The 344051-nt window shown below is 69.4% G+C and carries 304 protein-coding genes, 5 tRNA genes, 8 pseudogenes and 2 riboswitches (1 of these 319 running past the window's edge); of the genes and pseudogenes, 123 read left to right on the top strand and 194 right to left on the bottom strand.

Translation table 11 applies throughout. The annotated features are described in order from the left end of the window. Nucleotides 1–209: 209 nt before the first annotated feature. The 7 genes from ACFV6H_RS03120 to ACFV6H_RS03090 all read right to left on the bottom strand — a co-directional run bounded on the left by ACFV6H_RS03120 (nucleotide 210) and on the right by ACFV6H_RS03090 (nucleotide 8415). Nucleotides 210–1901, bottom strand: a complete 1692-nt coding sequence (locus ACFV6H_RS03120; RefSeq protein ID WP_385537861.1) for a proline--tRNA ligase — start codon at nucleotides 1899–1901, stop codon at nucleotides 210–212. A gap of 102 nt (nucleotides 1902–2003) precedes the next feature. Beyond that, nucleotides 2004–2585 carry a GNAT family N-acetyltransferase gene (locus ACFV6H_RS03115; RefSeq protein ID WP_385537858.1) on the bottom strand — a complete coding sequence of 194 codons (582 nt, stop codon included), beginning with the start codon at nucleotides 2583–2585 and terminating at the stop codon, nucleotides 2004–2006. Nucleotides 2586–2600: 15 nt separating this feature from the next. Continuing rightward, nucleotides 2601–3446 (bottom strand): GNAT family N-acetyltransferase, encoded by an 846-nt coding sequence (locus tag ACFV6H_RS03110; RefSeq protein WP_256098024.1) that lies wholly within the window; start codon nucleotides 3444–3446, stop codon nucleotides 2601–2603. A 140-nt stretch (nucleotides 3447–3586) separates the two neighbouring features. Then, nucleotides 3587–4741: a flavodoxin-dependent (E)-4-hydroxy-3-methylbut-2-enyl-diphosphate synthase gene (gene ispG / locus ACFV6H_RS03105; protein WP_385537855.1), complete on the bottom strand. Its 1155-nt coding sequence runs from the start codon at nucleotides 4739–4741 to the stop codon at nucleotides 3587–3589. Nucleotides 4742–4937: 196 nt separating this feature from the next. After that, complete coding sequence (locus ACFV6H_RS03100) at nucleotides 4938–6239, bottom strand: M50 family metallopeptidase (RefSeq protein WP_385537852.1); 1302 nt, start codon at nucleotides 6237–6239, stop codon at nucleotides 4938–4940. After that, nucleotides 6236–7549 carry a 1-deoxy-D-xylulose-5-phosphate reductoisomerase gene (gene dxr / locus ACFV6H_RS03095; RefSeq protein ID WP_385537849.1) on the bottom strand — a complete coding sequence of 438 codons (1314 nt, stop codon included), beginning with the start codon at nucleotides 7547–7549 and terminating at the stop codon, nucleotides 6236–6238. Before dxr ends, ACFV6H_RS03100 begins: the two co-directional genes overlap by 4 nt. A 116-nt stretch (nucleotides 7550–7665) precedes the next feature. Then, complete coding sequence (locus ACFV6H_RS03090) at nucleotides 7666–8415, bottom strand: hypothetical protein (RefSeq protein ID WP_385537846.1); 750 nt, start codon at nucleotides 8413–8415, stop codon at nucleotides 7666–7668. 276 nt (nucleotides 8416–8691) lie between these two features. On the opposite strand from ACFV6H_RS03090, the gene ACFV6H_RS03085 reads away from it, so the two are divergent. Further along, nucleotides 8692–9897 carry a glycoside hydrolase family 64 protein gene (locus tag ACFV6H_RS03085; protein ID WP_385537843.1) on the top strand — a complete coding sequence of 402 codons (1206 nt, stop codon included), beginning with the start codon at nucleotides 8692–8694 and terminating at the stop codon, nucleotides 9895–9897. Nucleotides 9898–9977: 80 nt separating this feature from the next. On the opposite strand, the gene ACFV6H_RS03080 is transcribed toward ACFV6H_RS03085, so the two are convergent. The 4 genes from ACFV6H_RS03080 to ACFV6H_RS03065 all read right to left on the bottom strand — a co-directional run bounded on the left by ACFV6H_RS03080 (nucleotide 9978) and on the right by ACFV6H_RS03065 (nucleotide 17753). Then, on the bottom strand, nucleotides 9978–11951 hold the full coding sequence (locus ACFV6H_RS03080) for an acyl-CoA dehydrogenase family protein (RefSeq protein WP_385537841.1): 1974 nt from the start codon (nucleotides 11949–11951) through the stop codon (nucleotides 9978–9980). A gap of 210 nt (nucleotides 11952–12161) precedes the next feature. Then, nucleotides 12162–13607, bottom strand: coding sequence for an aldehyde dehydrogenase family protein (locus ACFV6H_RS03075; protein WP_385537837.1), 1446 nt, complete (start codon nucleotides 13605–13607; stop codon nucleotides 12162–12164). Nucleotides 13608–13874: 267 nt separating this feature from the next. Next, nucleotides 13875–15455, bottom strand: coding sequence for a PucR family transcriptional regulator (locus ACFV6H_RS03070; RefSeq protein WP_385537834.1), 1581 nt, complete (start codon nucleotides 15453–15455; stop codon nucleotides 13875–13877). Between the two features lie 144 nt (nucleotides 15456–15599). Further along, entirely contained in the window at nucleotides 15600–17753 is a 2154-nt protein-coding gene (locus ACFV6H_RS03065) for an ATP-binding protein (protein ID WP_385537831.1), read from the bottom strand. A gap of 295 nt (nucleotides 17754–18048) precedes the next feature. On the opposite strand from ACFV6H_RS03065, the gene gabT reads away from it, so the two are divergent. Together gabT and ACFV6H_RS03055 are read left to right on the top strand one after the other, a co-directional pair. Next, nucleotides 18049–19383, top strand: coding sequence for a 4-aminobutyrate--2-oxoglutarate transaminase (gene gabT, locus ACFV6H_RS03060; protein WP_385537828.1), 1335 nt, complete (start codon nucleotides 18049–18051; stop codon nucleotides 19381–19383). 153 nt (nucleotides 19384–19536) lie between these two features. Next, a complete protein-coding gene (locus ACFV6H_RS03055) occupies nucleotides 19537–20430 on the top strand; it encodes a phosphatase PAP2 family protein (RefSeq protein WP_385537825.1) in 894 nt (297 codons plus the stop codon). Here the strand turns inward: ACFV6H_RS03055 and ACFV6H_RS03050 are convergent. The 9 genes and pseudogenes from ACFV6H_RS03050 to ACFV6H_RS03010 all read right to left on the bottom strand — a co-directional run bounded on the left by ACFV6H_RS03050 (nucleotide 20384) and on the right by ACFV6H_RS03010 (nucleotide 31135). Then, nucleotides 20384–22210, bottom strand: a complete 1827-nt coding sequence (locus tag ACFV6H_RS03050; RefSeq protein WP_385537822.1) for a chitinase — start codon at nucleotides 22208–22210, stop codon at nucleotides 20384–20386. The genes ACFV6H_RS03055 and ACFV6H_RS03050 overlap by 47 nt on opposite strands. Before the next feature lie 236 nt (nucleotides 22211–22446). Beyond that, nucleotides 22447–22902 (bottom strand): annotated as a pseudogene (locus tag ACFV6H_RS03045) (hypothetical protein); the annotation flags it as partial. Nucleotides 22903–23057: 155 nt separating this feature from the next. Continuing rightward, a complete protein-coding gene (locus ACFV6H_RS03040; protein WP_385537819.1) occupies nucleotides 23058–23561 on the bottom strand; it encodes an HPP family protein in 504 nt (167 codons plus the stop codon). A gap of 224 nt (nucleotides 23562–23785) precedes the next feature. Continuing rightward, the gene (locus tag ACFV6H_RS03035) at nucleotides 23786–25264 is read right to left on the bottom strand and encodes an NAD(P)/FAD-dependent oxidoreductase (RefSeq protein WP_385537816.1); all 1479 of its coding nucleotides are present in this window, start codon (nucleotides 25262–25264) and stop codon (nucleotides 23786–23788) included. Nucleotides 25265–25310: 46 nt separating this feature from the next. After that, nucleotides 25311–26126 (bottom strand): ABC transporter permease, encoded by an 816-nt coding sequence (locus ACFV6H_RS03030; RefSeq protein WP_384791111.1) that lies wholly within the window; start codon nucleotides 26124–26126, stop codon nucleotides 25311–25313. Then, nucleotides 26126–27076: an ABC transporter permease gene (locus ACFV6H_RS03025; protein ID WP_385537811.1), complete on the bottom strand. Its 951-nt coding sequence runs from the start codon at nucleotides 27074–27076 to the stop codon at nucleotides 26126–26128. The genes ACFV6H_RS03030 and ACFV6H_RS03025 overlap by 1 nt, the downstream gene beginning before the upstream one ends. Continuing rightward, nucleotides 27073–28239, bottom strand: coding sequence for an ABC transporter ATP-binding protein (locus tag ACFV6H_RS03020; RefSeq protein ID WP_384791117.1), 1167 nt, complete (start codon nucleotides 28237–28239; stop codon nucleotides 27073–27075). The genes ACFV6H_RS03025 and ACFV6H_RS03020 overlap by 4 nt, the downstream gene beginning before the upstream one ends. Before the next feature lie 77 nt (nucleotides 28240–28316). Next, nucleotides 28317–29564, bottom strand: a complete 1248-nt coding sequence (locus ACFV6H_RS03015; RefSeq protein ID WP_385537807.1) for a PotD/PotF family extracellular solute-binding protein — start codon at nucleotides 29562–29564, stop codon at nucleotides 28317–28319. Between the two features lie 53 nt (nucleotides 29565–29617). Next, nucleotides 29618–31135 carry a gamma-aminobutyraldehyde dehydrogenase gene (locus tag ACFV6H_RS03010; protein WP_385537804.1) on the bottom strand — a complete coding sequence of 506 codons (1518 nt, stop codon included), beginning with the start codon at nucleotides 31133–31135 and terminating at the stop codon, nucleotides 29618–29620. A 187-nt stretch (nucleotides 31136–31322) separates the two neighbouring features. On the opposite strand from ACFV6H_RS03010, the gene ACFV6H_RS03005 reads away from it, so the two are divergent. Then, nucleotides 31323–31895 (top strand): NADAR family protein, encoded by a 573-nt coding sequence (locus ACFV6H_RS03005; protein ID WP_385537801.1) that lies wholly within the window; start codon nucleotides 31323–31325, stop codon nucleotides 31893–31895. A 26-nt stretch (nucleotides 31896–31921) separates the two neighbouring features. Here the strand turns inward: ACFV6H_RS03005 and ACFV6H_RS03000 are convergent, their stop codons facing one another. Further along, on the bottom strand, nucleotides 31922–32605 hold the full coding sequence (locus ACFV6H_RS03000) for a DUF4190 domain-containing protein (protein WP_385537798.1): 684 nt from the start codon (nucleotides 32603–32605) through the stop codon (nucleotides 31922–31924). A gap of 186 nt (nucleotides 32606–32791) precedes the next feature. Between ACFV6H_RS03000 and ACFV6H_RS02995 the strand changes: the two genes are divergently transcribed. Both ACFV6H_RS02995 and ACFV6H_RS02990 read left to right on the top strand, forming a co-directional pair. Then, entirely contained in the window at nucleotides 32792–33817 is a 1026-nt protein-coding gene (locus ACFV6H_RS02995; protein ID WP_385537795.1) for an adenosine deaminase, read from the top strand. 5 nt (nucleotides 33818–33822) lie between these two features. After that, entirely contained in the window at nucleotides 33823–34548 is a 726-nt protein-coding gene (locus tag ACFV6H_RS02990) for a glycerophosphodiester phosphodiesterase (RefSeq protein ID WP_385537793.1), read from the top strand. 88 nt (nucleotides 34549–34636) lie between these two features. On the opposite strand, the gene ACFV6H_RS02985 is transcribed toward ACFV6H_RS02990, so the two are convergent. Continuing rightward, on the bottom strand, nucleotides 34637–36076 hold the full coding sequence (locus tag ACFV6H_RS02985) for a gamma-aminobutyraldehyde dehydrogenase (RefSeq protein ID WP_384985217.1): 1440 nt from the start codon (nucleotides 36074–36076) through the stop codon (nucleotides 34637–34639). A gap of 194 nt (nucleotides 36077–36270) precedes the next feature. On the opposite strand from ACFV6H_RS02985, the gene ACFV6H_RS02980 reads away from it, so the two are divergent. The 4 genes from ACFV6H_RS02980 (at nucleotide 36271) to ACFV6H_RS02965 (ending at nucleotide 40259) form a co-directional block, all read left to right on the top strand. Next, nucleotides 36271–36786 (top strand): Lrp/AsnC family transcriptional regulator, encoded by a 516-nt coding sequence (locus ACFV6H_RS02980; protein WP_093602253.1) that lies wholly within the window; start codon nucleotides 36271–36273, stop codon nucleotides 36784–36786. Then, nucleotides 36771–38150 (top strand): aspartate aminotransferase family protein, encoded by a 1380-nt coding sequence (locus ACFV6H_RS02975; RefSeq protein ID WP_384985074.1) that lies wholly within the window; start codon nucleotides 36771–36773, stop codon nucleotides 38148–38150. The genes ACFV6H_RS02980 and ACFV6H_RS02975 overlap by 16 nt, the downstream gene beginning before the upstream one ends. Nucleotides 38151–38394: 244 nt before the next feature. Beyond that, nucleotides 38395–39123, top strand: coding sequence for an ABC transporter ATP-binding protein (locus tag ACFV6H_RS02970; protein WP_093602257.1), 729 nt, complete (start codon nucleotides 38395–38397; stop codon nucleotides 39121–39123). After that, complete coding sequence (locus ACFV6H_RS02965; protein WP_384985068.1) at nucleotides 39105–40259, top strand: hypothetical protein; 1155 nt, start codon at nucleotides 39105–39107, stop codon at nucleotides 40257–40259. Before ACFV6H_RS02970 ends, ACFV6H_RS02965 begins: the two co-directional genes overlap by 19 nt. A gap of 124 nt (nucleotides 40260–40383) precedes the next feature. Here ACFV6H_RS02965 and ACFV6H_RS02960 read toward each other — a convergent pair whose 3' ends face one another. The 10 genes from ACFV6H_RS02960 to rpsB all read right to left on the bottom strand — a co-directional run bounded on the left by ACFV6H_RS02960 (nucleotide 40384) and on the right by rpsB (nucleotide 52120). Further along, complete coding sequence (locus tag ACFV6H_RS02960) at nucleotides 40384–41967, bottom strand: hypothetical protein (protein WP_385537787.1); 1584 nt, start codon at nucleotides 41965–41967, stop codon at nucleotides 40384–40386. A gap of 176 nt (nucleotides 41968–42143) precedes the next feature. After that, the gene (locus ACFV6H_RS02955; protein WP_384985062.1) at nucleotides 42144–43208 is read right to left on the bottom strand and encodes an ABC transporter ATP-binding protein; all 1065 of its coding nucleotides are present in this window, start codon (nucleotides 43206–43208) and stop codon (nucleotides 42144–42146) included. After that, nucleotides 43208–44821, bottom strand: coding sequence for an ABC transporter permease (locus ACFV6H_RS02950; RefSeq protein ID WP_385537944.1), 1614 nt, complete (start codon nucleotides 44819–44821; stop codon nucleotides 43208–43210). The genes ACFV6H_RS02955 and ACFV6H_RS02950 overlap by 1 nt, the downstream gene beginning before the upstream one ends. A gap of 89 nt (nucleotides 44822–44910) precedes the next feature. Next, the gene (locus ACFV6H_RS02945; protein WP_385537941.1) at nucleotides 44911–46008 is read right to left on the bottom strand and encodes a thiamine ABC transporter substrate binding subunit; all 1098 of its coding nucleotides are present in this window, start codon (nucleotides 46006–46008) and stop codon (nucleotides 44911–44913) included. 122 nt (nucleotides 46009–46130) lie between these two features. Beyond that, nucleotides 46131–46256, bottom strand: a riboswitch (TPP riboswitch). Nucleotides 46257–46378: 122 nt separating this feature from the next. Then, on the bottom strand, nucleotides 46379–47485 hold the full coding sequence (rlmN, locus tag ACFV6H_RS02940) for a 23S rRNA (adenine(2503)-C(2))-methyltransferase RlmN (protein ID WP_093589777.1): 1107 nt from the start codon (nucleotides 47483–47485) through the stop codon (nucleotides 46379–46381). Nucleotides 47486–47590: 105 nt separating this feature from the next. Continuing rightward, entirely contained in the window at nucleotides 47591–48676 is a 1086-nt protein-coding gene (locus tag ACFV6H_RS02935) for a phosphatidate cytidylyltransferase (protein ID WP_385537782.1), read from the bottom strand. Further along, a complete protein-coding gene (gene frr / locus ACFV6H_RS02930) occupies nucleotides 48676–49233 on the bottom strand; it encodes a ribosome recycling factor (RefSeq protein WP_046499668.1) in 558 nt (185 codons plus the stop codon). Before frr ends, ACFV6H_RS02935 begins: the two co-directional genes overlap by 1 nt. Before the next feature lie 126 nt (nucleotides 49234–49359). Then, on the bottom strand, nucleotides 49360–50124 hold the full coding sequence (gene pyrH, locus ACFV6H_RS02925; RefSeq protein ID WP_046499667.1) for a UMP kinase: 765 nt from the start codon (nucleotides 50122–50124) through the stop codon (nucleotides 49360–49362). A 158-nt stretch (nucleotides 50125–50282) separates the two neighbouring features. Further along, complete coding sequence (gene tsf, locus ACFV6H_RS02920; protein ID WP_093589771.1) at nucleotides 50283–51119, bottom strand: translation elongation factor Ts; 837 nt, start codon at nucleotides 51117–51119, stop codon at nucleotides 50283–50285. A 92-nt stretch (nucleotides 51120–51211) separates the two neighbouring features. Next, nucleotides 51212–52120: a 30S ribosomal protein S2 gene (gene rpsB, locus ACFV6H_RS02915; protein ID WP_093589768.1), complete on the bottom strand. Its 909-nt coding sequence runs from the start codon at nucleotides 52118–52120 to the stop codon at nucleotides 51212–51214. 279 nt (nucleotides 52121–52399) lie between these two features. Between rpsB and ACFV6H_RS02910 the strand changes: the two are divergent. Next, a pseudogene (locus ACFV6H_RS02910) lies at nucleotides 52400–52981 on the top strand (peptidoglycan DD-metalloendopeptidase family protein); the annotation flags it as partial. Between the two features lie 154 nt (nucleotides 52982–53135). On the opposite strand, the gene ACFV6H_RS02905 reads toward ACFV6H_RS02910, so the two are convergent. The 18 genes and pseudogenes from ACFV6H_RS02905 to ACFV6H_RS02820 all read right to left on the bottom strand — a co-directional run bounded on the left by ACFV6H_RS02905 (nucleotide 53136) and on the right by ACFV6H_RS02820 (nucleotide 66937). After that, a complete protein-coding gene (locus ACFV6H_RS02905) occupies nucleotides 53136–53693 on the bottom strand; it encodes a TetR/AcrR family transcriptional regulator (protein WP_384985211.1) in 558 nt (185 codons plus the stop codon). A gap of 61 nt (nucleotides 53694–53754) precedes the next feature. Beyond that, nucleotides 53755–54591, bottom strand: coding sequence for an RNA polymerase sigma factor WhiG (gene whiG / locus ACFV6H_RS02900; RefSeq protein ID WP_093589763.1), 837 nt, complete (start codon nucleotides 54589–54591; stop codon nucleotides 53755–53757). A 245-nt stretch (nucleotides 54592–54836) separates the two neighbouring features. After that, entirely contained in the window at nucleotides 54837–56003 is a 1167-nt protein-coding gene (gene dprA, locus ACFV6H_RS02895) for a DNA-processing protein DprA (protein WP_385537775.1), read from the bottom strand. Further along, nucleotides 56000–57628, bottom strand: a complete 1629-nt coding sequence (locus tag ACFV6H_RS02890) for a YifB family Mg chelatase-like AAA ATPase (RefSeq protein WP_385537772.1) — start codon at nucleotides 57626–57628, stop codon at nucleotides 56000–56002. Before ACFV6H_RS02890 ends, dprA begins: the two co-directional genes overlap by 4 nt. Further along, entirely contained in the window at nucleotides 57628–58005 is a 378-nt protein-coding gene (locus tag ACFV6H_RS02885) for a YraN family protein (RefSeq protein ID WP_384985045.1), read from the bottom strand. Before ACFV6H_RS02885 ends, ACFV6H_RS02890 begins: the two co-directional genes overlap by 1 nt. A gap of 173 nt (nucleotides 58006–58178) precedes the next feature. Then, nucleotides 58179–58487, bottom strand: coding sequence for a DUF2469 domain-containing protein (locus ACFV6H_RS02880; protein ID WP_014675276.1), 309 nt, complete (start codon nucleotides 58485–58487; stop codon nucleotides 58179–58181). Nucleotides 58488–58542: 55 nt separating this feature from the next. Next, entirely contained in the window at nucleotides 58543–59064 is a 522-nt protein-coding gene (locus ACFV6H_RS02875) for an NUDIX hydrolase (RefSeq protein WP_385537938.1), read from the bottom strand. Nucleotides 59065–59110: 46 nt separating this feature from the next. Continuing rightward, complete coding sequence (gene lepB / locus ACFV6H_RS02870; RefSeq protein WP_385537767.1) at nucleotides 59111–59926, bottom strand: signal peptidase I; 816 nt, start codon at nucleotides 59924–59926, stop codon at nucleotides 59111–59113. 75 nt (nucleotides 59927–60001) lie between these two features. Further along, nucleotides 60002–60955: a signal peptidase I gene (lepB, locus tag ACFV6H_RS02865; protein WP_385537764.1), complete on the bottom strand. Its 954-nt coding sequence runs from the start codon at nucleotides 60953–60955 to the stop codon at nucleotides 60002–60004. Then, nucleotides 60864–61999, bottom strand: a pseudogene (gene lepB, locus ACFV6H_RS02860) (signal peptidase I); the annotation flags it as partial. The gene lepB (ACFV6H_RS02865) and the pseudogene lepB (ACFV6H_RS02860), both read right to left, overlap by 92 nt. Further along, entirely contained in the window at nucleotides 61992–62828 is an 837-nt protein-coding gene (lepB, locus tag ACFV6H_RS02855) for a signal peptidase I (protein WP_385537761.1), read from the bottom strand. The gene lepB (ACFV6H_RS02855) and the pseudogene lepB (ACFV6H_RS02860), both read right to left, overlap by 8 nt. A gap of 71 nt (nucleotides 62829–62899) precedes the next feature. Further along, a complete protein-coding gene (gene rplS / locus ACFV6H_RS02850) occupies nucleotides 62900–63250 on the bottom strand; it encodes a 50S ribosomal protein L19 (protein WP_066950731.1) in 351 nt (116 codons plus the stop codon). A 130-nt stretch (nucleotides 63251–63380) separates the two neighbouring features. Next, complete coding sequence (gene trmD, locus ACFV6H_RS02845) at nucleotides 63381–64202, bottom strand: tRNA (guanosine(37)-N1)-methyltransferase TrmD (protein ID WP_385537757.1); 822 nt, start codon at nucleotides 64200–64202, stop codon at nucleotides 63381–63383. Continuing rightward, on the bottom strand, nucleotides 64202–64795 hold the full coding sequence (rimM, locus tag ACFV6H_RS02840) for a ribosome maturation factor RimM (RefSeq protein WP_385537935.1): 594 nt from the start codon (nucleotides 64793–64795) through the stop codon (nucleotides 64202–64204). The genes trmD and rimM overlap by 1 nt, the downstream gene beginning before the upstream one ends. Before the next feature lie 112 nt (nucleotides 64796–64907). Then, complete coding sequence (locus ACFV6H_RS02835) at nucleotides 64908–65147, bottom strand: RNA-binding protein (protein WP_005311361.1); 240 nt, start codon at nucleotides 65145–65147, stop codon at nucleotides 64908–64910. 2 nt (nucleotides 65148–65149) lie between these two features. After that, the gene (gene rpsP / locus ACFV6H_RS02830; RefSeq protein WP_093590570.1) at nucleotides 65150–65590 is read right to left on the bottom strand and encodes a 30S ribosomal protein S16; all 441 of its coding nucleotides are present in this window, start codon (nucleotides 65588–65590) and stop codon (nucleotides 65150–65152) included. Nucleotides 65591–65856: 266 nt separating this feature from the next. Continuing rightward, nucleotides 65857–66450, bottom strand: coding sequence for a hypothetical protein (locus ACFV6H_RS02825; protein ID WP_066950741.1), 594 nt, complete (start codon nucleotides 66448–66450; stop codon nucleotides 65857–65859). Between the two features lie 283 nt (nucleotides 66451–66733). Then, the gene (locus ACFV6H_RS02820; RefSeq protein WP_385537753.1) at nucleotides 66734–66937 is read right to left on the bottom strand and encodes a hypothetical protein; all 204 of its coding nucleotides are present in this window, start codon (nucleotides 66935–66937) and stop codon (nucleotides 66734–66736) included. Between the two features lie 129 nt (nucleotides 66938–67066). Here ACFV6H_RS02820 and ACFV6H_RS02815 point away from each other — a divergent pair, with 129 nt between their 5' ends. From ACFV6H_RS02815 to ACFV6H_RS02775, 9 genes are all read left to right on the top strand, one after another. Beyond that, nucleotides 67067–67960 (top strand): methyltransferase domain-containing protein, encoded by an 894-nt coding sequence (locus ACFV6H_RS02815; RefSeq protein WP_385537750.1) that lies wholly within the window; start codon nucleotides 67067–67069, stop codon nucleotides 67958–67960. A gap of 138 nt (nucleotides 67961–68098) precedes the next feature. Continuing rightward, a complete protein-coding gene (gene yhfZ / locus ACFV6H_RS02810; RefSeq protein WP_385537747.1) occupies nucleotides 68099–69037 on the top strand; it encodes a GntR family transcriptional regulator YhfZ in 939 nt (312 codons plus the stop codon). Nucleotides 69038–69166: 129 nt separating this feature from the next. After that, a complete protein-coding gene (locus ACFV6H_RS02805) occupies nucleotides 69167–69541 on the top strand; it encodes a PRD domain-containing protein (protein ID WP_385537744.1) in 375 nt (124 codons plus the stop codon). A gap of 42 nt (nucleotides 69542–69583) precedes the next feature. Then, nucleotides 69584–69940 (top strand): DUF2620 domain-containing protein, encoded by a 357-nt coding sequence (locus tag ACFV6H_RS02800; RefSeq protein WP_385537740.1) that lies wholly within the window; start codon nucleotides 69584–69586, stop codon nucleotides 69938–69940. A gap of 74 nt (nucleotides 69941–70014) precedes the next feature. Continuing rightward, the gene (locus ACFV6H_RS02795; protein WP_385537737.1) at nucleotides 70015–71382 is read left to right on the top strand and encodes a YhfT family protein; all 1368 of its coding nucleotides are present in this window, start codon (nucleotides 70015–70017) and stop codon (nucleotides 71380–71382) included. A gap of 130 nt (nucleotides 71383–71512) precedes the next feature. Further along, complete coding sequence (locus ACFV6H_RS02790) at nucleotides 71513–72559, top strand: phosphotriesterase (protein WP_385537734.1); 1047 nt, start codon at nucleotides 71513–71515, stop codon at nucleotides 72557–72559. A gap of 1 nt (nucleotide 72560) precedes the next feature. Further along, nucleotides 72561–73715, top strand: a complete 1155-nt coding sequence (locus ACFV6H_RS02785; RefSeq protein ID WP_385537731.1) for an aminotransferase class V-fold PLP-dependent enzyme — start codon at nucleotides 72561–72563, stop codon at nucleotides 73713–73715. Nucleotides 73716–73717: 2 nt separating this feature from the next. Next, nucleotides 73718–74881 (top strand): alanine racemase, encoded by a 1164-nt coding sequence (locus ACFV6H_RS02780; RefSeq protein ID WP_385537728.1) that lies wholly within the window; start codon nucleotides 73718–73720, stop codon nucleotides 74879–74881. A gap of 27 nt (nucleotides 74882–74908) precedes the next feature. Next, a complete protein-coding gene (locus tag ACFV6H_RS02775; RefSeq protein WP_385537725.1) occupies nucleotides 74909–76141 on the top strand; it encodes a phosphopentomutase in 1233 nt (410 codons plus the stop codon). A gap of 49 nt (nucleotides 76142–76190) precedes the next feature. Here the strand turns inward: ACFV6H_RS02775 and ffh are convergent, their stop codons facing one another. The 5 genes from ffh to ACFV6H_RS02750 form a co-directional block, all read right to left on the bottom strand. After that, on the bottom strand, nucleotides 76191–77750 hold the full coding sequence (gene ffh / locus ACFV6H_RS02770; protein WP_384790554.1) for a signal recognition particle protein: 1560 nt from the start codon (nucleotides 77748–77750) through the stop codon (nucleotides 76191–76193). 222 nt (nucleotides 77751–77972) lie between these two features. After that, complete coding sequence (locus tag ACFV6H_RS02765; protein ID WP_384985002.1) at nucleotides 77973–80441, bottom strand: [protein-PII] uridylyltransferase; 2469 nt, start codon at nucleotides 80439–80441, stop codon at nucleotides 77973–77975. Between the two features lie 180 nt (nucleotides 80442–80621). Beyond that, complete coding sequence (locus tag ACFV6H_RS02760) at nucleotides 80622–80960, bottom strand: P-II family nitrogen regulator (protein ID WP_093593309.1); 339 nt, start codon at nucleotides 80958–80960, stop codon at nucleotides 80622–80624. After that, the gene (locus tag ACFV6H_RS02755) at nucleotides 80957–82243 is read right to left on the bottom strand and encodes an ammonium transporter (protein ID WP_093593312.1); all 1287 of its coding nucleotides are present in this window, start codon (nucleotides 82241–82243) and stop codon (nucleotides 80957–80959) included. The genes ACFV6H_RS02760 and ACFV6H_RS02755 overlap by 4 nt, the downstream gene beginning before the upstream one ends. A gap of 312 nt (nucleotides 82244–82555) precedes the next feature. Beyond that, nucleotides 82556–84034: a hypothetical protein gene (locus ACFV6H_RS02750; protein WP_385537719.1), complete on the bottom strand. Its 1479-nt coding sequence runs from the start codon at nucleotides 84032–84034 to the stop codon at nucleotides 82556–82558. A gap of 427 nt (nucleotides 84035–84461) precedes the next feature. Between ACFV6H_RS02750 and ACFV6H_RS02745 the strand changes: the two genes are divergently transcribed. Next, nucleotides 84462–85118, top strand: coding sequence for a bifunctional DNA primase/polymerase (locus tag ACFV6H_RS02745; protein WP_385537716.1), 657 nt, complete (start codon nucleotides 84462–84464; stop codon nucleotides 85116–85118). Between the two features lie 124 nt (nucleotides 85119–85242). Here the strand turns inward: ACFV6H_RS02745 and ftsY are convergent, their stop codons facing one another. The 5 genes from ftsY to ACFV6H_RS02720 all read right to left on the bottom strand — a co-directional run bounded on the left by ftsY (nucleotide 85243) and on the right by ACFV6H_RS02720 (nucleotide 93202). Beyond that, a complete protein-coding gene (gene ftsY, locus ACFV6H_RS02740) occupies nucleotides 85243–86457 on the bottom strand; it encodes a signal recognition particle-docking protein FtsY (protein WP_385537713.1) in 1215 nt (404 codons plus the stop codon). 78 nt (nucleotides 86458–86535) lie between these two features. Then, nucleotides 86536–87957 carry a sugar porter family MFS transporter gene (locus tag ACFV6H_RS02735; protein WP_385537709.1) on the bottom strand — a complete coding sequence of 474 codons (1422 nt, stop codon included), beginning with the start codon at nucleotides 87955–87957 and terminating at the stop codon, nucleotides 86536–86538. A 161-nt stretch (nucleotides 87958–88118) separates the two neighbouring features. Further along, nucleotides 88119–92120 (bottom strand): AAA family ATPase, encoded by a 4002-nt coding sequence (locus ACFV6H_RS02730; RefSeq protein ID WP_385537706.1) that lies wholly within the window; start codon nucleotides 92118–92120, stop codon nucleotides 88119–88121. A 200-nt stretch (nucleotides 92121–92320) separates the two neighbouring features. Continuing rightward, nucleotides 92321–92539 carry a hypothetical protein gene (locus ACFV6H_RS02725; protein ID WP_093605176.1) on the bottom strand — a complete coding sequence of 73 codons (219 nt, stop codon included), beginning with the start codon at nucleotides 92537–92539 and terminating at the stop codon, nucleotides 92321–92323. Between the two features lie 381 nt (nucleotides 92540–92920). Beyond that, nucleotides 92921–93202 (bottom strand): acylphosphatase, encoded by a 282-nt coding sequence (locus tag ACFV6H_RS02720; RefSeq protein ID WP_093605178.1) that lies wholly within the window; start codon nucleotides 93200–93202, stop codon nucleotides 92921–92923. Between the two features lie 159 nt (nucleotides 93203–93361). On the opposite strand from ACFV6H_RS02720, the gene ACFV6H_RS02715 reads away from it, so the two are divergent. Together ACFV6H_RS02715 and ACFV6H_RS02710 are read left to right on the top strand one after the other, a co-directional pair. Next, a complete protein-coding gene (locus ACFV6H_RS02715; protein WP_385537702.1) occupies nucleotides 93362–94288 on the top strand; it encodes a CAP domain-containing protein in 927 nt (308 codons plus the stop codon). 101 nt (nucleotides 94289–94389) lie between these two features. Then, nucleotides 94390–94806: a winged helix-turn-helix transcriptional regulator gene (locus ACFV6H_RS02710; RefSeq protein WP_385537699.1), complete on the top strand. Its 417-nt coding sequence runs from the start codon at nucleotides 94390–94392 to the stop codon at nucleotides 94804–94806. Here ACFV6H_RS02710 and mutM read toward each other — a convergent pair. The 9 genes and pseudogenes from mutM to ACFV6H_RS02665 all read right to left on the bottom strand — a co-directional run bounded on the left by mutM (nucleotide 94779) and on the right by ACFV6H_RS02665 (nucleotide 104467). Further along, nucleotides 94779–95639 (bottom strand): bifunctional DNA-formamidopyrimidine glycosylase/DNA-(apurinic or apyrimidinic site) lyase, encoded by an 861-nt coding sequence (gene mutM, locus ACFV6H_RS02705; protein ID WP_385537696.1) that lies wholly within the window; start codon nucleotides 95637–95639, stop codon nucleotides 94779–94781. The two genes, ACFV6H_RS02710 and mutM, sit on opposite strands and share 28 nt — an antisense overlap. 308 nt (nucleotides 95640–95947) lie before the next feature. Beyond that, nucleotides 95948–96739 (bottom strand): annotated as a pseudogene (gene rnc, locus ACFV6H_RS02700) (ribonuclease III); the annotation flags it as partial. Between the two features lie 19 nt (nucleotides 96740–96758). After that, nucleotides 96759–96932, bottom strand: a complete 174-nt coding sequence (gene rpmF, locus ACFV6H_RS02695; protein WP_030753522.1) for a 50S ribosomal protein L32 — start codon at nucleotides 96930–96932, stop codon at nucleotides 96759–96761. 2 nt (nucleotides 96933–96934) lie between these two features. Further along, nucleotides 96935–97570: a DUF177 domain-containing protein gene (locus ACFV6H_RS02690; protein ID WP_093604005.1), complete on the bottom strand. Its 636-nt coding sequence runs from the start codon at nucleotides 97568–97570 to the stop codon at nucleotides 96935–96937. 166 nt (nucleotides 97571–97736) lie between these two features. After that, nucleotides 97737–98909 carry an ATP synthase F0 subunit B gene (locus tag ACFV6H_RS02685; RefSeq protein ID WP_385537691.1) on the bottom strand — a complete coding sequence of 391 codons (1173 nt, stop codon included), beginning with the start codon at nucleotides 98907–98909 and terminating at the stop codon, nucleotides 97737–97739. A 98-nt stretch (nucleotides 98910–99007) separates the two neighbouring features. Continuing rightward, nucleotides 99008–99487 carry a pantetheine-phosphate adenylyltransferase gene (coaD, locus tag ACFV6H_RS02680; protein ID WP_202450592.1) on the bottom strand — a complete coding sequence of 160 codons (480 nt, stop codon included), beginning with the start codon at nucleotides 99485–99487 and terminating at the stop codon, nucleotides 99008–99010. A gap of 26 nt (nucleotides 99488–99513) precedes the next feature. Further along, on the bottom strand, nucleotides 99514–100098 hold the full coding sequence (gene rsmD / locus ACFV6H_RS02675) for a 16S rRNA (guanine(966)-N(2))-methyltransferase RsmD (RefSeq protein ID WP_384790589.1): 585 nt from the start codon (nucleotides 100096–100098) through the stop codon (nucleotides 99514–99516). Between the two features lie 151 nt (nucleotides 100099–100249). After that, a complete protein-coding gene (recG, locus tag ACFV6H_RS02670; protein ID WP_385537687.1) occupies nucleotides 100250–102511 on the bottom strand; it encodes an ATP-dependent DNA helicase RecG in 2262 nt (753 codons plus the stop codon). Between the two features lie 258 nt (nucleotides 102512–102769). After that, nucleotides 102770–104467 (bottom strand): DAK2 domain-containing protein, encoded by a 1698-nt coding sequence (locus ACFV6H_RS02665; protein WP_385537684.1) that lies wholly within the window; start codon nucleotides 104465–104467, stop codon nucleotides 102770–102772. Nucleotides 104468–104769: 302 nt separating this feature from the next. On the opposite strand from ACFV6H_RS02665, the gene rpmB reads away from it, so the two are divergent. Further along, complete coding sequence (gene rpmB, locus ACFV6H_RS02660; RefSeq protein WP_003957616.1) at nucleotides 104770–104955, top strand: 50S ribosomal protein L28; 186 nt, start codon at nucleotides 104770–104772, stop codon at nucleotides 104953–104955. Nucleotides 104956–105079: 124 nt separating this feature from the next. Here the strand turns inward: rpmB and thiD are convergent, their stop codons facing one another. Next, nucleotides 105080–105898 carry a bifunctional hydroxymethylpyrimidine kinase/phosphomethylpyrimidine kinase gene (gene thiD, locus ACFV6H_RS02655; protein WP_385537680.1) on the bottom strand — a complete coding sequence of 273 codons (819 nt, stop codon included), beginning with the start codon at nucleotides 105896–105898 and terminating at the stop codon, nucleotides 105080–105082. Nucleotides 105899–105972: 74 nt separating this feature from the next. Continuing rightward, nucleotides 105973–106944, bottom strand: coding sequence for a thiamine-phosphate kinase (locus ACFV6H_RS02650; protein WP_384984964.1), 972 nt, complete (start codon nucleotides 106942–106944; stop codon nucleotides 105973–105975). Nucleotides 106945–107150: 206 nt separating this feature from the next. On the opposite strand from ACFV6H_RS02650, the gene ACFV6H_RS02645 reads away from it, so the two are divergent. Beyond that, nucleotides 107151–107384: an Lrp/AsnC family transcriptional regulator gene (locus ACFV6H_RS02645; RefSeq protein WP_046495896.1), complete on the top strand. Its 234-nt coding sequence runs from the start codon at nucleotides 107151–107153 to the stop codon at nucleotides 107382–107384. Nucleotides 107385–107404: 20 nt separating this feature from the next. After that, nucleotides 107405–107890: a DUF3515 domain-containing protein gene (locus ACFV6H_RS02640; RefSeq protein ID WP_385537675.1), complete on the top strand. Its 486-nt coding sequence runs from the start codon at nucleotides 107405–107407 to the stop codon at nucleotides 107888–107890. A gap of 46 nt (nucleotides 107891–107936) precedes the next feature. Here the strand turns inward: ACFV6H_RS02640 and ACFV6H_RS02635 are convergent, their stop codons facing one another. The 3 genes from ACFV6H_RS02635 to ACFV6H_RS02625 all read right to left on the bottom strand — a co-directional run bounded on the left by ACFV6H_RS02635 (nucleotide 107937) and on the right by ACFV6H_RS02625 (nucleotide 110936). After that, complete coding sequence (locus ACFV6H_RS02635) at nucleotides 107937–109109, bottom strand: D-alanine--D-alanine ligase family protein (protein WP_385537672.1); 1173 nt, start codon at nucleotides 109107–109109, stop codon at nucleotides 107937–107939. Nucleotides 109110–109185: 76 nt separating this feature from the next. Then, nucleotides 109186–110187 carry an NAD(P)H-dependent glycerol-3-phosphate dehydrogenase gene (locus ACFV6H_RS02630; protein ID WP_385537669.1) on the bottom strand — a complete coding sequence of 334 codons (1002 nt, stop codon included), beginning with the start codon at nucleotides 110185–110187 and terminating at the stop codon, nucleotides 109186–109188. After that, nucleotides 110184–110936 (bottom strand): 1-acyl-sn-glycerol-3-phosphate acyltransferase, encoded by a 753-nt coding sequence (locus ACFV6H_RS02625; protein ID WP_093596299.1) that lies wholly within the window; start codon nucleotides 110934–110936, stop codon nucleotides 110184–110186. The genes ACFV6H_RS02630 and ACFV6H_RS02625 overlap by 4 nt, the downstream gene beginning before the upstream one ends. Before the next feature lie 157 nt (nucleotides 110937–111093). Here ACFV6H_RS02625 and cofC point away from each other — a divergent pair, with 157 nt between their 5' ends. Next, nucleotides 111094–111783 carry a 2-phospho-L-lactate guanylyltransferase gene (gene cofC / locus ACFV6H_RS02620; protein WP_093596296.1) on the top strand — a complete coding sequence of 230 codons (690 nt, stop codon included), beginning with the start codon at nucleotides 111094–111096 and terminating at the stop codon, nucleotides 111781–111783. A 29-nt stretch (nucleotides 111784–111812) separates the two neighbouring features. Then, nucleotides 111813–112016, top strand: coding sequence for a hypothetical protein (locus ACFV6H_RS02615; RefSeq protein ID WP_384790611.1), 204 nt, complete (start codon nucleotides 111813–111815; stop codon nucleotides 112014–112016). A gap of 115 nt (nucleotides 112017–112131) precedes the next feature. Here the strand turns inward: ACFV6H_RS02615 and ACFV6H_RS02610 are convergent, their stop codons facing one another. From ACFV6H_RS02610 to leuC, 4 genes are all read right to left on the bottom strand, one after another. Beyond that, nucleotides 112132–112782 (bottom strand): HU family DNA-binding protein, encoded by a 651-nt coding sequence (locus ACFV6H_RS02610; protein ID WP_385537664.1) that lies wholly within the window; start codon nucleotides 112780–112782, stop codon nucleotides 112132–112134. Nucleotides 112783–112925: 143 nt separating this feature from the next. After that, nucleotides 112926–113153, bottom strand: a complete 228-nt coding sequence (locus tag ACFV6H_RS02605; protein ID WP_093596286.1) for a hypothetical protein — start codon at nucleotides 113151–113153, stop codon at nucleotides 112926–112928. Between the two features lie 104 nt (nucleotides 113154–113257). Then, nucleotides 113258–113866, bottom strand: coding sequence for a 3-isopropylmalate dehydratase small subunit (gene leuD / locus ACFV6H_RS02600; RefSeq protein ID WP_385537661.1), 609 nt, complete (start codon nucleotides 113864–113866; stop codon nucleotides 113258–113260). Nucleotides 113867–113868: 2 nt separating this feature from the next. Further along, complete coding sequence (leuC, locus tag ACFV6H_RS02595) at nucleotides 113869–115314, bottom strand: 3-isopropylmalate dehydratase large subunit (RefSeq protein ID WP_385537658.1); 1446 nt, start codon at nucleotides 115312–115314, stop codon at nucleotides 113869–113871. 181 nt (nucleotides 115315–115495) lie between these two features. Between leuC and ndgR the strand changes: the two genes are divergently transcribed. Next, nucleotides 115496–116212, top strand: a complete 717-nt coding sequence (gene ndgR, locus ACFV6H_RS02590; RefSeq protein ID WP_058942291.1) for an IclR family transcriptional regulator NdgR — start codon at nucleotides 115496–115498, stop codon at nucleotides 116210–116212. 101 nt (nucleotides 116213–116313) lie between these two features. Here the strand turns inward: ndgR and ACFV6H_RS02585 are convergent. The 9 genes from ACFV6H_RS02585 to ACFV6H_RS02545 all read right to left on the bottom strand — a co-directional run bounded on the left by ACFV6H_RS02585 (nucleotide 116314) and on the right by ACFV6H_RS02545 (nucleotide 120432). Continuing rightward, a tRNA-Glu gene (locus tag ACFV6H_RS02585) sits at nucleotides 116314–116389 on the bottom strand. Between the two features lie 18 nt (nucleotides 116390–116407). Continuing rightward, a tRNA-Gln gene (locus tag ACFV6H_RS02580) sits at nucleotides 116408–116479 on the bottom strand. A 25-nt stretch (nucleotides 116480–116504) separates the two neighbouring features. Continuing rightward, nucleotides 116505–116577 (bottom strand) — tRNA-Glu (locus ACFV6H_RS02575). A gap of 61 nt (nucleotides 116578–116638) precedes the next feature. Next, a tRNA-Glu gene (locus tag ACFV6H_RS02570) sits at nucleotides 116639–116711 on the bottom strand. A gap of 19 nt (nucleotides 116712–116730) precedes the next feature. Further along, a tRNA-Gln gene (locus tag ACFV6H_RS02565) sits at nucleotides 116731–116802 on the bottom strand. Between the two features lie 87 nt (nucleotides 116803–116889). Then, nucleotides 116890–117609 carry an HAD family hydrolase gene (locus ACFV6H_RS02560; RefSeq protein ID WP_385537654.1) on the bottom strand — a complete coding sequence of 240 codons (720 nt, stop codon included), beginning with the start codon at nucleotides 117607–117609 and terminating at the stop codon, nucleotides 116890–116892. A gap of 177 nt (nucleotides 117610–117786) precedes the next feature. After that, nucleotides 117787–119259: a glutamate--tRNA ligase gene (gene gltX, locus ACFV6H_RS02555; protein WP_385537651.1), complete on the bottom strand. Its 1473-nt coding sequence runs from the start codon at nucleotides 119257–119259 to the stop codon at nucleotides 117787–117789. Further along, on the bottom strand, nucleotides 119252–120034 hold the full coding sequence (locus ACFV6H_RS02550; protein ID WP_385537648.1) for a fumarylacetoacetate hydrolase family protein: 783 nt from the start codon (nucleotides 120032–120034) through the stop codon (nucleotides 119252–119254). Before ACFV6H_RS02550 ends, gltX begins: the two co-directional genes overlap by 8 nt. 221 nt (nucleotides 120035–120255) lie before the next feature. Beyond that, complete coding sequence (locus ACFV6H_RS02545) at nucleotides 120256–120432, bottom strand: hypothetical protein (protein WP_169922741.1); 177 nt, start codon at nucleotides 120430–120432, stop codon at nucleotides 120256–120258. A gap of 585 nt (nucleotides 120433–121017) precedes the next feature. Here ACFV6H_RS02545 and ACFV6H_RS02540 point away from each other — a divergent pair. From ACFV6H_RS02540 to ACFV6H_RS02505, 8 genes are all read left to right on the top strand, one after another. Next, nucleotides 121018–124713 (top strand): nitrate- and nitrite sensing domain-containing protein, encoded by a 3696-nt coding sequence (locus ACFV6H_RS02540; RefSeq protein WP_385537645.1) that lies wholly within the window; start codon nucleotides 121018–121020, stop codon nucleotides 124711–124713. Between the two features lie 9 nt (nucleotides 124714–124722). Continuing rightward, entirely contained in the window at nucleotides 124723–125136 is a 414-nt protein-coding gene (locus ACFV6H_RS02535; RefSeq protein WP_030351794.1) for a roadblock/LC7 domain-containing protein, read from the top strand. 110 nt (nucleotides 125137–125246) lie between these two features. Further along, nucleotides 125247–125654 (top strand): DUF742 domain-containing protein, encoded by a 408-nt coding sequence (locus ACFV6H_RS02530; protein WP_114621845.1) that lies wholly within the window; start codon nucleotides 125247–125249, stop codon nucleotides 125652–125654. Continuing rightward, on the top strand, nucleotides 125635–126216 hold the full coding sequence (locus ACFV6H_RS02525; protein ID WP_189282429.1) for an ATP/GTP-binding protein: 582 nt from the start codon (nucleotides 125635–125637) through the stop codon (nucleotides 126214–126216). The genes ACFV6H_RS02530 and ACFV6H_RS02525 overlap by 20 nt, the downstream gene beginning before the upstream one ends. Nucleotides 126217–126553: 337 nt before the next feature. Beyond that, complete coding sequence (locus tag ACFV6H_RS02520; RefSeq protein WP_385537639.1) at nucleotides 126554–129847, top strand: nitrate- and nitrite sensing domain-containing protein; 3294 nt, start codon at nucleotides 126554–126556, stop codon at nucleotides 129845–129847. A gap of 10 nt (nucleotides 129848–129857) precedes the next feature. Beyond that, the gene (locus ACFV6H_RS02515) at nucleotides 129858–130271 is read left to right on the top strand and encodes a roadblock/LC7 domain-containing protein (RefSeq protein ID WP_026057603.1); all 414 of its coding nucleotides are present in this window, start codon (nucleotides 129858–129860) and stop codon (nucleotides 130269–130271) included. A 100-nt stretch (nucleotides 130272–130371) separates the two neighbouring features. Then, the gene (locus tag ACFV6H_RS02510; protein WP_385537636.1) at nucleotides 130372–130980 is read left to right on the top strand and encodes a DUF742 domain-containing protein; all 609 of its coding nucleotides are present in this window, start codon (nucleotides 130372–130374) and stop codon (nucleotides 130978–130980) included. Continuing rightward, nucleotides 130961–131542 carry an ATP/GTP-binding protein gene (locus ACFV6H_RS02505; protein WP_031229389.1) on the top strand — a complete coding sequence of 194 codons (582 nt, stop codon included), beginning with the start codon at nucleotides 130961–130963 and terminating at the stop codon, nucleotides 131540–131542. Before ACFV6H_RS02510 ends, ACFV6H_RS02505 begins: the two co-directional genes overlap by 20 nt. A 102-nt stretch (nucleotides 131543–131644) precedes the next feature. Here ACFV6H_RS02505 and ACFV6H_RS02500 read toward each other — a convergent pair whose 3' ends face one another. The 4 genes from ACFV6H_RS02500 to ACFV6H_RS02485 all read right to left on the bottom strand — a co-directional run bounded on the left by ACFV6H_RS02500 (nucleotide 131645) and on the right by ACFV6H_RS02485 (nucleotide 136636). Beyond that, nucleotides 131645–131848 carry an acyl-CoA carboxylase subunit epsilon gene (locus ACFV6H_RS02500; RefSeq protein ID WP_066949407.1) on the bottom strand — a complete coding sequence of 68 codons (204 nt, stop codon included), beginning with the start codon at nucleotides 131846–131848 and terminating at the stop codon, nucleotides 131645–131647. Nucleotides 131849–131895: 47 nt separating this feature from the next. Then, a complete protein-coding gene (locus ACFV6H_RS02495; protein WP_384793440.1) occupies nucleotides 131896–133479 on the bottom strand; it encodes an acyl-CoA carboxylase subunit beta in 1584 nt (527 codons plus the stop codon). 152 nt (nucleotides 133480–133631) lie between these two features. Continuing rightward, nucleotides 133632–135983 carry a polysaccharide lyase 8 family protein gene (locus ACFV6H_RS02490; RefSeq protein WP_385537929.1) on the bottom strand — a complete coding sequence of 784 codons (2352 nt, stop codon included), beginning with the start codon at nucleotides 135981–135983 and terminating at the stop codon, nucleotides 133632–133634. Between the two features lie 143 nt (nucleotides 135984–136126). Then, nucleotides 136127–136636, bottom strand: coding sequence for a hypothetical protein (locus ACFV6H_RS02485; protein ID WP_385537630.1), 510 nt, complete (start codon nucleotides 136634–136636; stop codon nucleotides 136127–136129). Nucleotides 136637–136840: 204 nt separating this feature from the next. Here ACFV6H_RS02485 and ACFV6H_RS02480 point away from each other — a divergent pair, with 204 nt between their 5' ends. Further along, entirely contained in the window at nucleotides 136841–137455 is a 615-nt protein-coding gene (locus ACFV6H_RS02480) for a YceI family protein (protein ID WP_385537627.1), read from the top strand. 94 nt (nucleotides 137456–137549) lie between these two features. On the opposite strand, the gene ACFV6H_RS02475 is transcribed toward ACFV6H_RS02480, so the two are convergent. The 4 genes from ACFV6H_RS02475 to ACFV6H_RS02460 all read right to left on the bottom strand — a co-directional run bounded on the left by ACFV6H_RS02475 (nucleotide 137550) and on the right by ACFV6H_RS02460 (nucleotide 145301). Next, nucleotides 137550–138899: a hypothetical protein gene (locus ACFV6H_RS02475; protein ID WP_385537624.1), complete on the bottom strand. Its 1350-nt coding sequence runs from the start codon at nucleotides 138897–138899 to the stop codon at nucleotides 137550–137552. A gap of 182 nt (nucleotides 138900–139081) precedes the next feature. Further along, nucleotides 139082–142180: a glycoside hydrolase family 3 N-terminal domain-containing protein gene (locus ACFV6H_RS02470; protein WP_385537621.1), complete on the bottom strand. Its 3099-nt coding sequence runs from the start codon at nucleotides 142178–142180 to the stop codon at nucleotides 139082–139084. Nucleotides 142181–142279: 99 nt separating this feature from the next. Next, nucleotides 142280–144175, bottom strand: coding sequence for a discoidin domain-containing protein (locus tag ACFV6H_RS02465; RefSeq protein WP_385537618.1), 1896 nt, complete (start codon nucleotides 144173–144175; stop codon nucleotides 142280–142282). Nucleotides 144176–144323: 148 nt separating this feature from the next. Beyond that, entirely contained in the window at nucleotides 144324–145301 is a 978-nt protein-coding gene (locus ACFV6H_RS02460) for a LacI family DNA-binding transcriptional regulator (RefSeq protein ID WP_385537615.1), read from the bottom strand. Between the two features lie 313 nt (nucleotides 145302–145614). On the opposite strand from ACFV6H_RS02460, the gene ACFV6H_RS02455 reads away from it, so the two are divergent. Beyond that, nucleotides 145615–147501, top strand: coding sequence for an RICIN domain-containing protein (locus ACFV6H_RS02455; protein ID WP_385537612.1), 1887 nt, complete (start codon nucleotides 145615–145617; stop codon nucleotides 147499–147501). A gap of 69 nt (nucleotides 147502–147570) precedes the next feature. Here ACFV6H_RS02455 and cimA read toward each other — a convergent pair whose 3' ends face one another. The 3 genes from cimA to ACFV6H_RS02440 form a co-directional block, all read right to left on the bottom strand. Then, nucleotides 147571–149178: a citramalate synthase gene (gene cimA / locus ACFV6H_RS02450; protein ID WP_093597150.1), complete on the bottom strand. Its 1608-nt coding sequence runs from the start codon at nucleotides 149176–149178 to the stop codon at nucleotides 147571–147573. 401 nt (nucleotides 149179–149579) lie between these two features. Then, nucleotides 149580–150674, bottom strand: a complete 1095-nt coding sequence (locus ACFV6H_RS02445) for a branched-chain amino acid aminotransferase (protein WP_385537608.1) — start codon at nucleotides 150672–150674, stop codon at nucleotides 149580–149582. A 285-nt stretch (nucleotides 150675–150959) separates the two neighbouring features. Continuing rightward, entirely contained in the window at nucleotides 150960–152006 is a 1047-nt protein-coding gene (locus ACFV6H_RS02440) for a 3-isopropylmalate dehydrogenase (protein WP_385537605.1), read from the bottom strand. 207 nt (nucleotides 152007–152213) lie between these two features. Here ACFV6H_RS02440 and ACFV6H_RS02435 point away from each other — a divergent pair, with 207 nt between their 5' ends. The 3 genes and pseudogenes from ACFV6H_RS02435 to ACFV6H_RS02425 all read left to right on the top strand — a co-directional run. Next, nucleotides 152214–153830: a purple acid phosphatase family protein gene (locus ACFV6H_RS02435; RefSeq protein WP_385537602.1), complete on the top strand. Its 1617-nt coding sequence runs from the start codon at nucleotides 152214–152216 to the stop codon at nucleotides 153828–153830. A gap of 87 nt (nucleotides 153831–153917) precedes the next feature. After that, a complete protein-coding gene (locus ACFV6H_RS02430) occupies nucleotides 153918–154355 on the top strand; it encodes a hypothetical protein (protein ID WP_385537599.1) in 438 nt (145 codons plus the stop codon). A gap of 34 nt (nucleotides 154356–154389) precedes the next feature. Beyond that, nucleotides 154390–154545 (top strand): annotated as a pseudogene (locus tag ACFV6H_RS02425) (transposase); the annotation flags it as partial. Nucleotides 154546–154553: 8 nt separating this feature from the next. Here ACFV6H_RS02425 and ACFV6H_RS02420 read toward each other — a convergent pair. Further along, a complete protein-coding gene (locus ACFV6H_RS02420; protein WP_385537596.1) occupies nucleotides 154554–154970 on the bottom strand; it encodes a hypothetical protein in 417 nt (138 codons plus the stop codon). Nucleotides 154971–155256: 286 nt separating this feature from the next. Here ACFV6H_RS02420 and ACFV6H_RS02415 point away from each other — a divergent pair, with 286 nt between their 5' ends. From ACFV6H_RS02415 to ACFV6H_RS02400, 4 genes are all read left to right on the top strand, one after another. After that, nucleotides 155257–156075 carry an ArsR/SmtB family transcription factor gene (locus ACFV6H_RS02415; RefSeq protein WP_385537593.1) on the top strand — a complete coding sequence of 273 codons (819 nt, stop codon included), beginning with the start codon at nucleotides 155257–155259 and terminating at the stop codon, nucleotides 156073–156075. Further along, entirely contained in the window at nucleotides 156062–156697 is a 636-nt protein-coding gene (locus ACFV6H_RS02410) for an SRPBCC domain-containing protein (protein WP_385537590.1), read from the top strand. Before ACFV6H_RS02415 ends, ACFV6H_RS02410 begins: the two co-directional genes overlap by 14 nt. Nucleotides 156698–156856: 159 nt before the next feature. Further along, nucleotides 156857–157429: a dihydrofolate reductase family protein gene (locus tag ACFV6H_RS02405; protein WP_385537586.1), complete on the top strand. Its 573-nt coding sequence runs from the start codon at nucleotides 156857–156859 to the stop codon at nucleotides 157427–157429. A gap of 144 nt (nucleotides 157430–157573) precedes the next feature. After that, on the top strand, nucleotides 157574–158401 hold the full coding sequence (locus ACFV6H_RS02400) for a M55 family metallopeptidase (protein ID WP_385537583.1): 828 nt from the start codon (nucleotides 157574–157576) through the stop codon (nucleotides 158399–158401). 200 nt (nucleotides 158402–158601) lie between these two features. Here ACFV6H_RS02400 and ACFV6H_RS02395 read toward each other — a convergent pair whose 3' ends face one another. The 7 genes from ACFV6H_RS02395 to ACFV6H_RS02365 all read right to left on the bottom strand — a co-directional run bounded on the left by ACFV6H_RS02395 (nucleotide 158602) and on the right by ACFV6H_RS02365 (nucleotide 163142). Continuing rightward, nucleotides 158602–159546 (bottom strand): hypothetical protein, encoded by a 945-nt coding sequence (locus ACFV6H_RS02395; RefSeq protein ID WP_385537580.1) that lies wholly within the window; start codon nucleotides 159544–159546, stop codon nucleotides 158602–158604. A gap of 41 nt (nucleotides 159547–159587) precedes the next feature. Then, a complete protein-coding gene (locus tag ACFV6H_RS02390) occupies nucleotides 159588–160043 on the bottom strand; it encodes an NUDIX domain-containing protein (protein WP_384975591.1) in 456 nt (151 codons plus the stop codon). A 392-nt stretch (nucleotides 160044–160435) separates the two neighbouring features. After that, the gene (locus ACFV6H_RS02385; RefSeq protein WP_384975592.1) at nucleotides 160436–160636 is read right to left on the bottom strand and encodes a hypothetical protein; all 201 of its coding nucleotides are present in this window, start codon (nucleotides 160634–160636) and stop codon (nucleotides 160436–160438) included. Between the two features lie 88 nt (nucleotides 160637–160724). Continuing rightward, nucleotides 160725–161528: a helix-turn-helix domain-containing protein gene (locus ACFV6H_RS02380; protein ID WP_385537575.1), complete on the bottom strand. Its 804-nt coding sequence runs from the start codon at nucleotides 161526–161528 to the stop codon at nucleotides 160725–160727. Between the two features lie 41 nt (nucleotides 161529–161569). After that, nucleotides 161570–162085, bottom strand: coding sequence for a DUF6879 family protein (locus ACFV6H_RS02375; RefSeq protein WP_384975594.1), 516 nt, complete (start codon nucleotides 162083–162085; stop codon nucleotides 161570–161572). Next, a complete protein-coding gene (locus ACFV6H_RS02370; protein ID WP_385537571.1) occupies nucleotides 162066–162383 on the bottom strand; it encodes a hypothetical protein in 318 nt (105 codons plus the stop codon). The genes ACFV6H_RS02375 and ACFV6H_RS02370 overlap by 20 nt, the downstream gene beginning before the upstream one ends. A 180-nt stretch (nucleotides 162384–162563) precedes the next feature. Beyond that, nucleotides 162564–163142: a GNAT family N-acetyltransferase gene (locus ACFV6H_RS02365; RefSeq protein WP_385537568.1), complete on the bottom strand. Its 579-nt coding sequence runs from the start codon at nucleotides 163140–163142 to the stop codon at nucleotides 162564–162566. Between ACFV6H_RS02365 and ACFV6H_RS02360 the strand changes: the two genes are divergently transcribed. The 3 genes and pseudogenes from ACFV6H_RS02360 to ACFV6H_RS02350 all read left to right on the top strand — a co-directional run bounded on the left by ACFV6H_RS02360 (nucleotide 163045) and on the right by ACFV6H_RS02350 (nucleotide 165118). Continuing rightward, nucleotides 163045–163707 carry a transposase gene (locus ACFV6H_RS02360; protein WP_385537565.1) on the top strand — a complete coding sequence of 221 codons (663 nt, stop codon included), beginning with the start codon at nucleotides 163045–163047 and terminating at the stop codon, nucleotides 163705–163707. The genes ACFV6H_RS02365 and ACFV6H_RS02360 overlap by 98 nt on opposite strands. Nucleotides 163708–164103: 396 nt before the next feature. Then, a pseudogene (locus tag ACFV6H_RS02355) lies at nucleotides 164104–164942 on the top strand (IS5 family transposase). Nucleotides 164943–164947: 5 nt separating this feature from the next. Next, a complete protein-coding gene (locus ACFV6H_RS02350) occupies nucleotides 164948–165118 on the top strand; it encodes a transposase (RefSeq protein WP_384975599.1) in 171 nt (56 codons plus the stop codon). Nucleotides 165119–165422: 304 nt separating this feature from the next. Here the strand turns inward: ACFV6H_RS02350 and ACFV6H_RS02345 are convergent, their stop codons facing one another. The 5 genes from ACFV6H_RS02345 to ACFV6H_RS02325 form a co-directional block, all read right to left on the bottom strand. Continuing rightward, on the bottom strand, nucleotides 165423–165875 hold the full coding sequence (locus ACFV6H_RS02345; RefSeq protein ID WP_384975600.1) for a DUF5707 domain-containing protein: 453 nt from the start codon (nucleotides 165873–165875) through the stop codon (nucleotides 165423–165425). A 321-nt stretch (nucleotides 165876–166196) separates the two neighbouring features. Beyond that, the gene (locus ACFV6H_RS02340; RefSeq protein ID WP_385537560.1) at nucleotides 166197–166412 is read right to left on the bottom strand and encodes a DUF397 domain-containing protein; all 216 of its coding nucleotides are present in this window, start codon (nucleotides 166410–166412) and stop codon (nucleotides 166197–166199) included. A gap of 26 nt (nucleotides 166413–166438) precedes the next feature. After that, nucleotides 166439–166657 (bottom strand): DUF397 domain-containing protein, encoded by a 219-nt coding sequence (locus tag ACFV6H_RS02335; RefSeq protein WP_385537557.1) that lies wholly within the window; start codon nucleotides 166655–166657, stop codon nucleotides 166439–166441. Nucleotides 166658–166692: 35 nt separating this feature from the next. Further along, the gene (locus ACFV6H_RS02330; protein WP_385537554.1) at nucleotides 166693–166908 is read right to left on the bottom strand and encodes a DUF397 domain-containing protein; all 216 of its coding nucleotides are present in this window, start codon (nucleotides 166906–166908) and stop codon (nucleotides 166693–166695) included. After that, nucleotides 166892–167728: a Scr1 family TA system antitoxin-like transcriptional regulator gene (locus tag ACFV6H_RS02325; RefSeq protein ID WP_384975604.1), complete on the bottom strand. Its 837-nt coding sequence runs from the start codon at nucleotides 167726–167728 to the stop codon at nucleotides 166892–166894. Before ACFV6H_RS02325 ends, ACFV6H_RS02330 begins: the two co-directional genes overlap by 17 nt. 159 nt (nucleotides 167729–167887) lie before the next feature. On the opposite strand from ACFV6H_RS02325, the gene ACFV6H_RS02320 reads away from it, so the two are divergent. Both ACFV6H_RS02320 and ACFV6H_RS02315 read left to right on the top strand, forming a co-directional pair. Then, nucleotides 167888–168394: an ATP-binding protein gene (locus ACFV6H_RS02320; RefSeq protein WP_385537551.1), complete on the top strand. Its 507-nt coding sequence runs from the start codon at nucleotides 167888–167890 to the stop codon at nucleotides 168392–168394. Beyond that, nucleotides 168394–169056, top strand: coding sequence for a hypothetical protein (locus ACFV6H_RS02315; RefSeq protein ID WP_385537548.1), 663 nt, complete (start codon nucleotides 168394–168396; stop codon nucleotides 169054–169056). Before ACFV6H_RS02320 ends, ACFV6H_RS02315 begins: the two co-directional genes overlap by 1 nt. Before the next feature lie 70 nt (nucleotides 169057–169126). Here ACFV6H_RS02315 and ACFV6H_RS02310 read toward each other — a convergent pair whose 3' ends face one another. After that, entirely contained in the window at nucleotides 169127–169255 is a 129-nt protein-coding gene (locus ACFV6H_RS02310) for a hypothetical protein (RefSeq protein WP_093602575.1), read from the bottom strand. Between the two features lie 447 nt (nucleotides 169256–169702). Between ACFV6H_RS02310 and ACFV6H_RS02305 the strand changes: the two genes are divergently transcribed. Then, on the top strand, nucleotides 169703–170233 hold the full coding sequence (locus ACFV6H_RS02305) for a choice-of-anchor K domain-containing protein (RefSeq protein ID WP_384793487.1): 531 nt from the start codon (nucleotides 169703–169705) through the stop codon (nucleotides 170231–170233). Between the two features lie 107 nt (nucleotides 170234–170340). Here ACFV6H_RS02305 and ACFV6H_RS02300 read toward each other — a convergent pair whose 3' ends face one another. Further along, nucleotides 170341–170928, bottom strand: coding sequence for a TetR family transcriptional regulator (locus tag ACFV6H_RS02300; protein WP_385537544.1), 588 nt, complete (start codon nucleotides 170926–170928; stop codon nucleotides 170341–170343). Here ACFV6H_RS02300 and ACFV6H_RS02295 point away from each other — a divergent pair. After that, nucleotides 170908–171645 (top strand): annotated as a pseudogene (locus ACFV6H_RS02295) (zinc-binding dehydrogenase); the annotation flags it as partial. The gene ACFV6H_RS02300 and the pseudogene ACFV6H_RS02295 overlap by 21 nt on opposite strands. 36 nt (nucleotides 171646–171681) lie before the next feature. On the opposite strand, the gene ACFV6H_RS02290 reads toward ACFV6H_RS02295, so the two are convergent. The 3 genes from ACFV6H_RS02290 to ACFV6H_RS02280 form a co-directional block, all read right to left on the bottom strand. Further along, nucleotides 171682–172251 (bottom strand): GNAT family N-acetyltransferase, encoded by a 570-nt coding sequence (locus ACFV6H_RS02290; RefSeq protein WP_385537541.1) that lies wholly within the window; start codon nucleotides 172249–172251, stop codon nucleotides 171682–171684. Between the two features lie 122 nt (nucleotides 172252–172373). Next, a complete protein-coding gene (gene pruA / locus ACFV6H_RS02285) occupies nucleotides 172374–174005 on the bottom strand; it encodes an L-glutamate gamma-semialdehyde dehydrogenase (RefSeq protein WP_385537538.1) in 1632 nt (543 codons plus the stop codon). 46 nt (nucleotides 174006–174051) lie between these two features. Beyond that, nucleotides 174052–174978 carry a proline dehydrogenase family protein gene (locus tag ACFV6H_RS02280; RefSeq protein WP_093602567.1) on the bottom strand — a complete coding sequence of 309 codons (927 nt, stop codon included), beginning with the start codon at nucleotides 174976–174978 and terminating at the stop codon, nucleotides 174052–174054. Nucleotides 174979–175212: 234 nt separating this feature from the next. On the opposite strand from ACFV6H_RS02280, the gene ACFV6H_RS02275 reads away from it, so the two are divergent. Both ACFV6H_RS02275 and ACFV6H_RS02270 read left to right on the top strand, forming a co-directional pair. Further along, nucleotides 175213–176745 carry a PucR family transcriptional regulator gene (locus tag ACFV6H_RS02275; protein ID WP_385537535.1) on the top strand — a complete coding sequence of 511 codons (1533 nt, stop codon included), beginning with the start codon at nucleotides 175213–175215 and terminating at the stop codon, nucleotides 176743–176745. 76 nt (nucleotides 176746–176821) lie between these two features. After that, entirely contained in the window at nucleotides 176822–177337 is a 516-nt protein-coding gene (locus tag ACFV6H_RS02270; RefSeq protein ID WP_385537533.1) for a hypothetical protein, read from the top strand. A 101-nt stretch (nucleotides 177338–177438) separates the two neighbouring features. Here ACFV6H_RS02270 and serA read toward each other — a convergent pair whose 3' ends face one another. From serA to ACFV6H_RS02240, 6 genes are all read right to left on the bottom strand, one after another. Then, the gene (serA, locus tag ACFV6H_RS02265; RefSeq protein ID WP_384793505.1) at nucleotides 177439–179031 is read right to left on the bottom strand and encodes a phosphoglycerate dehydrogenase; all 1593 of its coding nucleotides are present in this window, start codon (nucleotides 179029–179031) and stop codon (nucleotides 177439–177441) included. 346 nt (nucleotides 179032–179377) lie between these two features. Beyond that, nucleotides 179378–180493, bottom strand: coding sequence for a ketol-acid reductoisomerase (gene ilvC / locus ACFV6H_RS02260; RefSeq protein WP_385537530.1), 1116 nt, complete (start codon nucleotides 180491–180493; stop codon nucleotides 179378–179380). A 37-nt stretch (nucleotides 180494–180530) separates the two neighbouring features. Next, nucleotides 180531–181055, bottom strand: coding sequence for an acetolactate synthase small subunit (gene ilvN, locus ACFV6H_RS02255; protein WP_093590388.1), 525 nt, complete (start codon nucleotides 181053–181055; stop codon nucleotides 180531–180533). A gap of 51 nt (nucleotides 181056–181106) precedes the next feature. Next, complete coding sequence (locus ACFV6H_RS02250) at nucleotides 181107–182957, bottom strand: acetolactate synthase large subunit (protein WP_384790547.1); 1851 nt, start codon at nucleotides 182955–182957, stop codon at nucleotides 181107–181109. A 235-nt stretch (nucleotides 182958–183192) separates the two neighbouring features. Beyond that, nucleotides 183193–186021, bottom strand: coding sequence for a putative bifunctional diguanylate cyclase/phosphodiesterase (locus tag ACFV6H_RS02245; RefSeq protein ID WP_384976252.1), 2829 nt, complete (start codon nucleotides 186019–186021; stop codon nucleotides 183193–183195). 538 nt (nucleotides 186022–186559) lie between these two features. Next, the gene (locus ACFV6H_RS02240) at nucleotides 186560–187507 is read right to left on the bottom strand and encodes a 2-hydroxyacid dehydrogenase (RefSeq protein WP_385537525.1); all 948 of its coding nucleotides are present in this window, start codon (nucleotides 187505–187507) and stop codon (nucleotides 186560–186562) included. Nucleotides 187508–187579: 72 nt separating this feature from the next. On the opposite strand from ACFV6H_RS02240, the gene ACFV6H_RS02235 reads away from it, so the two are divergent. The 3 genes from ACFV6H_RS02235 (at nucleotide 187580) to ACFV6H_RS02225 (ending at nucleotide 190101) form a co-directional block, all read left to right on the top strand. Then, complete coding sequence (locus tag ACFV6H_RS02235; protein WP_385537521.1) at nucleotides 187580–188575, top strand: aldo/keto reductase; 996 nt, start codon at nucleotides 187580–187582, stop codon at nucleotides 188573–188575. A gap of 163 nt (nucleotides 188576–188738) precedes the next feature. Beyond that, nucleotides 188739–189896, top strand: a complete 1158-nt coding sequence (locus ACFV6H_RS02230; RefSeq protein WP_385537518.1) for a PQQ-dependent sugar dehydrogenase — start codon at nucleotides 188739–188741, stop codon at nucleotides 189894–189896. A 40-nt stretch (nucleotides 189897–189936) separates the two neighbouring features. After that, nucleotides 189937–190101, top strand: a complete 165-nt coding sequence (locus tag ACFV6H_RS02225) for a DUF6191 domain-containing protein (RefSeq protein WP_237539716.1) — start codon at nucleotides 189937–189939, stop codon at nucleotides 190099–190101. 64 nt (nucleotides 190102–190165) lie between these two features. On the opposite strand, the gene ACFV6H_RS02220 is transcribed toward ACFV6H_RS02225, so the two are convergent. From ACFV6H_RS02220 to ACFV6H_RS02195, 6 genes are all read right to left on the bottom strand, one after another. Continuing rightward, nucleotides 190166–193234 carry an AAA family ATPase gene (locus tag ACFV6H_RS02220; protein WP_385537515.1) on the bottom strand — a complete coding sequence of 1023 codons (3069 nt, stop codon included), beginning with the start codon at nucleotides 193232–193234 and terminating at the stop codon, nucleotides 190166–190168. Nucleotides 193235–193355: 121 nt separating this feature from the next. Then, nucleotides 193356–193541, bottom strand: a complete 186-nt coding sequence (locus ACFV6H_RS02215) for a hypothetical protein (RefSeq protein ID WP_384790534.1) — start codon at nucleotides 193539–193541, stop codon at nucleotides 193356–193358. Nucleotides 193542–193720: 179 nt separating this feature from the next. Continuing rightward, nucleotides 193721–194362, bottom strand: coding sequence for a hypothetical protein (locus ACFV6H_RS02210; protein ID WP_385537512.1), 642 nt, complete (start codon nucleotides 194360–194362; stop codon nucleotides 193721–193723). 122 nt (nucleotides 194363–194484) lie between these two features. Continuing rightward, nucleotides 194485–195048, bottom strand: coding sequence for a GNAT family N-acetyltransferase (locus ACFV6H_RS02205; protein WP_385537508.1), 564 nt, complete (start codon nucleotides 195046–195048; stop codon nucleotides 194485–194487). Between the two features lie 55 nt (nucleotides 195049–195103). After that, nucleotides 195104–197278: a phosphocholine-specific phospholipase C gene (locus ACFV6H_RS02200; RefSeq protein ID WP_385537504.1), complete on the bottom strand. Its 2175-nt coding sequence runs from the start codon at nucleotides 197276–197278 to the stop codon at nucleotides 195104–195106. A gap of 199 nt (nucleotides 197279–197477) precedes the next feature. After that, nucleotides 197478–198053, bottom strand: coding sequence for a TetR family transcriptional regulator (locus tag ACFV6H_RS02195; RefSeq protein ID WP_385537501.1), 576 nt, complete (start codon nucleotides 198051–198053; stop codon nucleotides 197478–197480). A gap of 199 nt (nucleotides 198054–198252) precedes the next feature. Here ACFV6H_RS02195 and ACFV6H_RS02190 point away from each other — a divergent pair, with 199 nt between their 5' ends. Next, nucleotides 198253–199089 carry an oxidoreductase gene (locus tag ACFV6H_RS02190; protein WP_385537498.1) on the top strand — a complete coding sequence of 279 codons (837 nt, stop codon included), beginning with the start codon at nucleotides 198253–198255 and terminating at the stop codon, nucleotides 199087–199089. 49 nt (nucleotides 199090–199138) lie between these two features. On the opposite strand, the gene ACFV6H_RS02185 is transcribed toward ACFV6H_RS02190, so the two are convergent. The 11 genes from ACFV6H_RS02185 to ACFV6H_RS02135 form a co-directional block, all read right to left on the bottom strand. Further along, nucleotides 199139–199675, bottom strand: a complete 537-nt coding sequence (locus tag ACFV6H_RS02185) for a universal stress protein (protein ID WP_385537495.1) — start codon at nucleotides 199673–199675, stop codon at nucleotides 199139–199141. 33 nt (nucleotides 199676–199708) lie between these two features. Further along, nucleotides 199709–200965, bottom strand: a complete 1257-nt coding sequence (locus ACFV6H_RS02180; RefSeq protein ID WP_385537924.1) for an SLC13 family permease — start codon at nucleotides 200963–200965, stop codon at nucleotides 199709–199711. Nucleotides 200966–201119: 154 nt separating this feature from the next. After that, nucleotides 201120–202628 (bottom strand): Asp-tRNA(Asn)/Glu-tRNA(Gln) amidotransferase subunit GatB, encoded by a 1509-nt coding sequence (gene gatB / locus ACFV6H_RS02175; protein ID WP_384790514.1) that lies wholly within the window; start codon nucleotides 202626–202628, stop codon nucleotides 201120–201122. 16 nt (nucleotides 202629–202644) lie between these two features. Beyond that, the gene (locus tag ACFV6H_RS02170; protein WP_093602362.1) at nucleotides 202645–202887 is read right to left on the bottom strand and encodes a hypothetical protein; all 243 of its coding nucleotides are present in this window, start codon (nucleotides 202885–202887) and stop codon (nucleotides 202645–202647) included. Further along, nucleotides 202884–204395, bottom strand: a complete 1512-nt coding sequence (gene gatA, locus ACFV6H_RS02165; RefSeq protein ID WP_385537491.1) for an Asp-tRNA(Asn)/Glu-tRNA(Gln) amidotransferase subunit GatA — start codon at nucleotides 204393–204395, stop codon at nucleotides 202884–202886. Before gatA ends, ACFV6H_RS02170 begins: the two co-directional genes overlap by 4 nt. 5 nt (nucleotides 204396–204400) lie before the next feature. Continuing rightward, a complete protein-coding gene (gatC, locus tag ACFV6H_RS02160; protein ID WP_066945642.1) occupies nucleotides 204401–204697 on the bottom strand; it encodes an Asp-tRNA(Asn)/Glu-tRNA(Gln) amidotransferase subunit GatC in 297 nt (98 codons plus the stop codon). Nucleotides 204698–204973: 276 nt separating this feature from the next. Further along, a complete protein-coding gene (locus ACFV6H_RS02155) occupies nucleotides 204974–207103 on the bottom strand; it encodes a putative bifunctional diguanylate cyclase/phosphodiesterase (protein WP_384975630.1) in 2130 nt (709 codons plus the stop codon). A 237-nt stretch (nucleotides 207104–207340) separates the two neighbouring features. Continuing rightward, nucleotides 207341–209701 (bottom strand): NAD-dependent DNA ligase LigA, encoded by a 2361-nt coding sequence (ligA, locus tag ACFV6H_RS02150; protein ID WP_385537486.1) that lies wholly within the window; start codon nucleotides 209699–209701, stop codon nucleotides 207341–207343. A 42-nt stretch (nucleotides 209702–209743) separates the two neighbouring features. Beyond that, complete coding sequence (locus tag ACFV6H_RS02145) at nucleotides 209744–210739, bottom strand: methionine synthase (RefSeq protein ID WP_385537483.1); 996 nt, start codon at nucleotides 210737–210739, stop codon at nucleotides 209744–209746. Next, the gene (locus tag ACFV6H_RS02140) at nucleotides 210736–211425 is read right to left on the bottom strand and encodes an SDR family oxidoreductase (RefSeq protein WP_385537480.1); all 690 of its coding nucleotides are present in this window, start codon (nucleotides 211423–211425) and stop codon (nucleotides 210736–210738) included. Before ACFV6H_RS02140 ends, ACFV6H_RS02145 begins: the two co-directional genes overlap by 4 nt. 62 nt (nucleotides 211426–211487) lie before the next feature. Continuing rightward, complete coding sequence (locus ACFV6H_RS02135; RefSeq protein WP_384790498.1) at nucleotides 211488–212027, bottom strand: TIGR00730 family Rossman fold protein; 540 nt, start codon at nucleotides 212025–212027, stop codon at nucleotides 211488–211490. A 137-nt stretch (nucleotides 212028–212164) separates the two neighbouring features. Here ACFV6H_RS02135 and ACFV6H_RS02130 point away from each other — a divergent pair, with 137 nt between their 5' ends. The 3 genes from ACFV6H_RS02130 to ACFV6H_RS02120 all read left to right on the top strand — a co-directional run bounded on the left by ACFV6H_RS02130 (nucleotide 212165) and on the right by ACFV6H_RS02120 (nucleotide 215243). Continuing rightward, complete coding sequence (locus tag ACFV6H_RS02130; protein WP_385537476.1) at nucleotides 212165–212527, top strand: DUF427 domain-containing protein; 363 nt, start codon at nucleotides 212165–212167, stop codon at nucleotides 212525–212527. Nucleotides 212528–212626: 99 nt separating this feature from the next. Continuing rightward, nucleotides 212627–213412, top strand: coding sequence for an alpha/beta fold hydrolase (locus tag ACFV6H_RS02125; RefSeq protein WP_385537473.1), 786 nt, complete (start codon nucleotides 212627–212629; stop codon nucleotides 213410–213412). Between the two features lie 238 nt (nucleotides 213413–213650). Beyond that, complete coding sequence (locus ACFV6H_RS02120; protein WP_385537470.1) at nucleotides 213651–215243, top strand: peptidoglycan-binding protein; 1593 nt, start codon at nucleotides 213651–213653, stop codon at nucleotides 215241–215243. Nucleotides 215244–215393: 150 nt separating this feature from the next. Here the strand turns inward: ACFV6H_RS02120 and mnmA are convergent, their stop codons facing one another. After that, a complete protein-coding gene (gene mnmA, locus ACFV6H_RS02115) occupies nucleotides 215394–216524 on the bottom strand; it encodes a tRNA 2-thiouridine(34) synthase MnmA (RefSeq protein ID WP_385537467.1) in 1131 nt (376 codons plus the stop codon). Nucleotides 216525–216585: 61 nt separating this feature from the next. Here mnmA and ACFV6H_RS02110 point away from each other — a divergent pair, with 61 nt between their 5' ends. Beyond that, entirely contained in the window at nucleotides 216586–217332 is a 747-nt protein-coding gene (locus ACFV6H_RS02110) for an N-acetylmuramoyl-L-alanine amidase (RefSeq protein ID WP_384975639.1), read from the top strand. A gap of 52 nt (nucleotides 217333–217384) precedes the next feature. Here the strand turns inward: ACFV6H_RS02110 and ACFV6H_RS02105 are convergent, their stop codons facing one another. The 10 genes from ACFV6H_RS02105 to ACFV6H_RS02060 all read right to left on the bottom strand — a co-directional run bounded on the left by ACFV6H_RS02105 (nucleotide 217385) and on the right by ACFV6H_RS02060 (nucleotide 228925). Continuing rightward, the gene (locus ACFV6H_RS02105; protein WP_385537464.1) at nucleotides 217385–218548 is read right to left on the bottom strand and encodes a cysteine desulfurase family protein; all 1164 of its coding nucleotides are present in this window, start codon (nucleotides 218546–218548) and stop codon (nucleotides 217385–217387) included. A 109-nt stretch (nucleotides 218549–218657) separates the two neighbouring features. Then, a complete protein-coding gene (locus ACFV6H_RS02100) occupies nucleotides 218658–219500 on the bottom strand; it encodes a thioesterase family protein (protein WP_385537461.1) in 843 nt (280 codons plus the stop codon). A 158-nt stretch (nucleotides 219501–219658) separates the two neighbouring features. Continuing rightward, the gene (locus tag ACFV6H_RS02095) at nucleotides 219659–220846 is read right to left on the bottom strand and encodes an ABC transporter ATP-binding protein (RefSeq protein WP_385537458.1); all 1188 of its coding nucleotides are present in this window, start codon (nucleotides 220844–220846) and stop codon (nucleotides 219659–219661) included. After that, a complete protein-coding gene (locus ACFV6H_RS02090) occupies nucleotides 220843–221949 on the bottom strand; it encodes an ABC transporter ATP-binding protein (RefSeq protein ID WP_384790471.1) in 1107 nt (368 codons plus the stop codon). Before ACFV6H_RS02090 ends, ACFV6H_RS02095 begins: the two co-directional genes overlap by 4 nt. After that, nucleotides 221946–222956, bottom strand: a complete 1011-nt coding sequence (locus ACFV6H_RS02085; RefSeq protein ID WP_384790624.1) for an ABC transporter permease — start codon at nucleotides 222954–222956, stop codon at nucleotides 221946–221948. The genes ACFV6H_RS02090 and ACFV6H_RS02085 overlap by 4 nt, the downstream gene beginning before the upstream one ends. 151 nt (nucleotides 222957–223107) lie before the next feature. Then, complete coding sequence (locus tag ACFV6H_RS02080; protein ID WP_385537453.1) at nucleotides 223108–224871, bottom strand: ABC transporter substrate-binding protein; 1764 nt, start codon at nucleotides 224869–224871, stop codon at nucleotides 223108–223110. A gap of 44 nt (nucleotides 224872–224915) precedes the next feature. Continuing rightward, the gene (locus ACFV6H_RS02075) at nucleotides 224916–225914 is read right to left on the bottom strand and encodes an ABC transporter permease (RefSeq protein ID WP_093593840.1); all 999 of its coding nucleotides are present in this window, start codon (nucleotides 225912–225914) and stop codon (nucleotides 224916–224918) included. Nucleotides 225915–226282: 368 nt separating this feature from the next. Beyond that, nucleotides 226283–227068, bottom strand: a complete 786-nt coding sequence (locus ACFV6H_RS02070) for an enhanced serine sensitivity protein SseB C-terminal domain-containing protein (protein ID WP_093593842.1) — start codon at nucleotides 227066–227068, stop codon at nucleotides 226283–226285. Between the two features lie 151 nt (nucleotides 227069–227219). Beyond that, nucleotides 227220–227954, bottom strand: coding sequence for an enhanced serine sensitivity protein SseB (locus tag ACFV6H_RS02065; protein WP_385537449.1), 735 nt, complete (start codon nucleotides 227952–227954; stop codon nucleotides 227220–227222). Between the two features lie 284 nt (nucleotides 227955–228238). Continuing rightward, nucleotides 228239–228925: an AAA family ATPase gene (locus ACFV6H_RS02060; RefSeq protein WP_385537446.1), complete on the bottom strand. Its 687-nt coding sequence runs from the start codon at nucleotides 228923–228925 to the stop codon at nucleotides 228239–228241. 174 nt (nucleotides 228926–229099) lie between these two features. After that, nucleotides 229100–229197, top strand: a riboswitch (glycine riboswitch). 147 nt (nucleotides 229198–229344) lie between these two features. Here ACFV6H_RS02060 and gcvT point away from each other — a divergent pair. From gcvT to ACFV6H_RS02040, 4 genes are all read left to right on the top strand, one after another. Further along, nucleotides 229345–230484 (top strand): glycine cleavage system aminomethyltransferase GcvT, encoded by a 1140-nt coding sequence (gcvT, locus tag ACFV6H_RS02055; RefSeq protein ID WP_385537443.1) that lies wholly within the window; start codon nucleotides 229345–229347, stop codon nucleotides 230482–230484. Nucleotides 230485–230675: 191 nt separating this feature from the next. Continuing rightward, nucleotides 230676–231053 carry a glycine cleavage system protein GcvH gene (gcvH, locus tag ACFV6H_RS02050; protein ID WP_385537440.1) on the top strand — a complete coding sequence of 126 codons (378 nt, stop codon included), beginning with the start codon at nucleotides 230676–230678 and terminating at the stop codon, nucleotides 231051–231053. Between the two features lie 33 nt (nucleotides 231054–231086). After that, the gene (gene glyA / locus ACFV6H_RS02045) at nucleotides 231087–232358 is read left to right on the top strand and encodes a serine hydroxymethyltransferase (protein WP_385537437.1); all 1272 of its coding nucleotides are present in this window, start codon (nucleotides 231087–231089) and stop codon (nucleotides 232356–232358) included. A gap of 189 nt (nucleotides 232359–232547) precedes the next feature. Beyond that, nucleotides 232548–233930, top strand: coding sequence for an L-serine ammonia-lyase (locus ACFV6H_RS02040; protein ID WP_385537434.1), 1383 nt, complete (start codon nucleotides 232548–232550; stop codon nucleotides 233928–233930). A gap of 234 nt (nucleotides 233931–234164) precedes the next feature. On the opposite strand, the gene ACFV6H_RS02035 is transcribed toward ACFV6H_RS02040, so the two are convergent. After that, nucleotides 234165–234494 (bottom strand): hypothetical protein, encoded by a 330-nt coding sequence (locus tag ACFV6H_RS02035; protein ID WP_385537431.1) that lies wholly within the window; start codon nucleotides 234492–234494, stop codon nucleotides 234165–234167. Then, nucleotides 234491–234760: a hypothetical protein gene (locus ACFV6H_RS02030; RefSeq protein WP_384975665.1), complete on the bottom strand. Its 270-nt coding sequence runs from the start codon at nucleotides 234758–234760 to the stop codon at nucleotides 234491–234493. Before ACFV6H_RS02030 ends, ACFV6H_RS02035 begins: the two co-directional genes overlap by 4 nt. Nucleotides 234761–235233: 473 nt before the next feature. Between ACFV6H_RS02030 and ACFV6H_RS02025 the strand changes: the two genes are divergently transcribed. From ACFV6H_RS02025 to ACFV6H_RS02015, 3 genes are all read left to right on the top strand, one after another. Further along, nucleotides 235234–236316, top strand: coding sequence for an LLM class flavin-dependent oxidoreductase (locus ACFV6H_RS02025; RefSeq protein WP_385537426.1), 1083 nt, complete (start codon nucleotides 235234–235236; stop codon nucleotides 236314–236316). Further along, nucleotides 236313–236879, top strand: coding sequence for an FMN reductase (msuE, locus tag ACFV6H_RS02020; RefSeq protein WP_385537423.1), 567 nt, complete (start codon nucleotides 236313–236315; stop codon nucleotides 236877–236879). Before ACFV6H_RS02025 ends, msuE begins: the two co-directional genes overlap by 4 nt. Nucleotides 236880–237070: 191 nt before the next feature. Next, nucleotides 237071–238126: an ABC transporter permease gene (locus tag ACFV6H_RS02015; RefSeq protein ID WP_384975671.1), complete on the top strand. Its 1056-nt coding sequence runs from the start codon at nucleotides 237071–237073 to the stop codon at nucleotides 238124–238126. Between the two features lie 129 nt (nucleotides 238127–238255). On the opposite strand, the gene ACFV6H_RS02010 is transcribed toward ACFV6H_RS02015, so the two are convergent. The 3 genes from ACFV6H_RS02010 to ACFV6H_RS02000 all read right to left on the bottom strand — a co-directional run bounded on the left by ACFV6H_RS02010 (nucleotide 238256) and on the right by ACFV6H_RS02000 (nucleotide 241192). Further along, nucleotides 238256–238762 (bottom strand): MarR family winged helix-turn-helix transcriptional regulator, encoded by a 507-nt coding sequence (locus ACFV6H_RS02010; protein WP_384975673.1) that lies wholly within the window; start codon nucleotides 238760–238762, stop codon nucleotides 238256–238258. A 141-nt stretch (nucleotides 238763–238903) separates the two neighbouring features. Continuing rightward, nucleotides 238904–239965, bottom strand: a complete 1062-nt coding sequence (locus ACFV6H_RS02005; protein ID WP_385537418.1) for an MBL fold metallo-hydrolase — start codon at nucleotides 239963–239965, stop codon at nucleotides 238904–238906. A gap of 54 nt (nucleotides 239966–240019) precedes the next feature. Next, nucleotides 240020–241192: an NAD(P)-dependent alcohol dehydrogenase gene (locus ACFV6H_RS02000; protein ID WP_385537415.1), complete on the bottom strand. Its 1173-nt coding sequence runs from the start codon at nucleotides 241190–241192 to the stop codon at nucleotides 240020–240022. Between the two features lie 420 nt (nucleotides 241193–241612). Between ACFV6H_RS02000 and ACFV6H_RS01995 the strand changes: the two genes are divergently transcribed. The 3 genes from ACFV6H_RS01995 to ACFV6H_RS01985 all read left to right on the top strand — a co-directional run bounded on the left by ACFV6H_RS01995 (nucleotide 241613) and on the right by ACFV6H_RS01985 (nucleotide 244492). Further along, complete coding sequence (locus ACFV6H_RS01995; RefSeq protein ID WP_385537412.1) at nucleotides 241613–243079, top strand: aldehyde dehydrogenase family protein; 1467 nt, start codon at nucleotides 241613–241615, stop codon at nucleotides 243077–243079. 146 nt (nucleotides 243080–243225) lie between these two features. Further along, complete coding sequence (locus tag ACFV6H_RS01990) at nucleotides 243226–243861, top strand: malonic semialdehyde reductase (RefSeq protein WP_384975680.1); 636 nt, start codon at nucleotides 243226–243228, stop codon at nucleotides 243859–243861. Nucleotides 243862–244066: 205 nt separating this feature from the next. Beyond that, nucleotides 244067–244492 carry a MarR family winged helix-turn-helix transcriptional regulator gene (locus ACFV6H_RS01985; protein WP_385537407.1) on the top strand — a complete coding sequence of 142 codons (426 nt, stop codon included), beginning with the start codon at nucleotides 244067–244069 and terminating at the stop codon, nucleotides 244490–244492. 28 nt (nucleotides 244493–244520) lie between these two features. Here the strand turns inward: ACFV6H_RS01985 and ACFV6H_RS01980 are convergent, their stop codons facing one another. After that, the gene (locus ACFV6H_RS01980) at nucleotides 244521–245162 is read right to left on the bottom strand and encodes a hypothetical protein (RefSeq protein WP_385537404.1); all 642 of its coding nucleotides are present in this window, start codon (nucleotides 245160–245162) and stop codon (nucleotides 244521–244523) included. Nucleotides 245163–245367: 205 nt separating this feature from the next. On the opposite strand from ACFV6H_RS01980, the gene ACFV6H_RS01975 reads away from it, so the two are divergent. The 6 genes and pseudogenes from ACFV6H_RS01975 (at nucleotide 245368) to ACFV6H_RS01950 (ending at nucleotide 251534) form a co-directional block, all read left to right on the top strand. Next, the gene (locus ACFV6H_RS01975; protein ID WP_385537400.1) at nucleotides 245368–247647 is read left to right on the top strand and encodes an MMPL family transporter; all 2280 of its coding nucleotides are present in this window, start codon (nucleotides 245368–245370) and stop codon (nucleotides 247645–247647) included. A gap of 149 nt (nucleotides 247648–247796) precedes the next feature. Then, nucleotides 247797–249008, top strand: a complete 1212-nt coding sequence (locus tag ACFV6H_RS01970; RefSeq protein WP_385537397.1) for a sensor histidine kinase — start codon at nucleotides 247797–247799, stop codon at nucleotides 249006–249008. Nucleotides 249009–249057: 49 nt separating this feature from the next. Further along, on the top strand, nucleotides 249058–249771 hold the full coding sequence (locus tag ACFV6H_RS01965; protein ID WP_385537394.1) for a response regulator: 714 nt from the start codon (nucleotides 249058–249060) through the stop codon (nucleotides 249769–249771). A gap of 113 nt (nucleotides 249772–249884) precedes the next feature. Next, complete coding sequence (locus ACFV6H_RS01960) at nucleotides 249885–250166, top strand: DUF1876 domain-containing protein (RefSeq protein ID WP_093602145.1); 282 nt, start codon at nucleotides 249885–249887, stop codon at nucleotides 250164–250166. A gap of 183 nt (nucleotides 250167–250349) precedes the next feature. Then, nucleotides 250350–250703 (top strand): annotated as a pseudogene (locus ACFV6H_RS01955) (CBS domain-containing protein); the annotation flags it as partial. 126 nt (nucleotides 250704–250829) lie between these two features. After that, nucleotides 250830–251534, top strand: coding sequence for a response regulator (locus ACFV6H_RS01950; protein WP_385537391.1), 705 nt, complete (start codon nucleotides 250830–250832; stop codon nucleotides 251532–251534). 64 nt (nucleotides 251535–251598) lie between these two features. Here ACFV6H_RS01950 and ACFV6H_RS01945 read toward each other — a convergent pair whose 3' ends face one another. Together ACFV6H_RS01945 and ACFV6H_RS01940 are read right to left on the bottom strand one after the other, a co-directional pair. Further along, nucleotides 251599–253317: a GAF domain-containing protein gene (locus ACFV6H_RS01945; protein WP_385537388.1), complete on the bottom strand. Its 1719-nt coding sequence runs from the start codon at nucleotides 253315–253317 to the stop codon at nucleotides 251599–251601. Between the two features lie 188 nt (nucleotides 253318–253505). After that, entirely contained in the window at nucleotides 253506–254549 is a 1044-nt protein-coding gene (locus tag ACFV6H_RS01940) for a zinc-dependent alcohol dehydrogenase family protein (protein WP_385537385.1), read from the bottom strand. Nucleotides 254550–254755: 206 nt separating this feature from the next. Here ACFV6H_RS01940 and ACFV6H_RS01935 point away from each other — a divergent pair, with 206 nt between their 5' ends. From ACFV6H_RS01935 to ACFV6H_RS01920, 4 genes are all read left to right on the top strand, one after another. Continuing rightward, nucleotides 254756–255661 (top strand): universal stress protein, encoded by a 906-nt coding sequence (locus ACFV6H_RS01935; RefSeq protein WP_385537382.1) that lies wholly within the window; start codon nucleotides 254756–254758, stop codon nucleotides 255659–255661. Nucleotides 255662–255883: 222 nt separating this feature from the next. Then, nucleotides 255884–256234: an STAS domain-containing protein gene (locus ACFV6H_RS01930; RefSeq protein WP_384975698.1), complete on the top strand. Its 351-nt coding sequence runs from the start codon at nucleotides 255884–255886 to the stop codon at nucleotides 256232–256234. Nucleotides 256235–256329: 95 nt separating this feature from the next. Continuing rightward, nucleotides 256330–257613 carry a PP2C family protein-serine/threonine phosphatase gene (locus tag ACFV6H_RS01925; protein ID WP_385537378.1) on the top strand — a complete coding sequence of 428 codons (1284 nt, stop codon included), beginning with the start codon at nucleotides 256330–256332 and terminating at the stop codon, nucleotides 257611–257613. A gap of 313 nt (nucleotides 257614–257926) precedes the next feature. Then, nucleotides 257927–259462: an amidase family protein gene (locus ACFV6H_RS01920; RefSeq protein ID WP_385537375.1), complete on the top strand. Its 1536-nt coding sequence runs from the start codon at nucleotides 257927–257929 to the stop codon at nucleotides 259460–259462. A gap of 48 nt (nucleotides 259463–259510) precedes the next feature. On the opposite strand, the gene ACFV6H_RS01915 is transcribed toward ACFV6H_RS01920, so the two are convergent. The 10 genes from ACFV6H_RS01915 to ACFV6H_RS01870 all read right to left on the bottom strand — a co-directional run bounded on the left by ACFV6H_RS01915 (nucleotide 259511) and on the right by ACFV6H_RS01870 (nucleotide 268643). Continuing rightward, nucleotides 259511–259744, bottom strand: a complete 234-nt coding sequence (locus ACFV6H_RS01915) for a DUF6296 family protein (RefSeq protein WP_093602626.1) — start codon at nucleotides 259742–259744, stop codon at nucleotides 259511–259513. Between the two features lie 109 nt (nucleotides 259745–259853). Then, complete coding sequence (locus tag ACFV6H_RS01910) at nucleotides 259854–260816, bottom strand: CopD family protein (RefSeq protein ID WP_385537372.1); 963 nt, start codon at nucleotides 260814–260816, stop codon at nucleotides 259854–259856. A gap of 106 nt (nucleotides 260817–260922) precedes the next feature. Beyond that, complete coding sequence (locus tag ACFV6H_RS01905) at nucleotides 260923–261138, bottom strand: EF-hand domain-containing protein (RefSeq protein WP_384784626.1); 216 nt, start codon at nucleotides 261136–261138, stop codon at nucleotides 260923–260925. A gap of 97 nt (nucleotides 261139–261235) precedes the next feature. Continuing rightward, entirely contained in the window at nucleotides 261236–261907 is a 672-nt protein-coding gene (locus tag ACFV6H_RS01900; protein WP_093602955.1) for an ADP-ribosyltransferase, read from the bottom strand. Between the two features lie 155 nt (nucleotides 261908–262062). Beyond that, entirely contained in the window at nucleotides 262063–263244 is a 1182-nt protein-coding gene (locus ACFV6H_RS01895) for a hypothetical protein (RefSeq protein ID WP_385537366.1), read from the bottom strand. Further along, nucleotides 263244–264056 (bottom strand): polysaccharide deacetylase family protein, encoded by an 813-nt coding sequence (locus tag ACFV6H_RS01890; RefSeq protein WP_385537363.1) that lies wholly within the window; start codon nucleotides 264054–264056, stop codon nucleotides 263244–263246. Before ACFV6H_RS01890 ends, ACFV6H_RS01895 begins: the two co-directional genes overlap by 1 nt. 171 nt (nucleotides 264057–264227) lie before the next feature. Then, the gene (locus ACFV6H_RS01885) at nucleotides 264228–264752 is read right to left on the bottom strand and encodes an ATP-binding protein (protein WP_384784846.1); all 525 of its coding nucleotides are present in this window, start codon (nucleotides 264750–264752) and stop codon (nucleotides 264228–264230) included. Between the two features lie 251 nt (nucleotides 264753–265003). Further along, nucleotides 265004–265774 (bottom strand): enoyl-CoA hydratase/isomerase family protein, encoded by a 771-nt coding sequence (locus ACFV6H_RS01880; protein ID WP_093602503.1) that lies wholly within the window; start codon nucleotides 265772–265774, stop codon nucleotides 265004–265006. Between the two features lie 113 nt (nucleotides 265775–265887). Beyond that, nucleotides 265888–267129: an Ig-like domain-containing protein gene (locus ACFV6H_RS01875; RefSeq protein ID WP_385537360.1), complete on the bottom strand. Its 1242-nt coding sequence runs from the start codon at nucleotides 267127–267129 to the stop codon at nucleotides 265888–265890. 332 nt (nucleotides 267130–267461) lie between these two features. Further along, nucleotides 267462–268643, bottom strand: a complete 1182-nt coding sequence (locus ACFV6H_RS01870) for an Ig-like domain-containing protein (protein WP_384975712.1) — start codon at nucleotides 268641–268643, stop codon at nucleotides 267462–267464. A gap of 191 nt (nucleotides 268644–268834) precedes the next feature. Here ACFV6H_RS01870 and glgX point away from each other — a divergent pair, with 191 nt between their 5' ends. The 8 genes from glgX to ACFV6H_RS01830 all read left to right on the top strand — a co-directional run bounded on the left by glgX (nucleotide 268835) and on the right by ACFV6H_RS01830 (nucleotide 281471). After that, nucleotides 268835–271156 (top strand): glycogen debranching protein GlgX, encoded by a 2322-nt coding sequence (gene glgX / locus ACFV6H_RS01865; RefSeq protein WP_385537356.1) that lies wholly within the window; start codon nucleotides 268835–268837, stop codon nucleotides 271154–271156. Nucleotides 271157–271285: 129 nt separating this feature from the next. Further along, nucleotides 271286–273211 (top strand): ABC transporter ATP-binding protein, encoded by a 1926-nt coding sequence (locus ACFV6H_RS01860; protein ID WP_385537352.1) that lies wholly within the window; start codon nucleotides 271286–271288, stop codon nucleotides 273209–273211. Then, the gene (locus ACFV6H_RS01855) at nucleotides 273208–275193 is read left to right on the top strand and encodes an ABC transporter transmembrane domain-containing protein (RefSeq protein WP_385537349.1); all 1986 of its coding nucleotides are present in this window, start codon (nucleotides 273208–273210) and stop codon (nucleotides 275191–275193) included. The genes ACFV6H_RS01860 and ACFV6H_RS01855 overlap by 4 nt, the downstream gene beginning before the upstream one ends. A gap of 199 nt (nucleotides 275194–275392) precedes the next feature. Beyond that, nucleotides 275393–276256, top strand: coding sequence for an oxaloacetate decarboxylase (locus ACFV6H_RS01850; RefSeq protein ID WP_385537346.1), 864 nt, complete (start codon nucleotides 275393–275395; stop codon nucleotides 276254–276256). 44 nt (nucleotides 276257–276300) lie between these two features. Further along, nucleotides 276301–276843: a hypothetical protein gene (locus ACFV6H_RS01845; protein WP_385537343.1), complete on the top strand. Its 543-nt coding sequence runs from the start codon at nucleotides 276301–276303 to the stop codon at nucleotides 276841–276843. Between the two features lie 10 nt (nucleotides 276844–276853). Further along, a complete protein-coding gene (locus ACFV6H_RS01840) occupies nucleotides 276854–277882 on the top strand; it encodes a bile acid:sodium symporter family protein (protein WP_385537921.1) in 1029 nt (342 codons plus the stop codon). A 412-nt stretch (nucleotides 277883–278294) separates the two neighbouring features. Next, on the top strand, nucleotides 278295–280304 hold the full coding sequence (locus ACFV6H_RS01835) for a M4 family metallopeptidase (RefSeq protein WP_384975725.1): 2010 nt from the start codon (nucleotides 278295–278297) through the stop codon (nucleotides 280302–280304). A 156-nt stretch (nucleotides 280305–280460) separates the two neighbouring features. Then, entirely contained in the window at nucleotides 280461–281471 is a 1011-nt protein-coding gene (locus ACFV6H_RS01830; protein ID WP_385537339.1) for a serine/threonine dehydratase, read from the top strand. Between the two features lie 86 nt (nucleotides 281472–281557). On the opposite strand, the gene ACFV6H_RS01825 is transcribed toward ACFV6H_RS01830, so the two are convergent. Both ACFV6H_RS01825 and glgP read right to left on the bottom strand, forming a co-directional pair. Further along, complete coding sequence (locus tag ACFV6H_RS01825; protein ID WP_385537336.1) at nucleotides 281558–282787, bottom strand: alginate lyase family protein; 1230 nt, start codon at nucleotides 282785–282787, stop codon at nucleotides 281558–281560. Between the two features lie 192 nt (nucleotides 282788–282979). Then, complete coding sequence (gene glgP / locus ACFV6H_RS01820; RefSeq protein WP_385537333.1) at nucleotides 282980–285568, bottom strand: alpha-glucan family phosphorylase; 2589 nt, start codon at nucleotides 285566–285568, stop codon at nucleotides 282980–282982. A 457-nt stretch (nucleotides 285569–286025) separates the two neighbouring features. Here glgP and ACFV6H_RS01815 point away from each other — a divergent pair, with 457 nt between their 5' ends. From ACFV6H_RS01815 to glgB, 4 genes are all read left to right on the top strand, one after another. Further along, a complete protein-coding gene (locus ACFV6H_RS01815) occupies nucleotides 286026–288023 on the top strand; it encodes an alpha-1,4-glucan--maltose-1-phosphate maltosyltransferase (protein ID WP_385537918.1) in 1998 nt (665 codons plus the stop codon). After that, on the top strand, nucleotides 288020–289753 hold the full coding sequence (gene treS, locus ACFV6H_RS01810) for a maltose alpha-D-glucosyltransferase (protein WP_384975733.1): 1734 nt from the start codon (nucleotides 288020–288022) through the stop codon (nucleotides 289751–289753). Before ACFV6H_RS01815 ends, treS begins: the two co-directional genes overlap by 4 nt. A gap of 293 nt (nucleotides 289754–290046) precedes the next feature. Continuing rightward, the gene (locus ACFV6H_RS01805; protein WP_385537330.1) at nucleotides 290047–291558 is read left to right on the top strand and encodes a phosphotransferase; all 1512 of its coding nucleotides are present in this window, start codon (nucleotides 290047–290049) and stop codon (nucleotides 291556–291558) included. A gap of 240 nt (nucleotides 291559–291798) precedes the next feature. Next, nucleotides 291799–294219, top strand: coding sequence for a 1,4-alpha-glucan branching enzyme (gene glgB / locus ACFV6H_RS01800; protein ID WP_385537328.1), 2421 nt, complete (start codon nucleotides 291799–291801; stop codon nucleotides 294217–294219). A 92-nt stretch (nucleotides 294220–294311) separates the two neighbouring features. Here the strand turns inward: glgB and ACFV6H_RS01795 are convergent, their stop codons facing one another. Together ACFV6H_RS01795 and ACFV6H_RS01790 are read right to left on the bottom strand one after the other, a co-directional pair. Further along, nucleotides 294312–296606 carry a HelD family protein gene (locus ACFV6H_RS01795; protein WP_385537325.1) on the bottom strand — a complete coding sequence of 765 codons (2295 nt, stop codon included), beginning with the start codon at nucleotides 296604–296606 and terminating at the stop codon, nucleotides 294312–294314. Nucleotides 296607–296934: 328 nt separating this feature from the next. Beyond that, nucleotides 296935–297540 (bottom strand): peptidase inhibitor family I36 protein, encoded by a 606-nt coding sequence (locus ACFV6H_RS01790; protein ID WP_385537322.1) that lies wholly within the window; start codon nucleotides 297538–297540, stop codon nucleotides 296935–296937. A 139-nt stretch (nucleotides 297541–297679) separates the two neighbouring features. Here ACFV6H_RS01790 and ACFV6H_RS01785 point away from each other — a divergent pair, with 139 nt between their 5' ends. Continuing rightward, nucleotides 297680–298708, top strand: coding sequence for an ArsR/SmtB family transcription factor (locus ACFV6H_RS01785; RefSeq protein WP_385537319.1), 1029 nt, complete (start codon nucleotides 297680–297682; stop codon nucleotides 298706–298708). A gap of 58 nt (nucleotides 298709–298766) precedes the next feature. Here the strand turns inward: ACFV6H_RS01785 and trxA are convergent, their stop codons facing one another. Continuing rightward, the gene (gene trxA / locus ACFV6H_RS01780; RefSeq protein WP_385537316.1) at nucleotides 298767–299099 is read right to left on the bottom strand and encodes a thioredoxin; all 333 of its coding nucleotides are present in this window, start codon (nucleotides 299097–299099) and stop codon (nucleotides 298767–298769) included. Next, nucleotides 299096–299542, bottom strand: a complete 447-nt coding sequence (locus tag ACFV6H_RS01775) for a MerR family transcriptional regulator (RefSeq protein WP_385537313.1) — start codon at nucleotides 299540–299542, stop codon at nucleotides 299096–299098. Before ACFV6H_RS01775 ends, trxA begins: the two co-directional genes overlap by 4 nt. Before the next feature lie 205 nt (nucleotides 299543–299747). Here ACFV6H_RS01775 and ACFV6H_RS01770 point away from each other — a divergent pair, with 205 nt between their 5' ends. Further along, on the top strand, nucleotides 299748–301253 hold the full coding sequence (locus ACFV6H_RS01770) for a glycoside hydrolase family 16 protein (RefSeq protein ID WP_385537310.1): 1506 nt from the start codon (nucleotides 299748–299750) through the stop codon (nucleotides 301251–301253). A gap of 170 nt (nucleotides 301254–301423) precedes the next feature. Here ACFV6H_RS01770 and ACFV6H_RS01765 read toward each other — a convergent pair whose 3' ends face one another. Both ACFV6H_RS01765 and ACFV6H_RS01760 read right to left on the bottom strand, forming a co-directional pair. Beyond that, on the bottom strand, nucleotides 301424–301915 hold the full coding sequence (locus tag ACFV6H_RS01765; protein ID WP_385537307.1) for a DUF3558 family protein: 492 nt from the start codon (nucleotides 301913–301915) through the stop codon (nucleotides 301424–301426). Nucleotides 301916–302135: 220 nt separating this feature from the next. Next, nucleotides 302136–302729 carry a TetR/AcrR family transcriptional regulator gene (locus ACFV6H_RS01760; RefSeq protein ID WP_385537304.1) on the bottom strand — a complete coding sequence of 198 codons (594 nt, stop codon included), beginning with the start codon at nucleotides 302727–302729 and terminating at the stop codon, nucleotides 302136–302138. 117 nt (nucleotides 302730–302846) lie between these two features. Here ACFV6H_RS01760 and ACFV6H_RS01755 point away from each other — a divergent pair, with 117 nt between their 5' ends. After that, on the top strand, nucleotides 302847–303782 hold the full coding sequence (locus tag ACFV6H_RS01755) for an NmrA family NAD(P)-binding protein (protein ID WP_385537301.1): 936 nt from the start codon (nucleotides 302847–302849) through the stop codon (nucleotides 303780–303782). A gap of 90 nt (nucleotides 303783–303872) precedes the next feature. Here the strand turns inward: ACFV6H_RS01755 and ACFV6H_RS01750 are convergent, their stop codons facing one another. Then, a complete protein-coding gene (locus tag ACFV6H_RS01750) occupies nucleotides 303873–304301 on the bottom strand; it encodes an ester cyclase (protein ID WP_385537298.1) in 429 nt (142 codons plus the stop codon). Between the two features lie 113 nt (nucleotides 304302–304414). On the opposite strand from ACFV6H_RS01750, the gene ACFV6H_RS01745 reads away from it, so the two are divergent. The 4 genes from ACFV6H_RS01745 (at nucleotide 304415) to ACFV6H_RS01730 (ending at nucleotide 308015) form a co-directional block, all read left to right on the top strand. Beyond that, nucleotides 304415–304747: a helix-turn-helix domain-containing protein gene (locus tag ACFV6H_RS01745; RefSeq protein WP_256097965.1), complete on the top strand. Its 333-nt coding sequence runs from the start codon at nucleotides 304415–304417 to the stop codon at nucleotides 304745–304747. Nucleotides 304748–304897: 150 nt separating this feature from the next. Further along, entirely contained in the window at nucleotides 304898–306349 is a 1452-nt protein-coding gene (locus tag ACFV6H_RS01740) for an MFS transporter (RefSeq protein ID WP_385537294.1), read from the top strand. A gap of 8 nt (nucleotides 306350–306357) precedes the next feature. Beyond that, nucleotides 306358–307149, top strand: coding sequence for an SDR family NAD(P)-dependent oxidoreductase (locus ACFV6H_RS01735; RefSeq protein ID WP_385537291.1), 792 nt, complete (start codon nucleotides 306358–306360; stop codon nucleotides 307147–307149). Continuing rightward, complete coding sequence (locus ACFV6H_RS01730; protein ID WP_385537288.1) at nucleotides 307146–308015, top strand: SDR family oxidoreductase; 870 nt, start codon at nucleotides 307146–307148, stop codon at nucleotides 308013–308015. The genes ACFV6H_RS01735 and ACFV6H_RS01730 overlap by 4 nt, the downstream gene beginning before the upstream one ends. A gap of 178 nt (nucleotides 308016–308193) precedes the next feature. On the opposite strand, the gene ACFV6H_RS01725 is transcribed toward ACFV6H_RS01730, so the two are convergent. From ACFV6H_RS01725 to amcB, 3 genes are all read right to left on the bottom strand, one after another. Then, nucleotides 308194–308880: a pentapeptide repeat-containing protein gene (locus tag ACFV6H_RS01725; RefSeq protein ID WP_385537285.1), complete on the bottom strand. Its 687-nt coding sequence runs from the start codon at nucleotides 308878–308880 to the stop codon at nucleotides 308194–308196. Nucleotides 308881–308954: 74 nt separating this feature from the next. Further along, nucleotides 308955–309146 (bottom strand): multiple cyclophane-containing RiPP AmcA, encoded by a 192-nt coding sequence (gene amcA, locus ACFV6H_RS01720; protein WP_385537282.1) that lies wholly within the window; start codon nucleotides 309144–309146, stop codon nucleotides 308955–308957. After that, complete coding sequence (gene amcB / locus ACFV6H_RS01715; RefSeq protein ID WP_385537278.1) at nucleotides 309143–310303, bottom strand: cyclophane-forming radical SAM peptide maturase AmcB; 1161 nt, start codon at nucleotides 310301–310303, stop codon at nucleotides 309143–309145. Before amcB ends, amcA begins: the two co-directional genes overlap by 4 nt. Nucleotides 310304–310475: 172 nt before the next feature. Between amcB and ACFV6H_RS01710 the strand changes: the two genes are divergently transcribed. Further along, entirely contained in the window at nucleotides 310476–311441 is a 966-nt protein-coding gene (locus tag ACFV6H_RS01710; protein WP_385537275.1) for a helix-turn-helix domain-containing protein, read from the top strand. Nucleotides 311442–311464: 23 nt separating this feature from the next. Beyond that, the gene (locus ACFV6H_RS01705; protein WP_385537272.1) at nucleotides 311465–312004 is read left to right on the top strand and encodes a peptide deformylase; all 540 of its coding nucleotides are present in this window, start codon (nucleotides 311465–311467) and stop codon (nucleotides 312002–312004) included. 55 nt (nucleotides 312005–312059) lie between these two features. Here ACFV6H_RS01705 and ACFV6H_RS01700 read toward each other — a convergent pair whose 3' ends face one another. From ACFV6H_RS01700 to ACFV6H_RS01690, 3 genes are all read right to left on the bottom strand, one after another. Further along, the gene (locus tag ACFV6H_RS01700) at nucleotides 312060–312278 is read right to left on the bottom strand and encodes a DUF397 domain-containing protein (protein ID WP_385537269.1); all 219 of its coding nucleotides are present in this window, start codon (nucleotides 312276–312278) and stop codon (nucleotides 312060–312062) included. 167 nt (nucleotides 312279–312445) lie between these two features. After that, nucleotides 312446–312664 carry a DUF397 domain-containing protein gene (locus ACFV6H_RS01695; RefSeq protein ID WP_385537266.1) on the bottom strand — a complete coding sequence of 73 codons (219 nt, stop codon included), beginning with the start codon at nucleotides 312662–312664 and terminating at the stop codon, nucleotides 312446–312448. A 5-nt stretch (nucleotides 312665–312669) separates the two neighbouring features. After that, nucleotides 312670–313548, bottom strand: coding sequence for a helix-turn-helix domain-containing protein (locus tag ACFV6H_RS01690; RefSeq protein ID WP_385537263.1), 879 nt, complete (start codon nucleotides 313546–313548; stop codon nucleotides 312670–312672). Between the two features lie 310 nt (nucleotides 313549–313858). Here ACFV6H_RS01690 and ACFV6H_RS01685 point away from each other — a divergent pair, with 310 nt between their 5' ends. Together ACFV6H_RS01685 and ACFV6H_RS01680 are read left to right on the top strand one after the other, a co-directional pair. Then, complete coding sequence (locus ACFV6H_RS01685; RefSeq protein WP_385537260.1) at nucleotides 313859–314305, top strand: ATP-binding protein; 447 nt, start codon at nucleotides 313859–313861, stop codon at nucleotides 314303–314305. Then, complete coding sequence (locus ACFV6H_RS01680; protein WP_385537257.1) at nucleotides 314302–314781, top strand: DUF6415 family natural product biosynthesis protein; 480 nt, start codon at nucleotides 314302–314304, stop codon at nucleotides 314779–314781. The genes ACFV6H_RS01685 and ACFV6H_RS01680 overlap by 4 nt, the downstream gene beginning before the upstream one ends. A gap of 137 nt (nucleotides 314782–314918) precedes the next feature. Here the strand turns inward: ACFV6H_RS01680 and ACFV6H_RS01675 are convergent, their stop codons facing one another. Beyond that, complete coding sequence (locus tag ACFV6H_RS01675) at nucleotides 314919–316103, bottom strand: methyltransferase domain-containing protein (protein WP_385537915.1); 1185 nt, start codon at nucleotides 316101–316103, stop codon at nucleotides 314919–314921. 5 nt (nucleotides 316104–316108) lie between these two features. Next, nucleotides 316109–316252 (bottom strand): hypothetical protein, encoded by a 144-nt coding sequence (locus tag ACFV6H_RS01670; RefSeq protein ID WP_384975783.1) that lies wholly within the window; start codon nucleotides 316250–316252, stop codon nucleotides 316109–316111. A 282-nt stretch (nucleotides 316253–316534) separates the two neighbouring features. Here ACFV6H_RS01670 and ACFV6H_RS01665 point away from each other — a divergent pair, with 282 nt between their 5' ends. Further along, nucleotides 316535–317740 carry a cytochrome P450 gene (locus tag ACFV6H_RS01665; protein WP_385537253.1) on the top strand — a complete coding sequence of 402 codons (1206 nt, stop codon included), beginning with the start codon at nucleotides 316535–316537 and terminating at the stop codon, nucleotides 317738–317740. An 84-nt stretch (nucleotides 317741–317824) separates the two neighbouring features. On the opposite strand, the gene ACFV6H_RS01660 is transcribed toward ACFV6H_RS01665, so the two are convergent. After that, entirely contained in the window at nucleotides 317825–319126 is a 1302-nt protein-coding gene (locus tag ACFV6H_RS01660) for a glucarate dehydratase family protein (protein ID WP_385537250.1), read from the bottom strand. A 270-nt stretch (nucleotides 319127–319396) separates the two neighbouring features. On the opposite strand from ACFV6H_RS01660, the gene ACFV6H_RS01655 reads away from it, so the two are divergent. The 10 genes from ACFV6H_RS01655 (at nucleotide 319397) to ACFV6H_RS01610 (ending at nucleotide 327698) form a co-directional block, all read left to right on the top strand. Next, on the top strand, nucleotides 319397–319810 hold the full coding sequence (locus tag ACFV6H_RS01655; RefSeq protein ID WP_385537247.1) for a hypothetical protein: 414 nt from the start codon (nucleotides 319397–319399) through the stop codon (nucleotides 319808–319810). 56 nt (nucleotides 319811–319866) lie between these two features. Beyond that, a complete protein-coding gene (locus ACFV6H_RS01650; protein WP_385537244.1) occupies nucleotides 319867–320367 on the top strand; it encodes a hypothetical protein in 501 nt (166 codons plus the stop codon). Continuing rightward, a complete protein-coding gene (locus tag ACFV6H_RS01645) occupies nucleotides 320367–320717 on the top strand; it encodes a Tn3 family transposase (protein WP_385537241.1) in 351 nt (116 codons plus the stop codon). Before ACFV6H_RS01650 ends, ACFV6H_RS01645 begins: the two co-directional genes overlap by 1 nt. Before the next feature lie 77 nt (nucleotides 320718–320794). Next, nucleotides 320795–321574, top strand: a complete 780-nt coding sequence (locus ACFV6H_RS01640; RefSeq protein ID WP_384975794.1) for a helix-turn-helix domain-containing protein — start codon at nucleotides 320795–320797, stop codon at nucleotides 321572–321574. 15 nt (nucleotides 321575–321589) lie between these two features. Then, a complete protein-coding gene (locus tag ACFV6H_RS01635; protein WP_385537238.1) occupies nucleotides 321590–322780 on the top strand; it encodes a M20 family metallopeptidase in 1191 nt (396 codons plus the stop codon). A 137-nt stretch (nucleotides 322781–322917) separates the two neighbouring features. Beyond that, complete coding sequence (locus tag ACFV6H_RS01630; protein ID WP_385537235.1) at nucleotides 322918–323088, top strand: hypothetical protein; 171 nt, start codon at nucleotides 322918–322920, stop codon at nucleotides 323086–323088. 92 nt (nucleotides 323089–323180) lie between these two features. Beyond that, nucleotides 323181–324926: an asparagine synthase-related protein gene (locus ACFV6H_RS01625; RefSeq protein WP_385537232.1), complete on the top strand. Its 1746-nt coding sequence runs from the start codon at nucleotides 323181–323183 to the stop codon at nucleotides 324924–324926. Continuing rightward, on the top strand, nucleotides 324920–325216 hold the full coding sequence (locus ACFV6H_RS01620) for a PqqD family protein (protein WP_384975802.1): 297 nt from the start codon (nucleotides 324920–324922) through the stop codon (nucleotides 325214–325216). Before ACFV6H_RS01625 ends, ACFV6H_RS01620 begins: the two co-directional genes overlap by 7 nt. Continuing rightward, a complete protein-coding gene (locus ACFV6H_RS01615) occupies nucleotides 325213–325629 on the top strand; it encodes a lasso peptide biosynthesis B2 protein (protein WP_384975804.1) in 417 nt (138 codons plus the stop codon). Before ACFV6H_RS01620 ends, ACFV6H_RS01615 begins: the two co-directional genes overlap by 4 nt. Before the next feature lie 176 nt (nucleotides 325630–325805). Then, nucleotides 325806–327698 (top strand): ATP-binding cassette domain-containing protein, encoded by a 1893-nt coding sequence (locus ACFV6H_RS01610; protein ID WP_384975806.1) that lies wholly within the window; start codon nucleotides 325806–325808, stop codon nucleotides 327696–327698. 31 nt (nucleotides 327699–327729) lie between these two features. On the opposite strand, the gene ACFV6H_RS01605 is transcribed toward ACFV6H_RS01610, so the two are convergent. Together ACFV6H_RS01605 and ACFV6H_RS01600 are read right to left on the bottom strand one after the other, a co-directional pair. After that, on the bottom strand, nucleotides 327730–327855 hold the full coding sequence (locus tag ACFV6H_RS01605; protein WP_384975808.1) for a hypothetical protein: 126 nt from the start codon (nucleotides 327853–327855) through the stop codon (nucleotides 327730–327732). A gap of 195 nt (nucleotides 327856–328050) precedes the next feature. Beyond that, entirely contained in the window at nucleotides 328051–329418 is a 1368-nt protein-coding gene (locus ACFV6H_RS01600) for a cation:dicarboxylate symporter family transporter (protein ID WP_385537225.1), read from the bottom strand. A 135-nt stretch (nucleotides 329419–329553) separates the two neighbouring features. Here ACFV6H_RS01600 and ACFV6H_RS01595 point away from each other — a divergent pair, with 135 nt between their 5' ends. Together ACFV6H_RS01595 and ACFV6H_RS01590 are read left to right on the top strand one after the other, a co-directional pair. Beyond that, complete coding sequence (locus ACFV6H_RS01595; RefSeq protein WP_385537222.1) at nucleotides 329554–331266, top strand: ATP-binding protein; 1713 nt, start codon at nucleotides 329554–329556, stop codon at nucleotides 331264–331266. Further along, nucleotides 331263–331973: a response regulator gene (locus ACFV6H_RS01590; protein WP_385537219.1), complete on the top strand. Its 711-nt coding sequence runs from the start codon at nucleotides 331263–331265 to the stop codon at nucleotides 331971–331973. Before ACFV6H_RS01595 ends, ACFV6H_RS01590 begins: the two co-directional genes overlap by 4 nt. Nucleotides 331974–332042: 69 nt before the next feature. On the opposite strand, the gene ACFV6H_RS01585 is transcribed toward ACFV6H_RS01590, so the two are convergent. Then, nucleotides 332043–333068: an ATP-dependent 6-phosphofructokinase gene (locus tag ACFV6H_RS01585; protein WP_066947516.1), complete on the bottom strand. Its 1026-nt coding sequence runs from the start codon at nucleotides 333066–333068 to the stop codon at nucleotides 332043–332045. Nucleotides 333069–333558: 490 nt separating this feature from the next. On the opposite strand from ACFV6H_RS01585, the gene pta reads away from it, so the two are divergent. The 3 genes from pta (at nucleotide 333559) to pyk (ending at nucleotide 338666) form a co-directional block, all read left to right on the top strand. Further along, nucleotides 333559–335769: a phosphate acetyltransferase gene (gene pta, locus ACFV6H_RS01580; RefSeq protein WP_385537215.1), complete on the top strand. Its 2211-nt coding sequence runs from the start codon at nucleotides 333559–333561 to the stop codon at nucleotides 335767–335769. A gap of 74 nt (nucleotides 335770–335843) precedes the next feature. Beyond that, nucleotides 335844–337091: an acetate kinase gene (locus tag ACFV6H_RS01575; RefSeq protein ID WP_385537212.1), complete on the top strand. Its 1248-nt coding sequence runs from the start codon at nucleotides 335844–335846 to the stop codon at nucleotides 337089–337091. A 144-nt stretch (nucleotides 337092–337235) separates the two neighbouring features. Then, nucleotides 337236–338666: a pyruvate kinase gene (pyk, locus tag ACFV6H_RS01570; RefSeq protein WP_384784717.1), complete on the top strand. Its 1431-nt coding sequence runs from the start codon at nucleotides 337236–337238 to the stop codon at nucleotides 338664–338666. A 120-nt stretch (nucleotides 338667–338786) separates the two neighbouring features. On the opposite strand, the gene ACFV6H_RS01565 is transcribed toward pyk, so the two are convergent. Both ACFV6H_RS01565 and ACFV6H_RS01560 read right to left on the bottom strand, forming a co-directional pair. After that, the gene (locus ACFV6H_RS01565; protein ID WP_385537209.1) at nucleotides 338787–339095 is read right to left on the bottom strand and encodes a DUF6980 family protein; all 309 of its coding nucleotides are present in this window, start codon (nucleotides 339093–339095) and stop codon (nucleotides 338787–338789) included. A 31-nt stretch (nucleotides 339096–339126) separates the two neighbouring features. Then, on the bottom strand, nucleotides 339127–339966 hold the full coding sequence (locus tag ACFV6H_RS01560; RefSeq protein WP_385537206.1) for a helix-turn-helix transcriptional regulator: 840 nt from the start codon (nucleotides 339964–339966) through the stop codon (nucleotides 339127–339129). Between the two features lie 164 nt (nucleotides 339967–340130). Here ACFV6H_RS01560 and ACFV6H_RS01555 point away from each other — a divergent pair, with 164 nt between their 5' ends. Continuing rightward, a complete protein-coding gene (locus ACFV6H_RS01555; RefSeq protein WP_384784728.1) occupies nucleotides 340131–341609 on the top strand; it encodes an aldehyde dehydrogenase family protein in 1479 nt (492 codons plus the stop codon). A 180-nt stretch (nucleotides 341610–341789) separates the two neighbouring features. On the opposite strand, the gene ACFV6H_RS01550 is transcribed toward ACFV6H_RS01555, so the two are convergent. The 3 genes from ACFV6H_RS01550 to ACFV6H_RS01540 form a co-directional block, all read right to left on the bottom strand. Continuing rightward, a complete protein-coding gene (locus ACFV6H_RS01550) occupies nucleotides 341790–343172 on the bottom strand; it encodes a hypothetical protein (RefSeq protein WP_385537203.1) in 1383 nt (460 codons plus the stop codon). Further along, a complete protein-coding gene (locus tag ACFV6H_RS01545; RefSeq protein WP_385537200.1) occupies nucleotides 343162–343767 on the bottom strand; it encodes a DUF6114 domain-containing protein in 606 nt (201 codons plus the stop codon). The genes ACFV6H_RS01550 and ACFV6H_RS01545 overlap by 11 nt, the downstream gene beginning before the upstream one ends. 124 nt (nucleotides 343768–343891) lie before the next feature. Further along, nucleotides 343892–344051, bottom strand: the final stretch of a protein-coding gene (locus ACFV6H_RS01540) for a DUF6230 family protein (RefSeq protein WP_385537198.1). 485 nt of this gene lie beyond the right edge of the window; 160 of the gene's 645 nt are visible here — the last part of the coding sequence; its start codon lies beyond the right edge, outside the window; the stop codon is at nucleotides 343892–343894.

Below are 344051 nucleotides of genomic sequence, written 5' to 3'. Positions count from 1 at the left end.
CGCCCCCCCCTCCCCCCGCCGCCCCCCCGCGTCCCTCAGCACCCCCACCCGCGCCCCGCCACCTACCGGGGGCTCCGCCCCGGACCCCGGATGTCCTCAATCGCCGGACAGGCTGGTTTTTTCGCGCCGGACTCCGCCCCGGGCTCCGGGTCCCCGGTGTCCTCAATCGCCGGACGGGCTTGATTTGAGGACACCGGAGCCCCGAGGCGTCAGCCGAGCAGGCGGGTGATGGCTTCCTCCACCGTCAGTTCCTCGCGCTCGCCCGTGCGGCGGTCCTTCAGTTCCAGGACGCCCTCGGCCGAGCGGCGGCCCGCCACCAGGATGTGGGGTACGCCGATCAGCTCGGCGTCGGTGAACTTGACGCCCGGGGAGACTCCGGGCCGCTCGTCCACCAGCACCCGCAGCCCCGCCGCCGCGAGCTTCTCCGAGACATCGAGCGCCAGCTCCGTCTGGAGCGCCTTGCCCGCCGCCACCACATGGACGTCCGCCGGCGCGATCTCCTGGGGCCAGCACAGGCCCTGCTCGTCGGCCGTCTGCTCGGCCAGCGCGGCCACGGCGCGCGAGACGCCGATGCCGTACGAGCCCATGGTCACGCGTACCGGCTTGCCCTGCTGGCCCAGCACATCGAGCTGGAAGGTGTCGGCGTATTTGCGGCCGAGCTGGAAGATATGGCCGATCTCGATCGCGCGGTCGAGCTTGAGGCCCGTACCGCAGACCGGGCACGGATCGCCCTCCTCGACGACGACCACATCGAGATAGTCGTCGACCTCGAAGTCCCGTCCGGCGACCACATCGCGCGCGTGGGTGCCGGGCTTGTTGGCGCCGGTGATCCAGGCGGTGCCGGGCGCGACGCGCGGGTCCGCGATATAGCGGATCTTGAGGCCCTGCGGGCCCACATAGCCCCGTACGAGCTCGGGCCGCTCCTCGAAGTCCTCGGCCGTCACCAGCTCCACCACGGCGGGCGCGAGATGCTCGCCCAGCTTGCCGAGGTCCACCTCGCGGTCGCCGGGCACGCCCACCGCGGTGATCTCGCCGTCGACCTTGACGAGCAGGTTCTTCAAGGTCGCCGAGGCGGGCACGCCGAGGAACGCGGCGAGCGTCTCGATGGTCGGCGTGTCGGGAGTGTCCAGCTCCTCGACCGGGCCGTGCTCCGTCGCCACGGGCACGGGCGCGGCGAAGGTGACCGCCTCCGTGTTGGCCGCGTAGTCACAGGCCGGGCAGTCCACGAAGGTGTCCTCGCCCGCCGCGGCGGGAGCCAGGAACTCCTCGGACGCGGAGCCGCCCATCGCGCCGGAGACCGCCGAGACGATACGAAAGTCCAGGCCGAGCCTGGCGAAGATCTTCTGGTACGCGAGACGGTGCAGCCCGTACGACTCGGCCAGGCCCTCGTCCGTGGTGTCGAAGGAGTACGAGTCCTTCATCTGGAACTCACGGCCGCGCAGCACACCGGAGCGCGGCCGGGCCTCGTCGCGGTACTTCGTCTGGATCTGGTAGAGGATCACCGGCAGGTCCTTGTAGGACGTGCACTGGTCCTTGACGACCTGGGTGAAGATCTCCTCGTGCGTCGGGCCCAGCAGATAGTCGGCGCCCTTGCGGTCCTTGAGGCGGAACAGCAGATCGCCGTACTCCTCCCACCTGCCGCTGGCCTCGTACGGCTCCCTGGGCAGCAGCGCGGGCAGCAGCACCTCCTGCGCACCGATCGCGTCCATCTCCTCGCGGACGACGCGCGCGATGTTGTCGAGGACCTTCTTGCCCAGCGGCAGCCAGCTCCAGATGCCGGCGGACGTACGGCGGACATACCCCGCGCGGACGAGCAGCTTGTGGCTGAGAGTCTCGGCGTCCGCCGGGTCGTCGCGCAGTGTCTTGACCATCAAACGGGACATGCGCTGGACCTGGGACATGGGGAACACTCCTGGCGTTCTGCGTTCTGCGTTCTCTCGGGTGATGCCAGGAGGTTAGCCGGGGCGCACCGGCAGGCGGAAATCAGTTCCCGCCCGGTTGCCTCAGTTGCCGCCGCCGTCATGTCTGCGCAGCGGCAGCATGGCGCCCATCACGGCGTACGGCTTGGGCGCGCTCGGGAAGTGGACCTGGCGGGCGAGATCCTCGTACCCGAGTGAGCGGTAGAGCCGGCGGGCCGGGCTCTCGATGTCGATGGCGGACAGGATCGACTTCGGCTGTACGGCGCCGTCCGTGATCGTGGTGATCAGCGCGCGGCCGATGCCCCGGGCCTGGAACTCGGGATGGACATGGAGCTCGGTGATCACGAAGGAGTCGTCCAGCCAGCCGTCGGAGGCTGTGGCGCGCAGATACGGCTCGACAACCGTGGACCACCAGTGGCCGCGGTCGTTCGGCAGGCCGTACACGAATCCGACGAGCCGGCCGGCGCCGGTGGTCGCGCCGAAGGCACGGCAGCCCGGGTACATGAGATGCCGGAGCACGATATGGCGGCGTACCCCGATCTCGTCGTCGCTGAGCCCGAAGGCGAGGGCCTGTACGGCGAGTGCCTCGTCGACGCGGGAGGCGAGATCGACCGGCGCTACCTGTACGTCGGGAATCCGGGGCGTGTCCCCGGGGATGCTCAGCATGGCCGAACCCTACTTTCAGAACAGCACGCTCATGAAGGCGCCCACCTCACGAAAGCCGACGCGCCGATAGGCCGCGCGGGCCGGGGTGTTGTAGTCGTTCACGTAGAGGCTCACGACGGGTGCGACATCGGCCAGCGCGTACCGTACGACCGCCGCCATGCCCGATTCGGACAGTCCGCGGCCCCGGTACTCGGGGTCGACCCAGACGCCCTGGATCTGGCAGGCCTGGGTGGTCGCCGCGCCGATCTCGGCCTTGAAGATGACTCTGCCGTCGTCGATACGGGCGAACGACCGTCCCGCGCCGACCAGTTCGGCCACGCGCGCCTGGTAGAGCAGTCCGCCGTCGCCCGCGAGCGGCGAGACACCGACCTCCTCGGTGAACATGGCGACACAGGCCGGCATGATCACCTCCAGCTCGTCCTTGCGGATCCGGCGTACGAAGGGATCGGGCGCGACCACGGCGGGAATCTGCTCGGTCACCATCAGTGGCTGGTGCGCGCGGACCTCGCGGGCAGGACCCCAACTGGGCTCCAGCAGCCGCCAGAGCTGAGCGGTGGCCTCGGCCGGGCCGACGATGGAGGAGCAGCGGCGGCCGGTTCTGCGGGCGCGGTCGGCGAAGGCGCGCACGGCCTCGGGACCGGCGCAGATCGGCACGAGATTGGCGCCGGAGTAGCAGAGGGAGCGCAGCCGCCCGTCCGCGTACCAGCCCCACATCTCGCCGCCGAGGCGCCAGGGATCGAGCCCCGCGACCTGCACCCGGGAGGTCACAAAGGCGTTGGCGACGGGCTCGCTCTCCAGGATGGCGAGCGCTGCGCCGAGTTCACCGGGTTCGAGGACCCGAGTGGTGGTCTGCGTCAACACGAGGGGCCTCACCATACGGTCTGCTGATCTCCGCACTGTACCTGGCGGGTCCGTGACATGCCGCCCACAGGAGAAGGTCCCGCGGCCTGCCCTGGAGGCAGTGGCCGCGGGACCTCGTCGTACGTCGGTTGTCGGATCCGTCAGCTGACGGAGACCTCGGGCTCGCCCGAGGCGATACCGTCCTTCTCCATCTGCTCGGCGATCTTCATCGCCTCTTCGATCAGCGTCTCCACGATCTTCGACTCCGGGACGGTCTTGATGACCTCGCCCTTCACAAAGATCTGGCCCTTCCCATTACCCGACGCCACACCGAGATCCGCCTCACGGGCCTCGCCCGGACCGTTCACCACACAGCCCATCACGGCCACGCGCAGCGGAACCTCCATGCCCTCCAGGCCCGCCGTCACCTCGTCCGCCAGCTTGTACACATCCACCTGCGCACGACCGCAGGACGGGCAGGAGACGATCTCCAGCCGGCGCTGCTTCAGATTCAGCGCCTCCAGGATCTGGAGGCCGACCTTGACCTCCTCCGCGGGCGGAGCCGACAGCGACACCCGGATCGTGTCCCCGATGCCCTCGCTCAGCAACGCCCCGAACGCCACCGCCGACTTGATCGTCCCCTGGAACGCCGGACCGGCCTCGGTGACACCGAGGTGCAGCGGATAGTCGCACTGCGCGGCCAGCTGACGGTAGGCGTTGACCATCACGACCGGGTCGTTGTGCTTCACCGAGATCTTGATGTCCCGGAAGCCGTGCTCCTCGAACAGCGACGCCTCCCACAGCGCCGACTCCACCAGAGCCTCCGGCGTCGCCTTCCCGTACTTCCGCAGCAACCGCGCATCCAGCGAACCCGCGTTCACACCGATACGGATCGGCGTCCCCGCATCCCCCGCCGCCCTCGCGATCTCCCGCACCTTGTCGTCGAACTGCTTGATGTTCCCCGGATTCACCCGCACCGCCGCACACCCCGCGTCAATCGCCGCGAACACATACTTCGGCTGGAAATGAATATCCGCGATCACCGGAATCTGCGACTTCCGCGCAATCACCGCCAACGCGTCGGCGTCATCCTGCGTCGGACAGGCGACCCGCACGATCTGGCACCCCGACGCCGTCAGCTCAGCAATCTGCTGCAACGTCGCACCCACATCCGACGTACGCGTCGTCGTCATCGACTGCACCGACACCGGCGCATCCCCACCGACCGCCACCGACCCGACCTGGATCTGACGGCTGACTCTCCGGTCGGCGAGCTTCGTCGGAACGGACGGCATTCCGAGAGAAATTGCAGTCATCTGCTGTGCAACCCCAAGGTGTGGATCAAGGTCCCGAGATGGGCGGGCTCCGGCCCCGAGATTACGCCACCGCACGGCACCGGAGCACATCGCCGCGAAAACTCCATCCAAAGGTAAGCGGCCGGACACAAAAGGTGTCCGGCCGCTGGAAACAGGCGTAATCAGCCGATCTTGGAGTGCCGCGGGAGCCGGAGGATCAGGAGATCTTGACGGGATTGAAGACGTCGGCGACCAGCACGAGCAGCGTGAAGCAGATGAAGATCCCCGCCACGACATAGGCGAACGGCATCAGCTTCGCGACATCGAACGGGCCCGGGTCCGGCCGCTTGAAGAGACGTGCCAGCCTGCGCCGCAGGGACTCCCAGAGCGCGCCCGCGATATGCCCGCCGTCCAGAGGCAGCAGCGGCAGCATGTTGAAGAGGAAGAGGGAGAGATTGAAGCCCGCGAGCAGGAACAGCATCAGCGCGATCTGGTTCTGCGCCGGGATGTCCAGCGTCATCACCTCGCCGCCGATACGGGCCGCGCCGACCACACCGACCGGTGAGTCGTCCTTGCGCGGGCCGTCCCCGAAGGCCGCGCTCCACAGGTCCGGGATCTTGGACGGCAGGGCGACGATCGACTCGACACCGTCCCCGATCATGGTGCCCATGCGGTCCACGGACTGAGGGAAGGAGAGCGGGACGATCTCGGTGGCGGCGGCGAAGCCGAGATAGCCGGCCGGGATGTACTTGCCCGGGATGATCTTTCCGTTGGAGTCCTTCTCGGCCACCAGGTTTCTGGCGAGCGTGGCGTGCAGATCCTGCCGGGCGCCGTCGCGCTCGACGGTGATGGTGGCCGGGCCGATGGTCTTACGGATGAGATTGGAGAGCGTGGTCCAGTCCTCGACCCGCTGTCCGTTGAGGGCGATGATCCTGTCGCCCTCCTTAAGACCGGCCGCCTGGGCGGGCGAGACCGCGTCGCCCTTCTCACAGGTGTCCCGCTTCTCGCTCTGCGGGATCACACACTTCTGGACGCCCGCGACCTGGGTGGTCTGCGTCTGGAAGCCGAAGCTCATCGCCACACCGATGAAGATCACGGCGGCGAGCACCAGATTCATGAACGGGCCCGCGAACATCACGATCACGCGCTTCCACGGCTTGCGCGTGTAGAACAGGCGCTTCTCGTCGCCCGGTTGCAGCTCCTCGAAGGCCGCCGAGCGCGCGTCCTCTATCATCCCGCGCCAGGGCGAGGTGGACCGCGCCTCGATCCTGCCGTCCGGGCCCGGCGGGAACATTCCGATCATGCGGATATAGCCGCCGAGCGGGATCGCCTTGATCCCGTACTCCGTGTCGCCCTTCTTCCGCGACCAGATGGTCGGCCCGAAGCCGACCATGTACTGAGGCACGCGGATGCCGAAGAACTTGGCCGTCGAGAGATGGCCGAGCTCATGCCAGGCGATGGAGAAGAGCAGCCCGGCGACAAAGACCAGAATGCCGAGGACCGTCAACAGAATCGTCATGCGCGAGCCTCCGCCGGCTGTTCTTCGCCGATTGTGTCTGCCAGTTGGTCTGCCAATGCCGCCGCCTTCTCACGGGCCCTGGCGCGTGCCCAGGTCTCCGCTTCGAGGACGTCGGCCACGGTGAGCGAGGTTCCCGTACGGGAATGATCCCGCGCCGCGCCGTACACCGTGCCGTGTTCCGCGACGACCTCGGTGACCGTGTCCATGATGCCGTTGAACGGGAGCCTGCCCGCGAGGAACGCGTCGACGCACTCCTCGTTCGCGGCATTGAACACCGCCGGAGCCGTGCCGCCCAGGGCCCCCACCTGTCTGGCGAGTCCCACCGAAGGGAAGGCCTCCGTGTCGAGCGGAAAGAACTCCCAGGTCGAGGCGGTGGTCCAGTCGAAGGCGGGAGCGGCGTCGGGCACCCGCCACGGCCAGCCGAGACCGATGGCGATCGGCCCGCGCATATCGGGCGGAGTCGCCTGGGCCAGAGTCGAGCCGTCGCTGAATTCCACCATCGAATGAACATACGACTGAGGGTGGACGACCACCTCAATGCGTTCGAAGGGAATGTCGTACAGAAGATGTGCCTCGATCACTTCGAGGCCCTTGTTGACGAGCGTCGCCGAGTTGATCGTGATCACCGGGCCCATGGCCCAGGTCGGATGCGCGAGGGCGTCCCGGGGAGTGACATGGGCCAGCTCGGCGCGCGTACGGCCGCGGAAGGGCCCGCCGGAGGCCGTCACCACGAGCTTGCGCACATCGGCGCGGCTGCCGGAGGCCAGCGCCTGGAAGAGCGCGGCGTGCTCGGAGTCGACCGGGATGATCTGGCCGGGCTTGGCCACGGCCTTGACCAGCGGACCGCCGACGATCAGCGACTCCTTGTTGGCCAGAGCGAGCGTGCGGCCGGCGGTGAGGGCGGCGAGCGTGGGCGCGAGCCCGATGGAGCCGGTGATGCCGTTGAGGACGGTGTGGCAGTCGGAGGCGGCCAGCTCGGTGGCGGCGTCGGGTCCCGCGAGGATCTCGGGGAGCGGCTCGCCCGTACCGTACTGCGCCCTGAGCGCCTCCCGCAGCGCGGGCACGGTGTCCTCGCGCGCGACCGCCACGGTACGGACCCGCAGCTGCCTGGCCTGCTCGGCGAGGAGCGCGGGACGCCCGCCGGCGGCGGAGAGCGCGGTGACACGGAAGCGGTCGGGATGGCGCAGGACCAGGTCGATGGCCTGGGTGCCGATGGATCCGGTGGAGCCGAGGACGACGATGTCCCGGCGGCCTTCGGTCGGGTCGAAGGCGATATGCGGATCGGCGAGAGGGGCTGGGCTGTCGCTCATGCCCCCATTCTTGCCCCATCCGTGCGCCGGTTGGACAGCGCGCCCCTGCGGGTGTTCCCGTGCGCCGGTCCTGCGGACTTCGCGCCGGCCGGATCTTTGAGGTCTTTCAGGTCTTTTCAGGTTTTTCCGGCGGCCCGGAACTTCTGCCACTGGGCCTGGACGATCTCCTCCGGGACTCCTCCGACGTCCTCGGTGCCGGTGATCTCGGCGCGGAAGGAGAGCGTGGTGGAACCGGACCGTACGACGGTCAGATACTCGTACAGCTTGAGCTCTCCCTTCACATCGAGAATCGTGAAGCGGTACGCGGCGGCCTCGTCGCCCACATCGGGCGCCTCGGCCGGTTCCGCCTTCAGATACTTCGCCCGCGCCAGTGCCCGGTCCTCGGTGAAGCCGCCCGCGCAGTCACGGCCCGCCGTACGCAGCGCCTTCAGGACGCCGACCGCGCCCTGGGCGGCGTACGAGCGGAGCTGTACGGAGACGGTGAGCCCGAGCATCTCGTCCGGGATGTCGACCTTGCGGTGGACCTCGGCGACGGGATCGAACGCGGTGGCGCCGCGGGCGAGGCTGACCAGCGGCTGGCAGACGGCGGGCTCCGCGGTGTAGTCCTCGCCGAGCGGTGCGCCGAGGGCGTACTCGGAGGCGGTGTACCGGCCGATCCGCTCGCCGTCGGTGAGGGAGGCGGCGGTGAGCTGCTCCTCGGTGAGCGGCGCGGGGCCGGTGGCGGCGCCCGTGGCCGACGCGGAGGAGCCGCCGGGCTCGCTCGCGCCCTTGCTCACGCCCTTGCCGCCGTCGTCACCGCCGTCGGTCCGCTCGCCGCCGCTGCACGCGGTCCCTCCGACGAGTACGAGACCGGCGGCCAGGGCCACCGCACCGCGCCGCGTCCGCCGCGTCCACCGCGTCCGCCTTCTCCCGGCCCCAAACATGTCTGCCCCCGTCGTGAGTTGACCGTCCCGACGGCCGATTGTGCTGCATGGGAACGGCGGCCGGGCCCGTGAGGAATGACATGCCGTCAATTCCGGCTGGTTCCACCGGTTTTCACCGGGACCGTCCGCGCGGGCCGTTGGCCGCGTGCATTGACACGCCTCATCCGTAGGCCGATTCTGAGAGCGCTCTCAAACCCCCCACAACGCAGGAGGCACAGCGTGTTGGGCACAAGAAAGCTGCTCGCGTCACTGGCCGCCGCGGCGATCCTCGCGACGGGATTCACGGCCGCGAGCCCCGCGTCATCCGCCGGCGCCGCCGAGGCCGCGGTCCCCGCGACCATTCCGCTGACGATCACGAACAGCTCCGGCCGTACGGACCCGGTATACATCTACAACCTCGGGACGAACCTCACGACGGGCCAGCAGGGCTGGGCCGACGCCAACGGCACGTTCCACGCCTGGCCCGCCGGAGGCAATCCGCCGACCCCGGCGCCCGACGCGTCGATCGCGGGCCCGGCCAACGGGCAGTCGGTCACGATCCGGATGCCGAAGTTCTCCGGCCGTGTCTACTTCTCGTACGGTCAGAAGCTTGTCTTCAAACTGACCACGGGCGGTCTGGTGCAGCCCGCCGTGCAGAACCCGGCCGACCCCAACCGGAACATCCTCTTCAACTGGACCGAGTACACGCTCAACGACGCCGGGCTGTGGATCAACAGCACGCAGGTCGACATGTTCTCGGCGCCCTACGCCGTCGGCGTCAGGCTCCCGAACGGCACCACCAAGACCACCGGCCATCTCAAGGCGGGCGGCTACAACGGCTTCTACGACTCGCTCCGGAGCCAGCCGGGCGGCTGGGCCAATCTGATCCAGACGCGTGCCGACGGCACCGTCCTGCGCGCGCTCTCGCCCGGTCACGGGATCGGATCGGGTGTTCTGCCAGCCTCGGTGATGGACGACTACATCAATCGGGTGTGGAGCCGGTACACCACCTCCACGCTGACCGTGACGCCCTTCGGGGACCAGCCGAACACCAAGTACTTCGGCCGGGTCTCGGGCAATGTCATGAACTTCACCAACTCGGCGGGCGCGGTCGTCACCTCGTTCCAGAAGCCGGACGCGGACAGCGTCTTCGGCTGCTACAAGCTGCTGGACGCGCCCAACGACCTCGTACGCGGCCCGATCTCGCGCACGCTCTGCGCCGGATTCAACCGCTCCACGCTGCTGGTCAATCCCAACCAGCCCGACACGAGCGCGGCCAGCTTCTACCAGGACGCGGTGACCAACCACTACGCCCGGAAGATCCACGCGCAGATGGCCGACGGCAAGGCGTACGCGTTCGCCTTCGACGATGTCGGCGCCCATGAGTCCCTGGTGCACGACGGCGATCCGCAGCAGGCGTACATCACGCTCGATCCGTTCAACTAGGCCGACGGCCCGGGGCCGCGCCCTCGAAGGACGCGGCCCCGGGTGCGGCCCGGCAGATCGGCGGACGGACCGTCCTGCGCTCAGGGGATATGGCGGTGGACGTCGGGACGGCTCGAAGGGCCCGGCGTGGCGTCGGCGATCCAGGGGCCGTCGCCGCTCGGATCGATGATGCCGTCCTCCAGCCAGGTGTACCGGCCGGCGAGAACACCGCTCACGACCTTGCGGTCGAGTTCGTCGGTGTTGGACCACAGACGGGCGAAGAGCTCCTCGACGCGGATACGGGCCTGCCGGCAGAAGGCGTCCGCCAGTTGGTACGCCTCGCGCCCGTGGTCCCCGTTCGTACGGAGCAGTTCGGCCCGTACACAGGCCGCGCTCATCGCGAACAGCTCCGCGCCGATGTCGACGATCCGGCCGAGGAAGCCCTGTTTGGTCTCCATCCGGCCCTGCCAGCGCGACATGGCGTAGAACGTGGAGCGGGCGAGCTTGCGCGCGGCCCGCTCGGCATAGCGCAGATGCACCGACAGATCCGGATGGCCCGGCCGGTGGAACTCACCGTACGAGCCCGGCAGCTGGCCCGGTCCCGCGACCAGCTTCGGCAGCCAGCGCGCATAGAACTTCCCTGCCTGCGCACCCGCCCTGGCCTTGTCGGAGAGGGACTTGTCCGGATCGATGATGTCTCCGGCCACGGAGAGATGGGCGTCGACGGCCTCGCGGGCGATCAGCAGATGCATGATCTCCGTGGAGCCCTCGAAGATCCGGTTGATCCGCAGATCGCGGAGCATCTGTTCGGCGGGTACGGCGCGTTCGCCGCGGGCCGCCAGCGACTCCGCCGTCTCGAAGCCACGGCCGCCGCGGATCTGGACCAGCTCGTCGGCCATCAGACAGCCCATCTCCGAGCCGTACAGCTTGGCCAGGGCCGCCTCGATCCGGATGTCGTTGCGGTCCTCGTCGGCCATCTGGGACGCCAGATCGACCATCGCCTCCAGCGCGAACGTGGTCGCGGCGATGAAGGAGATCTTCCCGCCCACGGCCTCGTGACGGCCGACCGGCCTGCCCCACTGCTCACGGGCCGCCGACCACTCGCGGGCGATCTTCAGACACCACTTGCCCGCGCCCACGCACATCGCGGGCAGCGAGAGTCGGCCGGTGTTGAGCGTGGTGAGGGCGATCTTGAGACCGGCGCCCTCGGGGCCGATCCGGTTCGCGACGGGAACGCGGACCTGGTGGAAGCGGGTCACTCCGTTCTCCAGACCGCGCAGGCCCATGAAGGCATTGCGGTTCTCGACGGTGATGCCCGGCGAGTCCGCCTCGACGACGAACGCGGTGATACCGCCCTTGTGGCCTTCGGAGGCGGGCACCCGGGCCATCACCACGAGCAGATCGGCGACGACGCCGTTGGTGGTCCAGAGCTTCACACCGTCAAGGACGTACGCGTCGCCGTCGGGCACGGCCGTCGTCGCGAGCCGGGCCGGGTCGGAGCCCACGTCCGGCTCGGTGAGCAGGAAGGCCGAGATGTCCGTACGGGCCAGCCGCGGCAGGAACGTCTCCTTCTGCTCCTGCGTGCCGAAGATTTTGAGCGGCTGCGGTACGCCGATCGACTGATGCGCGGAGAGGAGCGCGCCGATCGCGGGGCTCGCGGAGCCGATCAGGGCCAGCGCCTTGTTGTAGTACACCTGGGTGAGGCCGAGGCCGCCGTACTTCGTGTCGATCTTCATTCCGAGCGCGCCCAGTTCCCTGAGCCGGTTGATCACCTGGTCGGGGATGCGGGCCTCGCGCTCGATGAGCGCGCCGTCGATCTCCGTCTCGCAGAAGGCGCGCAGCTTCGCCAGGAACTCCTCGCCGCGTCGGACGTCGTCCGGAGCGGGCAGCGGATGCGGATGGATGAGATCGAGCCGGAAGCGGCCGAGGAACATCTCCTTGGCGAAGCTCGGCCTGCGCCAGCCCTGTTCACGGGCGGCTTCGGCGACCTGGCGCGCCTCGCGCTCGGAGACCTTGGGCTTGCCCTGCGGTTCCTGCGGGGCGGATGCTGCTGAGGGTGCGGATGGGGCGGACATGAGGAACTCACCTCGCCGCGGAGTCGGGTCCGATGTGGGTTTTACCGGCTGGTGCTACTCGTCCGTATCTACCCGATTAATGCCGTCCCCACCAGTTGTGGACCGTGGACCGGTGCGGACCCTATGGGTACGCGAACGGCCGGAGTCCTTGTACCGCGGACTCCGACCGTCGGCCCGGCGTACATGCCTGGAGGCTGCCCGGGAGGCTGCTCAGAGCGTGAGGCCCGTGAACACCATGACGCGCTCGTAGGTGTAGTCGTCCATCGCGAAGCGCACACCCTCGCGGCCCACGCCGGACTGCTTGACTCCGCCGTACGGCATCTGGTCGGCGCGGTACGAAGGAACGTCGCCGATGATCACACCGCCCACCTCAAGGGCGCGGTGGGCACGGAACGCGGCCTGGAGGTCATGGGTGAACACACCGGCCTGGAGACCGTACTTCGAGTCGTTGACCGACTCGAACGCCTCGGTCTCGCTCTCGGCCCGACGGAGCGTCAGAACGGGCCCGAAGACCTCCTCGCAGGAGACCGTGGCGTCCGCCGGGACCTCGGAGAGGACGGTGGGCGCGTAGGACGCGCCGTCCCGCTTGCCGCCCGCGAGCAGCTGGGCACCGGCCTGTACGGCCTCCTCGACCCAGGCCTCGACGCGCTTGGCGGCGTCCTCGCTGACGAGCGGTCCCACATCGGTGGCGTCGTCGGCGGGATCGCCCGTGACCTGGGCCTCTACGGCGGCGACGATCCTGGGCACGAGCCGCTCGTACACCGAGGCGTCCGCGATCACGCGCTGGACGGAGATACAGGACTGGCCGCCCTGATAGTTGGCGAAGGTCGCGATCCTGGTCGCCGCCCAGTCCAGGTCCCGCTCGCTCGCGTAGTCGGCGAGGACGACGGCCGCGCCGTTGCCGCCGAGTTCGAGCGTGCAGTGCTTGCGCGGTACGGAGTCCATGATCGCGAAGCCGACCTTGTCGGAGCCGGTGAACGAGATCACCGGCAGCCGCTCGTCCTGGACGAGGGCGGGCATCCGGTCGTTCGGTACGGGCAGTACGGACCAGGCGCCGGCGGGCAGCTCGGTCTCGGCGAGCAGCTCGCCGAGGAGGAGCGCGGAGAGAGGGGTCGCCGGAGCGGGCTTGAGGATGATCGGCGCGCCGACGGCGATGGCGGGAGCGATCTTGTGGGCGCAGAGGTTGAGCGGGAAGTTGAACGGCGCGATGCCGAGGACGGCGCCGCGTGGGAAGCGACGGGTCAGCGCGAGCCGGCCGGCGCCGCCCGCGTCCGTGTCGAGACGCTGGGCCTCGCCGCCGTTGAACCGGCGGGCCTCCTCGGCGGCGAACCGGAAGACGGAGACGGCGCGGCCGACCTCGCCACGGGCCCACTTGAGAGGCTTGCCGTTCTCGGCGGAGATCAGCCGGGCGACCTCCTCGGTGCGCTCGGCAAGCCTGCGGGAGACATGGTCGAGCGCGGTGGCGCGTACATGCGCGGGTGTCGCGGCGAACTCGTTCAGCACGGAGTGCGCCGCGGCGACGGCCTCCTCGACCTGGGCGTCGGTCGGCACGGCGACGGTGCCGACGAGCCGGCCGTCCCAGGGAGAGGTGACATCGAGGGTGTCCTCGCCGGTGGCCTGGCGGCCGGCGAGCCAGAAGGCGTGGGTGGAAGTCATAGCGAGTCCGGGCCCTTCCGAGTAGTCCGCGTGAATGGTCCGCGTGAGTGATGGTGCGGGGTTGTCCGTCTCCACGGTAGGCGTGCGGAGGCGGGTGGCGGGTTGTCCGAGGTGGAGTGGTGAGGCGCGGCGCGTACGACGCTTTGTCGGGTACGGCGGAAGCCTCGCCCATCCGGTTCCTTCCCGGTCCTGGAAGGGCTACGCGGTGGGCTCAGCAGGGCTACGCGGTGGGCGTATACGCGGCCGGCGGACACACCCGTGGCGACTTCACTCCGGCGGCCGCGTCGCCTCCGCGCGTGTCGTCGTCTTCAGCGCCAGCCACAGCTCCATCCGGACGTCCGGATCGTCCAGCGAGCGGCCCAGGATCTCCTCGACCCGCCGCATCCGGTAGCGCAGCGTATGCCGGTGCACGCCCAGATCGGCCGCCGCCGCGTCCCACTGGCCGTGCCGGGACAGCCAGGCGCGGAGCGAGGCGACCAGATCGCCACGGCCCTTGGTGTCGTGTTCGTACAGCGCGCGGAGCATGCCGTCCGCGAAGGCCCGTACCGCGTCGTCCGCGAGCAGCGGGAGGATCGAGCCCGCCGCAAGCTCCTCGTGCTCGACCAGCGCCCGGCCTCTGCGGTGGGCCACCGACAGCGCCTGTTCGGCCTGCTTGTACGCCCCCGCCGCGGCGATCGGGCCCGTCGGCGCGGACAGGCCTATGAAGACGCCCGCCTCCTCCGCCTCCGTGGCGGCGTACTCCTCGGCCGCCCTGACCACCGCTCCGCCGTCCACCGCGAGCACCACCAGCCGCGGTCCCTCGCCGTCGGGCACCGCCAGGACCGCCTCTCCGGCCCGTGCGGCTGCCGCTTCCAGTGTCTCGGTGAACGAGGGCAGCGGATCCTCGGCCGTGGTCTCGGCCGATTCCGCGATCAGCAGCCGGGACGGCGCGTCGAGCAGTCCACCGTAGAGATCGCCCGCCACCGCCCGCGCATGGTCGGGCTGTCCGGACAGCAGCATGCGCAGGACCGCGGAACCGAGGCGCTGCTCCGCCGCCCGCAGGCCGCTCGAACGCTCCGTCGTCAGCGTCAGCAGGGCGATCGCCGAGTGCACCGCGTACCGCTCCGCCGTGCCCAGCGCGCCCTCCGTCCCGACGGCGAGCGCGCCGCGGACGCGCCGTCCGGTGCCCAGGGACTGGAGCTCCACCCGGTCGTCGGCGTTCGCTCCCGCCGGATCGCCGAGCACGGCGCTCGCGGGCGCGGACCGCTCCCGCAGCCGTTCCACATCGGCCGTGAGCCGGGCGGCCCGCCGCGCGGCCCACTCGGGCGCGGCGGCGACGACCGCTCCCGACGCGTCGTACAGCGCCGCCCAGCCGTCCACGTACACCGCGAGCCGGGCCAGCAGAGCGGCCGGTCCCTCGGTGAGCGCGGCGCGGGTCAGCTCCCGCTGTGCCTCGAATCCCTCGGTGACCGCGCGGTACTGATCGGCCGCGATCGCCGCCGACACGGCCTTGCTGATGGCGAGGAACGGCGTACGGCGCGGCACTCCCAGCAGCGGCAGCCCGGCCTCGCGCGCGGCGGCGACGAGCGCCTCGGGGATGTCCTCGTAGTTCACGCCGAGGGCGAAGCCGAGCCCGGCGACTCCGGCGTTCACCAGCCGCAGTACATAGCGCCGCATCGCCTCGGGATCCTCGGCGTCCAGCGTGGTCGCGGTGATGAGGAGGAGCTCGCCGCCCTCCATGTACGGGACGGGATCGGCCAGCTCGCTGGCATGGACCCAGCGCACGGGCGTCAGGAGCCGGTCCTCCCCCGCGTGCACGGTGAGGTTGAGCGCCGAATGCTGGACGAGCGAGGCGAGGGTGGGCGGCATGGTGGAACCGTAGGGCCTTCGGCTGCGGACGGGCAGGGCGCCCGGCATATGACCGGCCACCCTGGACGACAACGGCGTCTACGACGTCCTGTATGAACGGCGTGCCTCGATTCTGCCAGGTTGTCCCACCGGGCAGCCCGGCAGTCAGCTCCGCAGATCCACCAGCAGCGGCGGCGCGTGTTCGCCGCTCACCGTCCGCAGCGACAGCACCGCGTGTCCCGCGGGCACCGAGTGCGCCAGCTCGGAGGCCGACCAGCGCTCCCGCTCGACCTTCCGCACGGTCACCGCGTCCGTCGTCACGGCCTTGCCGGTGACCAGCTTCCGGAACGCGTGGATCGCCCGGGTCAGCGGCTGATCGGCGAAGACCGTCCGCTGGGTGACGTCCCGGGTCTCCACCCACTCCGTGCCCCAGGCCTCGGCGAAGCGCTTGCCGTCCCAGGTGGTGATCCCGGAGAAGGCCATCCGGCAGCCGACGGCCCCGAGGAGCGCGGTGTGCAGCGCCTCGGGCACATCGTCGAGCGTACGCAGGGTGAGCACCGCGCCCGCGTTCACCGACCGCAGCCGCTGGACGCCGCGCAGTGTCTCGGCGGTGAGGGTGCGAGTCGCGTCGTCCAGGACGAGACAGGCGAAGAGGGAGCGGTCGCTCCGGACCGCCGCGTTGGCGGTGAACTGGGCCAGTATCAGCCGGGCCAGCATCCGCGAGGCCTCGGCGTGCCCGCGCTCGGGCAGCTCGATGCAAACGCGCAGCGGATGCTCCAGGGTGCGCAGCGAGAACGGCCTGGTCCTGCCGGTGGTGTCGAAGAAACCGGCGAAGGCGGGCCGGTCGAGCAGCGCGACCCGGTCGGCGAGCGCACGTCCCGGATCGCTGGGCGCGCCCGACTGCCGCTCGCGCGCGTCCAGCTCACGCCGCATGGCGTGCTGTCCCTCGGCGTCGAGCCTCTCCCGCAGCGCGGCCACGGCGGCAGGAGAGCCGTCGAGCAGCTCACGCAGCTCCGGTACGGCGGGCAGCCGACCGTGCGCGGCGCGGAACGGGCCGAGGATCTGCGCGAGCGCGGTGGTGGCCCGCCGGCTGTCGGTGTCCGTCAGATCGCCGACGAGGCCCTCGGCGAGCACGACGGCGGCCTCGTCCGGGTCGGTGGTGCCTCCGTACAGATCGAGGTCGTACACCGACTCGGGATCGCCGAGCCGGACCACGACGTCGTACGCGCTGTCGGGACCGAGCTGGGTGCCGGCGGCGCAGACGACGATGACGGCGGCCTGGCCCGCGAGCGCCTGGAGCGCGAGCGACTCGACGACGGGCCGGACGAGCGCGTGCGTCTTGCCGGCCCCGGGCGGCCCGACGGCGAGCAGTGAGGTCCCGAGCAGCACCGGATCGAGCGCGAGACCGGTCCCTCGCCGTGGATAGGGATTCCGCTCGCCGTCGTGGACCGTACCGATCCTGACCTGCCGTACGAGCAGATCGTGGCGGGCGGCGCGTACGGGCAGATCGCGCTTGCCCGAGGGATGGACGCAGGCGCCCGCGCCCTTCCCGCGCACGGCTTCGGAAAACGCCGTGAGCCGCGAGGGATCGGCTCGTACGGAGTGCCAGGCGCGGCGGATACGGGCGTAGTCGACGTCGTTCATGCGCCCGTCGCGTACCTCGGAGGCGAGCCGCGCGGCGATCTCGCCCAGTCCCGCCGCCCTCAGCTCGGGCCACTCGGCGAGATCGTCCTCGGGCTCGGGATGGGCGGGCGCGGCGGTGACGGGCTCGGTCCCGCCGCCGCGGCCCAGCAGACGCCGGGCCAGCTCGGGCCAGCGGCCGAGACGCCCGAAGACGAAGAGGAGGCCGCCGATGACCAGTGCGTTGTAGATGTTCTGGGCGATGGCGCCCTCCGGTGTACCGGCCCACCAGGCATCGGGCGTGAGGAGATACATCGGCCAGAGCCAGAATCCGCCGAGGTAGCCGTTCCACAGCAGTGACCAGAGCAGCATCCCGGCGAGCAGCGAGATCAGCGCTCCGCTGACGAGCTGCCGCACCGGCGTACGCTCCGGTTCCTCCGGAGGGCGCGGCCGGTGTCCATAGGTCCAGGTTCCCGGCGCGTCCGCCGTCCGAGGCACATGCAGCCACTCCCGCAGTGTCGGACCGGCGTCGGGAGCGTGGCCGGGCGGCGCGGGCGGCGGAGCCGTCTCGAAAGGCGCCGAGGACGGCGGAGGCGGCACGGGCGGCGGCGTGGTCGGTGGCATGGGCGGCGGCCCTGCCGGGCGCGGCACGGAGCCGGCGTGTGTGCCCCGCGAGTCGTGCGTGCCGTCGGTGTCCATCCGTACCTCTGCCCCCTGTGCAGTCCGCCGTCCGCCCTGCTGTACCCGCTCAATGTATTGCCACCGCCGCGCATTCGGCGGCTGGCCCACCGTCCCGCGTACACAAGGGCGTTGGCCTCCTGCCCGCCTCGGCCACGCCCCGGCCGCATGAGCCCCGCCCTTCGTTCCTCCGTCCTGCTCTCTGTCCGTCCCGGACAACGACACGCGCCCACTACTACCGAACGGCGCATGCCCGCACCCTTCCCCCGCCCCTAGCCTGCGAAGAAAGACCCCGAAACACCCCCAGGAGCCCCTCATGACCGCCATCCCGCAGGAGCGCCGCCTCGTCACCGCCATTCCCGGGCCGAAGTCGCAGGAGTTGCAGGCCCGCCGTACCGCCGCGGTCGCCGGCGGAGTGGGGTCCGTGCTGCCCGTCTTCGCCGCCCGCGCCGACGGTGGGATCGTCGAGGACGTGGACGGCAACCGGCTGATCGACTTCGGTTCCGGTATCGCCGTGACCTCCGTCGGCGCCAGCGCCGAGGCCGTCGTACGCCGTGCCTCCGCCCAGCTCGCGGACTTCACCCACACCTGTTTCATGGTCACGCCGTACGAGGGGTACGTCGAGGTCTGTGAACGGCTCGCCGAGCTGACTCCCGGCGACCACGCCAAGAAATCCGCCCTGTTCAACTCGGGCGCGGAGGCCGTCGAGAACGCCGTCAAGATCGCCCGTTCGTACACCAGGCGCCAGGCGGTCGTGGTCTTCGATCACGGCTACCACGGCCGTACGAACCTCACCATGGCGCTGACCTCGAAGAACATGCCGTACAAGAACGGCTTCGGACCGTTCGCGCCGGAGATCTACCGGGTGCCGGTCGCCTATGGCTACCGCTGGCCGACCGGCCCCGAGAACTGCGGTCCCGAGGCGTCCGCCCAGGCCGTCGACCAGATCAGCAAGCAGATCGGGGCCGACAACGTCGCCGCGATCGTCATCGAGCCGCTGCTCGGCGAGGGCGGTTTCATCGAGCCCGCCAAGGGCTTCCTCCCGGCTCTGGCGAAGTTCGCCAAGGACAACGGGATCGTGTTCGTGGCGGACGAGATCCAGTCCGGCTTCTGCCGTACCGGCCAGTGGTTCGCGTGTGAGGACGAGGGCGTCGTCCCGGATCTGATCACCACCGCCAAGGGCATCGCGGGCGGTCTGCCGCTCGCCGCCGTGACCGGCCGCGCCGAGATCATGGACGCCGCGCACGCGGGCGGCCTCGGCGGTACGTACGGCGGCAACCCCGTGGCCTGCGCCGCCGCGCTCGGCGCCATCGAGACGATGAAGGAGCTGGATCTCGTCTCGAAGGCACGGCACATCGAGTCCGTCATGAAGGGCCGGCTCTCCGCCCTGAGCGAGAAGTACGACACCATCGGCGACATCCGCGGCCGTGGCGCGATGATCGCGATCGAGCTGGTGAAGGACCGCGCCACCAAGGAGCCGGACCCGCAGGCGACCGCCGCGCTGGCCAAGGCCTGCCATCAGGCGGGGCTGGTGGTCCTGACCTGTGGCACTTACGGCAATGTGCTGCGCTTCCTGCCGCCTCTGGTGATCGGCGAGGATCTGCTGAACGAGGGCCTGGACATCGTCGAGCAGGCGTTCTCGGCCGTCTGACCGGCGCTCTCCGCCCTCCGGGATTGCCCGGTCGGGCATCCGAGGAGCCGTGCCGAAGCATCGGTGAGGGCCTGTGAAGAAGGTGTGCGAGGGCGATGGCGGGAGGCGTTTCCTGCTGTCGGTCCTCGCCGCCCTGCCGTACGGTTTCCGCAGATGAGAGAAACACCCCGCTCGCAGGGGACTGCGGGCGACACCGGAGCGGAGCATCCCCAGCCCCGCTTTGGTCGTGCCTTCGCGCACACCACTGGAGATTCAGGCTCTGGAACTCCTTGCCGATCGGACGGCCGCCCGCCCCAAACCCCCCGGGGCGTGCGGTACACCGATACGGACGGCCGCCCCGGAACTACCCCCCCTGTTCCGGGGCGGCCTCCTTTTCTCTCCCGAATCGCCCGGACCCCCAGAACTTCCAGGACCCTGGCCTTTGTGCTCTGCGCGGTCCTCTTCCCGCTTCTGACCTGGCAGGCCGCCGCGGGCGGACCGCTGCGCGACGCCGATGAACGGCTCGGCCGGGCGCTCGCCCGCCAAGGGCCCACACCTCTGACGGAATTTCTCGCGGACCTCGGCGGTATGCCGGTGGCGCTGCCCGTACTGGCCGTGGCGCTCGGATACGCCGTGTGGCGCGGGCAGCGCGCGCGGGCCCTGGCAGCCGCGCTCGCCATGGCCGCCGTGCCCGCGCTGGTCGTACCGCTCAAGATCTGGACCGACCGGCAGGGACCGCTCACCGACGCGACCGGCTACTACCCGTCCGGGCATACGGCGACGGCGATGGTGGCGTTCGGCGGCGCGGCGCTGCTCCTCGCTCCGTACACCCGGCGGAACTGGGCGATGCCCGTCGCTGTCCTGCTCACCCTGGCGACGGGCATCGGTCTCGTACTGCGTGGCTACCACTGGCCGCTGGACGTTCTCGGCAGCCTGGCGCTGTGCGGAATGCTGCTCCTGGTTCTGGGACGGGTGCTCCACGCACTCGGCGCGCCCGGAGCACCCGCGAGGCGGCCCCGGCTCAGCCGAAGTACGCGTCGAAGTTCCTGGAGAACTCCCACTGGTTGAAGCGGTCCCAGTTGATCGACCAGGTCATCAGTCCGCGCAGCGCGGGCCAGGTGCCATGGGTCTGGTAGGAACCGCAGTCGGTCTTCTTCGTCAGGCAGTTCAGCGCCTTGTTGACCTCGGCGGGCGAGGTGTGGCCGTTGCCCGCCTGCGTCGAGGCCGGCAGGCCGATGGCCACCTGCTCCGGGCGCAGCGCCGGGAAGACCTTCGAGGTGTCACCGGCCACCGGGAAGCCGGTGAGCAGCATGTCGGTCATGGCGATATGGAAGTCGGCGCCGCCCATGGAGTGGTACTGGTTGTCCAGTCCCATGATCGAGCCCGAGTTGTAGTCCTGGACATGGAGCAGGGTGAGATCGTCCCGCAGGGCGTGGATCACCGGGAGGTACGCGCCGGCGCGCGGGTCCTGGCCGCCCCAGGGACCGGATCCGTAGTACTGGTATCCGAGCTGTACGAAGAAGGTCTCGGGCGCCATCGTCAGAATGAAGTTCGCGCCGTACTTGGCCTTGAGCGTCTTGATCGCCGAGATCAGATTGACGATGACCGGAGTGGTGGGGTTGCGGAAGTCGGTGTCACCGGTGTTCAGCGAGAGCGAGTGGCCCTCGAAGTCGATGTCCAGCCCGTTCAGACCGTACTCGTCGATGATCCTGGAGACCGAGGAGACAAAGGTGTCACGGGCGGCGGTGGTGGCGAGCTGAACCTGGCCGTTGGCGCCGCCGATGGAGATCAGGACCTTCTTGCCGACCGCCTGCTTGGCCTTGATGGCGGCCTTGAACTCGGCCGCGGATTCGACGTTCGGGCATTCGGCGGCCGGGCAGAGGCTGAACCGTATGTCGCCGGAGGTGACCGAAGTGGGCTCACCGAAGGCGAGGTTGATGACATCCCACGAGTCGGGCACATCGGCCATCCGCGTATAGCCGGAGCCGTTGGCGAAGCTGGAGTGCAGATAGCCGACCAGGGCATGGGCGGGCAGTCCGCCGCCGTTTCCGCCGCCTCCGCCCGAGGCGGATGTGGTGGCGCTGACGGCCGGTGAGAGGGCCGACGCGCCGGCGGCGTTGGTCGCGGCGACCTGGAAGCTGTACGCCGTGGACGGGCTGAGCCCGGTGACGGTCGCCGAGGTGCCGCTGACATCGAGGGCCCTGGTGCCGCCCCGGTAGACGGTGTAGCCGGTGGCTCCGGTGACGGGCGACCAGGAGAGTGCCACGGAGGAGGAGGTGACCGTGCCCGCCCGCAGACCGGTGGGGACGGCCGGAGGCTGGGCGGGAGTGCCGCCGGGGCCCACCAGGGTGAGATCGTCGGCGTAGTACGTCGGCGTGCCGTACCAGCCGTGGGTGTAGACGGTCACCGAGCTGGTGGACGGCCCGGTGCGGAAGCTGGTGGTGAGCTGCTGCCAGCCCGGCGCGGACGCCGTCCAGGTCGAGACATCGGTCGTACCGGTCCCGGACGCGCCGAGGTAGACATAGCTGCCCTGGACCCAGGCGCTCAGTGTGTACGCGGAGTTCGGCTGGACCGCGACCGTCTGGGAGCACTTGGCGTTGTCGCTGCCCGCGGGAGTGCCCTTGAGCGCGCCGCTGCCGCCGTGCACGGGCGTGGAGACGACGGCGCCGCTGCCGGCCGTACAACTCCAGCCGCTGAGGCCGGACTCGAAGTTTCCGTTACGGGCGATGTCCGCGTCGGCGGCACTCGCCGTCTGTGCGGCGGCGACAAGGCCGCTCGCGGTGAGGACAGCTGCCGCGAGGGCGGCCACCAGTCTGGGGTACAGAGCCGGACGTCTGGTGCGTTCCACAACTGCCTCCGGGCATGGGGGGAATGGACGTGGCGGAGCGCGCACAGCATGGTCCAGACCAATTGTTTGGTCAAGACCTCTGACAGCACCGCGGCCCCGTCCGTTCACTCCCCGGCGTCCTCCGGGCCCTCGAAGTCCCCCCGGCCCTTGGTGTCTCCCCGGCTCTCGGAGTCTTCCCGGCCCTCGATGCCCCACCGGCTCACGTCGGCGTCCCACCTGCTCACGTCGTCGGCCGCGCCACCTGGCCTGCCCGCCATTCCCGCCGCCGCCTCGTGCATGGCCAGTTCGAGCAGCGACGGATCGGTGAGAGTGCCCGCGCCGTCCGGCGGGATCAGCCAGCGCATCCCGCCGCTCGCCCGCCCTGGGTACGGGACGACGATCCAGGTGCCGCGACCGGCGCCGCGTACACCCGTACCGAGCCAGCGCGCGGCCGTTCCCGGCGGTACGAAGAAGCCCATCCGCGAGTCGCCGAAGTCGGCGAGCACCGGTCCCGGCCGGTCCACGAGCCTGGTCAGCACATCGAGTGTCGGATAGCCGAGATCGCTGGGAAGGATCAGTACGTCCCAGCGCCGGCCGGCGGGCAGGAGTGCGATCCCGAGCGGATTGCGCTCCCACTCCCACCGGCAGGCCTCGGGATCCGGTGCCACCGATGCCAGCCACTCCACCGCGCCTTGTGCCCCCGAGCCAGTCATAAGCCCGGCCTCCCATCCGTATTGTTGGACAGTGTGTCCATAGGAGGCGAGACACGGATGGCGCCGGGGGATGACGCGGGTTCGGACGACTACTTGTCAGTGATCTGACTCACACGGAAGAAACCCCGGGCGTGTCCGCGGCCGGTGGCCTCCTTTCACCACCAGGACGTGGGATAGACCTCTCGCCGCAGACGGGAGGAGACCATCTGCACCAGGACGAGCAGCACCGCGCCGACGACCAGCAGAGGCACGAAGCGGCCGGCGGGCGGGTCGGTGAGCATGATCATCACGGCGGTCGCCATGGCCGGCGGATGGGCCGCCTTGACCACGAGCGCGAATCCGCAGGCTGCCCCACAGGCCACGGCGGCGGCCCACGGGCCGTGCCAGCCGAGGGCGAGAATCCCGAAGCTGACGAGGCAGGACAGCAGGTGGCCGCCGATGACATGGCGAGGCTGCGCGAGCGGCGACTCGGGAGTCGCGGTGATGATCGCCGTCGTGGCCGCGAGCGGCGGTATCAGCACCGTCTGATGTGTGAGCGTCCCGACGGCCACCAGGACAGCCAGCCCGAGCGATGTGGTGACAGCCGCCGACACGGCCTTCGCCGGGCGGACCGGGCGGGCCGGGACTTTTCTGCCGTCGCCGTCCCGGATGAACCTCATGAACACGACGCTCCTGCCCGGAGGGAAGGCGTCCAGCAGTACAGCGCCTCCAGGGCGCACGGAATCAGCACGGGAACTCCAGAACCGTCCCCGCTTCCTGGCCACGGCGGCTCGTCGTCCGTGAAGACGGGGATCACACCCGAGATCCTGGCGTCGCCTGCCGCCGCCCGTCCAAGTCGGCTTTTCGATTGCTTGATCGACGCCGTCGATCGATATGCGACGACCTAGCTGTCGAAGCCCAGTCCGAGCCTGTCCATCGTGCGCAGCCAGGCGTTGCGCCGGCCGCCACGGGCGTCCGCGCGCGCCAGCGACCACTTGGTGAGGCCGATCCCGGCCCAGGCGACCGGCTCGGGCGGGAACGGCAGCGGCTTGCTCCGTACCATCTCCAGCTCCGTACGCTCGGTGCGCTCGCCCGCCAGCAGATCGAGCATCACCTCACCGCCGAACCTGGTCGCGCCGACACCGAGACCGGTGTATCCGGCCGCGTACGCGACCTGACCGTCGTACGCCGTGCCGAAGAAGGCCGCGAAGCGCGAGCAGGTGTCGATCGCACCGCCCCAGGCATGGCTGAAGCGCAGACCGGCCAACTGCGGGAAGCACTCGAAGAAGTGGGTGGCGAGCTTGAGATAGGTCTCCGGACGGTGGTCGAGCTCGGCGCTGAGCCGCCCGCCGTACGGATAGACCGCGTCGTAGCCGCCCCAGAGGATCCGGTGGTCGGGAGTGATCCGGAAGTAGTGGAACTGATTGGCGCTGTCGCCGAGTCCCTGACGGTTCTTCCAGCCGATCGCGCTGAGCTGTTCGTCCGTCAGCGGCTCGGTCATCAGGGCGTAGTCGTAGACCGGGACGGTGTACGGACGGACGCGTCTGACCAGCGACGGGAAGACATTGGTGCCGAGCGCGACGCGCCGCGCGAAGACCCGGCCGTACGGCGTACGAACAGCCATCCCGGCCCCGGCCGCACCGCCCCCGGTGGCACCTACAGCCGCTCCCGCACGCCGTCTGACGCGCGCCAGCTCCAGCCCACGGGTGTTCTCGTAGATCCGTACGCCCAGGTCCAGACACGCCCGCTTGAGTCCCCAGGCGAGCTTCGCCGGATGCAGCATGGCGACTCCGCGCCGGTCCCACAGCCCGCCGAGAAACGTCGGCGAGTCGACCTCGGCCCGCATCGCGTCCCTGTCCAGCAGTTCCAGCCCGGTGAAGCCGAGCGCGGTCGCCTCCTCGTACAGCGCGCGCAGATCGTCGAGCTGGTACGGCTCGGTGGCCACATCGATCTCGCCGGTGCGCTCGAAGGCGCAGTCGATCCCGTGGCGGGCGACCGTCGCCTCGATGGCGTCGAGATTGCGCTCGCCCAGCTCCTCCAGTCTGTGCAGCTCGCCCGGCCAGCGGGCGAGTCCGTTGGCGAAGCCATGGGTGAGGGAGGCGGAGCAGAAGCCGCCGTTGCGGCCCGAGGCGGCCCAGCCCACCTCGTGGCCCTCGATCAGTACGACATCACGGCCGGGATCGCGCTCCTTGGCGAGCAGCGCGGTCCACAGTCCGCTGTAACCGCCGCCAATGACAAGAAGATCGCAGTGCTCGTCGCCGGTGAGGGCGGGCAGCGCTCCGGGCCTGCCGGGATCGTCCAGCCAGTACGGCACCGGCTGTGCGTCGGAGAGCGAGGTCAGGGCGGTACGGGTCAGGGCAGTACGCATGGCACCTGGGGCCATGTCTTCCAACTCCTTCGGAACCTGATCACGGGATGTCACACAGAGGTCACACGGCGGCGGTCTTCCTACGCCGGTTGCTGACGAGCTGGCCGGCGATCACCATCAGTACCGCGACGACGAACATCGCCGTGCCGATGACATTGATCTGCACGGGCGTGCCGCGCTGTGCCGAGCCCCAGACGAACATGGGGAAGGTCACGGTCGAGCCGGCGTTGAAGTTGGTGATGATGAAGTCGTCGAAGGAGAGCGCGAAGGCGAGCAGCGCGCCCGCCGCGATCCCGGGCGCGGCTATCGGCAGGGTGACACGTACGAAGGTCTGCACGGGCCCGGCGTAGAGATCGCGCGCCGCCTCCTCCAGCCGTGGATCCATGGACATGACCCGTGCCTTGACGGCCGTCACCACAAAGCTGAGACAGAACATGATGTGGGCGATGAGGACGGTCCAGAAGCCGAGCTGCGCGCCGAGGTTGAGGAAGAGCGTCAGCAGCGAGGCGGCCATCACGACCTCGGGCATCGCCATCGGCAGAAAGATCAGCGAGTTGATCGAGCCGCGCGCCCGGAACCGGTAGCGCACCAGCGCGAAGGCGATCATCGTGCCGAGCACGGTGGCACCGAGCGTCGCCCAGGCAGCGATCTGGAGCGAGAGAGTCAGCGAGCCGCACAGATCGGCGACACCGCAGGGATCCTTCCAGGCGTCCAGGGAGAAGCGCTGCCAGGAGTAGTTGAAGCGCCCGTTCGGCTTGTTGAAGGAGAAGACCATCACCACAAGGTTGGGGACGATCATGTAGCCGAGCGTCAGCAGGCCCGCGAGGACCACCAGATTGCGCCGGATCCAGCGCGTCATATCCGTCAGAACGCCCATCAGACCAGGTCCTCCGTCCCTGCTCGGCGGATATAGACGGTGACCATCAGCAGGACGACCGCCATAAGGATGAAGGAGAGCGCGGCGGCCGTCGGATAGTCGAGCACGCGCAGGAACTGTGTCTGGATGACGCTGCCGACCATCTTGGTGTCGGTGGAGCCGAGCAGTTCGGCGTTGACATAGTCGCCGCTCGCCGGGATGAAGGTGAGGAGCGTGCCGGAGACGACTCCGGGCATGGAGAGCGGGAAGGTCACCTTGCGGAAGGTGGTGAACGGTCTGGCATAGAGATCGCCCGCCGCCTCGTGGAGCCGGCCGTCGATACGCTCCAGCGAGGTGTAGAGCGGCAGGATCATAAACGGCAGGAAGTTGTACGTCAGACCGCAGACGACCGCCATGGGCGTGGCCAGTACGCGGTTGCCCTCGGTCCAGCCGAGCCAGCTCGTCACATCGAGCACATGCAGGGTGTCCAGCAGACCGACGACGGTGCCGCCGTCCGCGAGGATCGTCTTCCAGGCGAGCGTACGGATCAGAAAGCTGGTGAAGAACGGCGCGATGACCAGGACCAGCAGCAGATTGCGCCAGCGGCCCGCCTTGAAGGCGATGAGATAGGCGAGCGGATAGCCGAGCAGCAGACACAGGACCGTGGCGGTGCCCGCGTACAGCAGGGAGCGCACGAATTGCGGGTAGTACTCCTGGAGCGCGTCCCAGTAGGTCTGGAAGTGCCAGGTGACCTCGAAGCCCTGCTCCAGGGAGCCGGTCTGTACGGAGGTCGAGGCCTGGTAGACCATCGGCAGCGCGAAGAAGACCAGCAGCCAGAGGATGCCGGGCAGCAGCAGCCAGTACGGTACGAGCCGCTTGCGCGTGGAGGTCTTGCGCAGCGGCGGACCGGAGCCGTCGGTGGGCGGGACGGGCGGTGTGGGCGCGGCGGGCGGGGCCTGCGTGGTGGTCACGAGGCCTCCTCGGCCACGGTCTCGATGCCCGCGTCGATGTCCATGGCGGCGTCGAGACCGAAGCTGTGCGCCGGGTTCCAGTGCAGTACGACCTCGGCGCCGGGGCCGAGTCGGCCGTCCCGTTCGATGTTCTGCGCGTAGACCTCGAATTCGGGACAGACCGGGCTGTCGATCACATACTGCGTGGAGACACCGATGAAGCTGGAGTCGGCGATGCGCCCGGTGATCCGGTTACGGCCGTCGGGCACGGTCCCGGCGTCGTCCGCGTGGGCCAGGGAGATCTTCTCGGGCCGTACGCCGACGAGCAGCCGGCCACCGCTCGTGGTCGGCGCGGAGCAGCGGTCCGCGGGCAGCCGCAGCTTGGCGCCGCCCGCCGTGACCACCACATCGCCGCCGCTGATCTCGGCGACCTCGGCCTCGATGAGATTGGAGGTGCCGAGGAAGTTGGCGACGAAGGTGGTGTCCGGGTTCTCGTAGAGATCGGCCGGGCTGCCGAGCTGCTCGACCTGGCCCGCGTTCATCACCGCGACCGTGTCGGCCATGGTCATGGCCTCCTCCTGGTCGTGGGTGACATGGATGAAGGTGATACCGACCTCGGTCTGGATGCGCTTGAGTTCGAGCTGCATCTGCCGGCGCAGCTTGAGGTCGAGGGCGCCGAGCGGCTCGTCGAGCAGCAGGACCCGCGGGTGGTTGATCAGCGCGCGGGCGACGGCGACCCGCTGCTGCTGACCGCCGGAGAGCTGGTGCGGCTTGCGCTTGGCGTAGTCGCCGAGCTGGACCAGATCGAGCATCTCGCCGACCTGCTTGCGTACGGACTTGATCCCGCGGCGGCGCAGTCCGAAGGCGACGTTCTCGTAGATGTCGAGGTGCGGGAAGAGCGCGTAGCTCTGGAAGACGGTGTTGACCGGGCGCTTGTAGGGCGGCAGTTCTGTGACATCCGTGTCCCCGAGGAAGACCGTGCCGGTGGTCGGTTCCTCCAGACCGGCGATCATCCGCAGCGTGGTGGTCTTGCCGCAGCCCGACGCGCCGAGGAGGGCGAAGAAGGAGCCCTCGGGCACGGTCAGGTCGAGCGGCTTGACGGCGTGGAAGGAGCCGTATGTCTTGCTGATCCCGGTGAGGCGGACGTCGCCGCCGCCCCGGCTGGTGGATGCGGTCTCTGTCATGGGTAACGGTCCCGGGGATGAGAGGTGGACGGGCGGGCGGCCGACGCGGAGCTGAGCGCCGATGGGCCGACAGGGGCCTAGGCGCCGATGAGCTTGGCGAACTTCTCCTCGTACGCCGTCTCTTCCTTGCTGCTCAGCGAGCGGAAGGCGTGCGAGGAGGCGGCCATCGCCGCGTCCGGGAGGATCAGCGTGTTGTCGGCCATCGACTTGTCGATCTTGGTGAGTTCGGCGCGTACTCCGTCGACCGGGCAGACGTAGTTGATGTACGCGGCGAGCTGGGCGGCGATCGGCGGCTGGTAGTAGTGGTCGATGAGCCGCTCGGCGTTGGTCTTGTGCCGTGCTTTGGCCGGGACCAGCAAATTGTCGCTGGAGATGATGTAACCGGTCTCCGGGATCGCGAACTTGACGTCCGGATTGTCGCTCTGGAGCTGGACGATGTCGCCCGCCCAGGCGACACACGCGGCGATATCGCCCTTGTCGAGGTCCGCGGTGTAGTCGTTGCCGGTGAAGCGGCGGATCTGCTTCTTGTCGACGGCCTTCTGGAGCCGGGCGATCGCCGCGTCGAAATCGTCGTCGGTGAAGCTCCCAGGGTCCTTGCCGAGGTCCAGCAGAGTCATCCCGACGGTGTCGCGCATCTCGGAGAGAAAGGCGACCCGGCCCTTGAGCTGCGGGTCGTCCAGGAGCTGGGAGACCGAGTCGATCTTCCGTCCGCCGGTCGCCTTGGAGTTGTAGGCGATGACGGTGGGGATTCCGGTCCACGGATAGCTGTAGGCGCGGCCCGGATCCCAGTCGGGCGAGCGGAACTGCTGGGAGAGATTGGCGTACGCGTGCGGCAGGTTCGACGGATCGAGCTTCTGCGCCCAGCCGAGCCGGATGATCCGGGCGGCCAGCCAGTCGGTGACGCATATGAGGTCACGGCCGGTGTCCTGGCCGGCCGCGAGCTGCGGCCGGATCTTGCCGAAGAACTCGACGTTGTCGTTGATGTCCGCGGTGTACTTGACCGTGATCCCGGTGCGTTCGGTGAACGCGTCCAGCGTGGGGTAGTGCTTCTCGTCCTCACTGACGTCCATGTACTCGGTCCAGTTGGAGAAGACGATCCGCTTCTCCGTCGCCGAGTGGTCGGTGGACGCCGGGCCGTCGCCCTCGCGCTTCGCGGGCGGGATCCCGCAGCCGCTCAGACCGGCGAGCCCGCCGATCGCGAGCGTGCCGGCGCCGGTGGCGCGCAACATCGAGCGGCGGGTCAGGGCGCCCCGGCCACTGGTCATGCTGCGCCGCACGGCGGCCAGTTGGGCCGCGGAGAGACGGTCGGGCTCGTACTGCTCCATGCGCTGTGCCCTTTCGGGTGGGTGAGAAGACCGGCGGCCGGCCGATCCAGGTCCTAACAGCGGTCGCCGAAGATCGTGCGGTGCCAGTCCTTCCTGGCCACCGCGGTGTTGTCGTACATCACATGCTTGACCTGGGTGTACTCCTCGAAGGAGTACACGGACATGTCCTTGCCGAACCCGCTGGCCTTGTAGCCGCCGTGGGGCATCTCGCTGATGATCGGGATGTGGTCGTTGACCCAGACACAGCCGGCCTTGATCTCCCGGGTCGCGCGGCCGGTGCGGTAGACGTCACGGCTCCAGGCGGAGGCGGCGAGGCCGTACGGAGTGTCGTTGGCGAGGCGGATGCCCTCGTCGTCGGTGTCGAACGGCAGGACGACAAGGACCGGTCCGAAGATCTCGGACTGGACGATCTCGCTGTTCTGGGCGGCGTCCACGATGAGCGTGGGCCGGTAGTACGCGCCCTCCTTGAGCTCGCCTCCGGGCGCCTCGCCGCCGGTGACGACACGCGCGTGGCCACGGGCCCGGTCGACGTAGCCGGCGACGCGGTCCCGGTGGCTGTGCGAGATCAACGGGCCGAGGTCGGTGTCCGGGTCCAGCGGATCGCCCATGCGTACGGTCTCCATCAGCGCGGCGACTCCGGCGACAAAAGCGTCGTACAGCGGACGCTGGACATAGGCACGGGTGGCGGCCGTGCAGTCCTGGCCGGCGTTGATGAGCGATCCGGCGACCGCGCCGTGGACCGCCGCCTCCAGGTCCGCGTCGTCGAAGACGAGGAAGGGCGCCTTGCCGCCGAGTTCCAGATGCAGCCGCTTGACCGTGGCGGTGGCGATCTCGGCGACGCGGCGGCCGACAGCGGTGGAGCCGGTGAAGGAGGTCATCACGACATCGCGGTGGCCGACGAGATGCTCGCCGGCGTCCGGGCCCGCACCGGAGACGACATTGATCACACCGTCGGGAAGTCCGGCCCGCTGGGCGGCCTGCGCGAACATCAGCGAGGTGAACGGAGTGATCTCGGCGGGCTTCAGCACGATGGTGTTGCCCGCCGCGACGGCCGGGAGGATCTTCCAGGCGGCCATCTGGAGCGGATAGTTCCAGGGTGCGATGGAGCCGATGACGCCGATCGGCTCGCGGCGTACATAGGAGGTGTGGTCGCCGCTGTACTCACCGGCGGAGACACCTTCGAGACGGCGGGCCGCGCCCGCGAAGAAGACGGTGTTGTCGACGGTGCCCGGGACGTCGAACTCGGTGGACAGTCTGATCGGCTTGCCGCACTGGAGCGTCTCGGCGTGCGCGAAGTCCGCGGCCTGTTCCGCGAGGACCTCGGCGAAGCGGTGGAGGGCGTCGGAGCGCGCGCCCGGCGTGGCGCCCGCCCAGCCGGGGAAGGCGGCGAGCGCGGCGGCGACGGCGGCGTCGACATCGGCCGCGCCCGCCAGCTCGTAGGTGTAGATCTCTTCGCCCGTCGCCGGGTTCACCACGGCATGCGTACGTCCCGACGTGCCGGGCCGCAGCCGCCCGCCGATGAACTGCGCACCGCCCGCGAAGCGGTCCCGCACCTGGAAGCGGTTGGTCATGACGCTCTCCATTGGCCCAGTTGTAGCTCCGGCTTCAATTGAGTGCCGATCCTGACAGAGCACATGCTGCTCAACAAGGGATTCCGTTGTTGCCTTTTGGTTACGCGACGGAATCGGTCGACCATGTGTCGCATCGGCATGCTCGGAGGCATACGGAGTGTCAGTGGTGGCTGCCAGACTCGCGTGCATGACCAATCACCGGGGGAGCGTGGTCCGTACGGCGGCCGAGCTGGCCGAGCGGACGGAGCGCGGCGAGACGATCAAATATCTGCACTTCTGGGGGCATACTCCACGGCGGGACGGCACGCTGGGCGCGAGCTGTCTCAGCCAGTGGTGGCCCTCGCCCTTCACGGTCGACGGCGTGGAGTACGCGACGGCGGAGCACTGGATGATGGCGGGCAAGGCCCGGCTCTTCGGTGACGAGGAGGCCGAGCGCGCGGCCGTCGGCGCGGCGAATCCGGCGCTCGCCAAGAAGGCGGGCCGGCTGGTGCGCGATTTCGACCAGGCCGTCTGGGAGCGCGAGCGCTTCGGCATCGTGGTGGCCGGCAGCGTCCACAAGTTCGGGCAGGATGCCGGGCTGCGCGCGTTTCTGCTGGGCACGGGCGAGCGAATACTCGTGGAGGCCAGCCCGATGGACCGGATCTGGGGCATCGGACTGGCCTCGGACGATGAGCGCGCCCAGGATCCCGGGCGCTGGCGCGGGCTGAATCTGCTGGGCTTCGCGCTGATGGAGGCGCGCGAGCGGCTCCGGTCGATATGAGCGACCCGGGCCGGACCCGGCCGTGATCAGCGGCTGGTGTCGACCACGAGTGAGGTGGCGAACGGATCGGTGTTCGTGGTGTCGAAGTTCTCGTCGTTGGCGATTGCCCAGATCAGGAAGCCGAGGAACGCGGCACTGATCAGCGCGCCGATCGAGCCGAGGATGATGCCCGCGAGCGCCATTCCGCCATTGGTCGCCTCGCCGCGCTGGGCCTTGCGGCGGCCGATGATCCCGAAGATCAGCGCGAGCACTCCGACGATGATCCCGACGCCCCAGAAGCAGAAGGTGACGACGGCGATGATGCCCAGCACCATCGACGTGATACCCATGCCGTTCGCCGGGCTGGGCTGCCAGCCGACGTTGCCGTAGCCCGGGTATCCGGGGGCCGGATAGCCATAGCCCGGCGTGGCTCCGTACGGCGGCGCCGACTGCTGGGCGCCCGGCGTCGGCTGCGGCGGAATGCCCGGGTAGCCGTACGGGCCCGGGGCCGGCTGGGCCGGTCCGCCCGGGGCGGTCGGCGGCGGCGGTACGGCACCGGGCTCGCCGCCCGGTATCCCGACGACCGTCGGCTGCTCGTGCACGGTCCCGCCCTGCGGCCCGTGCGGCTCCTGGTGCGCCGCCGGATTGTCCAGCGGCGCCTTGTGCTCCGGTGGAGCCCAGGGATCGCTCGGCTCGTAGCCGCCGGACGGCCGCTCGCTCTTGTCAGACATGGGCCTCCCCCATCGTGATTCCGTCATGCTACGGCCTCCGCTCCACGCGGAACCGGCCCGGCCTACGATGATCCCTGACCCGAGCCGCCCAGGGCAGGGCCCAGGGCGGGGGCGGGCGACCCCCGCCCCGGAGAACGCCGTACCAGCCTCACCACAGGCATCCGCCTCACCATCCGGAGGATCCCGATGACCGATCTGCGCCCCTTCATCGCGGGGCTGCCCAAGGCCGAGCTGCATGTCCATCATGTCGGCTCCGCCTCGCCCCGTATCGTGGCCGAACTGGCAGCCCGGCACCCGGACTCCAAGGTGCCCGCCGATCCCGAGGCGCTCGTCGAGTACTTCACGTTCACCGACTTCGCACACTTCATCGACGTCTATCTCTCCGTCGTGGATCTGATCCGTACGCCCGAGGACGTCCGGCTGCTGACCTTCGAGGTAGCCCGTGACATGGCCCGGCAGAACATCCGCTACGCCGAGCTGACCATCACGCCGTTCAGCTCGACCAGCCGCGGCATCCCCGAGGTGGCCTTCATGGAGGCCATCGAGGACGCCAGAAAGGCCGCCGAGAGCGAGCTGGACGTCGTACTGCGCTGGTGCTTCGACATCCCGGGCGAGGCCGGACTCGCAGCAGCCGAGGAGACCGCCCGGCTCGCGGTCGATCTGCGTCCCGAAGGCCTGATCGCCTTCGGCCTCGGCGGTCCCGAGATCGGCGTGCCCAGGCCCCAGTTCAAGCCGTACTTCGACCGCGCCATCGACGCCGGGCTCCACTCCGTACCGCACGCCGGTGAGACGACCGGGCCCGGCACGGTCTGGGACGCGCTGCGCGAGCTGCGCGCGGAGCGCATCGGCCATGGCACCAGCGCCGTCCAGGACCCGGAGCTGCTCGCCCATCTCGCCGAGCACCGCATCCCGCTGGAGGTGTGTCCCACCTCCAACATCGCCACCCGCGCGGTCGCCGATCTCGACGAGCACCCGATCAAGGCGATGGTCGAGGCCGGTGTGCTGGTGACGGTCAACAGCGACGATCCACCGATGTTCGGCACGGACCTCAACCAGGAGTACGGCGTCGCGGCCCGGCTGCTCGGGCTGGACGAGCGCGGGCTCGCCGATCTCGCGAAGAACGGGGTCGAGGCGTCCTTCCTCGACGCACCGGGCAAGGAGCGGCTCGCCACGGAGATCGACACGTACACCGCCAAGTGGCTCGCGCGGTAAGGACGATGACCGGCGACGGCGAGGCAGCCGCGCGTACCGTAATCGCCGTGGGCCACCGCGGCGATCCCTACCGGATCCGCGAGAACACCGTCCCGTCGATACGCTCCGCGCTGACGCGAGGAGCCCACGCCGTCGAGATCGATGTACGGCTGACCAGGGACGGAGTGCCCGTCCTGCTGCACGACTCCTCGCCGAAGCGGCTCTGGGGCCATGACCGGTCCCTCGCGGAGCTGACACACCGGGAGCTGGACGAGCTGACCGGCGGCGAAGTGCCGAGCCTGCGGGAGGCGCTCACGGCGGTGGACGGAGCCCGGCTCATGATCGATCTCCCGGGCGCCACGGAGAAGTCGGTGCGGACGGTCGTGGGTACGGTGCGTGAGTGCGGAGCCGCCGAGCGTGTTTACTACTGCGCGGGCGCGGGCGCGATGCTCGCCGTCCGGGCCGCCGACGCGAGCGCCGAGATCGCGATGACATGGACGACGCTCGCACCGCCACGGCCCGCGCTGCTCGCGGCGGTCCGGCCGCGCTGGCTCAACTACCGCTTCGGACTGATCAGCCGGGAGCTGACCGACCGCAACCACCGCGACGGACTGCTGGTCTCGGCCTGGACCGCCGACACGCGGCGCAGTATGCGGAGGCTGATCGCCCGCGGCGCCGACTCGATCACCACCAATCGCGTCGACGTCCTGGCCGCTCTCCTGACCGGCCCGCCCGCGCCCCACAGCCTGTAAGGCACCACCGTACGAGCGGGCCGTACGCGCCAGGACGTACGAAGCGGGCGGTGGACAGACGGTCCACCACCCGCTCCTGGGCCGGTCGTCAGGCGTCGAGCGACGTCATCACATGCTTGATGCGCGTGTAGTCGTCAAAGCCGTAGGCCGAGAGGTCCTTGCCGTAGCCGGACTTCTTGAACCCGCCGTGCGGCATCTCCGCCACCAGCGGGATATGGGTGTTGATCCATACACACCCGAAGTCCAGGGCCTTCGACATCCGCATCGCACGCGCGTGGTCCTTCGTCCACACCGAGGAGGCGAGCGCGTACTCGATGCCGTTCGCGTACTCCAGCGCCTGCGCCTCGTCCGTGAAGGACTGGACGGTGATGACCGGGCCGAAGACCTCGTTCTGGATGATCTCGTCGTCCTGCTTGAGCCCGGAGACGACGGTCGGCGCGTAGAAGTAGCCCTTGTCACCGACCTGATGGCCGCCGGCCTGGACCTTGGCGTGCGCGGGCAGGCGCTCGATGAAGCCGGAGACCTGCTTGAGCTGGTTCGCGTTGTTGAGCGGCCCGTACAGCACGTCCTCGTCGTCCGCGGCACCGGTCTTGGTTTCGGCCGCGGCCTTGGCCAGCGCCGCGACGAACTCGTCGTGGATGGACTCGTGGACGAGGACCCGGGTGGCGGCCGTACAGTCCTGGCCCGCGTTGAAGTAGCCCGCCACCGCGATGTCCTCGACGGACTTGGCGATATCCACATCCTCGAACACCACCACCGGAGCCTTGCCGCCCAGCTCCAGATGGACCCGCTTGACATCCTTGGCCGCCGACTCGGCGACCTGCATCCCGGCCCGTACGGAACCGGTGATGGACGCCATCGCCGGGACCGGGTGCTCGACCATCGCCCGGCCGCTGTCGCGGTCGCCGCAGATGACGTTGAAGACGCCCTTGGGCGCGATCGCGCCGATGATCTCCGCCATCAGCAGGGTGGAGACCGGAGTGGTGTCCGACGGCTTGAGCACCACGGTGTTGCCCGCGGCGAGGGCCGGCGCGAACTTCCACACGGCCATCATCATCGGGTAGTTCCAGGGCGCGACCTGGGCGCAGACACCGACCGGCTCACGGCGGACGATCGAGGTGAAGCCCTCCATGTACTCGCCGGCCGAGCGGCCTTCGAGCATCCGGGCCGCGCCCGCGAAGAAGCGGATCTGGTCCACCATCGGCGGGATCTCTTCGGTACGCGTCAGCTCCAGCGGCTTGCCGGTGTTCTCGGACTCGGCGGCGATCAGCTCCTCGGCGCGCTCCTCGATGGCGTCCGCGATCTTGAGCAGTACCTTCTGGCGCTCCGCCGGAGTGGTGTCGCGCCAGCCGGGGAAGGCAGCCGCGGCGGCCTCCATGGCGGCGTCGACATCGGCCGGTCCCGAGAGCGGGGAGGTCGCGTACGCCTCGCCCGTGGCCGGGTTGACCACCTCGATGGTCCGTCCGTCGGCGGCGTCCCGGAACTCCCCGTTGATGTAGTTGCGCAGCCGGCGCAGCTCGGTGGTCACTGCCACCCCTCCTCCTGGTCGCTCATGCTCGGATGTCCGATGGGTGAGACACCCCAACCCTAGTCCTTCGGCCGACGCTTTCGACAGGCCGACCCCCCGGGAACTTCGGATTCGGTGAGATAACAGCCCTTGAACAACGAATATCATCGATGGAGGGTTGCGGGACGGACGAGTCGCAGTGCACAGTGAGGCGCGTGGCCAGTCGTAGCGCAGACTCCAGAACAGACTCCGGGCCCGGTTCCAGGGCCGGGAACGGATCGTCGTCGTCGATCGACGCCGTCTCCCTCGCCATCATCGAACAGCTCCAGGAGGACGGACGGCGCCCTTACGCGGCGATCGGCAAGGCCGTCGGTCTCTCCGAGGCGGCCGTGCGCCAGCGCGTCCAGAAGCTGCTCGACCAGGGCGTGATGCAGATCGTCGCCGTGACCGATCCGCTCACCGTGGGCTTCCGGCGGCAGGCGATGGTCGGGATCAATGTCGAGGGCGACATGGAGACGGTCGCGGACGCCCTGACGGCCATGGACGAGTGCGAGTACGTGGTGATGACCGCGGGCTCGTTCGATCTGATGGTGGAGATCGTCTGCGAGGACGACGACCACCTGCTGGAAGTGATCAACAGAAGGATCCGCGCGCTCCCCGGCGTGCGCTCCACCGAGAGTTTCGTCTATCTGAAGCTGAAGAAGCAGACCTATATGTGGGGAACCCGATAGCCGTGAGCAAGGACCTCTCCAAGACCGCGTACGACCACCTGTGGATGCACTTCACCCGCATGTCGTCCTACGAGAACGCACCCGTGCCCACCATCGTGCGTGGCGAGGGCACCTACATCTACGACGACAAGGGCAAGCGCTATCTCGACGGTCTGTCCGGGCTGTTCGTGGTGAACGCCGGCCACGGCCGCCACGAGCTGGCCGAGACCGCCTACAAGCAGGGCCAGGAGCTGGCGTTCTTCCCGGTGTGGTCCTACGCCCACCCGAAGGCGGTCGAGCTGGCCGAACGGCTCGCCCACTACGCGCCCGGCGATCTCAACAAGGTCTTCTTCACCACCGGTGGCGGCGAGGCGGTCGAGACCGCCTGGAAGCTCGCCAAGCAGTACTTCAAGCTGACCGGCAAGCCGACCAAGTACAAGGTGATCTCACGCGCCGTCGCCTATCACGGCACACCGCAGGGCGCCCTGTCCATCACCGGTCTGCCGGCCTTGAAGGCGCCGTTCGAGCCGCTCGTCCCGGGTGCGCACAAGGTCCCGAACACCAATATCTACCGCGCGCCGATCTACGGCGACGATCCCGAGGCCTTCGGCCGCTGGGCCGCCGACCAGATCGAGCAGGAGATTCTCTTCGAGGGCCCGGAGACGGTCGCGGCGGTCTTCCTGGAGCCGGTGCAGAACGCGGGCGGCTGTTTCCCGCCGCCGCCCGGCTACTTCCGGCGCGTCCGTGAGATCTGCGACCAGTACGACGTGCTGCTCGTCTCCGACGAGGTCATCTGCGCCTTCGGCCGGCTCGGCACGATGTTCGCGTGCGACAAGTTCGACTACGTACCGGACATGATCACCTGCGCCAAGGGCATGACGTCGGGCTACTCGCCGATCGGCGCCTGCATCGTCTCCGACCGGCTCGCCGAGCCGTTCTACCAGGGCGACAACATCTTCCTGCACGGCTACACCTTCGGCGGCCATCCGGTCTCCGCCGCGGTCGGTCTCGCCAACCTCGACATCTTCGAGCGCGAGGGCCTCAACCAGCATGTCCTCGACAACGAGGGCGCGTTCTTCGACACCCTGAAGAAGCTGCACGATCTGCCGATCGTCGGCGATGTGCGCGGCAACGGCTTCTTCTACGGCATCGAGCTGGTCAAGGACAAGGCCACCAAGGAGACGTTCACGGACGAGGAGACCGAGCGCGTGCTGTACGGCTTCCTCTCCAAGGAGCTGTACGAGAACGGGCTGTACTGCCGCGCCGACGACCGTGGCGATCCGGTCGTCCAGCTCGCGCCGCCGCTGATCTCCGATCAGTCGACCTTCGACGAGATCGAGGGCATCCTGCGGTCGGTGCTGACGGAGGCCTGGACCAAGCTGTGACGGCGGGCCGGACTCCGCCGGGCGCGCCTACCATGCTCCGGCGGTCCGGTGGACCGGGCCGCGACTGACCGGACCACCCGCATGACGGCCCGGGTGCCGCCTTTCGAGTGAGAAGGGCGGCACCCGGGCCGTGTGCTGTCCGCACACTCCGTTCCGAATACCTAGCGTGCCCTGTGACCGATCGTCGCCGCCTTCGTTCACCCGGACGGCGGAGGTAAGTCCGATCAGAACCGAGGTGTACGCCATGGTGGCCCCGCCTGACAACGACGTGCTCTGGGCGCGTTCCCTGACCTACTCCCACAATGGATCGCCCGCGCTCGACGGTGTCTCGCTCGGCGTGCGCGAGGGCGAGATCCTCGCCGTGTACGGCCCGCGCGGCAGCGGAAAAACGACTCTTCTGCGCTGTCTGTCGGGTCAGCTCGTCCCGCAGGAGGGCGAGGTCTGGTTCAACGACTCGCCCGTCCACACCATGAGCGCGGTGCTGCGCGAGCGGCTCCGCAGGGACCGCTTCAGCTGGATCGATCCCGAGCCCGCACTGGTGCCCGAGCTGAGCGCGTGGGAGAACGCGGCGCTGCCGCTGCTGCTGCGCGGCTCCACGCACCGCGCCGCCAAGACCGCCGCAATGGAGTGGCTGGACCGCCTCGACATCGGTGACTGCGCCAGGAAGCGTCCGTACGCCCTGCTCCAGGCCCAGCGGCAGCGGATCGCGGTCGCCCGCGCCCTGGTCACCACGCCCGCGGTGCTCTTCGCCGACGAGCCGACGGCGCCGCTGCACCGTACGGACCGGGCCCAGGTGATCCGTACGCTGACCACCGCGGCCCGTTCGCACAACATCACCGTCGTCCTGGCCACTCTGGACGAGGAGGTCGCGGCGCTCGCGGACCGTACGGTCCCACTGGTGGACGGCCGCCGCGTCAGCTCCCTCGGGCCCTCCGAAGCGGAAGGTCAGGCCGCGTGCTCGCTCTCCGTCTAGGCCGTGGCGCCCATCCCCTGGCCCTGCTGCGCCGGCTGCTGGTCGTGGCGGCGTCCGCCGGTGTCGGTTTTCTGCTGCTGTGCACCCTGGGCTGGGCGATGAACCATCCCGTCGGCTCCCTGCCACGGCTGCTCTGGTGTCTGATCCCGCTGGCGGCGACGGTGCAGTTCGCGGTCGCGGTGGCCCGTACCGATCCGGGCACCCGGCCACGTACCGGACTGTCGGCCGTAGGTCTCGGCCCGGCCCGGCTGACCACGCTGGCCGCCACCTCGACCGCCGTCTCCTGCACCGTGGGGAGCGCGGTGGCGCTGCTCTTCTTCATGTATCTCCGTCGCGATCTGACCGGGACGCTCTTCGCCGGCCAGGCGGCGGACCTCCTCGCCAGGAACCAGCCGCTCCCGCTGGCCGCGGTGCTGACGCTGCTGGCGCTGGTGCCGACGTTCGCGACGGCGGCGACCGGGCTGGTGATGCGGCAGCACACCCGTAGGACCGCACGTCCTCCGGAGAGTACGGATCCGGCGCCCGCGCCGACCGGACTGCCGTGGGGAGTCGCTCTCACCACGGCGGGCCTGGCGATCGAGACCTATGCGAGCCGAGGCGGCAGCGGCAACGGATCCACTCCGCCGTTGCCGGGCCGCTTCGACGGCAGTTCGGCCGGTGTGCTGGCGGGCTGGTCGCTGACAGCCGTCGGGCTGGCCCTGGCCGGTCCCGGCATCACGTATCTCTGCGGCCGGCTGCTCCAGACCATGCGTCCCGGTGCGATCCGGCTGCTGGCGGGCCGCACGCTGATGGCCGAGGCCCGTGGGATCGGCCGTCCGCTGGGCGTCGTGTGCGCGGTGCTCTCGGGCGTGTTCGCCGCCAACTCCCTCTACGGACCACGTGACGAGCCTCCCTTCGGCCCGCTCACCAGCCTCGGCGCGGCCCTGGTCATCGGCTGTACGGCGGCCACACTGCTGACGGCCGCGGTGGAGACGCGCCAGGCCCGGCTGCCCACCACCACGACGCTGCACCATCTGGGCGCCCACGCCGGGCTGCTGCGTACGGCGGCGGCGGTACGGGCGACCGCGATCCTGGCGATCTTCGCGCCGCTGACCTGGATGGTGGCGGCCCTGGCGGCGGTCCCGCTGACGACATAGGCCAGGAGTCCGCCCTCTGTTCGGGAGTGGGCGGGACTGTGGGCCGGGAATGTGCGGGGCCAGGGATGTACGGGGCCGGGAATGTGCGGGGCCGGGGATCAACTCCTCGGCCCCGCAGCCGTTTTCACTCCGCGTCGTCGCATGCTCGGGCCGATCGGGCGTACAGCGTCACCTGTGCTCCTCGGACCTGCTCCCGCGAGCACGCGTGAAAGTACGTACGGAGCACCGCGCGTTTCACCGCTTCCTGTGCCACGGCGTCCTCCGGCTCGCCCTGCGGATCGCTCAGCACCACGATGCGCGGTGTGGACAGCATCCGTGCGCGGATACGCGCGGCAGACATCTCCTCGCCCTGGAGAGAACCGGACGCGGCCGGGCTCTCTTCGAGGGCCAGATCGTCCAGGGAGTCGAAGGGACCGGTGGAGGAGAGCTTCCACTCACGGCGTCGCGCGGGTGTGAATATCAGCCCGTCACCATCGGCGGAGACTTCTTCGACCGCCTTCCCTATGGCCGTCAGATCGTCCTTACGGCTCTCGGGCGTCCGCAACTGCGAGCTGACAGGGACAAGAACGAGCGCGAGTACGGCGATCAGCCCGGCCACGGCGGCGACACGGGCGGTGGGACGGTGGGTGCTTTCGGCGCCGGTCCACCGATTCGACCTCAACAGCCGGTCCAGCGTGGTGCCGAGCAGCAGCGCGATGCCCAGATTGGTGAAGAGCACATACCGGTCGACGTACATGGACGCGTAGAGGGAGCCGAGCAGCAGAACGGCGGTCGGGAGCACGGCAAGAGGAAGCCCGACGCGCAGCACGGCGGTATTTCCCGTGTCCGTGCCCGTGTCCGTGCGCGTGTCCCTGCTCCTGCCCGTGCCTCCGCCCGTACCCCTGCCCCTGCCCAGATATCCGGCGCAGGCCAGGGAGACAAGCGCCCAGCCCGCGATCTCCCACCACTCCCACGCCTTGGGCCAGCCGATCCAGGAGACCTGGTCGGACTGCCCCATGCTGAAGAGGATCAGCGGAAGCGATCCCACGAACGCGAGGCCGGCGGCGATGCGCCAGGCCCGTACGTTCCTCGGCGCGGGACGGATCACAGCGACCGAGACACCGTGCGCGAGCAGTGCGAGTACGGCGAACTCATGCAGCCAGATCGCGGTCAGGCTCACCAGCGAGTAGAGCGCCCAGTGCGTGCCGGACGGTCTGCCGAGCGACCGGACCAGAAGGTAGGTGGAACACGCGACGAGCGCACACACCATCGCATAGGAGCGCCCTTCCTGCGCGTACATCTGGATGTCCGGAACAAAAGCGAAGACCACTCCGCTGAGCACTCCCGCCCGTACTCCGGCCAGCCGGTGGGCGATGAGCCCGACAAAGGCCGCCGCCAGCGCTATGGCGAGTACGGAGGGCATCCGTAGCGTGAGCAGACCGCCGTCCCAGATCCCGTACAGAGCGTGCATGAAGAAGTAGTAGAGCCCGTGTACGGCGTCGGCGTGATGCAGCAGCCGCCAGATCTCGGAAAAACTCCTGTGCGCCACCTGATAGGTCACGGACTCGTCGCGCCACATGGTGCCGTCGCGCGTGATGCCCCATATGCCAAGGGCGAAGGCGGCTGCCGCGGGTATCAGCCCGGCGGCCGGCCGGTCGCGTCCGGGATGCCCGGATATCCGCGAGGGCGATTCGCCGTCGGGGCTCTCTGCTGCCGTGGTCTCGGCCACGGCCGTCTCCTGCAGTTCGATGCCTGACCCCCTCAGCGGATGGAGCGGCCCTTGAGGGCAGCTCCGGACCGTCCCGGCACGGAGGAGCCACGCTACTCGACGCGCCACTGCCGCACCCGGAAAGCCCGGTGCCGCGCGCTCCGGCACCTCGCCCTCACACGCTCCGGCACCTCGCCCTACGACGGCCGCTGAAGCTCCGTGTCACGGTCGGGCAGCACCACCACTTCCTCCGCGGCGAACACCACTCCCACCACCGCGCCCTCCCGTGGCGCGTCCCTGAGCCCGCACTCGGCCTCAAGAACCGGTCCGCCGCCGGAGGACTCGTCGGGCCGCAGCAGCACCGCGACCCGGCTGCCACGGAACGTACGCGCCTCGACCGTGCAGCGCAGTCCGTCGCCGGGCTCGACCAGCCGTACGCCGGCCGGCCTCACCAGCACCGACCGCTCTCCTGGCGCCGATCCTTCAGGCACCGGGATCTTTCCCCAGACCGTATCGGCGGCCTCGCCGCTCACCGTCGCGTCCACGACATTGTCGAAGCCCAGGAAGCGCGCCACGAACGCCGAGGCGGGCCGCTGCCAGACCGCCACCGGTGTGCCGGTCTGGGCGACGCGTCCGTCCCGCATCACCACGACGCGGTCGGCGAGCGCGAACGCCTCGCCCTGGTCATGGGTGACGGCGAGCACGGTCGTACCCAACCGTCCGAAGAGACCGCGCAGTTCGACCACCAGCCGCTCGCGCAGACTCCGGTCGAGCTGGCCGAGCGGCTCGTCCAGCATCAGCAGCCGTGGCCGTGGAGCCAGCGCCCGCGCCAATGCGACGCGCTGCTGCTCACCACCGGACAGCTCGGCGACGGCCCGCCGCTCCGCGCCCGGCAGTCCGACGAGATCGAGCAACTCCGCGACGCGGCCGGTCCGTTCGCCGCGCGAGGCGCCGCGCATCCGCAGCCCGAAGGCGACATTGCCGCCCACGTCCCGCTGCGGAAAGAGCTGATGGTCCTGGAACATCAGCCCGACTCCGCGCCGGTGCACGGGCACGCCCGACTGGTCGGCGCCGTCCAGCCGTACCCGCCCGCCGTCCGGCGGCGTCAGTCCGGCCACCACGCGCAGCAGTGTCGACTTGCCGCTTCCGCTCGGCCCCAGCACGCATACGGTCTCGTGCTCGGCGATCTCCAGATCCACCGCGTCGAGCGCGGTACGGTCGCCGAACCGTACGGTCACGTCCGACAAGGTCAGCAGGGCCATCAGAACTCTCCGGAGCGGTCGGTACGGATACGTTCCAGCGCCAGCAGCGACACCGCGCACACCACCATCAGTACGGTGGACAGGGCCATGGCCTGCCCGTAGTTGAGTTCGCCGGGCCGCCCGAGCAGCCGTGCCACGGCCACCGGCAGCGTCGGCCGGTCCGGGCGCGCGATGAACACCGTCGCACCGAACTCACCGAGCGAGACCGCGAACGCGAAACCGGCCGCGACCAGCAACGCCCGCCGTACCAGCGGCAGATCGACATCCCGCCAGACACGCAGCGGCGACGCTCCGAGGACGGCCGCCGCCTCGCGCAGCCGTCCGTCCACCGCCCGCAGCACCGGCAGCATGGTCCGTACGACGAACGGGACGCCCACCAGGGCCTGTGCGAGCGGCACCAGAATCCAGGAGGCCCGCAGATCGAGCGGCGGCTTGTCGAGTGTGATCAGAAAGCCGAAGCCGACGGTCACCGCGGAGACTCCGAGCGGCAGCATCAGCAGCGCGTCGAAGCCGCGTACGAGCCGGCCCGCGCGCCGGGTCAGCGCGGCGGCGGCGAGTCCGCCCACCACCAGCGCCACGGCCGTCGCGACCAGCGCGTAACGGAGGGAGTTCCAGACGGCTTCCAGCGGAGGTACGAGAAAGGTCCCGCCGCTCGCGTCCACCGAGCCGAGCGCCCGGTAGAAGCCGAAACCGTACCCGCCGGGCCCGTCGAGGGAGCGCTCGACCAGTACGCCCAGCGGCAGCAGGACCAGCAGCAGCACGGTGCCGAGCACTCCGCCGAGCAGCGCCCACTGCCCGGCGCCGCGCGGTCTGCGCGCGGTCAGCGCGGGATCGACCAGTTTCAGCGCGCCCTCGCGTCTGCGTACGGTCCACGCGTGCACGGCCAGCACACCGCCGACCGCCGCGAACTGTACGAGTGTGAGCACGGCCGCGGTGGGCAGGTCGAGCAGTTGCGCGGTCTGCCGGTAGATCTCCACCTCCAGGGTGGAGTAGGCGGGGCCGCCCAGGATCTGTACGACGCCGAAGGAGGTGAAGGTGAAGAGGAAGACCATCAGCGCGGCGGCGGCCACGGCGGGCGCGAGGGCCGGCAGCGTCACTCGCCACCAGGCCATGAGCCGGCCCGCGCCCAGCACTCGCGCGGCCTCCTCCTGGCGCGGATCGAGCTGCGCCCACAGACCGCCCACGGTCCTGATGACCACGGCGTAGTTGAAGAAGACATGGGCGAGGAGGATCGCCCAGACGGTGGTGTCGAGCCGTACGCCCCACAGCTCGTCCAGCAGTCCGCCGCGCCCGAGCAGCGCGAGGAAAGCCGTACCGACGACGACCGTGGGCAGGACGAACGGGACGGTGACCACCGCGCGCAGGAGTTGTCTGCCGGGGAAGTCGAAGCGTGCGAAAACGTACGCGCCGGGCAGTGCGATCAGCAGAGTGAGCGCGGTGGAGGCGAGCGCCTGCCAGGTGGTGAACCACAGGACGTCGAGGATGTCGGGACGGCTCAGTACGTCACCGACGCGGCCGAACCGCCAGGCACCGTCGGCCTTGAGCCCACGGCCGACGATCGCGGCCACGGGATAGGCGAAGAAGACTGCGAAGAACGCGACGGGCACGGCCATGAGGGCGAGCCGGACGGCGTTCGCGCGCCCGGCCCGCCTTCTCTCCGGAGTACGACGGGTCTGCCGGTCCCGGCTCGCCGCTTTGCCGGCTACTTCACCACGAGTGAGGTCCACGACTGGATCCACTGCTCACGGTTGGCGGCGATCTTGTCGGGTGCCACGGTCTCGGGCTCGCTGACCGTCGCGCCGAACTTCGTGAACAGCTCGGGCAGCTCCACACTCTTGACGACCGGGTTGACGAACATATTGAGCGGCATGTCCGCCTGGAAGGTCTCGCTGATCAGAAAGTCCAGCAGGGCCTTGCCGCCCGCCTCGTTCCTCGCGCCCGTGAGCAGCCCGGCGAACTCGATCTGCCGGAAGCAGGTGCCGGTGGAGACTCCGGTCGGGGCCTCCTTCGGCTGCGGTTCGGCGTACAGCACCTCGACGGGCGGGCTGGAGGCGTACGAGACGACGAGCGGACGGTCGGCCTTGGCCTTCTTGCCTCCGGCCGAGCCCGAGAAGCTCTCGTTGTAGGCCTGCTCCCAGCTGTCCACGACCTGGACGCCGTTGGCCTTCAGCTTCTTCCAGTACTCCTGCCAGCCGTTGTCGCCGTACCGCGCGGCCGTGCCGAGGAGGAAGCCGAGACCGGGCGAGGAGGTCGCGGCGTTCTCGGTGACCAGCAGATTCTTGTACTGCGGCTTGATCAGATCGTCAAAAGACTGCGGAGGTGCGAGCTTCTTGTCCGCGAAATACTTCTTGTCGTAGTTGACACAGATATCGCCGGTGTCGATCGGTGTGACGCGGTTCTTGCTCCCGTCGAGCCGGGTGACCGCGTCGACCTGGTCGAGGCCCTTCGCCTCGTACGGCGTGAAGAGACCGTTGTCGAGGGCGCGGGAGAGCAGGGTGTTGTCGACGCCGAAGAAGACATCGCCCTGAGGCGAACCTTTGGTCAGGATCTCCTTGTTGAGGGCCTCGCCCGCGTCTCCGCTCTTGAGCACCTTGACCGTGTAGCCGGTCCGCGCGGTGAACTCCTTGAGCACGGCGGGAGTGGCGTTGAACGAGTCGTGGCTGACCAGAGTGACGGTCTTCGACGCCGTCCCGCCACCGCCCGTACCGGCGCTGTCGCCGGACGACGCGGAGCCGTCGGAGCCGCCGCAGGCGGCGAGCGAGGAGACACCGAGCGCGGCGGCGACCGCGGCGACCGCCATTCTTCTGACGCTGATGGTGCTCACTGATGTGGTGCTCACTGATTTTCCTCCTGGGATGTCCAGGAGAAGACGCGGCCCTGCCCGGAGTCCGGACGGACCGGACTCCGGGCAGGGCGCAACAGCTTGAGTGGTGACCGAACTTCCTACCCAGAATGACCTGGGCGAGGTTCAGAGGGTCTGTGGCCGCTGCCCGCTCTCACGGACATATGCCACACTCTCAGCGCTGTGGCGCTCCCCTGTCGGAAAATATGCAATGCGTTCGCGCCAAGGTTACATGCACCGCATATCCAGGCCCGGTTCACCTCCGAGACAGCCTGCTCACGGGCAGGTCCGTCGGCCGCGCGGCCCGCCCGCCAGGAGCCACGACGCCCTACCGCTCCGACGCGGCCAACTGCCCACACGCTCCGTCGATCTCCTGGCCGCGGGTGTCCCGTACGGTCACGGGCACTCCATGGGCCGCGATCGCCTCGACAAAGGCCTTTTCGTCCTCGGGCCGCGAGGCCGTCCACTTCGATCCCGGTGTCGGGTTGAGCGGGATCAGATTGACGTGCACCCGCTTGCCCTTGAGCAGCCGGCCCAGCCGGTCGCCGCGCCACGCCTGGTCGTTGATGTCACGGATCAGCGCGTACTCGATGGAGACCCGGCGGCCCGACTTCTCCGCGTACTCCCACGCCGCGTCCAGCACTTCCCGTACCTTCCAGCGCGTATTGACCGGGACGAGGGTGTCGCGCAGCTCGTCGTCGGGCGCGTGCAGGGAGACCGCGAGCCGGCACTTGAAGCCCTCGTCGGCGAAGCGCAGCATCGCGGGCACCAGACCGACCGTCGAGACGGTGATCCCGCGCTGCGACAGTCCCAGACCGTCGGGCTCGGGATCGGTCAGCCGGCGGATCGCGCCGACCACCCGCCTGTAGTTGGCGAGCGGTTCGCCCATGCCCATGAAGACGATGTTCGACAGCCGGGAGGGCCCGCCCGGCACATCGCCGTCGCGCAGGGCACGCATCCCGTCCACGATCTGGTGCACGATCTCGGCGGTGGACAGATTGCGGTCGAGACCGGCCTGTCCTGTGGCGCAGAACGGGCAGTTCATCCCGCAGCCCGCCTGCGACGAGATACACATCGTGACCCTGTCCGGATAGCGCATCAGCACGGACTCGACCAGAGTGCCGTCGTGCAGCCGCCAGAGCGTCTTACGGGTGGTGTCGTCGTCGCAGGAGATATGCCGCACCACCGACATCAGCTCGGGCAGCAGCTCCGCCGCGAGCTTCTGACGCGCGGCGGCCGGGATGTCGGTCCACTGCTCGGGATCGTGTGCGAACCGCGCGAAGTAGTGCTGCGAAAGCTGCTTGGCACGGAACGCCTTCTCGCCCATCGCGGCGACGGCCTCGCGGCGCTCGGCGGGAGTGAGGTCGGCGAGATGCCGCGGGGGCTTCTTGGCTCCGCGGGGCGCGACAAAGGTGAGTTCTCCAGGTACAGGCATGGTGGATCCAGTGTCGCAGACATACGAAGGAGGCCCGCTGTCCTGTGGACAACGGGCCTCCGTACGGTATCGGGCCTGGTCACAAGCGTGACCGAAGGCGCCCGGTCAGGATCCGACGAAGATCACCAGCAGCAGCCAGAACACCGGCGCCGTGGGCAGCAGCGAGTCGAGCCGGTCCATGATGCCGCCGTGTCCCGGCAGCAGGGTGCCCATGTCCTTGATGCCGAGATCGCGCTTGATCATGGACTCGCCGAGATCGCCGAGTGTGGCGGTGGCCGCGACCGCCAGTCCCAGCAGCAGGCCCTGCCACCAGATCCCGTCGTTGATCAGGAACTGCATACAGAGCGCGCCCGCCACCATGGCGAAGACGATGGCTCCGGCCAGCCCTTCCCTGGTCTTGCCAGGGCTGATGCGCGGCGCGAGCTTGTGCGTACCGAAGCGCCAGCCGACCGCGTACGCGCCCGTGTCGCTGACGACCGTGAGCACCATGAACATCAGGACCCGCCACGGACCGTCGTCCGCCGTGAGCATCATCGTCACGAAGGTGGCCAGGAACGGTACGTAGAACGCGGCGAAGATCCCGGCCGTGACGTCCTTCAGATAGCCCTCGGGCGGTTCCGTCATCCGCCAGACCAGCACCGCGAGCGCCGTCAGGGCCATCGCGACCCAGGCGCCCTCGGCACCGCGCAGATAGCCGGCGACGACCATCGCGGCGCCGCCGATCGCCAGCGGTACCAGCGGGGCCTTGATGCCCTTCTTCTCGTCCAGCCGCGAGGTCAGCTCCCACAGCCCGACGACCACCGCGACCGCGACGACACCCACGAACACGGCCTTGACGATGAAGAGCGACGCCACGACGACCACACCGAGGCCGAGGCCCACTCCTATGGCCGCGCGCAGATCACGGCCCGCCCGCTTCCTCGGTGGCGGTGGTGACTGTGCTCCCATGGGCTCCTGTGGCGTCTCGTCACGGAACAGAGGGCCGCCCGGCCGAGCACCCTCCCGGTCGTCATCCTGGTCCCCGCCGTTCGCGGGTCCGTCGGGCACGATGGGCATGGGCCGAGTCTGCTGTGTGTCCAGCGCGTCGTATGCGGGACCCGCCGGGGCGGCCCCGTGGTCGGTCGGTCCCCAGTAGTCGGTGTAACCGGAGTAACCGGCCGTCGGCGGGGCTCCCCGGGAAGAGTCGTTCATCAGACCTCGAGCAGCTCGGCTTCCTTGTGCTTGAGCAGCTCGTCCACCTGCGCGACATACTTCGCGGTGGTGTCGTCGAGCTCCTTCTCCGCGCGGCGTCCCTCGTCCTCGCCGACCTCGCCGTCCTTGACCAGTTTGTCGATGGTCTCCTTGGCCTTGCGGCGGACCGCGCGGATCGAGATCTTCGAGTCCTCGGCCTTGGTCTTGGCGACCTTGATGAACTCCTTGCGGCGGTCCTGGGTCAGCTCCGGGAACACCACCCGGATGATATTGCCGTCGTTGCTCGGGTTGACGCCGAGGTCGGAGTCACGGATCGCCTGCTCGATATTGCGCAGGGCGCTCTTGTCGAACGGGGTCACCACGGCCATCCGCGCCTCGGGCACGGCGAACGAGGCGAGCTGGTTGATCGGGGTCAGGGCACCGTAGTAGTCCGCCACGATCTTGTTGAACATCGCCGGATGTGCCCGCCCTGTGCGGATCGCGGCGAAGTCGTCTTTGGCGACCAGGACGGCCTTCTCCATCTTCTCCTCGGCCTCGAGGAGGGTCTCTTCGATCACCACTTGCTCCTGCGTGTCTTGAGTGGGCCCGGCGTGCGCGTGGGCCGGCGGAACCTGCGTCGCGTCTTCTCCTGCACGGTGTCCGACCGGCAGGGCTCTGTCCATCCCGTACGGGGCCGGCCCGGATCAGGTCCGGGTGCCCTGGTCGCTCACGAGCGTGCCGATCTTCTCACCCTTGACCGCACGCGCGATATTGCCTTCCTTCAGCAATTCGAAGACAAGAATCGGCAGTTTGTTGTCCTGGCACAGCGTGATCGCGGTCATGTCGGCGACGCGCAGATCACCCGCAATCACCTCGCTGTACTCCAGCGCGTCGAACTTGACCGCGTCGGGGTTGGTCTTGGGGTCCGAGTCGTACACCCCGTCCACACCGTTCTTACCCATCAGCAGCGCCTGGGCGTCGATCTCCAGCGCACGCTGGGCGGCGGTGGTGTCGGTGGAGAAGTACGGCATGCCCATACCGGCGCCGAAGATGACCACACGGCCCTTCTCCATATGGCGCACGGCGCGCAGCGGGATGTACGGCTCCGCGACCTGGCCCATGGTGATGGCGGTCTGGACGCGGGAGTCGATGCCTTCCTTCTCCAGGAAGTCCTGGAGGGCCAGGCAGTTCATCACCGTGCCGAGCATGCCCATGTAGTCGGAGCGTGCCCGGTCCATACCGCGCTGCTGGAGTTCCGCGCCGCGGAAGAAGTTGCCACCGCCGATGACGACCGCGATCTGGGCGCCGTCCCGGACGACGGCGGCGATCTCGCGGGCGATGGCGTGTACGACGTCGGGGTCGACGCCGAGCGCTCCCCGGCCGGCGAACGCCTCACCGGACAGCTTCAGCATGAAGCGGCCGTGCTTCGTGCCGTCGTCGCTCTTGTCGGCTTTGTCGGCCTGTTCCATGGAGATCTCCTCGTGCACATACGAAGAAGGCCATTGCCCGGGGGTCCTCGCGGTTCCCAGTGCGGCAATGGCCTCCTCGTCAGATCTGCGGTCGCCCGGCGCGTACGCGGACGACTGCGTCAGACCCTATCGGGGTCTTCGGTCGATCGCGTACGGACTCAGATGCCGACCTTGATGCGCGCGAAGCGCTTCAGGGTGACACCGGCCTCGTCCAGCACCTTCTGGACGGTCTTCTTGCTGTCCTTCGCGAACGCCTGCTCCAGGACGACGACCTCCTTGAAGAAGCCGTTGACGCGACCTTCGACGATCTTGGGCAGGGCGGCCTCGGGCTTGCCCTCCTCACGCGAGGTGGCCTCGGCGACACGGCGCTCGTTCTCGACCGTCTCGGCCGGGACCTCGTCGCGGTTGAGGTACTTCGGGGCGAAGGCGGCGATGTGCTGCGCGACGTCCTTGGCGACCTGCGCGTCTTCCTTGTCCAGCTCGACCAGCACACCGACCTGCGGCGGGAGGTCGGGCATGGTGCGGTGCATGTAGGCGGCCACATAACCGCCGGTGAACTGCGCGAAGCGGTCCAGGACGATCTTCTCGCCGAGGTTGGCGTTCGCCTCGTCCACATACGCCTGGACGGTCTTGCCGGCCTCGATCTCGGAGGCGAGGAGCGCCTCCAGGTCGGCCGGGGAGGTCGCGGCGACATGGGCGGCGAGCGTGTTGGCCACGCTCTGGAACTTCTCGCCCTTGGCCACGAAGTCCGTCTCGCACTTCAGCTCGACCAGTACGCCGGAGGTCTTGTCCTCGGAGATGAGGGAGACGACGGCGCCGTTCTCGGCCGAACGGCCCTCGCGCTTGGCGACGCCCTTCTGGCCCTTGACGCGGAGGAACTCGACGGCGCTGTCGACGTTGCCGTCGGCCTCGTCCAGTGCCTTCTTGCAGTCCATCATGCCGGCGCCGGTGAGCTCACGGAGCTTCTTGACGTCGGCGGCGGTGTAATTCGCCATGATCTGTAATTCTCTCTCGAAGGTCTGAAAGATCTACGGGTGAACGGCGGGGGCCGTCGGCCCCCGCCGTCAACTGCCGAACCGATGAAAGGTCAGGCCTGCTCGGCGTCCGCGGCCGGGGCCTCGGCCTCCGCGTCGGCGACCTTCTCCGTCTCGGCGGACGTCTGGACCTCTGCCTCTGCCTCGGGCTTGGCGGCCTCGACAACCGTCTCGTCGGTCTTCTTCTCGCCTTCGAGCAGGTCGCGCTCCCACTCGGCGAGGGGCTCGCCGGCGGCCTTCTCGCCCGGCTTGGAGTCACCGGTGGCGACACCGGAGCGGGCGATGAGGCCCTCGGCGACGGCGTCGGCGATCACACGGGTGAGCAGGGTGACGGAGCGGATCGCGTCGTCGTTGCCCGGAATCTTGTAGTCGACCTCGTCGGGGTCGCAGTTGGTGTCGAGGATCGCGACGACCGGGATGTGGAGCTTGCGCGCCTCACCGACGGCGATGTGCTCCTTCTTGGTGTCGACGATCCAGACGGCGCTGGGCACCTTCTGCATTTCGCGGATACCGCCGAGGGTCTTCTCCAGCTTGGCCTTCTCGCGGGAGAGGACCAGTAGCTCCTTCTTGGTGAGACCGGAGGCGGCCACATCCTCGAAGTCGATCTGCTCAAGCTCCTTCAGACGCTGGAGGCGCTTGTAGACGGTGGAGAAGTTGGTGAGCATGCCGCCCAGCCAGCGCTGATTGACATAGGGCATGCCGACGCGCGTCGCCTGCTCGGCGATGGCCTCCTGGGCCTGCTTCTTCGTACCGACGAACATGATGGAGCCGCCGTGCGCGACGGTCTCCTTGACGAACTCGTAGGCGCGGTCGATGTACGACAGCGACTGAAGCAGGTCGATGATGTAGATGCCGTTGCGCTCGGTGAAGATGAAGCGCTTCATCTTCGGGTTCCAACGACGGGTCTGGTGACCGAAGTGGACGCCGCTTTCCAGCAGCTCCCGCATCGTGACGACGGCCATGGCCGTACTCCTTGAGATACTCGGTTGTCGCGTCCACCGGACGGCGGACACGCCTGACGTCCCGGTGCGCTGTGCCACGGAGGACCGAGAAGCGCTGACATCGGCGCGAAGAGGGCCGATGGCGGGGCGTGCGAAGTCGACCCGGTGACCCGGATCGCCACAAGAAGTGTACGGGACCTTCGCACCCACGGGTGACGGCGCTGTCCACAACCGCTCGGTTGTCCACAGAACCGGTTCATGATCAGCGCGATCGCGTCGTTCCGGGCCACGCTGGGTACCATGATCACTGTCCGTATCGATGCACGTTCCGCTGTCCGGTCTGTCCTCTCAGTCCTCGCGCTCGTTCTCGCTCTCGTCGTCCCGCTGTTCCCACTGTTCTGTCACTCCGCCGTCGCGGCCACCGGGACGCAGGGCGAGGACGGTGGCCGGGTCTGGCCGGTCGGGCCGCGGCCCGTGGTGCTGCGCGGCTGGGAACCGCCCGCGTCCGCGTACGGTCCAGGTCACCGTGGGGTGGATCTCGCCGCCGCGCCGGGGGCCGTGGTACGGGCCGCTGCCGGAGGCCGCGTCTCCTTCGCGGGCCGGGTGGCGGGCCGTGGAGTGCTGGCGATCACGCTGACCGGCTCGGGCGTCCCGCCGCTGCGGATCACCTATGAGCCGGTGGAACCGCTGGTCTCCAAGGGCGACGAGGTGACCGCGGGCCGGCCGGTGGCCACCGTGTCCACCGGCTTGTCGCACTGCGCCGCGAGCTGTCTGCACTGGGGGCTGCTGAGAGACACCGTCTATCTGGATCCGCTGTCGCTGCTGCCACCGGAGCTGCTCCGCCCGGGCCCGTCCCGGCTGCTCCCGGTCCTCGGTGTCCCGGAGACCGCCACAAGCGCGATGCCTCTGCCGTCTCTCTCGTTGGCGCCGGCGTCCATGGCGTCGACGGCATACGGCGTACCGCATGCGGTCGTCCTGTTGGCCCTGGCGGTGTGGGCGCACCGTGCGGGGCGCCGCCGGGCGTGTGCGCGGCGGCTCAGCCCCGTACGCCGCGCAGCGCCATGGACACTGCCGCCTCGGCGATCTCCGGTGGAGCCTCGGCCACGCCGAGTTCGATACGGCGGACCGCCGCGTCCACCACGCCCTGGAGCAGCATCGCGGCGAGCCGTGGCTGGTCATGGCCGAGTTCGCCGAGGGCCTCCACGATCATGGCGATCAGACCGCCGTGCGCGGCGCGGATCTTCTCCCGGGCTCCCGCGTCGAGTTCACTCGCGGAGATGGCGACGACGGCGCGGTGCCTGCGGTCGCCGACCAGCGCGAGCTGCTGCCGTACATAGGCCTCGATCTTGCCCTCGGGCGTCTCCGCGCCGGCCATGGCCGCCTCGACCTCCGCCGCCCAGACCGGGAAGTCGACGGCGCACAGCTCTTCGACGACGGCGGCGCGCGAGCGGAAGTACTCGTAGACGGAGGACCTGGCGAGGCCCGTGCGCTCGGCGAGGGCGGGGAAGGTCAGCGCGTCCGTGCCGCCTTCGGACAGCAGGGAGCGCGCGGCGTCCAACAGGGCGCCACGTTGCATGGTCCGGTGCTCGGCCACCGAGGCCGCTCGAATCCTGGGCACGCCACCACTTTACGGATGAGGCGTCTCCGGTACAGCGTCAGCGTCCGACGTCGGCCAGCTTGGCCCGCAGTTGCAGTACGGACTTTGTGTGGATCTGACTGACCCTGCTCTCCGTCACGCCGAGGACATGGCCGATCTCGGCGAGCGTGAGGCCCTCGTAGTAGTAGAGCGTGACCACGGTCTTCTCCCGCTCGGGGAGCGTATTGATGGCGCGCGCCAGCAGCCGCCGCAGTTCGCGGTCCTCGGCGACCTCCACCGGATCGTCGGCGGCGGTGTCCTCCAGGGTGTCCATCAGGCTGAGCCGGTCGCCGCCCTCGCCGCCGACATGCAGCAGTTCCTCCAGCGCCACGACATTCGCCAGGGACAACTGGCTGAAAACCGCGTGCAGCTCCTCCAGCGCGATTCCCATCTCCGCGGCGACCTCGGCCTCGGAGGGCGTGCGTCTGAGCTGCGCCTCCAGCGTGGCGTAGGCGCGCTCAACGGCTCTGGCCTTCTGCCGTACGGAGCGCGGGATCCAGTCCAGGGCCCTGAGCTCATCGATCATCGCGCCACGGATCCGGGTGATCGCGTAGGTCTCGAACTTGATGGAGCGTTCGATGTCGAACTTCTCGATCGCGTCGATCAGTCCGAAGACGCCGGAGGAGACGAAATCGGCCTGCTCGACATTGGACGGCAGTCCCACACTGACGCGGCCCGCCACATACTTCACCAGCGGTGAGTAGTGCAGGATCAACTGCTCACGCAGCCGCTCGTCGCCCGTGGTCTTGTACGACCGCCACAGCTCGTCGAGCGACGAGGGCGCCGGGGGCCGTACGGCGCTCCGGGCAGCCGGGGGCGCTGCCGCGCGGTCAGACCCGGAGGTGTGCTGGGGCATGCGTTGCCTTGAGCCGTTCTGCAGTCGAATGCGGGGGACGTCGTCTGTCTGGGGCCGGAATGCAGGTGAGCGTAGCGTGAGTGGAGCGTCGCTCCACGCGTGCAACAGGCGACCGCGCCCGCTCCGGTGGACGCCTTCGACCACACCTTCGATCCGCGGCCGACACCGCTCGCGCCGGTCCGTCAGGCATCGCTGATGGAGTTGCAGAGATCATCGCTCTCACCCTTTCACCCGAATGCCCCAGGTCAAGTACCGCCTCGCCGCGCGGTGGCCGTCGGAGTCGGCCGGGAGGCCAGCCGCCAGCCGTCTCCGTGCCGCTCGACAAATCCCAGGGAATGGAGTTCGTACAACCTGCCGAGCGTCTCGTCGGAGCTCGTTCCGGCGCTTCGCGCGATCTCCGGCCCGGCGGCGGTGCCCCGGGCCGGCAGCGCCTCCAGGACTCGTGCGCTGACGGGATCGAGCAGATCCCTGGGCAGTACAGGTCCTCGGCGCGGCGGTGCCAGCTCACCCATGTCGCCGACCAGCTCGGCCACCTCCGCGGCGTCCGTGACCAGTACTCCCTCGCCGCGCAGCAGCTCGTGCACACCGGCCGAGAGCCCGCTGGTGACCGGTCCCGGCACGCCCATCGTGAAGCGGCCGAGCCGCTGTGCGTCGCGCGCGGTGACCAGGGAGCCGCTGCGGTACTCCGCCTCCACCACGACCGTGCCACGGGTGAGCGCGGCGATCACCCGGTTGCGCAGAACGAATCTGCTGCGCGTGGGATGGTCGCCCGGTGCCAGCTCCGCGATGACCAGGCCCTGCTGGACAATGCGTCCGATCAGCTCGGTGTGACCACGCGGATAGACCACATCCACGCCGCAGGCCAGCACGGCCACGGTCGCACCGCCGGCCGCAAGCGCGCCCCGGTGTGCCGCGCCGTCCACGCCGAACGCGGCGCCGGAAGTCACCACCCAGCCTCGCTCGGCGAGCCCCGAGCCGAGGCTCGCCGCCATATGTGCCCCATATGAGGTACACGCGCGGGCGCCCACCACGGCGACGGAGCGCAGCGACCAGATCCGCAGGTCCGGATGGCCCCGCACCCAGAGCCCGATGGGCCTGGCCTCGCCGAGATCGTCGAGCTGGCTGGGCCACTCGCTGTCGCCCGGGCAGACGAACCGTCCGCCGAGCGCGGTGACCGCCGCCAGATCGCGCTCCGGCCGGGCCGCCTCGGCCCGTATCCGATAGCCGTCGAGCCGCTGCTCGCGGACCCCGGTGAGCCGGCCGCGCCCGGCGTCCGGCGAGGTGAGCAGCGCCAGCACCTCGGCGGCGCCGAACTCGCGCAGCCACCGTCCACCGTGCTCGTCGCCGGGCTCCAGCACCCGGGTGAGCGCCGCGCGCGCCAGCCGCTCCTCCGAGCTGACTCCCGGCGTCATGACGGCCCTCCGGCCGCGACCACCGCGCCTCGGGCGATACCGGTGCGCAGCTCCAGCGCGAGGGCGACATCGCGTGCCTCCGGTCTGCCGTGCCCGGCGAGATCCGCGACCGTCCAGGCCACCCGCAGCACTCGGTCGAGGCCGCGCGCGGTGAGCAGTCCGCGCTCCAGATCGCGTTCGGCAGCCGCGAGCGCGCCGGGCACGACCGGCCAGCGGGTACGCAGCTCATGGCCGGGCACCTCGCTGTTGACCGTCCACGGAGTGCCCTCCAGACGGGCCGCCGACCGGGCCCTGGCGTCCCGTACCCGTGCGGCGACCGCCGCCGTGGGCTCGCCTCTGCCGCCTTGTCCCATCAGATCCTCGCGGTGCACGGGCTGGACGTCGACCCGCAGATCGACGCGGTCGAGCAGCGGCCCGGACAGCCTCGACTGATAGCGGCGGATCACCGAGGGCGGGCACTCGCATCCGGCGCCATGCAGGGTGTGCCGCCCGCACGGACAGGGATTGGCCGCGAGAACCATCAGAAAGCGGGCCGGGAGCCGCACCACTCCCGCGCTGCGCGCCACCACCACATGTCCCGACTCCAGCGGCTGCCGCAGTGCGTCCAGCGCGCGCCCGGAGAACTCGGGCGCCTCGTCCAGGAAGAGCACGCCACGGTGTGCCAGCGACACCGCGCCCGGTCTGGGCAGTCCGTTCCCACCGCCGACCAGGGACTGCATGGTGGCCGAGTGATGCGGCGCGCAGTAGGGCACCGTACGAACCAGCGGCTCGCCGGGCGGCAGAATGCCCGCCACCGAGTGCACCGCCGTGACCTCCAGCGACTCCTGTGCGGTGAGCGGCGGCATGATCCCGGGCAGCCGCTCGGCCAGCATGGTCTTGCCCGCTCCCGGCGGGCCCTGGAGCAGCAGATGGTGTCCGCCCGCCGCGGCCACCTCCAGTGCCTTGCGTACCGGTGCCTGACCGGCCACATCCGCCAGATCGGGCCGGTGTCCCTCGCTCTCCCCGACCCCGGCCGCCAGACCGGTGCCGACGCCCGCGCCCGGCACCATCAGCCCGGCCGTCATCGCGTCCGGGCGCCCCCTCACGGTGTCCCGTGGCTCCTCGGGCACCGGCTCATCGGTCAGTACGGCGATGAGCTGCCGCAGGCTCCGTACTCCGAGGACCGACACCCCGGGCACCAGGGACGCCTCGCCCGCGGTCTGCTCGGGAACGACCACCTGGCGATAGCCGGCCTCGGCCGCCGCGAGCACCGCCGGCAGCACCCCGCGCACCGGTCTGACCCGCCCGTCGAGGCCCAGCTCCCCGATCAGCACCAGATCGGCGATGGCAGCGGCGTCAAGGCGCTCGGCCGCACCGAGCACCGCAGCGGCGACCGCGAGATCGAACCCGCTGCCGCCCTTGGGCACGGACGCCGGGCTCAACCCCACCGTGAGCTTCTTCTGCGGCCACTCGGCGCCGGAGTTCACCACCGCCGCCCTGACCCGGTCCCGGCTCTCCACCAGGCTCTTGTCCGGCAGCCCGACCAGTGTGAACGCGGCCACGCCCGGCTCCAGATCCGCCTGGACCTCGACCACCACACCCTCGACACCCACCAGCGCCACCGAACACGCTCGCGCGAATCCCATCAGGCCACCCCCCGCGCATGCTCGACCTCGGGCGCGCCCCGTCGGGGCACCACCACTCCGATCAGATCGATCCGCACTCCGCCGGGCGGCGGGCCGCCGCACCGCTCCAGCCAGCAGCCCGCGAGCCGTCTCAGCCGGTCCGCCTTCTCCTGGGTGACCGCGGCCATCGGATGCTCGAACGAGCCGGCCCTGCGGGTCTTCACCTCACAGACGACCAGCACATCACTGCCCCGGGCATCGCTGTCCCGGGCCACGATGTCGATCTCGCCCGTCCTGCCGCACCGCCAATTGCGTGCCAGCACGGTCATCCCGGACTCGGCCAGCCGACGCGCCGCCAGCTCCTCGCCGTACCGTCCTAGTGCCCCCGTCGCGTTCATCTCGGCACCACCTCCGGCACCGACTCTGACGCGACCGCCCGTAGCAAGTGGATCTTGGTGGACAACTCACCCGTTGTGGATAACTCGGTCACCCTCACGAGCGGGCCGGGCGCCTCCCAAGACGGTCACAGCGGCCCCTCACAGGACGAGCCCGCAGGCCCGGCTCATGTCCTTCAGCCGCCGGGCAGTTCGAGGTCGCTCTTGTTCAGCTCCTCGATATTCACGTCCTTGAATGTAAGGACACGCACCTGCTTGACGAACCTGGCCGGCCTGTACATGTCCCAGACCCAGGCGTCCGCCATCGTGACCTCGAAGAAGACCTCACCCTGCACCGAGTGCACCTGCATCTCGTAATCATTGGTGAGATAGAAACGTCGCTCGGTCTCGATCACGTATTTGAACAGACCGACGACATCGCGGTACTCCCGGTAGAGCTTCAGCTCCATCTCGGTCTCGTACTTCTCGAGGTCCTCGGCGCTCATGGCATGTTCCCCTTCAGCCGTACGTCCCCCCATTGTGCTCCGGAGCCGCGCACCCTCAGACGATTTCGGGGGCGAGGACCACCGGCGGATCCGGAGGACCCTCGTCGAGCAGCGTACGCAGCAGCTCGGCGAGCCTGGTCGGGTACACCGTCTCACGCGCCGCCGAGAGTTCGGCGGAGGTCCACCACCTCAGCCCCGCGACGCTGCGCAGCTCCAGCTCCGTCAGCCCGTCCGGCGAGGTCTCGGTCTGCGCCGTACGTGCCAGGAAGTACCACTCGTCCTGATCCCAGCGTCGCCCATCGAACGGAAAGGAGCACATCCGGCGCCAGAGCACGGGCCCCAGCTCCACCTGTGTGATCCCCGTCTCCTCCGCCAGCTCGCGCAGCGCGGCCTCTTCCCGGGTCTCGTCGCCCTCCAGACCGCCGCCGGGCGTGAACCACCAGTCCTTGTCCGGATCGTCCGGCTCGAATCCGTGCAGCAGCAGAATCCGGTCCTGCGGATCCAGCAGCACCACCCGGGCCACCTTGCGAAGCCCGCCCTGCCCGCCCAGCCCGGCCCGCTCGCCCTGCTCAGCCAGCCCGCCCTGCCCGCCCCGCTCACCCTGCGCTGCCTCGGGCTCTTCCTCAGCGGACACCGGTGGACACCTCCCCGGTCCTCCGGGCCCGTCGCGACCGCGACAGCCACCGGGCGACAGGTCCGTACGCAGCACCGCCCAGGATCAGCGCCGTGCCGCCCACGATCGCCGCGGCCATCAGCCGTACCGGCCCTGCCTCGGACACCCCGCCCGGCAGCGCCGCGAAGCCCTCGGGCCGGTCGATCAGACGGCCGAGCGGCCAGACCACGGCATCGACCCGTGCGTCCACGGCGGAGAGCGGTACGGAGCCCTGGCCCGGGTCCTGGAGATGGACGCGGGAGTCCAGCGAGCCGCTGCGCTCATCGCCGAGCAGAAAGAGCTGTCCCGCGGGCACCGTCGCGTCGAATTCGGTCATGGACGCCGTCCCGCCGAGCATCCCGCGCACATACGGCTCCTGGATCGGTGTGCCGTTCACGGTCAGCCGGAGGTCCTTGTCGCAGCAGGCGACCTTGTCGCCGCCGACCCCGACCACCCGCTTGACCATCGGCAGATCGCCCCAGTCCGCGTCGGTGAAGACCACCACATCACCGCGCCGTACCTCGTCGCCGGATATCCGCTGGGCCAGTACCCGGTCCCCCGCCCGCACGGTCGGGTCCATCGAGTCCGTCGGCACGGTGTACGGCAGATACTCCACGGCTCCCCACGCGAAGCCCCCGAGGAAGAGCACACAGCCGACGGCCACGGCCAGCCCCGACAGCACACTGCCGAGGCGGCCGTGGCCGTCCGTCCCACGTCCCGCTTCCGTAGGCGCCGCCTGCCCAGGCGACTCCGTACGTCCTGCTTCCGTACGTCCCGTTCCGCTCATCCCAGCACTTCCCCCACTCCGGAGAATGACCGCTCCGGGAACGATCCTCGGAGACCCGCGATCCGGGACGGCACCCTACCCGGCGGTACCGCCGGCGGTCAGCCTCCTCCTGCGCCAGAGCACAAGAGGCACCGCGCCGGCCAGGCCCAGCGCTCCGGGAGCCACCGCCGAGGCCGCCGCCACATGGGTGCCGAGCCCGGACTGGTCGAAGGTGTCGGGCACCGGCAGGAAGGACCAGCGGTTGACCGGCCAGGCGACGACAAAGGCGCGGCCGACCACCTCGTCCGTGGAGACCGTGCCACGGCCGGGCAGCTCCTGGTGGTAGCGCGAGTCCAGCGAGTTCTGCCGGTGGTCGCCCATCACCCAGATCCGGCCCTCGGGAACCTTGATCGGCCCGAACGGCTCGTCGTCACACGGAGTGTTGCCGGGGTAGATGTACCCCTCCTCGTTCAGCGGGTGCCCATTGACCTTGACCTTGCCGCCCTTCTCACACGCCACCGTGTCGCCGCCGACCGCGATGACCCGCTTGATCAGGTCCTTCTCCTCGGCGGACGGCATCAGCCCGATAAAGCTCAGGAACTTCTGCACCACGTTCGGGTCGGGCGTGGGGGTGCCCTCCAGCCAGCCGCCCGGATCGTGGAAGACCACGACCTCACCGCGGTCGGGCTCGGAGCCGAACCAGGGAGTGAGCTTGTCCACCAGGACGCGGTCACCGCGCTGGAGGGTGTCCTGCATCGAGTCCGACGGAATCGAGAACGCCTGCACCAGGAAGGTCTTGATCAGAAGCGCCAGCAGCAGCGCGATACCGATCAGCAGAGGCAGTTCCTTCCAGAAGGAACGCTGCTTCCGCAGGTTCGTGGATTCGCCGTCCTCGGCCCCGGATCCGTCGCCGTCCAGGCCGACGTCCAGGCCGTCGTTCCGGCTGTCGTTCCGCTGTTCCGTCGCGTCCGTCACAATCTCGGGCGACTCGGCGAGCTGCTCGTGTCCCTCCTCGGGACCATCGTGTCCGGATCGTGCGCCGACCGCCACATCCCCCACATCCACTCCTCACTCCGTGCGGGTGCTCCGCGCGATTACGCGGTGCCATCGCCTGCCGCCGATACGGGACAGGCCCACCACTCCCATAACGAGCGGGAGTTCCGCAGGGCTCGGGAGCCGGATCAATCCGTTGAGATCCTGGGAGGACACACTATTCGACGCGCCCCGGGCCGTCGTCGGCGCGGCTCGCGCGTCCGAGGCCGAACCGTCCGGCACCGAGGCATCCGGAGTCGAAGCGTCCGGCACCGAAGCGTACGTCGCCCGCTCCTCCAGCCCGCGCCAGTGGTCGAACGGCCAGGCGATGACGACGGCCCGGCCCACGACCTCGTCCTCCGAGACCGTGCCCCGGAACTCCTCGTCGAGATGGAAGCGCGAGTCGGCCGAGTTGGACCGGTGGTCGCCCATCACGAAAATGCGCCCCGTCGGCACCTTGACCTCGAAGGTCAGCTCCGAGGGCACATTGCCCGGATGCAGATACGGCTCGTCCAGAGGCACGCCGTTGACGGAGACCTTCCCGTCCTCGCCGCAGCACTTGACGGTGTCGCCGCCGACCGCCACGACTCGCTTGATCAGATCCTGCTCGTCGGCCGACGGCAGCAGTCCGATGAAGGTCAGCGCCTGTTTGATCTGTTTGACGACAACCGGCGAATCGTCCGGCGGCGGCTTCTCGTCCTGGAGCCAGCCGCCGGGATCCTTGAAGACCACGACATCGCCGCGCTCGGGCCTGGAGCCGAACCACGGTGTGAGTTTGTCCACCAGCACGCGGTCGCTGATCCTGATCGTCTGCTCCATGGATCCGGACGGGATCACAAAGGCCTGCACCAGAAAGGTCTTGAGGACGAGCGCGATCAGCAGCGCCACGGTGATCAGGATCGGTATCTCGGCGACGGCGGACCTGCGGCGTCGCCGCTTGACCCTTCGGGCGAGTTTGCGCCGCTCGGCACGGCCCGGCAGCGTCCGGCCCGTGGTGGGCCGTGAGCCGGTCGGGAGCCTGGTGTCGGCGCCATGGGCCGCGGGCCGTCCGCGCTTACCCATGGGCCCCGTCCGGGCTCCGTACGTCCCTGAAGGCGCCGGTCGGCTCCAGCCCGGACCAGCGCACCGGCGGCCAGCCGATCCAGTCCGCCCGGCCGATGACCTTGCCGACGGGCACCATGCCGCCGCCCGGCTCGCCGAGATGGTCCCGGGAGTCGCGTGAATTGCTCCGGTGGTCGCCCATGACCCACAGAGTGCCCTGCGGTACGACGATGTCGAAGGGAACCCGGGAGGGCGCGTCACCGAAGTGGAGATACCGCTCGTCCACCGCCCGGCCGTTCACCTCGACCCTGCCCCCTTTGTCGCAGCAGACCACCCGGTCGCCTCCGACTCCGATCACACGCTTGACGAAATCGGTCTCGGCGGGCTCGGCGAGCCCCAGAGCCGCGGCGGCCCCGTGCAGCAGTCCGGTGACGGGATTCTCCCGCGGCGGCTGCTGGACGAAGGATCCGGTGCCGTCGAAGACGACCACATCGCCGCGCTCCGGCTCGGCATCGAAACGGTACGCCAACTTGTTGACCAGCACCCGGTCCCCCACCTGGAGGGTGGGCTCCATCGAGCCACTGGGAATCCGGAAGGGCTGCACCACGAAGGCGCTGAAGAGCAGTACGGCGACGGCGCATCCGACACCGAGCAGTCCCGCTCTGCCCAGGGAGAGCCTGCCCAAGGAGAGCCTGCCGGGAGAAAACCCCGGGACCCGTCGCGCCGGGGCCGTGGAAAGATGCCCGACGGAACGTGCGGAGCGCGACCGCTCTTCCGTCCCCGTAGGGCTCGTCCCCGCAGGGAATCCGGAAGAGCGGTCGCGCTCCGTGTGCTCCGCTTCGGTGTCCATCGGGGCCAGAGCTTATCCGGCCCTCCTGTGCACCCGGGTGCGACGTGACGAACGCCGACCCGGCCGACGACTCAGTTGTCGCGCTTCTCCTTGATCTTGGCGGCCTTGCCGCGCAGCTCACGCAGGTAGTAGAGCTTGGCGCGACGGACGTCACCACGGCTCACGAGCTCGATCTTCTCGAAGATCGGGCTGTGGACCGGGAAGGTGCGCTCGACACCGACGGAGAAGGAGACCTTGCGGACCGTGAAGGTCTCGCGGACGCCCGAGCCCTGGCGGCGGATGACCACGCCCTTGAACTGCTGGATACGGGAGCGGTTGCCCTCGATGACCCGTACGTGCACGTTGACCGTGTCACCGGGACGGAAGGCGGGGAGGTCGCTGCGGAGCGACGAGGCGTCGACTGTGTCGAGCAGGCTGGACATGTGGATCTGCTTCCTCGCTGATGCCACAGGTCATCAGCGGATGTCGAGAGGAGAGTTCGGGGTGCCGTTCGCGTCGGGCGGGCGTCGTTCCCCCTGTGGCAGGGGCGCACACCGGACGTACGGCAGCGGCCTATTCTTCCATGTCATCCGGCCTGCGCCAAAATCGGCCGCCCGGCTCCGGCGACCAGCCCAGGATCGAGAGCGTCTCGCGGTCCTTCTTGTCGAAGGCCGCCGCGTCGCAGCGCTCGATCAGATCGGGCCGGTTGAGTGCCGTACGGCGGAACGCCTCGTCCCGGCGCCAGCGCGCGATCCTGCCGTGGTGGCCGCTCAGCAGTACGTCCGGAATCCCGCGCCCGCGCCACTCGGGCGGCTTGGTGTAGACGGGCCCTTCCAGCAGATTGGCCATCTCTCCGGGCGCGAAGGAGTCGTCGCGGTGCGATTCGGCATTGCCGAGGACACCGGGCAGCAGCCGCGCGACGGCCTCGGTGATGACCAGTACAGCCGCCTCGCCGCCGGCCAGCACATAGTCGCCGATGGACACCTCGACAACCGGGATCCGGGTCGCGTACTCCTCCACGACCCGGCGGTCGATGCCCTCGTACCGCGCGGGCGCGAAGAGCAGCCAGGGCCGCTCGGACAGTTCGACGGCCACTTCCTGGGTGAAAGGGCGCCCGCTGGGTGTGGGGACGACCAGGACCGGTCCGTGCGCGCCCGTCTCGTAGCCGCTCGCCAGGATGTCGTCCAGTGCCTCGCCCCAGGGCTCGGTCTTCATGACCATGCCAGGTCCACCGCCGTAGGGAGTGTCATCGACGGTGTTGTGCCGGTCGTACGTCCACTCCCGCAGATCGTGCACATGGACATCGAGCCGGCCGCGCGCACGGGCCTTGCCGACCAGCGAGACGTTCAGCGGCTCCAGATACTCCGGGAAGATCGTGACGACATCGAGTCGCATCAGTGGTCATCCCCAACGGATTCACCTTGTCCGCCGGATTCATCGTGTCCGCCGGACTCGCTCCGTCCGCCGGCGACTTCCGCCCGGTCGTCGATCAGGCCGGGCGGCGGATCGATGACGGCCCGCTGCTCCTCCAGATCGATCTCCGTGACGATCTCCTCGACGAACGGGATCATCACTTCGCTGCCGTCGGGCCGTTCCACGATGAACAGGTCCTGCGAGGGCAGATGGGAGATCTCGGTGATCCTGCCGATCTCCGTGCCGTCGGCCAGGACGACATCCAGATCCATGAGCTGATGGTCGTAGAACTCGTCCGGGTCCTCGGGAAGTTCCTCCGGATCGATCTCGGCGATCAGGAGCACGTTACGGAGCGCCTCGGCGCCCGTACGGTCCCGTACGCCCTCGAAGCGCAGCAGCAGTCTGCCGCTGTGCACCCGGCCCGACTCGATCGTCAGCGGTCCGGCCGAGGCCGGGTCCGTGGCGAGTACGGCGCCGGGCCCGAGCCGCAGTTCCGGCTCGTCCGTACGCACCTCTACGGTGACGTCGCCCTTGATCCCATGAGCGCGGCCCACCCGCCCGACCACCAACTGCACTACAGGCACCTTCTTTTCCGGCATGACGGCAATGAAATGACACGGCGATGGAAGCAGCGAAGGCCGGAGAAGGCGGTGGCCCTCCCCGGCCCGTGCCGGTGTTCCAGCTCTGTCAGCGAACCTGGTCCACATCGACAAGGTCGACACGGATGCCGCGGCCACCGATGGCGCCCACGACGGTCCGCAGAGCACGTGCGGTGCGGCCGTTGCGGCCGATCACCTTGCCGAGGTCGTCCGGGTGGACCCGGACCTCCAGCACACGGCCACGGCGCAGGTTGCGCGAGGCAACCTGCACGTCGTCCGGATTGTCGACGATGCCCTTCACGAGGTGCTCGAGAGCCTCCTCGAGCATGCTCAGGCCTCGGTCGACTCGGCGGTGGCCGAGGACTCGGCTTCGTCGGCCTTCTTGTCGGACTTCTTGGCCTTCTGGGTGATGGCCTCGCCCTTGGGCTCGTCGCCGGCGTCCTTGGCGGCGGCCTCGAAGAGGGCGCGCTTGTCGGCCTTCGGCTCCGGCTGGAGCAGCGGCGCCGGGGCCGGGAGGCCCTTGTGCGCCTGCCAGTCACCGGTGAGCTTGAGGATCGCGAGAACCGGCTCGGTCGGCTGGGCGCCGACGGACAGCCAGTAACGCGCGCGATCCGAGTCGACCTCGATGCGCGACGGGTTCTGCACCGGGTGGTACAGACCGATCTCCTCGATGGCCCGGCCGTCACGGCGGGTGCGGGAGTCGGCGACGATGATGCGGTAGTGAGGCGAACGGATCTTGCCCAGACGCTTCAGCTTGATCTTGACTGCCACTGGAGTGGTGTCTCCTGGTCTTGACGTGGTTGGGCACAACGGGATGCCGCGTGGGGTTGCGGTACCCGATCCGCCCGATGGACGCGTCAGCCGGAGGAGAGAGGGGTCCTGTGCGACTGTCGAGTACAGCTGGCCATTCTGCCACACTTACACACCGCTACATGCCCCGGCGTCCGCGGCCCGCTGTCGCGCACCTGGCCCCGCACCAGGTCGCGCACCGGGCCCCGCCGCGGATCTCGCCGCGGGTCCCGCTCCGGTGCCGGTGATCAGCTCGCGGCTCCCACCACTTCCGGGATACGGAAGGGCTTCCCGCAGCCTCCGCAGACGATCGGCGCCTGGGCGAGGACCGAGGGAACGACCCGTACGTTCCGCCCGCAGTCGCAGACCGCCTTCACGCGGACTCCGCCGCCGGACGAGCCGTGCCGGGCGGCCGGACCGCGGAAGCTGCGCTTGGTGTCGGCGGCCGTCGCGACCGTGTGCGCCTTCAGCGCGCGCTGGAGGCGCTCGATGGTGGGCCGATATCGGCGCTTGGCCTCGGGGCTGAGCGAGACCAGCGAGAAACCGCTGCTGGGATGCGGCTCCTCGGGATGGTCGAGGCCCATCTCCTCGGCGATGGCCAGGAATCGGCGGTTGTGATAGCGGCCCGCGCGCGAGGTGTCGCGGACACCTCTGGCAGCGGCGATGCCATGGACCGCTTCATGAAGCAGTCGTTCGAAGGAGAGCTCGGCGCCGCAGGCGGACGAGGACTCTCCGATCAGGGACTCTGGCGCGGCAAGATCCGGCAGCTCGGGGTGGGACCTTTGAATGTCGGCCCACGCCTGCGCCAGCTCTGCGGCGAGAACAGGTGGTGTCGTGCTCACGTCGTGAACAACGAGCCTGAGCCCTCGCGGGTTCCATTACGGGGCATCCCAAATAATTTGCACGTACCCGTCAGTTGCCATTGATGCGTCCTGACGAGGGCGGGTGCGTCGATCTGCGGAGAAGCCTCACAGCTCGTCCCAAGGTGGTACGTAGCGCCGCGTACGCAGGGACGCGTAGACGATCTACGTCTGCCGGTCGTCTTCCCAGCTCACCGGGCGGGTGTGCGGCGGGCGGGAACGCCGGGCCGGGCGGCGCCGTGCGGGCGCCCTCGGTCGGTGGGCGTCAGGAGGCGCGGGCCACGACGGCGACAGTACCGGGAGTGCCGTCCGCCTCGGGAACCGCCCCGCCCTCGCTCCCGCCCTCGGTGACAAGGCATCGTACGGACACTTCGCGCTCGGCCGGCGCGGCCTCGCCGGCGGTGCCCGGCGCCGCCCAGGCGTATCCGTACGGTCCGATCATCATCGTGCGGCGGGCAGTGAATGGCACTGAGATCCAGCCATGTGCGCCGGGCGCACGCCCGGTGCACTCACGCTTTGCCGACCACCCACTGGACGTGCGTGCGGATCGGGAGTTCCCTGGCATTCAGGGGGACCTCGACGGATTGGGGCGCTGCCCATGGCACCTACGCTCGGCCGGCACCGGCTTCCTCCAGGGCGCGCGGACACGCGCACGGTCGTGAGCACACGCGCCCGCGACTGGGCCGAGATCCAGGAACGGATGCTGGTGCCGCTCTACGAGGCGGTGTACGAGCGGCTGGAGGTACGCGCCGGGACACGGGTGCTCGGTCTGGGCTGCGGCTCGGGACTCGCGCTGCTGCTCGCCGCCGCGCGAGGCGCGCGGGTGACCGGAGTCGACGCCGACCAGGAGCGGCTGGCGCTGGCCCGTGAGCGGCTTCTCGCCGACCGGGAGCGGGACGGCGAGGACCGGCCGGCCGGCACCGGGACGGTCCTGCCCGCGGACCGGATCGCCGAAGCCGCCGCAGCCGCCGCAGCCGCCGAGGCCGCCACGGAGCCCGGTCGGCCGCCGTACGACCTGATCACCGCCTTCCAGCCGATCGGCACGGTGGCGGGCGACGCGAAGGGACTGGCGCCCGCCCTCGACTCGGCGATACCGCTGGTGGAGCATGGCGCGCCGGTGGTACTGGCCGGCTGGGGACCGCCGGAGCGCTGTGCCACGTACGCCCTGCTGCGGGTCGCGGGCCGGCCGGCGGACCGGCTGCGCGAGGACGCCCGGCGTCCGGTGCGCCGGGACGATCTGGAGGATGTGGCGGCGCGGGCCGGGCTGGAACCGGACGGCTCGGGACGGGTGGCCTGTCCGTTCGGCTACGCGGACACGGAGAGCGCGGTGCGCGGGTTGCTGTCGACCGGAGTGTTCGACAAGGCGATCCGGGCGACGGACCGGCAGCAGGTGGAGAAGGAGATCGGCGAGGCGCTCCAGCCGCATCTGCGGCCCGACGGCACGGTGTGGATGCCGAATGTCTTCCGCTATCTGATCGCCCGTACGCCCTGAACTGCGACGATCCGGTCCGAGCAACCGCAGGCACCGTTCCGGTACGGGATCGGCCCGGCAATGAACCGGTGCGCGCCTCTTGAATGGGCCGGTGCGCGCCTCTTGTCACTATCCAGAATCCTGTTTACTGTCTCTTCCGTGACCGGCTTTGACGAACGTTTTCTGACCCGTAACGGCCTCGCGGCCCGGCAGCTCGCCGTTCTGCTGCTGAACCACGAGCCGGACACCCGGCTGCCGCGTGTCCGCGACTTCGCCGTGGAGCTGGGCGTCGGAAACGGAACCGTCCAGGCCGCGCTCCAGCTTCTGGAGAGCGCCCAGGCCATCGAGACCACGGCCCGGGGCCATCTCGGCACCTTCCTCGTCCGCTCCGACCGCTCGATACTGTGGCGGCTCTCCGGGCTCGGCACCCTGCTGGCCGCGATGCCGCTGCCGTACTCCCGCCGCTACGAAGGGCTCGCCACCGGGCTGCGCGCGGCCTTCGAGCAGGCGGGCGCGCCCTTCGCGATCACCTTTATGCGCGGCGCCGGTGCCCGTACCACCGCGCTGCTCGAAGGCAAGGTCGATCTCGTGGTGCTCTCGCGCTTCGCCGCCGACCGGCTGATCGAGGAGCATCCGGTCGAACTCATCGCGGATCTCGGTCCCGCCACCTATGTGGGCGCGCACGGACTGCTGCTGCGGCACGGCACCACGCCCGAGACGCAGGGACTGCGCGTCGCCGTCGACCATGCCTCCGAGGACCAGCGCATGCTCGCCGAGCGGGCGTTCGCCGGGCGCGCCGACATCAAGTGGGTCGAGGCCTCGTACATGCAGCTCCGCGAGCTGTTCGAGCACGATCTGGCCGACGCGACCGTCTGGAATCTGGACGAGGTACAGGGCCGGCTCGGTCCCGGAGTGGACGTCCTGCCGCTGGGCGACGAGGTCTCCCGGGAGCTGGCCCTGCGCAACTCCCGGGCGGCGATCATCGGCAGGACCGAGGGCGCGAAGGCTCTCGGTGCCGTACGGGACTCGCTCGATCTGTCCGTCGTCACCACGCTCCAGTCCGAGGTACTGAACGGTGAACGCGCGCCCTCGTACTGACCGCCGCGACAAGGACCGGCCCACCGAAGGAGATCAAGGAGATCTACGGGACACCGGGCGCGGCCCAAAATACAAAATCCTGGTTACTGTCTGATCGTTACCGGAAGGACCCGGAAAGAAGGGAGCACTATGGACGACCAGCTCGCCCTGCGCATCACGCTGTTCCGTGAGAGCGGCCAGGTCAGGCCCGAGGTCGCCACGTTCGTCGGGGACGAGCTGGACGCACTGGCCGACGAGGGCAACACCGTCACCGAGGACACGGCGGCCATGCTGACCAGCCATCTCATGATGGCGCTGGACCGGCTGCTCGACGGAACGCCGATCGAGGAGTTCCGTACCGACGAGCAGGTGGCGGCCGAGCTCATGGGACATCCCGAGGCCGTGGCACGGGCGCGCGCCGTCTCCGTACGGGCCCGGCGCGAGCTGGGCGCCGAGCTGCCGGAGTCCGAGATCAACTTCCTGGCGCTGCATCTCGCCGTACTCGGCCGGCACTCCGCCGGCTGACGGACATCGCCCTCGACTCGACTGAAGGAAAAGGACTGAGCCATGACAAAGATCCTCACCGGTGGCGTCGGCAAGACCGAGGTCGCGCACACCGTGAGCGCCCTCGCCCTCGACGGACTGGAGATCACGGTCTCCAACGACATGGACGCCGCGATGAAACTCCGCGTCGGCCAGGCCGACTACTACCTCGGCACCTGCCACACCGGCGCCGGTGCGTCGCTCGGCGTCCTCGTCGGGCTGCTGGGACAGCCGCTCTGCCACACCTTCGGCCGGTCCGTGCCCACCGAGGACCAGGTCGCCGGGCTGCTGGCGGACGGCAAGAAGGTCTTCGGTTTCGCCATCGACCAGATCGATGTGATCGCCCCGATCATGGCCCGCGCGATCGCCGCCCGTAGCTGACCGCCCGTAGGCACCGCCCGCCCGTAGCCGACCACCCGTAGATCCATGAGCCAGGGCCCGGAGGAGACATCCCTGTGAACACCGTCCTCGCAGCGAGCACCAGTCTGGACTTCTCGCTGACCCAGAAACTGTTCGTCATAGCCCTGTGCGCGCTGACCGCCTTCATCTCGCATCTGGCCCTGGCCGTGTTCAACGACGGCGTACGGCCGTTCATGCTCGACTTCATCCAGGGACGCTCCAAGCGCTCCGGCACCACGGCGGTGTCCTTCGGGCTCTCGGCGGGCTTCATCTTCGGGCTCGGCGCGCCGATGGCCCTCTCCAGCGGTGTGCTCAATCCATGGCTGCTCTTCCTGCCCACCGACATCCTCGGCATCCTCGCGCCCAGGAAGTGGCTCGCGCCGCTGCTCGGCGGCGCCTGGGGCGCGGTGGTGGTCTTCGGTCTGAGCGGCGCCAATGATGTGGCGCACAATCTGCCCGTCGACTTCCTGACCGCGATGCAGCAGATGTCGACACCGATCCTCTTTCTCTTCACGCTCTTTCCGGTGCTCGCGATCACCAGGCAGTTCGGCCGACTGCGCGGCGGTCTGGCCGCCGTGCTGGAGCTGGCGCTCGTCATCCTGACGATGAAGCTCTGGCCCAATGTCTTCGCCGGCTCACTGGCCATGGCCGCCGGTGTGCTGCTGCTCATCGGCTTCGCGGTCAGGAAGGACCTGGTCCAGCGCTCGGCGGACCGGGCCGCCGCGCTCGCGGCCGGCGAGCAGACCTCCGGTACGGGACAGACGGACCAGGAGGACGCGGACGATCCGATGGCCTCCCTTTTCAGCTCCAGCGCGCTGCGGCTGCGCCGCCATCTGCCGCTGTTCATGGTGCTGGGCGCCGGAGTCTGTGTCCTGGCGCAGATGCATATATTCGGCGGAGGCGAGGCCACCAGCTTTCTGATCGCCAAAGGCCAGTACAGCGAGGCGGCCCAGGTCGACTTCTACCGGGTCTTCGGCTTCGTCCCGCTGATCGCGACGACCGCGCTCGCCTCCGGCGCGTACGGCATCGCCGGCTTCACGCTCGTCTATCCCATCGGTTATCTGCTGCCGAACCCGCTGCTCGCGGCGGTCATCGGCGCCGTGGTTTTCGCTCTCGAAGTGCTGGCCCTGTCCTCCATAGGCAAGGTCCTCGGCAAGCTGCCGAGCGTCCGGGACTCCTCCGAGCATCTGCGCGCCGCGATCACCGAGACGCTGGCGCTGGCGATTCTCTTCGGCTCCCTGCTCGCGGCCAATGTCATGGGCGGCGGTCTCGGCATCCTCGTCGTCGGCGGGCTCTATCTCCTCAACGAGGCGATGGGCAGGCCCGTGGTGCGGATGGCGGCGGCGCCCGCGGCAGTCCTGGCCGGTGGCGTTCTGCTCAACATCCTCCACTGGCTGGATCTGTTCACGCCGCTGAAGGGCTGACACCAGGCCACTGCCCGGCCAACCCGGCAGGCGCTTCCTCCCTCCGGTCCGCCCGATTCTGATCCGTCCGACTCCGATCCGTCCGATCCAGGCACGTCCCGACCAGGCGCGCCGGGAAGGCACCCGCACCATGCAGCACCACCCCGGGGCACACTCCCCGGTCCCCCACACCCGTGACCAACTGCTCACCGTCGCCGGGCCGCTGCCCGTCTCCGCCGTACGCGGCCCGGCGCTCGCCCATGAACATCTCGTCCTCGATCTGGACCGGGCGGGCGACGGCGCCGCCATCCTGGACACCGCGCGCCACCGCTCCGCCGTCACCGCCGAACTGGCCGCCCTACGTGCCGAGTTCGGGCTCGGCCTGGTCATCGAGCTGACCTGTCGTGGCATGGGCCGCGACCCGCGCGCCCTGGCCCGTATCGCCGAGGAGTCCGGAGTCGCGGTCGTCGCGGGCACCGGCTGGTACTACGAACCGTTCCACCCGGACGAGATCCACGGCGCGAGCGTGGAACAGCTCACGGAGACACTGGTCCGGGAGATCACCGACGGATTCGCTGATGAGCTCACCGCCGAGTCCGACGGGTCCGGTGGGACCCCGATCAGGCCCGGTGTCCTCGGTGAGATCGGCAGCCACGGCGAGCGCCCGAGCGAGCCCGAGACCCGCGCGCTCCTCGCCTCCGCCCATGCCGCCCTCGCCACCGGACTCTCCGTCGCCACCCATGCCCAGCTCGGCCGCGGCGCGCTCGCCCAGCTCGATCTGCTCACCGGTACGGGCCTGGCACCGCACCGGATCTCCCTCGGCCACCAGGATCTGCTCGACGCTCCGGCCGTCCACCGTGAACTGGCCGCGAGCGGCGCGTACGTCGCCTTCGACACCGTCGGCAAGGAGAGCTACCAGAGCGACGACACCCGGCTGCGGCTGCTGCTCGCGCTGCTGGAGGCCGGACACGCGGACCGGATCCTGCTCAGCGGTGACATCTCACGCCACGGCTATCTGGAGTCGGAGGGCGGCCAGGGATACGGGCATCTCTTCCGCTCCTTCCTGCCGAAGGCGCGCGCGGCGGGCGTGGACGGTTCGCTGATCGACCTGATGACGCGCCGCAATCCGCTGCGCTTTCTGACCGGCACAGGAACAGCCCCAAGCACCGGCACCGGCACCGACGCGGAGGAAATCTGAGATGTCCGTACAACTTTCCCCGGCCCAGCTTCCTCCCACCTTCCCGCTGCCGACGGTGTCACTGGAGGACGCGGTCCGACTCCAGTACCGGCTGCTGGAGTGTGTCGCCGCCCACTTCGAGGGCCCTCAGCTCTTCGAGGCCGACGCCGGTGTCGTACCGGGACTCGGCCGGCCTCGTACCACCGCGCGCGTCGAGGCCGTACTCGCCGACCACTTCGGCGCCGAGGACGCCGCGCTCGTCCAGGGCGCGGGAACGGGCGCCATCCGGGCCGCGCTCCAGGCCGCCGTCTCTCCCGGCGCTCCGCTGCTGATCCACCGGGCGCCCGTCTACAAGTCGACCGCCACCACCCTGCGCGGACTCGGTGTCCGCACCACAGAGGCCGACTTCAACGATCCGACGGCGCTACGGCAGGCCCTGGAGTCCGGCGCGTTCGGCTGGGCGTACGTCCAGCACAGCAGACAGCGGCTCGCCGACTCCTACGAACCGGGCGAGATCCTCGCGCTCTGCCGCGCCGCCGGAGTCCGTACCGTCGTGGACGACAACTACGCGGTGATGCGCGTCCCGGCCTCCGGAGCCGAACTCGGCGCGGACGCCTCCTGCTTCTCCCTCTTCAAGCTGCACGGCCCCGAGGGCGTCGGCGCGATCGTCGGCGCCCGCGATCTCGTCGCGCGCGTGCGCGCCGACAACTACTCGGGCGGCGGCCAGGTCCAGGGCCACCAGGCGCTCGACGCGCTGCGCGCCCTCACCCATGTCCCGGTCATGTGGGCGCTCCAGTCCCAGGTGGGCGAGGAGGTCGCCGCCCGGCTCAGCGCCGGTGAGGTGCCCGGTGTCGCGGAGGTACGGATCGCCAACGCGCAGGACCGCTGTCTGCTGGTACGGCTCGACCGGCCGGCGGCCCGTGAACTGCCCGCCGTCGCCGCCCGGCACGGCGCGGCGCCCTATCCGGTGGGCTCCAACTCCCGCTACGAGATCGCGCCGCTCGTCTACCGGCTCTCCGCCTCGTCGCTGGAGGACGCTCCCGAACTCGCCGACTGGACCGTACGGATCAACCCGATGCGGGCCGGCGCCGATCTCGTCATCGAGATCCTGCGCCGTTCGCTGCGCGAGCTGAACGAGCCGCACGAGTTGCACGAGCCGCACGAGCTGAAGGGCTGACCGTGTTCCTGGACACCGTCCTCACCCGCAATCCCGGGCTCGTCGACGCGGCGACCGCGCTGCACCGGTCCGGCGCCGTCCCGCCCGACACGTATGTCATCGACGCCGACGCCGTCGAGGTCAACGCGGCGCTGCTGGCCGCCGAGGCCGAACGGCTCGGGCTCTCGCTCTGGTTCGTCGTCAAACAGCTCGGCCGCAATCCGGCGCTGATCCGGGCGATCGCCCGGCACATCCCGCGCTCCGCCGCGATCGATCCGTCCGAGGCGCGGATCCTGCACGCCAACGGCGCGCGGGCGGGCAACCTCGGCCATCTCGTACAGATCCCGCACCGCGAACTGCCGGAGCTGCTCGGGTGGCGGCCCGAGGCCGTGACGGTCTTCGACCTCGCCAACGCACGGGCCGTCTCGGACGCCGCCCGTGGACTGGGCTTCGTCCAGGACGTGTTCGTACGGATCGAGGGCGCCTCGGGATCGGTCTATCCCGGTCAGGAGGGCGGTGTACCGCTCGATGCCGTGGACGGATTCGCCGCAGCCGCAGAGGAGCTTCCTGGCATCAGAATCGCCGGTGTCACCGCGTTCCCGTGTGTGCTCTGCGATCCGGTGACCGGTGCTCCTGTCCCGACCGCCACCTTCGAACTGGCCCTCAAGGCACGGGAGTCGCTCGCCGCGCGCGGCCATGAAGGACTGAAGCTCAGCGCGCCCAGCGCCACCTCCATGGCGAGTCTGCCGCTGCTGGCGGAGCTGGGCGCCACCCATGGCGAGCCCGGCCACTCCCTGACCGGCACCACTCCGCTGCACGCGATCGACGCGGACCAGCCGGAGCGGCCCGCCTATGTCTATGTCAGCGAGGTCGCGCACACCCTCGCGGACGGTCGGCCCGCGCTCCACGGCGGCGGTTTCTACCCGCGCGCGGGCATCCGTGACGCTCTGCTGCCGCGCGCCGGAGTGCGCCTCGCGGTACAGGACGCGCCCGCCGAGAACATCGACTACTACCGGCTGCTGGAGGCGCCCGCCTCGCCCGGCGCGGTCCGGGCCGGCGACACCGCCGTACTCGCCTTCCGCACCCAGATCTTCGTCACACGCTCGACCGTCGCGGTCGTCTCCGGTCTCTCGGCCGGCGAGCCGCGGCTGACCGGCCTGTACGACAGCCGGGGCCGGGCCCTGTGAGGCGCCGTCAGCAAGGAGCCAACCGCCATGAGCAAGACCGTCGTCCTCGTCATCGACGGATTCGGGATCGGCGCCATGCCGGACGCCGGAGTCCTGCGGCCGGGCGATCTCGCGGCCGACACCTGCGGCCATGTACTCGACCACGGGCGGACGGCGCTCGGCCGGCCGCTGCGGCTGCCCGCCCTCGGATCGCTCGGGCTCGGGCTCGTCCGTCCGCACCGGGGTCTGGCCCGGGACACGGTGCTTCCGGTGGCCGTGGGCCGGGCCGCGCTCGGCTATCCGGGCGCGGACACCTTCGCCGGGCACCAGACCATGATGGGCGCGGACTTCAGCCGGGTGACGGTGGCGCGGCTCGGTGAGCATCTGGACGAGGTCGCCTCGGCGCTCGAAGCCGCCGGACATCGGGTGGAGCTGCCGGACGGGCGTCAGCTGCTGCTTGTCGACGGCTCCGCACTGGTCCATGACAATCTGGAGGCCGATCCCGGCATCAACTGGAATGTGTCAGGCCGGCTGACGGATCTGCCCTTCGACCGGATCCTCGCCATCGCCCGTACGGTACGGACGGTGGCGCCCGTCGCCCGCGTGATCGCCGTCGGCGGCCACGCGGACGGGCCGCTCGGCGCGTACGTACGGGACGGAGACGGCGGTACGGTCGGTCTCGACACACCGGCCAGCGGCTTCTACCGCAACGGCGGGCTGGAGGTCCGGCATCTGGGCGCGGATCTCGACCACACCCGGCAACTGCCCGAATTGGCGGCCCGCGCGGGCATCCCGGTCACGCTGGTCGGCAAGGCGGCGGACATCCTCGTCTGCGGGACGGCGGTACGGCGGCCGGCCGTCGGCACCGCGGACGTCCTCGCGTACACGCTGGAGTCGGTGCGCACGCCGGGCGCCGGGCTGGTCGTCGCCAATGTCCAGGAGACCGATCTCGCGGGACATCAGCAGGACACCGAGCGCTACGGCCGGATCCTGGAGCGGGCCGACGCGGGACTGGCCGCGCTGATCGGACTGCTGGACCGGCCGGGCGACCGGCTGATCGTGACCGGCGACCACGGCAACGATCCGACGATCGGCCATGCCCATCACACGCGTGAGTACGTACCTGTGCTGATGTACCGGCCGGGCACGGCCGGGACCGAACTGCTCCCGGACGCGCCGACACTGGCGGACGTCAGCGCCATGGCAGCACGGTCGCTGGGCCTGGACACCAGAGCCCTGGCGAACGGTGCCGTACGGACGGGAGCGCGCGTCGGCTCGTGAACCCTTCGTGAGCCCCGAGAAGCCCCGCCGCTCCGCCCGGCCGACCCCGTCAGCCCATGAACTTCTTGAACTCGTCGGGCAGTTCGAAGTTCTTGTCCTGATCTCCGGCCGGCAGCCCGAACGCGCCGCCCGGCTGCGCCGCGGCCTCCTCGCGCCGCGCCGCCGCGGCCTGCTCCTCGGCCTTCCGCTTCATCGGGTTGCCGGAGCGCTGCTTGCCCTTGGCCTGCTTCTGCTTCTTCTTCGCACGGCCGGGCCCGCCGCCCATCCCGGGCATGCCCGGCATCCCGGGCATTCCGCCGCCCTGCGCCATCCTCGACATCATCTTGCGGGCCTCGAAGAACCGCTCCACGAGGTTCTTCACCGCGCTGACCTCGACTCCGGAGCCACGGGCGATACGGGCCCGGCGCGAGCCGTTGATGATGACCGGGTCGGTGCGCTCGCCGGGAGTCATCGACTTGATGATCGCGGCGGTACGGTCCACATCGCGCTCGTCGATGTTGTTGATCTGGTCCTTGATCTGTCCCATACCGGGCAGCATCCCGAGCAGCTTGCTGATGCTGCCCATCTTCCTGACCTGTTCCATCTGCGCCAGGAAGTCGTCCAGCGTGAAGTCCTTGCCGCCCTTGCTGCTCGCCAGCTTGGAGGCCATCTTCTCGGCCTCGGCCTGGCTGAACGTCTTCTCCGCCTGCTCGATCAGGGTGAGCAGATCACCCATGTCGAGGATGCGGGACGCCATACGGTCCGGGTGGAAGGCGTCGAAGTCCTCCAGCTTCTCGCCGTTGGACGCGAACATGATCTGCTTGCCGGTGACATGCGCGACGGAGAGAGCCGCGCCGCCTCGGGCGTCGCCGTCCAGCTTGGAGAGCACGACACCGTCGAAGCCGACACCGTCGCGGAAGGCCTCGGCGGTGTTGACCGCGTCCTGGCCGATCATCGCGTCGACCACGAAGAGCGTCTCGTCGGGGCTGACGGCGTCGCGGATGTCCGCGGCCTGCTTCATCATCTCCTGGTCGATACCGAGGCGGCCCGCGGTGTCGACGACGACGACGTCGTACTGCTTGGTCTTCGCGTAGTCGATGGAGTCCCTGGCGACCTTGACCGGATCGCCGACGCCGTTGCCCGGCTCCGGCGCGTACACCGCGACGCCCGCGCGGTCCGCGACGACGGCGAGCTGGTTGACGGCGTTGGGACGCTGGAGGTCACAGGCGACGAGCAGCGGTGTGTGGCCCTGGCCCTTGAGCCAGAGGCCGAGCTTTCCGGCCAGTGTGGTCTTGCCCGCGCCCTGGAGACCCGCGAGCATGATCACGGTCGGCGGCTGCTTGGCGAAGCGCAGGACCCGGGTCTCACCGCCGAGGATGCCGACCAGTTCCTCGTTGACGATCTTGAGGATCTGCTGGCTCGGATTGAGCGCCCGGGAGACCTCGGCGCCGCGTGCCCGCTCCTTGAGATTCGCGGTGAAGGCGCGCACGACGGGCAGCGCGACATCCGCTTCGAGGAGCGCGATACGGATCTCGCGCGCGGTGGCGTCGATGTCCGCCTCGGACAGCCGTCCCTTGCCGCGGAGGTTCTTGAACGTCGCTGAGAGGCGGTCGGAGAGAGTGTCGAACACGGTGGTCGCGGATCCTCAGGTCGGGAGCGGATGAGGGGGCCGTCCCCGCGCGGTGAAGGACAGACCGTCCCCCAGGGTATCCGGCCGCGTGCGGTGAGGTCTGCCCCGCGGCGGGCACGGCCGTACGGGTGGCACGCTCCACCGTACGGCCGGTGCCCCGGCGTCCGTCGTCCCCGGGCGACACCGGCGACACCACAAGCCCGGCGCCCGTTGTCCCGGGCGTCAGCTCAGGGCCGCCTCCAGGCCCTTCGCCAGGGCCACCGCGTCCGCCTCCGGCAGCGGCGAGCCGTCCGCGCGCGTGACATAGACCGTGTCCACCGCGTTCGCGCCCAGCGTCGAGACATGGGCGCTGCGCACCCGTACCGCCGCCTCCTCCAGGGCGTGCCCGATCCGGTGCAGCAGTCCCGGCGCGTCCTGGGCGCGGACCTCGATGACCGTCGCGAGCTGTGAGGCGGTCGGCGCGACCGTCACCCGTGGCGGCGGCGCCTGCACACCGCGGCGGCGCGGATAGGCCGCCTCGCGCTCGGCGAGCCTGGCGGGGATGTCCAGCGAGCCGTCCAGGGCCCGTACGAGATCGGCGCGGAGCCGGGCGGCCTGCGGGAGCGAGCCGTACTCGGCGGCGACGCGCCAGCTCAGCAGCAGCACCTCCGTGGTGCCGCCGGGCCCGGTGGTCCCGCCCAGCTCCGTGGGCAGTTCGATGGCGCGCAGATCGGCGGCCCGTACGGTGAGCCGGTGCAGGGCCAGCACTCCGGCCGCGGCGGGCAGGACGCCAGGCTGGTCGGGCAGGGCGATGAGCAGTTCGACGCCGACGGGCTCGGGTGTGCCGTCCTCCTCCTGCCTGGTCTCGGCCTGGGCGCGCAGCGAGAGCACCGGATCGCCGGTGCGCAGCGCCTCGACGGCCAGCCGTTCCTGTTCGGCGCTGGGCGCGGTGGGCTCGGGCTCGGCGGGCGCGTCGCCCGCGAGGACGGCGGCGACGCGTGCGACGAGGTCGTCGACGAGCGAGGCGCGCCAGGACGACCAGGCCGCGGGCCCGGTGGCGAGCGCGTCGGCCTCGGTGAGCGCGTGCAGCAGTTCGAGTGTGCTGACGGAGCCGATCCGGGCGGCGACCGAGGCGACGGTCGCGGGATCGTCCAGATCGCGCCGGGTCGCGGTGTCGATGAGCAGGAGATGGTGGCGTACGACCGTGGCGATAACGGCCATGTCCTCCTGGTCGAAGCCGATCCGGGCGGCCACGTCCCGGGCGATGACCTCACCGGCCACGGAGTGGTCGCCGGGCCAGCCCTTGCCGATGTCGTGCAGCAGCGCGCAGACGAGCAGCAGGTCGGGACGGCTCACCCGGCGGGTGAGCGAGGAGGCCTGGACGGCGGTCTCCACGAGATGGCGGTCGACGGTCCAGGTGTGGACGGCGTTGCGCTGGGGCCGGCAGCGGACCCGCTCCCAGTCGGGCAGCAGCCGGGTGATCAGGCCCTCGGCTTCGAGCGCCTCCCAGACCGGGACGGTGGACTCTCCGGCGCCGAGCAGGGTGACGAGCTCCTCGCGGGCCTCGGCCGGCCAGGGCACTGGCAGCGGTTTCGCGGCGGTGCCCAGGAGCCGTACGGCGTGCAGCGAGATCGGCAGTCCGGCCTGAGCGGCGGCGGCAGCAGCCCGCAGAGGCAGTACGGGATCCCGTTCGGGACGCGCGGCACGGGCGAGCACGGCCTCGCCGTCCATCTCCACGACGCCGTCGGCGAGCGGAGTGCGCTCGGGAGCGGGCCTGCCGCCCAGCATGGCCCGCAGCCGAGGGCGTACGGACCGGGAGCGCAGCACCCGGTTGACCTCGCGCCAGGTGACGTCCGAGGCGTACGAGACCGTGCGCGCGGCCTCGTACACCTGCCGCAGCAGGACATCGGCGTCGAGCAGGGCGAGTTCCTTGGCGACGGGATCCTGTTCCTGGAGGGCCAGCCGGTCGGTGGCGCGTCCCGTCGTGAGATGGAGGGCGTCCCGTACGTCGAGGAGCGCGCGGCGGGCGTCGGCGAGCCCTTCGCGAGGCGCGTCGGCGAGCCAGGACGCGGCGACGGCGCGCAGCGCGGTGGCGTCGCGCAGACCGCCTCTGGCCTCCTTGAGGTCGGGCTCCAGCAGGAATTGCAGTTCGCCGTGGCGCTCGGCGCGCTCCCGGCACAGTTCGTCCAGGGCGGGAAGGCGCTTGACGGCGGTGTTGCGCCAGTCGGCGAGGATCGCGGTCCGTACTCCGGTGACCAGGCCCAGATCGCCCGCGACATGCCGGGCGTCGAGGAGTCCGAGCTGCACCTTGAGGTCCTCGGCCGCCGTTCTGCGGGCCTCTCCGGGCGTGCGTACGGAGTGGTCGAGGGCGAGTCCGAGGTCCCAGACCGGATACCAGACCCGGTCGGCGAGGGCGGCGATGGCGCCCGCGCCGGACTTACCGTCGTGCAGGAGGAGCAGATCGAGATCGCTGCGCGGCGACAGCTCTCCTCGTCCGTAGCCGCCGACGGCCACGAGGGCCGCGCCGCGTACTCCGGCCTCCTGGGCGGCGGTGGTGAACAGCGCGTTCAGCCAGCCGTCGGTCAGCCGGGCCAGGGCGGCACGGCGCGGCGGCCCTGGCCGCGTCTTCTCCTGGAGAAGGCGCAGCCGGGCCGCCGCATAGCCGCTGGGTCCCGAGTCTGCCTGTTCGGTCGTCTCTTCGAGGCTCGTCACCCAGTCGTTCCCGTCTCTAGTGCCGCGACCGGCAATGTTTGCCCGTCAAGGAGCGGCGTCCGGTGCGTGCGATCGCAAGGCGGCCGGAAGTCCTTGTAGCGGAGCTACCAGGGCTTTTGGCCAACGCCGCGAGCGCGCGTGCAGGGCGCCGCGACAGGGCAAACGCGGCCGGGAGGGGCATTAGAGTGCGTCCGGGCCGCGCTCGCCGGTCCGGACCCGGACCGCCGTGTCGACCGGTACGCTCCATACCTTCCCGTCACCGATCTTGCCGGTGCGGGCGGCCTTCACCACCACATCGATGAGCTCTTCCGCGTCGCCGTCCTCGACCAGCACCTCTATGCGGATCTTCGGTACGAGGTCGACGGTGTACTCCGCACCCCGGTAGACCTCGGTGTGACCGCGCTGCCGGCCGTATCCGCTGGCCTCCGTGACCGTGAGCCCATGGACACCGAAGGCCTGGAGGGCCTCCTTGATCTCGTCCAGCCTGTGTGGCTTCACGACTGCGGTGATGAGCTTCATGCGTCCACCTTCTTGTTCGTCGCCGCGGCGATACCGTCCTGGTTGGCGGCGGGCACGCTACTACGGCCCGACGGCGACCCTCCCACCGCGCTGTAGTCGTACGCAGTCTCGGCGTGGAAGGCCATGTCGACACCGCTGGTCTCGTCGTCCTCGGAGGCCCGGAAGCCGATGGTGACATCGACGATCTTCGCGAGGATCCAGGAGACCACGAAGGAGTACGCCATCACCGAGAACGCACCGACGGCCTGCTTGCCGAGCTGCGAACCGCCGCCGACGCCGTCGATCGCGAGGATGCCGACGAGCAGGGTGCCGATCACACCGCCGACGAGGTGGACACCGACCACGTCGAGGGAGTCGTCGTAACCGAGCTTGAACTTGAGGCTGACGGCCCAGGAGCAGACCGCACCGGCCACGACACCGATGAGCAGGGCGCCGAAGGGATTGACGGCGGCACCGGACGGAGTGATGGCGACCAGGCCGGCGATGGCGCCGGAGGCGGCACCCAGGGTGGTGAACGCGCCGTGGCGGATGCGCTCGTAGATCAGCCAGCCGAGCATCGCGGCGCCGGTGGCGATCTGGGTGTTGAAGGCCATCAGGGCGGCGGTGCCATTGGCGGCCAGGGCGGAACCGGCGTTGAAGCCGAACCAGCCGAACCACAGCAGAGCGGCGCCGAGGACGACGAGCGGCAGGTTGTGCGGGCGCATCGGGTCCTTCTTGAATCCGATGCGCTTGCCGACGACGAGAACGGCCGCGAGCGCGCCGATACCGGCGTTGATATGCACGGCGGTACCACCGGCGAAGTCGATGACGCCGAGCTTGAACAGCCAGCCGTCGGACTGCCAGACCCAGTGGGCGATCGGGAAGTACACCACGGAGACCCAGAGCGTGATGAACAGCGCCCAGGCGCTGAACTTCACGCGGTCGGCCAGCGCACCGCTTATCAGTGCCGGGGTGAGCACGGCGAACATGAGCTGGAAGAGGGCGAAGGCGAAGACGGGAATGCCTTCCTTGCCTCCGGTCAGCGTCTCCGCCGAAATGCCCTTCAGACCGATGTGGTCGAAGTTGCCCAGGAGCCCGCCGCCGATGTCGTCACCAAAGGTGAGCGAGTACCCGTACAGCACCCACAGCACACTGACGATACCGAGCGAGATCAAGGACATCATGAGCATGTTGAGGGCGCTCTTCACCCGCACCATGCCGCCGTAGAAAAATGCCAGGCCGGGCGTCATCAGCATGACGAGCGCGGCACTGATCAGTACGAATGCGGTATCTGCGCCATTCAAGGCCAGCGTCTCCTCGCGGTCGGAACGGCCCGTGCGGATGCTCAAGGTATGGGCCGACTTGTGCTGAGGAGATTGGCGCAACGCGGTTTCCGTCAGTGCCGCTCGATGTTTCACACCCGTGACGAAGGCTACCTGCGTGTTACGAGCCGGTGAACCGGCGGATCGCCGCGGCGGTCCCGGATACCCTCTGCGGACATCGGAAACCGGCCGCGGCCCTCACCCTGCTGACCTGGCGGCGGGGGAGCCGTGTCGGGCGGTACGGGGTGAGCGCCGCGGCCGGGGCTTCGGTGTCCGGCGCGCGGGCCGGCCGCTTCAGACGGCTTCGGCGGATTCGGGCAGCTGAGCGGTGAGCAGATCCGTGAGATCGGTGACCTCGGCGACATCGGCGAAGTCCCTGGCCGCGGTGTCCACGGTCTTGCGCAGCCGGGTGTTGACGCGCTCGGAGCGCACCTTGCGCGCCACCTTCAGGGCCTCCTGGGCCAGGGCGGTGGACTGCTCGGGCTCCTTCTTGAGGAGATGGACGGTGGCCATGCCGATCAGGTTCAGCGCATACGAACGCTGGTGCTCATCGTCCTTCTCGAACAGGTCGACGGCGCGCTGCATCAGCGGTTCGGCGAGGGAGGCGTAGGTGGGGCTGCGGCCCGCGACATAGGCGAGATCGCGGTAGGAGTGGGCGTTCTCCGCGTTGAGCTCGGCCTCGGAGAAGAAGCGGATCCAGTCGGGCTCGGCCTCGCCGTCGAGCCCGGCGTCGGAGAAGGTGTCCTCGGCCATTCTGGTGGCCCGCTTGCACTTGCCGGGCTGTCCCATGTTTGCGTACGCGCGCGCCTCCATCGCATACAGCATCGCCTGGGTCCTGGGCGTGGCGCAGTCACGGCTGCCGTACTGCGCGAGATGGATCAGCTCCAGCGCGTCATCGGGCCGGCCCAGATGAATCATCTGACGGCTCATCGAGGAAAGGATGTACGAGCCGAGCGGTTTGTCGCCGGCCTCCTTGGCCGCGTGCAGGGCGAGGACGAAGTATTTCTGCGCATTGGGCTGGAGACCGACGTCATAACTCATCCAGCCGGCCAGCTCGGCCAGCTCGGCCGCGCACCGGAAGAGCCGCCGCGCGGTGGCCTCGGGCTGCGGCTCCTGAAGGAGATCCGTGACCTCGTGGAGCTGCCCGACGACCGCCTTGCGCCGCAGACCGCCGCCGCACTGCGCGTCCCACTGGCGGAACATCGCGGTGGTCGACTCCAGCAGCTCCAGCTCGGGCCCGGAGAGCTTGGAGGGCCGGTGCGAGGGAACGGACTCGATCCGCGGTCCGCCCGGATCTCCGGCCGGAATGGGCACCAGCCAGCGCTGCATGGGCTCGACCAGGGCCGGGCCCGCGGCGAGCGCCAGCGAGGTGCCGAGAAAACCGCGCCGTGCCAGCATCAGATCACTCCGGGAGAATTCACTGATCAGGGCGACCGTCTGCGGTCCCGCCCAGGGCAGATCGACACCGGACACCGAAGGCGACTGGTGCGCGGTGCGCAGTCCGAGTTCCTCGATGCCGACAACGGTGCCGAAGCGCTCGGAGAAGAGTTCGGAGAGAATACGAGGGATCGGCTCGCGCGGCTGCTCGCCGTCGAGCCAGCGGCGCACGCGCGAGGTGTCCGTGCTGATGTGGTGCGCGCCCATCTGCCGTGCTCTGCGGTTGACCTGACGCGCCAGTTCGCCTTTCGACCAGCCGCTGCGCAAGAACCACGAGCCGAGTTGCCCATTCGGACGCTTGCCGGTATTCGTACCGCCTGCGCCGCTGCCGCCCACTGGAACGCCCCCATCCGCTGAAGCCCTGTCGCGCGAACCGGTACCAGAATGCCGTGAATCATGGCCGGCTGTCCTGAGGTCGCGCCCCTTCGAACAGGAAACCGAGTTGCCCCCGGCATACCCGCGCGTGCGCTTTTCCCCACGGTTCGTGCACTGAAAGTAATCCTACGATCACCCGTCCAGCGAGGGTGATTCCACAAACGCCACCATTCGCCACCCCTTCGAATGAACTCACCTCCCACCGAGCGCGATTGACTTGACACACATTGACCAGCGGCCCGCGCAGCGTTGTGCGCCGGGGCGCGCACATCGGGTCGCACTACCCCAAGTGCCACTTCACGCCGTCCGAACCGCCCCGGTGGCGACGGAGTGTCACGGGCAGACTGCGAGACGTAACCACCGGTGAGTTCAACCCGTTGGAGGGGGCATGGGCTTCACGATCGGCGGCATCCGGGAGATACGGTCCGGCTCACGGCGCCGCGGCCGGACGACAGAGTGCACCGCGGTGGCGGAGTACACCGGACTCTGGGGCTGGGACGTCGTTCCCGGCGCGCGGGCCACGGGCGGTGTGTGCTCCTGCGGCTCGGCGGACTGCGCGTCGCCGGGCGCCCATCCGCTGGACTTCCGCCCGGAGGTGCCGGCGGGCGCCACGCTCGACGAGGTCACCCGGCTCTGGTCGGCGGTGCCGGACGCGGCGGTGCTGCTCCCGGTGGGCCGCGGCTTCGACATCATCGAGGTGGCCGAGCAGGCGGGCAGCCGCGCTCTCGTACGGCTCGAACGGATGGGACTGCCGCTGGGCCCGGTCATGGCGACTCCGGCCGGCCGCGCCCACTTCTTCGTCGCGCGGGGCGCCGCGGCCGAACTGCCCGAGCTGCTCTATCGGATGGGCTGGGACGACGCGGATCTGGATCTGCGCGGTCTGAGCTCGGGCAGCCATGTCATGGCCCCGCCCTCGGAGGTGCCGGGCCTGGGCCCGGTCCGCTGGCTGCGTCCGCCGTCGCTGGACAACGCGGCCGATCCGCCGCAGGCCCGGCTGCTGCTGGGCACCCTGGCGTATGTCTGCCATCGCTCGTCAACACACTGACTCGTCAACACACTCAAACGCGGGCGTCAGCACTCCGAAACGCGGGCGGGAGGCGAGGGCACCTCAGCTGCCCCTGCCTCCCGCTCCCGGTGTGTCGCGCCCGGTGTGTCGCCGCCGCGAGGAGTCAGTCCCCGATCAGCGCGTCCACGAACGCCTCGGGCTCGAACGGCGCCAGATCGTCCGCGCCCTCGCCCAGCCCCACCAGCTTCACCGGTACGCCCAGCTCCCGCTGCACCGCGATCACGATGCCGCCCTTCGCCGTACCGTCCAGCTTTGTCAGCACGATGCCGGTGATGTCCACGACCTCCGCGAACACCCGCGCCTGGACCAGCCCGTTCTGTCCGGTCGTCGCGTCCAGGACCAGCAGCACCTCGTCCAGCGGCCCGTGCTTCTCCACGACGCGCTTGACCTTGCCCAGCTCGTCCATCAGCCCGGTCTTGGTGTGCAGCCGGCCCGCGGTGTCGATCAGTACGACATCCGCGCCCTCCGCGATGCCCTCCTTGACCGCGTCGAAGGCGACCGACGCCGGATCGCCGCCCTCGGGACCGCGTACCGTACGCGCGCCGACCCGCTCGCCCCAGGTCTGGAGCTGATCGGCCGCCGCGGCGCGGAATGTGTCGGCGGCGCCGAGCACCACCGACCGCCCGTCCGCGACCAGCACGCGCGCCAGCTTGCCGGTCGTGGTCGTCTTGCCGGTGCCGTTGACACCGACGACCATCACCACGGCCGGAGTGTCCAGCAGGCTCTCGGTCTTCACCGCGCGGTCGAAGTCCGTACCGAGAAGCTGGACGAGCTCCTCCCTGAGCAGATTACGGAGCCCTTCCGGCGTACGCGTGCCGAGCACCCGTACCCGCTCCCGCAGCCGCTCGACCAGTTCCTGGGTGGGCGCGACACCGACATCGGCGGTGAGGAGAGTGTCCTCGATCTCCTCCCAGGTCTCCTCGTCCAGATGCTCCCGGGACAGCAGCGTCAGCAGTCCCTTGCCGAGGGAGCTCTGCGAGCGCGCGAGCCGGGCGCGCAGCCGGATCAGCCGGCCCGCCGTCGGCTCGGGAATCTCGATCGCCGGCGCGAGCGGCTCGGCGACGGGCGGCTCCTCGACGACGACCTGGGTGCCGGTGGAGTCGGGGAGGCCGACCTCCTCGATCGTGCGGCGCGACTCGTCGCGCGGTTCCTCCGCCTCGTCGCCGATATGCGGTTCGGCGGGCGGGGCTGTGATGGTCGGCGTACTCGACGGTGGCCCGGTCGGCGGCTTCTTCTTTCTGCGGCTGCCGACCACGAGCCCGCCGATCGCGACGACCGCGACCAGGGCGATGACTACAACAAGGATGACGAGTTCCATAACGCTCCCAGTATCAGCCACGGCCGGTCCCGGCCCTGGTCTGGCCCACCGGACCGGCCCGTCCGATCAACCGGCCGGTCAGCCCATCTCCTCCAGCGTCTTGCCCTTGGTCTCCTTGACGAACACCAGCATGAACGGGATGGAGAGCACCGCGAAGCAGGTGTAGATGACATACGTGCCGGAGAGATTCCAGTCGGCCAGACTCGGGAAGCTCGCCGTGACCGCCCAGTTGGCGATCCACTGGGCCGCGGCGGCGACACCGAGCGCCGCCGCCCGGATCCGGTTCGGGAACATCTCGCCGAGGAAGACCCAGACGATGACGCCCCAGGAGAGCGCGAAGAAGAGGACGAACACATGGGCCGCGACCAGCGCGACGGTGGCCTCGGTGGCGGGCAGCTTGCCGTTGACGAGAGGCGCGGAGAACGCCCAGGCCTCGAAGGCGAGCGCGACCGCCATACCGGCCGAGCCGGTGAGCGCGAGCGGTTTACGGCCGACCCGGTCGACCAGCACCATCGCGATCACGGTGCCGATGATGTTCACGATCGACGTCGTGAACGAGTAGAAGAACGAGCCGGACGGATTGATGCCGACCGACTGCCAGAGCGTCGCCGAGTAGTAGAAGGCGACATTGATGCCGACGAGCTGCTGGAACATCGAGAGCCCGATACCCACCCACACGATGGGCAGGAAATAGAACCGGCTGCCCTTGAGATCCCTGAACCGCGATGTGTGCTCACGGCGCATCGCGTGCTCGATCTCGGCGACCCGAGCGTCCAGATCGACGTCCCTGTTCTCGACCTCGGCGAGCACCTCCTTGGCGCACCGTGTGCGGCCCACGGAGATCAGATAGCGCGGCGACTCGGGGATGGCGAGCGTGAGCATCCCGTACAGCAGCGCGGGAACGACCATCACACCGAGCATCCACTGCCAGGCCTCCAGACCGAGGAGCCTGCCGCGCTGGTCGCCGCCGGCGAGCTGGAGAATGCCGAAGTTCACCAGCTGGGAGACGGCGATACCGACGACGATCGCCGCCTGCTGGAAGGAGCCGAGCCGGCCGCGGTAGGCGGCCGGCGAGACCTCGGCGATATACGCGGGACCGACCACCGACGCCATACCGATCGCGAAGCCGCCGATGATCCGCCAGACCGCGAGGTCGTAGATGTCGAAGGGCAGCGCCGAGCCGACCGCGCTGACGGTGAAGAGGGCCGCGGAGATCTGCATACAGCGGATACGGCCGATACGGTCGGCGATCCGGCCCGCCGTCGCCGCGCCGATCGCACAGCCGATCAGCGCGATCGCGATGACCTGGGCGAGGGCCGCGGAGCCGATGGCGTACCGGCTGCGGATCGCCTCGACGGCGCCGTTGATGACCGAGCTGTCGTAGCCGAAGAGGAAGCCGCCCATCGCGGCCGACGCCGTGATGAAGATGACATGGCCGAGGTGTTCCGGGTGAGGGGCCCGGCCTCCGGTCGGCGGCGGCGGCTTCGCTGTGCTGGTCACATGGGCTCCTGGAGCCGCCCGGCCGTGCCGCGCCGGACGTGAGGGTGTGGCAAACCCTTCCAGTGGGGCACAACTCCCGGCTGCCCACCACCGGGAGACGGAAACGGTCCGGCCGGCGCCTGGGCCCGGCCCGTACGGAGACGCTACGGAGGCGCGCGAGGTCAGCGCAGCCGCTGGCTGATCACCTTGGAGACGCCGTCGCCCTGCATGGAGACTCCGTACAGCGCGTCCGCGACCTCCATCGTCCGCTTCTGATGGGTGATCACAATGAGCTGGGAGCTCTCCTGGAGCTCCTGCATGATCCGGATCAGCCGCTGGAGATTGGTGTCGTCCAGCGCCGCCTCGACCTCGTCCATCACATAGAACGGACTCGGCCGCGCCTTGAAGATCGACACGAGCAACGCCACGGCCGTCAGGGACCGTTCACCGCCGGAGAGCAGGGACAGCCGCTTGACCTTCTTGCCCGGAGGCCTGGCCTCCACATCCACCCCGGTGGTGAGCATGTTCTCCGGGTCGGTGAGGATCAGCCGTCCCTCGCCCCCCGGGAAGAGCCGGGAGAAGACGCCCTCGAACTGGACGGCCGTGTCCCGGTAGGCCTCGGTGAAGACCTGCTCGACGCGCTCGTCCACCTGCTTGACCACAAGGAGCAGATCGGCACGGGTCTTCTTGAGGTCTTCGAGCTGCTCGGAGAGGAACTTGTGCCGCTCCTCCAGCGCCGCGAACTCCTCAAGGGCGAGCGGATTCACCTTGCCGAGCTGCTGATAGGCCCGTTCGGCCGACTTGAGCCGCTTCTCCTGCTCCGCCCGTAGGTACGGCTTCGGCTGATTGCGCGGATGGTCGGGATCGTCGGGCAGCTCCTCGCCCTCGGCGGGCGGTGACGGAGGGACGAGCTGGTCGGGGCCGTACTCGGCGATCAGCCCGGCCGGTTCGACACCCAGCTCCTCCAGTGCCCTGGTCTCCAGTTGCTCGATCCGCAGCCGCTTCTCGGCGCCGAGCACCTCGCCCCGATGAACCGAGTCGGTGAGCTTGTCCAGCTCGCTCTTGAGGTCGCGGCCCTGGTTCCGCTCGGCGACCAGCTCCCTCTCGCGCTCGGCCTTGGCCGCCTCGGCCGCGACGCGCTCGGCCTCGGCCCGTACGACCGACACCTCCACATGCGCCAGCAGTTGCCGGGCGCCGGCCGCGACCGCGCCGGCGACCTCGGCCTCGTGGCGCAGCCGGGCGCGCCGCTCCTCGGCGCGCGCCCGCGCGGCGCGCTCGGCGCGCGCGCCACGGTCGAGCGCGTCGGCCCGGCCCGCGAGCCCCTTCACCCGCTCCTCATGGGTACGGACCTGAAGCCGGGCCTCCATCTCGGTCTGGCGGGCGTTGGCGCCGTCGGCGGCGAGCCGGTCCCGTACGGAGGTGTCGGGCTCCTCCTGCACCGGCGCCTCCTCGGCGACGAGCAGCCGCTCCGCCAGCTCCTCCACCTCGGCGGTGGCGCGCTCCAGCGCGTCCTGGGCCTTGGCGACGGCGGCGGCGGTCCGCTCGGCCTCACCGACGGCGCCACGGGCCTGCCCGGAGAGCCGGCCGAGCCGTCCGGACACGGCGGACTTCTCCCGGTCGGCGGCGCGGCGCCGCTCGCCCAGCTCCTCCACGAGCGCGGCGCACCCGGCCCGCCGCTCGACGGCCAGCCGCTGCTCCTCGGCCAGCTCCTCGCACCGTACGGCCAGCTCCGCCAGCTCGGCGGCGGCCTCGTCCACGGACGCCTGCACCTCCAGCAGACTGGGCGCGCCCGCGGATCCGCCCTGCGCGAAGTGCGCGCCGAGGACATCGCCCTCGGCGGTCACGGCGGTCAGCTCGGGCCGCGCGGCGACAAGGTCCTCGGCCTCTTCGAGCGTGCCGACGACGACGGTGTCCCGCACGAGCCGCCGCACGGCCTCCATCAGCGCGGCGGGCCCTCGCACCAGATCGACCACATACGGCCCGCCCACGGCGACGGCGGTACGGACGGGCGCGTCGGTACGGGCCGCGCTCTCCGCGCCGGGGGCCGGGCCCGTACCGCCCTCGGCCCGACCGGGCGCGCCGGGCGCGGCGGTAGGAGGGATCTCACCCGCGGGACCGCCACCGACCGGACCGTCCTCTCCTGGCGGCCTGCCGGACGGTCCGGCGCCGTCACCGTCGGCGGAGGCCTCGCCCGGCTGGGCGGGTACTCCACCGTGCGGGCGCGGGCGGGACTCCGGCCCGGCATCGCCGCGGCCCGGCACCGTACCGCCCGCCTGGCCGGGCAGCACGCCTGCGGCCGTACCGGCCGCGCTGGTCCCGCCCCTGGCCTCGTCGCCGGCCTGGCCCGGCACACCGACGGTCGTGCCGACAGGAGCCGTCGGCGCGGCGGACTCGTCCCCGCCAGGCGGTGCCACGGCACCGCGAGTGTCCTCGCCCGCCTGCCCGGGGACACCGACCGCCTCGGCCCTGCTCGCCAGCAGCAGGGACGCGCGGCCCGCGTCCTGTTTGCGGAGCAGACGGATCGCCTCCGCCGCCGTGGCGGGATCGGCGACCGCGATCGCGTCGGCGGCGGCGCCGAGGGCCGCGGCCACCGGGATCTCGTAGCCGGAGGTGACAGCGAGCAGTTCGGCGGCCGGGCCGAGCAGTCCGGTGAGCCGGTCGCGCGCGGCGAGCAGGGCGCCGGTGCCGTCCTTGCGGCGCAGCCCGAGGGCGAGCGCGTCATGGCGGGCGGCGACGGCCGCGCGCGTGCGCTCCGCCGTGGTGGCGGCCTCGCGCGCCGCCGTCAGCGCGGCCTCCGCCTCGGCCAGCGCGCCGCGTGCCGTCTCGTACCGTCCGGCCAGTTCATGGTCGTCGGCGTCCAGGCCGTCCACCTCGGCCTTGAGCTGCTCGTACTCCTCCTGCGCGGCGACGGCGCGCTCCCGCGCCTCGTCCCGGGCCGCCGCGAGCCGGCCGATCTCCGCCTGGGCCGAGGCGGCCCTGCTGCGCGCCGCGTTGACCTGGCCGGTCAGCCGGGCGAGGCCCTCGCGCCGGTCGGCGATCGCCCGCGCGGCGTCCTTGAGCCTGCGCTCCTCCGCCGCCAGCTCGCGTTCCAGCTCGGCGCGGTGCGCGACGGTGTCCTCCCGCGCGTGCTCCGCCGCCTCCAGCGCGGCCTCCAGCTCCGCCTCCTGCTCACGGATCCGGGCGGCCTCGCGCTCCATGTCCTCGGGATCGCGCCCACGCGGCTCCTCCGTGGGCGCCGTGGTCGCGCTCTTCACCCGGGCGTCGGCCAGCGAGACCGTACCGCGCACCCGCTCCGCGAGCTGCGACAGCTCGTACCAGGTCTGCTGGGCCCGCTGGAGCCGTGGCGCCAGCCGCCGTACCTCCTCCTCCAGCTCCGCCTCCCGTGTGAGCGCCGCTCTGAGCCTGCGCTCCGCGTCCTCCTTGCGCTGCTTCAGCTCGGCCTCGTCCGCGATCTCCGTACGGAGTGCCTCGCGCAGCCGCACCAGATCGTCGGCGAGCAGCCGCAGCCGCGCGTCGCGCAGATCGGCCTGTATGACGGCGGCCCTGCGGGCGACCGCGGCCTGCCGCCCGAGCGGTTTGAGCTGACGGCGCAGCTCGTCGGTGAGGTCCTGGACCCTGGCGAGATTCGCCTGCATCGCGTCCAGCTTCCGCAGCGCCTTCTCCTTGCGCTTGCGGTGCTTGAGAACGCCGGCCGCCTCCTCGATAAAGGCCCGGCGCCCGGTCGGATCGGCGTGCAGTACGGAGTCGAGCTGGCCCTGTCCGACGATCACATGCATCTCACGGCCGATACCGGAGTCGGAGAGCAGTTCCTGGATGTCGAGCAGCCGACAGGTGTCGCCGTTGAGCTGGTACTCACTGCCTCCGTTGCGGAACATGATCCGCGTGATCGTGACTTCCGCGTAGTCGATGGGCAGCGCACCGTCGGAATTGTCGATGGTGAGCGAGACCTCCGCGCGCCCGAGCGGCGGCCGGCCGGTCGTCCCGGCGAAGATCACGTCTTCCATCTTGCCGCCGCGCAGCGACTTGGCCCCCTGCTCGCCCATGACCCAGGAGAGCGCGTCCACCACATTGGACTTGCCGGAGCCGTTCGGCCCGACGACACAGGTGATTCCGGGCTCGAAGCGCAGCGTCGTGGCGGAGGCGAAGGATTTGAACCCGCGCAGGGTCATGGCCTTGAGATGCACGCCGCTGGACTCTACCCCGCCCCGATCGTCCGCTGCCGGTTTCACCGCGGAACGCGCAGGGCACATCAGACGTTAAGAAAGTCGTTGCGGCGCCAACCATGGTTTGTACAGCGGAAGATGGAAAGAAAGAAGGGACGCCGAAGCGTCCCTTGCATATTCTTGCGAGAGTGTTTCTCACCCGACCCCGAGGGGGGCTGTCGTCAGGTGAGCGCAGGCTCCGCCTGATGAACATCAATGTCGATGCCGTCGAGCAGCGACTCTCGAGGGTGCTGTGCGACGGCGTCGTTCAGCGCGTCGTTCTCGGACTGGATCCGTACGAGTTCGGATTCGAGGTCCTGTACGCGCTGCTGAAGCCGTCGCATCTCGGCGAGGAGTCGCGGGTCGGAACCGCCGACATAACCGAGAAGCGCCTTTGCCATGATGGATGGTCCTCCACACTGAGTGACCGACCGGATGCGGTGTGGGTCGTGAGGGAAATCGCACCCGCGGTGCCTGGCAGTGCTTGTTCTTCACTGCGGTTCTTTACTGCCAAACAGCTGAGGTGCGCGGGGATTCCAGACTCTCACCAAAAAGTTTGACGGTCAACACGATCACAGCCCGTGCCGACGGGCCGCCCGGGGCACACGGCCGCGGCATGCGCGGCACCGGCTCTCCCGCGGCGCCCGGAGGGCTGGGGGATCATCGTTAATCGGGCAGCCTGACACGGTCCGCCGTTCTTGGCAACCACCAGGTCATCGCGGGCTTGGGCGGGTGCCCCGGGTCTGTGGAGGGCTCGCGGACGGCTCCTCGGAGCGGGACGCTCAGCGGATCGCGAAGCTCTCGTAGCCACCGCGCGGGGTGTCCCAGATCTCAGTCACTCCGTCTACGCGCCCGGGTGTGTCGGGCGAGCGCAGCCACTCCAGCAGACGGTGGCAATTCTCACGTGGTCCCTCGGCGACGATCTGGACCCGGCCGTCGTCCAGATTCACCGCGAAACCGCTGAGTCCACCGATCTCCAGCGCGTTCGCCCTGGTGAACCAGCGGAATCCCACTCCCTGTACCCGGCCGCGCACCCAGGCCGTCAGTCGTACCTCTTCGGTCACGCGCTCTGTCATGCGTTCTGTCATGCGCGTAAGCCAACCAGCCAATTGCTCACTAGCCCCGGCGGCCCCAGACGTCATGCCGTACAGTCCCGTCGCAATGAGCCTCACTCGAACGGGTGAGACACGTTGCCGTCGAGAAGCATGAGGAAGGCACAGCAGATGGGACGCCATCGACGCTCCGCCGCACCCGCCGCCGCACCGGCGGCCAGGCCCGCCGCCGAGGAGTACGACGGTACGGCGGCCAGGCACCGGGGCGCTCCGCGCAGGAAGGGACGGGTCGTCGCTCCCATCCGTACGGGCCTGCTGGGCGCCTCCGCGGCGATGGCCGTGGGCGCGGTCGCCGTGGCGTCCGGACTGCTGCCGGGCGGCGGCGTGTACACCGTGGGCGGCAGCGCTCCCGACGGGCAGATACGCACCGAGGGCGCTCCGGAGCTGGAGGAGCAGGGCGGCTCGTCCGCCGAGCCGACGCGCGAGGCTCCGGCCTCTCCGGCCGCGTCCGCCGGACAGCCGAAGTCCGCCTCCAAGCAGGCCTCTCCCACCGGCGCCGCGAAGCCGTCCGGTGTGCCGAAGCAGCGTACGAAGACCACCGCGCCCGCGCCGCCGAAGACCGAGGCCGACGAGCCCGTGGAGCAGAGCGCCTCGCCGTTCGTCAGCCTGACTCCGGCGCCCGAGCAGACCACGGAACGCGCCGTCGAGACGCCCGCGGCGCCCACGTCCACCGCGGCGGCCGTGCTCGGTCTGGTCAACCAGGAGCGCGCGAAGGCCGGATGCGCTCCGGTACGGGCCGACGCGAGTCTGGGCGCGCTGGCGCAGGACTTCAGCGAGGACATGGCGGCGCGCGGCTTCTTCGACCACACCGATCCGGACGGCCGGACGCCCTGGGACCGCGCCGACGCGGCGGGGGTCAAGGGCCTGGGCGGCGAGAACATAGCCCGCGGGCAGGCCACGGCCCAGGCGGTGATGGACTCCTGGATGAACAGCGAGGGCCATCGCGCGAACATACTGAACTGCGACTACACCAGGCTCGGCGTCGGTGTCCACAACGGCTCCGGCGGCCCTTGGTGGACACAGGACTTCGGCTTCTAGAACGCGTCCGGACGCCCGGGACTCCCAGGACGCCCGGGAAGTCACTAACCATCAGAAAGCGCCACCTGTCAGGCAGCGCTTTCGGTTGTAGGGTGACCGCCATGGACGGTCCCGCCTTCGATGCGTTCTCCCGGCAGTGCCCTTCGCGCTCCACGCTGGAGCATGCGACGGGCCGCTGGGGCAGTCTGACGCTCGGCGCCCTGTACGAGAGCGGCTGCCGCTTCAACGAACTGCGGCGGCGCGTCGACGGCGTGAGCGAGAAGATGCTCTCGCAGACGCTGCACGCCCTGGAGCGGGACGGTCTGGTGCGCCGTGACGCACGGCCGGTCAATCCACCGCGGGTGGACTACGCGCTGACACCGCTGGGACGGGAGATCGCCGGGCGGCTGCTCGGTCTCATCCGGCTGGTCGAGGAGCGTATGCCCGAGGTGCTCGCGGCCCGGGAGCGGTACGACACGCCGCGCGAGCGTGACGAGACACCGCCCGAGCGCTACGAAACGGCGCGCGGCGGCCTCTGACAGCGCGGGCAGAAGTAGCTGGAACGGTTCATCCACGGCCGGCGGCGGATCGGCGTCCCGCAGCGCCGGCACGGCTCGCCCTCACGTCCGTACGCGTCCAGCGACCGGTCGAAGTAGCCCGATTCGCCGTTCACATTGACGTACAGACTGTCGAAGCTGGTGCCGCCGACCGCGAGCGCCTCGTTCATCACATCCCGTACATGACCGAGCAGCTCGGCGGAGCGCGGCCGGGTGAAGGTGGCCGTGGGCCGTTCGTAGTGGACCTTGGCGCGCCAGAGCGCCTCGTCGGCGTAGATATTGCCGACGCCGCTGATCAGTGACTGGTCGAGCAGCGCGCGCTTGACCGTGGTACGGCGCAGCCGCAGCGCGGTGTGGAAGTCGCCGTCCACGAAGTCCGGGTCGAGCGGATCCCTGGCGATATGCGCGATGACGTCCGGCAGTCCGTCGGGAGTGGTCTCGTGGAGCGAGAGACCGCCGAAGGTCCGCTGGTCGACGAAGCGCAGCTCCGTGCCGAGCGTGTCGGCGAAGCGGACACGGATCCGCAGATGCTTCTCGTCGGGCGCGTCCTCGGGCCGGACGAGAAGCTGACCGCTCATCCCGAGATGGCCGAGGACGGCGGTGTCCGTGTCGGCGAGCGGCAGCCAGAGGTACTTGCCACGGCGGCGGGCCGTACCGATGGTGTGTCCCTTGAGACGGGCCGCGAAGTCCTCGGCGCCGGCGAGATGCCGCCGTACCGCGCGCGGGTGCAGCACCTCGGTCTCGGCGACCGTCCTGCCGCTCACCCAGCGTTCGAGTCCACGCCGGACGACTTCGACCTCGGGCAGCTCGGGCACGGGACTCCTCCATGGAAGATCAGGACGCCCCTCACGCCGAACGGCGGCGGGAGGGGCGTACCGGGAAGGGAGCAGAACGGTCAGGCACCGGCCGGTTCGGCGGGCGGCTGCTCCTCCGATGCCAGAGAAGGCGCAGGTGCAGGTGCAGGTGCCGGAGCAGATGCGGACGGCGAGGTCGAAGGGCTCTCGGCAGCCCCTTCACCATCGGCTTCCCCACCGACGCCTGCTTCGACGCCTGCCTCGGCGTCGGTATCAGCTTCTGCCTCGGCTTCGCTGTCGGCCCGGGCCCGTACCTGGGCCACGGCTTCCGCGTCGGAGCCGGCTTCGTCCGGAGCACCGACGGCCGTACGCTCCGCCGTCGCCCGCTCCTCCGCCGCGGCCTTGATGGCCCGCCACGCGGACTCCGCCGCCTGCTGCTCCGCCTCCTTCTTGCTGCGGCCGGTGCCGGTGCCGTACGAGACACCACCGACGCGGGCGGCAGCAGTGAAGGTCTTCTCGTGATCGGGACCTGTTTCCGTGACGAGATACTCGGGAACACCGAGACTCTCCGCCGCGGTCAGCTCCTGGAGACTGGTCTTCCAGTCCAGGCCGGCCCCGAGGTTGGAGGACTTCTCGATCAGCGGATCGAAGAGCCGGTGCACCAGCTCGGACGCCGCGTCGAGGCCCTGGTCGAGATAGACCGCGCCGATCACCGCTTCAAGGGTGTCGGCGAGGATGGACGCCTTGTCCCGGCCGCCCGTGCCCTCTTCACCACGGCCGAGCCGGATGAAGGAGCCGAGTTCGAGGCCGCGGCCCACTTCCGCCAGTGCGCGTGAGTTGACCACCGCGGCCCGCAATTTGGCCAGTTGGCCTTCAGGCAGATCCGGGTGGGTGCGGTACAGCGTGTCCGTGACCACCAGTCCGAGCACCGAATCCCCGAGGAATTCGAGCCGCTCGTTGGTGGGCAGACCGCCGTTCTCGTACGCGTACGAACGATGGGTCAGCGCACGCACCAGAAGGGCGGTCTCGAGCTGATACCCGAGCCGCCCTTCCAGAAGCGTGTGGGACGAGGCCGAACTGCCATTGTCTGGCTGCTTCTTGTCAGGGGACAGTTCAGACATCGAGCCTCTCACCAGCCGCTCAGACCTCGAGGACCTGGCGCTTGTTATAGGTGCCGCAGCTCGGGCACGCGATGTGCTGAAGCTTCGGCTCCTGGCAGCGCTCGCACGCAACCAGGGTGGGGACCGCAGCCTTCCACTGCGACCGGCGGTGGCGCGTGTTGCTGCGCGACATCTTCCGCTTCGGAACAGCCACGGCTACTTCTCCTGCTTCTCGTCGACGCCCGCATCGGCGCCGCCCATGTTGTCCTTCTCGCCGTCCTTGACGGTCTCGGCGAGTCCCTGCAGTGCCGCCCAACGGATGTCGACGGCGTCATGGTGGTGGCCCGGATCCCCGTCCAGCCTGATGCCGCATTCGGCACACAGACCGGCGCAGTTCTCCCGGCACACCGGCTGCATCGGCAGTGCGAGCACCACCGCGTCACGCAGCACGGGTTCGAGGTCGAACAGTCCGTCCTCGATGAAGAGCCTGTCCTCGTCGTCCTCGTCCACATCCGGCTCCGCGCGCAGGCGGCCCCGGTCGTCGGCGTCGTGGTACGAGAACAGCTCCTGGAAGTCCGCTGTCACCTCTTGGCGCAACGGCTCCAGACACCTTACGCACTCGCCCTCGGCCATGGCACGGGAGGTGCCCGTGACGAGCACTCCCTCCATGACCGATTCGAGGCGGAGATCCAGCTCCACCGGAGCGCCCTCGGGCGCTCCGATCACCCCCGCGATACCGAGGTCCTTGGGGGCGGGCACCGGGCGGGTCAGCCTCTGGAGCGCACCAGGGCGCCGCCCCAGCTCGTGTGTGTCGAACACGAGGGGGTTGCGGTGGTCGAGACGCGCGTTCAGGGCTTTTCCCGCTTTCGGATCGTGTGGGGGCCGCTACCGTCGCGGAAGCGGACCGGGCAGCCGGGCCCGCAGACATACGCGCATACACGCGGCCGAAGAGCCAGGGTACTGGACCGGCCGCCATAGGCCCAATCCGGTGCGTTCCGGCCCGTGCGGTCCGCCGGAGTCAGCGGCCCTGTTCGTAGCGGCGGAGCTGATCCATGTCGATCATGCTGGTGTCGAAGAGGCTGGTCTCGTCGAGGGCACTCTGCGGCTCGGGAGCCGGGGGCAGTGCGGGCAGCGCCGGGAGCTGGGCCTGAGGCGCGGCCGGCTGCTGCCAGCCGTAGTTCGGGTCGTATCCCTGGTTCTGCACCTGGCCGTAGTCCTGCTGCTGGTACGCGTACGGGTCCTGCTGATAGGCGTACGCGTCCTGCTGCTGGTAGCCGCCGTAACCGCCGTCGGCGGCGTACACCGGCTCCTGGTAGCCGGTCGCGGCGTACGCGTCGGCGGGCTGGGCGTAGCCGGGCGCGGGTACGGGGGCGGCATCGGCGTACGACGGCTCGGGATCGGTGTACGACGGCTGCTGGGCCGGTACGGGCGGCGCGGCCGCGACGCGTGGCGTCTCCGCGAGGTCCGCCAGATAGTCCGCGTCGCTGGTGCGTCCCTGCGGTCCCGCCGCGTCCTGGGCCGCCATGTGCGCGCCGAGATCGTCCGAGGCGATACGGCCGTGGAGCTTCTGCCGGCCGCGTCCGACGGCTTCGAGAGTCTTGGACAGTACGGCCTCGAAGGCGCCGAGCTTGGCGTCCACATAGTCGTCGGCACGCCGGATCAGGGTGTCGGGATCGGCGCTGTACTCGGGTGCGTCGTCGGCGTCGTCCGCCTCGCCGGTGCCGTATCCGTGGTCCTCGGCGCCGGGCCCGCGGCCGAGCAGCTTCTCCCTGCCGCGGTCGACGGAGCCGATGGTCTTGGTGAGAACGACCTCGAAGTTGGCGAGCTTGGAGTCGACGTAGTCGTCCGCCTCGGCGCGGATCTCCTCGGCCTCCCTGCGGGCCTCGTCGAGGATACGGGCGGCCTCGTCCTGGGACTGGCGGGCGACGGCGGTGTCGGAGATCAGCGCGGTGCGCTGGGCGTGGGCCGCCGCGATGATGCGATCGGCCTCCTGCCGGGCCTGCTCGGCGAGCTGTTCATGGCCGCCGAGCAGCTCCTGGGCCTGCGCCAGCGAGCTGGGCAGCGCCTCCCGTACCTCTTCGAGCATCGCGAGCAGCTCGGCGCGGTTCACCACGCAGGACGCCGACATGGGCATGGAGCGGGCACTGCCCACCGTGTCGACGATCTCGTCGAGCTTCTTCTGCACGTCCACCGGTGCTCGCCACTCTCTCAGACTGGTTGGAAGACGGACGCAACGACTGTAAGGCCACCGCGAGCCCGTCCGACACCGGATGACGGACAGTCGGTGCGTCAGCGCTTGCCGAGGCGTTCCATCAGGGCCGTGTGGACGGCCGGAGGCAGCAGATGGGAGACGTCTCCGCCCCAGGTCGCGACCTCTTTGACCAGGGAGGACGAGAGAAAGCTGTAGGTGGGATTCGTGGGCACGAACAAGGTCTCGACGCCCGAGAGGCCATTGTTCATCTGGGCCATCTGCAACTCGTAGTCGAAGTCGCTGACGGCCCGCAGGCCCTTCACGATCGCGGGGATGTCGCGCTCCTTGCAGAAGTCGACCAGCAGACCGTGGAAGGACTCGACCTCGACATTGCCGAACTCCGCGGTGACCTCGCGGATCAGGGCGATCCGCTCCTCGATCGTGAACAGTCCCTTTTTGGACTGGTTGATCATCACCGCGACATGTACGACGTCGTACAGCTTGGAGGCGCGGGCGATGATGTCGAGATGTCCATTGGTGATGGGGTCGAAGGACCCCGGACAGACGGCGCGGCGCAACTGAACTCCCTCGCTCTCCGGTCCGGTCATGGTGCGTCTTCGCACGTAGAGGCGGCGCGACCGTACCAAAGCGTTCCCTCGCCGTAGCGACGGGACCGCAGTGGCGCGAAACCCTCCGGCCAGCCGAACTCCCCACCCCGGGTGCTGCGTTCCACGGTGGCGACGGCATCGCCGCTGAGCCAGCCCTTCGTCCGTAGTGTGAGCAGAATCTCCCGAAGATCGTCATCCGTGACGGCATAGGGCGGATCGAGAAACACCAGGTCGTACGGCGTGTCCGGGACCGGGCCCTGCACGATCTGCTCGGCCTTGCCTGGCCGGACCTCCGCGCCGGGCAGGCCGAGCGCGGCAACATTCTCGCGGACGGTACGGACGGCGCGGCTGTCGGACTCGACCAGCAGGGCGTGTGCGGCGCCGCGCGAGAGCGCCTCCAGTCCTACGGCGCCGGAGCCGGCGTACAGATCGGCGATCCGGATGCCGTCGAGCGTGCCGAGGAGCGACTGCCAGCTGGAGAAGAGGCCCTCGCGCGCACGGTCGGAGGTGGGGCGGGTGCCGTGGCCGGGCGGGACGGCGAGGCGGCGTCCGCCGGCGGCACCGGCGATCACGCGGGTCATGGGTGTCGGGTCCTCGGGTCGTGTCGTGGGCAGGAGGGTCCGGGAGGTCCAGTAGGTCCGGGAGGTCTCGCCCCCACGATATGGCGTACGCACCGGGCGGGCCCGGCCGGTGCCGGTGGCTGCCTCAAGCCCTTGGCCGCGTCAGCCCTTGTCAGCCCTTGTCGAGGAACTGCTCGCGTTCCGTGTCCAGCAGCGCGTCCAGCGCCGTACGCAGCTCGGGCGAGTCCGTCAGCTCCGGATCCCGGGCGACCACCGCGACGGCCTCCTCGCGTGCCGCCGCGATGACCTCCTCGTCCTCGATGACCGCGAGCATCCGCAGCGAGGAGCGCGCACCGGACTGGGCCTGGCCGAGGACATCGCCCTCACGGCGCTGTTCGAGATCGATACGGGACAGCTCGAAGCCGTCGAGAGTGGCGGCGACCGCGCCGAGCCTGGCCCTGGCGGGACTCGCCTCCGGCATGTCCGTCACCAGCAGACAGAGTCCGGGCGCCGAGCCGCGGCCGACGCGCCCGCGCAGCTGATGGAGCTGGGAGACACCGAACCGGTCCGCGTCCATGATCACCATCGCGGTGGCGTTGGGCACGTTCACACCGACCTCGATGACCGTGGTCGCGACCAGTACGTCCACCTCGCCCGCGGCGAAGCGGCGCATCACGGCGTCCTTGTCGTCCGGCTGCATCCGTCCGTGCAGAACCTCGATACGCAGCCCGGCCAGCGGTCCCTTGGTGAGCTGCTCGGCCACGTCGACCACGGCCAGCGGTGGCCGCTTCTCGGCGTCGTCGGCGGCGGTCTTCTTGGCCTTCTGTGTCTTGCCGTTCCCGCCGTTCCCGCCGTTCTTGCCGTTCCCGCCGTTCTTGCCGTTCTCGTCCTCGTCATCACCGATGCGCGGGCAGACCACATACGCCTGATGGCCCTTGCCGACCTCCTCGCGCACCCGCTCCCAGGCGCGGGCGAGGAAGTGCGGCTTGTCCTGGGCCGGTACGACATGGCTGGCGATCGGCGAGCGCCCGGCCGGGAGCTGGTCCAGGACCGAGGTCTCCAGATCACCGAAGACGGTCATCGCGACCGTACGGGGAATGGGCGTGGCGGTCATGACCAGCAGATGCGGCGGCTGCTTGCCCTTGGAGCGGAGCGCGTCGCGCTGCTCCACTCCGAAGCGGTGCTGCTCGTCCACGACGACCAGACCGAGATCGTGGAAGCGCACCTTGTCCTCGATCAGGGCATGCGTACCGATCACGATCCCGGCCTCGCCGGTAATCAGATCGAGCAGCGCCTGACGGCGCGCGGCGGCGCCCATGGAGCCGGTGAGCAGCACGACCTTGGTGCCGTGCTCGGCGCCGCCCAGCATCCCGCCCTGGGCCAGCTCGCCCATCATCTCCGTGATCGAGCGATGGTGCTGCTGGGCGAGCACCTCGGTGGGCGCCAGCATGGCGGCCTGGCCGCCCGCGTCGACGACCGCGAGCATCGCCCGCAGCGCGACCAGTGTCTTGCCCGAGCCGACCTCTCCCTGGAGCAGCCGGTGCATGGGATGTTCGGTGGCGAGGTCCGCGAAGATCTCGGCGGTGACCTTCCGCTGGCCGTCGGTGAGAGTGAAGGGCAGCTCGGCGTCGAAGGCGTCGAGCACGCCGTCCGCCACGGGCTTGCGCGCCACGGCGGGCAGTTGCGCGTCGGCGTGGCGCCGCCGGGCGAGCGCGACCTGGAGCACGAAGGCCTCGTCCCACTTCAGCCGCTGCCTGGCGTCCTCGATGTCCGCCTTGGTCTCGGGCCGGTGGACCTTGTACAACGCCTCGGGCAGCGGGACGAAGCCACGGCCCTCCCGCAGTGCGGACGGCAGCGGATCGGCGGCCTCCACGGCCCTCGGCAGCACCGCGTCGACCGCTTTGGTGATCTTCCAGGACTCCAGTCCCTTGCAGGCCGGATAGATCGGGATCAGCTTGCCCGCGAAGTCGTCCACGGCGCTCGCCGTGTCCTCCACCGACTCGCCGCCGTCCCTGCCCAGCGGCACATAGGTGGGATGCGCGAGCTGGAGCTTACGGTTGAAGACGGACACCTTGCCGGCGAACATCCCGCGGCTGCCCGGCGGGAGTTCCTTGTGCGGCTTGTGGATTCCTCTGCCGAAGAAGACCAGTTGGAGCCGGCCGCTGCCGTCGGTGAGCGTGATCTCCAGCCGCTGGCCTCTGCCGTGGTTGAACGTCAGGATCCGGGAGTCGGCGACCTGGGCGACGACGGTGACGTCCTCGTCCAGCGGCAGATCGGCGAGCGTGGTGAGCTGGCCGCGCTCCTCGTACCGCCGGGGGTAGTGGTGCAGGAGATCACCGACCGTGTGCAGGTCGAGCTGTTCGGCCATCACCTTCGCGGTGGCGGGGCCGAGCGTCTTCTTGAGAGGTTCATCCAGCGCGGACACGCGATCCATTGCACACCACTCCACTGACACACGTCGCGCACCTAGGGCCTCTCGTTTGGATCTGGCTGGGCTCGCGTGCCCTGGCACCGCGCCTCGCCGCGTTGTCGTCAGTCGCCTACGCTCCGCGTGGGCTCCCTCCTCCGCCTTGCGATCCACGGCACCAACGCCGACATCAGCCGCTACCGCGGCGGGCACTCCCTGATCCAGCCAGACCCAAACGAAAGACCCTAGACGTTTGCGCAGGTCGTGGCCGTGCCGAGGGCGTCGCTACTCCACGCCCACCAGCAGCGGCGCGGACTGCCGGCCGCCTCTGTAGACCACCGTGTCGACGGCAAGATGCCCGTCCCGTACGTATCGCTCCAGACGGTCGGCGAGGGCGTCGGGCACATCCTCGCCGAGCACCAGCGTCACCAGTTCACCGCCGGCCGCCAGCATCCGCGAGAGCACCGCCTCGGCCGTGGCGGCGAGATCGGCGCCGATGACCGCCACATCGCCGTCGATCAGCCCGAGGACATCACCGGCCTGGCAGATCCCGGCCATGGTCCAGGACTGCCGTTCGGCGAAGGCCAGTTCGGCGTAGCGGGTGGCACCGGCGGCCGTGGTCATCGCGACCACATCCTCGTCAAAACGGCGGTCGGGCTGGTGGACGGCGAGCGCGGCGAGGCCCTGGACGGCGGCCCTGGTCGGGATGAGGGCGACACGTACTCCTTCGGTACGCACCTGTTCCGCGGCGGCGGCAGCGGTGTGGCGCAGCTCCGTGTCGTTGGGCAGCAGCACCACCTCACGGGCGTGCGCGCGACGGATCGCCTCGACCAGTTCACCGCTGGCGGGCGGCTCCCCGGGGCGCGCGAGCACGGTCGTCGCGCCGGCCTCGGCGCACAGTCCGGCGAGCCCTTCGCCCGGGACGACCGCGACGACGGCCCGCTGGATCCGCTCGGGCGGCTCCTCGGCGGCGGCGCCGAAGTGGCTGATACGGATGCGGTACGGGCGTCCCGCCTCGACACCGGCCTCCACGGCGGCGCCCGCGTCATCGACATGCACATGGACGTTCCACAGCCCGTCGCCGCCGACGACGACCAGCGAGTCCCCGAGCCGGTCGAGCCGCTTCCGCAGCCGGGCCACGGCGGTGTCGTCCGCCTCCAGCAGATAGATCACCTCGAAGGCGGGCCCGTCCTCGGCGGCACAGGACTCGGCCGAGGCAAGCGCCGCGGGCTCTTCGTAGCGGCGGTGGCGCACCGGGAAGGCGGCCGGTGCCTCGCCCGTGAGGGACTGCACCAGCGCGCCGAGGACCGCGAGCAGTCCGCGCCCGCCTGCGTCCACGACGCCCGCGCGACGGAGTACGGCGAGCTGGCCGGGAGTCGCGTCGAGCGCGGCGCGCGCTCCGGCGTACGCGGCTCGTACGGTGGCGGCGCCGTCGTCGGCCGCGCCGTCGAGCGCGGCCCGTTCCGCCGCGTCCGCCGCGGCGGAGGCCACGCTGAGGATGGTGCCCTCGACGGGATGGGCGACGGCCTCCCGGGCCAGCGCGGCGGCCCGCCGCAGCGCAGGCGCGAGCCGGTTCCCGCCGTCGCCGCCGCCCTTCACGTCACCGTTCTTCCCGCCGCTGCTCGTCCCGTCGCCGCCCTTCCCGCCGTCGGACGCCGGGGCTGCCAGCACCTCGGCCATCCCGCGCAGCAACTGCGCCAGGATCGTGCCCGAATTCCCGCGGGCGCCGAGCAGCGCGCCATGCGCCATGGCCCGCACGGCATCGGCTGGGCCGGGCTCGGACATACCGGTCTCGTGCGCGGCGAAGACCGCCTCGACCGCCTGTGCCGCGGACTCCACGGTCAGATAGAGATTCGTACCGGTGTCACCGTCCGCGACCGGATAGACATTGATCGCGTCGATCTCCTCACGCTCGCGGCCGAGGGCCTCCAGCGCCAGTGAGCACCAGTTCCGCACCTCTGCGGCGTCGAGGGTCTGCGGCACCTGATGCTCCTCCTTGAGCGGCCTGGAAGCGGGCTGCACGCAGGGTAGCCCGCGCGCCGAGGGCGGACCGCGCGGCGACCGTGGAGCGGCCCTGGGGCGGCCATGAGGCCGGGGCCGGGCGGGGGCCGGTCCCGCTCATGGTAGTTTCGTTGTACCGAGGCAGGCGTTGTATGCTGCTGCGGTTGCCCGATGAGAGTCGGGCCATTCCCCCGGCAACGCCACATCAGTCACTGAATCCGGAGTCACTGATTTCGGTACGCCGGATATCTCTGTACGTGCATCTGAAGTCTTTGGAGTGACCCGTGGCTGCCAACTGCGACGTCTGCGGCAAGGGGCCGGGCTTCGGCAACAACATTTCGCACTCGCACCGCCGTACGTCCCGTCGCTGGAACCCGAACATCCAGCGCGTGCGTGCCGTGGTCGGTCGGACGCCGAAGCGGCTCAACGTCTGCACCTCGTGCATCAAGGCCGGCAAGGTCTCGCGCTGACGCCTGCGTCGTAGCGCAGCCCCTGCGGTTGCCTTGAAAGCCGGTCCGCCTCGGTGGACCGGCTTTTTGCCGTCCCTGCCCACGGTCGTCCTTCGGTACGCGCGGTACGCGGCCGGCCTCCGGCTCACGGCCTGCGGAAGCGCCACGCGTGGTCCACAGGACCGATGCCCGCGCCCAGCGGGAAGCCGTGCTCGATCGCGCCCGTCACATACTCCTTGGCCGCCACGACGGCCTCCACCACGCCCTGCCCGCCCGCGAGCCCGGCGGCGATCGCCGACGCGAGAGTGCAGCCCGTCCCATGCGTATGACGGTTGTCCTGGCGCGGTGCCCGCAGCCAGTGCTCCTCATGGCCGTCGGTCAGCAGATCCACGGCGTCGCCCGGCAGATGTCCGCCCTTGATCAGCGCCCAGCCGGGCCCGAACGCGAGAACGGCGTCGGCCGCGCGCCGCAGTCCCGTCTCGTCCTCCACGCGTACGCCGGTGAGCTGGGCCACCTCGTCCAGATTGGGCGTGGCGACGGTCGCCACCGGCAGCAGCAGGTTCCGTACACCGTCCAGGGCTGAGGCGGCCAGCAGCGGATCGCCGTGCTTGGAGACACCGACCGGATCGACCACCACGGGCGCGTCGGTGTCCGCGAGCAGCTCCGCGACGGCCGCGACCAGTTCGGCGGAGGAGAGCATGCCGGTCTTGACGGCCTGTACACCGATGTCGTCCACCACCGCGCGGTACTGGGCCCGTACGGCTTCGACGGGCAGTTCCCAGGCGCCCCGCACACCGAGCGAGTTCTGTGCGGTGACGGCGGTGAGCACGCTCATGCCATGGACACCGAACGCCAGCATGGTCTTCAGATCCGCCTGGATACCGGCGCCGCCGCCGGAGTCGGATCCGGCGACGGTCAGCACACGAGGAGGTACGGACGCGGCCGGAGACACGGGTATCGCCATGGAGCGAATCTACCGCCGGCCGCCCGGTCGGTGATTCCCGGTCTTCGGTGATCACCGGTCCACTGGTGGCCGGTCTACTGGTGGTCCTCGATGTCCCCGAAGTGGTCCCAGCCGCCCTTGCTGGTCCAGGGCGCTCCGTCGACCGTCACCTGAGGCAGCGCCGAGAGACCGAGGACCTCGCCGATCACCTTCCAGCGGGCGGGCAGCTTCGTGTCGGCCGGGAAGGTGGCGACGATCGCGTGGTCCTCGCCTCCGGTCAGCACCCACTGGAGCGGATCGATCCCGACCGCCTGGCCGATGTCGTTCATCTGCGAGGGAATGTCGATCAGTCCGGAGCGCAGATCGATACGGACCTTGCTGGCGTCCGCGATATGCCCGAGGTCGGCGACGAGTCCGTCGCTGACATCGGTCATGGCGGTGGCGCCGAGCCCGGCCGCCGCAGGGCCCGCGTGGTACGGCGGTTCCGGTCTGCGGTGCGCCTCGACAAAGGCGCGCGGCGAGCGGAAGCCCCGGGAGAGCACCGCGTGTCCGGCCGCCGACCAGCCCAACCAGCCGGTGTAGGCGACGACATCGCCGGGCCGGGCGCCGGATCTGGTCACCGGCTCGTGGTTGCGCAGATCGCCGAGGGCGGTGATGGCGATGGTGATCGTGTCACCGCGTACGACATCGCCGCCGACCACCGCCGCGCCCGCGACCTGGCACTCGTCACGGATGCCGTCCATCAGCTCGGTGGCCCAGGTGACCGGGAGTTCGGCCGGGACGACCAGCCCGAGCAGCAGCGCGGTGGGGACGGCGCCCATCGCCGCGATGTCGGCGAGGTTCTGCGCGGCGGCCTTGCGGCCCACGTCGTACGCCGTCGACCAGTCGCGGCGGAAGTGCCGCCCTTCCAGCAGCAGGTCCGTACTCGCCACGACCCGACGGTCGGGCGCGGCCACGACCGCGGCGTCGTCGCCCGGCCCGAGCCGGACCGCCGGGGTGGTGGTGAGCCGGGACGTGAGCTCTCTGATGAGTCCGAACTCCCCCAACTCGCCCACGGTTCCCTTCACCGGGACTCCCCTCTCCTCGTCGGGCCGCGTCTGCGGTCGCGGTCCCTCGCTGCTGTCCGTAGCGTCATGAGATACGTCAACTTCTGTCTGCCGCACGCCACCCCGTGCGCGCCACCGGACACCCGGGTCTCCCCGTGGCCCGCGACGACGCGATACCGTGGCGTCTCTTCTCCCCACATGATCCTCGTGGCCGCCCTGGAGGTTCCGTGGTACAGGCGTACATCCTTATTCAGACCGAGGTGGGCAAGGCGACGACCGTCGCCGAGACCATCGCCAAGATTCCGGGAGTGACCCAGGCCGAGGACGTCACCGGTCCCTACGATGTGATCGTGCGCGCTCAGGCGGACACCGTCGATGAGCTGGGACGCATGGTGGTGGCCAAGATCCAGCAAGTGGACGGCATCACCCGCACCCTGACCTGCCCGGTCGTGCACCTCTAGCCCCCGCTTACCCTTGGCCGGTGATACGTTCCCGCCGCAGGCTATCCGGCCGTCTGCTCGCCCGCCTGTCCGCCGTCGTCCTGTTGTCGGCAGCGGCGGGCTGTTCCGCCACGTACGCGGCGGTGTCGGCCGCGGTTCCCAGCCCGTCCCCGGGAGAGGCCGCGCTGTGCCGTGCGCTGCACAAGGAGCTGCCGGAGAGCATCGGTGACCTCGGCAGGAACGATCCCCAGCCGCGTTCCGAACTGACCGCCGGGTGGGGGGACGCCGCGATCGTGCTGCGCTGCGGCGTCCCCCGGCCCGACGGAATGAGTGATCCGCAGGCGAAGGCGGTGGAGGCGGACGGCGTCAACTGGATGCTGGAGGAACGCGACTCGGGCCCGCGCTTCACCACCACATACCGCGAGACCTATGTGGAGGTCACTCTGGACGAGCGGTTCGCGCATGACTCCACACCGCTCGCCCGGCTCGCCGCGCCGATCGCGAAGACGATTCCGTCGAGCCTCTAGGACGTGCCGTAAGACGTGTCGTAACAGAACAGGGCGTGGGAGCCGCTCAGCGCAGACCGGTCGGGCGGCGCAGCGCCGCCTGGATCAGCCGGTCGATCAGCTCCGCGTATCCCACACCGCTCTCCTGCCACATCCGCGGATACATGGAGATCGGAGTGAAGCCGGGCATCGTGTTGATCTCGTTGATGACGAACTCGCCGTCCTCGGTGAGGAAGAAGTCCGCGCGGACCAGTCCCTCGCAGGACGCGGCCTCGAACGCCTCGACCGCGAGCCGCCGTACCTCGGCCGTCTGCTCCTCGGTGAGCGGCGCGGGCACCAGCCCGGTGGCCGAGTCGATGTACTTGGCCTCGAAGTCGTAGAAGTCGTGCGCGGTGACCGGCGGGATCTCGGCGGGCACACTGGCCCGCGGCCCGTCCTCGAACTCCAGCACTCCGCACTCGATCTCGCGCCCGCGCAGCAGCGACTCGATCAGGATCTTGGGGTCGTGGCGCCGTGCCTCGGCGATCGCCTCGTCCAGACCCGAGGGACCGTCGACCTTGGTGATGCCCATGGAGGAGCCGGCGCGGGCGGGCTTCACGAAGAGCGGCCAGCCGTGCTCGGCGGCGAAGTCCACGATCTTCCTGCGGGCACCGGCGCCCTGGGAACCTTCGGGTCCCTGCTCCCATTCGCGGGGCCTGATCACCAGATACGGGCCGACGGGCAGCCCGAAGGAGGTGAACACCCGCTTCATGTACTCCTTGTCCTGCCCGACGGCCGAGGCGAGGACACCCGCGCCGACATACGGCACACCGGAGAGTTCCAGCAGGCCCTGGAGGGTGCCGTCCTCACCGTAGGGACCGTGCAGTACGGGGAAGACGACATCGACCTCGCCCAGCGCCTTGGGCACGGAGCCCGGCTCGCTGTAGACGACCTCGCGGTTGCCCGGGTCGACGGAGAGGACGACACCGCCGTCGGTGGATTCGGCGATCTGCTCGACGCTCGGCAGTGTCCGGTCGGCGATGGCCATCCGCTCGGGATCGTCGGCGGTCAGCGCCCAGCGGCCGTCGGTGGTGATACCGATGGGCAGGACGTCGTACTTCGTACGGTCGATGGACCGCAGTACGGCTCCGGCCGTGACCACCGAAATGGCGTGCTCGGAGCTACGGCCGCCGAAGACGACGGCCACGCGCGGCTTGCGGAGCTGCTGCTCAGGGCTCTGGGAGGAGTTCTCGCTGCTCATATCGCGATGAGCGTACCTGTTGGTAGCGCCCGAGTCAGCGTCCGTCGCACCCGAGTCAGCGTCGGTCGCGGCCGAGTCAGCTGCGCTCGGGCTTGGCGCTGCGCGACATCAGCTCCTTCAGCGCGACAAGCGGCGGTTTCCCGTTGTGGACGATGTCCACGACCGTTTCGGTGAGCGGCATGTCGACGGCGTGGCGCCGGGCCAGATCGAGCACGGACTCGCAGGACTTGACGCCTTCCGCGGTCTGCTTGGTGACCGCGATGGTCTCCTGGAGAGTCATCCCGCGGCCGAGGTTGGTGCCGAAGGTGTGGTTGCGGGAGAGCGGCGAGGAGCAGGTGGCAATCAGATCGCCCATGCCGGCGAGACCGGAGAAGGTGTGCGGATCGGCGCCCATGACAAGGCCGAGCCGGGTGGTCTCGGCGAGGCCTCGCGTCATCAGCGAGGCCTTGGTGTTGTCGCCGAGTCCCATGCCGTCGGCGATCCCGACGGCGAGCCCGATCACATTCTTGACGGCGCCGCCGAGTTCGCAGCCGACGACATCGGTGTTGGTGTACGGGCGGAAGTACGGGGTGTGGCAAGCGGACTGAAGCCGCTGGGCAACGGTCTCGTCCTGGCAGGCGACCACGGCCGCGGCCGGCATACGACCGGCGATCTCCTTGGCGAGATTGGGTCCGGTGACCACGGCGACGCGCTCGGCCGGTGCCTTGGCGACCTCCTCGATCACCTCGCTCATCCGCTTCGCCGTGCCGAGTTCGATGCCCTTCATCAGGGAGACGAGCACGGTGTCGGAGGGCAGGACGGGCGCCCACACGGCGAGATTCGCGCGCAGTGTCTGCGAGGGCACGGTGAGTACGGTGAACTCGGCGCCGTCGGCGGCCTCGGCGGGATCGGTCGTCGCCCGTACTCCCGCCGGGAGTTCGATGCCCGGCAGATAGTCCGGGTTGGTCCGGGTGGTGTTGATCGCGTCCACGACTTCACGGCGGCGGCCCCAGATTGTCACCTCGCATCCCGCGTCGGCGAGGATCATGGCGAACGCCGTGCCCCACGAACCCGCTGCGAAGACCGCGACCCGCGTCACTTGGACCCCTCTTCCGCGGCCTTGCGCCGCTGTTCCGCCCTGGCCTTGCGATGGTCGTACAAGGCCGTGGGCACCGGCTCTCCGCGTACCTCGGAGAGCAGTTCCGTGATGGCGGCCATGATGACCTCGGTCGCCTCGCGGAGCAGTTCAGGGGTGGGCTCCTGGCCTTCGAACCGGGAGAGATCGACCGGCGGTCCGGCCAGCACCTTCAGCGTCTTGCGCGGAAAGAACTGGAAGCGGTTCTCCTTCGCGTACGGCGGCATCGCCAGATTGGCGCCCCACTGCGCGACGGGAATGACCGGCGCCTTGGTGAGCAGCGCGACACGGGCGGCACCGGTCTTGCCGGTCATCGGCCACATGTCGGGATCACGGGTGAGGGTGCCCTCGGGATAGAACGCGACGCATTCACCGCGCTCGATGGCGTCGACGGCGGCCCGGAACGCGTCGAGCGCGTCGGTCGTCTCGCGGTAGACGGGAATCTGTCCGGTGCCACGGAGCATCATGCCGACAAAGGAGCCCTGGAAGAGGCCCGCCTTCGCCAGGAATCGTGGGACGCGTCCGGTGTTGTACTGGAAGTGCGCGTAGGAGAGGGGGTCCAGATAGGAGTTGTGGTTGACCGCGGTGATGAATCCGCCGTCGGCCGGAATGTGCTCCAGGCCCTGCCAGTCCCGCTTGAACAGAACAATCAGCGGCGGCTTTGCGATGACGGCCGCCAGGCGGTACCAGAAGCCGATTCTGCGGCGGGACACTCGGACACCTTCCTTTTCGCGCCTGGCTCTTTGCCCGGCTGCCGGGGGTCAAGTGTCGCCCCGGGCCCCTGCTCTGTCGAGGACACCGTACGCCCCGGTTCCCGGAGCGGCCCTGTGGGCCGTCACGGTGCCGGGCCACAATAGAGGGCCGATACACATGGACGGAGAGTTCGCCACGGACACCGACCCGACCGGGCGCTGGTCCCTGGTCGTTCCGCTGAAACCGCTGCGGCTGGCCAAGAGCAGGCTCGCCGGGACCGCGGGCGAGGCGCTGCGGCCCCGGCTCGCTCTCGCCTTCGCGCAGGACACCGTGGCCTCGGCGCTGGCCTGTCCGGCTGTTCGGGATGTGGCGGTCGTCACGGACGATCCGACGGCGGCGGCCGAGCTGGCGGCGCTGGGCGCGCGTATTGTGCCGGATTCGCCGGGAGACGGTCTCAACGCGGCGCTGGCGCATGGCGCGCGGGCGGTCAGGGCGCACAGACCGAGGGCCGCGGTGGCCGCGCTCAACGCGGATCTGCCGGCGCTGCGCCCGGCGGAGCTGGGCCTGGTGCTGGCGGCGGCGGAAGCATTTCCACGTGCTTTTCTGGCGGATGCCGCCGAAATCGGTACGACATTGCTGGCGGCGGCGCCGGGCACGGAATTGAATCCGGCTTTCGGCGGTCCGTCCCGGCTTCGGCATTTGTCCTCGGGCGCGGTGGAAATTGTCCTGGCCGGGGTGGATTCCGTACGGCGGGATGTGGATACGGGTGCCGATCTGCGGGTGGCCGCGGAGCTGGGGCTCGGTCCGTACACGGCCCTGCGGTACGCGGCGCACGGACCGCTTCCCGCGCGGCGGCCGGGGCTCTGAGCGGCGCCGGCGACCGATACGCTGCCGCCATGCAGGCCACTTCGTACACCTACGACTCCGAAACCCGCAGCGGGAGCGTGCTGCTGGACGACGGCACTCCGCTGGAGTTCGACGCCGCGGCGTTCGACGCGGGCGGGCTGCGGATGCTCCGTGTCGGTCAGCGCGTACGGATCGAGACGGAGGGCGAGGGCGCGGGCCGCCGCGTCACGCTGGTGACGCTGTATACGTTCTGAACGTTCCGGCCGAACGGCCCGTGTATCTCAGTGATCTTGCGCAATGATCTTGTACAACGCCGCGGGCCGGGCTCCCCGGAAGGAGCCCGGCCCGGCGCGTGTGGCCCTGTACTGCTTACTGCCCCCTGGCGACGGTCTTCTTCGCGGTGGTGGTCCGCGAGGTGGCCTTCCTGGCAGGGGCCTTCTTGGCCGTCGCCTTCTTGGCGGGCGCGGTCTTCTTCGCGGTGGCCTTCTTCGCCGTGGCGGTGGCCTTCTTGGCGGTCTTCTTCGCCGCCGTGGTCTTCTTCGCGGCCGTCTTCCTTGCGGCCGTGGTCTTCTTCACGGCGGTCTTCTTCGCCGCCGTGGCCTTCTTGACCGCGGTCTTGCGTGCCGCGGTGGTCTTGGCGGCGGCCTTCTTGGCCGCGGCCTTCACGGTCGGACGGGCGGAAACACCGCCCGAGAGGCTGCCCTTGGGGGCCTTCTTGACGGCCACCTCGCCCTTGGGGAGCTTCTTCGAGCCGCTGACCAGGTCCTTGAAGCCCTGGCCGGCGCGGAAGCGCGGCACCGAGGTCTTCTTGACCCGCACGCGCTCACCCGTCTGCGGGTTACGGGCGTAGCGCGCCGGACGGTCCACCTTCTCGAACGAGCCGAATCCGGTGACCGAGACCCGGTCTCCTGCCACAACCGCGCGGACGATGGCGTCCAGTACCGCGTCGACCGCGTCCGCGGCCTGCTGACGGCCGCCGACCTTGTCCGCAATCGCTTCTACGAGCTGCGCCTTGTTCACGTCTTCCCCTTCGGAGACATTGCCAGAACGAAAGTGTTCAAGCTTTTTCGCACGTTAGGCAGATATATACCGCAAATCAAACACGAAACGGGCTAATCACCCTAGTGCCGCAACGAAGTCGACCTGGCGGAGATCCGCGGAGGTCACTCACCTTCGGGGAAACGACCCTCGTCGAGGTCCTTCATCAAGCGGTCCAGACGCCTTGCCGCGTCCGGGAGATCGTGTTTCGCCGCAGCCGTGATGACCAGCAGCTTCCGGGAGAGCGCCATCCGTACGCCCTCCGGGACTTGCAGCTCGCGCACTCTTGCGTGCGCTTCCTTCAGTTGTTCGGCGACTAACCCGTAGAGCTTGAGTTGGCTGTCGCGTTCCATGCACCGATTGTGCCATCTGGGGCGAGTTGTCGCCCGAGGGGGGCTCAACAAGCAACTGCACCCCCTGCCGGGAGGCAGGGGGTGCAGTAGGGGAAACGCGCTGTTCAGACGGTAATTGTGCGTGGTTTGAAGGACGGCCTGGCGGCCTCGTAGGCGGCGATGTCCGCTTCGTTCTGAAGGGTGAGACCGATGTCGTCAAGGCCGTTCAGCAGCCGCCAGCGGGCGTTCTCGTCCAGCTCGAAATCGGCCGTCAGTCCGGCTCCGTCGGCACCGGCCGCCCTGACCTGGCGCGCCTCAAGATCCACCGTGATCGCGGCCTGGGGATCGCTCTCCACGATCTCCCAGAGGGCGTCGACGACGGACTGCTCCAGAACCACGGTGAGCAGGCCGTTCTTGAGCGAGTTGCCGCGGAAGATATCGGCGAACCGGGAGGAGATGACGGCCTTGAAACCGTAGTTCTGGAGCGCCCAGACGGCATGCTCACGGGAGGAGCCGGTACCGAAGTCGGGGCCCGCTACCAGCACCGTCGCGCCGGTGTACACGGACTGGTTGAGGACGAACGCCGGGTCCTTGCGCCAGGCCTCGAACAGCCCGTCCTCGAATCCGTCGCGGGTGACCTTCTTGAGCCAGTGCGCCGGGATGATCTGGTCGGTGTCGACATTGCTGCGGCGCAGCGGTGCGGCGCGGCCGGTGTGGGTGGTGAAGGCTTCCATGGTTATCGCGCTCCGGCGGGCGTAGGGGCGTCGGCGTCGGCGTCGGCGTCGGTGAGATCGGCGGGTGAGGCGAGGTGGCCGAGGACGGCGGTGGCGGCGGCGACCTGGGGGGAGACGAGATGGGTGCGTCCGCCCTTGCCCTGCCTGCCTTCGAAGTTGCGGTTGGAGGTGGATGCCGAGCGTTCGCCGGGAGCGAGTTGGTCGGGGTTCATGCCCAGGCACATCGAGCAGCCGGCGTGCCGCCACTGCGCGCCGGCTGTGGTGAAGACCTTGTCCAGGCCCTCCTCGACGGCCTGGAGCGCGACCCGTACCGAGCCGGGAACGACCAGCATCCGTACGCCGTCGGCGACTTTGCGGCCGTCCAGGACGGAGGCCGCCGAGCGCAGGTCCTCGATACGGCCGTTGGTGCAGGAGCCTACGAAGACGGTGTCGACGCTGATGTCGCGCAGTGCCTGCCCGGCGGTCAACCCCATGTACTCCAGGGCCTTTTCGGCGGCGTGGCGCTCCGAGGCGTCCTCGTACGAAGCCGGGTCGGGGACCTGTGCGGAGAGCGGTGCGCCCTGGCCCGGGTTGGTGCCCCAGGTGACGAACGGGGCCAGTTCGGCGGCCTCGATGAAGACCTCGGCGTCGAAGACCGCGTCGTCGTCGGTGCGCAGCGTCTTCCAGTACGCGAGCGCCGCGTCCCAGTCCTCGCCCCGGGGCGCGTGGTCGCGGCCTTTGAGATAGGCGAAGGTGGTCTCGTCGGGGGCGATCATGCCCGCCCTGGCGCCGGCCTCGATGGACATGTTGCAGATGGTCATCCGGGCCTCCATCGAGAGCTTCTCGATGGCCGGGCCGCGGTATTCGAGGATGTAGCCCTGGCCGCCGCCGGTGCCGATCCTGGCGATGATGGCGAGGATCAGGTCCTTGGCGGTGACGCCGTCGGGGAGTTCGCCCTCGATCGTGATGGCCATGGTCCTGGGACGGGCCAGCGGCAGCGTCTGGGTGGCGAGGACATGCTCGACCTGGCTGGTGCCGATCCCGAACGCCAGCGCGCCGAACGCGCCGTGCGTGGAGGTGTGGCTGTCACCGCAGACGACGGTGGTGCCCGGCTGGGTCAGCCCGAGCTGCGGGCCCACGACATGGACGACGCCCTGCTCGACATCGCCCAGCGGATGCAGCCGCACACCGAAGTCGGCGCAGTTCTTGCGGAGCGTCTCCAGCTGGATCCGGGAGACCGGATCGGCGATGGGCTTGTCGATGTCGATGGTCGGGGTGTTGTGGTCCTCGGTCGCGATGGTGAGGTCGAGCCGCCGGACCGGCCGGCCGCTCTTCCGCAGACCGTCGAAGGCCTGGGGACTGGTCACCTCGTGCAGCAGGTGCAGATCGATGAAGAGAAGGTCGGGCTCGCCCTCCGCGCGCCGGACGACATGATCGTCCCAGACCTTCTCCGCGAGTGTCCTACCCATCGCTTTCCCTCCGGCCGGTCCGTCGTGTCCGGCACTCCTAGAGACATATGGGCCCGCGTCCGCTCCCCACGTATCCGAACGCCGGCTGAAGGCCCGTGGTCCGCGGGCCGTACATACAGGTTGGCAAGTTCCTTGGGAAATTGAACTTGCGTTTCACAGAGTGAGACGCAAGTATCGTTTCATGGACAACTCTAGCGGCGTCGGCGTTCTCGACAAGGCTGCTCTGGTACTGAGCGCTCTGGAGTCCGGTCCGGCCACCCTCGCCGGGCTGGTCGCGGCGACCGGGCTCGCACGTCCCACGGCCCACCGGCTGGCCGTGGCACTGGAACACCACCGGATGGTGGCGAGGGACATGCAGGGCAGGTTCATTCTCGGACCGCGGCTGGCGGAGCTGGCCGCCGCCGCCGGCGAGGACCGGCTGCTGGCCACGGCGGGACCTGTGCTCACCCATCTACGGGATGTGACCGGCGAGAGCGCGCAGCTCTACCGCAGGCAGGGCGACATGCGGATATGCGTGGCCGCCGCGGAGCGACTCTCGGGGCTGCGGGACACGGTCCCGGTCGGCTCCACGCTGACGATGAAGGCCGGTTCCTCCGCGCAGATCCTGATGGCCTGGGAGGAACCGGAGCGGCTGCACCGCGGTCTTCAGGGAGCCCGTTTCACGGCGACGGCGCTCTCGGGCGTACGGCGCAGAGGCTGGGCCCAGTCGATCGGTGAGCGCGAGCCGGGCGTGGCCTCGGTCTCGGCGCCCGTGCGCGGACCGTCGAACCGTGTGGTCGCGGCGGTCTCGGTATCCGGACCGATCGAGCGGCTCACCCGGCATCCGGGCCGTATGCACGCGCAGGCCGTGATCGACGCCGCGGGACGGCTGAGCGAGGCGCTGCGGCGCTCGGGCTGAAGCCCCTCCCCCGTCGCGCGGCGGCCGTCAGGCCTTCCAGCGGCGGCAGTTGGGGATGTACATATGAGAAGGCCCTTCGCGTACGAAGGGCCTTCCCTGTGTGGTACCCCCGACCGGATTCGAACCGGCGCTACTGCCGTGAGAGGGCAGCGTGCTAGGCCGCTACACAACGGGGGCATTGCAGAAAATCCTGCGCTGGGCTACCAGGACTCGAACCTAGAACAACGGAACCAGAAACCGTCGTGTTGCCAATTACACCATAGCCCATGGTCGTTCGGTCCTTCCGGACCCGTACCCCCGACCGGATTCGAACCGGCGCTACCGCCTTGAGAGGGCGGCGTGCTAGGCCGCTACACAACGGGGGCCCTAGCGATCCTGCATCGACGTGTCCGGGTGCGACCCGAAGGCGTCGGAGAGAAGGATCTGTACCCCCGACCGGATTCGAACCGGCGCTACTGCCGTGAGAGGGCAGCGTGCTGGGCCGCTACACAACGGGGGCGTTGCAGAGAACATCTGCGCTGGGCTACCAGGACTCGAACCTAGACTAACGGAACCAGAAACCGTCGTGCTGCCAATTACACCATAGCCCACCAAAACTCAACCCCCGTACGGGGGCTTATTTGGCTTGCGCTTTCCGGCCGGACCTCTCGGCCCTCCCGGGCGGCGCAGGAAGAACATTACCCGATCGCGGACATGGCTCCAAAACGGGTATCGCCGCGCAGCAGGCCCGGAAGCTGGCCGAGATCGGTGATCCGTACCAGCTCAGGACGCCCGCCGAGGCCGTCCCTGTCCAGCCAGACCCCGGCGAGTCCTGCGGCGACGGCGCCGCCCGCGTCGATGTCCGGCTCGTTGCCCACATACGCCACCTCGTGCGGATCCAGCGCGAGCGCGTCGCAGGCGGCATGGAAGGCGGCGGCATCGGGCTTGGAAACGCCCAGCTCAGCGGCGCACAGGACGGCCTCGAAGTGATCGCGTACACCCAGGATGCGGAGCTTCCGGTCCTGGTTGCGGAGGCTGGAGTTCGACAGGACGGCCTGCCGGTAGTCGGGCGCGAGCCGGTCGAGCACGGCGACGCTGTCGGGAAAGAGCGTCCAGGCGGCTTCGAAGTGAACGATGTACCGGTCGAACCAGCCGTCCGCCTCGGCGTCGCTCAGCTCCGCGCCCACAAAGGAACGGACGCGGTCGCGCCGCTGTCCCTGGAAGTCCGTCTCCCCGGCGGCGAACCGCGCCCAGTGCTGATCGGTGATCTCCCGCCAGCGCGCGAGCGCGTGATCGACGGAGCCGTAACGGCCGGCCAGCCCTTCGGCAGCCAGATGCTCCCGCAGGCCCGCGCGGTCAGCACTGCTGTAGTCGAAGAGCGTGTCGTCGATGTCCCAGACCACGGCGCGAATCGGCATACCGCCGACGCTACCCCGGACCGGCCCCCTGCTGGGGGTTCGGGGGGCGTCCCCCGATGGACACAGCATCGAAGAGCGTGTCATCGATGTCCCGGAGCACGGCGCGAATCGGCATACCGCACTCGGCACCCGCCGGGCCGGGGGCCCGGAGCGTTTCCGCTCCCGGCCCCCTGGCGGTTACGCCCTCAGTTCGGCCAGGGCCCTGTCGATACGGGACAGCGTGCGCTCGCGGCCCAGGAGTTCCAGGGACTCGAAGAGCGGCAGGCCCACCGTGCGGCCCGTGACCGCGACACGGACCGGGGCCTGGGCCTTGCCTAGTTTGAGGCCGTGCTCCTCACCGGCCGCGAGCACCGCGTTCTTCAGGGACTCCGTGTTCCACTCCGCCTCGGCGATCTTCGTACGGGCGGTCTCCAGCAGCGCGTCCGTGCCCGGCTTCATCGCCTTCGCCCAGGACGCCTCGTCCGTCACCGGCTCGTCCAGGAAGAGGAAGTCGACATTGGCGGTGATGTCCGAGAGCACCGTGAGCCGCGTCTGGGCCAGCGGAGCCAGCGCCTCGAAGGCCGCAGCGTCGAAGGACTCCGCCGGCCAGGGCGCGTACGGCGCCTTCAGCCAGGGCCCGCACGCCTCGATGAAGGTCTTCACATCCAGCAGCCGGACATGGTCCGCGTTGATCGCCTCGGCCTTCTTCAGGTCGAAGCGGGCCGGGTTGGCGTTGACGTCCGCGATGTCGAACGCGGCGACCATTTCGTCCATCGTGAAGATGTCGCGGTCCGCGGCGAGCGACCAGCCCAGCAGGGACAGATAGTTGAGCAGGCCCTCGGGCAGGAAGCCGCGCTCCCGGTAGAGGTTCAGCGACGCCTGCGGATCGCGCTTGGAGAGCTTCTTGTTGCCCTCGCCCATGACATACGGGAGATGTCCGAACGCCGGGATGTCCTTGGCGATGCCCAGCTCGATCAGCGCCTTGTAGAGCGCGATCTGGCGCGGTGTGGAGGAGAGCAGGTCCTCGCCGCGCAGCACATGCGTGATCTCCATCAGCGCGTCGTCGACCGGGTTGACGAGCGTGTAGAGCGGCGCGCCGTTGGCGCGGACGATGCCGTAGTCCGGCACGTTCTCCGGTGTGAAGGTGAGCTCGCCACGGACCAGGTCCGTGAAGGTGATCGGCTCGTCCGGCATCCGGAAGCGGACGATGGAGGTGCGTCCCTCCGCCTCGTACGCCGCCTTGCGCTCCTCGGTCAGATCGCGGCAGTGGCCGTCGTATCCCGACGGGCGCCCGGCCGCGCGGGCCGCCTCGCGACGGGCGTCCAGCTCCTCGGTGGTGCAGTAGCAGTGGTACGCGTGCCCGGCCGCGAGCAGCTTCCGCGCGGTGTCGCGGTAGAGGTCCATCCGCTGCGACTGACGGTACGGCGCGTGCGGCCCGCCCACCTCGGGGCCCTCGTCCCAGTCGAGCCCGAGCCAGCGCATCGAGTCGAGGAGCTGTCCGTACGACTCCTCGGAGTCGCGCGCCGCGTCGGTGTCCTCGATACGGAAGACCAGGGTGCCGCCGCTGTGCCGGGCGAAGGCCCAGTTGAACAGGGCGGTGCGGACCAGGCCCACATGGGGGTTGCCGGTCGGCGAGGGACAGAAACGTACACGGACGGGTCCGTTAGCCACGCTTGATCACCTTGTTGGTGAGAGTGCCGATGCCTTCGATGGTGACGGCGACCTCGTCGCCGACGCCGAGTGGGCCGACCCCGGCGGGGGTGCCCGTGAGGATGACATCGCCCGGGAGCAGCGTCATGGCCTCGGTGATGTGCACGATCATGTCCTCGATGGAGCGGATCATGTCGCTCGTACGGCCGAGTTGGCGCTGTTCGCCGTTGACCGTGCACTGGATGGTCAGGTCCGAGGGATCGAGGTCGGTCTCCACCCAGGGACCGAGCGGGCACGAGGTGTCGAAGCCCTTGGCCCGGGACCACTGGTTCTCGGCGCGCTGGGCGTCGCGGGCCGTGATGTCGTTGGCGCAGGTGTAGCCGAAGATCACGTCCTTGACGCGCTCGCGCGGGACCTCGCGGCACATCCGGCCGATGACGACGGCCAGTTCGGCCTCGTAGTGGACCTCGTCGGAGAAGGTGGGGTACTCGATCGCGTCGCCGGTGCCGATCAGCGCGGTCGTGGGCTTGAGGAAGACCACGGGCACCTCGGGGACCGCGTTGCCCATTTCCTTCGCGTGGTCCGCGTAGTTACGGCCGATCCCCAGGATCTTGTTGCCGATCACGGGCGGCAGAAGGCGGACCTTGCTCAGCGGGACCTTGGTGCCGGAGAGTTCGAAGTCGGCGTACGGAATGCCCTTGATGATGTCGAGGACAAGGCCGGCGGGGTCGCTGCCTTCGCCCTCGACCGCGCCGAAGGCGACATTGCCGTCGATGGAGAATCTGGCGATGCGCACGGGATGCTGCCGCCCCTCTGGTTGTTGCCGGCTGTGCCGGAGACTGACGCTCCAGGCTAGCGCGGGGCGCGCGGTGGCCGTCCCAGGCGCCGTCCCGGCCCGCTCACCCGGCCCGCTCACACATGAGGTGGCCGCCTCGGGTACCGAGAACGGCCACCTCACGTACTACAGTGCGGGCAGAAGTGGATCAACGAACGGCGCCGGGCGGGACCTTCGGGAACTTACGGCGCGGTCGGTGCGTCCATGAGGGTCGTACGGCGGGGATTGGCAGTCCGGTTCGGCAGGGCGACGGGGTGTTCCTGCTGCTCCGCGGGAGCCAGTTCCTCGGCGTCCTTGAGATGCGCCAGCGTGGTGCGCCGTGGATTGGCGGTGGTGCGGAACATCATCGTCGTCTTCATCTGTGGTGTCAGACCTTGTCGGGAGTACGGGCGCCGGAGCGCCGCTTGTCGGATGTGCCGTCTCTGTAAAGCGCCAGGCTAAACATCCGATTCCCCGCCGAAGCCGGGATCCATCGGCGATCTCCATGTGAGTTTGCTCACGACTCGCCGGGCATTTCCCCCATTACGGTCAGCGATCGACGGTCATATGATGGTCATGGAAACGGACATTGCGCTACTGAACGTTACATTCCGCTCCTGATCATCAGTACTGGGACACCCCCCACCCGTAAGTGGCTCGTCAATAAAAGTCCGTTTCCTCCGTGAACCATTTCTACGGCTGGTGATACGGCGCTCACACCGTGTCATTCAGGCCACTCGCCACCCCATGGCCCTTGTTGGAGATCCTGCACTGTGCTGGAATTCCCCCCACCGCCGCGGGTTTACAAGCCGGCGCGCAGGGGCGCAACGCAGCGCCGAGTGGCGGCGGGGAAGGGGAGCAGCGCCGGTCACTCACGACCACCATGGGGAGCGTTCTGCGCCCCAAGACGCCGACACCGTCCCGCCGTTCGCGGAGGGGCGCCTGGTCCAGAGGTTGCGACGCTAGTGCAGGGACGTTTCAAGAGGGATAGCAGTGCTGCGGCGGAGCAGGAGCCCCGCGGCGGAACCGACCGCGGCTCCTCGCCCCAGCACACCCAGAACCCGGGCCCGGCACCCTCGGGTGAGAGTGGCGGCAGAGGCGGGTCCACGGGCACGGCACAGGGCGGCAGCGGCGCTTCGGCCGTGACTCCGTCACTGTCCACCAACTCGGTGCCGGGCGACGCCGGTTCACGGATAGCCCTGCGCAACTGGCGCATCAGCACTCGCCTGGTGGCGCTGCTGACGCTGCCGGTGGTCGCGGCGACCTCGCTGGGCGGGCTCCGTATCAACCAGTCGCTCAACGACATGCAGCAGCTGGAGCACATGCAGCTGCTGACGAAGATGACCAAGGAGGCGACCAACCTCGCCGCCGCGCTCCAGGCGGAACGTGACGAGTCGGCAGGTCCGCTCACCAACGGCACACCGCCGAGCAACTACAAGGTCAAGGACCGCCGGGACAAGACCACACGCGCGAAGAACGCATTCCTCGCCGCGACGGTCGACATCGGCAACACGGACGGCGACGAGGCGCTGGAGAGCATCCGCTCCAACGTCAACCAGATCGCCACCCAGGTCAACAAGATCAACGACATCCGCAAGGGCGCCTACACGTCGGCGTCGGACTCGCTGACCGTCGACGCGTACAGCGTACTGATCGACTCGCTGCTGAGCCTCTCGCAGGACATGGCGCAGGCGACCAGCAACCCGGACATGATCAAGCGGACCCGTGCGCTGGCCGCCTTCTCGTCCGCCAAGGAGTACGCCTCGATCCAGCGGGCGATCATCGCCGCCGCGCTGCCGGCCGACCTGAGGACCAAGGGCAAGCTCACCGACAGCGACCGGCTCTACGGTCTGGCCGCGGCGACCAAGGAGCAGAACGCCCTCGCCTCGTTCAGCTCGCTGTACGAGTCCATGGGCGGCGACGCCGAGGAGCTGATGGCTCCGCTCAACGGCAACGGCAACCCGGAGATCGGAGCGGCCGAGAAGTACGCCGAGCGGGTGCTGGGCACTCCGGACGGTATGGCGCAGCAGCCGAACCGCTCGTATCTGGACTGGACCGACCAGGCGTCCACCCGGATCAACGCGATGAAGACCATCGAGGCCACGCTGCTGGGCGAGATGGAGGGCAAGGCCCGCGAACTGCGCGACCAGTCGCAGCGCGACGCGTTCATCAACGGTCTGGTCATCCTGCTGGTGCTGGGTGTCTCGCTGGTCGGTGCCTTCGTGGTGGCCCGCTCCATGATCCGCTCGCTGCGCCGGCTCCAGGACACGGCGACCAGGGTCGCCCAGGACCGGCTGCCCGAACTGGTCAAGCAGCTCTCCGAGTCGGACCCGCAGGATGTCGACACCTCCGTCGAGTCGGTCGGTGTGCACTCCCGGGACGAGATCGGAAAGGTCGCCGCGGCCTTCGACGACGTGCACCGCGAGGCGGTCCGTCTCGCCGCCGAGCAGGCTCTGCTGCGAGGCAACGTCAACGCGATGTTCACCAACCTCTCGCGCCGCAGCCAGGGCCTGATCCAGCGTCAGCTCTCGCTGATCTCGGAGCTGGAGTCCCGTGAGGCCGACCCGGACCAGCTCTCCTCGCTCTTCAAGCTGGACCACCTCGCGACCCGTATGCGCCGTAACGGCGAGAACCTTCTCGTCCTCGCGGGCGAGGAGCCGGGCCGCCGGTGGACCAGGCCCGTACCGCTGGTCGACGTCCTGCGTGCCGCCGCCTCCGAGGTGGAGCAGTACGAGCGCATCGAACTGGCCTCGGTCCCGGCGACCGAGGTCGCCGGACGTGTCGTCAACGACCTCGTGCACCTGCTCGCCGAGCTGCTGGAGAACGCGACGTCGTTCTCCTCGCCGCAGACGAAGGTCCGCGTCACCGGTCACGCGCTGCCGGACGGACGGGTGCTCGTCGAGATCCATGACACCGGTATCGGTCTCTCGCCCGAGGACCTCGCGGCGATCAACGAGCGGCTCGCCTCGCCGCCCACCGTGGATGTCTCGGTCTCGCGCCGCATGGGTCTGTTCGTGGTCGGCCGGCTGTCCCTGCGTCACGGCATCAGGATTCAGCTCCGTCCCTCCGACTCCGGTGGTACGACCGCGCTGGTCATGCTGCCGGTCGATGTCGCGCACGGCGGCAAGAAGGCTCCTGCGGGCAGGCCCGGAGCGCCCGGCGCTCCCGGCGGCCAGAACGGCGTGGGCCAGGCGCCCGCCGCCGGCGGCCAGTTGACCGGCGCTCCCGGTGCGGCCGGTGGCGGCCGTCCCGGTATCGGCGCCGCACCCGGCGGCGGCCCCGGGCTGCTCACGGGTGCGAGCCCGCGTGCCGCGCTGCCGTCCCGTGACGGCTCGGGCGGCCCGCAGGGCGGACCGCAGGACCCGCAGCGCCAGGGCCAGGGCGCGGGACAGTCCAGCATTTTCAGCCAGAACGCCTTCAACGGTCCGAACCAGGGCCAAGCTCAGAGTCAGGGCGGCGGCCAGCCTCAGGGCGGCCAGGGCCAGGGCCGGATGGACCATCCCGGTGCTCCGGCCGGCCAGAACGGCTTCAGCGGACGCGCCCAGAACGCCTTCCAGCAGGGCGGCGCTCCCGACCGCGGCCGGCAGCTTCCGCCGCCCGGCGGACCGCGCGCCGAGCTGCCCGGTGGCAATCCGCAGCCGCAGCGCCCGCAGACCACGAGCTGGGGCAGCGACCAGCAGCCCGGTCAGCGCCCTTCGCCGGACGCCCCGCGCGGCCACGAGGAGCACGACACCGGCGGTCAGTACGCCCGGCCGGCGGACGGGCAAGGTCCCGGCTCCACGTCCGAGTTCCAGCGTCCCGACTTCAACGGGCCGCGGCCCGACATGAACGCGGGACGCGGCGGACCTCAGGACGCGGCGGCCACGGCCCAGTTCCCCCGTCCGGACTTCAACGCTCCCGCGGGCTACAACTCCCCGCAGAACTACGGCGCGCAGTCCGACTTCCGTACGCCGTCGGAGTACAACGCTCCGCAGCGGGACTACGACTACAACGCCCAGCAGGACTTCAACGCGCCGCGGACCCCGGCATCCGGTCCGCAGGGCGGCTACCGTCCGCAGAGCCTGCCGCCGCAGCAGCAGCCCGAGGCGCTGCCGCCGGCCGGTCCCGGTGACGGCCGCACTCCGCTGTACGACAACCTGGAGACCAACTGGTTCCACGGTCACGGCTCGCAGCAGGGCGGCGGCCAGCAGTACCAGGCACCGCACTCCCCGCAGCAGCCCCACTCCCAGCAGCCTCAGCAGTCGCGGCGGGATCCGATCCCGCGGCGCGAGCCCGCCCAGGGCTCAGGCACCAACGGCTCGGGCTTCCCGGGTCTCGGCAGTGCCAACGGTTCGGGCGCGGGCGGCGCGGGCGTCACCTCTTCCTGGCGCACGTCGCCCAACGACGAGCTGGTACGCCAGGCCGAGCGGGTCAAGAAGCCCCAGGCCGGCGGTATCACCACCTCCGGCCTGCCGCGCCGGGTGCCGCGTGCCAACCTGGTGCCCGGTACCGCGCAGGAACAGAACAACCAGGCCGGTCCGCAGGTTTCGCGTGCGCCCGCTGACGTACGCGGCCGGCTGACCAATCTCCGTCGGGGTATCCAGCAAGGTCGTCAGGCGGGCAACACCGGCCCGGCGACCGGCAGCTTCAACCTCGGCACCTCTCACCAGCAGGAGCGTTAGTTGAGTCCGATGAGTCAGGCTGCGCAGAATCTGAACTGGTTGATCACCAACTTTGTGGACAACACCCCTGGGGTGTCCCACACGGTGGTGGTCTCCGCGGACGGACTTCTGCTGGCCATGTCCGAGGGCTTCCCCCGCGACCGCGCCGATCAGCTCGCGGCCGTGGCGTCCGGTCTGACCTCGCTGACCGCGGGGGCGTCCCGGATCTTCGAAGGCGGCCCGGTCAACCAGACCGTCGTCGAGATGGAGCGTGGTTTCCTCTTCCTCATGTCCGTCTCGGACGGTTCCTCCCTGGCCGTGCTCGCCCACCCCGAGTGCGACATCGGTCTGGTGGGGTACGAAATGGCCCTCCTGGTCGATCGCGCCGGTACGGTCCTCACGCCGGACCTGCGCGCCGAGCTTCAGGGAAGCCTGCTGCACTGAGGCTCCCCCAGGCACCGCCCCAGCTCCATCACCGTCAGGCCGCCAAACCGGCCCCCCACCGGCCAAGTCAGACGGCACGCAGACATCTTGCTGTCACGCCCGGAGGATTCATGACCCCGCCACCCGCCTCTCACGATCCGTACGGCGCCTCAATGGACGCGTCGTACGGATCTGAGGGCGACCAGCCGCTGGTCCGTCCGTACGCCATGACCGGCGGCCGGACGAGGCCGCGGTACCAGCTCGCCATCGAGGCGCTGGTCAGTACGACAGCAGACCCGGCGCATCTCGCCACCCTGCTCCCCGAGCACCAGCGGATCTGCCACCTGTGCCGTGAGGTCAAGTCGGTGGCGGAGGTGTCGGCCCTGCTGACGATGCCGCTCGGCGTCGCCCGCATTCTGGTGGCCGACCTGGCGGAGGCGGGCATGGTGGCGATCCACCAGCCGGGCAACGGAGAGGCCGGCGGCACGCCGGATGTGACACTGCTCGAAAGGGTGCTCAGTGGACTTCGCAAGCTCTAGCGGCGGTGCAGCCCGCTCAACCACCAGCGCGAAGATCGTGGTGGCGGGCGGCTTCGGCGTGGGCAAGACCACGTTCGTCGGCGCCGTCTCGGAGATCAACCCGCTGCGTACCGAAGCCGTCATGACCAGCGCCTCCGCAGGCATCGACGACCTCACCCACACCGGAGACAAAACCACCACCACCGTGGCCATGGACTTCGGACGCATCACCCTCGACCAAGACCTCATCCTCTACCTCTTCGGCACCCCCGGACAGGACCGCTTCTGGTTCATGTGGGACGACCTCGTCCGCGGCGCCATCGGCGCCGTCGTCCTCGTCGACACCCGCCGCCTCGCCGACTGCTTCCCCGCCGTCGACTACTTCGAAAACTCAGGACTCCCCTTCGTCATCGCCCTCAACGGCTTCGACGGACACCAGCCCTACACCCCCGACGAAGTACGCGAAGCACTCCAGATCGGCCCCGACACCCCCATCATCACCACCGACGCACGCCACCGCGCCGACGCCAAAAGCGGACTCATCACCCTCGTCGAACACGCCCTCATGGCACGACTCAAGTAGACGTCCGCGTACGGCAGTTGCCGTAGACACCAGTGGAGGTGGGCTATGTCCTTCGACACAGCCCGCCTCCATGTTCATAACATTTCGACAGAGAATTCACGGACTCCGGACACCCGACGCACTCGTCCGGTGCCGCTGCGCTCACATCAGCCCCGCCTTTTGACGGGGCTCGTTCTTTATGCCCGTTTTACGTGAGGCCTGGACCACTCGGAATGGCTGATTCCTGCTGTTTGGAATGGGACCTGTCCTCGTGCTGCAATTCGACAACTCCCGAAGTACGGCCCTGAACAGAACACGGCACAAACGTAGGTGCCGACGCCGAGAGGTTGTTGGTCGAGTGAGGCGAAGCAAGACGAGCTCCGCGGAGCAGCAGGCGCGGGGCAACTTCACCCCGCCGCCGCGCGCAGCGGTGCCGCCTGTGGCCGCGACGTCCGGCTCACCGCCGGCGCCCGGCGCCGCCGGCAGCACGAGCCCGCTCTCGCCGCGCAACTGGCGGGTGCCGACCCGGCTGAACGCCATTCTCCTCATCCCTGTGCTGGTCGGTCTGGTGATGGGCGGCTTCCAGGTCAAGGGCTCCATCGACACCTGGCAGGAAGCACAGGACGCCGAGCGCACGGCGCTTGTCGTCAGGGCCGCCTCGGAGTACGGCCAGGCACTGCTCAACGAGCGTGATCTCACCGCTCAGCCGCTGCTGACCGGCGACGCGGAGGCACCGGTCGTCGGCCGGGCCCGCGCCGCCACGGACGCCGCGAAGAAGAAGTTCGACCTGGCGGTCCGGGACATGCCCGCCAAGCAAGGTCTGGAGCGCCGTCTCAGCCTGTTCAGGGCCGAGGAGCCGAAGCTCGTGGCCCTCAGGAAGAGCGCGTACATCGAGGCCGTCGAGACCGCCGACAAGAGCGGCGGCAAGGGCGGTCCCGTGGCGACCGAGGAGGGCTATGTGCTGGTCCAGCACTCCCTCATGGAGTTCGCCAACGAACTGGGCCTCGGCACCGGCAACATCACCAGCTACGGCCGTACCGTCTACGCGATCCAGCTCGCCAAGGCCGCCGAGTCGCTCCAGCGCTCCATCGGGACGCATCTGCTGGTCAGGCCGAGCCAGAAGAACGATGTCAGGAACGGCCAGACCATCGCGTTCTCCTCGTACGCCTATCTGGAGGACATCGCCGTCGGCGAGTATGTCTCCGGCGGTACGTCGGAGGACACGGTCAGGCTCCAGGACGTGATGACGCAGAAGGCGGCCGAGGGAGCCAAGAAGCTCACGGCGGCCCAGCAGCAGGCCGCCGCCGCGGGCGAGGACTTCGTCGCACCGCCGAGCCTGGAGGGCTCCGTCCTGGACGGCATGGTGGCGGCGATCGCCACCGGTGCCAGCCCCGAGCAGCTCGCGCGGCGCGGAGTCACACCCGAGGCCTGGATGGCCGCCTCCACCGCCAAGTTCGACGGCTATACGGTCCTGGAGAAGGACCTCGTCGACAAGGCCGTGGCGGACGCGGCCCAGATCTCGGACAACGCCAGGAACGACGCGATCACCAACGGCGCCATCGTGGTGATCGCCCTGCTGGCCGCCTTCATCCTGGCCGGGATGATGGCCAGGCAGATGAGCCGCTCGATGCGGGAGCTGCGCACGGCCGCGTTCGGTATCGCCGAGCAGCGGCTGCCGATGCTGGTCGACCAGCTCTCCCGTACCGAGCCCGGCCGGGTCGACACCCGGGTACAGCCCATCCCGATCGATTCGCGTGACGAGATCGGCGAGGTCGCCCGCGCCTTCGACCAGGTCCACCGCGAGGCGGTCAGGCTCGCCGCCGAGCAGGCGATGCTGCGCGGAAACGTCAATGCGATCTTCACCAATCTCTCCCGCCGCAACCAGTCGCTGATCGAGGGCCAGTTGACCCTCATCTCCGAGCTGGAGAACAACGAGGGCGATCCGGACCAGCTCGAAAACCTCTTCAGGCTGGACCATCTCGCGACCCGTATGCGCCGCAACGGCGAGAACCTCCTCGTCCTCGCGGGCGAGGAGCCGGGCCGCCGCTGGAACCAGCCGGTGCCGCTGGTGGATGTGCTCCGCGCCGCCACCTCCGAGGTGGAGTCCTACGCGCGTATCGAGCTGACCGGTGTCCCCGAGACCGAGATCCACGGCCAGTCGGTGACCGACCTGGTCCATCTGCTCGCCGAGCTGCTGGAGAACGCCACCACGTTCTCCTCGCCGCAGACCAAGGTCCGGGTCACCGCGACCAGGCTGCCCGACGGCCGAGTCATGATCGAGATCCATGACAAGGGCATCGGGCTCACCGCCGAGGACTTCGCGGACATCAACCACAAGCTGGCCAATCCGCCGACCGTGGACGCCACCGTCTCCCAGCGCATGGGACTCTTCGTGGTCGGCCGGCTGTCCGACCGGCACGGTATCCGTGTCCAGTTGCGTCCCTCGGGCGAGCAGGCCGGTACGACCTCGCTGGTGATGCTCCCCGACGCGATCACGCACGGCGGTGGCGGCGAACCGCTCCCGGCCGACGACTTCACCGTCTCGCAGCTCATCCCGGACCAGCCGGACCCGGCCGACGAGCCGGTCTTCCAGAGCGCTCCGATGCTGACCGCGGCCGAACTGGGCTTCGACGACTCGCGGTACGAAAACCAGGCGGCCCAGGACGCGGCGGACAACGGCTCCCGCACGCTCGATCCCGTCAACCGCACGCTCAGGCGCGAGGAGCGCCGGGCCGAGGTGGGCACCTCCACGGGCGAGGGACAGCCCGTCTTCGGCGACGGGACCGACAGCCACTACCGCGAGGAGGTCGACGGCCGGTACGTGCCGCAGCAGGCCTCGTACGAGCAGGGCTACGCGCCCCAGCAGCCCGTCGATCCCGCCGTCGGATTCCCGGCACCCGATTCCGGCTACAACGCATACCAGGAGCCTCTGGCCCAGCCGTATGCGGAAGCCGTCCACCCGGAGCCGCAGAGCCCGGAGACGCCCTACGAGAGCGCCTTCGCCGCCCAGCCCCAGCAGGACGAGTGGGCCGGTCAGAGCACGTATCAGGACACCTACGAAGCCCACCGGCCAACGGAAGCGGAATCTGTCCCCGACGCTCCCGAGATCGCTCAGGACCGCGTAGGCTTCGACCGTCCGGGCCCGTCCCCAAGCAGCAGCCACACGCTGACGGACGCGGGGCTGCCGCGCCGGGGCGGCGGCCAGCCGCAGCAGCAGTGGCAGCCGACGGGACAGGACGGCGGACCTGCCGCACCGACCGCACCGGTGACCCCGGCGCCGTCGAACGGTCTCGGCAACGGCCAGGGCGGCGCGCACAGCGGCGGCCAGGGCAACGGGCAGAGCGAGGCGGCCGGTTCGGACGACTGGCGTTCGAGGAACGACGAGCGCTGGCACCGGGCCGAGAAGCTCCGCGAGCCCAAGGCGGGCGGAATCACCTCGTCCGGTCTCCCTCGCCGGGTGCCCAAGGCCAATCTGATCGAGGGAGCTGCGGAGCAGACCTCGCAGGGCGGCACCCAGGTCTCCCGGGCCCCCGAGGACATCCGCGGCAGGTTGAGCAACCTGCGGCGGGGCGTCCAGCGGGGCCGTAACGCGGGAGCGGACACGAACGGACCGGGCCATGGCCCGGGCAGTACCTACAACCAGGAGCGTTAGTGTGAGCCCGATGAGCCAGGCGGCGCAGAATCTGAACTGGTTGATCACCAACTTTGTGGACAACACCCCCGGGGTGTCCCACACGGTGGTGGTCTCCGCCGACGGACTCCTGCTGGCCATGTCCGAAGGTTTCCCGCGCGACCGCGCCGATCAGCTCGCGGCCGTGGCGTCCGGTCTGACCTCGCTGACCGCGGGGGCGTCCCGGATCTTCGAAGGCGGTGCCGTCAACCAGACCGTCGTCGAGATGGAGCGGGGCTTCCTCTTCATCATGTCCATCTCGGACGGTTCTTCCCTGGCCGTCCTGGCCCACCCGGAGGCCGACATCGGTCTGGTGGGATACGAGATGGCACTTCTGGTCGACCGAGCGGGTACGGTCCTCACCCCGGATCTCCGGGCCGAGCTCCAGGGAAGTCTGCTCAACTGACAGACAGTGCGCTGCCTGCCACCGCACCATTAAGGTGCGGTGGCGCGGATCCACAGGTCCGTCAGCATCGGCCCGGCGACCGGCAGTCGGAGGAGGAAACGTGGCTACACCCCCAGGCGGACATCCCTATGACTACGACGGTGTACAGCGGTCCCCGGGCGAGCATGCGCGGAACCGCTTCAACTTCCCCTCCGCGCCCAGCGGTCAGGTGGCCGGCCAGGGCGCCGGACGCCCGCAGCAGCCTTACCATTCCCAGCAGCAGCCGTACGAACCGCCTCAGCGGCAGCCGTACGACCGGCCGCGGCGGCCCCGTATCCAGCCGGTACCGCCGCGGCGCGCCGAGGAGCAGCCCGCTCCCATGAATACGCACAACCCGCTGGTCCGTCCGTACGCCATGACCGGCGGCCGGACAAGGCCGCGGTACCAGCTCGCCATCGAGGCACTGGTCAGCACGACGGCCGATCCGTCCCAGCTCCATGGGCAACTGCCCGAGCACCAGCGGATCTGCCGGCTCTGTTTCGAGATCAAATCGGTCGCCGAGATCTCGGCGCTCCTCTCCATTCCTCTCGGCGTGGCCCGGATCCTCGTAGCCGACCTGGCGGAGGCCGGACTTGTCGCCATCCATCAGCCCGGCGGCGACGAGGCCGTCGGTGGCCAGCCAGACGTGACACTGCTCGAAAGGGTGCTCAGTGGACTTCGCAAGCTCTAGCGGCGGTGCAGCCCGCTCAACCACCAGCGCGAAGATCGTGGTGGCGGGCGGCTTCGGCGTGGGCAAGACCACGTTCGTCGGCGCCGTCTCGGAGATCAACCCGCTGCGTACCGAAGCCGTCATGACCAGCGCCTCCGCAGGCATCGACGACCTCACCCACACCGGAGACAAAACCACCACCACCGTGGCCATGGACTTCGGACGCATCACCCTCGACCAAGACCTCATCCTCTACCTCTTCGGCACCCCCGGACAGGACCGCTTCTGGTTCATGTGGGACGACCTCGTCCGCGGCGCCATCGGCGCCGTCGTCCTCGTCGACACCCGCCGCCTCGCCGACTGCTTCCCCGCAGTCGACTACTTCGAAAACTCAGGACTCCCCTTCGTCATCGCCCTCAACGGCTTCGACGGACACCAGCCCTACACCCCCGACGAAGTACGCGAAGCACTCCAGATCGGCCCCGACACCCCCATCATCACCACCGACGCACGCCACCGCGCCGACGCCAAAAGCGGACTCATCACCCTCGTCGAACACGCCCTCATGGCACGACTCCGGTAATTCCGCACGGCTGCGGCCAGATGCACGTAGGCACGACGAAGGCCCCCGCGCTCCGAGGAGTGCGGGGGCCTTCGTCGTACAGGCGGAGTGAGTCCTTGGGAATCAGCCCTGCCAGCTGTGCGGGGCGCGGAAGCCGGGCGTGCGCTCAAGACGGCGCCAGCCGGCCGTGGAGCGGCCGTGGTGGGCCGGGGCGTCCTGACGGGCCGCGGCGCGGGCCATCAGAACGGCGGTGATGGCGGCCAGCTCCTCGGGGCCGGCCTGGCCCTTCTCGACGCGCAGCAGGGATTCGTTCGTGGATTCGCTCATGGAGGTCGTATCTCCGTCTTCTCGGCGGGAGGGCGCGGGACGCAGGGTCACTGCGGGGGGTTGCCGTGCTTGCGCGACGGCAGGTCTGCGTGCTTGGTACGGAGCATCGCGAGCGCACTCGCGAGCACCTCACGGGTCTCGACGGGATCGATGACGTCATCGACCAGTCCGCGCTCCGCCGCGTAGTAGGGATGCATCAGCTCGGCCTTGTACTCCTTGACCATCCGAGCGCGCGTGGCCTCCGAGTCCGCGGCTTCCGCGATCTGCTTGCGGAAGATGACATTGGCGGCACCCTCGGCGCCCATGACCGCGATCTCGTTCGTGGGCCAGGCATAGGTGAGGTCGGCTCCGATGGACTGGGAGTCCATCACGATGTAGGCGCCTCCGTACGCCTTGCGCAGGATCAAGGAGATCCGTGGCACGGTGGCGTTGCAGTATGCGTACAGGAGTTTGGCACCGTGCCGGATGATCCCGCCGTGCTCCTGGTCGACCCCCGGCAGGAAGCCGGGCACGTCCAGCAGCGTCACGATCGGGACATTGAAAGCGTCGCACATCTGGACGAAGCGCGCAGCTTTCTCGGATGCCTCGATGTCCAGCACACCGGCGAGGGACTGCGGCTGATTGGCGACGATGCCGATGACCTGGCCGTCCAGCCGGGCCAGGGCGCAGATGATGTTCCGCGCCCAGCGCTCATGGACCTCAAGGAAGTCGCCCTCGTCAACCAGTTCCTCGATCACCTTGTGCATGTCGTACGGGCGGTTGCCGTCCGCGGGCACCAGATCGAGCAGCACGTCGGAGCGGCGGTCCACCGGGTCCTGGGAGACGACCGTGGGCGGGTTCTCGCGGTTGTTCTGCGGCAGCATCGACAGCAGATACCGCACCTCGGCGATGCAGGTCTCCTCGTCGTCGTACGCGAAGTGCGCGACGCCGGAGGTCTCGGCGTGCACATCGGCGCCGCCGAGGCCGTTCTGGCTGATCTCCTCGCCGGTGACGGCCTTGACCACATCGGGACCGGTGATGAACATCTGCGAGGTCTCACGGACCATGAAGACGAAGTCCGTGAGGGCCGGGCTGTAGGCGGCGCCGCCCGCGCACGGGCCGAGCATCACGCTGATCTGCGGGATCACTCCGGAGGCGCGTGTGTTGCGCTGGAAGATTCCGCCGTAGCCGGCGAGCGCGGAGACGCCCTCCTGGATCCGGGCGCCGGCGCCGTCGTTGAGCGAGACCAGCGGAGCACCGGCCGAGATGGCCATGTCCATGATCTTGTGGATCTTGGTGGCATGGGCCTCGCCGAGGGCGCCGCCGAAGATCCGGAAGTCATGCGCGTAGACGAAGACCGTACGGCCCTCCACCGTGCCCCAGCCGGTGATCACACCGTCCGTGTACGGCCTCTTGGCCTCCAGGCCGAAGCCGGTGGCGCGGTGCCTGCGGAGCTGCTCGACCTCCTTGAACGATCCTTCGTCGAGCAGCAGTTCGATGCGCTCACGCGCGGTCAGCTTGCCCTTGGCCTTCTGGGCCTCGGTCGCGCGGTCGCTGGGCCCTCGGCGGGCCGTCTCGCGCAGGGCGTGCAGTTCGGCCACACGCCCCCGGGCATCGGTGGGCTCGCTCGGCGTCTCGTCCACTACGGTCATGTGCCAACCCTACGAAGAGCACCGGTGAAAACACGCCGTAGACTCCACACAGTCTCCTGGCGGTATTCCTGGTGGGCCTGGACAGAACCCGGCCGGATGCGGGGCTCCCGGACAGCAACGTACCCCCGGCTCTTGTGGGATTCCCCTAGATGTCAGATGAACGACATCTGACAGCGATGGGTCGCGCCGGCCGTCCCCGGAGTGATCCTCAGCCGTAGCGTACGCCCGGCCGAGAGCACCTCGACCGAAGGGTCGTGGGCCGTGACACGCCGCACTCTCCGGTCCCAGTGGACCTCCAGCGGCCTTCCTGAGCGCAGAGGTTCACCGACACAGAGCGTCGCGGTACGGCCGCGGACCACGGCGAGCACACTCGCGGGCGCGGTCGCGGTGAGCGGACCTGCCGTACCGGGCCGCCAGAAATTGACGGCGGTACAGCCGAGCGGGTGGACCGCGACCGCCTGGCAGCCGTCCGTGTTGGCGAGGATCTCCAGCCAGTGGCGGTCGGCGGCGCGGGCCGCCAGGGCCCGCCGGGAGGCGCCGGGCATCAGCACATAGGCATAGCCCGCGCATGTCGGATCGATGCCGTGGTCGAACCAGAGAGTCCGGTAGTGGCGTGTACGCCGTTCGGGCGAACCGGAGGTGTTGATGTCGTTCCATGAGCCGGCGCGCTCCTCGGCGAGGGTGACGAGCCGGGCGCCGCCCGGGAAGAGCCAGCCGCCATGGCCGTCGAGATGGGCCCAGCGCGGGCGCGGGCCGCCGTCGAGCGTAAAGGCATGGGCGGAGTGCTCCCCCAGGTTGCGGTTGTCGACAACCGTCTCGACCGGCACTCCGTCGGTGCAGGAGATCCCGGCGCCCAGACAGACGACGGCGTCGGTGAGGAAAAACCAGGATTTACGGGCTTCGAGGCTGGAGCCGAGGCCCTTGAGATGCTGTCCGACGGCCGCGAACGTCCCGTCGGTCGTGCCGCCCACCCACCGTACGGCGGGCCTCGGCGCGCCCCACTCGCCCCCGGCCCGGTCCGCGAGCCGCTTGGTGGAGACGGTCGTGCCGGGCAGCCGGTACGGGTCCACGGTGGGCCAGAACCAGTCGGTGTACTGGTCGTTGTTCCGGTCCGCGCACCACCAGGAGAGCATCCCGGCTCCGGTGTGCCAGCCGCGTGGATTCTCGCCGTTGCCGCACTCGTAGTGCGCGATCCGCTCGGAGGCCATCGAGAGCGCGGCGGCCCATCCCGGCCCCCGGTGCACGGCCCGGTCCATCGAGGCGAAGAGCCGGTGGCCGACCGGCTCGGGAAGCGCGGGCACGTCCGAGGCGGCGAGCGTGTGCAGCCGGGCGAGATCGGCGATGTCGAACTGCCGGGCGGTGAGGACCGGAGACACCGTGTCCCGCTCGATCCAGCCCTTGACCAGGCCCGTCCAGCGCTCGCGCTCGCCTGTGGACGCGCCGCCCGCGAGCAGCGCGACGGCCGCGATGAGTCCCTGGCCGTGGAAGTGGTCGCCGCGCAGCACGGGCAGCTCGTCGCTCATGAGGTAACCGCGGCTGATGGCACGCCCGTTGACGCAGTCCATCACCAGCCCGTTGTAGATCAGCGGCGCGTAGGCGTGCTCCACGCTGTCGAGTACGGTCCGCCGGCCGGGATCGGTGACGGCCCAGGCGGATCCGGCGAGCAGCGAGAAGAGCCGGCCCAGACCGTCCAGCAGGACCTGTCCGTACGTACCCGAGTAGGCGACCCAGGTGTGCTGGACGAACGAGCCGTCGGCGTAGAGCCCGTCTCCCTCGGTGACATACGGGAAGACGGGCGAGAGCGCGTCGCGGGCGAGGGCGATCTTGGCGGGCGTCCGGCCGAGGATCCCGCGCAGGACGACGGAGCGGCAGAGGTCGACGCGGTTGGCGCCGGTGCTGACGCCTGCGTACGAGCCGAGGAGCGCGTCCGGCACGAAGTGGTCGACGGCCGCGCAGGCCGCGGCGCGCAGCTCCTCGGGAAGGTGGTCGTAGAGGACGGCGGTGATGTCCATGAGCAGCCGCGGGCTGCCGATCCGCCACTCCCACCAGTTGCCGTAGGGCGTGGTCGAGGGCCGGTAGACGGTGGCGGAGAGATGGCCGAGACCGCGCACGACATCGGCGAGGAGCGCCGTGTCACCGGTGAGACCGGTGCCGGGCCGGGTGTACGCCTGGGCCATGGTCCAGAGCCTGCTGTAGCTCCGGGTGATTCCGGCGGGCGGATCGAAGCCGATCCCGGGCCAGAGATGGGTGGCGGCCGGAGCCATCGACCGCTGGAAGCCGGCGGCGAGTTCGGCGGTCTCGGCGAGCCGGGAGGCATAGGGCTCGGCGGCGGAATCGTAGCCGGTACCGAGCTGGAGGTCCGCCCAGCGCAGCAGCAGCGCTTCGAACTCATCGGCGGAGGCGGGCTGTTCGGCGGCGAGCTGTTCGGCGGCGGCCGGTCGGGCGAGGCCGAGGGCGCCCGCTCCGGTTAAGGCCAGAAAGGCTCGGCGGGACCAGGAGGACAGCGGCGACACGGAGACCTCCGCGCTCGGGACGGGCGGTACAGACCGGTCTAGCACAGGGCCCCGCGTCCTCCGCACAGAACGGCGCTGCCCTGCCCTCCGGTCGGTCGAGGAGAGCGGGGCAGCGCGTGTCCAGGGACAGCCGGTCAGCAGCCGCCGCAGTTGTAGTACGTGACGTCCCAGTGGTTGCCCTCGTCCGCGTAGAGGTTGCCGGCGCCGGACTGCCACTGCGGATAGCCGTCACCGCGCGGGCCGATGTAGGTGAAGTTGTTCTTGATGTAGTTGGTGAGGCAGGTGCCCTTGGCAAAGTCGAGCTTGTAGCCGTTCCAGTGCGAGTACGTGCCGCTCGCGTGGCCCGTCTCCGTACCGCCCGTGATGTTCAGGGCACAGCCGCTGGCGCTCTTCAGGGTCTGCGCGCCCTGGGCCGACATCAGGTTGAGCTGCTCGAACGACGTACAGGTCGGGTTGTTGCGGTCGGAACAGCCGCCGGACGAGGACCAGGTGATGCCGCGTGAGCTGAACATCGAGGTCGCCGTGGCGTGGGTGACCTTCGTGGCCGCCTGGGCGTCGCCGGCCGAGCTGAGGACGCCGAAACCGGGCGCGAAGAGCGCGCCGAGGACCAGGGCGAGCGCGGTGAGTACCGAGCGGAGCTTCATGGGGGGATTGCCTCCTGCTGAGGGCCGTTGGTGTCGATGGGGCAGCGGTGCAGGTGGTAGCAGAGGAGATGGTGCCCGATATCTACGCGCGTCGCCAGGGTGCGGCGAACTCGATCGGGTGACATTGTTGAAGCTTGAACGAGATAGGTCTAAGGTGGCGGCGATTGAAGGTTTGAACAAGTCAGTCGTATCTCAGGAGGAACCATGGCCCTCTTCGGCCGCAAGAACGACAGCGCCACCACCGCCACCGTCGAGGCCGATCCGGCCCTGGCGGCGCTGACCGGCGAATACACCATCGACCCGGCGCACAGCACCATCAGCTTCACCGTCCGCCACGCGATGGTCACCAATGTCCGCGGCTCGTTCACCGAGCACGAGGGCACGCTGAACCTGGACGGCTCGAACCCGGCGGCCTCCACGGCCACCATCGATGTCTCGATCGCCAGCGTCGACACCGGGATGCCCGACCGCGACGGCCACCTCCGCAGCGCCGACTTCTTCGACGCGGAGACGTTCCCGAAGATGTCGTTCCGCTCCACCTCGGCCGAGCAGATCGACGCCGAGACCTACCGTGTCACCGGCGATCTGACCATCAAGGACGTCACCCGGCCGGTCACCATCGACCTGGAGTTCCACGGCTCCGCCACCGATGTGTACGGCAACGAGCGGGTCGGCTTCGAGGGCAGCGCCTCGATCCTGCGCTCCGAGTGGGGCCTGACCTGGAACGCGGCGCTGGAGACCGGCGGTGTGATGGTCAGCGACAAGGTCAAGCTGAACTTCGACATCTCCGCGATCAAGAAGGCCCCCGAGGCCGCCTGAGGCCCGCGTGGGCTGTACAGGGAAGACCGGCGACCGGCGGAGGCGCGCTTCAGACCCCGTAAGGCATCAGGTCCGTAAGGGCTTGGGCCTCGGGTCAGAAGCCGCCTCCGCCGTCGAATCCGCCGCCACCGCCGAAGTCCCCGCCGCCGCCGAATCCTCCGCCGCCGAAGTCGCCCGGATCGTAGTCGGCGCCCGAGTGGTCGCCACCGCCGTAACCGGTGTGGTCGTCACCGCCGAAGTCGGCCGCGTAGGCGGGCGTCGCCATCACCGAGCCGAGCATCGTGCCCACCAGCAGTCCCGGCAGCAGTCCGCCGCCGAAGTAGCCGCCGGCCCACGGTCCGTACGCGGGTCCGGCCTCCCAGTAGGGACGAGGGCCGTTCGCGGTCTGCACCGTACGGCTCATCGGATCGTCGCCGTCGGCCAGCCGCGCCGCGTCGGCGGCGCAGACCGGCACGGTCCGCCGTACACCGGCGGGCGGAGCCCACTCCGCGTCGGCCGTCGAAGGGCCGTGGCGCGGATCGAAGAAGCACGGTGAACGGCGCTCGGGCAGCGGTGCGCCCTTTCTGCGCGCGTCCAGCACCGCCAGTGAGAACCGGCCGTCCTCCAGCGCCTGCGTCACTCCGCGTACGTCGTCGGGCCGCCCGGCCGAGCCCATCAGGGACTTGGCCTTCTCGTACGCGTCGAGGGAGCGCTCGTACTCCGCGCGCATCGCGTCGTCGGCGCCCGCCTCCGCGGGATGGAAGTCGAGCCGGTCCAGCTCCTCGCCGAACGCGGTGATGTCCTCGTCCACGACGACGCGCAGCTTGTCCAGCGCCTCGCGCTCCCGCTCGATCCGCCTGCCGCGATTGCGCCGCGCCACGGCGTACGCGCCCGCGCCGCCCGCCGCGAGCACCGAGCCGAGCACGATCAGCCCGGTGGTCGAGCTGCCGGAATCGTCCGAGCCCGTGGTGTCCCAGGACGCCGGGGCCTGGCCGCGGATCTGCGGGAGCGCCTGGTCGACGAAGTTGTTGAGCTCGGTCGACGCGTCCACCGGGCCGCCCGCCTTGACCGCGTCGGTCAGATTGCGGACCGCCTGCTGGGAGAGCACGGCGGAGTCGGCGCCCGCGTCGAAGCGGTCACCGAGCCGGATGGCGTACAGACCGGTGATCCCGGTCTCGGCCCGTACCGTGTTCAGCACGGAGGCGGCCGGGAACTGCGCCGTATCGGGCAGGACGGCCACGAAGAGCGGCTTGTCCGCGTCTTTGATCTTCTTCGCCAGGGCCTCGGCCTCGGACGTCGAGAGCCGGCTCGCGGCCCCGGGATCCACATACACGGGCCCGTTCTTGAGAGCCTCGGCCACGGTCCCTGGACCGGTGGCGGCCTCCGCGGCGGGCGCCATCCCCAGGACGGCGGCCGAGCCGGCGAGCAGCAGCCCGGAGAGTGCGGAATACAGCCTCGTCCTCATACATTGACGCTACCCGAAATGCGCCAAGATGGGGCAGGGATGAGCAAAAGCGAAAGCCTGGCGACAGACGCGGAAGAAAGCCTGGCGACAAGCGCGGAAAGACAGGCGCGGAAAGGGTGAGGCACCCGGACCTGTCGCGGCCCGGGTGCCTCACCCATGAGGTCCTTCGGTTCCCTCGCCGATCAGGCCGCCTTGTACGCCGCCGTCAGCTTGGCCACCGCACCGGTCAGATCACCGGTGAGCAGCAGATGGTCCGCGTCCGCGAAGGGCTTCGCCGAGGCGGGAGTGATGTGCTCGCCGATCTTCTGCTGGACGAGCAGCCTGGCCTGGCCGACCAGCTCCCTGCCCTGCGCCGACTTGCCCAGCCCGGCCTTCTCCAGCACCTGGGCCGCGACACCGAGGGCGGCGAGAGTCAACTGCCCGCCGCCGGGCGGCGCCTTGAGCGTCGTCAGGCCCCAGCCGTACGGGAACTGCGGATCGTAGACGGCGTCACCGACATTGATCGGCAGTGACTCGACCGACTTGGGCCAGGTCAGCGGAAGCTGACCGGTGAACGCCTTCTTGCCGTAGAGGACATCGGCCACACCGTCGCCCTCGCTGCCCGGCAGCCAGGACGCCACCAGCGCGTCGATGTCACCGAGCTGGTCGCCGATGAGCTGCGGCCGGCCGGAGACGATCAGTACGGCGCACTTCATGGCGGCGCAGACCGTGTCCACCGCCTGCCTGTCCTCGTCGGACAGATTCAGATCATGGCCGTTGCCGACATCGCCCTGGCCCTCGGCGTACGGCTTCTCGCCGACGACGACCACTCCGACGTCATGGCCCGCGGTCGGCGCCGTGGCGTCCTTGGAGTAGGTGAGGGAGGCGTTCGGAGCCGCCTTGCGCATGCCTTCCAGGATGGTCGTCCCGGTGGTGGTGCGTCCGGAGCCGCCCTGCCAGGTGATGGTCCAGCCGCCCATCTGGTTGCCCAGATCGTCGGCGTTGGAGCCGGCCACGTACACCTTCTGCGACGGCTTGAGCGGCAGGACCGCGCCCTTGTTCTTTAGCAGCACCTGCGACTCGGCCGCCGCCTGACGGGCCACCGCCCGGTGCCCGGGTGAGCCGATCTTCGGCTGGTTGGTGGTGTCCGCGTACGGCTTCTCGAACAGACCGAGCCTGAACTTCTGCTCCAGGATGCGGGATACGGCGTCGTCGATCCGCGCCTGGCTGATCCGGCCGGCCGTGACCTCGGCCTGAAGCGTCCGGGTGAAGTCCTTGTATGCCGTCGGGACCATGATCATGTCGAGTCCGGCGTTGATGGAGGTACGGACATCGCTCGCGTAGTCGCCCGGGATCTGGTCGATCGCCTGCCAGTCGCTGATGACGAAGCCCTTGAAGCCCATCCGGTCCTTCAGCACACCGTTGATCATGGCGCCGTCGGCGTGCATCTTCACCGCGGGCCGGTTCTCGTCGGTGATCTCCAGCGAGGAGTACGAGGGCATGACCGTGCCCACGCCTCGCTTCACGGCGTCCTTGTAGGGCGCGAGATGGATGGTCTCCAGCTCCTTGCGGGTGACCTTGGTGACGCCCTGGTCGATGGTGTACGAGCCGGTCGTGGACGAGCCGTACTCGGTGCCGCCGTCACCGACGAAGTGCTTGGCCGTCGCCAGCACCTTGTCGTTGCGGTCCAGACCGCTGCCGTCCGCCGGGCCCTGGAGACCGTTGACGACGGTGTCCATGGCGATGACCAGCGCGGGATCCTCGCCGAAGGACTCGTACGTACGGCCCCAGCGCTCGTCCCTGGCGACACAGACGCAGGGCGCGAAGTCCCACGGGACGCCGGTGGCCCGTACCTCGTTCGCCGTCACCGCGCCGGTCCGCTCCGCCAGCGCCGGATCACGCGTCGCGCCGATACCGATGTTGTGCGGCATGATCGTCGCGCCGATGACGTTGTTGTGGCCGTGCACCGCGTCCACGCCGTAGATCAGCGGGATCTGGAAGCGGGTCGCCTGCGCCCTGAGCTGGAAGGCGTCGACCATCTTCGCCCAGGCCTGCGGGGTGTTGGGAGTCGGTACGGATCCGCCGCCGGAGAGCAGCGAGCCGAGATCGTAGGCGGCGATGTCGCCCTGGGCCGTGAGCGCGTTGCGCTCGGCCTGTGTCATCTGGCCGGCCTTCTCCGCGAGGGAGAGCCGGGAGACAAGGTCGGCCACCCGCTTCTTCACCGGCAGTTTCGCGTCGAGATACGGCAGACCGTGCGCGTCGATCACGATCTGCGGGTTCTCGGCCGGGGCCTTGGCGCCGGTGACGGTGAGCTTGAGCGGTACGGTCTCGGCGCTCTCGGCGGCCCTGTCCTTGAGCGTGGCGACCTCGACGGTCCGCGAGGTGCCCGAGGCGCTGCCGGCCGGGAAGGTGACCGAGCCGGAGACGGCCGTGTAGTCCTTGCCCGCCTCCGCGGTACCGCCCTCGGTGGTGCCGCCCTCGGTGGTGTAGTCGACCGTCACGGGCTCCTCGATCGGGCCGGAACCGGTCGTCGCGACCGAGATCCGCACCTTGGCCGCGGCGCCCTCGGTGACGGGATATACGGCCGCGTCGGTGATGACGCTCGCCGTCAGACTCGGGTCGGCCTTGCCGTACAGCTCCACTCCGTCCAGGGCGAAGCGGCCCGGCGCGCCCGTCGGCAGCGTGAGGGCATAGCCCCACATCTCCGTCAGACCGAGAACCTGGTCGATTCCGCCGACCGGCTGATAGTCGGTGCGGTACTGGAAGTCGGCGAAGGGTATCTCGACCTGGTGCCAGCCCTCCCAGTCGTCGGTGAAGGACGTCGTCCACAGCTCGGAGGCCTCGCCGTTGGCGCCGCCGTCCTTGATCTCGAAGTTGATCCTCTTGCCGGAACCGGGCGGCAGAGGCGCGGTGTTCTGGCCGTACCACCAGAAGCGGATGCCACGGTGGGCCGACCAGTCGTGCGACGGCTCGTCGAAGGCGAAGTCATGGCTGAAGCCGCCGTATCCGCTGATGTCGTAGCTGCCTTCGAGGACCTTGGCGCCCTCGGGCGCGTCGGCACGCTCCACCAGGCTCAGGGCCGGCGGATCGTCGGCGTCGCCGCCCCAGGTGAAGATGCCCTCCTCGGGCGGTCCCGCGAACGGGACCTCGCCCTCGAAGCGGTCCACGGCCACCGGGGCCGGTTCGTCCGCGGCTGCGGAGGGACCGGCTCCCGCCAGGGGCAGCAGCCCCGCCAGGACGGCGGCGGCGAGAAGCGCCGCCGTCCTGGTGCCCGGCCGCGGTCTGACACGTATGCCTCGCATCGTGCTCGTTGCTCCTTGTGTCGCTGGTGTCCCCGGCGGCTCTGCTGCCGCCGGGGACGCTGACGCCGTTGCTTCTGCTGGACGTTGGCCTTGGTTCTGCTACTTCTGCTCGACCCGGACCCAGTCGATCTCGGCCTTGATGCCGCCCTGGGCTATCCGGTCGACGCTCGACTGCGGCAGGCCCCAGTACGGCTGGGTGACCTTGTTCCAGCCCGCCGGATAGGCCCCGCCGAGCGCGAGGTTGAGAATCACGTACTGGTTGTGGTCGAAGACCCACTTGCCCCGTGTGGACTCCAGCTTCTGGCGGGACGTCTCCTGCACCACCCGGTCGTCGACGGTGAAGCGCATGCCCTCCGGCTGCCACTCCACCGCGTAGGTGTGCCACTCGTCGGCACGCCCGCCGTTCGGGAAGGTCTGTGTCTTACCGATGTTGCCGTCGGCCGAGTAGCCGGGACCGTGCAGCGCGGTGCTGGTCCAGTCCCCGTAGCCGATGTTCTCCATGATGTCCGTCTCGCCCGAGCCCGGCCACGAGACGGCCGGGTTGTCGACATCGCTGCCCAGCAGCCAGAAGGCCGGCCAGAAGCCGTCGCCGACCGGCAGCCTCATCCGGCCGCTGACCTTGCCGTAGGTGAAGTCGAACTTGGTGTTGGTGTCGATACGGCCGGAGGTGAAGTCGTACGTCCCGCCGCCGGGCACGGTGGTGCAGCCCTTGCAGTACTTCGACTCCAGGACCAGGCTGCCGTTCTCGGTCCGGATGTTGTTCGGCGAGTCGACATACGCCTGGGACTCTCCGTTGACCGAGCCCATCTCCGTGCCGGTACGGACCACTCGCCACTTGCTGCGGTCCAGTCCCGAGCCGGTGAAGTCGTCGAAGAAGGTCGTACGGTAGGCCGCGCCGGAGTTCTTGGGCAGCGCCGGATAGGCCGCCGCCGCGCTGCCGCCGGTGCCCCAGACCTGGAACTCGTACAGCGAGTAACCGAACTGGGCGGTCGAGGGCGCCGGGTTGTAGAAGGAGCGGCGCTCCTTGCCCAGCATCCGGATGTAGCGCGCGGTGGCCGGCGTGGCGAGAGTGACGGTGTCGCGCCGGCCCGCGGCCTCCCCCGGCGGCTTGACATCGGCGCGGCGGGCGGCGACCTCGGCGGCGGAGGGGCGGTACACCGTGCGCCAGGTGCGGTTGTCGTCGGAGACCTGGAGTTCGTAGTCGACGGCGTAGGCCGCCTCCCAGTACAGATCGACCGCCTCGATCCGGGACGGTGTGCCCAGATCGACTCCGACCCAGCGGTCCGCGTTCCAGTCGCTGGCCCAGCGGGTCTGGTCGCCCTTGAGGTCGGCGGGCCAGCCGCCGTCGGTCACATAGGCGGGAGAGTTCCCGGCGTGCTGGTAGAGACTGCCGTACGCCGGATGGTTGAGGGCGAGATTGGTCCGGGTGGTGGAGGCGGGCGCGGGCTCGCCTCCGTACACCTGGAAGGAGAAGAGGGAGTAGCCCCAGGCGGTCGCCCGCTGCACACCGCGCATCCGGACATAGCGCGCGGTGACTTCCTGCGGATAGGTGTGCGCGGTGACGGTGCCGCCGGTGCCTTCGGTCTCGGTGTAGAAGCTCGTCCAGTTGGTGCCGTCCGTGGAGGCTTCCAGGACGTACTGCCTGCCGTAGGCGGCCTCCCATTCGAGCTTGACCTGGTTGACACGGATGACGCTGCCCAGGTCGATCCTGATCCAGGCGTTGTCCGTGAAGTCGCTCGCCCAGCGGGTGGCGCCGTTGCCGTCGACGGCTCCGGAGGGCGGGGTGCCGGGGTTCTCACTGCCGGACGCGGTGACGGAAGCGGGATTGGCGGCATAGGCCGCCGCCGCCCGGTCGGTGTTCCAGGCCGCCGCCACGGCCGCGGCCCGCGCGGGCGCCCGGTCGGACTGCTGAGGTACGGGCGCGCTGAACGCGAGCGGGGCCGACAGCGCCAGAAGCGCCGCGGTGGCGGCCACCAGGGTCGTACGTGAGGGCATCGGTGCCTCCTGTGGGGGGAGTGCGGGTGTGTGGAGCGATGTCCGTACGGAGTGGCGCTGTCCTTGAGAGTCCTGACCGGGTGTCGTGCCGTGGCGTGCCGTGTCAAGCCATGGCGTGGCGTTCGTGGCGTTCGTTCTACGGAGCCGACTACGGGGCCGACTTCCGCACGATCAGTTCGGTGGGCAGCACGACCGGTTCGTCCGGCGCGGACGCGCCGCCCAGATGTCCGAGCAGCATCGTCGCCGCCGTCTCGCCCATCTCGCGCGCGGGCTGGTGGACGGTGGTCAGCGGCGGCTCGGTGTGCCGGGCCATCGGGATGTTGTCGAAGCCGACCACCGCGATGTCGTCGGGCACGCTCCGCCCGGCGGCCCGCAGGGCCCGCATCGCACCGGCCGCGCTGATGTCGTTGTGCGCGAAGACGGCGTCGAAGGCGACCTGGCCGGCGAGGAGTTTCTCCACCGCGAGCCGTCCCGACAACTCGGTGAAGTCGCCCACCACGACCAGATCGGTCGGCAGCACCTCCCGGAAGCCGCTGAGCCGGTCGCGTACACAGCCGAAGTGCGAGGGCCCGGTGATGACCAGAGGCCTGCGGCGGCCGTCGGCCAGCAGATGGCGGGCCGCGGACGCGCCTCCCTCGCGATTGGTGGTCACGACGGAGGGAAAGTCCTCGGGATGGCTGCCGCGGTCGTCTATCAGCACGACGGGCAGGCCCTTGTGGTGCAGTCCGATGATGGTGTCGAGCGTGTTCTCGGGCTCGACCACGAGCAGTCCGTCGAAGGCGCGGGCCGAGACCTGTGTGGTGAAGTGCTCCACCGACTCGGCGCCGCGGTTGCAGGTGAAGAGCAGCAGACCGTAGCCGGCGGCCTCGATGGTGTCGACAACTCCCTGGAGGACCTCGCCCATCCACGGCCAGGTGAGCGAGGGCACCAGCATGCCGACCGTACGGCTGCTGCCACGGGCCAGTCCGACGGCGCCCGAACTGGGCACATAGCCGAGCTGGGCGATCACGGCCCGAACGCGGGCCGCCGTACTGCGGTCGACTTCACCTTTGGTGTTGATCACCCGGGACACGGTCGTCTTGCTGACGCCTGCCTGGCGGGCGACGTCCGCGATCGTGACACGCATCGGTGCCTCCGCTTCGAGGTGTGGAACCGGTACCGCAACCGCTTCCGGAACCGGTACCGGCGTTGGGCGGTGAGTTAACCGGCACGCAACACAGCCGTCAATACTTCACGTCGAGATTGGTCCGAACCTTTGTTACGTACCAGGCCGGCAGCAGGTCAGAGGCGTAATGCGTTCAGTTCATGAACACGCTGAACGCGCCGTCTCTTGACGGGAGTTCGTAACAGCAGTTCACTCACGCCGCAGGGAGCGACAAGGCGACAAGGCACTGCCGCACCCGAACCCCCCACCCTCTGCCGAGAAGGGCAGCAGTTCTATGTCGAGATCGACCGGTACCGGGCGCCGGCTGACGAGGGTTCTCCTCGCCGGCGCCCTCGCCACCGCCGGGCTCACCGGCCTCTCCGCGGGTACGGCCCAGGCCGCGGGCGAACAGGTCAACATCTGGCTGACGACGACGGACGACGCGGCCGGACGCCATGTCACCCGCGGTCTCCAGCAGCAGACTCCCGTCACCTTCCAGCCGGGCAACGGCGGCAGCGGGACGAACATCACCGTTGACGAGGGCACCCGCTATCAGACCTTCACCGGCGGCGGCGCCTCCTTCACGGACACCGCGGCCTGGCTGATGAAGGGCAGCGGAGCGCTCTCCCAGGCGACGCGTGACGACACGATGAGAAAGCTGTTCTCGCCGACCGAGGGCATCGGGCTCTCCTTCATCCGTAACCCGATGGGCGGTTCCGACCTCGCCCGGTTCGGCTACACGTACAACGATCTGCCGGCCGGTCAGACCGACCCGACGCTCTCCCGGTTCTCCATCGCGCACGACCTCGCCGATGTGCTGCCGCTGACCAAGCAGGCCAAGCAGCTCAATCCGGCCCTGTCGACCATGGCCTCACCGTGGACGGCGCCGGCCTGGATGAAGGACAGCGGGCAGCTCAACGGCGGCTGGCTGAAGGCGGAGAACTACGGCACCTACGCCGACTACTTCGTCAAGTATCTCCAGGCCTACCGCGACCAGGGCATACCGGTCGACTATGTCTCGGCGCAGAACGAGCCCACCTGCTGCGGCGGTTATCCGTCGATGAGCTGGAACGGCTCGGGTCTGGCGTTCTTCACCAAGAGCAACCTGCTGCCGAAGCTCCAGGGCGCCGGTCTGTCCACCAAGGTCCTGGCGCACGACTGGAACTGGGACACCTACGACGCGTACGCGGCCGAGACCGTGAACGACGCGGCCGTACGCAACCATCCCAACTTCGGCGGCGTCGCCTGGCACGGCTACGGCGGGAACATCCAGAAGCAGACGGATGTCCACAACCAGTATCCGCAGCTGAACGCCTTCCAGACCGAGCACTCCGGCGGCACCTGGATCGCCAATCAGCAGCGCGAGGACATGGCGAACATCATCGACTACACCCGTCACTGGGCGAAGTCGGTGACCAAGTGGTCGCTGGCGGTGGACCAGAACCGCGGTCCGCACAACGGCGGCTGCGGCACCTGCGACGGTCTGATCACCGTCCACAACGGTGACGCGCGCCATGGCCAGGTCGACTACACCATCGAGTACTACACGATGGGTCATCTCACCAAGTTCGTGAAGCCGGGCGCGGAGCGCATCGCCTCCACCGCCAGCACCACGGTCTCCAATGTGGCCTGGCGCAATCCGGACGGTTCCAAGGCGCTGATCGCCTACAACGACGGCTCCGGCGCGCAGCAGGTACGGGTCAACTGGGGCGGGCAGAACTTCAGTTACTCCCTGCCCGGCAAGACCTCGGCCACCTTCACCTGGGCGGGCACGCCGTCCGGCGGCGGCTCGGACCGGACCGGCACGCTGGTCGGGCTCGGCGGCAAGTGCCTGGACGTGGCGGGCGGCGGCAACGCCAACGGAACGGCCGTGCAGCTCTACGACTGCAACGGCTCGACGGCCCAGCGCTGGACGCTCAAGGCGGACGGCTCCGTACAGGCGCTCGGCAAGTGCCTGGATGTCGCGGCGGCGTCGACGGCCAACGGCGCGAAGGTCCAGCTCTACGACTGCAACGGGTCCGGTGCCCAGCAGTGGAGATACGAGTCGGGCTCGGCCGATCTGGTGAACGTCCCGGCCGACAAGTGCCTTGATGTGACGGGCAATTCATCGGCGAACGGCACCGGCACCCAGATCTGGACCTGCACCGGAGCCGCCAATCAGAAGTGGCGGCTCCAGGGCTGAGTCCGGACCTGAGGCCGAGGCCCGTTGCCGACGTCCGCTGAGCAGGGCCGGCGTCGAACCGAGGGAGTGCTACTCCGCCGGTTCGACGCCGGCCCTCAGCAGGCCATAGGTGTACGCGTCCTCCAGGGCCTGCCAGGAGGCCGCGATCACATTCTCGGCGACACCCACCGTGGCCCAGTCGCCGGTGCCGTCCGAGGTGGTGATCAGTACGCGCGTGGTGGACTCCGTACCGTGCCGGCCCTCCAGGATGCGGACCTTGTAGTCCACCAGCTCCAGCTTGGCGAGCTGTGGATAGATCTGCTCCAGACCGACCCGCATCGCCCGGTCCAGCGCGTTGACCGGCCCGTTTCCCTCCGCGGTGGCGACGATCCGCTCGCCCTTGGCCCACAGCTTCACGGTGGCCTCGTTGGCGTGCGTACCGTCGGGCCGGTCCTCCACGATCGCGCGCCAGGACTCCGTACGGAAGTAGCTGCGCGGCCTGCCCTCCGCCTCCTCGCGCAACAGCAGTTCGAAGGAGGCGTCGGCGGCCTCGTACGTATAGCCCTTCAGCTCACGCTCCTTGACCCGGCCGACGACACGGCCGACCAGATCGCGGTCGCCGCTCAGATCGATGCCGAGTTCCTTGCCCTTGAGCTCGATGGAGGCGCGCCCGGCCATGTCGGAGACAAGCATCCGCATGGAGTTGCCGACCAGCTCGGGCGCGATGTGCTGGTACAGATCCGGATCGACCTTGATCGCGGAGGCATGCAGTCCGGCCTTGTGGGCGAAGGCGGAGACGCCGACATACGGCTGATGGGTGGAAGGCGCGAGATTGACAACCTCGGCGATGGCGTGCGAGATCCGCGTCATCTCGGCGAGCGCGCCCGCGGGCAGCACCCGCTTGTCGTACTTCAGCTCCAGCGCGGCGACGACCGGGAAGAGATTGGCGTTCCCGACGCGCTCACCGTATCCGTTGGCCGTGCACTGCACATGGGTGGCGCCCGCGTCGACGGCGGCAAGCGTGTTGGCGACGGCGCAGCCCGTGTCGTCCTGGGCATGGATGCCGAGCCGGGCTCCGGTGTCGGCCAGCACGGTGGAGACGACGGCCTGGATCTGCGCGGGCAGCATTCCGCCATTGGTGTCACAGAGGATGACCACATCGGCGCCGGCCTCGGCCGCGGCCCGTACGACGGCCTTGGCGTACTCCGGATTGGCGCGGTAGCCGTCGAAGAAGTGCTCGCAGTCGACAAAGACACGGCGGCCCTGCTCCCGCAGATGGGAGACAGTGTCGCGGATCATCTCGATGTTCTCGTCGAGAGTGGTGCGCAGGGCCAGTTCGACATGGCGGTCATGCGATTTGGCGACCAGCGTGACCACCGGCGCGCCGGACTCGATCAGCGCTCTGACCTGCGGGTCCTCCGACGCCTTGGCTCCGGGCCGCCGCGTGGAGCCGAAGGCGACGAGCTGGGCGTGCCGGAACTCGATCTCCTGCCGGGCGCGGGCGAAGAACTCGGTGTCGCGCGGGTTGGCACCGGGCCAGCCGCCCTCGATGAAGCCCACGCCGAACTCGTCCAGGTACCGGGCGATGGCCAGCTTGTCGGCGACGGTCAGATTGATGCCCTCGCGCTGCGCGCCGTCGCGCAGCGTGGTGTCGAAGACATGGAAGCTGTCGTCGCTCTCCGTGGACTCTGTGGTCATGGTGGGTTGCTCCTGTCGAGTGGATGGTCTGGCTCCACTTGCCCCCATCGTCGCGCGCCGTCCGCCTTCCGCCGGGGTGGGGCCGGAAAACGAAAAAACCTCTCGCGGGTGCGAGAGGTCTGCGCGCGGGTCTGAGGCACGATGGCCGCGCCGTACATGGTGGTACGAGGCGATCACTGCGGACCGGCGCGCTTGCTGCCGATAATCATGGCGAGCGAGAGCACGAGCCGATTTTCGCATGTCGCGCGCGGCTGGGCAGAACTGTCTCACCATACGGGCGCGCCCGGCTCAATCGCTGGTCACGGCGGTACGGGACCGCCGGCCCGCCCTGGTCAAGGGCGCGCCGACGGCGGTACGTCACAGGGACAGCGTCGAAGACAGAAGCGGAGTCGGAGCCAGGGTCAGGACCGGCCCAGCTCGTGCATCCAGCCATGGGTGTCGGGAGCCACGCCGCGCTGGATGTCCAGCAGAGCCGTACGCAGCTCCATGGTGACCTTGCCCGGCTCGCCGCCCGACTGGGTCCACTCACCGGCCGCCGACTTGACCGCGCCGACCGGCGTGATCACCGCGGCCGTACCGCAGGCGAAGACCTCGGTGAGGCTGCCGTTCTCGGTGTCGCGGCGCCACTGCTCCTTGGAGATCCGGCCCTCCTCCGCGGTGTAGCCGAGGTCGCGCGCCACGGCGAGCAGCGAGTCACGGGTGATGCCGGCGAGCAGCGAGCCGGTCAGCTCGGGCGTGACGATACGGTCGCCGTACACGAAGTACAGATTCATCCCGCCCAGTTCCTCGACCCAGCGGTGCTCCAGCGCGTCCAGATAGACCACCTGCTCGCAGCCCTTCTCCGCCGCCTCGGCCTGGGCGAGCAGGGACGCCGCGTAGTTGCCGCCGGTCTTGGCGAAGCCGATGCCGCCCGGCACCGCGCGGACGTAGTTCTCCGAGAGCCAGACGGAGACGGGCCGCACACCGCCGGGGAAGTACGCGCCAGCCGGCGAGGCGATGACCAGGAACAGATACTCGTTCGCGGGCCGCACCCCGAGACCGACCTCGGTCGCGATCATGAACGGACGCAGATAGAGGGAGTCCTCGCCGCCGTGCGCGGGCACCCATGCCTTGTCCTGCTCGACCAGCGCGTCGCACGCGGCGATGAAGGTCTCGACCGGCAGCTCGGGCATCGCGAGCCGGCGGGCGGAGAGCCGGAAGCGGTTCGCGTTGGCCTCGGGACGGAAGGTGGCGACCGTACCGTCGGGGCGGCGGTAGGCCTTGAGGCCCTCGAAGATCTCCTGCGCGTAGTGCAGCGTCATGGTGGCCGGGTCGATCGAGAGCGGCGCGTACGGGACGAGCGCCGCGTCGTGCCAGCCCCGTCCCTCCGTCCACTTGATCGTCACCATGTGATCGGTGAAGTGGCGGCCGAAACCCGGGTTGGCCAGAATCGCCTCGCGCTCCGCGTCGGAGAGCGGATGCGCGGAGGGCTTGAGCTCGATCGTGGGCGTGGTCATGAATACTCTCGTCCTTCACCGGTTGTGTATGACGGACCGCGCTCACGCCGCTACTGCTACTAGGACGTCCGAGCATTCCCGCATGCCGCGGCCCACGCAGATTATCGCGTGAACGGGCAGCGGAGGAAACGGGTGAATGCGGCCCAATGCCTGCCCAAGGGCTGCTCTTGGCTAAGGGCTGCTCTTGGGCCGAGGGGGTGCCGGGCGGGTGGTGCCCGGTGGCCGCACACAGCACAGCACAGCCGCCGGGTTCCGAGGACCCGGCGGCTGTGAGAAGTCGACGGGTCAGCTCGCTACGCGTACGGCGAGCGCGTCACCGATCTCGTCGGTCGTGCGCGCGGGAGCCGTCGTGTCGCGCTCGGCGAGATCGGCCGCGACGGCCTCCTCGATCCGTACGGCCTCGGCGTCGAAGCCGAGATGACGCAGCAGCAGCGCGACGGAGAGGACCGTGGCCATGGGATCGGCCTTGCCCTGGCCCGCGATGTCCGGCGCCGAGCCGTGGACCGGCTCGAACATGGACGGGAACGTACGGTCCGGATTGATGTTCGCGGACGCGGCCAGGCCGATACCGCCGGTCACGGCGGCGGCCAGGTCGGTGAGGATGTCACCGAAGAGGTTGTCGGTGACGATCACGTCGAAGCGCTCCGGCTGGGTGACGAAGAAGATCGTCGCGGCGTCGACATGCAGATAGTCGGTGGTGACCTCGGGATACTCACGGCCGACGCGGTCGAAGATGTTCTTCCACAGATGGCCCGCGTAGACGAGGACGTTGTTCTTGTGGACCAGCGTCAGCTTCTTGCGCGGACGGGCGTCGGCCCGCCGGTACGCGTCACGGACGACACGCTCCACGCCGTACGCCGTATTGAGACTCACTTCCGTGGCCACCTCGGCGGGCGTACCGGTGCGCAGCGAACCTCCGTTGCCCGTGTACGGGCCCTCCGTGCCCTCGCGGACGACGACGAAGTCGATCTCCGGCCGGCCCGCCAGCGGTGTGGCGGTGTGCGGGAAGAGCTTCGACGGACGGAGATTCACATAGTGGTCGAAGGCGAACCGCAGCCTGAGCAGCAGCCCGCGCTCCAGCACACCGGAGGGCACGGACGGATCACCGATCGCGCCGAGCAGGATCGCGTCATGGCCCTTGAGGGCCTCCAGCTCCGCGTCCGGGAGGGTCTCCCCGGTACGGTGCCAGCGGCCGGCGCCGAGGTCGTACTCCTTGGTCTCCAGCTTCACATCCTGAGGAAGGACGGAGCTCAGGACCTTCAGGCCCTGGGCCACGACCTCCTGGCCGATGCCGTCACCGGGGATCACTGCGAGATTGATGCTGCGAGACATGACGGCACCCTACTGCGCGTCCCAGCCCATGACACGGTAGGTCCATTCTGTGGACAGGTCGCGTCTCGCGGCCGAGCGCGGACGGCGTCCGTCGCCGCGCGCGGACGGCATCCGTCACCGATTGCCCGTCGTGTCGCATCCCGTCCCGTCACCGACTCGATGCCCAGGATCCACACGAACGCCATCCACTGGTGTCACGGTCTGTCCATGGATACCCCTCGTGTCGGGATCCCCGACCGTCTCGCCTCCCGTATGACCATGCCGGAACAGCATGAGTATCTGCGCGGCCGGATCGGCCGGCGCGGGCTGCTCAGAGGCGGCACGCTCCTCGCGGGCACGGTGGCCGGCGCCGGGCTGCTCGGCTCCAGCGCGGGGCCCGCCGGCGCCTCCGCGGACGCTTTCGCGGGTGCCGTCGGCACCGGCCCGGCGTTTCTGCCCTCCTCGGCCGCCGCCCGCGTCGACGGTTCGCTGGTGGCGCCCTTCGGCCGGCATCTCGCCTTCGGCTCCGACCCGAAGACCAGGATGACGGTCTCCTGGCAGGTGCCGTTCGCGGTCAAGAAGCCGTTTCTGCGGGTGGGACCGAAGCCCTGGGAGCTGAGCCGGCGGATCGAGGCGGAGGTACGGCCGCTGCACACTCCGTCCCTGTCGGCCGCGCTGCCCGCGGTGGACCAGTACTACCTGCATGTGGCACTGGAGCGGCTGCGGCCCGGCACCACGTACTACTACGGCGTGGGCCATGAGGGCTTCGACCCGGCCGACCCGCGCCACTTCTCCACCATCGGCACCTTCCGTACCGCGCCCGCCGCCGCCCGTACCGAGTCCTTCGTGTTCACCGCCTTCGGCGACCAGGGCGTCTCGTACGACGCGCTCGCCAACGACCAGGTGATCCTGGGCCAGAATCCGGCCTTCCATCTGCACGCGGGCGACATCTGTTACGCGGACGGCAGCGGCCAGGGCTCCTCGTCCGACACGTACGACGCCCGGGTCTGGGACCAGTTCCTCGCCCAGACCGAGACCGTGGCCTCGCGCGTGCCGTGGATGGTGACCACGGGCAATCACGACATGGAGGCGTGGTACTCGCCCGACGGCTACGGCGGCCAGAACGCGCGCTGGACTCTGCCGGACAGCGGTCCCGATCCCGTGAAATCGCCGGGCGCGTACTCCTTCACGTACGGCAATGTGGGCGTGGTGGCCCTGGACGCCAACGACGTCTCGCACGAGATCCGCGCCAACACCGGCTATACGGACGGCGCCCAGACGCGCTGGCTGGACCGGCGCCTCGGCGAACTGCGCGCGGACCGGGACATCGACTTCGTCGTGGTCTTCTTCCACCACTGCGCGTTCTCCACGACCAGCGCGCACGCTTCCGACGGCGGTGTGCGCGAGGCCTGGGTGCCGCTCTTCGACAAACACCGCGTCGATCTGGTCGTCAACGGCCACAACCACGTGTACGAACGCACCGACGCGCTCCGCGGCGGCGCGATCGGCCGCCGCGTGGAGATCGGCGGATCCGTCAACTCCACACGGGACGGCATCGTGTACGTCACGGCAGGCGGCGCGGGCAAGACGCTGTACAGCTTCCCGGTGCCGGACAGCTACGAGTCCCGTCCGGCCGAGCTGGAAAGCGTGCCCTCCTACCACTGGGAGCCCGGCGGCGCGAAGGCCGCCGAGACCGTGGAGTGGTCACGGGTGCGCTACACCGGATTCTCCTTCCTCGCCGTCGAGGTGACGACAGGACACCGCCCACAGCTGAAGGTCACGGCGCTGGCGGAGACCGGCGAGCGGGTGGACCACTTCACGGTGACCCGGGACGGACGGATGTGATCAGGGCGCCGGATCTTGGCGGCGGGACCGGGCGGCGGGACCCAGCGCGCGAAGGAGATGACCGATGAGCGACGAGATCATGCACGGGTGAGCATCATCATCGAGTTCTTCACCGCCCCTGACGACACCTCAGCGGCAGGCATCGCTGATCGCGGCCCGGTCGGCGTCTTCGACTCGCTGGCCTGCGGAAACTTCGATGCCTCCGAGGCAGTGATCGAGTGGGAGAGCCTGCTTACCGGGCAGAACTTCGAGGCGCTCGTCGCGTCCGACGAGCCGCGCATGGTTGCTGACCCGGAAAACGGAGACGGCCCCCTGCTGTTCGTCGCCTCGGGTGCGCTTCAAGGGGCACTGGCCGGCGCTTCGGCGAGTCGCCTTGCCGAGGTCGGCGAGCTGTGGATCCAGGAACGGGCCGCTGAGGGCGAGGTGTTCGACTCTGAGACAGTGCGCGAGCTACTGAGTGACCTGGCGGACCTGGCTCGTACCGCCGAGGGATGGGGTCATGGCCTGTACTGCTGGATGGCCTAGCGCCCCGGCCGCCGTGGTGCGGCGGTCCCGCAATCCGGAACCGTCCCGTCCCGGGCCCGGTCGGCCGCCGGGCTCGAAGAACCGTCGTCCGGCCACTCGTCACGACGTGGGCAGAGTCCTCGCCACGGGCGAGGCCTACAGGCGTCCCACCCGCCACGAGATCGGCAGCAAGCCGCGGCGCACGGAGTGACGGAGGCTTCAGGGCTCGTTCCGGTCCAGCACGCGATCGCGGTATGCACGCCATGCACCGAAGGCCGACCGGGCGGAGTCCGCGGTGAGGAAGTCGCCCGACCCGGTGTCGAAGGCCCGTGCCTTCAAAACATCCGCGACCGCGAGGGCTGCATGGGCGGCTGCCTCGCCATCGCCATGGATGAAGAGGCTTACTCCGGCGACCGGCACGTCGTCTGCCTCGTTGACCGGGGTGCTGATGGAGAAGTTCGGACCCTCGTAGCCGCCCCACCCACTTTCCGAGTACTCGATGCCCGGCAGTACTTCTGCAAGGGCCCTGCGAACGTCCCGGCCAGTGCCCAGGCCCGGCGGGTCCCAGTCATCGGGGATCTCGTCCACTGCCCCGGCCTCGGGCGGAAATCGCATGATGAAAACGTCCCAGCTCACCCGCCCAACCTACGCGTCAGCACTGACACTCAAGCCGTCGCCGAACCGGGGCACCTGGTTAAGCGCGGGGACTCCCCCGTAGTTCCAGGCCGTCCTGGACGGCATCCGAGTGTCCCGGCGCGGACCGGGACGCCCGCGTACCCGACCGGGTAAGGGCCGCGCGGACAAGGCGTACGGCTTCCGCGCCAACCGCGCCCACCTGCATCAACGTGTCACCCGCGAGGCATTCGGCACCGGCAGTCCTCTCACCGACAACTTTCCCCTCCTTGACAATTTATTTTGTCGGATGGATTCTGGAGCGGTGCTGGACGTCGCTGTGATCGAAGAACCCGCCGCGGCCGAGGCGTCCCTGGACCCGATACGGGCCCGGATCCTCGCCGCCCTGGCCGAGCCCGGCTCGGCCGCCATGCTGGCCGTCCGTCTCGGGCTGCCACGGCAGAAGGCCAACTACCACCTGAAGGAGCTGGAGCGGCATGGACTGGTCGAGCTGGCCGAGGAACGGCGCAAGGGCAACGTCACCGAGCGGGTGTACCGCGCCACCGCCGTCTCGTACGTGATCTCCCCCAGCGCCCTGGCCGCCGTGAGTCCGGATCCCTCCCGCTCTCCCGACCAGCTCTCCGCCCGCTGGCTGCTGGCGCTGGGCGCCCGGCTGGTCCAGGAGGTCGGGATGCTGCTGACCGCCGCCGCTCGGGCCGGGCGGCGGGTCGCCACCTTCGGCATCGATACGGAGGTACGGTTCGCCTCCGCCGCCGACCGGACGGCCTTCGCCGAGGAGCTGACCCGGGCCCTGGCGGCCCTCGTCGGCCACTACCACGACGATGCCGCCCCAGGCGGCCGGAGCCACCGCGTGGTCGTCGGACTCCACCAGATCCCGGCGGCGCGGCCCGGCTCCCGGGAGAGCCCGACCGGCCCGGAACACCGGTCTGGCCCGGATCACCGGTCCGAGGGACGCACGAGAACGCATCAGAAGCAGGACAGGAGAACCGACGATGACGCACCCGTTCGAGATCGAGCACGAGACGGCCCTGCCTGCGAGCCCGGAACAGGTCTGGCAGGCAATCGCGACAGGACCGGGAATCGATTCCTGGTTCATGGGGCGCAATGAGGTCGAGCCGCGCGAGGGCGGCATCGCCGCCATGGACACCTGCGGCCACCGGGAGGAGGCGGTGATCACCGCCTACGAACCCGGCAAGCGCTTCGCCGCCCGCACGCCCACCGCCGCCGACGGCCGGTTCATGGCCTTCGAGTACCTGATCGAGGGACGGGACGGCGGCAGCACCGTGCTCCGCGTCGTCCAGAGCGGCCTGCTCGGCGACAACTGGCAGGACGAGTACGACGCTCTGCGCCGCGGCTGGCCCTTCCACCTCCACACGCTCCGCGAGTACCTGACGCACTTCCCGGGACGCATCGGAGTTCCCGTCTCCGCCGTGGCGCCGTCGGACAGCCGGTCGGCGCAGGAGGTCCGGGCGGCATTCACCCATGGGCTGTCACTGCCGGAGCGGGCCGCCGTGGGCACACGGGCGCACGCCGAGCCGGCGGACCTGCCGCCGCTGGTCGGCGTGGTGGTCTGGTCGGACGACGAGCGCATCGAGGTCCGCACCACGGACGGGATCTACACCTTCCTCGACTTCGCTGGCACCGCGGTGATGTTCCACCACCTGTTCGGGCCGGACACGGACGGCGCCGAGACTGCCTGGCAGCAGTGGCTGACCGGTCTTCTCGGCTGAGATCCGCAGGCGCGCCCGGACTCCCGTCCGGACGGCCCACAAAGACTCCACATCAGGAGGCCGCCGCCTCGAACACGAGCCGAAGCGGCGGCGAGTAATCCCGAGTAATCGAAAACCGCACACACAAACCGCACACACAGAACACTCAAGGAAACCACCATGCGTACCCTGATCAGCTCTGCCTTCATCTCGCTCGACGGCGTCATGGAGGGCCCGGGCGGCGAGCCCGGCTACCGCAACTCCGGATGGACCGTCAAGGACGTCGAGTTCCTCCCCGAGGCGTTCGACATCAAGGGGCGGGAGCAGGAGGAGTCCACGGCGATCCTGCTGGGCCGGGCCAGCTACGAGGCGTTCAGCCCGGTGTGGCCGGACATGGAGGAGTTCGCCCGCTACAACATCCTGCCGAAGTACGTCGTCTCCACCACCCTCACCGAGGACAAGCTCGTCTCGAACTGGGGCGAGACCACCATCCTGCGCTCCCTCGACGAGGTCGCCGCCCTCAAGGAGACCGACGGAGGCCCGATCATCGTCCACGGCAGCGTCGGCCTGAACCACAGCCTCGCCGACGCCGGTCTGATCGACCGCTACCACCTGCTCGTCTTCCCGCTGCTGCTCGGCGCGGGCAAGCGCCTGTTCCCGGCCAGCGACAAGGACACCCAGAAGCTGAAACTGGTCGAGCACGCCGCGTACGCCAACGGCCTGCAGATGAACGTCCTCGACGTCGTCCGCTGACCAGGCCCCGGCGACCAGGCCGGTGGCGCTGCGGAAACGCCATGCCGCTCCCGCAGCGCCACCGCCGGCCGGCCAACAGGCCCTCGTACCAGTACCACTACCGCGCCCTGGCGTGGTGAGCACGGCACGTAGACTCCCCGACTCATGAACGTGTTGATCTCTGTTGACATGGAGGGCATCTCGGGGATCGTGCATCCCACCGAGACGAATCCGGATCGCTACGACTACGAGCGCGGCCGGGCGTTGATGACGGCCGAGGCGAACGCCGTGATCGCCGGCGTCCTGGATGCCGAACCCACCGCCACGGTCCTTGTCGCCGACGCACACGGGCCTTTCCGTAACCTGCTGCCGGAGGAACTCGACCGACGGGCACGCCTGGTACGCGGCAAGCCGCGCCCGCTGGGCATGCTCGGCGGGCTCGACGAACACACCGACGCCGCCATGTTCATCGGCTACCACGCCCGCGCTGGCGGCGGGCCCGCCGTGCTGGCGCACACCATGAGCGACAGCATCCTCGATGTGCGCGTGGCCGGACGTTCCCTGGGCGAGATCGGTCTGAACGCGGCCATGGCCGGGCACTTGGGCGTACCGGTCGTGCTGCTCAGCGGCGACGACACCGCCTGCGCCGAACTGTCCGATCTGGTCCCGTCCGCGCTCACCGTCGCGGTCAAACAGGCCCTCAGCCAGGCCGCCGCCATCGCCCTGCACCCCGAAGAAGCCCGGGAACGCCTGCGCCGGACGGCGGCGGAAGCCATCACGCGACGTGCCCAGGTTTCGCCACTGACCATCGCCGGACCGCTGGATGTCGAGATCGACCTTTCCGGGCCGTACATGGTTGATCTGGCGACACTCGTACCAGGAGTCTCACGCGCCGAGAGCGGCCGTACGATCGCCTTCACCGCCACCGACATCGCCGAGGCCTACCGGCTGGTCCTGCTGCTCGTACAACTCTCCGGCATCAAACCCGGCTAGGTCGTGTCTCAAAGTCAGCTTCCCGGACACTGCGATGAACGCAGAGCGCAAGAAGGGCGCACCCTCGTACGTGCATGAGACACGGCGCTGCGGCGTCCGGGGGCCGAGTAGAGAGAGCACCCAGGCGAGCACCAGGGCGCGCAGTAGACCCCGCCCATGCGCCACGGGGCAGCGCGCGGACAGGGTCGCCGAGAGACCGGCTAAGCAGTCAAGCCGGGCTCGAAGTACCCCGGCGTTCGGAACAGGCCCGTGAAGGTTCCGGGGCCGTGCCGTTCGTCCAGCCACGTTCCCAGCGCCGTCACGTCACCGCTGATGATGGCCGCGAGAAGGCGCGTGTGGCACTCGCTCTCTTCCCCAGGGGCAAACTCCTCAAGGAAGCGCGAGTACCGCCGGTTGACGCCCTTCTCGTAGCCGCTGAGGGCCGCCGCGTATCGCGTCTTCTCTTCGCTTTCCGGCACGATCTCCACGCGCCCGGCGTCCTCCTCCGTCAGCGTTCCCGTCACGTCCCGGAACGCGAGTCCGCCGAGAACGTCTGAGGGTGCCGTCACGCCGAAGCGTTCCGCCGTCTGCCGGGTGATGGAACGCGCCTCTTTGTCGCACGCGCCTTCCATGACGATTCCGAGATTCCGCGTGTGGTGGCTTCCGCGCTGGTCGGCTGCCGAGTAGGACTGTCCGCTTGTGCGGCGGTAGTTGATTCCGTACTGAGTGCGGACGGGCACGCCTGCCACTTCCACGTATCGCCGACGCGATCCGTAGTGAAGACAGTCATGCGCGTACGCGCGCAGCAGGTCGAGAAGGGCCAGCGCGGGGCGCTCGGGATTCCGGCGTTCCATAGGCCCGTACATGGTGATGACGGCCACCATTTGAAGGTGCCGGTATCCCTGGTCGGGGTGGTGAAATCCGCCGAAGGCACCAGCACGCGAGGATTCGCAGCCGACCAATACGCGGTTGAGCGGCAGCATCTTGGCCAGTCCGTACCCGGCGTACCGGCGTTTGGCGTTTTCCACGCCAGCATGGAAAGACGTGGTGCCGATTCCGTCCGCAGCCCACCGGCTGAGCATTTCCGAGAGGGGCCGGAACACGTGGGCAGGGTGCTTTCTCGTGAGCGATGACGCGTCGGCGCGCATGGCCGCGAGTGCCGCCATTGCCATAGCGCCGGTTACGGACTCGTTCGGGGCGAGTTCCGTCAAGTCGGGGTGTCCGACTTGATGAGTTGGACGTGAGACTCTTGCATCCCCTCCGGGAGCGCATCCGGGCTGAACCATTTCGCCTCCAGGATCTCGAAGCCGTCGAGCTTGAGAGTTCCACCCACGTGCAGAGCTTCGTACGCGATTTCCACGCGGAGCTTGTAGCCGCTGGTTACCTGAACCAGTCGCCCCGGAACGACTTCAAGGCCGGTTTCTTCCCGAACCTCTCGAACGATGGTCTTCGGGAATTCCTCGCTCTTGATTGCATAGCCGGTCGGAAGTCCCCATGGTCGGTCAGCGGGCCACATGCGGTGTTTAAGAAGCAGGACTTCCCCCGCCTCGTTACGCACCACTCCCGTCACGCCGATCATGAATTTGGCATGCGCGAACCACAGCACGCGCCATTGCAGGGGGCCACGAATGAGTTTCCACACCCGGGCAACGATTCGTTTCATGCGCACCCTTTCGATAGGGCAAGCGCGGGGGCGCCTGCGGTAGCTGATTCAACCTGAGCCGCGGGGAGCGGGTCACGTCCTGCCTCGCCGGCTCCGAACTGGAGGCGCCCGGTTGTGTCCAGGACTAGCAGCGCGCCAAAGCGCCGCGCATGCCTCATACGTCACCCCGTAGCGAAATGCAGTTGGGACAGTCGTCCCGGTGGAACGGCGACGGGGGGTGTGTCGGGCCGGGAGATGGACCACGCCGGAACTCACGTCCAGCGCACCGCCGTACTGCGTCCACCAGCCAGGCGGAGAGCGCGCGTAGGCCCCGTTGGCGTCATCTACGAGGCTGACCAACTCCGGGTGCGGGAGAGACAGCGTACGGCGTCGTGGCGACCGCACGGGGGCGCTCATCGGTGATCCGCCGACAGATGCCGACACAGCCGCACGTTACAGTCACTGCGCTTGCCGGCGTCACCGTTCGCCTGCGCCCGATCGTGCTCCATGGCGATGTTGTCGCAGTGCGCGCATCCCGGTACCGGCTTCGGCTCGGCGTCCAGCCTCAGCGGCAAGGTCACTGGTGCACCCGGGTAGGTTCGCGGCTCGTTCATGCCGACCCCTTCACGTCGTCTGGATCACGACAACGCTAGGAACGGCAGGACCTCAACTCACAGCCGATTGCACCTGATTGCGCATGAGTCAGGCGAGCGAGTCCCCCGCCTTGTAGATCAAGGCACGGGCTCGCGCACCGTAGACAGCCATGTCGGCGAGTTTGGCGAATGTATCCGAGTACGCCTTGACCTCGCTGGGCTGCGTGAGCGTCAAGTACCCCGACACCAACTCCACATTGACTTGCGCATTGTCATAGATCCAAAAGTTCTCGACTGGAAGTTGGGGGCGTCGCTGAGCAACCGGGACCACGCCGAGACTGACATTAGGCAGCCCACTCACAGTCAGCAGATGCTCCAGCTGTTCTTCCTGTGCCTCGCCAGCGCTGAGCGTGTTCCGGAGCACAGGCTCTTCAATCAGGAAAGCGAACACCCGTTGCCCCTCGCGCAGTACTCGCTGCCGCTCCATGCGGGCCGCTACAGCGTCGGCCACGTCATCCATTGGCACCCGCTGTTGTTGAATCGTCCGAAGCACGTCCTCGGTGTACTGGCAGGTCTGAAGAAGTCCTGGAAGCGCCCACACGCTGTACGAGCGGAATCGACGTGTGCGCTGGTACAGCGGTAGCCGTTCCTCTTGGGACCGTTTGAGTCCCGCACGCTCCAGCCGACGCCACGTCAGCCATGTACCTTCTGCGGCCCGAAGTGAGGCGATCAGGTCGCCTATTTGGTCCTCAGCGCCACACGCCCGGCACCATGACCGAATATCGTCCTCGCTCGGCTGCGTCTTCGCTGTCGAGATTCGAGAAACTTTGGAGGGGTGCCAGCCGCACCGCGCGGCGAGATCTTTTCCGTCCAGCCCGGCATCCTTGACCAATTCGCGTAGACGGTTGGCCAAGGCTTGCCGGGCCTCTTGGACGCTGGCTGATGCTGATTGCACTAGACCGGCTTGTACTCCTCGTGAGGCATGGCCCGTTCCCAGATGGCATCGAATGTGCCAGTGCACCAGGCGGCCAAGGTTGCGTCGGTGACGTACTCACGCTCCATCAGAACGCCGTCCCCGCTGAAGTGATGGAACAGCACCAACTCGCCGTCGAAGACCCAGAATTCCACGGCAGGCGCCGCAAGGTCTTTGGCTCGGCGCCGGGGAAGCCAACAAACGTCCTCACCGGCAGCGACGTTGGTCACGGCATAGTCGTATTCCCACCGCACATACTCAGTTAGGGGCTCGGAGACCACACGGGCACGACGAACCGAGACCCAGCGCGACGCGGCAGCGTGTACCACGTCGTGCCAACCCTCCCACCAGTCAGCGCGGTTGTCCGGCGTGAATGTGCGGCGGCCCTCACACCATTCGAGGAAATCAGGATCTGTACTCGCGTACTGATCGCGAACCTCTAGGTGGATCGCGGTTCGCCGCGCACGGGACAACGGCTCACGTGCCGGAGGCTTCATCGGCGGTGCCTCCATCCGGTCGGGGAATGTGCTGGATCATAACCTTGGGCAGGCGAATGATTGCTTCGTGATCCGGGACGTCCGTACCGTGACCGGGAATCGAACCGATCTCCTGGCAAGCCTTCATCTCCTCATCGGTGGCCCGGTACGACTGGATCAGCAGGTCTCCAATGTCCTCGTCCAGCCAGAGGTGGGCGAGTCGTTCTTGCCGGTGTTCGGGATGATCCCCAGAAAAGGCAAGCGCACGACCTCTTCCCGTGTCGATCCGATTGCAGCGGATTGCTTGGGCGTCACCCACTCGGCTCGCTTGGTCAAGAGGCCCTGGGGCCGGTTGCGAAGGTGTTGGACGAGGGCCCCGAGGCCATGCCCCGAGGCCATGCCCCGGGGCGCGCCAGGGTCCGGCCGGCCCGCCGTCCGGGGTCATGTTGCCCGGCCCCTGGGCCCTGGCGGCTCTCGTTTGCGGGCGTGTCTGTGCGCGTCACCCGGGATCGCTCTGTGCGGGGCAGTAGGGGAGAGCGAAGGGCAGACCGAGGTCGGCGGGCAGGAGGGCGCCGACCCAGGTGTCCCTCAGGCTGTTCCTGCTGGTCTGCGCCGCGCGCAGGGTGCCTTCCCTGACGAAGCCGACCTTCTCCGCCACGGCCCAGGAGGCCGTGTTCCCCGCCTCCGCTCTCCACTCCAGGCGCTGGACTCCCCGTTCGGTGAAGGACCACGTGGCCAGGGCGAGTACCGCCTCCGTCGCATAGCCCCGGCCCCGGTGCTCTGCCACGGTCCAGTACCCGATTCCCCATGTGCCAGCGTGGCGGTGCACATTGACGGATGCCACCAGCACTCCGCTTTCCCGGTCCTCCACCGCGAAGTGGTACATCGTTTCGTCGTTCCAGCCACGCGGCACCAGTTCGCGTAAGTAGAAGGCAGCGTGCCGACGTTCGTACGGCTCGGGAAAGTCCGTCCACCGCTGAATGTCGGCATCCTGGCAAGCGGCGAAGACCGCGTCCTCGTCGCTGGGATCATGCGGGCGCAGAAGCAGACGCTGTGTCGTCAGCGAGACAGGTTCCATGGCCAGTGATTCTGACGCTCCCTCACACGCTCGGCCATCGATTTGTGAACCGCCCGGAGGCATCGACGCCGAGCCGGCCGACCATGGACCTGGACGCTCGCGCGGCGGCCTGACCACCAAGATTCACCTCGCGGTCGAGCAGGGCCGGAAGCCCATGTCCGTCGTGATCACTGCCGGTCGGCGTGGGGACTCACCCCGGTTCGAACCGGTCCCGGAGAACATCCGGGTGCCCCGCCACGGCCTGGGGCGCCCACGCAAGCGCCCGGACAAGGTCCGCGCCGACAAGGCTTACGGCTCCCGGAAGAACCGCGCCTACCTGCGCAGACGCGGGGTCCGCTGCACGATTCCGGAGAAGAAGGACCAGATCCGCAACCGCAGGAAGCCCGGCTCCCGCGGCGGCCGGCCGCCGAAGTTCGACAAGACCGACTACCGCGAACGCCATGCGGCCGAGTGCGGCATCAATCGCCTCCAGAGACACCGGGCCGTGGCCACGAGCTACGACAAGTCGCCGTCCGCTACGAAGCCACCGCCCCCGTCGCAGCCATCAACGAGTGGCTGTGACTAGTACTTTCACAACAGGCCCTAGGCCGTGTCTGACAAATGGTCACCGGCGGGGATGTGCGTGCTTGGTCCAATTGCCTTGCCGTCCTGACGTAGGCCAGTGAGTCTGGACTGGTGCCAGGACAAGGGAAAAGAAGGCGGCGGCAAGAGGCCGAGACTCAGCGGCTTGCCGCTCGCACCGTGCCGGACGCGGGGCAGTGGGAAGTGATCGTTGAGACTCGGAACCAGGCGGAGATGCGTACGCAGTTGCGCCGCCTTCGGGAGGCAGGAGTCGACGGGTCGATGATCCGGATCGACACGCTGTGCGGGCGCCTGGCACTGCCGACCACCTACCAGCTGAGCCGGTTGGTGACGGACCCCGGGTGGGAGTCCGAGCACGAGCACTCTGATCATTGATCTTGTGGCAGGTCGAGGTGAGTTGACGGACGCGGCGTGGGAGCGAATAGAGCCCCTGTTGCCGCGGGTGGATGGGCGTGGTCGTCCGCGGCGTGATCACCGGCAGGTGATCGACGGGGTGCTGTGGCGGCTGCGGACCGGGGCTCCATGGCGCGATCTGCCCGGTCGTTACACGTCCAGGTCCGCGACGACGCGGTAGGCCGGGTGCAGTGGACCGTCTCCGTCGACTCCACAGTCAACCGGGCCCACCAACACGCGGCCGGTGCCCGCAAAAAGGGGCCGCAGACAAGGACGAACTGGAAGATCCGGGCCGCTCACAAGTGCGCCAGGCCCTCGGCCGGTCCCGGGGCGGGCTGACAACCAAGGTCCACCTCGCCGTCGATGGCCGGGGCCTCCCGCTGTCCATCGTGCTCACGCCCGGCAACGTCAACGACGCCGCCGCCTTCGGCCAGGTCCTCGACAGCATCCGCATCCCGCGCGCCGTTGCGGGCCGACCTCGCACGACACCGGCGCGGGTGCTGGGCGACAAGGCGTACTCCAGTCGGGCGATACGCCACCTGTTGCGGCGCCGGGGCATCGTTGCCACGATCCCCGAACGCCGCGACCAGGTGGCCAACCGCCGACGACGTGGAGCCCACGGCGGCCGCCCACCCGCCTTCGACAGGGACATCTACCGCGACCGCAACGTGGTCGAACGATGCTTCGCCCGCCTCAAGCAGTTCCGTGCGATCGCGACCAGGTTCGACAAGCACGCCGATCGCTACCCGGCTGGAATCGTCCTGGCGGCTCTGGTCCTGTGGCTCCGGGAACCCGCTAGATGATCATTTGTCAGACAGGCTCTAGTAGCGGTGACGAGGCGGCTTGACCTGACCAATGAGCAGTGGGCGCGGCTGGAACCGCTGTTGCCTGTGCCCACGCGGCCGGCTCGGCCGTCGGCGTGGACGAAACGGCAGCTCATCGACGGGATCAGGTGGCGGGTGCGGGCCGGTGCGCCCTGGCGGGACGTCCCGGACTGCTAGGGCTCCTGGCGGGCGGTGTATGCGCTGTTCCGGCGGTGACAGCGGGCCGGAGCATGGGCGCAGATCGTCACCGCCCTGCAAACCCGGGCGGACGCGGCCGGACTGATCACCTGGGACGTCAGCGTGGACCGCACGCTGCGACGAGCGGATGTCACGCCCCACCCCGTTGTCGTAGTGGCAGGATTCAGTCACAAGGCGTCACCGCCCCGACCTGACAACGTGGTTGGGAATCCTTTCGCCGCAGGAAGGGTGAGCAGACGTGCGTGTCCTCGTCCGTACTCCCTCGGTCAGGAGCACGGTGCGATTACTTGACGGTGAAGCCCGCCGCCTTTGTGGCCAGGGTGGTGGTGCCGTCCTCGGCGGTGGCGAGGACGGCGACATGCCAGGGACCGCGAGGGGAAGACTCGGCCTCGGCTCCGGGCACCGCGATCGTGTAGACGCAGCGCGTGGTGTCCTCGCGGGCGGGCTCGCAGGTGGCCGACTCCGCAGCGGCCATGTCCTTGGCGGTCAGTTCCTGCTGGGCGAAGGCGGAGTCAGCCGGCCAGGCCAGGACCTTCAAGCTCTTGACGCCGGAGGACGCCGTGACATCGGTGGTGAAGGTGAACGAACCGTCGCGGTCGCCGTCGGGAGCGACATAGCGGGCGGTGCTGTGCGCCAAGGCGGGGGGCTGCTCTCCGGCATAGGCGATGGCGAAGGCTCCGGCGCCTCCGAGGACGACGACACCGGCGGCTACGGACACAGCGATACGTCGGGACATAAGAGGTTCTCCGCAACTGTCTCAGATGGATGAGATCGGCGCTCTCGGTTGCGCCGCTGCGACCATGCTCGCGGCGCGGGATGCGCCGGGCATGAGCACATGTGCTCAGCTCGACCTGAGTAGGCGGATCGGTTCGTCCCTCCTATACCTGTCACACAGCAGTCACTTGATCGACCGGACAGAACCCAGCACCACGACCGGGAACGTTCAGGCGACGGCCCTGATCGCCGTGCCGCCCAGCCGGATGCGCCCCGTTCCGTCCGGTCGGTCTTCGCGGATCAGCCCGTGAAGACCGACCGCATCCGGAACGGTGCGGATGCCTCAGGCGGGGAACTCACCGCTCTTGACGGCGCGGACGAACGCTGACCAACCACCGGCCGGGAAGACGACTGCCGGACCGTGCGGGACTTTGCTGTCGCGGACGGGGACGGCGGCGGGGTGTCCGTCCGACACCTCAAGACACGCACCCTCTCCGTTCTCGCTGTAACTCGACTTACGCCAGGCGGTGAGAACGGACGCGTCAGAAATCGCCTTCATCTTCGTACCCCTTCAGGTAACGGCCGCTACGGCTTCAGCCTTGGATGCTCATCGCATCGATGAACTGCGCCCATACCTGACCTCGGAAGATCAGGGCGGATCCGTGGGGGTTTCTTACTGTCCCGCACGGCGGCGATGTTGGGAAGTCCAGCAACCTCGACACAGTCGCCGCCGTTGGAACCTCCACCGCTATAGCTGCTCCTGCGCCAGGCAACCGGAGCTGACGCGTCAGGAATCCCGCTCATCCTCATGCCTTTTCGGCACAGCTGCACCACCTGCCTCAGGCGGGGAACTCGCCACTCTTGACGGCACTCACGAACGCCGACCAGCCAACCGCCGCAAAGACAAGCGCCGGACCATGTGGGGCCTTGCTGTCACGGACAGGGACACCGGCCGGGTGCCCGTCGGACACCTCAACACACCCACCCGCCGGGTTTTCGCTGTAACTGGACTTACGCCAGGTAGTCAGGACGGACGCGTCAGGAATCCTGTTCATCTTCATACTCTTTCAGGTAACGGCGAATCAGATCGAGCGATTCATCTTCCGGAAGAGCCTTTGTGCGAGCCACGTTGAAACGTTGCTGGAGCCCAACGATCCTCTTCGGTGAGTCTACTGGCTCGCCCGAATCAAAGCTCTCGACCAGGGCAATCGTCCCACCATCTGCCGAGGTGAGCAGGGTCAGGCTGCCGCCGGGCATGGGGTGCAACCCCGCCCGAAAGGGGACCGTTTGAACTGTGACGTGCGGGTTCTCTGCAACTCGCAATATATGCTCAAGTTGTTCCCGCATAGCGCTTTTGTTGCCTGTAGGACGCTTCAGAGCCGCTTCATCCATAATTGCCCAATAAAATGGCGGTTCCTGACGGGCCAGGATGCGCTTACGTTTCATTCGGATGGCGATGCGCGCATCGATCTCTTCCCCGGACTCCCCGGGGAGACCCTCCTGGAACATTTCTCGCGCATAGTGCTCGGTCTGAAGGAGCCCGGGGATCAGGCTACTGGTGAAGACCTCAATGCGAATCGCATGCTGCTCTTTGCTCAAGAAGTCCTGACTATAGCCAGGAATCGAAGCGTCCTGAGCCATCTCCAGCAATTCCACGAACAGGCCCTTGGTGCCGAAGTAGGTATCGAGCGCCCTGGCGAGATCGTCCGAGGGTAGCTGCTTTCCCCGCTCAACCCGACTGATGTACGAATGCGGGTAGCCCAACCGATCGGCGAGCGCCCGAAGCGACAGGCCGGCATCGTCCCGCTCGCGTCGCAACCTCCTGCCCAGCACAGTACGCGGAGTTGTCCTGTCATCGTCGTCGTTGAGTTCCATTTCTCGAACACTCCTTCAACTCGGCGGGCACTGGCGGCCTTTGGTCCCAGCTCAAGTATGTACGCGGTGCGCCCCGCAGTAGATGGTGATAGCAGAAGACCCCCGCAACCGCTGCATACGGTCCGGGGGCGTGGCCCTCAACTACACGGAGTTGATGACATGGTGAAGGATATCGCTCAGTTCTTCGAGCCGTTCCTGCGGCGCTTATTTCCGGTCGAGGCGGCCCGGAGAACGGGCGATTCCGTTGTGCTGCGGTGGAGTCCGCATCCGAGTTGTGTCGGGCTAGCGCGGATGGAACTGCGCAAGTTGTTGGCGGATTGGGGACTGGCCGAGCTGGAGGACTCCGCCTTGCTCGTCCTCTCCGAACTGGTCACCAACGCGGCCCGGCACGCTCGGGTGTCCCACGACTGGGAGATCGAGACCCGCTATCGGCCGGGCCCCGGCGCCGTACGGATCGAGGTGCACGACGCGTCGCCGAGTCGGCCCCAGGTGCGGGACGCGGATCCCGACTCCCTTGACGGTCGGGGGCTGATCCTCGTCGCCGCTCTGGCGGACGAGTGGGGAGTGGGCGAACGGGACGACGGCGCGGCCGGGAAGGTGGTCTGGGCGCGGTTGTCGCTCCCGGCCGCGACGGATACCGACGGCACCAACAGGGGTGCGCACTGATGGCGGCAACGGTGGCGCGGCCGGACATGGTGCCGTACGTCGCGTCCTGGAGCGGGGAGAAGAAGGTCCCCGGGCTGGTCGTGCCCAACCCCAGAGGCCCCGGTATCGGATACGCGGACGAGCAGCCGGTCGACCGCGATACCAACGGCGTGCTGTGGAAGCGCGTCGGCGCGGGCCGGGGGAAGGGGCGGCCGGAGTTCGGGAAGGTGCACGCACTGCGGCAGCACCGGGCGATGCGGAAGCTGCTGTGCCAGGTGTGCGGCGGGGCGGCCGATCGTGACGAGACAGGCGTGCTGTGGCTGGTGGGCGACTACCCGGGCGACGCGGGCACGGGACGCACAGCCGAGGACGAGTTCACCACCACCCATCCTCCGCTGTGCGTCCCCTGCGCCATGGCATCGGTACGGGCCTGCCCTCACCTGCGGAAACGCTATGTCGCCCTGCGGGCCGGGCTGGTCGTCACGGCCGGAGTACAGGGGATCGTGCACCGGCCCGGAGAACCCTTCCCCGAGCCGTATGACGCGGGCGGCGTGATGTACGACGACAGCCGCATCCACTGGACCGTCGCGGCGCAACTGATCGTCGCATTACGCCACTGCACCGTGGTCGACCTGGAGACCGAGTACGCGCGGTACGCGGCCCGGGCCGACCGGGTGACCTAGGGAACCGGGTGACCTAGGGAACCGGGTGACCTAGGGAACCGGGTGACCTAGAACGCGGCGGCGGGGCTGGTCAGTGGCCCGTCGAGCCGCCGTTGTCGCGGCGGTCCAGGGCGCGCTGGAGCGCCGCGGCGGCGTTCTTGCGGTCGGACTCGCTCGTACGGGGAGTGTGACGGACGCGACGGACTGTCGTCTCGGCCATGGTGATCGACTCCTTGAGATAGCTGAGCCACGCGGTGGGGTCGCATGATGCATCTACGAGGCGCCGGATGGGGCGGGGGGCGTGCGCCGCAGGGGTTGCCTGCTGGGGGCGTCGGCCCGCGACCGCCATTCGCTGGATGGAGCGAGACGTTCGGCTCTTCCACGCTAAGCGAGGTGCGCCGCTCTGTCTCTATATTTACTCGGACTTCCTACTATCTGAGACGGCACCCCATCCGACCTGCGGCTGCGCGGACCGTACGGACGACAAAGCCGACACGGGACCGACGCCGCGATCCCGCCATGACCGCATCTGTCTCATTTTCACATTCAGGTCGCCCGACCTCTCCACTTACGGTGCGTCAGGGCCTCATTACCGACTGCCCCGGCCCGATGGAAAATTCACCGGTCAAGCCCACCGGGTCAAACCCGGGGAAGGAGCACTCCTGGCATGGTCAACGTTCTCAGCAGCGGCGTCTGGACAGGTGTCGACGTGGACACATCGCAGTTCAGCGGTCTGCAAACCAAGCGCCTCGCCTGGGGCGCCGTCGCGGACGACGTGAAGAGCGCCTACGTCTTCGAGGGCGCCTCCACCCAGGTGGCACTCGACGGCACCCCGAGCATGATCGGCTCCTTCAAGCACTACAACCATGTGATCCCCATGCCGCCGAACCCGATCTTCACCGCGGAACTCACCATCACCGTGGCCTTCGGGAACAAGGACAGGCGCACGGTCGGCCCACTGAAATTCCAGCACCGCGAGACGCCCAACGTGGGCCCGTCACAGGAAGACACGGTCGAGCTGGAAGAGGTCAAGTTCGAGCAGGTCGTGGAAGTCGAAGGCCGCTGGTACGACATGCATATCCAGGGCTTCCTGCAGTTCGGCGAGATCACCAGGCACTTCGTCAGCATCGAGGACGCCAAAGAACCCAACACCGCCGAACTCAGGGCCTCCTTCACCCCCTACCAGGGCCCGTCGTAGCCACATCGCTCACATGGTGCGTTCGATGGTCCGGCTGTGCCGACCGGGCGGCTTCCAGTTCCAGAGGTGCTGGCCGGGCGGCTTCCGGCTCAATCGGCCGCCACGGCTCAATCGGCTGCCACGGCGCGGCGGACGCTCTCGTGGAGCATGGCGCGACGCCGTTCGTGCACCTCGGGAGGCTCCTCGGCGGTTGCCGCGTAGACGTTGCTGACCGGTGACCAGGCCATGGACATGGCGATGACCATGGCCATCACGTCGAACGGGTCTCCCTTGCGCACCAGGCCGGCGGCCTGAGCTTCGGCGATGGCGCGCAGCTTGCGGTCGTCGAGGCGCTGATGCTCCTCCACCAGGCGCCCGGCCGGGCGGCGCTCCAGGCGTACCCAGGCGGCCAGCCGGATGAGGTCGGGGCGGCGGAGGTACTCGTCGTACAGGCGTACGGCCCAGTCCGCGAGGTCGGTGGCGTCGATCGGGACGATGTTCACGATCCGCTCCAGCGAGCCGAAGAAGATGGCGTCGAAGAGCCCTTCCTTGTTGCCGAAGTAGGAGTAGAGCTGCGCCTTGTTGGTGCGTGCGGCGGCCACGATCCGCTCGACGCGCGCTCCGGCGATCCCGTGCTCGGCGAACTCCTGGGTCGCCACATCGAGGATGCGCCGGTACGTCGCCGCTCCACGCGGATTCAGGAGAACTTCTGCCACACCTACCCGACCCTGACCTACGGCGGCGTCGACCGGCACGACGGATCGACCACCTTGGGCGGCTACTCCAGCGAGTACGTCGTCCGTGACCGGTTCGCGTACCCGCTTCCCGCCGCTCTGGACCCGGCCGCCGCCGCTCCGCTGCTCTGCGCCGGGATAACCGTCTGGGAACCCCTGCACACTCTGGGCGTGGGGCCTCACAGCCGCGTCGCCGTCGCGGGACTGGGCGGCCTGGGGCATCTCGCGGTCAAGATCGCCGTGGCGCTCGGCGCCGACACCTCGGTCATCAGCCGCTCACCCGACAAGGCCGACGACGCCCGTCGTCTCGGCGCCCACGGCCTCGTCGTCTCCACGGACCCGGAACAGATGGCCGACGCCCGGGACCGGTTCGACGTCGTCATCGACACCATCTCCGCCCCGCACGACCTCGGCCCGTACCTGCGCCTGGTCGCCATGGACGGCACGCTCAGCCACCTCGGGCACATCGGACCCGTCACCGTGGAGACCATGGACCTGCTCGTGGGACGCAAGAAGCTCAGCTCCGCGGGCAGCGGCGGCAGGCCCGCGACCGCCGCCATGCTGGACTTCTGCGCCGAGCACGGCATCACCGCCGACATCGAACTGCTCCCATCGGCGCGTGTGAACGAGGCCCTCGACCGGCTCGGACGCAACGACGTCCGTTACCGCTTCGTACTCGACATGTCCGACCTGCGTTGACCGCGCGGCGCCCCAGAGGGCCCCTCTAGAGGGGCCCTAGAGCACGTCCCCCTCGCGCCAGTCGAAGACCAACGCGCCCGAAGGGCCGGGCAGCGGACGCCTCGCGGCCGGCCGGAGGTATGTGCAGTCCTCCTCCTCGGGAAGCCTGACCACGCCACCGGGCGCCAGGGTTTCGATCGTGCCCTGCCACAGGTGCCAGCCCCGCGCGCGGTACAGCCGGGCGCCGTCGTCGGAGGCTGAGAGCGCTCCCAGGTGGTACGCCCCGTCGATCACGTGCTCCAGCGCCGCCATGATCCGGCCGCCGAGTCCCTGCCGGTGGCGGTCGGGCCGTACCGCCACGGCCTCGACGTAACCGACGCGGTACGAGCGGCCCTCGTACAGCACCCGCCGCTGGATCACGCTGCCGTGCGCGAGGAACGTACCGTCCGGTGCGCGTACGTACGCGTGCACACCGCCGAGCCCGTGGTCCCAGTCCTCGTCGGTGAATCCGCCCTCGAAGGCCTCGTCCATCAGGGCGCGTATCCCGGCGAGGTCGGCCGGGGGCAACTCGAAGGTGTGGGCGGTACGCAGGGGTTCCGCGGTACGCAGGGGTTCGGGTTCCGTCATGCGCGCCACTCTCCCAGGGTGGGGCGCGCCGGACATGGGTCGCCCCCGTACCGGCGAGGGGGGCGCCGATACGGGGGCGGGTCTGTGGGACGGAAGCCGGGCGGGGCCGGAAGCGCCGGGCCTCAGCCCATGTGCGGGTAGCGGTAGTCGGTCGGCGGGACCAGCGTCTCCTTGATCGAACGGGTCAGCGTCCAGCGCATCAGGTTCTGCGGCGCGCCCGCCTTGTCGTTGGTGCCGGAGGCACGGCCGCCGCCGAAGGGCTGCTGGCCGACGACCGCGCCGGTCGACTTGTCGTTGATGTAGAAGTTGCCGGCCGCGTACCGCAGCTTCGCCATCGCGTCGGCCGCCGCGGCCCGGTCGTTGGCGATGACCGAGCCGGTCAGTGCGTACGCCGAGACGGACTCCATCTGGGCGAGCACCGACGCGTAGTCGGCGTCGTCGTAGACATGCACCGCGAGGATCGGGCCGAAGTACTCGGTCGTGAAGACCTCGTTCTCGGGATCGGTGCACACGATGACGGTGGGCCGTACGAAGTAGCCGACCGAGTCGTCGTACGTACCGCCCGCGACGATCGTGCAGGTCGGGTCCGCCGCGGCGCGGTCGATCGCGGCCTTGTTCTTGGCGAAGGCGCGCTCGTCGATGACGGCGCCGATGAAGTTGGTCAGATCGGTGACATCGCCCATGGCGATCCCGTCGACCTCGGCCGCGAACTCCTCCTGGAAGCCGTCGTTCCAGATCGACGCCGGCACGTACGCGCGCGAGGAGGCCGAGCACTTCTGGCCCTGGTACTCGAAGGAGCCACGCGTCAGCGCGGTCTTGAGGACGGCGCGGTCGGCGCTCGGGTGGGCGACGACGAAGTCCTTGCCGCCCGTCTCGCCGACGATCCGCGGGTACGAGCGGTACTTCTCGATGTTCTCGCCGACCGTCCTCCACAGATGCTGGAAGGTCCTGGTCGAGCCGGTGAAGTGGATACCGGCCAGGTCAGGATGGTTCAGGGCCACCTCGGAGACGGCGATACCGTCGCCCGTCACCAGATTGATGACGCCCTTGGGCAGCCCGGCCTCCTCCAGCAGCTCCATCAGCAGCACGGCGGCCAGCGTCTGCGTCGGCGACGGCTTCCAGACCACGACATTGCCCATCAGCGCGGGCGCGGTGGGCAGATTGCCCGCGATCGCGGTGAAGTTGAACGGCGTGATCGCGTAGACGAAACCTTCCAGCGGGCGGTGGTCGAGACGGTTCCAGACACCGGGCGAGTTGGCCACCGGCTGCTCGGCGAGCAGATCACGGGCGTACGAGACATTGAAGCGCCAGAAGTCGATCAGCTCGCAGGGCGCGTCGATCTCGGCCTGCTGGGCGGTCTTCGACTGGCCGAGCATGGTGGCGGCGGCGATCGTCTCGCGCCATGGCCCGGCGAGCAGTTCGGCGGCGCGCAGGATGATCGCGGCGCGGTCGTCGAAGGCGGTCGCGCGCCAGCCGGGAGCCGCGGCCAGGGCGGCGTCGACCGCGTCGCGCGCGTCCTGCTGGGTGGCGCCGGCGAAGGTACCGAGCCTGGCCCGGTGGTTGTGCGGCTGTACGACATCGATGCGTTCGCCGCCGCCCATCCGCTTCTCGCCGCCGATGGTCATCGGCAGGTCGACGGGATTCTCGGCCAGCTCCTTGAGCCTGACCTCCAGACGGGCCCGCTCGGGTGAGCCGGGCGCATAGCTGTGCACCGGCTCGTTGACCGGCACGGGAACCTGGGTCACAGCGTCCATGGTTGCCGAATCTCCTTCATCAGTAGGTCAGTTGGCAGTCGTGGGTTCAGCCGCGGCTGACCAGCGAACGCAGGAAGAACGCGAGGTTGGCGGGCCGCTCGGCGAGGCGGCGCATGAAGTATCCGTACCAGTCGGTGCCGTACGCGATGTAGACACGCATCCGGTGTCCCTCCACCGCGAGGCGGTTCTGCTCGGCCTCGCGGATGCCGTACAGCATCTGGAACTCGTACTCGTCCAGCTTGCGTCCCGCGCGGTGCGCGAGCTCCTGCGTGATCGCGATGATGCGCGGATCGTGGGTGCCGACCATCGGATAGCCCGAGCCGTCCATCAGGATCCGCAGACAGCGGATGTACGCCCGGTCGACCTCGGTCTTGTCCTGGTACGCGACGGAGGCCGGCTCCTTGTAGGCGCCCTTGACCAGCCGTACGCGCGAGCCTGCGGCGGCCAGCGCGCGGCAGTCGTCCTCGGTGCGGAAGAGATACGACTGTACGACCGCGCCGGTCTCCGGGAAGCGCTCCCGCAGCTCGGTGTGGATGGCGAGCGTCGAGTCGATGGTGGTGTGGTCCTCCATGTCGAGGGTGACCGTGGTGCCGATCGCGGCGGCGGCCTCCACGACGGCGGTGATGTTCTTCAGGGCGAGATCGTGTCCGCCGGGAAGCGCCTGGCCGAAGGAGGAGAGCTTGACGGACATCTCGGCGCGGGCGCCCAGTTCGAGCGGAGCGAGGGCGTCGATCAGCCGGAGGTAGGCGTCACGGGCGAGCAGGGCCTCGGCCGGATCGGTGATGTCCTCGCCGAGGACGTCGAGCGTGACCTCAAGCCCGCGGGCGGCCATGGTCTCGATGACCGGAGCCGTCTCCTCGATCGACTCACCCGCGATGAAACGGTTCACCACAGGCTTGGTGACCGGCGCGGCCGACACGACACGGCGCATTCTGTCGCTGCGCGAGGCGGCGAGGATCACGGGACCCAGCACAGGGCACCTCCATGGTGAGATCGAGCAGGGCCGCGGCGGAGCGGTCCGGGACGGAGCAGGCCGGGACGGGCCGGAGCACGCCGGGACGGAGCGACCGGACCGGACCGGATCCGCACGGCACGGAGAACCACTGTGAAACCTAAGGATCGCTCCGATCCTCTGCCATCGACAGGTGTCACGCATCCGTGGCCGGGATCTCAGACAACTGTCTGAAGGCGGTGCGAGAATGTCCGGATGAAGGGCGATTACCAGGAACTGGTGGACGAGATCACGGCGCTGCTCGGCGTTCCCGTGACGCTGGAGAACCGGGATTTCGGGCTGATCGCCTTCGGTGCGCACGACAGTGACGACGACACGGCGATGGATCCGGTCAGGACGCGCTCGATCCTGACCCGGAAGTCCACGCCGGCGGTGCGCGCGTGGTTCGAGGGCTTCGGCATCACCCGGGCGAAGGGCCCGGTCCGTATCCCGGCCGCGCCGGACGCGGGAGTCTTCCGCGGCCGGATCTGCCTGCCCGTACGGCATCGGGGCGTGGTGCTGGGTTACGTATGGCTGCTGGACGATTCCGAGCCGGGCCCGGGTCCGGGCTCGGGCTCGGGCGACTCCCGTTTGGGCGACTCCCGATTGGCGGCGGCCATGGAGGTGACGGCCCGGATCGGGGATCTGCTCGCCGAGGAGGCGAAGGCGGGCGCGGACCTGGCCCGCGAACTGCGCGCCGCGCTCACGGCGGAGCGCGGCTGGCAGCGCGACATGGCCCTGGCCACGCTCCGCACGGCCCTGGGCCCGAGCGCGGACGGTCTGCATGTCCTGCTGTGCGTGGCGCCCTGGCGGCAGGAGGAACCTGGTCTGCGGGCGGTCCCGGGCACGGCAGCCCTGTGCGCGCTGCCGTATCCGGATGGGCGCGCGGGGGCACCTTCGGGCGGCGGGTACGACCGGTCCGGCGGACCCAGCCGTACGGACCGGACCCACGGGTCCACGGCTCACGGGTCCACGACGCCCGCCCAGGTGACAGCGTACGAGCGAACCGGCGCATCGCGTCCGGGCGAGCCGACCGGCCGGACGTCCAAGGACGCGCGGGCCCGCTCGGCACCCGGCGAACCGCCACCGCCGCACGGCCAGGACCCGTCCGCCGATCCGACCGGGCACCGGACGCGAGAAGACGAAGAGGCGGCCGACCGGGCGGTGTCCGGCGTGGTGGCCGGATGGACGGGCGGCGGCGGGTCCGGCAGGTCCAGCGGGGCGGCGGGTCCGGCTGAGGAAGGTGCCCCGGAGGCCGTGGCGCTACTCGTACGGCTCCGCTCGGGCGACGCGCTCGCGCCCGTGCTCGCGGCCGTCGGACGGCTCTGCGAGAGCGCGGGCCCTGCGGTCGCCGCAGGCGCTTGCGTTCCGCGCCGAGGGCTGGCCGAGCTGGCCGACGCCTGGCAGGAGGCGGTCGCGGCGGCCCGCGCGGCCCTCGCCGAGCCCCGCTTCGGCCGGGTGGCCGAGTGGTCCGCGATAGGCCCGTACCGTCTACTCACCGCGCTTCCCACCGCGCCCGATCCTGCGGTCCGCCCTCTGCTGGCCCCGGCCCACGCCGAACTCGCCCATACCGCCGAGGTGTTCCTCGACCGCGCGGGCCAGGCGGGCCGTACCGCCTCCGCCCTCGGTATCCACCGCCAGACGCTCTACTACCGCCTGTCCCGCATCGAACAGCTCACCGGCCTCGACCTGGACTCCGGCGAGGACCGCCTGCTCCTCCACATGGCCCTGAAGGCGGCCCGCCTCTAACGCCCTCGTAGGGTCTGTCCGTTCGAGTGGGCCCAAGTAGGCGCGGCCGGAGGGCCGTTCAGGGGAGGGGACGTACATGAGTGACGCGAAGCCGGTGGACAGTTCATGGGCGCTGACCGACGAGGAGGGCGGGGTGCTGTCGGCCCGCTGGTGGAAGTGGGCGCTGTCGGCGCCTGACAGACGCAGCCCGGTCGCGGACGTGACCGGCGAGCACGCGGGCTGGAAACAGCCGAAGGATCTCTGGTTTCTCGCCGGGACGTACGGCGGCCGTGTCGAGCGGCGGTGCGATGTGCCCACCGACCGGCCGCTCTTCTTCCCCGTTCTCAACATCCAGCACACCCATCTGTATTCACGGGTGCCGCTGACCCTGCCGGTGGCGCGGGCGGACGCGTATCTGAACGGCGCCCCGCTCCCTCTGCGGGAGTTCACTGCGCCACCGTTCTGGGCGACACTGGTCCGCCGCAGCGCCTGGGGCATCTGGGCGGGTATCGCGCCCCTGGCCCCGGGACAGTACGTGCTGGAGATCAAGGCGGACACCGGAGACGGCTTCTGGGTCGACACGACCTACCACCTCAGAGCCACGAACCTCTGAGCACAGCGCGAATAGGCACAGTGCGAATAAGGGCAGTGCGAAGGGCCCGGCAAACATGCCGGGCCCTTCGACGTTCACTCGGGCCCGCGGCCCGGTATGGCTCAGTCCGTCAGGTTCACCGAGCGTGCCGACGTCGCGCCGATCTCCTCCGCGATCTCCGTGAGCACGGACTGCGGCACGGTGTCGTCGACGGTGAGCACGACCAGCGCCTCGCCGCCCTCCTCCACCCGGGAGACCTGCATGCCCGCGATGTTCTGCCCGGCCTCGCCGAGGATCCGGCCGACCGTACCGACCACGCCGGGACGGTCCTCGTAGCGCAGGACGACCATATGATCGGCCAGCGCCAGATCGATGTCGTAGTCGCCGATCGCGACGATCTTCTGAAGGTGCTTGGGACCCGCCAGCGTGCCGGAGACCGAGACCTCCTCGCCGTCGGAGAGCGTGCCGCGCACCGTCACCACATTGCGGTGGTTCGGCGACTCGCTCGACGTCGTGAGCCGGACCTCGACACCGCGCTCCTGCGCGAACAGCGGAGCGTTCACATACGAGACCGTCTCGGCGACGACATCCTCGAACACGCCCTTGAGCGCGGAGAGTTCGAGCACCTTCACATCGTGCTGCGTGATCTCGCCGTACACCTCGACATCGAGACGGACCGCGACCTCGCCCGCCAGCGCGGTGAAGATACGGCCGAGCTTCTCGGCGAGCGGCAGCCCGGGCCGTACGTCCTCGGCGATGACTCCGCCCTGGACATTGACCGCGTCCGGCACGAGCTCACCGGCGAGCGCGAGCCGTACGGACCTGGCGACCGCGATGCCCGCCTTCTCCTGCGCCTCGTCGGTGGACGCGCCGAGGTGCGGCGTGCAGACGACCTGGTCGAACTGGAACAGCGGCGAGTCCGTGCAGGGCTCCTTCGCGTACACGTCCAGACCGGCGCCGGCGACCCGGCCCTCCTTGAGCGCGGAGGCGAGCGCCTCCTCGTCCACGATCCCGCCGCGCGCGGCGTTGACGATCCGTACCGTCGGCTTCACCTTGTGCAACGCCTCGTCACCGATCAGCCCCAGCGTCTCGGGCGTCTTCGGCAGATGCACGGTGATGAAGTCCGACACCTCCAGCAGCTCGTCCAGCGTCAGCAGCTTGACGCCCATCTGGGCGGCGCGGGCCGGCTGTACATACGGGTCGTACGCGACGATCTTCATACCGAAGGCGGACATGCGCTGGGCGACCAGCACACCGATCCGGCCCAGGCCCACCACACCGAGCGTCTTCTCGCTCAGCTCCACGCCCGTGTACTTGGAGCGCTTCCACTCGCCGTTCTTGAGGGCCGCGTTCGCCTGCGGGATATTGCGCGCGGTGGCGACCAGCAGCCCGCAGGCCAGCTCGGCGGCGGTGACGATATTGGAGGTCGGCGCGTTGACGACCATCACACCGGCCTTGGTGGCGGCGGAGACATCGACATTGTCGAGACCGACACCGGCGCGGGCGACCACCCGGAGCTTCGGGGCCGCGGCGACCGCCTCCGCGTCGACCTTGGTCGCGGAACGGACGAGAATGGCGTCCACATCGGCGATGGCGGGCAGCAGCTCCGCGCGGTCGGCGCCGTTGCAGTGCCGGATCTCGAAGTCCGGACCGAGCGCGTCGACAGTGGCGGGCGAAAGCTCTTCGGCGATGAGTACGACAGGTTTCGAGCTCACGTGAGTCCTCACAAGTCCCATTGCGGACGGCCGTCCCGACGGCCGCAGGCGGTGGAGGGGTCCTAGGGCGTGCCCGGTCGGACAGGACAAGAACCTAGCCGCGTGGAAGACGCACAACGCTGTGGGCCTGACGCGTATGTGTTGAGCAGTGTAGTGCTGTCACGGGGCGTGTGATCCGCCCGAGCGACAGGATCACTCATACGCGCGACCCGGCGTCCACACGCATCCTGCGTCCGTCCACGCACATCCCGCGTCCGTCCACAGACGATCCGGCGTCGTGGTCCCGCGTCACGGTCCGGTGGGGACGGCCCCGGCCCGGAAGGACCGGGGCCGTCCCCGCGCGGTGTCACGCGTCGTCGTTGTCGACCCAGCTCATGAGCTTGCGCAGCTCGGCGCCGGTGGTCGCCAGCAGGCTGTCGCTGTCGGCCTTCTTGTACTCGTTGTACCTCTTCAGACCGCCGTGGTACTCGTCCATCCAGTTCTTGGCGAACGTACCGTCCTGGATCTCGCCCAGGATCTTCTTCATCTCGGCCTTGGTCTGGTCGTTGATGATGCGCGGGCCGCTCACGTAGTCGCCCCACTCGGCGGTCTCGGAGACCGACCAGCGCATCTTCTCCAGACCGCCCTCGTACATCAGGTCCACGATCAGCTTCAGCTCGTGGAGGCACTCGAAGTACGCGATCTCCGGCTGGTAGCCGGCCTCGGTCAGCGTCTCGAAGCCCGCCTTGACCAGCGCGGCGGTACCGCCGCAGAGCACGGCCTGCTCACCGAACAGGTCGGTCTCGGTCTCCTCTTTGAAAGTTGTCTTGATGACGCCGGCGCGGGTGCCGCCGATGCCCTTCGCGTACGAGAGGGCCAGCGCGAAGGCACCGCCCGAGGCGTCCTGCTCGACGGCCGCGATACACGGAACGCCGCGACCCTCCTCGTACTGGCGGCGGACGAGATGGCCGGGGCCCTTGGGCGCGACCATCGCGACATCGACATTGGCCGGCGGCTTGATGAAGCCGTAGCGGATGTTCAGGCCATGGCCGAAGAAGAGCGCGTCGCCGTCCTGGAGATTGTCCTTGATGGACTTCTCGTAGACCTCGGCCTGGATCGGGTCCGGCACCAGGATCATGATGACGTCGGCCTCGGCGGCGGCCTCGGCGGGCGTCACCACGCGCAGGCCCTGCTCCTCGGCCTTGGCCTTGGACGTGGAGCCCTCGTGCAGACCGACCCGGACGTCGACACCCGAGTCACGGAGCGACAGCGCGTGGGCGTGGCCCTGGCTGCCGTAACCGATGACCGCGACCTTGCGGTTCTGGATGATGGACAGGTCGGCATCGTCGTCGTAGAACAGCTCGGCCACTGGGTCTTCTCCTTGGTGTGCACTTCTGTGAATTCGCAGCTTGTCTGTGGTGATGCGCAGCTCGCGTCCCACCGTACGGCGGGACGGACGAGGGCGGGTGTCCGGTCTCGCCATACGGTCCCGGCTGCCCGGTCAGGGGCGGTCGGGCGGCTTACGCGCTGCGGTCGAGCGCCCGCAGGCTGCGGTCCGTGATGGACCGCGCGCCACGCCCTATGGCGATCGTCCCGGACTGCACCAGCTCCTTGATGCCGAACTGCTCCAGCATCTTGAGCATGGCGTCGAGCTTGTCACTCGATCCGGTGGCCTCGATCGTGACGGCCTCGGGCGAGACGTCGACGGTCTTGGCGCGGAAGAGCTGGACGATCTCGACGATCTGGGAGCGGGTCTCGTTGTCGGCGCGGACCTTCACCAGGACGAGCTCGCGCTGGATCGCGGCGCCGGGCTCGAGTTCGACGATCTTCAGGACGTTCAGCAGCTTGTTGAGCTGCTTCGTCACCTGCTCCAGCGGCAGTTCCTCGACATTGACCACGATGGTGATACGGGAGATGTCGGGATGTTCGGTGACACCGACGGCGAGGGAGTCGATGTTGAAGCCGCGGCGGGAGAACAGGGCGGCGATCCTGGCGAGGATGCCTGGAGTGTTCTCCACCAGAACGGAGAGCGTGTGCCTGGTCATGTGTCGGTCTCTTCTCTCTGGCTCTCGGTCACTCGGGCTCTCGGTCCCTGGTCAGTCGTCTTCGTTGTCGCCGAAGTCGGGGCGGACGCCCAGGGCCGCCATGACCTCGTCGTTGGAGGTGCCTGCGGCGACCATCGGCCACACCTGGGCGTCCTCGTGGACGATGAAGTCGACCACGACCGGGCGGTCGTTGATCGCGTTCGCCTTGGCGATGACCGCGTCCAGCTCCTCCGGCGACTCGCAGCGCATCGCGACACAGCCCATGGCCTCGGAGAGCTTCACGAAGTCCGGGACGCGCGTGCCGCCGCTGGGGCCGTCCGCCGTCTCCTGGCCCGAGTGCAGCACGGTGTTCGAGTAGCGCTGGTTGTAAAAGAGGGCCTGCCACTGGCGGACCATGCCCAGCGCGCCGTTGTTGATGATCGCGACCTTGATCGGGATGTTGTTGAGCGCGCAGGTGGTCAGTTCCTGGTTGGTCATCTGGAAGCAGCCGTCGCCGTCGATCGCCCAGACCGTACGGTCGGGCCGGCCGGCCTTGGCGCCCATGGCGGCCGGGACGGCGTATCCCATGGTCCCGGCGCCGCCCGAGTTCAGCCAGGTGGCGGGCTTCTCGTACTCGATGAAGTGCGCGGCCCACATCTGGTGCTGGCCGACGCCCGCCGCGTAGATGGTGTCCTCCGGCGCGAGCTGCCCGATCCGCTGGATGACCTGCTGCGGGGAGAGGCTGCCGTCCTCGGGCTGGTCGTAGCCGAGAGGATAGGTCTCGCGCCAGCGGTTGAGATCCGTCCACCAGGCGCTGTAGTCCCCGACCCGTCCTTCGGTGTGCTCGGCCTGGACCGCCTGGACCAGATCGGCGAGGACCTCACGCGCGTCACCGACGATCGGCACATCGGCGGCGCGGTTCTTGCCGATCTCGGCCGGGTCGATATCGGCGTGGACGATCTTGGCGTACGGCGCGAAGCTGTCCAGCTTGCCGGTGACACGGTCGTCGAAGCGGGCGCCGAGGGCGACGATCAGATCGGCCTTCTGGAGCGCGGTGACGGCGGTGACCGAACCGTGCATACCCGGCATTCCCACATGCAGCGGGTGGCTGTCGGGAAAGGAGCCCAGCGCCATCAGGGTGGTGGTCACGGGCGCGCCGGTCAGCTCGGCGAGGACCTTCAGCTCGGCGGTCGCGCCGGCCTTCATGACTCCGCCGCCGACATAGAGGACCGGCCGCTTGGCCTGGGTGATCAGCTTGGCGGCCTCACGGATCTGCTTGGCGTGCGGCTTGGTCACCGGGCGGTAGCCGGGCAGATCGTGGGTGGGCGGCCAGGAGAAGGTCGTACGGGCCTGGAGCGCGTCCTTGGCGATATCGACCAGCACCGGTCCCGGGCGGCCGGTGGAGGCGATGTGGAAGGCCTCCGCGATGATGCGCGGGATGTCCTCGGCCTTGGTGACAAGGAAGTTGTGCTTGGTGATCGGCATGGTGATGCCGCAGATGTCCGCCTCCTGGAAGGCGTCCGTACCGATGGCCTTGCTGGCCACCTGGCCGGTGATCGCGACCAGCGGCACGGAGTCCATGTGCGCGTCGGCGATCGGTGTGACCAGATTGGTGGCACCGGGGCCCGAAGTGGCCATGCAGACACCGACCTTGCCGGTGGCCTGCGCGTAACCGGTGGCCGCGTGGCCCGCTCCCTGCTCATGGCGGACCAGGACGTGCCGGACCCGGGTGGAGTCCATCATCGGGTCGTAGGCGGGAAGGATCGCGCCGCCGGGGATGCCGAATACCGTGTCGGCGCCCACTTCCTCAAGCGCACGGATGAGGGACTGCGCTCCCGTGACGTGCTCGACGGGGGCGGACGACGATCCGCCGTTACGGGCCCGCGGCTGCGGATGGTGGGCCCCGGTGGCCTGCTCGGTCATCGGCATTCTCTTCTCGAAGCTGAGGGTTTTTGCGAGGTTTGTGGTGTGCCGGTGCAACAAAAAACCCCTCGTGCCGTGAGGCAAGCGAGGGGAGCGCGTCGGTGCGGACTGCAGAGCGGATAACCGGACTCTGCTTCAACCGACGCGCTGTCCAAGTACGAGAATTCGGGTGCGCATGGCAGAGACAATCCCTCCGGCGCGCCCCGACTGTCAAGCGGGTGGGACGGGAGTCTCATTATTTGAGCGGATCGAGCGGGCGCGGAATCCGGTCGGAGACCGGCTGACGAGGCTGTCTGACCGGCAGTGAGCCTCCGGTCAGAACGGGCAGTACGGCACCGCCGCCGGGCAGTGCGTACGCGCCGCCCACCAGGGCCCGGCGCAGCCGGTACTCGTCGAGCGGCCCGGAGAAGGCCATGCCCTGGCCATGGGTGCATCCCATGGCGCGCAGCGCGAGCACCTGCTCCGGTACGTCCAGACCGTCGGCCACCGACTGCATGCCCAGATCGCCGGCGATCCGCAGCAGTCCCGCGGTGATCTTGTGCAGCCGGGCGGACTCCACGACGCCCTCCACCAGACCGCGGTCCAGCTTCAGTACGTCGACGGGAAGCCTGCGCAGCGCGTTTATCGCCGCGTAGCCGCTGCCGAAGCCGTCGAGCGCGATCCGTACGCCGAGCCGGCGCAGCGCGACGAGTCGGTGCTCCAGCTCGTCCAGGGAGGCGCGCGGATCGGTGTCGGCCAGTTCGATCACCAGGGCGCCGGAGGGCAGACCGTGGCGCGTCAGCAGGGCCTCGATGGAGCCGAGCGGCATGGACCGGTCGAGCAGTCTGCGGGCCGGGAGCCGGACCGCCACGGGTACGGCATGGCCCGTCCTGGCGCGTTCGGCGGCCTGTGCGACGGCTTCTTCGAGCAGCCAGCGGCCGAGTTCGGCGGTGCGGTCGCTGTCGTCGGCGACGCGCAGGAATTCGGCCGGAGTGAAGAGGATGCCCTGGGCCGAGCGCCAGCGGGCCTGGGCGGCCACGGAGGAGACGCGGCCGGTGGCGAGATGCACCACCGGCTGGTGGAGCAGCGCGAACTCGCCGTCGTGGAGCGCGGAGCGCAGCCGGGCGGCCAGCTCCGTCCTGCGCACGACATCGGCCTGCATCTGCGGCGCGTACAGCTCGACGCGGTCCTTGCCGCCCGCCTTGGCGCGGTACATGGCGAGATCGGCGTTGCGCATCAGATCCGTGGGCGTTATGCCCGGTTCGGCGAAGGCGACACCGATGGACGCGGCGACCCGGACATCGTTGCCGTCGATGCGGTACGGCTGGGAGAGCTTGAGCCGGAGCCGGTCGGCGATCTCATGGACCTGGTACTCCCGGGCGCGCTGGTCGCCGCCGCTGCCGTCGCCGAGGACGATCGCCGCGAATTCGTCGCCGCCGAGCCGGGCGGCGGTGTCCCCGGCCCGTACCGAGTCCTGGAGCCGCTGTGCGGCGAGGATCAGCAGCTCGTCCCCGGCCTGATGGCCCAGCCGGTCGTTGACGCCCTTGAAGCCGTCGAGGTCGATGAAGAGCACGGCGGTGCCGGGATCGGTCGTACGGCGGCCGGAGAGGGCCTGGCGCACGCGCTCGGTGAACAGGGCCCGGTTGGGCAGATCGGTCAGCGGGTCGTGCTCGGCGTTGTGCTGCAACTGCGCCTGTAGACGCACCCGTTCGGTGACATCCCGGCTGTTGAAGATCAGCCCGCCCTGGTGGCGGTTGACGGTGGACTCCACATTGAGCCACTCTCCGGCGCCGGACCTGAAGCGGCATTCGATCCGGGTGGTGGGCTCCTCGGAGGGCGGAGCGGCCAGAAACCGCCGCACTTCGTGGACGACCCGGCCGAGATCGTCCGGGTGGATGATCGAGGCCAGCTCGGCGCCGACCAGATCCTCGGCCTCACGTCCGTACACACCCGAGGCGGCGGGGCTGACATAGCGCAGTATGCCGGAGGGCGCGGCGATCATGATCACATCGCTGGATCCCTGGACCAGGGAGCGGAAGTGGTTCTCCGTCTGGGCCAGTTCATGGGTGAGCGCGATGTTGTCGACGAGCATGATGCCCTGGCGTACGACCAGGGCGAGCACGACCGTACAGCCGGTGAGGACCACCACCCGGTCGACCTGGCGGCCCTCGATGACGTTGTAGAGGATCCCGAGGGTGCAGACGGCCGCGGCGAGATACGGCGTGATCGCGGCCAGGGAGCCCGCGATCGGATGGCCGGAAGGACGGCTGTGCCGACTCTGGCGCGGATGCGGGACACTCTCGGGAGCCCGGCGCACGCCCCAGGGCGCGTACGCGAGGAGCAGCGAGCCGGCGAACCAGCCGGCGTCCAGGAGCTGGCCGGAGCGATAGGTCTCGCGCAGGAGCGGCGAGGTGAACAGGGCGTCGCACAGGACCGTCAGGGCGAGTGCGGCGATCGCGGTGTTCACCGCGGAGCGGCTGCCGGTGGCCCGCCGGAAGTGCAGGGCCAGGACCATGCTGACCAGAACGATGTCGAGCAGTGGATAGGCCAGGGAGAGCGCGGCCTGGGTGACGCTCTCGCCTCTGACCTGTGTGGTGCGCGCGAGGGCCAGGCTCCAGGAGAGCGTGAGCAGCGAGCCGCCGATCAGCCAGGAGTCCAGCGCGAGACAGACCCAGCCGGCCCTGCTGACCGGTCGTTTGGCGAGGACGAGCAGGCCCACGATGGCGGGCGGCGCGAAGCAGAGGAAGAAGAGATCGGCGAGGGAGGGACTGGGCACGGGCTCGTCCAGGATCACTTCGTACCAGCCCCAGACCGCGTTCCCGCCGGAGGCCATCGCCGAGGAGAACGAGAACAGCAGCCATGCCGGGCGGAAGGGGCCGCGTCGGACGCGTGCGTAGCAGAAGCAGGAGACGGCGGCGATCATGGCGGCGAGACTCAGCCCGAAATCGCCCATGAAAAGGGCCAGTCTCTCCGAGCCCCAGCCGAGCGCGGCCCCGGTCGCGTACCCTCCGCAGATCAGCGCGAGGAGAAGCTGGGCGAGCAGCCCTGTGCCGCTGCCGGGAACCGACCGCCGGCCGAGGACCATGCCCTCGGCGCTCACCGGATCGCTCCTGAAGTCTTCGCTGTCACCGCCGCCGGGGCCGGCGTGCGCACCGGGATGTCCGGAGGTCGCCGCCGGCGTCCCTGCCGCGTCGGATCGTTGGTCCATTGGCCGTACATCGCCCGTCGCCCCCCTCGGATTCTGATCGCTCCGCCGTGCCGCCCCAGGCGTGGCGCGGCCCCCAGATCGGGACGATACACCAGTCTCGTCACTCAGGGACATAGTTCTTCTACTCTCCGTGACGACCAGGGCGGATGTCAGCCACGAGGGTGTCCGGGCGGCTGCGGAGAGTGGCCGAGGACCGGCGGGCGCCGGACTACGGGATTCCGCCGGCGGGACAGGACCTGGCCGGACAGGGCCTAGTGCCGCGACCGGCAATGTTTGCCCGTCGAGGAGCGGCGTCCGGTGCGTGTGATCGCAAGGCGGCCGAAAGCCCTTGTAGCGGAGCTACCTGGGGTTTTGGCCAACGCGGCGAGCGCGCGTGCTGGGCGTCGCGACGGGGCAAACGTTGTCGGGAGGGGCACTAGGACGGCCGTCCGGTGACGAGGACGGTGTTGAGCGGCTCCTGCCCGGTGGCGAACCGGGTGAGCTGCTCGGCCAGCAGACGTCTGGCGCGCGGCAGGAATGCCGAGGTCGATCCTCCGACGTGGGGGCTGATGAGGACACCCGGAGCATGCCAGAGCGGATGGCCCGCCGGGAGTGGTTCCGGATCGGTGACATCGAGAGCGGCCGTGATCCTTCCGCTCTCCGCCTCCGCGAGCAGCGCCTTGGTGTCGACGACCGGGCCGCGCGCGACGTTCACCAGGAGCGCGCCGTCCTTCATCCGGGCCAGGAACTCGGCTCCCACCAGGCCTTTTGTGGTCCCGGTGAGCGGCGTCGAGAGGATCACGACATCGGCGTCGGGGAGAAGCGCGGGCAGCTCGGTGAACGCGTGCACCGGACCGCGCTCCGTAGTGCGTGCGGAGCGCGCGACGCGCGACACCCGCGCGCACTCGAAGGGCGCGAGCCGGTCCTCGATGGCGGCGCCGATCGACCCGTATCCGATGATCAGTACGGACTTGTCGGCGAGCGCGGGATAGAAGCCCGACCGCCACTCCTCCCGCTCCTGGCCCCGGACGAAGCCGGGAATGCCGCGCAGGGAGGCGAGGATCAGGGCGAGTGTGAGTTCGGCGGTACTGGCCTCGTGGACGCCCTTGGCGTTGCAGAGCCGGACTCCGGCGGGCAGCGAGCCGAGCCCGGGCGTCACATGGTCGATGCCCGCCGAGAGCGTCTGTACGACGCGTACCGATGTCATCGCGGAGAGCGGCCGTATGGCGATCTCCATGCCCTTCATGTACGGGACGACGTAGAAGGCGCAGTCGGCCGGATCGGCGGGAAAGTCCTGGGTGCCGTCCCAGAAGCGGAGGTCGAGCCCCGCGGGAAGCCCTTCGATCTCCTCGGCCGGAAACGGGATCCAAACGTCTGAAGTCATGGTCAGGAGGCTATGCGAAGCATGTCGGAGCGATGCGGTTAGCTTGAGGACTGCACAGGGAGGGGTACGGCGTTGGAGCGCAGGACAATCGGTGCGGCGGCGCTGGAAGTGGGAGCGGTCGGGCTCGGCTGTATGCCGATGCACTGGGCCTACACCGGCTCGCAGCAGCGCGGCGACCGTTCGCTCCGTACGGTCCACGCGGCGCTCGACGCCGGTACGACCCTGCTCGACACGGCCGACATGTACGGGCCGTTCACCAATGAGCTGCTGCTGGGACGGGTGCTCGGCCAGCGGCGGGCGGATGCCTTCGTCTCGACCAAGTGCGGGCTGCTCGTGGGCGATCAGCACATCGTCGCCAACGGCAGTCCCGGCTATGTACGGCGGGCCTGCGACGCCTCGCTGCGGCGGCTCCAGACCGATGTGATCGATCTGTACCAGTTGCACCGCGCGGACCCGGAGATCCCGGTCGAGGAGACCTGGGGCGCGATGGCGGAGCTGGTGGGCGCCGGGAAGGTACGGGCGCTCGGGCTCTGCGCGGTGGGCGCGCGTGCGTCCCGGCGCAGATCCGGCGCGCATCTGCACGAGGCGACGATCCGGCAGTTGGAGCGGGTGCAGCAGGTCTTTCCGGTGAGCGCGGTGGAGGCGGAGCTGTCGGTGTGGTCGCCGGAGGCGCTGGAGCGGCTGCTGCCGTGGTGCGAGGCGCGCGGCATCGGTTTTCTGGCGGCGATGCCGCTGGGCAACGGCTTTCTGACCGGCACGCTCACTCCTGGTCAGGGATTCGAACCGGACGATCTGCGGGCGCGGCATCCGCGGTTCACGGCGGAGATGATGGCCGCGAACCAGCCGCTGGTGGCCGGGTTGCGGCGGATCGCGGAGCGGCACGGCGCGACTCCGGCGCAGGTGGCGCTGGCGTGGGTGCTGGGCCGAGGGCGCCATGTGGTGCCGCTGCCGGGGACGAAGCGGGAGCGGTGGGCGGTGGAGAACGCGCGCGCGGCGGAGGTGGAGCTGACGGCGCGGGATCTGACGGAGATCGCGGCGCTGCCGCCGGCCCGGGGCTCATGGGACTGAGGTCCCGCGGAACGGCGGGCGGACGGGTGCGCGGGCGGGTGCGCGGACGGCCGGTGATTGGCCGGATCCGTATGTTCGCCGACGTATGCGCCGTCGGTGGGAACCTCAGCGTGGGCAGCGGTGTATGAACAGTGGAAACGCCGTCGTCGAAGGGATCGGAACCATGCGTCGTTCAGCAGTGACGGCTTTGTGGGCCACTGCGGCTCTTGTCGTGGTCACCGGATGCTCCTCCGGCGGTGACGGGTCCGTTCCCGGTGCTGTGCGGACCGCGTCGAGTCCGGCCGCCTCGCCCGAGGGCGGCGCGCCGAGCCCGTCGGCCGCGCCCGCGAAGGGCTCGGTGAAGGTGGTGTCGACCTTGACCGAGGGACTCAATTCGCCCTGGGGGCTGGCCGCTCTGCCCGACGGCGATCTGCTGGTCTCCTCGCGCGACGAAGGCACGATCACCCGTGTCGACGCGGAGAACGGCAAGAAGACCTTGGTCTCCACGGTGCCCGGGGTCTCCGCCTCGGGCGAGGGCGGGCTGCTCGGGATCGCCCTCTCCCCCACCTACGGCGCGGACCATCTTGTGTACGCGTACTTCACCACCGAATCGGACAACCGCATCGCCCGGATGCTCTACGACGAGAAGAAGCCCGTCGGGCAGCAGATGGGCGCGCCCGACACGGTGCTCCGCGGTATCCCGAAGGGCACCATTCACAACGGCGGACGGATCGCCTTCGGCCCGGACAAGATGCTGTACGCGGGCACGGGCGAGACGGGCGACGGACAGCTCGCCCAGGACCGGAAATCGCTGGCCGGCAAGATCCTCAGGATGACTCCGGACGGACAGCCCGTGCATGGAAATCCCGAGGCGGATTCGGTCGTCTATTCCTATGGTCACCGCAATGTGGAAGGTCTGGCCTGGGACTCCGGAAAACGGCTCTGGGCCTCGGAGTTCGGCCAGGACAAGTGGGACGAGCTGAATCTGATCGAGCCCGGGAAGAATTACGGCTGGCCGGACGTCGAGGGAAAGTCCGACAGGCCGGGCCTGGTGAATCCGGTCGCGGAGTGGCCGCCGAGCGAGGCGTCACCCAGCGGTATCGCCTTCGCGGAGGGCTCCATCTGGCTGGCGACACTGCGCGGTGAGCGGCTGTGGCGCGCTCCACTGGCCGGACGGGAATTGGCGGCACCGCCCGAGGCGTTCCTCGAAGGAAAGTACGGCCGCCTGCGCACGGTGCTTTCGGTGGGCGGCGGCAAGGTGTGGCTGGTGACCAACAATACGGACGGCCGTGGCACACCGAGGCCGGGCGACGACAGGATCCTCCAACTGGAGGTCGCGTAGCGGTATTTGCCGTGAGGACGGTGAGCAGTCTGTGTTCAATATGATCGAGGAGATCTTCGCTCCGGGCCGCAAGCACACCGACGACGAGCAGAAGCGGCTGGAGGTCAGCCGGGTGGATGTCGATGACAACGATCCGGGCCGGGGCCCGATAGATCTGGCCTCCGGAAAGGTCACGATACGAGTCCCGGCGCCGGCCGAGGACTGACCGAGACACCGAGGACCGGCTGATTCCTGACCGAGTCCTGACTGAGTTCTGCCTGCGTTCCGGCTCAGGAGTGCAGGGACGCGTCCGCCTGGTCGGGGAAGAGCTGGAGGCGGTGGGAGAGAGCCGCCGCTTCCGTGCGGCCCGAGACACCCAGTTTGGCCAGGATGTTGGAGACATGGACGCTCGCGGTCTTGGGCGAGATGTACAGCTCCTCGGCTATCCGGCGGTTGCTGTGACCGGCGGCGACAAGACGCAGGACATCCTGCTCCCGAGGCGTCAGCCCGAGTGACCGGGCGGCGTCCGGGCCGGGCTCGGTGAGGGCTCCGCGCTCCGTAGCACCGTCGGAGGCAGCAGAGAGGCTGATACGGGCGCGGCCCGCGACAAGCGCGATGTCCTCCGCGAGAGGCCGCGCGCCGAGCCGCCGAGCCGTGGTGTGGGCCAGGACGAGCAGATCGGCGGCTTCCGCGCGGTCCGCGTGGGCGTCCAGCAGGGCGGAGGCGCGGCGCAGCCGGGCGAGGGCCAGCTCATAGGGACGCCCGGTCTCCTCGAAGGCCGCGATGACACGTGCCCAGTGCTCCGGTGTCCCGGTGCCCGCCGCGCGGGCCAGCTCGGCGTCCAGCAGGAGACCGTACGCCCGCCAGACCGGCACCAGTGTGGGCAGCCGCTTGGCAAGGGAGCGTACGGTCGCGAGCACGGCCGCCCGGCCCGCCTCGCTGCCGGGCAGCCCTCTGGCGTCCGCCTCCATCGCCGCCGCGACGCACAGCAGCGGCAGCGCGTACCGCTGGGTGCCCGGCGGGAAGCCTTGCTCCGCGATCCGCTCGAACTCCGCTCTGGCATCGGCCAGTGCGCCGCGCCGTGCGGCGATGGTCATCATCAGCCGGGCTGGTGTGATGAAGTGCTGCGGCTGCGGATCATGTGTGCCCATGAGGGCCCGAGTCAGTTCGACCTGGCGCCGGGCCTCGTCGAAGTCACCACGGGTGAGGGCCAGCTCCGCCCGGCGTACGGCGACGACTCCGCGTGCTGTGTGGGCGTGGGCGAGCCCGTCCGCGATGTCGAGAGTGGCGTCCGCCTCGGACCAGCGGCCCAGCGAGTAGAGGGACTGGGCCTGGTTGCCACGGACCCACGCCTCCGTGTCGGCGAGACCGCGCCGATGCGTGACGGCGATGCCCCAGTCAGCCGTCGCCACCGCCTCCTCGGAGCGGCCCATGCTCTCCAGCGTGGACGGCAGATTGATGCTGGCGCGGCTCAGGACACCGGCCGCGCCCAGTTCGTCGGCGCGGTCGCGCACCTCGTACATCTCGGCTATGCCCTCCTCGACACCACCGGCGTCGGCGGTGAGCCAGCCTCGGGTCAGCCGGGCGTGCAGTTCGGTGTGTTCCGCGCCGACGAGCCGGGCGTACTCCACGGCGCGGTTGGCGGCGACCAGGCTGTCCGGTCCCGGCCGGTGCAGGGCGCCCCACGCGGCGACGCTGGAGAGGACCTCCGCGTGCACGGCGGACGGCTGGAGTCCTCGTACGAGCTCCTGGGCGGTGGCCAGTTCCTGCCAGCCGTCGCCGCGTGTGAGTTCCTGCATCATCTTGGAGCGCTGGATCCAGAACCACGCGGCGCGCAGCGGATCCTTCTCGTTGTCCTCGCCGTCCAGGGCCCGGACGGCCTTCTTGGCTATCGCATAGGCGCGCTCGCGCTCACCGCCGAGCCGGGCGGCGACCGTCGCCTCCGCCATCAGGTCCAGATAGGTCAGCGGCGCGGGATCGCGCCCGCAGAGCGGATAGACCTCGGTATCGGCGTCGTCCGGTGGCCGCAGCATGCCGCGCACGCTGCCCGGAGCGTCGTCCCACAGCTCCATGGCCCGTTCGAGCAGCCTCAGTTGCTCGGAGTAGGCATAACGCTGCCGTGCCTCCACGGAGGCCCGCAGAACCGCGGGAAGGGCCTTGGCGACCTCATGCGCGTGATACCAGTGGCTGGCCAGCCGGGTGGTGCGCTCATCGGCCCGTACGAGCGAGGGATCGGCCTCCAGCACCTCGGCGTAGCGGCGGTTGAGCCGGGACCGCTCACCCGGGAGCAGATCGTCGCTGACCGCCTCGCGGACCAGGGAGTGCCGGAAGCGGTACCCGTCGCCGTCCGCCGTGGGCAGCAGGATATTGGCGCCGACGGCGGCCCTCAGCGCCTCGATCAGATCGTCCTCGGTGAGCCGGCCGACGGCCAGCAGCAGCGGATACTCCACGGTGGTGCCGCCCTCGGCGACGATCCTGGCGACGCGCTGCGCGTCCTCGGGCAGCGCCTCGACCCGTACGAGCAGCAGATCGCGCAGCGAGTCGCTCAGCCCGGTGCCGCCGCAGCCGGTCCCGATCGAACAGGCCAGCTCCTCCACGAAGAAGGCGTTGCCGTCGGAGCGTTCGAAGATCTGGTCCAGCAGGGCCGGATCCGGTTCGGCCGCGAGGATGCCGGTGAGCTGGCGCCGTACCTCGGCGCGGGTGAAGCGGGAGAGCTCGATGCGCCGTACGGACCGCAGCCGGTCCAGCTCGGCCAGCAGCGGACGGAGCGGATGGCGGCGGTGGATGTCGTCGGCGCGGTAGGTGGCGAGCACGACGAGCCGGCCGCGGCGCAGCGCGCGGAAGAGATAGGCGAGGAGATGGCGGGTGGAGGCGTCCGCCCAGTGCAGATCCTCCAGGACGAGCACGACCGTACGGTCGGCCGCCAGCCGCTCCAGCAGCCGCGCGGTGAGCTCGAAGAGCCTGGCCGTGCCGTCCTCGCCCAGCGCGCCGCGGTCGGACTGTCCGAGCTCCGGCAGGATCCTGGCCAGCTCGGCCTCCTGGCCCTCGGCCGCGGCGGCCAGTTCGTCGGGCAACTGGCGGCGCAGGGAGCGCAGGGCGGTGGAGAAGGGCGCGAACGGCAGCCCGTCCGCGCCGATCTCGACGCATCCGCCGACCGCGACGACGGCCTTCCGCTCGCAGGCGAGCTGAAGCAGCTCCTCCACGAGCCGGGTCTTGCCGACGCCGGCCTCACCGGCGATGAGCAGCGCCTGCGGCTCGCCCGCGGTGGCGCGGGCGAGCGCTTGGGTGAGCGCGGTCAGTTCGCCGGCCCTGCCGACGAACACCGGGCTGAGGGACCTGGTCTCCACGTGCCCGAGCATCGCACAGGCCTCTGACAACGCGGCACTCGTTATCGGGGCGCCCGTGCCGGAGGCGCTCGTCATCGCGGCGCGCACGGACGGGTACCCGGCCGAGGCGCCCGTCATCGGAACACGCACGGCGTCATGCCGCGCGGACGAACCGGCTGCCGGGCCTCTTGTCCCGTTCCTCGCCCGCGTCCTTGGCGGCCCTGCGGGCCTGGCGGCGCGCCTCGCGGCCCGCCTCACGGACCTCGCGTACGAGCCGCTGGTTCTCGGCCCTGCGGATCAGCTCGGCGGTGTGGATCTTCTGGAGTTCGTACTCGAACATCGGGCTCCCCCTGGTGCGAAAGTGTTCCGGCGTCTTGTGGACGTCTCCACCTTCGTCTCCCAGGGGGTACCGGCACATCGGGAGAGTTCCGCATCCTGGCGGGGCCCCGGGCCTTAGAAAGAGGACCGGGGAGTATTAAGGGGCCTCAGAAGAGATGAGGTACGGACTAGGCGCGCGGCTCAGCCGGCGGGAGCGGGAGCAGGAGCGGGAGGGGCCGGCAGGGCCGCGAAGAGGTCGAAGTACATCCCGACGGAGACGAGCAGTCCGAGCAGTCCGAGAACGGCTCCGGCCATGGCGAAGGGCCGTACCCAGCCGGCCCGCTGAGGCAGGAGCAGCACGATCGCACCGATGACCAGCGCCAGCAGGGCCACCACACCGTTGGCCGCGGCCGTGGCGTGCCAGGCATCGCCGTAACCCTCGGAGATCTGCTGTTCCGGGGTGGCGGACTGGCCGAGCGTGATCTGTCCGATGAGTGCCTCGCGCTCGGAGATGACCCGGCCGGTCCAGGTGCCGGTCAGGGCGATGATGCCGAGGCAGACCGCCAGGACGGACGCGGCGGCGGCACCGAGACCGGACGGACGGCGCTCGTCGGCGGCGGCGTCGTCATCGTCCAGATCCTCGTCGTCGTCCAGGTCGTGGACGCCCTCCGGATCGTCGGATTCGCCGTCGGCGGCGGTGTCGGGACCGGCCTGGGAGTCGGCCTTGAGGAGGGACGGGCCCTCGGCCTCCGAGGCGGAGTCGGATATCGCCTCGGTCGCCTTGGCGGTGGAGGCCTCGGCCGTCTCCGGCTCGGGGGTCTTTGTCTCGGGGGTGGGGTTCATAACCCGCACGCTAGGGGCCTCGTCTGAGAACTTCCTGAGAACGGCGGAACGTCCCCGAACGAGGGAGTTCCACCGTTCCCGCACACCGCGTCCCGTACGGAAAGCACGGGCGCTCGACCAGCTCAGACCGCGTCGGCGGCCTTCTGTTCGCGCCACTCGGGCGCCAGGACCGACCAGACCTCGGTGTCCCGCCGTACGCCGTCGAAGAGATAGTTCTCGCGCAGCACGCCCTCCCGCGTCATACCGAGCCGCCGCGCGACCTTGATGCTCGGCTCGTTGGCCGTCGACACCTGCCACTCCACCCGGTGGATCCCACGCTTCTCGACCGCCCAGTCGATCAGCACGCGCGCGGCGCGCGTGACCAGCCCGCGTCCCGTCGCGGCGGGCTCCAGCCAGCAGCCGACCTCGCAGTTGCCCGCCTTGGCGTCGAAGACCCGGAAGAGCACACCACCGACCAGCGTGGAGCCGAGCCGGATCCCGTAGAGCCGTCCGCTGTCGGCGGCCTGCTTCTCCGCGTACGAGGTGAGCAGCGCCCGGGCCGACGCCAGATCCGCGGCGGCCCGGGCGAGCATGATGTGCCGATCGACCAGGTCCCTGGCCCGGTCCATATGGGCGACGAACTCCTCGGCCTGCCACGGCTCCAGTGGCCGCAGCTCCGCCTCGTCACCCAGTGATATCGCGAACATCGGGTCCTCCTTGTGCGCTTCGTACCGTACGAGCCTTCGTACCGTACGGGCGCGCTCAGCCGGAGACGCTCGGACGTCCGTTCTCGATGTGTCCCATGAGACGGCGGCGGAAGCGCACTCCGGTGTCAGCGGCTCCGCCATGCATGGACGGCTCCGCGGTGATCTCGACGTCGTACCAGCCGTGCGCGTCGGCCGCCGAGTGCACGACATTACGGCTGCGGCCCGGCTTGACCGTGATCCGGCGGGTCCAGCCGTGCAGATCGGCCTCGTCGACATAGCCCAGAGGCCGCACGGTGAAAGTGACCGGCAGCTCACCCTTGTTGCGCAGAGTGAGCTGGAGATCGCGGTCATGGTGGTCGACGGCGGAGGAGACCTCCGCGCCGAGGCCGGTCACCGGACCGGCGAACTCGCGGCGGAAGCCGTTCGGTCCGGTGATGGTGAAGCGGTACCCGTCACCGTTCAGCCCGGTAAGGGGCACCGTCCATTGCCCTGTGCCCCTTACATCCCGGTGCTGCGGGATCGCGAACTCACCGGCGTACGGATAGAGCGCGAAGTGCGCGCTCGCGCGGCCGGTGTTGCTGAGCGCGACGGTGAACGTCCGCCCGTCCGCGTCGAGATGGCCGTACGCGTCGGTCTGGTACGGCAGCGGTCGGGCCGGACGCACGCCCGGCTCCTGTACGGGCATCCGCTGCCGGTCCGGCGGTACGGGCAGCCAGCGGCCGGTGAACGGCGGTATCGCGCCCGGCTGTTCCACCTCGGGCTGGGTCCGGCCGCGCTGGAAGTCGAAGGCGGAGGTCAGATCGCCGGTGACATTGCGCCGCCACGCGGTGATGTTGGGCTCGTCCACTCCGGTCCACTTCTCCAGGAAGCGGATGACCGAGGTGTGGTCGAAGACCTGCGAGCAGACATGACCGCCGACGGTCCAGGGCGAGACGACCAGCAGCGGGACACGCATCCCGAGTCCGGTCGGCCGTCCCTGCCAGCGCTCGGCGGAGCCGGTGGGCCCTTCCGCGGGCGGTACGGGCGGCGGCACATGGTCGAAGAAGCCGTCGTTCTCGTCGTAGTTGATCAGTACGACGGTGTGCCGCCAGACATCGGGATGGGCGCCGAGCGCGTCGAGCACCTGGTAGACGAGGGTGGCGCTGGCGATCGGCGACGAGGAGCCGGGATGCTCGGAGTCGATCGCGGACGGCACCAGATACGACACCTCGGGCAGTGTCCCGGCGGCCACGTCCGCACGGAACCGCTCGGCCAGAGTGCCGCTCTCGACGCGCCGCAGCCCGCGCTCGAACAGCGACCGCTCCTCCTCGGGCAGCAGGGCGACGCCCTCGTCCAGCGCGGCGAGCAGCCGCGCGCGCTCGGCGGCGTCGTCCGTGTCGCGCACGGCGGCGTAGAAGGCCTCCATGTAGGTGAAGCCGGCCGCGCCCGGCAGTCCGGGCAGTGCACGTGCCTTGGTGAGCGCCTTGCGGGCGATGTCCTTGAAGGTGGTGAAGAACTCGATGTTGTTGTCGGTGAAGTTCTCCCACTCCGTGTACGTCTGCCAGCTCCGGCCTGCCCGTTCGAGCCGCTCGGCATAGGTCGGCCACGGATAGCCCGGGTGGGTGTCCTCCTCGTACGCGTCATTGCCCACGGCCCGCCGTCCGTCGGCCTCGTAGCCGGTCCAGCCGCTCCAGAGATGGTTGCGGTTGGGGCTCGTCGAGGTGTGGACGGACGAGTGGTACGCGTCGCAGACCGTGAACGTGTCCGCCAGCTCGTAGTGCAGCGGGATGTCACGCCGGTCGTAGTAGGCCATGGTGGCGGCGGTCTTGGCGGAGACCCAGCGGTCCATCCAGCCGTTGTTCCAGGCCTTGGCCCCGCCGTCCCAGGAGTGGTCGAGGGCGTCGATGTACTGGAGGTCCTTGTGCTGTGTCGCCGCCGCGTCCCGTACGGGGAACGGCAGGACGGCGGCCGACGGGCCGGGCTGTTCGAAGACGGGTCTGCCGGAGGGCAGTTCCACCGCGTTGCGGTCACCGAAGCCGCGTACGCCGCGCAGTGTGCCGAAGTAGTGGTCGAACGAGCGGTTCTCCTGCATCAGGATGACCACGTGCTTGATCGCCCGCATTCCGCCGGCGGCGGGCTCCGCCGCGAGGGCGGTCCGCAGGGACGGCGGCAGGACGGACCCGACCGCCGCCGCACCGAGGGCTCCTGTGCCGAGGGTGACCATTCTTCTCCGCGATATCTCCGGTGACATGCGACCGGACGGTAATGAGAGCGAATGGCAGAGAAGAGTCCCAGGTGCGACTACGAGGTGAACGTCCCCGGGAGCCGACACGGTGGCATCGAGGCGGTTCAAAGGGCGGGGCCAGGGTGACTCCCGGGACGGCGACGAGGCAGGTCCGAGGCAGGTCCGAGGCGGCTTTGGGGCAGGTCAGCCGGCGCACCGGGACCGGTCAGCCGGGCGCACCCGGGCGGATCAGCCGGCCCACCGAGACGACCACCGCATGGCGTCTGGCGGCGATCTCGGCGGCGCCCGTCAGTTCGCCGATCGGCTCGGGAGTGCCCTCGGCCCAGGTGCCCGCCAGCGCCACGAGCAGCGACAGCAGCAGATGAGGCTGCAGCCCGGCGTCGACCTTGCCCTCGCCCTGGGCCGCGGCCAGGGCCCGCAGCTTGGCGCTGTTGGCCTTCTCCGCGACCGGCAGCAGGACTCCGCTGCGCTCCAGGCTGTGCCAGCGGCTCAGCCGCATGAGATGCGGGTGCGCGTAGTGGAAGTCGAAGAGCGCGCCCGCGTATCCGGGCAGATCGTCGGCGTCGAACGGCGCCGCTTCGAGGATCTCCTGGACGGCGGCCTCGTACACCGCGTCGAAGAGCTGTTCCTTGCTCCCGAAGTGCACATAGATCAGGTTTTTGTTGTAGCCGGCCGCGGCGGCGATGCGGTCGACGCGCGCGCCGGCGATGCCGTACGCGGCGAACTCGTCGGTCGCGGCGCGCAGCAGGCTGCTCTTGGTGGTTCGGGAGTCTCTGGCCACGCCCTCATCGTAGTCAGCGCCATGGGCGGCGGAACCGCTCGATCACCGTGTGCGGCAGCAAGTAACTGACCGTATGGTTACTTTCTTATAGGACGATTGACCTGCGAATTATTCACCACAGCCACCTCTTGCGCCTCTGCGAATGCCGACCTACAGTGAAGTAACTGGATGGTCAGTTACTTCATGGAAAGGCTCCACCATGTCACAGGTCTGGTTCATCACCGGCAGCTCGCGCGGTCTGGGCCGCGCCATCGCCGAGGCCGCTCTCGCCGCGGGCCATCGGGTTGTGGCGACGGCGCGCAAGCCCGACCAGCTCGACGATCTCGTCCATACCTACGGCGAGCAGGTGCGCGCCGTGGCGCTCGATGTCACCGACGCTGACGCCGCGCGCGCGGCGGTGAAGGGCGCGGTCGAGACCTTCGGGCGGCTGGACGTCGTCGTCAACAACGCCGGATACGGCGACATGGCGGCCATCGAGGACGTCACCGACGCCGATTTCCGCGCCCAGATCGACACCAACTTCTACGGCGTCTACTACGTCACCAAGGCGGCCGTACCGATCCTGCGCGAGCAGGGATCCGGGCATATCGTCCAGATCTCGTCCAGCGGCGGCCGGATGACCACTCCCGGCCTCGGTGCCTATCAGAGCGCCAAGTGGGCGGTGGCCGGCTTCTCCGAGGTGCTCTCCCGCGAACTGGCGCCGCTGGGTGTACGGGTCACCGTCATCGAGCCGGGCGGTCTGCGCACCGACTGGGCCGGATCGTCCATGACGATTCCCGAGATCAGCGAGCCGTACCGGCAGACGGTCGGCCCGATGGCCGAGATGGTGCGCTCCATGAACGGCCGGCAGACGGGCGATCCGGCCAAGGCGGCGCAGGTCATACTCGGTCTGCCGGATCTGGACGAGCCTCCGGTCCATCTGCTGCTGGGCAGCGACGCGTACCGGTATGTGACGGACTCCGACCGGGCCCGTACCGAAACCGACGCGAAGTGGCGCGAGCTGACCGAGTCGATCGACTACGACTCCACCAGCTGACCGGGCTCCTGACGGGCCCGCACACCGTCGGCCGGGATGACGGACCTGGTTACGGCCACACCAGCAGCACCGGGCACTCCGCGTGGTCGACCACGAAGCGGGTGGCGCGGCCGAGGCTGTGCGGTCCCGGGTGGCCGCGCTCGCCGTCCCGCGCGCAGATCAGCAGAGCCGCGTCCGCCGCGGCGCGCACGACCTCGTGCTCCGCGCGGCCATGGTGGTCGAGCAGTTCACAGGGCCGTCCGAGCCGGTGCGCGGCGGCCTCCAGCAGATCGGCCGCCGCCGTGCCCGACAGTGCTTCGAGACGGGCGCCGGGATCGCGCTCGGGCCGGTGGCCTCGGCCGAGGAGCCCTTCGTAGGCATGGTGCGCGGCGGCGGCGACCTCGTCGTCACTGACATGGAGCAGGACGACCGCGTCGTGCGGTGCGCGCTCGCGGGCCGCGTCCACACAGGCGGGCCAGGTGGATTCGGTGATCCAGACGAGAACGGTCCCTTTCGGATCCGTTCCGGGCGGACCGGTCCCGGTCTCCGACGGACCGGTCTCCGGGGAATCGGGCATCGGTACGGTCACGGCGTCAGCCTCCGACACGGGCTCATCGGCACGGGCTCGGCCGACATGGAGTCAGCCTTGGATCACTTGCAGCGTGCCCCACAGTGCCACGGTCGAAGCGACGAGCGCGGCAGGCACGGTCAGCAGCCCGAGCCGGGTGAAGTGCCCCAACTCCGGCTCGGTGGCGTGCTCGTGGAGGACGCGGCGCCACAGCAGAGTGGCCAGTGATCCGACGTAGGTCAGATTGGGCCCCAGGTTGACGCCGATCAGCGCGGCGAGCACCGGTCCCGGTCCGGCGGGCGCGACGACCGGCAGCAGCGCCAGGATCGCGGGCAGATTGTTGATCACATTGGCCAGTACGGCGGCGATCGCGGCGATCGCCAGCAGTGAGGGCAGCGACGAGCCGTCCGGCAGCAGCCGGTCGATCCCGGTGTCAAGACCGTTGTCGACCACCGCCTTGACGACCACGCCGAGCGCGAGGACGAAGAGACAGAACAGCGGTGACGCGGCCCGGACCAGCCCGGCCACCGTCGTACGGCGCTGCCGCAGCGCACGGACGGCGAGCACGGCCGCACCGGCGACGGCGGCCCACAGCGGTTCGATCCCGGCGAACGACGTCACCACGAATCCGGCCAGCGTCAACGCCAGTACCACCAGCGTGAACACCGGCACCTCGCGCGGCTCGTCCGTCCTCGGCGCATGCGCGCCGGCGGCCAGATCGGCGGCGAAAAAGCGTCGGAAGACGACGTACTCGACGGCGATCGCGGCCAGCCACGGCAGTGCCATCAGCGCGGCGAACCGGGTGAAGGAGAGTCCGCTGGCGGTGAAGGCCAGCAGATTGGTGAGATTGGAGACCGGCAGCAGCAGCGACGCGGAGTTCGCGAGATGCGTACAGGCGTAGACATGCGGCAGCGGGCGGGCGCCGACGCGGGCCGCGGTCGCAAAGACCACCGGAGTGAGCAGGACGACCGTGGCGTCCAGACTGAGCACGGCGGTGATCACGGCGGCGACCGCGAACACTCCGCCCAGCAGCCGCCGCGGCCGGCCGCCGCAGGCCCGTGCCACCAGATCGCCGGCCGCGGTGAACAGCCCTTCCTGGTCGCAGAGCTGAGCCAGCACCAGCACCGCCGCGAGAAACACCACCACGGGCAGCAGCGTGCGCGTCTGCTCACCGGCGTCCTGCGGCGAGACCGCACCGAAGGCGACGACCAGCAGCGCGGCGGGTACGGCGGCGACGGCCTCGGGCCAGCCGCGTGGCCGTACGACGGCGAACGCCAGCACGGCGAGCAGCAGACCGATCGAGAGTGCCTCGGCGGCGACGGTGTTCAGGCTGACGCTCCGGATTCCGTGCGAGGTTCATTCCGGGGGACGTTCAAGGGCGGCGCACCGGTCGATGCGCCGCCCCCATGACGCACGGACGAGCCTGACGTACGGACGAGCCGAAGCAGGCCCACGACGCCCGGCTCCTCCGCGCCCTTGCCTGTTACTCCGCCGGGGCGAGCCGCTCAAGGATCAGCTCGCGCACACGCGCCGCGTCGGCCTGGCCGCGCGTGGCCTTCATGACGGCGCCCACCAGCGCGCCCGCCGCGGCGACCTTGCCGGCCCGGATCTTGTCGGCGACAGCCGCGTTGGCCGTGATGGCCTCGTCCACGGCCGCACCGAGCGCGCTGTCGTCGGAGACGACCTTCAGACCGCGCTTCTCCACGACGGTGTCCGGATCGCCCTCGCCCGCGAGCACGCCCTCGATCACCTGACGGGCCAGCTTGTCGTTCAGATCGCCGGACGCCACGAGCGCGCCGACCCGGGCGACCTGCTCCGGAGTGATGGGCAGCTCGTCCAGCGGACGGCCCGACTCGTTGGCGTGCCGGGCCAGCTCGCCCATCCACCACTTACGGGCCTGGTCGGCCGGAGCACCCGCGTCCGTCGTGGCCACGATCAGATCGATCGCGCCCGCGTTGAGGATCGACTGCATGTCGTGCTCGGAGACGTCCCACTCCTCGCGCAGCCGGTTGCGGCGCACGCGCGGCAGCTCGGGCAGTCCGCGGCGCAGCTCCTCGACCCACTCACGGGAGGGCGCCACCGGCACGAGGTCGGGCTCCGGGAAGTACCGGTAGTCCTCGGCCTCCTCCTTCACCCGTCCCGAGGCGGTGGAACCGTCCTCCTCGTGGAAGTGCCTGGTCTCCTGGATGATCGTGCCACCGGAGTTCAGCACCGCGGCATGGCGCTGGATCTCGAAGCGCGCGGCGCGCTCGACGCTGCGCAGCGAGTTCACGTTCTTCGTCTCGGAGCGCGTACCGAACTTCTCGCGTCCGTGCGGGCGCAGCGAGAGGTTCACATCGCACCGCATCTGGCCCATCTCCATACGGGCCTCGGAGACACCGAGCGCCTTGATCAGCTCGCGCAGCTCGGCGACATACGCCTTGGCGACCTCCGGAGCACGCTCGCCGGCGCCCTGGATGGGCTTGGTGACGATCTCGATCAGCGGGATTCCGGCGCGGTTGTAGTCGAGCAGCGAGTGCGAGGCGCCGTGGATCCGGCCGGTGGCACCGCCGACATGCGTCGACTTGCCGGTGTCCTCCTCCATATGGGCGCGCTCGATCTCCACCCGGAAGATCTCGCCGTCCTCCAGCTGGACGTCCAGATAGCCGTTGAAGGCGATCGGCTCGTCGTACTGGGAGGTCTGGAAGTTCTTCGGCATGTCCGGATAGAAGTAGTTCTTCCGGGCGAAGCGGCACCACTCGGCGATCTCGCAGTTGAGCGCGAGACCGATCTTGATCGCCGACTCGACACCGATCGCGTTGACGACCGGCAGCGATCCCGGCAGGCCCAGACAGGTCGGGCAGGTCTGCGAGTTGGGCGCGGCGCCCAGCTCGGTCGAGCAGCCGCAGAACATCTTGGTCTTCGTGCCGAGCTCGACATGGACCTCCAGGCCCATGACGGGGTCGTACGTCGCGAGGGCGTCCTCGTACGACACGAGTTCAATGACGGTCACAGTGAAACTTTCCCTCTCAGCCCAGCAGGACGTCGTCGTCGCCCAGGCGCTTCAGCTCACGCAGGAGCAGAGCGACGCCCGTGACGATGGCGGCGGCGGAGACGACCGCGTCGACCAGCCGGAGCGTGTCATTGTCCTGGCGGGCCGTCCTGGCCTGCTTGACGACGCTGATCGCGCCGAAAGCGGTGGTCCCGATCGACAGGTACGTGCCGGCCTTGGACTTCTTGAAGCCCTTGGCCTTGCTCATTGCACTGGTCATAGTGACGGTGCCTCCTCCAGCAACGGGTGTCCCCACCTTTCCACGAAGGCCGCCTCGACGGCGGCACCGACCTTGTAGAGACGGTCGTCCTGCATGGCGGGAGCGATGATCTGGAGACCGACCGGGAGGCCGTCCTCCGGTGCGAGACCGCAGGGCAGCGACATCGCGGCGTTGCCGGCCAGATTGGCCGGGATGGTGCACAGGTCCGCCAGATACATCGCCATCGGGTCGTCGGCGCGCTCGCCGATCGGGAAGGCGGTGGTCGGTGTCGTCGGCGAGACGATCACATCGACCTGTTCGAAGGCCTTCTCGAAGTCCCGGGTGATGAGCGTGCGGACCTTCTGCGCCGAGCCGTAGTACGCGTCGTAGTAACCGGAGCTGAGCGCGTACGTACCGAGCATGATGCGGCGCTTGACCTCGTCGCCGAAGCCCGCCTCGCGCGTCAGGGCCGTGACGTCCTCGGCGGACTTCGTACCGTCGTCGCCCACCCGCAGTCCGTAGCGCATGGCGTCGAAGCGGGCGAGGTTGGAGGAGCACTCGGACGGCGCGATCAGGTAGTACGCGGCGAGCGCGAGGTCGAAGGACGGGCAGTCCAGCTCGACCACCTCGGCGCCGAGCTTCCTGAGCAGTTCCACCGACTCGTCGAAGCGCTGGACGACACCGGCCTGGTAGCCCTCACCGCGGAACTGCTTGACGACACCGACGCGCATCCCGGCGACCGAGCCGTTGCGCGCGGCCTCGACCACCGGCGGGACCGGTGCGTCGATGGAGGTCGAGTCCAGCGGATCGTGGCCGGCGATCACCTCGTGCAGCAGGGCCGCGTCCAGGACCGTACGGGCGCAGGGGCCGCCCTGGTCGAGGGAGGACGAGAAGGCGACCATGCCGTAGCGGGAGACACCGCCGTAGGTGGGCTTGACGCCGACCGTGCCCGTGACGGCGGCGGGCTGGCGGATGGAGCCGCCAGTGTCGGTACCGATGGCGAGCGGCGCCTGGTACGAGGCGAGCGAGGCGGACGAGCCGCCGCCGGAGCCGCCCGGGATCCGGGTCAGGTCCCACGGGTTGCCGGTCGGGCCGTACGCGCTGTTCTCGGTGGAGGAGCCCATGGCGAACTCGTCCATGTTGGTCTTGCCGAGGATGACGACGCCCGCGTCCTTGAGCTTCCTGGTGACGGTCGCGTCGTAGGGCGGGATCCAGCCTTCGAGGATCTTGGAGCCGACGGTGGTCGGGACGCCCTCGGTGGTGAAGATGTCCTTGAGCGCGAGAGGCACTCCGGCCAGCGGGCCGAGCTTCTCGCCGGCCGCGCGCCTGGCGTCCACGGCGCGGGCCTGGGCCAGCGCGCCCTCGCGGTCCACATGGAGGAAGGCGTGGACCTTCTCGTCCACCGCTTCGATACGGGCGAGATGGGCCTCGGTGACCTCGACGGCCGTGAGTTCGCCGGCGGCGATCTTCGCGGCGATCTCGGCGGCGGTGAGCCTGATACAGCTCTCGGTCCTGCTGATGTCCGTCATGGCTGTTAGTCCTCCCCCAGGATCTGCGGCACCTTGAAACGCTGCTGCTCCTGGGCAGGAGCGCCGGAGAGCGCCTGCTCGGGCGTGAGCGACGGACGGACCTCGTCCGCGCGCATGACATTGGTCAGCGGCAGCGGGTGGGACGTCGGCGGTACGTCTTGGTCGGCGACCTCGGACACGCGGGCGACCGCGCCGATGATGTCGTCGAGCTGTCCGGCGAAGTGGTCGAGCTCGGAGCCGGACAGCTCCAGACGCGCCAGCCGAGCGAGGTGGACGACCTCCTCGCGCGTGATGCCAGGCATTCAGCGATCCTCAGGGGTTGATGGCTTCTTTGAGCCCAATCCTAGAGGGCGCGGTCACCTCACCACGCAACACATAAATCGCCCGGGCCCACAGCACGCCGGCGCGTACGCGGACCACAACGGCGCGTGACCGGATACGAACCGGTCCCGCGCCCGGCCGGCGCCGCGAGGCCGACGGCAGCGGCACGGGCGCGGCCTGCGGCGGCACCGGCGGTCGATGGCCGCAGCAGCGGCCAGGGCCGTCGCGGCCTCGCGGCCGACAGGTCGGCTCGGCGCCTACTGGACCACTCGGCCGGACTGTTCCACCACCTGGCCCGACTGCTTGCGGCGGGCCGCTTCCAGCTCCGCCGGGCGCTGCCAGCCGCGCTCGCCTCTGGCCAGCAGCCAGGCCGTCGCCTCGGGCGGCGGCATCGCGGCGGCCACCAGCCAGCCCTGGACCGCGTCACAGCCGAGATCCCGCAGCCGCTCCCAGGTCTCGTCGTCCTCGACGCCCTCCGCGACGACCAGCAGGCCCAGCGAGTGCGCCAGGTCGACGGTGCAGCGGACGATCTCCGCGTCCTCGGTGTCGACGGCCAGCCGGGCCACGAAGGAGCGGTCGATCTTCAGCTCGCTCACCGGCAGCCGCCGCAGATGCACCAGCGACGAGTACCCGGTGCCGAAGTCGTCGAGCGACATCTTCACACCGTGCCCGGTCAGTCCCGCCAGGGTGTCGGCGGCGCGCTGCGGGTCCTCCAGCAGGACATGCTCCGTTATCTCCAGTTGGAGCGAGCCGGCCGGGACACCATGGCGGGCCAGCCGCGCCGCGACCGCTCCGGCGAAACCGGGAGTGTGGACGTCGCGCGGCGAGACATTGACGGCGACCGGCACCTTCAGCCCTTGCGAACGCCAGCGCGCGACCTGCGCGAGGGCGCTTTCGAGGACGTACTCGGTCAGATGCGGCATCAGGCCCGAGGACTCGGCGATCGCGATGAACTCGTCGGGAGGGACCCGGCCGCGCTCCGGATGCACCCAGCGCACCAGCGCCTCCAGGCCCGCGACCTGGCCGTCGAAGCGGACCTTGGGCTGGTAGTGCAGCTCCACCTCACCGGCGTCCAGCGCGCGTCTGAGGTCTCCCAGCAGACCGAGGCGGTCCGGGGTGTTGGAGTCCCGCTTGGACTCGTACACCTCCACACCCGTACGGTCCCGCTTCGCCTGGTACATCGCGACATCGGCCCGGCGCAGCAGCCCTTCCGCGTCGAGCGCGTGCTCGGGATAGACGGCGACTCCCGCGCTGGCCTCCAGGACCAGCGTCAGTCCGTCGAGATCCAGCGGCGAGGACAGCTCGGCCACGAGATGGCGGGCGACGCGCTGGGCGCTGGTCGTGGAGTCACAGGTCGGCAGAAGCACCGCGAACTCGTCGCCGCCCAGCCGCGCGGCCTCCGCACCGCGCGGCAGCGCCAGCCGTAGCCGGTCGGCTATCTGGAGCAGCAGCCGGTCACCCGCGAGATGACCGAGCGTGTCATTGACCGAGCGGAAACGGTCGAGGTCGATCAGGACCAGCGCGGACCGGGCGCCGAGGCCCTCCGCGTCCTCCAGCGCCGACCAGGTGCGCTCCAGCAGCCACTGCCGGTTCGGCAGGCCCGTCAGCGGATCGCGGAGCTGCTCCTCGGCGCGCGCCCTGGCGATCCAGAGCGTGGAGTCCAGGGCGATCAGCGGGATGGAGAAGAGCGGCAGCAGCACCGGCACGGTCATCGCGACCACACAGATCAGCGGAGCGATACCGAGCAGGGCGACCGCGACAAGTCCCTGGCGGTACAGGGCCGTACGGGCCACGGTCGGCAGCCCGCCGCCCTGCGGGGCCAGCGCGTACCACAACAGCAGCCGAGTGACGAGCAGATGGATCCCGGCCGCCAGCACGATCTCCGGGACGGCCTCGATCCCCCAGTCGAGCGGATCCCAGGGCTCCTCGACGGTGGGAAGCACATCGAAGAGCCTCAGGACGAGCGCGGCGGCGCCGATGCCCAGCATGTCGGCCGCGCCGTGCAGGACGCCCTGCCGCCAGCGGTGTCTGCGCGCCATGCCGACCAGCACCACGACGGACAGGCTGACGAGTACGGCGGGCACCCAGCCGTACAGCAGCAGGACCGCCAGGGTGAGCGCCGCGCCGGAGCCCGTGCCGCCCCACCAGCGGTCGCGGCCGAGCGCCACGAGATGGCCGACGATGATGCCGGTCAGCACGGCCATCGCCCAGCCCGTCGAGCCGCCCGGGAAGAGCGCATGGCCGTCCCGCACCGTACGGATGAGGCCGGTGACCAACAGGACCCCGGCGAGTCCCACCACAAGAACGGGCATTTTCGCCGCAGTGCCCGCAATTCCCGCGAAACCACGCGGGGGTGAGACCGGGGCGGCGCTCTCGGTCGGTTTCATTCCCGTCCCTCTCACAGCCGGCGGAGCCGATGCCACGCGATGGCACGTTGTCATGCCATCACGGCTGAAATCGCACCACGCAGCCGTGCACGACAGGCGCACATCCCAACAGTAGGCCGCGAAAGGCGTCAACGGGCAGCGCTCTACAGCTGTTGCCCGAATGCGACCTGCCCATCCTTATCCATCTGGTATGCGCCGAACGGGTGAGCTTTGCGGCCCGATTCCGACGGTCGCGCCCTACTCCCGAGGACTCTTCCCGGCAGGCTCCCCGGGCGTCTGTCCCGAGGTCTCCGCAGCCGTATCCCCGCTGGTCCCTTCGGGCGTCTCGTCGTCCGTCCCGCCGGTCGTCCCCGTCGTCCCGCCGGCCGTCTCATCAGCGGCTTCCTCGGCCGCCTCCTCGGCCGTGAGTGCGACCTCCCCGGCCGCGTCCGGGCCCTGTTCGAGCAGTACGGCGAAGCCCTGCTCGTCCAACACGGGCACCTTGAGCTGCATCGCCTTGTCGTATTTCGAACCCGGGTTCTCACCGACGACCACAAAGCCGGTCTTCTTCGAAACAGAGCCGGTCACTTTTGCGCCAAGGCTCTGGAGCGACTCTTTCGCGCCATCCCGGGTGTACCGCTCCAGGGTCCCGGTGACGACCACCGCCAGTCCCGCCAGCGGCCTCGGGCCTTCGTCCTCGCCCGCGCCCTCGTCCTCCATCCGGACTCCGGCCGCACGCCACTTGCGCAGAATCTCGCGGTGCCAGTCGACCTCGAACCACTGGATGACGGACGCGGCGATGGTCGGTCCGACTCCCTCGACGGCCGCCAGCTCCTCCTCCGTGGCCTGCTCGATCCGGTCGATCGAGCGGAACTCCCTGGCCAGCGCCTCGGCCGCGACGGGCCCCACATGGCGGATGGAGAGCCCGGCGATGATCCGCGCCAGCGGGCGCTCCTTGGCCGCCGCGATGTTCTCCAGCATCGCCACGGCGTTCTTCCTCGGCTCGCCCTCCTGGTTGGCGAAGACCGTGGCGATCTTCTCCTCGCCGGTCTTCGGATCGCGCTTGGGCAGTCCGCTGTCCTGGTCGAGGACATACGCCTTGATGGGCAGGAGCCGATCGATCGTCAGATCGAAGAGATCGCCCTCGTCCAGCAACGGCGGTGTCTCCGGCTCCAGCGGTTTCGTCAGCGCGGCGGCGGCCACATAGCCGAAGTTCTCGATGTCCAGGCACTTGCGGCCGACGAGATAGAACAGCCGCTCACGCAACTGGGCGGGGCAGCTACGCGCGTTGGGGCAGCGCAGATCGACATCGCCCTCCTTCATGGCCCGCAGCTCGGTGCCGCACTCCGGGCAGGCGGCCGGCATCACGAACTCGTACGCGTCGTCGGGCCGCAGATCGATGACCGGGCCGAGGATCTCCGGGATGACATCACCGGCCTTGCGCAGCACCACCGTGTCGCCGATCCAGACGCCCTTGGCCTTCACCACGTCCTGGTTGTGCAGGGTGGCGAACTCGACCTCGGAACCGGCCACGGTGACCGGCTCGACCTGCGCGTACGGCGTGACGCGTCCCGTACGGCCCACGCCCACCCGGATGTTGACCAGCTTGGTGTTGACCTCCTCCGGCGCGTACTTCCAGGCGATCGCCCAGCGCGGCGCGCGCGAGGTGGAGCCCAGCCGGCCCTGGAGCGGGATCTCGTCCAGCTTGACGACCACGCCGTCGATCTCGTGCTCCACCGAGTGGCGGTGCTCCCCGTAATACGCGATGAACTCCCGGACACCGTCCAGGCCGTCGACCACCTTGTTGTGCCGGGCCGTGGGCAGGCCCCACTCGCGCAGCAGCCCGTACGCGTGCGACAGACAGTCGATGTCGAATCCCTCGCGCGCGCCGATGCCGTGCACCACCATATGCAGCGGACGCGTCGCGGTGATCTTGGGATCCTTCTGGCGCAGGGAACCCGCCGCCGCGTTGCGCGGATTGGCGAAGGGCTTGTCGCCGGCCTCCACCAGCCGTGCGTTGAGCTCCTGGAAGGCCTCCATCGGGAAGTAGACCTCACCACGGATCTCCACCAGGGCCGGTACGCGCTCGCCCGCCAGGCGGTGCGGAATCTCCGCGATCGTACGGACATTGGGCGTGATGTCCTCGCCCGTGCGCCCGTCGCCACGGGTGGCCGCGCGGGTCAGTCTGCCGTGCTCATAGGTGAGATTGACCGCGAGCCCGTCGACCTTCAGCTCGCACAGGAAGTGGTAGTCGGTGGTGCCTACATCCTTGGCGATACGGTCGGCCCAGGAGGCCAGCTCCTCGTCATCGAAGGCATTGTCCAGGGAGAGCATCCGCTCGCGGTGCTGGACCGCGGCGAAGTCCGTCTCGTACGCGCCCGCGACCTTCTGGGTCGGCGAGTCGGGCGTACGCAGCTCCGGATAAGTCGCCTCCAGCGCCTCCAGCGACCTGAGCAGCCTGTCGAACTCGCCGTCGCTGATGACGGGCTGATCGTTCACGTAATACCGGAAGCGGTGTTCCTCGATCTGCTCGGCGAGCTGGGCATGCTGATCCCGCGCCTTCGCGGGCACGCCCGTGCGCGCCTGTGCCGGAACTCCGGTCCGCTCTTCGCCAGCCACCGTTTCGTCCTCCCGTTCACCATGACCCGTCACCCGGGATCGTCACTCAGGGTTGTCCGCAAGGGATCTCGCGGCCCTGACACAGTGCGCGAGCGCAGCGCGCGCGTACGCGGGAGAAGCACCCGCGAGCCCGCACGAGGGAGTGAGCACCACGGACTCGGCGAGAGTCCCCGGATTCAGCCCCAGCCTGCGCCACAACGTTCTGACACCCATGACGCTACCGGCCGGGTCTGACAATGGGCCGTCGGTGCCCGGCACGATTCCGGCGAAGAGTTTCGTACCGCCCTCCACCGCCTCACCGATCGGCTCCTCGTCACGCTCGGTGAGCAGGCCGAAATCGAACGAGACGGCGGCGGCGCCCGCCCGCCGCAGCAGTGCGAACGGCACGTCGGGCGCGCAGGAGTGCATGACCGCCGTACCCGCGCTCACCGCGGTCACCTCCCGCAGCGCGCTCTCCACCACCTGGCGGTCCACGGCGCGGTGGGTGCGGTAGCCGCTGGCCGTTCTGACCTCGCCGCGCAGGACGGCGGTGAGGGACGGCTCGTCGAGCTGGAGCACCGGTACGGCTCCAGGGATCCGGCGCCGTACCTCCGCGAGATGCGCGGTCAGTCCCTCCACCAGCGAGCCGGTCAGATCGCGGCAGGCGCCCCGATCGCCGATCGCCGACTGGCCGTTGCGCAGCTCCAGCGAGGCGGCGAGCGTCCACGGCCCGACGGCCTGGATCTTCAGCGGGCCCTCGTATCCCTGGGTGAACTCCTCCAGTGCGTCGAGGTCCTCGCCCAGCCAGGATCTGGCCCGCTTGGTGTCCCGGCCCGGCCGGTCGCCGATCCGCCAGCCGCTCGGCTCGACGCGCGCGTAGACCTCGGCCAGCAGTCCCACCGTACGGCCGATCATGTCGGCGCCCGGCCCTCGCGCGGGCAGTTCGGGCAGATACGGGAAGTCCTCGAAGGTGCCGGTGACGGCCTTGGCGGCCTCCCTGGCATCGCCGCCGGGCATCGAGCCGATACCGGTGGCGGATCCCCAGACGAGATCGCTCATCGGCCCGGCCGTACGGTCAGATCATCGATCCGCGCATCGCGCGGCAGATCGAGCGCGGCGAGGATCGTCGTCGCCACCGAGCCGGGATCGATCCAGCGCGACGCGTCGTACTCCTTGCCCTCCTGCTGATGGACCTTGACCTGCATGGGGCTCGCCGTACGGCCCGGATAGACGGAGGTCACCCGGAGACCGTTCTCCATCTCCTCGTGGCGCAGCGAGTCGGCGAGCGCCTTGAGGCCGTGCTTGGAGGCGGCGTACGCGCCCCACTGGGCGTGCGCGTTGAGTCCGGCGCCCGAGTTGACGAAGATCACCTGGCCCTGGGAGATCCTCAGTTGAGGCAGGAAGAGCCTGGTCAGCTCGGCCGGAGCGATCAGATTCACGGCGAGCTGGTGCTGCCAGACCTTGGGCGTCAGCTCGGTGATCGGACCGAGCTCGACCACGCCCGCGATATGCAGGAGCGAGTCGAGCCGGTCGGGCAGCGGCTGCTGGGCGAGCGCCCAGGAGAGCCTGTCGGGGACGGCGAGATCGCCGACGAGCGTACGGGCGCCTGGGAAGTCCGCGCCGAGCTCCTTGGCGCGGCCGGCGTCGCGGGCGAGAAGCAGCAGGTCGTCGCCGCGCTCGTGCAGCCGGCGCGCGACGGCGGCGCCGATGCCCGAGCCCGCACCGGTGATGAGATGGGTAGCCATGCGGTCATGGTCGCATCACCGCGGACCGCCCGGCGCACGCCCGCGCTCGTCTTCCCTACAGGTCAGCGCACGCCCGCGCTCTCCTCCAGATACGCGAGCGCGCCGACTCCGTCCTCCGCGAAGAAGACCAGGTCGGCGAGCGGGACGGGCAGAAAGCCCTCCTCGTCCATCCGCCGGAACTGCTGCTTCAGCCCGTCGTAGAAGCCCGCCGTGTTCAGCAGGACGACGGGCTTGGTGTGCAGAGCGTGCTTCTTCAGCTCCAGGATCTCCGTGGCCTCGTCCAGCGTGCCCGTACCACCGACCATGATCACCACCGCGTCGGACTTGGCGAGGAGCAGCGCCTTCCGCTCGGCGAGATCCTTGGCGATCACCATCTCGTCGGCGCCCGGCCGTACGAATTCGCCGAGGAAGTCCACCGAGACGCCGACCAGCCGGCCGCCGGTCTCCTGTACGCCGTCGGCGACGACCTTCATCAGCCCGCTGTCGGAGCCGCCCCAGACCAGGGTGTGGCCACCCTTGCCGATCAGCTCGGCGAATTCACGGGCCGGGCGGGTGTAGCGCTCGTCGAGATCGGCGGCGGAGAGGAAGACACAGATATTCATGGAGCAACCGTAAGGGCCGGTTCAACCGTAAGGGCCGGTTCGGTCCCGCCGGGAAGTCGGTCCCGCCGGGAAGACTGTGCGCCGGTTCGTTGCTGAAGAAAGTGGCACGAGCCGGGAAACGCATGAGCCTGAAACGTATGAGCCGGGAAACACCGAAGGGACCGATCACCATGGCCACGGGTCACACCATCACCGTCGAGCAGGGCACTGAGCATGTACGCGTCGTACGCGACGGACAGGTGCTCGCCGAGAGCCGCAGTCCACTGGTGCTGCGCGAGACCGGCTGCCCGGTGCGCTACTACTTCCCGCCGGAGGATGTGCGTACGGAGCTGCTGACGCCCTCGGCGACCACCACCCACTGCCCGTTCAAGGGCGACGCCTCCTACTGGTCGCTGCCCGACGCCGCGGATCTGGTCTGGGGCTATCCCACGCCCAAGGCCGAAGTCGCACAGATCAAGGGCCACTTCTGCTTCTACGACACCGAAGTCGTCGCGGCCTGAGCGAAAGTCGCAGCCTGGGAAACGCCGGGAAAACGCCGTCCAGGAAAAATCTTGGCTGTTGGGCGATGAGTCGTACGCGGCGCGCCGGTCTGCCTCACCATGGACCACGTGTGCACTGCCAAGTCGGGGGACGGCACCCCCATCGCTTACCGGCGAATGGGCGAGGGCCCACCGGTGATTCTGGTCGGTGGCGCGCTCGACACCGCGGAATCACAGGCTCCGCTGGCCGAGCTGCTCGCGCCGGTCTTCGAGGTGCTCATATACGACCGGCGCGGGCGCGGCGCGAGCGGTGACACCGCCCCGTATGCCGTGGAGAGAGAGATAGAGGATCTGGCGGCGCTGATCGCGGAGGCGGGCGGCAGCGCCTCCGTGTACGGCATCTCCTCGGGCGCGGCGCTCGTGCTGGAGGCGGCGGCGGCCGGACTGACGGTCACCCAGCTCGCCGTGTACGAACCGCCGTACGCCACCGGCCCGGCCGATCTGGCGGAGTACGCGACCTACGCCGAACGCCTCTCCGAGCTGCTGGCGCGAGGACAACGGGCCGAGGCGGTCGAGCTGTTCATGTCCGTCGTCGGTGTGGCGCCCGAGATGATCGCCGGAATACGGCGGTCGCCGATGTGGCCGGATCTGACGGCGCTCGCGGAGACACTCGCGTATGACAACGCGGTGCTGGGCCCAGGACTGGTCCCGGCGGAGCGGCTGAAGTCCATCAGGACCCGCGCCGTGGTCGTGGACGGCGGATGCAGCCCGGTCCTGCTGCGGAACGCGGCGAGGTCGGTGGCCAAGGCCCTGCCCCGAGGCCGCCATCGCACTCTGACGGGCCAGACCCACGATGTGGCGCCGCATGTGCTGGCGCCGGTGCTGAAGGAGTTCTTCGCCGCGTAGGTCCTGTCCGGCCGCCGCGCGAGCTGAGCCCTACAGCGCGAGCTGAGCCCGGCAGACCGAGAGACCGCGGCCGAAGGCCCACACATGGCAGGATGCGGGAATCGCCCAACTTCGGTACGGGCGTTGACAGTTGGATGCTTGACATGGGCATGACCCACCGATAGGTCTGGTCGTTCAACGGGCGTAGACCCGCCTCCGCTCGCGCGGAGACCGTCGAACCGACCGACCAGGAGGAAGCATGTACCGACGATCGACGCCATGGAGACGGACCGCACTGTCCGCGCTCGGCGGTCTGGTCACCGCGGTGCTCGTCGCCACGGCCCAGCCCGCCGCCGGTGCCGCGCCTGCTCCCGTCGGCGCGGCGGACCGCGACTCCATGAGCCGGGCCTTCGCGCGCGCCGCCTCGGAGTTCGGCGTGCCACGGGATCTGCTGGTGGCGGTCGGATACGGCGAGACGCACCTCGACGGACACCGCGGCGAACCGAGCCAGGCCAACGGCTACGGCGTCATGCACCTCGTGAGCAATCCGCGGAGCCGCACACTGGAGAAGGCCGCCGAGCTGACCGGTGAGCCGGGCGCCGAGCTGCGCGAGGACACCACGGCGAACATCCGTGGCGGCGCGGCCGTGCTGCGCTCCTACGCCGACGGGCTGGGACTGGACGCCACGGAGCGCCGCAGCGTGGACGAGTGGTATCCGGTGGTCGCCCGTTACGGCGGAGCCACCGACACCGCCACGGCCCGGCTGTACGCCGACACCGTCTACACGCTCCTCGGGCAGGGCATCACCGCCGATGTCGCGGGCGGCGAGCGTGTCACCGTACGGCCGCGCGCCGTCGAGCCCGAGCGCGGCCGGTACGCGGCGGACGCGGCAGACACAGCCGACGGCCGGCAGCGCGCCGCGCTCAGTCCCGACTATCCGCCCGCCGCCTGGGTGCCCGCCAACGCGGCCAACTACGCGGTCGGCCGGAGCGCGTCGATCAGCACCGTGGTCGTCCATGTCACCCAGGGCTCGTACGCCGGGACCATCAGCTGGTTCCAGAACGCGTCCTCGCAGGTGAGCGCCCACTATGTGGTGCGCTCGTCGGACGGTGCGATCACCCAGATGGTCCGTGACAGCAACACCGCGTACCACGCGCGTTCGGCCAACTCCTCCAGCCTGGGCATCGAGCACGAGGGCTTTATCGCCGACCCGAGCTGGTTCACCGACGCGATGTACCGCTCCTCGGCCGCCCTGACGAAGTATCTGTGCGAGCGGTACGGCATACCCAAGGACCGCGCGCATGTCGTCGGCCATGCCGAGGTACCGGGCAACGACCACACCGATCCGGGGCCGAACTGGAACTGGAACTACTACATGCAGCTCGTGGGCGGCAGCTCCGGCGGCGGTGGCGTACAGCTCAACTTCGCCTCGTACTCCACCCTCACGAGTGGTTCCACCGGCGCCCAGGTGACGGCGGCCCAGACCTTGCTGAACCAGCAGGGCTACGACGCGGGCACCGCGGACGGCATCTTCGGCACCCGGACCGCGAACGCGGTCAGGTCCTTCCAGACCGCCCGCGGGCTCACCGCGGACGGTTCCGTCGGCTCCCGTACCTGGACGGCCCTGCTCTCCGCGGGCAGCACGACCGTGGTACGGGAAGGCAGCACGGGCGCGGTGGTGGAGCGTCTCCAGCGGGCGCTGACGGCCGCGCTCGGGCGGACCGTGTCCATCGACGGACAGTTCGGGCCGGGAACGGCCACGGCGGTACGTGACTACCAGAGCGGCCGTGGGCTGACCGCGGACGGCATCGTCGGCGCGGCCACCTGGTCCGCGCTCCAGGCCGGTCGCTGAACCGACGGGACCGTACGTACGAGCGCTGCCGGCGCCGTACGAAGGCCAGCCGTACGAAAGCCGTGAACGGGCCGGCCTCTTGCAAACGGGCCGGCCTCCTTAAAGAGGTCTCGTCAAAGAGCCCTTCTTTAAAGAGGCCGGCCCGTTCCGTCAACCGGCCAGCGCCGCCTTACGCCGCCGTGTCGTCGTCGCGATCGTCGCCGAGCCGACCACGCGCGTGCCGTCGTACAGCACGATCGCCTGGCCGGGCGCCACACCGCGCACCGGCTCCTCGAAGCTGACACGCAGCGTGCCGTCCGCCAGCTCCGCCGTCACCGCCGTCTCACCGCCGTGGGCGCGCAGCTGGGCGGTGTAGCCGCCGGGGCCCGTGGGCGCCGTACCGCACCAGCGTGGCTTGACGGCCGTCAGCGCCACGACATCGAGCGCGGCGGCCGGACCGACCGTCACGGTGTTGTCGACGGGCGAGATGTCCAGGACGTAGCGAGGCTTGCCGTCGGCGGCCGGATGGCCGATGCGCAGGCCCTTGCGCTGGCCGATGGTGAAACCGTACGCGCCGTCGTGGCTGCCCACCTTCGTACCGGACTCGTCCACGATGTCGCCCTCGGCCCGGCCCAGACGCTTCGCGAGGAAGCCCTGGGTGTCACCGTCCGCGATGAAGCAGATGTCATGGCTGTCGGGCTTCTTCGCCACGGCCAGACCGCGGCGCTCGGCCTCCGCGCGGATCTCGTCCTTGGTGGTGAGGGTGTCACCGAGCGGGAACATGGCGTGTGCGAGCTGCCGCTCGTCCAGCACTCCGAGGACATACGACTGGTCCTTGGCCATGTCGCTGGCGCGGTGCAGCTCCCGGGTGCCGTCCTCGCCGATGACGACCGTCGCGTAATGGCCCGTGCACACGGCGTCGAAGCCGAGGGCGAGCGCCTTGTCGAGCAGCGCGGCAAACTTGATCTTCTCGTTGCAGCGCAGACAGGGATTGGGCGTACGGCCGGCCTCGTACTCCGCGACGAAGTCGTCGACCACGTCCTCACGGAAGCGTTCGGCGAGATCCCACACATAGAACGGGATACCGATCACATCGGCGGCGCGGCGCGCGTCACGGGAGTCCTCGATGGTGCAGCAGCCGCGCGCGCCCGTGCGGAAGGACTGCGGATTCGCGGAGAGCGCCAGATGTACTCCGGTGACGTCGTGGCCCGCCTCGGCGGCACGGGCGGCGGCGACGGCGGAGTCCACGCCGCCCGACATGGCGGCGAGCACACGGAGTGGGCGCTGAGGATTCTGAGTCATAGCCTTCCCAGAGTACGGCCCGACGGGAACCGGAGTCGCCCTGGTTTGCGTTGACGATCACATGGGCGAGAAAACACCGGGCACGGCCGGGGGCGTGGGCGGCTACGGACGCCATCGCAAGGCCTGCGGGCGCCATCGCGGAGCCGCGGATTCCGGCGAGATCAATCGCAGGACGGTGCTGATCGGCGGCGCGGCGGCGCTGCTCGGCGGCGGCGTGCTGGCACACGAGAAGGTCTCGCGTCTGTGGTGGCGGGTGCCGGGCATCGACAAGCCGCGCAAGGAAGGTGAGCTGGATTACGCGCGTGCGCAGTGGATAGCGGCCTCTCCGGCGAACTGGCGCCGGGCGGACAGGCCGGACGACTATGTGGTGGACCGCGTGGTGATCCATGTCGTCCAGGGCAGCTATCAGGTGGCGCTCAAGGTCTTCCGGGATCCAGCCCATGGCGCCGCCTCGCACTATGTGGTGCGCAAGGACGGCCATGTGGCGCAGATGATCCGCGAGCTGGATGTGGCGTACCACGCGGGCAATCGCGCCTACAACGAGCGGTCCATAGGCATCGAGCACGAGGGCTGGGTGGACCGGAAGTCGTCCTTCACGGACGCGATGTACCGCTCGTCGGCACGGCTGACCGCCGGGATCTGCGCGCGGTACGAGATCCCGGTGGACCGGGAGCACATCATCGGCCATGTGGAGGTCCCGGGCACGGACCACACGGATCCGGGGCCGTACTGGGACTGGGACCGCTATATGGAGCTGGTACGGGAAGCGAGCACGGACACGGAGAAGGCGCAGCCGGGCGCAGCCTGAGGCGGAGGCGCCGGGCCCCACGGCCGGAGGCGCCGGGCCCCACGGAGGCGCCCTAGCTGAGCCCGGCGCTTCTGGCCCGGTCGACGGCCGGGCCGATGGCCTTCGCCACCGCCTCCACGTCCTCCCTGGTGGAGGTGTGGCCGAGCGAGAAGCGCAGCGTGCCTCTGGCCAGATCGGGATCGCAGCCGGTGGCGAGCAGGACATGGCTGGGCTGCGCCACACCTGCCGTACAGGCCGAGCCCGTCGAGCACTCGATGCCCTGGGCGTCGAGCAGCAGGAGCAGCGAGTCGCCCTCGCAGCCCGGGAAGCTGAAGTGCGCGTTGGCGGGGAGGCGGTGGTCAGGATCGCCGCCGAGGACGGCGTCGGGGACGGCCGTCCGTACGGCCTCGATCAGTTCGTCGCGCAGGGCGCCGATGTCCTGGGCGAATTGCTCGTGCCGTTCGGCGGCGAGCCGGCCCGCCACGGCGAAGGCGGCGATCGCCGGGACGTCGAGGGTGCCCGAGCGTACGTGACGCTCCTGGCCACCGCCGTGCAGTACGGGGACGGGCGTGTACTCACGGCCCAGCAGCAGGGCTCCGATGCCGTACGGGCCGCCGATCTTGTGTCCGGAGACGGTCATCGCGGCGAGTCCCGAGGCACCGAAGTCCAGGTCCGTCTGGCCGAAGGCCTGGACGGCGTCGGAGTGCAGCGGAATGCCGAACTCCGCCGCCACCTCGGCCAGTTCACGGACCGGCAGGATGGTGCCGATCTCGTTGTTGGCCCACATGACGGTGGCGAGGGCGACATCCTCGGGATTGCGCGCGATCGCCTCGCGCAGTGTCCCGGGCAGCACCCGTCCGTAGGAGTCGACCGGCAGATATTCGACGGTCGCGCCCTCGTGCTCACCGAGCCAGTTCACGGCGTCGAGGACGGCATGGTGCTCCACCGGGCTGGCCAGCACTCTGGTCCTGGCCGGATCGGCGTCGCGGCGGGACCAGTACAGGCCCTTCACGGCGAGATTGTCGGCCTCGGTGCCGCCGGAGGTGAAGACCACCTCGCTCGGCCGTGCGCCGAGGGCCTCCGCGAGCGTCTCGCGGGCCTCCTCGACGGTACGACGGGCCCGGCGGCCGGCGGCATGGAGCGAGGAGGCGTTGCCGGCGAGGCCGAACTGGGCGGTCATCGCCTCGATCGCCTCCGGCAGCATCGGAGTGGTCGCGGCGTGGTCGAGGTAAGCCATGGTGGACTCGATTCTACGAGTCACGGAAGCCGCACACGCGCCCGGTCCGCACCGGCCCGCCGCCCATGGCGCATACCGTCGCCCGGCCGGGCCATGATCCGCCGGGCCGTCAGTCCCGCGGCGCGCGGGCGAGTTGGCGGGACTGGGCCACCAGACGGTCCGCGCTGTCCCAGATCTCCGCGTCCTCCTCAAGGAAGCCGCCGGCGAGGTTACGGGTGGTGAGGGCGACCCGGAGCGGGCCCGGCGCCGGGCGGCAGCGGATATGAGTGGTCAGTTCGACCGTCGGGGTCCAGCCCTTGAGGCCCATCTCGAACGCCGTCGGCGGCAGCGCGTCCACGACCAGCAGCAGTGCGAGCGGATCGCTGTCCCGGCCGTCCGCGAACTGGAACCAGCCGCGCATCTCGCCCAGCCCGGACGGCGCGCCGACGGCCCAGCCCACCGTCGCCGGGTCAAGACGCAGATCGAGCCGGTCGATCATCGCGAAGTCGCCGGGCGGCGGCGGGCCGTCGGCGGAGCTGACACAGCGCTCCAGCGGCGGAATCGCGGGCGGCTTCGCCGCCGTCCGCACATCGTCGGGCAGCGCGTCCAGATCGCCGTACGAGGCGAGCACCCTGATCCGCTCGACCTCGGTGCCGTCCTCGGCGGTCTGGAAGAGGGACGCCTGGCCGGTGGAGAGCGTACGGCCGGTCCGTAGGGCCTCCGTACGCACCACGGCGGGACCGGGCGTCGACGGTGTGAGGTAGTGCGCCGAGACGGCGAACGGGTCCGTGTGCGGCAGGGTGTCGCCGAGCGCGCGGCCGATCAGTGCCAGCAGATAGCCGCCGTTGAGGACGTTCATGATCGTCCAGCCCGGGGAGAGCGTCGCGTCGTAGACGCCCGGTCCACGCGGGATCAGAGCCGTGCCGCGGTCGAACTCGCTGTCCCCGATGGACGCGATGGATGCCTGTGCCATGGAAGACAACCCTACAAGAGGACTGTACTAAGCGGTAGCTTACGAGGGTTACAAGCGTGCGAACTCCGGCGTGACACAGAACGTGACACAGAAGAGCCCGAAACGCCGCCGGCCTCCGGCCCCGTAGGGACCAGAGGCCGGCCGGCCCTGCGTACGCGTTACTCCTTGGGCCCGGCCTCCGACGAAGGCTCGCCCGCGGCCGACGTCTCCGCGGCCGGTATCTCCGTGCCCGCGCCCGACACATCCGCCAGCTCGATCGTCTCGCGCGACGCCACCGACACCGTGTCCTGCGGACGCTGGTCGGCCGCGTTCTCCGGGTGGTGACAGGCGGCCTGGTGGCCCGGCGCGAGCTGGATCAGCGGCGGCTCGGTGGTCTTGCAGATCTCCGTCGCCTTCCAGCACCGCGTGTGGAAGCGGCAGCCGCTCGGCGGATTGATCGGCGACGGCACATCGCCCTTGAGCAGGATCCGGTCGCTCTTCGCGCCGCGCCTGCTCGGGTCCGGCACCGGCACCGCGGAGAGCAGCGCCTTGGTGTACGGGTGCTTCGGCGACGCGTACAGCGACGAACGGTCCGCCAGCTCCACGATCTTGCCGAGGTACATCACCGCGATCCGGTCCGACACATGGCGGATGACCGAGAGGTCGTGCGCGATGATCACATAGGTCAGACCCAGCTCGTCCTGGAGGTCGTCCAGCAGGTTCACCACCTGCGCCTGGATCGACACGTCCAGCGCCGAGACCGGCTCGTCGGCCACGACCAGCTTCGGGTTGAGCGCCAGCGCCCGCGCGATACCGATGCGCTGCCGCTGGCCGCCGGAGAACTCGTGCGGATAGCGGTTGTAGTGCTCGGGGCTGAGGCCCACCAGCTCCAGCAGCCGCTGGACCTCCTTCTTCACACCGCCCTCGGGCTCGATGCCCTGGAGCTTGAAGGGAGTGGCGATGATTCCGCCGACGGTGTGGCGCGGGTTCAGCGAGCCGTACGGGTCCTGGAAGATCATCTGGACATCACGGCGCATCGGCCGCAGGGCGCCCGCCGACAGATGAGTGATGTCCCGGCCCTCGAACTCGACCTTGCCGCCGGTCGGTTCGAGCAGCCGCGTGATCAGCCGACCCATCGTCGACTTGCCGCAGCCGGACTCGCCGACCACACCGAGGGTCTCGCCCGGGCGGACGTCGAAGGAGAGACCGTCGACCGCCTTGACCGCGCCGACCTTGCGCTTGAGCACTCCCTTGGTGATCGGGAAGTGCTTGGCCAGGCCGGTGACCTTGAGGAGCGGCTCGGGGCCGGAACCGTCCGGTCCCTGGCCCGCCTCCTGCTCGGGAATCTTCTTGCTCGGATCAGTCACAGCTTCGGCGCAATCTCTTCGGTCCAGATCTGTTCCCGCTCCGCCGGCGACATATGGCAGGCGGAGAAGTGCCCGTCGGTGATCTGCCGCAGCTCAGGACGCTCGGTGCGGGTGATGTTGTCCTTGGGGACGTCCGCGTACGGGCAGCGCGGATGGAAGGCGCAGCCGGACGGGACGTTGATCAGGCTGGGCGGCGTTCCCTTGACCGGCACCAGCCGGTCGGTCTGCTCCCGGTCGATACGCGGCATCGAGCCCAGCAGGCCCCAGGTGTACGGGTGCTGAGGCTGGTAGAAGACCTTCTCCGCGGTACCGCGCTCGATACAGCGTCCCGCGTACATCACCAGCAGTTCGTCCGCGATCTCGGCGACGACGCCCAGGTCGTGGGTGATGATGACGACGGCCGAGTGGAACTCCTTCTGGAGATCCCGGATGAGGTCGAGGATCTGCGCCTGGACGGTGACGTCCAGAGCGGTCGTCGGCTCGTCCGCGATCAGCAGCTGCGGATTGTTGACCAGCGCCATCGCGATCATCGCGCGCTGGCGCATACCGCCGGAGAACTGGTGCGGATAGTCGTCGTAGCGCCGCGCGGGCTCGGGAATGCCGACCCGGTCGAGCATCTCGACGGCCCGCTTCTTGGCGGTCTTCTTGTCCACCGCGTTGTGGACGCGGTAGGCCTCCACGATCTGCGCGCCGATGCTGTAGTACGGATGCAGCGCGGAGAGCGGGTCCTGGAAGATCATCGCCATCTTCTGGCCGCGCAGCTCACGCACACGCTCGGGACCGGCACCGATCAGCTCCTCGCCGTCCAGCCAGATCTCACCGGAGATCCTGGCCCGCTCGGAGTTGTGCAGACCCATGATGCCCAGCGAGGTCACGGACTTGCCCGAGCCTGACTCACCGACGATACCGAGAGTCTGGCCGGCCTTCAGATCGAAGCTGACGCCGTCGACGGACTTGACCAGACCGTCGTCGGTGTCGAAGTGGATCCGCAGGTCGCGCACGGAGAGGAACTTCTCCGCGGCGCCCTCGGCGGAACCCGTACCCGTACCCGTGGTGGCCTTCTCCGCGCCCGTTTTCTGTACGTCCTTCTGTACGTCGCTCATGAGAGCCTCACCCGGGGGTCGATCGCGGCGTACACAAGGTCCACCAGCAGGTTGCAGACAACGATGAAGAAGGCGGCGACCAGCGTCACACCCATCACGATGGGCAGGTCGCTCTGCTTCACGCCCAGGATGGCGTAGGCGCCCATGCCCTGGAAGGAGAAGACGTTCTCGGTGATGACCGCGCCGCCGAGCAGCAGCGCGAAGTCCATGCCGAAGATGGTGACGAGCGGCGTCAGCGCCGCGCGCAGACCGTGCTTGACGACGACCTTGCTCTCCCGAAGTCCCTTCGCCCGCGCGGTTCTGATGTAGTCCTCGCCCATCGTCTCCAGCATTCCGGCACGGGTGAGCCGTGCGTAGAGCGCCGAGTAGAGGAAGGCGAGCGTGCACCAGGGAAGGATCAGATTCCAGGCCCATTCACCGGGATTCTCGGTGAACGGTACGAAGTGGAGGTTGTCCCAGATCGTCCAGTGGAAGCTGAACAGGGCGAGGGAGACCAGACCGGTGAAGAACATCGGCAGCGAGACACCGGCGAGGGCGACGCCCATGGCGAGCCGGTCGAAGATGGATCCCCGCTTGAGCGCGGAGAGCACACCGATCGCGACACCGGAGAGCACCCAGAGGACCGCCGCGCCGACGGCCAGCGACAGGGTCACCGGCACGCGGTCGACTATCTGGGGCCAGATCTCGACATGTGTCTTGAACGAGTAGCCGAAGCACGGCACATGACAGACCGAGGGATTGGGGCCGAAGTTGTACTCGGCGCCGACCACGATGGACTTGATGAAGTCCCAGTACTGAAGGTAGAGGGGCTGGTCGAGCCCCAGGTTCTTCTTGACAGCGGCGATGGCGTCCGGGGTGGGACTCTTGCCGATGTACTGGGCGGCCAGCGAGTCGGTCGTCTGCCCGCCGAGGCGGGGCACAAGGAAGAAGATCGCGAACGTGACTGCGCTGACCACCAGCAGCAGCAACACCGCGGCGAAGACGCGTCGGATGATGTACGCAGCCACAGCCGTTTGGTGCCGGGCCGTCCTGACGGGGTACGCCAGGACGGCCCGGCACCTTCACCTGCCTTTCGGGGGGTGCTGTTTTGATGTGTCAGGTGTTACAGGTGTTACAGGTGTTACGGGGTGGCACCGGGGCTTCCCGGTGCCACCGGTGTCACTTGGTCGAGGTCAGCAGCGTGTAGTCGTACATGCCGAGGTAGGCCTCGGTGACCGTGACGTTGGCCGCGGACGCGGGCCGGTAGAGCAGGTTCTTGCGGTAGAAGAGCGGGACGACCGAGGCGTTCTCCATGACGAGCTGGTCGACCTCGCCCCAGGCGGCCGTGCGGGCAGCCGGGTCAACGGTGCCGATGCCGTCCGACAGCGCCTTGTTAATCTTCGGGTCGTTCAGCTCCATCAGGTTCGTGCCACCGGAGGGCTTGATGGCCGAACCGTTCACGATCTGGTCGAGGAAGCCGAATCCACTGGGCCAGTCGGCACCCCAGGCCATCATCATGAGGCCCGCGTTGTTCTTGTGGACCCAGGCCGGCACACCGGCGAAGTCCGTGAAGTACTTGTCGGACGGGAACGTCTTGATGTCCGCCGTGATGCCGACCTTCTTCAGGCTCTCCTGGATCTGGGTGGCCACGGTGACCTCGTCGGGACGGTCCGCACGGGCCGTCAGCGTGGTCTTGAAGCCGCCCGGCTTGCCGCAGGCCGTCAGCGCGGCCTTGGACTTGGCCTCGTCGCCCTTGTTGCCCGGCGTCGCGTACAGGTCGAACTTCTTGTAACCGCTCACCGACGGCGGGATCAGCGTGCTGGCCGGGTCGCCCTTGACCGAGCCACCGATGGAATTGACCGCACCGGCCTTGTCCACCGCGTACTGCACGGCCTTGCGGCAGTCGACGTTGTCGAACGGCTTCACGTTGACGTTCATCGCCAGGTACGACAGCGCGCCCGCGTACGGGTTGTCCGTCTTGGCCTTCTCGTCGGCCTTGACGAGCACCTTCGGCTGCGTCTTGGACTGGAGACCGGTACCGCCGGCGTCCGCGGTGATCGTGTCGTTGAGCAGGTGCTCATCGATCGTCGTCGCGTTGATGTTGAGCTTCAGCTCGATCTTGTCCGGCAGCGCCTTGCGGATCGGGTCGCCGGCCTGGTCCCACTCGGGGTTACGGGAGAGCGTGGCGCCGGTGCTCTCGTTGTACGAGTCGAACTTGTACGGGCCGGAGGACACGATGTTCTGGACGTACTCGGCACCCTTGTCGGCCTTCTGCGGGACCGGAGCGGTCTGCGAGAAGGTGGCCAGGTAGTCCATGTCCGCGAACGGCTTGTTCAGCTTGAACGTGATCGTGTAGTCGTCCGGGGTCTCGATGGACTTCAGACCCTCGGGGGACTTGTCCTTGTAGGGACCCTTGTACTTGTCGCCGCCCACGAGGTACGACTTGAAGTACGTCGGACCGTTGGAGAGCGCCTCGGGCGCGAAGTTGCTGCGCTCGATCGCGTACTTGACGTCCTTCGAGGTGACCTCGGTGCCGTCCTGGAACTTCACGCCCTTGCGGAGCGTGTACGTCCAGGTCTTGGCGTCGGGGCTGGCCTTGCCGAGCGAGGTCGCGAGGTCGGGGACGACCTCAAGGCCTTCCTTGCCGGCGGCCGGCTTGAAGGTGACCAGGGTACGGCCGTACAGGCGGGAGAAGTTCTGCACCCAGCCGTAGTACGTGTTGCCCGGGTCCAGGGAGTCCGGGCCGCTGGAGTGCTCGAAGACGACCGTTCCCCCCTTCTTGTCGGTCGTGTTGACAATGCCCGACATCGCGGCATCGGCCTTGGCACTGCTGCCGCCACCCTTGTTGCCGTCACTGTCCTTGTCGGAGCTGCCACAGGCACTCGCACCGAGCGCCATGGCCAGCGTCACGGCGATGGCCGCTGCCGTCTTTCTGCTGTTCATCCTGAGGAAAGCCCCCTCGATTGACCGATGCGGCAGGGCCGCTATTACTTGCCACGGGGGTCGAGTGCGTCACGCAGCCCGTCCCCAAGCAGATTGAATGCCAGCACGGTGATGAAGATCGCCATACCGGGGATGATCATGAACATCGGGTCGACCTGGTAGAGGTCGACCGCGGTGGACAGCATTCCGCCCCAGGAAGCCTGTGGCGGCGCGATACCCACACCCAGGAAGCTCAGAGAAGCCTCGAAGAGGATGTTGGTGGGGATCAGCAGGGTGGAGTACACGAGGATCGGCGCGACCAGGTTCGGCAGCAGCTCCCGGAACAGGATGAACGGTCCTCGCGCGCCCAGCGACCGAGCCGCCTCGACAAACTCCCGCTCGCGCAGGCTGAGCGTCTGCGCGCGCACGATCCGGCCGATGTACGGCCAGCTGAAGAAGCCGATCACAAAGATCAGTACGGCGATACGGAGCGGAAGCCCCTCAAGACCGAACGCGCTGCCCTGGAGCGACGCGGAGATCGAGATCGCGAAAAGCAGTAGCGGGAAGGCGAGGAAGGTGTCCATCATGCGGCTGATGGCACTGTCCACCCAGCCGCCGTAGAAACCCGCCACGACGCCCATCACGACGCCGATGACGACCGAGAGCAACGTCGATCCGGCCGCGACCACCAGGGAGACCCATGAGCCCTCGATGATACGGGCCAGGATGTCACGCCCGGTCTGCGGTTCCACGCCCAGCGGGTGGTCCCAGCTCATACCGCCGAAGCCGCCCTTGGGCGCCAGCAGCGTCGGATCCACCAGATCCTGGTTGAAGGCGTTGGGGTCGAGACCGAACACCGCCTGGATCGGCTTGGACAGTACGGCGACAAGAACCAGCAGGATCACGATGACGCCGCCCGCTACGGCGACCTTGTCCCGCTTGAAACGCGTCCACGCGATCCGGCCGAGCGAACGGCCTTCGATCTGCTTGCCCCCGGCGCCCTCCAGGACCGCTTCCGGCTGCGCTGTCGCCGCCGACCCGGTGGTCTCGATAGGTGCCGTCATTGCGCTGGAGACCCCTCTCGGCCGACGGTGGCCGGCCCATGACCGCCGCTGTAGCGGCACTTTCACATCACATGACGCACGTGGTCCCCCTGTGGCGGGAACTGCTTCTGTCAGCGCATCGCACACTAGGCCGAGACCACCTGCTCCCCGGAGTCTTCAGCCACTTCGCGATCACCCGCCAGTCCCAACGGGGAATGTTTGCTCAAACGTGATGCGGGTAGAGGTGTTCCGTTATCCGGACGGTCCGCTCGTCTCAGCGGACCAACTCAGCCACTATTCCACCAGATCGGACATGTGGCTCAACTCGCCTGATATGCGGCGGAACCGGAGCATCCATATCCTCCGCGCCATCCTCCGCGGCGCGGCGCTCAATACGCGTGAGAAGCGGGCGGCGGATAGCCATAACCCGAGGTGGGCGCCGGTCCCGCGTGTGCCTCGCGGTCGTAGAACGGACGCGAGTTGGCCCGTAGCCACATCGTCACCGGGTCGTACTCGTCGGACATCGCCACGGTCGAGACCGGCAGTCCGTCCGGCACCGCGGTGATCGACTGCCGCATCATCGCGCGTACGGAATCGACGGACGCCGGGCTCGTGTCGTACAGATCGAGGCCGATCGTCAGATACGGCACGCCGAGCGCCGGCTGCACCCAGGCGCGGCGCAGCGAGCGGACCGCGGGCGTGCGATGGGCGTTCTGGGTGAGCAGGGCGTAGAACTGCGGCAGCGCGATGGCCGGTTCGGACAGCCGCAGCGGTCCCGCGGGCATACGGTCGAGTCCGGTGGCGATCCGGCGCAGATCGAGCCACGGGATGCCGACTCCGCCGCCGGGCGCGTGCGGATTGAGCCAGATGCCCCAGCGGTCGGGATAGAGCGCGCGGGCGATGTCACGGCCGGTGACCACTTCGTGCGCCCGGGTCCAGCCGCTGACGGAGAGCTCCTGGGCGGAGGTGACGCACGGCGCGTACCCGAGCCCGTCGACCTCCATGTTGCCGTACTGGGCGTCCGGCGAACCAGCCCGGCCGTGCCAGAGCAGCATCCAGACGCTGTCGTCGGCGAGGGCCTGGAGGAGCGCCTCGTACGCGTCGTAGCGTCCTGGCGTCACCTGGCGCAGCATCTGCTCGACCTGCCCGGCCGCCGCGGTGCCTGACGCGCTCACTCTGGGTCCCGCCCCTCTTCGATCCACCATTCGACCAGCCCCCCGAAGCCCGTCGGCCCCCGTGCGGGAAGGCCCGTCCGGACACGCCGCGGGGGCCCAGCCATCAAACCAGCTTAGGCGGCGGTCCTGACACAGCCTTGACGCCTGGTGTCTATGCCCGCTGGTAGAACGGCCTCACCTTCGCCAGCAGATAGTCGCCGACCGGATCCTGGGCCACGTCCAGCAGGATGAGGTTGACGGGCCAGCCCACCGCGACCCGGCCCAGCGCGCGGCCGAGCGCGTCCAGCGGCGCGTTGCGGTCGGCGGCCTCCCAGGACGAGAGCTGTACCCCGATGAAGAGCGCCGGGGAGTCGCCCTCGACGCTGGCGAGCGCGCGGCGGGCCGAGAGCACCACGCCGGACGTCTCGAACTCGCCCGCGGCGGCGGAGAGGAAGTCGACCGGATCCTCCTGCCAGTCCGGCTCGAAGAGCCTGACCCGGCCGCCGCTCGCCGGACCGTCGAGCGGTGTGCGGCCCGCCCGGCACAGCTCGGCGACGGCGGGCGGCGGCAGCGGCAGTCCGACCATGCCGCCCGGGTTGACGGCGATACCGAGCTGCGGAGGCAGGCCACGGGCGAAGTCGCGGGCGGGCGCCACGGTGAAGGGCATATGGGCGCCGACGCACTGGAGGAACTGCTGCTGGGAGCTGAAGACCGGGACGTACGGCGCGCCCTCTATCTCCAGGGTCGGCAGATCCAGACCGGGACTGTCCGGGCCCCCGCCGTTGGGCAGCGGCACCCAGACCTCGCTGCGTCCGAGCACCTCCACCAGCCGCCCGCCCGCGCCCCGGCTGCCGAGCGAGGCGGCGAGCACCTCTTCCAGCTCATTGCCCGGCCATGCAGTATTCACAGTCTTCCTCCGCCCTCGTGCCTGCCGCAGCACCTTAGGGTGTGTCCCCAAATTCGCGGCTGGCTCGAGCTGCCTGGCACGCACGCTCGCGGCGTTGTCGGAGTCAGCCAAGTACGTCCAGTACGAGGCTGATCCTCCGCCTTGCGATCGCACGCACCAGACACCGCGAGCCCCGCCCTCCGGGCGGACGCCGCGACTTTGCGGACACACCCTAACGCCGCAGACGGGAGCCCGTACCCGCGTGTGCGTGCGGCCCGTACCCGGGCGCGGCGGTCAGCGCGCCGTCAGTCGCCCGGTCCGGGAAGGAAGACGATCCGGTCCAGGGCTCCCGCCGCGTCGCGGTCGAGGAGCACCGCCGTGGCGCAGCCCTTGGGCAGGCGGCCCGATTCGGCGCCGCGCAGCAGACGGCGGACCGCCCTGCGGTGGCGGGCGAACGCGTACCCGGAGACGCCTCGACCGCGCTCCAGCTGGCCCGCGCGGGCCACCTCCGGCGCCACGTCCAGCAGGACGAGATGGAGCCCGCGGCCACGTCTGCGCGCCTCGCGGGCCAGCCAGCGCCGTACCCATCTCTGCGTACCGCAGTCGTGCACGACCACGCTCTCGCCGGAGCGGAGCGCGCGCCGCAGTCCCCCGTAATGCGCTATACGGACGAGCGGGCGGTAGACGGCATAGGGGAGGCCGCCCGGCAGTCTGCCCTCCCAGCGGTCCCTGGCGTCCTGCGAGTCGATCCCGCCGCCCTCGGCGGCCCGCCGGATCAAGGTGGACTTGCCGCTGCCCGGCAGCCCGGAGACCACCACCAGATCGCCCGCGGTGAAGGCCAGGGCGCCCGGCACCCGGGCCCGGCGCCCTCTCAGATCCCGTACGACCGCCACGGGCCGTGTCACGGCTCGCCGACCGGACACGCCCTGCTGAGCCGACTGCTGTGCCGGCACCCCCGCGGTCGTCACATATGCCCCGGACCTCTGCGACATCTTCGCCGTCCCCCTGTCAGCTCAGTCGGCCTGGCCCATGACCCTTGCCCACGAAGTGTAAAGAAATGGTAATGCGGCACAAGCTTTTCACGCCGTCCGGCCAGTTGCGGGCCAGGCGCTCCGAACCACCCGGATGCGTGCGATGATGTGCCCGCCAACTGCATACCGGCCGTTTGAATCCGCGCGGGAGAGTCCCGGTCACCGTGTGCGCCGGGCGCCGAAGGAGCAAGTTCCTCCCTTGAATCTCTCAGGCCCCGTACCGCGCGGACGAGGCAGATCTGAAAAGCGGGCCGCAGCGCTGCGGCTCCACCCAAGGTGCAAGTCATGACCCCTGATACGGGTGGTCGTGGTGAACCTCTCAGGTTCCGATGACAGATGGGGAGGACCGTCCTCGTCGTCATGCCCTGGGAGCCACACCGATGAATCACGCCCCGCCGAGCAGCGCCCCCCGTACGACCGCCCTCGACGCCGTGCACCGCGCGCTGGGCGCGACCATGACCGACTTCGCGGGCTGGGACATGCCGCTGCGGTACGGCAGCGAGCGCGACGAGCACACCGCCGTACGGACCAGGGCCGGGCTCTTCGATCTCTCGCACATGGGCGAGATCGCCGTCTCGGGTCCGGCCGCGGGCCGGCTGCTCGACTACGCGCTGGTCGGCAATATCGGCGCCGTCGCAGTGGGCCGCGCGCGCTACACCATGATCTGCCGCGAGGACGGCGGGATCCTGGACGATCTGATCGTCTACCGCCTCGGCGAGAACGAGTATCTGGTCGTCGCCAACGCCTCCAACGCCCAGACCGTGCTGGACGCGCTGACCGCCCGCGCGGCCGGCTTCGACGCCGAGGTACGGGACGACCGTGACGCGTACGCGCTGCTGGCCGTCCAGGGACCGCAGTCGCCGGGCATCCTCAAGACGCTGACCGACGCCGATCTGGACGCGCTCAAGTACTACGCGGGCCTGCCGGGCACCGTCGCCGGTGTCCCGGCGCTGATCGCCCGGACGGGCTACACCGGCGAGGACGGTTTCGAGCTCTTCGTCGAGCCCAAGCACGCGGAGACGCTGTGGCGGGCGCTGACCGAGGCGGGCGAGGGCGTCGGTCTGGTGCCGTGCGGGCTCTCCTGCCGCGACACGCTCCGTCTGGAGGCCGGGATGCCGCTGTACGGGAACGAGCTGACCACCGCTCTCACGCCGTTCGACGCGGGCCTCGGCCGAGTCGTGAAGTTCGAGAAGACGTCGAACGAAGGCGCCTTCGTCGGGCGCGAGGCCCTGGAGGCGGCGGCCGAGCGCGCCGCGAGCGCGCCGCCGCGCAAGCTGGTCGGTCTGATCGCCGAGGGCCGCCGGGTCCCGCGGGCGGGCTATCAGGTCGTCGCCGACGGCACGGTCGTCGGCGAGGTCACCTCGGGCGCGCCCTCCCCCACCCTGGGCAGGCCGATCGCCATGGCGTACGTCGACGCCTCGCACGCCGAGCCGGGTACGGCGGGCGTCGGAGTCGACATCCGGGGCACCCATGAGCCGTACGAGGTCGTGGCGCTGCCCTTCTACAAGCGCCAGAAGTGATACGGACGTCATCGGCGCCCCCCATTCCGCCTTCGTTCCAAAGGGATGCCGTCCCGGGGCCGTTCGGTTCCGGCCTCGTCCGTCTCCTTCCAGCTCCGTCCGGCTCTGTCCGGCTCCTTTCGTCTCGTTCCATCTCGTTCCGTAAGACAGCCGTTCCGCACCACTCCCCCGCGTACAGGAGAATTCAGGTCATGAGCAACCCCCAGCAGCTCCGCTACACCAAGGAGCACGAGTGGCTGACGGACCCCGTGGACGGGGTGTCGACGGTCGGGATCACCGAGTTCGCGGCCAACGCCCTCGGTGATGTCGTGTTCGCCCAGCTCCCCGACGTCGGTGACACGGTGACCGCGGGCGAGTCCTGCGGAGAGCTGGAGTCGACCAAGTCGGTCAGCGATCTCTACGCCCCGGTGACCGGTGAGGTCACCGAGACGAACCAGGACGTGGTGGACGATCCCTCACTGGTGAACTCCGCTCCGTTCGAAGGCGGCTGGCTGTTCAAGGTGCGCGTGGCGGAAGAGCCGTCCGATCTGCTCACCGCCGACGAGTACCAAGACTTTTCCGGCAACTGACGTGCTCCGGCCACTGACACCCCAGGGACTGTGATGTCTTCGAAGTCGCTTCTGAACTCCTCGCTCCATGAGCTCGACCCGGATGTCGCCGCCGCGGTCGACGCCGAGCTCCACCGTCAGCAGTCCACGCTCGAAATGATCGCCTCGGAGAACTTCGCTCCGGTCGCGGTCATGGAGGCGCAGGGCTCCGTCCTGACCAACAAGTACGCCGAGGGCTATCCGGGCCGCCGCTACTACGGCGGCTGTGAGCATGTCGATGTGATCGAGCAGATCGCCATCGACCGGGTGAAGGCGCTGTTCGGCGCGGAGCACGCGAACGTACAGCCGCACTCGGGCGCCCAGGCGAACGCGGCGGCGATGTTCGCGCTGCTCTCGCCCGGCGACACGATCATGGGTCTGAATCTCGCCCACGGCGGGCATCTCACCCATGGCATGAAGATCAACTTCTCCGGCAAGCTCTACAACGTCGTCGCCTACCACGTCGACGGCGAGACCGGCCAGATCGACATGGCCGAGGTCGAGCGGCTCGCCAAGGAGTCCCGTCCGAAGCTGATCGTGGCCGGCTGGTCGGCGTATCCCCGGCAGCTCGACTTCGCGGCGTTCCGCCGGATCGCGGACGAGGTCGGCGCGTATCTGATGGTCGACATGGCGCACTTCGCCGGTCTGGTCGCGGCCGGGCTGCACCCGAACCCGGTGCCGCACGCGCATGTCGTCACCACGACCACGCACAAGACGCTGGGCGGCCCGCGCGGCGGTGTGATCCTCTCCACCAAGGAGCTGGCGAAGAAGATCAACTCCGCGGTCTTCCCCGGTCAGCAGGGCGGTCCGCTGGAGCATGTCATCGCGGGCAAGGCGGTCTCCTTCAAGATCGCGGCGACGGAGGAGTTCAAGGAGCGCCAGCGGCGCACTCTGGAGGGCGCCCGGATTCTCGCCGAGCGGCTGGTCCAGCCGGATGTGGCCGAGGCGGGCGTCTCCGTACTCTCCGGCGGTACGGATGTGCATCTGGTCCTGGTGGATCTGCGCGACTCCGAGCTGGACGGACAGCAGGCCGAGGACCGGCTGCACGAGATCGGCATCACGGTCAACCGCAACGCCGTACCGAACGATCCGCGTCCTCCGATGGTCACCTCGGGTCTGCGGATCGGTACGCCGGCGCTGGCCACCCGCGGCTTCACCGCCGAGGACTTCACCGAGGTCGCGGAGATCATCGCGGCGGCGCTGAAGCCGTCGTTCGACCGTGACGAACTGGCCGGGCGGGTCTCCGCGCTGGCCGTGAAGCACCCGCTGTACCCGGGCCTGAAGTAAGTACTCAGGAGTACTCAGGCCTCTCCGGTCCGACGTCATCCGTTCGGCCGGGGTTCACGGGGCACCGCGCACACTGAACGTGCGGCGCGGTGCCCCGGACCGTATGTATGTACACATCTGTATGTACGCGTCATCTCTGCACCACCCCGGCAGACAACGGCGTCTACCAATCAGCAAGGAGTCACGCACGTGGCCATCTCGGTCTTCGACCTGTTCTCGATCGGTATCGGCCCGTCCAGCTCCCATACGGTCGGTCCGATGCGCGCGGCCGGGATGTTCGCCCGCCGCCTCAAGAACGAGGGCCTGCTCGCCCACACCGCCTCGGTCCGGGCCGAGCTGTACGGTTCGCTCGGCGCGACCGGCCATGGCCACGGCACGCCGAAGGCCGTTCTGCTCGGTCTGGAGGGCAACTCACCGCGCACCGTGGACGCGGAGAGCGCGGACGAGCAGGCGGAACGTATCCGCAGCAGCGGCCGGCTCAGTGTGCTCGGTATGCACGAGATCGCCTTCGACGCCGGTACGGATCTGGTCCTGCACCGCCGCAAGGCCCTGCCGTACCACCCCAACGGGATGACGGTCCTCGCGTACGACAGCGACGGCGGCCTCCTCCTGGAGAAGACGTACTACTCCGTGGGCGGCGGATTCGTGGTGGACGAGGACGCCGTGGGCGAGGACCGGATCAAGCTCGACGACACCGTGCTGAGGTATCCCTTCCGCACGGGCGACGAGCTGCTGCGGCTGTCGGGCGAGACAGGTCTGTCGATCTCCGCGCTGATGATGGAGAACGAGAAGGCCTGGCGCACCGAGGACGAGATCAGGGCCGGGCTGCTGGAGATCTGGCGGGTGATGCAGGCGTGTGTCTCGCGCGGGATGGCCCGCGAGGGCATCCTGCCGGGCGGGCTGAAGGTCCGCCGCCGCGCCGCCCACTCCGCGCGCCAGCTCCGCGCCGAGGGCGATCCGCAGGCGCACGCCATGGAGTGGATCACGCTCTACGCGATGGCCGTGAACGAGGAGAACGCGGCGGGCGGCCGGGTGGTCACCGCGCCCACCAATGGCGCCGCAGGCATCATCCCGGCGGTCCTGCACTACTACATGAACTTCGCGGCGGGCGGCGCCACGGCGGTGGAGAAGGACGAGAACGTGGTCCGCTTCCTGCTGGCGGCGGGCGCCATCGGCATGCTCTTCAAGGAGAACGCCTCCATCTCCGGCGCCGAGGTCGGCTGCCAGGGCGAGGTCGGCTCCGCCTGCTCCATGGCGGCGGGCGCGCTCGCCGAAGTCCTGGGCGGCAGCACGGAACAGGTCGAGAACGCGGCCGAGATCGGCATGGAACACAACCTCGGCCTGACCTGCGACCCGGTCGGCGGCCTGGTCCAGATCCCCTGCATCGAACGGAACGGCATGGCAGCGGTCAAGGCGGTCACAGCGGCAAAGATGGCCCTGCGCGGCGACGGCAGCCACAAGGTCTCCCTGGACAAGGTCATCAAGACCATGAAGGAGACGGGCGCGGACATGTCCGTCAAATACAAGGAGACGGCGCGCGGCGGCCTCGCGGTGAACATCATCGAGTGCTAGTCGAACAACCCCTGACCTGCGACTTCCTCCCTTTCAGGGCTGCTCCGAAAGTCCCTGGCGAACCCCTGGTCAGCAGAGCACTGACCAGGGTGGTGTGCCTGTGCCGGCTGGCGGACCGAGTCAGCGCCTGCCGTACCGAGTCCTCCCACTGCTCGGCCGGTAGGCGTCCTTCACGATCTGCTCAAGGTCCTCCTCGCTGCTGAAAATCCGGTGACTCCCAAGGCACAACCGACTTCAGAAGCCCTCGGGGTAATCGTCCGTGCGCACGACCCTGGCAACGTAGAACCCCGGTCCATACGGGGTCCCGGTCGCGTGGTACTGAACCAGCCCGAGATCCCGCACCAGCGGAGCCAGGTAGGCACCCGGCAGACCCGGGATCTCCTCGGCGTGCTCCGGGTGCCGCCCACCATCCAACGTCTCGCGTAGACCAACTAGGAACGCGGCGATCGCCGAGACCACGTCTGGCGGCGTCACCGCGTAGTCGAACACTTCTTCAACCTGCGGCGACAGGGTGATCGGGTCGTGCTCCTCGTCACCGTCGTACGGGTCGTCCCAGTCACTCACCGCGGCCCGAGCTCCCTCAGCGCTGCTGACAAGGCCCGCCCTGGGGCCGTCCCCTGCTGGACCGCGGTGTGGACGCGAGCCGTGGCGGGGTCGTTGTAGATCTCCAGCCGCAGCCGCCAGCGACGCAACACACCCGCGATCTCGCCCTCATTGGCAGCCCCCATGTCGCGATAGAAAGCCATCCGCTGGGAAGGCGGCAGCGCGGCCCCGATCTCGTCCTGCGTCCGGGGATGCGCGCTGTACGCCTCGGTGGGCTGTGCGCTCATCGGCTCCTCCTGCTCTGCGCTGTGGCCAGCAACTTCTGTGGGAGCTCCTGGCAGCCGGCCTCCACTCTAGCGAGCAGCGCTCACCGTCAGGGCGCCTTCCAAGCGGTCGGTGCGGCAGCAGACATTCACCCGATGCAGCGTTCCGAGCATCGGCACCGCTGGTTCGATGTCTGCCCGATGGTCCCCAGCCAGCACTGGGACTGCTGTCGGGTTCGATCCAACGATCCCCGCTCCGCCGAGCGCTTCAAGCTCGGCGAGTCCGCCCAGCAGCGGTGGCGGGCCGTGAACGCACCCCACCTCGTCGCCCTCATCCACGCCGTGGCCTGCTTCGAACGCGGCCAACTGCAGGAGCCCAGGTCACCCCTCCCAAGATAGTTCGTTGCGCAACGAATAAAATTGTGGGATCAATGGTTACCACATCACCGGGGCATGACCTGCCCCGGATCACGATCCCGCTACGGAAGGGGCCTGCCATGGCCTTCGAGCTCGGCATCTACCACTTCGGCGAGCTGACGCCGGACCCCACCACCCGCGTCCCGCCCAAGCCCGGAGTGCGGCTGCGTGAACTGATCGAACAGGCGCGTGCCGCCGACGACGCAGGCCTGGACGTGTTCGCCGTCGGCGAGCACCACCGCACCGACTTCGCGGTCTCCGCTCCCGCCGTCGTCCTGGCGGCCATGGCGGAGAACACCCGTGGCATCAAGCTGTCCAGCGCCGTAACGGTGCTGAGCTCCGACGATCCCGTGCGTGTCTTCCAGCAGTTCGCCACACTGGATCTGATCTCGGGCGGACGCGCGGAGATCATCGCGGGGCGCGGCTCGTACACCGAGTCGTTCCCACTGTTCGGATACGACCTGAGCGACTACTCGGATCTCTTCGCGCAGAAGCTCGACCTGTTGCTGCGCCTGCGCGAGGAGAATCCGGTCACCTGGCGGGGAACGATGCGGCCATCTCTCGACCAGGGAGACATCACCCCCCGGCCGGAGCGCGAACTGCCGGTGTGGGTCGCGGTGGGCGGGACTCCCGCCTCGGTCATACGAGCCGGCAGGCTGGGCCTGCCCCTCTCGCTGGCCATCATCGGCGGCAGCTACGCGCAGTTCGCCCCGTTCGTCGACCTGTACCGACAGGTCGCCGACGAGTCCGGGCACGATCCGGCACGGCTGAAGGTCTCCATCAACTCACCCGGCTTCATCGCGGCGTCCCATCACGAGGCGGTCGAGGTGTCCCACCCGTACTTCCAGGCCGGCTGGATGGCGAACCACCATCAGCGCGGACGCGGTGTCCCGATGCCGCGCCAGGCCTACGAAGCGCAGTCGAGCCCGGCGGGCGCGTTCTTCCTCGGCAGCCCGCAGGAAGTCATCGACAAGATCATGACGCAGTACGAGCTGTTCCGGCACGACCGCATGATGATCCAGATGGGCTTCGGCGACGTCCCCCAGAAGGAGATGCTCAAGTCGATCGAACTGCTGGGCGGCGATGTGGCACCGGTCGTCCGGAAGGAGATCTCCTCCCTTGAGCGATCTGCTGAGCGATCCGCGACGGAGGAGATGGCATGAGCGGGCCCCTGAATGTGGTCGCGGTCGTGGGTACGCTGCGCTCCCCGTCGAGGACGACGGCTCTGGCGGAGCTGATTCTGGCGACCCTCGCGGCACAGACGGAGACGGAATCGCAGGTCATCGAGATCCATACGCTCGGTCCGGATCTGGCGGGTGCCGCGGAGCGTGAACAACTCGGGGAGAAGGCGGAGGCGGCGCTGCGCGCCGTGGAATCGGCGGACCTGGTCATCGCGGCCAGCCCGGTCCTCCAGGGCTCCTACAGCGGGCTGTTCAAGCACTTCTTCGATTTCATCGCACCGTACGCGCTGGCCGCGAAGCCGGTGGTCCTGGCCGCCACCGGGGGCAGCGACCGGCACGCCCTGGTCGTGGAGCACGCGCTGCGACCGCTGTTCGCGTTCCTCCAGGCGTGGACCGCGCCGGCCGGCATCTATCTGAGCGCGGGCGACTTCGACGGCACCACGATCCTCAACCCCGAGGTCTACGAGCGCATCGAGATGGCGGTCGCCGACGTGGTGCCGATCGCGGTGGCGCTGGCAGCGGCCCGGCAGTCAGCGGCCAACTGACCACCGGTCGCTGTGAGACACACCTCGGCCGAGGCAACCCACCCTTCACTCAGTTCGCCGCGCAACGAATCACATCACCCAGCCCGTCGTCGGCTGCTTCCTCCCCCGGCGGCGGGCCTTCCTCTTTCTCCTCTCCGCCGGCGGAAAGCCTCCGCGTACAGTCCCGCCGGCTCACCAGCAAGGACCACGACATGCCCCTCACCCCCGTCGAAACCCGCGGCGCCGAGGGCCGACGCGCCTCCGCCGCGGACCGCCATGCCCCGCCCACCCCTGTACGAACAGGGCTGAGCGGAAGCCGGGCGACCTTCGTTCCCGTAGCGATCGTGGTGGCGATCGGGGCGATCTTCATCAGCGTGTATCTCGCCGCCTTCCACGCACCGCTGCCACGCGACCTGCCCGTCGCCGTGGTCGGCACGGCCGCCGACGCACAACGCGTGGAAAAGCTGCTCACGGACCGTACTCCGCACGGCTTCCGCGTCAGGGCGCTCCCGGACGAGACCTCGGCACGCACCGCCGTCGAGCACGGGGAGGTCTTCGGCGCCTACGAACCGCGCGCGGCCGATGGTCCTCGGGTGCTCTACGCCGGAGCGCACGGCCCGTCGGTCACCGGAGTCGTCACCGGCGCCTTCGATCGAGCTGCCGCCATGGACGGGGCGAAACTGGAGACCCTTGATGTCGTCCCGGCATCTCCGCGGGACACTCGGGGGCTTGTCGTGTTCTACACGACGTTCGGCCTCGTGCTCTCCGGCTATCTGTTCGGGATCATGACCTACCAGTTGGCACCCCGCATCGCACTGCCCCAACGGCTGTCCAGCCTGGCCGCGTTCGGCATCGGCGGCGGAGTGATGGTGGCGGCCGTCGTCCACGCCTTCGATGTACTGCCCGCGGCCTTCTTCGGCATCGCAGGCCTGGTGGCTCTGGTCGCGCTCGCGGTCGGGGCCGCCACCATGCTGCTCGTCCGCACGCTCGGTGTCGTCGGCTCCAGCGCCGCGGCAGTGCTGTTCATGACGCTCGGCAACGCCACCAGCGGTGGCAGCCTGCCGGCCTACTTCCTTCCCGGCTGGCTCCACCCGTTCTCCTCCGCCCTGCCGGTCGGCGTAGGAGTGCGAGCCGTCAACGGGCTTGCCTTCTTCGACGGGGACGGAGTGGCCCGGGCCGTGGCGGTACTGAGTGCCTGGGCCCTGGTCGGCGTGGCCGGCCTCTGGCTCCATGAAAGATTCCTCGTCCGCCGGGCCGGGCGACGCTGACATGCGCCCGCCCCCGGCGCTGCCGGGGGCGGGCCTCCGCGCGAAGGGGACGACAACACGGTCCCGGGCGCATATGTGCGCCCGGGACCGATCCGCCCTTGGGTTCCCGCTTGGGTTCCCGCCCTTGTCTCAGTCCTCGTCCAGGGGCTGATCCAGGCCGATGGTCCGCCAGATCTCGTCCAGGGCGCGGAGCTGCTCCTCGCTGAGCTTGTCGAGGAACTCACCTCGGAGGTGGGTCAGGTGCACCTTGCGGGCCCGGCGGAAGGCCTTCCAGCCGTTGTCGGTCAGTACCGCGTCCAGGCCCCGCGCATCTGTCGGGCACTTCTGGCGCTCGACATAACCCTTGCGTTCGAGATCGTCGACTATGCGCGTCAGCCCGCTACGGCTGATCACCAGCGATGCCGCGACGTCCTTCATCCGCAGCCTGCCCTCGGGGGCTTCCGAGAGCGTCAGGAGGACTTCGTACGAGGACGTCGGGATGCCCTGGCTGTCCATGAGCGTCTTGTCCAGCTTGCGCAGGAGCTGAAGGTGCGTGTAGAGGAAGCCCAGCCAGACATCCCGTTCCGTCCGGTTCAGCGCACGGGAGGGGGAGCAGGCCGCCCGACTGTGCGGGCCCTCGGTACGGTTGGCTGTCATGCTCTCTCCAACGTTCGTTGAGCAACGAATCGTAACATCTCGCCTCGCAGTCCAAGCCCGATGCCGACAGCTCCCGTTCCCCGGGCAGAAGTCGGCATCCGGGGAACGGGAGCTGTCGGTCGGTGGCCAGATGGTCTACGGCTACGGCTGAGGAATGATCCGCTTCTCGAAGCCGGTGACCAGACCGTACTCAAGGCGCAGGGCCTCAAGGATCGAGTACGCGTGGTACTTGGTCATGACGTCGGCGCCGGCAAGGCGCTGGGCCCAGGTCCGGCCATTGTCGGTGACCTTCTCCAAGGTCTTCTTGGTGACGTAGTTCGTCATCTCGTTGAAGTAGTTCTCCCAGAGCACCCACGCGTTGCTGAAGCCCATGCGCTCGATGAACTCCAGGTCCTCCGCCTGGTCGAGGGCCTCCTTGGCGAAGTCGATGATGTCGTTGGTGTAGGCGCGGGAGGCGATGGCGTCCTCGCGGGTGCCCCAGCGGTTGACGTGGCCGGAGACGACGGCCTTGAAGTCGTAGTCGAGGATCCAGTCGTGCGCCTCCGCCCAGCCGCGGATGTTCTCGGAGGCGTCGCAGTGCTTGAAGGCGCTCCATCCCGGGCTGATGATGTCGATCGCCGCGAGCACCTTCTGCTGCGGGGCGTAGATGAAGATGTTGCCGGGAGTGTGGTTGACGCCCTTGTAGTCGAGCTGGAACTTCACGCCGTTGACGTTGAGGGTCTCGCTGGTGGAGAAGGTGTGCGTCGGCACGGGCAGGCCCCTTGCGCCGCCCAGGTCGGGCCAGCGCTGGATCATCTCCCGGGTGTACTCGTGGGAGACGACGGTCAGGCCGTCGCCGAAGACACCGGCCGCCCCGATGTGGTCGGAGTGGTAGTGGCTGTAGATCAGGTGCGTGACCGGCTCGTCGGTGACCTCCTTGATGGCTCGGAGCATGTTCCCGCCCAGCAGCGGCGGAGCGTCGACGACGACCACGCCGTTCCCGGTGCGCACGAACATCGCGTCGTAGGCACCGGAGGTGACGTAGTAGGCCCCGTCGTTGATCTCTTCGACGTGGTAGCCCTTGGCCAGACGATCCGGCAGGAAGAGGGTTCCGTAGGCGTCGGCCGGTATGGGGCGGTAGTCGGAGAGGGTGTTGAGCGGCATTCCGGCGGCGCCGAGGTGGTGGCGGTCGGTGGGGGTGCCGAACTTCTCGCGGTCGTTCACGGTCTTTCCTTCATTTGGTGGTGACGGTTGGGCAATGCGGCTCGGGTGGTGCCGCTACTGCCCGATGCGCAGGACCGGCTTGATCGCGGCGCCCGTCTGCGTGTCGGTGACGGCCTGGTTGATGTCACCGAAGTCGTAGAAGCTCACGAGTCGGTCGAACGGGAACCGTCCGGCCTTGTAGAGGTCGATGAGCTGAGGGATGAACAGTTGCGGAATGGAGTCACCCTGCGCGATTCCACGGACGCTGCGGCCACCCAGCAGGGCGTTCATGTTCACCGGGGCCTGCGCTCCGGCCGGCGCCCCGCCGATGAGGGCGGCGGTGCCCAGCGGGGCGAGGGCATCGACGGCGAGGGTGAGCATCTGCGGTCGTCCGGTGATCTCCAGTACGTAGTCCGCACCGTTGCCGGTGATCTCGCCGATCCGGGCGGCAGTGTCCTCCTCCTTGCCGTTGATGGTGTGGGTGGCACCGAACTCGGCGGCGAGCGCGAGCCGTTCGGGCACCACGTCGACGGCGATGATCGGGCCGGCGCCGGCGACGCCGGCTGCCATGACGGCGGCGAGCCCGACGGTTCCGGTACCGATGACGACCACGGACGAGCCCGCGGGGATCTCCAGTGAGTTCAGGACCGCTCCGGCTCCGGTCTGCAACCCGCAACCGAGCGGGCCGAGCAGTTCCAGTGGGATGTCTCGGTCGACCTTGACCACGTTGCGCTCGGTGGCCAGGGCGCGCGTGGCGAAGGAGGACTGGCCGAAGAAGTGTCCGTGGATCTCTTCGCCGCCGCCGTCGGCACCACCGCGCAGCGCGTTCGTACCGTCCAGCCGGGAGCCGCCGAAGTTGATGGGGAAGGCGTGCTCGCAGTAGGAGTAGTGGCCGCTCAGACAGGGGCGGCAGTGGCCACACGCCTGGTACGACATGACCACGTGATCGCCGGGGGCGACGGCGGTCACAGCGCTGCCGACCGCCTCGACGATCCCGGAGCCCTCATGGCCGAGCACGGCGGGGAGCGGTACGGGAAGGTCCTGGTTGCGTACGTGCACGTCCGTCTGGCAGACGCCGGCCGCCACAACCTTCACGAGTACCTCGTCCGGCCGGAGCCGGGTATCGAGGGTGAGCTCTTCGAACTGGAAGGGCTGCCCCTTTTCACGAACGACCGCGGCGGTGACCGCCGTGGTGCCGCGGGGACTGCCCGAGGGATGCGGTGGGAGTGAGCTCTCCTGGTCCGCCATGGTGATTCTCCAAACCGGGTACACGCGCTGCGCCGGCCACTTGCCGCGTCGTCGCACGAGTCGATCCATCGGCTGCCGCTGAGGGCGCCTGAAAGCGGTGACGAACGTTCGGGCGAGCGGGACGGTCGCTGTTCTGCGGTTGCCCCGAGGGCCATATAGTTCGTTGCACAACGAATATAGGCACGCGTTTCACACAGGGTCAAGCGATCCGCCCGATGACCCCCCGCTCCAGGAACACGCACCCCTCGCCATCGACCACAGGGCATGTATCATTCGTTGCAGAACGAACTACACATCGACACATCATGGCTCTGAGCAGCCGCTTTACTCCCAGCCGGCAAGTTCTCTGCCGCCGCTTTACCGCCTTCTGATGGGCGTGGCGGCCCACGCCGTTCACCACCTCACGAGGAGATGCATCCCATGTCCCCCGCCACCTCCGGCACGGTTCATGTCCGTAACTACATCGACGGAAAGTGGACCGATTCCGCAACGGCCTCCTCCTCGCTCGACCCCGCCACCGGAGAGGAGCTGGGTACCTTCGCCGACGGCGGCGCCGACGAGGCGCGAGCCGCCATCGACGCCGCCAGGCGCGCCTTCGAGACGGCGGACTGGTCCCGTAACCGTGATCTGCGCGCGCAGGCGCTGTTCGAGATGGCCGACCGTATGGCGGACCGGCGCGACGAACTCGTCGGCCTCCTGTCGAAGGAGAACGGCAAGATCCTCCCCGAGGCGGCTCTTGAGGTGGACCTCACCATCTCCAAGATCCGCTACTACGGGGCGCTCGCCCTGACCGAAGCCGGACGTGCGGCGGAGGTCAAGCCCGGCCTCTACTCCATGACGCTGCGCCAGGCCGCCGGTGTCGCCGGCGTGATCGCACCGTGGAACTCCCCCGTGATCCTCTCCGTGCGGTCGTTCGCACCGGCGTTGGCAGCCGGTTGCACGGTCGTGCTGAAGCTGCCGGGCCAGACCGCGCTGACGAACAACCTGCTGTACGAGATCGTCGACGCGACCACCTCGCTGCCCAAGGGCGTGTTCAACGCCTTCACCGAGTCAGGCAGCACGGGTGCCCGGCTGATCGTCGCGGATCCCGGTGTGGACGTCATCAGTTACACCGGCAGCACCAAGGTCGGGCGCGGCATCATGGCCGACGCCGCCCAGCACTTGAAGGGCATGTCACTGGAGCTCGGCGGCAAGACCCCGATGATCGTCTTCGACGATGCCGACCTGGACGTCGCCGTTCCTGTCCTGGCCAAGGCCATCACCACCTTCACCGGTCAGTTCTGCATGACCGGCAGCCGGGTACTGGCGCAGCGCGGTGTCGCCGACGAACTGCGGACGCGCCTGTCCGCCGCCCTGGAGGCGGTACGGGTCGGTCCGGGTGACGACCCCGCCAGCGACATGGGTCCCCTCATCGACCGGGCCAACGCCGAGCGGGTGGATCAGTTCGTTGCCGACGCCGCTGCCTACGCGAAGGTCCTGGTCCGGGGCGGCCTCGTCAGCGACGGGCCACTGGCCGCCGGGGCCTTCGTCCGCCCCGGCCTGGTGGAGGTCGACGATGTGTCGCGGCCGATCGTCCAGCAGGAGGTCTTCGGCCCGGTCGCCACCTTCGAGATCTTCGACGACGAAGCCGACGCCGTCGCCCGCGCCAACGCCACCGAGTTCGGTCTGGCGGCCAGTGTCTGGACCCGTGACGTCGACCGGCCGTTGCGTGTCGGCCGGGAGCTGGAGGCCGGCACCGTCTGGGCCAACACCTGGGCCGTCATCGTCGACCAGATGGAGGAGGGCGGCTTCAAGCAGAGCGGGGTCGGCCGCCTCAACGGCGTACGTGCCCTGGAGGAGTTCCAGGAGATCAAGCACGTCGTCCACCCTGCCCCGCGCCGCACCTGACCAAAATCTTCCGGCGGGCCGCCCGGCCGGCCGGATCACCGGCCCGTCGGGCTCACGCCCGGCGGAGCCCGCTCCTCCGCCCGCGGACCGGACCCACCACTCCGGGCCGCGCAACGAGGAACCGACCGGAAACAAGGAATACCCTCATGACCTCGATCGACTCGACCACCCCGCCCGACCTCTTCGAGGAGCATCTCGCCCTTGAGCCCGCCGCCCGGGAGCTGCTGTTCACCGCTGCCCGCACGGCGAACAGCTTCGCTGACGAGCCGGTTTCGGATGAGCAGCTGCGGGCCATCTGGGAGCTTGCCAAATGGCCTCCTACCTCGGCGAACGTCAATCCCATGCGTGTGGTCTACCTGCGCACCGACGCCGCGCGGGAGCGCCTCATCCCGCATCTGGCCGAAGCCAACCGGTCCAAGAGCGCATCCGCGCCGGTGATCGCCGTGCTGGCCTACGACACCGAGTACACCGAGCATGTGCCCCGGCTGCTGCCGTTCCGGCCGGAGATGAAGGAGATACTCGAAGCCGACCCGGCCCATCACCAGGAGCAGGCCCGCTTCAACTCGGCGCTCCAGGCCGCTTACTTCCTGCTGTCCATCCGGGCCGCCGGACTGACCGCGGGGCCTCTCGGCGGATTCGACACCGCAGGAGTGGACCGGGAGTTCTTCCCCGATGGGCGGCTCAAGTCCTTCCTTGTCGTCAACATCGGCAAGCCCGGTGACAACCCGTGGTTCGAGAGGCTTCCGCGCCTGGACTACGAGGAAGCCGTCCAGCTGATCTGACCGCGGCCTGGTGCGGGCAGGGCGGACACACCGGCATACCGGTCCCTGCCCGCACCAGGCGGTGAGCCTGTGCTCTCGCCGCAGTAACGAACCCATGCCAGGAGTCGCCATGGCCACACCCACCACCTCACCACTGGGACTCGCTTCATATGAGCAGCGGGCCCTTCGAGCCTTCCTCAGTGCCGCACGACTGCTCTCGGAGGAGTTGGGCCAGGAACTGCACCGCGAAACAGGTATGCGGCAGATCCATTTCGAGATCCTGGGATGGCTCGAAGAAGCACCCGGGCACCGGATGAGTATGGGCGACCTGGCCCGGCGATCCGCGGTATCACCGAGCCGGCTGTCGCACCTCGTGGACAGACTGGAGGAGCTGTCCTGGGTACGCCGTCTGGAGAGCCCGCAAGATGGACGCTCTCACCTGGCTGAACTCAGTGACGCCGGGCACGCCGCCCTCGGGAAGGCAACCCTGCGGCACGCCCAGTACACACAGGAGCGGTTCCTGAATCTCCTCTCCGCGGAGCAGGTCGGCCAGCTGCGGCAGATCAGTGAGATCCTTCTGCGCCGGCCGCCTTGTTCGGTGTCGAGCGACGGGGCAGACGCATCCGGGCAGCAGTGTGGACCCGGTGCATGAAGAGCGATGAGCCGCGAGCCGCGGCCGGTCAGAAGCGGAAGTTCTCCGTTGTCTGCGGTACTTCCACCCTGAGCGGTTGATTCCAGGTGAATTCCGTGGACTCTCCGTCGTTTTCCGGGCCCGCGGTGCCTTTGAGCAGATACGCGGGGCCGGTTGCCGCGAAGTGATACGTCGAACCATCCTCGCCCACGTACACGGCGACACGCTCGCCATTGAGGAACGCGGTTCCCGCCGCGGTCACGTCGCCCCCCGTTTCGTCCGCCACGACTCTGCGCAAGAACATGTCGTAGGAGGCCAGATACCCCAAATGCCCGATGAGGAAGTTTCCCAGCACGCTGGTCGCGGGCCACCACTTGCCCACGAGTGCCGACAGGTCCTGGCGCACGCCTGCCGCATTCAACTCGGCGACAAACGCGGCGGACATGTGGAAGTAGTACGAACCCGCGACCGCCCGTACGCGGCACTCGCCTCCGTTGATCGCGAACGTGCTGGCAGCGGAGCCGTCCTTGTTCAAATGAAGATCAAGGCTGGCCACACGCGCATCGACGCGCGTGCTGCCGACCACTCGCACCGATTTCCCTACCGCCACGGCACGCTGGAACGCGACTCTCAACTCGGCGTCCGACAGGCCGATGTTGGACCCGGGTTCTCTGTCCGGCTCATTGGTCATTTCCACAGGTTACGTGGCCGGCCCACCCAGCGAGCGTGTGGCCCCGGCCACACATCGAGGCGGGCGTCATACCTGGGGAGGACTTACGTCGGGCGCGTCGTGCGTTTTCAGTAGGCGGAAGTGTCGGCAGGCGCACGACGGCAGGAGAGGCCGGAGCGGTCAGGCTGGGGTCGTATCCGAGATCAGATGTGGAGATCCCTGACCCGTGGCTACTTTCCTTTATCGACTGGGCCGTACGGCCTTCCGGCGGCGCTGGTCCGTCGTGCTGCTGTGGGCGGCGGTCCTCGTCGCCGTCGGTGCCGGCGCCGTCAAGGCGCCCGCTGCCACCGACGACGGTTCCTTCATACCGGGTATCGAGGCCCAGAAGGCCTTCGATCTCATGGATCAGCGCTTCCCGGGATCGAGTGCCGACGGAGCCAGTGCCCGGATTGTCTTTGTCGCGCCGGGCGGGCAGAAGGTCACCGGAGCCGACCACCGCGCGGCCATCGAGAAGCTCGTGGACGAGACGGCCGGCGGGACGCAGGTCGACAGCGCCGTGAGCCCCTTCCAGGCCAAGGCGGTGAGCAAGGACGCCACGACCGCCTACGCGACCGTCACGTACAAGGTGAAGGCCGACGAGCTCACCGACACCAGCAAGAAGACGCTGGAGAACGCGATCGACCGGGCCCGGGACGGCGGTCTGACGGTCGAGGTGGGCGGTACGGCGCTGGCCACGCAGCCCGCCGCGGGCGGCGCGGCCGAGGGCATGGGCGTCGCCATCGCAGCGGTGGTCCTGCTGGTCACGTTCGGATCCCTCGCCGCCGCCGGGCTTCCGCTGCTCACCGCGCTCATCGGCGTCGGCATCAGCATCGCCTCGGTCCTGGCTCTGGGCAGTACCTTCGGCCTGTCCATGACGACCGGCACGCTGGCGTCCATGCTCGGGCTCGCGGTCGGCATCGACTACGCGCTGTTCGTCGTCTCCCGCTACCGCGAGGAGCGGGCCAAGGGACACACGCCGCAGGAGGCGGCAGGTCTCGCGGCCGGTACCGCCGGATCGGCGGTCGTCTTCGCCGGTCTGACCGTCGTCATCGCGCTGGCGGGCCTCTCGGTGGTCGGTGTCCCGATGCTCACCAAGATGGGCCTCGCCGCCGCGGGCGCGGTGGTCGTCGCCGTACTCATCGCCCTGACCCTGGTCCCGGCGTTCCTCGGGCTCTGGCCGAACGCCGTCCTCTCCCGCGCCACGCGCAAAAGCGGAAGCGGAAGCGGAAGCGGAAGCGGAAGCGGAAGCGGAAAGCACGCGGAAACCGGCGAGCAGGCGGAGACCGGCAAGCAGAACGGCGGCACGCGCTGGGCCCGCTTCGTACTGCGCCGCCCGGTCCCGGTGCTGCTGGCCGGTGTCGCGGGCCTGGGCGTGCTCGCCCTCCCGGCGACGGATCTGCAGATGGGCATGCCGGGCGACGAGGCCAAGCCCACCTCGACCACCGAACGCCGTGCCTATGACGCACTCGCCGACGGCTTCGGTGCCGGATTCAACGGTCCGCTGACGATCGTGGTGGACGCCAAGGGCGCCGACGATCCGAAGGCCGCCGTCGACACCGTCACCAAGGAGATCGGTGCCACGGACGGAGTCGTCTCCGTCTCCGCCGCCCGGTTCAATCCGGCCGGTGACACGGCGGTCTTCTCCGCCGTGCCGGCCACCGGTCCGAGCGAACAGACCACGAAGGACCTCGTTCACACCATCCGCGCCGAACGTCCGGCGGCCGAGTCGGCCACAGGCGCGACCTTCGAGGTGACGGGCAGTACGGCGATGAACATCGACGTCGCCCAGGCGTTGCAGGACGCGCTGGTGCCGTATCTGGCCGTTGTGGTGGGCCTGGCGTTCGTGCTTCTGCTGCTGGTCTTCCGTTCCGTCCTCGTACCGGTCAAGGCGGCCCTCGGCTTTCTGCTGTCGGTGCTGGCGGCCCTCGGCTCGGTCGTGGCGGTCTTCCAGTGGGGCTGGGGCGCCGAGCTGCTCGGTGTGGAGCAGACCGGCCCGATCATGAGCCTGATGCCGATCTTCCTGGTGGGTATCGTCTTCGGCCTGGCCATGGACTACGAGGTCTTCCTCGTGGCCCGTATGCGGGAGGCGTACGTGCACGGCGACCGGCCCGCCCAGGCGGTCGTCACCGGATTCCGCCACAGCGCCCGAGTCGTAGCGGCAGCCGCACTGATCATGATCGCTGTCTTCTCCGGGTTCATCGGTTCCAGCGAATCCATGATCAAAACCATTGGGTTCGGCCTCGCCGTCGCCGTCCTGTTCGACGCGTTCGTCGTACGCATGGCGCTCGTACCCGCCGTACTCGCGCTGCTCGGTGAGCGGGCCTGGTGGCTGCCGCGCCGACTGGACAAGGCGCTGCCGCGTGTCGACGTGGAGGGCGAAGCGCTCCAGTCACGGCTCGGCGCCGGCACGCTCCACGGCGGAGCCGACGCCAAGGAGGCCGACGACAGGGAACCTGCCCGCGCCTGACCGGCTTGCGGCCCTCGGTCCGCAGGACCGCCCGTGAGGACAGCGGGCGGCCCTGCGCACGTTCGGGCACCACCTCACGGGCACCACATCGCCACGCATGAAGCACCATTGGTCGCTACACGCAGCACCACGCCGACCGGAGAGAACCGATGACCACCCACTGGCAGCGCCGCGCGGAGCGCCATCCCCGCGTCGTGGACACCACGGCGGTCCTCATGCTGTTCGCCTTCTCCACGGCCGGCAGCGTGGTCAGCAGCATGGTGTCCCCGGCCTCCCTCGCGGCGTGGCCCGCCATCCTGCTGTCGGCGGTCTCCTGTGCCGCCCTGCTCCTGCACCGCGGCCGCCCACGCTCCGTCGTGGCACTGGCCACGCTGTGCGCCATGGTCGAAGGCGCGCAGGGCCGTCTCCTCACCCCGTTGTTGCTGGGCCCTCTCATGACGGCGCTCTACTCGCTGGGCGTCCGCGCCGACCGCAGGACGACACATGTCTGGGCTTTCGGCAGCGCCTCGCTGCTGGTGGCCACGGCGCTCTTCGCGGACCCGATCAATCACAATCTGCTGCTCACGACGGTCAATCCCACCGCCTGGGTGTTCCTGTCGGCCACCTTGGGCAGCAGTGTCCGGCTGCGCCGCGCCTATCTGGCGGCGGTCCATGCCCGTGCCGAGCACGCCGAGCGCACCCGCGAGGAAGAAGCCCGCCACCGGGTGGCCCAGGAGCGTATGCGCATCGCCCGCGAACTGCACGATGTCGTCGCGCACCATCTGGCTCTGGCCAATGCGCAGGCGAGCACCGCGGCGCATCTCTCACGGACCCATCCCGACCGGGCGAGCGAGATACTGGACAATCTGGCCGCGACCACCGCCTCGGCACTGCGCGAACTCAAAGCCACCGTCGGGCTTCTGCGCCAGGACAGTGACTCCGACGACTCCGACGCGCCGCTGGCTCCGGCGCCCGGACTCGCGGGCCTCCACGATCTGACGGCCGCGTTCGCCACCGCGGGCCTCGATGTCGCCGTCAGCGTGGAAGGCCAACCGCGACAGCTCCCGCCGGGAGTGGATCTGACGGCGTTCCGGATCGTGCAGGAGGCCCTCACCAACGTCGCCAAGCACGCCGCCACCTCGACGGCCCACGTACGGCTCGTCCACTTCGCCGGCCGGCTGACGATCACGATCACGGACGAGGGCACCACCGCTGTCACCGTCCCGGCGTCCGGGCGCGGCTTCGGCCTCATCGGCATGCGGGAACGCGCCCACTCCGCCGGCGGTGTCCTCCAGGCCGGCCCTCGCCCGGAAGGCGGCTTCGAAGTCACCTGCATGCTGCCGCTGCACCACCGGCAGCCGGAAGAAAGCCGCGCCACATAACGAGCCCTCCGAGCCCTCCGAGCTCTATGAGCCCCATGAGACGAGCCCTATGACGAGCCACCTGCCCACCCGCGCCACCCGCGTCCTGCTCGCCGACGACCAGGCCCTCCTCAGGGCCACCTTCCGTATCCTCATCGACTCCACGCCGGACATGACCGTCGTCGCCGAGGCCGCCGACGGCAAGGAAGCGGTCGACCTGACGCGCGCCCATCACCCCGACGTCGTTCTCATGGACATCCGTATGCCCGGTACGGACGGCCTGGCCGCGACCGCCGCCATCTGCGCCGATCTCGAGCTGTCCGGCACCCGCGTCCTCATCCTCACCACCTTCGAGAACGACGAGTACGTCGCCCGGGCCCTGCGCGCCGGCGCGAGCGGCTTCCTCGGCAAGGACGTCAGCGCCGAAGGACTCCTCACCGGCATCCAGACCGTGGCCGCTGGCGAGTCCCTTCTCTCGCCCACGGCCACCCGTACGCTCATCACGCGCTTCCTCACCACTCCCGAACCCGACGGCCGGCTCGCGCCGCCCGAACGCGTCAGCGCTCTCACCGGCCGCGAGCGAGAGGTGATGGCACTGGCCGCTCACGGGAGGTCCAACGCCGAGATCGCCGAGATGCTGGTCGTCAGCCCACTGACCATACGCAGCCATATCCAGCGCGCGATGACAAAACTCAACGCCCGCGACCGCGCGCAACTGGTCGTCATCGCCTATCAGAGCGGCCTCGTCCAGCCCACTCCACCGGACGGCGCCGCCACGCCGTAGCCTCCGCCGCCCATAGAGGACCTTTGGCCCCTGCCTGTCGGCACCGGCGACGTCCGACAGTGGTGATGTGGGGCCGTTCGAAGACGGCGGCCCTCGGAGGAACGAGGCAGGCCATGTCGAAGACAACGGAGTGGACCGTACGTCTCTACCTCTTCGAGGAGGACGGGAGAACCACGGCGCGCGTGGTGCTGGACACCGGGACCACATCCCTCGCCGGGCACGGCAAGGCGCGGTGCAGCCCGGACGACGTGGACGTACCGGAGATCGGCGACGAGCTCGCGGCCGGCCGTGCGCTGGCGGATCTCGGCGGACTGCTGATCCAGGTCGCCAACCGCGATATGGAGGGCGTCGGCGCGGCACCGTCCGGACGGGCCGGGCGGACAGGCTGGCTCTGACGGGCGCCCGACGGGCATCCCGGCGCCTGGCATCCCGGCGCGTGGCACCTCATCGGTTGAGCCGTTCGGACCCGGGCCAGAGCCGGTCAGCCCATGGCCCGCGGTGTCCGGAGGACCGAGGCTTGTGGTGGCACGGTATGGCCGTGTCCGAATCGATCCGATCGATCCGATCGAGGAGGGACGATGCACCGCACTCCGCACACCGTGAGCGATGTGATGACGCATACCGTGGTCGCGGTCGGCCCTCACACCGGATTCAAGGAGATCGTCGGGACCATGGAGCGCTGGCATGTGAGCGCCCTGCCGGTGCTGGCGGGCGACGGCCGGGTGGTCGGAGTGGTCTCCGAAACGGATCTGCTTCCCAAGGAGGCCGGAGCGGCGACCGCCGAGGAACTCATGAGCGCTCCCGCCCTCACGGTCCGCGAGGACGCCACCCTCGCCCAGGTGGCCCGGACCCTGGCGCTGATGTCTCTGAAACGGCTGCCCGTGGTCGACCGCTCCGGCAGGCTTCAGGGAATCGTCAGCCGGTGCGATCTGCGCCGCCGGCACCGATGACGCGGACACCGATGACGCAGGGCCCGTTCGGCCCTGGTCCGCCCCGGGAGTCCGGGCCAGGATGGTGAGCGGCGGGACCACGACAGCGCAGAGTTGCGGAGGAACGACATGAACGAGCCACGGCACTTCTCTCCGGAGAGGCCGATCCGGGTGTTCCTGCTCGACGACCACGAGGTCGTACGGCGTGGTGTGCAGGATCTGCTCGACGCCGAGCCGGACATCGAGGTCGCCGGTGACGCGGGCTCGATCGACCAGGCCCTGGCCCGTGGCCCGGCCCTGCGGCCGGACGTCGCCATTCTCGATGTACGGCTGCCCGACGGCGACGGGATCACGGTCTGCCGCGAACTGCGCTCGCGGATGCCCGGCCTGGCCTGTCTGATGCTCACCTCGTTCGACGACGACGATGCCCTGCTCGACGCGATCATGGCCGGCGCGGCCGGATATGTGCTGAAGGAGATCAAGGGAGCGGATCTGGTGGCCGCCGTGCGCACCGTGGCGTCCGGCCAGTCCATGCTCGACCCGGCGACGACGACCCGGCTGATGAGCAGTCTGCGCGGCGACGACACTCCGGAGGAGCGGGAGCCCGACGCGCTGTCCGAGCTCTCTCCCCGTGAGCGGGAGATCCTCGCGCTGATCGGAGAAGGCCTGACGAACCGTCAGATCGGCAAGCGGCTCTATCTGTCCGAGAAGACGGTCAAGAACCATATCTCGCGTCTGCTGGCCAAGCTCGGCGTCGAACGGCGGATCCAGGCCGCCGTCCTCGCCACCCAGGCCGGTCCGTATTCCACGGGCCGCGGCAGCGGGTCGGAGTGAGCCGAAGCAACGGGCGCGCGCGGTTCAGTCCGGGCTGAGTTCAGTCCGGGCTGATCGGTACCGATCAGCCCGGGCTGATCGGTACCGTCCATACGACACGCGTGCCGCCGTGGTCAGGCGCTTCCACCGTCAGCGCACCGCCCAGGCCCTCCGCCCTCCCGGCCAGATTGTCCAGGCCGCTCCTGTGGGCGTCCGCCGGGATACCGGTCCCGTTGTCCGTGACGGTCAGCGTCAGCCGGCCCTTGCGTACGACGAGGGACACCTCCGCGCCGCTGGCGTGCGCGTGCCGTGCGACATTGCTCAGCGTCTCGCCCAGGACGGCGACGACATGTTCGGCGATCGCGGGCGGCACATCCGTGTCGATGAGTCCCTCCATACGTACCGAGGGCGTGAAGCCGAGGGAGCGTACGGCCTGCTCCACCATCACGGTGGCCCGGACCCGTAGCCCCTGACGCGCACGTCCCGTGTCATGGGCGCGGAGGCCGAAGATCGTAGAGCGGATGATCTTGATGGTCTCGTCCAGGTCGTCCACGGCGCGCAGCAGCCTCTCCCGTGCGGCCGGATGTTCCACGAACCGTACGGTGCTCTGGAGCGTCATCCCGGTGGCGAAGAGCCGCTGAATGGCCAGGTCGTGCAGATCGCGGGCGATCCGGTCACGGTCCGCCAGCAGTGTGAGCTGCTCGGCGGAGCGCCGCCGTCCGGCGAGTTCCATGGCGAGGGCCGCCTGTCCGGCGAAAGCCAGCAGCGGAGCCGTCTCGGCCGGAGAGAACGGAGTGCTCCCGCGCATCCGGGCCAGCAGCAGCACACCGCGCACACCGTCGCCGGTGATCATCGGCACCGCGACGGCGGGCCCCAGTCCGCGCCAGCGCGGCGGGCCCGCGGTGATCCTCGGATCGGTCTCGACGTCAAGGCTGATGAGCGGCTCCCGGGCGCGGAGCGCCGCCCCGACGAACGAGCCCTCCCTGGGAAGCACCAGGCCCTGATGGGCTTCCGCGTCGACGCCTTCGGCGAGCGGGACCCGCAGTACGTCCTTGTCCTCGTCGGGCAGCGCCAGAGCACCCAGATCCGCGCAGACGATGCAGCGCGCGTGGTCGACAATCAGCGCGAGCACCTCTGCCTCCTCCGCTCCCGACAGCAGACTGGCGACGACCTCCGCGTTGGCCTCCAGCCAGCGCTGACGGTCTCTGGCCTGCTCGTAGAGCCGCGCGTTGTCGATGGCCACTCCGGCCGCCACGGCGAGCGTGGACAGGACGGCCTCGTCCTCGTCGTCAAAATCCTTGCCGCTCCGCTTCTCGGTGAGATAGAGGTTGCCGAACACCTCGTCACGGATGCGGATCGGCACTCCGAGGAACGAGTGCATGGGCGGATGGCCGGGCGGAAAGCCGTACGACGCGGGATGGTCCGAGAGCTCGGAGAGCCGCAAGGGCTCGGGATGGCGGATGAGTTCGCCCAGGATTCCATGACCCTCGGGCAGATGGCCGATGGCCTCGGTCTGTTCCTCGGTGACACCGACGGGCAGGAACTGCGCGAGCCGTGGCTGCTCGCCGATGACGCCCAGGGCGCCGTACTCCGCGTCCACCAGCTTCACCGCCGCCTCCACGATGTGCCGCAGCACCTGAGGCAGATCCAGTTCCCGGCCGACCGAGAGCACGGCTTCGAGCAGGCTCCGTACCGACTCCGGAGCGCCGTGCTGGACCGCGTCCAGATGGGCCTGCAACTCCTCCGGCAGGACATCCGGCCGCCCCGGCGTGCCCTCCGCCCGCCTGTTCCCGTCGTCGCCCACGGTTCCTCCGGCGCGGCCGACGTGTCGTACTCCGGCCGGCCGCACTTCCACCGTAGCCGCAGACGGACACGAGGCACACCGAAGGCCGGGGCGGCGCCCCCAGCCCCGGTCCCGGCCCACCCTTCTCTCAGGCCCTTCTCTCAGGCCCTCAGGCCCTCAGACCCCCAAGCCCTCAGACCCTCAGACCCTCAAGCCGCCGGCCGCTCCAGGACGACCTTGAGCGCTCCGCTCTCGGCCGCGGAGAACACCTCGTACGCCTCTTCCATCCGGTCGAGTTCGAAGCTGTGCGTGACCAGCGACGAGGTGGGCAGCCGACGGGCGGCCGTCATATCCATCAGCATCGGCGTGGAGAAGGTGTCCACCAGCCCTGTCGTGATGGTCACGTCCTTGATCCAGAGGTCTTCGAGATGCAGTACGGCGGGCTTGCCGTGCACCCCGACATTGGCGACATGCCCGCCCGGCCGCACCATGCGCGTGCACAGCTCGAAGGTCTCCGGCAGTCCCACCGCCTCGATCGCCACATCGGCGCCGAGCCCTTCCGTCAGATCCTGGATCAGGTGCTCGGGATCCTCCGCCCCGTTCGCCACCGCGTCGGCACCGATCCGGCGTGCCGCCTCAAGACGGGACGGAGCCAGGTCGACGGCGATGACACGGCCGGGCGAGAACAGCCGCGCCGTGGCCACGGCGGCGAGACCGATGGGCCCGGCGCCGACCACGACCACCGTGTCGCCCGGCCGGACACGGCCGTTGAGCACACCCACCTCGTAGGCCGTGGGAAGGATGTCGGCGAGCAGCACCGCGTCCTGGCTGTCCAGGGCGCTGGGCAGCGGATGGACCGAGAGATCGGCGAAGGGCACGCGTACGTACTCGGCCTGGGTCCCGTCGATCAGATGTCCCAGCATCCAGCCTCCGCCGCCGAGGCACTGGCCGTACCGGGCCTCACGGCAGAAACGGCAGCGCCCGCACGCCGAGACGCACGACACCAGTACCCGGTCCCCGGGCCGTACGGTGTGCACATCGCCGCCCGTCTCCACGACCTCGCCGACGGCCTCATGACCGAGAACGGTTCCCGGGACGACTTCCGGGAGATCTCCCTTGAGGATGTGCAGATCGGTGCCGCAGATGGTGACGGAGTCGACGCGGACGATCACATCCGCGCCGTCCTTGACGGAAGGTTCGGGGACCTCGTCCCATGAGGACTTTCCGGGCCCGTGAAAGACGAATGCCTTCATGACGTGCATCTCCTCGCGGGCCGGTGATGGCCCGTCGGCGGTGATCTCCTTACCCCCAGCCTGCGGCGATGTGCCCGGCCGGCGCATGGGCCGACCGGTTCCCGTACGAGGGCCCGGCGGCCCGTCCGGCCCTGCGGGCGGCCCGTCCGGCCCCTCAGGCCTCACGGACCCGGGCGAGTCACCCTTGAGGAAAGGAGGTGGGAGCGATGGAGCTTCCTCTGGTCGTGGGAGTGGACGGATCGGAAGGCAGCATGCAGGCGGTCGACTGGGCGGCGGCCGAGGCCGAGCGCTCCGGCCTGCCGCTGCGGCTGGTCCATGCCTCCCTGTGGGAGCACTACGAAGGAGTACGGCCGGGGCTCGCCGCCGACCGCCCTTCCGAGCAGATACGGGCGGAGAACCTCGTCGCCACGGCCGAGGAGCGCGCGAACCGGCTCGCCGCCGATGTGAAGGTCTCCACCGACATCCAGCCGGAGGATCCGGTGACGGTGCTGCTGAGAGAAGCGCGGGAGGCGACACTGCTGGTGCTGGGACCGCGCGGACACGGTCCGGTCGCGAGCATGCTCCTGGGATCCGTGAGCCTGGCCGTCGCGGCCAGAGCCCGCTGTCCCGTGACCGTGGTCCGCGGCGAGGAACCGAACCGGCGGGCGGCCCACCGGCGCGTGGTCCTCGGCATCGGCGGTCCCGCCAGCAGTGCCGACGCCACCCGCTTCGCCTTCCGCGAGGCGCGGTGGCGGGACTGCGAGCTCGTCGCCGTACGGGCCTGGCGCCGCCCGGCCCGTAAGAACCTGCCGCACCCGCCGGCCCCACTGGTCGACGGAGGCCGGGCGGCACACGCAGACGACCGGGCGAGGGAGTACCGGCAGCAGGCGGACGCGTACATGGACCAGGCCCTGGCAGTCGTCGACGACGAATACCCGGACGTCGTCCTGCGGCGAAGGCTGATGGAGGGCACGGCGCGCCGGGCGCTCCTCGACGCGACGGCGAGCGCCGATCTGCTGGTCCTCGGCGCGAAGCGGCGGCGCCCGGCCCTCGGTCTCCGTCTCAGCCGTGTCCAGCACGCGATGCTGCATCACGCGGCCTGCCCGGTCGCGGTGGTCCCGGCCACGGACTGACCACGGACCGACCACGGACCGACCACGGACCGAACGGCCGCCACGAGCCGAGCAGGAACCGAGCAGGCACGCCGCCGCACCGCGCGCACCCCGCGTGGCCTTCCGGTCAGGACTGGTCGTCCCCGCTTCCATGGGCCGGTCGGCACTCTCCCTGAGTCGGCACAACACCATTGGATGGTCGGTGTCCCATAAAGACCCGGTCGGAGGCTTCACGTAATGGTCATGTCGGACGAGTGGCGGAACCGCCCGCGCACCAGAGTCGTGGGCCGGACCGTGGTGGTGGAACTGCACGGAGAGATCGACATGCTGACCGCCCCGGGCATAAGCGACCATCTCGACTCGCTGACCACCGCCCCGGAGCCCGATATGGTGATCGACCTCCAGCATGTGGAATTCATCGATTGCAGCGGGCTTTCTGTCCTGTGCCGGACACGTCGTCGTATACAGGAACGCGACGGCAGACTGACGCTGGTCGTCACCAATCCGTACATCACCAGAACACTGCGGTTCGCCGGTCTGATGGGCGCCTTCGACGTGGTCGACAGCGATCCGACCGCGCCTCGTAAGCCCTGATCAGACCTGATCAGCCCTGTCCGGACGCCGCCCCAAGCGCGTGTACGCACCCACAAAAGGGGCAAAACGGGTGCATGAACCTTAAAGAACCATGGGTGAACCACCCGGTGGACCACCCGTCCCACCACCCAACGATCGGCCCTGCCGAGCGACCACGCGGTGGCCGTGGACTGCCGGCGATCCCTGTTCTGCTGATCGTGGCGATCACCGCAGCCTGCCTCTACATGCCCGCGCACACCCATCTGGGTCCGCTGGTGATCATCGCGCCCGCCTTCACCGCCTCCTTCGCCCGGCCACGGGTGACCGCGCTGATCGGAGCGCTGGCGGTGGCGGCGCTGGCCCTGATCGTCACGGTCCATGGCTGGCAGGCCACGACCAATCCGATGGCGCAGCTCATCTCGGTGGCCGTGCTCTCCGTCCTGGTGGTCCTGTACTCCTCGGTGTGGCAGCGGCGCGGCCATGAGCTGAGCCGGGTGCGTTCGGTGGCCGACGCGGCACAGCGCGTTCTGCTACGGCCGCCGCCTCGCCGGATCGGGCCGCTGCGCGTCGCCTGGCTCTATCTGACGGCCGAGGACGAGACGCGGATCGGCGGCGATCTGTTCGCGGTCACCCGCGGGCCGCACGCCGGCAGCCGGGTGATCATCGGCGATGTCCGGGGCAAGGGTCTGGCCTCCATCGGCGAGGCCTCGGTGGTGCTGGGCGCCTTCCGGGAGGGCGCCCACCGCTGTGCCACCCTGCCCGAACTCGTCGCGACTCTCGAAGACAGCGTCGGCCGGAACATCGAGGAGGTCGCCGACACCGAGCACGATCCCGGCGAGCACTTCACCACCGCTCTCGTACTCGACATACCCGACCAGGGCCCCGAGGCCGAGATGATCAACTGCGGCCATCCACCGCCGCTTCTGACGCACGGCCGCGAGGTCACCGTCCTGCACTCCGCCGCTCCCGCGCCGCCGCTGGGCATCGGCGAACCGTCCGCGCTGAGCCATCGCACCGATCCGTTCAGCCTCGAAGCGGGCGACGCCCTCGTGCTCTACACCGACGGTGTGATCGAAGCCCGCTCACCGGCAGGCGACTTCTATCCGCTCGCCGAACGGATCGCGTCCTTCCCGGCCTCCGGCCCGGAAGGTCTGCTGCGCCATATCCACCGCGATCTGCTCGACCATACGGGCGGTGCCTGCGCCGACGACGCCGCGATTCTGGTCATCCAGCGCGCCCCTGCTCGGCAGTATCTCCACGGGCCTCGCGCCCTGGGCCGCCCGCGCCGGAGCCACTATCTGTTCGACACCGACACCGACACCGACACCGACACCGGCGCCGGAGAAGCGATGCCTCCCCCGACCACGCCTCCCCCGACCACGCCGCCTCCGGCCCGCTGACCGCCCACTGACCGCCCGCTGATCCCGCCGGCCGTCTGATCCCGCCGACCGTCACCAACCACCCTTCCACCGCACCGATTCGCCCATCTACCGATTCACCCGACTCAGGTGCGCTGATGGCAACTCGACCGACATCACGCCGATATGCGCCGGACAAAGATCGCCGTTTCCATGCTCAGGCCAAAGGTTTGCAACGCCTCGCAAGGAGCCTACGATCGACGCCAACTCCCCGGCGCGCACGGCGTTCCGCCGACGTCACGCCATAGCCCTCGCCACCGCCGCGCTGATGGTCGCCGGTACCGTCTCTCTGACCATGACCAGAGCCGACGCGACCGCTCACCGTCCCGAGAGACCGCTCTCCCTCGACCTCGAAACCGCGACCGTCGCCGAGCTGAACGGTCTTCTCGACTCCGGCAAGCTCTCCAGTACCAGGCTCACCGAGGCCTATCTGGAGCGCATCCGGGCCCTCAACTCCCAAGGGCCCTCGCTCAATGCCGTACGTTCCGTCAATCCCGACGCCATGAAGGAAGCCGCAGCCGCGGACAAGATACGGCGCGGCAAGGGCCCGCACAGCCCGCTCCTCGGCATACCGGTCCTCGTCAAGGACAACATCGATGTCGCGGGCATGCCGACCACCGCGGGATCCGTGGCACTCGCCGACTCGTATCCCGCCAAGGACGCGCCGATCGTCGCGCAGTTCCGCAAGGCCGGCGCGGTCATCCTCGGCAAGGCCAATCTCACCGAGTTCGCCAACTATCTGACCTCCGGAATGCCCGGCGGCTACAGCTCGCTGGGCGGACAGGTGCTCAACGCCTACGACGGGAGCCAGTCACCAAGCGGCTCCAGCGCCGGTTCGGGCGTCGCGGCATCGGTCGGCCTCGGCGCCGTCACCGTGGGCACCGAGACCTCCGGCTCCATCCTCAGCCCCGCGTACTCCAACTCCGTGGTCGGCATCAAGCCGACGGTGGGACTGGCCAGCCGTACGGGCATCGTGCCGATCGCCGCCAGCCAGGACACGGCGGGCCCGCTCACCCGTACGGTCGCCGACGCGGCGGCCACGCTCACCGCCCTGGACGGCAAGGACCGGGAGGATCCGGCCACCGCCGCCAATCCGCTCGTCGGGCACGACTTCACCGAGGACCTGTCCACGACCGCGCTGCGAGGAGCCCGTATCGGCGTCGTCGCCAGCCAGATACCGGCGACGGGAACCGACAACCGCGCTCTCTGGGACGCGGCCGTCACCGCGCTCAAGGCCCGGGGCGCGACGCTCGTCGATGTCACCCTGGACACCTCGGGCCACAGTTCGACCGTTCTGTCCTACGAGTTCAAGCGCGATCTGAACGCGTATCTGGCCAGGCTGCCGAGGAAAGCCCCGATGAAGAGCCTCGCCGACATCATCGCCTACAACAGCGCGCACGCCTCCGAGGCGCTGAAGTTCGGACAGGTCAACGCGCTCAACTCCCAGGCCAAGGACCTCTCCCCGGACAGCACGGACACCGCCCTCTACCAGGCGAACCGCGCACAGGACCTCGCCGACAGCAAGGACCGTATCGACGCCGTCATGAAGGACAACGGCCTGACGGCGCTGCTCTTCGCCAACAGCGGCAGCGCGGGCATCGGCGCGAAGGCGGGATATCCCTCCGTCAGCGTCCCGGCCGGCTATCAGGCCGCCAACCGGCGGCCGTTCAGCATCTCGTTCCTCGGCCAGGCGTGGAGCGAACCCACGCTCGTCGGTTACGCCTACGACTACGAGCAGGCCACCAAGCTGCGCCGGCCGCCGTCGGTGATCAATCCTGCGGCGTACCGCTGCACCGCTCTCACCGGCTTCAAGGAATCCTGCGCGCCCTGAGAAACCTGCGCGCCCTGAGGAATCAGGGCGCGCATCAGGGCCGCGGCATCAGGAGCTGAGCGAGCGCACCAGCATCGGCGCTCCGAGCTCCTGGTGTCCGCCGCTCGCCAGCATCCGCACCTCTCCTCGGTCGCTGATCTCCGCGCGTACGATCCCGGTCTCGTCCTCGTAGACCGGGAATCCGCCGGCGCCGGCTTCCGCGGTGCGCCGGACGATCACCACATCGTCCTCCACGGCGGATGCCTGGAACACCAGCTCGTAACTCTCCGGATAGTCGTCCATCGGGGCCTCCCGACAAGGCTCTGGCAGGGGCCTGTGACCTGCTTCCCACCCATGGTTACCCAGACACGCGGCCCGCGCCTCATGAGAACGCCGGCGGGCGGGCCGGATCTCAGCGGACGCTGAGCCAGTGCGGATCGGGAACGACCGTCAGGATCGCCGAGAGCACGACGACCACGGCCAGCAGAGCCAGCTCGGCGCGGGCGGGTGGGCCGGCGTCCCGGTCGTGGCGCAGCCGGTGGCGGGCGGTCAGGGCCAGCGCGCTCACGACCGCGACCAGGACGAGTTTGGCGATCAGGACACGGCCGTACGCGGTGGTCAGCACGACATCGGCGGGAAGCCTGCGCACGGTGGAGAGAGTGCCGGTGGCGGCCAGGGCCGCGAAGAGCCACACGGCGAGACGGGCGTAGCGGGCCAGCACGGCCCTGGCAGCGGCCGGATCGGCGCGTCGCAGCCAGGTCGTACGCAGCACATACAGCAGCCCGCCGGTCCACAGCGAGGCCGCGGTGAGATGGACGACGGTCAGCGCGATGCCGATCACCGGTGTGTACGGCTCCGGGTGCGCCCGGAGCGCCTCCGCGCCGACGACCACGGCCAGCGGAGCCAGGGCCCAGGACGGGCGGTTCATCGCGACGCAGCCCGCGGCCAGCAGAAAGCCGTTGGCCATGGCGAGCAGAAGCCGGCCCTCCACGGTGCCGTACACCGTGGTGACGTCGAGTCCGCTGACGGCGGCCAGCAGCGCGATCTGCGCGGCGGAGGCGACGGCACCGGTCAGCGCGGCGGGAAACGCCCAGCCGCGCGGGACCGGTCCGGCACGGGCGAGCCGGGCGCCGGCCAGCTCACCGAGCTGGAGCGCGAGGGCGGCGAGAGCGGCGACACGGAGCGCCGTGGTGCCGCCCGCGCCGGGTATTCGCAGCTCACCGGTGCCGCGCGCGGCCAGGCCCGCGCCGAGCGCGGCAAGCAGTGCGACGAGTAGGGCGAACAGGGCCGCCCCGGCGAGCAGGCCCGCGTTCACGGCGGTCCTGCGCCCCGGGGAGCCGCTGGTGCCATCGGCGGACGGACCCGGAAGTATCACCGTTTGATCATCGCTTCCGGGCGAGCCGTGCGGCAACGCGACCGGAGCGAATGCGCGACCTCCCGGACCGGCACGGTCCGGGGCCCGCCGACTCGCCCGCCCCTGGTCAGCCGTTGTTGCGGGACGCCACGAACTCCTCGAAGGTGAGCAGTCCGTCGCCGTTGGCGTCATGGGCGTTGATGACGGCCTGCGCCACGGGCTCGGTCACATGGAAGTCACCGAGCTGCGCCATCGCGCTCTTGTACTCGCTCGCCGTGATCAGCCCGTCGCCGTCCGCGTCGAACCGGTCGAACGCCTTGCGCGCGTCATCGATGTCTGCCACTGTCCCGCCCCTTCGTGGTGCCGTACTGACGGGATCAGATTATCGGCTCGCATGCGCCCATACGGAGGCAGCCCGCGCGCCCGCGCCTATCAGGTCGTCAACCGCGCCAGGGCTTGTAGTGCGGATTGTCCAGGCACTCCGTCATGATCTCGGTCTTCTTCTGCTTGTCGACCGGGCAGACACCGACGATCAGCTCACGCGAGATTCCGCCGGGAAAGGCGACCTCTTCCTGGTCGGCCCATTTATGGGTGGCACCGATCGTCTTGTTGACGTCGATACCGCCGGGCGCGTCGATGTAGTAGTTGTAGCCGCTCTTGTACCACTGCTTGTACAGGTCGTGGTCGTAGGTGGTGGAGACGTACGGCGAGGGCTGGTTGACCAGGACGTACTTCTCCACGTCGTACTGGCCGTCCAGCGTCGCCTTGGGATGGAAGCCCTGCTCGAAGACGATCTCCGGCGGACGGCTATCGGCGCGGTAGAGCTGCTTGCAGTTGGTGCGCCAGGACGGCGTCGGAGTGATGCGGTCCACATCGACCCTGCGGTCCGCGGCGGCGGACAGCGGGTCCTTGACGGCAGGACAGCGTTCGGCGGCGGCGACGGCGGCCGAGGTGAGCGTAGGTCCGGTCAGCGTGGGCGCGCCGGTGGCGGGCGCGGAGACGGCCGGTGCGGAGACGGTGGGCGCGGCCTCGGTGGTGGTGACCGGGACGAGTACGGCGACGACGGACAGGGCGACGGCTGCGGCCCGCTGCCGCGAGCGAGAGGTGATCATGAGGAGCACCCTTCACGCTCTACGGCGGCGGGCCGTGGACCATCACCCGAATGGGGGCGTGTCGGCTTCGAACGGCTGGGAACGGAACCCGAGTTGACACCGGTTCACGCGCCGGTTCGGGGCCCGGTTCGCAGCCCCGCACCGGCTTCCAGCCCTCAGCGGAAGACTCCCGTATGTCCCAGCGAGTAGCGTCCCGGCTGCGGATAGACCGCCAGTCCGTGCGGCCCGCCGTCCACCGGGATCCGCGCGAGCTGCTTGCCGCTGACGGTGTCGATCGCGTACACCTCGGAGTCGTAACGTCCCGACAGCCACAGGACCTTGCCGTCCGCCGAGACACCGCCCATGTCGGGACTGCCGCCGTCCGGCAGGTGCCACTTCTTGGTCAGCCGGTTCCGGGTGAAGTCGAAGATCGAGACGGTGCCCTCGCCACGGTTGGACACATACATCACCTTGGAGTCACGGCTGACATAGAGACCGTGCGTGCCCTTGCCCGTGGCCATCAGCTTCGGGACGGTGAACTTCTCGCCGTCCAGCACCCACATGCCGTGCGCCATCATGTCGGCGATGTAGAACGTCTTGCCGTCCGGTGAGATCTTCACATCCTGCGGCATCGCGCCCTGGAACGGCAGCTTCTGCTGGGCCGTGACCTTCATCAGCTCCGTGTCGACCTTCAGCAGCTCACCGGAGAACTCGCAGGAGACGATGAAGTAGCGGCCGTCCGCCGAGAAGTCGGCGTGGTTGACACCCGCGCAGGTCACCGGCTCGGTCTTCTTCACCTTCATGGTGTGCGGATCGCGGAAGACGAGCTGACGGTCGAGCGAGGCCATGACGACTGCGTACTTGCCGTTGGGCGTGAAGTAGAGGTTGTACGGATCGTGTACGTCGACGGGCTCGCCCGCCTTGCCCGTGGCCGGATCGATCGGTGTGAGCGTATGGCCGCGATTGTTGTTGACCCAGAGCGTCTTCAGATCCCAGGAGGGCACGACGTGCTGAGGCTGTCTGCCGACCTCGATGGTCTCGATGACCTTGTAGGTCGCCGGATCGATGACCGAGACCGTGTCGGAGTTGGTGTTGGGCACATAGACGCGGGACGGGAAGCCCTTCACGACCGGGGAGAGCATCCCGGGCCGGTCGGCGGCATAGATGTCCTTCGGGTTCTGTACCGGCGGCATACCGGGCAGTCCCGCGGGCGCGCTCGACCGGGCCACGACCGGCTGTGCGGAGGCCTTGGTGGCGTTCGGCCGGTCCCGCCGGCCGTCGGGATCGGCGCAGCTCGCGAGGAGGGCCAGGGCCGCGGCTCCGAGCAGGGCGGTGGTCCGTTTGATGGGAGGAAGCATCAGGTCAGCAGCTCCGTGGTCGTCACCGCGCGCAGGCCGCGGCGTTCCAGTGCGTCGAGGAGGGCGGGCAGTGCGGCGACCGTGTCCGCGTAGCCGAAGTGCAGGCTCACCACGGAGCCGTTGCGGATCTGCCCGGTGACGGTGCGGACGACGGCCGATGCGCCGGGCGAGGTGAAGTCGAGGGAGTCGACGTCGTACGAGAGGACATGCGGATAACCGGCCCGCCGGGCGAGCCGCTCGATCAGCGCGGTGGCGTGCTGGGTGCGGGAGGGCCGGAACCAGGTGCCGATGGAGCCGGTGAGCCGGCGCAGCCGCTCGGCACAGCCGGTGATCTCCGCGTACGCCTCCGCCTCGTCCATCGAGGAGATGTCGGCGTGGTGCAGCGTGTGATTGCCGAGATCGTGGCCGCCGTCGAGGACACGGCGGGCGAGGCGCGGATGCTCGTCGAGCCAGCCGCCCACGGCGAGGACGGTGATCCGGGCCCCGGCGCGCTCCGCCTCGGTCAGTACGGCGGTGGCGGTGGCGGGATCGCCCTGGCCGTGGAAGGTGAGCGCGACCCGGGCGCGGTCGCGTGGGCCGTGCGCGATCTCGGCGGGCTGCCCGGGAAACCGCCTGGGCGGTGGCGCGGCGCGGCCCGCGGGCCGCGCCTGTCCCGAGACGGCGCCGGGACTGTGTCCGTGCGGCGGTACGGAGGACGTGGGTACGGAGCCGGGCGGGCCCGGGGCGCTGTCCGTACAGCCGGTGGCGAGGGCGCCCGTGACGGCCGCGCCGGCTGCTGCGCGCAGTGCTCTGCGACGGTCGATCGGGATCACGCACCCATTTAAGGCGCGCACCGGGCAAAAAGTGATGATTAACCCGATGGAGGGCCAGGGCTCGTACCGGCGCTGATACCGACGGATGAGGACGACAGGTGACGACGAAAGGCGAGGGCGACGGGCGAGGACGACGGGCGAGGACGACGGGCAAGGACGGCCGGTGAGGCCTCAGGGAGTCTGGCGGTCGGCGACCCGCATCTCGAACCAGGTGGTCTTGCCGCGCGGCAGCAGATCCACGCCCCACCGGTCGGAGAGCCGGTCCACCAGGAAGAGCCCGCGCCCGCTGGTGTCCATCTCGTGCACCGGCATCAGACAGGGCAGTCCTCGGGAGGGATCACGGACCTCGATCCTGATCCAGCCGCGGCGGCGCAGCATCCGTAATCCGAAGACGCGCGCACCGGTGTGCCGTACGGCGTTGCCGACGAGCTCCGAGACGAGCAGGACGGCGTACTCGGCGGTCTGCGGCGAGAGCGCCCACTGGCGCAGGACCACACTGTGGGTGATCCTGCGGGCGGCCGAGGCGGATTCCGGGCGGGAGGGCAGACGGACTTCCGCCTCCGTCGGATTGCCGAACAACTCCAGCGCCTTGAGCGCCTGTTCGTCTTCGACGGACGGTATCCACCGCGCTGCGGTCACGCTGCCGCGCTGCCGCGGCTGCTCCACACCCTCCAGGCCCGCCATGCCCCCCATCATGGCCGCCCAGAGCCCGCTCCGGGGCCTTTCCAAGGGATTGGACCCCCCGGAATGAATCATTCCAGGGGGCGTGAACGGCATATGCCAAGGGCAGAACTTGACCGCTTGAGCCCGTTCTGACCTGCGATGACACCGAGCGATTCAATGATCGCCCGGAGTGATCACGGCATTTCCCTTAAGGTTGCCTTAAGTCTGTGCTAAGGCGTGCGTGGAGTTGACGTCGTGGCTCTCCGTGTCCAACCGAGGCCCTTTCAGAGGAACTTGGCCTTGCCCGGACCGTCCTCCACGAAGGACCGCATGCCGCGCTCGCGGTCCTCCGTGGCGAACAGCCCGGCGAACCAGTTCCGTTCGATGGCGAGGCCGGTCTCCAGATCCGTCTCCAGGCCCGCGTCGACCGACTCTTTCGCAGCCCGCAGCGCGAGCGCGGGCCCCTGGGCGAGCTTCGCGGCCCAGGCCGCCGCCTGCTCGTACACCTCCGCCGCCGGGACCACGCGGTCGACCAGACCGATCGCCAGCGCCTCCTCGGCCTTCACCTGACGGCCCGTGAAGATGAGGTCCTTGGCGCGGGAGGGACCGACCAGCCGGGCCAGCCGCTGGGTGCCGCCGGCGCCCGGGATCAGCCCGAGCAGAATCTCGGGCTGGCCCAGCCTGGCGTCGTCCGCGGCGATCCGGAAGTCGGCGCAGAGGGCCAGCTCGCAGCCGCCGCCCAGCGCGTAGCCGGTGACCGCGGCGACGACGGGCTTGGGGATACGGGCCACCGCCGTGAACGACTCCTGGAGCGCCCGGGAGCGCCCGACCATCGCCGCGTGGTCCATGTCCCGCATCTCTTTGATGTCGGCGCCGGCCGCGAAGACCTTCTCGCCGCCGTACAGGATCACCGCGCGGACGTCCTCGCGCCGGCCCGCCTCCTCGGCCAGCTCGCGCAGCCGGTCCTGGATGGCGGTGTTGAGCGCGTTCATCGGTGGGCGGTCGAGCCGGATGGTGCCGACGCCGCCGGAGACTTCGAGGTTCACGAATGCCATACGAGGCAGGTTAACCGGCGCTAACGACAACGGACCCGATGCACTTGGTCACACTCACCGTGACGGTGCATCGGGTCCGTCGCCGCCACGGCTCGGCGGCTGCTCCGTAAGGGTTACGCGATCCACTCCGACCAGGACATGTTCCAGCCGTTGAGACCGTTGTCCGGGGCTATCTGCTTGTCCTTCGAGTTCTTGACGACGACCACGTCACCGATGATCGAGGAGTTGTAGAACCACGCGGACGGCGTCCCGTTGTTGCCGCCGCCGCGGATGTCCCGCAGTCCCACACAGCCGTGGCTGACGTTCGCCGAGCCGAAGGTGCCCGAGGACGCCCAGTAGTTGCCGTGGACGAAGGTGCCCGAGGTGGACAGGCGCATCGCGTGCGGCACGTCCTTGATGTCGTACTCACCGCCGAAGCCGACCGTCGCGCCGTTCATCCTGGTCACCTCGTACTTCTCGCTGATGACCATCTGACCGTTGTACGTGGTGGTCGCCGGCGCGCCCGCGGTGATCGGGATGTTCTTGATCTGCTTGCCGTCCCGTACGACCTTCATCGTCTTGGCGCTCGCGTCGACGGTGGAGACCTGGCTGCGGCCGATGGTGAACGACACGGACTTGGCCTGCTTGCCGTACACGCCCGGCCGGCCCTCGACACCGTCCAGATTGAGCTTCACGGTCACCTTCGTGCCCGCGGCCCAGTACTTCTCGGGACGGAAGTCCAGCCGGTCGTTGCCGAACCAGTGGCCCTCGACCGGTACGGCCGGATCGGCCGTCACCGTAATGGCCTTCTCGACCGCTTCGGGATCGGTGATGCCCCGGCTGAAGTTGATGGAGACCGGCATCCCGACGCCGACCGTCGAACCGTCCTCCGGCGTGTAGGTCCCGATGAAGGTGTTCTTCGGGACGAGCGTCGTGAACGTGATGTCCTTGGCGGACTCCCGGCCGTCGGCGTCCTCGGCGATCGCGTGCACCTTGTACTTGGTGGCGCCGGCGAGATGCTGGAGCGGCTCCCAGGCTCCGCCGCCCTCGGCCAGCTTCCCCTCGACCGGATTGCCCTTGTCGTCCTGGACGGTGACGGTGGTCAGCCTGCCCTTGGCCGCGGAGACCTTGAGGGCGCCGGTGGTCGCGACGCCCTTCGCGTTGTCCTTCGGAAGGATGGTCACCACCGCGACGGACGCGGCGTTCTCGACCTTCGTCGCGTCCTTGCCGCGGTTCTTGTCACCGTCGCCCTTGCCCGAGCCGCCGCCTCCGCCGCCGCACGCGGTGAGGACCAGCAGGAGCGCCCCCAGCATCAGGGCCAGCGGCCCCGTTCCCCGATGTCCCCGCCGCTGTCCCGATATCGGCAGCCCGTTCACTCTGGTCGTCTCCCCTCGCACGGCCTGGCCCCGCCACGGCCCGCACTCCCACGCGCTGATGTGCACGCGCACGGCGCTAGATAATCACACCGCGTGCGTCGCGTTGAGTACGCGAATGTCACCGTTGTGTCCCAACAAGTCCGGGACGGCGCAGGTCATACGGGTTGTACGGGGCGGGGCACAGACAGCGTCGTACGCAGAGAACGCAAAGGACACTGCGGACACAGAAGGCACAGAGGACGCTGAGACACTGAGAACGCCGAGGACGCAGAACGACAAAAACGCAGACTCGACGAGGGCTCAGCGCGGCTCAACCAGGGCCGGGACAGCGGTCAGTGGACGGCCGAGCCCTCCTTCCACCGCTGCCAGGACAGATTCCAGCCGCCGAGACCGTTGTCCGGAGCGACCGTGCGGTCATGCGAGTTGACCACCTCCACCACATCGCCGATCAGCGTCTGGTAGAAGAACCAGCCCGCCGGAGTGTCGGGCGCACCGCCTCTGACGTCCCGCAGTCCGACACAGCCGTGGCTGACGTTCTCGGCGCCGAAAGTCTCCTCGGACGCCCAGTAGTTGCCGTGCAGAAATGTCCCGGACGTGGTCAGCCGCAGCGCGTGCGGCACATCCTCGATGTCGTACTCACCGCCGAATCCGACCGTCTCGCCGTTCATACGTGTGACGTCGTACAGCTCGGTCACCACCATCTTCCCGTTGTACGTGGGATTCTTGGGCGCGCCCGCGGTGATCGGCAGAGTCGAGAGCAGCATGCCGTCACGCCGTACCTCCATGGTGTGTTTTCTGGCGTCGACCCGGGAGATCTGGGACCGCGCGACCCGGAACCCGACGTGCTTGTTCTGGATGCCGAAGACTCCGGGCGCCGCCTGGACGTCCCGCAGCCCGATACGGATCGCGACCTCGGTGCCCGGCTTCCAGTACGTACGGGGCCGGAAGTCGAGGCGCTGGTCGCCGAACCAGTGACCGGACACCTCGACCGGCGGATCCGAGGTGACCTCGATGGCGCGCTCGACGGCGGCGCGGTTGCGGATCTTCCGGTTGAAGTCGAAGGAAATGATCATTCCGGTGCCGACGGTGGCCCGGTTCTCGGGCGAGAAGTAGCCGGTGAACTGATCGGTGGGAACGGCCGTGGTGAAGGTGGTGTGCCGGGCCGAGCGCCGGCCCCGGCCGTCCACCGCCACCGCGTCGACGCTGTACTTGGCGGCCAGGGCGATCCGCGCCCGGCCCGCCGGTGTCCAGACACGGCCGTCCTTGGAGATACGTCCCGGCAGCGCGGTCGGGCTCGCGTCCTCGATCTGGACGACCCGTACCCGCTCCAGCCGGCCGTCGGCCACGCTCACCTCGATCTTCTCCGCCGCGCCGATGTTTTTGGCGCCGTCCTTGGGAGTGATCCGGATGGTGTCTCCCGGTGGCCGTGGCTTGGCGTCGTTGACCGGTGGCCGCTGACCGGTGCATCCCGTCAGTCCGGCCAGCAGTCCTGTCCATGCCAGGGCGACGACCATGCCGTTCCCTGCCCGTTTTGCCCGCTCCAATACATGTCTCACAATCCGCCCAACGACCACCACCCTCCGGGGGAAACGTGAGTGCGGGCCCTGTTGCGGGCAGAACAGGTGGGAGACCACGCGAGGAGAGCCGCGGCCGGGACGCCGCGCGCACCGATCCGCGGGGCCGGGAGCCGCGGGAGGCCGGACAGGTGGCGAGCGCAGCCGAGCACACACCACGGGCGGCGGACCGGACCGGAGCCCTTCCTCCGTACGGTGCCAACGGCCGGCGCCCTGGGCGAGCGGCCCTGGGGCCCGACGGCCCGAGGACGGCGGTCTGGCCGGGAGCGCCGACGCCGCTGGGCGCCCGCTTCCGGATCGGTCCCGACGGGATCGCGGGCACCAATTTCGCGCTCTGGGCGGGCGGCGCGGAAGCGGTCGAGGTCTGTCTGTTCGACGACAGCGGCGCCGAGACACGGCTCCCGCTGACGGAGCTGACCCATGAGATCTGGCACGGCTTCGTCCCCGGGGTCCGTCCCGGACAGCGGTACGGATTCCGGGTGCACGGCCGCTGGGACCCGTGGACGGGCGCCCGCTGGAATCCGGCGAAGCTGCTGCTCGACCCGTACGCCCGCGCGGTCGACGCCGCCGAGGGCCATGACTACCGCCGGCTGCCGCCCGAGGTCTACGGCCATGTACGCGACTGGCCGCAGCGCAATGTCGCGGACACGGTGCGTGACGACCGCGACTCCGCTCCGTTCGTCCCGAAGGCGGTCGTCGTCCACGACGACGCGCCCGACGACGAGTGGGCCGAGGACCGGCGGCCCAAGACGCCCTGGGCCGACTCGGTCATCTACGAACTCCATGTCCGTGGCTTCACCAAGCTCCATCCGGGCATCCCGGAGGAGCTGCGCGGTACGTACGCGGGCCTCGCGCATCCGGCGGCGATCGGCCATCTCCGGCGGCTCGGAGTGACCGCGGTCGAGCTACTGCCCGTACACCAGTTCGCCCACGAGGAGCATCTGCTCCGGCGCGGACTGCACAACTACTGGGGCTACAACTCCATCGGCTACTTCGCACCGCACGCCGCCTATGCCTCGGACGGCACGCGCGGCGAGCAGGTCGGCGAGTTCAAGCGGATGGTACGGGCGCTGCACGCGGCGGGCATCGAGGTCATCCTCGATGTGGTCTACAACCACACGGCGGAGGCCGGAGAGCTGGGTCCGACGCTGTCGCTGCGCGGGATCGACAACCGCGGCTACTACCGGCTCCCGTCCGACGCCCGCCGCTATCTGGACTACACGGGCTGCGGCAACACGCTCCATGTGCTCCAGCCCCAGGTGCTGCGGCTGATCACCGACTCGCTGCGGTACTGGGTCACCGAGATGGGCGTCGACGGATTCCGCTTCGACCTCGCGGCGGCCCTGGCCCGTTCGATGCACGATGTCGACATGCTCTCGCCGTTCCTCGCGGTGATCGCCCAGGATCCGGTACTGCGCCGGGTGAAGCTGATCGCCGAACCGTGGGACGTGGGCAACGGCGGCTATCAGGTGGGCGCGTTCCCTCCGCTGTGGACGGAGTGGAACGACCGGTACCGCGACGCCGTACGGGACTTCTGGCGCGGCGCGCTGCCCGATGTACGCGATCTGGGCTACCGGCTCTCCGGATCGAGCGATCTCTACGCCTGGGGCGGCCGGCGGCCGTACGCCTCCGTCAACTTCGTCACCGCGCACGACGGCTTCACCCTGCGCGATCTCGTGTCGTACGGGCGCAAGCACAACGAGGCCAACGGCGAGGGCAACCGGGACGGTACGGACGACAATCGCGCCTGGAACTGCGGAGTGGAGGGCGAGAGCGACGATCCCGCGGTCAACGCCCTGCGCCGGCGCCAGCTGCGGAATCTGCTCACCACACTGCTGGTGTCGACCGGTGTGCCGATGCTGGTCGCGGGCGACGAGATGGGCCGTACGCAGCGCGGCAACAACAACGCGTACTGCCAGGACAACGAGGTGAGCTGGCTCGACTGGTCACCACTGGACCCATCGGGTGCACGAGCGGACGAGCGGCCGGACGACCCGTACGGAGCACGCGGTCTGTACGAGCTGACCAGCCGGCTGCTCGCCCTGCGCCACGCCCATCCCGTCCTGCGCCGCCGCGCCTTCTTCTCCGGCCTGCCTCAGGCACCGGACGGGCTGCGGGATCTGGCGTGGTTCACTCCGCACGGCGAGGAGATGACCGAGGAGGACTGGTACGCGCCGGCGTCCACGCTCGGGCTCTTCCTGTCCGGGCGGGACATCCCGGGCCGGGACGCGCACGGCGAGAAGATCACGGACGACAGCTTTCTGACGGTCCTGCACGCGGCGGACGCGCCGGTCGACGTCACTCTGCCGGGACCGCCCTGGGCACGGACGTACGAACTGCTCGTGGACACCGCGCGCGAGGACCAGACACGGGCACCGGGCACGGTGTACGAGGCCGGGACGACGGTGGCGGTCCCGGCACGGTGCGTCCTGGTGTTCCAGGTACGCGAGTGAGGCTCGGCCATCACGCTCGAAAGCCCATCAGCCATTCGGTTGATATGGAGATACGACAGGCCCACCGGCCACCCGACTGGCGAAAAAGCACATGAGCGATGTCAGTGGTGAACCGTAGGCTCGCTCATGATGTCCGAGAACCATGCAGCCACCACCAAGGACCGGTCCTCCGTACGCTCACTGCTGCGGCTGTGGCCCTATGTACGACCGGTGCGAACACGTCTCTTCAGTGCGGCTTTTGTCGCGATCGTCGCGTCCTGCCTCGGTCTGGTGTTCCCGCTCATCCTGAAGTGGATGGTCGACGGACCGGTCACCGACCGGGATCCGGGAGGTGTCTGGCTGGGAGCCCTGCTTCTGCTGCTCCTCGGGATCGTGGAGGCGGTGCTGTTCGGTTTCCGGCGCTGGCTGGTGGCCCGGCCGCTGTCGAGCGTGGAGGCGGCGATGCGGGCCGATCTCTACCGCCATCTGCAACGGCTGCCCGTGGCCTTCCACGACCGCTGGCCCTCCGGTCAGCTTCTCTCGCGCGCGACGACCGATCTGATGCTGCTGCGGATGTTCCTCGCCTTCCCGCTGACGTTCCTCCTGGTGAACGTGACGACGATCCTGGCGGGCTTTGTCATCCTGCTGCTCCAGGACTGGTCGCTCGGCGTGGTGCTGCTGGCGCCGGTGGTGCCGCTGGTCATTCTCTGTTCGCTCTTCGAGACGCGGTACTCACTGGTCGCGCGGCGGGCCCAGGACCAGGTCGGCGATCTGACCACGGTGGTCGAGGAGGGCGTGCTCGGCATCCGGATCATCAAGGGATTCGGCCGCCATCGCAGCCAGGCGCTCGCCTTCCGGGTGCTGGCACGGCAGCTGCGCACCACGGAGCTGGACAAAGCACGGCTGCTGGCGGGCATCTGGGCCCTGATCATGACCATTCCGGAGCTGGCGATCGGCGCGGCGCTGGTGCTGGGCACGATCCAGGTGGCGGACGGCGGGCTCTCGGCGGGCACGCTGGTGGCGTTCCTGTCGACGGCGCTGGCGCTGCGGTGGCCGGTGGAGTCGATGGGCTTCCTGCTGGCGATGAGTCAGGAGTCGGCGACGGCGACCGAGCGGTTCTTCGAGGTGATGGACGTACCGGAGGAGGCGGAACCGGAGCCGTCGGCCGCGCAGGCCGCGTCCGCCGCATCCGCCGCGCGGACCGGAGAAACGGTTGCCCTCACCAAGGCAGTGGGCGGCGACCAGGACGGCGGGCCGGCTCCGGACACCGGCGGCGGGCTGCGCTTCGAGGGCGTCTCGTTCCGCTACCCGGACGCCGACGCGGACTCGCCGCCCGTGCTGTCCGGCATCGATCTGCACATCAGACCGGGCGAGACCATGGCCCTGGTCGGAGCCACCGGATCGGGCAAGACGACGCTCACCGCGCTCGTACCGCGGCTGCACGAAGTGACCTCGGGACGGATCACGTTGGACGGCGAGGACATCGCCGGGATACCGCGTCCACAGCTGCGTGAACTGGTGTCGGTGGCGTTCGAGGAGCCGACGCTCTTCTCCGCGAGCGTCGCGGAGAACGTACTGATGGGCGCGGCGGACGCCGATGAGGAGGCGCTGTCCAGGGCGCTGGAGGTGGCCCAGGCGGGCTTTGTCGCCGAGCTGCCGCAGGGCGTGCGTACGGAGGTGGGCGAGCAGGGACTCAGCCTCTCCGGCGGCCAGCGGCAGCGGCTCGCGCTCGCCAGGGCGGTGGTCGGCCGGCCGCGCTTCCTGGTGCTGGACGATCCGCTCTCCGCGCTGGACGTCCATACGGAAGCGCTGGTGGAGGCGGCGCTGCGGCAGGTGCTGCGGGAGACGACCGCGCTGGTCGTGGCGCACCGTCCGTCCACCGTGATGCTCGCCGACCGGGTGGCGCTGATCTCGCGAGGGCGGATCGCCGCCGTGGGCACCCATCAGGAACTGCTGCGCGCCAGCGAGGAGTACGCGTGGCTGATGTCCGGAGCCCAGCCGGGCGTGGATTCCGGGGCCGGCGTGGAGTCCGAACCGGGCGTGGAGTCCGAGGCCGTTGAGGAGACCGTCCGATGACCACGTCGACCAGCACCACAGGCACGGGCCCGGCTCCCGACGAAGGGCCGGGCACGGCCACGGAAAAGGGTACGGATACGGAGAAGGGCGCGGGCGTTGACACACGTACGGGCCCGCCCGCGAAGCCCCTGCAAGGCGGCGCCTCCGCACCCGGCCCCGACGCCCAGGACTCTTCCGCCGTCCCCGCCGCCGACGATCCCTTCGGCCAGGACGCGCTGCCCGCGCCTCCTGGCGCCACCGGCGCGCTGCTGCGCTCCCTGCTGAGCGCCCGGCGTACGAGAGTCGCCGTGGCCGCGCTGCTCCTGCTGCTCCAGCAGGCCGCCGCCCAGGCGGGCCCGCTGCTCGTCGCGTACGCCATCGACCGCGGAGTGCCCGCCTTCCGCGACGACGACCACGGTCCGCTGATCGCCGTCGGCGCCGGATATCTGATCTGCGCCGCCGGTTCCGGAGCCTTCCAGTACGCCTTCATCCGCGCCGCCGCCCGCATCAACCAGGACGTACTGCTCGATCTGCGCGGCCGTATCTTCCGCCACGCGCAGGCGCTGAGTGTGGACTTCCACGAGCGGTACACCTCCGGGCGGCTGATCTCCCGGTCCACCACCGACGTGGAGTCCCTGCGCGAACTGCTCAGCGAGGGCCTCCAGGAACTGATCGGCGTGGTGCTGGCCTTCGCGTACATCTGCGCGATGCTGCTCTATCTGGACCTCGGGCTCGGCGCGCTGGCCGTGCTCTCGTTCGTACCGCTCTATCTGCTCGTACGGCTCTACCAGCGCCGCGCGGCCAAGGTCTTCGGCCGGCGCTCCACCGCGATCGCCGCCGTCATCGTGAAGTTCGCGGAGACGATGAACGGCATCAGGCCCGTACAGGCCTTCCGGCGCGAGCGGGCCAACGACGCGCGCTTCCATGAGCTCAACCACCACCATGAGCGCAGCAACGGCGACGCCCTGCTGGAGATGGCCCGCTATGTGGTCGGCTCCCGGCTCGTCGCCAACACCGCTGTCGCCGGGATCGTGCTCTGGGGCGCCTACCGGGTGGCCGAGGGCACTCTGGCCCTCGGTGTGCTGGCCGCGGCCGTGCTCTATCTGCGGCGGCTCTACGACCCGATCGACCGGCTCGGGATGTTCCTCAACTCCTACCAGTCCGCCGCCGCCTCCCTGGAGAAGATCGCGGGCCTGCTGGCCCAGACGCCCTCGGTGCCCGAGGCGGCGCGCCCTCGCCCGCTGCCCGCGCTCACCGGCGGATTCCCGGGCCGTGAGGTCGTGTTCGACGCGGTGAGCTTCGCGTACCGCACGGGCGGCGAGGTCCTTCCACGCTTTGATCTGACCGTCCCGGCCGGCCAGACGGTCGCGGTCGTCGGCTCCACGGGCGCGGGCAAGTCCACGCTGGCCAAGCTGCTGGCGCGGTTCTACGATCCGACGGACGGCCGGGTGCTGCTCGACGGAGTCGATCTGCGCGAGCTGGAAACACCGGAGCTGCGGCGCGGAGTCGTGATGGTGACTCAGGAGGCCTTCCTGTTCTCCGGCACGGTCGCCGAGAACATCGCCCTCGGCCGTCCCGACGCCTCCCGTGAGGAGATCGTGCGGGCGGCGAAGGAGATCGGCGCGCACGACTTCATCAGCGGTCTGCCGGACGGCTATGACACGGACGTACGCAAGCGAGGCGGCCGGATCTCCGCGGGCCAGCGTCAACTGGTCGCCTTCGCACGCGCGCTGCTCGCCGATCCGGCGGTGCTGATCCTCGACGAGGCGACCAGCTCGCTGGACATCCCGGGCGAGCGCGCGGTGCAGCGCGCGATGGACACCGTCCTGCACGGCCGTACGGCGGTGGTGATCGCCCATCGGCTGTCCACCGTCGAGATCGCGGACCGGGTGCTGGTGATGGAACACGGCCGCATTGTCGAGGACGGCACACCGGCCGATCTCATCGCCGGCACGGGCCGCTTCGCGGGCCTCCACCGCGCCTGGCGCGAAAGCCTTGCCTGACAACGGAATTCGGCGGAATTCAGCACCGACAGCCCTCACCTCTCGATAATTAATCACATAATGATCGCTCCGAAGTTTTTACCTCTTCAGGGTGCGAACCGGTGTGTCGTTTTACGGAGTCTTGGTTTTCTGTAAATGTTTGCCCGTCATGACAGGGCCTGAACCCGTGCTCGGGCGGGTTCTGAGTTGAGGGAGAACCATGGACTACGGCAATAGCCTGCGAGAAGCGGTCGCGTCATCGCGTACGACGCCTCTCATCGGTATCTATGACATGTACTCGGCCTCCATCGCGGCCCAGCACTACAACGGTTTCTTCGTCTCCGGCTTCGGATTCGCGGCGTCGCATTACGGATTGCCCGACATCGGCTTCATCGCCTGGCCCGACATGGTGGCCTTCGTGGAGCGGCTGCGGCTGGCCTTTCCGCGGCACCATCTGCTCGTGGACATCGACGACGGCTATATGGATCCCGAGGTCGCCTGCCATGTGGTGCAGCGGCTGGAGCGCGCCGGAGCGTCCGGAGTGATCCTGGAGGACCAGAAGCGTCCTCGCAGGTGCGGCCATGCCGACGGCAAGCTGATCCTGCCGCTGGAGGAGTATCTGGAGAAGCTCGACCTGGTGCTGCGCAGCAGGGAGGACCTGCTCGTGGTGGCCCGTACGGACGCCACGGAGGAGGGAGAGATCATCCGCCGGGCGGAGGCCCTCGCGGAGACCGACGCGGATGTCATCCTGGTCGACGGAGTACGGAGCGTGGAGTGGATCCGTAAGATCCGTTCGATCGTCGGCGACAAGCCGCTGCTGTTCAATCAGATCGCGGGCGGAAAGTCGCCGAGGCTCTCGCTTTCCGAGCTGTCGGAGCTGGGCGTCGATCTCGCCATCTACAGCACGCCATGTCTTTTCGCCGCGCACGGCGCGATCGACGGCGCGCTGACCGATCTCAAACTGGCCGACGGACGGCTCCCGGAAACCGCGGAGACCGGAGCCATCGGCGTCAAGGGATCCACGGAACTGCTGGAGAAGAACATCAGCAGGCACCACAAGTACCGTCAGTCGGTATCGGTCTGACCGCGAATCGAACCGAAGCGAACCGAAGCGAACCGGACCGTCATATGTCTGTGAAACCCTTCCGGCCCGGCAGCGGCCGGCACCGGCAGCAGAAAGCAGGGCCTCTCGTACGAGGCGCGTCGACCGCGGGAGCGGTCGTCGCGGCGGCGGCGAGTGTGCTGTGCGCCGGCGGTGTCGCGACGGCCGGTCCCGCGGTCACACCCGTGGAGGCGCAGGACGACGAGGAGGACGAGTCGCGGCCGGAGCCCACGGGCAACCGGAGCGTCGGCCTCATCGTGATCGACAACTCCTTCGCGGACTCATGGCTGGAGGTCGACCGGACGCTCAATACGCTGCTCCTCGGCAAGGGCACGGCGGGCAGCGATCACGACGGAGGCGGCGGGGCCATCGACGTAAAGACCGGAGACGGCTCGGGCGCGGGCTCGGGAGCAGCACCCGCGCCCGCACCGGCACCGGCACCCGCGCCGGCGTCGGCGTCGGCGTCGGCGTCGGCGCCCGCGCAGGAACCGGATCGTCCGCATACTTCCTCCGGCAACTGGACCACCGAGGTCGGCCATCCTCCGTGGCAAGGCGAAAGCGGTGAGTGACGTGACGTCAATGACCTGGCTGAGTTCCTGGCCAGGCCGCTTGAGGAGGGCGGTCGACCTCTATGTCGTCGCCCTCCTCGGCACGGTCGTGTTCGCGGCGCTGCTGCCCGCGACCGGCCGTGCGGCGACGGCCGTCGGCCATGCCGCCGACATCGCCATCGGTCTGCTCTTCTTCCTCTACGGCGCGCGGCTCTCCACCCGGGAGGCGCTGGACGGTCTGCGGCAGTGGAAGCTCCATCTCGTCGTCGGAGCGAGCACCTTCGCGCTCTTCCCGCTGCTGGGCCTGGCCGTCGGCTGTCTCGTACCGTATCTGCTCGGCGAACAGCTCTACATGGGGCTGCTCTTCCTCTGTGTCGTGCCCTCGACGGTCCAGTCGTCGATCGCGCTCACCTCCACCGCCCGTGGCAATGTCCCGGCCGCGATCTGCGCCGGTACGTACTCCAGCCTGGCCGGGATGGTGGCCACTCCGCTGCTCGCGGCCTGGCTGATCGGCTCCACGGTGAGCTTCTCGCTCCACGGGCTGCTCACCATCGTCACCGAGCTGCTGCTGCCCTTCCTCGCCGGGCAGTTCTGCCGCCGCTGGATCGGCGCATTCATCGGCCGGCACAAGAAGCGCATCGGGCTCCTGGACCGGTTCTCCATCCTGCTCGTGGTCTACACGGCCTTCAGCAGAGGCATGGCCGAGGGCATCTGGCACCAGATGACACCGGCGCGGCTGCTCGTCCTGCTGGCACTGGCCGCGGCCCTGCTGGCGGTGGCGCTCGGTACGACCTCGTTCGCCGCGCGGCGGCTCGGGTTCAGCCGCGAGGACCGCATCACCATCGTCTTCTGCGGCTCGAACAAGAGCCTCGCGACGGGACTGCCCATGGCCGCCGTGCTCTTCGGTTCCTCGGCCGGGCTGGTGATCCTTCCGCTGATGCTCTTCCATCAGCTCCAGTTGATGGTGTGCGCGGTCATCGCGGGCCGGTGGTCGCGTCAGGCATCGGTGGCCGCTCCCGCGCCCGCACCGCGCGTTCCGGTGCGCGGCACCGCGAGTTGACGCCCGGACCATCGCGGAGCTGACGCCCGTACCACCGCAGAGTGGACGGTAAGAAATCAGTCACGTTACGAAACGATCCCGTCAGCGCCCGCGTGCCGTCCGCTCAACATCACGTTCACATTCGGCAACTTCGCGCCCGAACTCCGCGCGGTCCTCGAATGGTGCTGTCACGAACCGTTGTTGACGGTGTGCGAACCCTCGGCGGCATCTCCGCGATGATCGACGAAACGTCCGCTTAACGAACAAGGCCTTTCGGGCAGCGGACGATTTCCGGCCAACTTCTTGACGCGCTCCTGACAGTGAGCCGTCACGGCTGTCACTCTTCCCCCGTTCTCCGCACCACCTTGCTCCGCTTGCTCTGTCCGGGCTGCCCACCGAGCGGCCCGGTACCCCCCTCGCAGAAGGAGTTCGCGTGAGATCCACGCCCAGCCGTCGCGCCACCGCGACCGGTGCTCTGATAGCGGCAGCCGCTCTGCTCACCGTCGGTGTGCAGGCCGGTACCGCCTCCGCCCAGCCCGAGACCGCTCCCGCCGCACCGGTGGCCGGCCAGGCCAACCCGGGTGCGCAGGAGCGCGCTCTCTCCCCCGCGCAGCGCACCGCGCTGATCAAGGCGGCCGACGCGTCCAAGGCGGCCACCGCCGAGGACCTCGGCCTCGGCGCGCAGGAGAAGCTCGTCGTCCGTGATGTCATCCAGGATGTGGACGGCACCACGCACACCCGGTACGAGCGCACCTACCAGGGCCTCCCGGTCCTCGGTGGCGACCTCGTCGTGGCCGCGACGAAGGCGGGCGCGACCAAGTCCGTCAGCAAGGCGTCCAAGGCCGCCCTCAAGAACGTCGCCACCACGGCCGACATCGCGCCGGCCGTCGCCGAGAAGCAGGCGCTGAGCGCCGCCGCGGCGGAGGGCTCGAAGAAGGCCGAGGCCGACCGCGCGCCGCGCAAGGTGGTGTGGATGGCGCAGGGCGCGCCGACCCTCGCGTACGAGACGGTCGTCGGCGGGCTCCAGCACGACGGCACTCCGAACGAGCTGCACGTCGTGACGGACGCCGCCACCGGCAAGAAGCTGTACGAGTGGCAGGCCGTCATGAACGGCATCGGCAACACGCAGTACAGCGGCCAGGTCACGCTCGGCACCCAGCTCTCCGGGTCGACGTACAGCCTGACCGACACCGGCCGCGGCAACCACAGGACGTACAACTCGGACACTGGGGCGCTCTACACGGGCCCGGACGACACCTGGGGCAACGGCCAGCCGTCCAACACGGAGACCGCCGCCGCGGACGCCCACTACGGTGCCGCGGAGACGTGGGACTACTACAAGAACGTGCACGGCCGCTCCGGTATCCGCAATGACGGTGTCGGCGCGACGTCCAACGTCCACTACGGCAACGCGTACGTCAACGCGTTCTGGCAGGACAGCTGCTTCTGCATGACGTACGGCGACGGCGCGGGCGACCTCAAGCCGCTGACGTCCATCGACGTGGCCGCCCACGAGATGTCCCACGGCGTCACCTCCGTCACCGCCCGTCTGGTCTACAGCGGTGAGTCCGGCGGTCTGAACGAGGCCACCTCCGACATCTTCGCCGCGGCGGTCGAGTTCTACGCCAACAGCCCGCAGGACCCGGGTGACTACCTGGTCGGCGAGAAGATCAACATCAACGGCAACGGCACTCCGCTGCGGTACATGGACCAGCCGAGCAAGGACGGCGCGTCCAAGGACTACTGGTACTCCGGCATCGGCGGCGTGGACGTCCACTACTCCTCGGGCCCGGCGAACCACTTCTTCTACCTGCTCTCCGAGGGCAGCGGCGCCAAGGTCGTCAACGGCGTCTCGTACAACTCCCCGACCTCGGACGGTCTGCCGGTGACCGGCATCGGCCGGGCGAAGGCCGAGCTGATCTGGTACAGGGCGCTGACCACGAAGTTCACGTCCACGACCAACTACTCGGCGGCCCGTACGGGCACTCTCGCGGCCACCGCCGAGCTGTACGGCGCCACCAGCGCCGAGTACACGGCCGTCCAGAACGCCTGGGCCGGTATCGCGGTCGGTCCGCGTCCCGGTGGCGGCGGCACGGGCCAGTCGTTCGAGAGCACCACGCAGGTCGCCATCCCGGACAACGGCGCTGCGGTGACCTCGACGATCAACGTCACGGGTGTCGCGGGCAACGCTCCGGCCAGCCTCCAGGTCGACGTGAACATCACGCACACCTGGCGCGGTGACCTGGTCATCGACCTGGTCGCGCCGGACGGCAGCGTGTACAACCTGAAGCCCGCCAGCGGCAGCGACTCGGCGGACAATGTCATCGAGACGTTCTACGCGGGCGCCTCGTCCGAGGTCGCGAACGGCGCCTGGAAGCTCCGGGTCCAGGATGTCGCGGCGGCGGACGTCGGCCGTATCAACAGCTGGAAGCTCACCTTCTAGAGCTGAGCCGCAGGACGGCCCGCTCCGGCCGAGCTGATCGGAGCTGATCCGGGAACCGCCCGAGGTGTCCTCACCGACACCTCGGGCGGTTCTGTCAGGTGGTCGGCGTACGGTACGCCGTATCGTCCCGCGACACCCGGCAGCACAGGAGCCTCCGTGAACCGACTCACCTACGACGATGTCAAGCAGGCGGGCGACCGCGTCGCGGGACGGGTACGCCCGGTGGTCCTGGCGCCGACGGAGCTCGGCGCGACGGGCGCGACCGGCGCCGACGGCGCCACGCATGCCACCGGCGCTTCCCAGGTGTGGCTGGCGCTGGAGTTCATGCAGCACACCGGCAGCTTCAAGGCCCGTGGCGCCCAGAACTTCCTCCAGGCCCACCGTGCGGCCGGCACTCTCCCGGACGCCGGCGTGACCATCGCCTCGGGCGGCAATGCCGGGCTCGCCTGCGCCTGGGCCGCCCGGCAACTGGGCGTGACCGCCACGGTGTTCCTGCCCGAGACCGCGCCGCCGGTGAAGGTCGCGAGGCTCCGCTCGTACGGCGCGGAGGTACGGCTCGTCGGCACGCGGTACGCCGAAGCCCTCGCGGCCTGCGAGGAGTTCGCCGCCCGCAGCGGCGCGCTCGCCTCGCACGCGTACGACCATCCGCTGATCGCCGCCGGAGCGGGCACGCTCTTCGAGGAGATCCACCGGCAGCTCCCGGGCCTCGACACGGTGGTGGTCGCGGTCGGCGGCGGCGGTCTCTTCGCGGGAGTGGCCACGGCGGCCGGTCACCACGGTGTACGGATCGTGGCGGCCGAGCCGGAGAACTGCCGCGCCCTGAACGCCGCGATCGAGGCCGGCGCGGTGGTGGACGTCCCGGTCGACTCGGTCGCCGCCGACTCCCTGGGCGCCTCCCGCGCCACTCCGCTGGCCCTGCACGCCGCCCAACAGGCCGACGTCCACTCGGTCCTGGTCCCGGACCCGGAGATCTCCCGCGCCCGCCACACCCTGTGGACCACCCATCGTGTCCCGGTGGAACACGGCGCCGCCACGGCCCTGGCGGCCCTCACCACGCCCACGTTCGGCTACCGCCCGGCACCGGGCGAGCAGATCTGCGTCATCCTGTGCGGCGCGAACACCGACGCCCGCACACTGACCGACGCGGTCGGTGCGGCCGAGGCGTAACAACGAAGGGCGCGCCGGCCCAGTCACTCACTGGACGGCGCGCCCTTGAGGCCACCTGGAGGAAAGCCGCCCGGCCGGCCGTCCGGCTAGTTCGGGTTGCTCGCGTTGGTCAGCGTCTCCCAGGCCACGAAGAGATTGTTCGTGCCCGAGGGCCGCTGCTGCTCCGTGAGCCGCTGCGTGTTGGTCATCGCGTAGCCCAGCCGCGTGTTGAGCGCGTTGAAGCCGACCTCGGTGATCGGTCCGAGGCCGCGCTGCACACTGCCGCCGCACAGGTTCGACGGTACGGGCTCGGCCTGGACCTCGTACTTGGACTGGAAGCCCAGCGCCTGCCGCAGCCGCTCGCCGACCTGCGGGAAGAGGTCCTGGCCCTGGATACGGGCGGTCTCGTAGACATGCGAGACGGACGAGATGCCGTAGCCGGTGTGGACGAAGTCGCGGCAGGTCTCCTGGGTGAGGCCGGTCATGAAGGTGCCCTGGCCCTGCCAGTAACCGACGATCTTGTCGCGGGTGTTCAGGTTCTGGCTCGGTACGGTCCTGGGCAGATCGCCGTCGGACGCCAGATAGATGTACGCGGGCACCCGGACGAGATACTTGCCGATCGCCTTGTCCCAGCTCGCCTTGTCGTCCAGGAAGACGGAGATGCTGACCGCCGCCTCCATCATCGTCAGCTCCCAGTTGCCGTTGGAGTTGGAGCCGTTGATGATCTCCGGCAGATAGACATTGCGCAGCATGGTGCTGAAGCGCCCGGCGTTCGGCCAGTTGCCGTGGACATGCTTGATGATCTCCGCGGCCTTGGGCCAGGAGGAGCCGGCCCAGCCCGTCTGGAGCGGCGCGTTGCTGTTGGTGTGGTCCTGGATCGAGTTGGACCAGGCGTCCATGAGCTGGATGGACTTCTGCGCGTACCGGTCGTCACGGGTGATGTACCAGGCCAGCGCGGTGGTGTACGCGGCGATGGCGTCCTCGCGCTCGTCCGTACAGCCGTTGTTGGGGTTGGAGTACGAGCCGCACTCGACGATCGCGCGAGGCTTGGCCGTCCTGGTGAGCGAGGCGTACTTGCTCGCCATCATCTGGTCGTACGCGGCTTTCCAGGGCTGCGCGCCCGCCTGCACCTTGCTCCGTACGAAGTCGAGCTGGGCGGTGTTGAGGTTCACACCGGGATGGGTGAAGCTCGCCGGAGCGGCGGCGACGGCCGGGACGGCGGCGGGAGCTGCCTTGGGCGCCTTCTCGGCGGCGGCGGGCGCCGTGAAGGCCGCGGCCAGAACACCGGCGAGAGCGGCGGAGAGCCCGAGAAGTCTGGGGATGGATCCGGGGCGCATGTGGGGGTGCCTTCCGGTCAAGGGTTCGGCCCCCAACTCGATTCACCCATATGAACGTTGAGTGGAGTTGTGAACCTGTCATTGAGTCAGGAAGGTAGAGCCATCCCATGAACACGTCAAGGTCTGGACCAATGGCCGCAGGCGCGGCGGGCGCCCGCCCCCGCGCCCGCCCCGTCCGTCCCGCCCCGTCCGTCAGCGCAGCAGTACGCCCGCGCCCTCCCCCGTCGCCTCCGTCGGCAGCGCGACCAGTCCCAGATCCGCGCTCGTGGCGAGCAGCGGATGGGAGGGCAGCACCCGGACCGTATAGCCGTAAGGGCCCGTACGGTCCAGCGCGAGCGGCCCTTCGTACATCCAGCGGCCCTCCAGATCCGGCCCGTCGGCCGGCTTGAGCGGAAACGGCCGCGCGTCCACGAGCGTGTCGTCCGAGCCGACCCGGCCCGCGACGGCCTGCACCTCCACCTCGTCCGGCCGCAGTTCACCGAGGCCCACCTGGACGCGCAGCGAGAGTGTGGAGCCCAGCTCGGCCGTGCCTCCGGCGGCGCCGGCCGCGACGCCCTCCACATGGTCGACCGACACATACGGCCAGAGCGTGCGTGTGCGGTACTTCCAGGACGCCAGCTCCGTCGCGGTCGCGGCGTCCAGCGCGCGATGGGCATGGGCGGCGGGCTCGTAGAGCCGCTCCACATACTCACGCACCATCCGTCCCGCGAGCACCTTCGGTCCCAGGGTGACCAGTGTGCTGCGGACCATCTCGATCCAGCGGTCCGGCAGTCCGTCCGCGCCTCGGTCGTAGAAGCGCGGCGCCACCCGGTCCTCGATCAGCGCGTAGAGGGCGTTCGCCTCCAGCTCGTCCCGGCGGTTCTCGTCGGTGGCGGCGTCCGCCGTGGGAATGGCCCAGCCGAAGTCCGGCTCGAACCACTCGTCCCACCAGCCGTCCAGCACCGAGAGATTGAGACAGCCGTTGAGCGCGGCCTTCATTCCGCTGGTGCCGCACGCCTCCAGCGGACGCAGCGGATTGTTCAGCCAGACATCGCAGCCCGGATAGAGCTTGCGCGCCATCCCCATGCCGTAGTCGGGCAGGAAGACGATGCGATGGCGCACGCGCGGATCGTCGGCGAACCGCACCAGCTCCCGCACCAGCCGCTTGCCGCCGTCGTCCGCAGGATGCGCCTTGCCCGCGACGACGATCTGGACCGGCCGCTCCGGATCGAGCAGCAGATCCGTCAGCCGGTCGCGGTCGCGCAGCATCAGCGTCAGCCGTTTGTACGACGGGACCCGGCGGGCGAAGCCGATGGTCAGGACGTCCGGGTCGAGTACGCCGTCGATCCAGCCCAGCTCGGCGGCCTGGGCACCGCGCTGGAGCCAGGACTCGCGCAGCCGTTCCCGTACCTCCACGACGAGCTGTTCGCGCAGCTGACGGCGTACGTCCCAGAGATCGGCGTCCGGGACCGCGGGCGACAGTGTGGCGTCCGCGGGGCCCTCGCCCAGCCGGGCGATCTCGGGCGCGACCCAGGTCGGCGCGTGCACACCGTTGGTCACGGAGGTGATGGGCACCTCCTGAGGATCGAAGCCCGGCCAGAGTCCGGCGAACATCTCTCGGCTGACGGCGCCGTGCAGTGTGGAGACGCCATTGGCCCGCTGGGCGAGCCGCAGGCCCATCACGGCCATGTTGAAGAGATTCGGCTCGCCGCCCGGATAGCTCTCCATGCCGAGGCCGAGGACCCGCTCGGCGGCCACACCAGGCAGCTCGCCGTCCTCGCCGAAGTGCCGGGCGACCAGCTCGCGGTCGAACCGGTCGATCCCGGCCGGCACGGGCGTATGGGTGGTGAAGACCGTCCCGGCGCGGACGGCCTCCAGGGCGGCCTCGAAGCCGAGCCCGGTGTCGACGAGTTCACGGATGCGCTCCAGGCCGAGGAAGCCGGCATGGCCCTCGTTCGTGTGGAACACCTCGGGCGCCGGACGGCCGGTGAGCCGGCAGTACGCCCGGACCGCGCGCACTCCGCCGATGCCCAGCAGCATCTCCTGGAGCAGCCGGTGCTCGCTGCCGCCGCCGTAGAGCCGGTCGGTGACCTCGCGCTCGCCCGGACCGTTCTCCTCGACGTCCGAGTCGAGCATCAGCAGCGGCACCCGGCCGACCTGCGCCAGCCACACGCCGGCGCGCAGCGAGCGCCTGCCGGGCAGCGTGAGGACGACCTGGGCGGGTGTGCCGTCCTCCTCGCGCAGCGGCGTGAGCGGGAGTTCATGGGGATCGAGGACCGGATACTGCTCCTGCTGCCAGCCGTCCCGGGAGAGCGACTGGCGGAAGTAGCCGTGCCGGTAGAGCAGACCGACACCGATGAGTGGTACGCCGAGATCGCTGGCGGCCTTGAGATGGTCGCCGGCGAGGATGCCGAGGCCGCCCGAGTACTGTGGCAGGGCCGCGGTGATGCCGAACTCGGGCGAGAAGTAGCCGACGGCGGCGGGCAGCTCGGCGCCCTCGGCGTCACGCTGCTGGTACCAGCGGTCGCCGCGCAGATAGGTGTCGAGATCGGCCGCGGCGGCGGTCAGCCGGTCCAGGAAGGAACTGTCCCTGGCCAGCTCGGCCAGACGGGCGGCGGAGACGGCTCCGAGGAGTCTCACCGGGTCGCCGTCGGCGGCCCGCCAGCCGGCGGGATCGACGGCTTCGAAGAGCTCTCGGGTCTCGGTGTGCCAGGACCAGCGCAGATTGCGGGCGAGGTCGCTGAGCGGTCGGAGTGGTGCGGGCAGGACAGGGCGGACGGTGAACCGACGGATTGCCTTCACGTGTTCCACCTTCGCAGGGACATACGAGCCGGAGCGGACGCACCACGGGTGTGCGGTCCGCCGTCCCTCCGACGGTAGTCCCCGGGCGCCCTCCGCAACCACGGCGCATTCGCGCATTCGCGCCGGGCTCTCTACGCCCCAGTAGTTAACAGATCGCCGGATTGCCCACCCGAAGGGAGGGGGAAGGCTCATCCGGTACGCACCCGGTACGCACAGCTCACACGCCCGCTCATACGCGGTGTCCGTACGGCAAACGAGCGCGTTTCCACACGATTCCAGCGCTATTCGAGTGAACGCGGACAGGAGCGGCCATGCCCGCAGCCTCCCAGTCGTCTACCGAGCAGCTACAAAGAACATCCAAAACATCAAGAACCGGCAAAGATACGCAGCCGGCCGGCCCGACGCACCCGCCCTGCCTGTCACGCCCGCACAGCCCACAGGTGATCCAGTGAAACCGCTGATTGGTCGCATTCCCGTCCTGGACGTACAACCGCTCGTCGACTGCGGCAGACGCCCCGCGAAGGCGGTGAGCGGTGAGTCCTTCCAGGTCACCGCGACCGTCTTCCGCGAGGGCCATGACGCGGTCGCGGCCAATGTCGTCCTCCTGGATCCAGGTGGCCGCCCGGGCCCCTGGACCCCGATGCGTGAACTCGCTCCCGGCACCGACCGCTGGGGCGCCGAGGTCACCCCCACCGAGGAAGGCCGCTGGACCTACACCGTCGAGGCGTGGAGCGACCCGGTCGCCACCTGGCGCCACGCCGCCCGGATCAAGATTCCCGCGGCCATCAACGAGCACGACATCGCCCTTGTCCTCGCCGAGGGCGCGGAGCTGTACGAACGGGCCGCCGCCGGTGTGCCGAAGGCCGACGGCCGGGAGGCCGTGCTGGCCGCCGTCGACGCCCTGCGCGACGAGTCGCTGTCCGCCGCGGACCGGCTGGCCGCCGCGCTCTCCCCGGCGGCGAACGCCGCGCTCGCCCGCCATCCGCTGCGCGATCTGGTCACCGCCTCACGTCCCGCGCCGGTGCTGGTCGAGCGCAGACGGGCGCTGTACGGCTCCTGGTACGAGCTGTTCCCGCGCTCCGAGGGCGCGGTCGTCAAGAAGGGCGAGCCGCCCGTCAGCGGTACGTTCAGAACGGCTGCCGAGCGGCTGCCCGCGGTCGCCGCGATGGGCTTCGACGTGGTCTATCTGCCGCCGGTCCATCCCATCGGCACCACCTACCGCAAGGGCCCCAACAACTCCCTGGAGCCCGGCCCCGACGATGTCGGAGTGCCCTGGGCGATCGGCTCGCCCGACGGCGGCCATGACGCGGTCCATCCCGATCTGGGCACGATCGAGGACTTCGACCACTTCGTGGAGACGGCCCGCACGCTGCGGATGGAGATCGCCCTCGACTTCGCGCTCCAGTGCTCTCCGGACCATCCCTGGGTCACCAGGCATCCCGAGTGGTTCCACCACCGCGCCGACGGCTCGATCGCGTACGCCGAGAACCCGCCGAAGAAGTACCAGGACATCTATCCGATCGCCTTCGACAGCGATCTGCGCGGTCTGGTCCGGGAGACCACCCGCATCCTGCGGTACTGGATGGCCCACGGTGTGCGCATCTTCCGCGTCGACAATCCGCACACCAAGCCGGTGGTCTTCTGGGAGAAGGTCATCGCGAACATCAACCGCACCGATCCCGATGTGATCTTCCTGGCCGAGGCGTTCACCCGGCCCGCGATGATGCGTACGCTCGGCGCGATCGGCTTCCAGCAGTCGTACACGTACTTCACCTGGCGCAACGGCAAGCAGGAGCTGACCGACTACCTGACCGAGCTGTCCGGCGAGACCGCCGCGTACATGCGGCCGAATTTCTTCGTCAACACTCCTGACATCCTGCACGCCTACCTTCAGCACGGGGGCCGGCCCGCCTTCGAGGTACGGGCCGTGCTCGCGGCGACGATGGCGCCTTCCTGGGGTGTCTACGCGGGGTACGAACTCTGCGAGAACACCCCCGCGAAGCCGGGCAGTGAGGAGTACCTTGACTCCGAGAAGTACGAGCTGAGACCCCGGGACTGGGAGGCGGCCGAGCGTGAGGGCCGTACCATCGCCCCGCTGATCACCCTGCTCAACCGGATCAGACGACGGCATCCCGCACTTCAGCAACTGCGCGACATCCATTTCCACCACGCCGACAATGACGCGGTCATCGCGTACAGCAAGCGGGCAGGCACGGACATCGTTCTGGCGGTCGTCAACCTCGACCCTCACCACACCCAGGAGGCGACGGTCTCGTTGGACATGGAACGGCTCGGCCTTGAACCGCACGAGACCGTTCCGGTGCGCGACGAGCTCACCGGCGAGACCTATCACTGGGGCAGTTCCACCTATGTGCGCCTAGAGCCGGGTGTCACACCCGCGCACATCGTGGTGCTGCGACCGTCCCCGCCGATCGGAGGGTCACCCACATCATGATCGTCAATGAGCCCGTCCACGACAAGTTCGAGGACACCCCGGTCAAGGACCGAGATCCCGACTGGTTCAAGCGGGCCGTCTTCTACGAGGTCCTGGTGCGTTCGTTCCAGGACAGCAACGGCGACGGCATCGGAGACCTCAAGGGCATCACGGCCAAACTGGACTATCTCCAGTGGCTGGGCGTCGACTGCCTCTGGCTGCCGCCGTTCTTCAAGTCGCCCCTGCGCGACGGCGGCTACGACGTGTCCGACTACACGTCGGTGCTCCCCGAATTCGGCGATCTGGCCGACTTCGTGGAGTTCGTCGACGCCGCGCACCAGCGCGGTATGCGCGTGATCATCGACTTCGTCATGAACCATACGAGCGATCAGCACGAATGGTTCCAGGAGTCCCGCAAGGATCCCGAAGGCCCCTACGGCGACTACTACGTCTGGGCCGACGACGACAAGCAGTTCCAGGACGCCCGGGTCATCTTCGTGGACACGGAGACCTCCAACTGGACCTTCGACCCGGTGCGCAAGCAGTACTACTGGCACCGCTTCTTCTCGCACCAGCCCGATCTCAACTACGAGAACCCGGCGGTGCAGGAGGAGATCGTCTCCGCGCTGCGCTTCTGGCTGGACCTGGGCATCGACGGCTTCCGGCTGGACGCCGTGCCGTATCTCTACCAGCAGGAGAACACCAACTGCGAGAACCTCCCGGCCACCCATGAGTTCCTCAAGCGGGTACGCGCGGAGATCGACGCCAACTATCCGGACACGGTGATCCTCGCCGAGGCCAACCAGTGGCCGGAGGATGTCGTGGACTACTTCGGCGACTACGCCAAGGGCGGCGACGAATGCCATATGGCGTTCCACTTCCCGGTGATGCCGCGGATCTTCATGGCGGTACGGCGCGAGTCCCGCTATCCGGTCTCGGAAATCCTGGCGAAGACACCGGCCATCCCGACGAACTGCCAGTGGGGCATCTTCCTGCGCAACCATGACGAGCTCACTCTCGAAATGGTCACGGACGAAGAGCGCGACTACATGTACGCGGAGTACGCCAAGGATCCGCGGATGCGGGCCAACATCGGCATCCGGCGCCGGCTGGCGCCGCTGCTGGACAACGACCGCAACCAGATCGAGCTGTTCACCGCGCTGCTGCTGTCGCTGCCGGGCTCCCCGATCCTCTACTACGGCGACGAGATCGGGATGGGCGACAACATCTGGCTCGGCGACCGCGACGCCGTGCGCACTCCGATGCAGTGGACGCCCGACCGGAACGCGGGCTTCTCGTCCAGCGATCCGGGCCGGCTCTATCTGCCGACGATCATGGATCCGGTCTACGGCTACCAGGTGACCAATGTGGAGGCGGCGATGGCCTCGCCGTCCTCGCTGCTGCACTGGACCCGGCGGATGATCGAGATCCGTAAGCAGAATCCGGCCTTCGGGCTCGGCTCGTACACCGAGCTGCCGTCCTCCAACCCGGCGGTGCTCGCCTTTCTGCGCGAGGCGCCCTCTCCTCAGGGCAACGGCGACGACCTGGTGCTCTGTGTGCACAACTTCTCACGCTTCGCCCAGCCCACCGAGCTGGATCTGCGGCAGTTCAGCGGGCGTCATCCGGTGGAGCTGATCGGCGGTGTGCGCTTTCCCGCCATCGGTGAGTGGCCCTATCTGCTGACGCTCGCGGGCCACGGTTTCTACTGGTTCCGGCTCAGGAAGGACGGCGTGCCCGCCGTCCCCGCGTAACGCGCCCTACGACCCCGGACCCGTGCGAGGCGGTTTCCGCCGCCTCGCACGGGGCACGCTCCACCACATCCAGCACCTCCGTTTGATCGGATCCGTACAGAGTTCATACGGAAACGATCTCCGAACCAACCCAGTACGGACTCGATACGGACTTTGTCCGGGCCCTGCGCAAACAGAACCGAGCCCGTACGGATCATCCTCACCCGACACGTCCCGCACAGCCGGACAGCCATTGCCGCAATCCGGGACACTCTGCGCATCCTGTGGTGTGCCCGGGGAAAGGACGCGATGCCATGTCGAAGGCTGCATCCACCCGGACTACCCCGTGCCTCGTCACCGCCTCGCCCGCTGCCTCACAAGCCGTGTCGTCCGCTCTGTCGCCCGCCGACGCGAGGGCGCTGGTCGGCTCGCTCGCGCCGCTGCTCCATGACTGGCTGCCCCGCCAGCGCTGGTTCGCGGGCAAGGGCCGGCCGGTCACCGGCTTCGTACCGGTGGCGGCCACCGAGCTGCTGCCGATGAACGCGGGAGGTCCGGGCCTGCTGCATCTGCTCGTACGGGTCGAACAGCGGAGCGCCGCGGGCCCGCCGCCGTCGATTCCCTCGTCCGCCCACGCCGGAGCCGCGCACTCGGCGACCGCGTCCGCCACCGCCTCGGGCGGCGACTGCTACCAGCTGCTGCTCGGCGTACGGAAGGCGCTGCCGCCGGCGCTGGCATCCGCGCTGATCGGCCATGCCGCCCAGGGCCCGCTGGCCGGCAGCACCGTCTACGAGGGACTGCACGATCCGCGGCTGGCCGAACTGCTGCTGGAGCGGCTGCGCGCGTCGGGCGCGCTGGGACCGCTGCGCTTCGACCACGCGGGCACGGTGCCCGCCGGGCTGACCGGGCGGCTGCTCGACGCCGAGCAGTCGAATTCGTCCCTGGTGTACGGCGACGCCTACATCCTCAAGATCCTGCGGCGCGTCTTCCCCGGGCCCCATCCCGATCTGGAGCTGCCGCTCGCGCTGGCCGCCGAGGGATGCGACCGGGTGCCCGCGCCCGTCGCCTGGTTCGAGGCGGCCGATCCGTCCGGCAGCGGTGACTCCCTCACACTCGGCGTGCTCCAGCCGTATCTGCGCGGCTCCCAGGACGGCTGGCAGCTCGCACTGGCGGCGCTGGCCCGGGGCCGTGACTTCACCAAGGAGGCGCGTGCGCTCGGGCGGGCCACCGCCGAGGTGCATATCGCGCTCGCCGCCGCGCTGCCGACGGTCACGCTGGGACGCCGGCAGACCGCGCAGCTCGCACAGGGCATGGCCGAGCGTCTGGAGGCGGCGGCACAGGCGGTACCGGTGCTCATGCCGTACGTACCGGGGCTGCGCACCGCGTTCGACGCGCTGGCCGGGCTGGACGAGGCGGCGCGCGGCAGACCGGCGCAGCGCGTCCACGGCGATCTGCATCTCGGCCAGACCTTGCGGACACCGGACGGACGGTGGTCGGTCATCGACTTCGAGGGCGAGCCGGCCCGGCCGCTCGCCGAGCGCCGCCGCCCGCAGCCGCCGGTCCGCGATGTCGCGGGCATGCTCCGCTCCTTCGACTACGCGGCCCGCTCCCACGAGCCCTGGCGCCCGGACTGGGCGGCGCGCTGCCGGGCGGCGTACTGCGAGGGCTACGCGCTGGCGGCGGGCACCGATCCGCGCGCCGAGCCGGAGCTGCTGCGCGCGTACGAGACGGACAAGGCGGTCTACGAGGTGCTCTACGAGGCCAGGCACCGTCCCGACTGGCTCCCGGTGCCGATGGCGGCGATCCGCCGGCTCGCGGAAGACGCGTAGGGCGGCGGCCGGGCGCCACGGGTGCCACAGGGCGCCGCACGAGGGATCACCGTCATCGGCCCGGGCCGCGCGACCGCCGGACCACAGAACAGACCGGACCACAGAACAGAATCGCGCCCGTCACTCCCCACCCGTTACTCGCCGTCCACCACTCGCCGTCTCTCGGGTCCGTGATCCGGGACCGTACCCGCCCGCTACTCACCGTCCGCACAGCGCAGTCCCGCCGAGGAGGCAGCCCCCGTGACCGCCCGCACGCCGTCCGACCGTCCTTCGGAGCCCACGCTCCCGACCACCTCCGTCCCCGCTCCGGCCGGGACCGGGAAGAAGCCCGCGCCGAAGGGCGTGCCGGCGAAGAAGCCCGCGAGCCGCGCGCGCCCGCAGGGCTCCGGTGCCGCCGCGTCCCGGCCGCGCGAGGATCCGCCGCGCAAGGATCCGGGCGGGCGCGGTGTGCGGGCCGCGCCGGACCTGGCCGAGGACGACCGGCAGCGGCTGCTCGGCGGTGCGCACCACGATCCGCACGGGCTGCTCGGCGCGCACCCGGTGAAGGACGGTGTGCTCTTCCGGACGCTGCGGCCGTACGCCCGTGCCGTGACCGTCGTCGCGGAGGAGCCTGCCGTACGGGCCGAGCTGCACGACGACGGCGACGGCTTCTTCTCCGGAGTCCTGCCGCTGCGCGCCGTGCCGGAGTACACACTGCTCGTCCGGTACAGCGATGCCACGGAGCAGCCCGACGAGCTGGAGGTCCAGGATCCGTACCGCTTCCTGCCCGCGCTCGGCGAACTCGATCTGCATCTGATCGGCGAGGGCCGACACGAGGAGCTGTGGCGGGCGCTCGGCGCGCGGCCCATGGTCCACCAGGGCGTGACCGGTACGCGCTTCACCGTCTGGGCGCCCAATGCACAAGGCGTGCGGATCTCCGGTGACTTCAACTACTGGGACGGCACGGCCCTGCCGATGCGCTCGCTCGGCTCCAGTGGAGTGTGGGAGCTGTTCGTGCCCGGGATCGGCGAGGGCGCACTCTACAAGTTCGACATCACACGTCCCGACGGTTCGCACACACTGCGCGCCGACCCGATGGCACGGCGTACGGAGGTGCCGCCCGCGACCGCGTCCGTCGTCACCGAGTCGCACCATGTCTGGCGCGACGAGGAGTGGCTCGCGCACCGCGCCGACCGCCCGGTGCACGAGGCGCCGTTCTCGGTCTACGAGGTCCATCTCGCCTCCTGGCGGCCAGGCCTGACGTACCGTCAGCTCGCCGCGCAGCTCCCTGCCTATGTCAAGGACCTCGGCTTCACCCATGTCGAGCTGATGCCCGTCGCCGAGCATCCCTTCGGCGGCTCCTGGGGCTATCAGGTCACCGGCTTCTACGCGCCGACGTCCCGTATGGGCACACCGGACGACTTCCGGTATCTGGTCGACGCGCTCCACCGCGCGGGCATCGGTGTGATCGTCGACTGGGTGCCGGCGCACTTCCCGAAGGACGACTGGGCGCTGGCGCAGTTCGACGGCCGGCCGCTGTACGAGCACCCGGATCCGCGCCGGGCCGAGCATCCCGACTGGGGCACGCTGGAGTTCGACTACGGCCGCACGGAGGTCCGTAACTTCCTGGTCGCCAACGCCGTGTACTGGTGCGAGGAGTTCCATGTCGACGGACTGCGTGTCGACGCGGTGGCCTCGATGCTCTATCTCGACTACTCGCGCGAGGAGGGCCAGTGGTCGCCGAACGAGCGCGGCGGCCGGGAGAATCTGGACGCCGTGGCCTTCCTCCAGGAGATGAACGCCACCGTCTACCGCCGCTGTCCCGGAGTGGTGACCATCGCCGAGGAGTCCACCGCCTGGAACGGTGTCACCCGCGCCACGCACCATGTGGGCCCCGACGGCTTCGGCGGTCTCGGCTTCGGGCTGAAGTGGAACATGGGCTGGATGCACGACTCGCTGGACTATGTCTCCAAGGAGCCCGTCCACCGCAAGTACCACCACGGCGAGATGACCTTCTCCATGGTGTACGCGTACAGCGAGAACTATGTGCTGCCGATCTCGCACGACGAGGTCGTGCACGGCAAGCGCGCGCTGGTCTCCAAGATGCCCGGCGACTGGTGGCAGCAGCGCGCCGATGAACGCGCCTACTTGGGCTTCATGTGGGCTCATCCCGGCAAGCAACTTCTCTTCATGGGCCAGGAGTTCGCCCAGGGCGCGGAGTGGTCGGAGAGCCATGGCCCGGACTGGTGGGTGCTCGATCCGTCGTACGAGGCGGAGGCCGACCACCGAGGCGTACGCGATCTGGTGCGCGATCTGAACAAGGTGTACGGCGCGACGCCTGCGCTCTGGCAGCGCGACACGGTGCCCGAGGGCTTCTCGTGGGTGGACGGCGACGCGGCCGACGACAATGTCTTCGCCTTCCTCCGTTTCGACGCGGACGGCTCGCCGCTGCTGGCGGTCTCGCACTTCTCGCCGGTGGTGCGCCGGCAGTACCGGCTCGGTGTCCCGGAGGAGTTCACGGCCTGGACCGAGGTGCTCAACACGGACGCGGCGCGCTACGGCGGCAGTGATGTGCTCAATCCGGAGCCGCTGAAGCCGGAGTCGGTGACCGCGCACGGCCGTCCGGCCAGCATCCAGCTCACGCTGCCTCCGCTGGCGACGGTCTGGCTGCGGCCCGTGTGACGGACGCGGGACGCGATACCGCGGCCCTCGCCCTCGCCTGATCCGTATGGTTCCGGCGAGGGCGACACCGTACGGATCAGGCGGCGCGAGGATCAGGTGCGTACGATCCCCAGCCGCTGGGTCGCCCTGGTCAGCGCCACATACAGATCGTTGGTGCCGCGCGGCGAGGCCTTCAGGATGCCGTCCGGATCGACGACGATCACCGTGTCGAATTCGAGGCCCTTCGCCTGACGGGCGCTGAGCAGGACCACGGGCCGGGTGAGATCGGGCGCGGCTCCCCAGGAGGCGTGCGGGAGTTCGGCGGCGAGGGCCGGAAGCAGAGTGGCCGGCGCGAGCACCGCGATACGGCCCTCCTCCGGATGCGCCAGCTCCGGCGCGTCCGTCAGCGCGACGGCCGTACGGACCAGGTCCGCCGGTGCCACGGTACGTACGAGCGGAGCGCGGCCGGTCGACCGTACCGACTTCGGCGGCTCGAAGAGCGGATCCGCCGTCCGCCGTACCTCGGCCGCGACCTCCATGATCTCCACGGGCGTACGGTAGTTGACGCCGAGCCGCGCCAGTCTCCAGCGCTCGCCCACATACGGCGCGAGGATCTGCCGCCAGGAGTCGCAGCCCGCCGCGTCGCCGGTCTGGGCCGGGTCGCCGACCAGGGTCAGGGAGCGGCTCGGGCAGCGGCGCATCAGCAACCGCCAGGCCATGGCGGAGAGTTCCTGGGCCTCGTCCACGACGATATGGCCGAAGGCCCAGGTGCGGTCGGCGGCGGCCCGCTCGGCGGCGCTGCGGTGGTCGGCCGCCTCCTGGCGGTCCGCGAACCGCTCGGCGTCGATGATGTCGTGCGCGGCGAGCACCTCGGACTCCTGGTCCTCGAACTCATAGGTCTTCGAGCCCTCCGAGAGATCGAGGACGCCCTGTGCGTAGGCGATCCGGTCCTGGCGTTCGGCCTCGGCGGCGGCGCGGGCGGCGCTGTCGTCCGCGCCGAGGAGCTCGGCGGCCTCGTCCAGCAGCGGTACGTCGGCCGGAGTCCAGGGACCGTCGGTCCTGCCGTCGGTCCCGCTCTCGGGCCCGTCCTGAGTCCTGCGGATCAGCTCGGCGTCGCCGTCCGGCAGCCTGGTGGGATCGGCGAGGAAGTCGGCGATCAGCCGCTGCGGAGTGAGGAGCGGCCAGAGTTCCTCGATCGCCGCGTGCACCTCACGGCTGGTGGCGATCTCCTTGCCGAGCTGGGCGATGTCGTCGGCGCCGAGCAGATTGCCGTCGTCCAGCGGATCGGCACCGATCCGCTCCGCGAGCTGGTTGGTGAGGGCGTCGATGACATGGAAGGCGAAGTGCGGACGGGCCAGATTGTGCGGAAGGCCGGTCTCGCGGGCGTGCCAGCGGGCGTCCTCGGCCATCGCTCGGTCCAGGAGGAGCGTGCCGTAGCCGTCATGGGCGATCTCGGTGGCGCGATGCGGCACGGTCTGCCGGTCGCGTACAACACCGGCCAGCACCTCGGCCATCGCCGCCCGGCCCTTGATCTCGGCCGCCGCCGGAGTGTCCGTGCCGGTGGCCCGTACACCGGGAAACAGCTCGGCGGTGGTGGCCAGCAGCACTCCGGTCTCACCGAGCGAGGGCAGCACCTCGCCGATATAGCCCAGGAAGGCCGGGTTGGGACCGACGATCAGCACGGCGCGGCGGGCGAGCTGCTCCCGGTGCGCGTAGAGCAGATACGCCGCCCGGTGCAGCGCGACTGCGGTCTTGCCGGTACCGGGACCGCCCTCGACCACCAGTACGCCGCGGTGCGGTGCGCGGATGATGCGGTCCTGCTCGGCCTGGATGGTCTGGACGATGTCGCTCATCCGGCCCGTACGCGCGGAGTTGAGCGCGGAGAGCAGCACGGCGTCGCCGTCCGGATCCTCGTATCCGGTGCGGGTGGTGTCGGTGAGATCCATGATCTCGTCGTGCAGCGCGGTGACACGGCGGCCCTGGGTGGTGATGTGCCGGCGCCGGCGCAGGCCCATGGGCGAATAGCCGGTGGCGAGATAGAAGGGCCGTGCCACGGGAGCGCGCCAGTCGATCAGCAGCGGAGTGTGCTCCTCGTCGTCGGCGCGCATTCCGATACGTCCGATGTGATGGGTGGCGCCGGTGCCGGCGGTTTCGGCGGTGTCGGACTCCTCCTGGAGGCCGCTGTCTTCCTCCCGGAGGTCGATCCGTCCGAAACAGAGGCCCGTCTCCACGGCGTTCAGCGAGGAGAGCCGGTCGGACTGTTCCGCGACGCTGATGTCCCGCTCCACCCGGGCCTGCCGCACCGTGGTGACCTGGCCGATCGACGCCTCCACGGCGCCCTCGGCCTGCTCCCTGAGCGCGTCGAGCCGCTCGTAGAGGACAGAGATGAATTGCTGCTCATTTCGCAATTCGTCACTGGATTCCCTGGTTGACAATTCGACCCCTGTCCGATACGCTGCACTTCATTGAGTAGCCCGTAGCCTGGATCCTCAACAACGCCTGTATTCTCAACAACAGCGAGTCACGAAATCAGGACACGGAAACACTCAATATACGCAGGCGAATACCCCGGCCGTCAATTCGGACCGGGGATTTTTTCTGGGCACCGTCGGACGGATCCCTGGGCGGGCGCGGCGTCGCGCCGTCCGGGCCCGGGCAACGCGGGCCGGACGGCGCAACGCCGAAGCACATGCTCACAGCCTGATCGGCTGCGGACCACTCAGCGCACCTGAGGACTCAGCACACCTGGAGGCCGTCGGCCTTGTCGTTGTTGGCGCTGCCCACGTTCGAGCTGGACGAGGGAGCCGTGGAGGTCCACAGGAGCACCCAGGCGTTGACTCCGTTCCAGTTGTAGACGTACGTCCTGGTCCCCGTCGACTGGTTGTTGTGCCAGGAGGTGGTCTGGTCGTTGAAGCCCCAGTCGGCGAGGTTGACGAAGTCGCAGTCGGACCAGGTCAGACGGCGGCCGTCGAAGTTGGCGTGCTCGTACAGACAGGTCCACAGACGGCTGCAGTTCGGTGTTCCCGTCGGCGCGAACGCCTCACCGACGGCGCGCGCCTTCTTCTCACCGGGCAGCGGGAAGGTCATCACCGTCCTGCCGCCGCGCCAGGAGATCTCGTTGACGCCGGTCTGCTTGCCACCGGGTGCGATGGAGAGCTGAGCGTCTATCTGCCGCTGGAGGCCGGCGGCCTCGGCTTTGTCGAGGCCCGCCTGTGCGGCTTGCGCCGCGATGGTCGACGGGAGTGAGCCGGCCGCGGAGGTCGCGGAGGTCGGGCCCGCCAGGCCCATGACCGCCATCGCGGCGGCGGTCAGGGTGACGGACCACTTCGTGATTCTGCGCACGAGAGCCTCAATTCATCGGTACGGAAGTTTCGGCCGAAGAGCATCGGTATGTCCGAGACCCGACATTGCCAGTTGGTGCATCTGGTGGCCATGATGTTTCGGCACACCTCAAAGACGCTGGTCAGCCGAGAGGAATCGCGTGCTCCGTATTCATTTCACCGATGCCGACCTGGCCCGTACACGAATTGCCGCCTCCGCCGATCCCTTGTGGGAGATCGTGAGCAGCCTGCACCGCTTCCAGACGCGGAAAGGCCGATGGGCATACACCGACTGGTACCACGGCGCCTGTTCGCGTATCCGGGAGCGTGGCCTGGAGAAGACGGTGCGCTCCCTGCTGATACCGGTCGTGCCCAGAGCCGCTTACTATCCCGACTTCCTCACGCCGGCCGAGGGATCCGACGGTCTGAAGGCCGGACTGGCGGCCGTCCTGCGGACATCGGGTGAGCGCGTCCGGCGCGAAGTGCAGGTCATGGCCCGGGTCAGCGGAGCACCTGCGTGGACATCACAACTCGCTGAGACAGAGATGCGCGAGGAACTGGTAAAAGCGCTACGGAGTTATCACGAGGCCGTCATAGCCCCGCACAGCGATCGCATTCAGGCGCATGTGGACGCGGAGCGTTCCTTACGGACGCGTCCTTTGATGGACCACGGCACGGACGGGCTGCTGCGAAGCCTGCGGCCGACGATGGAGTGGAATCCACCGGTCCTGTATATACAGTGCGCGGGCTGGGAGCGGGATCTTTATCTGGAGGGACGCGGGCTGCTTCTTGTGCCGTCGTATTTCTGCTGGCATCAGCCCGTCGCTCTGGCGGACCACGAACTGTCTCCCGTGGTCGTCTATCCCATTCTGCGTCAAGCGCTCGCGCACAGAAGGACGTCCGACGCCCACCGGCCCTCCGCACTGGAGAGCTTGATAGGGCAGAGGCGTGCCGCCGTTCTCCGGGCCACCGGGACGGGCGCGACCACCGGCGGTCTCGCGCGCGCCGCGGGCGTCTCCGTATCCGCGGCCAGCCAGCACACCGGGGCACTGCGCGACGCCGGTCTGATCACCAGTCGGCGTGTGGCCAACTCCGTCCTCCACACGCTCACTCCGCTCGGTGCGGCGCTCATCAGCCCGCCCTCCGCAGGGGAGCCCTCCGTAGGTGAACAGCGGCCAGCGGGCGCCTGACTCCCCCGGCGCCTGGCACCTGCCCGTCGGCTCGTTCTTCGGGCTCGTTCTTCGCGTGTCAGACCACGTCCTCCAGCTCCTGCAACAGCTTGCGCTTCGGACGGGCGCCGACCATCGACTTCACCGGCTCGCCACCGCGGAAGAGGATGAGCGTCGGCATCGCGAGGACGCCGTAGCGCGCGGTGGTCTGCGGATTGGTGTCCACATCGATCTGTACGACCTTGATACGGTCGGCCTCCTCCTCCGCCACGGCGCTCAGGACCGGCGCGAGCTGGCGGCACGGAGGGCACCAGTCGGCGGTGAACTCCACCAGGACCGGCAGGGCGGCCGTCAGTACCTCGTTGTCGAAGTCGGCGTCCGTGACGGAATCGACGCCTGCTGCCTTGATCATTTCAGCTCTCCTTCGTGAGCGGGCTCTTGCTGTACGGGGGCCGTCAGCTCACACCGGGGCGGCGGAGCCGCTGCCCGCATGGTTTCGGTCTGCGTGGCTTCGGCCTGGGCGAGCTGTGCGCCGACCTGGGTGCGGACCGACCGGAGCTGATCGATCAGAGCGTCCAGTTCCGTGATCTTGCGCCGGTACACGGCGAGCGAGGCGGGACATACGTCTCCGGCCGGATGTCCGGCACGCAGACACTCGACGAACGGCCGCGTCTCCTCAAGATCGAAGCCGAAGTCCTGAAGCGTCCTGATCTGCCGGAGGAGCCGCAGATCGCTCTCGTCGTACGTGCGGTATCCGTTCACCGCGCGCCGTGCGGGCAGGAGCCCGCGGGACTCGTAGTACCGCAGAGTCCGGGCGGTGGTCCCGGCCCGCTCCGCCAGCTCGCCGATGCGCATGTCTTCGACCGTAATCCTTGACGCCGACGTCAAGGCAAGCGGCCGGAGCGGCCGGCGCCCTTGAGCTATTGACGGCTCAGTCGGCAGGCCGTACAAGACGTACTGAGAGCGCTCTCAGATCCATCGGTCCCATCGGTCCGTCGATCCCATCGGATCCTCCTCGGACCGGATTTTCCTCGGCACCATCCTCACCGGAGGTGTTTCCTTGAGAACGAGCCGCATCAGACGCACACCGCGTACTCGGCGTACTCGGCGTACTCCACGCACTCCCTTCCTCGCCGCGGCCCTCGCCCTGACCGTCGCGCTGGCGGGCTTCATCGGACTGACCGGCGCGGGCAGCGCGCAGGGCGCCATTCCGCCCGCTCCCGGCTGGAACCTTCAGTGGAGTGACGACTTCAACGGCGCCGGCGGCAGCCTGCCCTCCGCCGCCAACTGGCAGATCGACACCGGTCATGGCTATCCCGGCGGGCCCGGCAACTGGGGCACCGGCGAGATCCAGAACTACACCGCGAGCCCGGACAATCTGAGCCTCGACGGCGGCGGCAATCTCCGTATCACTCCGCTCAGGGACGGCGGCGGCAACTGGACCTCGGCCCGGATCGAGACCCAGCGCGCCGACTTCAAGGCTCCGGCGGGCGGCACCCTCCGTATCGAGGGCCGTATCCAGATGCCGAACGTCACCGGGGCCGCGGCTGCCGGCTACTGGCCCGCCTTCTGGGCGCTCGGTTCGCCGTACCGCGGCAGCTACTGGAACTGGCCGGGCATCGGCGAGTTCGACATCATGGAGAACGTCAACGGGATCAATTCCGTCTGGGGCGTGCTGCACTGCGGAGTCAGCCCGGGCGGCCCCTGCAACGAGACCACCGGTCTCGGCGCCAACCGCGCCTGCCCAGGCGCCAGTTGCCAGTCCGCCTTCCACACCTACCGCTTCGAGTGGGACCGCTCGGTCGCACCCAACGAGCTGCGCTGGTACGTGGACGACCAGCTCTTCCACTCCGTGCGGCAGGACCGTGTCGACGCGGGCACCTGGGCCAATATGACGGACCACGCCGGATACTTCCTGCTGCTCAACGTGGCGATCGGCGGCGCGTTCCCGGACGCGCTCGGCGGCCCGACGCCGACGGCGGCGACCGTTCCCGGACGGCCCATGCTGGTCGACTATGTGGCCGTCTGGACCCGCGGCGGCGGCTCGACACCGACGGATCCGCCCACCGACCCGCCGACCGATCCGCCGCCTTCGGGCTCCTCGACGCTGTACGCGCGCACGGGCGCGGGCCTCGGCGACTCCACCGGCTCGGCCACCACGGCCACTCTCGCCACGGCGGGCGGCGCCAACTACGACGGCACACCGCACAATCCGCAGGTCTTCACCTCCGGCGGTATCACCCGGACGTACAACGGCGGCTCGACACAGTTCGACCTCTTCGTGGACTCGGGCGCGACGGTCGGCAACGGCCAGCAGATCAGGGTGAGTTACGACCGTACGGGCGACGGCACCTGGGACCGCACGGAGACGTATCTGTACTTCGCGACCGATCCGGTCCCGGGCTACGAGCACTACACCCAGGCGAGCGGCCTCAAGTCGTCCACCGGCACCCACGGCAATCTGGTCAACGGCAAGGTCCGCGTCGAGGTCTGGAACGCCATCGGCAACGGCACCAGCACACTCGGCATCGGCAACCAGTCGGTGATCCGGATCCCGTTCGGCTGATCCTCGGCGCCACCGACCGGCTCGTACGGCGCGTAAACGGCTCGTACGGCGCGACCCGGTTCGTAGGCCGGGACCGGCTCGTACAGCGCGTACGCCGGGACCGGCTCGTACGGACGTCTCCGTACGAGCCGGTTCCGGTCCGGGTTCCGGGCCCGGCGGTGCGCCGTGCTTCAGAGTCGTGTGCGGACGAGGCCGACGAGCTTGGCCATGGTCGGGCGGTCGGATTCGTCCGTGACGCTTGTGACGACCTGAAGCGTGCAGGCACGGTCGCCCACGGCGAACTCGGCCATATTGCCGGAGCCGAAGCTGATTCCATCGGCGCCGGAGGCCGACTGGTCCGAGGCGGCCGTGCCCGGGGAGCCGATACTCAAGGTGACGGAGTGGTAGGTTTCGGCGTTCTCCCACAGACACACGCTCTCCCCCACACCGGAATCGGGCCGGCCGCCGTCGTTCCGGCCGATGATCGGTGTGATCTCCGCGGGCTTGAGCAGTGTGCACGCGTCGACCTTCTTGGCCGGCGCGGCGGCATCGGGTTCTTTGGCCGCCGAAGTACTGGAAGAGGAACGGTCGTCGGGAGCCGGTGTGGCCGTGTCCGAGCCGCACGCGGCCAGTGCCGGCACCAGGACCACCAGACAGACCGCGGCCAGAGATGCACGCTTCATGACCGCGCTGCGGTTGTAACGGGTACGAGTGGTTCTGCGGTTCGTCCTATACATGTAAGCCCCCCAAATCGTGGGCCCCGAAATCCGGGGACAACCTCAAGGACGGCCTCGCCCGAGGCGTGGGTTGCGGCAGCGCGTGCCAGTTACGTGCGGGAACTGTCACCGGACTGCCACCGCTCCCGGCGCGTCGGTGGATCTCGGTGTCATGGGCTCCGAGGGCTCAGCTCCGGGGGCTCAGTCCCGCCACGGCCAGCCGGAACAGCCGGTCCGCCTCGGCGGCGGGATCGGCGAGGTGCTCCGTGGCCAGGGCGATGCCGGCGATCAGTGTCATCAGATCGGCGAAGGTGACACTCGTCGCCACCGCGCCGTCCCGCGCGGCGCGCCGGAGCAGCGGGCCCGCCGACTCCTCCAGCAACGCCGAGCAGGAGTTCACCTGCTCCGAGCCGGGCCCGGCGCCCTCGGGAGCCAGCACGGGCGCCAGCCCTCGGGCGGAGGCGGAGTAGGCGACCACGTCACTCAGCCATTCCAGCAGCGCGCTCCGACTGTCACCCTTGCCTGCCTTGCCTGCGTTGTCAGCGTTATCCGCCAACTCGTGGGCGCGGAGGCACAGGGCCTCGATCCGCTTCCGGGAGACCGCCTCCAGCAGTGCGCGGCGGGTGGGGAAGTGCCGGCGCACGGTCGCCGAGCCGACTCCCGCGGTGCGGGCGATCTGTTCCAGGGACGCGTCGACGCCGTGCGCGGCAACCTCCTCCTCGGCCACGGCAAGGATGCGCGCGTAGTTGCGCCGGGCGTCGGCACGCTGCTGGGCGGGCATGGCGTCACCTCCGGTTCCATCAAGTGGCGGCCATAAAGTGGCGGGCCCCGCCGTATTGTATCGTGGAGCGAAACGGCGGGCTCCGCCGTTTAAGTTGAGAGCGCCCTGAGGAGCACCATGTCCACCGATTCCGCACCCGATTCCGCACCCGTCCTGGTCACCGGCGCCACCGGCAGACAGGGCGGTGCCACCGCCCGTGCCCTGCTCGCGGCGGGCGTTCCCGTACGCGCCCTGGTCCGCGACCCGGCCACGGACCGCGCCAAGACGGTCGAGGCGCTCGGCGCCGAACTGGTCACCGGCGACCTCCACGACCGCGAGTCCGTGATCCGGGCCGCCGAGGGCGCCCGCGCCGTCTTCTCCGTACAGATGCCGGGCATGACCGAGGACGGCTTCGACTTCGAGGGAGAGATAGCCCAGGGCGTCAACCTCATCGAGGGCGCGAAGGCCGCCGGAGTACCGCACTTCGTGCACACGTCCGTCTCCGGCGCCGACCGGCGCACCGAGGCTCCCGGCTGGGCCGAAGGCCGCTGGGCTTCGATGGAGCCCACGCTCGGCGCCAAGACCGCGATCCAGGACCGGGTCCGCGCGGCGGGCTTCCCTCACTGGACGCTCATCAAGCCGGGCTTCTTCATGGAGAACTTCCTGCCGTCCATGGCGTTCCTCTTCCCGCGCGGGATTGAGGGCGGCATCGTGTCCGTCCTGAAGCCCGCCACCCGGCTGTCCCTCGTGGCGGTGGAGGACATCGGCAGGGCGGCCACGGCGGCCATCACGGCGCCGGAACGGTTCGACGGGATCGAACTGGAGCTGGCGAGCGACTATCTGTCGATGACGGAGATCGCCGAGGCCCTCTCCCGTGCACTGGGTACGGAGCTGTCGGCGCCGGACATGACCGAGGAGGAGGCCTTCGCCGCGGGAATGCCAGGGATGGGCGCCTCGCACGAGTGGATGAACGTGGCCGGCCAGCCGGCCCGCCCTGAGTACGCGAGAGACCTCGGCATCCCGCTCACCAGCTTCGAGGAATGGGCACAGAAGCACATGCGGGCTGCGGCCTGACAGGGCCCTGGGCCCGGTTCGATCCGGTTTCGGTTCAGCTCGGATCGGCCGGCCCGGCGGTCGGCCGGCAAGCGCCACGCGGCGGCACCGTCAGGAGTCGTTTCCGGCGTTCAGCTGCTGGATGACGCCGTAGTAGTCCTCCAGGTGCCAGCTCCGGACTATGCGGCCACCCTCAACTTGGTGGTAGTCGGAGGCGCGGATCTCGACCTGGCGGCCGGTGGCCGGAATGCCCAGCAGCTCACCGTCGTGGGTGCCGCGCGTGACGGATCGCACGGCCACCCGGTCACCGTCACCGGCGACGAGGACATCCTCGATGGTGAAACTCAGGCCTCCGAGGACGCTGCGCAGGTAAGCGACGGTCGCCTTCCACCCGTCGCGGCCAGGACCGGCATGCAGGGCCGGAAGGGCTTCCCATCCCGGCGCCAGCACCTCGTCCACGAGGTCCGTGTCACCGGTGCTCAGCGGCTGGTAGAAGCGCCGGACGAGCGCCTCGGCCTCGGTCGTGCCATCCACAGACATCGTGCGATCTCCTCATGGGAAGTGGTGGGTCCCGCGCTCGACGTCGTCCGCTCAGCGTCCACGGCAGTGTCGGTACGAGAATCAAACTTAGCGGAGCGGCTACGCTGGGGAACGTGAGTCTGAAAAGCAAATCCATCGAGGCCGGCGGCGGTCGCGGCTGCCCGATTGCCGCCGCGCTGGACGTCGTCGGCGACCGGTGGTCCCTGCTCGTACTCCGCGATCTGTCTCGCGGCGTCCATCGCTTCAACGACATCCAGGCCAGGACCGGTGCGCCCCGGGACAGGCTCGTGACCCGGCTGCGCGAGCTGGAGGAGGCCGGCGTGATCACCCGCCGCCGCTACTGCGAGCACCCGCCGCGCGACGAGTACGTCCTCACCGAGGCCGGCAAGGCCCTCGCGCCGGTGCTCCGCGAGCTGGAGATCTGGGGCGAGAATCACGCCTTTTGAGGCCTGAGCTTGAGGCCTGAGCGACGACCGGGCCGAGGCAAGCCGGGCGGGCGATGCCCAACGCCGCGCCGGAGTTGGTGCGGCTTTCAAACTCAGGTGTTAGCGTGGCCAGTGAGTCCGAAAGTCAAACCGTCCGTCTGGAAAGTGACCGTGACGAAAACTGGCGCCGAGCGCCATCAGTCCCATCCCGCCGTTCTCCTGGTCGTCCTGTGCGTAGCGACCTTCATGAGCGGCCTGGACGTATTCATCGTCAACGTCGGGCTCCACCCGATCGGGGAGGCCCTGGGTGAGCGGTCCCTTGCCGATCTGAGCTGGATCCTCAACGCCTACGCCATCGTGTTCGCCGCGCTGCTGGTCCCGGCCGGGCGGCTCGGCGACCGGTACGGCGTCAAGCCGGTGTTCCTGCTCGGCCTGGCCCTCTTCACCGTCGGCAGCCTGGGCTGCGCCCTGAGCGGGGACGTCTGGCTGCTCGTCGGGCTGCGCTGCCTTCAGGCGGTCGGGGCCGCGGCCCTGGTGCCGACGAGCCTCGGGCTGGTACTGACGGCCGTTCCCCTGGAGAGGCGCCCGCGCGCGATCCAGTTCTGGGCGATCAGCGGCTCGCTCGGTGCGGCGGCCGGGCCGGCGCTCGGCGGGCTGCTGGTGGAGGTCTCCTGGCGGTGGATCTTCGTCGTGAACGTCCCGATCGGCATCGCGGCGCTCGTCGTCGCGGCGCTCGTCGCGCCGGACTCCCGGCACAGCACGGAGACCGGCACTCCCGACCTTCTCGGCGGAGCGCTGGTCGTGACCGGCATCGGCGCCCTCACGCTGGCCATGGTCGAAGGGCCGACGTGGGCGTGGGGCAGCGGACGTACCGTCGGCACCTTCGCCGTCGCCCTCGTCGCCGTGGCCCTGTTCCTCGTACGCTCCGCACGCGTGAAGGAGCCGGTCATCGACCTCGCCCTCTTCCGCAACCGGGCCTTCACCTGGGGCAATCTCGCCAACTTCGCCCTCGGTATCTGCTTCGGCACCCAGCTCCTCGGCCTCGTCCTGTGGCTCCAGGAGGGCTGGGGGTGGTCGGCGGTCCGTACCGGGCTCGCCATCGCTCCCGGGCCGGTCATGGTCTCGGTCACGGCGATCGGGCTGCGCCGCTTCCACGCCGGGCTCTCCGACGGGATCAAGACGATCCTCGGGGCGGTCCTCATGGGCGGCGGCGGTGTGCTGATCGGTACGTCGCTGACCGTCCAACCGCATTACGCCGCGGAGATACTGCCCGGCTGGCTCATGGAGGGCGTCGGTGTCGGCCTCGCCATTCCCACCATCATCCGCGCCGCCAGCGCCGGGCTCGCACCGCACCAGACCTCGACGGGCAGCGCCGTCGTGCAGATGGGCCGCCAGCTCGGCAATGTCATCGGCGTCGCGATCCTCGTGATCGTGGTGAGGTCGTCGACCATCATCGCCGGCGACCTCGACCGCTTCACCCTCAGTTGGTGGTGGGCCGGAGCCTTCGCCCTCGTCGCCGCCCTGGCCTGCCTCCCTCTCCTGACACGAGGAAACGAGGCACCGCGCGGCCGTCCAAAGGAAACCGCACAAGACATGAAATCCACACAAGATATAAACCGATAGGAGAAGTCATGGCGTCAGTACTGATCACCGGTGCGTCGAAGGGCATCGGCCGCGCGACGGCCGCGGAGTTCGCGCGTCGAGGTCACCGAGTGGTGGCCACGGCACGTGATCCACGCTCGCTCGCCGGCCTCGACGTCGATCAGCGGCTGCCGCTCGACGTCACCGACGCCGAGAGCGTCGCCGCGGCGGTCCGGAACGCCGGCGAGGTCGACATCCTGGTCTCGAACGCGGGAGTGATCTTCTACGCCGCAGTCGAGGCCACGCCTCCGGAGAAGCTGGCGGAGCTGTTCGACGTGAACACACTGGGCTCGCTTCGGGTGGCCCAGGCCGTCCTTCCCGGCATGCGGGCGCGCGGGAACGGCCGTCTGCTGTTCATGTCCAGCGTCGTCGGGCGCATCGTCGCACCTCCGGGTGCCGCCTATCAGACGACCAAGTGGGCACTTGAGGCGCTGGTCGAGGCACTCGCCATCGAGGTCGCGCCGTTCGGGCTCGAAGCCGCCCTGCTGGAGCCGGGAATGGTCAGCTCGGGAGCACTGGACGCCGTGACCAGTTACGCGCTTCCGGACGACCCGTACCACTCGATCGCCGCACCGGACACCAACGGCGGCGCCAGGTCGGGGATGATCACGCCGGAGGAGGCCGCCGCCGAGGTCGCGGATGCCGCCGAGTCGCCGCGGCTCCCGCTGCGCGTACCTGTCGGCGATGCCGCTCGCGCGATTCTCGCGGCGCGACGTGAGGCGCCCGACACCGTTCCGTTCGTGCCAGGCGGGCCGGCCGCGGCGACAGGAGTAGAGGCATGAGCGGGCTCATCATGGTCACCGGCGCCGGCGGTGAACTCGGGCGCCAGGTCGTGGAGTTCCTGTTGGAACGGGTTTCCGCCGGCCGTGTCGCGGCTCTGGCCCGCCGGCCCGAGGCGCTCGCCGATCTCACCGAGCGCGGCGTCTCCGTACGGCACGGCGACTACGAGGAGCCTGACGGCCTCGAAGCGGCCTTCGACGGCGTGGAGAAGCTTCTTCTGATCTCGGCGAGGTCGTTCACCGACGCCAAAACGGCGCACCGGAATGTGATCCACGCCGCAAAGGCAGCCGGGGTGCGCCACATCCACTACACGGCCATCCAGCGCCGTGCCGACTCGGCCTTTGTGATCCCTCAGGCCACGGAGTGGGACGAGTACACCGAGAAGGAGCTGACAGCTTCCGGGCTCGACGTCACCGTACTGCGCAACTCGCAGTACCTGGAGTCGTTCGACAAGCTGATCGGCGAGCTCGCTCCGGACCGCATCATCCGCGTGCCCGCCGCCCACACCCCGACCGCCCTGGCGAAGCGCGGCGACATGGCCGAAGCGACCGCCGCCGTCCTCACCACCGACGGCCACGCAGGACACAGCTACACGCTAGCGGGCTCCCACGCTTTCACCCTCGATGACGTCGCCGCGATTCTCGGCGAGCTCACCGGCACGCCCGTGACCTACCAGGACACCCCGATCGAGGACTACGTCGCCGCACGCCTGCAAGCAGGGATGCCGGAACCCTGGGCATGGTTCACCGGCGCCTGGTTCCAGGCCATCGCCGCCGGCGAATTCACGCCCACCGCCGACATCGAGCGCCTGATCGGCCGCCCTACGACGTCACTCCGAGCGTTCCTCACACAACAGCGGTCCCGCTAGATGAATGAGTCCAAGGGGTGTCGTTGTGCGGCAGCGCGTGCCAGTTACGCGCCGGGAACTGTCACCGGACGGCCACCGCTCCCGGCGCGTTGGCGAGGATCGGCGTCGGGGGGAGACCACGGCTTCGCCCGGGAGACGCCGCGGCCCCTGCGTGCGAGCCGGTGGTCGCCGAGCAGTGTTACGCGTCGTCGAAGTCTTCGCCGAAGGTGATGTCCAGCTCGTCCGCGAGCGCTTCTGCGAGCTGAATGGTCTGGTGCCTGTCGATGACGACCTGTTTGAGTGCGCTGACGCCACGCACCTGGGAGAGGTCGTTGCCACGGAAGTCGCAGTCGCGGTACTTGCCGCCGTCGAACTCCGTCAGTCGCAGGTCGCAGCCGTCGAAGAGGCCACCGGCGAGGTCGGCCGCCGTGAACGTGGTTTCTCGCAGTGAGCACTTCGAGAAGATCACCGGTCCAGTGGCCCGCATGCGTTCGAAACTGCTGTAGTCGAACTTGCAGTTCTCGAACAGGACGTTGTCGAGCGTGAGATCCTCGATCAGCGCACCCATCAGCTTGCAGTCGGTGAACGCGGCGCGAGAGATCTTGCTTTCTGTCCAACGCAGTGACGACAGATCGCAGTGTGACAACTCCACGGAGTCGATGCGGAGCTTGTCGAACCGGGTACGTTGTGCCTTGAGGCCGCTGATGCGTCCATCCATCAGATGGGTGTCCGCCAGGTCGATCTCGCGCAGATCGGCATCGGCGTAGTGGAATTCCGCGACCCTGCCACGCCCTCCTTCGAGCGAGGCGAGGCTGGACAGATACAAACCCGGCTCGTCCAGGGCAGGGAGGGTGACGCTCGTACGGCGGATCGCGCGGGTGTCCATCAAGATGCCTTCCAGCGAGGAGCCTGCCCCGTACCGTCGGGTCACCCGAGGGCAGTGACCCGACGGCGGCAGATCTACTTCTTCTTGTTCCAGTTGTCCCAGGTCGGTCGGTTGTCGAACCGGGCCGGGCTCTTGGGCCAGTTGTCCCACGTGGGGCGGTTGTCCCAGGCTCGGTCAACGTTCTCGGGCTGCGGGGCCCAGCGATTGAATATCAGCTCCGCCACGACAGGCGCGTCGGACGCGGCCAACAGCTCCAGGATCGTCATACGGTTTCTTCCTTCTCCTTGGCCGCCACGGTGGACAGGGCGGTAACCAGGGCTTGCCGGGTAACACGGCAATAGTTGGTCTCCGTCGTCGCGAGGCTGCCGTTCTCGAAGTAGCGGTTGGCCGCTTGGGCTCCACGACAGAAGTCGAAGAACTCGCATCCGGCCCGACAGCCCTCCAGCCCGGCAAGAAATTCTTGGACGTACCGCAGTCGGTGCGCGCCGCCCAGGATGTCGGTCAAAGGTCGATCGAGGACACTGCCGGCCAGAAAGTTGCCGTACTCGGCATCGATGGTGTCCGCCAACTCCGGGGAAAGCAGCACCACATCCCCGTTCCAGGACACGGTCGGGATGGGGTCCAGCCGACGACGGTCCCAGTCCACCCGCTGTCCAGCGCGGATCATCCGCAGATATTCGCCCAGGTACTCCAGTTCCCGCACTTCCAGCTCACCGGGGTGGCACCGGGACCACTCCAGGGTCCGTCGCCAGAAGGTCTCGGCCTGCTCCGGGGTGGGCTGCTGCCGGTCGGTGTTGATTCCTTCGGCCTCTTCCATGTTGAAGCCCACCGACCGACAGCCCAGACCGGCCATGAAGTCCAGTAGCTCCTCCGGATGATCAATGCCGTCGGTCCCGACCACCGCGATCACCGAGAAAGGGATGTCGTGTACGCGCAGCCGGTCGATGCCTCGGACGATCCTGTCGAAGGCGGGACGGCCACGGAGATCGACGCGCTGAGAGTTGAGAGCGGCCGGGCCGTCGATGCTCACACCGACGCGGAACTCATGCCTGGTCAGCAGCTCGCACCAGGCCTCGGTGATCAAGGTGGCATTCGTCTGCACATAGTGGCGGACACGGCCCACGCGGCGCAGTTCTTCGAACGGTGTCAGAAGTGCGGTGAACTTCCGCGGCCCCAGCGCCAGGGGCTCCCCGCCATGCCAGACGATGTCGATGGGATGAGCACCGTCCGCGAACGCCGCGACCGACTCCGCCAGGGCGTCGGAGACCTCTGCGGACATCTCGTGCTTGAGCCTCCGGAAAGGCAGATAGCAGTAGGTGCAGTCCAAGTTGCACCACGTCGTGGGCTGGACCACAACGGTCTGCGGCTTGGCCGTGAACCACTGGGAGTAGCGCGGACGCTGGCTGAAGGGGTGAAGTGACATGGCCTTCCTCACTGGCCGGGCCGACCGAGCACGGCCGAGGCGAACCGGCGCGGGGACATCCCTGACCGGCCAGGAAAGCAAACCCTGAGCAGGCAAGGTGAGGGGATGATGAAATGAGGTCACTCATGGTTCATTCATTCTCACCAATCAGTGATCGCTCCGGGGGCTGTTGATGGACGCTGAGCAGACCGGAGCCATCACCGTGGAGCAGGCTGCCGAGGCGTTCGCAGCCGAGGTCTCCTACTGGCGCGAGGTCCGTGGGCTGTCCAAGCGGGCACTCGCCACGGCGATGGGTTTCGATCCCTCGTATGTGAGCCACATGGAATCCGGCAGGCACAAACCGAGCGAGGACTTCGCCCGCCGGGCGGACGAAGCCATGAATGCGGGTAAGGCGATCTGGCGCCGCTGGAGCGACTACGAAGCCGCCAAGACCCGTACCGGTGTCCCGGCAGCGCCGGTACCACGCCGGGTGGAGCAGCCGTACGCGACCGGATCCACGCTCGTCGTCGAGCACGATGCCGCCCGCCTGGACTACGACGGCAGCCGCTACCGGCTCACCATGCGCCGCCGCCTGCGCAACACCGGCACGGAGCCGGTGACCCGGTATTTGATCCGTATCAGTGTCGACCGCTATCCGGGCGATCCGGAACAATCCAACGCTCACTACCGCGAACACCCCCTGACCTGGGACGAGTTGAACTTGGTCGCCAGTTGCGCCGGGGAAGGGATGCGGTGGGAAGCCAAACACGACCGCGACGCCTTCAAAGAGGTGTGGCTGCTGTTCGAGAACGAGGACGGCCGCTTCCCGCTCTATCCGGGCGAGTCCGTGTGGATCACGTACGCCTACTCGGTCAGTGACAGCAAATGGGGCCGCTGGTTCCAGCGCGCCGTACGGCTTCCGACCGAACATCTCGAAGTCCAACTGGCCTTTCCCAGCGGCCTTGATCCAGTGGTGTGGGGCACGGAAACGTCGATGACCGCTGAGGCGACGCCGCTGCGGAGCGCCGCCACCCGTCACGACGACGGCGAGATGTGCCTCTTCTCCTGGTCAACATCCGCTCCAGCACTGCATGCCCGGTACCGTCTCGAATGGCGTTTCCGGGCCAAGCCCGAACAGGATCAAGGGGAGTTCAGGTGACTCAGGTGCGGCCCAGTGAACAGATGCGTGAGCTTGGAATCGTGCAGTGCGGCTCCCCCGTGCTCACCGAGTCTGCCCGTCCGTTCGGCCTGCCGGACGAACGAGGCGAGGTCGAACGTGTCACCGACCGGCTCTTCGACTCGATGGAGCGCGTCGGTCAGGTGCATCCGTTCGCCAAAGGCATGGGCATCGCAGCACCGCAGATCGGTACGGCACGCGCGGCGGCCGTCGTCCGGCCCTCCGGATCCGACGCGCTGCCGATCGTCCTGCTGAACCCCCGCATCACCATGTCGTCCGACGAGACGGACGAGCAGTACGAGGGCTGCCTGAGCTTCTTCGACGTCCGCGGCCTGGTGCCGCGACCCCTGCGCATCACGGTCGAAACCGCCACGCTGGACGGGAAGACAGTGAGCACCGTGTACGAACGCGGCCTCGCCCGGCTGATCCACCACGAGATCGATCACCTCTACGGCCTGCTCTACACAGCCCGGATGCGGCCAGGTGTGGAGCCGATCCCGGTCGAGGAGTACAGGCAGACCGGCCGGGCCTGGGCGTACGAGTAACTACCGTGTGCCGGGTGTGGGCTGCTGCCGGGGTGGGAGCGGCCCACATCGGCGGTCATCGTCCGGCGAACTCCCCGTCGTTGAGAGCGGTCACGAAGGTCGTCCACGCGCCGCCGGTCAGCACGAAGGCGGGCCCCTCGGGGGCCTTGGAGTCACGGACGGCCATGGCGCCGCCGGTGAGGCGGGCGCCCTCGACGCACATGCCGTTCTCGTCGTTGCTGTAGCTCGACTTGAACCAGTGGGCCCCAGTCAGCACGTCCGAGGTTGTCGTCACCGAAATCCCAGCTCCTGCGCATCGGTGGGCTGCTTTCGGGGAGGGAGCAGCCCACGTGGGTTGTACGGGTCGGTCCTAAGCGGGTGCGGCTATCGCGCCGTTGTTGGGACGGGTGGCTTCGATGCGCTGCTCGGAGTCGCAGCTCGGACTGAGCAGGCGGGTAGGAGTCATTGCTCCGCGAACTCCCCTCCGCCGAGGGCACGGACGAAGGCCGTCCATGCGCCACCGGCCAGAACGAAGGCGGGCCCGTGCGGGTCCTTGGAGTCGCGTACGGCCATGGCACCGCCGGTGAGACGGGCGCCCTCGACGCAGTCACCGCCCTGGTTGTTGCTGTAGCTGGACTTGAACCAGTCGGCATCGTTCAGTGCGTCGGCCGTGGTCGTCATCGGGATCAAAGCTCCTTCATGGCTTTCTTGATCAGGTCCAGGGACTCCTGCGGTCCCGGAGCAAGCGCTTCCAGGTCGTTGAACGCCTCTTCGTGACGCTCCACGTCCCCCTCGTGCCGACTCACCCAGCCGTCGGCAAGGTTCTCAAAGTAGATGATCGGCTTGAGAGCGATCCGATCACGGAAATGGAAGATCGTGAACGCGCCGTTCATCCCCGGATGATCGCCCAGCTTGAAGGGAACGACCTGGATCCGGATATTGGGGGCAGACGCGATCTCGACGATATGGGCAAGCTGCGCACGCATGACCTCCGCGCCTCCGACCTGCCGGTGCAGAACCGCCTCGTTGATGATCGCCGTGAGTTTGAGCGGGTTCTTCCCGTGCAGGACCGCCTTCCGCGTCATCCGTACGTCGACCACGCGATCGATCTCTTCGCTGTTGAGGCCCTGGTGCGCACGCTGATGGATCACGCGCACATATGCCTCGGTCTGGAGCAGGCCAGGAACGTACTCGGACTCGTACTTCTGCACTGCGGAAGCCGTGGCCTCCAGACCCAAATGTGCTTTGAAGCCGGCAGTAATGACCGCGCGGTACTGCGCCGACTGCCACCAGTCACGCTTCCTCTTGGTGACGGCCGCGTACTCCATGAGCAGTTCCGTCCTCTCCGCGTCCGCTCCGAAGATCTGGCACAGCGCCATGACGTCCGCCGTCTCGACAACAGCGTTCTCGCCTGTCTCCAGCCGGGTCAGCTTCGACGGGCTCCAGAGGAGCTTCCTCACTACCTGACGCGAGGTCAGCCCAGCGTTCAGGCGGAGTTGGCGCAGTTCGCTGCCCAACTGCAGACGGCATAGAGCAGGCGATGCCGACTCGATGTCCGTAATCATCCGCGGTCCTCCTTGTGCACTCAGTGTGTGGGCGTTCGTTCGGCCTCCGCAAGGAACGTTCTGCGTCAGCGCGGGAGCGTGCTCCGATTCGCATGAACTGCCCCCGTGCAGGCGGGAGTTCACATAAGAACTTGCTCGCGGAATCTCGCCGGAAGCGTTCCGGGAGAGCCGGATCTGGTGCGAGGCTATACCCGCATCTCACCGTGTGCATCTAAGTCGGCACATTCGGTGAGCAAGCTGCGCGCACCCGGCGCTGGGCCGATGGCCCGCCCTGCGGGCAGTCCCACCAGATCGACGGCAAGGACTCGCGATGACTCCTCTGACCCAGAGCGCACATCCCGCCCAACACACCGGCGTTGGGATACGGGATGCGCTGCACCTGAGCCTGTCGTTCCGGCCGGATGCTCAACGGCCTCAGCAGACACGGCGGATCGTCGGCGCGGTTCTGCGGCAGGGCGTTGGGCTGGGTGGGGACGAGGTCGAGACCGTACAGCTTCTGGTCAGTGAGCTGGTCACCAACGCGGTGGTACACGCGCGCAGTGAGCGCGTCCGGTTCTCGGTCTCGTACGACCTCGCCGGCGAGGTACGGATCGAGGTGGACGATCACTCCCCGGCACGTATCCAGCTCAGACGGCCGGGACCGGAGGAGGAGAACGGGCGAGGAATGCTGCTGGTCGCCGCGCTTGCGCGTGCGTGGGGCAGGCGTGGGACGTGTACGTGGTGCACGGTCGCCGTTCAGGAGGTGGCCGGCGCGTGACGCTCAATCGCCGTACGCCTGGCACCCATTGGCACTGGCGAGCGCTGAGGTTCGCCACGGACACGGCGTCGCTGCGCCGGCTGGTGGCCGCGCTGTCCCGTCGACCCACTGATCGGTCCGCCGGTCGACCCGCCAGTCGGTCCATCGACTGTCCCGTCGACCTCGCGACCATCTCGTACACCGTCGAGAAGGCCCTCGCCCGCCAGGTCGGCCTTCCCAAGCGCGCCTGGGTCGACACCACGACACACGAACTCCGCGGCCACCTTGCCCTGCTCCTGGGCGAAGACCTCGGCGACACCGATACGCCACAGGCGCGTGCCCTGTACAGAACCGCGTACGCGCTGCTCGACCGCGACGCCCGGCCCGATCCGTACGTCTCGCCTGCCCACGCGTACGACCACATGCGGGCGTTGGCGTGGTCCACCCGCACGTTTGCTGCGCTCTACCAGCGCCGCCAGGAGGAGCGTAAGCAGTGAGGCCCGTCGTGGCGCAGGCCCTCTATGTCGTCTCGGTGACCGTGCTCGGCGGTTCGATCGCGCTGGCGCTGTTGCGCGGCTGCTGACCGGCCGGCTGCTCACCGGCCGGCCGCCGCGCCACAGCACTCACTCGCTGGTCACGGCTCGGCGAACGGCAGGATGTCCGACGGATCGTCCAGCCACGGGCGCGTACTGCCGTCCCGGTCCACGGTGAGTCCGAACCGGTCGTACTCCGGTCTGCCACGGTCGATCCACCAGGTCAGGGCCCGCTCGACCTCGTCCCAGAGGCGGCGGGACCCGGACTGGTAGACCGTGGCGTCGGCAGTCCCGGCGGTGAAGATGACGGCCGCCCATGACCGGCTGCGGAAGTCGAGGAACCACGCCTTCGCGTCGCCCGGCCCGCCCGAGTCGCCCTGATTGACGACGTGGGCGCAGTCGGGGACACACAGCCCCATGACGAAGTCCGCCGTGTCGTAGCGGTTTCCGACGTCCGCCGCGGTGAGAGCCGTTGTGGAGACGTCGGCGTCGCCGGGGAACTCCTTGACGTGCCCTCGGAACAGGTCCCAGTCGAGCCGCTGATCCCGGAGTTTCATGAACTCCACCATGTCGAGAAAGGGGCCTGTTGCCCGGCCGTCCTCGCCAACGGTCAGGCGGACCAATCCGTCCTGATGGCTGTAGTGGGTGCCCCATGGGACGAGGATGATGCCGCCCGGGCGCGTCTGTTCGAGCCAGCGTGGCGGTAGCGCCCGTACGCCTGCCGTCGCGATCACCCGGTCGTACGGCGCTCCCGCCTCCCAGCCATCCCGGCCGTCTCCTTCGACCACCAAGGGAGATAGTCCGGCTCGCGCCAACGCCTTCGACGCGCGCGCCGCGACGGCCGGATCGATCTCTACGCTGACCACGTTGGCGTTGCCCAGACGGTGGGCCAGGAGTCCGGCGTTCCAGCCGGTGCCGGTGCCCACTTCCAGCACGCGCATGCCGTCGCTCACGTCGAGATCGCACAGCATGGACGCGACGACAGACGGCATGCTCGCCGAGCTGGTCGGCTTGTCTCCGGGCTGGGTACCGGTGTGCTGTCCGTCGTCCCACTGGGTGATCAGCGGAATATTCTCGTACGCCGCCCGCTCCCAGCCTGCGGGGTCATCGTCCCTGGCCACAGGCTCGCTCCGGCCGGTCGACGTGTCGTACGCCCAGAAAAGATCCGGCAGAAACAGCGACCGGGGCACGGCCCGGAACACCTCGGCCCACTCAGGCGTAAGAACGCCGCGTTCGAGGAGGCGCCGTACCAGCTCATCGCCGGCACGGCCCTCCTGCCCAGACATGAGTGTCACTTGCGGTGTTTCCCATCCCCTTCGGGCGACCCGCCGTCCGGATGCGGTTCGAGGATCGGCTTCCAGGGCTGGCCAGGGAGCTTGTCCTTCTCCTCATCGTCCCCGTCGTCTGAATCCCCGCGCGTCGGTCCGACCGTCATCAGACCCTCCTCCCTCGGATTCGCACACAAAGTCGCGATGATGCGCTGATATGTCGCCTCCCAAGCAAGTGAAGCAGCTGACGGCCGCGCGCGTACGGGCATGGCGCCTACTCGCCGCCGCCCAGCGCACGACCGAGGCCCCCGTGGGTAGGGCGGGCACTCCAACGGGTGGTCGGCTGGCCATTTGCCGCGCGCGGGGCATATGCGCGAAATGGTGGAGGTAATTATGCATTGCTGATAACCGCACCGTTCATACCGAACGTGCCCGTCCTGGAGTAAGCGATGACCGAAATCGGCGAAACAACCACCTGTCCGTTCGACTTCAGCGAGGGCCTGGAATTCGATCCTCTGCTCGCGGAGCTCATGTCCAGGAATCCGGTGACCCGGATCCGGCTGCCCTACGGTGACGCGGACGCGTGGCTGGTCACCGGGTTCGAGGGCGTGCGGCAGGTGACCACCGATCATCGGTTCAGCCGGGCGGCGATCACCGGCCGGAACTATCCGCGGCTGACGCCGGAGCCGATCGTCTCGCCGGAGTCGATCAATGTGATCGATCCGCCACGGAGCACCCGGCTGCGCAAGCTGGCCTCGCAGGCGTTCACCAAGCGGCATGTGGACCGGATGCGGCCGGCGGTCGAGGGAATCGCCGCCGGGCTGCTCGACGAGATGGCCGAGCACGGCTCGCCCGCCGATCTGGTGAGCCATCTCTCGGACCGGCTGCCTCAGCACACCATCTGCGAGCTGCTCGGCATCGCGCCCGAGGACCGGCCGAGCATGCAGGAGTACGCGCACCAGCTGCTCTCCACCGGACCGGAGACACAACAGGCCGCGGCGAACGCCAAGTCCGCCCTGCGCGATTACTTCGGCAAGCTCGTCACCGAGCGGCGGCGCAGTCCCGGCGACGATCTGATCAGCACGCTGGCCGCCGCGAAGGAGGGCGACGACGCCTTTGACGACCAGGATCTGGCGGTCATGGCGCTGACGCTCATGCTGAGCGGGCACGACACCGCGACCTGCGAGATCAGCAATATCGCGTACATCCTGCTGAACCGGCCGGATCTGATGGAGCAGGTACGGAGCCGGCCCGAGGAGCTGACGCAGGTACTGGACGAACTGCTGCGCTTCATCCCGTTCCGCAAGGGCGTCGGCATCCCGCGTATCGCCACCGAGGACGTGGAGATCGAGGGCGTGACGATCCGGGCGGGCGACTTCGTCCATGTCTCGTATCTGACCGCGAACCGCGATCCGAAGAGGTTCACGGACCCGGACGTCATCGACCCGAACCGTACGCCGACTCCGCACATGACCTTCGGCTGGGGCGGACACCGCTGTATCGCCGCGCCGTTGGCGATGGTGGAGCTGGAGGCCGCGATCGGCGGCCTGGTGAACCGCTTTCCACGGCTGCGGCTGGCGGTGCCGGTCGAGGAGGTGCGCTGGGACACGGAGACGATCCGGCGGTTCCCGATCACACTGCCGGTGGCGTGGTAGGGACGGATACGAACGAGGCCCCGGATGTCGGCGAATTCCGGGGCCCGTCCACACCATCACACCGAACACCATCACACCGACAGGTCACCAGCGCGGAACCGCCGGTGTCATCCACCCGGGGTGAGCCACGCGCATGGCCGCCGCGTCGTCGCGGTCGCGCATGCTGCCGTCGTCGTCCAGCCACCGCTGGTGCAGTACGGCGAGCCGGCCGCGGTCGAGTTCGACACCGAGGCCGGGAGCGTCCGGGACGTCGAGGCGGCCGTCGGCGAAGGTGAGCCGGTCCTTCGAGGCGTCCGTGATGACGTCCTCGGTCTGCCACGGATAGTGGCTGTCGCAGGCGTAGTCGAGGTTGGGGACGGTGGCGGCGACATGGGTCATCGCGGCCAAACTGATCCCGAGATGTGTGTTGGAGTGCATGGACAGTCCGACGCCGAAGGTGCGGCAGATGGCGGCGAGTTCACGGGTGTTGCGCAGTCCGCCCCAGTAGTGATGGTCGCTCAGCACCACCTGGACCGCGCCCGTGGTGAACGCCTCGCGGATCTCGGCGAACGTGGTGACACACATATTGGTGGCGAGCGGGACCCGGGCGCGGGCGGCGACCTCGGCCATGTTCCGCGTACCGCTGGTGGGATCCTCCAGATATTCGAGGACGTCGCGCAGCTCGCCGGCGACCTTGAGCGAAGTCTCCACGGACCAGGCGCCATTGGGATCCAGCCGTAGCGGCTGTCCCGGGAAGCGCTGGGCCAGGGCGTGGACGGCGGCGATCTCCTCGGCCGGTTCGTACACGCCGCCCTTGAGCTTGAAGGAGGTGAACCCGTAGTCACGGGCGAAGCGTTCGGCCTGTGCGACCACGCCGCCCGGATCCACGGCGGCGCCCCAGTCGTCGGTCTCCCCCGCGCCGTTCGGGTGCTCGGCCCAGCGGTAGAAGAGATACGCGCTGTACTCGACGCGGTCGCGGACCTTGCCGCCGAGCAGCCCGTGTACGGGCATACCGGCCGTCCTGCCCCACGCGTCCAGGCACGCCACCTCGAAGCCGGAGACGACCGAGAGCCGCAGCTTGTCGGCGGTCTGCACGCCCCGAAGCCCGCCGACGTCGATGGAGTCGTCCACCCGGGAGGCATCGACGGCCACCTCGTCGGCCAGCGCGAACAGCCCGTTCAGATCGGTGACCCGGTGACCGGGCAGCCGCGCGGCCAACGGCTTTGCCAGCTCCAGGTACTTCGTATCGCCGTACGTCTCGCCGATCCCCGTCACGCCGTCGGCCGTGACCACCTCCACGATCAGCCGCGGAGTGTACGGCTGGTGCACGCCCTGGGTGTTGAGCAGTGGCGGATCGGTCACGAGGATCGGCGTGAGCCGGACCTCGGCGATGGTCGGATCAGCCATGGAGCACTCCGGCGGGTGCGGGTGCGGGTGCCGTGCCGGCGGTGGGGTGCGCCATGCGGTGGTCTCCCTACGTGGACGTCATCTACGTACGGAAATGGAGGCTACGGATGTGAACGACCCGCGTCAACGGTCCGCCTCCCGGCGAGGGGCCGTGGTTCTGGGGGTCCCAGTAGTGCTCGCGGAAAAAACAACGCTAAGCCGTGCGGCAGCCTCGTCGATCCGGCGCTGCGGTCCTCGCGGCTGCACTGGCTGGGGACCAGGCCGGAGCAGGTGTCGCCGCCTACCAGCGTGGGCGGCGAGGTGGAGAAGCTGTTGTTCCTGCGCGGCCTGGACGCGCACACCCTCAACCTGTCCGCGCTGCCCGCTGAACGCCGCCGCCACCTCGTCCAGATCAGCCGCCGGCTCACCCCGCAGGCTCTGGAGCGCCGGGAAGCGAACCGGCGCCACCCGATCCTGCTCACGCTGCTGGCCCTGTCCGCCGTCGATGTCCTCGACTCCGTCGTCCAGCTCTTCGACCAGGCGCTGTCGAGTTCGGAGTCGCGGGCGCGGATCAAGCTGCGCGACGAACTTGCCGAGCGGGCCAAGCTGTCGGAGGACCGGCTCGCCCTGCTGGACGAGATCCTGCCGGTGCTAGGTCCTGTCCGGACGTTCCGGGCCCACGAAGATCGGCCGGACAGGACCTAGCCGATGCCGGTATCCCGGACGAGGCGGTGGGGACGCTGCTGCGCGGGAAAATCGGCATGTCCCGGCTGATCGCGGCCAACGCCGGGGCCACCGTACGGCTGCCGAAGGACCACGGGCATCTGCGGCTGCTGGAGGGCTCGTACACCTACATCCGGCAGTTCGCCCCGAAGGTGTTGAAGGCGGTGCGGTTCAAGGGCGGCACCGAGGCACAGCCGCTGATCGCGGCCCTGGAGATCCTCCGGGAGCTGAACGCGAGTGGCGCCCGCACCGTCCCGGACAAGGCGCCGACGCTGTCCGTGCCGGCCCGCTGGCAAGGCTACCTGGACGAGGCCGCGGCCAAGGGGGATGCGACCGCCTACCGGCACTACCGGGAGCTGTGCGTGCTGCTCGCGCTACGCGACGGCCTGCGCAGCGGGGACGTGTACATGCCGGGCTCGCGCCGCTACAACAATCCTGAGACCTACTTGTTCAAGCCCGCCCAGTGGGTCACGCACCGGGCCGAGTTCTGCCGCCTGGTCGGCAAGAGCCCGATGCGTCGGAGGCGCTGCCGCTGGTGATGGACGAGCTGGATGAGGCCCTCACCGACCTGGAGGACACCCTCAAGAGCAAGGTCACCCGGCGCCGGCCCGAGCAGCAGAAGGAGCAGGCGTGGTGTCTGACCGTGGTGACGAACGCGGTCGTGTGCTGGCACACCGAGTACATGGGTCTGGCCGTCGGCGAACTGCGCAATGCCGGCCGTGAGGTGGACGCCGAGGTCCTGGCGCACATCTCCCCGGCCCGCAGCTCCGCGGTGAACTACTACGGCTCCATCACCGTCGACTACGACCGCGAACTCGCCCAGCTCGACGACCAGGGCCGCCGGCCACTGCGGACCGTGGCCACCGACGACCCGGCGGCCGGGCTGTAAACGGCCAGACCTTGCCTCGCTGAACCATCGCCAGCGGGGAAGACTGCGGGTACACGCCAGCGAATGGGGAGGGGGCGGTGTCCGTGGCCGCGGCCAACGGTGCGGATTCGGCACTCAAGCGGGCCCGTGTGGCGCGGAACATGACGCTGGAGGAGGCCGCCGACGCCCTGAACGCCATCACTGGAGGCGCGTCGGACGCGAGCCTGATGAGCGCGTGGGAGTCCGGCCGGCGCCGGACTGGCAAGCGGAACAGGGCCGGGCTGTGCCAGCTCTACCGCGAGCGCCCGGAGATGCTGTTCGCCCATCAGGACGGGGCGGCCACCAGCGTGCTGGAGTCCTCCGGCACTGCGGTGGTGGTCAAGGTGCTCACCCGCTGGACGGACCTGGTCGAGGCGATGGTGGATGTCGCCGCCGGGGCGCGCGAGCACCTGGTCGTCACCGGCTCTCGCAGCCGGGAGAAGACGTACCTGGCGGCGATCGAGACCGCCGTGGCCCAGCACCCGGACCTGGTCCACTACCGGGTGCTGTACGGGCCACCGCGGCACCGCGTGCTGGCCGACCACCTGCTGCGGCTGCTGGAGCTGCGCGATCCGTCCGCCCGCCGCAACGGCGTCAAGACGCTGCACATCGGGATGGTGGAGCCGGCCGAGGCGCTGGAACGGTTCTTCGTGGCCTCCGAGACCGCCGCGGTAGCGCCGCTGCCTTCGTTCCACGGGGCCGAGGGCTTCGACTGCGGCGTCTTACTCAGCCGAGAGGCGGCCGTCGGGCTGGTCCACCATGGGCGGGAGGCGTGCGCGTCCGCGCGGCCGGTGGAGACAATCGAGGCCGTCCGCGCGCTGCCGGTACGGCATAACTAAAGGGCGAGGAGAGGCGTGAGCGAGAACCTTCAGCAGGCGGCCGAGGCCCGCGCGGCGTCCGTGATCGGGCTGGCCCAGGAGCTGATCCGGCGCCCGAGCCGGGCCGGGATCGACGACTACGGGCCGGTCTTGGGCGTGCTGGAGGACTGGCTGACCGCCCGAACTCTGCCGCACCGCCGCCTGCACGACGCGGTGGGTGAGCTGGTCGGGCTGCTGGTGGAAATCCCTGGGGGGCGGCCCGGCGCCTGGTGGACGCTGGACGCGTGCGTGGACACCGCCCCGTACGGCGATGAGACCGCCTGGTCCTTCCCGCCGGACTGCGGCGACATCGTGGACGGATGGCTGCTCGGCCGTGGCTCGTCCGACTCCAAGCTCGCCGCGGCGATGTTCTGCCACATCGCCGCCGACCTGCTGCCCCGCTCCGCTGACCTGCACGGCGGACTCGCCGTGCTCCTGGACGTGGATGAGCACACCGGCGGCTTCGGCGGCGCCCGCGCCTACCTTGCCGACCAGGCCGCGGTCCGCCCGGCCGGGGTGATGATCGGCTACCCGGGGCTGGACGAGGTCGTGATCGGTGGCCGGGGCCTGTGGCGAGCCACCATCGCGGTCCACGCCCCCTCCGGGCACTCCGGATCGAGTCGGACCGTGGTCGGCGCCATCTCGCGGGCCGCCCACCTCGTACGACTCCTGGAGGCCGCCGACCTGCCCAGCGTCGACGGCGCCTCGGACTTCCCCCTGCCGCCGAAGCTGTCGGTCACGTCCTTCCACGGCGGCCAGGGCTTCTCGGTCACCCCCGACCGGTGCGACCTCAACGTCGACATCCGCACCACCCCGACCTTCGACGCCCATGACGCCGAGACGCTCATCCGCAAGGCCGTCGCCGAGCTCGATGCAGAGTTGCCCGCCCCGAAGCCCACCGAGGTCGCCCCGGTCGCCGCTTGGCCGCCCTTCCGCCTCGCCGAGGACGAGCAGCCCGCCGCCGCCCTGCTGAACGCCGTCGCCGAGGAAGGGCTGATGGTGCGGGCGAAGACCGCAGGACCGTCGAACATCGGAAACCTGCTCGCCGGGGAGGGAATCCGGGCCACCGCCGGTTTCGGGGTGCCGTACGAGGGGCTGCACGGCATCGACGAACGCGCCCACCTTGCCGAACTCCCCACGGTATACGCCGTCTACCAGCGAGCCGTGCTCGACCTCCTTGGGGGCTGACGTCCCAGGCACGTCCCAGATTTCTCCCAGATCCGCTCCCAGCAAGTCCCCATCTCCGTCTCTGGGAATAGATCTTCGGTCGCGGTGACATAGAGGCAGCACCACCTCACATCCACCGATGACAAGGGAGGCCAGTCATGGCCGAGCAGACCATCGTCACCACCCAGCCCGCCGTCGAGGGCAAGCCCGCCTCGGCGCCGAACACGGGCGGCTTCGCGCCGCAGATCAGCACCCACCCGGTGGCGGCCCTCACCCTGGGCCGCCAGACGTTCAACGACTCGGACAAGTCGAACTACTTTGAGGGCTGACAAAGCCCGCAGGACCTGACCGAGCACCCCGGGGGCCGGCCGTCGTACAGCCGGTCCCCGGGCGCGTCACAGGGCAAAGGGGAGGCGAACGGATGGAACGGGAGTGGATGACCGGCGGCAGTGCCGCCGTGGACGGATTGACAATCGACGGGCTCGGCGACGTCCGCCGGGCTCCGGGCACGCGGGTACAGGCGGTCGTCGAAGGGCCGGTCGCCCTCGCGGCCGTGGGCGACTGCCCGGTGACCGAGCAGGAGCTGCACGCCGCCCTCCCGGTCGTACGGGCGGGCCGGTGGGGCGAGCTGACCCGGTGGCCAGGCTCGTACTGGGTGGTCGCGAGTGACGGGCGGCAGCGGTTCGTGTGCGGCGACCTGGCCGGTATCCGGGCCGTCTACTACACGCTGCGCGGCGACGAGGCTGCGTGGGCGACCGATGCCCGCCTCCTGGGGCGTCCGCTGGTGCCGGATCTGCCGTGGCTTGCGGCCCGGCTGACGGTGGGCGAGCACCACTGGCCGCACCACAGCCCGTACGAGGAGATCCGGCTGGTGCCCGGCGGGTTCGGGATGCTGCTCGCGCCGGGGGCGCCGCCGCAGCTTCTCGACGTCTCCGGCGTCGAGCCGGTAGACGAGCTCCGCGAGGGTGCCGACCGGTTCGGGCAGGTGCTCACTGAGGCTGTCCAGCACCGGGTCCGTGCCGCCGACGGGGTGGTGGGGGCGGACCTGTCCGGCGGGCTGGACTCCTCGGCGGCCGTCGTGCTGGCCGCCGACGCCGGGACCGTGCACGCGGTGACGTACACGGACGGGTACACCAGCGGCGAGGACATGGCGTTCGCTTCCCGCGTGGCCGAGCACACCGGGATCGCGCACACGGTCGACCTTGGTGCCGACGAGCAGTTGCCGTTCTCCTTTCCGGCCGGGCAGCCGACGGGGGTGGAGCCGGTGCTGGAGGCGGCGATGTACGCCATGGACACCTCGTATCTGCACCCGGTGCGCGGGCTGCCGCTGCACCTGACCGGGCACGGCGGGGACATCGTGCTGGACGCCTCCAGCTCCTGCTGGGTGCGGCTTCTCCAGGACGGCCGACGCCGCGAGGCCCACCGCCAGGTCGTGGCGTTCGCCCGGCTCCGCAACACCGCACCGGGCCCGTACTGGAAGGCCCTGAAAGAGGCCGCCGCCCTCGGCCGGGCCGACTCCCTGGAACGCGCGGCACAGGCCCTGGAGCGCGGGCCCATCACCCCGGAGGCCGCTGTGGCCGGCTGGTCGTGGTGCCGCCTGGGGGTCGGAGCGTCCTGGCTGACCGGCTACGGCCGCCACCAGGTCGCAGCCCTGCTGCGGCAGGCCGCCGGTGACCAGCAGACCGAGCTGGCGGACGAGTTCGACCAGTGGGCCGCCCTGCGATCGGTGGGCGCCTCGGCCCGCGGATGGGCCCCATACGGTCACGCCCTTGGCATCCGGCCGGTGTATCCGTACCTGGACAATCAGGTTGTCCACGCCGCCTTCGCCGTGCCGGCCCTTGCCCGGCGCGGGCTGGTCGCCTACAAGCCGCTGCTACGGGCCGCACTGCCCGAACTCCCGGACTGGCTGACCTCCCGCCGGTCGAAGGGGTCGTTCACCGCCCAGCGCATTGCCGGACTCGCCCGGCACCGGGATCGGCTCGACGAGCTGACCGCTTCCAGTCCGCTCGCGGCCGGTGGGCTGATCGACCCCGCGGCCGTCCGTACCTCGCTAGCTCAGGCGGCCCAGGGACAGAGCGCCACGGTGATCGCCGACCTGCACCAGTTGATCGTGACGTGCTGGTGGCTGAGTGGCCAGACAACCAGGAGGGAGGTGGCAGCGTGCTGATCCCCGCCCGCCACGTTCACCACAACACGGGGCCGGACGGCACGGCGGTGATCGACGTGAAGCGGGAGACGTGGCTGATGCTCGATCAGGACGCCTCCCGGATCTGGCACGCGATCACCGTCCGTGGTGGCACCGCCGGGCTCGCCGAGGAGATCGCCATCCCCACCGGCCAGGACCCACAGCAGGTCAGCAGTCAGATTGCCGCGTTCGTCGACGAACTGGTGGCCGCCGGCGTGCTCGTCGACACCGCCCGGCCCCGGCGAGCACGGCGAAGGTGGTGGCGTCGATGACAGTCATGGTCCCCACCGCCCGGCCCACCGTTCCATGGCGCGACCGGCTGGTGGCCTCCGCCGCGCTCACCCTCTCCCTGGCCGTGAGTCCGTTGCCGCTGCGCTGGAAGCTCGCCGCCGTGCGGCTGCTGCGCGGCCTGCCGTACGCGCGCCTGGCCCACCTCGAAGCCCTCTACACCGCGGTGCAGGCCGTGATTCCCTCGTGGTGGCCGGGCCGGATCGCGTGCGCCGAAATCAGTCTCGCCACCGTCATCGCGACCGCCCTCACCGGCCGCCGAGCCCGCTGGGTACACGGCGCCCGCTTCATGCCCCACGCCGCACACGCCTGGGCGGAGGTCCCCGAGGGCGCGGTCGGCCGGGACATCGGCGACGCCGCGGACCGGCCCTGGATGCCGGTCCTCGCCGAGCCATAGAGGGGCCTTGGGCTGCCGTGGTCCGGGGCTGGCCCGAGCCTCCCCGCCCCGGACCACGGCCTCACTCGATCGGATGAAAACCGCACGGGGTGGCCGACGGTAGGGGCCGGTCGACCAGCGGCGACGCGGGTCTGCCGGAACAATCCCGTTGCCCAGCCGCCTCGTTCAGCTCCCTGATGGGGCTCGTGAGTTCTTCCGTATCCCCGCCGCCCGTCGCCGCAGGCCAGCCGCCGGTCATGCGCCTGGCCTCCGACCGGCACTTCAAGGCGAGCGTCAACCTGTCCACCTGGGCCATAGCGCGCCGTCTGCCACACACCCTCGCCGAGGCGGCCCGGCTCGGCTGGCGCACCGACCGCCAGGCCGTGCTGGCCCTGCTGACCTGCCAGATCGGTGCCGCCGCCCTCACTGCGACCGCGCTCGCGGCCACCACCCGCGTGCTGGCCGCCGTCTTCACCGGAGGCAACATTGCCGCCGGCCTGCGCGAGAACCTGACCGCCGTGGTGATCCTCGCCCTCGTGGCGTCCGGCCGCTACCTGCTGGACGCCGCAGCCCGCGCGTCCGCCGCCCGGCTCGCACCCAAGGCTGTACGCGAAGCGGACCTTGAGGTCATCACCGCGGCGACCGCCGCCGAGCTGGTGGCATATGAGGACCCGGACTTCGAGGACACCCACGCCGCCGCCTCCGACGGCGCGGAGAAGACCGGCGACCTCATCCTCGACGCCCAGCTGCTGACCTCCGCCGCAGCCCGGATGGCCGCCGCCGCGACGGTCGTCACCGTCCTGCACCCCGTGATGCTGCCCCTGCTCCTCGCCTCCGTCATCCCGTGCGCCTGGGGCGCGGTGCGCGGGGCGCGGATCGAGCACGCCGCCCACCACCGCAACCTCGCCGACTCCCGGCTCCGCAACGTCTTCCGCTCGTACACAACCGAGCGGAACACCGCCGACGAGGTCCGCGCGGGCACTATGGCCGGGTTCCTCATCCGGCAGTACCGGATCGTCTCCGGCCGCCTGGAGGCCGAGCAGCTCAAGGCCACCCGGCAGGCTCTGGTGGTGCAGGGGATCGGTGACGCACTCACCGCGGTTGGCACCGCCGCTACCTGGGGTGTGCTCGTGCTCCTTGTGGCTACCGGCCGCATGGAGCTCGCCGCGGCGGGGACCGCCGCCCTGGCCGTACGGACTTCCGGCACCGCGCTGGCCACCACGGTCCGGGCAGGGGCCCGGCTCTTCCGCACCTCCCTCGCCTTGGACGACTGGGCCCGCTTCCTGGCGGTGGCCAAGCTGTGGGCGGCCCGCCGCGGTTCGGCAGAGGTCGCCGAGGACGGACCTCAGGTGATCACCGCCCGGAACGTCTCTTTCACCTACCCAGGCGCCGACCAGCCCGCGCTCGACGGCGTCAGCCTGGATCTCAAGCGGGGCGAGGTCATCGCCCTGGTGGGCGAGAACGGCGCGGGCAAGAGCACCCTCGCCCGCGTGCTTACCGGCCTGTTCCTCCCAACGGCGGGGTCGGTGCGGTGGGACGGCGTGGACCTGGCCGAGGCCGACCCGGCCGGGGTGCTGGCCAAGGTGGCGCTCGTGCCGCAGGACTACACCCGCTGGCCGCTGGCAGCCCGGGAGAACATCACCCTCGGCCAGCCCCGCCCCGACGGCGACGCCGCCGTGCGCGCCGCGGCCGAGGCAGCAGGCGCCGACAGCGTCATCGTCAACCTGCCGCACGGGCTGGACACCTCCCTGGCCCGCTCCTGGTGGGGAGGGCACGACCTGTCCGGCGGGCAGTGGCAGCGCATCGCGGTCGCCCGAGCCTTCCACCGCGACGCTCCCGTGCTCGTGATGGACGAGCCGACCGCCGCGCTCGACGCCCGCGCCGAGCACCGGATTTACATGCGGCTCAGGTCGCTCGCCGCTGGGCGGGCGACTGTCTTCATCACTCACCGCCTGGCCAACACCCGCCTCGCTGACCGCATCATCGTCCTCGACCAGGGCCGCGTCTCCGAGAGTGGTACGTACGAGGAGTTGATCGACCAGGCCGGGGGCTTCTTCGAGATGCTCAAGTTGCAGGAAGACCGGGGCTGATCCGGTCAGGGGACTGGTCTCGGCCGGGCCTTCAGCTGCCGCAGACCCAGGTGATCCGGCCCGCGCAGGCGTCGCAGCTCTCGTCGGCCGTGCAGTCCTTCCATCCCCGGTACGGCAGGGCCACGTCGGGGCAGCCGAGTCCGCGGGTGCAGGACATCGAACCGTCGCGATGGTCGAGCTGGTACCCGCTGCACCGCCCGGCCCCCGCAGTGCACCGGACCGGCCCCGCGCCGTCAGGCGCGCAGGCGCGGAAATAAAGACCGGCCCGGACGGAAGCTCTCCGTGCGGGCCGGTCTCTGGGAAGGCCGGGGTTGGGGGGAGGGCCCCGGCCGGGGCATCGTTGAGGCCGCGGTCAGATCGCCGCCGTCGTCTTCTCCGGCTCCGGCTCCGGCCGCGGTCCCGGCGTCGTCGCCGGAGGCGCACCGTGGCCGTCGTCCAGCAGCGTCTTCTCGTCGAACGGGATCCGGCCCGCCAGGACCTCGTCCACCCGCTCCTTGTCGATCTCCTTCGTCCACGTGCCGACCAGGACCGTCGCCACCGCGTTCCCCGCGAAGTTCGTCAGCGCGCGGGCCTCGCTCATGAAGCGGTCGATACCGACGATCAGGCCCACGCCGTCGACCAGTTCGGGCCGGTGGGACTGGAGGCCGCCCGCCAGGGTGGCCAGGCCCGCACCGGTGACGCCCGCCGCGCCCTTGGACGCGATGATCATGAACAGCAGCAGCGAGATCTGCTCACCGATCGAGAGCGGATCGCCCATGCCCTCGGCGATGAAGAGCGAGGCCATCGTCAGATAGATGGCCGTACCGTCCAGGTTGAAGGAGTAGCCGGTCGGCACGGTGATACCGACGACGGGCTTGCTGATGCCCAGGTGCTCCATCTTCGCGATGAGCCGCGGCAGCGCCGACTCCGAGGAGGACGTCGAGAGGATCAGCAGGAACTCACGGCCGAGGTACTTGAGCAGCGAGAGAATGTTCACACCCGCGATCAGCCTCAGCAGCAGGCCCAGGATGACGAAGACGAAGATCGCACAGGTGATGTAGAAGCCGACCATGATGATCGCCAGCGACTTCAGCGCGTCGACGCCCGTCTCACCGACCACCGCCGCGATCGCGCCGAACGCGCCGACCGGCGCGGCCCACATGATCATCGCGAGCATCCGGAAGACCAGCCGCTGGATATGCCCGATGCCACGCAGCACCGGTTCGCCCGCCGAGCCCATCGCCTGGAGCGCGAAGCCCGCCAGCAGCGCGACCAGCAGCGTCTGGAGCACCTGGCCCTCGGTGAAGGCCGAGACCATCGTCGTCGGGATGATGCCGAGCAGGAAGTCCGCGGTGGACTCGCTCGCGCCCTCCGCCTGGGCCGCGCCCGCGCCACGGGTGGCCTCGGTGAGGTGCAGACCGGAGCCGGGCTCCAGGATGTTGCCGACGACCAGGCCGATGGCCAGCGCGACGGTCGACATCACCATGAAGTAACCGAGGGCGAGTCCGCCGACGGCACCGACCTTCGCGGCCTTCCTGACCGATCCGACGCCCAGCACGATCGTGCAGAAGATCACGGGCGAGATCATCATCTTGATGAGATTGACGAAGCCGGTACCGATCGGCTTCAGCTCGACGGCCACACCGGGAGCCGTGAAGCCCACCAGAATGCCGAGTGCGACGGCGGCGATAACCGCTATGTACAGATAATGGGTGCGGTCCCGACGGGCGGCTGCGGCCACGGGTCCTCCTTGACTCGTTCCGTGCGATTCCCCCGTCCCTGTCCGAGGGGTCCCGGCGACTATCCATCAGCATGTGACCCCGGTCACGGTTACGTTCATTTCGTTCATGTGAATGCGGCAATGCAGACTTGCCCCATGCATCTGCCCCGTCCGCGCAGCCTCGCCACCCAGCTCTTCGCCATGCAGGTGGTGCTGGTGGCGGCGGTCGTGGCGGGATGCGCGCTGTTCGCGTACATCACAGGTCGTGCCCACGCGGACGAGACCGCACGCAAGCAGGTTCTGGCCACGGCGTACGCGCTGGCCGATTCGCCCTCTGTACGGGAAGCGATCCGTACGCCCGATCCGACCGCGCTGCTCCAGCCGTACGCGGAACGGGTCCGGCACGACACCGGGATCGACTTCATCACGATCATGAATCCGGACGGCATCCGCTGGACACATCCGGATCCGGCCCAGATCGGTATGCCCTTTCTGGGCCGTACGGCGCCGGCGCTGCGCGGCGAGACCTTCACCGAGACCTACACCGGGACGCTCGGTCCCTCGATCCGCGCGGTCACGCCCGTACGGGACAACGGGCGGATCACCGGGCTGGTGAGCGTGGGCATCACCGTGGACCGGATCTCCTCCGAGGTGACGCGGCAGGTCAAGGTGCTGGCGTGGGTGGCGGGCGCGGCGCTGGTGCTCGGCGGTCTCGGCACCTATGTCATCAACGCCCGGCTGCGCAGGCACACCCATGGGATGAACGCGGCCGAGCTGAGCCGGATGCACGACTACCACCAGGCCGCGCTGCACGCCGTACGCGAGGGATTGCTGATGCTCGACGGCAGGCGCAGGATCGCCCTGATGAACGACGCCGGCCGGGAGTTGCTCGGCCTTGACGACTCCGCCGTGGGCCGCCCGGTCGCCGAGCTGGGACTGCCCGCGCCGCTCACCGGCGCGCTGCTCGCCTCCGGGCCACGGGTGGACGAGGTGCATATGACCGCCGACCGGATCGTGGTGGTCAACACTCAGCCGGTGGTGGGCGGAGAGCGGCGCGGTACGGTCATCACGCTGCGCGACCACACCGAACTCCAGGCGCTGTCCGGGGAGTTGGACTCGGAGCGCGGATTCACGCAGGCGCTGCGCTCACAGGCGCACGAGGCCGCCAACCGGCTCCACACCGTCGTCTCACTGATCGAACTGGGCCGGGTGGAGCAGGCGGTGGAGTTCGCCACGGCGGAGCTGGAGCTGGCCCAGGCACTCACCGACCGGGTGGTGGGCGCGGTCGGTGAGCCGGTGCTGGCGGCGCTGCTGCTCGGGAAGGCGGCCCAGGCGAACGAACGCGGCGTGGAGCTGGTGCTCGCGGAGGACAGCCGTATCGACGACGGCGTACTGCCAACGGCGCTCGCGCCGCGTGATCTGGTGACGATCCTGGGCAATCTGATCGACAACGCCGTGGACGCGGCGCAGGGCGGCGAGGGCGCGCGGGTGACGGTGACGGCACTGGTCAACGGCGGTGAACTGCTCCTCGGTGTACGGGACACGGGCGACGGCGTCGATCCCGAGGACATGGAGGAGGTGTTCCGGCGCGGCTGGTCGACACGCGGTCCTGGGCGCGGGCTCGGTCTGGCGCTGGTACGGCAGGCCGTGCACCGCGCGCAGGGAACGGTGGAGCTGGCACGAGGCGCGGAGGGCGGCGCGGAGTTCACCGTACGGCTGCCGCTGGGAAGGCGGCCGGGCGGGCCGGGCAGTGCGGGTACGGTGCCGTCGTCGGCCGGTACGGATACGGCGCGGCCCGCTGGTACGGATGCCATCCCGTCTCCTCGTACAGACCCCACATCACCCGCCGACGCGGAGGCGGCCCGGTGAGCCCCGAGGCGGGTGGTCCGGCCGTGCGCGGTCCGATCCGGGTGCTGGTGGTCGAGGACGATCCGGTCGCCGCCGACGCCCATCAGCTCTATGTCGCCCGTGTGACCGGCTTCACCGTCGCGGGCGTCGCCCACTCCCGCGCCGAGGCCGCCCGGCTGCTGGAGCGTACGGACATCGATCTGATCCTGCTCGACCTCTACCTACCCGACGGACACGGCCTCCAACTCCTGCGCGCGCTGCGGGCCGGCGGACACCACGCGGATGTCATCGCCGTGACCTCGGCGCGCGATCTCGCGGTGGTGCGGGAGGGCGTCTCGCTCGGTGTCGTCCAGTACGTCCTGAAACCGTTCACCTTCGCCACCCTGCGTGACCGGCTCACCCGGTACGCGGAGTTCCGGGCGGCGGCCGGAGAGGCCAGCGGCCAGGAGGAGGTGGACCGGGCGCTGGGCGCGCTGCGGGCGCCGCAGCCGTCCTCGCTGCCCAAAGGGCTGAGCGCGCCGACGCTGGAGTCGGTGACCCGTACGCTCCGCGAGTCTCCCACCGGACTGACCGCCGCCGAGGCCGGTGTCAGAGTCGGGATCTCACGGATCACCGCGCGCCGCTATCTCGAACATCTCGTCACCAACGGGCGCGCGGTGCGCAGTCCGCAGTACGGGCAGGTCGGGCGCCCGGAGTTGCAGTACCGCTGGCTCTCCGCGTCCCACTGAGCCCAGGAGCCCAAGCCCGGAAACGCCCTGAGCGGCGACCGGCTCCGGTCCCGATTCAGCAGCGAAGGCTCAGAAGACGCTCTCCGCCTCGAACATCCGGTTCTCCGGGACCGTCTTGAGCTGTGTCACGGCCTCCGCCAGCGGCACCATCTCCACCGCCGTGCCCTTCAGCGCCGTCATACCGCCGAACTCGCCGCGGTGCACGGCCTCCACCGCGTGCCAGCCGAACCTGGTCGCGAGCACCCTGTCGTACGCCGTCGGTGTGCCGCCGCGCTGGACATGGCCCAGGATCACCGGCCTGGCCTCCTTGCCCATCCGGCGCTCCAGCTCCGCCGCGAGCCGGTTGCCGATGCCCTGGAAGCGCTCGTGGCCGAACTGGTCGATCTCGCCCTTGCCGTACTCCATCGAGCCCTCGGCCGGATGCGCGCCCTCGGCGACACAGATCACCGCGAACTTCTTCCCGCGCGAGAACCTCGCCTCGACCATCTTCACCAGGCTGTCGACCTCGAAGGGCCGCTCGGGCAGACAGATGCCGTGCGCGCCGCCCGCCATCCCGGACTCCAGCGCGATCCAGCCCGCGTGCCGTCCCATGACCTCCACGACCATCACCCGCTGGTGTGACTCGGCGGTGGTCTTGAGCCGGTCGATCGCCTCGGTGGCGACCGTGACGGCGGTGTCGAAACCGAAGGTGCGGTCGGTCGAGTAGATGTCGTTGTCGATGGTCTTGGGAACGCCGACGACGGGCATCCCGGCGTCCGAGAGCAGCCGGGCCGCGGTCAGCGTGCCCTCGCCGCCGATCGGGATGAGCGCGTCGATGCCGTAGCGCTGGGCCAACTCGGCGCAGTTCTCGGCGGCTTCGCGCAGCCGGCCGCGCTCCAGCCTGGCCGAGCCCAGGATCGTACCGCCGCGGGCCAGGATGCCGCTGACCGCGTTGAGGTCGAGCGGACGGAAGTGGCCGTCGAGCAGGCCCTTGAAACCGTCCTCGAATCCGATGACTTCGTCGCCGTATCCGGTCAGGGCCCGGTGCACGACCGACCGGATCACTGCGTTCAGGCCGGGACAGTCGCCGCCTGCGGTGAGAACTCCGATACGCATCGTGCTGTGTCTCCTGCTCGCTAGTGCCGTACTTCTCCGGAGGACAGGGCTACCGGCTTCTCCGGAGGACAGGGCTACCGGATCCACTGTCCTCCACGGGTGAGCCTGTGCCGATTCGATCCTCCCACGGGTGACCGGCGTCACGCGCCGGGTGGTCCCGCTGTCGGCGGTGCGGTCGACCGCGCCGGCGAACGGTTCGTACACCACGCCGTGTACGCCCGTACACCTGCCTGTACGCCCTGCCGTGCGCCCTCTTGCGCCGCCTGCCCGTACACCTGCCTGTATGCCGCTGTATGCCATTGCACGCCCCGGCTGCGTAACCACCCTCGGAGGTATTGTCAAGGGGGCATTGCCGCCCCGACGGGAACGAGCTGTTCATCACACGAGCAGGCCAGATACGAGCAGGGCCGGGCACGAGCGGGCACGAGCAGACCAGGCACAAGCAGGCCGGATACAAGCAGGGCCAGACACGAGCAGGACGGGAGAGCGCGTGACACGCAGCGTGTACGTGACCGGGATCGACCGAGGGGACGGCCGTCAGGTCGTGGAGCTGGGCGTCATGGAGCTGCTGAGCCGCCAGGTGGACCGGGTGGGAGTCTTCCGGCCACTGGTCCACGACGGTCCCGACCGGCTCTTCGAGCTGCTGCGGGCCCGTTACCGGCTGTCACAGGACCCGGCGGCGGTCTACGGGCTCGACTACCACGAGGCGTCCGCGCTCCAGGCCGAGCGCGGCACCGACGAGCTGGTCTCACGGCTGGTCGACCGCTTCCACCGGGTGGCGCGGGAGTACGAGTTCGTGCTCGTCCTGGGCACGGACTTCGCGGCCACCCAGCTGCCCGACGAGCTGTCGCTCAACGCCCGGCTCGCCAACGAGTTCGGCGCGTCCGTGATCCCGGTGGTGGGCGGCAAGGGCCAGAGCGCCGAGTCCGTACGGGCCGAGGCGCGCAATGCCCACCGCGCCTACGAGGTGCTGGGCTGCGATGTGCTGGCCATGGTCGTCAACCGGGTCGCCGCCGAGGACCGGGCGGCGATCGCGGAGCGGCTGGCGGCGACGCTGCCGGTGCCCTGTTACGTACTGCCGGACGAACCGGCGCTCGCCGCGCCGACCGTCGCCCAGATCACCCAGGCCCTGGGCGGCACGGTGCTGCTCGGCGATGACGCGGGCCTGGCAAGGGACGCGCTGGACTTTGTCTTCGGCGGCGCGATGCTGCCGAACTTCCTGCGCGCGCTGACTCCGGGCTGCATGGTGGTCACGCCCGGCGACCGCGCCGATCTGGTGGTGGGCGCGCTCGCCGCGCACTCGGCCGGTACGCCGCCGATAGCGGGAGTGCTGCTCACCCTGGACGAACGGCCGGACGACTCCGTACTGACCCTGGCCGCGCGGCTCGCGCCCGGCACCCCGGTGATCTCGGTGCCGGGCCGTTCCTTTCCCACGGCGGCCGAACTCTTCGGTCTGGAAGGGAAGTTGAACGCCGACACACCGCGCAAGGCGGAGACCGCGCTCGGTCTGTTCGAGCGCCATGTGGACACGGCGGCGCTGCTGGACCGGCTCTCGGTGGCCCGCAGCGGCCGGGTGACACCGATGATGTTCGAGCACGAGCTGCTGGAGCAGGCCCGTGCCCACCGTCGCCGGGTGGTCCTGCCGGAGGGCGCGGAGGAACGTGTCCTGCGCGCCGCCGACGTACTGCTGCGCCGCGATGTGTGCGAGCTGACGCTCCTCGGCGACACCGGTCTGATCCGGAAGAAGGCGGCCGACCTCGGTATCGATCTCGGTGCCACCCAGCTCATCGATCCGAACGCCTCCGAGCTGCGGCAGCGCTTCGCCGAGCGGTACGCGGAGCTGCGCGCCCACAAGGGCGTGACGGTGGAGCTGGCCCACGATGTCGTGGCGGACCCGAACTACTTCGGCACGCTGATGGTGCGGGAAGGGCTGGCCGACGGCATGGTGTCGGGAGCGGTGCACTCCACGGCGGCGACGATCCGGCCCGCCTTCGAGATCATCAAGACGCGCCGGGCTCAAGGTGCTCAGGGAGCTCAAGAAGCTCAGGGCGCGCTGGGAGCCCAGGGCGTGCAGGGAGCCCTGGGATCTCAGGGAGACGCGTCGATCGTCTCGTCGGTCTTCTTCATGTGCCTCGCCGACAAGGTGCTGGTGTACGGCGACTGCGCGGTCAATCCGGATCCGGACGCGGAGCAGCTCGCCGATATCGCGGTCCAGTCGGCGGCCACCGCGGCCCGGTTCGGCGTCGAGCCGCGCATCGCGATGCTCTCGTACTCCACCGGCACCTCGGGCTCCGGAGCCGATGTCGACAAGGTGCGCGAGGCGACGAAGCTGGTGCGCGCGGCCCGGCCGGATCTGCTGATCGAAGGGCCGATCCAGTACGACGCGGCGGTCGAGCCGTCCGTCGCGGCGACCAAGCTGCCGGAGTCGGAGGTGGCGGGCCGGGCGACGGTGCTGATCTTCCCGGATCTGAACACGGGCAACAACACCTACAAGGCGGTGCAGCGCTCGGCGGGCGCCGTGGCCGTGGGCCCGGTGCTCCAAGGGCTGCGCAAGCCGGTCAACGACCTGTCGCGCGGCGCGCTGGTGCAGGACATCGTCAATACGGTGGCGATCACGGCGATCCAGGCGCAGGGCGTACAGGGCACACAGGGTGCGCAAGGCACACAGACCTCGTACGGCGCACAGGGCGAGCCCGCGTGAGCGGGCCTGCCTCTCCCATATCCGTTCCCGTATCCACTCCCCTACGCACTCCTCCTACCGAAGGCCGACAGCCCGTGAGTCCGTATCCCAAGGCCGAGCACGCCACCCGCGTCCTTGTCCTCAACTCCGGTTCCTCGTCGCTGAAGTACCAGCTCCTGGACATGCGGGACGGCTCCCGGCTCGCGGCCGGTCTGGTCGAGCGGATCGGCGAGAAGACCTCCAGGCTGGTGCACACCGCGCCGACGGGCGCCGACGAGGGCCGGCGTGAACGTACGGACAGGATCGCCGACCACGCGAAGGCGCTGGAGGCCGTCGCGGACGAACTGGCGCACGACGAGCTCGGGCTGGACTCCCCCGAACTGGCGGCGATCGGCCATCGTGTCGTCCACGGCGGGCTGAAGTTCAGCGAGCCGGTCGTCGTCGACGACGGCGTACTGGCGGAGATCGAGCGGCTGGTGCCGGTGGCGCCGCTGCACAACCCGGCGAATCTCATCGGGATCCGTACGGCGCGGGCGCTGCGCCCGGACCTTCCGCAGGTCGCGGTCTTCGACACCGCGTTCCATAGGACGATGCCGGAGCACGCGGCCCGCTACGCGATCGACACGGCGACGGCGGATGCGCACCGTATCCGCCGCTACGGCTTCCACGGCACCTCGCACGCGTATGTCTCCCGCAGGACCGCCGAGTTGCTCGGCAAGGATCCGTCGGAGGTGAATGTGATCGTGCTGCACCTCGGCAACGGCGCCTCGGCGTCGGCCGTCGCGGGCGGCCGGTGCGTGGACACCTCGATGGGACTGACGCCCTTGGAAGGGCTGGTGATGGGTACGCGCTCCGGTGACATCGATCCGGCAGTCACGTTCCATCTGAGGCGCGTGGCCGGAATGTCCGTCGATGAGATCGATGAACTTCTCAACAAGAAAAGCGGTCTGGTCGGCCTCTGCGGGGACAACGATATGCGGGAGATCCGCCGGCGTATCGACGCGGGCGACGAACGGGCGCGGCTCGCGTTCTCCATTTACATCCACCGGCTGAAGAAGTACATCGGTGCTTACAGCGCGGTCCTCGGCCGGGTGGACGCGGTGGCCTTCACGGCGGGCGTCGGGGAGAACGCGGCGGAGGTACGGGAGGCCGCCGTGGCCGGTCTGGAGGTGTTCGGCCTGGCCGTGGACGCGCAGCGCAATGCCGTACGTTCCGGGGAGCCGCGGATCATCTCGCCGGACGGCGCGCGGACGGTGGTGGCCGTCGTCCCGACCGACGAGGAACTGGAGATCGCGCGGCAGACTTTCGCACTGGTCGGCGAGGACCGTACGGCAATCGTTTGAGCGGCGGTCGCTCCGGATGTGAACGGCTGTCACCGGATGTAAATCGCCCGGGCGGGCGGCTATCGACTGAGCGGCCCGCCGCCCATTTGTACTTTCCACCAGCCGGAATATTCCGCAGGGAAACAAACCGATAGGATCCGCCTTATGCGCCGTTCCAAAATCGTCTGCACACTGGGCCCCGCCGTCGACTCGTACGAGCAGCTGAAGTCGCTCATCGAGGCCGGAATGAATGTGGCCCGTCTGAATATGAGTCACGGAAGCCACCCGGAGCACGAGGAGCGGTACAACCGCGTCCGGAAGGCGTCGGAGGACACCGGCCGTGCGGTGGGTGTGCTGGTCGACCTCCAGGGCCCCAAGATCCGGCTGGAGACCTTCGCCGAGGGACCGGTCGAGCTGGTCCGCGGTGACGAGTTCACCATCACCACCGAGGATGTCGCGGGCGACAAGTCCATCTGCGGCACCACGTACAAGGGCCTGCCCGGCGATGTCTCCAAGGGCGACCAGATCCTGATCAACGACGGCAACGTCGAGCTGCGGGTGGTCGAGGTCGTGGGCCCCGAGGTCAAGTCCATCGTGATCGAGGGCGGAGTGATCTCCGACCACAAGGGCATCAATCTGCCGGGCGCGGCGGTGAACGTTCCCGCGCTCTCCGAGAAGGACATCGAGGATCTGCGCTTCGGGCTGCGGATGGGCTGCGACATGATCGCGCTCTCGTTCGTCCGGGACGCGCAGGACGTGGTGGACGTCCACAAGATCATGGACGAGGAGGGCCGCCGGGTCCCGATCATCGCCAAGGTCGAGAAGCCGCAGGCGGTCGCCAACATGGACGCCGTGGTCGCGGCGTTCGACGCGATCATGGTGGCCCGTGGTGATCTGGCCGTCGAGTATCCGCTCGAAAAGGTCCCGCTGGTGCAGAAGCGGCTCATCGAGCTCTGCCGCCGCAACGCCAAGCCGGTGATCGTGGCGACCCAGATGATGGAGTCGATGATCACCAACTCCCGTCCCACGCGCGCCGAGGCGTCCGATGTCGCCAACGCGATCCTGGACGGCGCGGACGCGGTCATGCTCTCCGCCGAGTCCTCAGTGGGCGCGTATCCGGTCGAGACGGTCAAGACGATGTCGAAGATCGTGGTCGCCGCGGAGCAGGAGCTGCTCTCCAAGGGCCTCCAGCCGCTGGTCCCGGGCAAGAAGCCGCGTACGCAGGGCGGTTCGGTGGCCCGCGCGGCCTGCGAGATCGCGGACTTCCTGGGCGGCAAGGCACTGATCGCCTTCACCCAGTCCGGCGACACGGCCCGCCGTCTCTCCCGCTACCGCGCGGCCCAGCCGATCCTGGCCTTCACGACGGACGAGTCGACGCGTAACCAACTCACCCTGAGCTGGGGCGTGGAGTCCTTCATCGTGCCGTGGGTGAGCAGCACGGACGAGATGGTCGACCTGGTCGACGAGGAAGTCCTCAAGCTCCAGCGCTACAACGAGGGCGACGCCATGATCATCACCGCGGGCTCCCCTCCCGGCGTCCCCGGCACCACCAACATGGTCCGAGTCCACCACCTGGGCGGCCCCCAGGACGCCTGACGCACCGCGCGGCCACCGCGCGCCTCCCCGCCCCGCACCCACCCGGCCCGCCGCCCCCGGCGGGCCGTTCCGTTGTGCGGCGCGCGCCAGGGCGTGTGCCGAAAGTCGTGGCCGAAAGCTTCACGACGCCGATCGAAGCCAGGTGTCGTCCCGAAAATCTGCCGGAACGTCGTCCTCCCAAGGATCGATGCCACGGGCCTCCAGCTCATCGAACCATCGGTCCCGCTGGGACTCGGGCAGACGCTGACCACACCACGGGCAGAAGTCAATGCCAATGCGTGAGGTACCACCGTCGTGGACGATCAGCCCGTACTCCTGGAACTTCGCACTGAAGTCAACGAGCGCGTCCGGGCAGGCGAACGGGTCGTTGTGGGAGTCGCAATGCCAATCCGCGTGGCGTGTCATCGCTTCACAACAGTGCCTGGTCATCTGCTCATTCTCCCCGACACCCGACCGGCCGTCAGGCGAGGCGGGTGGTGGTGAGGGCCGCGAGGTGGTGGAGTTTGGCTTCGCTTTCCGTGCCGGGGAGTGCGGTGAAGATCAGGAGGGTCTGGGGCCGGGCCGGGTCCAGGAGGGACTGGCCGTGCAGTTCCAGGGTGCCTACCTGGGGGTGTTCGATGAGTTTGGGGGCGCAGTAAGGGCTCATGACCGGGTGTTCGCGCCAGATCGCGGCGAATTCGTCGCTGGCCGAGAGCAGGGGGTCGACCAGGGCGGTGGTGCGTGGGTCCTCGCTCTCGCGTGTGGCGGCTTCGCGGAGCCGGGCCGCGATGGCGCGGCCGTGCCGGGCGTGGTCGGCCTCCGGGTGGAGCAGGCGGGTGGACGGGTCGGTGAACCAGCGGTAGGCCAGGCTGCGCGCCATTCCCGTATGGCCCGTCTCGTTGCCGAGGAGCGTGATCGCGAGGCGGTTCTGTTCGAGCGTCTCGCCGAGGTGGTTCATCACCTGCGCGGGCGTGTCGTCGAGCCGTTCGAAGATCCTCAGCATGCCGGGCGCGATGCGGTCGCCGTGGGTGATCCGGTGCGGTGTGGCGTGGCCCGCCAGGCGGAAGAGATGGTCGCGTTCGTCCGAGGACAGGCGCAGGGCCCGGGCGATGGCGGTGAGCATCTGCTCGGACGGGCGCGGGCCGCGCCGCTGCTCGATGCGGCTGTAGTAGTCCGTCGACATGCCGGCCAGCGTGGCGACCTCCTCCCGGCGCAGACCGCCGGTGCGCCGTCGGCGGTACCCGCGAGGGAAGCCGACGTCCTCCGGTTGCAGCGCCTCCCGGCGCGTGCGCAGGAAGTCGGCGAGCGCGGCCCGGTCCATACGGTCACACTCCTCTCGTGCGGTCGTACGACGGTACGAGGCGGCCATGGCGCCGCCCTGTGACATCAAGCGTCGACATCAAGCGTCGCAGACGTACGACGTGACCCGGATCACCGGATCGATCGTCCCTGGTTGCCGTCCTGCCGTCCCGCCACGCTGGCGTCATGAACACACCTACGTATCCCTCCCCCGGCCACTGGATCGGCGGCCGGGCCGTCGCCGGCTCGGGCTCCGGTGACACGATCGATGTGGTGAACCCGGCCACCGGCGCGGTCGTCGCCGCCGTGGCGGCCGGTACTCCCGGCGATGTCGACCGGGCCGTCGCCGCCGCGACCGCCGCCTTTCCCTGCTGGGCCGCGACCGGTCCCGCCGAGCGGGCGGCGATAGTGCTGCGCGTCTCCGAAGGGCTGAAGAGCCGTACCGAAGAGATCGCGGCCACGATCACCGCCGAGATGGGCGCGCCGATCCAGCTCTCCCGCTTCGCCCAGGCCGGTCTGCCCGTCGCGGTGTCCGCGGCGGTCGCCGGGCTCGCCGCGGACTTCCCGTGGACGGAGGAGATCGGGAACTCGCTGATCGTGCGTGAGCCGATCGGTGTCGTCGGCGCCATCACGCCCTGGAACTTCCCGCTCCAGCAGGTCGTCACCAAGGTGGTGCCCGCGCTGCTGGCCGGGAACACCGTGGTCCTCAAGCCCTCCGAGCTGGCGCCGCTGAGCGCGCGCATCCTGGCCGAGGTGGCCGCCGACGCGGGCCTGCCGGCCGGTGTGCTCAATGTCGTCAACGGCACCGGCCCGGTCGTCGGCGAGGCGATCGCCGCGCATCCCGGCGTCGACATGGTGTCCTTCACCGGCTCCACCCGGGCCGGCAAGCGCGTCTCGGTCGTCGCGTCGGACACGGTCAAGCGGGTCGCCCTGGAGCTGGGCGGCAAGTCCGCCAATGTGATCCTGGACGACGCGGATCTCGGCCGGGCCGTCACGCTCGGAGTGACCAACGCCTGGATCAACAGCGGGCAGGTCTGCGGCGCCTGGAGCCGGATGCTGGTCCCGGCGTCCCGCCACGACGAGATCGTGGAGCTGGCGCTCGCCGCCGCCGAGGAGTACACCGTCGGTGATCCGACCGACGAGAGCACCCGGATCGGCCCGCTGGTGTCCGAGACGCAGCGGCTGCGGGTCACCGGTTATATCGAGCGAGGCATCGCCGACGGCGCCACGCTCGTGACCGGCGGGACAGGGAAGATCCCCGGTCCGGAGTCAGAGCTGGAGTCGGGCCCGGAGTCAGGGCTGAAGTCCGGCCTGGCGTCCGGCAGTTACGTACAGCCGACGATCTTCGCGAACGTCGCTCCCGACGCCGTGATCGCACAGGAGGAGATCTTCGGCCCGGTGCTGTCGGTGATCCCGTACGCCGACGAGGAGCAGGCCGTCGAGATCGCCAACAGTACGGTGTACGGGCTGAACGGCGCGGTGTTCGGCGAGCCGGAGCACGCGCTCGCCGTCGCCGGGCGGCTGCGGGCCGGTCAGATCGATGTGAACGGTGCCCAGTTCAACCCGCTGGCGCCCTTCGGCGGTTACAAGCAGTCGGGCAACGGCCGCGAGATGGGCGCCTTCGGTCTGGCGGAGTTCCTGGAGGTCAAGTCCATCCAGCGGTAAGTAACGTCCATCCAGCGGTGAGTAACGCTGTGGGCCGTGGCTCGCAGGCCCGTGGCCCGCACCCTGTCGAGGTCGAGTCGACAGGTGCGGGCCACAGTCTTCCCGCGGCTCCCGGGAGATTCGGTTCGGTCCATGACGCTCGGTCCGTGGCAGCCGGTCCGTGCTGCCGGTCCGTGACGGTCAGTCCGTGATGTAGTTCTGGAGGCCCGGGACGGTGAGCGTGCCGCCGAACTGGCCTGCCTGAGTCACCTTGACCTCCGTGAAAAAGGCGAACGGTACGTTCAGCGGAGGCGGCGTCCGCGGGCTGAAGGTGATGGGAATGAGCCCGAAGAGATTGCCCTTCAACTCCTCGGTGTACATGGTCACTTCGCCGTGGCGGATCGTGGACGTCGAGCCCGTGCGGGCCTTCACATGGCCCGTCCTGCCCTCGGGATAGACCACGGTCTGATGCAGATCACCGATGTCCACCGAGGTGGCCGTGAACTTCAGCGCCTTCTTCAGCTTGCCGCTGCCGGTCTTCACCTCGACGATGCCGTGGTAGTCGAGCCCGCGCAGCGTCAGCAGCGAACTGTGCAGCGTCCAGGGATCGTCCGGCAGCAGCGGGATGCCCTGCTCCTCCTTGGCGGCGGCGAGCGCCTCGGGATCGGGGGTCGGGCAAGGGTACGGCTCCTTGCCGCCGGCGCCCGCCGGGATGTCGTCGTCCTTGTGTGCGTCGAGTCCCTTGGCGTCGTCGTCCAGTTCCTCGACCGTGACGCCGGCCTTCTCGGCCGCGTCCCTGATGGCCTTCTCCGTACCGTCCACCACGGCGCCCGCCGCATCGCCCGCCGCATCGCCCGCGCCGTCCCCACCGCCCGCGCCGTCCGGGCGTGCGGGACTGTCCGGCTTCTGCGTGGGCGTGGGCTTGGACGTGGCCTCGGCGGACGGTTCGGCGGCGCCCGGCTTCTGTGTGGTGGCCGAGGGCTTCGGTGTCGGCGTGGCAGGCGTCTCCTTGTCGGAGACTCCGAGGATGTCGCCGAGTACGTCACCCAGCCCCAGCGGATCCAGCGGATTCTTGGACTTCGCCGGAGTGGGAGTCGGTGCCGACTTCGCGGTCGACGTCGGCTTCGGCTTCGGCTCGGCTCCGGCGGGAGCGGCGGCATCCTCGGAGTCCGGTCCCTTCGCCGGGCTCTCCGCCGTACCCGGCTCCGACGTTCCCGCCTCAGATCCCTCCGAGGCCGACGGCGACTCGCCCGGCGCGGGCGACTGCGAGGGCGATTCGGACGGTGATCCCGACGGGGATGCCGAGGGCGAGGGCGACTCCGACGGGTCCGGATCGTCCGAGCGCGTCACACACGGTCCCGGCGCGAAAGGTATGTCCTTGCTGTCGTCGGCCAGCGCGAGCCTGGGCGTGAGCCCCATGCCCACGAAGACCGCCGTGGGCATGGCCGCCAGGGCGATGGCCTTGCCGGCGGGTATGTGCAGCTTGGTCAGGAGCGACTTCTTCGGAGCCGCGTGGCGCGGCCCTCTCCTCACCCGGGATTCATCGCCTCCGGCCTCGATCCGCCGCGCTTCTTCACCCCGCACTGTTCCTCCCGCCGTTGGCTTGGGCAGTCGTTTCCGTCACGTTCGGGTCCTCCCCGTCGCGCGGTACGGGGAAGGGGTCACCGGCCCTGTCGGGTTCGGCCCTTCCGGGTTCGGCCCTGTCGGGTTCAGCCCATCCGGGTTCGGCCCTGTCGGGCTCCGGTGCCTGGTGGGGGATGTGGTGCTCGGCGGCCGGCCGGGGCGGCCGGCCGGGTGCCCAGGAGACGGAGAGCGCGCCGCCGAACAGGGCGAGCACAAAGCCGATGAGGAAGCCGCCGATGTTGGAGACCGGGAGTGAGACCAGTGCCAGCAGGATCGTGGCGACTCCCGCGAACACCCGGACGATGCTGTGGAACCACATCGTCAGCCCCAGGGTGACCAGCAGTACCCCGATGATCAGCGAGCCGGCACCCGCGGTGGTGGCCATGGCCATGGTCAGATGCCCGATCTGCAGATTCGCGTACGGGAAGTAGGCGATCGGCGCTCCGCTCAGCAACGTGAACAGGCCCGCCCAGAACGGCCGGGTGCCTCGCCAGTCACGGAACCGAAGCCGCCAGTAGGTGAATCGTCCTCGGGGACCTGAAGACTCGCCGCTCATGGAAAACCGCTCCCTGGAACCGGTGTTGCAGTGAAAAGTGTGCGGAGTGTGATCGGTGTTCGAAGTGTCCTCGGAGCGGGCGGGCGGGACCGTGTCCTACGCTCCACGCCCGCCCTGGGCGTGCTTAGTAGCACTCCTTCTTTGGGCCCGTGTGCAGCTTCAGGCTCAGACCGGTGAGCTTGAAGGTGCCGGCCGTGGTCGCCCACGCCGTCTGCTTCACCTTGGTGAGCGTGGCCATCCTGGCGCGCTGCGCGAAGCCGAAGGGATTGACCTTCTCCTCGGTT

It is taken from the genome of Streptomyces sp. NPDC059743 (genome assembly GCF_042732975.1).
Lineage (GTDB): Bacteria > Actinomycetota > Actinomycetes > Streptomycetales > Streptomycetaceae > Streptomyces.
Note: the sequence above shows the minus strand (reverse complement) of the source record. Positions and strands in the feature narration are given on the sequence as shown.

Coding starts and splice junctions, on each gene's coding strand:
- ACFV6H_RS03055 (WP_385537825.1), top strand. CDS start 19,537: ATGAGAGAAACACCCCGCTCGCAGGGGACTGCGGGCGACACCGGAGCG.
- ACFV6H_RS01950 (WP_385537391.1), top strand. CDS start 250,830: ATGAACGAGCCACGGCACTTCTCTCCGGAGAGGCCGATCCGGGTGTTC.
- ACFV6H_RS01625 (WP_385537232.1), top strand. CDS start 323,181: ATGGAACGGGAGTGGATGACCGGCGGCAGTGCCGCCGTGGACGGATTG.
- ACFV6H_RS03080 (WP_385537841.1), bottom strand. CDS start 11,951: ATGTCCGCCCCATCCGCACCCTCAGCAGCATCCGCCCCGCAGGAACCG.
- ACFV6H_RS02635 (WP_385537672.1), bottom strand. CDS start 109,109: ATGAGCAGCGAGAACTCCTCCCAGAGCCCTGAGCAGCAGCTCCGCAAG.
- ACFV6H_RS02135 (WP_384790498.1), bottom strand. CDS start 212,027: ATGAATATCTGTGTCTTCCTCTCCGCCGCCGATCTCGACGAGCGCTAC.
- ACFV6H_RS01670 (WP_384975783.1), bottom strand. CDS start 316,252: ATGACGGTCGGACCGACGCGCGGGGATTCAGACGACGGGGACGATGAG.
- ACFV6H_RS02990 (WP_385537793.1), top strand. CDS start 33,823: ATGACCGGCGACGGCGAGGCAGCCGCGCGTACCGTAATCGCCGTGGGC.
- ACFV6H_RS02815 (WP_385537750.1), top strand. CDS start 67,067: ATGGCACCTACGCTCGGCCGGCACCGGCTTCCTCCAGGGCGCGCGGAC.
- rpsB (WP_093589768.1), bottom strand. CDS start 52,120: ATGGCCGTCGTCACGATGCGGGAGCTGCTGGAAAGCGGCGTCCACTTC.
- ACFV6H_RS02120 (WP_385537470.1), top strand. CDS start 213,651: ATGTACCGACGATCGACGCCATGGAGACGGACCGCACTGTCCGCGCTC.
- ACFV6H_RS02950 (WP_385537944.1), bottom strand. CDS start 44,821: ATGGCCGTGCCCGTCGCGTTCTTCGCAGTCTTCTTCGCCTATCCCGTG.
- ACFV6H_RS02365 (WP_385537568.1), bottom strand. CDS start 163,142: ATGGAACCTGTCTCGCTGACGACACAGCGTCTGCTTCTGCGCCCGCAT.
- ACFV6H_RS02320 (WP_385537551.1), top strand. CDS start 167,888: ATGGTGAAGGATATCGCTCAGTTCTTCGAGCCGTTCCTGCGGCGCTTA.
- ACFV6H_RS02535 (WP_030351794.1), top strand. CDS start 124,723: ATGAGTCAGGCTGCGCAGAATCTGAACTGGTTGATCACCAACTTTGTG.
- pruA (WP_385537538.1), bottom strand. CDS start 174,005: ATGGACGCTGTGACCCAGGTTCCCGTGCCGGTCAACGAGCCGGTGCAC.
- ACFV6H_RS02385 (WP_384975592.1), bottom strand. CDS start 160,636: ATGAACGAGCCGCGAACCTACCCGGGTGCACCAGTGACCTTGCCGCTG.
- cofC (WP_093596296.1), top strand. CDS start 111,094: ATGGACGGAGAGTTCGCCACGGACACCGACCCGACCGGGCGCTGGTCC.
- ACFV6H_RS02200 (WP_385537504.1), bottom strand. CDS start 197,278: ATGTCACCGGAGATATCGCGGAGAAGAATGGTCACCCTCGGCACAGGA.
- ACFV6H_RS01710 (WP_385537275.1), top strand. CDS start 310,476: ATGGACGCTGAGCAGACCGGAGCCATCACCGTGGAGCAGGCTGCCGAG.
- ACFV6H_RS01840 (WP_385537921.1), top strand. CDS start 276,854: ATGACCTGGCTGAGTTCCTGGCCAGGCCGCTTGAGGAGGGCGGTCGAC.
- gatC (WP_066945642.1), bottom strand. CDS start 204,697: ATGCCTGGCATCACGCGCGAGGAGGTCGTCCACCTCGCTCGGCTGGCG.
- ACFV6H_RS01690 (WP_385537263.1), bottom strand. CDS start 313,548: ATGATTACGGACATCGAGTCGGCATCGCCTGCTCTATGCCGTCTGCAG.
- ACFV6H_RS02010 (WP_384975673.1), bottom strand. CDS start 238,762: ATGACAGCCAACCGTACCGAGGGCCCGCACAGTCGGGCGGCCTGCTCC.
- ACFV6H_RS02100 (WP_385537461.1), bottom strand. CDS start 219,500: ATGGCACAGGCATCCATCGCGTCCATCGGGGACAGCGAGTTCGACCGC.
- ACFV6H_RS01615 (WP_384975804.1), top strand. CDS start 325,213: ATGACAGTCATGGTCCCCACCGCCCGGCCCACCGTTCCATGGCGCGAC.
- gcvT (WP_385537443.1), top strand. CDS start 229,345: ATGAATCACGCCCCGCCGAGCAGCGCCCCCCGTACGACCGCCCTCGAC.
- ACFV6H_RS02995 (WP_385537795.1), top strand. CDS start 32,792: ATGACCGATCTGCGCCCCTTCATCGCGGGGCTGCCCAAGGCCGAGCTG.
- thiD (WP_385537680.1), bottom strand. CDS start 105,898: ATGGCGATACCCGTGTCTCCGGCCGCGTCCGTACCTCCTCGTGTGCTG.
- ACFV6H_RS03015 (WP_385537807.1), bottom strand. CDS start 29,564: ATGGAGCAGTACGAGCCCGACCGTCTCTCCGCGGCCCAACTGGCCGCC.
- ACFV6H_RS02215 (WP_384790534.1), bottom strand. CDS start 193,541: ATGTTCGAGTACGAACTCCAGAAGATCCACACCGCCGAGCTGATCCGC.
- ACFV6H_RS02890 (WP_385537772.1), bottom strand. CDS start 57,628: ATGGGATTCGCGCGAGCGTGTTCGGTGGCGCTGGTGGGTGTCGAGGGT.
- ACFV6H_RS02335 (WP_385537557.1), bottom strand. CDS start 166,657: ATGAGCGGGATTCCTGACGCGTCAGCTCCGGTTGCCTGGCGCAGGAGC.
- ACFV6H_RS02290 (WP_385537541.1), bottom strand. CDS start 172,251: ATGACGGAACCCGAACCCCTGCGTACCGCGGAACCCCTGCGTACCGCC.
- ACFV6H_RS02470 (WP_385537621.1), bottom strand. CDS start 142,180: ATGCGAGGCATACGTGTCAGACCGCGGCCGGGCACCAGGACGGCGGCG.
- ACFV6H_RS02140 (WP_385537480.1), bottom strand. CDS start 211,425: ATGGCTACCCATCTCATCACCGGTGCGGGCTCGGGCATCGGCGCCGCC.
- ACFV6H_RS01960 (WP_093602145.1), top strand. CDS start 249,885: ATGTCGAAGACAACGGAGTGGACCGTACGTCTCTACCTCTTCGAGGAG.
- rlmN (WP_093589777.1), bottom strand. CDS start 47,485: ATGCCTGTACCTGGAGAACTCACCTTTGTCGCGCCCCGCGGAGCCAAG.
- ACFV6H_RS03120 (WP_385537861.1), bottom strand. CDS start 1,901: ATGTCCCAGGTCCAGCGCATGTCCCGTTTGATGGTCAAGACACTGCGC.
- ACFV6H_RS02440 (WP_385537605.1), bottom strand. CDS start 152,006: ATGTCTCGCAGCATCAATCTCGCAGTGATCCCCGGTGACGGCATCGGC.
- ACFV6H_RS02155 (WP_384975630.1), bottom strand. CDS start 207,103: ATGAAACCGACCGAGAGCGCCGCCCCGGTCTCACCCCCGCGTGGTTTC.
- ACFV6H_RS01695 (WP_385537266.1), bottom strand. CDS start 312,664: ATGACGACCACGGCCGACGCACTGAACGATGCCGACTGGTTCAAGTCC.
- ACFV6H_RS02325 (WP_384975604.1), bottom strand. CDS start 167,728: ATGGAACTCAACGACGACGATGACAGGACAACTCCGCGTACTGTGCTG.
- ACFV6H_RS02460 (WP_385537615.1), bottom strand. CDS start 145,301: ATGCGTGTCACGATCGCGGACGTCGCCCGCCAGGCAGGCGTCAGCAAG.
- ACFV6H_RS02495 (WP_384793440.1), bottom strand. CDS start 133,479: ATGACCGTAGTGGACGAGACGCCGAGCGAGCCCACCGATGCCCGGGGG.
- ACFV6H_RS01730 (WP_385537288.1), top strand. CDS start 307,146: ATGAGCGGGCTCATCATGGTCACCGGCGCCGGCGGTGAACTCGGGCGC.
- ftsY (WP_385537713.1), bottom strand. CDS start 86,457: ATGGAACTCGTCATCCTTGTTGTAGTCATCGCCCTGGTCGCGGTCGTC.
- ACFV6H_RS01675 (WP_385537915.1), bottom strand. CDS start 316,103: ATGTCTGGGCAGGAGGGCCGTGCCGGCGATGAGCTGGTACGGCGCCTC.
- ACFV6H_RS02745 (WP_385537716.1), top strand. CDS start 84,462: ATGGGCTTCACGATCGGCGGCATCCGGGAGATACGGTCCGGCTCACGG.
- ACFV6H_RS03035 (WP_385537816.1), bottom strand. CDS start 25,264: ATGGCCCCAGGTGCCATGCGTACTGCCCTGACCCGTACCGCCCTGACC.
- tsf (WP_093589771.1), bottom strand. CDS start 51,119: ATGGCGAATTACACCGCCGCCGACGTCAAGAAGCTCCGTGAGCTCACC.
- ndgR (WP_058942291.1), top strand. CDS start 115,496: ATGGACAACTCTAGCGGCGTCGGCGTTCTCGACAAGGCTGCTCTGGTA.
- ACFV6H_RS01585 (WP_066947516.1), bottom strand. CDS start 333,068: ATGCGTATCGGAGTTCTCACCGCAGGCGGCGACTGTCCCGGCCTGAAC.
- ACFV6H_RS02715 (WP_385537702.1), top strand. CDS start 93,362: ATGGGACGCCATCGACGCTCCGCCGCACCCGCCGCCGCACCGGCGGCC.
- ACFV6H_RS02880 (WP_014675276.1), bottom strand. CDS start 58,487: ATGAGCGCCGAGGACCTCGAGAAGTACGAGACCGAGATGGAGCTGAAG.
- ACFV6H_RS02485 (WP_385537630.1), bottom strand. CDS start 136,636: ATGAAGCTCCGCTCGGTACTCACCGCGCTCGCCCTGGTCCTCGGCGCG.
- ACFV6H_RS03000 (WP_385537798.1), bottom strand. CDS start 32,605: ATGTCTGACAAGAGCGAGCGGCCGTCCGGCGGCTACGAGCCGAGCGAT.
- ACFV6H_RS02225 (WP_237539716.1), top strand. CDS start 189,937: ATGATCGAGGAGATCTTCGCTCCGGGCCGCAAGCACACCGACGACGAG.
- ilvN (WP_093590388.1), bottom strand. CDS start 181,055: ATGACCAGGCACACGCTCTCCGTTCTGGTGGAGAACACTCCAGGCATC.
- gcvH (WP_385537440.1), top strand. CDS start 230,676: ATGAGCAACCCCCAGCAGCTCCGCTACACCAAGGAGCACGAGTGGCTG.
- ACFV6H_RS02245 (WP_384976252.1), bottom strand. CDS start 186,021: ATGGTCCTCGGCCGGCGGTCGGTTCCCGGCAGCGGCACAGGGCTGCTC.
- ACFV6H_RS01645 (WP_385537241.1), top strand. CDS start 320,367: ATGGACGAGCTGGATGAGGCCCTCACCGACCTGGAGGACACCCTCAAG.
- ACFV6H_RS02710 (WP_385537699.1), top strand. CDS start 94,390: ATGGACGGTCCCGCCTTCGATGCGTTCTCCCGGCAGTGCCCTTCGCGC.
- ACFV6H_RS02015 (WP_384975671.1), top strand. CDS start 237,071: ATGCCCCTCACCCCCGTCGAAACCCGCGGCGCCGAGGGCCGACGCGCC.
- ACFV6H_RS03075 (WP_385537837.1), bottom strand. CDS start 13,607: ATGACTTCCACCCACGCCTTCTGGCTCGCCGGCCGCCAGGCCACCGGC.
- ACFV6H_RS01940 (WP_385537385.1), bottom strand. CDS start 254,549: ATGAAGGCATTCGTCTTTCACGGGCCCGGAAAGTCCTCATGGGACGAG.
- pyrH (WP_046499667.1), bottom strand. CDS start 50,124: ATGGAACAGGCCGACAAAGCCGACAAGAGCGACGACGGCACGAAGCAC.
- ACFV6H_RS02315 (WP_385537548.1), top strand. CDS start 168,394: ATGGCGGCAACGGTGGCGCGGCCGGACATGGTGCCGTACGTCGCGTCC.
- ACFV6H_RS02275 (WP_385537535.1), top strand. CDS start 175,213: ATGAAGGGCGATTACCAGGAACTGGTGGACGAGATCACGGCGCTGCTC.
- ACFV6H_RS01970 (WP_385537397.1), top strand. CDS start 247,797: ATGACCACCCACTGGCAGCGCCGCGCGGAGCGCCATCCCCGCGTCGTG.
- ACFV6H_RS01965 (WP_385537394.1), top strand. CDS start 249,058: ATGACGAGCCACCTGCCCACCCGCGCCACCCGCGTCCTGCTCGCCGAC.
- ACFV6H_RS02000 (WP_385537415.1), bottom strand. CDS start 241,192: ATGGCGGACCAGGAGAGCTCACTCCCACCGCATCCCTCGGGCAGTCCC.
- leuD (WP_385537661.1), bottom strand. CDS start 113,866: ATGGAAGCCTTCACCACCCACACCGGCCGCGCCGCACCGCTGCGCCGC.
- ACFV6H_RS02390 (WP_384975591.1), bottom strand. CDS start 160,043: ATGAAACGAATCGTTGCCCGGGTGTGGAAACTCATTCGTGGCCCCCTG.
- ACFV6H_RS03065 (WP_385537831.1), bottom strand. CDS start 17,753: ATGGACACCGACGGCACGCACGACTCGCGGGGCACACACGCCGGCTCC.
- lepB (WP_385537761.1), bottom strand. CDS start 62,828: ATGGACACCGAAGCGGAGCACACGGAGCGCGACCGCTCTTCCGGATTC.
- ACFV6H_RS01870 (WP_384975712.1), bottom strand. CDS start 268,643: ATGGTCGTCGCCCTGGCATGGACAGGACTGCTGGCCGGACTGACGGGA.
- recG (WP_385537687.1), bottom strand. CDS start 102,511: ATGGATCGCGTGTCCGCGCTGGATGAACCTCTCAAGAAGACGCTCGGC.
- ACFV6H_RS01560 (WP_385537206.1), bottom strand. CDS start 339,966: ATGGACCGGGCCGCGCTCGCCGACTTCCTGCGCACGCGCCGGGAGGCG.
- ACFV6H_RS02435 (WP_385537602.1), top strand. CDS start 152,214: ATGGATACCCCTCGTGTCGGGATCCCCGACCGTCTCGCCTCCCGTATG.
- ACFV6H_RS01630 (WP_385537235.1), top strand. CDS start 322,918: ATGGCCGAGCAGACCATCGTCACCACCCAGCCCGCCGTCGAGGGCAAG.
- cimA (WP_093597150.1), bottom strand. CDS start 149,178: ATGACCACAGAGTCCACGGAGAGCGACGACAGCTTCCATGTCTTCGAC.
- ACFV6H_RS02130 (WP_385537476.1), top strand. CDS start 212,165: ATGAGCCGGGAAACACCGAAGGGACCGATCACCATGGCCACGGGTCAC.
- ACFV6H_RS02025 (WP_385537426.1), top strand. CDS start 235,234: ATGGCCTTCGAGCTCGGCATCTACCACTTCGGCGAGCTGACGCCGGAC.
- ACFV6H_RS01915 (WP_093602626.1), bottom strand. CDS start 259,744: ATGGACGACTATCCGGAGAGTTACGAGCTGGTGTTCCAGGCATCCGCC.
- ACFV6H_RS01825 (WP_385537336.1), bottom strand. CDS start 282,787: ATGCGCCCCGGATCCATCCCCAGACTTCTCGGGCTCTCCGCCGCTCTC.
- ACFV6H_RS02400 (WP_385537583.1), top strand. CDS start 157,574: ATGAACGTGTTGATCTCTGTTGACATGGAGGGCATCTCGGGGATCGTG.
- ilvC (WP_385537530.1), bottom strand. CDS start 180,493: ATGGCGAGACCGGACACCCGCCCTCGTCCGTCCCGCCGTACGGTGGGA.
- ACFV6H_RS01705 (WP_385537272.1), top strand. CDS start 311,465: ATGCGTGAGCTTGGAATCGTGCAGTGCGGCTCCCCCGTGCTCACCGAG.
- ACFV6H_RS03030 (WP_384791111.1), bottom strand. CDS start 26,126: ATGGGCGTTCTGACGGATATGACGCGCTGGATCCGGCGCAATCTGGTG.
- ACFV6H_RS02500 (WP_066949407.1), bottom strand. CDS start 131,848: ATGAGCGAATCCACGAACGAATCCCTGCTGCGCGTCGAGAAGGGCCAG.
- ACFV6H_RS02330 (WP_385537554.1), bottom strand. CDS start 166,908: ATGAACAGGATTCCTGACGCGTCCGTCCTGACTACCTGGCGTAAGTCC.
- ACFV6H_RS02145 (WP_385537483.1), bottom strand. CDS start 210,739: ATGAGCGATCTCGTCTGGGGATCCGCCACCGGTATCGGCTCGATGCCC.
- ACFV6H_RS02030 (WP_384975665.1), bottom strand. CDS start 234,760: ATGAGCGCACAGCCCACCGAGGCGTACAGCGCGCATCCCCGGACGCAG.
- ACFV6H_RS03115 (WP_385537858.1), bottom strand. CDS start 2,585: ATGCTGAGCATCCCCGGGGACACGCCCCGGATTCCCGACGTACAGGTA.
- msuE (WP_385537423.1), top strand. CDS start 236,313: ATGAGCGGGCCCCTGAATGTGGTCGCGGTCGTGGGTACGCTGCGCTCC.
- ACFV6H_RS01750 (WP_385537298.1), bottom strand. CDS start 304,301: ATGTCTGTGGATGGCACGACCGAGGCCGAGGCGCTCGTCCGGCGCTTC.
- ACFV6H_RS02395 (WP_385537580.1), bottom strand. CDS start 159,546: ATGGCGGCACTCGCGGCCATGCGCGCCGACGCGTCATCGCTCACGAGA.
- ACFV6H_RS01805 (WP_385537330.1), top strand. CDS start 290,047: ATGTCGAAGGCTGCATCCACCCGGACTACCCCGTGCCTCGTCACCGCC.
- ACFV6H_RS02415 (WP_385537593.1), top strand. CDS start 155,257: ATGGATTCTGGAGCGGTGCTGGACGTCGCTGTGATCGAAGAACCCGCC.
- ACFV6H_RS01900 (WP_093602955.1), bottom strand. CDS start 261,907: ATGATCACCTCTCGCTCGCGGCAGCGGGCCGCAGCCGTCGCCCTGTCC.
- ACFV6H_RS02725 (WP_093605176.1), bottom strand. CDS start 92,539: ATGGCAAAGGCGCTTCTCGGTTATGTCGGCGGTTCCGACCCGCGACTC.
- ACFV6H_RS02480 (WP_385537627.1), top strand. CDS start 136,841: ATGGCCCTCTTCGGCCGCAAGAACGACAGCGCCACCACCGCCACCGTC.
- amcB (WP_385537278.1), bottom strand. CDS start 310,303: ATGTCACTTCACCCCTTCAGCCAGCGTCCGCGCTACTCCCAGTGGTTC.
- ACFV6H_RS02110 (WP_384975639.1), top strand. CDS start 216,586: ATGGGCGAGAAAACACCGGGCACGGCCGGGGGCGTGGGCGGCTACGGA.
- ACFV6H_RS01605 (WP_384975808.1), bottom strand. CDS start 327,855: ATGTCCTGCACCCGCGGACTCGGCTGCCCCGACGTGGCCCTGCCGTAC.
- ACFV6H_RS02170 (WP_093602362.1), bottom strand. CDS start 202,887: ATGACCAGTGCAATGAGCAAGGCCAAGGGCTTCAAGAAGTCCAAGGCC.
- ACFV6H_RS03100 (WP_385537852.1), bottom strand. CDS start 6,239: ATGACGATTCTGTTGACGGTCCTCGGCATTCTGGTCTTTGTCGCCGGG.
- ACFV6H_RS02560 (WP_385537654.1), bottom strand. CDS start 117,609: ATGCCGATTCGCGCCGTGGTCTGGGACATCGACGACACGCTCTTCGAC.
- ACFV6H_RS01595 (WP_385537222.1), top strand. CDS start 329,554: ATGCATCTGCCCCGTCCGCGCAGCCTCGCCACCCAGCTCTTCGCCATG.
- ACFV6H_RS01775 (WP_385537313.1), bottom strand. CDS start 299,542: ATGCGCATCGGCGAGCTGGCGGAGCGGGCCGGGACCACCGCCCGGACT.
- ACFV6H_RS02250 (WP_384790547.1), bottom strand. CDS start 182,957: ATGACCGAGCAGGCCACCGGGGCCCACCATCCGCAGCCGCGGGCCCGT.
- rsmD (WP_384790589.1), bottom strand. CDS start 100,098: ATGACCCGCGTGATCGCCGGTGCCGCCGGCGGACGCCGCCTCGCCGTC.
- ACFV6H_RS02945 (WP_385537941.1), bottom strand. CDS start 46,008: ATGGCGGTCGCCGCGGTCGCCGCCGCGCTCGGTGTCTCCTCGCTCGCC.
- ACFV6H_RS02465 (WP_385537618.1), bottom strand. CDS start 144,175: ATGCCCTCACGTACGACCCTGGTGGCCGCCACCGCGGCGCTTCTGGCG.
- lepB (WP_385537767.1), bottom strand. CDS start 59,926: ATGAGCGGAACGGGACGTACGGAAGCAGGACGTACGGAGTCGCCTGGG.
- ACFV6H_RS02075 (WP_093593840.1), bottom strand. CDS start 225,914: ATGACGGCACCTATCGAGACCACCGGGTCGGCGGCGACAGCGCAGCCG.
- ACFV6H_RS01990 (WP_384975680.1), top strand. CDS start 243,226: ATGACCTCGATCGACTCGACCACCCCGCCCGACCTCTTCGAGGAGCAT.
- ACFV6H_RS02605 (WP_093596286.1), bottom strand. CDS start 113,153: ATGGAACGCGACAGCCAACTCAAGCTCTACGGGTTAGTCGCCGAACAA.
- ACFV6H_RS01685 (WP_385537260.1), top strand. CDS start 313,859: ATGACTCCTCTGACCCAGAGCGCACATCCCGCCCAACACACCGGCGTT.
- ACFV6H_RS02090 (WP_384790471.1), bottom strand. CDS start 221,949: ATGAGCGACGTACAGAAGGACGTACAGAAAACGGGCGCGGAGAAGGCC.
- mnmA (WP_385537467.1), bottom strand. CDS start 216,524: ATGACTCAGAATCCTCAGCGCCCACTCCGTGTGCTCGCCGCCATGTCG.
- trxA (WP_385537316.1), bottom strand. CDS start 299,099: ATGATCAAGGCAGCAGGCGTCGATTCCGTCACGGACGCCGACTTCGAC.
- ACFV6H_RS02885 (WP_384985045.1), bottom strand. CDS start 58,005: ATGAACGCGACGGGGGCACTAGGACGGTACGGCGAGGAGCTGGCGGCG.
- gabT (WP_385537828.1), top strand. CDS start 18,049: ATGACCGCCATCCCGCAGGAGCGCCGCCTCGTCACCGCCATTCCCGGG.
- treS (WP_384975733.1), top strand. CDS start 288,020: ATGATCGTCAATGAGCCCGTCCACGACAAGTTCGAGGACACCCCGGTC.
- pyk (WP_384784717.1), top strand. CDS start 337,236: ATGCGCCGTTCCAAAATCGTCTGCACACTGGGCCCCGCCGTCGACTCG.
- ACFV6H_RS01845 (WP_385537343.1), top strand. CDS start 276,301: ATGTCTGTGAAACCCTTCCGGCCCGGCAGCGGCCGGCACCGGCAGCAG.
- ACFV6H_RS01850 (WP_385537346.1), top strand. CDS start 275,393: ATGGACTACGGCAATAGCCTGCGAGAAGCGGTCGCGTCATCGCGTACG.
- ACFV6H_RS03040 (WP_385537819.1), bottom strand. CDS start 23,561: ATGAGGTTCATCCGGGACGGCGACGGCAGAAAAGTCCCGGCCCGCCCG.
- dxr (WP_385537849.1), bottom strand. CDS start 7,549: ATGAGCGACAGCCCAGCCCCTCTCGCCGATCCGCATATCGCCTTCGAC.
- ACFV6H_RS02475 (WP_385537624.1), bottom strand. CDS start 138,899: ATGAGGACGAGGCTGTATTCCGCACTCTCCGGGCTGCTGCTCGCCGGC.
- ACFV6H_RS01765 (WP_385537307.1), bottom strand. CDS start 301,915: ATGAAGCGTGCATCTCTGGCCGCGGTCTGTCTGGTGGTCCTGGTGCCG.
- ACFV6H_RS03070 (WP_385537834.1), bottom strand. CDS start 15,455: ATGCCGCCCACCCTCGCCTCGCTCGTCCAGCATTCGGCGCTCAACCTC.
- ACFV6H_RS02530 (WP_114621845.1), top strand. CDS start 125,247: ATGACCCCGCCACCCGCCTCTCACGATCCGTACGGCGCCTCAATGGAC.
- ACFV6H_RS02760 (WP_093593309.1), bottom strand. CDS start 80,960: ATGAAGCTCATCACCGCAGTCGTGAAGCCACACAGGCTGGACGAGATC.
- ACFV6H_RS02270 (WP_385537533.1), top strand. CDS start 176,822: ATGAGTGACGCGAAGCCGGTGGACAGTTCATGGGCGCTGACCGACGAG.
- ACFV6H_RS01660 (WP_385537250.1), bottom strand. CDS start 319,126: ATGGCTGATCCGACCATCGCCGAGGTCCGGCTCACGCCGATCCTCGTG.
- ACFV6H_RS01935 (WP_385537382.1), top strand. CDS start 254,756: ATGGAGCTTCCTCTGGTCGTGGGAGTGGACGGATCGGAAGGCAGCATG.
- ACFV6H_RS02375 (WP_384975594.1), bottom strand. CDS start 162,085: ATGAAGCCTCCGGCACGTGAGCCGTTGTCCCGTGCGCGGCGAACCGCG.
- leuC (WP_385537658.1), bottom strand. CDS start 115,314: ATGGGTAGGACACTCGCGGAGAAGGTCTGGGACGATCATGTCGTCCGG.
- ACFV6H_RS02835 (WP_005311361.1), bottom strand. CDS start 65,147: ATGCTCGAGGAGGCTCTCGAGCACCTCGTGAAGGGCATCGTCGACAAT.
- ACFV6H_RS01930 (WP_384975698.1), top strand. CDS start 255,884: ATGTCGGACGAGTGGCGGAACCGCCCGCGCACCAGAGTCGTGGGCCGG.
- ACFV6H_RS01755 (WP_385537301.1), top strand. CDS start 302,847: ATGTCCACCGATTCCGCACCCGATTCCGCACCCGTCCTGGTCACCGGC.
- ACFV6H_RS02455 (WP_385537612.1), top strand. CDS start 145,615: ATGTCGAGATCGACCGGTACCGGGCGCCGGCTGACGAGGGTTCTCCTC.
- ACFV6H_RS02785 (WP_385537731.1), top strand. CDS start 72,561: ATGTCCGTACAACTTTCCCCGGCCCAGCTTCCTCCCACCTTCCCGCTG.
- ACFV6H_RS02800 (WP_385537740.1), top strand. CDS start 69,584: ATGACAAAGATCCTCACCGGTGGCGTCGGCAAGACCGAGGTCGCGCAC.
- ACFV6H_RS02305 (WP_384793487.1), top strand. CDS start 169,703: ATGGTCAACGTTCTCAGCAGCGGCGTCTGGACAGGTGTCGACGTGGAC.
- ACFV6H_RS01980 (WP_385537404.1), bottom strand. CDS start 245,162: ATGACCAATGAGCCGGACAGAGAACCCGGGTCCAACATCGGCCTGTCG.
- ACFV6H_RS02125 (WP_385537473.1), top strand. CDS start 212,627: ATGGACCACGTGTGCACTGCCAAGTCGGGGGACGGCACCCCCATCGCT.
- ACFV6H_RS02360 (WP_385537565.1), top strand. CDS start 163,045: ATGTCGGCATCCTGGCAAGCGGCGAAGACCGCGTCCTCGTCGCTGGGA.
- ACFV6H_RS01895 (WP_385537366.1), bottom strand. CDS start 263,244: ATGCTTCCTCCCATCAAACGGACCACCGCCCTGCTCGGAGCCGCGGCC.
- ACFV6H_RS02105 (WP_385537464.1), bottom strand. CDS start 218,548: ATGGCTTACCTCGACCACGCCGCGACCACTCCGATGCTGCCGGAGGCG.
- ACFV6H_RS01995 (WP_385537412.1), top strand. CDS start 241,613: ATGTCCCCCGCCACCTCCGGCACGGTTCATGTCCGTAACTACATCGAC.
- ACFV6H_RS02955 (WP_384985062.1), bottom strand. CDS start 43,208: ATGGCCCTGCTGACCTTGTCGGACGTGACCGTACGGTTCGGCGACCGT.
- ACFV6H_RS01855 (WP_385537349.1), top strand. CDS start 273,208: ATGACCACGTCGACCAGCACCACAGGCACGGGCCCGGCTCCCGACGAA.
- ACFV6H_RS03020 (WP_384791117.1), bottom strand. CDS start 28,239: ATGACAGAGACCGCATCCACCAGCCGGGGCGGCGGCGACGTCCGCCTC.
- ACFV6H_RS02410 (WP_385537590.1), top strand. CDS start 156,062: ATGGGGCGCAATGAGGTCGAGCCGCGCGAGGGCGGCATCGCCGCCATG.
- ACFV6H_RS02935 (WP_385537782.1), bottom strand. CDS start 48,676: ATGAACGACTCTTCCCGGGGAGCCCCGCCGACGGCCGGTTACTCCGGT.
- trmD (WP_385537757.1), bottom strand. CDS start 64,202: ATGCGACTCGATGTCGTCACGATCTTCCCGGAGTATCTGGAGCCGCTG.
- dprA (WP_385537775.1), bottom strand. CDS start 56,003: ATGACGCCGGGAGTCAGCTCGGAGGAGCGGCTGGCGCGCGCGGCGCTC.
- ACFV6H_RS03005 (WP_385537801.1), top strand. CDS start 31,323: ATGACCAATCACCGGGGGAGCGTGGTCCGTACGGCGGCCGAGCTGGCC.
- ACFV6H_RS02405 (WP_385537586.1), top strand. CDS start 156,857: ATGCGTACCCTGATCAGCTCTGCCTTCATCTCGCTCGACGGCGTCATG.
- ACFV6H_RS02205 (WP_385537508.1), bottom strand. CDS start 195,048: ATGTTCGCGATATCACTGGGTGACGAGGCGGAGCTGCGGCCACTGGAG.
- glyA (WP_385537437.1), top strand. CDS start 231,087: ATGTCTTCGAAGTCGCTTCTGAACTCCTCGCTCCATGAGCTCGACCCG.
- ACFV6H_RS02545 (WP_169922741.1), bottom strand. CDS start 120,432: ATGAAGACGACGATGATGTTCCGCACCACCGCCAATCCACGGCGCACC.
- ACFV6H_RS02345 (WP_384975600.1), bottom strand. CDS start 165,875: ATGTCCCGACGTATCGCTGTGTCCGTAGCCGCCGGTGTCGTCGTCCTC.
- ACFV6H_RS02230 (WP_385537518.1), top strand. CDS start 188,739: ATGCGTCGTTCAGCAGTGACGGCTTTGTGGGCCACTGCGGCTCTTGTC.
- ACFV6H_RS02970 (WP_093602257.1), top strand. CDS start 38,395: ATGGTGGCCCCGCCTGACAACGACGTGCTCTGGGCGCGTTCCCTGACC.
- ACFV6H_RS01920 (WP_385537375.1), top strand. CDS start 257,927: ATGACCAGAGCCGACGCGACCGCTCACCGTCCCGAGAGACCGCTCTCC.
- ACFV6H_RS02805 (WP_385537744.1), top strand. CDS start 69,167: ATGGACGACCAGCTCGCCCTGCGCATCACGCTGTTCCGTGAGAGCGGC.
- ACFV6H_RS02340 (WP_385537560.1), bottom strand. CDS start 166,412: ATGAAGGCGATTTCTGACGCGTCCGTTCTCACCGCCTGGCGTAAGTCG.
- ACFV6H_RS01665 (WP_385537253.1), top strand. CDS start 316,535: ATGACCGAAATCGGCGAAACAACCACCTGTCCGTTCGACTTCAGCGAG.
- ACFV6H_RS01650 (WP_385537244.1), top strand. CDS start 319,867: ATGTCCCGGCTGATCGCGGCCAACGCCGGGGCCACCGTACGGCTGCCG.
- amcA (WP_385537282.1), bottom strand. CDS start 309,146: ATGACGATCCTGGAGCTGTTGGCCGCGTCCGACGCGCCTGTCGTGGCG.
- ACFV6H_RS01735 (WP_385537291.1), top strand. CDS start 306,358: ATGGCGTCAGTACTGATCACCGGTGCGTCGAAGGGCATCGGCCGCGCG.
- ACFV6H_RS01880 (WP_093602503.1), bottom strand. CDS start 265,774: ATGGCATTCGTGAACCTCGAAGTCTCCGGCGGCGTCGGCACCATCCGG.
- ACFV6H_RS01725 (WP_385537285.1), bottom strand. CDS start 308,880: ATGGACACCCGCGCGATCCGCCGTACGAGCGTCACCCTCCCTGCCCTG.
- whiG (WP_093589763.1), bottom strand. CDS start 54,591: ATGCCCCAGCACACCTCCGGGTCTGACCGCGCGGCAGCGCCCCCGGCT.
- ACFV6H_RS01610 (WP_384975806.1), top strand. CDS start 325,806: ATGGGGCTCGTGAGTTCTTCCGTATCCCCGCCGCCCGTCGCCGCAGGC.
- ispG (WP_385537855.1), bottom strand. CDS start 4,741: ATGACTGCAATTTCTCTCGGAATGCCGTCCGTTCCGACGAAGCTCGCC.
- ACFV6H_RS02310 (WP_093602575.1), bottom strand. CDS start 169,255: ATGGCCGAGACGACAGTCCGTCGCGTCCGTCACACTCCCCGTACGAGC.
- ACFV6H_RS01885 (WP_384784846.1), bottom strand. CDS start 264,752: ATGATGGGGGGCATGGCGGGCCTGGAGGGTGTGGAGCAGCCGCGGCAG.
- ACFV6H_RS02790 (WP_385537734.1), top strand. CDS start 71,513: ATGCAGCACCACCCCGGGGCACACTCCCCGGTCCCCCACACCCGTGAC.
- gatA (WP_385537491.1), bottom strand. CDS start 204,395: ATGACGGACATCAGCAGGACCGAGAGCTGTATCAGGCTCACCGCCGCC.
- ACFV6H_RS02220 (WP_385537515.1), bottom strand. CDS start 193,234: ATGCTCGGGCACGTGGAGACCAGGTCCCTCAGCCCGGTGTTCGTCGGC.
- ACFV6H_RS02515 (WP_026057603.1), top strand. CDS start 129,858: ATGAGCCAGGCGGCGCAGAATCTGAACTGGTTGATCACCAACTTTGTG.
- ACFV6H_RS02775 (WP_385537725.1), top strand. CDS start 74,909: ATGAGCAAGACCGTCGTCCTCGTCATCGACGGATTCGGGATCGGCGCC.
- ACFV6H_RS01565 (WP_385537209.1), bottom strand. CDS start 339,095: ATGACCAGGCACTGTTGTGAAGCGATGACACGCCACGCGGATTGGCAT.
- ACFV6H_RS02615 (WP_384790611.1), top strand. CDS start 111,813: ATGCAGGCCACTTCGTACACCTACGACTCCGAAACCCGCAGCGGGAGC.
- ACFV6H_RS01760 (WP_385537304.1), bottom strand. CDS start 302,729: ATGCCCGCCCAGCAGCGTGCCGACGCCCGGCGCAACTACGCGCGCATC.
- ACFV6H_RS02080 (WP_385537453.1), bottom strand. CDS start 224,871: ATGAACAGCAGAAAGACGGCAGCGGCCATCGCCGTGACGCTGGCCATG.
- ACFV6H_RS02445 (WP_385537608.1), bottom strand. CDS start 150,674: ATGACCACGCCCACGATCGAGCTCAAGCCCTCCGCGCATCCGCTCTCC.
- ACFV6H_RS02060 (WP_385537446.1), bottom strand. CDS start 228,925: ATGTCGCAGAGGTCCGGGGCATATGTGACGACCGCGGGGGTGCCGGCA.
- ACFV6H_RS01555 (WP_384784728.1), top strand. CDS start 340,131: ATGAACACACCTACGTATCCCTCCCCCGGCCACTGGATCGGCGGCCGG.
- ACFV6H_RS02190 (WP_385537498.1), top strand. CDS start 198,253: ATGTCACAGGTCTGGTTCATCACCGGCAGCTCGCGCGGTCTGGGCCGC.
- ACFV6H_RS01860 (WP_385537352.1), top strand. CDS start 271,286: ATGTCCGAGAACCATGCAGCCACCACCAAGGACCGGTCCTCCGTACGC.
- rplS (WP_066950731.1), bottom strand. CDS start 63,250: ATGTCCAGCCTGCTCGACACAGTCGACGCCTCGTCGCTCCGCAGCGAC.
- ACFV6H_RS03010 (WP_385537804.1), bottom strand. CDS start 31,135: ATGACCAACCGCTTCCAGGTGCGGGACCGCTTCGCGGGCGGTGCGCAG.
- ACFV6H_RS02210 (WP_385537512.1), bottom strand. CDS start 194,362: ATGAACCCCACCCCCGAGACAAAGACCCCCGAGCCGGAGACGGCCGAG.
- ACFV6H_RS01545 (WP_385537200.1), bottom strand. CDS start 343,767: ATGAGCGGCGAGTCTTCAGGTCCCCGAGGACGATTCACCTACTGGCGG.
- ACFV6H_RS02240 (WP_385537525.1), bottom strand. CDS start 187,507: ATGACTTCAGACGTTTGGATCCCGTTTCCGGCCGAGGAGATCGAAGGG.